Source organism: Flavobacterium sp. PL02 (assembly GCF_035013205.1).
Lineage (GTDB): Bacteria > Bacteroidota > Bacteroidia > Flavobacteriales > Flavobacteriaceae > Flavobacterium.
Map to the genome: position 1 here is coordinate 115,344 of NZ_JAYGJP010000003.1, position 454,336 is coordinate 569,679.

Genomic DNA, 454,336 nt, shown 5'->3' on the forward strand with positions numbered 1-454,336 from the left:
TCGACAATATATAATGAAAATTTTTTGTTTATTTCTTTGTTTATTGAACTATCAATACTAAATTCATCTGAAAATTTAGATTTAAGATAATTAAATAACTCTATTCTATTTTTAATTGAAAAATCAAAGTCGTTTAAAAATTCATGAACTGATAATAGTGCAAACAACCATCTATTCTTTTCGGAGATATCTCCTTCAAGTGTTGCTATAAAATTCAACGAACAAATACTATCGTTATTAAAAAGAGTTTCCGTTTCTTCTATTGTTTTAAAACCATATCTCTCAAGCTCTCTTACATACTTATCTGTAGTTGTTTTCCAAATTAGTTGCTCTTTTTCAAAATTAAAAATTGATTTCTTTATATGTTGAATACAATTTAAAATAAACTCACTCTTTTCAAGTAAAAATCTAACTCGAATATGATTTCCATCCTCATCGTTGTATCTTATAAAAAACCATTTCTTTATAAATCCTTTTTTTGTAAGCTTATCAACAAGAGGTACAATAACTCTTTTTAATAACTCTTCTCCTGCCTTCTCTCCGCAATAAAATTTATAATATAGCCAATCATCTCCAATTGAAAATGATCGTTCTACCTCTTCAATTTCTGAAACCTCTAATTCTTTATTAGGATTATTATTTTTTGAAGTTCTAAATGCCGACAGGATAAATTCGTTACAAAAATCACTAGTAACACTCTTTTCTTTAAAGAGAAATTCTTTTAATTGAATATTTCTTTTCCCTTTTATCATAGAATAAAACACTTGACAACTTAATTCATTTTTAAAATTAAAAAGAATTTCATTATCCCCTTCACAAAGATAAACTACTTCAGGTATTTTTTTTTCAAACAAATATGTTTTTAAATTATTACATGTTTCTTTAGATTCTAAATCTAAAAGTAATTTTTTTATATCCTTTTCATTTATATTCCATGTAGCTCTGCTAAAAATTATATTTTTATAACATAGTCGAGGTAAAAAATCAAATTCATTTTGTAAACCACCCCAATCAAAAGCAAATCCAGGACAGTCCTGATTTTGTAAAGCGCATAAAAAACTATATATAGGTAAAGTACTATCTGGAAAATTGTGCGCAGTACTTAAGCGAGGAAGGATTTCTTTATTTAAAGTTTTTGATCTAATATGAAATTTATCATTTTTTATAGATAAATAAAGATCATCAATAGCAATTTGATTTGATATATCTAAAGATGAATTTCCTAGATAAGGTATCTCATAATGACGTTGAAAACTTCGGTACAAAATATTTCCAGTTCTATTTTCTGGCAAATGAACAATTTCTGCCACAATTTTATCAGAGTTTAGATCGGCTTCAATCGCATTAATCTTATCACATAAATCAAAAACATTTTTATTAAGATGGCTAAACCTTCCTATCAAACAATTCGCTGAAGGACCAGATAACGATTTAATATTAATTTTTTCTACTCCACTTTCATTAAAAACATTAATAAAAACTGAAAAAGTATCTGGATAAAATTCCTTGTTTTCATCAAACTTATTTAGATCATCATCTAATAAATTAATTATATAATCATTTTTCTTTGTTGCTTCAATTAGTTTTTTTAATAAAAAATGTTTTTTAGGTCCTAATGAAATCTGATAATTATCACCTCTCATATTAAACATTCTCAAATTATCCAATAAAGGAGCTTCTACAGTAGATGAGACATTATAACTAATTCCTAAATCTGTATCTAACGCCTTTACCAATTGAATTTCTTCATTTTCGAATCTCTTCTGGAATTTTTTCTTAAATTGATTTAGTTCTTCATTTTCATATTTATCTTGTAATTTATTTAAAACAGAAATTCCTGTTTTTAAAGTTTTTATAGTCTTTGTATCTAAAGTGCCTTTATTAATATTTCTAAAAGAATCAACTTGAAACAATTTTGATATATCAATATCGTCATGTAGAAGTTTTAATTTATCAGATAACTCAAGATATTTTAAGGGTTCATTAATGTTTTGATCAAACGAGTTTAACTCTTTTTTAATTTTAATTAACATATCCTTATTTGCAATTCCTCCTTCATTTTGAAATCTATCTTCGGAAAATACTTTTATAAGTCTGTCCAAAAAATCCTGACCTGTCAAAGTAAATTCCAACTCACTTAATATAAACTGATTATCAATTAAAGTATTAATAAAATCAACAGCATCAATATATGGTACGTCATCATTAAGTAGAGTCAAAACTAGCTCCTCATAATCTATACCTTTCTTTGCTTTAACTGCTATTAAATCTAGATATTCTGAAGTTTCGACCTCTGAAATTCTATGAAATATTTTATTTTCTTTATAGTAATATTCTACATATCTGTATTTGTTCGAAATTTTATACATAGAATTATTCGAAAAGAATTTCAATTTACTTAATACACCTTCTTGTTTTAGAAGCTTATTTTTGATCACTCCTAAAAACAACATATCCAACTTAGTAATTCGTTGAATTGAGCTTTTTTCAATATCTATATCTGTTTTTGAATCAATTTTCACAACTGATATAGTTGAAAATAATCCAAAAGGAGTGCTTCTGTTTGATAATCTCGAAGTATATTTATATAGTGCTTTTTTGAGTTTGTCAATATCTTCATTGGAAATATTGGTATTATCCTTCTCGTACATTTCAAAAATATTACAAATATTTGGAGAACCTAAAAACAAAGCTTCTCTGTTTTGGGGAAATGAAAATATATTTTTAATATTTTCCCAATCAATGTTATTTTGTTTTTTAAAAAGTGGTGTTCTTAAAATTACTGTATCTATAAAAGAATAATTTTTCATTATACTGTTTTTTATCTTTATTTTTAGTTAATCAATAAGCATTCATCCCAATTGATTTTTTCTTCAGAAAGTAACGAAATTAATGCCAAACCTATTCCTGAAATGCCTTCTAAAAGGGATATCTCATTTACCCATACTTTTTTTGCCCCATTCCATGTTTTAAAACCTGCAAAACCATCATCAAATATAGCTCTTTCAAAACCCTCTTTAAACCAAAAATCTGCAGCTTCTTTAAATATTTCATTATTAGTTTTAGAATAAATAAATTTAAAAATCTGAAAGACGCCAAATGCACCATGGCATAAACCTGAATCCGTAATATATGTATTCTCAAAAACTCTTCGTTTTGCTGCATGTTTAAAAATATCTAATGAAAAGTTTTTTAGAACTGGATTTTTTAGAACTGAAGATGCATGCCATAGCGAAATTGCAACTCCCAAATCTCCATAACACCAAGCTAATCTTGTATTATTATTTCTAACACCATTTAAATCAATTAGATCTGGAAATAAAGAAGTAGAATTAGCTTCTGGAGAATATGATGAAATAATAAAATTAACATTTTGTTTTAATACATCTTCAACCAAACTTCTAAAAACTCTAAACTTATATAATCTCGAATAAAAATTTATAACACTGCTATTACCATGAGCCAAACTTAAATTATAACCTTCCTTAAATGTTACAGGATTAACTGATTTAAATTTGACTATATCAGTGTTTTCAAACTCACCCATCAAATTAATCTTTTGTATTAACTCTATTAAATAAAGCTTATATCTATGTTTTAATTTTCTATTTTTAGTTCCCGAGTATCTTTTTAAGAAAAATAATCCATAACCAATTGCTCCATGCAATAAATCTATATTTTTATTATCTAAATTATAATCCATATTGTCTTTTAAAAAACCATCTAGATTAGATAATAGTGTATCCCCATAAGATTCTAAAAAGAAATTATCTCTATGAAGATACTCAAAAACCCATCCCAAACCTGCTACACCATAACAATAAGAAAATTGAAAATCTCCTTCGTTAATAATATCAACACTTCTCGATAAGCAATTAAATGCATCATTGTTTTTATCAATAATATTAAAATATTTATTATAGTGATAATAAAATAATGCCAAGCCAGAAAGACCAGATAACAAACCTATTTCATTAATAAGGTGACAATTTTCATCAATATTTTTTTTTATTTCAATTAATTTTAGCTCAATATTTTTTTTTTTCATTTATATGTCTATATTTGATTTACTATTTAATTTAACAAGAAAAATTATGAAAAAAGAAGTTGCAAAAAAAGAAGTTGCAAAAAAATTAGAATTTAAAAAAGAAACTCTTTCTAATTTAGAGATGAAAAAAGTAAACGGTGGAAATGCGCCTGCTGGCGCAACTAACACTATATCATGGTGTTGGGGTGGTTGTGATCATAAATCTTTTACACCTTAACAACTATTAAGCTGTATAGGGGTCTCAAAAGCTCCTATACAACTTTTTAAAATTATTTTGTTTTTTCTATACACAAAAAAATAATTTAAATCTTTTTTGTGTCCTCTTTTACTCCACTTTTAAAATCTGTTGCCATTATACAAGTCGCACTAAAATCGGCTCCTGGTTCTACCGATAATTTTCCTATGGTAACTTCACCGGTAATTTTAGCTGTGGCTTTTACGTTTAAAAGGTCTACAACTTTAATTTTTCCTGTAAATTCTCCCTCGATATCAGCATTTTGACAAATGATATCTCCTTTAACTTTACTTGCTGGGCCAATTACAATTTTTCCTTTTGAAGTAAAATTCCCTATTAATTCACCATCTAATCTAAAATCAGCTAGCGATGTAATATCTCCTGTTATTATAGTTCCTTCAACTATTCTATTTGTTTTTCCTAAGTGCTCTGTGCTAAATTTGGGTGCTTTATTAAACATGATTACGGGGTTTTAGGCGCTAAATAAGCTTCTAAATTTTTATTAATTTGTACTATACTATAATTATCACTTGATATTATTACTGCTGGATATTCTACCAAGTTATATTTTTTATTTTCTTTTAATACTTTAGCAACATCATTTGCATAAACTTCTGATCTTAAACCATGAACAGTAACAAATCCTGAATCTAAATCGTATTTATCGAAAGAAAAAGTAAGCTTTTGGAAATTTTCATCTGCAAAAAACTTTTTAATAATATCTTCAATTGTTTTTCTTGCTTTCTCATCCTGAATACCAATTTTATACAGGATTTTCCAGTTTTTTGTATCTGTTGTAGTAAAAACTCGCTTCTCTAAAAACGGAATTTGATTTGTTAAAATATCTTGAGCTTTTTTTCCTTCTTCACTATTTGGATAATTAGCGGCTACGTTTTCTATTGCTTTTTTATAAGCAACTAATCCTTTTGCTTTACCTAAAGTATTGGCTTTTAATAGCTCATATTTTGATACGATTTCATCTCCGGAATATTGATTAATTAAATTATCAATATTACTTAGGACTTCGCTATACTTTTCTTCCTGAAATAATTTATACCATTTCTGATATTCTTTATCAGGTGCTTTGCTTGCCGATTCTTCATCTAAACCATTGTTATTTATGATTTGTGCATAACGTGAATTTGGATAACGTGAAGAAATCTCATTTTTTACCGCTGCCGCTTTCGCTGGATTTGTTATCTCATAAATTTTGTAGAGATTATACATCGATGGTAAAATCAATTTTTCTTCAGGGTTATTCTGTAATAATTGCTCTAACTTATTGCTAGCCAATTCATACTCTTTGAATTTCTCTTTATAAATAATGCCTAATTGATAATAAGAAAAATTGCGTTCTTTAACAATACTATCTATTGCCGATTTATCTTTTGGAAGTTGTTTTTCGTAAAAATCTGTAGTATACTTTTCAACTATTGCTTCTGTTTTAATAGAATCATTTACAACCACATCCGTCGATTTATCATCATCCGAAGTCATATTTAGTTTATTAGATGGTAATCTCCAGTTACTATTTAAGACTCTATTTCCCCACAATTTTTTAAACTGTAGTTTTCCGTAAGCTACTGTAGATGGGTTATAGAAATAAAAATTGCTGGCAACTTCGTTTCCTGTTGGCGGTGTTGGAATACCACTTTTTTCAGGAGTTCCAGGTACAGCACCCGTTGCCGTTACTGTTTCCAAACCACCTCCACCTGTGTTTAGCGCAATATTAGCCAGTTTCTGTTTTTCTTTTTCTGCGAGAATTCGTTTTGCTTCGTCTTCAGTTTTTATTTTGGCAATATAATCTCTAAAATATTTTACTCTGGCTGAATCTGGTAGTCCAACTACGGTTATAATACTATCATTACGTTTTGCAATACCTTCGTATTTTATTACGTCATCCAAATTTTTTCGCGTTTTCTGGATATAAACATACTCTCTGGTTTTAGGATCCATTTTTACCAAAGTACTATCATAATACTTTGCTGCCATTGTATAACTAGCTTTCTTAAAGTACATATTACCAATGTTTCGATAACTAGATGCTGTTAAATATGGATCTAAAGATTTTCGTTTTAATGAAGAATTATAAAACTCTAATGCCGATTTTTCATTTTTACGCTTATCAAAGAAAACTCCCATTTCATAATAAATCACATCCAGGAATGGTCTATTTTCTCTATCGGCAATTAGTTTATTATATGTTTTAATAAAAACGGTACTATCTCCTGTTTGATAATCAAATAACTGAGCTTTTTTTGAGTAAGCATGTATTACATACTTTCTCTCTGCTCTTCTGTTCATATCAATTACCGATTGATAAAAATAAAGTGCACTATCTCTTTTATGTGTTTCCTGATACAATTGTCCAAGGATGAAACGATATCTAGCTCTTTCAGGATTTCTTTTAGTAAACTCCTCAGCAATTTTAAGTTTTGTAATTGCGCTGTCTTTTTGTTCTAAATTGATAAAAGCTTCTGCTAATAAAGCATTTGCATCAGCATAAACTTGTTTTTTTAATGCAACTCCTTTTATTAATTTATAGATGTTTTTTATAACCAACTCATCATTACCTAAACGCATATTGGTTTTCTCTCGCCAAATTCTCGCGGTGTTAATGTTACTACTTGTTGGATATTTGTATAAAATATAATTAAAAGCATCCAAGGCTGGTAAAAATCTCTGATCATAATAACGAGCCTGACCAAGCATCAGGTACGCTTCATCTATCTGGCTATTTTTTTCCCGACCTCCGATATTCATCGAATGTTTTTGAATAGCTTTGGTGGCTTTGGTCTCAGCAAGTTCAAAATCAGCATTTTTAGATTTTGCTTCATCCGAATTTCCTTCATTGATTTGCATTCTCTCAATAGGCAGTAATTTCCAGAAATTATCTGTATAATTGGCCTCTATAGCTTTCATGCCTTTATCAAAACCTACTTGTCCGTTGTATAATATATTATACTTTGTACTCAAAGCATGAGAATTTCTAGCTAAAAATGTATCTCTTTTGGTAGAACAAGCTATCAAAAGGGAAAAAAATAAGAGCAGAAATATGTATTTAAGTCGAGTGTTTTTCAATGGGAAACATTTTTAACATTTAACATCTAAAAAAGTTTTTTAGTATAATAACTGGTAAAAATACGCTTCTTTTTGAGATATTTATATTTAAACGGCAAAAAACGATTCTAGTTCTTGAAGTGTTTCTCTAGAAGTTTGAATATCTTTCACAATTTCACCTTTATTTAAGGCAACAATTCGGTCGCAAACTTCGACTGTGTGCTGCAAATCATGACTAGAAACTAAAATTGTAACATTCGGATTATCAGCTAGTTCTTTTATTATTTTTTTTAATCGACTTACTGTTGTTGGGTCTAAATTTGCAAATGGTTCGTCTAAAATAATCACTTCGGGGCTACCAATAAGTGTAGCTATAATTCCTACTTTTTTTTGATTTCCTTTAGACAGATCTCGCAGGTATTTTTTGTTTTTTAGAATTTCTCCATTAAAAAATTCCTCATGTTTGAGTAATAATGCATCAACATCGGCCTTATTTTGTCCTCGTAAATCTCCTACAAAATAAAAATACTCTTCGGGAGTTAAATATCCTATTAAAAAGCTTTCATCTAAAAATGAACCTGTAAAAGTTTTCCAACTTTCGTCATTATTTACCTGAATAGAATTTGTTGTGATATTTCCTGTAGAGGGATGAATTAAATCTAATAACAAACTAAAAAAAGTAGTTTTTCCCGCACCATTATTCCCTACTAACCCGAAACTTTGCCCTTTTGGAATTTCAAGATTATCGATTTTTAAAACTGTTGTTCCGTTATATGTCTTTGAAAGTTTATTTACTTGTATCATTTTTTAATGTTTAATTGTTGATCTGGTTAATTGTTAATTTGATGTTTTTTTGATTATTGGTCAGATAAAAATTATCAAATTGACACATTTTATAATTACTCTAGTTCTTTTGTTTATAAGCATTTATGGTAGAATATTTTTCGATTTTATATCTTTTTTCAATTAGTAAAAAGACTTTATCCTTAAAAGCAAAACCTATTATTCCTGCCAAAGCAACTAAGGCTAACCCGATATTTGGATTCCCGAGCCAAAGACCAATCCAGTACAATCCCAATGGTAGCAGCATTTTAGGTAAGGTAAGCAACATCGCATTTACATTAAAAGCTTTTTTGTCTCCAAATGCTCCACTTGTAGATGTTAAATCAATTGGTGTTTTTGTAAATGCTCCTCCTAAGAGTACTAAATGTGAATTAACACCAATATTATAAATAGCTCCAACAACAATTGTGAGATACACTTTCCATCCAAAATAAAGATAAAATGAAGCAATAATCGTCGATATAATAGTTGCAATAACGATTAACCACCATTTAGATGTGATATAGCCTTTATACGGTATATTTTGCGTCATCATAAGTTGATAATATGAACTGTCCCAACTTGGTACAAATTGTCCGAAAGTAAAAAGGAATCCTCCTGATACAAAAATACCTGCCAAAATTTGCATTACTGGTGGCTGGTGCGTACTTGCATTAAAAAACAGTAATCCATAAAGCAAAAAGAAAAAACTCATAATAATAGTCATCTTAGATCTTTTGTTTCTCTTTATCAATTTAATATCATTTTTTAGAAACGTACCTAAAGTCCCGAATTGATTAAGCCACGTTAAATTTTCGGTTGTAGCAATATCGTGTTTATCCGAAAGTCCTGCATCGAGATATAAATTGCTTTTAAAATAATTAAAACTTACGTAATAAAGCCCTGCCAGAATTAAAACCGGAACAAGAAATAGTCCTTTTATGCTATAAAAACCATCAAAAAGTAAAACAGCATAATTTGTAATATCAAAAAAACCATAATACTGTAAGCATGCCAAAAGAACGATTATTCCAAGAAAAACAGCAAACAATTTGTCGATATTACTCAGTAAAATGTTCAGAAAATTATTAATATAAATTAATGCTATTATAGCTAAAAGCCAGAATAATACGCTTACAACATCATACCCTTCTATTAATAATACCGTTGCAAAAGGAATAAAAAAGAAGGCATGAATAATATTAAAAAACGACAAAGCTGTTTTACCTAGTGAAAAATGTACAATAGTTTTCTTTTGAATTGCTAGCGTTAATAATGGTCTTATATTAAGTACTGGAATGGCTTGCATTAAAAGTCGAATCACCAAATCGAATAAAAAATAATAAATAAGGAATTTATTTATGGTTAATAACGGATCAAGATTCATCTCTTTAAGAACATAAAAAACACCTGCTCCTGCCGCAATAAAAATGAGTGCAAAATAAATGGCTAGGAAACCTATTACGATCTTTAATGCGACATTAGCACCAAATGATGCCGACCTTGAAAAGGATTTCCATTCGAGATAAATAAACTTTTTAATCATTTTTTTGGTTTAGTTTGATACGTAAGTATGTAAATGTAGGAAAACGTTACAAACAATGTAAAATATTACTCTTTAATACCAATCATTTAATAGCTGTTTGCTACTTTTGCAAAAAAATAATATCATGCCTTCATTCCTAAAACTAATAATAAAAGAAGTAAAACGTGAAACTGCATCTGCTGTTTCGATACTTTTTAATGTTCCTGAAGAATTAAAATCTAACTATACTTTTATTGCAGGACAATATATCAACTTACGATTAACACTAGATAATAAAGAGCTTCGTCGTGCTTATTCTATTTGTTCATCTCCAGAAAGTGGTGAGTTACGCATTGCTGTAAAAGCTGTAAAAAACGGTGTTTTTTCGCAATTTGCAACTACAAGACTTAAAGCGGGTGATGTACTAGAAGTAGGTAAACCTGAAGGTAAATTTACATTTGAGCCTGAACCAGAAAGACAAAAGAACTATGCAGCATTTGTTGCCGGAAGCGGAATAACTCCTGTACTCTCTATACTAAAATCGGTTTTAAAAAGCGAACCAAAAAGCTCATTTGTATTGGTTTATGGAAACAAAACTGTCGAAGACACTATTTTTCATCAAGAATTACACGATTTACAATTACAATATGTAGGACGCTTATTTGTGCATTATGTTTTTAGTCAAGCTAAAGTAGAAAATGCTTTGTTTGGTCGAATTGATAAATCGGCAGTAAATTTTGTGTTGAACAACAAGCATAAAGAATTACAATTTGATAAATTCTATTTATGTGGTCCTGAAGAAATGATTAATACCGTTTCGGGAATCTTAAAAGAGAAAAACGTAAAAGAATCTGCTATAAAATTTGAGTTGTTCACTTCTTCTACACAAGAAAATAAAATCGATACTTCATTAGAAGGACATTCAAAAATCACGGTTCTTGTTGATGATGAAGAAGTTTCTTTCGAAATGTCTCAAAAACAAACTATTCTTGATGCAGCTTTAAAACAAGGAATCGATGCTCCTTATTCTTGCCAAGGCGGAATTTGCAGCAGCTGTCTTGCTCGTGTAACTTCGGGTACTGCAGAGATGAAAAAGAACTCAATCCTAACCGATAAAGAAATCGCAGACGGATTAATTCTTACTTGTCAGGCACATCCTACCTCTGAGTCTATTTATGTAGATTACGACGACGTATAAAAGATTAAATTCCAAATAAAAAAAATCCAAACTCCAACTTTATAATTGGGATTTGGATTTTTTTTTGTTTTATAATTATGTTTACAATCATTGTCTTGATGAAAATCTTTGTCTAGAGCTGAAATTACAATAAAAACAAATTTTTATTAAAATATTGCCAAATTTTCATTATTTTAGTGGTGTTATTAAAGTAATCGCAACCTCATGTTTTTACATGATTTGTAGAGCTAAATCAAATTTGTCAACACGTTTAAATATTAAATATTATGACAATACATCACTTCCTTCGTTTATCATTTGTAGCAATTTTTGTAATAACAGCTCTTTTTTGTATCTACTTTATAATTAAAAAACACCGAAATAAAAAAGGTCCCAAGTTACTTACTGAAGAAAAATATAGCTCAACAATGCTTGGCAAAATGACTGAAATAACAGTTTCTGACAATATCTTTAATATTTGGCCTTACGTAAGCAAATTAAAAAGTGCTAAAGTACTATCGCACAAAATTAAAGAATCGCAATTGGTGCATAAAGTTTATAGAAATTCAACCGAAGATTTTGAACACATTTTGCTACCTACAGAAAAAGAAAATCATTTTGTTATAATTGTTGCTGATAGAAACAAAAAGAAAACAATTGGGTATTTTCTCCATGATTTAAATGGATTATATGCTTAACTGTATTTTTTGAACAATTTCATTTGGAGAAATACTTCTCATCGCATCCTCATACCCTTCAACGATTTTGTTTCCGTAAACCGATGTTGGTAATAAAGGATATTTAGTTCTGTCTGCTGTCAGTGCGTCTTCTAGTTTCTGATTAAATGGTAAGAATCCTGCGTATGGATGTGTTGCTCCCCAAAGTGTAATTACTTTTACACCTAGCATTGCTGCAATATGACCATTTCCTGAGTCCATAGAAAGCATTACATCAAGATTGCTAATAAGTTGTAGTTCTTGCTGAAACTTGATTTTTCCAGCCATATTAACAACGTTTTCATACGGTTTAGAAAGTGAATCCAAAATTTCAATTTCTTTTTTTCCTCCTCCAAAAAGTAAGATGGTATGGTTTTTATTTTCTGCTAGTTTTGTTATTACTTCCTGCATTAAATCCAACGGATATACCTTAGAATCGTATTGTGCAAAAGGTGCAATTCCTATTAATCTTTGATACTTATTTCCGATTAAATCAACTATTTCCTGACTTAAAGTTGGTTTTGTAGGGAAAACGGGATTTGATAAATCCAATGAAAATCCTAGTTCTTCAAACACTTTTTTGTGGCGTTCAAACATAGTAGGCAATGGCTTGAAGATTTTATTCTCAGCTCGCATCAATGCCTTTTTCTCTTCTCGGGCTTTATCAACAAATGCAGTTTTTTTTCCGCTTAAAGCGAAAAAAGTACGAACAACTTTAGAGCGTAAAACGTTGTGCAAATCGGCAAAAGCATCGATATGTAGCTTTTTTAAATCTTTGTATAAACGTACTAATCCCAAAAATCCTTTATGACGTTCTTTATCATCAAAAACAAAGAAAGTCAGATTCGGAATTCCATCAAAAAATGGTTTAAAGAATGGGCGCGAAATTACCGTTAATTTTACCTCAGGATACTGTTTTACAAAAGCGCGTAAAACAGGAACCGTCATGGCAACATCTCCCATTGCGGAGAGTCTCATGACGGCTATATGCTTAATTTTATTGGACAATTCTGCCAATTATTTTTTATTTTGGTATAAAACAGGATTCAAATCATCATCGTTGTACATTTTCATTTGTTTGTACACTTTCATGAATTTATCTCCATTTCCGATGTCTGTTAACAAATCATCAATTGCTGTAGACAAATCGCTTCTTTGCTCTAAAAGAATATTTAATTTTTCCTGACATTTATCTCTATGTTCCTGAGTAGCTTCTGCACGAGTAGCTTCCTCATTCATATGATAAATTTTTAAAGCCAAAATAGATAATCTATCAAATGCCCATGCTGGGCTTTCTGAGTTGATTTTTGCACCGTCTTTTACTTTTACATTACTGTATTTTTGTAAAAAATAACTATCGATATATTCCACCATATCAGTACGTTCCTGATTAGATGCATCAATCCTTCTTTTTAAAGTAAGTGCAGCAACTGGGTCAATATTCGGGTCACGAATAATATCTTCAAAATGCCATTGTACGGTATCAATCCAGTTTTTTAAATATAATAAATGTTCAAATTTATCTTTAGGATATGGATTGTTTATTGGCTGATCAACATTATCAAATTTATGATAATCTTTGATGCTTTGTTCGAATACAGAATATGCTAATTTTGAAAACATGTCTTTAAATTTTATAGATACAAAGATACTTTTTATACTTTTATAAAAAAATATCAAATCATAAATCTATTTATAACAAATTAGGTTTTAAAATAAATTTAAAAATACCATCATGCAGATTCATTATTTATCCGAAAATAACAGCGTATTAAACCATTTTTTAGGTCAGATACGAAATATAAAAGTTCAAAACGACAGCATGCGTTTTCGAAGAAATATTGAGCGGATTGGTGAAATTATGGCATATGAGATAAGTAAAGACCTATCTTATAAAAACGTAGAAATCGAAACACCTCTTGGTACCAAAAGTACTACCGAAATAGATGATAAACTTATTTTATGTTCTATTTTACGTGCTGGTTTACCTTTACATATTGGTTTTTTAAACTACTTTGATGAAGCTGAAAATGGTTTTGTTTCGGCATGTAGACATCATCCTAATAATGATGCTGAATTTGTTATTTTGGTCGAATATCAAGCCTTATCTAGTATCAATAATAAAACCGTTTTATTAATCGATCCAATGCTCGCAACAGGTCAATCGATTGTTGCTGTATATGAGAAACTAATACAAAATGGTGCACCAAAAGAAATGCATCTAGCTGTTGTTATTGCTGCTCCAGAAGGTGTTGCTTATCTAGAAAAACACTTGCCAGATTCTTGTCATTTATGGATTGCTGCCTTGGATAGTAACTTAAATGAGAAAAATTATATCGTTCCTGGATTGGGCGATGCAGGTGACTTAGCTTATGGTAATAAACTATAATTGAGAGAAAAAAGTAAATAAACTACACAAAATCAAGACTCCATAAACAATTTCGTTATTTAGTTTGTTTTGTGAAAACTCAATATGGCTTGATCCCATAATAGCCAAAGGTGCTACTGTAAACAATAACAAATCGTTGCTTTTATTAGGAGATATTAAAAATACAATTATCCCTATAAAGAAATAGGCAACGATTTTTTTGTATGAAGAATGCAATAATAATGGTCTGTTTGATAATGTTAATAACAGCGAAACCACAAAAAATAACGCAACTGCTACATAAATTGATAGCGCTCCATTTTGGTAATTATTCGTAAAATAATTAATCCTAAAATCAAGCGTTGCACGGTTTTGAAAAAATGTAATTACATCTATATTAAACATTAATGATACTAATAGAAAAAGTGTAGCTATAGTAAAAAGAGCTATAAATGGTAAAATCCAGTTTCTATAATCGCCTGCAACGTGAAAAATTATTGATATAAATACCAATATAAGAAATAAAATACACCAAAACTGGAACAATGAAGCCAATAGAATCCATAATGAGGCATCAAATATTTTTTCTTTAGATGATTTTAAAGATTGTAATGATAACAATCGACGAAGCGCTAATAACACAAAGAAATTGGCAAGTAATACATTAGGATTATTTAGTGCCGACGGAAAAAATAAGGATAACAATAAATAAAAGAATATCGTGTAACCATTGTCTTTACTAAGTCCGTTTTTCTTGACAACAAAGTTGGTTATCAACATTGATCCTAATACAACTATCAATAAACTTATTTTTTCTGAAACTGAAATAAGCGATTTTACCCAAGAAATTTCTTGAAATTGATAGATGAAAAAGAAAACCAGCATTAAAATTACGACCAATGAATAATTTAATGGTGTAGATTTTTTAAAAACACTTGTTATCATAAGGATATTTTATACTTTTGTGACTGTAAATATAATACTTGTTTAAAAAGGAAACCAACAAGTTGAAATAAAGATTCTGATTATCGGGATTTATAACTTCAATGTGTTACAAAACAATAAATAACAAAATAATTTTATAAATTATGACAACTTTTTTTGAAGGAATACAGTACTTATTCGTAAACATTTTATTTGCTCCACTTGATTTTTTACGTTCATTAGAACTTGTATCATGGTTTGGTGCTAATACAATTAACTGGATTTTCATGATTATCTGTGCAGCTGCAATGGTATATTGGATTAAACAATTACGCATTTTTGATGCAGCCGGAACAGAAAATCAAGATACTACGGCTCACTCTTTTTTAAAGTAAGTCGAAGCCAATATCTTTTCTAAAATACATCTTATCAAAATTTAGCTTGTCTATGTTTTGATAAGATTTTTTTATGGCCTCCTGGAAGTTGTCTCCATATGAAGTCACTGCCAAAACTCTTCCTCCATTACTTACCACATTGTTGTTATCCAACTTTGTTCCTGCATGGAAAACAATAGAATCTGAAATATTTTCTAATCCAGAAATTACTTTTCCTTTTTCAAAATCCTCTGGATAACCTCCTGAAACTACCATGATTGTCGTAGCACTTCTTGGATCTACCTCTAAAGAAATTGTATCTAGTTTTTCATTGGCTACAGCCAAGAACAATTCTACCAAATCAGTTTTTAATCTAGGAACTACAACTTCAGTTTCCGGATCACCCATTCTCACATTGTATTCTATAACGATTGGTTCATTCTTAACATTTATCAATCCGATAAATACAAAACCTTTGTACTCGATTCCGTCTTTTTGGAAACCTTCAATTGTTGGTTTTACGATGCGTGTTTCTATTTTTTCCATTAAAACAGCATCAACATAAGGAACTGGAGAAACTGCTCCCATTCCGCCTGTATTTAATCCTGTATCACCTTCGCCAATACGTTTGTAATCTTTGGCTGTTGGTAGGATTTTATAACTTTTTCCATCTGTTAATACAAAACAGCTTAGTTCAATACCATCAAGAAACTCTTCGATAACAACTTTTGAACTAGCTGCACCAAATTTTTCATGAACTAACATGTTTCTTAATTCGGTTTTAGCCTCTTCAAGATCCTGAATAATCAAAACTCCTTTTCCTGCTGCTAAACCATCTGCTTTTAAAACGTAAGGAGGTTGCAGCGTTTCTAGAAACTCACACCCTTTTTCTACAGTTTCTGCAGTAAAGCTATCGTAAGCTGCTGTTGGAATATTATGTTTCATCAAGAATTCTTTGGCAAACTCTTTACTTCCTTCAAGTTGAGCACCTAATTTTGATGGTCCGATAACCGGAATATGTTTTAAACTTTCGTCATTTTTAAAATAATCGTAAATCCCTTTTACCAATGGATCTTCGGGACCTACGACAACCATACCTATATTTTCCTGAATTACTAAAGTTTTTATCGCTTCAAAATCGGTTGGACTAATGTTTACATTATGGGCAATACCAGCTGTTCCGGCATTTCCTGGTGCAACAAATAGTTTTTCGCATAGCGGACTTTGAATCATTTTCCATGCAAATGCATGCTCTCTTCCTCCTGAACCCAATAGTAAAATTGTCATTGTATAGTTGTATTTAGTTGTGGTGCAAAAATAATTGCTTTTAACCTTAAAACAGAATTAATTTTTAAAAAGTTGTTGGTTGTTGAACTTTAGTTGTTGGTAAATATTATTTTTGGTGAAATTTATGCTCCAAATGCTTCGACTTTTTGATCTTTCTCTTCTTATAAATGGATTTCCGATTAAGGAAGCTAAAACTGAATTGAATACCATTATTCAGTTTTCTGAAGAGGAACATGCTTTATTTATTCAACATAAAAAAGAAGAAATCGTTGCTTATCATTTGCAAAACAATCCATTTTATACAACATTAGTTGGTGCTGCAAATATCAAAAATTGGAATGACTTACCTGTTTTGAACAAACAGAATTTGCAAAAACCTCTTTCTGAGAGGTTGTCTAAAGGTTATGCTATCAAAAACGTTTACCTCAACAAAACCTCTGGATCAAGCGGAACTCCTTTTGTTTTTGCCAAAGATAAATATTGTCATGCCCTAACTTGGGCTTCAAATATTATGCGTTTTGGTTGGCACGGAATAAATTTTAATACTTCGTATCAGGCACGTTTTTACGGTATTCCGATGGATTTTATCGGAAACAAAAAAGAACGCTTTAAAGATTTTTTAAGCAACCGTTACCGATTCCCTATTTTTAATTTATCTGATGCCGTTTTAGAAAGCTTTCTAAAAAAATTCAAAGCCAAAAAATTTGATTACCTCAACGGTTATACAAGTTCAATTGTTCTATTTGCTAAGTTTTTAGAAAAGAAAAACATCATATTAAAAGATATTTGTCCTAGTTTAAAAGTTTGTATCGTAACATCTGAAATGCTTTTTGAAAGTGATAAAATTCTTTTGAAGAAGCAATTTGGGATTCCGATCGTTAATGAATATGGAGCATCTGAACTTGATTTAATTGCTTTTGAAAATCCTAAAGGAGAATGGCAAATAAATGCAGAAACTCTTTTTATCGAGATTTTGGATGAAAATAATCAACCAGTCCCCAATGGAACTGAGGGTAAAGTTGTAATTACATCATTGTATAACAAAGCCCATCCGTTTATTAGATATGATATTGGAGACTTAGGGATTCTGGATGAAAAAAGTACATTACAAAAGCCTCTTTTAAAACAGTTAACAGGCAGAACCAACGATATTGCGGTATTGCCAAGCGGGAAAAAATCGCCTGGATTGACCTTTTATTATGTTACCAAAAGCATCATAGAAGACGATGGAAATGTAAAAGAGTTTATAATCAAACAAACGCAATTAGATTCTTTTGAAATAGAATATGTTAGTGATAATGAACTCGATAAAAACCAAATTCAGAAAATTGAAGCCGCAATTGCTCTCTATCTTGAACCTGATTTAAACTTCACTTTTACCCGAAAAACAGTTTTAGAAAGGACCAATCGCGGAAAACTAAAACAGTTTAAATCTTATTTATAATATAAATAAAATCTTACATTTGTTTTTTTAATTAAAACTCATGAACAATCAATCTCAGCTTTCTGAAGAAACTATCTCTGACAAAATTTACTTTATCCGTGGTCAAAAAGTATTGCTTGATTTTGATCTGGCTCATCTTTATGGAGTAGAAACTAGAAGACTTAATGAACAAGTAAAAAGAAATATATTACGATTTCCATCAGATTTCATGTTCCAACTTACGGAAATTGAATTAGAAAACTTGATGTCGCAAATTGCGACATCAAGTTGGGGAGGAATTAGAAAATTACCTTTTGCATTCACAGAACATGGTGTTTTAATGTTATCTAGTGTCCTAAAAAGTGATAAAGCAATTCAAACCAACATTCAAATTATGCGAATATTTACAAAGGTTAGAGAAATGCTTTTGGACACCACAGAGATTAAGGTTGATATCTTACAGATTCAAAAGAAATTAGAAAATCATGATAAAAATATTGAATTGGTGTTTTCTTATCTCGACGAATTAACAGAGAAAAAAGAGGACGGAAATGAAAGAGTAAAAATTGGATATAAAAAATAATTCTCTTATTCTTCAAGCTTACAAGTTGTGACCTTAAAATCTTGATGTCGCAAATTGCGTCTTCAAGTTTTTCTCAAAGACTTACTAAAAAAGAATTTAAAAATTGGAGGTCACAAATTGTGACCTTAAAGAATTATGTCTTCATATATCTTGGTTTAATAACCAATTGTGTGAACAAAAACCGAGTCATATAGATACAGGAAACCACAAAATTAAACCCATGGAATCGTCTGTAAACACCGAAATTATGTTTTATCAATTTGAACTTTGAAGATGAAATGGAATCTTTTCTTATTCTGTAATAAGCCAATGATTCAGGAACAGGTTTTGCTTCTTTGATTTGTTTTAAAATTGTGAGCCACAAACGCCAATCTTGCCTTTTTTGAGTCGCTTCTATTCTGATTTTTCCGAAAAATTCAACATCGTAAATTGCAGTTAAGTTCCCCACATAATTACAGAAGAACAATTCTTCGTAAGTTAAATTTATTGGAGCTTCTATCTTTTTATTTAAAACATTACCTTCTTCATCAATCCACTCATAAAAACTAAATGTAAACGGCAGATCCTTATCTTTTAAGAACTGTATTTGTTTTTCTAATTTTAAGGGAAACCATAAATCATCTGCATCAAGAAACGCAATATACCTTCCAGCTGCTTTATCTAAAGCTATGTTTCTGGCAAAACCATTTCCTGAATTTTTTTCTAATTCAGTTAGTTTTATTCGATTATCGTCTTGAGCAAATTCTTTTATTATTACTACTGTATTATCTGTAGATGCATCATCTACAATAATAATTTCCCAATGAGAATAACTTTGGTTAAGTACTGATTGTAATGTAGAGCGGATGAAATTTTCGCAATTGTACGTAGGGATTAAAATAGAAACTAAATCCATTAATATGCTTTTTCATCACCTTTGAGCGTATTATAAACGGTATCAAAAATGATTTTTATATCTAATAAAATAGACCAATTTTCCATATAAAAGATATCATATTTTACGCGATTGATAATGTCTTTGTCTGTTTCGACTTCACCACGAAAGCCGCTCGTTTGAGCTAATCCTGTAATGCCTGGTTTAACAAAATGGCGTACCATGAATTTATTAACCTGTACGGCATATCTTTCGGTATAACTAACCATATGCGGTCTTGGCCCAACTACCGACATATCGTTTTTTAGAACATTGAAAAACTGAGGTAATTCGTCAATACTGGTTTTCCTTATGAATCTACCAAGTTTAGTTACTCGCACATCGTTTTTAGTAATCTGATTCAAATGGGCCACATCATTCAATTTCATTGATCTAAACTTATAACAATCAAACTCTTTATTATTAAGTCCGTTTCGTCTTTGTTTAAAAAATATAGGTCCTTTGGTTTCTAATTTTATTAAAATGGCTAAAATTGGTGTTAACCAGGAAAGGAGCCCAATTAAAATTGTTAAGGAGAAGACAATATCAAAAGCACGTTTAATAACTTTATTAAATTTATCATCTAATCGAATATCTCTTAGTTTTATAACTGGTATGTAGTCATAATATTCGAACATAAAATTTCTGAAAAATATTTGTTTTTCGTCAGGAATAAATTTTAATGTCTTCAAATTATTATCTGCAAAATGAATAATATCTCTCATTTGTTTTTGAGATAAATCGGTCATAGAGCAATACATTTCATCTATTTTATGTACTAAAACAAAATCCAGCATTTTATTAATATGATCTTCCTTTTCACTTTCAATATCAAATATATGAATCAGTTTATAGCCGTAATCCAGATTTTCTGTGAAGAAGTTTTGCAGCGGGGTAACACTCTTGCTATTTCCCATTAAAACAACTCGTCTGGAATTACCTCCATAAAGAACTCTATATTTTTTTAGGAAAAAATAAACAGAAAACTTAATGGTTAATATCACCAGGAAAGATGCGCTAATAAACACAATCACTGCAGGTAAGCTTATTTTTTGAGAATAAAAATAAGCTATTGCAAATGTTATTAAACTAAATAAAACATACTGACTGAGTGCACAATTTAAGATTGCAATTACTTTGGTATATCGATATACTTCATAGAAACCTAAATGAACTGCGATACACAGCCAAGCGACGCTTAAAGCTATAGGAAATGCTATTTGATTAACAGGAAAATCAATTATATAAACCGCAAATACATTGATGATAATTAAATCTATCAAATATGAAAAGGGTCGGATATAACCTGAATATCTTCCTGTTTTTGTCCGCATTTATCTTATATAGTTTGAAAAATCTTTATGTTCCTCTTTAGAAAGTTCTTCTTTAGAAAGTGATTTAAAATAATCATATGTGATTTTCATACCGTCGGCACGATTTACTTTTGCTTCCCAACCAAGTAATTCTTTTGCCTTTGTAGTATCAGGTTGGCGCTGTAATGGATCGTTTATTGGTAACGGATGGTAAACTACTTTTTGGTTTGTTCCTGTAAGTTTTATAATTTCTTCAGCAAAATCTTTAATGGTAATTTCATCTGGGTTTCCAATATTAACCGGATACACATAATCTGAGTGTAGCAATCTGAAAATTCCTTCTACCTGATCATCTACATAACAAAATGAACGAGTTTGCATACCATCGCCAAAAATCGTTAAATCTTCGCCACGAAGTGCCTGACCGATAAAAGCAGGAATTACACGACCATCATTAAGTCGCATTCTTGGCCCGTAGGTATTAAAAATACGTACAATTCTGGTTTCTACACCATGAAATGTATGATACGCCATGGTAATCGATTCTTGAAAACGTTTAGCCTCATCATAAACTCCACGTGGTCCTATTGTATTTACATTACCATAGTATTCTTCTGTTTGTGGGTGAACCAATGGATCTCCATAAACCTCAGATGTTGAAGCTATCAAGATTCTTGCTTGTTTTACACGAGCCAATCCTAATAAATTATGTGTTCCTAATGAACCTACTTTTAAGGTTTGAATAGGAATTTTTAAATAATCTATCGGACTTGCTGGTGAAGCAAAATGTAGTATATAATCTAAATCTCCAGGAACATGTACAAATTTTGTGATATCGTGATGATAAAATTCGAAACTTTCAAGTTTAAATAAATGCTCGATGTTTTTTAAATCACCAGTAATTAAGTTATCCATTCCGATAACATAATAACCTTCTTTTATAAAACGGTCGCAAAGATGTGAACCTAAAAATCCTGCTGCTCCTGTAATAAGTATTCTTTTCATTGTATTTTTTGTATGTGGCAAATGTAATTGAATTTATAAATTACATTCTTTAAAATATTGTAATCTAATCTTTGCGATAACATCAATCGCAAATTTGTTTTTTGTTTTATCAAGGGCACTTTTGTACCCTTGTATGTAATGCTATTACTTAACGTTAAAAATCTGCTCTAGAATTTTTATCGTAATCAAATATGTTGGTTTTACACCTGTTGTTCCTAATCCTCCAGAAGCCAAAGTACTTCCTGTTTCTAATGGGTTATCTGATGCATAATAAGCATATCTAACTTTTATATCATGCGGAACGCTTTTTCTAATTTTTGAAGCCGATTGAATTGCTTTTTGGTAATATGATCCTTCCATTTCCAGACCAATAACGCTCCAAGTCGATTCGTGAAAGAATTTTAATAAATCACGGTTTTGTAATGATGTTCCTAACACGGTAACCATTGCTCCTTCAAAAACTGCAATATCATTTCCTTCAAACATTGCTCCTTTTAATTCATTCTCGAAAAAGTAATTATCTGCAGTTCCTTCATTTATATGCGCTGTAGGAATCATAATATCTCCTTTTCCTCCTTCTAAAATTCCTGCTTTACCCATAATCGAAACCGATTTTACGTTAAGTAGTGTATCTTTTTTATAAGGTTTTAGTAACTCATCGATTGTTTCATAAGCTTGTTCTCCAAACGCATAATCCATAACTATGATTACTGGTTTTTTATCTCCTAAATCGGCTTTTGGAAAAGCTGTTTTTGCCCAATCAATCTTAGCCGTATCAAAAATTTGTACATCGATATTTGTTCCTGAAGTATCCAGTAACGAAATCATTCCGTTTTTCAAGGCAACTGTTTCAACATCTTTACGAATTGCATTTGCTCCTGACTTGCTTAATTCTTCATAAATAAAGAAATCAGACTTGTCCTTGAATTTAGTTTTTAAAACTGGTGTTGCAAAGATAGAATTCATTACACTATGCATGTTAGCACTTATAACATGTATAGGACGGTCAAGAAGCGCATTTGCTTTTAAAACCTCCTTGATGTTTGTTGCCCAGATTTCTCCGTGAATATGGTGTCCTAAACGCTCTCTCAAAATAGGACTGAATGTAATTGTACGTTTATTATTCTCAACAACTTCTTCGATAGCTAGTTTTCCTAACCAGTAAATGATATGTAAAAACCTGTCTGGTTCAGCTTCTGATCCAAAAGCATCGTAGATATTAAGAACATCTTCAAATGTTCTTCCTAAGATATTTGCAACGTGCGATATTGCTTTTTCTTTCTCTACTAATGGCAACTTTTTGGTTTGCATTACTGCAAGTTCTAGTTTTAACCAATCACGAGAAACTTCGCCTCCATCATCTAATAAAACTCTGTTTCTTATTTTATGAGATTCGATGAAGATAAAAGTCAAATGCGTTAAAATATCGTAGATGTCAGAACGTCCACGGGTAATTTCCACGTTCATTTGCTCCTCGTCGATTCTATAGCAATTTCTTCTTCTTTTTGGAGGAACAATTGCTTGAAAATGCGATTTAGAATATCCTTCGTCTGAAGTTAAATTAATAAAACGACATTGTTCAATTCCTACCGGAAGTCGTTCTATAACATATAAAAGTCCGTTAAGTTCTACTTTCTCTTCGGCAATATTTCCGTAAATTTCTGGTCGTAAAGCTAATAATGCTTCACGTAATGTATCGCCCGAGATTCCCATTGGTTTATAAAAACCTCTGTTAAACAAATGGCGCATTGTAATGTACATTTTTTCGATAGCAGCTGATGATTCTTGTGCTCTTGATCTCGAAATGTTTTTTGATTCTTTCATGCTTAATATATTTTTTGAAACTTTTAAGTTTTATTCATTTTTTAATGCGTCTGCTATATCTCTGTTATTAGACAGTCGCGGAATTTTGTTTTGTCCTCCTAATTTCCCTTGGGATTTCATATAATCCTGGAAACCATTTTTAGTAACTTTGGTTATCACAACCTTTTGCAAAATATTTCCAGTAATTAAATCGTCGTAATAAATGTTTTGCTTTCGCATAGAATCATCTATTGCTTCGGCGAAAGTTAACATATTTTCTGGTTCATTTTCAAATTCTACAAACCATTCATGATATGGTAATCCTTCTGTTGGATTTATTTGTGGTGCAACAGTAAATTCATTTATACGGATATTGGTGTTTTCCATGGCTTCTTTCATAGCGTTTTCGACCTCATTACCAATAACATGCTCTCCAAATGCCGAAATATAATGCTTGATTCTTCCTGATACAATAACTCGATGCGGATATAAAGATATAAACTGAACAGTATCTCCAATATTATAACCCCAAAGCCCGGCATTTGTAGATATAATCAAGACATAATTTATTCCTAACTCTACCTCTCCTATTGTTAATCGTTTTGGATTTTCGCTAAAGAACTCATCTGCTTTTATAAACTCATAAAAAATTCCCGAGTTCAATAACAAAAGCATTCCTTTAGATTTTTGAGAATCCTGGTAAGCAAAGAACCCTTCCGAAGCAGGAAACAACTCGATACTATCAACTTTTCTTCCAATCAGGTTTTCAAACTTCGCGCGGTATGGTTCGTAGTTAACTCCACCGTAAATAAAGAGATTGAAGTTTTTAAACAAATCTCCTACTTTCTTTCCGCTTTTCTCTTCTAATCGCTCAAAATACATTTGTACCCAAGACGGAATTCCCGAAATAATAGTCATATCCTGATCTATTGTTTCACCTACAATTGCATTAATTTTAGTTTCCCAATCTTCAATACAATTAGTTTCCCATGATGGTAAACGGTTTTTTTGAAGATATTTTGGCACAAAATGAGCTGCAATACCAGATAAGCGGCCTAGTTTTATTCCGTTTTTTTCTATCAATTCAGGACTTCCTTGCAAGAAAATCATTTTACCATCTACAAAATCAGCATTTCTCGTTTCATGAATATAATGCAAAATCGCATTTCTTGAAGCCTCAATATGATATGGCATTGATTCTTTGGTAAGCGGAATATACTTTGCTCCCGAAGTTGTACCAGATGTTTTAGCAAAATAAAGTGGTTTTCCTTTCCAGAGAATGTCTTTTTCACCCAATCGTACTTTATCTATATATGACTTTAAATCTTCGTAATCTCTTACAGGTACATAGTTTTTAAAATCCTGAATGGTTTTTATTTTATCAAAGTGATGATCTTTTCCAAACTCAGTATCTTTTGCACCATTTATCAAACTCTTAAAAACCTTCATTTGAGTTTCGACAGGTTTTTTGGCCCAAGCCTGTGTATTGTTATAAATTTTGCTGGCAAATAATTTTGCAGCGACTGATTTTATAGACATTCTTTACTTTTGTTTTTTATCACTTTTATTCTTTTTAACAGAACTAGTGTTTTCCTTTTTTTCTTCGTTTGCCACTTCCTCACGCAGTTTTAATTCCTCTTCGGATGGAGCTAAGTTTACATCTTCCTCTTTTACTTCAACACTCGACAAGATTGAATCTTTATTAAATTTAGCATATTCTAATTGGCCTGTTAGCACTTTTTGAATAGATTTAATATAAGTTTCATTTTTCTTTAACGCCACCGTTAATGAATCAGATTTTAGAGCTAATTCGGTTGCATTTCTCTTTAATTCAGTTGATGAATATCCTGGTATAAATTCTCTTAACGGAGTAAATGCTATAATAAAAGTTGTAATTAATATTAAAAAAATTGCTCCAAGAGTGGCTACCACAAAAACATTCATGAGGTTAAGTTTGAAAGAAAAAATTTCTTCAAAAGTATCTTCGTTCAAAATAACCAAACGGTTTTTGACAAACAATTTCTTTCTAAACTTGATTCGTTTTAATTTTTTCTCAGACATCGTGGTACTTTAATTGACAAATATAATAATTAATACTGTTGATAAAACGGACAAAATGCAATAGGACTGCCTTTAAAATAGGTTTTTATTAAATATTTAACTTAACAAGAAATAAATTTTTTATAATAAAACCAATTCATATTAACTAATTCTGTATACCTTTGCTTTTATTATATACAAATTTGCTCCGGCAATTAATTATTCAATCATGGGAAGATTAGGTGTTACAGAAATCCTTGTTATATTAGCAGTTGTTTTATTACTTTTTGGAGGTAAAAAAATTCCAGAATTAATGAAAGGTTTAGGTAGTGGAATTAAAGAATTTAAAAACGCTGCAAAAGACGATAACAAAGAACCTGCTGATAAAAAAGAAGAAGAAGAAAAAAAATAGACTTTTAAGTTCTCAAGTCTTAAAATTCGAAATCCCAATAAATATATTGGGATTTCGAATTTTTTTGTTTTTATAATATCATCGTTAACTGAATACGCTTTCTATCCTCATCAACCTCAGTTACTTTTACATCTACATGTTGATGTAGCTTTACTACTTCGTTTACATCGCTTACAAAACCAGCTTTAAGTTGAGAAATGTGAACCAATCCGCTTTCTTTAACACCAATGTCAACAAAACAACCAAAGTTGGTGATGTTATTAACAATTCCAGGTAATATCATTCCAGTTTTTACGTCTTTTATCGTTTTTACATTCGGATCAAATTCAAAAACCTTAGCTGATTTTCTAGGATCCAAACCTGGTTTTTCTAATTCTTTAATGATATCCTTTAATGTTAATAAACCTATTTCTGGCGTAATATAATTTTCCGGTTTTATTAAAGCTGTTCGTTCTTTATTGGCAATAAGATCATTAACGGTTAATTTTAAATCTTTAGCCATCTTTTCAACAATACCGTATGCTTCAGGATGTACTGCCGAATTATCCAATGGATTTTTAGCATTGGTGATTCTAATAAAAGCAGCTCCTTGTTGGTAGGCTTTATCTCCTAAACGAGGTACTTTTTTTAATTGTTTACGATCTTCAAAAGGACCATTTTCCGAACGATATTGTACAATATTCTCGGCAAGCTTCTCTCCTATTCCACTCACATAACTTAATAAGTGTTTACTCGCCGTGTTTATGTTTATTCCCACCGAGTTCACACAACGAATTACGGTGTTGTCTAGTTCTTCTTTTAATTTTGATTGATCAACATCATGTTGATATTGTCCTACCCCAATTGCTTTTGGATCAATTTTTACCAATTCTGCCAATGGATCCGAAAGTCGTCGCCCTATAGAAACCGATCCACGAACCGTAACATCATAATCAGGAAACTCTTCACGAGCAATTTTAGATGCCGAATATACCGATGCTCCAGCCTCAGAAACTATAAATACCTGAACTGGTTTATCAAACGCGATTTTTTTGATAAAGAACTCTGTTTCACGTGAAGCTGTTCCGTTACCAATAGAAATTGCATCTATTTTATAAGAGTTTACCATCGAGCGAATTTTTTTCATCGCCATAGCATCTTCATGTTGTGGTGCGTGCGGATAAATAGTTTCATTGTATAACAAATCTCCTTTTTCGTCCAGACAAACCACTTTACAACCACTTCTAAATCCTGGATCAATAGCTAAAATTCGTTTTTCCCCAAGTGGCGGCGCAAGCAATAATTGTCCTAGATTATTAGCAAATACCTGAATAGAATTTGCATCAGCTTTTGCTTTAGCTTCTTGCAACGTTTCATTTCCTATAGCAGGATTCAACAACCGTTTATAACTATCCTCAATCGCTAACTGTATATGTGGTGTTGTGTTATTTTGTCCTTTTATAACCAGTTCATCAATAACATCATAGGCTTCGTCAATATCAACTTCGACTTTCATTTTTACAAATCCTTCGTTTTCAGCACGAAGCATTGCCAATAATCGGTGTGATGGTGCTTTTGTCAATGGTTCTGACCAATCGAAATACTGATTGAACTTTTGCGCATTTTCATCATCTTTCTTAGTCTTTACAACCTTGGTCGCTATTGTCGATTTACGTTGGTATAATCTACGTAATTGCTTACGAACGTAAATATTTTCGTTAATCCATTCGGCAATGATATCACGAGCTCCTTGCAAAGCAGCTTCTTCGTTTATAACATTGTCATTAATATATTGAGTCGAAATAAAATCAACATCATCATTACCTTGCGACATAATGATTTTTGCCAACGGTTCAAGACCATTTTCACGAGCCACATCGGCCTTAGTCTTTTTCTTCTTTTTAAAAGGAAGGTAGAAATCCTCTATCTCTTGTAAATCAAAACTTTGTTCTATTTTTTGTTTTAATTCTGGGGTAAGCAATTTTTGTTCTTCTATCGATTTTAAAACCGCTTCTTTACGTTTTACAATAACTTCGTATTCTTTTTGCAGTTTTGCAATTTGCTCAATTACAACTTCGTCAAGATTTCCTGTAGTATCTTTTCGATATCTTGAAATAAACGGAATTGTACAATCTTCCTCTAATAATTTAACTGTGTTTTGAATGTTAATCGCTGCTGTTTGAACAGACTTAGCAATGAATTGAATATTAGTCATTCTTATTTAATTTTAACCACAAAGATGCAAAGTGTTTTACAAAGTTTGCAATGGTTTTAGTTATTTATTGGTTTAACGTTATCAAAATTGAACTAAATTTTTTAATTCTAATTTACTTTAGCTTTTTTTTATCCGGAGGCAAAAAGTTTTCTCCTGTTACTACACTTTTCCCTGTTTTATCTTCTAAAGCTATACGCGCATTTTTGGCAATAGCTCCTCCTTTTTTGCTTGCTTTCGCATTTTCTATAAGTCCTTTTGCTTCATCACTTTCAGCAATTTGTCGAGTAGAAAGTTCTGCTAAAGCGGTAAAAATTAGTTCTGCTTCAGACATATGATCTCTCAAATTTTGAGATTCTAATCCTTTTACTTCTTTATGCTTCTTTACAGATAATCCAGTCCATTCTTGGTGAATGATATTTGTCAGCATCGCAAATTCGTCCTTTTTTTCAACTCCAGATTCTTTCCAGTAATCAGTCAATTTATTACGTGTCTCCTGCCCTGTCATTCGTTGTTGAATCCATTTTTCGCTGCGTCCTAAATTTTGCCAATTTTCGCGGGCGCGATCTAAACTTTGAGCCGGATCAGCCAATTCTTGAATCCTTTCATAGCCTACTTTAGCCAACCATTGCTTAAAAGGTTCTGCTTTTGGAGAAGGAATAGATTGAATTAATCGTAATAAAGTTTCAGTATCTGCGGTGTCTGTCAATCTGTTTTTTCCATCTTCAGCAATCATTTTGAACTGTCGACAAACTGTCGACAGTTCAAATCCGTCTTCAGTTTTAACTCTAATTTTCATTTTATACCAATAGTCCCTTGGATTAAGACTATCTGTTAAAATCTCAATCACATCAATTACCGAAAAATACCAAATTTCCTTTTCAGCATCATAATGGCTTCTTACTTTTTTTTGCTCAAATAATTGTACTGGACTCATTGATTATGAATTACATTTTTTATATTCTTTCCCTAAATTTTGATGGGACTAAAATAATATCTTTGTTTTTAATTTTAAGCCAATGAAAGTTTTATTACTATACTTTTTTATCATAAATACTATTGCTTTTATCTTAGCTGGATACGATAAATATTTAGCTGTTAAACATAAACGTAGAATATCCGAAAATATGCTGTTTTCAATAACTGCTCTTGGCGGTTCTGTTGGTTTATTATTAGCAATGCTATTGTTTAGACATAAAACAAGTAAACCTTCTTTTATGATAAAATATGCAGGTATTATCCTCCTTCAGGTCGTAATCGCTTTCCTTATATTTTTTTATTACTGTGATGCCGAAACTCTTGCTTGGTTTATGGTAAGTAACAATAAATAGTATTGTTTTTATGTTGTTAACAACTACATAAATAGCTATTTATCAAATAATTAAATCTACCATTTTAAAAAAATTTACTTCGAGTTTTTTTGTTAGATTCTTATTAGTAATGCTATTCTTCAAACATAAAACGAGCAAACTTCCTTCCGTCATTAAATACTCTATATTATTTTCTTTAAATAGTAATGCTGACTTTATAATTGCAATCAAAAAAATGTGCTTTTTTAATCAAATCTAGTAATAAAGAGTGTTGTTTTCACATTGTTAACAACTCCACAAATAGCAATTTATCAATTAATTAAATTCAACATTTTTAAAAATTTACCAATACTACATTTGCAATATTCATTATTAACAATGGTATTAAATAAACATAAAATAACTAAACCTTCTTTTATAATAAATAGAAGAACTGTTCTTGATAATCACAATCAAAAAAATAGTGTTTTGTTAATCAAATTCATTAATAAAAAAGTGTTGTTACTTCCATTGTTAACAACTCCACAAACATCTATTTATCAAATAATTAAATCTAATATTTTTTTAAAAATTTACTAATAGTAGATCTACAATATTCATTATTAACAATGGTATTCTATAAACATAAAATAACTAAACCTTCTTTTATAATAAATGGAAGAACTCTCCTAGATAATTACAATCTAAAAAGTGCTGTTTTAAACATAGAATCCATTAATCAGTAGTATTGTTTTTATGTTGTTAATAACTCCATAAACACTTATTTATCAAATAACTAAATCATATTTTATATTAAAATAGTTAAACTGTCCTTGATAATCACAATCTAAAAAAATGCTGTTTTAAATATAGAATCCATTAATAAATAGTATAGTTTTTACGTTGTTAATAACTCTATAAATACCTATTTATGAAGTTATTATATCTAAATATTTTTAAACAAAAAAACCGGGTGAATTTAAAATCCGCCCGGCTTACTATTTTATTGGTGCGAAGCACCCTTTTTTTTGAACTTTTTACTGACAAGCAATCTTATTTACTCTATTTTGGTGTCTTCCACCTTCAAATTCAGTATTTAAAAACGTTTCAACTATTTCTACTGCTTGTGGAATCGATGTAAAACGCGCTGGAATACTAATAATATTAGCATCGTTGTGTAAACGAGTTAAATAAGCAATCTCCTTAGTCCAACATAAACCAGCTCTTACTTTCGGGTGTTTATTAACAGTCATTGCAATTCCGTTTCCGCTTCCGCAAATAACAATTCCAAAATCTGCCTTACCTTCAGATATATCTGTAGCAACAGGATGACCAAAATCTGGATAATCTACAGAATCCTCAGAATCTGTACCATAGTTAGTTACCTCATGTCCTTTTGCTTTAAGCATAGCAACAATTGCTTTTTTATATTCTGGTCCTGCGTGATCGTTTCCTATTGAAATTTTCATTATTAAGTTATATTAAGTTGTGTAGTGCAAATTTAACTAATAAATAAATGGTTGCCACGAATTTCCCTAATTTTCCCTAATTTTTTACTTAATAACTTTTAAAAACATAGTTTTAGTAATTGATACTTATTGATGAAATTTGTATTAGAAAAAGCTTAATATATAACTCACTTCATATCAAAAACTTAACACTTATTAACATTATTAACAATGCTATAAGTATCTAGTAATCAATAAAAAATAAACATCTTTTTTGTTAAAATTTTATATTGTTAATAGCAAAAGCTAATTCGTTGATATTCAGTTAACTTTAAATTAACATCTTTTGTTAATAACTACAGAAAGAAAATTAGAAGTTTTTTTTGGTTGTGTCATAAAAAAACCTAATCCAAAACTGGAACTTAATAACCTAATAAAGTTTGGTGAATTTTTAGAAAAGTTATCAATATCAAAAAGTACATTTTCAACAAATATCAACATATGAAGTTATCTACAAAATGAATTCATTTTAGGTTGTTAACCAATGTTAATTAAAATCTAAAAAGTCTTAGAAATTAATCCTTTAACAAAATATAAGTATGTTAATAACTCTATATAACTAAGAGAAACTTCATTTCAATGCTTTTAAAAATAAATTTATATGACATATTAACACACTATAATAACAACCAAAAATTAATTAAATTTAAATTTTTCTTTTTTTAATATATAATATATGTTGACAACTTTGAAAAATTGAAAAGAAAAAAAAATTGAGAATTTGAATTTAAACGATTGAAAGTGGATTATTGAGATTGTCTAGAATTACCTGAACTCTTTCGAAATCCTCTGGATGAACGTTGAGTTTGATTCCTCCTAAAGCTGCCGAATAGAATGGAGCCACCGATAAGGTCATTTCGTTCTCCAGGTAGTATGGAATGTCTTCTTGTTCTAGTAAGTGTTTTAGAACGACTGTTTCGTGCAGATAATTGAATGTAGCAATAGTTTTAAAGCTTTCCATAAAGGTCTTTTCGTAAAGATACGAAATGAGCATTACTAAAAATTTGTAGCTAACAGTAATTTAAGTATGCTAATTACACATGACCTTTGAAATCAATAAATATCTCCCTTTGAAAGTTATATTTTTAATAAAATGTACCCTAAAAAGTATTATCTGATATCTTCTTTGTAATTTTAAACCTTATAAGAAAAGATATATGAGTAAGAAAATTAGAAAACCGATAAAGAATGAGAAAGATTTCTCAAGTAAGATTATAAAAATTTTATCGCAACATGCTAATAAACCATTTAATTACAAACAAATAGGAGCGAAGCTCGAACTAGACGATACTAAAAGTCGTAACCAAATTATAAAAGATTTAAAGATTCTGGCTTCTCAAAATAAGATTGTAGAATCAGAACCAGGTAAATATTTAATCAAAGCAATTAGTCAGGATTATTACGAAGGTACGATTGATATGACAAGTCGTAAAACAGCATATTTTATTTGTCCTGATTTTACTGAAGATGTTTTTATCCCCACAAATAATTTAAATCGTGCACTAGATAAAGATAAAGTAAAAGTTTACGTTTATAATAGAAGAAAAGGGAAACGTCCTGAAGGAGAAGTAATTGAAGTAATTGAAAGAAATAAAACTGACTTTGTTGGAGTTATTGACATTCAGAACAACTTCGCTTTTGTTTCTACTGCAAATCCTAAAATGTACACTGATATTTTTATTCCAAAAGATAAAATAGGTGAGGCACAAAATGGTGATGTTGTTTTAGTTACGATAGAAGATTGGCCAAAAAGAGCTGATAGCCCATTTGGATCAGTAGTTAAAGTTTTAGGTAAACCTGGAGAACACGATACTGAGATTCATGCTATTCTGGCTGAATATGGTTTACCATCAGATTTTCCTGTAGAAGTAGAGGTTTATGCACAAAAGATAGATACATCTATACAAGAAAGTGAAATTGCTAAGCGTCGTGATATGCGTGATACGCTTACGTTTACGATAGATCCAAAAGATGCAAAAGATTTTGATGATGCCTTATCTTTCAAGAAATTAGAAAACGGAAATTACGAGATAGGTATTCATATTGCCGATGTTTCGTATTATCTGGAGGAAGGAACTATCCTTGATGATGAAGCGTATCAACGTGCAACATCGGTATATTTAGTCGATAGAGTAGTACCAATGCTTCCTGAAGTGTTATCTAACTTTGCATGTTCATTACGACCTAACGAAGAGAAATATACTTTCTCTGCAGTTTTTGAAGTATCAGAGAATGCACAAGTTATTAACCAATGGTTTGGAAGAACAGTAATATATTCAGATCAGCGATTTGCTTATGAAGAGGCACAATATATCATTGAAACAAAAGATAATACAATTCCAGAAGAAACTTCTATTACAGGAAGTTCTTATGTAGTTTCGGACGAAATTGTAAATGCAACTTTAAAACTGGATGAATTAGCTAAGATTTTAAGAAAGAAAAGAATGGCCAATGGAGCTATTTCTTTTGATAAAGTCGAAGTTAAATTTGATTTGAATGCCGAAGGAGAACCAGAAGGAGTTTATTTTAAAGTTTCAAAAGATGCCAATCATTTAATCGAAGAATTCATGCTTTTAGCAAACAGAAAAGTTGCCGAATACATTGGTAAACAAAAGAAAACATTTGTTTATAGAATTCACGATGAACCAAATGAAGATAAATTAATTGCAATGCAATCCGTAATTGCTAAGTTTGGTTACAAGATAGATTTCCGAAATAAAGGAGATATTTCTAAATCATTAAATGCTTTAATGGAAGAAGTTAATGGTAAAAAAGAACAAAACTTAATCGATACTCTTGCTATTAGAAGTATGAGTAAAGCGAAATATTCGACAGATAATATTGGTCATTATGGTTTAGCATTTGATTATTATAGCCATTTTACATCGCCAATACGTCGTTATCCAGATGTTATGGTACATAGATTATTGCAGTATTATCTAGACGGAGGAAAATCTGTAGATGAAGAAACATATGAAACCAAGTGTTTACATTGTTCAAACATGGAAGGTTTAGCTACAAATGCTGAGCGTGATAGTATTAAATACATGCAGGTTAAATACATGCAAGATCATAGAGACGAAGAATTCCTGGGTGTTATTTCTGGAGTTACAGAATGGGGAATTTATGTAGAAATTGTTTCTAATAAATGCGAAGGTATGGTAAGAATCAGAGAGATAAAAGATGACTATTATACATTTGATGAAAAACAGTATGCGCTTGTTGGAGCTACTTCAGATAAGATATTACAATTAGGCGATGAGATTTACGTTAAAGTAAAAAATGCTGATTTAGTTAAAAAACAATTAGATTTTCATTTTTTAAGAAGAGCAGAATAAATAGTAAAAATTAAAAAGGGAAAACATGAAAAAGATTTTGATTGGAGTTGCAATTTTATTTGTACAAATGTCATTTGGTCAGGTAACCAAAAGTTTAGGGGATTTTGATAAAGTGAAAGTATTCGATAAATTGAGTATTACATTAATTGAAAGTTCAGAAAACAAGATAGTTATAAAAGGAAAAAGAGAAAGTGAAGTAGAAGTTGTTAATAAAAACGGAGAACTAAAACTAAGAATGCCTTTTCCTAAATTAATGTCAGGAGATGATGTTTCTATCCAGCTTTATTACAAACGTATCGAAAGCATTGATGTAAGCGAAGGAAGTATTGTTTCTAGTAAAGAAACTTTCAAGCAAACAACAATTGATTTAAACTCTAAAGAAGGAGGAGAAATCAATGTAATTTTAGATGTTGATAATGCCAAAGTAAGAGCTGTTTCTGGAGGAATTATAAAAGTATCTGGAGATGCTAAAACACAAGTTGCTAATTTAGGTTCAGGAGGAATTCTTAGAGCAAGAACATTACATACCTCACAAACGACAATAAACGTTTCTGCGGGAGGAAATGCTGAAATCTATGCTACTACCTTAGTTGATGCAAAAGTTAACGCTGGAGGCTATATTTACATCTATGGTAAACCAAAACAAATTAACCAAAAAACGGTTCTGGGCGGTAAGATTGAAGAGAAAGAAGAATAAATCGAAATTGTATTTTAATGATAAATGATATTTTAGCAGGGATTCCATGGGGAGTATTTTTAAGCTTTATGGTAGGCCCAGTATTTTTTATATTACTTGAAACAAGTATTACCAAAGGTTTTAGAGCTGCATTGGTTTTTGATTTAGGTGTAATTCTAGGAGATATTTTCTTTATAGCTATAGCTTATTTAGGAAGTTATAGATTAATTAAAAGTTTACAAGATAAACCAGCTCTTTTTATTTTTGGTGGTATAATCATGTTAGCTTATGGTATTATTTCGTTTGTACAACTCAAGAAAGAAGAGAAAATAAATGACGAAGAAATAGACCGTGACATTATCAAAAGAAACTACGGAAGTCTTTTTGTAAAAGGTTTTTTCCTAAACGTTATTAACATTGGAGTTCTTGGTTTTTGGGTTGCGATCATTATTTCAATCGGTCCAAAATTAGAAATGCAAACTTCTAGAATGATGACATTTTTTGTTACAGTAGTAGTAACTTATCTAGTTATAGATTGTATTAAAATTGTTTTAGCAAAGCAATTAAAGTCTAAGATGACACCATCTAATATTCTTAAAATTAAAAAAGGAATAAGTGTTGTTCTAATGATTTTTGGTTTTGTTTTAATTATTCAAGGATGGTTTCCAAAAGAAAAAGAAATGGTTAAACATGCTTTTGAGAAGATAGAAAAGTAATTGTTAATAACTACAAAGTATAGTTTTAAACCTCTCATTATGAGAGGTTTTTTTATGTTTAAAAACCTTTGGAACTCTTTATTAAAGTTCAAAACAAAGGGTATTAGGAACTTTCGCTTTATACAAAATAAACCCAAACTTGTCATTTCGACGCAGGAGAAATCTCCACGAGTAGCTCGACAATTTGAGTAAAAACTATGAGTTAGTTTTTTGCGAAGATTTCTCCTGCGTCGAAATGACAAAAATGCGCTGACCAACTTTAAACTTGAGATTTTATCAAAGTTTCTTACAGCCTTGGTTTAAAACTTTGACAAAAATAATTACACTCTCATATAAGACTTCAATTCCGCTCAATCTGACAAACAGCACAAAAAATTAAGCACAAAAAAAAGAGACACATTTCTGTATCTCTTTTTGAGGCATCGTCTGGATTCGAACTATATCTTTATCTAATTTTTTCTAAAAATTAAGCATAAAAAAAACCTTCAAATTTCTTTGAAGGTTTTTGAGGCATCGTCCGGATTCGAACCGGAGTAGGAGCTTTTGCAGAGCCCAGCCTAGCCGCTCGGCCACGACGCCATTGTTGAACGGATGGCAAAAGTAACCATAATCTTTAAATTTTAAAAACTTAAAGCCAACTATTTTTAAAATTTATTAAAAGAAATAATTTTACTTCTTTCTAGTTTCTTTCATTCTAATTGTAACCGACTCAACATCACCACCAATAGGAGGATTAATTTTAGAAACCTCTACTATTGTTTTTGTGATCACCGGGATCTCATCTAGTACTCTTGTAATGATTCTTTTGGCAACATGTTCTAATAATTTAGATCTAATTGCCATTTCTTCTTCCACAATTTTGTTTAAATGTACATAATCAACAGTATCGGCAAGATGATCAGACTCGGCAGATTTTCTTAAATTGGCATGAATTTCTAAATTCACTTCATAGTCAGATCCAATTTTTCCTTCTTCAATTAAACATCCGTGGTAAGAAAAAGTACGGATATTTTTTAGTTTAATAATTCCCATTTTTATAATTTTATTCTTGTAATATTTGGATTTTGGTAATTGGATGTTACAGCCAGTACGGAAACTAATTTCTCGTTTTCATCAATTGTAAAATGAATTGTATAAGGGAATTTCTTTAAAGGTAAAGTACGAACGATATTATATTTTTCTTCAAAAAAAGGAAAGGTCTTTAAAGTTTCTACGTAATCTTGATATTCATTAAAGAATTTTGTTCCCAGTCCATTAGATAAAGATTCATAATATTCAGCAATTTCATCTACTTCTAAGTCAGCACGTAATAGAATAATTATTTCATACATTTATTTATTCCATTTAGCGTTGAGTTTTTTTTTAGATTCTTCCCAACTTATATAATCTTCTGGTTTGGCATTTTTCATACGTTCTAAAACCATTTCCTGCTGCCATAACGGAATTTCATTCGGAGTGTTTTCGTCTATAGAAACATCTGGAATATGTTTGAAAAAACTAATAAAAGTTTCGTAAAAATCGTCTGGTATTGTAACAGTTAATTGTCTCATAACTTTGATAATTTATGCAAAAATAGTGATTAATTTAATTTAAAGTCTCTTAACCCTAATTCTCTATCTATCATCTATTTTTTTATCTTTGCTAAAATTACTATAAAATAATGGCATCAGAAGAAAAATCACTCAATTTTATTGAACAAATCATAGAAGAAGATTTAAAATCAGGTCTATCAAAAAATAAACTTCATTTTCGTTTTCCACCCGAACCAAATGGTTATTTACATATTGGTCATGCAAGTTCTATTGCTTTAAATTTTGGATTAGGACTTGATTATCAATCTCCTGTGAATTTACGTTTTGATGATACTAATCCTGAAAAAGAAGAACAAGAATTTGTTGATGCAATAAAAAAAGATGTTGAATGGTTAGGTTATACTTGGTCAGAAGAACGTTATGCATCCGATTATTTTCAACAATTATATGATTGGGCAGTTTTATTAATTAAAAAAGATAAAGCTTATGTTGATAGTCAATCTTCTGAAGATATGGCTATTCAAAAAGGAACACCATCTACAACAGGTTCAGATAGCCCATATAGAAATCGTTCTGTAGAAGAGAATTTAGACTTATTCGAAAGAATGAGAAATGGAGAATTTGAGGCTGGAACTCATATTTTGCGTGCAAAAATAGATATGAAATCTACTAATATGTTGATGCGTGATCCTATTATGTACAGAATTTTACATAAAGAACATCATAGAACTGGAGATGCCTGGAAAATATACCCAATGTACGATTGGGCACATGGACAAAGTGATTATCTAGAAGGTATTTCACACTCATTTTGTACATTAGAATTTTTGCCTCATCGTGAATTATACGATTGGTTTTTAGACCAAATTATAGATGATAATAAACTACGTCCTAAGCAAAGAGAATTTGCAAGACGTAATCTTTCACATACTGTTGTAAGTAAAAGAAAATTACAACAACTAGTTAAAGAACACCATGTTAATGGTTGGGATGATCCAAGAATGTCAACTATTTCTGGATTAAGAAGAAGAGGATATACAGCTGCTTCATTACGTAATTTTGCTAATTCTACAGGTATTGCAAAACGTGATAATTTAATAAGTGTTTCTGTTTTAGAGTTTTGTATTCGTGAAGATTTAAACAAAATTGCACCGCGTGTAATGGCTGTTTTAGATCCGGTAAAATTGGTAATTACTAATTATCCAGAAGGTAAAGAAGAGTTGCTTGACGCAGAAAACAATCAAGAAGACGATACTGCTGGATTCAGAAAAGTACCATTTTCGAGAGAATTATATATAGAAAGAGAAGACTTTCTGGAAGAAGCTCCAGCTAAATTTTTCCGTTTAACATTAGGAAAAGAAGTACGTCTTAAAAATGCTTATATCATTAAAGGAGAAAGTGTTATAAAAGATACTGAAGGAAATATTACAGAAATTCATGTTACTTATGATACAGATTCTTTAAGCGGAAGTGGAAGTGAAGCAAGCCAACGTAAAGTATCTGGAACGTTACACTGGGTTTCGATTGCTCATGCAGTAGAAGCAGAAGTTCGTTTGTACGATCGTTTGTTTATAGATGAAGCTCCAGATAGTCATAAAGAGAAAAATTTCTTAGATTTTGTAAATCCAAATTCATTAGAAATTGTTACTGGATTTGTTGAACCAAGTTTAGCTACAGCTCAAAATGAAGATAAATTTCAATTTCAACGTTTAGGTTATTTTACTGTTGATAAAGATTCAACTCCTTCAAAATTAGTGTTTAACAAGACGGTTGGACTTAAAGATGCTTGGGAAGAAAAAGGTAAAAAAGAAGAAAATAGCATTAATAATTCTTTAAAAGATATCAATAAATATTTTAAAGTTGAAACTAAACCAGAACGTTTAGCTATTGAAAATGCAATAGGGGAGAGCATCAAAAACATTTCTAGTTTCTCATTATTACAAAATTCATTCAAAAAGAATATCAACAATAATAAGAGTTCTTTGTTGTTTGCTAATTTTATCTTGAAATTTTCAAATTTAAAATCTTCGGATTTTGATGCTGAAGAAATCAAAAAGTTTTATACTATGTCTTTACGAAGTGAATCAACTTATGTTCGTTCGAAAGCACTTTTAAATTTAAGAGATAAAGAATCAGATTCTGATTTTGTAAAACAGTTTGAAGAAGAAATTCAGAAATTAAATTCAAATCCTCCAAAAAATGCTTCCGATAGAGAAAAGGAACTTTTGGAAGAAATGTTAAAAAAATAATATCAATTTTAGTTATCGAAAAGCGCTTTTTATAAGCGCTTTTTTTATTATTTATATTTTCTATCTAAAATTGAAATTTTATAGATTTATTAGATTAAAATCGACCTCCATAAATTGATTTTAAGGCGTTTTTAATAATCAGTCAGTATAATTATCGTTTTTATAAAAATGATTAATTAGCGTTCTTTATTTTAATTTTAGACTTAATTTATAGATGATTTTCTCGTTGTTAACATCCAAATGTTTATAAGTACAAGATCTTTACAATTCTGATGCATTTTGCACGATATTCAATTCAATTTTTCACTTTGCTACTGTTTTACATTTCTGATTTTAAAATTTCATATTTTGAAATCATTTCAATTCATCCAAAAAATAATTCTAATAAAAGAGAAAATATTTTATAAAAATTGAATGAAACTAATAATCAATTTTAGTTATTAAAAATATATATTGTTTGTAGTTTTATCTATTATTAATATTAGTTATTAATTTTATGTTTTATATAGTTTTTATAGATTAAAAACGGCTTTCATATATTATATTTAAGGTATTTTTATAATTATGATGACTCTATTATTGGTTTTTTTAAAATGATTGATTAGCGTTCTTTATTTTAATTTTAGACTTAATTTCAAGATGATTTTGTCATTGTTAACATAGAAATGTTTATAACTACGGGATCTTTCCAATTTTGATACATTTTATTCGATTAACAATTCAATTTTTTACTTTCTCAGTATTTTACTTTTTTAGATTTTAAAAAATAGAATTTTTTAGATTATTTAGATTCCTCTTAAAATAGAAATCTGTTAACAAAGAAAATTTTATCGTAAAATAGGATAAGAATTAAGTATCAATTTTAATTATATAAAAAATAAATATTTATGTAATTAACTATTATTAATATTAATGATGGTTTTGTGTTTTATTATAGTTTTTACAGATTAAAAACAGCTTTCATAGATTGTTTTTAAGACGTTTTCAGAAATTGGATAACTCTAATATTGGTTTCCTGAAAAAGATTGAATGACGAGCTTTATTTTAATTTTTTGTCAAAATTAAGATGGTTTAACGGGTTGTTAACACAAAAATGTCCGTGAAAGTGTTATTTTTATAAAAAGCCAAATAAGTAAATTTTTAGAAAATGAATTTATTCATTTTAAAATAAAAAAGGAGTGGGCTATGATTACAAAATTATTTTTCAAACTTCAGAATTTGATCTTAATGTAAATTCTAGTTTTTGAATAGTTTTAGATGAAATTCTTAAAATTAATTTATCGTTTGTATTTAGATTGTGATTTGGTTTTGATAATACTTTTTTCTTTAAAGTGTTTTTCAATTTTATTTCATGATTGCCTAAATCACCTAAATTGATTTTTTGATTATTTTCAAAATTGTTTATTTCATTTTTTATGATATGCTTTATTGAGGCTTAATTTTATATTATAAACTTAATAGCAGTATTTATGAAAATCAAATTTTTAATACTAGGAATATTATTTACGAGTTTTGCTTTTTCGCAAACTCATCAAATAATCAAACATAACGGAGAACAATTAGATGTTAATTATATAAAACAAGATAATGATCTTCTTTACTATTCATTAAACGGAAGTTCAGAACAATTTACTATTAGTAAATATGCCGTTTCTTCTCTTAATGAAAAAGCAAGTTCTAAATCAGAATCTATTTCTCCAAAAATTGTCGTGTCGGACAAAAAGGATTATAGTTCAGTTAAAGTTTTAAAACCTAGCCAAACTATTGGACTAAAAGAAGTTGAGACTTTTTCAGGGTTATCTACAAAAACAAAAGGGGAGTCTCCTTTAGCATTAAAGGAACAAACAGAAAGACGCATCAAAACTAAGTCTGCTGATAATGGATATCCGTTTGTGGCAATTGTCGAAAAACCAGATGGTAAGTACCAGGCAGTTGCTTATGTATATTAAAATTATATTAAACATTATTCCCTAGAATTTTATTTGTAAAAAAAAGATTATCTTTAGTATTAACTTTTAAAAATTACAGTTATGTCAAACAACACAGGAAACACAATATTGGCACTTCTTACAGGTGCAGCGATTGGAGCAGGAATTGGAATTTTGTTTGCACCAGATAAAGGTTCAAAAACTAGAGGACGTATTAAACACGGAATCGATGATGCAAAACATAATTTGAAACACAAATTAGAAACTTCGACTGAGGAATTACGTGATAAGTTTTTGAATGCAAAAGAAGATTTAGATGGAACTTACGAAAATCTACTTTCTAATATGAGCTATAAAACGGAAGAAGTAATTTCATTTCTAGAATCTAAATTGGCCGATTTGAAAACTCAAAACGCTAAACTTCAAAAATAAAATAGCCTGTTTTTAGGGCATAAGCAAAGTACACATTGAACTTTAATTGTTATTGTTTCAAAAAAATTAATTAATTTTAAGAATCACAATACATTGGTTTCATTGTGTACTTTGTATTTTTATTAATATCAACTAAAATAGTTATTATGGCTTTTGAAGAATTAAAAGAACATACAGAAAATATTCAGGATCAAGCGAAAGCTTATGTTGATAGTCACCTGGCTTATTATAAGTTGTGGGGTTTTAAGGTAGCAATGAAATCTACAACAGTAATATTCAAATTTATTTTAATATTATTGTGTTTCAGTATGGTTATGTTATTTGGATCTGTTGCAGCTGCTTTTGCAATTAGTGCCGCTTTAGGAAGTTATACTTTTGGTTTTCTTATAGTAGGAGGGTTGTATCTTATAGCAACAATACTAGTTTTCTTTATAAAAGATAAAATGGTAGAAGGACCAATCTTAGAGAAATTTTCAGAAATCTTTTTTAACGACTAAATTATGGAAACTAAAAAATACTCATCATACGCTGAAATTGAACGAGAATTGGAAATTCTGAAAATAGAAAAGCAAATCAATTATCAAAAGTTAGTTCTTAGTGTTCAAAAAACTAAAGAATCTTTAGAACCTCAAAATATAGTAAATGGATTCTTGGGTTCGTACAAAACGATACTTTCAAATTCTTATATAAAAATTATTCAAGCCGCCATCCCATATTTGATAGCTTGGTTTATGAACAAAAAAAGAGGCAATTAAGCCTCTTTTTTATTTTATAAAATCTGATTATTCTATTGCTTCCGGAGTTTCTGGAGCTTGATAATCTGGATTTATTTCAGTTTTTGGTTTAACCTTTTTATTTGTTTTCTTCATCATTTCGCCAACTTGGTTAGATGCACTAAATGAAGCAACCATATTATTTAGCATATCGCTTCCTGCTTGTGGAGAGTTTGGTAATAAGATTAGGTTAGAATTTGCATCGGCTCCAATAGCTTGTAATGTATCATAATGTTGAGTTACAACAATTAACGCAGAAGCTTCTTGTGAATTAATACCAACTTTATTTAAAACATCAACACTTTCTACAAGACCTCTGGCAATTTCTCTTCTTTGATCTGCAATACCTTGACCTTGTAATCTCTTACTTTCAGCTTCAGCTTTTGCTTTAGCAACAATTCTAATTCTAGATGCTTCAGCTTCAAATTCAGCTACAGTTTTTTCTCTATCAGCAGCATTAATTCTATTCATTGCATTTTTAACCTGAATATCTGGATCAATATCTGTTACTAATGTGTTGATAATTGTATACCCGTAAGTAGTCATTGCTTCATTTAATTCTCTTTTTACAGCAATAGCAATATCATCTTTTCTTTCAAAAACATCATCTAGTTTTAATTTAGGAACTTCGGCACGAACAACATCAAATACATAAGATGTAATTTGATCGTGTGGATATTCTAATTTATAGAAAGCATCATAAACAGTTTCTTTAATTACCATAAATTGTACAGATACTTTTAGTTTCACAAAAACGTTGTCTTTAGTTTTTGTTTCAATGATAACATCTAGCTGTTGAATTTTAAGATTTACACGTCCGGCAATTCTATCAATCATAGGTATTTTTAATTGTAAACCAGAAGTTCTTACACTAAGAAATTTTCCAAAACGTTCTATAATTACAGATGTTTGTTGCTTCACCGTAAAGAATGAAGAAAGGAAAATAAATAATCCGAAGATTATAAGAATAATAAATGGAATGTTCATAACAGATAAATTTAGTTTAAATATTAATGGTCAAATTACGAAATTTCTTCCATTTTAATACGTTATGTTTTTATTAAAATAAAAAAGCGTTAAGAATACCAACTACAGGTGTTCTTAACGCTCTTATATTTATTAGCTTTTTTTGTTTACAAAGCTATTATTGCTTTTTGAATTCTTGAGATTGTTTCTTCTTTCCCGATGATTTCAACAATGTCAAATAGGTGAGGACCTTTTAAAGCTCCAACCAAACTCAATCGGAAAGGTTGCATAACTTTACCCATTCCAATTTCATTTTTTGTCATCCAATCTTTTACTATAGTTTCAATATTCACAGATGTAAAATCTTCAATATTTTCTAGAACAGATGTTAGCTCTTGCATTAAAGTTGGAGTTTCTTCTTTCCAGTTTTTGCTTGCTTTTTCATCATAAGATGTTGGTGCTTGGAAAAAGAAATCACTTAGTTCCCAAAATTCAGAAACAAAATGAGCACGTTCTTTTATCAAAGAAACTATTCTAACAAGATCTACTTTTGAAACATCAATACCTTTTTCAACTAAAATAGGAGTGAAGTCTTTGGCTAAATCTTCATTACTTTGTTTTATCAAATGTTGGTGATTGAACCATTTGTTTTTCTCTGGATCAAATTTAGCACCAGATTTATGAACTCTGTTCAAATCAAATGCTTCCACTAATTCATCTAATGAAAATATTTCTTTGTCAGTTCCATCATTCCAACCTAATAAAGCTAGGAAGTTTATAACAGCTTCTGGGAAAAAACCTTTCTCTCTGTAACCAGATGAAACACCTTCTTCCGTTTTCCACTCTAATGGGAATACTGGGAAACCAAGTTTATCACCATCTCTTTTAGATAATTTTCCGTTACCAATTGGTTTCAGAATTAATGGTAAATGTGCAAATTCTGGAGCATCCCAACCAAAAGCCCTGTATAATAAAACGTGTAAAGGCATAGATGGTAACCATTCTTCACCACGAATTACATGAGATGTTTCCATCAAATGGTCATCTACAATATTTGCTAAATGGTAAGTAGGCATACCATCACTTTTAAACAAAACTTTATCATCTAAAAGATTAGTTTCAAACTTAACTTCTCCACGTATAATATCTTGTAAATGTAATGTTTCATTAACTGGAGTTTTAAAACGGATTACATAATGTTCACCATTTGCAATTCTCTTAGCCGTTTCTTCTGCAGAAATTACTAGAGAAGTATCTAGTTTTTCGCGGTTATGATGATTGTATATAAATGTTTTTCCTTCAGCTTCGTGTTGTTTTCTATGAGCATCTAATGATTCAGGAGTATCAAATGCATAGTAAGCCCAACCCGAATTGATCAATTGATCAGCATATTGTTGGTATAAATCTTTACGATCACTTTGTCTGTATGGACCAAATTTTTCATTTTTTCCAACAGTTTCATCTGGAGCAATTCCTAACCATTCTAGAGCTTCCATAATATAAGCTTCGGCACCAGGAACAAAACGGGTTTGGTCAGTATCTTCAATTCTAAGATAAAAAACACCGTTATGTTTTTTTGCAAATAAATAATTAAATAGGGCAGTACGAACACCACCAATATGTAATGGTCCAGTCGGACTTGGTGCAAAACGCACACGAACTTGCTTTGACATTTGTTTAAATTTTGATGCAAAGATACAATTTTAGATTTTTGATTTTGTTGTATAAAAAAAGAGCTATAGATTATTGGTCTATAGCTCTTTTAATTTTTAAAATAATTTACATCTTTCTAGTCAAAAGATTTAATGTTGTGTTTGCTGATGATGTCATTCCATTTTCAAATAGTAGATTATACTTAATCGTATAATTATCATTTCCATTTTCAGTAATGGTTAAAACTCCTTCTTTTAAATTGGCTCTATCGAGTCCGTTTGAATAATGTTCTAACAATGTTTTACCATCAGAAGATGTTACAAAAATCTCATAGCCAGTTAAACCTTTGTCTAATATTCCTATTCCCATTTCATCTCGCCAGTCACCCAATTGATAGGTACCAGAAATATTAGTTTTACTACTTTCATTAGTTATCATTAGGTGTACTATCACTCCCTTTGTTCCTTCATCATTTGAATTTGTTAAACTTATTGTTGTTTGAGTTACATTTTTTGGTACGGCTAGAGATAAAACTTGTCCAGTTGAAACTTTATAAGTAATATTATCTAATACAAATTCTCCCTTAGTCTCAACAATAGGTGTTGTTGGATTTTCTACAGGATTCACTACAGGCTCTTCTGTAGGTTCTTTTGTAGGTTGCTCTGTACTTTGTTCATCAGGCTTAGTTGGTAGCGTGTCATTATCACTACTACAAGATGTTATTGCAATTGTAGCAAGTAACACATAAAATATCTTTTTCATAATTCAAATTTTTCGCAAAGTTATATAAAATTCTTACAGATAGTGATTTATTTTTGTAATACTTCTTTCTTTCTTTTAATCATGTTTAACTCTAATTATCTTGTTTTAAGTACTTGAAAGTCTTGTTTTATCTTATAATGATTGAAGCTTTTAACATGAAAATGGTATTATTATAATTAGTACTTTTATAGGTTATAAGCAAACAGAATATTATTTTGAAAACAGTTCCATTTATATATCAAAAGTTAGAAGCTTTTATCAAGAAATATTACACCAATGAGTTAATTAGAGGCTTACTTCTTTTTACTGGATTTGGATTATTGTATTTTTTATTTACGATTTTCATCGAATATTTTCTTTGGTTAAAGCCAGTAGGAAGAACACTTTTGTTCTGTGCTTTTATATGTGTGGAAGTTTTTTTACTGTTTCGTTTTATAATGTTCCCGCTTTTCAAATTATTCAAACTTCAAAAAGGGATAGATTATAACCAAGCTTCGGAAATTATCGGAAATCATTTTACTGAAGTAAATGATAAACTAACTAATTTTTTACAACTTTCTGCTACTGATAAAGACATCGAAAAGTCGGAATTAATGCTAGCTTCTATAGAGCAAAAAGCAAATTCATTGCAGCCAATTCCTTTTAGCAATGCGATTAATTTTAATTCAAATAAGAAATATTTACCATTAGCTTTAATACCAATTCTGTTCTTTTTGGTTTTTTATATTTCTGGAAATAGTGGTATTCTTTCTCAAAGTTTAAATAGAGTAGTACACTTTAATGCTGCATTCTTACCACCAGCACCTTTTAAATTTTTAGTTCTAAATTCTAATTTACAAACTGAACAAAACAAAGATTTTGTTTTACAGGTACAATCAGAAGGTAAAGTTATACCTGAGAATGTAATGATTCATATAGGAAATGAAAGTTACTTTATGGAATCGACTAAACCCGGAGTATTTGAATTTAAGATTGAGAAACCAACTACCAATGTTGAATTTTTTCTTGAAGGAAATCTTGTTACTTCTCCGTCATATGAATTGAAAGTTATCACAGTTCCATCTATTGCAAACTTCGAAATGCAGTTAAATTTCCCATCTTATCTTAATAAGAAAAGTGAAACCATTAGTGGAACTGGTAATGCAATTTTGCCAGAAGGAACTCGAGTAACTTGGAAAATGAATACTAAATCTACTCAAAATGTAGATTGGAAAGAAGGTAATGTATCAGTTCCTTTTGCTAAAGCAGAAGATAGCTTTGTTTTATCCAAAAATGTAACTCAAAATACAGAATATCAAATTCTTACATCTAACAGTAAGGTTAGAAACTATGAAAAGCTTAATTATCAGCTCTCTGTTATTAAAGATCAGTTTCCTACCATCAATGTAAGCGTTGCTCCCGACAGTTTAAAGCTAGGTAAAGACTATATGCTAGGACAATTGTCTGATGATTATGGTTTATCTAAATTGCAAATTGTGTACTACGAACGTAACAAACCTAACACTGCCAAACGTGGAACAATTGCTGTTAAGAACAATGTATTTGATCAGTTTGTTTTTTCATTCCCGAGTAATCTGCCAGTAGAGCAAGGAGTATCTTATGAATATTATTTTGAAGTTTTTGATAACGATGCACCTCATAATTTCAAGAGTGCAAAGTCTTCTGTATTCTCAGATAGAGTTGCAACTACAGATGAATTGCATGAACAAGATTTAGAGATTCAAAATAGTAATATTAATGCTTTATCTAAATCTTTAAAAAGTCAGGATAAGCAAATTTCTGAATTAGAAAAACTTCAAAATCTAGGAAAGGAAAAGAATAATTTAGAATTTAAAGAGCAACAAAAAGTGAATGATTTTGTTAAACGTCAGAAACAACAAGATCAAATGATGAAGGAATTTGCTGAGAAGATGAACCAAAATCTTGACAAATTTAAGACTGAAAAGAAAGACCAAACTATCGAAGATTTACAAAAACGTTTGGATAAAGCAGATAAGGATTTAGAGAAAAACCAAAAACTATTGGATGAACTTAAAGACTTAAATGATAAAATTAAGAGTGATGAATTGTTTGATAAGATTGATAAGTTCAAACAAATTTCTAAGAATCAATCCAGAAATTTAGAGCAATTGGTAGAGCTTACTAAGAGATTTTATGTGTCTAAAAAAGCTGAACAATTAAAAGATAAACTTGATAAACTTGCCGATAAGCAAGAGGAACTTTCTAATAAAGAAAAAGAAAACACTGCCGATAAGCAAGATGAAATCAATAAGACATTTGACAAACTTCAGGAAGATTTAAAGGATTTAAAAGAAGAAAATAAATCTTTAAAAGCACCTATGGAAATTCCAGCTGATGCAAATAAAGAGAAAGATATCGATAATGAATTAAAGAAAGCATCTGAAGAATTAAAGAAAAACAATAGTGCTGGAGCAAAACCAAAGCAAAAGAATGCAGCCAAGAAAATGAAAGAAATGGCTAAAAAAATGGAAGAAGGTATGGAGGGTTCTGAACAGGAACAACTAGAAGAAGATGTAAAAATGTTACGTCAGATTCTTGATAATCTACTTGCATTTTCATTATCAGAAGAGGCGGTTATGTTACAGTTTAAATCGCTTAAGTTGGGTTCATCTGTATTTAATAAGAACATAAAGATACAGCAAAATTTAAAGTTACAGTTTAAGCACATCGATGATAGTTTGTTTGCATTGTCATTACGTAACCCAAAAGTTGCAGAAGATGTCACTAAAGAAATTGGAAACGTACAATACAATATGGACAAAGCTTTAGAAACTCTTACCGATGTTCAGATTCCTAAAGGAGTTTCTCACCAACAATACGCAGTTTCTTCGGCTAATAAATTGGCAGATTTCCTGAGTGATTTATTAAGTAATATGCAAATGTCTATGGCAAGTCCTAGTTCAGGTAAACCAAAACCAGGTCAAGGAGAAGGAATGCAGTTGCCAGATATCATGAAGAAGCAAGAAGGTTTAGGGAAGAAAATGAAAGAAGGTATGGAGAAGGGTGAGCAACCAGGTAAAGGCAAAGATGGTAAAGAGGGTAAAGAACCTAAGTCTGGTGGTAAAGGGACATCTGGTGATAATGGTGATGATGGCGAAGGTAATGCTCAGGAGATAATGGAAATTTACAAAGAACAAGTTCGTCTTAGAGAAGCTTTACAAAATGAATTAGAGAAACAAGGACTTGGACCAAATGGACAAAAGACTTTGGAGCAAATGAAACAACTAGAAAAGCAACTTCTTAATAAAGGATTTAAGAATGAAAACATGCAGCGTATTTTAAACATACAGCAAGAATTGTTAAAGTTAAATAATGCTGTTCAGGAACAAGGTCAAGAGAGCAAGCGACAATCCGAAACAAATAGGAAAGAATTTAATAATCAATCGAATGCGTTGCCAACACCCTTATCAGATTATTTAAATAGCATAGAGATTTTAAATAGACAATCATTACCTTTGCGCTCGAATTTTAATCAAAAGGTTCAAGAATACTTTAATACAAAATGATCAATTTTAATTACGAAACAGACTTCGTTTTAAATAATGAAGAAGCGTTTGAAGCATGGCTGTCGGCTGTGATTCTTTCGGAGAATAAAAAAGAAGGGGAGATAAGTTATATATTTTGTGATGATGAATACCTTCATAAAATAAATGTAGAGTATCTTAATCATGATACACTTACAGATATTATCAGTTTTGATTATACTGTTGGTAACGAACTAAACGGAGATATATTTGTTTCTGTAGAAAGAGTTCGTGACAATGCTCTAGATTTTAATGTTCCATTTGAGAACGAGTTGAAGCGAGTATTGGCTCATGGTATCTTACATTACTGTGGATATAAGGATAAGTCTGAGAGTGAAGCTGCTTTAATGCGCTCTAAAGAAGAAGAGAAAATCGCAATGTTCCACGTGGAACTATAATTAGATTACTCTTTTTTTGAATGCATGTTCCACGTGGAACATGCAATTTAAATTTTTACTTTGTGTGTTCCACGTGGAACATGAATAATTTTAATTTGTTTCTGACTTGTTTCGAATGCGAAGCATTCAGGAAAAATCCATATCAAAAAATGTTTTTAGAAGAATACGATGTTATTGTAGTTGGCGCAGGACATGCCGGCTCGGAGGCCGCGGCAGCGGCCGCGAATCTTGGGTCTAAAACTTTGCTTGTAACAATGAGTTTGCAAAACATCGCACAGATGTCATGCAACCCTGCGATGGGAGGAATTGCAAAAGGGCAAATTGTACGTGAGATTGATGCGCTCGGCGGATATTCAGGAATCGTTTCCGACCGCACGGCAATTCAATTTAAGATGTTGAACAAATCCAAAGGACCTGCAATGTGGTCGCCAAGGGTTCAAAGTGATCGAATGCGATTTGCTGAAGAATGGAGAATGATGTTGGAGGGAACTCCAAATCTTGATTTTTACCAGGAAATGGTAAAAGGATTGATAATCGAGAACGGAAAGATAAAAGGAATCAGAACTTCGCTTGGAGTTGAAATCCGTTCCAAATCGGTTGTCTTGACAAACGGAACTTTCTTGAATGGTCTGATTCATATCGGAGACAAACAATTCGGTGGAGGTAGAGCAGGCGAAAGTGCTGCATACGGAATCACCGAAGATTTGGTTCAAGCAGGTTTTGAATCTGGAAGAATGAAAACTGGAACACCTCCACGTGTGGATGGGCGTTCTTTGGATTATTCTAAAATGAACGAAGAAAAGGGAGATGCTAAGCCAGATAAGTTTTCATACTCGGATGTCACTTCACCTTTGGTTCACCAAAGGTCTTGCCATATGACCTACACGTCCTTGGATGTACATGATATTTTGAGATCAGGTTTTGATCGTTCGCCAATGTTTAATGGAAGAATAAAAAGTATCGGCCCGAGATATTGTCCGTCTATTGAAGATAAGATTAACCGTTTTGCCGATAAAGAACGTCACCAATTATTTGTAGAGCCAGAAGGCTGGAATACTTGTGAGGTTTATGTAAACGGATTTTCTACTTCTTTGCCAGAGGATATTCAATTTAAAGCGTTGCGAACTGTTGTAGGTTTTGAGAATGTGAAATTTTTCCGTCCTGGTTACGCAATCGAATATGATTACTTTCCGCCAACACAGTTAAAACATACGCTTGAAACTAAATTAGTAGAAGGTTTGTATTTTGCTGGACAGATCAACGGAACGACTGGATATGAAGAAGCAGCTTCGCAAGGTTTGATGGCTGGAATAAATGCGCATTTAAAAGTACACGAAAAAGCGCCATTAATATTAAAACGTGACGAAGCGTATATTGGTGTTTTAATAGATGACCTTATTACGAAAGGGACAGAAGAACCATATCGTATGTTTACTTCTCGTGCTGAGTATAGAACATTGTTGCGCCAAGATAATGCTGATTTCAGATTAACGCCTATGTCGTATGAAATAGGTTTAGCTTCGGAGAAACGTTTACGTAGAATGGAGCATAAGCTAAATGAATCAGAAAAAATGGTTGCTTTCTTTAAAGAAACGAGTGTTTCTGTTGCAGAAGCAAATCCAATTTTAGAATCAAAAGGAACGGCTTTAATTTCTCAAGGAGATAAAATGTTTAAAGTTTTCTCTCGTCCGCAAATAGATTTAGAGGATATTTTAAAATTTGAGAAGGTTAAAGAATATATCAATGAAAACGACTTAGATCAAGAGATTCTTGAACAAGCCGAAATTCAAGTTAAGTATTCAGGTTATATCGAAAAAGAAAGAAATAATGCTGATAAACTAACAAGATTAGAAGAAGTAAAGATTCCAGAAAACTTCGATTATAATAAAATTAAATCTATGTCGATAGAGGCAAAGCAGAAACTGAGCAAGATTCGTCCTGTTACAATTTCTCAAGCTTCAAGAGTTAGTGGAGTTTCACCAAGTGATATCTCTGTTTTACTTATTTACATGGGAAGATAATATTTGCAGAATTTAGATTGTAGCGTTTAAATTTATAAAAACTAGAATCTAAAATTAATATGTTCCACGTGAAACTACTTTGTTAAACCCCGACTTTGTTGGGGTTTTTCTGTTTATGGATTATTAGGGAATTTATACAATATGAAATAATTTGTTGATGGTAGTATTTGATTCGTATCCTTTTTAGTTCAAGGCATAGTTCTGTAATCTATCTTTAACCTTCTGGTTTGAGTTTTATAAATGTTTTGTTTTTGCAATCTGAAATCCAAAACCGTTAATCCAAAATAAAATGTTCCACGTGAAACTACTTTGTCAAACATTGATTTTGTTGAGTTTTTTAGATTTATTAATTAATCTAAAAATTAAAGCTTTCTTCCTTTATTTTGAAAAACGTTTAGATTTTACGAAGTAATTATAATTGTTTAGAACGACGCAATATGATTGACCAGTTCGGAATTGTAATTTTAATTTGAGTAGATGAGAATCCGTTTTGATTATTATTGTCTTTGTAACTGAATTTGATTTCTATATTATTGATTGTATTCTTTAATCAGAAATTAAAGTAGGCGAGTAGCGGGTTTGATAATTCGTAGTTTTGATGAAATATTGAAAATTTAAATCAAAAATGTATTGTTCAATCTGAATTGATACATTGTTGCAATAGATTGTTTTTTGAATTGTTCTTATGAGATTTTTTAAAAAGTAATATCAATTAGGGTATAGTTCTACCTAATTTGAATCTGAAATTTATTCAAACATGAAACTAATTTGTGTATTCTTGAATTTAATCTAGAGCAATTTTGTTTCGAAATTTTACTTTTTGGTTAATAGATTTAAAATTAAGAATGTTTTCTGCAGTTTTTTATTGTTTTGTTTTCAGAAACAAGACTAGGCTCGAGTTTGATGTTTTTAATTAAGCTTTCATAAAGTAGCATTTATTTTGAAAAGATGTAAAACGCAAAATTTAAACACGATCTTGTCATTTCGACGTAAGGAGAAATCTTCGTGAGTAACTCTGCAAAGTATGGAGTTTCTTGTGGAGATTTGCTTCGCCCGTTCGCTATCGCTAAATGTTATTAAGTTAAGAAAGAACAGCTACAATACTGTACCAAATTAATCTCACACAAAGTCGCCAAGCCGCCAAGTTTACGTCTAAAATCTTTGCGCTTTTGCGTCTTTGGGAGAAAACAATTAAACATAATTAGTTCAAAAAGGCTTAACTTGATGATAATACACTATCAGTCGCGTCTCCTTCGTTGAAATGACTAACAATGTGGATAATTGATTGTTTTATATAATTTTCTGTAATTAAACCAGACAAGAATCTGTATTGTTTATTCTTGTATTTAAAGAATAATTTATGTTTTAAATTAAAAGTGATTTCTTTAATCTGATTTTATACATTTGCCGAATGTTAGCTTTTTGAATTGTTTTAAAAAATGATAATGAAAGATGCATTACAACAGTGTTTTTAGAATTGTTTCTAAAGTTTAAATAAAGAAAAATTGTTTTGAATTTTCTTGATTTTTTAACTGATTGAAACTTTAGAAATGAATGTATTTTCGTTCTGAATTGATATCTTCGTATCATATTTGTTTTGAGTTTTTTTTTAAAAGTATTTGAATAGGGAGATAGTTGATAACTGATTTTCTGAATTGTTTTCTGAAATTAGAATAGGAGAGAATAAGGCTTTTGATTTTTTGGTTTAAGAGTTAGTTTTGTAATCTAATATCATAAGTTTAAAATTGTGTGTTCCACGTGAAACTCCTTAGAGATGTATTGATTTTTTGAATAGGAATTGATTTTTTGTGTGTGTTGTTACTGCAATCTAAATTTTAAATTCTATAATCTGAAATTGTACGTTCCACGTGAAACTCCTTTGTGAAGTATTGAAATTGATGAGTATTTCTTTTAGTTCAACAGTTAGTTTTGCAATCTAAAATCTAATATCAGAAATCTAAAGTTAAACTGTTCCACGTGAAACTACTTTGTGAAGTCTTGATTTTATTGAATGTATTACGTTTTTAAATTTTTAGATTATGAAGATTGTTCACCAAGAAATTTTATCATCAGAGCAGAAAGAATCCTTATTGCAACTTTGGAACAATGAATATCCAATGAGTTTAAATCATGAAACAATTCATGATTTTGATTTGTATTTAAATAGCTTGTTGGATGTAAAACATCATTTTTTAATAGATGATAAGAATATTATTAAAGGCTGGGCGTTTGCTTTTTTGCGAGATAATGAAGATTGGTTTGCAATTATTATCAACAATCAAATTCAGGGAACAGGTAAAGGTTCCTTGCTAATGGAAGAATTAAAAAAGAAAAAGAATAATTTGAATGGTTGGGTTATAGACCACGAAAATGAAATTAAAAATAATGCAGCGCCATATAAATCACCATTGTTGTTTTATGTAAAAAAAGGATTTACTGTTTGTACAGAAACAAGAATTGAAAACGAAAAAATATCGGCAGTCAAAATAAATTGGAAGCGTTAAAGAGATAAATTAAATATTAAATACAGTTTGCCCTAAAAATGAAAAGAATCGTTTTTAGGGTTTGCTGTGAAATTAAACCAAAATACCAATAATTATAAAATGGACGTTTTAAACAAAAAACATTTTCTTACTGTAAAGGATCACTCAGTTTCAAAAGAAACTTTTGAATTGTATTATGATGAAACTTTGGACATGTTGATTACATCTCCACAACCCGATGAAAACAATCTGGGGAAATATTATGAAAGCGAAGATTATATTTCGCACACAGATAACAAACGTTCGTTATTTGAAAAAGCATATCACATTGTCAAAAACATTGCTTTAAAAAATAAGCTGAATTTGATTAATTCTGAAAATCCTCAAAAAGGAAGAATTTTGGATATTGGAGCTGGAACCGGAGATTTTTTATTAACGGCAAAACAAAACGGTTGGGAAACGGTTGGGGTAGAACCGAGCGATAGAGCAAAATCTATTGCAATCAAAAAAGGAATTTCTTTTGTTGGAAAAATTGGTGACCTAGAAAATAATTCTTTTGACGTAATTACGATGTGGCACGTTTTGGAACACGTACCAAATTTAGAATTGCAAATTCAGGAATTGAAGCGATTATTAAAACCAACTGGAACGTTAATTGTAGCAGTTCCAAATTTTAAATCTTTCGATGCAAATCATTATAAAACTTTTTGGGCGGCTTATGATGTGCCAATTCACTTTTGGCATTTTTCAAAAAAAGCGATTCAGTCCCTTTTTGAAAAAGTAGATATGCGTCTGGAAAAAATTCTTCCAATGAAATTTGATTCGTTTTATGTGAGCTTACTTTCGGAAAAATATAAAACCGGAAAAATGAATTATCTATCTGCGTTTTTTATCGGCTTAAAGTCAAATTGGAAAGCAAAACGAACTTTGGAATATTCATCGCACATTTACGTCCTAAAAAACAAGTAAAAAGCATTTTTAGCCGCTTTACGGGACGTTTTAAGAGGTGAACAAGTGTTTGTATTCCCTTTTTGAGAAAACGTCTTAAAAAAGCGCTAATAAATCCAATATTAATAGCAGTAAATTATATAAAATCGGGGTTTGATAACAAAAATTGATACTAGAAAAATCGAGCATTTTTTAAACTTTATGTCGGTGCTATTGATTTTTTTATATTTTTGTCTTTCATACTTTAAAAAAAATAGAAATTATCAAAATGAAAAAAGCATTAGTAATTATCGCACTTTCAATTTCAGTTGTTGCTTGTAACAAAACAGCAGAAGTTAAAGAAGTAAAAACAGCTTACGTTGACACTTCAGTTTTAATGAAAGAGTACACAGAAGCAAAAGACCTTGAAGCTAAATACAAAGCACAAGCAGAGGAAAAAGGGAGACAGCTTCAAGCCGAGATTACTCGTTTTAAACAAGATGCTGCTAATTTCCAAAGTCAGGCACAAGCCAATGGTCAAGCATGGGCACAACAAAGAGGTGCTGAGTTACAAAAAAGAGAACAACAATTAGGGTATGCGCAACAAGCATTAGCTCAACAATTGCAACAAGAAAGCGGTGCCGAAATGGATACTTTGGTTACTGGAGTTAAAAAATTCATCAAGAATTACGGTAAAGAAAAAGGGTATTCTTACATTTACGGTACAGGTGATGCAGCATCAATTCTATATGCTGAAGACAAATATGATATTACAAAAGATATCGTTAAAGCTTTGAATGACAATTATAAAGCTGGTACAAAGCTAGATACTAAATCTGATGCTAAAGCAAAAGATACAACGACAGCAAAAAAATAATAAAAATTAAGAAACTATTTTTAAGCCTATATCCGCAACGATATAGGCTTTTTTTATTATAAAATATCTACAATTAGGTTTTTAACTCGATATGTTCTTCTACTTTTGCAAAATGAATTTCTAACGAGAATTTCGAGTTTTTTCTTTTCTAAAATACAAGCCTAATGCAAAATATTTCCGAAGCAGCTTCATATACGCTACAGTTCATTAACCAGACACAACGCTCTATTTTTCTTACAGGAAAAGCAGGAACTGGTAAGACTACATTGTTGCGTGAAATTATCGAAACAACACACAAAAACACTGTGGTAGTGGCACCTACGGGAATTGCCGCGCTTAATGCTGGTGGTGTTACGATACATTCGATGTTTCAGTTGCCATTTGCAGGTTTTATACCAGATAATTCTTCGCCACAATTCTCAGAAACTACTAAGTTTGAAACGAAGGCAACGTTGCGCAGGCATTTTAAAATGAATAATGTTAAGCGTTCTGTTATCAGGAATATGGAGCTTTTAGTTATTGACGAAGTTAGTATGTTGCGTGCCGATTTGCTTGATGCCATGGATTTTATGATGCAAACTGTTCGTAAAAGTAGCCAACCATTTGGTGGTGTTCAGGTATTATTTATTGGCGATTTATTGCAATTGCCTCCAGTAATTCGTGATGAAGAATGGCGAACTTTGAGGTCTTATTATCGAGGGAAATTCTTTTTTCATTCACATGTAATTCAGCAAAATCCGCCTTTGTATATTGAGTTGTCTAAAATTTTCCGTCAAACCGATGATTCGTTTATTTCGGTATTGAACAACCTGAGAAACAACCAAATAACACCACAAGATATTCAGAGTTTAAATCAGTATGTTCAACCTGATTTTGATTTAAAAAACAACCCAGGATATATAACTCTTACTACGCATAATGCTAAGGCAGATGCAATTAATAATCAGGCAATCAATGATTTGAAAGGAAAAATGAATAATTATTTTCCTGATATCGTTGGTGATTTCCCTGAAAAAATTTACCCACTTGATCCAAATCTTCAGCTTAAGGTTGGTGCACAGATTATGTTTGTAAAGAATGATTTGTCTTTTGATAAAAATTATTTTAACGGAAAAATGGGGGTGATTAAATCCCTTTCGAGCCAGGAAATCATGGTTCATTTTCCTGAAGAGAATAAAACTATCGAAGTCGAAAAATACGAGTGGCAAAATATTCGATACAAAGTCGACGAAATGACTCAGGAAATAGAGGAGGAGGTTTTGGGAACTTTTGTGCAATATCCTATCAAGCTTGCTTGGGCTATTACGGTTCATAAAAGCCAAGGATTAACTTTTGATAAAGCAGCGCTCGATGTATCGCAAGTTTTTCTTCCCGGACAGGCATATGTAGCATTATCGCGTTTGCGTTCCTTAAACGGGCTTATTTTGCTTTCTCCGCTGCGTATGAATGGTATTTCTAACGATCAGGATGTGATGGATTATGCTTTGAACAAAGCTTCAGAAGAATTATTAAAGAATTCATTGCACTTTGAGACCAAGAATTTTATTCATAAGTATCTGGCTAACAGTTTTGATTGGGCTAATCTAGCACAAGAATGGCGCAATCACCAATACAGCTACAACGAAAAGTCTGAAAGTTCCGAAAAAGGGAAGCATGCTTTATGGGCAAAAAAGCAAACTTTGATTATAGAATCGCTTGTAGATCCAGCCATAAAATTCATTGTTCAGCTTAATAAAATTTTTAATAGCGAAACGGTCGATTTGATACATGTTTGCGAACGAATAGAAGCCGCTTATGGCTATTTCATGAAACCTATGGACGAATTGGTTTATGAACTTTTATACAAAATGGAAGAAATTCAGCGTCTTAAAAAAGTGAAGGCTTTTTATGATGAATTAGTTTTGCTGGAAGAGTTGCAAACCAAAGCTGTTTTACGCCTAATGAAAGCCCGTTTATTGATAGAAACGGTTGTTGCTGGAGATACGATCTCTAAAGAGAAATTAACGTCGCCAGAGATCAAAAGTTACAAGTCTAAGAAAACGACCATTATTCGGGATAATTTTAAAAGTAAAAATGGAGATTTATTGGATGATGATGAACCTGTGGAACGTTATTCGTCTAAAAAACCGAAAGAAAAAACGGTTAAAAAATCTACTGTTGAAGAAACGTATGAGTTGTGGCAGGAAAAAATGTCTATAAAAGATATTGCCAATATTCGTAAACTAACAACACAAACCATTGAATCTCATTTAGTAAAACTAATTCAAACAAAAGTTATTTCGGTTAACGATGTGTTGCCTGCTGATAAAATTGCCGAATTAAAAGTTGCTTTCCAGTTCTATCAGGAAGAATCTCTTAACGGATTGAAAGAGAAGCATGGAGAAAAATTTACTTGGGATGAACTACGTATGTACAAAGCAAGTTTGAATTAACTTTTAATTTTTCTTAAAAACATAAAAACCCTATTCGGCTGAATAGGGTTTTCTTTTTTTAGATTATTTCGGACTATTTAGAATCTAAAATCTTCGTGAGATTTTGTTGCTGTTCTGTAAGTTTAGATTGTAGTTTTAAAATCTCAAGTTCTTGTTCTTTAGACTTTATCATCTTTTGCTGAAGCTTGTTTTCAGGTAGTTTGTTAGCGTTTATTTCATTCTGAATTTTCAGATTTTTATCTTCTACTTTCTTAATTTCTTTTTTAGTTTTTTCTATTTTATTTTGAGCGTCTTCTATCTTTTTCTGACGCTTTTCGGCCTTGTTTTGTTCTTGCTTTAACTGGTCTTGTCTTTTTTGTAAATCTTTCTGATTTTCTAAAGTTTTCTTTGCATCTTCCTTCTCTTTTTTCAAGAGCATTTCTTGGGTTAAACTGGTTGCAATGGTTTGTTGTGCGTAAAAAGTTTGTGTTGTAATTAATAGGCAAAAAAGCATGCCTAGCCTTTGTACAATGTTCATGGTATTAAATTTTAATGTTTATAAAACTTCCCCAAACACCATTCCAAAATATAGTAAAAACCTTATGTTGTTATTTTTATGTCTTATCAGGTTTCAAAAAAAAAACACCATTTCTTGACAAAAGAGAATGGTGTTTTTAGTATATGTTATTTGTTCTTAAATCTTTAAGAATTGGTTTCTTTTAGATTTATAACGTTTCTATCAAAATCCAAGCATCAGGATTTATAGTATTTTGAATTTCTTTTTGAGCTTTTTCTGCTTCACGCATTGTAGCATAACTACCGTATAGTACAGGGAAAAGTCCGTGTCTGTTTGCAGGAATTATTTTAGCATCATAACCAGCTTTTTTTAATTGATTATATGCTTTTTGAGCATTTTTTTCACTTCTAAAAGCACCAGCCATAATGTGATAAGGCATTGGTAATTTATCTTCTTTTACAGAAAGAGTTACCGCTGGCATAGGGTTTTTGATAAAGAATGTAGCTTCCTGAATTTTGTTCTGAACTTGTTTTTGTACAGCAGTTTCTACAAGAACAGTTTCGTTAGCAATTTGGTTTTGATACATTGGATATCCAATACTACCCGTTACACCTAAAGCCAGGATAAAAATTGCTGCATATTTTAAATAAGAATTTCTATATCCTGATAATTCAATTACTTCATTTTCATCTGTATCTTCTACTAAAGCTTCGATTTGTTTTTCGAAAGCTTCTCTTTTAACCATAGGAGAAATGAATGGACTTAGACCAAAAGAAGTAGCTAAATAATTGTTCTGATCATTTGGAGTAAATACAAGATTTTTATCTGCATTAAGTCTAATTTCCCCAACGTTTTTTATAGAAAGAAAACCGTTATCTTCTAATTCTTTTTTCCAGCTCAAAACTTCATAATGAAGTGAACTCACAGCAAATTTATATGATGTTTTTTCTGTTTGAGCAATATGATTTGCTAACAAGCCATCATTGTTTTTGATGTGTGAATTGAAAGAAATTAATTTTTTCGGTGGAAAAAAAGAATTTGTGCCTTCATTAAGTTGAGCCGATTGAATTTCGGTTAAAAAAGCTCCAAACCCAGGAACCGTTACACACTGATAACGATACAATAACTGCGCGATGTAAGTTTCGATTTTCATAGTAACAAAGTTAGACAACGTAAATAGTTATCAAAATTTTATTCACAATTTTTATTAACAATTCAAAACTTTATGTAAACATTTGAAAGTTATGTGTTTATGAAAACTTAATTTTTTTCTGTTTTTAATTATTTTTTTAAGTTTAATTATTTTGGCAAGAATTTACGTAAAATTATCATCTTTGTAAATAACAAATAGCGGTTTTGTTTTATTTGTATAACCAAATTATATAGGCAAATGTCTGATCAGGATTTATTTTATTTATTAGCCTTACAAAGTGTTGATGGAGTGGGAGATATAATGGCAAAGAAGCTATTGTTACATTGCGGTACTGCAGAAGTAATTTTTAAAACTAAGTCATCACAACTTGCTACTATTGATGGAGTTGGATCTGTTTTATTGAAGAATATTAAAGAAAAGTCGATTTTTGAAAAAGCTCAAAAAGAACTTGATTTTATTCGTGTAAACGAGATTAATATAAGTTTTTTTCAGGACAATACCTATCCTGATCGTTTGAAACATTGTATCGATTCTCCTGTTTTGCTATTTAGCTCCGGAAACATTGATTTGAAGGATAAAAAAATCATAAGTATCGTAGGAACGCGACAAATCACGTCGTATGGAATGGAATTTTGTAAAAAATTAATCGAAGATTTGGCTCCTTTGGATCCCGTTATTGTTAGTGGTTTTGCTTATGGTGTTGATATTATTGCACACCAACTGGCAATGGATAATAATCTTCAGACTATAGGGGTTGTTGCTCACGGATTAAACCAAATATACCCTAAAACCCATAAAAGGTACGTTGCCAAAGTTGAACAAAACGGCGGTTTTATGACCGAATTTTGGAGTTCTTCTAATCCTGATAAAGAAAATTTTGTACGTCGAAACCGTATTGTTGCTGGAATGAGCGAAGCCACAATCGTTATTGAATCTGCAGATAAAGGTGGTTCACTTATTACGGCTAATATGGCAAATGAATACAATCGGGATGTTTTTGCTGTACCAGGGCGAACTACAGATAAATTTAGTCAAGGCTGTAATAACTTAATTAAGACACAAAAAGCAAACGTACTGACCAACGCTGCCGATTTGGTTTATATTTTAAACTGGGACGTCGAAAACAAGTCTAAATCGGTACAGAAGCAACTATTTGTCGAATTAGAACCAGATGAACAGAAAATTTATGATTATTTGCTAAAAACAGGAAAGGATTTAATGGATACTATCGCTTTAAAATGCAATTTTCCGATTTATAAAATCTCAGGATTGTTACTGAATATGGAACTTAAGGGAGTTATTCGGCCTTTGCCCGGTAAGTTATTTGAGGCGATTTGATTTTTATCTTTTGATTAAAGCTCTATGTAGATTTTCTCGAAATCATAGGATTGAGAATTTAAGCGATAAGTTCGTAAAGGTTCTTCACAAAATTGTCTTTTCGACGAAGGAGAAATCTCCGTGCGAAACTCGACAAAGATTTTTGATTGAGTTTACAGAGATCCTTGTGAAGATTTACTATGTCTGTTCGCTATCGCTCGAGTCTCCTTCGTCGAAAAGATTAGATTATGGAATTTTATTGCTCTTAGACTGATTGGTTACTGCTTTTCTTGTAGTTACTAAATCGATTTAGAAATAATATGAGATAAAAAAACCTGCAAAATCTTGAGAAAGACTTTGCAGGCGCATTAATATTTAATTTTAAGTTATTTTTCTAGTTAAACCCTAGTTTTACTCGTACTCTTTCTAGAACTTCATTAGCAATAACTGCTGCTTTTTCAGCTCCTTTTTTAAGTAAAGCATCTACTTCGTCTAGGTTGTTTATGTAGTAATGGTATTTTTCTCTTTCGGTTTTGAATTTCTCCGTAATCAATTCAAACAAAGCTTGTTTGGCATGACCATAACCATAATTTCCGCCTAAATAATTGGCTCTCATTGTAGCAATTTGCTCTTCAGTTGCCATAAGCGAGTAAATTGCAAATGCATTACAAGTATCTGGGTTTTTAGGTTCTTCAAGTGGTGTACTATCTGTTTCGATACTCATTACTTGCTTGCGTAACGTTTTATCATCTGAGAAAATATCGATAAAATTATTAGCCGATTTACTCATTTTTCCTCCATTTGTTCCAGGAATCAACATGCTGTCTTCTTGGATTTTAGCTTCAGGAATTACAAATGTTTCTCCCATTTGGTGGTTAAAACGAGAAGCTACATCACGAGTAATTTCCAAATGTTGTAATTGATCTTTTCCAACAGGAACAAATTCGGCGTCATAAAGCAAAATATCTGCCGCCATTAACATTGGGTAAGAGAATAAACCTGCGTTTACATCATCAAGACGATCCGCTTTATCTTTGAAAGAATGTGCTAATGTTAATCTTTGAAAAGGAAAAAAGCAGCTTAAATACCAACTTAACTCTGTTGTTTGTGTAACATCAGATTGTCTGTAAAAAGTAACACGGTCAATATCCAAACCAAAAGCAAGCCAGGCAGCAGCAACGCTATAGGTATTCTCTCTTAGAGTTTTACCGTCTTTTATTTGTGTAATCGAATGCAAATCGGCGATAAACAAAAATGAATTGTTTTCTGGTTTGTTAGATAATTCGATTGCAGGAATAATTGCTCCCAATAAGTTGCCTAAATGCGGCGTTCCAGTACTTTGTACGCCTGTAAGTATTTTTGCCATGCTAAATTTTTTCTTAACCGCAAAGTTCGCAAAGTTTTACGCAAAGTCCGCAAAGTTTTTCTCAAAGTTTTTATTTATCGGAAAGAATGTTAAGTTTTTGCTTTAGAATTCCGTTTATGAACAAACGTAGATCAACACAAATTTTAAAAATCCATTTAATCTTTATAATCTGTGGCTAAAAACTTTGCGACAGGAACGCGGATAAAACGGATTCGCTAAGGCGAAAACACGGATTAAAAACGGATTTCCAATCTATATTTTTAAAAAATCCGTTTTTATCCGCGTCTTTACTTTTGTAAATCCGTTTTATCTGTGTTCTTTTCGCAACTATTTTTAAGCAAAAATTTGTAAAATCCTTTGCGGACTGTGCGTAAAACTTTGCGCTCTTTGCGGTTAATTTCTTGGCATGTAAATTCTTTTTTGCAAAATTCATTTCTCTTTTATTACTTTTGAATCTATGAAAGGATTTAAAATTGTTTTTTGGGTTATTTGGCGTGTTTGGTTTTATGTTTTAATGGCCATCCCGATATTGGTAATGTTTCCGTTTTTAGTACTATCGATTCTTACCGAAAGTGGCTATCCCTATTTCTTTAAAATGGCAAGAATTTGGGCAAAATTTATCCTTTTCGGAATGGGTTTTTACTACAAAGTAGAGAAGGAGCAAGCTTTAGATCCTAATAAAAGCTACATGATTGTGGCTAATCATACTTCGATGACTGACATTATGCTAACGTTGGCTATTATTAAAAACCCGTTCGTTTTTGTTGGAAAAAAAGAACTTTCGAAGATTCCATTGTTCGGATTTTTCTACAAAAGAACTTGTATTCTAGTTGATAGAAAATCGTCTAAAAGTAAAATGGATGTTTTTAACCGAGCTCAAAAGCGTTTGAGTCAAGGTTTGAGCATTTGTATTTTTCCTGAGGGTGGAGTTCCAGATGATGAATCGATTGTTTTGGACGAGTTTAAAGATGGCGCTTTTCGTTTAGCAGTTGAGCACCATATTCCGATTGTTCCGATTACTTATGCGGATAATAAAAAGCGATTTTCATATACATTTTTTAGCGGAAGCCCTGGAAAAATGAGAGTAAAAATACACTCGTTTATAGAAACAGCAAATCTGAATCCCGAAGACAGAAAAGACCTTCGTGATCAGGTAAGACAGCTGATTTATAAGCAATTGTTAGTGTTTCGCAAAGACAAAATCTTTCAAGAAGATATTGTTTTGCAAAAACAAGAGTCAAGCGTTAATTCTTAAAAAGTAAATTTTGCCTTATCGATGAATGATTTTTTTCGAAATAAAATTCATTACAATTCTTAATTTTCTTTTTGTTATCCAGTGATTTTGGAATAACGTTTCCAGTTTCTTCTTCATCTTTTATGTTTTAAAAATTCATAACAATGAGCCTTTTAAGGCTTAAAAACTACTATTCTTTGTATAGATGTGATTTATAGAAAAAGGTTGCGTAAAAAGCACAAAAAAACCCGAATTATATTCGGGTTTTATATTTTAGGCGCTTGCCAATTCTTTGATATGTGCTTTAATCTTAACTTCTAGCTCTTCTGCCAATTCAGGATTGTCTTTAATTAGCGATTTTACTGCATCACGACCTTGCCCTAATTTTGTTTCACCGTAGCTAAACCATGAACCTGCTTTTTTAACGATTTCAAATTCAACAGCTAAATCTAAAATTTCTCCTGTTTTAGAAACTCCTTCTCCGTACATAATGTCGAATTCGGCAGTTTTAAATGGTGGAGCCACTTTGTTTTTAACGATTTTTACTTTGGTTCTGTTACCAATTACGTTATCACCGTCTTTAATTTGAGATGAACGACGAATATCGATACGTACCGAAGCGTAGAATTTTAATGCATTACCACCCGTTGTAGTTTCTGGATTTCCGAACATTACACCAATTTTCTCTCTTAACTGGTTAATGAAGAATACAGTACAATTTGTTTTGCTAATTGTTCCTGTAAGTTTACGAAGTGCCTGAGACATCAAACGTGCATGAAGACCCATTTTAGAATCTCCCATTTCTCCTTCAATCTCACTTTTTGGTGTTAAAGCAGCAACAGAGTCAATTACCACAATATCAATTGCTCCAGAACGAATTAAGTTCTCTGCAATCTCTAATGCTTGTTCTCCATTATCTGGTTGAGAAATAATTAAGTTCTCGATATCGATTCCTAATTTTTCAGCATAGTTTCTATCAAAAGCATGCTCAGCATCAATAAATGCAGCAATTCCACCCGCTTTTTGAGCTTCGGCAATAGCATGTAATGTTAGTGTTGTTTTACCAGAAGATTCTGGTCCGTATATTTCGATAATTCTTCCTTTTGGGTAACCGTTTACTCCTAAGGCTAAATCTACTCCTAATGATCCTGATGAAATTGTTTCTACTTCAACAATGGCTTTATCGCCCATTTTCATCACGGTTCCTTTTCCGTAAGTCTTATCAAGTTTATCAAGCGTAAGTTGTAGCGCTTTTAATTTGGCTTCTTTCTCTGAACTCATCTTTTCTTTTTCTTTCATCTAAATTGTTATAACTCTTTTATATAAAATCAATAAAGGATTAACTTCTTGATTTGATTTGTATTGGCATGTAATCGACGTAAAAATACTTCTTTTTTTTGAAGTTGCAACGGGATTTATTTTCTCTTTAAGAGATTGTTTTTTTATAAAAATAACGCTCTAAGTTCTGTTGCTTCTTCTGGTTTTATTTTTCCAGCCAATAATAAACTTAGTTGTTTACGACGTAATGCAGCTTCGTAACGTTGTTTTTCAAGGTCAGTTTCAGGATCAATTGGTGGTACTTCTACCGGTCTTCCTGTGTCATCTACTGCTACAAATGTGTAAATGGCTTCGTTAGCTTTTGTACGAAATCCCGATTCGCGATCTTCAACCCAAACGTCGATAAATATCTCCATAGAACTTTTAAAAGATCTGGACACTTTTGCTTCAATTGTTACAACAGCACCCAGGGGAATTGCTCTGTTAAAAGCCACGTGATTTACAGAAGCTGTAACTACAATTCGGCGTGAATGTCTTCGGGCAGCAATACTTGCAGCACGATCCATTCTGGCCAATAATTCGCCACCAAATAGATTGTTTAAGGGATTTGTTTCGCTTGGTAAAACTAAATCGGTTAATATTGTTAAAGATTCTGAAGGATGTTTAGGTTTCATTTAATTGTTATGTTGTTGATTTTTAATATTTTAATAATTAAAACATTAAAATGTATTATTTGGCTCAAATGTAATCAATAATTAGATTTCTTAGAATGTTAGTCTTCTTAGATTTTTGATAAATTATTTAAAGCTTTAATCTATTCGTTCTCCTTTGATGTTCAAATAAAATGTTTCGCCGTTAAGTTCTACTTCTGTTCTTTCTCCGCAATAGCATGTCATAGAATCGTATTTAAAAGGAATTATAGTTTGTCCTTTTTTATTGATTAATCCCCATTTATTATTAATACTTGCAGAAGTATATTCGCCATCAAAAGCAAAGATTGAATCATATTTTAAAGGAATAATTTCTTTACCTGTTACATCGATGTATCCTACTTTTTCTTTAAGAATAACTTGTGCAATATTCCCTTCCAGAGCGAATATTTTATCATATTTAGGAGGAACTACTTCTTTACCTTTTGCATTCATTAATCCCCATTTGTTGTTTGTAACTATAATTGCAAAACCATTCGTAAAATCAAAGGCATCATCGTATTTTAGAGATACAACTTCTTTTCCTGTTTGGTCAACAAATCCAGTTTTGTTGTTTAATGTAACTAATGAAAAACCACCTTCAGACCCATACACTTTATCATATTTGATAGGAGTTATTTCTTTTCCGTTAGTATCGATTAAACCTTGTTTTTCGTTAATGACAACAATTGCTAAACCATTATGATAGGCAAAAATCTGATCGTATTTTGGTGCTACAATTTGTTTTCCAGCTTCATTTACGGTACCATATTTAGAACCTTGTTTTACAGCAAAAAAGCCTTCTTCGGGAGCTAAAACTTCGTCGTATGTTGGAACTAGGATTTCTTTGGCGTTTAAATCGATAAATCCATATTTATTATTAAGAACTGTAATGAAATAACCTGAGTCTGGAGCAAATATTCTGTCATATTTAGGCGCTAAAATTTCTTTTCCTGTATTGTTTACAATACCCGATTTATTGTTTTTAACTACAATAAAAAGTCCTTCTTTTGGAGCAAATATATCATCATATTTAGGCGCTAGTATTTCTTTTCCTGTTCCATCAATAAAGCCCTGTTTTTTATTTTTCACGACGATAAAGAAACCTTCTTCTGGCGCAAACATCTTATCATATTTTGGAGCCAGGATATAGTTTCCTTCTTCATCTATTAATCCCCATTTATCTGTTACAGGATCTGCATAAGCTTCTTGTGCAATAGTTTTTCCTTGAGTTATTAATGCTAATAATAACAAGAATATGGTTTTGTTTAATTTTAGATGTTTCATAAAATGAGATTTCAATTTTTAGAAGTACGTTCTCCTTTTGAGTTAATATAAAATGTTTTTCCGTTTAGTTTTACTTCTGCGATACCCTTATTAAACGGCGTTACTCCGTCATATTTTAATGGGATAACTTCTTTGCCAGTTTGGTCGATAAATCCCCATTTTTTGTTAAGAAGTACTAACGTAAGACCGTCACTTAACCAACCAATATTATCATATTTTATGGGAGTTATTTCTTTTCCGGTTTTATCGATTAGTCCATATTTGTTGTCAATGATCACATTGGCTTGACCTTTATTAAAAAAGCCTGTATCATCGTATTTTAGAGATGTTATTTCTTTGCCATTTTGGTCGATGAATCCCCATTTGTTATCAAGCGAAACTGATGAAAATCCTTCTTCAAAAGGGGTTACCATGGTGTATTTTAGGGGTGTTATTTCGTTTCCTTTTTCGTCTATAAATCCCCATTTATAATCTAGTACTATTGGTGCGAAACCTTCATCAAATGAGTAAATAGCATCATATTTTGGTAAACAAATAAGAATTCCTTTTTCGTTTTTTAGTCCGTACTTATCTTGTATAGAATCTATAAATACTTCTTGCCCAAATGATTTTCCTTGAAATGAGAATATCAAAAAAAGATAAAAAATGTGTTTGCTCAATTTTAAATGATTCATAAATTTTAAATTTCAGGTATTTGTTTCTCGACTATAAATTCTGATAATCATCTAGTTAGAAACACATAATTGTTCACCAGATGTTATATCAAGTAACATTTGGCTTAAAAAAATGGTTAAAACAGGGAGGTTTGTTTTATAAATCTATTGAACTATTTTTCTTAGTTTAACCAATAAACGCCAATAACAGCAGGAATGAAATAAATTGCAATTGTTCTTGCACCATCATAATCCTTTGCCAATCGTTGTCCAAAAAGTAACATTATTAGTGTAATACAAGAAAAAATTGCGCCATAGAATCCAAATTCTCTTCCGCTGTTTAAGAATAATTGTATTGAACCAACGATACATAAAATTCCTGAAATTAATTCTAAAACCAGAATATTAAATAAGGCAAGTGGTACTTGGTTCTTAAGTTGTGTTTGGGAAAAATGTCCCTTTAGCCAACTTACATTATCTTTCCAATAGAATATTTTGTCGTAAGCAGATTGAATAAATGTAACAGCTAAAAATACTAAAATTAGTATGGAGGCAATATTGTTCATCTTTTTATTTTTTATGAATTAAACGTGTTAGTTTTATGGATAAATCGGTTAAAATAATTTTTGCATTTCCGTTACGCTCAATATGATACATCGCATCAGAAAGTTCTTTGAATATATCGTTTATGTTGTTTCCATTTACAAATGGAGCAAAATTCTCTAGTTTAAACTTCTCTACTTTTGGTTCCATATATACCAAACTCGGTGCTTGATAATTAAGCAAAAGTGCCTGACGAAACATCTCTATACAAAATTCCAGAAATTTCTTCTGGCTTTCTCTTCCCAATCCTGCAATTTGCTCGCTCCAAACTATTAAATCCTGAATAGCTGCTGCATTTCCTTTGGCTTTAAATGCGGCACGAACCCAAGTAACAAACCATTGTTCAAATGGATATTCATCATCATCATTTCTTAATAAATGTAAGGCTTTGTTGAAATTTCCTTGTGCTTGATGCGCTATTTTTAATGCGGCATTGGTTTCTATATTTTGTTTAGCAACTAATGCATCGGCAATTATTTTTTCGCTTAATCCATTAAAATGAAGTACTTGACAACGTGATCGTATAGTCTGAATAATTGATTCTTCGTTTTCTGATATTAAAATAAACATCGTTTTATCAGATGGTTCTTCTAATAATTTCAAAAGTTTGTTGGATGCAGCAATATTCATTTTATCTGCCATCCATATAATCATGATTTTATAACCGCCTTCATAAGATTTTAATGAAAGTGATTTTAAAACTTCCTGAGCATCTTCTACCCGAATTTCTCCTTGTTTGTTTTGTACGCCAAGAATTTTATACCAATCAAATAATCCACCATATGGAGTTTCCTGAATGAAATTACGCCAATCCTGAATAAAATCTAAACTCTTAGGTTTAGTTTTTACATCTTCGGTTGTTACGGTTGGATATATAAAATGTAAGTCGGGATGGGATATAGACTGAAACTTTAAGTTGCAGGAAGCATTCCCATTTTCATTATCTGATCCAGAATTCCCACACAATATATATTGTGCGTATGCGATAGCCGCGGGTAAAGTTCCGGAGCCCTCTGGACCTATAAATAATTGTGCATGAGGGATCCTACCCGAAGAAGCACTTTTTATTAAGTGGTTTTTAATGTAATCTTGTCCTAAAATTTCAGAAAATAGCATGAAGCAAAGATAGTAGAAAATGATTTAGTCAAAAATTTTCAGAAATAAAGTTTGATGTCAATCTTGGCTCGATAGTGTTCTTAAATTTAAAATCTAAAAAGACAGGAATGATCCATTTAATAGTTTTAAACATTGTTTTGGGATTTTTAGTTAATTTCTTTTTAAGGAAAATAAAAAATTAACAAAAAATCCCAGATTGGGTGTTTTATCAAATATATATTAACATTTTCTTGTTAATATCATTTTGACTTAATTTAAAAAGGTAAGGTTTTTTTTAGTAATTAAAATATTAACATGTTGATAATTAGTCTACTAAAATAGCCTTATCTCCTACAAAACTGTTTTTTTTAAACTGTCAAAAAAAATCGACAAAGAAGCGTATTTTGTCGTTTAATAGCCTTTTTTTGTCCTATTTTGGCTCTTTTTGTTTAAAAAAAAGGATAATAAAAATTGCAAGTTAACTTTATTTATATATTTTTGTTTTTATAATTGAATTTTTAAAATCAGAATTTATGAAAGGGAAAATTATTTTTTTAAGCATCTTTTTAATGTTGTCAACTGAGGTGGTATCATCTCAAGCTAAAAATGCTCCCCAAAGCATTATTAGTACAACTGCACTGATTAGGAAATACCATGATCAGAAAGAATTAAAAGGTATGCAAAAAGGTGAATTGTTAGAATTATACATCGAGCGTATCAAAGTATTGGTAAAAACTTTACCTTATATTGCTTTGGCTACTAAACCAGGAGTTACGATGGCTGATCTAGGTATCCCGATGGATAGTGAAAACAAGAAAATCCAAGATGCTCAAGTAGCGTCGACTAATTCATTCCTAGATGTAACAGTAGAATTTCAGAGAAAAATGATGCCTTACTCTGATAAAGATAATTTAGTTGCAGCAATTTTGTTTTATGAAAATACACTTAAAACGTTGCACCTTTTCAATGAAAATAACGAATAATTTGAATCTATTTATGTCTTAAATCTCATTAATTAGAACGTATAATGAGATACAGGATATTTATACAACTCGTTTTCGGCGTTTTCTTTGATTTATCAGGAAAACTCCGAAATGAGTTTTTTTAATTTCATTAACTCAAATATCACTTTAGTGTTAATATTAAAACCTACTACCATGAAAAAATCATTACAAATTATTTGGATTGCCCTTTTTGCTGTGTGCAGCGTAAATGCACAACAAGAGAAAGGTATAATGGGTTATAGCAACTGGTTAAACAACTGGACAGAATTTAAACCCAACAAAGTTGATTATGGTGAAGCCAATCAGATTTTGGCTGGAAAAATATCAGTAAATACAAAATTATTAAAGAAGAATATTTACGTTCTTCAAGGTAATGTTTATGTAACAAACAATGCCGTACTTACAATAGAGCCAGGAACATTAATCATTGGTGATTATGATTCTAAAGGAACTCTTGTTATTACTAAAGGTTCTTCGATTATAGCTGATGGTTTAGAAACGGACCCAATCGTTTTTACTTCAAACAAAGCTGTTAAGAAAGCTGGTGACTGGGGTGGAATTGTAATTTTAGGTGATGCTCCGATAAATAAATTTGGAAACATCTCATCTGTAAATTATGATCTTGATCCTTCATTAACTACTTATGGTGGAGATAACACTGCTGCAAATTCTGGTATTTTAAGATATGTTAGAATCGAATTTGCTGGTAAAAAAGTAAAAGGTTCTGGAAATTTCAACTCACTAACTTTGGCTGGTGTTGGAAGCAAAACAATTTTAGAAAACGTTATGGCTAGCTTCTCAGGAGGTGACTCATTTGATATGATTGGTGGAGATTTAAACATTAACAAATTTGTTTCTTATAAGTCTATCAACAACGATTTTAAATTTACTCAAGGAACTCAATGTAAAATATATAACTCTCTTGCAGTTAGATCTTCTTATTTAACTAGTAATAAAGAAGGTTCTCGTTGTATGGAAGTTGCTTCTTACGATAAGAAAGAAGAGACTGATTTTACTAAGAAACAAACGTTGGTTACTGCAGCAAACATTACCATGCTAAATGATAGCGATAACATTAGTGCAGATATTCAATCTGGATTAGTAAAAGAAGCTATTTATGTAGGTAGTAATGCAGCTATCGAGCTTAAAAGAAGTGTTATCTCTGGATTTAACCCAGCGGTTGTATTAGATAGTAAAATTGAGATCAATGATGCTAATTTGAAAAAAATTAAAATTGAAGAAATGTATTTCAATTTATGTAAAGGAAATATTTTCTCAGAATTTAATTCTAACAATGAAGACTTAGAGAACTGGTACGGAAACAGTATCTTCTTTAACGTTTATTCTCAAAGTAATAATAACGAAACTTTTATAGATATCTCTAATCCAAAAAGACCGGACTACAGACTTAATATTGGTAAAATTACAGCTTCAAACAAATAGTTTACCTACTTGTTTGTTTGATTCTTAATTTTTTAAATACAATTTAGTCGTAGAGACATTTTATGTCTTTTAATTGGAAACATATATCTAAAAAAGAATGATCGCCCCACATAGTAAAAAAATACCATATCTGTTGTTATTTGGGCTCCTTATAACAACTAATCATACATTCGCTCAAGAGGCAACTACTGGAAAATCTGATTTTCCTGATACCTCGATTTGCGTTAATTCTATAGAAAAAACTGCTAAAGAGAATCTTTGCTCTTCACCAGTTTTAGAATTAAATACTACAACTGAGTTTATAGTAGAGTTGTCCGCCCCCATAGGTAGCTTTGCTATAAACTCAAGCGTAGTAAATAGTTTTAATGACATAGAAACCGACTGTTCGCAACCCAAGTTTACGCTACAAAACAACAATCCTGTTGAAGTATTAGATGTAAATTGTAAGTACGATTTTTCTGAAACATTTATTGATAGCTTATTGTTTTTTGATAAAGATGTAATTAAAGAGCGTATCATATGATGAAAGAATTACCTACTATTCTTCGCAGAAGTTTTCTTTTTTTAATTGTTATCTTTTTTGCCAATACAAATTTATCAGCACAAATAATTATAGGGCAACCTACATTTAGTTTTAGCCCAGTTTGTGCTAGCCCTGGATTCAATGGCTATGATATAAATTTTAACTTTTCGCCTGTTACAGGATTGTTAGCAACCAATCAGTTTATAGTTGAGTTATCCGCCCCAGACGGAAGCTTTACTACAAACTCATCGGTAGTTTACACCTCTGCAGTTGGAGAAATTGTATCATCGCCAGGAAAAATAAGAATAGCATTTCCAACGAATACTGCCGGAGAACATTATAGACTTAGAGTAAAAGCCACGGCGCCAGTAACTACTGGTCAGCCTTCGGTTGAATTTCCTGCGTACTATAAAGTTCATAATGCTCAATACACATTAAACAATTTTATCCCAACAGCGACATATTGTGCTGGTGGGAATTTTGTTTTATCTATTGACAACCCAGGTGGACCATTAAATGATTCTCCTTTAAAACACACAAACTTAACTTACAATTGGTATAAAGACAATGGTCTTGTCTTACCCGAAACTTTAGTTGCGGAGGCAAGTGGCGGTAGTTATACTGTTACACAGCCAGGTATTTATTATGCCAGAACCAATTATGGGGCTTGTATATTAAGCGCAAATTCTTACTCGAATAAAGTTACTGTTACCGAATCTACAACTGATGCAAGTACTACAATTACATCAAGCCTTGGAAATCCATTTTGTCCAAACGGAGGAACCACTACTTTAAGTGTCTCTGGAGGAATAAACTTTGAATGGTTTAAAGAAGGAGTTAAAATCGAGGGAGCAAATAATAAAACTTACGAGACCAATGTTAGCGGATTATATTCTGTTAAGATTGATTTTGGTGGTTGTACTGGTAACGGATCTATCAACTTGCAAAGTGAAGGTTCTTTTACAGGAAGTATTAATGTACCCAATAGCAACGTGATTAATGTAGAAACAGGAGAAACATTAGATGTTACTGTTACTAGCGATGCTGTAGATCCTTCTTACAAATGGTTTTTAAATGGTGTAGTCATCCCAGATGCTATTACCAATAATTATTCGGTTAAAGAATTGGGTAATTATAAAGTAACTGTTACACAAACTACAGGTTGTACAGGAACCAAAGAATTTGGTTTTCAGGTATCGGATTCAAATCTTAAAAATATTCCAAATATAGTAAGCCTAAGTAGCACATTTAATACTTGGGACATTCCTGCTGATTATAAAAATGCAGATACAAATGTTATGATAGTTAGTTCACAAGGAGAGGTGATGTTTAATGGTGTGGATTACGATCCTTCAAAATGGGAAATAAAAAGTTTTAAAAATATAAATCCGGTTTATTATTACATAATCACAAAAGGTAGTGATGAAAAAAAAGGATCTATAACTGTAATTAAATAATATGAAGAAAATATTACTATTCGTTACTTTTCTTTACGGCTCAACACATGTACTCTATTCTCAAGACAATGTCAAAGGGGATGGAGTTGTTTCGTTTTCAATACCAATCAGAAATTCATTAAAATTTAATAGATATATTATTAACCCAGCGTTCAGTTTTGTTCGCGAACAAAATTCCTATGCGAGTTTTTATAACAAGCGTCAGTGGGTACAATTTGATAATGCACCACAAACTTATTTATTTAGTTATTCAGGAAGATTTAGAGAAAATGAAGGTATAGGTATTGGTTTATTCCAACAAAATTATGGTCTTATGACTACTTTTGGAATCATAGGAAACTTTGCTCACAACGTAGTATTACAAGAAGACAGTAATCTTACTTTTGGTGCAAATGTTGGTTTTTACAAAAGCGGATTAGATCAGGGTAAAATCATCTCAAACGATATGAATCTTAATATCGATGACATTCCTTCAAATTCACTAATTACGATTAACCCAGGTGTTAACTACGGTAACGCATTTTTAGACGTTGGTTTATCTGTAAATAATTTATTGCTATATAATTTTGCCACTTCCGAGATGGTAAAAGACGATCCAGAGCAAGCTGTGGAAGTTCACCTTATGTACACAGGTTATATTGATGCCTATGGTTTTTTTGACAGAAGTAAATTCTCAGGTCTTTTAAAATCTGAATTCAAGAAAGACAAAACTGTCATTTCTGGATTGGCAATGATTGCTATTCCTAAAGGATTTTGGGCACAAGCAGGTTACAACACTTTATACGGAATGTCAGCAGGTTTTGGTGTAAATATCACACCAAAAATTGCTATTGAATATAACTACGAAAAAGGGACTGGTAATTTCTCCAATTTTGGAGCTTCTCATGAATTTGTTATTGCTTATAAATTTAAAAGTAAAAACTACTATTATGGAGATGACGAAGAAGAAGGAGCACTTATTGAACCTACTGTGGTCAAAAAAGTGGCACCAGCCAAAACAACTACAACTCCTGTCGTAAAAACAGATGGAGCTACAAAAGCTAAACTTGCCGCTGATGCAAAAGCAAAAGCTGATGCAGCTGCAATACAGGCAAGATTAGAAGCACAAGCAAAAATTAAAGCTGATGCTGAAGCAAAAATTAAATTGGCAGCTGATAATAAAGCTAAAGCCGATGCTGAAGCTCAGGCTAGGATAGAAGCTGCAAAACTAGAAGCGGCTAAATCTAAAGCTGATGCAGAAGCACTTAAAACGAAAGCTCTTTCATCTGATGGAAAAACTAAAGTTGACGCAGATGCTAAAGCAAAACTTGCTGCAGATAATAAAGCAAAAGCTGATGCCGCTGCATTACAAGCAAAACTTGCTGCAGATAATAAAGCAAAAGCCGATGCTGCTGCACTACAAGCAAAACTAGCAGCCGATAATAAAGCTAAAGCTGATGCTGCCGCTCTACAAGCAAAACTTGCTGCAGATAACAAAGCCAAAGCCGATGCTGCTGCATTACAAGCAAAACTAGCTGCAGATAATAAAGCTAAAGCTGATGCTGCTGCATTACAAGCAAAACTAGCCGCAGATAATAAAGCCAAAGCTGATGCTGCTGCATTACAAGCAAAACTCGCTGCAGATAATAAAGCCAAAGCCGATGCTGCTGCATTACAAGCAAAACTTGCTGCGGATGCAAAAGCTAAAGCAGATGCCGATGCACTACAAGCAAAATTAGCTGCAGATGCAAAAGTAAAAGCTGATGCCGATGCATTACAAGCAAAACTAGCAGCAGATAATAAAGCCAAAGCCGATGCAGCTGCACTACAAGCGAAACTTGCTGCAGATGCAAAAGCTAAAGCAGACGCTGATGTATTACAAGCAAAATTAGAAGCAGATAATAAAGCCAAAGCAGACGCTGATGCATTACAAGCAAAATTAGAAGCAGATAATAAAGCTAAAGCCGATGCTGCTGCATTACAAGCAAAACTTGCTGCAGATGCAAAAGCTAAAGCAGATGCCGATGCACTTCAAGCAAAACTAGCAGCAGATAATAAAGCCAAAGCCGATGCTGCTGCACTACAAGCAAAACTTGCTGCAGATGCAAAAGCTAAAGCAGACGCTGATGCACTACAAGCAAAACTAGAAGCAGATAATAAAGCCAAAGCCGATGCTGCTGCACTACAAGCAAAACTTGCTGCAGATGCAAAAGCCAAAGCAGACGCCGATGCACTACAAGCAAAATTAGAAGCAGATAATAAAGCAAAAGCAGATGCTGCTGCATTACAAGCAAAACTAGCTGCAGATGCTAAAGTTAAAGCAGATGCCGATGCACTACAAGCAAAACTAGCTGCAGATAATAAAGCTAAAGCCGATGCTGCTGCATTACAAGCAAAACTTGAAGCAGATGCTAAAGCAAAAGCAGATGCCGATGCACTACAAGCAAAATTAGCTGCAGATAATAAAGCAAAAGCCGATGCTGCTGCATTACAAGCAAAACTTGAAGCAGATGCTAAAGTAAAAGCTGATGCCGATGCACTTCAAGCAAAACTAGCTGCTGATGCAAAAGCTAAAGCCGACGCCGCTGCATTACAAGCAAGACTTGCAGCTGATACTAAAGTAAAAGTTGATGCTACTGCATTACAATCAAAATTAGATGCTGATGCAAAAGCCAAAGCAGATGCCGACGCTAAGCTTGCAGCTGATGCAAAAGCTAAAGCCGATGCTGCTGAAGCACTTAAAATAAAATTAGCAGCCGATGCAAAAGCTAAAGCTGATGCCGATGCAATCCAGGCAAAACTTGATGCTGATGCTAAAATAAAAGCCGATGCTAAGGCGAAAACCGAAGCTGCCGAATTAAAAGCAATTATAGATGCCGATGCCAAAGCTAAAGCGGAGTCTGATGCATTACAAGCAAAAATAGCTGCAGAAGCAAAATTAAAAGCTAAAGCAGATGCAATTGCACTTCAGGCAAAATTAGCTGCTGATGCAAAAGCCAAAGCCGATGCAATAGCATTATTGGCTAAAGAAACGGCTAATGCAAAAGCGAAAGCTGATGCAGACGCAAAAGCCAAACTTGCTGCAGATGCAAAAGCTAAAGCCGATGCTGCAGCATTACAAGTAAAAGAAGCTGCAGATGCTAAACTTAAAGCGAAAGCTGATGCAGATGCTCAATTAGCAGCTGATGCAAAGGCCAAAGCTGACGCAATAGCATTACAAGCAAAATTAGCGGCAGATGCTAAGACGAAAGCTGATGCTGATGCCAAAGCTAAATTAGATGCAGATGCTAAAGCCAAGGCTGATGCTGACGCACTTCAGGCAAGACAAGCTCAGGATGCTGAACTAAAAGCGAGACAAGATGCAGATGCTCTTGCAGCATCAAACGCAGCTGCGAATGCGGCTAAAGATGAGACTGCTAAATCAATTGATAATTTAACTAGTGTGTTTGATAGTTCATATAAAACACAAACAGATTTATTGAACCAATTGACAGCTACAGTTGCTAAAAAACAAAAAGACCTTGATGACCTTAGAGAAGAAAATGATTTAAGTGAAAAAGGAATATATAAAGAACCGAAACCATTTAAGAGCGTAGCGTCTGAAAATAGCGAGTTAGAGGCATTAAAATTACAAATAGCTCAAGTTAACAGCGAACAAAAAAATGCGTTAACCAGATTGACGAATTTGTATAATGAGCGACTTAAAAAAGTGCCGAATAAAAATGATGCACTTAACAAAAGTTACTTAGCCAAAATTGAAGCTTTAAAAGCAGAACAATTAAGAGCAGAAAAATCGAATGCAGATTTGATTGCTAGTTTAGAGAAAATTAAACTAGAAACTGAGATAGAGAAAAGACGTAGAATCAAGCGTGCGGCATTCGAGAATGATCAAGGTCGTTACCAACAAGATGTTGCTACTTTAAAACGTATAAAAGAAACGACAAGACCAAGTAGTAAACCATTAAAGGCAAATGATTTTGATTATGGCGATGAACAATCGAACATGCAAATTATCAAGAATGTTAAAAATGCTGAAAGTGGTTATTATTTGATTATTGCTGTACATAGTAGCTCAGATAAAAGAGATGAATTTTTGACCAAAGCAGTTTCTGCAGGACAATCAGATATTAATTTCTTTTACAATGTAAGTGCTAGTAAATATTACATCTATTACGATAAGTTTGATAATTTACAAGAGGCTAGTAAAGCATTAGAATCAAAAGGTAATAAACCATACAACGGAAAAATGTCTATTGTAAAAGTCGAAAACGAATAAAACGATTATTGTATAAAATTATAAGAAAAAGTATGCAAGGGAGCTTCTAGTTTTTTAGAAGAGCATGCTACTGAATAAATATTTAGAGTGCCATTTGTCTTGTTTTCCTGGACCCCCCATTTAGGAAAGCATTGCAAATGATTAAATAGAAAATACCATGAAAAAACCTACTATTGTAAAAATTACGTTATTTGCTTTGATCTTCTTACAGAGCATTATTTCCTATTCTCAAAATTATAAAAGTTTTGATATTCGCTACAATAATAAAAATTTAAGAGGAGACATTCTCTTGATTGGAAATAGCGTTCTGAATAGGGATTCTAGAAGTTGGTGGGGTGGCGACGGCCCAGAGGTACCCTTTAACGACAGGGATCAGAATAGCAGTTTCGAGATGAAATATGTTAATGTTGATGGAGGTGCTGGTATTTTTAATTCAAGTAAAGCTAAGTTGACCTTGCCTGATGCAGCTTGTTCCAAAATCGTATATGTAGGACTTTACTGGAGTGCAGTTACCAGGGGTACTGAGGCAATAGATAAGGTAAAGTTTAAAATGCCTGGAGGTAGCTATGTCGATATAGATGGTACTGTTATTTATAATGCTAACGGTACTAAAATAGGTACTAGTTTGCCTTATGCATGTTATGCCAATGTAACAGATTATTTTACTAAAACACCTAGGCCTAATCCTCAGGGATATTATTCTGTAGCCAATATTTCTACAGCACAAGGTACAAATAGACCAGCTAATGCTAGTTCTGGAGGTACAGGTTTATCTGCAGGATGGTCACTTTTCTTTGTATATGAAAATGCTACTTTACCAGAAAAAGCGATTACTTCATTTGATGGATTTAGTGCAATTGACGAAAAGAATAATTTAAAAATCGAAATTTCTGGATTTACTACAATTCCAGTGGGTCAGGTAAAGGCAAAATTTGCTTTTTCGGCAATAGAAGGAGATTTAGATATCGGAGGTGATTATTTATCGATTAATGGATTTAAATCCACACCTCAGGAAAGACCACAGGAATCGTTTTATAATGGTAAAAAATGGGTTACTAAAGATAATTTCTTTAACAGTTCGGTTACTTCAATGGGGACTATTCTAAAGGATAGAGATCTCAATAGTTCCAATACGTTAGGATTTGATGCGGGTGTGTTTGAAGTAAAAAATGATCCAACCACTCAATTCCCGGGAGGTTCTGTAATTAAAAATGGAGATACTTCGGCAATCATAAGTTTGGGGAGTGATCAGGATCTCTATTTTTATTATTTTAATGCTTTTGCTGTTGAAATCATTGCACCAAGGATTGTACTTCTTAAAAAGGTTTTTGCAAAAGATGATAATGGTAAGTATTATGATGCGGGAGGTAAGGACATCAGTATCGATAAAGAATTAAAATATGAAATAAGCTTCCAAAACAAAGGAAATGATAATGCTGTAAACTTTACAATTACAGATATTTTGCCTAATAACATTATTTTTAACGATAAAACCGATTTTTTAGATATACCAGATGGAGTAAAGGTAAAATCTTATGATGCGGCCACAAGAACCATAGTATTTGACGTTGCTCCGGAACTTGTTGTAAGTAATAGTGGTACCACTACTCTGACATTTAGAGTAAAGACAGTTAAAGATTGTGATGCTTTAACAGACGCATGCTCAAATGTTATTGATAATACAGCTAATTCAAAATATAACGGAGTTATTAACGATAATACATTTGGAGAAGGAAGTCTTTCCGCAGAGGAAGGTTGTAATGTTGGTAAACCAACAGCAACTAACTTTCTTATTGGTTTAGAGAAATGTAAATTTGAGCAAACGTTATATTTGTGTGGTACAGTTAAACTAAAAGCTGGAGGTGGTTATACTACTTATGTATGGAAAGATCCTAACGGAAATATTTTTGGAGGTAACAACCAAGAAGTTACCGTTACTAAACCAGGTACATACACAGTAGTTACTAGTGCAGCAGCACCATGCAAAGGAATAACTCAAACATTTATTGTTAAGGAATATACTGTAAACATTAATGATAATCCAGTTAATAGTTTTGCGGATAATATTGACCCAACAACTAAATTGCCTTATACTTGTATTAATGATGGTAAGCCATTTCCGAAAATATTCTTATGTGGAAAAAATGCTACAAAACCTATTGACACTAAAATCGAAGGAGCATCAAGTATTGTTTGGCAAGAAACAAAAGATCCAAGACCATCAACACTAGATGATAGTTGTCCTGACGTAACTGCTACAAACTGGACAGAAGTAGCTAAGGGGCCAACTTATACTGCTAATAGAGCAGGTACTTTTAGACTTGTAGTTACTTATAATAATACATGTGAAAACATATATTATTTTAATGTGACTCAAAGTGTAGTAGACCCAACCTTTACAAAGCAAGATATTGTTTGTGATACGAAGGGAAGTATTACCATTACAAATCCAAAACCAAATGATGGATTCGGATACCAATATAGTTTGGATGGCGTAAAACCTTACCAGGATTCAAATGTTTTCGATGATGTTCCAGCAGGAAGATATATCGTTCATATAAAAACAAAAGCAGTAGATAATACATTTGAAAAATGTGAGTATACAGCGGATGTTACAATTATAGAGAAAACTTTTAAAACAAAAATAGATACTACAGATCCAAGTTGTGCAGGAAAAGGAGGAACTATTAAAGCGACTGTTACTGGAGTAGACGGATGGTATCAATTTATTGTTACTGAAGTTGCAACTGGTGATGTAAAAGGCGACTCAGGAAAAATTGTTGCCCCTAAGAATTTTAACCTTTTTGAAGGAATTGCACCAGGTATATATGATGTAGCAATTACTACAAAAGATGGTTGTGTAAAAACAGAAAGAGTTACTATAAATGATAATAAATTAGATGCTAAAGCTAGTATTACAACACCTCTTACTTGTAATGATGGTGTGATTACGGTAGTAGCAACAGGAGGAACGCCTGTCGCAGGATTCCCAGATTTTTATTACTATTATGTTAATGGTGATAAAACTCCTTTAACCGACCCATTAATTCCAATTACAAAAGCAGGAACGTATGATATAGTTGTTATAGATGCTGCGGGATGTAGTGTTACAATCCCTACTATTACAGTTCCAGACTTAGTAAGACCAACTGTTAAAATTGACCAGAAAAACATTAATTGTTACGGAAGTGCTGATGGTGAGATTTCATTTACTTTAACTCCTGCTACTTCAGACTATACCGTATCGTATAGTATTAATGGACTTGCTGGACCATTTAGTACAATTTCTCCAATAAAAAATTTAGCAGCAGGCGATTACGATGTTGTAGTAAAATATACTTATGACAAAGTAGATTGTTTTGATGAATCTGTAAAAATTACAATAACAGCACCAGCAACAAAAGTTACTGCTTCTGCAGGGGTTGCCGAGTTATCTGGTTGTGGACCAACAGGATCTGAAAAACAAGGTAAAGTTAGAATTACAAATGCTCAAGGAGGAATCCCTCCATATAAATATAGTTTTGATGGTATTAATTGGCAAGATTCAAATGAAGCTTACATTAATCCAAGAGCGACACCATATACTTTTTATATTAAAGACAGTTCACCAGCACCAGGTTGTCCTTATGCAATGACTGGAATTATTTTAGAAGAAAAACCTGCAGATCCTACAATTGAGGTATCAACACCAACATTTAATTGTGACGGAAATGCATCAACTACTGTAACAATTACAAATACAGGTGGGGCTAATTATGAGTATGAATATTTACTGAATGGAGTGGTAAATACAAATACTCCGCCAAATGTTTTTGTAAATGTACCACCATCAGTTCCTGGTACACCACACAAAATTGAAGTAAGATATAAATTGATTTCGGCACCAACATTTAGTAATTTATTAAATGAAGATTTTGGTTCTGGACCAGATGAAACTTCGCCTGGAATTAACCCTGCTTTTTGTTGGGAGAGACAAGTTGAAGCAACAAAATGTAATGGAAATAAGTTCTTTGGAAACGGAGAATATACGGTTACCAATTCTTTACGAAATAATCCTTATGACGGATGGCATAACCCTGTTGACCATACAACTGGTACAGCTGCTACTGGAGGCAGGTATTTAGCAGTTGATGCTGGAACAGCTATTCCAAATAATGCAGTTCTTTATAGAAAAACTATTAAAGATATTGTGCCAGATCAGCCAATACAGGTTAGGTTTTTTGCTACTAATTTATTAAAAGTTGGTAATTTTCAGCCAGACGCTTCCCTTACTGTAGAATTGCAAAACAGTGCAGGGAAACCACTATCTTCACAATCTACAGGTGGAATACCAAAAACAGACGGTTGGGTAGAATATAACAGAACAATAAATCCAGGTAGTAATACTACATTAGATTTTGTATTACGACTTGAAGTTTCTCAAGTTGATGGGATAGACTTTGCGGTTGATGATATAGAAGTATATCAATTACCAAAATCATGTTTATCTACCAAAAAATTTGAAGTTATTGTAGATCCGAATAAAAAATTTACTGCAGATGTTAAAGATATTGTCGCAACACAATGTAAAGGAAATAAAGATGGAAGGTTAACAATTATTGCATCTAATTTTGATACTACTAACGGATTTGAATATTTAATAGATGGAGTTCTACCTTGGAAAATTTCTAAATTAGAAGAGACTATTGTTGATGGTTTAGGAGAGGGAGAACATACGGTTAAGGTTCGTTACGATGCAACTTCAGTAGGATGTGATTTTACGCTTAAGCCTACAGTTGGATCACCAGATAAGTTTGAAGTAGAAGCAAAAGCCACTGCTGCTAAGTGTTCTATAGGCGCTACAGTTACTGCATCAGGAAAAGGTGGTACAAAAGACTATACATTTACACTTACAGATTCGGCAACACCACCTAATGTAGTTACTTTCCCATCTACTGGGATATTAACAGACGTTAAACCAGGAACGTATACGGTTTCGGGTAAAGATAAAAATGGTTGTTTAGATGATATAGACATACCTTTGGTTATTGATAAACCAGTTGCTCCAAAAGCAGAAATTGCTAATAATACAGGTTTATGTTTTGATGGAAAAATAGCAACAATAACGGTTAATATTACCGATGGTGTCGCTCCTTATTTCTATCAGGTTAAATATAATACAGGGCTATTAGGTTCAAAAATTCCTATTCCAGCTCCTGCTACTTCATTTACATATGAGGCAAAAGCAACAGGAGATTACACATTTGTAATAACAGATTCTTATGGTTGTGAGGCTACAGTAATTAGCCAAACAATTAATGCTAATCTTACTGCAGATGCCCAAACAGCTACTTCATTAACTTGTATCGATCCAAAAGAAGCTAAGATTGAAGTAACAATTAATGGTGGTACAACTCCATTTAGTTATATAGTTAAAGATAATTTAGGTAACGAAGTATACGCTAGTCCACTACCTATTGCGGGTCCAAAATTTACATATACTACGACTATCGCGGGTAAATATACTTTTGAAATTACCGATAAAAATAAATGTATAACAACTGCAGAGGGTAATGTAGCTTCAATTACAAACCCTACGGTTAAGGCAGAGCAAACAAACATTAGTTGTCATGGATTGTCTGATGGTTCAGTTGTATTAACTGGTTATGACGGAACAGGTGATTACCAGTTTAGTGATAATCCTACAACAGGATTTACAAGCGTATCTACTTTTAATAATTTAACTTTAGGAAAGCATAAATTTTATGTAAAAGATACTAATGGTTGTGTTGGAGAGGTAGAAGTTGATATTACACAACCAGATGTAATAACACCATCAGTATCTATATCTACACCTTATACTTGTGAAACCAAAGCTATAATTACAGCTTCGGCAACAGGTGGAAACGGTACTACTTATACTTACGTATTGAAGATAACCAAAGGTGGAGTTACTACTGTAGTAGCAACAAATAACACAGGTATATTTAAAGATTTAACTACTGGTGGAGCTTATTCAGTTACAATTACTGATAGCAAAGGATGTACTGTTACTGAGGATGCAGGAATTATTCTGGATTTAGTTCCGATTACAGCGATGAATATTACAAATTCAGCTCTTAAATGCCCATCTAATTTAGTAGATGTTACAATTACAAGCGTAACAGGAGGAAAAGCAGCATATGAATATTCTATAACCGCGCCTGCAGGGTCTACAAGAACTTGGCAGCCAGAGAATATATTCAAGGATTTAGCTCCAGGTACTTATACATTTACAGTAAGAGATGCTAACAAATGTACGTTCTCATTCCCGCATACTATTAAAAAATTAATACCAATAGTAATAGAAGAAGAAGTAATAAATAATATTTCTTGTTTAGGAAGTATAGACGGTTCTGCGAAGTTTACTATCAAAGACTTAGGTAATAATGTTCGTTATTCTTATGATATTGACGGAGGAACAGCAGTAACAGGTACAACACCTACTACAGGATCTACTACAATTGTTGTAAATGTTCCTAATTTAGGAGCAGGTGATCATACATTAACGATAACAGATTTAGAAACAAATTGTCAAGTTTCTAAAACTGCTAAAATTTTGGCTCCTGCTGAAAAATTAGAAATAACAAAATTAACTGTAACACCGATGACATGTGATGTTAATGGTAAAGTTGTAGTTGATACTAAAGGAGGTTGGGGAACTAATAAATATACCCTTACACAACCTGATGGAACTGTAGTTGGTCCACAATCAACAAATAGTTTTGATAATTTAACACAAGTTGGAGACTATAAAGTAACTGTAAAAGATTTAAATGGTTGTGAAGTATCAGAAACATTTGAATTGAAAGATAAAGTTAAACCTAAGGCTACAATAGATGTAACTTCAGATTTATGTTATGATAAAACGAATAAAGCAACAATAATTGTTACGCCAGATGTAGTGCCATCGCCTACATACGAATATAAACTTGATAATGGGACTTATCAGCCTACAGGTACTTTTTCTAATTTAGAACCAGGAGATTATATTGTAACAGTTAGAGACAAAGTAACTGGTTGTACATTAGTATTACCATCTCAACATATTGCAAAAGAACTAAGAGCAACTGTAAATTTGGATAAAAGTGCTGATTGTACTACTACTGATCCAGATATAATTATTAAAGGAGAAGTGTTTGACGGTACAGCGCCTTATACTTACACAGTAACTGTAAATGGAGTTGCAGATCCTATTGTTAAAACAATAACAGGAAACAAGTTCTCTTACACAAATAATGTGGCTACAACAGCTACAACAGATACCAAATATGTATTTGTTATAAAAGATAATACAGGTTGTGAAGTAACTTCAACAGTTACTGTAAAACCAAAAACAGACCCACAATTTACAGCAGTAGCCAATTCAACTATTTTATGTAATGGAGAGTCTACAGGTTCAATTACTGTAACTATAGACACTGCTTTTGGGGTAGGACCTTATGTAATAGATGTTTTGAATACAACTACTAATACAAAGTATTTTGAGCAAACTACTGGACTTCCAGCAGGTAATTATACTGTAAAAGTAACTGATTCTAAATCTTGTTTTCTTACTAAAACTGCTATCATTAAAGAACCACTTAAGATTAAATTCGATGCAGAAATAGAAAATATGCAATGTAATGGTGCTGGATTGTCTTATGGTTCTATTTCAGTTAAAAATTTGACAGGAGGTTCCAAAGTTGCAGATGTAGGACCACCTGCCGTATCTGACGGGCCATTTACTTATACATTGACGAATAATGTTGGACAACCTACACAAGTAGCTCCACATGCTATCTCAGATGTAAGGGGTGATCATAAATTCACAATTTTAAGTTTTGGTATTTATGAATTAACTGTTACAGATGCTAATAATTGTTCTGTAACAAAAACAATTAAAATGGCCTCTCCACCAGAAGATATGGACATAACTGTTACTGGTGCACCAGTATCATGTACTACAGCGGAATTATTGGTAACTGTGAAACCTGGTGTTGTTGGAGGTCCATATCATTTTGCACTTTATCCGATTATATCTGGATCAATACCGCCTTATGAGTATGCTAGTAATACTGGATCTTATCAGGACGCTATTAATACAACTGACAATACAAGCCCACAATATCTTCAATCTCTTTTTACAGGATTAAATCCAGGTGTAGTTTATTCATTTATAGTTTATGATGAAGCAACAAACTGTTATTATTTCAAGCAAGCCGAAAAACCAACAGAAACTGCATCGACTTTAAAACCTACAATTTCATCTAAAAATGTTACTTGTATGGGGAACAATGATGGAAAAGTTACGTTTAAACTTACAGATTTTAACACGGTGACAACAGATATTAAATATGAAATTTATAATTCACAAACAAATAAACCATTAGTTCCTGCTATTTTTGAAACTATATCTAAGGCAACAGCTAGTACTGATTATGAGATTCCTGCTTCATTGAAACCAGGTACATATTATATTTTATTTACAGAACTTAATAATTTAGGTGTTGATGTTTGTATAAATGCATCTAAAACTTTCACAATTACTGAATCAGTTACTCCTTTAACATTAGATGCTAGGTCAACTAACAATGCTAATTGTAATCCATTGAAAGGAATTGTCGAAGCTTTTGGAAAAGGAGGAACTACTTTGCCAGCGGTTGTAGCTGTACCAGCAACACCAACTACGCCAGCAATTCCAGCTTCTGCAGCGGTTCCATACTTGTATCAAATTGTTGTTGATAATGGAGCAATAGGTCAGGATCCATTAATAGATGTTCCGCCTACAGCAGATTCTTTCGTTATTCCTACACATACATCAAGCATTTTTAAAGTAGAAGCAGGTAATTACTTGGTTTATGTTCGTGATGCTTATGGTTGTATTGCATATAAAGCAGTAACAGTTGTTAAAGATCCAGAACCAATAATTGATGCAGTTATAGATCCAGCTTTCTGTTCTGCTACCGAAGGTAATTTTGCCATCAAAGTAAATATAACTACACTTGGTGTAGGGCCATATACATACACTTTAAATGGGGGTAACGCTGTTGCGATTACAACAACACCATTATTTACAATAGCTGATTTGACTTCAGGGAAATACAAAATTAAAGTTAAAGACTTGAACGGTTGTACAAGTAATGAAGTAGAATTAGAAATTTTCAAACCGTTAGACCTTAAAGCTAAATTTACCCTAGACCCTGTTTGTGATATTGCAAATGGTACTATTACCGCTGAAGTTTCTGGAGGTGACACCGCTACAGGTCCTGGAAAAGGATTTGAATTTACTTTAAAAAACAAGACTGTAATTCCTACTCCTCTTGATGTAGTACAGCTTAACAATGGAGTTTTCTTAAATCAGGCGGCAGGCAGTTATACGATTATAGTTAAGGATTTAAGTACAAGTTGTACAAAATCTGTAGATGTTGATATTCCGCTTGCTACAAAAGTAGTATTAGCAATTGGTGATATTGTTGTAACATTACCTAATTGTATGACTCCGGCAGGGCAACCAGCTCAAGGAAACGTTAGTAATGGTACAATTAAAGTTAATTTACCAGCAGCTAATAATAACCCAGATTATACATACATACTTACGCCACTTGCTCCGTTAACAGGTCTTCCGAAAACACAACTATCAAATGGTTATTTTACTGGTTTAGTTTCAGGAGATTATAATGTTACAGTAAAATCTGAAAGAGGTTGTGAAGAAACAGTAAAAGTTACTATTGGTATACCTGTTGAAGTTGTTGCTAGTGCAGCTGCGGAGGAATTTAAGTGTTCTACAGGAAATACTCCTAAAACAACAAAAGTAACTGTTACAGGTGCTGGAGGAACAGGAAAATTCACCTATAGTAAAGACAATATTACTTACGGAAATGATAATGAATTTTATGTTGGTGCTGACAAAGCAATTCAAAACGTAACATATTACGTTAAGGACGAAAATGATTGTATCGATAGTGTAACGATTCCAATCGCTCCATTCCCTAGTTTAATTGCTGCGGATGTAACTTTTGGTGCAGATATGGATTGTGAAAACAAGAAACAAGTAATGGATGTAGTTATAAACGGAGGAACAAATACTCCAAAAGAATTTACATACCAAGTATATAAAGATGGAGTTCTTGTTCCAGGAAGTTTAACGACTGTTACAGGTACTACATTTCCTTATGAAGCAGATACTGCAGGTAGTTATTATGAATTCGAAATTTTCGATAATAATACAGGTTGTAGTATAAAATCAGAGATTCAACCAGTTCCATTATTTAATGATCTTAAAGTAACAGCTTTTGCTTCCACTCAAGTAGGATGTAAAACTGATAGCACAGGAAAAATCACTATCGATGTTACCGGATATACTGGAGCATATACTTATGAAGTTTATAACGGAATAAGTGCTGTTCCTGTAGATGCAGGAAATGGAGATACTACTCTAGGTTCAACAATTACTGCTGGGTTACCTGCAGGAAATAATTACACAGTTGTAGTTAAAGAAACGGGATTCCCTAAATGTTCTGAAACATCAACTGCGGTTATAATTACGGAACCTTTATTAGCATTAAGCTTAGGACCAATTACAAATGTGCCACAAAATTGTAAAACTAAAGGTGCACAGGTAACAGTTCCTATTGCATCGGTTATTGGTGGTACACCAGATTATAAATATGCATTTGTAAAATCAGGAGATTCACCAATTGGGAAGTATTTTGATAGCAATACCGCTACACTTGATCCAACTGTGAGCACTAAATGGGATGTTTGGGTTATAGATAAAAATCTATGTTCAGTTATGACAACTGTAGATATTACTGTAGATCCACTTCCATCTGCTATTGTAGCTACACCAGATAGTCAATGTTATGTAGCTGGTGCAGATTATACAATAACAGTTACTGCTAATGGTGTAGGACCATTGAAATATAGTTTAACTAATGTTGATGAAACATTTACGACAAACAATCAATTAACAGTAAAAGGACCAGGTACATACGATGTATATGTAAAAGATGCTAATGGATGTATTACCAAAGCAACTGCTGCATTTACAATTTTGAAACCGTTAGAGTTATCGGCAGAAATTTCAACATACCCAACTTGTAACGGTGGCGACGGTGTTGTTACTCTACAAGGTTTAGGAGGAACAATTCCTGCTAATTATCAATATGCTACAGGAACAGCTACAACACCAAATACATTTAGCGTAACAGCAGTATTCCCAAATTTAACTCCAGGAACTAAGTATTATTTCTGGGTAAAAGATATGGTGACAAATTGTATGGCATCAATTGATTATACAATACCTACAGCAGCAGTTGTTACTATTGTAGATGCTGATTTAACAGCAACTCCTGTTACATGTTTTGATGGAGCTAATGGTACTATAACAGTTACTCTAGATGCAAGTAATAATAACCCTGACTATAAGTTTACTTTAACAGGTGTTGATTATAAAGGCAACGCTGTTGCTAGAGCAGAACAAAAAGAACCTACATTCAGTAATTTACCAGCAGGTAAATATACAGTATCGGTTATGTCGGGTAGAAATTGCCCAGGTTCAGCAAAAGCTGAAATCACACAACCAGCTGTTATATCTATCGATAAAGTAACTGTTACAGAGTTTTTATGTAATCCAGATACAAATGCACCTAAGTCTGCTACGATAGAAGTAATTGCTTCTGGAGGTACTCAGCCGCTTAGTAAATATGTATTTATCAAAAGAGGAGCTACACCGGCAGATGACAGAATTGTTCAGTCTGGAAAAGAGACTAAATATACTTCGTCTGATTTAGCAGGAAGCTCTTATATTATAGAAGTTTATGATAGTAATACTTGTCCAATGACTACTACGGCAACAATTAAGCCTTATGTAGGTATTAAAGATGCTGTTATAGATGTTGACGCTAAAATTACATGTAATGATGGAGAGAACATTAAAGTTACAGTAACCTCTACAGGTGGTATATTACCACTTTTAGAGTATTCTATAACATATCCAGATGGTACAATTAAAACGAATCTAATTGGAGTAAATACTTTTACAAATTTACCAGTAGGGCAATATACAATTACAGTTAAAAATCCTGATACAGGATGTAGTATTGATAGAATTCATAATGTTAATAATCCGAATACTTTCGAGTTAAAAGCAACAAACATTAAGGATCTTACATGTTTTGATTCAGATAATGGAAGCATAGATTTCACTTTAGTAGATTCTAAAGTAATTCCATCTAATCTTCCTAAAGGATTCAAATATGTAATTACTGGCCCAACACCAAGCAATGGTACTAGTGCAAATCTAGGACCACTTACAATTGGTAATTTAAAAGCAGGTTCTTATAAAATAACAGCTACATTAATAGATTCACCATTTTGTGATGTAGATGCTGAGTTTGAAATTAAAAGACCATTGGCAGCATTAGAACTTGATGTACAGCATTCAGAAATTACTTGTGCAGCAGGTAGTAATGATGGAAAAATCATAGCTTCTGCTAAAGGTGGATGGCCAGGAGGATATGAGTTCCAATTGGAATTAAATGGAGCTCCATTAGTTGCTTGGTCTACTCAATCAACGTTCTCTAACTTAGGAGTTGGAAATTACATTGTTAAAGTAAGAGATACTAAGATGTGTGAAGTTCCAAAGCCTTTAGAATTAAAAACACCAGCACCAATTGTAGTTACAGCTAATGTAGCTAAAGCAATGTTAACTTGTTTTGGTGATAATTCAGGAGAAATTACAGTAACTACTACAGGAGGTTCAGGTAAATATTTATATACATTGGTTGCAACATATCCTGATGGAGTTGTAACTAAAAACGGTCCACAACCGAATAATGTATTTACAGGATTAAAAGCAGCTAGTTATGTAGTGATAGTTACAGATAGTTGGACATGTACAGGTACATCTGTGGCAGTAGAAATTAATGAGCCACCAATAGTAAAAGGATCTTTAGCAATTAAAACTAACGAAACTTGTCTTATAGTTCCAGAGTTAACACTTACTGCAACAGGAGGTACAGGACCATATAAGTATAGTACAAATGGAACTGATTATAGTGCGCCGTTTAATTCATCAGTGACAATTGTATTGCCATTTACGACAACAGAAACTAAGTATAAATATTTTGTACAAGATGTATTTGGTTGTACTACCGAAACTGTTAACAGTATTACACCACCGAAAGTTCCAGAACTAGTTTTCACTACTGTTACTGGGTATGATATTCATTGTAAAGGGTCAAGCACAGGTAGTATATATGTTACAGCTGTAGGAGGATTAGGTAACTATGTGTACACATTGTTAGATCCCGCAACAGGGAAAGAAATTAATCCTGTACCAGTACAGAGTAAACCAGGTCAATTTGAGAACCTTGCACAAGGAACTTATATTGTAAAAGTGGATAGTGGCGATTGTAACAATAAGACATTACCAGTTACAATTATAGAACCTACGACAAGTATAACAGCTAATGCCGTTCCTACACATTTAACGTGTAATGCGTCTAAAAACGGTATGATTACAGTTATAGCTTCAGGAGGAACAAGAAAACTTAGATATGCGATTTCGCCAAACTTTAAAGAGTTCTTCGAATCTAATGTTTTTGACAATTTAAAAGCAGGATTCTACCATGTATTAGTACAGGACGAAAACGGATGTGAGTTACCGATTAAAGATATCGAAATAAAAGAACCAGGAATCTTAAGCCCATCTCTAGTACCAAATAGTATATTACCAGAGTTATGTTTTGGAGAGAAAAATGGATCATTTAGTATCGAAATTGTTGGAGGAACTGCTCCTTACAGAGTAAGTTTAGATGACAGAAAAGGTACTTATGCACCAGTTACAGGTACAAACCATCTCTTTACAGGTTTAGTAGGAGGTATACATACTGTTTATGTTTTGGATGCTAACAATTGTACGGCTGAACTAGAAATTCCAATGCCAGAATCAGTTAAACTAGAGCCAACTGCTAAGGTTAATACGGATTGTGTGAATAATGTAGCTGCAAATTTTGTGACTATAACAATTCATGAAAGTGCAAACCCAGCCGATGTAGATTATGCATTAGATGGTAGCACAACGTATCAGGATAGTAACATATTTGTAAATGTTGCTCCAGGAACACATACTGTAACAGCAAGACATACTAATGGTTGTGAGCAAACTACATTACCATTTACGATAGAAGATGTTCAACCATTAACATTAACATTAACCGATGGTGGATTAAATGAAATTGTTGCAACAGCTACAGGTGGTGGTGGAGAATACCAATACACATTAGATGGAGAACCTTATGGATCAGTTAATAAATTCATTATTTACAAAACAGGAACTTACACAGTTGTTGTAACAGATAAAAATGGATGTACAGCTACAGCTACAAGATATGTTCCTTACATCGATGTTTGTATCCCGAACCACTTTACTCCAAATGGAGATGGCATAAACGATACTTGGGCTCCAGGATGTACAGTAAATTATAAAGATTTAACATTCGACATCTTTGACAGATACGGACGTATAATTTGCAAATACAGATTGGGTCAAAAATGGGATGGAAAATACAATGGTGCCGAATTGCCATCTGGTGATTACTGGTACGTATTGAAACTCAATGACAATAAAGATGACAGAGAGTTTGTTGGACATTTCACCCTTTACAGATAACTAATAACAAAGTAATTATGTTATCTAAAATTAAAAATACAATGAAAAAAATTATCATATCATTTCTACTTATGGCTGTAACATCAGGTTACAGCCAGGAGTTAAATTTGCCAGTTTTCACACAATATCTTGCTGATAACCCATTTGTAGTATCTTCAACTTTTGCCGGAATTGGTGATAACTTAAGAATACGTGCCAATGGTTTAACACAATGGGTAGGAGTTAAAGACGCACCCGATAACCAATCGCTTTATGCGGATTTTAGAATCTTAGATCGTTCAGGAGTGGGAATATCGCTTTATAACGATAGTAACGGATATACAAGACAAACAGGAGCCAAAGTATCTTTTGCGCACCACTTAATTCTGGATTACTATTCTAAGCAATACTTATCTTTTGGTATTTCGTATAACATCAATAATTTTAAAATTGATATCAACGAATTTAATCCAACATACGAAATCCCAGCACCAGATCCAAGTGTTACCGATAACAGATTCGTTTCTAACAACAACTTCGATGTAGGTGTTTTGTATCGTAATAAGTCGTTCTATTTAAGTTTTAATGCGAGTAACATCCTTAACAAAGAAATCGACAAATTCGACGGTATAGAGCCTAATTTACTTCGAAACTATCAAGTTTATACAGGATATGTTTTTAAAGGAGCAGAGAACAACCGAATCGAGTTCGAACCATCGGTTTATTATCAATTGTTTGCAAGTGATCAGCGTTCAAGTACCGATTTTAATTTTAAGTTCAGACAATACAATCGTTATGAAGATTATTATTGGATAGGAGTTTCTTATCGTTTCCTAAATGATCAGTTCTTCCAGCCATTAATGGTAGGGCCTATGGCAGGTTTCAAGAAATCAGGTTTTTACTTTGGTTATTCATACCAGGCATCACTTAACCGTATAGGAGCTTACAATTCAGGAACACACGTTGTAACTATAGGATTTGATTTCCTTCAGGCAATTAGTAACTGTCCATGTACACAAAATCCAGTTCACGATTAATAATTAATTAGCCAATTTTTGATTTTTTGTGTTTAATTTAAAATAATTATCAAATTACATCGTTTTCGTTTATGTAAACCCCTGTTTTTTATTTTTATCGAATTTATTACTAAGCTAAAAGTTCTATATTTGTTATTCTTTCAAAAAAAACTAAAAAACTTACCTTAATGAAAACGTTAAAAGATTTTAATTTTAAGAATAAAAAAGCAATCATTCGTGTTGATTTCAATGTGCCATTAGATGAAAATTTTAATGTAACAGATGCAACTCGTATCGAAGCTGCAAAACCTACAATTGATGCAATTTTAGCCCAAGGCGGAAGCGTGATTTTAATGTCACACCTTGGAAGACCAAAAGGAGTTGAAGAAAAATATTCTTTAAAACATATTTTAAAAACAGCTTCAGATATTTTAGGAGTTCCTGTACAGTTTGCTTCAAACTGTGTTGGAGAAGTTGCTAAAGATGCTGCTGCAAATTTAAAACCAGGAGAAGTTTTATTATTAGAAAATTTACGTTTCCATGCCGAAGAAGAAGCTGGAGATGTAGCTTTCGCAAAAGAATTAGCTTCATTAGGAGATATCTATGTAAACGATGCTTTCGGTACAGCACATAGAGCACATGCTTCGACAACAATAATTGCCCAATTTTTTCCTAACGAAAAATGCTTCGGTACATTATTAGCAAAAGAAATAGAAAGCTTAAATAAAGTACTTAAAAATAGTGAAAAACCAGTTACAGCTGTTCTTGGTGGATCTAAAGTTTCTTCGAAAATTACGGTTATCGAAAACATTTTAGATAAAGTTGACCATATGATTATTGGAGGAGGAATGACTTTTACCTTCATTAAAGCACAAGGTGGTAAAGTAGGAAATTCTATTTGTGAAGATGACAAATTAGAACTAGCACTTGAAATTTTGAGATTAGCTAAAGAAAAAGGAGTTCAAATACATATTCCAGTTGATGTTATTGCTGCAGATGATTTCTCAAACACAGCAAACACACAAGTGGTAGATGTATATGCAATTCCTGATGGATGGCAAGGTCTTGATGCAGGTCCTAAATCATTGGAAAACTTTGAGAAAGTAATCATGGAATCAAAAACTATCTTATGGAATGGTCCATTAGGAGTTTTCGAAATGGAATCTTTCGCCAAAGGAACAATCGCTTTAGGAGATTATATCGCTGCTTCTACAGCAAATGGTGCTTTCTCATTAGTAGGAGGAGGAGATTCAGTAGCTGCTGTAAAACAGTTCGGTTTTGAAGATAAAATGAGTTATGTATCTACCGGAGGTGGAGCAATGTTAGAAATGTTAGAAGGTAAAGTTTTACCTGGAATTGCAGCTATTTTGGACTAACTGTCTCATTTTTAACACTTTTTAAAGAATCTTTCATTTTATAGTCCTTAAGTTTGCAAAAATTACGGCATAGAAATTGTAAGAAATATGTCAATTAAATAGATGTTATGATTGTAAAAAATACCACATTATCAGTACTCCTGTTGTCTACAATGGGTTTGTTTGCACAAGAAGTTGCGCAAACAAACCCAGTTGTAAAGCAGGACATTAAGATTTCGTATTTAGATTCAGTTAAAAATTCATTTGTAAAAGACGATTACGCAGTTCGGGTAGACAGTCTTTGGATGAAAGAATTAGTGAGTTTAGACATATACGAAGATTTATCTAAAGATATCCAAACAATTAATACCGATGCAAAGGTAGATTATGAATTGCCAACGGAGTTGTTAAAGCAACGTCTTGAGGCAATGAATGAGAAATCACCCTTTAATATTCAGTATAATCAAGGGTTGGAAAATATCATAAAGTCATTCTTAAAGAATCGTAAAAAATCATTTTCGCGATTAATGGCCTTATCAGAATATTATTTTCCAATGTTCGAAGAAGCATTTGCTAAGCAAAACGTTCCTTTAGAAATTAAATATTTAGCCGTTGTAGAATCAGCTTTAAACCCAAAAGCAGTTTCTAAAATGGGAGCCACAGGACTTTGGCAATTTATGTACCACACTGGTAAACAATATAATCTAAAAATAGATTCGTTTATTGATGAGCGTAGTGATCCATTAAAAGCATCTACAGCAGCTGCAGATTATATGTCAAAAATGTACAAAATTTTTGGCGATTGGGAGCTAGTTTTAGCTTCTTATAACTCAGGTCCAGGAAACGTATCCAAAGCGATTCGTCGTTCAGGAGGAAAACAAACCTATTGGGATATTCGTAGTTACCTTCCTAAAGAAACACAAGGATATGTTCCAGCATTTTTAGCTACAATGTATCTTTACGAATATCATAAAGAACATGGTATTGTTCCAGATAGAGCAGTTGTACAACACTTTCAAACAGATACTATAAGAATTAAAGAAAAGATGAGTTTTAGGCAAATATCTAATTTATTAGATGTTCCCGAAGCACAACTTCAGCTTTTAAATCCATCTTATAAACTGAATGTAGTTCCGTTTTATCAAGACGAAGAGCATTTCTTGAGATTGCCAAAAGATAAAGTGGCTATATTTACTTCAAACGAAGACAAAATTTACGCTTATCTTAATCATGAATCAAGTTCTAAAATAAATAGACTGCAAACATTAATTGCAGCTACAAAATTAGCTTCGCCTAAAACAAACCAAACTGTTGTTTCAAAAACACAAATTTATAAGGTTCGTTCAGGAGATAATTTAGGTTCAATTGCAAGTAAATATGATGTTTCAATTAATCAATTGAAGAAATGGAACAACCTAAAGAGCAATTCAATTGCACTTGGGAAAAGTCTAAAAATTATTTCGGAAAGCAAAATTATCAAGAAAGATATCAATGAAGTAAAATTGGTTCCTGCAGTTGATAAAAAACATACAGAAGAAGCAATTGCTAGTGTTGATGATAAAAAAACAACCGAATCTCAGCCGTCACTTTACGTGGTACAAGCAGGAGATAATTTAAGCACAATCGCTAAGAAATTCAATGTTTCTTTATCAGATTTAAAAGAATGGAACGGTTTGACTCCAGAGAATATGGATATGATTGCTTCAATGAAAAAATTAGTAATTCATTCTAATATTCAAGAACCATCTGAAACTCCAGAAATTATTGTTGTATCAAACAACATTAATACTTTCAAGAAAAAAACAGATGTTGTAAAAAATGTTGGAGTTGATTACTATGTAAAAAAAGGAGATTCGTTATATAGCATTGCAAAAAAATATCCAGGAGTAACTATTTCTGATATTAAAAAATGGAATGATATCGAAAACGGAGCTATTAAACCAGGAATGAAGCTCAAAATAAACGGATAATCAAAAATTGTATATAAATTTGGGTTTTATTTCATAACTTAACTAAAAATTAAAGATGAATAAAACCCATTTTTTATTGCTAATACTTCCGTTTTTGTTTTTCTCATGTCTAAAAAAGAATGAGAAAATACATCAGCACAACGATAGCAGTAAAATAAACACAATCTCGATCATTATAGATGATCAGTTGTGGTACGGAGAAGTGGGGGATAGCATCAGGAATAAATTTGCTTCACCAGTTGTAGGTCTTGTTCAGGAAGAACCATTATTTACCATAAATCAATATCCAGCCAAACTACTAGAAGGTTTCATGACCGATGGGCGAAATATTATTGTAGTTAAAAAATCGAATACAAGTAAGTTCGAAATCACTAAAAACGTTTATACATCACCACAAAATGTATTTCGTATATCAGGAAAATCAGTTTCGGATATTATAGAAGCGTTTGAAATACACACACCTCAGATAATTCGAATAATTAGGGAAACCGAAATAGCCGAATGCCAAAAAAACAACAGTAAATCACTGTTAGATGGTGCAATTCTCAACAATAAGTTTCATATAAAGTTAGATGTTCCCACAGGATATGAATATGCATTGCATAAACGTAACTTTCTTTGGCTAAAAAAAGAAATGGTAAGCGGTAGTACCAGTTTACTTATTTACCAGGTTCCAATAACAAGTATTACCAAGAACTCCGATATTGTTGGCAATATCGTAAAAATGCGAGATTCAGTAGGAAGGTATATAAAAGGTCGTGAACCCAATACTCAAATGATTACCGAGGAAGCCTACGCACCTTATTTCTCTAAAATTACACTAGACGGAAAAACTGCTTATGAAACCAAAGGCACTTGGGATTTAAGAAATGATTTCATGACAGGACCTTTTATTAATTATGCAATTATTGATAAAGCCTATAACCGAATACTCGTACTCGAGGGATTTTGTTATTCCCCATCCAATGAAGAACGAGATTCGATGTTGGAACTAGAAGCCATTATAAAATCGGTTAGAATCAATAAGCGATAATACTCTTTTAAAATAAAATCAGATTATACTATTACAACATGAAACCAAATTGGAAAATTAAGCCTTTTGAGGCATTAACTGTTCACGAACTATACGATACCCTCAAATTACGAAGTGAAGTCTTTGTATTAGAGCAAAACTGTGTTTATTTAGATCTAGACGGGAAAGACAAACTTGCTTTACACCTAATAGGCGAATATGAAGGCAAAATTGTGGCTCATGCACGTCTTTTTGATGCCGGAATTAGTTTTGATAATGCCTCGATAGGAAGAGTTGTAGTAAGCCCGGATTATCGCGATAAAAAATGGGGACATGATTTAATGACAGAAGCAATTGCAGGAATTAAAACCCATTTTAATAAAACCGATATTACCATTGGAGCACAATTATACCTGAAAAAATTCTACGAAAATCATGGTTTTGTACAAACCAGCGAAATGTATCTTGAAGATGATATTCCGCATATCGAGATGATTAAAAGTTAATTACAAGTGTTTTTTATGCACAAAATATAAGTTGAAATTATTTTAACACATAGAGATATAGATTTTGAAACTTTCAAAAAAGGCGTTTCACTTGTTTAAAATACATCCCGAAGGTTCGGGACTGGCTATGTGAAAGAAATATATTTCTTTTTGTACTCTTTTGTACACATAAAATCTATGTTTCTATGCGTTAAATGAAACTTTTGTGCCCAAGCAAAGTCAATAGATAAAGTAATTACACCCAACAAATTAAGTGTAATAGCTAAGAACTAGTTCGTAAGAGCTTTCAATTTTTCTTTAAGCATTATATTTTCTGTTCTTAGCAACTCAAGTTGTTTAAAAATAGAATCGGGGATATTAAACGGATCGATTATACTGCTATTATCGCTATTAGGCTCATAAATAGTTTCTTTTTCTACACCCAAAACTTTAGCTATTTTAAGCCATTCTACTTCCGAAATGTTTTTGCGTCCATTTTCTCTTCGGCTGTAATTAGATTGAGTCATACCAATTAAATCTGCTAGTTTTTCCTGAGAGAATCCCTTGTTTAATCTTACTTGTAGCAGTTTCTTTTTGGTCATTTTTATTTTTAGTTTGCTGCAAAAATGAGGAAATATTTTTTTCAGAACAATACCCACTTTTAATGATATTTTGAAAGTTTTGTTAATTATACAAGCTTTTTATACGCGTGAATCCTTTAAGATTTACATAATTCGCATAAAAATGCATAAGGATTATTTTCATTAGAGTCTATTTTTGAAAAACTAACTTGTTATCATTTCAAATCTTGAATAGCCCAGTCGACAGGCAAAAGAGATAAGAAATACTTAATGCAGATTAGTACAAAATTTAAATCTAACCGTAAAAATTAAAAACGATGAAAAAAATTAACGAAGACAAAAAGAAAAAAACAATCAATGATTTATTAGATAAAAAGTTTGAGCGTTTAGAGAAAATTGTTGGAGGAGGTAATTCTTCAGGATCTTGTACAGCTAGTAGAGATTGTAGAGGTGTTGTAACAGCAGTTTAATAACACAAAAGGAGGTTAATGTTTTACATTGCCTCCTTTTTTTTAAATTTTTTCAAGTAATGCAAAAAAGTATGGAAGAAAGTTTGAGTAATGTACTCAATTATAAGAATGAAGATGTTGTAGATAGATTTCTAAAGTTTTATAAAATAGAAGAATCAGAAGCAGTTAGCATTTTTCAGGAAACAAAAAAATGGCTTTGGTTATGCTCCAATGTAAATTTTAATTTTATTAGTGATGACTCTATAATTATAATTGATGAAATGTGGCATAATTTTATTCTTTTTACAAAAGATTATAATGAGTTTTGTCAAACTTATTTCGGACAATATATTCATCATCAGCCAAAAACCAGAAAAGAAAACGAAGAGTGGAATAAGGATATTGAGAAAAGTCTAAAGGATTATAAAATAGCTTTAAAGAAACAATATGAGCTTATTTATGATAATTTAGGCGAAGAAACATTAAACAAATGGTATGTAGAATTTGCAGATAAATATACTGGTACATACATGAAGTCAATTACTAAATAAAATATGAAGAAAGTTATTCTTTTGGTATTGCTGTTTTTATTCAATTTCAGTTTTGCACAAACATCAAAATCTAGTTTCACATTAGAGAACCGAAAAATTACGGATTACCCTTTTAATCCAGTTATTTCGGAAAAGATAAATGAAAAGATAGTTTTAAAAAAAGAATACCAATTTCTTGATTCTTTAAATTTCCGCAGTATTCATTACAAGTCTTTTGACAACCTAAAACTTAGAGGTTTTTTAATAGAACCTAAAAAGAAAGGGAACTATCCCGTTTTAATATACAATCGCGGTGGTAACGGTAATTTTGGTGCAGTTAATTCTGTTTTTTTAACGGAGTTTCTTAGCAAAATTGCCAATGAAGGTTATATTGTTATTGGTTCTCAACTCCGTGGAACTTCAGTAAGTGAAGGTGTAGACGAATTTGGTGGTAAAGATGTAAACGATGTCTTAAGTCTTTTTGATATTATAGATCAATTGCCTAATGCCGATAAAAACAGGATTGGTGTTTTTGGCTGGAGTCGTGGCGTTATGACTAATTTCCTGATGCTTAAAAAGACTAATCGTATAAAAACCAATATTGCAATTGCAGGACAAGCTGATTTAATTGAAACAAAACGTCCAGAGATGTTTGGGGTTTATAGAGAAAGAATTCCTGGTTACGCCAAAGATTCTGTTGCAGCCTTAAAAACCCGTTCTAGTTTACTGGCAATAGATTCTATCCAGAATAAAAAAGTTTCCCATTTTATTATTCAGGGTAATAAAGATGTAAAAGTTGATATTAGTAATGCCTTTGCTTTTTATTCCAAATTAAACTCAAAAGAATATACTACACGCTTATTGGTTTATGAAAATGAAGGACATGATTTAGAAATTGTGAACGATAATTTGTTAAATCAGATAGCCGATTGGTTAAAGAGATATTTATAGAATTTATTTTTAAAATATTGTAGTTGTCATTTAAGGAAACGAGCGTATAATTACAGTTGCGCTGTACGAAGTCTCCCGACTTCGTAGCCCTACTTTGGATTTACTATTTAATATTAGCTTGATTATAAAAATATGTTGTTTATTGGAGCGGGTGTGAAGTCGGGAGACTTCTCACAGCAATCGTGATAATAGGAAAACTTAAGGGAGTATAATTAACATTAACTCATAGACTTAAACTTGTACTTTTATAAAAAATGCCAAAAGAAAAATATTCCTTTTGGCATTTTTTTATAAAACCGATCTTTATTTAATTACATTTTTAAGATAGATTTATATTCCGTTTGGTTATTTAAAACTCCAACCGCCTTTTTAATCTCTGAGTTGTTTTTAAGATAATATTGATACAAACCTTCTTGATATTGGTATCTTTTTATTAATTCTTCCAAAATCAGATTTTTGATTTCTTTTTGGTTCTTGTCAAGTAAAGTAGTTTCGCTTTTCTCCAGTGCATTAAGTAATTGCTGATATTCAGAAGTAATAGTCTCGTCTATTTTTTCTTTTTTGGCTGCAGCCAAAGTGTTTTTTAAAGCCACTTCAGTTTCAGTATCAAAAGTAATCTTGTTGGTTTTCAAAAACTGTTTGAAGCTACTATAATCAGCGTCAGTTATTGTCGGAATTTGAGTTCCAAGATTAGGATTCTTATAATAATAACTAGTTGCATAGTCAAAAATACCATCGTTTTTAAGCAACGCATTAGTAATTGCACTCAATTTAGTTTCGTCTAATTCGATATCAGGCATAACCCCACCGCCATCATAAACAGTTCTTCCTTTTCTGGTTTTAAAAGCATTAAAGTTTTTCGAATCAGTTTTTGTAGCTACACCATTTTTGTCTTTATGAGCATAATCCAGTGCCTGAATACATCTTCCGGAAGGAGTATAATAACGAGAGATAGTTACTTTAAGTTGAGTTCCATAAGTAAGATCAACAGAACGTTGTACCAAACCTTTACCAAAACTACGACTTCCAAGAACAACCGCACGATCTAAATCCTGTAAAGCTCCCGATACAATTTCAGATGCCGAAGCACTTCTTCCGTTAACCAAAATAGCCAATGGGATTTGAGTGTCAATAGGTTCTTTAGTAGTTTTATAAGTGTTATTATGCTTTTCGATTCTCGATTTTGTAGTTACAATAACTTCATTCTTTGGTACAAAAAGATTGCAAATGTTTACAGCTTCATTAAGAAGTCCACCTGGATTCCCTCTTAAATCCAAAACTATCTGAGTTGCTCCATCACGTTTAAGTTGTTCTAATGCGGCTTGAGTTTCGGCAGAAGCTTTACGGCTAAAATGTGCCAAAACGATATAACCCGTTTTAGCATCAATCATTCCGAAAAATGGAACGGACTTAATATCTACTTCATCAAGAACGATATCAGTAGTATTCGTTTTTCCCTGGCGAAGGTATTTAATAGCGATCTTAGTGTTTTTAGCACCTTTTAGCAATTGCGAAGCATCATCCTTAAAGTCAGCAATTAGTACATCACCAATCTGGATGATTTCGTCACCAGCTTTAAGTCCGGCCTTATCGGCAGGATAATCTTTGTATTGTTCTTTAATAATCAATCGGTCTGCCTTTCGGGTAATCAGCGCACCAATTCCGGTATATTCTCCCGTATTGTTGATTTTAAAATTTAAAACATCTTGCTCATTAAAGTAAACAGTATAGGGATCTAAACTACCCAACATGCTTTTAATGGCTTTATCCATTAAATCACCAGGATTGGTTTCGTCCACATAATTAGTGTTTACAGCTTTAAATAAAGTTGTAAAGATTTCTATTTGCTTTGCGATTTCGAAGAAGTCGTCTTTAAAACTAGTTCCAATGAATAAAAAAGCAGCTGCAACAATAGGGATTATAAATTTTTTTTTGAAAAACGCGACCATGTTTGTGATTTATCTTAAATTTCAGAGTACTAAAATAAGAATAATTCAGCAACATTAACGAGAGTCTATACCGAAACACGTTTTTGAGTAGTAAAATCTATTGAATCGAATCGTTTTGTACGTCCGTTTCAGTTTCAGGAATAGGTTTTGGGTTTATCTGAAGTACAAATTTTTCAAACAATTGAATCGTTTTAGTATTGATTTCTTCATAAGACAGTCTGTCTTTTGTTTGATAAAAGAACATAAACGAATAAGGCTTGTCTAAATTGTCAAGTAAGATATGCTTGTTTAAACGATAAGTTTCGCGCAAAACGCGTTTGAAGTAATTACGATCAACAGCTTTTTTAAAATATTTTTTAGACGTCGAAACACCCATTTTTATTTTCTCATCTTGCTTTATATCACCAGAATAATAAACTAATCGCAACGGATATTTAGACACCGATTTTCCTTCAGAAAATAGTAGTCCAATTATTGTTTTGCTTTTTAGTCGTTCGTTTTTTGGGTAAGTAAAGCTCATTTTTTGATTTTGAAAAAACTGTGGATTATGCAACAAAGGTACAATTTAACAACAAACCTATTATTATTTGCGATTTAATTAGAGCTAAAAATATATTTATTACTTTTGCAGCTAATTTTTTAAGCATGCAAAAACTAATTTCGTACCCCATTTCCGTTATTTATTATTTGTGTTTTGGATTTTGTTTAGCAATTTTCCATCCAATTCAATGGGTTTGTTTTAATGTTTTTGGTTACCAAGCACATAAAAAAAGTGTAGATTACCTTAATTTCTTTTTGGTTAGATGTACAAACCTAGTTGGTACAACATATAAATTTGAAAACAGAGAATTAATTCCAACTGGAGTTCCTATTATTTTTGTTTCAAATCACCAAAGCATGTACGATATTGTGGCAATGATTTGGTATTTACGCCGTTTTCATTGTAAATTTGTAAGTAAGAAAGAGTTAGGTTCAGGAATACCAAGTGTATCTTATAATTTACGTCATGGAGGTTCCGTCCTAATTGACCGTAAAGATCCTAAACAAGCCATTCCTGCTATTAAAGGATTGTCTGAATATATTGAAAAAAATAATCGTGCTGCCGTAATCTTCCCCGAAGGCACTCGAAGTAAAACTGGAAAACCAAAGGAATTTGCTCAAAACGGTTTGAAGATATTATGCAAATATGCACCATCTGCATATGTTGTACCTGTTAGTATTAATAACTCATGGAAAATGGTAAAATTTGGCTTTTTTCCTGTGGGTTTAGGAAATCATCTTACCTTTACCATCCATAAACCGTTAGCGGTGAAGGATTACGATTTTACAACGATAATGGAAAAGTCGGAAAAGGCTGTAGTAGAAGGAGTTAAAATTTAAATTATATAAAATGTCTATAAAGAACATTCGATTAGAAGTGATGCAGTTTTTAGAGAAAAACGTAGACAGCTTCGTTGAACAGTATTTAATACCTGTTGAAAAGATTTGGCAGCCGTCAGATTTTTTACCCAATTCTGAAAAAGATACTTTTTTTGAAGAGGTAAAAGAACTACGCGAAATAGCAAAAGAATTACCATACGATTTTTGGGTAACTTTAGTAGGTGATACAATTACCGAAGAAGCATTACCAACATATGAATCTTGGTTAATGGATGTAGAAGGTATTAATCAAGTAGAAAATGGTGGAAACGGTTGGTCTAAATGGATCAGACAGTGGACTGGTGAAGAAAACCGTCACGGTGATTTGCTAAACAAATACTTGTATTTGTCTGGTCGTGTAAATATGCGCGAAATAGAAATGACCACACAACATTTAATCAATGATGGTTTTGATATCGGGACAGGAAGTGATCCATACAAAAACTTTGTGTACACTAGTTTTCAAGAGCTTGCAACGTATGTTTCTCATAACAGAGTAGCACAAATGGCTAAGAAATATGGCGATAACAAATTGTCTAAAATGTGTAAAATGATTGCTGGTGACGAAATGCGCCATCATCATGCATATAGCGAATTTGTTACTCGTATTTTTCAAGTTGATCCTAGCGAAATGATGCTTGCTTTTCAATACATGATGAAGCAAAAAATCGTTATGCCAGCGCATTTCCTTAGAGAATCAGGGCAAAAAATAAGTTCTGCTTTTGAGCAATTTTCTGATTCAGCACAACGTATTGGTGTTTACACTGCTAGCGATTATGTAGATATCATGCAAAAGTTAATTGACAAATGGGAAATTGACAAAATTGGTGGTCTTACAGATGAAGCTGAAAAAGCGCGTGATTACTTGATGAAATTACCAGGAAGAATGGCAAAAATATCCGAAAGATTAGTTATTCCTCAAGAGTCACATATCTTTAAATGGGTAGAGCCTGCAAGACTTTAAATTTTAAATTTCTGATTTTGAGTTTAGATTTAGGATTTTAAATTGAATTTCTATTTTGAAGCTGAACTTTGAAAAAATATAAATATTTATGTTGATTGTTAAGGTTTTCAAGACTTTGACAATCAACATTTTTTATTTAAAATAAGGATTTAGAGGTAATTTTTTTATTTAAATCCTGTTAATCTGCAAAATCTGTATACTATTTTTAGTCTTGCAGAGAAGCACTAATTAAATACATGAATATGAATAATTCTGAGATAATAAGTAAAACAATCACTTTTGTAAAAGAAAAACTAAATGATGCCGAAGGAGGGCATGATTGGTTTCATATTGAGCGAGTGTATAAAAATGCACTTTTAATCGCTAATAACACACCTTGTGATGTTACAGTGGTAAAATTAGGTGCTTTGCTACATGATATTGCCGATAGTAAGTTTCATAACGGAGATGAAACTATTGGACCAAGAACAGCAAGATTGTTTTTAGAGTCAGAAAATGTTTCGGAAGAGATTATAGCGCATGTTGTAAGTATTATAGAAAACATATCATACAAAGGAGGCAATTTTGAAAAGAAATTTAATTCGACAGAATTAGATATCGTACAAGATGCAGACCGTTTAGATGCTATTGGTGCAATAGGTGTTGCAAGAGCGTTTCATTACGGAGGGTTCAAGGATAGAACTATCTATGATCCTAATATTGCTCCGATTACCAATATGACTAAGGAAGAATATAAAAAGAATAATGCGCCAACAATTAATCATTTTTATGAGAAATTATTGTTGCTAAAAGATAAAATGAATACCGAAACTGGAAAGCAAATCGCTGCCGAAAGACACCGTTTTATGGAAACATTCCTTTCACAGTTTTATGCTGAGTGGGAAGGGGTGAAGTAGTATTCAGTCTCAGTATTCAGTTTTTAGTGAAATATAAACTCTGAAAAGTAATCAGTAAGAAGAGTTTAGTTTGTCAGGTTGAGCGGAGTCGAAGCCTTTTAAAAAAAAGAGCCTAAGTTTATGTATTAAACTTAGGCTCTTTTTTTAGTCTTTTAAGCTATAAAGTATTTTTTGGAAATCTGCTTTATACTTGTCTTTGTTCTCCATAGAACACCAGGATAAAACTTTGTAAAAAGCGGTTTTTGTTTCTACAATCCCAACAAAGTAGTAAATGCTATTATTGATTTCTTTGTCAAAATAACTTGCATCACATTCGATAAAACTGATCTCTCCTTTTTTTGTCGATTTTGGTTTTGATACATTTCTTTTTTCTTCATCTTTTAGAAAGTCTTTAATGAAATCCTCGTAAAATTCGTTAGTAGAGGTGTAGTTCATTTCAAGAAGTTTCAACTCTTCTTTAGTATCAAAAATGACAACTCCATAAATATCTTTTACTACGTTTTTATATTGTATGGCAGCAGAGCTGTTTAAATCAGCAGTTTTGCTCATATAATCGGGTAAACTGATATCAAAAGTGTGTCCTGCTTTATACTCTTTAAAAGTGCTTTGAGAGAAAATAGCTGTACTCATAAAAAGTGTAGTTATTAAAAATAAAGATGTTACTGTAGTTTTCATTTGGAATATTTCTTGGTGGTTTTGGTTATGAATGATTAGTAGAGACGCACCGCAGTGCTTCTTTGATTATATAATACCTTTTTCAATCATCTCAAGCATTACTGGAGATGTATTTTTAAAAGTCGGAGCTTGTTCGATAATGCTTCCTACATTCTTTTTATTTACTTTAAAAGTAATATCAGCATCGGTTGTAAACAATAAAGCCGTTAAAAAAGGATTCTTGATGTATGGAGTCAGAACAATAAAAGCTTCATCAAGAGTATGGAAACTTTCTATTTCTTCTGTTTTATAACGTGCTGTAAGAGAAACACCGTAAGTGTTGTCTTCGTTGATGACAAGACGGAAATAGATGTTCTTTATTTCGGTGTCACCAATGGTTTTAGCCAATGTAAGTTTAGCAAAAGTTCCGCTCTGGATACTTTCTTTTACTTTTTGCCAAAACTCTTTTAATATAGGTTCGTAAGACATGATGTTGTTTTAATATTATTTATTGTTTTAACAGTTTAATGACTTAACCGCAAAGGGCGCAATCCCGAAGCTTCGGGATACGCAAAGAACGCTAGGGATAAAATCACACAAAGCTTTGCGAACTTTGCGTAAAACCTTAGCGTTCTTTGCGGTAAAAAAAATTACTTCCCTGTAAATTCAGCTTTTCTTTTTTCTAAGAATGCTGTAGTTCCTTCGATGAAATCTTTAGTTCCAAAGCATTTACCAAAAGATTTTATTTCAGTTTCAAAACCATTTTTGCCATCTTTATAATTAGCATTTATAGCTTTAATCGCTTTAGAAATAGCGTATGGAGCATTCTTGATAATCTTTTCTGCAATACTGTTGCAATAAGCAATAAGTTCCGCTTGAGGTACTACGTGATTTACTAATCCGTATTGTTTAGCTTCTTGAGCGTTAAGCATTCCTGCAGTCATAATCATTTCCATAGCACGACCTTTACCAATAAGTTGAGGTAAACGTTGTGTTCCTCCATAGCCAGGAATAAGTCCTAAAGAAACTTCTGGTAATCCCATTTTTGCATTATCAGATGCAATTCGGAAATGACAAGCCATTGCCAATTCTAATCCGCCACCAAGAGCAAAACCATTTACGGCTGCAATAACTGGTTTCTTTAAGTTTTCGATAAAATCAAATAATTTCTCCTGACCTTCTGCTGCCAAAGCAGTTCCTTCTTCGATAGAATAATTAGCAAATTCTGAAATATCAGCTCCGGCTACAAATGCTTTTTCTCCGCTTCCAGTTAATACAATCACACGAATGTCATTGTTTTTTGCCAATAATTTAAATGCTTTTTGCAAATCATTAATCGTTGTTTTATTCAAAGCATTAAGCTTCGTAGGACGATTAATTGTAACGGTTGCAATTTTCTCTTCGATTGAGACTAGTATATTTTCGTAGTTCATGATACTGTTATTTATGAGTTTGTAATTGGTAATGTAACCGTAAATGTGGTTCCTTTTCCGTATTCTGTTTCAAAGGTAATTGTTCCTTTATAATTTTCGATAATGTTTTTTATAATTCCGAGACCAAGACCCATTCCGCTATTCTTTGTGGTAAACTTTGGTTCAAAAACGCGGTCAACATCTTGTTTTTGTATTCCTATTCCGTTGTCTGTTACAGTAATTTCAACATTGTCGCCTTGTCTTTTTACAGTAACCAAAATCGATTTATAATGTTGGATTTCTGGAATGGCTTGTGTGGCATTTTTAACCAGATTGGTAATAATTCGGATAAGTTGTGTTCTATCCATTTTCGAAATAATCTCTTCCTCTTCACTTTGGAAAACAATATATTCTTCGTTAAAGATATCTAGCGAAAGCTCTACCACTTCCACCACATTTAATGTTTCGTTTTGTTGTGCAGGCATCGAAGCAAAATTTGAAAATGCTGAAGCCACAGCTGTCATGGTATCTATTTGCTGAATTAATGTTTCGGAGTAATCATTCAGTTTTTGCTTAACATCAGGAGCCGTTGGGTCAAATTTTCTTTGGAAACTTTGTACTGTCAAACGCATTGGCGTAAGCGGATTTTTAATTTCATGTGCTACTTGTTTCGCCATTTCGCGCCAAGCTTCCTCACGTTCGCTTTGAGCTAGTTTTATGGCACTTTTCTCGAGTTTTTCCACCATTCCGTTGTAAGACTTGATTAGGAAGTTAATCTCTTTACTGCTGGCCTCTAAAACAATCATTTCGTTTTTCTGGTTCAGGTTGGTCTCACTCAACTTATCCGAAATGGTTTTTAATGATTTGGTGATGTAGGTTGATAGGAAATAAGCCAGTGCAAATGCTACAATAAGCATAAACGAATAAACCTGACCCAAACGGATAAGGAAAGTATTAAGCTCATTTTCATAATACCCATCATCTTCAATATATGGTAAGTTCAAAATCCCGAGTGGTTTGAATTTCTCGTCTTTTATTAAACTATACGAAGAACGGTTTTTTACACCATCTTGAGTTTTTATATCAACAAAGCGCTTTTCTATAGAAGAACGCACTAGTTTTAAAATGTATTCAGGGATTGGCGGCGAAACTTTATCAACAGCAAATGATTCTTTGGATGATTTTAAAAGTTGGCCTTTAAGACTATAAATGTTGATTTCTATATTATGAATTTGTGCTAATTCATGGATTTTATCTTTAAAAATCAAATCCAAATTGGCAGTTTTTAAAGGATAAGTTGTAGTTGCCAAAACATAATTGATATGTTCTTTTACCGCATTTTCTTTTCGCTCTAAACGCTCTTGATGATATTCTTTGGCCTCATTCTTAAATTGAATAATCGAAATCGAAGCCAATAAAACAGAAGCAACAACAATCAATACAATCATCGAAAGGAATATCCTTACACGCAACGAAAGCATCGACATTTTGAAGTTCTTGAACATTTTTTTAGTATTTAGTTTTGAGTTCCAGTCGCAGTTTTAAGTCTCAGTGCAAAACTGGAAACTGCGACTAGTACTGAAGACTATTTATTTCTCTCTCGTATTCTTTTATAAAATTGAAATCCCAGCATGATTAAAACCGAGAATAATATAATTCCGATTACACCATAAATCCAGTTTACAGCATTTTTTAAAACAACCAAAAACACTACAGAGAACAAGATTATCGTTGCTCCTTCATTCCACAAACGCATGAAATTGTTGGTATGTTTTACTTCGTCATTTTGCAATTGCTTAAATATCTGATGGCATTTTCCGTGATATAAATATAATAAAAATACAAAGCAAAGTTTTACGTGCATCCAGGGCATTTGTAACCATGATTTACCTAAATCGGTAAAAAACAACATCCAGAAAGCAAAAATGCTTGCTAAAACTGCCGATGGCCAGGTAATAATATACCATAAACGATACGTCATTATCTTGTATTGCTTTTGCAAAATCTCTTTTTCTGGTGATGGTTTATCATTGGCTTCGATTTGGTAAACAAATAATCGAACAATATAAAACAATCCAGCAAACCAAGTGATTACAAAGATGAGGTGTAATGACTTTAAGTAGTTATAGTATTCCATTATATATTTATAATTTTGGCCACAACTTGCGTCCAGTATAAAATCTTTTTTCTTTACTCTTTGTTCTATTTTCTATTTAGCCCAATCTTTAATCCAGTTGCTTACCGTTACACACCACTCATCATCATCATTTAAACATGGAATAGCAAGGAATTCTTCTCCGCCATTTTCTTGAAAATCTTCTTTGGCGCGCATGGCAATTTCTTCCAAAGTTTCTAAACAATCAGAAACAAAAGCAGGAGTTACGACAGCTAAATTTTTGATTCCTTTAGCTGGCATTTTATTAATTTCAACATCAGTGTAAGGCTCTAACCATTTGTCTCCAGCCAATCTTGATTGGAAAGTTAAACTGTATTTATCTGCAGGAAGTCCTAATAACTTCACGACCTGTCTTGTGGTTTCATAACATTGATGACGGTAGCAAAAATCATGTGCTGGTGATGGTGTGTTACAACATGAACCATCGATTTTGCAATGTGATTTTGTTACATCAGTTTTGCGAATATGACGTTCTGGGATTCCGTGGTAAGAAAATAATAAATGGTCATATTCAAAACCAACTAGATTTCTTTTAATAGAATCGGCAAGGTTTTTAATATAATCTGGTTTATTGTAAAAGGCAGGAACATCGGTAAAAGTCATCTGTGGAAACTTCTTTTTACGAATTTCTTCAGCTTTAACCAATATTGTCAAAGTCGATGCCATTGCATATTGAGGATATAAAGGAAAAAGTAATACTTCGGTAACTCCTTTTTCATGTAATTCCTGAAGTCCTTTTTCAATTGTCATGCTTCCATAACGCATTGCCAATGCAACAGGGATATCAACTAATGGTTGTATTTTCTTTTGCATTCTTTCAGAAAGAACAACAAGAGGAGAACCTTCATCCCACCAAATCTTTTCGTAAGCATGTGCTGATTCTTCGGGTCTTTTTCTTAAAATGATTCCACGAACTAATAATGCTCTCAATAAATACGGAACGTCGATTACGTATTTATCCATTAAAAATTCATCTAAATACGGTTTTACATCTTTTGGAGTTGGACTTTCGGGTGAACCTAGATTTACTAATAATACGCCTTTCATTATGATTTTCTTGCTTTAGGCTTTAAGCTTTAGGCTTTAAGCATTTGTTTGTTTAAATTTTCGTCAAAAGTATGTAATACAACTTTTGAGAAATATGATAAATATTATTTTTTATTTATGTTTTGATATATAAAATTGATGTTGATTTTAAATATTAGTATTTATCGACATCAGATATTTTTTTGGAGTTGTTGCAAATTTCTTTTTAAAAGCTGCAATAAAATGACTTCCAGTACTATATCCTATTTTTAAACCTACTTCGTTTACATTATAAGAACCACTGTCGAGTAATTTTCGGGCATAATCCATTTTATAGTCGAATAGAAACCCATAAACAGTATCGCCATAAATTTGTTTGAAACCCATTTTTAGTTTCTTCAGGTTCAAACCAATTTCATCGGCTAGTTCCTGTAAACCTGGTGGTTCAGCCATATTGGCGATAATAATTTCTTTGGCTTTTCGAATTTTTAAAACATTGTCTTCATCTATTAAAAACGGACATTGTTCTGCATTTGGATCTTCGGTTCTGTTAAAATATAAACTCAATAACTCGTATCCTTTGCCTTTGTAATACAGGTTTTTTATTGATGGATGTAGATTATAATGAAATAGCTGACTCAGAACAATAGCCATCGATGGACTAATATTTCCTTCGTTATAATATTTCTTATCTTTATTATCGGCACTTAAAAAAGTGATGTAATCGGCTTCGGTTGAGAATAATGCATGAAATTTCTTAATCGAAATGATTACCGAAATAACCCATGAATTTGGCGAAAGTTCTAAATGGAGAGGTAATTCTTTTTGAGGATTGTATAAAAGTAGCGATTTTTCTTCTTTCAATTCCAATGCATAGCTGCCTTGATTGAATAGGAATTTTGCTTTTCCTTTTATACCAAAGTGAAACTGTATCAGCCCACTACCAATCTCCCGCTGGGCATTAAATAACTCCGAACTGTCATTCTGAAAACGAATAAGCGTAAAGTCGTCTTCAATTTTTATAATTTCTTGAGAACTCATAGCGATATTTTTTTTTGCTAAAAATGAAAGTTAATCTCAAATCTTATTTAGAATAACTCTAAATAAAACAATTCTAATGACTTGATTTTGCTGCAAAAATAACGTTTTTTGCATAATAACAACCAATTAGAATTAAAAAAACACATAGCGACACAAAAAGTACTTTGAGCGTTACTTTTATAAATACTATAATGATAATTTTGTTGCACTTTTATGACAAGGGCATTTATGGAAAATAATAACGTATCGAAACATCAGTATTTTTATTCAGTTGGACTGAGCTATAAAAAGGCCGATGCTGCGATTAGGGGTAAGTTTAGTTTAGACGCTGATGGAAAAACGCGCCTGCTGGAACAAGCCAAGAATGAAGGAATTGAAAGTTTAATAGTTACATCTACATGCAACCGTACAGAAATATATGGTTTTGCAGAACATCCTTTTCAACTTATAAAATTGATTTGCGAAAACAGTAATGGTTCTATCGAAGAATTTCAGAAAGTTGGTTTCGTATATAAAAATCAAGAAGCAATTAATCATCTTTTTAGAGTAGGAACTGGTTTAGACAGTCAGATTTTAGGAGATTTTGAGATTATTGCTCAAATTAAAACTAGCTTCACACAATCAAAAGCATTTGGTTTAGCCAATACTTTTATCGAAAGATTAGTAAACGCAGTGATTCAGGCTAGCAAAAAAATCAAAAATGAAACCGAAATAAGTTCAGGTGCAACTTCAGTATCTTTTGCTTCGGTTCAGTATATTATAAAAAACGTTGAAGATATCGGGAACAAGAACATCTTGTTATTTGGTACTGGAAAAATTGGTAGAAATACTTGTGAGAATTTAGTAAAACATACTAAAAACGAACATATCACTCTGATAAACCGTACTAAAGATAAAGCCGAAAAACTTGCTGGAAAATTAAATCTTATTGTAAAAGATTATTCAGAGTTACATCTTGAACTACAAAAGGCTGATGTTGTTGTTGTGGCAACGGGAGCACAAAACCCTACAGTTGATAAAGCAATCCTAAATCTTAAAAAACCTTTATTGATCCTAGATTTATCGATTCCTAAGAATGTAAATGAAAATGTAGAAGAACTGGAAGGAGTTACTTTAATCCACATGGATTATTTGTCGCAACTTACAGACGAAACTTTAGAGAATCGTAAAAAACATATTCCTGCTGCCGAAGCTATCATTGAAGAAATTAAGGAAGAATTTGTAACCTGGACTAAAGGAAGAAAATTTGCTCCGACTATCAATGCTTTGAAAGAAAAACTGAATGCGATAAAAAATTCAGAGTTGGATTTCCAAAGTAAAAAAATAGCTGATTTTAACGAGGAACAAGCCGAAATTATCAGTGCAAGAATCATCCAGAAAATTACAACTCATTTTGCCAATCACCTTAAAGATGATAATACAATGGTAGATGAAAGTATCGAATGGATTGAAAAAGTATTTAAAATAGGAGTGAGCGCAAAATAAAATTTCGCATTACGCAAAATAAGATTTTACCATTAAGAGATTAAGAAAATTAAACTCTGTGTTATAAATACAATCCTTAATGAACCTTAATTTCTTAATGATGAAAATTAGGATAGCGAACTATTTTTTAAGGTAAGAGATTATCTTTATTAACTTAAAAGAATACTCACCAAGCTTAATGAACCTTAATTTCTTAATGGTAAAAAACAAGAAACCTTGGTTTTAATAAACAGAAATGGCAGATAAAATTATAAGAATAGGAACTCGCGATAGCGAATTAGCCCTTTGGCAAGCGCATACGGTCGAGAAAAAACTAAACGATTTAGGATATAAAACCCAAATTATTGCGGTTAAATCGCAAGGTGATATATTACTTGACAAACCACTTTACGAACTCGGAATCACAGGTATCTTTACTAAAACACTAGATATTGCCATGATTAATGGTGAAATAGATATTGCAGTGCATTCTATGAAAGATGTTCCAACGGCTTTGCCAAAAGGAATTGTTCAGGCAGCTGTTCTGGAAAGAGCCAATTCATTAGATATTTTGGTTCATAAAGGCAATCTGGATTTCTTAAATGAGTCTGCTACTATTGCAACCGGAAGTTTACGTCGCCAGGCGCAATGGTTAAACAAATACCCAAATCATAAAGTTGTTGATTTACGTGGAAACGTAAATACACGCATGCAAAAATTAAACGATAACGATTGGAGCGGAGCCGTTTTTGCAGCAGCAGGACTAGAGAGAATCAATTTAAAACCAGAAAATTATATTAATCTGGATTGGATGATTCCAGCACCAGCTCAAGGTGCAATGGTTGTTGTGGCTATGGAAAATGACAATTTTGCATTGGACGCTCTAACTCAACTTAATGATATAGAAACAGAAATTGTTACTTATATCGAACGCCAGTTTTTAAGAACTCTTGAGGGTGGTTGTACCGCACCAATAGGCTCTTTAGTCAAATATAATGATGAAGAAGATACACTTCATTTTCAAGGGGTTTTATTTTCTTTGGATGGAAAAATAAAAATCGAAATTGATAAGATTGTTCCAATTGAAGAATGGAAAAAACTAGGTTTTAATATGGCACAAGAAATTCTTATGAATGGTGGGGCTGAATTAATGAAATCGATTAAAGAATCTCTAAAAAAATAATGGCTAAAACAATTCAAATATTATCTACAAAAATACTTTCGAGTATTCAGAAACAAGAATTGCAAAAAGCAAATATTGATTTAGTAGAAGCAAATTTCATTGAAACTCAAAATAAACCTTTTAAGATTCAGGATATCAACGAAAATCTGATTTTCACGAGTCAGAATGCAGTTCATAGCGTTTTATCTGATCCAAAATCAGAAGAATTGAAAAGTAAAAATGTCTTTTGCGTTGGTTTAAAAACAAAGATTCTATTATCTGAAAGCGGATTTAATGTTGTAGCTTATACTGGTTATGCAGCTGATCTTGCCGAAATAATTACTTTGATTTATGGCAATGAAAGTTATACCTTTTTCAGTGGAAACCTTAGAAGAGAAACATTGCCAAAAGCACTAAAAGATGCTGGAGTAAAATTGAATGAGATTAATGTGTATGAAACTACTTTAACTCCTCAAAAAATCAATTCAGCTGTAGATGGAATCTTGTTTTATAGCCCATCTGGAATTGAAAGTTATCTGAAAGAGAATACTATTAAAAATGAAAAATGCTTTTGTATTGGAGAAACCACGGCAGAGGCTTTAGAAAAAATTACTAAAAACATCATCATCGCTGATCAACCAACTGTTGAAGATGTGCTTGAAGACGTAATTACTGAATATTGCAATAAGCTTTAGGCATTAAGCTGAAAGCAAAAAATTATAGACAAACAAATGCTTAAAGCCTAAAGCTTAAAGCCTAAAGCAAATAAAAACCATGTTAAAAAACGACCTATTTTTAAAAGCACTTAAAGGAGAAACAGTTCAACGTCCGCCAGTTTGGATGATGCGTCAGGCAGGAAGATATTTGCCAGAATTTATCGCTTTGCGTGATAAATATGATTTTTTCACTCGTTGTCAGACTCCAGAATTAGCTGCAGAAATTACTGTACAGCCTATTCGTCGTATTGCTCCAGATGCTGCAATTTTATTCTCGGATATTTTAGTAGTTCCTCAAGCAATGGGAATTGAAGTATTGATGAAAGAGAATTTTGGTCCGTTTTTACCAAATCCTATCCGTACGATGCAAGATGTTCAGAGAGTTTATATTCCGGACATTCAGGAAAGCCTTGGTTACGTAATGGATGCAATTAAGCTAACAAAGGAAATGCTGAATGATGAGGTGCCTTTAATTGGTTTTGCAGGTTCTCCTTGGACAATTTTCTGCTATGCTGTAGAAGGTAAAGGTTCTAAAAGTTTTGATACTGCTAAAGGATTTTGTTTTTCAAACCCAGCAGCTGCACATACATTATTACAAAAAATTACAGATACAACTATTTTATACCTAAAAGAAAAAGTAAAAGCAGGAGTTGACGCTGTTCAGATTTTTGATTCTTGGGGTGGAATGCTTTCACCTGTAGATTATCAAGAGTTTTCATGGAAATACATGAATCAGATTGTTGAAGCTTTGGCTGACCACGCTCCGGTAATTGTTTTCGGAAAAGGATGTTGGTTTGCTTTAGGCGAAATGGGTCAGAGTCGTGCTTCGGCATTAGGAGTTGACTGGACTTGTTCGGCAAGAAATGCTCGTTACCTATCTGGAGGAAATATAACATTACAAGGAAATTTTGATCCATCAAGATTATTTTCTCCAATTCCAACCATCAAAAAAATGGTACACCAAATGATTGATGAATTCGGAAAAGACAAATATATCGTAAATTTAGGTCACGGAATTTTACCAAATGTTCCTGTAGACCACGCCAAAGCGTTTATTGACGCGGTTAAGGAATACGGGAATTAGTATATAGTTTACAGTATTCAGTCGCAGTTTTCAGTTCTCAATATTGTGGCTGAAAACTGCGATTGGAACTGAAACTTTAAACTGCGACTGAAAACTAAGAAAACATGCTAAACAAGGGATTAAGAGACGAAGAAAGTATACGAATAGACAATACGCTTAAGGTATTGATGTCTATTGTGTTTTTACCTAAGTTTTGGAATGTAGAGGATACTAGCCTTATAGATAATGATCTTAAAAACTTTGGCTTAAGTGTAGAAACTTTGGTTAGCCTTAATGAAGAAGATCTAATTACACTCTTGCTTCGATGTCATTTAGATTGGGATCAATTAGAGTTATTTGGAGATTTTTTAGTTAAATTCTCTATTGTAGAAAATTATAATTTTTCAGGAAAAGCAATTGCTATTTACGAATATATTCAGCGAGAAAGCAAGACTTTTTCGTTTGGGATTATTAGTAAAATAGCTTCCGCAAGAAAATAAAACAAAACTTATGGATCTTATTAATTGGAAAATAGAAAGAATTGAAAATATTCTTCCCGAAGAATTTTATAAACTAATTGATAAGAATAAAAAGCATATTGAAAAAACCTTTCCGGTAACTTTATCTCATTGCTTAGATTTAGAAAGTACGCAAAAATTTATTGCCTTTAGCTTAGATAAAGAAAAGAACAAAGAAGGGTATCACTTTTATGCCCGAAACATTGAAACTGGTGATTTAATTGGATATTTATGTGTAAAAAGTATTAATAACCGAACTTTAAAGTGCGAATTGGGATACTTCATTGATGAAAATTTTCAGGGAAAAGGAATAATTTCAGGACTCGTTTCGTATACACTTGATTTTTGCTTTAATGAACTCTTGATGAATAAAGTTTTTATATGTACTTCAGAAGTTAATTTGGCTAGTCAGCGCATTGCGTTAAAGCACAATTTTCAACAAGAAGGAATTTTACGAGACGAATTTATAGACGGAAATGGCATATTTGAAAATGTCGTTTACTTTGGCTTACTCAAATCAGATTACAATTTGCATAAAGGAACAATTTCATAAATACATACAAATGTAAAAAATGACTTCTTTTGAAAAAATCCTGACAAACGTACTTGACTTTAATCTAGAAAAGATTAATCCACTTTACAAAGGATTTCTTCTTGTGTCTTTTTTTGTTGTTTTTGTGTGTATTTCAATATATTCATCTAATGAAGCCCGAATAAGTAGAGAGCGGTATAAAGAGATGTTGAAAGACGAATTTTCTGGGATTGTGGCTAGAAAATATTTAGATAAAGAGAGTAGAAATAGCCCAGTTTTTAAGTTAAAAGATTCCAGTTGGCATATTGGGTATAATATGCTTTGGGAAAAGATTGAAATAGGAGATTCATTATCAAAAAAAGGAAAATCTCCATTAGTAAAAATTATTAAAAAGGGTACAATAGAGGTTTTTGACGTTTATTACGAGTTTAAAAATGTTGATACCATAAACATAAATAAATAGTGAAAGAACAGTTTTATAAATATATACAAGGCCTTCAGGATACAATAGTTTCAGGATTAGAAGCGGTTGATGGTCAAGCCAAATTCCGTGAAGATATTTGGGAGCGTCCAGAAGGAGGCGGCGGAAGAACACGTGTAATCGAAAACGGAGCTGTTTTTGAAAAAGGCGGCGTTAATATATCGGCAGTTCATGGTAAATTGCCAGAAGCCATGCAAAAAATGTTTAATGTAGGCGAAGCCGATTTTTTTGCTTGCGGACTAAGTTTGGTTTTACACCCAAAAAATCCAATGGTTCCTACTGTCCACGCCAATTGGCGTTATTTTGAAATGTATGATGACAAAGGAAATGTAATTCAGCAATGGTTTGGTGGAGGTCAGGATTTAACGCCTTATTATTTGTTCGAAAAAGATGCGAAACATTTTCATCAGACATGTAAAATAGCTTGTGACAAACACAATCCAGAGTTTTATCCGAAATATAAAAAACAATGTGATGCCTACTTTTGGAACGCGCACCGTAACGAGGCCCGCGGAATAGGAGGATTGTTCTTTGATTATTGCAAAGCTACAGACGAAATGAGCATGCAGGATTGGTATAATTTTGTTACTGAAGTAGGAAATAGTTTCTTAGAAGCTTATGTTCCAATTGTCGAAAGAAGAAAAATTCTATTATATACCGAAGAACAAAGAACATGGCAAGAAATTCGTCGTGGTCGTTATGTCGAGTTTAATCTGGTTCACGATAAAGGAACTTTATTTGGTTTAAAAACCAATGGTAGAATCGAGAGTATCTTAATGAGTTTGCCACCTCATGTACAATGGGTTTACGATCATCAGCCAGAAGTAGGAAGCGATGAGGAAAAACTAATACAAACGCTTGAAAATCCTAGAGAATGGATGTAAAATTGATTTATATTATGTTTTTTGCAGGAGTTTTTGGGTGTTTTGCTCAAAAAGATTCTCTTCAAAATCCCTATTTTAAATCATATGATGATAAGGTTACCGCAAGTATTTATTATCTGGATACATCCAATAATTTTCAGTTTGTTTACCCTGTTCCTGGAGAAGGGACAAAAATTCTTAATTTGATTCCTAATCGAAAAGAACAATTAGGAGCTTCACTTTCGTTTAAGTTTGTTGATTTGTCATTTGGTTTCTCGCCAAAATTTTTAAATGCCAATAAAGATAATTCTGGTTCTAAGCTTTTAAGTCTTAATACAAGATTGTATCATAAGCAATGGATGCAGAGCTTTACTTATTTTTATCAAAAAGGGTTTTATGTAAGTCAAGATGGTATAGATGCGGCTTTCCCAGGATTTAAATCGATTAAAATAGGAGGAGCTACATCTTATATTTTTAATAAAAAGTTTTCTTATAAAGCGATCGCAAGTCAGAATGAGTGGCAAACAAAGAGTGCAGGAAGTTTTATTCCTAATTTTTCTGCTTATTACACCAATATAAAATATAATGGAGATGGAGATAAAATAAATGGGAAAACATATCTGTTCTCATTGGCGCCATCCTATTTTTATAATCTGGTTTTAGGAAAACATGTTTTGGTTTCTGCAGGATTATCTTTGGGTGCAGGTGTTTATTTTACAGAGGGTCATTCTAAAGTGGTTTCTGAATTGGATATGAGTTTGAAAACGGGTTACAATTCCGATTCGTTTTTTGTATTCATGAATATTAATTATCTCAATTTTGTTGAGGGTGAAACAAGTGATATAGGTTTAAATGATAATATATCGACTATAAAAATTACGGCGGGTTATCGATTTAATGCTCCCAAAAAAGTGACTGAGATTTATGATAAAATAAATCAGAAAACGGGATTATAACATAAAAAGAGAGAGGCACCAACGGTGCCTCTCTCTTTTTATCTACTAAAATCTAGATTATTTGCTAAGTTCCTGAACAAAATCTAACGTTTGCAGAATGATGTTCTTATCCGATTTTAACGAATTTAATCGTAATTCAAATTTTAGTTTATTATCAATCAGTTTTTTCGAAGATTGAAGTGTTATATCACTAAACTGTGTTGCAAATTGATCGATTTTTTTAATATCAGCAGTTTTTGTTTCAGCAGTATGACTATATGCATTAGAAATCTCAGGAATATTAAGCTTCGCTAAAAAGTAATTTTGCTTCAAGTCTTTCTTTACTTCCTTTACAAATGATCCGTTATTGGTGTTGAAGTAGTCACGAGAATTTGCAATTACTACTACATCCTTATCCTTAAGGATAAACAAATCCCCGTATTTACCGTTGGTTCCGACGATTTCGTAATAATTTCCTTTTTGTACCAATAATTTTTTACGAACACCTAACTGTATCAGCTTGTCGCCAAATGTTGGATGCGTTGAGGTAAAAACCATTGAAAAAAGCGGAATTGATTTCTTCTCTTTTTTCTCAACTTCTATTTCTTCATAATTATCGTCGTATTCGTAAGATTTTGACGTTACCTCAATTTCCTTAACATCGAGTAAGAACATGCTTAAATCACCGTCAAAAAGAGTTGCAGTGGCTTCCTCATCAACAATAGTCGAGATTAAATCCGTTACAATACCCATATCATCCTTTGTTAATGCAGCACTATTTAAAACTTCGGTCATTAAATTCGGAAAGTTTTTTAATGTTTCTTTGGTGTTAATATGATAGCTCATATAACCCAAAGGCTTTTTGTCAGGAAAATAATTAAAAATGTTTTTATTAATTTTTCTATTGGCCATTTTGTCCACAATATCAGCCATTGGTTTAGAGTATTCAATAATCTCTTCTACACGAGCATTATCATTATCAAAATAAAAATCCAAATTGATTCCCTTTACAAGATTTCCCCAGTTTTTTTGAGAAGGCAAGAATTTATTATAAGTGGTAAATTGAGATAGAGTAGCGTAAGACTCGTAAAAAGAAGACATAGCTGCGCTGTAATTAATCCAAGATGAGATGTCTGCAGTAGCGTTTATCTTATCAGAAGATGGAGCAGTAAAACCTTTTTCGAAAAGAGATTTAATAAAATCATTTCGTTGTATCGATTGTAAACTATCAAAAGCAGCACGTCCAAGATCATATTCAGCGTAATAGTTATCGGTAGAAACAGCTGTAGAGTCTATAGGTTCCTCTATTGTATATGGAGTGTTAATGTCAATAGGAGATTCTCCTATAGGTTCTCCTTCATCTGGAGCTACATCTACAGTGATTTCTTCCTGGATTTCTGGAATATCGTATAGATTAGAGCTATACTTTTTTGTAAAACCTACAATCACAAGATAATTATCGTTCCATGCCATAGAACTTCCTTTATTTACAGAAGTTAATAGAGAGTATAGAGGAAAATCTTCGATTGTAGCTGTTGGGATAGAATCTGCATTTTTTTCTACATGCAGTTTTTGCATGAATTGTTTAATGTCATTTCTATTCTTAATAGGAATTGTGACTTGGTAATACGGAATACTATCTGTGAAATTTCCGTTTACGCTTATTTTTTGGTCTAATTTAAAAAGGTTTGCATATTGGTTGATATCATAATCGGGCTTGCCTTCAGTATATTTATTAATCAAAGAATGATTTAATACATCAAGAATATTTACTTTCTTAGAAAGTTGGTCGCCATTAAATTGTACAAAATAGTCGTATGGTTTAGTATTGGTCTGACTATTGGCAAATAAGGTTGTTAATAGAATAAAATAGGTAAAAAAATGCTTCATATACTAGGGAATTAATTGGATTGTATTATTCATTAAAGACGATTTTTTAAGTACGCTGTACATATTTTGTTTTAAAAAAACGGTCTTTTTGTTTTTAGAGATTTTACTGTTAGGGTTATCAGTGTTGGCAATATCACGGTCAAAGGTGTAAATCGATATAATGTTGGCTTGTTCCAAATCTTGTTTTTTCTTTGGGTCTTTTACCAGGTTTTCAGGAACAGGGTAAGAGGCAATCCTTTCAAAACTCTTAGCATTACTGCTAAAATGAATTTGGTCACTCTGATTATTAATACTATTTACAATGGCATTGAGTGCTTTTAAATTGGCATAGTTGAGTTTAATAATGAAAACATAATTTTCAAAATCAGTTTTAGTACTTACATTTGAAATTCCGTCAATTTTTAAAGCTTTTGCTTTAAAATCGGCTAGTTTCTTGGTGATTTCCTGTTCATTCGGGATTTTCACACCATCAACTTCTTCCAGCCAAATGGCCGATTTGGTCTTAAACCATGATTTCGAAAAGTCAACCATAAGGGTGTATTCACCACTTTGATCGTCATGGTGTTTGATTCGTTCCGTTATCTCAAAACATCCTGTTAAGAGCAAACAGCAGCATAAAGCGAGAATTTTCTTCATCAGGCAAATTTAAATTTAAATATTTTAAAAACCATGATATAAGAAGATTCTTAAATGGGAAATATAAAACAGTAAATTTTAGATAATATTAACGCATTCTAAACAATGCTAAAAGCCTTATTCTGTTGATTTTTCTTTAACTTTGCGACACAATTTTAATTTCAACTTTAAAACGGATGTTAAGGCTTTTTTAGCATTAGCATACTTCTTAAAAATTTATAAAAAACACTTATGTTCCCACTACAAAGAAACCGCCGTTTAAGAACTAATGAATCTATTCGCTCTTTAGTTCGTGAAACTACACTAAGTCCAAATGATTTTATGCTTCCAATGTTTATTGCCGAAGGAAAAGATGTAAAAGTCGCTATTCCGTCAATGCCAGGAATATATCGTCATTCATTGGATAACACGATAAAAGAAGTAAAAGAAGCTTGGGCATTAGGGATAAAAGCAGTGAATCTTTATGTAAAAGTGAGCGAAAACCTTAAAGACAATAAAGGGGTAGAAGCATGGAACAAAGATGGATTAATGCAACAAGCTATTCGTGCTATAAAAGATGCAGTTCCAGAAATGATTGTAATGCCAGATGTAGCACTAGACCCATTTTCTATTTATGGACATGACGGAATTATAGAAAACGGACAAGTTATAAACGATGCAACGGTAGATGCATTAACTCGTATGAGTTTAAGTCATGCCGATGCAGGAGCCGATTTTGTAGCGCCAAGCGACATGATGGACGGTCGCGTTCTTGCAATCCGTAAAGCATTAGAAGAAAACGGACACCACAATGTGGGAATCATGAGTTATAGTGCCAAATATGCTTCGGCATTTTACGGACCGTTTCGTGATGCATTAGATTCTGCACCAGTTGATTCTTTAGATATTCCAAAAGATAAAAAAACATACCAAATGGATTATGCTAATCGTATCGAAGGACTTCGTGAAGCATTGCTAGATGTAGAAGAAGGAGCAGATATCGTTATGGTAAAACCAGGAATTGCTTATCTGGATATCGTTCGCGAGATAAAAGATGCAGCTCACGTGCCAGTTGCAGTATATCAGGTTTCGGGAGAATACGCTATGGTAAAGGCCGCAGCCGAAAGAGGTTGGTTAGATCACGACAAAATCATGATAGAGCAACTATATTGCATTAAGAGAGCAGGAGCCAGTATTATCTCGACATACTTTGCCAAAGAAGCTGCTGTGATTTTAAATAAGTAAAAGATTGAAATACATAAGCATGAAAAAAATAATACTTGCATTTGCAATAATTGCATTCGTTTCTTGTAAAAAAGAAGAGAAAACAACAATCGATAATTCAGGAATGCCAATCGAAGAGTCGGCTACTTTAGAAGCTAAAACGCCCGAAGAATTAGGGAAAGCAATTTTCGAAGGACAAGGAAACTGTTTTGCCTGCCATCAGGTAGACCAAAAAGTTATCGGTCCAAGCATAAAAGAAATTGCCAAAATATACAAAGAGAAAAATGGAGACATGGTTACGTTTCTTAAAGGAAAAGGCGATCCAATAGTCGACCCAAGTCAGTTTGAAGTCATGAAAACCAATTTTCCTGTAACACAAGCCATGTCCGACGAAGAACTAAAAGCAATCGAAGCCTATTTTTATAGCTTTTTAAAGTAGGAGTTATCCCGATAGCTATCGGGATCGCCGCTATATCTTTATGTTTTTAAAGAAAAAACATAAAGGATGCCGCTTCTATCGGGGCTAAAAAAAACTAAAACCATTCGTATTTACGAGTGGTTTTTTTATACCTGCAAGGTTTTTAACTACAATCTTGTCATTGTGAACGCAGCCGAAGAATCTCCGTAATAAATAGGGAAAATCAAGATTGTACAAAATCTATTCAAATCTGTTTAATCTGCGTGACATTTACCGTAATCGTGTCATAATAAATACATGTTATAAACATTGCCAACGGTTTCAACCGTTGGAACGCAATATTATCGCAATCTGCTTCACACGGTTGAAACCGTGAGCTATAATCAAAATATAATAGAATTTAAGATTGGTCGAGAGAAATCACAAATCATTACTATTATTTTTTTTACTTTTATAACATGGAAACAGCATACATTAATTCGCCTTTAGGAATCACCAAAATTGTTGGTGACGAAAACGGAATCTCAGAGATTACCGTAGCTAACGCTGGTGATAATGCGGTTTCGGATACAATTGCAACCGAGTTGCAAGAAGCTGTTTCGCAATTAAATGATTACTTTTTAGGCAAAAGAACCGATTTCGATTTTAAGCTAAACCCCAAAGGAACAGAATTCCAACAAAGAGTTTGGAAAGGATTACTTGAGATTCCTTTTGGTAAAACCATGAGTTATTTAGAACTATCTAAAAAACTTGGAGATGTCAAAGCTATTCGTGCAGTAGCATCGGCAAATGGTAAAAATCCACTTTGGATAGTTGTTCCATGTCACCGAGTAATAGGAACCGATGGTTCATTAACAGGATATGCTGGCGGATTATGGCGTAAAAAATGGTTGCTAGATCATGAAAACCCTCTTAAGCAGCAAAGTTTGTTTTAATTTTCTGAGCACAAATGGACAAGAATTTTAAAAGTATCAAAATTTAAGTACATTTATACAGGCGATGAATTAGTGATAATTTGTGTTTAAAGGTTTTTAAGCAAAGTCTAAAAATCCAAGTAGTCTAACATTCTAAGAATGTCTAAGTCATCTAACTAATTTAAGTTCAATAATCTAAGAAGTCTAAGTAAGTCTAAAAATCTAAGCTGTCTAAATAATGATTGAAAAAATAAACCTAAACAACATCCTTTTTCTAGATATAGAAACCGTTCCCGAAACAGCCGATTTTGGAGAACTAGATGATGAGATGAAAGAACTTTGGGAGCACAAAACGCAATATCAGCGTAAAGAAGACTTTACAGCTGAAGAATTTTATGATCGAGCTGGAATTTGGGCAGAGTTTGGTAAAATCGTTTGTATTTCTGTTGGGTATTTTACCATCAAAGGTGATATCCGAAATTTTAGAGTGACCTCATTTTTTGGAGATGAGGTAAAAATCCTGAAAGATTTCAATAATCTATTAAACAACCATTACAATAAACCGTACCACGTTTTATGCGGACATAATGCAAAGGAATTTGACATTCCGTTTATCGCCAGACGTATGATTATCAACCAAATTGCAATTCCAGACATGCTGAATTTATTTGGAAAAAAACCTTGGGAAATTCCGCATCTAGATACGTTGGAGCTTTGGAAATTCGGTGATTACAAGCATTTTACTTCGCTGAAATTATTGACTAAAATCTTAGGAGTTCCTTCTCCAAAAGGAGATATCGATGGAAGTCAGGTAGGACATGTTTATTATGTAGAGAAAGACATTGACCGAATCGTAACCTATTGCGAGAAAGATACTATTGCTGTGGCTCAGATTTTTCTGCGTTTACGACGTGAAGATTTGTTGATTGATGATGAAATTATTCATGTATAGTTTTTAAAGGTACAAAGGTACAAAGGAACAGAGGTTCAAAGTTTAAGTGGACTTACATAATTTATAAGATTTTAATGTTTTACAATGGTACATCAGGAAATTTCACATCATCGATTAGTTTCTCAAAAACTATATAAAAAAGCACCAAGTTCTCCACAAGACATTGTGCATCATTTGGGTGCAATGCAGGCTCAGGATTATGCAATGGCAAAATGGGCGATTGGTTCTCGTTGTGATGCTACTGAAAAAGCTATAGAAGAAGCAATAAATTCAGCAGAAATTATCCGAACGCACATTCTGCGACCAACCTGGCATTTTGTTGCTGCAGAAGATATTCATTGGATGTTGGATGTTTCTGGACCTCAAGTCAAGAGAATAGTAGCTTCTTATGTCAAAAAATATGGATTTGATGATGAAAAATTTGAAAAAATTAATGCATCTATCGAAAAAATATTGGCTGGTAATAATCATCTAACTCGGGATGAGATCATGCAGGAACTCAACATCAATAAAATTTGTAGTGATGATTCTTTGAGCGGACCTATCATGATGTATGCTGAGTCGGTAGGTTTAGTTTGTAATGGAAGAATGAAAGGCAAGCAGATAACGTATGCTTTGCTGGATGAAAGAGTTACAAAGCCAAAAACGAAACTGTCTAAAGACGAGGGTTTGGCTAAATTAACCAAACGTTATTTTGAAAGTCATGGCCCTGCCACGTTATTAGATTTTTCCTGGTGGTCTGGTTTTTCACCTACAACTTGCAAACAGGTTATTAGCTCGATTGAATCAGAACTAAACTCGATAGAAATCGAGAATCAAAAATATTGGTTTGGAACCAATTTTACCGATGAGGATAACTTTCGCGAAAGCGTACATTTTCTTCCTGCATTCGATGAGATTTTAATTTCGTATAAAACACGTGAAGCATCTATTTTACAAGAACATCAATCAAAGGCGTTTACTAATAACGGTATTTTTAGACCAATTATTCTAGAAAACGGAAAAGTCATTGGAACTTGGAAAAGAACCATTAAAAAAGACCATGCGAAAATAGAAACGCAATTTTTTCATGAAATTGAGAATGATAAAAAAGTAGCTCTGTTTGATGGTATTAGCTCTTTTGAAAATTATCTGGAAACTAAAATTGTTATCGAATAGCTTTTAGATACAGATTTTTTATGTCGCTCTTACAGAGCTATTGATATCAATATTGTAACATTTTCTATAAATATGACGCCCTGCTAGGGCTGTTCAAACCATGTTATGATTTGTTCTTGCTAAAACATTAGTGCAATTTTATTGCATTAGGTTTGAGTCAAGTATTTGCAAGGGTTTCAGAATAAATATTTGATGGTTTCTATTAGGTCATGCTTCACGAAAGCTATAAAAACTCCGTTAGGAGTGGGCTATTTATAGCAATAATTAGAGCTCGTAGTGTTGAACCCCATCGGGGTGACATATTAAATTGGATAATGATTTTCGATCTATAACAAATACTTCGAGTTTCATCAGTAAAATGGTTGTGCATTTTATTGCTAAATAATTACATTTACAAAAAATATATAATTATGGTGTTAAGTAGATTTTGGCTAGCGATATTTATTTCGTCAATTGCTTTTATTGTAATCAGTTTGTTTACTGGTAATACGTATACTATTGATTATGTTTTGAATGGTAAGAAAGACGAGCCTATTTTAATCTCTGAAAAATATATTGAGCAAATTCCTGCTTTTATCAGAGATAGTATTAAAAAAGCGCCAGACAATACTATTATCATCAATCGTGATGAGGCAAATGCCGATACGACCTATGTTTATAAAAACAAAACCATAAAGATTTTTAGCGGTGTTCAAAAATCTGATGGTTTATTGCCAACTTGTAAGAGTACTTTGGTAGATTTAATTCTTCCACTTATTGCTTATTTGGCTTTTTTCTGCGGATTAATGGAGCTTTTAATCATTTCTGGAGCTTCAGGAAAATTAGCTAAAGGCTTGAGTCCGGTGTTTGTAAAAGTGTTTCCAAGTATCCCAAAAAATCACCCATCGATTTCATATATGACCTTAAACTTTGCGGCTAACTTTTTAGGATTAGATTCTGCGGCGACTCCGTTTGGTCTTAAAGCCATGGAGAGTTTACAAGAAATAAACCCCGATAAGGACAAAGCCAGTGATGCACAGATTATGTTTATGTGTCTGCATGCATCGGGACTTACGTTAATTGCAACTTCTATTATTGGGTATCGTGCTGCCGCTGGGGCAACAAACCCAGCCGATGTAATGTTGCCTTGTATTATTACCTCTTTTATCGGGACAATTGCTGCTTTTTTAATTGTTGGAATTAAACAAAAAATTAATTTTAAAAGTGCTTCTTTGGTTGTAGGCTTGATGGTTATGATTGCTGCCATTGTTGGACTTTTATTCTATGTAAATAGCTTAGACTTAATTGGTAAAAACTTCTTTACATCAAATCTTTCAGGATTAATATTGTTTGCGATCATTGGGTTTACCTTGGTTTTTTCGTTAAGACATGAGAAAAAATTTATTGAAGCAGAAACTACTGTTTTTGATGCATTTGTAGTAGGTGCAAATAATGGTGTTAAAACAGGGGTTACTATTTTTCCTTACGTTTTAGGGATGTTAGTGGCTATTTCTTTATTTAGAAATAGTGGTTTATTTGAAATCATAAGCCATTGGATTGCATTTATTTTCTCGAATATGGGTGTGAGTAAAGAAATCACCGATGCGTTGCCAGTTGCTATGCTTCGTCCTTTTAGTTCTGCGGGTTCACGTGGATTCTTGATTGACTCGATGAATACTTTTGGAGCAGATTCTATGACTGGAAGATTGAGTAGTATTTTTCAATGTAGCGCCGAAAGTACTTTTTACGTAATTGCGGTTTACTTTGGTTCAGTTAATATAAAAAATACCCGTTACGCTTTAGGAACTATGCTTTTGGTTGATGTAATTTGTGTGATTACAGCTATATTTGTGGCGAGTTGGTTTTTTTAGTAAATAGCATTTAAATTAAAAATTATATAAATATAAAACAGTATGAGAATGAGTAAATACACAAAATACATTGCAATTGCACTAATGTTGCTTTTTTTAATTACGAGTCTATTAGCTTAAAAGTTAGTTGGTTAATATGAATAGAATTTACATTACGTTGTTTTTGTTGGCTGTGGTAAGTTGTAAAAAAGAACCAGCAACAGTAGGTCCAAAGTGGACTAAAGAAGACAAAAAAGAAATGACGGCAAAGCCAGCATTTAATACTATTACCCCAAAAATCGATACGATATATATTTCTGGAAATGAAGAAATAGGCGTGAGTAACTATGTTTTAGCTTCTCTTTTGGATAAGAAAATTGATAAAGACAGTCTAATAACTGTTCAATACAGACTTGATTTCTTTACTAATAAAACAAAAGTAGGATCAGATAAGGTTACCATTGTTCCATTTACAGAAGGTTCGGGTTGGGGCGCGACATATGGTTTATCAGATGAAGATAATGCTGAGGTATCACCTTTTATCCATGTCAGTTTTGGTTATGAAGCTTGTGGATATAATCGCCAACACTTTTTGTATTATCTAAAAAATAATAAGGTACAGCTTGTGCACGACTGGGACTCTATGAGTGACGGTGGTTGGGGAAGTTGGTTAGAATTTGGAGGAATAGATCCTAAAAATGAACCAGTTTCTTTTTATAGCAAAAGAGTTTCTTACGGTGGTAAAGAAGATGTTAATGATGAAGATATGGGAACCGTAGAACATTCTGATTCTATCGTGTTTCATCTAAAAAACAATAAATGGGAAAAACGATTGTTAACCCCAAAGGAAAAGGTGTACTGGAAAAAAGACATTACTTTTAATGAATTTTATCCTCAATTTGCAGAATAAAAAAAGCCTCGCACATTGCGAGGCTTTTCCGTTTTTAGTAAGCAACAATTTATTTCTTAACGAATTTCTTAACGATTCTTTTTCCGCCGTTATTTAATTCTATGATGTAAATACCAGTATTTAATCTGCTTACATCTATAGACGATCCGTTTAATTGTCCTGAATTTACTTGTTGTCCAAGATTATTCGTAATCCTGAAAGTTGCTCCGTCGCTTTTTGCTAATGAAACATTCAACTCATTATCAACAGGATTTGGATATAAAGCAAAACTTGCATTATCATTAGTTTCTACTAATCCCGCAGTTACTTCTGGAGATACAATTGGACCAGCAGCTGTAATGTTTACAGTATAATCCTCTACTTGACCATAAGAGAAAGCTTCACAAGAAGTTGGGATTCCGTTGTATTTCATAGCAACTCTCAATCGTGTACTTCCTAGAGTAGCAGATGCTGGAATAGTGATTGTTCCTGTTACAGGAGTAGTTTTTGATACTGCTTTTGTCCAAACAGTTTCACCTGAATCTGCAAAATCACCATCTTGATTATAATCTATAAAAACGGCATAACCTTCATTGTAGGTTGTAGAAGTCCAAACAGGAGTAATTGTAATTGTGTAAGCAGTTCCTGCGGCAGCATTTGTTGAAATTGCCGTATAGTTTTCGTAACCAGCTGTTCCTGTTGAGGTATTGCTGATTGTACCAAATACTACCTTACTGATTTTTTCGTCAGCAGTATTGCTTCCTTGTGATGCACAATAGCTAATTGTATTGGCAAGCGTTGTTACATTTACAGTGTTGCTTGCTGGAGAAACATTTCCTGCAGCATCTTTAGCTTTTACATTAAAGCTATAAGCTGTTAAAGCTGTTAATCCAGTTACAGTATAGCTTGTAGTTGTAGATGAACCTTTAAGAGTTGTTCCTTCGTAAATATCATATCCAGTTACGGCTACGTTATCTGTTGCCGCAGTCCATGTTAAATTGGTAGTTGATCCAGTTGTTCCAGAAGCTGCAAGAGCAGTTGGAGCAGTTGGCGCAATTGTATCTGTAGAACCTGAATAAGCAGCTCCAACACCTACAGCATAAAATGCATTAGTTGTTGCGATTACCTCTGCAGAACCAGCACCGTATAAATCGATAGCCGATTGTATTCCTGATGTTCTTGCATTTGCAAAAGTAGAATTTGCAGTTAAATATACACTCTCTAAACGATAAGCGATTTTTGCAGCTTTATCAATTGTAATTCCTGTTACACTATAAGAACTTCCTATATCGTTTGTTCCTGTCTTACCTACAGACAAGATATAAAACCAATGGTTTAGTACACCAGAATTTGTATGAACACCACAATAATCATTGGATTGAGTAGGAGTTCCACAATTAATAACTTTCCAGTTTGTGCCGCCATAAGTATCAGGCTGACCTTCGGATTTAGGATTACTCATGGAACGTAAAGCAAGATGACCCGATCTTCTTTCGATATCTTCACCAACTAACCAAGTTGATTTTGTAGGCGCTGCGGCATATTCGATACAAGCACCCCAAATATCTGAGAAACCTTCATTCATAGCTCCAGATTCTTTTTGGTAAGCTAAGTTTGCTGTATAAGTACAAACGGCATGACCAATTTCGTGTCCTGCAACATCAATAGCAGTTAAGATGTCAAAATTAGTTCCGCTTCCGTCACCATAAGTCATAACACTACCGTCCCAGTACGCATTATCGTATGCATTACTGTAATGTACATAGCTTTTTATGATGGCACCTGCGTTATTAAAACTATTTCTACCATGTACAGTTGACCAATAGTCATATGTTTTTTCAGCTCCCCAATGAGCATCAAGTGCACCATTGTCTTTATTAGTATTTGCATACTCAGCAGCTGTCCAGTTATTATCTGCATCTGTAAAATTTACAGCAGCAGTATAACTAGTTCCTTTTTTCATATTATACGTGTTTATACCTAAACCTCTTGTTGCATCTGCCAGGATATAAGAAGACCCACTTAAAGTAGTTTGAATTACTTGCGTTCCACTATAACGTGTAGCTGCGTTTGCTGCAACAAAAGCCATTTTAAAACTAGCATCATCTTTTAGGTTCTTTGCATCGGCATTAGCAGATTTTGATTTACGTCCATGACTGTATTCTCCGAGATGCTTTATAGTTGCATTATAGAACAATATTTGACCGTTTTCTGCATCGATGTACAAATCCCCTCTACTTACCGGATTTGTCGCGTAAATGTCAAATTTATAGGCTAAACGAACCTTGTCTGTAGTTCTGTTAGTACCTTGATCTTCCATTGCGGGTAAAAATACCAGTTCGCCTTTTGGTTTTTCATAACCAATCGCTTTGGCATCTTGCGGATTTTCCCAAAGGTATTGTTGGGCACCAGTATAGCTAATTGCTCTATTAAGAGCATCTTGAGCGGATAGTTTTGGTGTAGTTTTTACTTTTTCGATGTTGTAATACTCACCATTCATAGAGACAAGTTTTCCGTCTTTAGAATGTAAGGTATAGTTGGCAAATTCTACTTTAATACCTTGTTCGTACAATTGAAATTTTTCATGTGTGTAACCTTGTGGATCAGACTCAGTTTTGACCCTTGCAAAAGATTGATTTTCTTTCAATCCCAATTGATCTTTAAAGACTTTTTGAGAATCAGTACCTCTATAGGTCGATTGGTCACTAAAAGTGATTAAACTAGGTTGTCCATTTTCGGATACATTTTTTTGGCTTACACGTTTATCCGTTATTTGTGCAAATGCCGATAAGGAGAATGTGAGCACAACAGCGGTTGTTGTGGCAATTTTGGGTAATGTACTTTTCATAATCGATTTGGGGTTTAATGTTAATTTAATTATTAGTTTGTATAGCAATTAAAGCGTGTAGGTAAATACTTTAATTTGTTATAAAAATATAAACATTTTGTTAAATAAATTAACATAAATTCAAATAATCGATAAAATGCAACAATTGTTGTTAAATAATTATTAAATATTAACAAATTAAAAACAATCATCAGAAAAAACCTGTTTTTATTATTATATTATTGATTTTGAGTGTTTTGTTTTCTTCTTAACTCGCTGATGTTGATTTAGTTGTGAAATATATGTAACCACTAGGTAGAATAAGCTGTAACAGAAAAAAGGCTAACATTTTTTAAGTGTTAGCCTTTTGTGTGAATTATTTAAAAAGAGGCGTTAATCGATAATCATCTCCGGAATATCACCTTCAATTATCAAATTTGCTTCAGTTGAAGCAATAATATGTTCTACAGAAACTCCAGGTGCGCGTTCTAAAAGTTTAAAACCTTTTGGAGTTATTTCTAAAACAGCCAATTCGGTTACAACTTTCTTTACACAACCAACACCAGTTAGTGGTAAGCTGCATTTTTTTAATATTTTAGATTCGCCAGCTTTGTTTACGTGCATCATGGCAACAATAATATTTTCGGCTGAAGCCACTAAATCCATTGCTCCACCCATTCCTTTTACCATTTTACCTGGGATTTTCCAGTTGGCAATATCTCCGTTTTCAGAAACTTCCATTGCACCAAGTATAGTTAAATCAACTTTTTGGCTACGAATCATTCCAAAACTAAGAGCCGAATCAAAGAAACTAGCTCCAGGAAGAGTTGTAATAGTTTGTTTTCCTGCATTAATAATATCAGCGTCTTCTTCTCCTTCAAAAGGAAAAGGTCCCATTCCCAGAACGCCGTTTTCGCTTTGAAATTCAACGTCAATTCCTTTTGGGATATAGTTTGCTACCAATGTTGGTATTCCGATACCTAAATTCACGAAATAACGGTCTTTAAGCTCTTGTGCAATTCGTTTTGCAATATCTTCTTTTGTTAACATATCTTTTTAATGTGTCAATTTTTTTAATGTGCCAATTAGTCAATTTGATAATTAGAAAATTTAAAACATTCTGTAGAGAATTATCTAATTGTCTTATTATCTCAATTAGCTAATTCTTCACTCTAACAGTTCGTTGCTCAATCCTCTTTTCAAATTTTTCTCCTTGAAAGATACGTTGTACCATGATTCCGGGAATATGAATTTGATTTGGATCTAATGTACCAACTGGAACGAGTTCTTCTACTTCGGCAATTGTTATTTTTGCTGCACCAGCCATACAAGAATTGAAGTTTCTGGCAGTTCCTTTAAAGATAAGATTACCAGCTTCGTCGCCTTTCCATGCTTTTACAATAGCGAAGTCAGCTTTGAAGGCATGTTCCATAATATGCATTTTTCCGTTGAACTCACGAATTTCTTTACCTTCGGCAACTTCGGTTCCGTAACCTGCAGGCGTGAAAAAAGCTGGTATTCCGGCTTGTGCTGCACGACAACGTTCGGCTAATGTTCCTTGCGGAATAAGTTCTACATCTAATTCTCCTGAAAGCATCTGACGTTCGAATTCGGCATTCTCACCTACATAAGAAGAAATCATTTTCTTGATTTGCTTTTTTTGCAATAATAATCCCAAACCAAAATCATCGACACCTGCATTATTAGAGATGCAAGTAAGACCTGAGTTTTCTGTTTTTACCAATTCGGCAATAGTGTTTTCTGGAATCCCACATAAACCAAATCCGCCAAACATAATTGTCATGTCGTTTTTGATTCCCTGAATTGCTTCCTGAACTGAGTTGACTTTTTTACTAATCATATTATTTGTCTTGTATTGACGTATATTTTTGATAAAAATACCAATTTTAGATTAAATTATAACGATTTCGTAAAAAATAAATCTACAAGTAATTTGTCTGATATAATTTAACAACGATTGTGATTAACCGCAAAGGACGCTATCCCGACGCGTCGGGAGCAAAGTTTTTAAATCCTTTTAATCTGAGTAATCTGTGGCAAGGAAATTAAGTGCAAAGTTCACAAAGACAAAATCGCAAAGTTATTTTATAGATTAAGCTTTGTGCCCTTTGCGGTAAATCTTTTATTTCTTGGATTAATCTACAATCAATTTGTTCCAAAAAAAAATCCTTTTGCATCTTCCGAAAATTCAGAAGTTACAAAAGGATATTAGTTATTTTAAAAGTGAAACTAAACTACAGTTCGAATTCGTCTGTGTTTTGTTCAGTGTCTGTTGTGTCTTTTACTTTCGGTGCAGAATAACAATCTACTTTTATTTGGAGATTTGCAGGTCTTTCGAAATCAGATTTAGATACTTGTAAAGCAGGGTCAGCGTAACAAAGTTTCATGAAATAACCCCAAACAGGTAGGGCAGCAGTTGCACCTTGTCCGTAAGTAATACTTTTGAAACGTGCCGAACGATCTTCGCAACCTACCCAAACACCAGTAACTAAGTTCGGAACCATTCCCATAAACCAACCATCAGATTGGTTTTGTGTTGTTCCTGTTTTACCAGCAATTGGATTTCGGAACATATATGGATATCCTGTCCAACGCTTATCACCGCTACCACCACCTTCAGTACGTAGTCGTGAACCCGAACCACTTTCGGTAACCCCTTGAAGAAGTTTAATTACAGCAAATGCGATATCTTTATTCAGTACATCGTGAGATTCTGGAATTGGCTCGTAAATTACTTCGCCACTTTTATTTTCAATTCGGTTTAAGAACTGTGGTTTTACATAAACACCTTGGTTTGCAAATGTGCTATAAGCAGCAACCATATCTTCAACAGTAATTTCAACAGCACCTAATGCGATTGAAGGTTGTACCGGAATTTGAGATTTTACTCCCAATTTATGTGCTAGTTCAACTACCGCTTCTGGACCAACACGGTCAATTAATTTAGCCGAAACCGTATTGATAGAGTTTGCCAAACCTTGTTTTAAGGTAACCATTCCGCGGTATCTGTTATCCGAGTTTCTTGGTTCCCAGTCTGCAGTAACGTGATGACGTCCTTTATGAATCATAAATGGACCATCTAATATTGAATCACAAGGAGACATATTTAATTGCTCAATTGCAGCTGCGTAAACAAATGGTTTAAATGTAGAACCTACTTGTCTTGCTCCCTGACCTACGTGATCGTATTGGAAGTATTTGTAATTGATTCCACCAACCCAAGCTTTAATGCTACCTGTTTGAGGTTCCATTGCCATTAAACCAGCTTGTAAAAAGTGCTTGTAATAACGAATAGAATCCAGAGGAGTCATAATCGTATCTCTTTCACCTTTCCAGGTAAACACAGTCATTTTTGTTTTCTCACTAAATGACTTTATGATTTCTTCGTCACTTTTATCGGCAGCTTTCATTACTGTCCAACGGTATGAAGATTTCATCGCTTGGTTTATAATTCGTTGCGTTTCAGCTTCAGAAATATTAACGAAAGGAGCATTTTTATTTGTTTTAGATTGTTGGAAAAACTCTTCTTGTAAGTTTTTCATGTGTGCAGCAACAGCTTCTTCAGCATGTAATTGCATTCTGGAATCGATAGTCGTGTATATTTTTAGACCATCTTTGTAAATGTTATATTCAGTACCGTCTGGTTTTTTATTTTCGGCTACCCATTTTTTCATGTAGTCACGTAAATATTCTCTAAAGTAAGTTGCAGTTCCTTCACGGTGACTTTCTAGTTTGAATTTCAATGAGATAGGAAGAGCTTGTAATTTGTTTTTTTGGTCATTAGTAATCATGCCCGCTTTTTCCATTTGCGAAAGCACAACATTACGACGGTTTTTAACTCCTTGCGGATTTCTTACCGGATTGTATAAACCTGAATTCTTGAACATTCCGACTAATATTGCCGATTCGTCCATCGTTAAGTCTTTTGGTTCTTTAGAGAAATAAGTTTGCGCAGCAGAACTTACCCCAACCGAATAATTACCAAAATCATATACGTTGCAATACATTGCAATAATTTCATTCTTAGTATATTGTCTTTCTAAACGAATAGCGATAATCCATTCTTTTACTTTTTGTACAATTCTAAAAGGTAAAAATTTAGATCCTTCTCCGTGAAATAATTGTTTTGCTAATTGTTGTGTAAGCGTACTTGCACCTCCGCTAGTTCCTAAACTAGCAATAGCTCTTAAAGTTCCACGACCGTCAATTCCTGAATGTTCGTAAAAACGCTCATCTTCGGTTGCTACAAGTGCTTCAACCAAGCTTTTAGGTAAGTCAGAATATTTTAATTGTGATCTGTTTGTCTGGAAATATTTCCCGATAACAACTCCATCAGAAGAGATGATTTCGGTAGCTAAATTAGAATCTGGATTTTCTAAGTCTTCAAATGAAGGCATAGAACCAAAAATTCCCCATGAAGCAAATAAGAAAAAGGTAATAACACCTAATAAACCATAGCCAAAAATTTTCCAAAAGGTCTTTTTGTAATAATTGATGTCTTTATCAGTTTTTGTTGGATTGTTTTTTTTAGCAGCCATATAAATCTATTCTAATCTTTTTTTTCAATTCTAAAACCTACATCAGTTATTCCGTCAAGTTGTTGTACTCCAGGAACTTTCCCTGATTCTCTAACTGCTTGTTTGATATGAACTTTGTATTTTCCTTTAAACTTAACATCCTCTTTATAAAAGAGTTTACTTTCTTTTATATCTGTAAATCCGTTCCCCATTAAAGTTCCGTCTGGATGTGCCATTTGGTATTCAAGAGTATCTACTTTTGTAAATCCGCTTTGGGTTTCGATAGCAACAATTAAAAATATATTGTTGAAGGGAAAATTGTTGTTATCTCTCAAATTTACAAACAAATTGTATCGTTTGGTCGAATCTAATTCGGGTAAGTCGAAGGTTACAATGCTGTCTTTATGCCAAGCATCTCCAACAGATTTGTATTCATCAAATACTCTTTTTTTGTCGCATGAAAAAAGAAGTATAGCCACCAAAAGAAGAATCCCGCTATTTTTTATTCTCATTTTTTGTAATAATTATTGGTTTTCTAGGGCCAGCTGGTTTTTTATCGTTCGCAGCATTATTGTTTGGCTTATTGTTATTATTGTTTCCAGCTGGTTTATTGCCTTTTGGATTTTGATTCTTTGGTGCTTGATTGTTGGGAGTAGTTGCAGGAGCAGCAGCTGCAGCAACATTTTCGCCAATAGTTTTGCGTTTTTTAGCTGGTTTTTTCTTTCTTTTTGGTTGGTCAAAACGAGTTAAGCTTTCTTGACCCATAGCATTATTGAAGTCTTTTTCAGGTTCTTGAGTGATTTCTATTGCAAAATCTTCAAGTGAAGAAACTCTGTTTTTGAGTTTGTTTTCGGCTATGATTTCTTTTACCTGATCAATTTTTAAAACATGCCAGTTTGCGAAGTTATTGGTATAAGCAAACCACATTAATCCTTTAAAAATATCTTGTTTTTGGCAAATTGCATCGCCTTTTTCAGTAACTAATTTGGTATCGTAATCAGGAAAATCCTTAAGAGCATCCATGTAGGTGTCTAGCTCATAGTTTAAACAACATTTCAATTTTCCGCATTGTCCTGCTAGTTTTTGCGGATTCAACGATAATTGTTGGTATCGTGCTGCTGAGGTGTTCACACTTCTAAAATCGGTTAACCAAGTAGAGCAACACAATTCTCTTCCGCAAGAACCAATTCCTCCTAAACGCGCAGCTTCCTGACGGAAACCAACTTGTTTCATTTCGACTCTTGTACTGAATTCTTTAGCAAAATCTTTAATTAAAAGTCTAAAATCGACTCTGTCATTTGCAGTATAATAAAAAGTAGCTTTTGAGCCATCTCCTTGAAATTCAATATCCGAAATTTTCATTTCTAGTTTTTGAGCTATCGCTAATTCACGAGCGCGAACTTTCATCGGCTCTTCTTTTTCGCGGGCTGCCGACCAAATATCGATATCTTTTTGAGAGGCTTTACGGTAAATTTTAGGAACTTCATTGCTAGTAGGACTAACTCCTTTTTTCTTCATTTGAATTTTTACTAATTCGCCTGTAAGAGTTACAATTCCTATGTCATGTCCTGGAGATGCTACTGTTGCAACGATATCTCCAATACTTAAAGTTAATTTATCTGAGTTTCTAAAAAATTCTTTTCTACCGTTCTTAAAACGTACTTCAACACAATCAAAAGGAGCTTCTCCGTTAGGCAAACTCATATTCGAAAGCCAATCAAAAACCGTTAATTTATTGCAGCTATCGGTGCCGCAAGTCCCATTATTTTTACAACCCTTAGGTGCGCCACCATCAGAAGTTGAACAACTTGTACATGCCATAATTTTATATGTAGTGTCGCAATAAATGCAACTTAAGTTCTTAAAAAAGATTAATGTGTAAAGATAGTATTTTTTTTAGTTTGCTTTTTAATGGATTAACACTAATGCTACGTTAAATACAAAATACAGTCGTGTTTAAGAGAAAATTAGTGGTTTTTATGATAGTATGAAACTGGATTTATCAAGAAAATTCGTTTGTTATTTATTTATCTTGCTTAAAAGGACTTATAGTTTGATGGTGGTTTTTTTGAACAAAAAACTATTCTGATTATTCTTAAAAAAAATATTTAAGCTTATATTTGGTTTGTATTTATAGGTTTTATATTAAAAACTTAGCTTTTAGTGTTGGTTAAAAAACAAACAAAATATCCCTCATTGGCACGAATTATTAGTTACTGGAATGCAAATTATTATTTTGCTGTTGAGCTCATTGTCAATATTTTCAAAAATTATCAATCTTTTTATATTATTTAGAACAAAAACCATGAACAAATTATTTTACGTTTTATTCGCAATCCCTTTTTTTATTAGTTGTACGAATAAAAAGCCTTTAGATCAAAAAAACATAAATTCAGTTAAAAAAGACACAACTATTGCTAGCGCTGTAGCTGTGGAAACACAAAAAGTGTCTGATTTAGATATATATAATGTTAATTCAATTTTTGGCGAAAAAGATACTATTGCGCTAATATCCTTGTCTGATAAATATCAATTAAGTGAACATAAGGATTCTCTTGCTATTCCTGATGTTAAAAAATTAGGAGAAAAAGAGGCTCAATATCTAGTGTTGAATTCGACATATAGAAACAGAATGCTATCTAAAATGAAAATTTCAGAAAAAGATAGTGTTTATGTTTACGATTATGCCACCAATATTGTCAATGCATTTTCTGTGAAATCTCTACAAGTAGTCGCTGCTATAAATGTATACGGGGCCGATTGGCCTTATTCACAAGATGATTATATGATTGGATTTGGACTAGATCCCAAATTACTAAAAGGATTCGATTCCTATTATTTGAATACTTTGGTTTGCATTGGTTCAAAGAATCCTTTTGCAATGAAGCAATTGAAAGCTATAAAGTGGAAAGAAACAACAATTGCTAAGGTGCCTGTTGCTGCTATAAATCCGGAATATAATGATTTGATAAAAACGGCAAGTAAAAAAACGGCTTATAGTTATAAATCAAACGGGTTTGAATACTTTTTACAGGATTATATAAATGAAGAAACAGTATTGTTGAGAAGGTTGATTGTTAAAGAAGAAAAAACAAACAAGATCGTTTGTGATAAGTATTACCGTGAGAGCGAAGGTGGTTCGTTTGCACAATTAAACGATAATAGTGAGGATAAAGAAGTCAATCAATGGACTGGTAAACTGTTTAAGAACAAACCAGAGGTAGTTTTTGGTTTTGTATACGTTTCTTTCGGTTGCCCAGGGATCTCATTCTTAGATAATAATGAACCTGATGTTTTTTTAAATTGTGATAACAGACACTAATTTAATCTTATAAAAGAAAGCCCTATTCTATATCAAATAGAATAGGGTTTTCTTTTAGGTTTCCTTTATTATGATGATTTTTATTGGACAATCTACTTGATTTAAAAGGATTTTAATTACTCGAATTATGCTGCTCATTTGATTAAAAGTGAATACTTTTATAGATGAAATTATTTCAAATTACATAAACATTCAATATCATACGGCTTTAATGAAATATTTATTCTTGCTCTTTTTGTTTACTTGTAGCGTTACTTTTTCGCAAACAGAAACAGATTCTATTTCGTACAATCTTATGTTTAAAGTTAATTATCCTCCAGAGTCTCTAAGTATGGAAGATATTGACTTTAGTAAAGAAAAGCCCGAATGCATATTCGAACTTAAAGGAAAAACACCTTTAAAATATTCTTTCCGTTTACAAAATGACTCCATTGCATCCCTTTATCAATTTAAAAATAACAAATTAGAACTTCAGGAAAATGTCCATTATCAGCCATTCTTTTGGCATTTTGATAAGGATATGCTTTTCTCAAATTTTAAAATAGTTGATTTTGATAACGATGGAGACGAAGATTTGCTGTGCTGGGTATTCTCTAATGTAAATGGTAACGAATGGACTATCGTTTTTATTAATGACCAAACGCAACAAAAACTGTTTAGATTATATAATGCTGCTGATGAAACTGATATTTGGGATAAACCTAGATTTGATAAAGAAACAAATACGATACATACGGAACTTTATGGAAGTGCTTTTGGAACTTCTGCGGAAAGTAGTTATAAATTGCAAGATAACGGTACTGTTATTCCATTGAGAAAACATTTTCAAGATAGAACTGGTAAGCATATGTATGATTATGTATATATGGGAAGAAATGGTAAATGGAAATTAAAATCTAAAAATAGAGTAAAGCAATAAAAATGAAACAAATTATAATTCTGACCATTTATTTATTGTGCAATACAGTTGCATTAAAAGCGCAAAGTGCCGATATTAAACAGATTGAGAAGGGTATAAAACTCCAAGCGATGGGAGGACAATATCAAAAAAAATCGGTAGACCTGAATAATGATGGGCAAACTGATATTATATATACTTACCAATGTGGAGAACCTAAATGTGTAGAAGTGTATGTAAATATAGGTGGCACATATAAAAAAGTGATAAGCGAACCATTCGGAAATAGCAAGTTGGATGAAACCACAAGCAAAAAACAATTGCAAATGATATTATATCATTGCTGCGGTGAAAGTCCCTATGAGTCCAGACGTTTATTTGGTTTTGGTAAAAATGGGGCGTTACTAGAAGAGAACTATGTATTAACAAATGATGAATATGTAGAAGAAAAGAATGCCATGTTGCTTCCGATTGTTTATTTAGCGACACCACGTTTTGTAAGCAATACTATAGATAATTATAACGTACGTTATTCTCCAACAATAAAAGAAACAGGCAAAAAAGGGGTTGACGATTTTGTTTTTACCTGTGAGGAAGGCACAAATATTATAGCAAAATTAAAACAAAAGTCAACTATTAAAGTACTTGCAGAGAAAGTCGAAGCGGTGCGTACCTGGCTTTTTGTAGAAATAGAAAAGAGTGCCATTGCTGGGGAATGTAATCCTGTTAATTTTGACTTTAAAGACCAAAAATTGCGAGGATGGATAAGTGGTAAATTTACTGAGAACATTGCCAAGAAATAAATTGCAATTTTATTAATGCATAAAATAAGGAACTTTATCTGCATTGGTAAATACTAAGTTTTTAAACCTTTTTAAAGAATAATAGACCAAATACAATCAAAATAAATACTAAGCAACAGAAAAACAATGATAATGAGTGAACTAAAAAAAGAAAATGAAATTTGGGGGCAATGGATCACAATTGACAATTACCGAAACTATCCTGCATTAGTAAATATGTTGGCTGATTTTGTTGGTGACAATATTTTGGGATTTGTTTATATTGACCATGTGGCAGGAACAACATTAGAGGTCGTAAAGCTATTTAACAATGTTGATGGCAAAATTGTATTTACTGACTCCCCGTATGATAAGGAAATTAGAGTTATCATACGACACGCTCAATTTTCAGAAACTCTTTATCAAGTAATACAAGACAATTTTTTAGGAGATTATGAATTCGTTAAACCATTGTACATCGAAAGTTACGATAGAGATGATTTAACTGAATTTCGAAGAGATGTAAATCTTGATCCTTTTAGGGCTGAAGGTTTTCCTGACGATATAAAAATATTATTATTATCAAAAGATAATGATACAACACCCGAATTGGTTTGGGGTCGTATTGTAAAATATAATCATTTAAATAAAAACGGATTATGCCAGCTAATGGTTCAGCCAAATCAAGATTTTGGAATAAACAAGAATGAAGGACTAGGTTTTGTAATGACAGAAGTTGAGGATGAAGTATGGATTGTTGGTATAATAATCGATAAAAAAGTAAAAGTTGAAAGTAAACCATGGTGGAAGATTTGGTAAGACATTCCTAAGAATTATTTACAAAATCAGTACTAAAACAATGTAAGATTAGCTGCTTTCATAAAAAAACAAAAGAGCCACAATTTGTGGCTCTTTAAATTTATAATAAGTAAATATCTCTATGTTTCTTTTACAGTAATAATCTTTACAGGACAAGCTTTCGCTGCTAGTTCGCAACTTTCAACAATCGCATGATTAGGTGATTTTAGAGTAAAAAAACCTTTTGCATTCTGCGAATGAAGCAATACTGATTTTCCGTCTTTTTTTGACATCTGAAAATGTACTGGATCCATTTCGACGCAATAATTACAGCCAATGCATTTGTCTCTTTGTAAAGTAATAATAACCATTACGCCTCTACAATTTTATATAACTTATCAGACATTCTGATTCTGAAAGGTAATTTGAAGGTACAATCATCTCCTTTTGTAGCTTTATCGGCTACAATGTCGTTTACATACATTTCTTCTATTACCATTTCCTGAGCTCCGGTACTTGGACCAGTTACAAGAATTCTGTCTCCAACCTTAATATCGTAAGCTTCTATTTTAAACTGTCCAACGTCAACTTTAGGGAAGTAATGTGTTCCTTTACCCACATACACTTTCTTTTGGGTTGCTGCAGATCCAGGAATATCACTCCATTCTCCTAATTCTTGCCCAAGATAATATCCTGACCAAAAACCACGATTGTAAACGGTGTTCAACGCTTCCATCCAAACAGCGATTTTTTCTTTAGAGAAAGTTTTATCGTAGTAAGAATCTATGGCTTCACGATAGGTTTTTATTACCGTTGCCACATATTCGGGAGCACGACCACGGCCTTCTATTTTAAGAACCTGAATTCCAGAATCGATTACCTGATCAAGAAAATCTAGCGTACACAAATCTTTTGGGGACATAAGATATTCATTATCAACTTCGATTTCAAAACCTGTTTCCTGATCTATAACAGTATATTTTTTACGACAGTTTTGCTTGCAAGCACCACGATTTGCCGATGAGTTATGAGAATGTAAACTCAAATAGCATTTTCCAGAAACAGCCATACATAAAGCACCATGTCCGAAAATTTCGATTTCGACTAAATTTCCGTTTGGTCCTTTTATTTGCTCTTTCTCAATCTGTTCTGTGATACTTTTTACTTGGCGTAAGCTTAATTCACGACTTAAAACCATTGTATCTGCAAACAAGCTGTAGAATTTTATGGTTTCGATATTAGTTACATTCAATTGAGTTGAAATATGTACTTCCATACCAATTGTTCTTGCCATTGCAATTACGGCTTGGTCAGATGCGATTACGGCTGTGATATTGGCTTCTTTGGCTTTGTTAAGCAATGTTTTTACAACCGATAAATCGTGGTCGTAAATAATCGTGTTCAAAGTAAGATAGCTTCGTACATTTTTGGTAGCACAACGATTGGCAATTTCTTGCAAATCATCCATAGTGAAATTCACGGTTGAGCGTGCTCTCATGTTGAGTTGTTCTACACCAAAATAAATAGAATCGGCACCATTATCTAGTGCAGCCTGAAGTGACTCAAAGCTCCCTGCAGGAGCCATAAGTTCAATTTTATTATTTGTTGTCATGATGTTAGTCTAAAATTTTATAGATTTTATCCGACAACCTAATTCTGAATGGAACTTCAAAAGTAACTCTATCGCCAATTTTAGCGGTAGTAGCGGCTATTTCGTTAACAATCATTTTTTCTAAAACCAATTCCTGATTTCCTGTAGTTGGTCCAGAGATTAAGATTGTATCACCAGCATTCAACTCTTGATTTTCGATAGTAAAAAGACCAACTTGAGCTTTTACATAATAATGCTCTGCTTTACCAAGAAGTACTTTTTTTACTTTTATTTTTTGGCGAATATCTGCTTGCTTTTGCTTTGCCAATTCGCTAACGCTCGAGTCAACTGTACCTAAAGCGGCATTTGGTAGTTCTCCGGAATGTTTGAATTTCAAACTATCCGATTTTCCTTTTCTAAAAACCTTATTTCCAACTTGTTTTCCAGTTCTTAATCGCACCTGATCAACTAGTGGCATGTGTATAATGTCTAGACATTCTGTAGAGCAACAGTTTTCCATTGCAGTTTTACAATCATCACACTGAATAAACAATAAATGACATCCGTCATTCTCGCAATTGGTGTGATTGTCGCAAGGTTTCCCACATTGGTGGCATTGCGAAATGATATCTTCGGTGATTCTTTCGCCTAGACGATTATCAAATACAAAGTTTTTTCCAATGAATTTACTTTCTAAACCCTCAGCTTCAATTTGTTTGGCGTAATTAATAATTCCACCTTCTAATTGATACACATTTTTAAAACCTTGATGCTTAAAATAAGCACTGGCTTTCTCACAACGAATTCCACCTGTACAATACATTACCAGGTTTTTATCCTCTTTATGATTCTTAAGTTGATCGTTAATTATTGGTAAACTCTCTCTAAAAGTTTCTACATCAGGAGTAATTGCTCCTTTAAAATGTCCCACTTCACTTTCGTAGTGATTTCTAAAATCAACAACAATAGTATTTGGGTCATCAAGGATTTCATTGAATGCTGCGGCTTTCAGGTGAACGCCTATATCAGTTACATCAAAAGTTTCGTCGTTTAAACCGTCAGCGACAATTTTGTGACGAACTTTAATGGTAAGTTTTAAAAAGGAATGGTCATCATGTTCTACAGCTTCATTCAATCGTATGCCTTTCATGAAATCATAGACTTCAAGAGTTTCTCTAAAAGCCTCCAAATTTTCGGCAGGAATACTCATCTGAGCATTTATACCTTCGTTGGCAACGTAAATTCGGCCTAAAGCATCAAGCTTATTCCAGGCTACAAATAAATCATCGCGAAATTTTTTAGGATCTTGAATTTTGGCATACGCATAGAAAGACAACGTTAGTCGTTGTTTACCGGCATCATCAATCATGATGGCTCTTTCTTCTGCGCTCAAAGTGTTATACAGTTGCATGCTATAAACAGTTTTAAGTTAAGAAATTATTTTTTTGAAAGTGCAAAAGTAAGGAAAAAGGTTCAAAGTTGCAAAGGCTTGAAGTAACAAAGGTTCTGAGATACTAAGTTACCAAGGTTTTAAGTTTTTAAACGGGACTTAACAAAAACAAAAAAGCACTAAATTAATAGTGCTTTTTAAATCTTTGTACCTCTGTACCTTAATACTTCTTTGAACCTAATTAACAGAACTCATTAAAAGCATCTTGTAAATTCTCAGCAATTAATTCAGCTGGGCGACCTTCGATATGGTGACGCTCTAACATGTGAACTAATTCTCCGTTTTTAAACAAAGCCATACTTGGCGATGATGGAGGGAAAGGGAACATATGTTGTCTTGCTGCATCTACAGCTTCTTTATCAACACCTGCAAAAACAGTAATTAAGTGGTCTGGTTTTTTAGCACCATCTAAACTCATTTTTGCTCCTGGACGTGCGTTTCTTGCTGCACAACCACATACAGAGTTTACAACTACTAATGTTGTTCCTTCTGATTTGATTGCGTTATCAACTTCTGCTGCACTATGTAAATCTTGAAAACCTGCTGATGTTAATTCAGCTTGCATTGGTTTTACCATTTCTTCTGGATACATATTTTTTATTTTTTAGTTTAACTTTAAGAATTGCAAAGTTACAAAGTTTAAAAACAAGAACTTTAATTCCGGTATAAAGTTTTGTTATAGTTTAGTGTTTGTTTTTAAATCAAATCATATAGTATAACATTATTCGGAATTTCCCTTATTTTGTGGGTTTACAGATAGATAAGATAAAGTTGCGATTTTATTTTTTATCAGGAAATTGATAATTGTATTGTTTCAACCGACCATTTGTACTTTCTGTTTTATGTTTAGTTGTTAAAATGGTTGACTTATTTTTCTCGGGAACTTCAAAGGTTGAAAGATAACTGCTTAGATATTTTTTGAGCATTTGTATGCTGTCAATTTCAACCGAGTAAACTATTCTTTTCCCTTCATTTTTTATCATTACAAGATTTGCTTTCTTTAACTCTAATAAATGTTTAGATATTGTTGATTGTGCCAACGGAATTAATTCGACGATTTCACCGCAAGTTCTATTGTTTTTTTTCCAGAGCAGGGTCATAATCTGAATTCGCGTAGGATGTCCAAGTGCTTTGCAAATTTCTCCTACTACTTTTGTCTCGATATCAAAGTTTAAGTGTTTAGTAACTCCCATAAATTTGCCAATTAATTTACTATCGTTATTGTACGATTACATTAAATGTACATTAGTCTTAATTGTAAAGTTACAAAGTTTAAAAGTAAGAATTTTAATTCCTGAATAAAGTTTTTGTAATAGTTTAAAGTTTGTTTTTAAACCAAACACAATACTATATTTTCTTCTACTTTGTGGCTTTTCAATGGGAGAAATCAAGGATATCTACATTGCCTGTTTTATTATTTTATCAGGAAATTGATAGTTGTATTGTTTGAAATGGCTATTTCTACCTCTTGGTTTACGTTTAGTTGTTAAAACGGTAGCCTTGTTTTGTTCGGAAAGTTCGATGGTCGAAAGATAACTAGTCAAATACATTTTAAGCATTTGAATGTTTTCAACTTCAATAGAATAAATTGTTTTCTTTCCTTCGTTTGTTACAATTACAAGATTAGCTTTTTTTAATTCTAATAAATGTTTGGATATAGTTGATTGTGCCAGCGGAATTAATTCAACAATTTCACCACAAGTCCTGTTGTTTCTTTTCCATAACAAGGTCATAATTTGTATTCGCGTAGGATGTCCCAGTGCTTTACAAATTTTCCCTATTGCTTTAGTTTCTATATCAAAATTTAAGTGTTTAGTAACTCCCATAATTTCCCAATTTATTCATTATCGTGAATGAACGATTACATTAGATCTACATTATTATAGTAGATTTTCTTACTCCTTTTTTTCTCTTTACTTTGGTTTGTTCACTATTGCTAGAGGTCAAGCCTTAGTTTTCTTCAATAATGAATTGAACATTATTTAGAATTTGCAAAGCTAAATCCGAACAAGTCTTTCTAACCGCCTCAATAAAACCTTATAACAAAAGAATAAGACATATTTTAGCTGTAGAATAAACCTCAGTTCTCAAGGCATCCACTACTTTTTTCGATAAAATGATATTTTTGTAATTTCTATAGGAAAGTAGTCAGAGTATCAACTCAACAGATAAATCGAGAATTATTTTTGAGTCGTATTGGGGAAAAAAAATCTGCAAAGTAGAGACTTTGCAGATAGTAGAGTTTTGTTGGTTAACGATTATTTGGTAAACTTTACCTGATAGGGATAGGTTTCGTAAATAGTATTGTCCTCATTAAGCGTAAATCCTTTAGCAGCATCTTCTCTTGCCGAAGCTGCTAAGGTTGTGATTTCTTCTTTTGACTTACCTAATTTAAACAAACAAATTGCTTTGTAATATTTTGCATCCGAAAACTGTGGGTAAATCTTCAGAGCTTTATCAAAAATAGCAATTGCTTCATCCCATTTTTTGAGTTCATATTTGGCTATTCCTTGGTAAAAATAAGCGGTGGGATGTTCTAGCTGTTGTCTGTTTTTATAGATATCATTTACATAATCGTCAAAAAGTTTTTCTGCTTTATCATATTCGTTTAATTGTAAATAACAAAGTCCGATATAAAAACTATAAGGATGATCCATTCTATATCCGTTTCCATAAAGTTTAATAGATTCTTCTAAATCCTGAATCGCTTCTTTGTAGTTTTTTACGAAAATACATTTCATAAAACCTCTATATGGTAACCATTCTTGCTTATCATATAAAACAGCTTTGTCTAGAAATGGCATTCCAACTTCATATTTTTTACATTTAAAATAAGGCATTGCTTTTTGTTGCCACAAATAGGCTATTGTATTGTCTTTTTTTAAGCCTTCATCAATACAATTTTGCCACTCCGACATTTGAAAAGTGTAATTGTATTTGTAAGCACAACTATCTAGAGATTGTTTAACGATAGCTTCCTGATCCTTATTTTTGGGCATTTGACCAAAGGAAAGAATTGTAGTAAAAAAACAGCAACCTAAAATAATGTTTCTCAAAAGGTAAGATTTAAAGTTAGAATTTATTTGAAAGAAAAATCACTCTAAATAACGCTTTTATAAATGGCAGTTTTGGGCACTTTAAAATAACTTTAACATCTTCGATTAAGTTAGTTTCTTCGTCTAAAAACTTAAAAATCAATGCAGAATTTCCTTTCTGAAACATATCCGAAAAAATAGAGCTTCCCAGTTCATTGTTTCTGTCAAGGATATCCAATAAAAGCAAATCATAAATCCAGAATTTACTTTTTTTATGAAATTTCCGAAAATCAGTTTGAGTTTTAAGAAATGATACTAATTGTGTTGACTTTTTATCAGACTTTTTAAAAGTGTATCCTGTACTTGCTTTGGTCCAACCACCAGCCGTACCGATATTCAGTACTCGATTGGTGTTTCTTTTCCAGAAAGGATAACAAGTCATCGGGATGCTTCCTTGTTCCTTTTCGATTATTTCATAATCCTGAATACCTAGGTTTTGGATATAGTTTTTAATCTCCGATTCGTATTCTTGCTTTTCTAAAAGGGAATGCGAAAACAAAGTATATTCAATCAAAGCTTCGGTTGAAGATGTTGGTAAAACATACATAAACCGCGTGTTTCCTTTTTGAGCAACCGAAAAATCCATGAAGGTAACTTGTTCCGAATTAAAAACAGCTTGGTTACTTTTGATAAACCATCCGATAAAATGCTGTTGTAAAACGGGATATTTTTGTTGACTTTCGACCAACGCTTTGTTGTAAATACTATTTAAAAGCTGGTTACAGGTGAAAGTATTTGTAGAAGTTGCGACAAAAACATGAGTTTCAAGTTCGTTAATGTCGGTTACTTTGTCGTTTAGGAAAGTGATGTTTTCTTGTTTTTCAATTAGTTTAAAAACAGAATTGTAAAAATCTAAACTACGGATTTGATTGTATTGGTAAGGCTTTAACTCTAAATCGCGTTTAAAGTTTTCATTGGCAAATAATGCCAAATCCCATTTTTTTGAAACAGCGCTTTCCCAAATTGATTCCTCTTTCTCCCAAAAACACCAAGTTCGATCATTGGTTTTCTTAGTGTCTTCATCAATTAGCAAAATAGATTTTCCGGTAAACTTCCCAGATAGGACCATTTTATAAACCGTCATCATTGCTGATAAACCAGTTCCTGTAAAAATGTAATCGTAATGCTTCATGTTGTGGGAAATCTATTTTTATCAAAAATAGGTAATTTTAGTTCGTTGGGTTTAATCGATGAAATAATTTAAAAACATGTAAGTGATTTAAGTAAATATAAGTTTTGCTTAAATGGACTTATATAGCTTATATGGTTAATCTTTTATTCCTTCAGCTTCTCCAAAATCACTTCAAAGTCTTTTGCATTGCGATAACTTGTATCTTGAAATATGATTTCATTTTCGGGATTTAGGACACAAACAATAGGATAAGTTATTTGATTGTTTACTGTACCTAACTGAATCGCCAATTCATTAACTCCACTTGAATTTCCGTTTGGCTTATAGTTGAAGGTTTGATTATTAAAACGGATTGTTCTTTTTTCTTCGGCATTAAAATCAACAAAATAGAATTCGTCGTTGAGTTGCGTTACTATTGTTTTGTTCTTGAAAGTCGAATTCTTCATCGCCTGACAATATTTACACCAATCGGTATGGATAAAAACAATGACTTTCCGTTTTTGGATTTGCTGTAAACTATCTATTTGCTCAAACGAATAGGAACTTAGTTGAGCAAAACCTGTTGAGGTAATTGATAAGAAGAAAAGAAATAGAATGAGCTTTTTCATTTGTTTTTTGCTAGTGATAAAGGGAACGCGGATAAAACGGATTCGCTCAGGCGAAAACGCGGATAAAAACGGATTTTTTTTATTGTTTTGAAATCCGTTTTTATCCGCGTCTTTACTTTTGTAAATCCGCGTCATCAGCGTTCCTTTTTAGATTATTCTATCAACCTTATTTATCTCAAGTTATATCGTAACCCAAAGAAACCTCGTATTCCTTGGTTTGGTCCGTAAACATAAGTCGTGTCAAATGTTAAACCGTATGGATTGCTTGGCGTTACAAGTACAGTTCCGTTTGGTGCGTATTCTACGTTTTTGTCAAATGGATCATTGGTTCTCGATATCAAAAACAGATTATTTCGCTTTGGTGTAAAGTTAAGTAGGTTTTTAATTCCTGCGTACAATTCAAAATTTCTCCAACCTGTATACGTAAACTGGATGTTTTGTAAGCTATACCAAGGCGAGTTTGGACTTCTTGGGTCGGTATCGCTTAATAATGGTAATTTCATCGGACTGTAAAGGTTTCCAGTATAGTCTATCGCTAAATCAATCGGATCAATTTTATACGAAATACTCCAAGTTGCAGTAAATTTCTCAGTTAGATATGGTCTTTGTCGAGTTCCATCTTCTACATTAGAAACATCCATAATCGTTGCGCCAGTTATTATTTTTAATCCATTAGTAAAGTTTACATCAATGTTTGTGCTAATTCCCTGGCTTATCGCATAACCATTAATATTGTCATAAATGATTTTGTTCGGATCTGTTACATAATCTGAAACGATCTTATTACTAAATCGGGTATAAAAGGCTGTAGTTTCTATTCCTACGAATGTTCCGCTCGGGAAGTATATTTTTTTGATGTAGTTTAAATTGGCATTAACCGATTTTTCGGGATTCAGATTGTTTGCAATAACAACTTCTCGCGAACCTGTTAAAGCGGCGTGATCTTCTGTAAATAAATTCACAACTCTATAACCCGTTCCGGCATTAAAGCGGAGGATATTATTGTCGTTGAATTTTAGTTTATAGGCAAATCTTGGAGTGATGATATTCCCGTGAATAGAGTTGTAATCGTATCGAAGCCCTAATAGGATTTTGTTTTTTTCGTTGAGCGTTATTTCGTCTTGCAAGAAAATACCAGGCAGCCATGTTTTCTCTGGGTTATTCTGTCCTTGCAATGATGTCGAAGTTGTATTGTCGTCGTAATAAGTGTAGCGAGAAGCAATCCCGGCAAGCAAATCGTTGCTTCCAATTTTCTTGTCCCAAGTAAGTTGAGCAAAACCTATTTTTTGGTTCGCAATATACGATGTAGTTCCGTAGCGGCTGTCTTGATAATGTACATTACCAGAAAAAGAGAATACCAGTTTTTCTTCAGTAGGTAACTGGTAACTTCCTATAAGTTCCCCACGTTTGGTGTAAATACTCTCACCGTAAATTTCGTCGCCACCACGATATTTTTTCTCCCAGCGTACATCACCTCCCCAACGGTCTTCGTACATTCCGCGTGCGGCAATAGTAAAAAGTCTATTTTCTTTTCTGTTAAAAGTCCATTTTTGAAATACTGAAATACGATCTTGTAAGGTAACATCGGTAAAACCATCATTGTCATTATCGATTCTCTGATTGTAGTTAAAATAGTTAACGCCTAATAATGCGGTTGCTTTTTTACCCACGTCAAATTTTACTCCCAAATCTACATTTGTTTCTAACCAACTTGTAGTAAAAACATCGGCAGAGAAAGTCGGTGCGTTGGCTGCGCTTTTGGTAATAATATTTATTAAACCACCCACAGCTTCACTTCCGTATAAAGAGGAGGCTGGACCTTTTACAATTTCGATTCTTTCGACCAGTGAATTCGGAATTCCAGACAAACCATAAACAGTCGATAAACTACTCACGATTGGCATTCCATCTATCATTACTGCTGTGTAAGGACCTTCTAGACCATTTATATGAATATCTCCTGTGTTACAAACGCCACAATTAAGTTGAGGTCGAACACCGTTTACGTTTTGCAAAGCTTCATAAATATTGGCGGTAGGATTTTTTTTGAAGAAAACCGGCGAATAAACTTCTACAGGAACGGCACTTTCTAATCTTTTTACTGCCTTTAAAGTTCCAGAAATGACTACTTCGTTTAGTTCATTTTCATCATTAGATAATTCAAAATCTAAAATTAGTGGTTGATTTTCTTTAACCGAAATGCTTTTGATTATAGTTTGCAAGCCAAGTGATGAAATCTGAATCTTATAATTTCCCGGCGGAATACTTTCTAATTTGTAATTTCCTAAACTATCGGTTTGGGTTTTATAATTTGTTTTTAATAATTGAATATTAGCTTGTGGGTTTTCTTGATTTTCAATTGATACTTTTCCTGAAATTGAACTAGTATTTTGTGAAAATGAAACCTGAAGTATTGAAAACAGTAGTATTGTAAATAAATATTTCATTTTATGTAAATTATATTTTAGACAAATCTAAAAATTATATTTGATAAACAAAATTCTAACGCTTAAAAATATATTTTTGCATTAAAAAAAGCGGTTCATTATTAAGAATGAACCGCTTACTATTCCAACCGCAAACCAAAACAATTGGAATTTACTACAACCCAAAATTATTAAAATGTAGTTTTTTGATTGTATCTATACAAAATCTTCCTCGATAAGTTCCTTGTTTATTAGCGCACCAGCTACAGATCCCGAAGAAACTGCCAAAGCTAGCGAACGACCAAATGTGCTATTGTCGCCTGCTGCATAAATGCCCGCAATAGTTGTTTTTTGGAAAGTATCGACCTTTATTAAGCCTTGTTCTGTTATTTCGCAACCTAATTCTTGTGGTAAAAGCGAATGTTGTTCAAAAGGAGGTTTGGCATAAAGCGCTTTTATAGCAGTTTTAGTTCCATCTTTAAAAACGATGCTCATTAACTTGCCTTCATTGTGTAGGAAATAATCAATCTCATTTTCTACAACAGCTACATTGTTTTTTTTAAGAATAGCAGTTTGCTCTTCCGTTAAGGTTGTTTTGCCATTTGTAAAAACGGTTAAGTCTTTTGTCCAGTTGGAAATCATTTTGGTAAATTCATATCCGATAGCTCCATTTGCAATAATGCCGGTTTTTTCATTTTTAACCTCATATCCGTGGCAATATGGGCAATGTAATATTGAAATTCCCCAGCATTCTGCAAATCCATTTATCTCTGGAAATATATCTTTTAGTCCTGTAGTGAAAAGTAATTTTCGGGAAGTAAATACATCTCCCTTTTCAGTTGCTATATCAAAACCATTTTTTGTCTTTAAAGCTTTAGTTGCTTTTGCGTTTAGAAAGGTTACCGTTGGATATTTTAATACTTGTTTTTTTGCTTTAGCATTAATATCCGAAGGTTTCTTGCCATCGTGCGTTATAAAATTATGTGAATACGGAGTTTGATGGTTGCAAGGTTTACCACTATCGATAATTAATACTTTTCGCAAGGAACGACCTAAAGCCATTGCTGCAGAAAAGCCTGCGTAGCTACCGCCTATAATTATAACATCATATTTATTATTGTCTATCATAGTTTTATATTTTGTGTTTATGAAGAAATTCGAGGTATAGGGAATGAATCTTTGTTTGAGAACGTGCCTTTTTGATAATCAATAATTTCATTTGGAGTGCAGAGGCATTTTTTAAGCGCTTTCAGTATTTTTTCTTCATTTATTTCTTGACCAATAAAAACAATCTCATTAAGTCTGTCACCGAAATCAGAAGTCCAGCGTTCTTCGATTATATCTTGAAATTCCACAAAATTATCAAACGTCATGCGCTCGACAAGTGGCATACTTGACCACCAAACACCAGCTCCTTCTGCTTTCATGGATCCACCAGCTTGACTCCAGTTAATGGCTTGGTCTGGGCGTGATGCTAGCCAAAATAATCCCTTACTGCGAATTATGTTAGGAGGAAAGTCAGATTTAATGAAATTCCAAAATCGGTGAGGATGAAAAGGTTTCTGGTCACGAAAGACAAAAGAATTTATTCCAAATTCTTCCGTTTCGGGTGTGTGTATTCCTTCTAACTCTCTAATCCATCCTGCAGATGATTCGGCTTCTTCAAAATTGAATAGCCCTGTGTTTATAATTTCGCTTGGGTTTACTTTTCCTAAAATAGATGTAAGTATTTTGGCAACGGGATTTAATTTCTTAATGGAAGCTTTCAGGAATTGCAGTGATTCAGGACTTATTAAATCTGTTTTGTTTAGAATAATAACATTGGCAAATTCTACTTGGTCAATCAAAAGATTTACTATAGTTCGGTTGTCATTTTCAATATCGGAAGCCTTTCGTTCTTGTAACGTTTCGGCTGAACCAAAATCTTTGAAGAAATTTAAACTATCTACCACTGTAACCATTGTATCGACATAGCTAAATCGTGACAGATCGATGTTTTTATCTTCATCCACAAAGGAGAACGTTTGTGCAACAGGAATGGGTTCGCTAATTCCGGTACTTTCGATAAGTAAATAATCAAAGCGATTTTCTCTTGCAAGTTTTTCGACTTCAATCATTAAATCTTCTCTCAAGGTACAGCAAATACAGCCATTGCTCATCTCTACCAGTTTTTCTTCTGTACGGGATAATGTATGTTCGTTTTTTACAAGTTGCGCATCAATATTCACCTCGCTCATGTCATTAACAATCACAGCTACCTTTAACCCTTCTTTGTTATGGAGAATATGGTTAAGCAAAGTTGTTTTGCCAGCTCCAAGAAATCCGCTTAATACTGTAACAGGGAGTTTTCTCATTGTTGTTATTTTTTATGACTTCTGTAATTTAAAAAATGTCCGATTATCATTCCGATTCCACCAATAAAAATCAAATAAGAATGTACGTCTAGTACTATTTCTATGAGAATACTTATAAAAATGAGGGTTAACGACAGAATAAGAATACTACTTACCAAAAGATTGGATTTCTTTATTATTTTTACAACAGCAAAGAATCCTATTGAAACAAATAATAAATCGATTAAGGGATTGTGACTAAGTCCTAAAGGAAGGATTGTAATGACAGGGAAAATTAAGCAATGTATCAGGCAAATAGATGCGCTCGAAATTCCTAATAAGTCCCAATTAAAGGTTGTTTTTGTTTTCATTATCTTGTATATTTGCTTAATGCAATAATGTTGCAAATATAGAAAATTATTTTAAATGCAACTATGTTGCGTTAATATTTTACATATGAAAGTTACCCGTAATACCGCGGCTAAGGGAGCCATTTTAGAATTAATTACTAATTCAGATTCGGCTTTGTCCCATTCAGAGATTCATAAACTTACTCAGGATTTATGTGATCGAGTTACTATTTATAGAATTTTAGACCGATTGGTGAATGAAGATGTTATTCATAAAATCGTGAATCTTGATGGCACTATTAAGTATGCCAAATGTCATCATGCAAACCATGTGCATATTCATAATCATGTACATTTTAGTTGTGAAAAATGCTTAAAGGTTACTTGTATGGAAAACGTACAGCCAAGCTATATAATCCCTCGTAATTACAAGGTCAATGATGTAAACTTTACTCTTTCGGGATTGTGTCCGAATTGTTTATAAAACTATTTAACATTTAGACAAGGCTAAAAAAAATATTTGAGCAATACTATTTTTGTATATATTTGCTTTAATAATTTTTATGAAATGTCTAAATCTCTCGAAGAAGTTAACCAATCGGTTCATACGCAAAATAAATCCTCTGTTTTTAGAAAAATATTAGCATTTTTTGGCCCGGCTTATTTGGTGAGTGTGGGTTATATGGACCCAGGAAACTGGGCGACTGATATTGCAGGAGGAAGTCAGTTTGGGTATGCTTTACTTTGGGTTTTGTTAATGAGTAATTTAATGGCTTTGTTATTGCAAAGTCTTAGTGCCCGATTAGGAATCGTAACCCAACGCGATTTGGCACAGGCTTCGCGAGAAACTTATTCTAAATTTATCAATTATATATTATATATTCTTGCCGAAGTAGCTATTGCAGCCTGCGATCTTGCTGAGGTTTTAGGAATGGCAATTGGTATTAATTTATTATTTGACATTCCGCTTATCGAAGGAGTTTTAATAACTGTTCTTGATACTTTCTTATTGCTATTTCTTATCAATAAAGGAATCCGAAAAATGGAAGCTTTTATCATTGTACTTGTTGCAATAATTGGTTTTTCTTTTGTTTTCGAAATGATTTTTGCTGAGCCTGAACTAGATAAAGTATTATACGGATTGATTCCATCTTTACCAAATTCTGCGGCACTATACATTGCCATCGGAATTATCGGAGCTACGGTAATGCCACACAATTTATACCTGCATTCCTCATTGGTGCAAACCAGAAAGTTTGACCGAAGTCCAGCAGGAATCAAGCAAGCATTAAAATATAATTTTATCGATTCTACAATTGCGCTTAATCTCGCGTTTTTTGTTAATGCAGCTATTTTGATTTTAGCCGCAGCAACTTTTCATCGTAACGGAATGTTTGAGGTAGCCGAGATTCAGGATGCACATAAGTTTTTAGAACCACTTTTAGGAACCAAGTGGGCGCCAATACTCTTTGCAGTTGCCTTAATTGCAGCAGGGCAAAGTTCTACAATAACTGGAACTCTAGCAGGGCAGATTGTTATGGAAGGGTATTTGAATCTTCGTATTCAGCCTTGGGTACGACGCATCATAACACGTTTAATAGCGATTGTTCCGGCTGTAATCGTAATCTTGATTTATGGCGAGAGCGTCACGGGCAAATTATTGATTCTAAGTCAGGTAATCCTGAGTTTGCAATTGGGGTTTGCTATTATTCCGTTAATTCATTTTGTGAGTGATAAAACCAAGATGAAGGGATTTCATATTAGCCGATTAACTCAGGTTACGGCATGGATAATTGCCTCAATCATTGTTTCGTTAAATGGGAAATTAGTTTTTGATGAAATAAGCGGTTGGTTAGCAGCTTCGGACAATCCTATTGTGCTTTGGATTACCGTTGTTCCTCTGGCAATTGCTTTTCTGGTCTTGTTACTTTACATCGTTGTGAAACCTTTTGTAGCCAAAGCAAAATCTAATATTCAGAATCATTCGCCTCATAATCTTAGCTTGCATTTTTCTGTAAAAGAAACCTATAGCAAAAAGAATATTGCGATTACGGTAGATTTCTCGAATGCCGATGAAGCTGCAATTAATAGCGCTTTTGAGTTGGGAGGAATAGATGCAAATTATACTTTAATTCACGTGGTCGAAACTGTTGGTGCACATATGTACGGTCAGAATGTAGATGATCATGAAACTACAATCGATGAAAAACTTTTGCTAGAATATAAAGAGATGCTCATGGCAAAAGGATTTAAGATTCATACCGAACTTGGATTTGGTAAACCAAACAATATCATTCCAATCATTGTAAACAAAGGGAATTTTGATATTCTTGTAATGGGAACTCATGGACATACCGGGTTTAAAGATTTGATTTTTGGTACGACAGTCGACAAATTGCGTCACAAAATTTCGATACCTTTGTTTATTGTTAAAAAAAGTAAGTAAGGTGCTGAGTTGCTAAGATTCTAAGGTTTTCTTTAGATTCTTGTAAAAACTCAGAACCTCATATTCTTAGAACCTTAGAACCTCAAAAAAATGACCTTCTCAGAAGAAAACTATCTTAAAGCTATTTATCATCTAACTACTTCTTCCGAAGCTGAGGTTAGTACGAATGCTATTGCCGAAATGATGGAAACAAAAGCCTCATCGGTAACAGATATGCTTAAAAAACTATCCGAAAAGGATTTAATAAATTATAAAAAATACCAAGGTGTTTCATTAACCGATAACGGGAAACTAGCGGCAAAGATGATTGTTCGTAAACACCGATTGTGGGAAGTGTTTTTGGTAGATAAACTTGATTTCTCTTGGGATGAAGTGCATGATATAGCCGAACAATTAGAGCATATTAAATCGGAACAATTAATCAATAAATTGGATGATTTTCTGGGTAATCCAACCGAAGATCCACATGGAGATCCAATTCCAGATGCGCACGGTCGAATCATCAAAGTCGAAAAGCAATTACTTTCAGAACTTGTAGAAAAACAGGTTGGTATTTGCGTAGGCGTAAAAGATACTTCATCGGAATTCTTGCAATATTTAGACAAACAAGAAATTGCTTTGGGTTCAAAAATCGAATGTGTATCGAAAGAAAGCTTCGATCAATCATTGAAAATCAAAGTAAACGATAAGGAATTGACGATTTCTAATAAAATTGCTTCGAATCTGTTTGTGAAGTTGGTTTAGGAGAGGTTCAAAGGAGCAGAGGGACAAAGGCGCAAAGGTTCTTTGAGAAAGGTACAGAGGTGCAGAGGTTCAAAGACGCAAAGGTTTTCTGTAGAGACGCACCGCAGTGCGTCTACGTAATATAGGTTTCCCATAATGTGATTGTATGTCAGGCAGAGTCGAAGCCCAATACGTCTTTCCCAAAAGTTATTGAGTATATATACTATTCCATAAAATAAAGCAACGCTAATGTTGTTATTCTAGTCTAGAACTGTATGTAGCTCGATTACAAAGATTTCAATTTAAATAAAAATTCAAAAGGTTCAAAGATTGTCGAGTTTATACATAAACCGAGCAACCTTTGAACCTTTGTTTCTTAGTACCTCAGAACCTTAGAGCTCTAGTGACATCCACAATCACTTCCTCCACAGTCATTTTTCTTTTTAGAAGATTTCCAGAAAAACTTACGAATTAAAAATGCTATAGAGATGAATAAAATTCCAAATGCTATTATTTCCTGTATCATGATACATTATTTTAGTAGTTGAAAAGCCAATAAGGCAGTTATGTATGCAAAGCCGGTCATTAATACAAGTTGGACCATTGGCCATTTCCATGAGTTTGTTTCTTTTTTGGTAATTGCAAGTGTACTTGCGCACTGTAATGCAAAGGCGTAAAAGAGTAATAATGAGATTCCTGATGCAAAATTAAAGATTTTTTCACCCGTTTGAGGATTGATTTCTTCTTTCATTTTACTTTTTATAGTCGCTTCATTATCGGTTCCACCCACACTGTAAATAGTTGCAAGTGTACCTACAAACACTTCTCGGGCTGCAAATGAACTTATGATTGCAATACCAATTTTCCAATCGTATCCTAATGGTGATATTATTGGTTCGATGGTTTTACCCATTAAACCGATATAAGAGTTTTCTATTTTTTGAGAGGCAACTGCTTCTTCATATTCAAAGTCATCTAGAGGCTTCTCTTTGTGTCTTTCGGTTACGATGGCTTCTGCATCGTTAAAGTTCTTTCCTGGTCCGTATGAGGCTAAAAACCATAAAATAACAGATATCGCCAAGATTATCTTTCCTGCTCCAAAAACGAATGCTTTAGTTTTTTCCACAACGTTAATGGCAACGTTCTTGAATAATGGCATTTTGTAGTTAGGCATTTCGACTACAAAATACGTTTTGGATTTTATTTTTAGTATTTTATTTAAGATGTAAGAAGAAAAAATTGCCATTCCGAAACCTAGAAGATACAATAACATCAATGTTAATCCTTGCATGTTAAGGAATCCAAAAATACGCTCGTCTGGAATTACCAATGAAATGATAATTGCATAAACAGGTAATCTAGCCGAACAGGTTGTAAATGGTGTTACTAAAATGGTGATTAATCGTTCTTTCCAGTTTTCGATATTACGAGTAGCCATAATTGCCGGAATTGCACAAGCAGTTCCTGAAATTAAAGGCACAACACTTTTTCCTGATAGTCCAAATTTGCGCATGATTTTATCCATAAGGAAAACCACTCGGCTCATATAACCACTTTCTTCAAGTATGGAAATAAAGAGGAATAAGAAGGCAATTTGCGGGATGAATATTAAGATTCCTCCAATTCCGGGGATAATTCCTTGAGATAATAAATCGGTTAAGATTCCGCTTGGTAATCTTTCAGCAGCTAGTGCGCTTAATGATGCAAACGTACTATCGATAAAGTCCATTGGTATGGTTGACCATTGGAATATTGATTGAAAGATGATAAACAAGATGGCAAAAAAGATGGCATAACCCCAAACTTTATGAGTTAATATACGGTCTAGTTTTGCACGGAAATCCTTAGCTACAGTATGGTCAACTTTTAAACCTTCTTTTAAAACATCATTTATAAATTGATATCTCTTGATGGTTTCTTTTTGTTGTAAACGTTTTAATTCAGAATGTGATTTGGTAAAGGTGCTTCTGATTTCGTTTCTGTCCAGATTCAAAAAGTTTACGTCTTGTGTAATTACCAACCACAGTTTGTATAACAACTGGTTTGGGAAAGCGTGTTGTAAACTCTTAAAATACTCTGGGTCAATAACCGATGCGTTTAAGCACGGTTCGTTCGGAATAGTTTTATAAGAAACAATCAAGTTTTTAAGCTCTTCGATTCCGTGACCTTTACGAGAACTTATTAAAGCAATTTTTGTTTTTAAATGTTCTTCAAGATATGGGATATCTAGAGTAATCCCTTTAGATTCCATTCTATCAGCCATATTAATAACTAATATTGTCGGAATTTCAAGATCTTTTATCTGAGTATAAAGAAGTAAATTTCTTTTTAAATTTTCAACATCTGTAACAACAAGTACTACATCTGGATATAATTTGTCGTTTTTGTTTAATAAAAGTTCAATTACCACATTCTCATCAATAGAGCTGGCATTTAAACTGTATGTTCCCGGTAAATCGAGAATATTGGCTTTAATGTTATTTGGTAATTTGCAAAATCCCATCTTTTTCTCAACAGTAATTCCCGGATAGTTTCCTACTTGTTGATTAAGACCTGTTAATTGATTAAAAACTGAAGTTTTTCCTGTATTTGGATTACCGATTAAGGCAACATTTATATTTTGAATACTCATTGCAAATTCTATTTGATTATTTCTACTTCTATTACACGTGCCGTTTCTATTCGAATAGCCACATGCGAACCATTAATATTCAAATATAAAGGATCTCCGAACGGAGCAATTTGAAGCAATTCGACCATGTTACCTGGCAAGCAACCCATTTCTAATAATTTCAACGGAACTAAATCAATATCAAATTCTTTGATAATGGCTTTTTCGCCTTTTTTCAGGGTGTGGATAGAATGTTTCAAGTTTATTTAGATTGAATTAATATTGCAATATTAATCATTTAATATTGATTTAAGGCGGTTTTCCCCTATGGTTTCAATGTTTTAAGATATAATTCACATATAGGATTGGCTCTGCTAAAAGTTAAATGAAAACCATTTATTCAGAGATTTAACGATTTTGAAAGAAAATTTAAAATCGAAAAGTTATTCGGTACACAAAAAGTTAATATCTTCTATAAGTTTTTGAATATCTTCTTTTTTGGTTCCGTCATAAAAACCACGTACGCGTCTTTTTTGATCTACCAAAACAAAGTTCTCTGTATGCACCATATCGTACAATTGATCAGGTCTTCCTAGTTTTACAGCCAAATATGATTTACGAGCCATGGTGTAAATTTCTTTTTTGTCACCAGTAACCAGGTTCCATTTACTATCTACAACACCGTTTTTTACAGCATATGCTTTTAGAACAGGAATACTATCGGTTTCTGGAAATACAGTATGCGAAAGCAACATTACTTTAGGATTATCTAAAACTGCTTTTTGAACGTCGGCAAGATTTGCTGTCATTTTAGGGCAGATAGAACCACAAGTAGTGAAAAAGAAATCGGCTACATATATTTTTCCATCATAATCTTTTTGTGTAATTGTATCACCATTTTGATTTACAAAGGAGAAATCGGCAATTGTATGGTACTTGCTTTTGTATTGCATGGTGCTATCAACCAGTTCTGGATTTACATCGGCTGGATTAAAAATAGGCAATGTTTTCTTCGGTTTTAATGCTGAATAAAACAACGAAATTGTAACGGCTGAAAATACGAATAGGACCAAGAAAAATTTCCTGTACTTGTAGAGTAAAGATTTCATAAACAAAATTTGGTGCAAAAGTACAAAAACCTCTTTTTAAATACGGTAACATTGTTTTTTTTAACCAAATTATAGGATGTGATTTCTGCCAAGAAGATAAGAATGTATTGTAATATTTATTGATTTGTTATGAAACAACTAAAGATTTCCGGTTTTTGAAACTAAAAATCGTACAATCGTTAACATTTTATTCAAAATAATAACGATATGTTTGTGAATACTAAACTTAAAAACAAATATGAAAAAACAAGTTAATAGACATTTGTTGTTTGCAATTCCTGCAATGTTAGGATTTGCAATGTGTCAAGCTCAAAGCATGGCGCCAAAAACATCAGGCATTGATGTTTCTTTAATGGATAAAAATGTTAAACCAAGTCAGGATTTCTTTAGATATGTTAATGGAACCTGGCTGGATAAAACCGAGATACCTAGTGATAGAAATGCTTGGGGAAGTTTTAATGAACTACGTCAGAAAACAGACAATGATGCTTTGGCAATTTTGAAAGAAGCTTCAAAAAGTCAAAAATATAAATCGAATACAGATCAAGGAAAAGCAATCGCTCTTTTTAATACAATCTTAGATACAGTTGGAAGAAATAAGAGAGGAATTACACCGCTGCAACCTTACTTAAAGAAAATTGATGCGATTAAAAATGTAGCCGATTTACAGAATTTCTTGGCAGAAATGGAATCTCAGGGAGGTGTTGGTTTCTTTGGATTTTATATAAGTGCTGATAAAAAGAACAGTAATGTAAATGCTATTAGTTTAAGTGTAGGTCGATTAGGACTGTCGGATAAAGATTATTATGTATCTGAAGATAAGGATTCTAAAGAGAAGCGTGCTAAGTATGAACTCCATATTGCAAGAATGTTGCAATTAATAGGAGAGACTCCGCAAAAGGCTAAAGAAAATGCTACTCAAGTCTTAGCTTTAGAAATAGCTATGTCTGCACCAAGATTAGACCGTGTGGAACGTAGAGACGGAAGATTGCAATATAATCCTACGGCTGTTGCAGATCTTAAAAAGATGACTCCTGCAATACAGTGGGATAAATACCTTACAGGTATAGGAATGGCAAAAGTAGATACGATTATTGTAACGCAACCTCGTTACATGAAAGCATTACAAACCATTTTTACCGAAAATAAAGTAGGTGCTTGGAAAGAATATTTAAAATGGAGTATTTTAAATAAAACATCTTCGCAGTTAACTACTCAAATAGAAGATGCTAGTTTTGATTTTTACGGAAAAACATTAACAGGAGCTATAAAGCAACGTCCTGCAGAAGAAAGAGCACTTCAGGTAATAAACCAAGTGGTTGGAGAATCTTTAGGTAAACTATATGTTGAAAAAATGTTTCCAGCTGAAGCTAAAGTAAAAGCTGAAAAAATGATTCAGAATGTAGTTTTGGCGTACCAAAACCGTATTACTGATTTGCCATGGATGTCAGCAGAAACTAAAACTAAAGCAATTGAAAAACTGAATAAAATTGCCATAAAAATTGGTTATCCTGACAAATGGAAAGATTACAGCGAGTTGGTTATTAAAGATGTGTCCGAGGGAGGAAGTTATTTTGATAATAGCATCAACCTGGCTAAATGGAACTATAATCAAGATATTGCTAAATACAAAAAGCCAGTTGATAAAACAGTATGGGGAATGTCTCCGCAAACTGTAAATGCGTATTACAACCCATCGTATAACGAAATTGTATTTCCGGCAGCTATCTTACAACCTCCATTTTACAATTATCAAGCAGATGAAGCTGTGAATTATGGCGGAATCGGTGCAGTAATTGGTCATGAAATTTCTCATGGTTTTGATGATTCGGGTGCGCGTTATAATGCAAACGGTAATCTAGTTGACTGGTGGACAGCAGATGATTTAAAACAATTTACAGCTTTAGGAACTGCATTGGCAAACCAATATAGTGCATTAGAACCTTTACCTGGAATTCACGTAGACGGAAAGTTTACCTTGGGTGAAAACATAGGCGATTTAGGTGGTATTAATGCTGCTTATGATGGATTGCAATTGTATCTAAAAGCCAATGGAAACCCTGGATTAATAGATGGTTTTACACCAGAACAACGTTTCTTTATATCTTGGGCAACAGTTTGGAGAACTAAGAGTCGTGATGAAGCAATAAAAAGTCAGGTTAAAACAGATCCACACGCTCCAGGAATGTACCGAGCTTATGTGCCGTTACAAAATGTAGATGCTTTTTATAATGCATTCTCTATAAAACAAGGAGATGGTATGTATATAGAACCATCAAAACGAGTTAAGATTTGGTAAAATAAAAATACAAAAACGGCTGTCTTTAATAAGGCAGCCGTTTTTTATTTAAGTATTAAGTATTAAGTGCTTAAAATCTATTTTTCTTAAATATGAATATTAGGAAAAGGCTTTCGATACTAAAGGTAAAATCTAAGAAGTCTAAGAATCTAAGATAGTCTAAGAATCTAAGATAGTCTAACAAATCTAACAATCTAAGAAGTCTAAACAGTCTATTTCTTTATCTTCCTAATAGAAGAGTTTACTAAATACAAACCAATTAAAGTAACCAAAACTCCTATGACAATGGCGAGAGTAAGCGTTTCGTCAAAAAGGATGAAACCCAATAAAATGGCAACAATAGGATTAATGTAGGCATAAATACTACTAACTTCTTTTGGTAAATGCTGCAATGTATAGATAAAAGCAATAAAGGTTAAAACCGACCCGATAATTACCAGATACCCAATAGACCACCAAGAGGAAGCAGGGATTTGATTTAGAGGAATATTAGTTCCAGTTGTTTCGGTTATACCAAAAAGAATACAGCTCGAAATAAGCATTTGTAATCCTAAACTAAAATAAGGATTAAAACTAGCTGCTTTTTTCATGGTATGTAAAATCCCGAAAGCCCAAGTTATAGTTGAAGCAACGGATAAGAAGATTCCGAATTGGAATTGAGGGTTTAAGAAATCCGAGAGGTGGTCTATAAAAATGATACAAACCCCTACAAAACAAATTAAGATTCCCGCAACGGCAAGTCGGGCAATGCGTTCCCCTTTAAAAAAACAAATAACCACAATCCATATTGGGAAAATAGCACCAATAATGGCACCCAAACCACTGCTAATATATTTTACGCCCCAAGTGCTTAAACCATTACTGCAAACAAAATTTAAGATACTTAAAACCAGGATAGTTTGCCATTGTTTTCCTTTTGGCCAAGGTGCTTTCTTGAGTATAAAATAACCAACATATAAAATTCCGCCCATAAACTGTCGGATAGTTGCGAGTTGCAACGCCGGCATATGTTTTACGCCTTCTTTGGACGCCAGCCATGTTGTTCCCCAAAAAAAACTAACCCAGCATAAAGCAAGTATTGGTAAACCAATAGATTCTACTTTGTTAGAAAATGCCTGCTGAATTTTAGCTCTCACGTACTGATCGTTTTATGATGTAAATATTCAGAAATAATTTTGAATTAATATCATAAAATTGCTTTTTTGCTTACATTTTTTAATCTAAATATGTAACAAAATTCCAAAAGACAGACCAATCGATTACAAACTTAAATCTAACAAAAATTAACATTTTATTCAAAATAATAACAATAAGTTTGTGAGTAACTATAAAACCTTATTTAAAAATGAAAAAGAACAATAGTAAGAATTTGCTATTTGCAATACCGGCAGTGTTAGGTTTTGCAATGTGTCAGGCTCAAAGTCAGGCGCCTTCGGCATCTGGAATTGATGTATCCTTAATGGATAAAAAAGTTAAGCCAAGCGAAGATTTCTTCCGTTATGTAAATGGAACTTGGTTAGACAAAACTGAAATTCCTAAAGACAGAACTACATGGGGAAGTTTTAATGAATTGCTGAAGAAAACAGATGCAAATTCGTTAGCTATTTTAAAAGAAGCATCGAAAGATCCAAAATACAAATCGAATACGGATCAAGGAAAAGCAATAAATCTTTTTAACGCAATCCTGGATACAGTTGGAAGAAACAAACAAGGAATCACGCCTTTAAAACCATATCTTAAAAAAATCGACGCAATAAAGAATGTTGCGGATTTAGAGAAGTTTTTAATTGAGACTGAACCTATTGGCGGAATTGGATTTTTTGGAGTATACGTAGGAGCTGATGAAAAAAATAGTACTAAAAACTCTGTAAGTCTTGGTTTAGGTAGATTAGGTTTACCGGATAAAGATTATTACACATCTGAAGAAAAAGATTCTAAAGAAAAACGTGAAAAATATGTACTTCACGTAGCTAGAATGTTGCAATTTATAGGAGAAACTCCTGCAGCTGCAAAACAAAATGCTGAGAAAATATTAGCATTAGAAATCGAAATGTCTAAACCAAGATTAGATAGAGTAGAACGCAGAGATAGCAGATTACAGTACAATCCAACTTCGATTGCTGATTTGCAAAAAATGACACCAGCTATTAACTGGAAAAATTACCTTACAGGAATTGGAATGGCTAAAGTGGATACTGTTATTGTTCTGCAACCAAGATATATGAAAGCTATGGAAACTATTTTCAAAGAAAACAATATAGCAGCTTGGAAAGAATACATGAAATGGTCTTTATTAAGTGCATCATCATCACAATTATCTACTGATATTGAAAGTGCAAACTTTGATTTCTACGGAAAAACTTTAACTGGAGCGATTAAGCAACGTCCACGTGAAGAAAGAGCGCTTCAGGTTGTAAACCAAACTATTGGTGAAGCTTTAGGTAAATTATATGTAGAGAAATTATTTCCAGCTGAAGCTAAAGCAAAAGCAGAGAAAATGATTCAGAATGTAATTTTAGCTTACCAAAACAGAATAAACAATTTAACTTGGATGTCTGCTGAAACTAAAGTTAAAGCGATTGAGAAATTAAACAAGATTACTATAAAAATTGGATATCCTGATAAATGGATAGACTACTCAGCTTTAGAAGTTAAAAGTCTTGCTGAAGGCGGAAGCTATTTTGAAGACATGAAAAACTATTCTAAATGGAGTTTCAATAAAGGACTTTCTGATTTACCTAAACCTGTTGATAAAACAGAATGGGGAATGTCTCCACAAACGGTAAATGCATATTACAACCCATCGTATAACGAAATTGTATTCCCTGCAGCTATTTTACAACCTCCTTTTTATAACTACGAAGCAGACGAAGCTGTAAATTATGGTGGAATCGGTGCTGTAATCGGTCATGAAATTTCTCATGGTTTTGATGATGCTGGTGCTCGTTATAATGCAGAAGGAAACCTTGTTGATTGGTGGACAGAAAATGATTTGAAAGAATTTACAAAATTAGGAACTGCTCTTGCAGATCAATATAGTGCATTAGAGCCACTTCCGGGAGTTCACGTAGATGGTAAATTTACTTTAGGTGAAAACATTGGAGATTTAGGTGGAGTAAACGCTGCTTACGATGGTTTACAATTGTACTTAAAAGCAAATGGTAATCCAGGTTTAATCGACGGATTAACTCCAGAGCAACGTTTCTTTATTTCTTGGGCTACGGTTTGGAGAACTAAAAGCCGTGATGAAGCTTTGAAAAATCAAGTAAAAGTAGATCCGCACTCTCCAGGAATGTACCGTGCGTATGTGCCTATCCAGAATATGGATTCTTTCTATGAAGCATTCTCTATTAAAAAAGGAGATAAAATGTACATAGAACCAGAGAAAAGAGTTAAAATCTGGTAATATCAAGTTTATAAAAAAAAGGGGCTGCTTTATTAAAGTAGCCCCCTTTTTTTTTGAGGTTCTAAGGTTCTAAGGTTCTAAGGTTCTAAGTGACAAAGGTTCAAAGGTTTTGTTTGCGCATAAAGTTACCACAAACTTGTCATTCCTAGGAACGAGGAATCTCCGTTAGTTGCTACATAATCTTTGTCGAGTTACTCGTAGAGATTCTTCCTTCGTCAGAAAGACAAGTTTGAGGTTGTTTTGTGAGTAATTAATAACACATTACAAACATTGCCAACGGTTTCAACCGTTGGAGCGCAATGTATTATTTGGAATGCATTATCTCATAATCGGTAGCCCATGGTTGAAACCTTGGGTTATGGTTATGTAGACAATCTTGTCATCCCGAAGAATTGAGGGATCTCCGTTAGTTGCTCCACAATCTAAGGAATAAGATGTATTAGTTACTTGCAGGGCTCCGCCTCACATACGTTCACATTATGGAAAACCTATATTACGTAGACGCACTGCGGTGCGTCTCTACAGAAAACCTTTGCGTCTTTGAACCTTTGTTTCTTAGCACCTCAGAGCCTTTGCACCTTTTCAAAACAATAATCGAGTACCGTTTCTATTTTAGCACTCGAAATAACCTTTTTAAAGCTTTCTTTTTCATGATTGAACTTAGGAGGAGTTAATTCTTTTTCGATTGCTTTTTGGGTGTAATATTCCTCACGGGAAGGATGAAAAGGGGCAACGCCATTAAAAGTTTCATTCCATGAGTCGGATTCTATAATTTTTAGGATGATACCAATACAATCATCCTGATGAATAAAGTTGATAGGTGCATCGGGGTTTTCGACATTCTCTTTTCCAGATAGAAATTTAATAGGGTTTCGGTCTTCGCCAATTAAACCTCCAAAACGAAGAATTGTAGTTTTAAAATTGGTATTGCTCTGCAAAAGGCCTTCGGCAAGTATTAGTTGTTTACCACTTTCGGTATCGGCATCCGGTTTTGTTTCTTCGGTTATTAATAAATTACTTTCCCCATAAACAGATGTCGAACTTATAAAAAGTACTTTCTCGATGGTTGATTTTTCGATAAACGGAATCAGGAAAGCGATTTTATCTACAAAGCTTTCTGCGTTTTCGCCACGTAACTTGGGCGGAATATCGATAATAAGAATTGTGCTTTCATTTAAAAAAGCTTCAACTTGTCCTGATGTACTTTTGCCGAAAGGCGGATTCTCTTCGTTATGATTGATATTTATTAAAAAAGGATTAATCCCGGATTCTTTTAATATCGATATTTTTTCTGTTGAGGTTGTAGATCCGTTTACCAGAAAACCTTTTGTAATCATGGCTTTCGCCAAAGGAAATCCCAACCATCCACAACCTAAAATACTAATTTTTGTCATTTTGTTTTCTTGTAATCAGTGTGTGATTTTATTCTTTAAGTTGGTTTTGCCTTTATACTATCCTTAAATTGTCTCGCAAAGCCGCAAAGTTTTATGTCGATTAGCTACACTTATATTTACTTATATCACTTATATGGTTAACTTTTTTCGGATTCTAGCTATATGTTACAAAATTAAAGAAAAACGAACTTTATCTTTTCCGTTTGCACCAATACGGTTATAAAATTTTATTGCTCTGGTGTTAAATGTCGGCGTTTGCCATTGTATGTTGATGCAGTTTTTCTCAATCGCAATTTGCTTAAGCTTTTCTATGATGGCTTCGCCAATTCCAAATCCACGGGTAGAATCCTCAAGAAACAAACAATCCATGTACATAAAATCGGCTGCATCCCATGTAGAATAATCGAAAGTGTACGTTGCATAGCCAATAATCGCTGCATTTAATTCGATAATTAAGCAATATAATTTTGGATTGTCGGCAAACAAAGCGAGTTTTAATTTGTCTTCTTTCCCTTCAGAGGTAAAAGCTGCTTTCTCGTATTCGGCATGTTTCTGGCACAAGTCGATTAGTTTTGTTAAGTCGTTTGTGTTGCAATCTCGTATTATAAATTCCATTGATGGTGAATTTCGGTTTGTAAAAATTCTATAAAATGATTAAAATAGTCTGGATATTCTTTACTTTCTCTAATAGCAATGAAATGTTTTCTTTTTAAGCCATTTTTACCAATTTTTACCGCTTTTAACGGGCTGTTTTTTAAATAAGGCAACAATGCCCATTTTGCCATCGACATAACGCCCATATCAGCTTTAATCATTTCGATAGAAGCTTCGGTAAGAGGCAATGGAGTTATTTTTCGGGGAGTTACTTTGGCAGGAACCAAAAGCATTTGATGAATTGTAACACTTTCTATCGGTAGCGAATGAATGATTAAATGTTCATTGATAAAATCTTCGGCTACAACATATTTTTTATTTGCCCAGGAATGATTTTCAGATACAACCATTACCATTTCATCCTGAAAAAGTTCCAGGTATTTTATTCTGTCATCTTTTATAATGTCACTTACAATACCAATGTCTATTACATTATCAAGCAATTTCTGAACGGGTTGTTGCGTGGCTTCGGTTACAATTTTGAGTTCAATATTTGGATATACAAAGTGAAATTGCTTTAAAACGGAAGGCAACCAATGATAGCTGGAAAAACATTCGGTACTAATACGGATTTCTCCATACTCGCCAAAAACCATTTGTTTGATTTCTTGCTCAGTTTCTGATATTTTGTCCAGAATCTCATTAGAAATTCCATATAGTTTTTCACCAGCTTTAGTTAAAACCAGTTTTTTGTTTGCTCTCAGGAATATCTTGGTTCCTAGTTGATATTCTGCCTCCTTCAGTTGGTGGCTTAATGCCGATTGAGTGAGATGTAGTTTATCAATAGCCTTGGTAATACTTCCTTCTTCGACAATTGCTTTTATCAATCGTAAATGTCTTATTTCCATTTTTGAGCGTTGTTTACACAAAGGAACAAAAATTTATACTTGCATTTGCATGAAAAAAAGTAATGCAATACATGAATTCTTTTCGTTTTTATTACAGTTGTTGTTGCTCTAATTTTGGATTGTTAAATAACTAATAACGATACTATAATGGAAGATCAAATTAAACATTATGAAAACAAACTAGCATTTGAAATGGATCCATCAGATTTATTCGATGCTTTAAACGTTGGTGATAAAGTTGTTGCACTAGATGCCCGAAAAGCTTTTGGATTTGAAGCCGAGCATATACCGGGATCAATTAATATTCCGCATCGCGAGATGACAATCGAAAACACGAAACATCTGGATAAAGAAATTTTATATGTAACCTACTGCGATGGCATTGGTTGCAATGCATCGACAAAAGGCGCTCTTGCCATGACCCGATTGGGATTTAAGGTAAAAGAATTAATGGGAGGAATCGAATGGTGGAAATTTGATGGTTATGCTACCGAAGGCACAAATGGAAAACAAACAGGATTGAAAATTGAATGTGCTTGTTAAGAATAGCCCTTCTGTTTTAGTCTTCTGGCACAAAAATAAGAAAGACACTATAATGCTTTGGCAAATAAATCTCTCGCAAAGACGCAAAGCCACAAAGCCAAAAAGAAACCAAATGCAAGCTTTGCGACTTTGCGACTTTGCGAGAAAATGATTCTCATAATTAATAAAAAACACATTTAATCATAATGGAAAAAAGTCCAGATTATAAATTATTCCTCTGTTTAGCGACAGTTGGGATTGTATGGGGAACAACCTTTTTAGGAATCAGGGTTGCGGTGGAAACGATTCCGCCTTGGTTTGTAACCTCTATTAGGCAGGGATTGGCAGGATTAATAGTAATGGTTATTTTACTATTTAAAAAAGAATTAAAATGGATTGGCTGGACAAATTTCAGGCATCAGTTAATTCCATCTTTATTAATGATTGTTATTGCAAATGGGTTTACAACAATTGCCGAACAAACTTTACCAAGCGGACTCGCATCGATAATGAGCGCGCTTTCTCCCATACTTATTTTTGTTGGTAGTGTTTTCGTTGGATTGCAAAAAGCGAGTTTAAAAGGTTTTGTAGGTGTTATAATAGGATTTTCGGGAGTCGTTTTTATATTTAAAGACGGACTTGGGGCTTTTTTAGATTCTAATTACCAACACGGACTTATATTTATAAGCATGGCAATTTTTGGTTGGGCATCGGGAACGGTTTATACCAAAGCCCAAGCGCATAAATCGAATACGATTGCACTCAATTTGTTTTACCAATTTGCAATTGCGACTTTGGTTCAGCTTGTTTTGGCTTTTATCTTTTCTCCTAATCCAGATATAAGTTCATGGAGTTTAAGAAGCTTTTCTGCAGCTTTATATTTGTCAGTTTTTGGTTCCGTACTCGCATTCTTCTCTTACCATTATGCGATAAAGCGAGTAACGGCGGTTCAAATTTCTATTTTGTCTTATATCAATACTATAATCGCAGTTTTCTTGGGTTGGTTGTTACTAGACGAAGTAATTACGGTTGATTTTATCATTGCTACAGCATTGATTATTTTGGGAGTTTTTATCATCAATTATAAAAAGAAAGAAAAACCAATAACAATACATGAAGAATGTTTACTTGTAGTAAACAAAAATCCCAAACTATCAGTTTGATAATTTGGGATTTGTTTTTTGTGTAAACCTTGTATTATTGCGGTGTGATTGCAGTTGGTCTTAAGCTATCTTTTACAACTTTTGAACTGTCTTGAGCAACAGTTGTTGTTTCGGGAGTGTCTAAAACTACTTTCGAAGGTTTTATTTTTTCTTTAATTACAACAGCATCGTTTAATACAAAAGGAGTTGGCATCATCCAGGAAGCTCTTTTCTCGACCTTAAGTAATGGATTAGTCAATAAATCAAACGAACTTTCTATTAAAGTCATATCGAAAACAGTTTTTGCATCAATACTAAATTGCATTACAAGCGGTTCATTGTTCACTACATAATAACTTAAAACTTTAGCGCCTTTTCGTTCCAGTTGGCTTCCTTTTTGTCCAAGAGGTGCCGTACCGTTAGCTTTAAAATTATTGAAAGCCATTTTTGGATCTCCAAAAATATCATAACGATTTACGTTTCTGTTAGGCGTAATTTTAATTTTTAAGAACCGTGTATTTCCTCTCACGCTATCTTGTAGAAAAGCGATTGTAGGTTTTGCCAATGCTATTTTTGGAGCATCTGCACTATAAGTAAACCCAGAGCTGTATTTGCTAAATAGCGGAAGGTTATTTAAGGCAATAGCATCTTTTGGGTCTTGCCCTAAATATTTTTGAGTCCATTCGTCTAGATTAACATCATAAGTTGTCCATTTAGACTTGTCTGTATCTGCATTATATACATACAACAAACTATTCGATTTTGCCTTGCCATTTTCATATCCAGAAGTATAACCGCCCCAGGCAAAACAGCCAATCGAAGCGATAAGAAAGAACAATGCCCAAATTCCTTTTCTTATAAATGTACCAAAAATAGGAAGTAATAACCCGAAAGTTAGTGCAGTAAGAATTGCACTTCCAAAAAGTACTTTTAATCCTAAACCTATTGGGAACATTTGGATAAAAGGCGCAATAATCAACAAAGCAGGAATGCTGAATAATAGACTAACGAATAAATTTACTCTTTGAGTAATTATATAAGCTGCAAATAAGATTAACCCAAAGTAAACAGGAATGATTAAAAATCCTGCACCTTTTAAACTATTTGCCAGTAAACCATTAATAACAATCCATAAAAATAAAGGAGCTACATAATGACTAATTGTAACTTTTGTATCAGAGAAACTATTGTAAAATGAAAAACAAATAGCGATTGTCAATAAGACAAAGGCAGAAATGTAAGCATGACCGTTATACGTAAAACCGTTTAGCAAGTCGTTATACTGCGGATAAATTTGTAATATTAACTTCCAGCCCAAAAAAGTAACAAGTCCGGCAACAATTATTGCTCCAAGCAAAGGGATAAAACCTCTAAACATGTCACTAAATGTGATAATCCTTTTTGCTTTTCCTATAAAAATCAAGAATATAAAAAGACCCAATGCAATAAGAGTCATTGGTAAAACCCATGAAAAAGGATAATTTATAAACGTAAACGGAATGGTGAAATAAACAAAATCCTCAGTAGTTGGAGCATGATTTAAGTCGCTGTTAGAGAAGTATTTTAGTAAAGGCATTAAGTAACTACCCTGGTGTGTTAGGCTAGTTTTGTTTAAATGAGCAAGGTCATCTTGTTGCGTATGATAATTAAAATGATCATCTATAAAAGCAAAATTAAAACCTTGAATATTGCCTTGTTCTCTAAAAACAGTTAAATCAGTATCATTAGGTAACATCTTATAAATGCTGTACATAAGTGAGTTCGATACAGGATAAGTAGTTTCAGCTTCGGCAAATTCTTTAACCATTTCAGCATTTCCGCTGTTAGTTTCCATTAGCATATAACTTGGTCCAGACGTACCACGAGCTTCAAAGTTTATAACCAAACCTACATCTTTAGCCCATTTATGTTGTGTTACAAAAAGAGCAGCACCGTTTAAACCTAATTCTTCGGCATCGGTAAAAAGGATAATAATATCATTTTTATGTTTTTCTTTACTGTACAAAAAGGCGCGAACACCTTCTAGAATCGTTGCAACACCTGATGCATCGTCGCTTGCACCATGCGAAAAAGAATGCGGAGCACTATCATAATGAGATAATAATAACAACGCTTTGCTATTGTTAGACCCTTTTATGCGGGCCATAATATTTTTAGATTTTACCAGATTTCCCCAGTCACTCATTGTAAAACCTTCCTGAACAGAAGTTTCAAGACCTAGTTCTTTAAGTTCAGATTCGATATATTGTGCTACTATTTCATGATTTGCCGAACCAACATAATGTGGTTCCTGAGCAATTTCTTTAACGTGAGCCAAAGCTCTATCGGTCGAAAATTCGGCAAGAGCTTCTTCACCCTTAGAAACCCATTGCGGTTTAAGAGTGACATAAACAAAAGCTAGTACGGCAAGTATGCCTAGAATAGATAAGATGGAGGGAATGGTTTTTTTCATGTGGTATTTTTGGGGGGCTAGAGTTCTTTTTTAACAAGCAAATAATAATCGTTTTCCAAAGAACGGTATCCTTGGTCATATAAAAAATAGTAGGTATTTCCGGTTTTAGTGTCCATAATATTGGTAAAAAAATCAAAATCAAAACCCTTACTAAGCATTTTATCTCTAGTAGCTTTTGATTTTCCGTCGGGATTTAACTCCAATAATATGCGATAGTTTTTGCGTAATTTATTATTTACGTTACGCATAAAATTAGTACTATCCTTGTTTATTTTATTATTATAGGCATTCCGACAACTGTCTGAGCAGAATTTTTTATCCTCTCGACCTACAATTTTTTCAGAGCATTCCAAGCATGTTTTCATGGATTCACTTTTTTATATTAAACAGCTCAATTACTTTGTTATTATGAGCGAGTCAATAGCTTTTATTTGTTAACATCGTTCCTGCTTTCGCCTTTATCTCTCCACTACGTTACGAGGATATCGGCTCTATCAGGGCTAATGGGGATAATTGTTTTTCTTACCAATCCCGATATTCTTATGGATTTAATTTCTTAATTTCATATAAATCATGTCGGCGGTCTTTTAAAATTCGCACGCTACCATGCTCATGAATATCTTTTAGCAAATCCAGATCCACATCTACAATCAATGTCATTTCCGTATTAGGAGTTGCCTCAGCCTTAATTCCGTTACTAGGAAAAGCAAAATCCGAAGGCGTAAAAACAGCCGCCTGCGCATATTGTATATCCATATTATTCACCTTTGGCAAATTACCCACACAACCCGCAATAGCAACATAACATTCGTTTTCTATCGCTCTGGCTTGTGCACAATGTTTTACCCTAACATACGCATTTTGTGTATCGGTTAAAAAAGGAACAAACAAGATATTCATACCCTCGTCAGACATAATTCTTGAAACCTCAGGAAACTCAACATCATAACAAATCAGGATTCCTATTTTGCCACAATCAGTATCAAAGGTTTTAATCTCCGAGCCACCTTTCATTCCCCAATGTTGTACTTCGTTGGGAGTTATGTGTATTTTGCTATACATTTCGGATGTTCCGTCACGTTTGCACAAAAAACCAACATTATATAAATTACCGTTTTCCATATACGGCATACTACCAGTAATAATATTGATGTTATAAGAAATAGCAAATTCCTGGAAACGCTTACGAATCGGGTCCGAATGTCTGGCTAATTCGCGTATAGCTTCGGCTTCAGATAAATGATTATAATCCGCCATAAGAGGCGCAATAAAGAGTTCAGGGAACAAAGCAAAATCACTTCCATAACCCGAAACTACATCTATAAAAAATTCCGATTGTTCAAAAAGAGCTTCTATATTATTAAGTTGGCGCATTTGCCATTGAATCAATCCAAGTCGGATAATGCTTTTGTCGAGATTAATTAATTTCGGACTTTCATCATAATAAACATTATTCCATTCCAGAAGCACAGCAAATTCCATCGAAGCTTCGTCGCCTTCCAAATAATTTTTCATGATTCGGATAACGTGGAAATCATTACTTAACTGAAACGAAAGTACAGGGTCGTGTAGTTCTTTATGTTTTACTTTATCAATATAATTTTTCGGACTTAATTTCTTGGCGTGTTGTGCGTAATTCGGAATTCGACCAGCAAAAACAATTGCTTTTAAGTTAAGTTGCTCGCATAATTCTTTTCTGGCATCATATAAACGTCTTCCTAAACGTAAACCACGATAATTAGGATGAATAAAGACATCAATCCCGTATAAGATTTCTCCGTTTTTATTATGGGTCGAAAACGTATAGTTTCCTACTACCTGGAGATAATTATGTTTTTTATCAACTAATTTTTCATCGACAATCAGCGATAATGCTGACCCAACCACTTTTCCATCAACAAGAATCACTAATTGACCTTCAGGAAAAATTTCGAGTAATTTCTCAATATGCTCTACCCTCCAGTAAGAATCGGCCATGGCAGGATAGGATTCTACCATAGAGTTTTTCAACTGTTTGTAGTCCTCAAATTCTAAATTTCGTAATTCTACTTTATTGATTTTGGCCTGCATAATGTGAGATTTTCCTCAAATATAATGAATTATTCCCATTTACAAACGCTTACAAGTAGTTACAACCGAAAGTAAATAGTTACCAACCGATTAACGATACCTACTTGTCGCAACTTTGCCTTGTTGATTTGAGAGACATATCAATATAAAATATTTAAAACATACACGCCATGAGTACATTAAGAAACAAAGTACAGTTAGTAGGAAACGTAGGAAACGATCCAGAAATTAAAAACCTTGAAGGAGGTAAAAAGTTAGCCAATTTAGTAATTGCTACAAATGAAAGATACACTAACGACAAAGGAGAAAAAGTAGAGCAAACCGAATGGCATCGTCTTATTGCCTGGGGTAAGACTGCCGAGATTATCGAGAAATATGTTGTTAAGGGAAAAGAAATTGCTATTGAAGGAAAATTAACCCACAGAAGCTACGATGATAAAAATGGAGAGAAACGTTTTATAACCGAAGTCGTTATAAACGAACTACTTTTATTAGGAAACAAATAGATTACCCATTTATTACTTTAAAGTCCCATGAAACGATTTTCATGGGACTTTTTTTAGCTCTAAATTCTGTTTATCATTTCAGAAAACTTTTTAAACAAAATACTACATCAAATACTACATCTATGACTTTTTTAGAGACAAATTTTAATCATTTCTTTCCATTTACCTGAAAAAAGAGAAAACCACTAATCTGGGATAAATCGTACATATAAAATAAGGATTATAGTTTACATAGCGATTAATTCGCTTTTATTAAGGTTTCATATTTAAAAATGAAACGAAAAAAGCAATTTTTTTGACGTTCCATTTTATAAAATGAAACGAAGGATAGCTCATCTTAGACATGTTGCTCTTTTTTAATATTTAATTTTGATTGCCTTATGATAATTTTAAGAAAATTCTTGTTTCAGATTTTTCAATGAATTGCAAACTAGTAATGTATGTTTTTGGTTTTATTATTTAGGTATCTAACGATAGATGTAATAGTAAACAGGATTTTACAAAAGCTTAAATGCGATGAATGAGAAATCAAAATCAAGAATTAATAATCAAAATAGTAGTAGGCCTTATTTAAGCATATACAAGTTTATTTATATACGCTTTTATGTAACCAATTTTTACTAAGGTTACAAAACGATGATATTAAAGAAGTAAAATAAATGTTGAACATATTTATCCCTTAAGTGACTTGTTAAATAGGGCTTAGGTTCACATTTTTAGTATTTATAAAGCAACAAGGATTATTAACAAATTTTATTATTATGAAACAATTATTTAACAAGTGTGGATTAAAAGGCGCAATATTAGTTTTTGCGGCAGGATGTCTTGCAGTTCCCCAGCTGGAAGCCCAAAACAGTAAAAAACCGAATATCCTCGTTATTTGGGGAGACGATATTGGTATTAGCAACATCAGTGCGTATAGCAACGGGTTAATGGGATATAGAACTCCTAATATTGATCGTATTGCAAAAGAAGGAGAACTTTTTCTTCAATATTATGGAGAACAAAGTTGTACTGCCGGTCGTGCAGCATTCTTAACGGGACAACATGGTATTCGTACCGGATTAACCAAAGTAGGTTATCCAGGAGCACCAATGGGTATGAGTCAACTTGATCCATCTATTGGAGGAATCATGAAAAATTTAGGATATGCTACAGGGCAATTTGGTAAAAACCACGTTGGGGATCGTAATGAGAACCTACCAACAGTAAATGGTTTTGATGAATTTTTTGGAAATCTGTATCACTTAAATGCTGAAGAAGAACCAGAATTGCCGGATTATCCTAAAGACCCTGCCTATTTGGCAAAATTTGGACCTAGAGGTGTTTTAAAATGTACAGCTACAAATTCCGATGATGGCACTGTTGATCCACGTTTTGGAAAAATTGGAAAACAAAGAATCGAAGACACAGGACCACTTACTAAAAAAAGAATGGAAACTGTAGATGACGAAACATCTGCTGCTGCAATTGATTTTATAAAAAGACAAAATGCAGCGGGCAAGCCATTTTTTGTTTGGTGGAATGGTACACGTATGCATTTACGTACACACGTAAGACCAGAACATAGAGGTAAATATACGCATGGAGATAGTGAGTATAATGATGGTATGATCGAACATGACATGACTGTTGGAGAACTTTTAAAAGCGTTGGATGATTTAGGAATTGCCGATAATACAATTGTGATGTACTCTACAGATAATGGACCTCACATGAATTCATGGCCAGATGCAGCAATGACACCATTTCGTTCTGAGAAAAATACCAACTGGGAAGGGGCTTTTAGAGTTCCATGTATGATACGTTGGCCAGGCGTTATCAAGCCAGGGACTGTAAGTAATGAAATTGTATCTCATAATGACTGGATGCCAACATTTGCTTCAATTGCAGGTGAGCCAGATTTAACAAAAAAAGCTTTAACTGGATATAGTGCCAATGGTAAAAACTATAAAGTGCATTTAGATGGATTTGATCAATCCGCTTATTTGAGAGGAACTACACCTAAAAGTGCCAGAGACAAATTCTTTTACTCTGATGATGACGGATTATTGGTAGGACTGCGTCAGGGGGATTATAAGTTTGTTTATGCTGAGCAACGTATGATAGGAACAATGGGGGTGTGGGCAGAACCATTTACCAAATTGCGTTTGCAAAAAATATTCAATTTATATCAAGATCCATATGAAAGAGCCGATTTCACTTCTAACACCTATTGGGACTGGATTTTGAATCATGTTCAATTGGCATATGGAAATATTGCAGAAGTTGTAACATTTGCTGAAACTTTTGAGCAATTCCCTCCTCGTTCTATACCACCAAGTTTCTCTGCGGCAACTATTATGGAAGAAGTATTACAGGATATCAAATTGAAAAAATCGATACAAAAAGACACGCAAGCTGCAAAGAAAAAATAGTATAAAGAGAGATTGGGTCTATAATGACCCAATCTTTTATAAACGTAATACCCCAGATTATGTATAAAAAAATATATGTATTACCCTTATTCTTATTCCTACTAGTTTCTTGTAAGAACAAAACAGAAGATGCAACTGCGGTTGGGACTTCGGATAAAACAGAAGCAGTTGCAACAAGTGGTGATCCGTTACCAAGTTGGAATGATGGAAAACTAAAAAAAGACATCATAGCTTATGTTGAGAAAGTAACTAAGGAAGGAAGTCCCGACTTTATTCCAGTTGAAAGCAGAATTGCAACTTTTGATAATGATGGAACACTTTGGGCTGAAAAGCCATATGTTCAGGAATTGTTTGCTTTTTACCGTGTTAAAAAAATGGTAGAGGCAAAACCAGAATTGGCTAAAGTGCAACCTTTTAAAGCTGTTGTTGAAAAAGACAAAGATTTTTTTGCCAAAGGAGGAGATAAAGCACTTATAGAACTGGTTGCTGCAACCCATACGGGTATGACCGAAGACCAATTTGAGAGTTCTGTTAAGGAATTTTTTGCTGGAGCAACCTATCCAGGAAAAAATGTTCCGTTGAAACAAATACGCTATCAACCACAATTGGAGTTATTGAACTACTTACGCGCTAATGGTTTCAAAACATTTATTGTTACAGGTGGAACTATAGAATTGGTTCGTGCAATCTCAGCCGATTTTTACGGGATCCCTAAAGAACAAGTTGTTGGTACTTCTTTCAAATACAAATTTGATGGTGCAACGGGTAATATTACCCGTGAACCTGCTCTTGATTTATTGAATGATAAAGAAGGTAAGCCAGTTGGAATCCAATTGCATATCGGGCAACGACCTGTATTTGCTTGTGGTAACGAAGGTGGTGCTGGAGATATCGCAATGCTGAAATATACCCAAGGTAACAAATACCCATCTTTTCAATTATTAGTAAATCACAATGATTCGATAAGAGAATATAGTTATCAGGAAAAAGATAATGCATCATTGAATGCTGCTGCAAAAAATAACTGGCATGTGATAAACATGAAAGAAGACTGGAAGAAAGTTTTTGCAGACAAATAAGTATTGGTTTTGGTTAGGTTTTAAAGCGATACAGCTTTTTTGTTTGTTTAAAAGCTGTATCCTTTAATAAGTACAATTAAGGACATTTTAAAATCGTATATATGAAACGTTTTACCCCATTTCTAAAACTTAAATCAGCATTTATTGTAGTTGTTATTTCCTTAACTCATTTTACAGCAAATGCACAGGAAGAAAAAGCAGGAGCAAGTGCACAGGAACTTGCAGATAAATTGGCTAATCCAGTTGCGAGTCTTATAAGTGTTCCATTGCAAAATAATCTTAATTATGGTATTGGTCCTTATAATGGATCTAAATATACAGTTAACGTACAACCGGTAATTCCTTTTAAATTAAGTGATAATCTAAACTTAATTACCCGTTATATAGTTCCAATTGTAGATCAAAGAGATATTACAGGAGAAAATACCCATCAATTTGGGTTAAGTGATGCAACCGTAACCGCTTTTTTTGCACCCAAAAGTGAGAAGATTATATGGGGAGTTGGTCCAGCCTTTTTAGTTCCAACCGCAACAGATAAGTTTTTAGGAACGGAGAAATTCGGGATAGGACCAAGTCTATTAATAATGCATCAAGGAAAAGGACTTTCGGTAGGTTTTCTTGCCAACCAAATATGGTCGGTAGCAGGAAATGAAGACCGTGCCGATTTTAATGAATTCTACATACAAGCTTTCCTTTCTCATAGTTTTAAAAGTGGTGCCAGTTTAGGCGCAAATGTAGAAGTAACCCAAAACTGGGAAGGAAAAACAACAATGATATCTTTCAATCCTTCGATAGGAGCGGTAACAAAATTAGGAAGTCAAGTCGTTCAATTTGCTTTAATGCCATTAATCCCAATAGATGGCCCGTCAGAATCTAAACCAGATTGGGGACTAAGAGCAGTATTGGCTTTTGTTTTTCCAGGATCATAAAATCATTTTAATTTTTTACTTGAAAGATAATATCAGAGAAAAAAGAATTCAACTGGTTGCCTACTCCGGCAGATGCATTCTATTATTTAATCCGAATTTATGGTCCAGACGAATCGATATTAAACGGTACATGGAAAGCTCCGCAGCCAGAACTTGTGAAATAAAACGAAGATAGATTAAGTGTTTTTTTAAATTATTGAAAACTAATTGAGTAGTTGTATGAACATAGCCAATTTTTTGAAAACCATAAGTTTTATAATCGTATTTACTTTTTTGGGTAGTGTAAAAACAAATGCTCAAAAAATGGAGCAGAATGTTGCAGCATGGGTTGGTTACGAAATGTATTTACCATTTAAAGAAGATGGAAGATGGGGATTGCTGTTGGAAGGATATTCAAAAGGAAATCAATTTGTATCCGAACTTCAGGGATCTTTTTACAGAGCAGGAGCCAATTATTATCTTAAAAACGGAAACCGATTAGGAGCTGGTATTGCCTATCAATGGGATTTACCTTATGACGAGATTTCATTACCATACAATAATCCAGATTATAGAATATACGAGCAATTTATTTGGCGTATAGTAAAGAAAGAAGGAAAAGAAGTCTGGTCACAACGTTTTAGGATGGAACAACGATGGTTAGGTAGAAAAGACGATCCAAATAGCACAAGCGACCATTTTGATTATTACAAATTCGAAAATACGTTACGATACCAAGTACGGTATCAATTATGGTTTAAAGAACGATGGGCAGCAGTCGTTTATGATGAGGTTCATATAAGAACCAATGCAGCAAGTAGCGATGAGAATTACTTAGATCAAAACCGATTGTATTTAGGAACTGCTTACAGTCTTGACAAACGGAGAGAAATACGATTGGAAGTAGGATATATGAATCAGATTTTCTGGAAATCGTCCGATACCGAAAGTGGGCTTAGCAGAATGAATCATACTATTAGGATTACGCTTACAACTGATTTGCCTTTTAAACGAAAATAAAAATTAGAAGCTATGATTGATGAATCCAAAGAAACCAACGAAAACATATTTGATTCTGGAATATCAAAAGCAGAGCGATTTGCCGAGGGAAAAGCAATTCGTAAAACTACACCGCGCTCCATTCATAGCGAGTGGAAACCCGCCAAAGATAGAGAAGATCCTGTTGCTATATTAATTAATACAAGTGTAGGAAGAGTCGAAAGTCTATTACCTATTAGATATAGTAGGATGATGGAATCTCCATTTTCCTTTTATAGAGGTGCAGCAGCAATTATGGCAGCCGATTTAAAACAGTCCCGCACAACAGGAATAGAACTTCAGCTTTGCGGAGATTGTCATTTAATGAATTTTGGAGGATTTGCAACTCCCGAGCGTCAGTTAGTTTTTGATATTAATGACTTTGATGAAACACTTCCTGGTCCATGGGAATGGGATTTAAAACGACTTGCAACCAGCTTTACAATTGCAGCAAGATGGAAGAATTTTTCTCCAAAAATAAGCAAAGAAGTAGCTCGACTTGTTGCCGAGAGTTACAAAAAACACATGCTTGAATATAGCAAATTATCAGCACTACAAATATGGTATGCTCATATTGATTTAGCCGACTTGATAGAATTAGGAAGTGATGATGAAATAAAGCAGTTCCAGAAAAAAAGACTAAAAAAAGCGGCTGAATATACTGCCCATGAAAAAGAGTTTGCCAAACTCACGTATCAAGAAGGAAAACGGGCTCGTATTAAAGATGAACCACCACTTATTTATCACCTAACGGGCGAAGAAGGCGAAAATATGCTGAGACAAGCAGAGGCAGTTCATAAAAAGTATATAAAATCATTATCTGAAGATAAACGAATACTCCTAAACCGATATTCAGTACATGATATTGCCATAAAAGTAGTAGGCGTAGGAAGTGTAGGAACGCTTTGCGGAATTAGTCTGTTAATGTCGGGAACTGGCGAACCGATTTTTTTACAATTTAAAGAAGCTAGGCAAAGTGTATTAGAACCTAATTTAAAAACCAAAAGTATTTATAAACATCAAGGAGAACGTATCGTAATGGGACAGAAGTTAATGCAGTCAGCATCGGATATGTTTTTGGGATGGACGGATGGAGAAAGTGGGAAGTTTTTTTACATACGACAACTCCGTGATGCCAAGGTTAAACCAGTTCTTGAGGTTATGAAAGCCAAAAATCTTATGGATTATGCCAAAGCATGCGGATGGGTATTAGCAAGAGCACATGCACGTTCGGGAGATGCTTCGGTTTTATCTGGTTATATGGGTAAAAACAAAGAATTTGCCAATGCGATTGCCAATTTTTCGGTTTCCTATGCCAATCAAAATGAAGCAGATTATAAGAAAATGTTAGAAGCTGTTAAAAGCGGAAGATTACCGATACCAATGGAAAGTTAATTTAATAAACAAATAAGAAACAAACGTATGAAATGAGCATGACCTTAAATTGGTCGCAAACACCAATGAAGATATGCGAATTACATATGACCGATAAAAATCAATTAATATCTACATATGAATAGAAAGTTTTTATTTTTAATAGGCTTCTTGATGATGGTTATCTCAACAAATGCCCAAACACAGCGTATAGATTCTACGGCTGTTTATCTCTTGAGCCGAACTACCGAAACCATGCAGGATATAAAGTCTTGTAGTTTTACTGCGGTAACGACTTATGATATCTTAACGAATAATTTAGGACTTGTAAAGCATGCTATTATTGATAAAGTTGCCATTAAGTTTCCAGAAAAAATGAAAGTTACTTCTACAGGAGATAAAGGCAATCGGGCATTGTTGTATAATGGACAAAGTTTAAATTATTATTCCTACGATAATAATACTTATGCTACCACCACCGCGCCAAATTCTGTGATTGAAACAATAGATGATGTTAGCAAAAAGTACGGAATTGAGTTTTCGGCTGCCGATTTTTTCTATCCTTCTTTTGCTAGCGATATTCAGTCTTCTAGTGAAGATTTGGTCTTTTTGGGAAAAACAACTATTGATGGAAAGGAATGTTTTCATATTGCAGGACGAGATAAAACCAAAAGTTTTCAGTTTTGGATAGCAAATGATGATTTGTTTTTACCTCTTAAGATGGTAATAATTTATACAGATCAAAAAGAGAGTCCACAATTTGAAGCAGTTTATAAAGACTGGGTAATAAACGCCGACTTGCCAGACACTTTGTTTGAGTTTAAAGCTCCCCCTAAGGCTACCAAAACAAAATTTGCTCCTAGAGAAAAAACTAAGTAATCACATAAATAGATTCCTATGAAATCATATAAATCAAATAGAATTTCGATATTTATTATGGTATTGTTTGCAATGCTATTAATGATTCCAGAAACAGTTACAGCGCAACGTTTTGGTCATTTCCCACCGCCTCGTCCGATGCCTCGACCAATGCCTCGTCCGGAGCCGATTAGACCTATGCCACGTCCTGAACCGATTAGGCCGATACCGCCAAGACCGTTGCCGCCACCTCCACACCCGTATCCAAGACCATATCCGGTACCATTTCATCCTTACCCAGTACCATTTCCATATGCGTATCATCCGTTTGTACCTTATGTTTGGGGACCAACATGGTATCCTGTAGGTTTCTTTTTGGCAACATTAACCACCGCAGCAATAATTGTATCTGTAGAGAATACAAACTATAATTATGACGATGGAGTGTATTATGTAAAAGAATCTAGTGGGTATAAAGTTGTACCAGCACCAATAGGCGCAACAATATCTGATTTACCCAAAGGATATGTAACGATAACTGTCTCGGGTGCCGAGTATTACTATTATGGAGGAACTTATTATAGTAAAACTTCAGGCAAGTATAAAGTTGTAACAGCACCAGTTGGAGCAGTTGTAACACATCTTCCAGAAGGAGCAGAAGAAAAAACAATCGACGGTCAAAAATACTTGCTTTATAACAATGTGTATTATCAGCCAATTTCTAAAGATGGTCAGGATAGTTACGTTGTCGTACAAGGTAAATAATTGACAGAATGTATTTGTAAAAGCTTCCATTGTAAGGCTAAACATGTGTAATTCAGTTTATAATGGAGGATATTTAATCAAATTTGTTTGGGGTAATTAATAAAATAATTTACCTTTAGGGAAAATACCACTTAATTTTAAGAATGTTTTAACTTAAAAAAACAATATTCTTAATAGGAATTTCCGCTCATTCAAAATTTGATCATTTATTTAATAGTTTAAATAGCTTACTAATTTTTTAATAATCACTTTAAAATTTAATAAAATGAACACGAGAAGAAGAACCTTATTCATAATCCCAGTTATACTATTGGGTTTGATTTACAGCTGTGCTCCAAGCGTAAAAGTTACAAACGATTACGACCATTCAGCTAATTTTTCAGAATATAAAACATTTGCAGTTTATGACTTAAAAGCGCAAGAGGGTCAGGTAAGCCAGTTGAATGTAGATAGAATTGCAAATGCAATTCGTACAGAAATGGCTAGTAAAGGATTTAAAGAAACAGCAAACAATCCTGATCTGAAAGTTAATGCGGTTACCATTTTAAAAGACAAAAAACAGGTTACAGCAAATTCTAATTTCTATGGATATGGCGGTATGTATCGTCCGTATGGATATTGGGGTGCTGGTGGTGGTATGCTAAGTGGTACTACAACTTATGATACCTACGATTATGTTGATGGATCTTTGGTAATTGATATTGTATCTACAAAAACACAAAAACTAATTTGGCAAGGAATCGGTAATACCGAATTAGATAAAAGACCAGATAATCCAGATGAATTTATTAGTTCTTCTGTAAAGAAAATTTTAGCAGGATTCCCTCCTGGCTTAGTTGTAAAAAAATAAGTTCTACAACGAGTATATTACAACTCGATTAAACTTATCTCCCTACTAGATAAGTTTAATCGTTTTATAATGCAGGCAACTACAATGTCTTTGATAATGTTGATTTTATAAGTGAAATCATTTCTAGAATAAAAATGTTAAATCTTTCCCCCATGATTTATATATTACTATCTCTCTTTTTCTTTATCGCATCAATAGCAGGTTTTACTGTTTCTTTGATGATTATTTTTACCAAAAAAAATCTTAATCAGAATTTCTTTTTGAGTCTTTGCTTGTTTAGCCTTGCTATAGGAAGTATTTATAGTTTTTACTTGTCTGCAAGTGTATTAAAAGGGTTTTCAAATTTCTTTATAATCACCCGTTCTTTTATTTTCTTGGTAGCACCATGTTCTTTTTTATATATAAGAAATGTTTTGTTGCCTGGAAAAATGATTAGAAAATACGATTGGATACATTTTACTCCCTTTATAGTATGTTTCATTTATATTTTATTTTCATTTTCAGACCGTTATCTTAATTATTTAGGAGGTTTGTTTAATGACGATATAATACAAAGAACAGACTATTTATCTGTTAAAGTAAATGCTGCATTTCCGTTAATCATAATATTATCTTGGTTAGGATATGCTTTTGTGCAAACCATAATGATTTTAAAATTTGATTTAAAAAACACACATAAACTTAAACGATATAATGATAAGGTTATTAATTGGTTGAGGATTTTTAATATTATGATTATAGTACTTTTTTCGACACTTTTTGTGCATCGATTCTTGAGTAGCTCCGTAATTAATATTGATTTTCTGTACAACGCAATGGTATCTTTTATCCTTCTTTTTACAGTGAGTTGGTTGTATTTTAAACCTCAGGTTTTGTACGGTTTACGAGAGCCGCTTATTACTTTGCGTAATTTTAGCAACGATAATTTTAGTAAAACTATCAAGACAGAAGAAGTAAAAGACGCTTTGCCTATATTAAGCTTGCTTACAGATGAAAAGAAAATAACTTATTTAATAACACTTGAAAAAGCCTTTCTTAGTAAAAAACTCTTCTTAAAGAAAAATCTTGTCATTCGCGATTTGTCCGAAGAAACAGGAATACCAGTTCACCATCTTTCAAGTCTGATAAATAGTGAATATAATCTTCATTTTCAGGATTATGTAAATCTTAAAAGAATCGAATACTTTAAAGATAAAGTAAACGATATCGATTGGAAACACTTATCTCTGGAAGGAATGGCATGGGGCTCGGGATTTAAATCCAGAACAACTTGTTTTAGAGCATTTGTTAAACACACAGGTAAGTCTCCATCAGAGTATTTCAAATTTATTCGAGTAACTTCTGAAGGAAGAAATGAATTCTCGATAAAATAATTTCATTACCAGAACAAGATAAAACTTGTGTTGAGGGATTCTTTTATTGATTAAGTATTCTAAAATTATTTAATGAATTATTATAAAGTAAAATCATGAAAACAGTATTTAATAAAAACATACAATCTATAAAAACAGTTGTTACAACACTGGTTTTATTAATTCCTTTTTTTAGTAATGCACAACTTAAAGGGGGACATTTTCTGGGAGCTATGGGATTACAATCGGGTACCCAAACACCCGAAAATACCCTTTCTGTATTTGTACCCGTTTATTTTTATAACACGACTTCTTTACGAAATAATGATGGCGATGTTGCAGTCGCAGACCCAAACTTAAATATGTTCCTTACAGCTGTGGGTGTAAGTTGGGTAAGCGATTTTAAGATTTTAGGAGGAAATTATGGAGCATCAGCATTATTACCATTTGCCTCCAATGCAATTCAGGGGAATTATGTAAGCTCAAAAAGCCCTTTTGCGTATTCAGATACTTATATCATACCATTACAATTGGGTTGGCATAATAAAAAAGCCGATTTCATTTTTACTTACGCCATGTATTTACCTACCGGTAAGTTTGAAAACGGAGCTAGTGATAACAGTGGTTTAGGAATGTTTATAAATGAGTTTTCGGCAGGAACAACACTTTTTTTTAATGATAAAAAAACATTGCATTTATCAGCATTAGCTTCTTATGAAATAAATGGAAAGAAAAAAGATACCGATATTAAAACAGGAGATCTTTTTAGCCTTGAAGGAGGATTCGGAAAAACATATTATGTAATGGGAGGCACTACAGATGCACCAGCTCCGAAATCTATAATTAATGCAGGTTTAGTTTACTACATGCAGTTTAAAGCAACAAGCGATGAAATACCTATTGGGAACTCCGTTTTTTCAGGTAACAAAGATCGTGTTATGGCTTTAGGTGCCGAAGTAAATTATTTTCATATTAGCTCAAGTACTTCAGCAGGATTACGCTGGTTTGGAGAAGTAGAATCTATTAACAGATTTAAAGGGAATACTTTTTTTATAACGCTGGCTCATGTTTTTAGTACGAAGAAATAAATAGCCAATTATAAGAAATTGGTATAAGGGTTCCAATTGATAAAGGTGTGAAATCTCTCAACAAGTAATTAAATATACCTGCGTATGAAATTAAAAGGATTATTAGTACTGATATTTATTATCATTAATCAGAATATAGTATTTGCCCAAAAAGAAGATTTACGCCAAGCTTACGCTGATAGTATAAAAACATCTACATGGGCTTATAGATTACCCGCTTGGGGACAACGTATTACCAAAAGAGGAGTCGATTTGCCATATCCGATTGGGATTATGATAAATTATTTTTCAGGAAGTCAAAAGGTTGTTATCAGTGATCTGGAAGTAGGGATAAACAATAGCCCGTTGGTTCCTCTTGATTTTGTGAAATTTGGAGAAACCAAAGCCACACTTAATTCCGTAACCTCGCGTATAGATGTTTGGGCATTGCCTTTTGTAGACATTTATGCAGTTGTAGGTAAAACTTGGGCGAGTACAAGTGTAAACGTTGTCGAGCCAATGAATTTTAGTAACAAAGTCGATTTTGAAGGAGGGACTTTTGGAGTCGGAATGACTTTAGGAGGCGCTTACAAACATGTATTCGGAACCTTAGATTATAACAATACATGGACAAAATTTGATCAAATCGAAGGATCTATTCATTCTCAAATGTTGGCACCAAGATTTGGATATGTTTTTCAGTCCCGAAGAAAACCGAATAGAAATTTTGCTCCATGGATTGGAGTTCAGGGACTTTTTGTAAACAGAGTGACCAAAGGAACTATTAACCTTTCGGATTTAGGAGTCAGCGGAAATTCGGCAGATTTTGATGTCGAAGATAAGGCTTGGTACCAAAATTTACCTGCGGCAGATAAGGTTATTATTAAACAAATAGCCGATAAAATAAGAGACAAATTAGATAAGTTAGATCCAGAAGATGCTTCAATTTCGTATTCACTTAAAAAGAAAGCACTTTCTCCTTGGAGTATGTCTGTGGGTGGACAGTTTCAATTAGATCACCATTGGCAGTTTCGAACAGAAGCAGGCTTTTTTGGTGGACGTTCCTCAATTTTAGCTTCAGTAAATTATCGATTTGGATTTTAATATGAAAAAAACAAACCAACTCCGAAAAGTATTCCTGTTTCTTATTGTTTTCATGACGATAACGATGGCAGGGCAGGACAAAGAACATAAACACATAAGTATGAAAGATTCCCTAGATGGGGCTTTTGATTTAAGTGATTACATAATTTATGCACATGGTTTTATAGTTGTACCTACACTTATTACCGAGCCTGCTTTAGGAGGAATCGGGGGAGCGGTGTTACCTCTTTATCTTAAAAAACACGATCCTATTATTGATGCAAATGGAAAGAAAAGATTTATAGATCCTGATATAACAGGAGCCATGGGAATGTATACTGGTAACAAAAGTTGGGCAGTGGGAGCATTTCGTGCAGGAAGTTTTATAAAATCAAGAATATTGTATCGTGTAGGAGGAGGCTATGGAGATGTAAATATGTCATTTTATGAAAATTTACCCAATGGTAAAGACAAAGAAATTGACCTTAATTTTAAATCATTTGCATTCTATGCTCGGGTTATGAAACAGTTTAGAAACGGAAAATGGAGTGCAGGTCCACAGTATCTTTTGTTAGATTCTAAAGTTAATTTCCCAGATTTAAATGATCTTCCTTCGTTTGCTAAATTAAGCGATGTAAAAAGTGTAGTAAGCCAATTAGGTGGAGCCATTCAGTTTGATGGGCGCGACAATATCTTTACGCCAGATAAAGGAATGCGGTTTCAGTTTGACTTTTTCTGGTCAGATAACACAATTGGTAGCGATTATGATGCATGGCGGTTAAATTTGTCTGCAATAGGGTATTATCCTATCGCCAAAAAATTAATTGGCGGACTTAGACTAGAAGGAGAACAGGCACTTGGTAATGCTCCTTTTTATCTTAGACCAGGAATTAATTTAAGAGGAATTCCTTCAGCCAGATATCAGGGTAAAGCCAGTGTTGTAACTGAGGCTGAACTAAGATGGGATTTGTACAGAAGATGGAGTCTTATGGGCTATGGCGGTCTGGCAAGTGCTTTTAACGATTGGGATAAAGCTTTTGCTAAACCAGTTGTTTATAGTTATGGAACAGGTTTTCGATATTTAATTGCTAGAAAATTTAAACTAAGAATGGGGGTCGATGTAGCGAGAGGTCCGGAAGACTGGGCATATTATGTGGTTTTTGGAAGTAATTGGCTTCGTTAATTTACCTTAAAAAAATATCTGTTAGTTAGTTAATTCAATAATTGTCTAAAACCTGATAGCAATTGCTATCAGGTTTTTTTATTTCTAAACAGTTTTCTTAAAATGAATATCCAAGCGTAAGTAACCAGTTTCTTGGAGCTCCGGGAAATAAACGGATGTAATCATATCCACCAACCCAATACGTTTTATTGGTTAGATTATTTGCGTTCAATTGTATTTTAAATTTGTTAATGGTGTAATACAAAGCAGCATTCATTAGCGTATAACTAGGTATTGTTTGTGTTGCACTAATACTTAAGTTACGAGTTGTTACAAAGTTTGTTCCCATAGCAAGCCCAAAATCTTTTAGAGCGCCATCTACAAAATTATAACGTGTCCAGATGTTTCCTTGTTGTATTGGAGTGTTTGGTTTTTGTCTTCCTATTTCGTCAGCTATTGGACTTTCGGTAATATGTGCTTCGTTATAAGAGTAAGCTGCAGAAATACTCCATTGGCGAGTTATACTACCGTTTACATCAATTTCAATTCCTTTAGATTCTTCTGTACCTACCTGTCTCATTAAGTCAATATTAGACGGGTCATTGGCATTATACAACGTGTTTTTTTGCTGAATCTTAAACAAGGCTAGCGTAACAAATAATTTTTCTTTAAACCATGACGATTTACCTCCAAATTCTATCATATTACTTTCTAAAGGATCAAAAGGCCCACCAGCATTTGGATTAGATAATGATGATGTGGTTTGTGGGTTATATCCTTTTACGTAGGTACCATAAACATTAATGTTTGAGTTTACAGTGTAAGTTAGACCTATACGTGGTAAGAATGAATGTTGTTTTACTTTCTTCTCATTGTCTTTTGTGTAATTTTCACGATCGGTATATTCGTCATATCGAACTCCAATTAAGGCTTGCAGACGACCCCATTTTATATGATCCTGCAAATAGATACCATACAAAGAATAATAGCTAGGGTCGAATGGACGTGCAGTATAAAAATATTTGCTAACATCTTTTAATTGTTGAGATCCTGATGGATTTGTTAAGTCAAAATGAGCAACATTAGGAACAGGATTTCCTTTGGAATCTAATAAATAAGCACTGCTATTTTTTGGATTATAAGTATTAATCGCTCCATTATTTGCTGCATTTCTGTATCCTTTTGCCTCAAGCTGAGAACCTCCAGATGGTACTTGTTCCTGAGCGTAGTCATATCCTAAGATTAAATTATGATCTAAATCGCCTGTTTTTGTTTTGTACACAAAAAAGGTCGAAATATTATCGATATAGCGTTTACGTTTACGCATAAAAACCTGCATTTCTATCGCAGACGGAATAGTACTGCCATCTGCTGCAGACGCATATTTGTTGGCACCACGATGTTCTAGTAAGTCTTCATTATAACCAGTTCGGATATACGAAGCAGAGAATGACAACTTATCGGTAAATTGATGGTTTAATGAGGTTGTAACAATATAAGTTTCTTCGTTAAGATAATCATTAGGAGAGTTTAATGATTGTTTCGTTTTAGTAGAATACAAGTTGTTCTCGTAAGTAGACTGACCACGATCAAGCATCCCTTTTGAACTTGTATAAATTAAATCAAAGTTTACTCGGGTTTTATCATTTGGTAAAAATGATAGAGAAGGAGCAATAACAATGTTCTTATCAAATTGTAAATCTCTAAAAGAATTGGCATTCTCGTAACCAATATTTAAGCGGTATAAAAGTGATTTATCTTCGGTAAGCGGTCCTGTAAAATCGGCTAATGCTCTAAGAGTATTAAAACTTCCTGTAGAAAAACTGATACTATTTGCTGGTTGATCCAATGGTTTTTTGGTTACCCTATTTATAACTCCACCAGGCGATGCATTACCAAATAATGCTGATGATGGACCTTTTAATACTTCTACACGTTCCAGATAATTTGCCAAAGGCTGTTTCCAGAAACCTGTCGAAGTTCTTAAACCATTTAGTAATTGCGTATTGCTTCCTCCATTTATTCTAAAACCTCTAATCGATACATCATCATAAAAAGTGAACTGACTTACGCCACTAAAATTCTTTATAACCTCTCCGATACGTATTGCGCCTTGGTCGGCAATTAGTTCTTTAGTAGCATAAGAAACCGCTTGTGGTAAATCCTTAAGAGCAATTTCTGTTTTTGCACCAATAAAAGATTTTGTGTTTTTGTATGATTTCTCTTTTCTACCTGTAATCTCTACGGTTTGCAGCGTATTAATATTTTCTTTTAGCGTAATGGTTGGTAAGTTTAGTTTTTCATCCTCATGTAATTCGATCGTTTTTTCCTGAGAAGATAGACCTAAACTAGAAAAAAGAAGAGTATAGGTTCCTGGTTTAAGATTATTGATCTGGAAATTTCCCTTTTCGTCGGCAGAGATATTCTTTTTTAGTTCCTTAATTAAAACAGCTGCATAAGAAGCCTCTTCATTGTTTTCGGTAACTATTTTTCCTGTAATTTGGGTAGTTTGAGCTTGCCCAATATTAAAAAATGCTATAAGTAGCACTATATAAATTAGTTTCATTGTATGGTATTTGGATTTTTACGGTGCAAATATATATTTATTTAGACTTGATAAAAATAATAATTTAAGAAAACTTTATATAAAAAAAGAGAACACGCGTGAGTGTTAGATTATTCAGGACTTTTTATTTAGAAGCAACAGCATAATTTTACTTTATTGCTAAAAAAAGATTACCTGTTTTGAGTATTTTGTAAGTTTTTATAGATTAATAAAAACATTGTATAAAAATTAACTGCATTAGGTTAGTTTTTTTATTTAATATTTAATTGTTTTGTAACAAAAATAAAATCAAGGCTACTAATTAGTCAACTATTTAAATCATTGATTATGTATAAAATTACGATGAAATCGGTATTCGCAGCATCTGCCTTTATGGTAGGAGTGAGTGGTTGTTTCGCACAAGACATTTTAGTTAATTCTTTAAAGTTAAATGCAAGCGAAAAAAGTAAAGAGAATTTTAAATTTACGGAGCAAATTAACCTAGGAACAACATCGGTAAAATCTCAAGGTTCTTCAGGAACATGTTGGAGCTATGCAACAAACTCTTTCTTAGAGTCAGAAATGATTAGACTTGGGAAACAACCAGTTGAGTTGTCTCAAATTTTCTCTGCAAGAAATGTGTATGTTGAAAAAGGTAAAAACTACGTGCGTATGCATGGAGCAGTAACATTAGGCGACGGAGGTTCATTGCATGATGTAATCAATATGTATAGAAAATACGGAGCAGTTCCAAGAGAAGTATATACAGGATTAAACTACGGAACAGATAAAAATAAATTTGCCGAAATGGCAGCTATAAACGAAGGTGTTTTAACAGCAGTAGTAAAAAATCCAAACGGAGAACTTACTCCAAACTGGGAAAAAGCCTATGCAGCAGTTATTGATTCTTACTTAGGAAAAGTGCCAGAAAACTTTACTTACAAAGGAAAAAATTACACACCACAATCATTTGCAAAAGAGATAGTAGGTGTTAATCCAGATGAATATGTTGAAATGTCATCATTTACAACAGCGCCATATTACCAAAAAACATTATTGGCAGTGCCAGACAACTGGTCATTTGATCAGGTTTACAATGTAAAAGTTAATGACATGACCGATGTTATTGATAATGCATTAAAAAAAGGATATACAGTGGCTTGGGCTACAGATGTAAGTGAGAAAAGCTTTAGCTGGAAAAACGGTGTAGCATATGTACCAACAAAGAAATTTGATGATATGACTGCAGATGAAAAAGCAGATATGTTTAACGGACCAAAAGCAGAACCAGAAATTACTGCCGAAATGCGTCAGGCAGCTTTTGATAACTATCAAACTACAGATGACCACGGAATGCACATTATTGGTTTAGCCAAAGATCAAACGGGGAAAGAATATTACATCGTAAAAAATTCTTGGGGAGAAACAAATGACTACAAAGGTTTCTTGTTTGTAACTAAAAACTTCGTGAAGTATAAAACTACTGCTCTTATGGTAAACAAAGGCGGATTACCTGCTGATATTGCTAAGAAGTTAGGGGTTTAATCTTTTATACTTATATTTTAGAAAAAGCGCTGCAATTATATTGTGGCGCTTTTTTTTGTGCACATTTCACACAAACTTGTCACCCTGAGGAACGAAGGGTCTCCACGAGAAACTAACATATAATATTTCTATATTGTTGGGCTACTAATTGGGACTCAACTGTTGGTGGATGTGTGTTTTGTTTTTGAGTTTAATGTTAAAAAATGGGCTATTCAAATAATTATATAGTAGCCATTTCTTTTTTATCATGATTATTGTCAGTCTTTATAATTTCGTGTATTGCATGTAGTAATTTAATTCTTTTTTCTACATTAATTTGCTCTGATGCAGAATTTGAAATTTTTTGTAATTCATAAATTGGCTTTAGTTCATTTCTAATATTACTATAGGTATTGTCTTTTAAGGAGCCATAGTTTATCGATGCAGATTTAATACTACCATTTAAATCTTCATCAATATTAAATATTTTGTTTGTCTGTGGACTCTTGCTGTATGGCTCATCAACGAAATATATTATGAACTCATCTCCTTGTTTTTTAAAGGATTTCATAATTGGTATTTCATCATTGCTTAATGCTACTCTATAGCTATTATTGTCGATGTTAATTTTAAAAACTTTTTTAAATTCGTTTTTAATAAGTTCCCTAAATTTCTGTATTATAAGATTATCTGCTTCCATAAATTATTAATTTGGGTTGTTAAATATAACGCTATTATGTTTTAAAACGTCTTCGATTATTCTAAAATTTGTATTGTTGAAATCAATATCCATTGTAGAATCTACAACAATTACACCAAATAAATCTTGAGAGTTAAAATATTTTATTGGACAACTTACAAAGCTTCGTGATTTACTGGTTACTTTCTTTGCTTTGAAATTTGGAATATTAAATTTAGTTAATTGTTCCTGATAATACAAGCTTGGATTTGTGCTATTAAATTCACATGTATTGTCGAAAAAATATGTTCCTAATGTATAACATATTCCTATACAACCTTCATTAGGTAAAAATTTTATTTTACTGAGTTTCTTTTCTTGTCTAGTTTGATACCTTCCTACATTTGATAGAAATGTTGTTTGCCTAAACCACCATTTTTGGCGTAAAAATATTAATCCTTCTTTCTTCATGAATAAAGACACTCTAAATTCATGATTCTGAAAATTAGGTTCTGATGAAATAAACTCTTCAAATATAATTTGACAAATATTATTATATAGTTTTTCATCTTTTTTCTTCTCATTATTTCTATGTGAAAGATAATAAAATAATAAATTTAATAATCCTAAAAAACTTAAAACTATAAAATAATGTTTAATTAAAGAATTTCTTAATTCATTATCAAGAATTCCTTCTGTAAAAATAAGACTCTTATCGCTAATTGATTGAAGATATAAGGCGATAATGAAAGAGATGAGCAGTTGTATTGCGCCATATATAAAAGTTTTTTTAATCATATCAAAAGTGTATATCTTACAATATTAATGATTTAATAGTGTATTTCGCGTTAAGCAGTTTGTTAAATTGTTCAGCAGTTTATTTTTCAGTTGAATTTTCTAATTATTTTACTCAATTTTTATGTCTTGAAAAATTTTATAACCGATGAAAATATTTCAATTTCGTATAAAATTTTAAAATAAAAGCACTTACAATTAGTTGTGTTATAGTTTGCAACTTATTCTAGTTCGAAATTTTTACTTATATCCTTATTTTCATTTTCTGCAATTTTTATTTTTTTAATGTATATTTTCCCATCAAGTTCTAAAATGTCTAATCTGTTGGTTCTGTTTTTTGATTTAATATAAATATAATATACTCCGGGGTTTATATTTAAATTATAATGGCCTGTTCCATCTACAGTCCTTTTAGGTAAATCATCATCAAGCTTAAGTAGTTGCATATACAAATCGGTAGAATTTTTTGCAGATTTTTCAGGAGTTTCATGGTTATATAAAGCTATTTGCTTCATTTGGTTTTCCATGTCTTTTTTTGCATCTTCCATGCCTTTTCTAAATGTTTCGTTATCTTCCAAATATTTTTTCTTGCCTTCGGTTTTTTTAAATGCCGCTAAATATTTTTCATACCTCAGTTGAGAACTAAAATAGATGTTTTGATAAGATTTACCATAATGGTAATTTTCGTATAATTTATAATCAAAACTCTTTGTCTTAGTACTATCAATAATTATAACTGAGGCGCCAACATCAGGTTTGTTTCCTTGATATTGATTAAAATAATAAGTAACAACACCACTAATGGATGTTTGGGAAAAACTAAAAAGAGAAATATTTAAAAGTAAAATTGTAAAAAGTAGTTTTTTCATCTTTATTAATTGTTTTGTTATATACAGAATGTGTGGATTTTTTAATGTTAAGATGTAAAGATAAAATATTGATTTGTCGGGGTTTTACGGTTTTCCATAAGTAATTAAGCAAATTTTTAAAGCGAGGATTTGATTTAAAGAAAACCCAAAGAAGATATATGATGCAAGTAATAAATATTATTGTAAATCAAAAAAGAGGCTCTCACGAGGCCTCTTTCTTATTATTAACGATATATTTCTATAATAGATTTACTTCCCTTTCAACAACTTTTCCAAATACTCCACTTTTTCTTTTTCAGCCAAAACCAAACGCTCATAAAGCTCTACAACTTTATCAAGAGGATTGAATGTTGGTTGATATTGAATATTTGCATTCATTGATGCATTATCATGATTGTTAACTGTGTTGCCAATAATATTGAAAATTGCTTCTTCTGAGAAATTTTTAATTGCTTCAACAGATACGCCAAGAGCTTTTGCTATTTCTGCAAGTTTTTCATCTTCTATTGTTTCGCTGTTTTCAATAGCCGAAACAGCTTGTTGGTTTGTTCCTAAAGCTTGCGCCAAAGCTTCTTGCTTCATATCTCGAAGTTCACGAATACGGCTTATTTTTCGCCCTATATGATTTGGTTTTGTAAGTGTGCTCATAATTCAAAGATAATAATTAAGTGTAATAACAGCCAATATGTAAAAAACATATTTAGCTAAGTACGGTACGGCTAAAAATGATACAGTACAGTTGAATAGATTGCTTAATTGCGATGTGTTGTAAAAATACAACTTTTCGCACAGGTAGAGATTGAAAACAAAAAAATATAGTAATGCAAAAAGAAAATCATATTCCATTGCATCATGATGAGGTAATGCAATCGGTAGCGAGATTCCTTTCGGCTCTTTGGGTGGAAGGAGAGTTTAGGTATCAACCTGATTATTTAGTTGAAATTTTTGAGAATATTCTTAAAACAGAAATCGGTAATGACCAGGATTTACGAACTAAAATGATAAGTTGTATTAAAACGAGTAAAATGCTGAAAAAAGCATTAGAGCGATTCTCCGATCAAGAAATAGAAAAAGCCTGCAATGGGATTGTAAAAGCTTAATAATGCCTTTATGCTTCTAATTTTGTGTGTAAAACAGTCGTAATGTAATAACGCTCAATTTAACCGCAAAGAGCGCAAAGAGAAAAAGACGCAGAGGTTCGCTAAGTTATTGATTAAGCTTTGCGAATCTTTGTGTAACCTTTGTGTTCTTTGCGGTAAAGTCTTTTTATTTAATGCTCAACTTTTGTAATCGAGTTACTAGCGGAGACCCTTCGTTCCTCAGGGTGACAAGATTGGGTGATAATAAAATAAGGGAAACCGTGTTATCGAGCAAAAAGGTTATCAAAGCTATTGATTAAGCTTTGCGAACCTTTGTGTAAATCCTTTGCGCTCTTTGCGGTAAAAGCCCACAAACAATGGATCCGCGTTATCGTTGTTTGAAAAGCTATTGATTAAGCTTTGCGAATCTTTGTGTGTCCCGAAGCTTCGGGATTGCGCTCTTTGCGGTAAAATTTTTACTTAATCCCCAGCTTTTGCACCTGATCCTAAACAAAGTGCATAAGGAACAGATTGGATGTAATGTGCAAAAAAAATACCACTTACATTTGTAAGTGGTATTTTAAGCTCCCTCTCTTGGGCTCGAACCAAGGACCCTCTGATTAACAGTCAGATGCTCTAACCAACTGAGCTAAGAAGGAATCACCTTAAAGGTAAATATGTTTGCTAAAAAAAAGTTGCTCCCCCTCTTGGGCTCGAACCAAGGACCCTCTGATTAACAGTCAGATGCTCTAACCAACTGAGCTAAGGAGGAAGTTGTTGTTCTTTTTAGCGAGTGCAAATATAGAAGGTTTTTTCCTTTCTAAAAAATTTTTTAGCACTTTTTATTAATAAATTTTACTTGCCTACGATTGCTTTATAAATATCGTTACCGTTAGCAAATAAAAGCAATGTTATAAGTAAAACGAAGCCAACCATTTGCGCGTTTTCTAGGAATTTATCGCTTGGTTTTTTACCGCTAATGATTTCGTATAATAAAAACATCACATGACCACCATCAAGAGCAGGAATCGGTAATAAATTCATTACTCCAAGCATAATTGATAAAAGTGCAGTGATAGACCAGAACACTTCCCAACTCCAAGTACTAGGAAAAATATTATAAATAGCCGCAAAACCACCTACTTGTTTGTAAGCTTTGGTTTCTGGGTTAAAAATCATTTTAAGCTGTTTTCCGTAACTTACCAATTGATCTTTTCCTTTTTCAATCCCTACAGGAATCGATTCAAAGAATCCAAACTCTTTAGTACTTATTTTATAGTAGCCTAATTTCTCTAATGATTCCATTCCTAGAGTACCAACATTTACACCAAGTTTACCTTCTTTAGTAACAATAGCATTAACTGGAGTCTCTTTTTGGTTTCTCAAAACAACGGCAGGAATAGTTTTTCCTTTGTTATTTTCTAGTATTGTTTTTACCTCGTCATAATATTTTACTTTTTGTCCGTTAAGAGAAGTAACCAAATCTTTTGGTTGCAATTCTTTATTTGGAGATTCAGCAGCAATATTTCCAATTACAAAAGGCATTCTTATAGAAGCAAGAGGGCTTTTTTCATGTTTTGATAATTGGTCAACAAGGTCATTTGGCATCTGGATAGTTTGCTCAACACCGTTTCTTTCAATAAGAACTTGTTTAGACATTACTAAGTCCATGTTTATTTGATTGTCGAAACTCTCTACTTTTTTGCCATCGATAGCAAGAATCTTATCACCAGTTTTAAAACCAGCTTTAATCATAACAGGATTTTCAATAGAAAGACCGTCTTTTATGTCAGCATTAGCAACATAAGTTTCGCCATAAGCAAATGCCATTCCTATATATATAATAAACGCAAGAATAAAGTTTACCGTAACACCACCCAACATAATGATTAAACGTTGCCAAGCTGGTTTAGAACGGAATTCCCAAGGTTGTGGAGGTAAAGCCATTTGTTCCTTGTCCATACTTTCGTCAATCATTCCAGAGATTTTTACATAACCACCCAGAGGTAACCAACCGATACCGTATTCAGTATCGCCAATTTTCTTTTTTAGAAGTGAAAATTTGACATCAAAAAATAAATAGAATTTTTCGACTCTTGTTTTAAATAATTTTGCGGGGATAAAATGCCCTAATTCGTGAAGAATAATAAGTAATGATAAACTCAATAAAAATTGAGAAAGCTTGATAACTATATCCATTGTTTAATTTTAGTTCTTAAATAACGCACAAAAGTAACGTTTTCTATTTTAATTCATAGTGCAATATAAGTCATAAGGTTTTAAATGTTTGTTAATTAATAAACATTTAGATTTCTACTTTTAACAAGATGCAGTAACTTTACTTTTTAAACACTATTTTAAATATTAGTAGTGTTAATCCGCTAAAAGTTACATTATATGGCTTCATTATTATTTTCTCCGCTTTCGATAAAAAAAATCACCTTAAAAAATAGAATCGTTATTTCACCAATGTGTCAATATTCAGCTATTGATGGTTTTGCTAATGATTGGCATTTGGTACATTTAGGAGCTCGTGCAACGGGAGGTTCAGCATTGATAATTCAGGAAGCGACAGCAGTTTCGCCCGAAGCAAGAATATCACCTGAAGATTTAGGACTGTGGAAAGACGAACAAATAGAAAAATTAAAAACAATCAATACATTTATTGTTTCTCAAAATGCCATTCCAGGAATCCAGATTGCACATGCCGGACGCAAAGCGAGTGTTTCTGCTCCTTGGGAAGGAAATAAAAAGTTAGATTTCGCTCAAGGCGGATGGCAAACCGTTGCGCCAAGTGCCATTGGTTATCATGATAATGAAGCTGCTCCAATAGCTTTGGATCAAGAAGGAATTCAGAAAGTAATTGCCGATTTTAAGTCAACTACCAAAAGAGCCGTTGCTGCAGGATATCAGGTTTTAGAAATTCATGGAGCGCATGGGTATTTGTTACACCAGTTTATGTCGCCATTGTCTAATTTAAGAACTGATGAATATGGTGGAAGTTTCGAAAACAGAATTCGTTTAACTCTCGAAATCGTTGATGCAGTACAATCAGAATGGCCAACAGATTTACCGTTGTTTGTTCGAATCTCGGCAACCGATTGGGCAGAAGGAGGTTGGAATCTTGAAGAATCGGTACAGCTTTCGGAAATTTTAAAATCTAAAGGAGTAGATGTTGTAGATGTTTCTTCGGGAGGATTGGTTTCTCATCAAAAAATTGCACTAGGACCAAATTACCAAGTTCCTTTTGCCGAAAGGATAAAAAAAGACACAGGAGTTTTAACAGGGGCAGTAGGTTTAATCACCGAAGCTACTCAAGCCGAAGCAATCTTAACTTCAGGTCAAGCCGATTTAATCTTGTTTGCCAGAGAATCGCTTCGTGACCCAAACTTGGCTTTGCATTTTGCATCCCAGTTAAACTCCGATATACAATGGCCAAAACAATACGAACGAGCTAAGATTTGATGAAACATTAATGTTTTTTTTATTTAAACCATTAAGAGATAAAACATAAGTTTCTAACTGAACCATTAAGAGATTAAGTTATATTAAGCTTTGAACTTAGTTTTTTTCAATCTGTTAATGGTTAGAAGAAATAAAACATAATTTTTTTAATTGAACCATTAAGAGATTAAGTTATATTAAGCTTTGAACTTAGTTTTTTTTTCAATCTGTTAATGGATAGAAGAAATAAAACATAAGTTTTTTAATTGAACCATTAAGAGATTAAGTTATATTAAGCATTGAACTTAATTTTTTTCAATCTGTTAATGGTTAGAAGAAATAAAACATAATTTTTTTAATTGAACCATTAAGAGATTAAGTTATATTAAGCTTTGAACTTAGTTTTTTTTCAATCTGTTAATGGTTAGAAGAAATAAAACATAATTTTTTTAATTGAACCATTAAGAGATTAAGTTATATTAAGCGTTAAACTTAATTTTTCTTTATTTCTTAATGGTAAAAAAACTTTATTTCATCCGTGGCAAAAAAATAAACATTAACTGAGTTTCATTGAAAAGAGAAAACTTAATTTTCTTCATTTCTTAATGGTGGAAAATCCTTTATCCCGATAGCTATCGGGAGTGGCAAAAAAATAAACTTAATTTTCTTCATCTCTTAATGGTGAAGAAAAAAAAAAAAATCAAATGCAAAAAATAAAAACAGCACTATTATCATACGGAATGTCGGGGAAAGTTTTTCACGCACCATTTATAAACATTCACCCGGGATTTGAACTTATTGGTTCTTGGGAAAGAAGCAAGAAACTAATACAAGAAGATTATCCAACAGTAAGAAGTTACCCAACTATCGAAGATGTTCTTGCAGACGATATCGATTTGGTAATTGTAAATACGCCAGTTGAAACACATTATGAATATGCCAAAAAAGTTCTAGAAGCTGGTAAACACGCTATAGTCGAAAAAGCATTTACAACCAATGTTGCTCAGGCACAAGAATTGGCTGATTTAGCTAAAGCAAAAGGATTAAAATTGGCCGTTTTCCAGAACAGAAGATGGGATAGTGATTTTAAAACCGTTCAAAAAGTTGTTAAAGACGGTTTGTTAGGAGATTTGGTCGAAGGCGAATTTCATTTTGACCGTTATAATCCTTTATTAAGTATCAAAGCACATAAAGAAACTGCCAACTCAGGCGCAGGAATCCTAAAAGATTTAGGACCACATTTAATAGATCAGGCATTGTATTTGTTCGGATTTCCAAAATCGGTCTTTGCAGACATCCGAATAACACGCGAAAATTCATTGGTCGATGATTATATCGATTTACTATTATATTACGATGATTTTAGAGTTCGACTAAAAGCTAGTTTCTTTGTTAGAGAAGCCAACCCTGCTTATGTAGTTCATGGAAAAAAAGGTTCGTTCTTAAAACCTCGTGGAGATGTTCAGGAAGATGATTTAAAATTGAGCAAAAAACCAGATACTGTAACTTGGGGAACAGAAGCAGAAGGTTTAAACGGAATTTTACACACAGAAATTGATGGAAAGGTTATCAAAGAGAAAATTCCAACTTTACAAGGGAATTATTATGAGTTCTTTGATGGAGTTTACAAGTCGATTACAACAAATGCTATAGAACCAGTTACAGCCGAAGATGGTGTTAAAACCATGAAAATCATCGAAGCAGCTATTGCAAGTAATGCACAACACAAAGTGATTAATTTGTAGGCGTTTAACTCTTTGCGAAAGTAACGCGATCCCGAAGCGTCGGGACGGATTTACTAAAGTAAAGACGCGGAAAAATATGGATTTTTAAAAATAATTAATCCCTAAGCTTTTGATAATGTTATTAAGTTAAGCTTTTTTGATTTAATTATGATTAATTTTTTTCGCGCAAAGACGCATAAGCGCAAAGGTTTTAGGTGTAAACTTGGCGGCTTGGCGACTTTGCGTGAGATTTATTCGGCGCTATTATTCTTAACTTAATGACATTCAGCTTTTGGATGGTAGAAAATCCGTGTTTTTCCGTGTTTTCGCGTTGGCGAATCCTCTTCATCCGTGTTCCATTCGCGTTCCACTTAATTTATAAACAATAACGTTATAATTAATCCTAACTAGTAGGGTTGAATTAATGTTAAGGATGATTTTCGTAATTTTGCCCAATCAAACTTTAAATAACTCATTTTGATAGATTTAAACTTCCTAGGCAGATTCAGAAGTAAGGCAAAATTTAAGAAAACCTACAAAAATGCTAAAGCTTCGTACTTAAACCGAATCCGTTTTGCTGTCGGAATGTTTTATTTTGCAATGGGTTTATGTTTTGCTACCTGGGCAAGCCGAATTCCGAGTATTAAAGCTGCATTAGATTTAAGCGAAGGGCAATTAGGTTCTATTTTGTTTGCGTTACCATTAGGGCAATTACTAATTATGCCTTTCTCGGGTAAAGTTGTCACTCGTTTTGGTAGCCACAGAATCTTAATTTTTTCGTTGCTATTTTATGCTTTTAGCTTGACTAATTTAGGTTTGGCAACTACATCTTGGCAGTTATCTATAGGTTTATTCCTTTTCGGAGTATTCGGAAACCTAGCCAATATTGCAGTAAATACACAAGGAGTTTACACCGAAGTACTTTTCAAGAAAACTATAATGTCTTCCTTTCATGGCATGTGGAGTTTTGCTGGGTTTACAGGAGCTTTAGTTGGTTTAGGAATGTTAGCATTAAAATTATCACCATATTATCATTTTGTAATTGTGGCTGGAATTGTACTTATTATGATTGCTTTCAATTATAAATTTTTGGTCAAAGCCAAAGAAAAAATCAAAGTACAGGAGAAGAAAAAGAAACTTTTTGCTAAACCAGACAGTTCATTAATCTGGCTTGGAGTGATTGGGTTTTGTTGTATGGCGAGCGAAGGAGTAATGTTCGATTGGAGCGGTGTCTATTTTAAAGATGTAGTAAAAGCTCCTGGGGCATTAGAGATCTTAGGGTATACATCATTCATGATTATGATGGCAAGCGGACGTTTTCTGGGTGATGGACTAATTCTTAAATTCGGAAGGAAAAAAGTATTACAAATAAGCGGATTGGTTATTTCGCTTGGACTTTTTACCTCGGTTCTTTTCCCTTATATAATTCCTTGTACAATTGCTTTTATGTTTGTTGGTTTAGGAGTTTCAACTGTTGTACCAACTTTGTACAGTGTTGCGGGTAAAAACCCATCGGTTCCTGCTGGTGAAGCTTTAACAATCGTTTCGAGCGTTAGCTTTCTTGGATTTTTAATGGGACCACCTGTTATCGGTCATATTGCCGAAGCTTTCGGTCTTCGTTTCTCTTTTGCCTTTATTGGTATCTTCGGATTTTTTATTGCCTTTATGGTAACTAGAATAAAAGCGATAGAATAATCATATCACATTACTTTAAAATTGTGGAAAGAAGTTAAACATATAAGTTATGTAAGCTCATTTAAGTTTTTATGCTGATAGTCACGCTTATATTTACTTTCATTACTTACATGGTTCAAACTAAAGTGTTAGTTTAGAACTTTAAGTATGAAAGTGAATGATGTAATACGTTAATTTTCTCAGCTCTTCATAATGTAATTTTCTGCGTTTTGTATTTTTATTTAACAGGAAAAATAAAGTTAAATATAAATTAGTTATATTTGAAATTAAATTAAAGAAAAAACGTACATTTTTTTAATAGGGAATTTCAAAATACCACATGTTTTTATTAAAGCACTATTCCAAAAATAGATTTTTTTCTTGATTGCTCTATAACTTGAAAGTTCATTCTTTCGAGTTGTAGTGCTTTCAGAAATTCTTTCTTCAACGCCATTTTTCGATAATATATTTTAAAATCTTAAAAATAATATGTTTATGAAAAGTTGGATGGCGGTATTCTTATTTATCTCACAAGTAGCGATTTCTTTCGCGCAAAGCGAAACTGGTTTTTTAGGAAAAATTATCGATTCCAGAACACAGAAGCCGTTGCAATATGTTGTGGTTAGTATTCAAAATTCTTCAACCATGCAATTAACAGATAGCGATGGTACATTTAAATTAGTTTTATTATCCGAAGGAGATCAATTATTATTACTGCACAGTCAAGGATATAAAGATTTGCTTTTTCCTGTAAAGGTCGTTTCTGGACAAATGACAGATTTAGGAGTTTTGATTTTAGATGAAGATAATCAAATTGGTTCACAAGCTATTTTGATTTCTTTATCCGAGAGTGATTTGACAGATGATAATAGCACATCCGAGAATACTTCGGGACTTTTGCAATCATCACGTGATGCATTCTTACAGACATCGGCTTTTAATTGGGGACAAGCACGTTTTAGAATGCGAGGATTAGATAGTGAGCATGCTAAGATGACGATTAATGGTGTCGAAATGAACAAAATGTATGATGGCAGACCACAATGGGGAAATTGGGGTGGGCTGAATGATGCTACCAGAAATCAAGAGTTTTCTGTCGGGACGGCAACATCAGATTATACATTTGGAGGAATTTTAGGCACGCAACAAATTAATACCCGAGCTTCGATATACCGACCAACTTCCCGAATTACATTTTCGGGTAGTAATACCAATTATAGTTTGCGAGCAATGGCAACTTACGCTACAGGATTAATGCCTTCTGGATGGGCTTTTGTAGTTTCAGCAGGGAAACGCTGGGCAAACGAAGGTTATTTTGAAGGAACAAATTACGATGCTGATTCTTTTTTTATGAGTGTCGAAAAGAAATTAAGTGATAGTCATTCGCTCAATTTCACTGGATTTTATACGCCAAATTCAAGAGGGAAAAATTCACCAAATACAAACGAAGTAACACAACTTACCAGCGAACAATATAATTCTTATTGGGGTTGGCAAGACGGTAAGAAAAGAAATGCACGACTAAAAACTATTGAAGAACCCGTTTTAATGCTGAATCATTTTTTTAAGATAGATGATAAAACAACTTTAAACTCCAGTATAACATATCAGTTCGGGAAAATCAGCAATAGTAATATCGATTATCAAAATGCCGATAGTCCTGATCCTACATATTATCGTAAGTTACCAAGTTATTATAGTTCGCTTTATGCAAAAGACCGAGGAGAATACCCAGGCGATTTTACTCCCGATTATGAAAATGCAGAGATAAACAGAACTCATTTCTTAGCAAATCCTCAAATAAATTGGGATGAATTATATCGATCAAATCGAACTATTACAACCGACTCAAAAGGAATTGTAAATGGTTATGTACCCGCTCAGAGTCATTACGTTTTGTATGAAGACAGAACTGATGATAAAACAATATCTTTTAACTCTACTATAAACTCTCAATTAACGGAGAATATAATTTTAAATGGCGGAATTGCCTTTAGAAATTTAAAATCACATAATTATCAATTTCTCACGGATTTATTGGGAGGATCGTATTTTGTAGATATTGATTTGTTTTATAAAGGCGATCAATCGCAATCGGATTTACAGCATCCAAATCGTCAAGTAGGAGTAGGAGATACGTATGGATATAACTATAATTATCTGGCAAATACAGTTGACGTTTTTACGCAGTTTAAATTCTCTTATCGCAAAGTCGATTTTTATCTTGCTCAGGCTTTCTCAAGTGCTACTTATCGAAGAGATGGTTTATATCAAAACGGAATCTATGCTACAAATTCTTTTGGCAAAAGTGAGAAAGTGAATTTTGAGAATTTTGCTTTTAAGGGAGGATTAACATATAAAATATCAGGAAAACAATGGTTGTTTTTTAATGGAGCGCATTTAACCAAAGCACCTACAATAAGAAATACATTTCCCAACGCTCGACTTAATAATGGTATAGTCGACGGAATAGAAAGTATGAACATTAGTAGTCTTGAAGGAAACTACATATATCATTCGCCTAAACTAAAAACTCGACTTACAGGCTATTATAGTTTGATAAAGAATGCAACGCAAACTTCCTTTTTCTATGCCGAAGGAATTTTTGATGATGGTGCCGGATATGATAATACAAATGCATTTGTGAGCCAGACTTTAACACATTTAAACAAAAAGAATATTGGTGCTGAGTTAAGTTTTGAATATCAAATCCTGCCTACTTTTAAAACCACTTTGTCTGCAGCATACGGGCAATATACGTATGATAGTAACCCGAATGTAACAATTACAAATGATGCTCAAGCGTCTTTAACAAATAGTAATCCTGTTTATAATTTTGGAACTGCGGCACTAAAAAATTACAAACAACCAGGAATGCCACAACAAGCCTATTCATTTGGAATTGAATATCGTAATCCTAGATATTGGTGGCTTGGCGCGAATATAAATTACCTCACAAATTCTTATATAGACGTATCTCCAATTTCCAGAACAGCGCAGTTTTATATTAACCCTAAGAGCGGTTTTCCTTTTCCCGAAGCCTCAGCAGAAAGAGCTAGGGTATTATTGAAGCAAGAAAAGTTTAATCCGATTTCATTATTAAATATCACAGGAGGAAAATCATGGCGTATTCGCAGAAAGAATATTTCTCTTTTTGCAAGTGTAAATAATGTGCTGAATACGATCTATAAAACGGGTGGTTTTGAACAAGCAAGGAATGCAAATTTCCGCCGATTAGATCAGCAAGCTTCGAGCGGAACGCCATCATTTGCGCCAAAGTATTTTTATGGATACGGAAGAACCTATTTCGGAAACCTGGCAATTAATTTATAAATATATAAACGTATTTAATATGAAGAATAAATATAACCCTTCGGTTTTTTTAGTAATTGTGATACTTACTTTTTTTGGTTGTGCAGGAGAAGAAACGGCAATTCCGGAACTTACATGTAACCAGCCTAATTTAAAAGTAAACAAAACAGTGTCTGATGTTTATAATGCTGCCAATCCTGTTGCGGCTAAATATTTATATGATGATATTATAGAAGGATATGTCGTTTCTAGTGATGAATCGGGTAATTTTTTTAAAACAATATCTTTTCAAACCATACCTACAAATGGCGTTGCACAAGGATTTAGTATAGGGTTTGACGCGACAAACTCCTATATCGATTATAGAGTAGGAAGCAAGGTATTCATAAAATTAAAGAACCAATTTACCGATGTTAATTATGGCGGAATGAGAATTGGAAGTTTGTATGTTAATGCCTATGGAGAAGCAACAGTTGGAAGAATTGCACAAAATGAGTATAAAAATGTATTGAATACTTCTTGCGTTGTAATTGATGAAAGCAAGTTAGTTCGTTCACTTTCGATGGCCGAATTATTAAATGATAATAACATAAATACATTAGTGCAATTATCTGATGTTCAATTTGCCGATGCAGCATTAGGTCGTCATTATTTTGAAGAAGCAAATAATGTAGGAGGTGCTACCAACTGGAATTTGCGTGATAAAGCCGGTAATCAGGTTATTTTTAGAACTAGTAGTTATGCCGATTTCGCAACCAGTTTAGTGCCTAAAGGAAGCGGAACAGTACGAGGAATATTGACAAAATTCGGCACAGATTATCAAATAATGGTACGTTCAGAAAAAGATGTAGTAATGGAGGGGAAGAGAACTATTCCGTTTTTCTCAGAAGATTTTCAATCAGTTAAACATAATGTGAATTTTAGTCTGCCGGGTTGGAGTAATATTGTTGAAAAAGCAACCAAATTATGGAAAAGTATTGTTTACGCAGGTAATGGTTACGCTGAGTTCAATACGACAAGTACAACAGCAGCCGAAAACGTTGCTTGGTTAGTTTCTCCTAAAATCAATACAACAGATTATAAAAACGCGGTACTGTCTTTTAGAAGTGCACAACATGATTTAAAAGTGGATTCTCCGTTGAATGCTTTAGAAGTTTATGTGTCAACTAATTTTGATGGTTCGAATATCGCTAAGGCTAAATGGACAAAATTAACTGCAAAAGTTGCCTCGTTATCAACCCCTACGCGACAGTTTATAAGCTCAGGAGGAATAGATTTATCTGTTTATTCAGGAAATATTCATATTGCATTTAAGTATATTGGGTCAGGTAAAGACAAAACACTTAACGGAGCTTTTATGGTAGACGATGTTGTAATTGTAGGAGATAAGTAAGTAGAGATGTTATGTAAGAAAGAATAGTTATTTAAAGACCAATTATGTATTTAAGTATTTTCTTTCTTTTATTTTTTTAAATAACAAGAAAAAACATATATTTGATATTTAATACAAGTTTCTAATGTATATATCAGATAATCAAGAGTTTTCTTATAACAAGAGCTTTCTCACTTATAAAATTAAAAAGGGCGACACCCTGCAAAGCGTAGCTTTAGAACTAGAAGTTGAGCCAAGAACTCTTAGAGCTTACCATAATATGCATTGCAGAATTCCTGATTTAATTGAGGCAGATTTTAAATACCATCTTGAATATTTAATTTTAGCTCCAGAAAAAAAAGAACTTCCTGAAGAAGAAAGAATTCAAAATGAGGTAGTTTTTAATGATGGAGCCTCTACTATTTCATTAAACTACGCACACATAAACAATACTTATGGAGTGCTTTATACTATAGAAAGCGGAGAAAAAATACATACCCTAAAACAAGAAATAAATGTAAAGTGGAAGGCTAAAAGCGACAATGGTTTTTATTTTTTTGAAGTAACCCGTATCGGTAATATTTATATAAACGATGCTGAAGCAGGTTCTATGGCTCAAGTAATTGCCGAAAAAGCTTCCGCAGCTTTATATCCTTTATTAGTTGTTGTTGATGGAGACGGAAAATGGGTTTACATCAATAATTTTAATCAAATTAAAGAACGCTGGGAAGAAATAAAAACTCAAATTATAAAAGAGTTTAGAGGTGATAGTATTGAAAAATATTTTTCGATTTACGACACAAATTTAGAAAGTAGCGATTCGCTATTCTTATCACTTTCGCAAGATTGGTTTCTTAATGCCTTTTTTAACGGAATTCATACTCATTATACCTCAAGTTTAGTTATTAATAAACAACTTGATTTTCCTTTTATAGCAACAGCCAAAAATATTAACTATCAAGTAGAGCAAAGATTAAATAAACATCTTGATAGGGATAACTTTATAGTAATCGAGATTATAGGTAAACTCGATGATGAACGAACCAAAACAGATTTTGAACAAGAATTAGGTTTAGTTTCAAAAGAATTTTCAGAGCAAAAACCAACGGGTAATTATAAAGCAAAATACTTTTTGAATCCAAATAGTTATATAGTTGAAGCACTTAATTTGACTTGCGACATTGCATTGGATGTTCCTCAAAAATATGAAATTACGATTTCTAATTTAGATGATAAAGACGAACAAGTGATTGCTTCAAGACAAAAAATATTTGTTGAAGAAATTAAACCCAAAAAAAAGTGGTGGTCTTTTTAAAAAATAAGAATTATGAGTGAGAAACATATTGTAGTACAAGGGGCTACTGTAAAATGTAAGTTTAGTGTAGAACCTAAATTGGACAAATTAAAAGTAAAAACACAAAAAAAACATTATGCAAACGATAAAGAGGGTGCCGAAAAACTAATTGCTACAACCAAAGAAATTGGGCAAACACTAGAAAAAAACACCTTTGGTAAATGTAAAAAACAACCTACGGGGAGTGATTATTTACCATGTAAGGCTGTAATTACTAAGTGGAGTGGTTTTTATGACAAAGTAACTCTAAGTAATCAAGGCAAAATTTTAACAGAAGATAGCAAAGCTACTTGCCCAATGGGAGCGCCCGATTGTATTGAAATTGCAAATCACGGACAAATTGCAGAACCATCTGAGCAAAATTTTAAAAACGTAGATCCAATGTTGCACAATCAAATAAATCCAATGGTAGATGTTAGACAGATGTACAAAGTAGAAGCTAAACACAAGGGAATAAATTTTAACGATTAATTTGTTGATACAATGGCTAAAGGTGTAAAAAAAATTAAATGGACAGGGGTTGGTAAGGTAATAAGCAGTTTTTCCAGACCCAATGAAAAATTGGCAATAGCCCCAGATCAGGAAGTTTCTTTTGAGGTATCGGAGTGGTATGATGGCACACCAGAAGCAGATAAAAGAAAAAACATCACTTGGATCTTACAAGATAGAAAAGCAAGAAAGATAATTGCACAAAAAACAGCAGCTGTAAATACGCCTAAAAAAATTAGCATTCCTAAAGCCTTATGTGGTCCATTTGAATATTATGTAGAAGCAAGTCTTTACGGAAGTGTAGATTTACTAAATGAAACGGGGTTATATGTAAGAGGATACTGTACTCCCAAAATCGTAAGTAGTAAATGGTGCAAAGCCAATAACGGAACAGATGTACGAAAAGAATATTTTTTTGGTTATGGCGAAATAATCTATCTGAACTTAGTGACCGAAGGACTTAATGGGAACTTAAATTTAGGCATAGACATTTATAGACGTATTAAGGGTGAAGACCAGTTTATAAAAAGATATTCAAGTGTAGATGTTATAGATGGAGAGATAAATTATAAAATAAATGATAGTTTTTTGTGGTATGGAGCGGTTAAAAAACGAAAAGAACTCGAAGAGTTTTATGTAAAAGTCTTTGATCCCGCCGATAGACTTTATATTACCGATAGTAACAACGATACCGAGCATGCTCGTTTCTTGCGAGTTAAGGATAAGATAGCCTCGAGAGTAGTAAAGCCCTCTACAAGTTTATCGCCTTTAAAAATTGGGGAGCCAGACAAAAATTTTATGAGTTATCATTATTGCAAGTATACTTCGATAAAGATGAATGATAAACTGCTTTTTGATGAATCAAAATTAATAAAAGGGCAGAATATAAGTAAAGAAATTAGAGTACATTTATTTGCTGGAGGAAACGATAAATATAAAAAGATAAAGATAGAATTGGGCGAAAAGCTACCCGGAAAATGTGATAACCACCGAGGACAGGTGTTTGATATTACCGATTTGCAAAAGGCAGGATTTGAAAATGCTAAAAAGATTTCAAATAACGCTTTTTCATTTGATAATACTTTTAAGTACAAATTTCAAAATGATTATAAAGAGTTTTTTAAGGAATATTTTTTACCGAAAGTAGTTATCAAGACAAAGATTCCTCTGGCGACTTGTGGGTATCAGCATGTTTTAGATATTAATATAAATCCCGATGTGGCTTGGGCATACCATTTCCAGTACGATAAACCCAATGGAGGTTTCTTTAAGGACATAAAAGTTGTAATACAAAGTGGATTAGAGCGTGAACTTGAGTATTTAACTCCTTATGTAGACCAAATGATTAAGAATAATTATTTTTATTTACCAGATTTCATGACGGATTTGATAAGAACGATGGTGATAGATTATTTTAAAAATACGGCTAACAATTTTGGTTTTGGTATCCATGCCTATCATAGTTTTGATGAAAGCCAGAATAAACCTGCTGTAATTATGGATTATACGGCAAAATACCCTTGGATTGCCCAAACATTAATTATTGCCTGTGTTATTGTATCAGTAGTAATCGATATCATAATACTATACCTAACTCGAGGGAAAGGAGCAGTAGCCACAAAAGCAGGAAAAGTTGCTGAAAATATTCATAAATATGGTAGGTCAGCAGCTATTGCCATGGAAAGAAAAGGTTTTGAAACGATAAGCCCAAAAATTACCTCTTTTAGAGCACAGTATTTTGAGAGACAAGCAGATGATAGAATTGCTCTGATACAAACCGAAAAAGTATCGGCATTGCCTTTATTTGGTTTACAGTATGAAGACAAACATACGCTGGGGAGCATCACCACCAATTTAACTGGTATTTCGACTGTATTTGATTATGCCCGTAAAGCAATGGCTATTTTTGGACGAATTACCTTGCTTAAAAAAATTAGTGATAAATTAAACAAAGTACCAACAGATCCTAATAAACTACCGGGTGTAGTTAACCGGAACGATGTTAATAGCAGTATAGATTATGTGCAAGAAGCCATAGAAAATAGTATCGACGGATTGGCTGAAAAATTGGGACATAAACTCGAGTTTATCCTAACCATAAAAGGCGAATATCAAGCCAACTATCAGGTATTTATAAATCATTTGGTAGGTGCAGTAAGTGTCGAGGATCAATTAGAAAATTATGTAAATAATAGCAAAGGCATTATAGGGCGAAAAAAAGGAATAGATGCCGTAGCTTCCTGCCAGCTTAAAACAGGTTATACTATAAAAACCGACTGGATAATGCGTTATGCCCCCGATTTTATAAAAGGAGTAGTGCCAGTAATAGACCATGAAGCCAAAGCCGAGGGACAAGCCGAAATACATGGCAGTTTGTTTTTTGAGCGTAAATACACTTTCGAGAACCCCAAAGCCTATTATGTAGATAATGTTATTTTTTCGGGTATAGCAGGGACTTTGTCAGGGAGTGCAGAAATTAAAAAGGATGATGAAGGAGAAAAGATTAAAAGAACTGCAATTACTGAAACGCAATTTATTTTAATGGAGCCTTATGTGGTAAAAGGAGAAAAAGTATTTTTGTTTGATGACAATATAATTAATGAACCCAAATAACAATGAAAAAAATAGTAACTACCTTAATGCTAGCTACCTTGCTTGTAGCCTGTGGACAAGAAAAACAACCGATTAATACCAAAATAATGAACATACAATATCCTGAGATAAACGCCAATAATTTTGAACAAAAATTAGCTGCAAGTGTAAAACATTACGAAAAAGAACCCATGTATTATATGCGGATTAATAAGAGTAATTGTGTGGTCGAGGTATTGGTAAATGATTATAGAATGCATAGGGATTATGAATTGTCTAATTATGCTACACCATTAGAAATAAATGATGCTATATTAAAAAGTGGGGAACAAACAGTCACGTATCGTTTATACCCAGTGGGAGATTTAATAAAAGAAGAATATGGCGAGGGAGGTACTGTAACCAAGTTAACCGATAATACAGCAATATCGATTTCTATTATAAAAATGGATAATGGCAGTGAGAAAACACTCGAAGATGAAGAAGTAATAATGAAACATGTAAGTTTAACCGATGCGAAAGGACGTTTTATAGCTTCTGGAAAACCGTATTATGAGTTTACATTTTCATTTAATGCGCAAGTACCTTATGTAAACGAAGGCTGGAGCAAAGGGCAGGATCTATCAAAACTAGATCAGAAATTACTAGAAGCAAAAGCAGTAGAGTTTTACAAAGAATATGGAAAGATATTTGAAAATAAAGATGCTGATTTATTAGCGAAGTTAAATTTTGGAGAAGAAAAAAGAAATTCAATTGCCCTTTACAAAAAAATATCAAATATAGATACTTTATGGAAAGAATATCTAGGTGGTTTTGATAAAAATAGCATGAAAATTCAACCAATAGAGAATTATAGAATGGTATTTTTTGGTAATGACAAGATTGTGTTTTTGCAACTCAATTCTTTAGAGTACCCATATAGAGGTAGTGGCGCTTTACGAATAGATTACGTTAACAAAAGGAATAACGAAGCAGTATTTATGCCGGGTATTTATCTTTATTTGCCAGAGGGTGAAAAACTTGAAGATGGTTTGTATACTATAAATTAAGAGATGAGAAAGCTTCTAGTTTTATTTGGAATTTTGACAGTTGTTTTTGCCTGCGGACAAGAAAAAAAACAAATAAATGCCAAAATCATGAACATACAATACCCAGAAATAAACGCCAACAATTTTGAGCAAAAATTAGCAGCAAGTGTAAAACATTACGAAAAAGAACCACTGTACTATATGCGCATCAATAAGAGTAATTGTGTGGTCGAAGTTTTGGTAAATGATTACCCAGTACATAAAGATTACGAATTGTCTAATTATGCTACTCCTTTAGCCATAAACCGAGCAATACTAAAAAGTGGGGAACAAACACTTACCTATCGCTTGTATCCAGTAGGCAATTTAATAAAAGAAGAATATGGGGAAGGAGGTACGGTAACCACGTTAACCGATAATACTGCTATTGCTATATCTATTATAAAAATGGATAACAACAGTGAGAAAACACTTGAGGACGAAGAAGTAATAATAAAACATATAAGCTTAAGCGATGCCAAAGGACGTTTTATAGCTTCTGGAAAACCGTATTATGAGTTTACGTTTACGTTTAATGCGCAAGTGCCTTATGTAAACGAGGGCTGGAGCAAAGGGCAGGATTTATCAAAATTAGATCAGAAGTTACTAGAAGCAAAAGCAGTAGAGTTTTACAAAGAATATGGCAAAATCTATGAAATGAAAGATGCTGATTTATTAGCAAAAGTAAGTTATGGATTAGAAAAAAGAAATAGTATTGCGAGTTATAAAAAATTATATGACATCAATGGTTTGTGGAAAGAATATTTAGCAGATTTTGATGAGAAAAATATAAAAGTACTACCTATTGAAAATTTCAGGATGGTCTCTTTTGGAGATGATAAAGTAGTATTCTTACTGTTAAACTCTTTAAGCTATACTTATAGAGGAGGAGGGGCATTAAGAATAGAATATATTGATAAAGACGGTGATGAATCTACTTTAATGCCAGGGATTTACCTTTATCTTCCAGAAGGTAAAAAGCTAGAAGATGGTTTGTACATGATAAATTAAGAGATGAGAAAGCTTCTAGTTTTATTTGGGATTTTAACAGTTGTTTTTGCCTGCGGACAAGAAAAGAAACAACCAATAAACGCCAAAATCATGAACATACAATACCCAGAGATAAACGCCAACAATTTTGAACAAAAATTAGTAGAGAGCGTGAAACGTTATGTAAAAGAACCCATGTATTATATGCGCATCAATAAGAGTAATTGTGTGGTCGAGGTATTAGTGAATGATTATCCAGTACATAGAGATTATGAGCTTTCGAATTATGCAACTCCATTAGAAATAAATCACGTAATATTGAAAAGTGGGGAACAAACATTTACGTACCGCTTGTATCCAGTAGGGAATTTAATAAAAGAAGAATATGGCGAGGGAGGTACTGTAACCACGTTAACTGATAATACAGCAATATCGATTTCTATTATAAAAATGGATAATGGTAGTGAGAAAACACTAGAGGATGAGGAAGTGGTGATGAAACATACGAGCTTAACCGATGCGAAAGGACGTTTTATAGCTTCTGGAAAACCGTATTATGAGTTTACGTTTACGTTTAATGCCCAAGTACCGTATGTAAACGAGGGCTGGAGTAAAGGGCAAGATTTAACGAAATTAGATCAAAAATTACTTGAACAAAAAGCAGTAGAGTTTTATAAAGAATATGGTAAAATATACGAAACAAAAGATGCTGATTTACAGGCAAAATTAAATTTCGGAAAGGAAAAAAGAACCGCGATTGCACTATATAGAAAATTATCTGATATCGACGAGTTGTGGAAAGAATACTTAAGTGATCTTAACGAGAGTAACATAAAAGTATTACCTGTTGAAAATTATAAAATAGTGTTTTTTGGAGATAAGCGAATTATATTTTTATTATCTAATTCTTTAAAATTAGGAAGTCGAGGATATAGTGCGTTGACTATAGACAGTGATGAATCAACTTTAATGCCTGGTATTTATCTTTATCTTCCAGAAGGTAAAAAGTTAGAAGATGGTTTGTACATGATAAATTAAGAGATGAGAAAGTTTTTGGTTTTCGATCTTTTATGGTAGACGATGTTGTAATTGTAGGAGATAAGTAAGGATTTATATTTTGAGTATTATTTAGAAAGTAATATAAATCACTGGTATTCAATTGATAAATAAAAACCTGTTTTAAGGATTTGTTATATGACTTAGTTTTTTAGAAGTAAAAACAGTATTTTTTCGATGATTTTTGTATTTTGGTCATCCCAAATCGATATAAATACCATGATGAAAAACTACTTCATTGCCATTTTTATGATGGCTTTTCCATGTTTGATCCACAGTCAAGATCAAGAAAATCAAGTTAAGTTAAAACAAATTAATGTCGTAAAGACTAATTACCGCGATTTAAAAAGTGGTGAAATTGAAAACAAAACGGTGCTGTTTAAGGATGGTAAACTTTTGTCAATTAAGACATCCGACGTTGTGCAAAGTTTTTTTTATAATCCAAAAGGATTGCTAGACATGACTGTAAAAGAAAGAATAGGTAGCAACTGGAAAGAGGTTGTAAATTATAGTTATGACAAAGAAGACAGAATCACCAAATTCTTAAAAAAATATGATGAAAACGGTGAGACGGTAACCAAGACAGTAACGATGACTTACGAAGGTGCCAGAATAAAAGCTATTACCAAAAAAAGCAATATTCATACTGTAATTGAGGATATTGAATATGTGGTAGAAAATGGACTTATCATCAGACGTTCTTCCAGAGACAGAAATCAGCAAATTTTTAATAAGATCGAATATGTGTATTCTAATGATAATGTGATAAGACACAAAGGAGTACTTGGAGAAAAAATGTTTAATAATTTTACTTTCGATGACAAAAAATCGGTTGATTTATTAATCGTGCAGAATTTATTTGGTCCAAACTATAAAGTAATTGTACCATTAATCTCTTTTCATGAAGAAGAGTTTGACTTTGAATCTATTTCATATAATAATGAATTAGCATTTATTCCATCATCTACAAATTACACTGGAGTTACCGGAAAATATAAGTATAATGCTTCGAATTATCCAATATCATCTTCATTTTTAGAGCAAAATGGTATTGTTAAAATTGATAAAACTTACATTTACGAGTAAGAATAATTACTGAATAGCAATTGAAGTCTTTGGTTTTGTATTATAAAAAAAGACTTCAATTGGCTTTAGTACCTTGCAAATCACTAAATTTGTAGCTTATTTAAAGTTATGTTAGAAAAAGAAGTACTAAATTTTGAAAAAACAGCCATTGTTGGGATTGTAACTCAAAATCAAAGTGAAGAAAAGTTAAATGAATATCTGGACGAGTTAGAGTTTTTGACTTTTACTGCAGGCGGAGAAGTTATAAAACGCTTTACGCAAAAAATGGAACGTCCAAATCCTAAAACTTTTGTTGGAACAGGTAAAATAGACGAAATCAATCTTTTTGTAAAAGAACATGGTATTTCGACTCTAGTATTTGATGATGAATTATCACCATCGCAACAAAAGAATATATCCAAAATTATAGATTGTAAAATCCTTGATAGAACGCATCTTATCCTGGATATTTTTGCTCAAAGAGCCGAAACATCTTATGCGAGAACACAAGTAGAACTTGCACAATGCCAGTATTTATTGCCTAGACTTTCGGGTATGTGGACACACTTGGAACGCCAAAAAGGTGGTATCGGAATGCGTGGACCTGGAGAAACGGAAATCGAGACAGACAGACGTATCGTTCGCGACCGAATTGCATTATTGAAAGAGAAAATAAAAACTATCGATAAGCAAATGGGTGTGCAACGTAGTAATCGCGGTGCAATGGTTCGTGTGGCTTTGGTAGGATATACCAATGTTGGAAAATCGACATTGATGAACGCAGTTGGTAAAAGTGATGTTTTTGTAGAAAACAAATTGTTTGCTACTTTGGACACAACAGTTCGTAAAGTAGTTATCAAAAACTTACCTTTTTTACTTTCGGACACGGTAGGGTTTATTCGTAAATTACCAACTCAATTAGTAGATTCTTTTAAGAGTACACTAGATGAGGTTCGCGAAGCCGATTTGTTATTGCATATTGTAGATATTTCTCATGCTGATTTTGAAGATCATATAGAATCGGTAAATCAAACCTTGTTGGATATTAAAGCTAATGACAAGCCAGTTATTATGGTTTTTAATAAGATAGATGCTTACAAACATTTAACAATCGATGAAGATGATTTAATTACCGAAAAAACACCAAGACATTATACGCTTGAAGAGTGGAAAACTACTTGGATGCACCGTTTAGGAGAGCAAAATGCTTTGTTTATTTCGGCTACCAATAAAGAAAACTTCGAAGAGTTTAGAGAGCGAGTTTATGAAGCTGTTAGACAAATTCATATTACCCGATTTCCATACAATAAGTTTTTGTATCCGGATTATAAGGATGCAATCGAGAAAGAAGAAGATGAAGATTAAAAAAAAAGCGCTTACAATTTGTAAGCGCTTTTTTTATGTTTTAAAATAAGTAGTTGATTCCTAAACCAAATACTTCTCTGGTTTGAAATCCTTGAAAAGCATTGTCGTCATAAATCGCTTGAAAGGATAAATTGGTCGACAGGAATTTATTAATTTTCATTACAATGTTTAATGAATAATCGATGTCTACATTCTGAGGGTCCTCTAAGTAATTAGAATATAAGTTTAAAATGTTTTCGGCAGAAACATTTGTCATAATATTAAGTTTATAATACGCCGAAGCATAGAAACCTAACTCGTAACGCATCGTTTTGTTCGCTTTAACGCCAAAATAAGATTCATCTACATATCCAACTTCAGAAGTATATAACTTGTCTACAAAAGTCATTTTTGAGGTTACAGGAGCGAAGTTTAATTTTAGATTGTCATCTTTCTTCCAGAAAATACCTGGACCAAAAGTAAGATAACCCGGAGACATGAAATTAGTGTTCTCAGTTCTTATTTCAGCACCATTTGCATCTTGTCCGTAAACATATCCTTTGGTAAACTGAGTTCTGAAATTACCAAAAAAGGAGTAATACCAATTTCCGAATGCCCTTTTTCCGTAAATAGAATTAATCTCTAAACGGTCATCTGTTTTTTTCTCAAAATCAGAATTCTCGGTTTGTAATATACCATAAGAAGCCAGGATTTTATTGTCCCAACTGATGTCATCTTTCTTGTAGTTGATGTTGTAATTAAGCCCTAAGTTTCCTGATACATTATTTTCACCACCAGCAATCCAGTTATTAAAATTAGATTGGTTAAAAAGGAATGAGATATTCCCTGTGCTTTTCCATCCATTTCCTGTTGTATCGGATATGAATTTTACCGCTTTTTCTGTGTTTTTTACTAATTCTTTTTCAGTGTTCTGTGCCTCAACAAACGTTAAGCTTGTTAGGAAGATAAAAAGGAGTTGAAGAAGATTTTTCATATGATCCTGTTTAAAAGTTGATTTAAACAAATATACTAAAAACCTTGAAGTTGTTAAAACTTACTCAATTTTATTTGTAATTTATTTCTTATTTTCTTTATATAAAGGCACGGCAGAGCACGCTTCGCCATACATGATACTTCTGGCAAAAGGTTGTAAATAGTGTGCCGCCAAGATGTAAGCACGTGTAGGGACAGGTTTTTTAGAACATCCTTTTATAATAACAGGTTTGCTTTTATATGCAGTATAATCCAGCTCGCGCAAGATTTCTTCGTACAAACTAGCATCAAGATCTTCTAATGTGCCATCAACAATTTTTTTAGCAAATGGAGCTAATTGCACAGCAACCAAAATTGAAGCCCAAGCAGGAACTATCGCATCTGTGCTGCAATTAATTGCTACATAAGCATCTTGGTATTGTGACCAATTGTGGTTTTTAAGGTGTTCGCGAAAGTCTTTTTCTTTTAATAGAAAACCTTCCAGAAGCCATTGCGAAATATCAATTTGCGCACGTAATCCTTTTGGATAATAATCCTCTAGGTCAAAAACTTCCAAAGCACTATTGGCAACTTTATTGATTATTTCTTCCATTTCTTTTAGTTTTCAGTTTCAGTCTTCAGTCACAGTTAAATACTGTAAACTGAGACTGAAAACCGTTTACTTTTTAAAGCATTCCTAATTCTAATTTAGCTTCTTCGCTCATTAACTCTTTGCTCCAAGGCGGATCAAAAGTAATCTCTACTTCAGCATCTTTTACATTGTCGATAGATTTTACTTTCTCTTCAACTTCTCTTGGTAAACTTTCGGCTACTGGACAGTTTGGAGATGTAAGTGTCATTAAGATTTTTACTTCGTAATCAGTATTTACCATTACATCATAAATTAATCCTAACTCATATATATCTACAGGAATCTCAGGGTCGTATATTGTTTTTAAGATTTTTACGATTGATTCTCCTAATTCGTTAGTGTCTATTTCGTGTTCCATTTTTTCTGTTTTTGTTTTTTACTATTTAAGTCAATCAAGGGTATTGAATTAAAACTTATATAGTCTATGTGTTTTATTTTTTTGACCATGTAAGTTATTTAAGAAAATATAAGTATTGCTTAAATGATTACAAATTTTATTAGTCGTTAAGGTATCTGTATAATTCATTAACATATGTTTTTTGTCCCTCGTGATAAATATTAGTCACATTAAAGTTTATCATCAATCCGATTGGAGCTTTTAAAAGTTTCATATAAGTCATCAATTTGGCAACATGAACGGGTAAAGTTTTATCTGTTGCTTTCAATTCTAAAATTAAACAGTTTTCAATGAATAAATCACATCTTAAATCTGATTCTAATTTTAAACCTTTGTATTCAATTGGAATTGTTAGTTCAGATTTAAAATTTATATTTCTCAATGATAATTCTTTAATCATGCATTTATGATATATACTTTCTAATAATCCCGGACCTATATTTTTATGAACTTCTATCGCCGCTCCGTTAACTTGATAGATTAAATCTGTTAAATATTTCTTCGTTAGCATTTTTTAGCAATAATAAGAAATATTAAAGTAAGATTAAACCTGTTTTTTTATTTATCTAAGCATATAAGTAAAACTTAAATGAACTTATATAACTTATATGGTTTAGAAAGTTTTTATTTCTTGACCTCTATGCCAAAAGTAAGACTAAGACTTAAATGAGCTTATATAGTATAAGATATTTAATTTTTGTTTTTCGAGTCGAATGCCAAAGCGTACATTTTGATGTTTTTAATCATCGAAACCAAACCGTTTGCACGTGTTGCAGATAAATGCTCTTTTAGTCCAATTGCATCAATAAAATCAACATCTGCTTTTAAGATATCTTCTGCTTTCTGATTTGAGAAAGCTCTAATTAAGATTGCAATGATTCCTTTGGTTAAAATAGCGTCACTATCAGCAGTAAAAACAATTTTATCATCATTCTGTTCGCCTTGTAACCAAACTTTCGATTGGCAGCCTTTAATTAGATTTTCGTCTGTTTTATATTCTTCTTTTATTAACGGAAGATTTTTGCCTAGTTCGATAATGTATTCATAACGTTGCATCCAATCGTCGAACATGGAGAACTCGTCGACTATTTCGTCTTGTATTTCTTTTATTGTCATGTTATTCTTGCGTAAAAGCAACTAATAAAGTTACTAATTTTTCTATTTCTGTTGGCGGAAAACCATCGTCAAATCCTTTAGTTTCATAGGTCTTTCCGTTTTGTGTTATTTTTAAATTTGCAATGGCAGCTCCATCATGAAAACGTTTTTCGGTAGGTGCTTTTAAATTTGGAATTGCCTCTAAATTTATTTTTTTAAATTCAGAAGTAATTTTTGCCCATTGCATTCCATTGATTTTGTTGGTAGCAGATTCTTCACCTCTGCTTTTTGTGATAGTAACCATTTGGTCTTTTACCACAACCTTCAGATAATAACCTCGCGACATAGCCGAATATTCTATCTGTGTTGTACTCATATCTGTATTCTTTTGGCTAGTACAGCTGTTTCCTATAAAAATTGTCAGAAGTAAAAAAGATAGTATTTTCATATGTCGTGTTGTTAAGATAGCATTGTTTTAGCTTTTTTCACTGCTTCGACCATTAAATCAATTTCTTCTTTTGTATTATAAAAAGAGAAAGATGCTCTAACAGTTCCCGGAATTTCAAAGTAATTCATAATCGGTTGAGTACAATGATGTCCTGTTCGTACTGCAATTCCTAATTTATCAATTATCGAACCAATATCATATGGGTGAATTCCGTCGATATTAAATGAGATAACCGAAGCTTTTTCTTTACCAGTACCATAAATTCTTAAACCTTCAATTTCAAGTAACTGTTTTGTAGCATGAGCTAATAATTTATTTTCTTGTTGTTGAATATTCTCAAAACCTACGCTATTCATGTAATCTACCGCAGTTCCTAAAACAATTCCGCCAGCAATATTTGGTGTTCCGGCTTCAAATTTATGAGGAAGATCAGCATAAGTAGTTTTTTCGAAAGTAACTTCTTTAATCATTTCACCACCACCTTGATAAGGAGGTAATTTATTTAGCCAACTTTCTTTTCCGTATAAAATTCCAGTTCCGGTTGGTCCACACATTTTATGTCCTGAAAAAGCATAAAAGTCACAATCTAAATCCTGAACATCAGGTTTTAAATGTGGAACGGCTTGTGCACCATCTATTAGAACTGCTGCGCCAACTGCATGAGCTTTCTCAATCATATGTTTTATCGGATTGATTGTTCCCAATGCATTCGAAATATGATTTACAGTTACAATCTTGGTTTTATCTGATAATAAAGATTCGTATGCAGTGATGTTAAGTTCTCCAGACTGAGTCATCGGAATCACTTTAAGAATAGCACCAGTTTTCTCACACAACATTTGCCAAGGCACAATATTACTGTGATGCTCTAACGCCGAAACCAGTACTTCATCTCCAGGTTTTAATATAGAAGCAAAACCATTTGCGACTAAATTAATTCCGTGAGTTGTTCCCGAAGTAAATAGTACTTCGTGCAAAAGTTTGGCATTAATATGATGTTGGATTTTTACTCTTGAAATTTCGTAAGCATCGGTTGCTAACTGGCTCAAAGTATGTACTCCACGGTGTATGTTTGCATTAATTTCTTGGTAATATTTTGAAATTGCATCAATCACAACTTGTGGTTTTTGTGATGTTGCTCCGTTATCAAAGTATACCAAAGGTTTCCCGTTTACTTTTTGTGAAAGTATCGGAAACTCAGCTCTTATTTTATGAATATCTAGCATATCTTATTTAGAAAAATTCTACATACAAAAGTACTAAAACAAAATTGTTTTAAGTAGCAATTGCTAAATTTCCTTTTCTGGTTTTAGATAATCACATTAAATACAATGTTGTCTTGCTAATTTGATATTTTTTAGAGGTTTGTATTTGATTTTGAATGGATTCAAAGTTAATTTGTGAAGAAATTATAATTATATTGCAGTGTAAATTAACCTGTACAATTATGAAAAAAATCTTAAAACTACTTGTTCTTCTTCTGGTTATCATTGTTATTTATTTCAGATTTACTACTTATCCCAAACTCGATTTGATTTCTGGCTTTACTTCAAAAAGTATTGCATCATGTCATTTTATCGATAATCGTTCGCTGGAATCTATAGAAAAAGGAGATAATGATATTCCTTTACTCGACTTGGCTACAAGTAAAATTAATGAAGAAGGGAAATTTGCTACATCAAATGTTTACGGATTAAAAGAGCGAAAAGCTATTTACCGTGAAGGTATCGGTGCTACATTAATTAATGATAATTTTGATGAATCTAAACCATATGAAGTTCCTAAAAGGACGAAGTTGGTGAATAATTTACCATTCCCTTATGGGAATAATGAACCGAAAGATACCTTGTTTTCTAATATAGATTATGCAAAATTAAATAAAGCTGTCGCAAACGCTTTTGATGCTTCAGGAGGAAAAACGAAAAGAACACGATCGGTTTTGGTTTTGTATAAAGATAAATTGATTACTGAAAAATACGAGTCAGGTTTTACCAAAAACAGTAAATTACTTGGTTGGTCTATGACTAAAAGTATTACTGGAACTATGTTTGGAGTTCTGCAAAAGCAAAAAAAGTTTGATATTTATAAACCAGCTCCAATAGCCGAATGGCAAAATGATGGGCGTAAAGTTATTACAACCAACGATTTGCTTCATATGAACTCGGGCTTAGAATGGGTAGAGAATTACAATACAATTTGTGATGCTACTATTATGCTTTTTGAATCTGAAGATATGGCAAAAGTGCAGTTAGAAAAACCAGCTTTGTTTAAGCCTAATACACACTGGAATTATTCTTCGGGAACTAGCAATTTGCTATCGGCTATTTTGAGAAAACAATTTAAGACACATCAGGAATATCTGGATTTTTGGTATTCGGCTTTAATAGATAAAATCGGAATGAACTCTGCAGTTATCGAAACGGATATGGTTGGGAATTATGTAGGTTCGTCATATGCTTGGGCTACAACAAGAGATTGGTCGAAATTAGGTTTGTTATATTTGCATAAAGGAAACTGGAATGGAGAGCAAATTCTTGACGAAAGTTGGGTGAAATATGTATCTACACCGACCAATACATCAAATGGTGATTACGGAGCTCAATTTTGGTTAAATGCCGGTGGAAAGTATAAAGATGCGCCACGAGATATGTTTTATTGTAGCGGTTTTCAAGGTCAGAAAGTATTTATTATTCCATCTTTGGATTTAGTAATAGTAAGAATGGGCTTGACAGATGATCTTGAATTTGATTTTAATGTATTTTTGAAGGAGGTAGTTTCTTCCATTAAATAAAAAATTAACCGCAAAGTTCGCAAAGTAAAAGAAATCGCAAAGGGCGCAGAGTTTAATTACTAAACTTAGCGCCCTTTGCGTAAACCTTTGTGAACTTTGCGGTTAAATTTCACAAAAAAAAGACCGCAAAGCATATAAACTTTGCGGTCTTTGTGTAAACCTTTGCGAACTTTGCGGTTAAATCATTTGCAGAGCTTGCAGTTAAATTCTATTATAAATCAAATCCCATTTTTACACCTAGTTTGCTAGCTATAATCGTAGTGATTCGTTTTTTTAATTCTGGTATTTTGATGCTTTCGATAACGGCATTCGAGAATGCATACATTAACAATGCTTTGGCTTCTTTTTGAGGGATTCCACGAGATTGCATGTAGAACATAGCTGTTTCGTCTAGTTGTCCAACTGTACAACCATGAGAGCATTTTACATCATCGGCAAAAATCTCTAATTGTGGTTTTGCATTTATAGTTGCTTTATCACTCAATAAGATATTGTTGCTTTTTTGGAACGCATTTGTTTTTTGCGCTTCTTTTTCAACCAATACTTTTCCGTTGAAAACACCTATTGAACGGTCTGTAAAGATTCCTTTGTAATCCTGGAAACTTTCGCAATTTGGAGTAGAGTGTTTTACTAAAGTATAATGATCGACGTGTTGTTTCTCGCCAATAATTGTTATTCCGTTTAACGTACTTGTTAACCTTTCTCCAAAGTGATAGAAATTCAGATTGTTTCGGGTTAAGTTTCCGCCAAAAGAAAATGTGTGAACCGATGCATGACTTTCTTGTTGTTGTGAAACATAAGTATTGTCAATCAAATTGGCTTCGCTATTATCATTTTGAATCTTGTAATAATCAATAATGGCACGTTTTTCAGTAAAAATCTCTGTAACAGCATTGGTTAAAACAGGATTCTCATTTAAACTTTGGTGGCGTTCAATAATTTGTACATGTGAATTTTCACCCACAATTACCAAGTTTCTTGGTTGAACCATAAGTGCAGCTTCATTCCCTGTTGAGAAATACATGATTTCAATAGGTTTAGCAGCTACTTTCTTTTTAGGGATATTGATATAAGCTCCTTCAATTGCAAATGCAGTGTTTAAAGAAGTTAAACTGTCTTCTTTATTAGCGATTTGATTAAAGTACTTATCAATAACCATTTTATATTTAGGTTTGGTTAATGCCGAAGACATCAAACAAACATCAATTCCATCATGTGTGGTAGAAGATAAATGCGAGCTAAAAACACCATCAATAAAAACTACTTTATAAGTGTCTATTTCATGTAAGAAGTATTTCTTTACATGATTAAATTCGATTGCATTTTCTTGTTTCGGAAATACTGTAAAGTCATTTTTTAGGATGGCATTTAACGATGTATATTTCCAAGCTTCTTCTTTTTTAGTTGGGAAACCTTTATTTTCGAAGTTTTTTATCGCTTGTGTTCTGATTTCGTGAAGATCTGAATTGACATCAACACTTTCTTCAAAAGCCATAAAAGACGATACTAATTTTTCTTTTAAATCCATTTTTGTTAGTTGTAAGTTATGAGTTATAAGTTATGAGTTTTGCAAACTGTAAACTGTAACTGCAAACTAATTTTCTGCTTTAATCCAGTCGTATCCTTTTTCTTCAAGCTCGTAAGCCAATTCTTTTCCTCCAGATTTTACAATTTTTCCGTTGTAAAGTACGTGAACGAAATCAGGAACGATATAGTCTAGTAGACGTTGGTAGTGTGTGATAACAATAATTGCATTTTTGTCGCTTTTTAGTTTGTTAACACCATTAGCAACGATTCTTAACGCATCGATATCTAAACCTGAATCTGTTTCGTCAAGGATTGCTAGTTTTGGCTCCAACATTGCCATTTGAAAAATTTCATTACGTTTTTTCTCTCCACCAGAAAAACCTTCGTTAAGAGAACGTGATAAAAACTTACGGTCAATTTCTAATAATTCAGATTTCTCGCGAATTACTTTCAACATTTCGTTAGCTGGCATTTCCTCTTGTCCGTTTGCTTTGCGAGTCTCATTGATTGCAGTTCTCATAAAGTTAGTTACACTAACTCCTGGGATTTCTACAGGATATTGAAAAGAAAGGAAAACACCTTTGTGTGCTCTTTCTTCTGGTGCTAAATCGGCTAAATCTTCTCCGTCAAGAAAAACCTCACCTTGTGTTACTTCGTAGTTTTCGTTTCCGGCAATTACTGCCGAAAGGGTACTTTTTCCAGAACCGTTTGGTCCCATGATGGCATGTACTTCGCCAGCTTTAACTTCTATGTTTATTCCTTTAAGAATTTCTTTATCGCCAATTGAGGCGTGAAGGTTTTTTATTGATAACATGTTTTCTTTGTTTAAGGTTTAAAGTTTAAAGTTCCCGTGTTTACTGAAACTTTGTTCCTTTAAAATCTTTCTTGTTTAAATATGATATAAAATTGTTTATTCTTCCAATTAGATTTTCAAAATCTTTTTTCAGGATTTCAAATTTATCTACGTTAATATAATTATAATCAAAAGCTCGGTATAATTGAGATCTCGTTTCTCCGGCAGAACCTTTTGCAATCGATAAAAATTGTCTAAATTCTAAATTACCGTTTCTTTCAAATCCTTCAGCAATGTTATCCATTATTGAACCTGATGATGCTTTTATTTGATCTCTAAATCTAAAATCATTTTTCAATTCGGTTTCAGTAGCAATAATCTGAATTTCTTTGGCTAATCTTCGAGCTTCTTGCCAAATGTCTAAATCTTCAAATCTTGTTATTGTTGCCATTTATATTTTGTTTAAAGTTATATTCGAAGTTTAAAGCAGTTTTAAAACTTTAAACTTTAAACTTTAAACAATTTCTATCCTACAGAACCTTCCAAAGAAATTTCTAATAATTTTTGTGCCTCTACAGCAAATTCCATTGGAAGTTTATTTAAAACGTCTTTACTAAAACCATTTACGATTAATGCAATTGCTTTTTCAGTTGGAATTCCACGTTGGTTACAGTAAAATACTTGGTCTTCACCAATTTTACTTGTTGTAGCTTCGTGTTCTATTTTTGCAGAAGGATTTTTACTTTCGATATAAGGAAAAGTGTGTGCACCGCAATTGTTACCCATTAAAAGGGAGTCACATTGAGAAAAGTTTCTAGCATTATCTGCTCGAGCACTTATTTGCACTAATCCGCGGTAGCTGTTTTGTGATTTTCCAGCCGAAATACCTTTTGAAATGATAGTCGATTTAGTATTTTTTCCTAAATGAATCATTTTTGTTCCAGTATCCGCTTGTTGGTGATTATTGGTAACGGCAATCGAATAAAATTCACCTACCGAATTGTCGCCTTTTAAAACACAAGAAGGATATTTCCAAGTAACGGCAGAACCAGTTTCAACCTGAGTCCATGAAATTTTTGCGTTAGTTTCGCATAAACCTCTTTTGGTTACAAAATTAAAAACCCCACCTTTTCCTTCTTTATTTCCTGGATACCAGTTTTGAACAGTCGAGTATTTAATTTCAGCATCATCAAGAGCGATTAATTCTACTACAGCAGCGTGTAATTGATTTTCGTCACGGCTTGGTGCTGTACAACCTTCCAGGTATGATACATAGCTTCCTTCGTCAGCAATAACCAATGTTCTTTCGAATTGTCCTGTTCCTGCTTGATTGATTCGAAAATAAGTTGAAAGTTCCATTGGGCAACGAACGCCTTTTGGAATATAACAGAATGAACCATCTGAGAATACTGCAGAATTTAATGCAGCATAAAAATTGTCTTTTTGTGGTACAACTGTTCCTAAATATTTACGAACTAATTCTGGATGCTCTTTAATTGCTTCTGAAATTGGGCAAAAAATAATACCTTTTTCTCCCAATGTTTTTTTGAAAGTAGTTGCAACAGAAACAGAATCGACAACAATATCCATAGCGACATTGTTCATCATTTTTTGTTCATCGACAGAGATTCCTAACTTTTTGTACATTTCTAAAAGTTCCGGATCAACATCGTCTAATGTTTTATTTGGATCTACTTGTTTAGGAGCAGAATAATATGAAATAGCCTGGAAATCGGGTTTTTGATAATGTACATTAGCCCATTCTGGTTCAATCATTTCTTCCCATGCACGAAAAGCTTCAATACGCCAATCGGTCATCCATTGAGGTTCTTCTTTTTTTAGAGAAATGGCACGAACTATGTCTTCGTTTAGCCCAATAGGAAACGTATCCGATTCTATATTTGTATAAAATCCGTATTCGTATTCTTTAGTTTCGAGTTCGATTTTTAAATCGTCTTCTGTGTATTTGCTCATTGTTTTTTTATTGAAAGATTTAAAAATTGAAGGATTTAAATATCAAAATCACTTACGCAATTTTTAAATCTTTAAATTTTGCAATCATTTAATTATTTATAGAGAAAAAGATTCTCCACAACCACAAGTTCTGCTTGCGTTTGGATTATTAAATACAAATCCTTTTCCGTTTAATCCACCTGAGAACTCTAATATTGTTCCAGCTAAATACAGAAATGATTTTTTCTCGACAGCAATAGTTATATCATTGTCTACGAATATTTTATCGTCGTCTCCTTTGGTTTTATCAAATTTTAGATCATATGATAAACCGGAGCAACCACCACTTTTCACGCCTACTCTCACGTAGTCATGTGCGGCATCAAAACCATCGTCTTGCATCAAGTCGATAATTTTCTTTTTGGCAGTATCTGAAACCTTTATCATTGTTATATAGATTATTGTCTAAATTATGGGCAAAGATACTATATAAAAACCTTTTTCCATAACGCTTAACATTTTTATAATTAATGTTAAAATAGATAAAGTCTATTTGATTTCATTTAATGCAAAAGGATTTTGTTAAATTGCAGGATTATTTAAAAAGTTTGAGGTTTTGATAATTTAAGACGCTATTTGATAGTTTTTTTGAATATATCGTGATTTTGCTTTTTTGATGTTTAATTTTATAATAAAAAATATAATGAAGTTATATCCTATAGAAACTGGAAATTTTAAATTAGATGGAGGTGCAATGTTTGGTGTTGTGCCTAAAACTATTTGGAATAAAACTAACCCAGCTGATGCTAACAATTTAATAGATATCGCCGCAAGATGTTTGCTTATTGAAGATGGTAATCGACTTATTCTGATAGATACTGGAATGGGTGATAAACAAACTGAAAAGTTTTTTGGGTATTATTCGCTTTGGGGCTCACACTCTATAGATAAATCATTGGCTCAATATGGGTTTCATCGAGATGATATTACTGATGTTTTTATGACGCATTTGCATTTTGATCATTGTGGAGGAAGTGTACAATGGAATGCTGATAAAACAGGGTATGAACCAGCGTTTAAAAATGCAAAATTCTGGAGTAACGAAAATCATTGGGAATGGGCAACGAAACCTAATGCTCGTGAGAAAGCTTCTTTCTTATCTGAGAATATTTTGCCAATGCAAGAAAGCGGTCAATTAAATTTTGTAAAAAGACCGGAAGCAGATTTTCTTCCAGCATCTGAACTTGGCTTTGGTATTTTCTTTGCCGATGGTCATACCGAAAAACAAATGATCCCGCATATTCAGTATCAAGATAAAACGATTGTTTTTTGTGCTGATTTATTGGCTACAGCCGGACATATTCCGTTGCCGTATGTTATGGGATATGATACTCGACCTTTGTTAACGCTACCTGAAAAAGCAAAATTCCTAAACGCTGCCGCAGATAATAATTACTATTTGTTTTTGGAACATGATGCACACAATCAAATTATAACTGTAGAATATACTGAAAAAGGTGTTCGCCTTAAAGATGTTTTTACTTGTGAAGAGATTCTTTAAAAGAAAACTTAAAACATAAAAAATCCCATTTTCATTATATCGAAAACGGGATTTTTTTAGTTAACTAATTGAGATTATTCTACGATAACTTTTTTAGCAGTATTTGCGCCTTCGCTTTCTAGATATACATAATAAGTACCTTTTGGTAAACCAGCCAAATGAATTACGTTGTCATTATTACCAGTGCTGAAAGTCGTTGTTTTTATCAATTTACCTAATGAATCATAAACAGTTGCTTTGTTAAGCAAAATGTTATTAATGTGTAATTCTCCTTTTGTTGGGTTTGGATAAATTACAACTTTATCGAATATTGATTCTTCGAGGCCTAATGTAGAAGAACAGCTTGTCGAATAGGTTGCTGTAGCATCTTTTTTTGTGGGCCATTTTAAGTTTGAATATGCAACATCATCTACTTGAATACAAGTTAGGTTTGGATTGTTGACAAAGTTAGAATATGTTAGGTCTAGATTAATATTGTTTCCGTTTTTTAAATTCAAATAAGTTAATTGGTTATTCTCGCAAGCCAATTCGGTTATTTTAGGATTTTTAGAGATGTCAATACTTGTAATCTGGTTGTCTAAACAATCGAGCATCTCTAATTCGGGGTTGTTTGAAGCGTCAATGGCTGTAAGGTTATTAAAATGACACATTAACCATACAAGAAGTTTGTTATTAGAAACATTTAAACTTGTTATTTGGTTGGTATTACAAACCAAAATAGTTAAAAGTGTATTGTTTGATACATTTAGGCTAGTTAATAGGTTGTTTCCACAGTCTAGTTCTGTTAATAAAGTATTGTTATTGATGTTTAAGGAGGTTAATTTATTTGAATAACTTACTAGGTTGTCTAAAACTAAATTGTTTGTTAAGTCGAGTGAACTTAATTGGTTAAACATAACATTTAAATATGTCAATTTAATGTTTTGGGAAACGTTTAAATCTGTTAGCATGTTTCTTTGGCAATCTAATCTAGTAAGTAAAGTATTTGCTTTAATATCTAAATCTGTTAATTCATTTTCGGCAACATTTAAATCAATTAGATTGATGTTTTTAGATAAATTAATTGTTGTCAATAGGTTTTTTCGACCATATAATTTGGTTAAAGAGGTGAAATCCTCAATGCCAGTTAAGTCTGAAATAGAAGAGTCGTATAGATTTAAATTAGTAATTCCAGAAATACTTGAAGTTAATACTTTCCCATCTGGCACTCCTGAATCTATATCCAAGTCGATTAATTTGTTTTCAAAATTAATATCAGGAATTTGGGTGTATTGTTGGGCATAAATAGAAAAATTAGCTAATAAAAGCGTAAAAAGTAGTTTTGTTTTCATAAAATGGTTTAAAAGTTAATGTTGCAATAATACAAATTACAAATGATTTTCTGTTAAGTTTTTTTGTACTAAAACAGCTGAGTTTTTTGATTCAAGAATATCAATTTTAGAGTTTTAAAAATGGCCTTAAAAACAGAAATCCCATTCTCGATATATATCGAGAATGGGATTTTTTAGTTTTTAACTAAAGTTGGTTACTCTACGATAACTTTTTTAGCAGTATTTGAACCTTCGCTTTCTAGATACACATAATAAATGCCTTTTGGTAAACCAGCCAAATGAATTACGTTGTCATTATTACCAGTGCTGAAAGTCGTTGTTTTTATCAATTTACCTAATGAATCATAAACAGTTGCTTTGTTAAGCAAAATGTTATTAATGTGTAATTCTCCTTTTGTTGGGTTTGGATAAATTACAACTTTATCGAATATGGATTCTTCAACGCCCAAAGTTTTACAAGTGTTTGAATAAATCGTGGTTGGTTCTTTTATATTTGACCAATTAGCGTTTGAGTATTCCTCATCATCTACCTGAATACAACCAAGCTTATTAAGACCTAGAAAGCTTGTGCTAATAGCAGTTTTTTTTCCAGCTTTTGATGGTACGATAAGTTTTGTATTATTTCCATTTCGTATGTTTAATGATACTAGCGGATTGTTTGCAATATATATGATTTTAAGATTGGTGTTTTTTGATAAATCCAATGTAGTAATTTGGTTAGAGGACGCATTAAGTGTTTCTAAAAGTAGATTTTGATTCAGGTTTAGAGTCGTTAATTGATTATTACTACAATCTAAATCCGTTAACGATGTGAAATTTTCAATACCTGCTAAATCTGAAATATTACTATTTGAAAGATTCAGAGAGGTGATCGTGCTTATATTTGAATTGGAAATTTTTCCGTTTAAGCCATCTGTATCAATTCCTAAATCAATTAATTTTTGTTCAAATTTATTGTCAGGTAGTAGTATGTATTTTGGAGAACAATCGGTACTAAAAGTTGCTTTAGCATCTTTTTTGCTTGACCAATTTGCATCAGAATATGCTACATCATCTACTTGAATACAGGTTAATTGTGGATTATAAATGAATCCCAAATTTGAACTTTTTAAAAGCATATTTTTTCCGTTTTTTAAATTAAGACTTGCTAATAATAGGTTTTCACTACAGTCGAAATTTGTTAAAGCAATATTTTTTGAAAGATCTAAATTAGTTAATTGGTTTACGCCGCAATATAATTCTGTTAAGTTAACATTCTTAGAAAGATTTAAATTTGTTAATTGATTGACCGCTACATATAAAATATTTAGAGAGACGTTCTTTTCAACATCCAGATTAGTTATTTTATTGTCACTACAATTTAAATTTGTTAAAGCAGTATTATTGGAAACATTCAAAGATGTCAACTTATTAGCATTACATTTTAAATATGTTAAAGCAGTATTTTTAGAAACATTCAAATTTGTTAGTGTGTTATTGGAGCTACAATATAAAGTTGTTAAAGCAATGTTGCTAGAGGCATCTAAACTGGTTAATTGATTGTTATCACAGCTTAAAGTTTTTAAATTTGTGTTATTAGAAATATCCAAATTTGTTAATCGATTACTGCTACAGTTTAAATATGTCAGAGCATTATTTTTGGATATGTTTAAATTTGTTAAGTAATTAGCTCTGCAATTAAGGACTTGTAAAGCGGCAAAGCTTTCAATTCCAGTTAAATCGGATATCTGGCTGGCAGATACGTCTAAGGAAGTTATAGATGAAATATTTGCGGTCATGACTTTTCCATTAATAGGACCAGAATCAAGTCCTAACGCAATTAACTTTTTCTCAAAGTTTGCGTCGGGGATTAATGTGTAAAAACTGCTTGTGTCACCAGACTCATATAAAGCGTTGATTTCTGTTGGAGTTAAAACACGATTCCAAATTCCAATATCATCTATTTTACCTTTGAAGCTTTCATCGGTAGTATCTCCAGGAATTCTTTGTCCTATCTTAAAAGTATTGCCTGTAGTGTTTAAGCTTATAAGGTTTTCAGATACAAATTCGCCATTGATAAATAATGAAGCTTTAGTTCCATCGTATGTAAGTGTGTAGAAATACCAGTCATTGTTTGAATAATCAAAGTTGTTTACATAAAAAGAGCCGTCAGAAAAAACAGGGCCATTTACTACATTGAGGTATCCCTTTGAGTAAACAGAAAGAGAAAGTCTTTGTGTTTTTGCTAAAATACCATAGTTAAAAATACAAATTTCATATTTGTCTGGGGCTGTAAAGGCATCATTTGTCTTGAACCATCCCGAAATTGTTCTTGGAGAATTGTTTTGAGGAATATTAGTTATTAGAGCATTAATATTACTGCTGATGCCATTAAAAGAGTAGGCTGTATTGGCAACTCCAAAACGATCGGTAGTTAGAGTAACATCTGTAGGATTTCCGTTGCTTCCACTTCCGCTTGCATCATTTGCATTACCATTAAAAGGGAAATAAGCAAGTAATCCGTCCTTCGGTACGTATGTTGGGACAGTAGAAGTTTGAGCATAAGTTGAGGAAAATGCCAAGAAAACAATAAAGAGTAGTTTTTTAATCATAATTTTAACTATTTGAATTAGAATATGCAATGATACAAATTACAAATGATTTCGTGTTAAAATTTTATTTATCAGATTGTAATTAGATTCAGTATTTTCATTTCTTAAAGAATGTTTATATTTGAGCCGTTTCATTTTGTCAAGAAAAGATTAAATCAGATTCCTAACAGATTGTTAATCTGTCTTTTTTTTGTAACAAAAATCATAATTTAGGCCCATATTTTAACTTTTATTAAATTTACATAAATGAATAGTATTAAACCTATTTACATATCTGCTTGGGTATTACTTGCTTTAGCTAGTAGTGCAACTGTACAGGCACAAGTTTCAACTTCTAAAGAAACTATTACTGCACCTTTAGTTATTGTAAAAAAAGCCCCACTTTCTGAAAATGATTTAAAAAGATGGAGTCATCTGGATTTAGTAAAAGATACTATCCCGGGAATGAGTGTTGATAAAGCGTACGCCGAATTACTAAAAGACAAAAAAGGAGTAAAGGTAATCGTAGGAATTGTTGATTCGGGTGTAGATATAGAACACGAAGATTTACAAGGAAACATCTGGACGAATACAAAAGAAATTCCTGGTAACGGAATCGATGATGATAAGAATGGTTTTATAGATGATGTTCATGGATGGAACTTTCTTGGTGATGCTGTAAACGAGAATACAGAAATGACTCGTATCGTAAAGAAAGGTGACGATGGCTCTGCTGAATATAAAAACGCCTTGGCACAATACAATGAAAAATACGAGAAAGCTTTAAAAGATAAAGAACAAGTAGATTTTTTACTAGAAGTACACAAGACTGTGAAAACAGCTCTGAATAAAGAAAACTACAATCTTGAAGATTTAAGTACAATTAGCTCTACAGATTCAAAAGTACTTAGAGCTAAAATGATAATGACCCAAATTTTTGGTAATGCAGGTCCAACTTTTAATCCTGAAGCAGATTTTGAAGAATATAGAGCTCAGGTTTATGATCAGTTAAATTACAATTTGAATAAAGAATTTGATGGTCGTAAAATTGTAGGTGATAATCCAGAGGATATTAAAAATACTCGTTATGGTAATAACAATGTTACAGGGCCAGATAAAGAAAAAGCATTACACGGAACTCACGTAGCAGGTATTGTAGCCCAGGTTCGTCATAACAATTTAGGTGGAGACGGAGTTGCTAATAATGTCGAAATTATGACTGTAAGAGCTGTTCCAGATGGAGATGAGTATGATAAAGACATTGCATTGGCAATACGTTATGCAGTAGATAATGGAGCAAAAGTAATTAACGGAAGTTTCGGGAAAAGCTTTTCTCCACATAAAAAATGGGTTTATGATGCCATAAAATATGCTGCTAAAAAAGATGTGCTAATTGTACACGCAGCTGGAAATGATGGATACAATATAGATATTGAGAAAAACATCAATTATCCAAATGATTCTGAAGACAACATAAAAGAGTTTGCAGATAATTTAATTACAATTGGAGCAATTAATAAAGTATACGGAGAAAATGTAATTGCTAGTTTCTCTAATTTTGGAAAAATAAATGTTGATGTTTATGCTCCAGGAGAAGAAATCTATGCAACAGTTCCAAATAACAAATATAAATATTTGCAAGGAACATCGATGGCTGCTCCAAATGCAGCGGGAGTTGCAGCTTTAATTCGTTCGTACTATCCAAAATTAAAAGCTTCACAAGTAAAACATATATTGATGGATTCTGGTGTTTTGCTTCCGTCGATGGTAGTTTTGGGTGAAAATCCAAATCCAGCTGAAAAACCAGTAGCTGTTTCATCGTCAGAGTCGTCAAAAACGGCTAAAATGGTAAATGCTTATGATGCGTTATTGATGGCAGAAAAAATGTCAAAAAAATAAATTGTAAAGAATATTAATCCGATGGAAGGGTGGCAACCCTTCCATTTTTATTATATAGCCCATGCGAAAAATTATATTACTTTCTTTTTTGAGCCTTAGTTTTGGCTCACTAGTTGCTCAAAATGCACCTTATTGGCAACAACATGTAGATTATAAAATGGATGTATCGATGGATGTAAAAGACTATCTGTACAAAGGCAAGCAAGAATTGGTTTATACTAATAACTCGCCAGATACTTTGAGAAAAGTATTTTACCATTTGTTTTTTAATGCATTTCAGCCAGGAAGTGAGATGGATGCAAGAATCCAGACTATAAAAGATCCTGATGGAAGAATGATAAATAAGGTAAAAGTTGATGGCAAAGATGTTAAAGAAAGCCGCATGAAAACTTTAAAACCTAATGAAATAGGTTTTCTTAATATTACCAATTTCAAGCAAGATGGTGTAGCTGCTACAACAAGAGTTTCAGGAACTGTTATGGAAGTTACTTTGGCTAAGCCAATTTTACCAAACTCAAAAACTACTTTTACATTAGACTTTGACGGACAAGTTCCAGTACAAATTCGCCGTGCAGGAAGAAATAACTCAGAAGGTGTTGCTTTGTCAATGTCTCAATGGTATCCTAAATTGGCCGAATTTGATTTTGAAGGTTGGCATGCAGATCCATATATTGCAAGAGAATTTCATGGAGTTTGGGGAAATTTTGACGTAAAAATTACAATCGACAAAGACTACACAATCGGAGGTTCTGGATATTTGCAAAACAAAAATGAAATTGGTCATGGATATGAAGATGCTGGTGTTACAGTAGTTTATCCTAAAAAAACAAAAACACTTACCTGGCATTTTGTAGCACCAATGGTACATGATTTTACTTGGGCAGCCGATAAAGAATATACTCATGATGTGGTAAAAGGACCAAATGATGTTGATTTACATTTCTTATACAAAAACAATCCAAAAACTACAGAAAACTGGAAGAAACTAGAGCCATTAATGGTGAAAGTAATGGATTTTTATGATCATAAAGTAGGACCATATCCGTACAAACAATATTCATTTATTCAAGGTGGAGATGGCGGAATGGAATATGCAATGTGTACTCTAATGTTAGGAAACGGAACTCTTGAGGGGATTTTAGGAACGGCAACGCATGAGTTAGGACACTCTTGGTTCCAGCATGTTTTGGCTTCAAATGAATCTAAGCACCCATGGATGGATGAAGGTTTTACAACTTACATAGAAGATTTAGCTTTGAATGAATTAGCTGGAGATAAAAAAGTAGAAAATCCATTTAAAGGAAATTATGCAGCGTATTATAAATTGGTAGAATCTGGTAAAGAACAACCACAAACTACACATGGTGATCGTTATGATGAAAACAGACCGTATAGTATTTCTTCTTATGTAAAAGGAAGTATCTTTTTGTCTCAATTAGGATATTTGATAGGAGAAAACAATCTAGATAAAACGCTAAAAAAATATTATAGTGATTTTAAATTCAAGCACCCATCACCAAACGATATTAAGAGAACTGCTGAGCGTGTTTCTGGAGCAGAGTTAGATTGGTATTTAATCGATTGGACAGGAACTACTAATACTATTGATTACGGTATTAAAGACGTAGCTGATAGTGGAGATAAAACAGTTGTAACTTTAGAAAGAATTGGAAGAATGCCAATGCCTATTGATTTAACTGTAGAATATACAGATGGAACTAAAGAGAGTTTTTACATTCCGTTACGAATGATGAATTTCATAAAAGAAAATCCTAATCCTTCTATGAAAAGAACGGTTTCAAATGACTGGGCTTGGGCAATGCCAACTTATAATTTGACAATCTCAAAAAGCAAAAGCACAATTAAGAAAATCACTATTGATCCAAGCGGATTAATGGCAGATATTAAAGCTGCTAATAATGTTTATGAAGTGAAGTAAATCTTTGCTCTTATTCAATAAAAAAGCCCTTAAAGACATATTGTTCTTTAAGGGCTTTTTATTTAAAAAATGGTTTTCTTAAAAAATGATTATTTTACTACTTCCGTATTAGTTTCAGAAATAACAATGTTCTGTTTTTGTTTTTTAAATGGAAATAATTGCCTGTAACTCGCGACTCTCCATAACCATTCGACAGGACCATAGTTATACCTAGAAAGCCACCATTTGCTTATAAAAAGCTGAACTATGAATAATGCTACCGCAAGAAAAAAGTAAAACCAATAAGGTAATGTATTGTAGATTTTTAAGCCAATACCCGAAAAAATAAAGGTAGCCAGAATGTTTTGAACCATATAATTGGTCAATGTCATTTTCCCACTCACGTTAAAATAGCTAAAAACTGTTTTTAGTTTACCATTTGTGTAAAGCAAGCATATTCCCGATGCAATAAATAGCATCGTATTTATTATTAACCAGAATATTGGATGGAAATATTTAAGGAAAGGTACTTTATAATTTATTGCCGTTATTAAAAGAAAACCGAATACTAGCGCAATAATAAAAGTTGTTATAATGGTTCTTTTTAATAATTTTTTGAATTCAGGTAAACGATTAAAGAAGTTAATTTTTTGAGCATAAAAACCTAAAAGCATACAAGCAAACATTACTACATGTACCGTAACGGCATATACGAGATTAATCATTTCGCTATAATAAGTACCTAGCAAATTAAACTGGAAGAGATCAAGCCAATTGCCCGAGTAAAATAGTTTTAAATAACCAGCATTCGATTGTACATCGGGTAAATTCTGTTTAATTGAATTGATATAGGCCGTAAGAAACGGAATAGTCAAAAAGAGTATTGCGCAGGTTATAAGTATTGTTTTTTTAGAACTTTTGTAAAACAATAAAAGGAATAGACCCAAAAAGGCATAATCTTTTAAGATGTCGCCAAACCAAAATGCAGAGTTAATAAAAGCAAGTATAAAAAGAATAACCATTCTCCAGCAAAAAAATAAAACTGGATTTTTGCCTTTACTTGCCACATTATTAATAAGTACTGCAAAACCATAACCAAACAAAACGCTTAGTAAAGTCCATGATTTGGCAGCAAAAAAATATTGATTAATTGCAGCGATTACTTCAGAAAAAGGGCCTTTTTTAAGAACAGCGCTTTCTAATCCTACATAACGATAATCGACATAGTTACCTATTACAACCCCTAATAATGCCCATCCTCTTAAAATATCTACGATGGCAGTTCTTTTGTTTTCCTGAACTGGTTGAAATGAATTTGTCATATAATTAACTGAATTTGTAGTTTTTATAAATGGTTTTTTTATTGAGATGATTATTCTGCTGCTTCTGCATTAGTTTCAGAAATAAAGGTGTTCTGTTTTTGTTTTTTAAACGGAAATAATTCTCTATAACTTGCACATCTCCATAGCCACTCAATTGGTCCATAATTGTATTTAGAAAGCCACCATTTGCTAATAAATAATTGAATTATAAAAACAGAAACAGCTAGTAAAAAGTAAAACCAATACGGAAAGGAATTCTCAATATTTAAACCAATTCCGGAGAAAATAAAGGCAACGAGTATATTTTGAGATATATAATTTGTCAAAGTCATTTTTCCGCCAGCACTAAAATATTTGAAGATCGTTTTTAGTTTACCATTTTCATATAGTAAGCATATTCCCGTTGCAATAAAAACCATTGTACTTAAAATAAGCCAGTAATAGGGGTGGAAGAATTTGAGGAAGCCAGCTTTGTTTTCAATAGCAAAGAAAAAAACAATACCAATTATAACGGCAATAATCAGACTGATTATAAGTACATATTTTAAAAGTTTTTTCTTTTCGTTTAAACGATTAAAAAAATCTAATTTTTGAAGCAGAACCCCAAAAAGCATACAAGCCAGCATTACAATATGTGCTATAATGGCATAACCAGGAGAAACGATTTGTTGGTAATAAGAAGCCAATAGATTAAACTTAAAAAAGTCCAGCCAGTTTCCGGAATGGTATAATTTTAAATATTCAGGATTGGAGATGATATCTATTCTTTCGAAGTTAAAACCTTTGATATAGGCCATTAAAAAAGGAATGATAAGAATAAGAACTGTACAGATTATACTTAATGTCTTTGCAGAACATTTGTAAAAAAACAATAATACAAGTCCTAGAAAAGCATAATCTTTTAAGATGTCGCCAAACCAAAAAATACAATTAATAAAAGCCAAACCAAAAAGCAATATCATTCGCCAGCTAAAAAAAGTAACTGGATTTTTGCCTTTCGCAGCGACATTATTAATTAAAATTGCAAAGCCATAACCAAACAAGATTGTTAATAAAGTCCAGGATTTTCCAGAGAAAAAAAACTGATCAAAATTAGATAGTATTTCAGATAACATACTATTCTTAGTTTCTTGTGGTAGATTAATGTGTGGTAAACCGGAATAATTGCCAATTGCAACGCCTAATATGGCCCAGCCCCGAAGAATGTCGACAATAGCAGTTCTTTTGCTTTGTTCGACAGGATGATAAGAATTTGTCATTTGATTAACGTTTTTATTGTGATTTGATTGATGATTTTATATGAATTATTGAGTTATTCATAGCTAAATCAAAAATAAGAAAAATATAAAGCAATCAAATTTTAAATGACAAATAATGTTTGTAATTAAAAGGAAAGGATCTGTTTGGTAAAAAAAGAAAAGTCCATTTTTAAAAGGAATTCCTTTTAAAAATGGACTTTTATCGTATAAAGGCGATGTTTATTTTTTGTTACCTAAATGCTCCAGCATATCTTTAGTCATTGACTCAAGGTCGAAAGTATGATTCCAATCCCAATCTTCTCTAGCTGAACTATCGTCGATGCTAGCAGGCCAGCTATCAGCAATTTTTTGACGGAAGTCTGGATTGTATGAAATCGTAAATTCAGGAATATGTTTTTTAATTTCTGCTGCAATTTCAGTAGGAGTAAAACTCATTGCAGCTAAATTGTAAGAGGAGTGAATTTTGATCTTTTCAGCAGGGGCTTTCATGATATTTATAGTTGCTTCTATAGCATCATCCATATACATCATTGGCATTTTAGTTTCAGATGATAAGAAACATTCGTATTTTTTATCGGCAATAGCTTTATAAAAAATATCAACAGCATAATCTGTAGTTCCACCACCTGGAGGTGTAGACCAGCTAATTAAACCAGGGTAACGGATACTTCTTACGTCGACACCATATATGTTATGGTAGTATTCGCACCATCTTTCACCAGCTTGTTTACTGATTCCGTATACAGTCGATGGTTCCATGACAGTATATTGTGGAGTGTTTTCTTTTGGAGTTGTTGGTCCAAAAACAGCAATACTAGATGGCCAGAAAATCTTTTTTATTTTATTTGCTTTGGCTAAGTTTAAAACGTGAAACAAAGAGTTCATGTTTAAATCCCAGGCAAAAGCTGGATTCTTTTCGGCAGTAGCCGATAATAAAGCAGCCATTAAATAAATATCAGTTATTTTATGAACCTCTACAAGGTGCTCGATTTGATTGAAATCTAAGGCATTTACTACTTCAAAAGGACCAGAATTAACAACGTCAGTATTTAATTTACGAATGTCAGATGCAATTACATTTTCTGTTCCGTATAATTTGCGTAGTTTTTGGGTAAGCTCCGTTCCGATTTGACCGCAAGCACCAATGATTAATATTTTTGGATTCATTATGTGTTGTTTTTAGTAACGCAAATATAACGTTTTCGCAAATAATTTTACTTTTCGGAATAACAAATTATAAATTTAATAAGGATGAAGATTGATTTTTGGATTATTCTCCGTTGAGGTGTTTAATTATCTTTACCGCAAAGCACGCAAAGATTTTTATCCTGCACTAAGTTTATATGTAGATTATTTTTACCGCAAAAGCACGCAAAGTTTTTTAATTAAGCATTTTTATAAAAACACAAAGTTCGCAAAGCTAGATCAATACATCCCGAAGCTTCGGGATTGCGAACTTTGTGTTTTCTAACCTTAACACAAAATAAAAATCTTTGCGTGCTTTTGCGGTTAAATTTTTCAAAATGATGGTTTAAAAACTAGAAAAAATCTGTGTCAATCTGTTTAATCCGCTAAATCTGTGGGCCAAAAAATCAACCATGATTTATAGAATCTTTAGCAAAAAACAGAATTCGTAATTGTAAAATTACTTTGTAACTTTGTAGCTTAATGTTTGAACCGATGAAATATAGAATATCTCTTTTCCTGCTTTTTGTTTTTCTTTTAAATTCATGTCAGAATAACGACGAAAAGCGACTTGCCGAAAATAAAAAGGAAGCCAAAAAGAAAGAATTGATTTTTAATAATATTAGAAATAGTTGGGTTTTTTACGATAGTTCTATTAATGAGGCTTCTGAACAAATTGAAAACCAATGGAATGAATGGCACCTGTTTTTAAAAGTATTAAAAGGAACGCCTCAAAAAACCATTGGAGCATTTCAAAAAAAATCTACTGAAATTACTAAAAGTGCTGAGGCTTTAAATAATAATATTCCTGCCCAACTTAATGTACCTCAAGTTAAAACTAGAATCGCTATCATAATTACGAAAATAAAAATGATGGATTTATATATTCATTTGGATAGAATTCCCGACGAAAAGGTCAGTATTTTAATCAGAGAAATAAATAATGAACTAATGGCTTTACAAAGACAAATGGATAAGATTCTTGTAAAGAGTAAGATTCCTGTCGAAGATGGTGAGACAGAATTAATGAAAATGATAAAGGATACTGCAAGAGCAATTCCTAATGAAAAAGTGACCCCAAATATTCCTAGAGTTGAGTAAAAGTGCTTTATATACTACGTACGATAATTTGCCCAAAACACAGCAAATTGCCAATCAGTTAATAGAAAACAATGAAGTGAAATTGCATCTTAACGGATTGTTAGGATCGTCGGTTTCATTTGTAATTCGTTCTTTGTTTAAGAAAGTCGAATTGCCTTTTCTTGTTATTTTGGATAATAAAGAAGAAGCAGCGTATTATCTGAACGATTTAGAACAAATGATCGGGGAGCAAGATGTATTGTTTTATCCCGGATCTTACCGAAGACCGTATCAGATAGAAGACACTGATAATGCCAATGTTTTGCTTCGTGCGGAAGTATTAAACCGAATTAATTCGCGTAAAAAACCTGCTGTAATTGTAACTTATCCCGAAGCATTATTTGAAAAAGTAGTGACTCGAAAAGAGTTGGATAAGAATACGTTGAAAGTATCAGTTGGCGATAAAATTTCAATTGATTTTATTAATGAAGTTTTATTCGAATATGAATTCAAAAGAGTAGATTTTATTACCGAGCCTGGAGAGTTTTCTGTTCGAGGAGGAATTGTCGATGTGTTTTCTTTTTCAAATGATAATCCATATCGAATTGAGTTTTTTGGAAACGAAGTCGATAGTATTCGAAGCTTTGATGTTGGAACACAATTATCTATAGAAACACATAAAAAAATCACGATAATACCAAATGTCGAGAACAAAGTGTTTCAGGAAAATAGAGAAAGTTTCTTAGATTATATTTCTGAAAAAACAGTTCTTTTTATTCAAGATACAGATGGATTTCTGAGTCAGTTAGACAAACAATTTGCAAGAGCCGAAGAAGCTTACGAGAAATTATCGCAAGAAATTAAGCGCGCAACGCCAGATCAGTTATTCCTAAACCAAAAGTCATTTATAAAAAAAGCACTAGATTTTTCGATTGTAGAATTGGCCAGTAAACCAATTTTTAAAACAATCAAGAAATACGATTTCCATATTCAGCCACAACCCTCATTTAATAAACAGTTTGATTTATTGCTTAATAATTTAAGTGATAATCATTTTAACGGATACAAGAATTATTTGTTCTGTTCAAATGATGCGCAGGCAAAACGTTTTCATGATATTTTTGAAACCTTGGACGAAGCCAATTCTGAGAATATTCGCAAGCAATATCATACGATAGTTTTACCATTGTATCAAGGTTTTATCGATGACGAAAATCAGATTACGTGTTATACCGATCATCAGATTTTTGAGCGTTACCATAAATTCAATATTAAAAACGGCTATTCTAAAAAACAGAATATCACGCTTAAAGAATTAACCACATTATCGGTTGGGGATTATGTAACGCATATCGATCACGGAATCGGGCGATTTGGTGGTTTACAAAAAATTCAGGTAGAAGGAAAAACGCAAGAAGCCATTAAGTTGGTTTATGCTGATAATGATATTGTGTATGTGAGTATTCACTCGCTTCATAAAATTTCTAAATACAACGGAAAAGACGGAACGCCACCCAAAATTTATAAGTTAGGATCGAATGCTTGGAAGATTTTAAAACAAAAAACCAAAGCACGAGTTAAACATATTGCCTTCAATCTTATTCAGTTGTATGCTAAAAGAAGGTTGGAAAAAGGATTCCAATTTGCGCCAGATAGTTACTTACAAAACGAATTAGAAAGTTCCTTTATTTACGAAGATACACCAGATCAAACTAAATCAACTCAGGAAGTAAAAGCCGATATGGAAAGCGACCGACCAATGGATCGTTTGGTTTGTGGTGATGTAGGATTCGGAAAAACAGAAGTTGCAATTCGTGCCGCTTTTAAAGCGGTAGATAATAGCAAGCAAGTTGCAGTTTTAGTACCAACCACAATTCTTGCCTACCAACATTACCGTACTTTTTCGGAACGATTAAAAGAAATGCCTGTTTCTGTTGGGTATTTAAACCGTTTTAGAACCGCAAAACAAAAAGCGCAAACGCTTAAAGATTTAGCCGAAGGAAAACTAGATATCGTAATTGGAACACACCAATTAGTAAATAAAAATGTAGTCTTTAAAGATTTAGGATTGCTAATTGTCGACGAAGAACAAAAGTTTGGAGTAAACGTAAAAGATAAATTGAAGACAATTGCTGCTAATGTGGATACGTTGACATTAACAGCAACGCCAATTCCGAGAACATTACAATTCTCCTTAATGGCAGCGCGAGATTTATCTGTAATTACAACACCACCGCCTAATCGTTACCCAATCGAGACTAATGTAGTTGGGTTTAATGAAGAATTGATTCGTGATGCGATTTCGTATGAAATTCAGCGTAACGGACAGGTTTTCTTTATTAATAACCGAATCGAAAATATAAAAGAAGTTGCCGGAATGATTCAGCGTTTAGTTCCAAATGCCAGAGTAGGAATCGGACACGGACAAATGGAAGGCGCTAAGCTGGAAGAATTAATGCTAGCGTTCATGAACGGAGATTTTGATGTTCTGGTAGCTACAACAATTATCGAGAGTGGACTTGATGTACCAAATGCCAATACTATTTTTATCAATAATGCTAATAACTTCGGATTGTCGGATTTACATCAAATGCGTGGTCGAGTAGGGCGAAGTAACAAGAAAGCATTCTGTTATTTCATCTGTCCGCCATATTCATCCATGACCGAAGATGCTCGTAAACGAATCCAGGCTTTAGAACAATTTAGCGAGTTAGGAAGTGGTTTTAATATCGCGATGAAAGATCTTGAAATTCGTGGCGCAGGAGATTTATTAGGTGGTGAACAAAGCGGTTTCATTAATGAAATCGGGTTTGATACTTACCAGAAAATCATGAATGAAGCTATCGAAGAATTAAAAGAAAACGAATTCAAAGATTTATATCCAGCAGAGAATGATATTGAAACGAAGGAATACGTAAAAGACTTGCAAATCGATACCGATTTTGAGTTATTGTTTTCTGATGAATATATTAATAATGTCACAGAGCGTTTAAGTTTGTACAACGAGTTGGGTTCTGTGAAAAATGAAGAAGAACTGGTTCTCTTCCAAAACAAATTAATTGACCGTTTCGGACCAATGCCTCCGCGTGCCAATGCGTTGATGAATAGTATCCGTATTAAATGGATTGCGACTAAAATAGGAATTGAGAAACTGGTAATGAAAAAAGGTAAAATGATTGGTTATTTTGTTTCTGATCAACAGTCTGATTATTACCAATCGAAACGTTTTCATAAAGTGATAAATTTTGTGCAAACACATAGTAATATTTGCAAAATGAAAGAAAAAGAAACTCCAAATGGTTTACGTCTTTTATTGACTTTCGAGAATGTAAAATCTACCAAAAGAGCTTTGGAGTTGATGGAAATGTTGGGGGAGTAATATTGGATCAGAACTAATAGGTTTTTAAAACCTGTTAGTTCTGTATTAAAAACCACTATAGTAAATCTTGTTTTTTATTATTCAACAGGATTTCGGTCATATTCTTATAATTATTTAAGAAACCTTTGGTGATTAAATAATGTTCCGTTTCCTCATAATCGACTTGTCTTATTCCGTTTTCATCCAATTGATATATTATTGCATTCGGATATGCCAGAAGAATAGGAGAATGCGTTGCAATTATAAATTGCGAATTATTTTTTACGTGTTCATCTATTGCCGCAAACAGTGTAAGTTGCCTCATGGGAGATAAAGCAGCTTCGGGCTCATCAAAAACATAAAGACCATTTCCGCCTAATCGTTCAGTAATGATTTTCATGAAAGATTCCCCATGAGAACATTCATGCAAGGAATGACCCGTTCCCTGAAGGTTGTCTGTTTCCTCCATATAAGTTGCCAGATTATAAAAACTTTCAGCACGAAGAAAGTAATAATCTTCTGGGAGACTATGACTTTTTGCAATTTTCAAATAATTAAAAAGGCCAGATGTATTCTGATGGGTACTAAAACAAGCATGTTTACTTCCTCCTTCTTGACTTAATCCCATACTTAAAGCAATTGCTTCTATTAGCGTAGATTTTCCTGAGCCATTTTCTCCTACGATAAAAGTAACATCAGAGTGAAATTCAATTTTATCCAATCCTTTTATAGATGGTATCGTAAAGGGATATTCCTCATAACTTGTAATTGATTCTCTTTTGAGTGAGATTTCTTTTAAATAAGGTTTATTTGTTATCACTTACAAGTTGGTTTTAATTGAATAGATCAAGAGGGTTCAAAAATAAAACATTTTAGCTGATGAGCTTCTTAAAATTTATTAGAGCATAAAAACGGATGAGTTTCCTGAAAAAAAATAAGGGCCTATGAAATTTTCATACGCCCTTATTAATTCATCGGGATAGAAACTATATCCGATTATTGTAATTAACTATTTGACAATTAATTTATTTAAACATGAACTTCTTTTAATATCTCTTCAAGGTATTGTACCATTTCATCTGCATTTTGTTTGTTGAATGGCATTGGTGGTTTTATTTTTAAAACATTGTGCAAGGGTCCGTCAGTACTTAGTAAGTATCCTTTTTCTTTCATTTTTTCGACAATAATGTCAATTTCTGGAATTGCGGGTTCCATGGTTGTTCTGTCTTTTACCATTTCGGCACCAATGAATAAACCATGTCCACGAACATCACTGATGATTGGGAATTTATCCATTAATCCTTTTAGTAAGTCCATTAGATAATTACCTACTTCTAGGGCGTGTTGTTGCATTTCTTCGTCCTGAATTACTTCCAGAACAGCTAGTCCAGCTGACATTGATACAGGATTACCTCCAAAAGTGTTGAAGTATTCCATTCCGTTATTAAAAGCATCGGCAATTTCGTTTGTTACGATTACTGCTGCAAGCGGATGACCGTTTCCTATAGGTTTTCCTAGTACAACAATATCCGGAACGACATCTTGTAATTCGAAACCCCAGAATTTATCGCCAACTCTTCCAAATCCTACCTGAACTTCATCGGCAATACAAACTCCACCCGAAGCTCTTACATAGTCATAGACAGTTTTTAGATAGTTTTCTGGTAACGGAATCTGACCTCCAACTCCCAATAAGGTTTCGCAGATAAATACTGCTGGTGCTTTGTCTTCTTTTTTTAAATCTTCAATTATTCGTTGTACATCAGCAGCATATTTTTCACCTGCTTTTGCATCGCCATATTTATAAGGGCCTCGATATAAATCGGGATTAATTGCTTTGTGAATCCATGGCATTTTTCCAAAACCTCCTTTACTGTCAAATTTATAAGGACTCATTTCCATAGCTACGGTTGAGGTTCCGTGATAAGCATGATCTAATACGATAATGTCTTTTTGCTTTGTAAAATGGCGGCTCATTCTTATAGCAAGGTCATTTGCCTCACTACCAGAGTTTACGAAATAACAAACGCTTAATGACGATGGTAATGTTGCAGTAAGTTTTTCAGCATATTCTAATATAGTATCGTTAAGATATCTTGTATTAGTGTTTAAAGTTGCAATTTGTTTTTGCATCTTCTTTACCACTACAGGATGACAATGTCCAACGTGTGATGGGTTGTTTACACAATCGACAAAGGTTCTTCCTTTATCATCATATAAGTATTGTAATGCCCCTTTTACGATTTTTAGTTTTTGGTTGTAACCAATGCTTAGATTTCTACCTACATTTTTTTGACGAGCTTGTAGTAAATCAGAATAGTCGGAATTATTTATCACGCCATCAAATCCGCAAGCTTTTCTAAAAGTGTCCTGAGCTTTTATAGGATTTATTTTGATGAGTTTGTATAATAACTCCCAAGCTGGCTTCTCTGTTATGAAATGATGGGCATTATCGCTATTTAGCGATGCGTTATAAGCCGACTGTGTTACGCTAATACATAGCCTTCCAGCGATTAAATAATATAGTAAATCTAGTTCTTGTGTTGTAAGCGAATATGCTTCATGATATCCTTTTGCGATGAATGAAGCAGCTGTTAATGGGTCATCACTTTCAAGGATTGCATACGTACAAGCTATTGCAAGATTATTGATTAAAGCGGAATAAACCATATCACCAAAATCTATCAAACCAGTAGTTTTTTCTCCTTGCGCCATTACATTACAATCATTGGCATCATTATGAATGTATGCGTGTCGTAATGTGTGTATTTGCGGAAGCACTTCGGTATCAAACTGCAAAAGGAAATACCCAGCAATTCGTCTACGTTCGTGATTAGTAATGTACTTCAGTTTTTCATTGGCATCACCCGCTCTGCTAATGTCCCACGTATAATGGCGATGCATTGCAGGGTGAGAAAAGTCTTGTAATGCTTTATCCATATTCCCCATAAATGCACCTAAATTATAAAGAGCAGTACTTGATTTTTTTTGTTCCTCGTACCAAAAAGTGCCTTCAAGAAAACTAAGAATTCGTATGTAATACGTTTTGTTATCTCTGATTATTTGGGTTAAAGCTTCTCCGTTTTTATTGATAGAAAACTGCTGAAAATTGTCTGCTAAAGGGCTTTTGCTTAAATGCTGAATGATTTTAACCTGCGCATCCAGAAAAGGATACGGCTGATTTTCATCAGAAAGCTTTAATATATACTTTTGATTTTTCTCATCGGTTAAGATAAAATTCAATTCATCATAACCGTCTAACGCTTTTACGGTAGCGGATAATCCATAATGTTCTATCGTTAATTGCTGAATGTCTGTTTCTGAAAAAATCATTGGTATTGTTTATTAAGTTGTTTTGTCTGTTTTCTCGTTTTCCTACAAGGTATTTTTTTGATCATGTAGTGAAAAGTTTTTCACCACAAATTTCACAAATTATCGCTAATTTTTTAAATAAAAGCATTCTTATATTTGTGCTAATTGCTTCGCCAGTTCGCTCTTTCAGGCTCGGGTTGTGGCTGTTTTTTTTATTTCCAAATAATGGCTTGAGCTGGTTGTAAAGGGTTTTGTCCCACAAGAATTTTACTTCCTTGAGGTATTGGTAAGTTTATAGGTTCGTTTGTATAGTTTACACCTACGTAAAAACCATCCCTCCATTCTACAAATACTCCTTTTGGTAAATCTTCGATGGCTACTTTTGCACGTTCGTAAATAGTACGTACAACTTGTCTTTCTAAAGTTCCGTCTTTACTTTCTGCACCGATATAAGTAACAGTCCCTTTGCCTAATTTTCTTGTAATAGCAGCTGCTTTGCCTTTGTAAAATTGATCGGCATAAGTTGCTAATACTTCCGTTCCTTGTTTTGGGTTTAAGACATCTGCCCAAGTATTCCATTTATGGGTATTGTTTCCTGAGCTTATTGTTCCGTTTACATTAGCAACAAGCATATCAAAAAAATCTACATCGGCACCAATTAATGGTACGATTGGCGCACTCCAATTAGCTTCAAAGAAATGTCCGTTTCTATCCTTTTGACCTGTACGGCAAGAAAGGATTAAGTTTCCTCCGTTTTCAACATATTTTGTCCATTTATCGACCAATTTCTGATCTATAAGTTGATAAGCAGGAGCAACGATAAACGGATAAGCAGAGAAATCTTCGTCTTCTGTAATAAAATCCATTGGTGCACCAGTCGATTTTACTGCAGTTGTATATATGTTTCTATGTCTCCAGGTACTCCAGAATTCAGTTTGTTTTTGGTTTTCTAAATCCCAAAGGTTTTCATGACTCCATAAAAAACCTGTTTTTCTTTTTGCAATTTCCTGTGGAATTACCGCTTTAGGATTGTACTCTTTGCGAAGTAATTTCATGTCTTCGATAGATTGTACAAATTCTTTTCCGCCTGTTGTAAGTGTTACACCATCGGTTCCTACGATTCCGTCATGGTACATTTCACTACTTCCTAGCGGGTGTCTGTATCTATACGTACAAGTAAATGAGCAACCACCACCAAAAGCTTGAGATATCCACATATGAACTGTTCCTGGTTGTAATTGCGGGTTAATTCCAGCCCAGTTTACTTGTCCAGGTTGTAATTCCATAATACCGGTAACACCGCTTATAGATCTGTAATAATCGTTTGCTTCAGAGATTTTGTTAGGATGCCCCATTCTAAAACTATCTCCTCCTAAAGGATTCTGTCCACTTACAGGATACATAGTATACGTAATGAAATCCATTTTGTTAGCACTTCTAGGATCGGCATCATAAATTACATTGGTAAAGTTGGTTGTTATCCATTGTTTTGGATCAACATACTTTCTAAGTATTTCGGCTTGTCTATTTAAATATTCACCCTGTGCATCCGAGGTAAATCTTTTAAAATCTAAAATGGCATGAGGACTTAGCTTATCTTCAAAATAAATTTCGGCATTAGGTAAAACTATTTGTTCAAAGTTATTATAACGCGTACTCCAAAAATTCCCAACCCATTCTGTATTCAGTTTTTCGATAGTTCCGTATTTGGCTTTAAGCCAAATTTGAAATGCTTTGCGAGCAGAAGGACTGAAATCGGCAGTACCTAAAGGTTCATTGTCGATTTGCCAACCCATAATATTTTTGTTCTTACCGTATCTTTTTCCAAGTTCGGCAACTATTTGATCTGTAAATTCTCGGTATTTTTCATTTGTTATAGATACATTAGCTCTATTACCGTGTTCTCTGCGACGTCCGCTTGCATCTACTAAATAAATTTCAGGATATTTGTCTCCCATCCAGGCTGGTGGAGTTGGAGTTGGAGTACAAAGTATCACTTTTAATCCATTTTTTTCGGCTATGGCAAGTGCATCATCAAGCCATTTAAAATCATATTTACCTTCTTCGGGTTCCATATACGTCCAGGCAAATTCGGCAAAATGCGTAAACTCAAATCCTAGTTTTTTTATGTTTTTTAAATCACGTTCCCATTGTTCTTTTGGCCATTGTTCAGGATAATAGTAAACACCAATTTGCATTAAATCGGGTTTTGAAAAAAAACGTTGTGCGTCTTTGTTCTCCGTAGAAGTGGTTTTTTTGCTTTGAGAAAAAACGGGATTCGAATTACAATTTGCGATAAGTAATCCTGCTAATACTATTTTTTTTAGTGATATATTTTGGTTGAACATACTTTGTAATATTGTTGTGTTAATCAAATTTAGATAGTTATTCTTAACTCATTGTGCGTAATTTATAAAACTTTAATCAAACATGTAGAATCATGGTTTTAAATTTTTTTCACGCAGATTTAGCTGATTGGGCAGATTTTATACTTTTATTATTCAGATTTCAATCCTCTAATTCGTTTTCAATGTCTTGAATTGACTCCTGCTTTAGCTGGAGTAAATAGGATGAAAATACAGATTGGCTTTAGCCGAAAGCTTCATTATTTTGGCTAAAGCCACAACACATATCATCAATCTTTAACCTCCAGCTAAAGCACAATGTCATTAAGTTAAGAAAAACAGCTGCAATACTATACCGAATAAATCTCTCGCAAAGTCGCAAAACCGCCAAGTGTACACCTAAAACCTTTGAGCTTTTGCGTCTTTGCGCGAAAAGAATTAATCATTATTAGATCAAAAGAGCTTAACTTAATGACATTGAGCTAAAGCAGGAGGCAATTTATGAGAGTGCAAAATCTATGTGTTAAAAATAATTACAATCAGTTGTTTAATTATTTATCTTCTAAAAGAAGCATTAAATAATGTGATGCCGACCAGCTAAAGTTAAAAGCTTCCATTCCTTTTCCTGTAAGCGGTTGGTAATTTTCTCTTATAGATGTGCCTTTGTCCAGAACTCCTTCTGCGTTATGAATGAGTTTATGTGCTAATTGGTTTGCTTCGGTTGTGTAACCATACTTTTCCAATCCATTTATTCCAAAATAACTTTGGTCAAGCCAAATAGGTCCTCTCCAATATCCGCGTTCTGGTTTAAATTTTGGGTGGTTTGCTGCCAATGTTGGTAAAGGAACAAAAGTGTTGAAAATAGTTGGATCCATCATGTTTTCTTTCATCGCTTTGGTTTGTTCAGCAGTAGCAACCTCAGCCCAAATAGGCAAATATCCTTCGCATCCCATTGCTTTTATCAATGTTTTACCGTCGATTGTTGTATCGTAATACCAACCTGTTGCTGGGTCCCAAAATTGAGTTTGGATTTTAGCTTTTAAAACCACACTTTCTTCTTGCCATTTTTTAGCTTCTTCATTCAATTTTAAAACTTGTGCCATTTTGTTTAAATAGTTCTTTTCGGCATATAAAAACGAATTCAAGTCAACACTTTCTTGGTCTAATGAATAGGCTTTATCTCCGTTTTTTAGGATTTTACTATCATCAAAACGAACGGCATTGTCCATTCCGCTTTCCCATTTAGCGGCAACCAATGTACCATCTGTAGAACCAAACTCGCATATTCCGTCTTGGTCATGGTCACGTTCTTTGTACCACCAATTGTGATATGATTTTAATTTTGGATAAAACTCTTTTATAAAATATGCATCTTTAGTTTTTTCATAAATTTTCCAGATTGCCCATGCTGCAAGTGGAGATTTTGTGTTACGGTAATTGTTTTCTTCTATTAGATTATTTCTGTAAATACAATCCGGAATAAATCCGTTTGGTTCCTGATAATCAAATAGAGCACGCATTTGGTCTTTTGCTAGTTCAGAATCATAATTGGCAACTGCAACTGCATGTTTCCAACTATCCCATGCCCAAAAGCCATGAAACCACTCATAATTGTAACTCGGGAAAAGTCCACCGTGTTTTAAACCTTCGGCAGCAATTCGGGTATTGTTTTGTAATGTAAGTACCAGTTTAGCTACTAAATCAGAATAAGTATTGTCTTTGTAAATCGCTTTTTTCTTGGCAATTAATTGTGCCAATTGAGTTTCTTTTTCTTTTTGTGTGTTTTTAAGTAGGGTATTGAATGTTGTTTTTGCTATAACTTCATTTTCATTTTTCCATGAGTATTGTGGGAAAATAAAGGATTGAGAAACAACTATTTCTTTAGTTTCATTTGGTTTTAATGTTAGTTTTTCAGTTTGAGTTTTATAACCTTGTTTTGTGATTTCAATTTGTGGTGTTGTATTAAAAAACTGAATGTAACCTACAGAAGTACTTTTCGTGGAAACGATTTTTAATGTTTTCCCTTCTTTAGATAACTGTAAATCATCTATAAAAAGAGTAGAACCATAAGATGGATAAAGGGTTATTGCTTTTCCAGATTTATTAGTAATACTTGTTTTTTGTAATGCCGAATGTCCTGATAAAAAAATAAGTTGTTGTTTTATCTCTAATTTCTCGTTTTTAAATTGTTGTTCGAGGTGGCTATTGTAGCTGTTTTGACTTACTAAAGCCTTTTTCCAGTTTATAGCTTCTTGTTTGTTCTCGTCATTAAGTTGTAAGGAAACAAATGAGGGACTTAACCAAACTCCGTTTTGTTCTGTCATTAAAAATGGACCAGAAAAACCACCTTGAACTTCAGAAGGTTCTAGAAATCCGAATCCGAACCAAGCGCCTTTATCCGAGAAAACTAATGATTCTCTATCGGTTGCATTTGCTGGGTTTCCTTTGTAGTTTATGCTGTTTTTTGAAGATTCTAAAATCGGAAAGTCTTTTTGTGCCCAACTGGATTGTAATATAAAAAAGAATGAAAGAATAAAAAGTGTTTGCCTTTTGCCCATGTTATTTCGTTTTTTATTGAATTTTTTTTGGTTTTGAGATATATTTCTTTTTTTTAAGTAGTGATTAATAGAGAAATACGAAATCAGTAGATAAAAAGAATAGCCCAAGAAATATAGGGCTATTCTTTTAAAAATTAAAATGATTCAATGGATTAATTTGTTTGTAATTCTGTTAATGGTATTGGATAAAAATTGTTTTTTGATGCATCAAAACCTGTACGGCCTACAGCATCAAGTGCCGCTTTTGTTTTTCCCCAACGACGTAAGTCATAAAAGCGATAGTTCTCTAGTGGGAATTCTAGTATTCTTTCGTGTTCAATCTGTGCTTTTACCTCACTACCTGTTGTACCAGTCATTGCAGGCATATCGGCTCTGTCACGAACTTTGTTAATATATGGGATTGCTTCGGGTGTACGACCTAACTCGTTTAATGCCTCTGCTTGCATTAATAATACATTTGAATAACGCATAAGCGGAATGTTGATTGCAGTAAATTCCTGATCCATTTTTTCCTGAGTACTTGGTATGAATTTTCGGAATACAGGTTTGTCGGCATCGCCAAATCTTTCATCGTAAGTAGTTCCTAATACTCTTGGGTTATCTGGGTCATTAAAATAAGGATCTTTAAAGAAAAGCGTGCTATAAATACGAGAATCATAATTTCCTGTAGTGGCTATTTTTCCTTCTTTTTTAAATTCATTTACAAGCATTGTACTCGGAAGAATTTCGTCCCATCCACCAAGTTCTGCAGCACCCATCCAATAATGTAGTGCATTGCGATAGAATGCTCCATTGGCAGTTGTTTCTGAGAATTGAAGTTCGAATATAGATTCTTTGGTGTTCTTATTAGTTCCGTCAAACATAGATACATAATCTTTAACCAAATCATATCCTTGTACTTTGTTTAATGCAGCAAGAGATTCGTTTAAGTAGGTTTGTTTTTGAGCCGTTTCTTCATAAGCTCTGGTTAAATAAGCAAACCCTAAATAACTATTGGCAGCTCCGCTGGTAGCACGACCTGTTTTATCCTGAGATTGTTTAGGAGGCAATATTGCAGCTACAGCTTTAAACTCGCTTGTAATAAAATCCCAAGCTTCGGCACGTGTAGATAATGGTATGTTTAAATCACTTTCTTTAGTAACATACTTACTTCTAACATAAATTTGTTCCCAGTTAAGAAGCAATTTCATGTGGTAATACGCACGCAAAAAACGAGCTTCGGCTTCTATTTGCGCTCTGTCAGCATCGGTAATAGTCGATGCTGGAACTTGTGGCAACTTATCAATAACCTGATTGGCATTACTAATTCCTCTATAATTGATTCTCCAATATTCAGTAAACTGGCTATTACCATTTGTGTAGGTAAATGTTGAAAGTTCTACCCAGTTTGGGTAATTTAATGCATCACTTCCTAAATCACAAATGTCTTCACGATATGCCTCAACGGGCCATTTTACTTCGGCAAAATACCATTCACTTGTAGCAGCTTCAAGTTGAGAATATGTTGCAGCCAGAGCAGATTCAGCATCAGATTTGTTCCTCCAGAAATTCTCTGAGGTAAGTTGGTCGGGCGATTGTTGGTCTAAATAGTCACTGCAACCAGTGATTGTGAATAAACCTATAACGGATAATATAAAAAATATCTTGTTCATGATTATGTTTTTATAATAGTATTAAAATATATATTGAACACCAGATACAAATGATCTTGTAAATGGGTACACAAAGCGATCTACTCCTGTATTAAGAACTGTGTCGCGTGAGAATTCTGGGTCAATACCAGAGTAATTTGTGATAGTAAATAGGTTCTCGACACTTACGTAAAATCTAAGCTTATCTATTTTTGCACCACCTAACATTTTATTAGGTATTGTATATCCTATTTGTAATTGACGCATTCTTATAAAATCACCACTTTCTAAGAAACGATCAGATTCACGACTGTTTCCGTTAGGATCTTGTAGTACAGCACGAGGAGTATTACTAGGATTTTCTGGTGTCCATGAGTTAAGTGTTGTAGCCAACATGTTGGTTCCTGAATTCATAGATTCGTAAAAATACCTGTTTCCGTTATATAATTTGTTACCCCAACCACTTCCTATCAAAGCAGAGAAATCGAATCCTTTATAACTAGCACCTAAACTAAGGTTAGCTTCCATTTTTGGTAACCCTGTTCCTGCGTATGATTTGTCATTTTCGTCTATAACACCATCCCCGTTTAAATCCTTGAAGCGAATATCTCCTGGTTGTGCATTTGGTTGTAATAAAACACCATTTTTGCTATGCGCATTTACTTCATCAGTAGATTGGAAAATACCATCGGTTCTGTATAAGTAGAACGCACTAATTGGGCTTCCTACACGTGCTTGAGTAGGGAAATGTTCTGTGCCAAATTTTAATCCTTGACCATAAATGGTTTGCCCTTCGTTTGCAAGAGATTCTACGTTGTTTTTAAGCGTTGTAAAGTTAAAGCCTACGTTGTATTTAAACTCATCGATTTGATCACGATAATTAACTTCAAGTTCAAATCCTTTATTGCTAATTTTACCTACGTTAAGTGTTGGATCATCTACTCCAGCAGATGGAGCCAGTTTTTTTGTAATCAATAAATTATCGGTTACATTATGGTAGTAGTTCATAGAACCGCTAATTTTTCCGTTTTTAAGTGTAAAATCGATACCAATATTCTTAGAGTCTGTTGTTTCCCATTGTAAGTTTCTGTTCTCTAATGCTGTTGCAATACTTCCTGGCCATGGGTTACTTCCGCTTCCTTGTACATAACCTGAGCCTAAAGTGTTTCCTGTTTTAATTAATGTATTTGCAGAGTAATATCCTAAGGCAGCTTCGTTACCTAATTGTCCCCAGCTAGCACGTAATTTTAACGTTGATATAATGAAATCTTTAGGGAAGAAATCTTCTTTTTCTATCTTCCATCCTAATGCTATAGATGGGAAAGTTCCCCAACGGCTGTCTTCGCCAAATTTAGAAGAACCATCTTTTCTAACTGTCATTTGAAGTAAATAACGATCATTAAATGAGTAGTTTAATCGGCTAAAGAAAGAAACACGGTTGTATTGATATTTTGAACCATCCGCAGAAAATGTTCCTCCTTTACCAGCTCCGATAGTTGCAAAACCTGGATCTAAAAACCCAGACGGACGATCAATCGATACTAATTGTCCATTCTCTACAGAATAATCAGTTGTTTTACCTTCTACAGTTACTCGATTCCAGTTAGACGAAACACCGTTTATAGTATTACCAAGCATTAAACCAAAGGAGTGTTTTCCAAAAGTTTTATCAATTGTAATAATGTTGTCTAATATTTGTTCATCCCAATGTGTTCTTAATTCTTCTTGTGAAGCATATTGATGTATTTCTTTAGGATTGGCAATGTATGGTGGGAAATGATAGGTTTCCTGATTGTTTTTTACACGGTAAGAGTACGCTATTTTATATTTTAACCAAGAGGTAATGTTTGCAGTTATGGCAATATTTGCAGTTAAATCTTGTCCTTTGTTCATTCTATCTCTAAAATGTTCTTCGGCAACTGGGTTTGTACCAGCTGGTAAACCATTTTTGTTTGATAATCCATAGCCATAAGGTTCGTCAGCGTCATAAACAGGCACTAATGGTGACATGGTGTATACTTCTTTTAACTGAAAAGTTGGCTGTGCATTTTGTGTTCCTATAAATGCCATTTTTCCATCTACATCAAAGATTGATTTTTTGAAACTAACTCTTGCGCTGGCAGTTTGTTGACCAAAATCATTATCGATTACAATTCCTTTTTGTTTTACATAGTTACCGTATAAGGCAAACTTAATATCGCCTTGTCTTCCTTGGATACCTAAACCGTAATTTTGAGTAAGTCCAGAACGGAAAACCTCATCTTGCCAATCAGTATCGGTTGTAGATGGTGCGCTTATATATGCAGGCAGTGGTTTAGGAGAAGTAGCATATTTATTATATTCATCGTACATTCTTTTGTGTACGGTTTTATATTCATCTGCATTTAATAAATCCAATGTTTTTGATGGATTAGTGATGCTTAAAAACGAACTAAAGTCTACTTTTATTCCTTCTTTCTGACCGTTTTTGGTTGTAACAATAATTACACCATTGGCAGCAACAGATCCATAAATTGCAGCAGCTGCGCCATCCTTAAGAACCTCAATAGATTCTATATTTGTTGGGTTAACTGTGTTGATGTTTCCTTGAAAACCATCAATAATATAAAGCGGTTCAGTAGCTCCAAACGTATTTACTCCACGTATTTTTACGCTCACATCAGCACCTGCAACACCACCACTTTTTTGCACATTTACTCCAGATACCAAACCTTGTAAAGCTTCAGCTGGATTTGTTGTAGCTCGTGTTTCAAGACTTTCTTTCTTTACAGATGAGATAGCTCCGGTAACATTACCTTTCTTTTGAGTACCATAACCAATCACGATTACCTCGTTAAGTTTATTGGTTTCTTCTTGCATGGATACATTAATCTCACTGCGATTATCAAGAGGTTCAGTTTTCTCTATAAAACCTACATATGAAAAAACAATAGTTTGATTTGTGCCACTAGGAGTATACGTTAAGGAGTACGACCCATCAAAATCGGTTGCAGCGTTGTATTTGGTTCCTTTTATAGATATACTAACACCTGGTAAGGTGTTGTTCTTATCATCTGTAACTTTTCCAGAGATAGTTTTTTTTGCCTGACTTTCCTGCGCAAGCAGGGTATTAGGCAGCCAAAAAAGGAGAATGATCGGCATTAGAAAAGGCTTCCTAAGTAAGTTTTTTAATTGTTTCATTGGTGTTAGTTTTTGGTTTCTGGTTGTGGTTAAGCTTTTTTATTCTATTTGGGTGGTTTTGTCTGTCGTGGTTATTAATTTTTTGTCATTCTGAATGGGTTTTGCTTTTAAAAAAGTGATATTTATTTTTTTGAATGCTTTTTACTAAGAATAATGAAATTCAAATTTAGAAGATTGTATATATAAAATACACCAGTACCTACCAGTTTGTTTTTGATGCTTAGAAAAAAGTGTGCCAAGTGTGCCATTTTATCAAGTGATAAAATCAGTAGATTGTTGAGGTTATAAAATCAAAAAAGAGGAATGATTTTAAATACTCATAAATTAGTAAAGAGGAAACTAAAATGGAGTAAAATTGGATTGAATGACGAAAAAACATAAGGTTTTTCGTTGTAATATTAAGTGAAATGTGTTAGGGTGAATATTTTAAAGTAATCTCTTAATTGTATTTTTTCTGTTTAAATGCTATTTTTTTGAAATTATTCTGTAGTCGAAGTAAATTTTTAAGTATGAGTTTTAGTACAATTAATAGTTAGAATCTATTCTTTTTTAATACTAAAAGTTTTAGCGGGAGAACTGTTTATTCTTTTCGGATTGATTCAAAAATAACCCTACCAGTACAAATCAGTTTGATTTTTTGATGGCAATGTTTAAAGGGGCTTTTCTTTTCCTCGTTTTATATGTTACAAGTATTGAGAAGTATACATAAAAAATCCCTTTTTCAACTTTTAAATTGGAAAAGGGATTTCGGTATATTTATTAAGAATCTAGTTCTTCAGGTCTTTAATTACTTTAAAAGCGATATCTACTTGATCTTCGCTTACTAAAATGGTAAATTCATTTGAAGTCGAAATTACTTCGTTGATTATAATTCCTTCCCAAGCCAAGCGTTGGAAAATGAAATAGTAAATTCCAGGAACGACAATGTTTTCTTTTGGTAGTTTTACAGTAATTGAAGCTAAGTTGCTCAATTTCTGAATTAATTTTTCGCGAGCAAAATGTTTTTCAACTAATTGATTTATACTGCTGCTAACTACAATGTTAGTTTCGTTTACACCACGAGATGAGGTATAAAATATATCTGATAATGTATTAATGTCCGAAATTAAATCAGCTTGTTTGTTTAAGACAGTTTCTGATGCTGCAAAAGTGTAATCTGTAAGTTCTGAGCGAACTGTAATCTCACCGATATTCTTGATTACTTTATTGATTTTGTGGTTTAATTTAAAATCTAATTCTTCCGTTAAACGCTTTAAAGACATTACTACAGCACCTTGTTTTACTTCTTTGCCAAACTCGCTTTCTAATTCTGTCATTATATTTCTAGACAATGAGGTCAGATTAATAATGCCGAGTGATAATGCATTTAATAAAAAAGGCTTCGTTTTGATGTAATTTTCTACGATGGAGGAAACAGTTTTCATAATTTTCTGGTTTTTTACTAATTTAGTGTGGTTGGTTTAGTTAGTTGTTGTGTTATATTTTTTTACAAATATAAATTAAAAAACAATTTGTTACAATTATAACAATAAAAAATTATGTTAAAAATGATAAAAAGCATCTATAAGATGTTCAACCACAAATGATTCCTTATTTTTATGGATTCCGATGATATCAAAACGAACTTCAAAATCTATTTCCCTATCGTTTATGTAGGCATTTACTGCTTTTACAAGAAGTTGGATTTTTTTTGCATCGACAAAATCTTGTGGCGAGCCAAAATCTAAACTCGATCTGGTTTTTACTTCTACAATTGCCAAGATATTTTCTTTGGTAGCAATAATATCAATTTCGGCTTTTTGGAAAGTCCAATTTCTATCTAAAATTTTATAGCCGTTTTGTTGGAGATATTCCACAGCAAGATCTTCTCCTTTTTTTCCGAGCTCATTGTGTTCAGCCATTTTTTTTAGTTATGGGTTTTGAAAAATTGTAAAACTTTAATTTGAAGTTTATAATTTTTTTCTTTGTAATTGTAATGGTTGAATAGCAAGAATTTTATTTTCGTTATTGAACAATACTTTTATAATAGATGTTGGGACTTCACTTGGATCATTATCATATTTGTATTGTATCATCAAACAACTTTCGCCTGTAGCAGTAAATTCAATTCCTGTAAGAAATCGAACTAGCTTATTGTCAAAATTGATGGATCCTCGTAGTTTTATAAATTTATCATCCGTTGTGGTTTGCAAAATTTCTTCAGATAAAAATGATTTAGCTTCGGTAAATTGGTTTTCTTTAAGTTTTGCTATAAAGTTTTCAAAGTTTTGATTTGAAATAATAATATTTTCATCATCTAACACAGGTTCAACATCTTCCTCAGTGTCTTCTTTAATGTTTTTTATATAAAGCCTTATTCTGTGAGTAGGATTTATTGTTGCAATACCTTCTTTCTTGTAATAATTAGAAATAGATGTATACATAATGATTTCTAAGCTTTTATTTGGTTCCCAAATGTCTTTTCTCTTTAATCCTTCAGGGGAATCTATTTTTTTTACATTATTTAGATTTCCTTGCACTTCACTTTTCCCGTATTTGTTTGTGAAAATCTGTAAAAGTGAGTTGTATTTTTCAATCAAGGCTTTACTGAATTTTTCAGGTTTGACATTATTATCGCTTTTGTCGAAATTATAAACGTCCCATTCATATAAAATTTTTTTAACAATAGAGTCTTTTTTGCTAAAAGTATAATAGACTAGTAAGTCGGGAATATTTTTCTCTTTTCTTCTGTAAATTATTGGTTGAGCAGAATCATCAAATGAAATGAAATTTGTATCAGTAGTAAATAATTTGCTTTTTAAATTTTTCTCAATATTTATAAAATAATCAACTTTCTTCCCTTGAATTTCAGTGAATAATTCTTGAGAAAAAATCAGATTTACAGAAGAAAAGAGAAAAACAGATAATAATACTTTTTTCATAGTGATGTTTTTTTATTATTTCAACCCTTACTTATAACTTTATTTAAAAACAAGTGTGCTTCCAGAAGCATTAACTTCTATTGTTACGTTGCTTCCCATTACCAATGCTCTATTGTCTTGAATATGACCTGCAGGGAAATTAAAGATTACGGGAATATTGTATTTCTTGGTAACATCATCAATGATTTCTAAGGCATTTTTTCCCCACGGAATATCGTTGTCTTTCATTTTGGTCATTGCTCCAATCACTATTCCTTTTAGGTTTTCGATACAACCGTTACGTTTTAAGTTCATCATCATTCGATCGATATGATATAGGTATTCATCTAAATCTTCTATAAAAAGTATTTTATCCTGACAATCGATAGCCGATTTTGACCCTAATAAACTATATAGTATAGATAAATTACCTCCAACTAATTCTCCGGTTGCTTTACCAAATCGGTTCATAGGATCTGGCGAAACAGCATAAGATATTGGATTCCCAAATAAAGCCATTTGCATAGTTGCAATTGCATCTGGAGTGGCACGCGGGATACTTACTGGCATAATACCATGAATCGATTTATACCCCATCGTGTTTAGATGATTGTGTAAAACGGTAACATCACTAAAACCAATAACCCATTTAGGATGTTGTTTGAATTTTGTGAAATCAAGTAAATCTATCATTCGAACGGTTCCGTAACCACCGCGAACACACCAAATAGCTTTAATATTTGGATTGTCCATTTGATGTTGGAAATCGGCTGCACGTTGTTCATCGGTTCCAGCAAGCTGATTGGTGTCTAAACCTATTGTGCTTCCTATTACAGCTTCTATCCCCCAGCTTTTAAGTAAGTCTATAGTAGGTTTTAAATTATCATCGATGTTTTTTCTAGCTGTTGCTACAAGTGCTACAGTATCGCCTTTTTGTAAGTAAGGTGGTGTTATCATGTTTTGTTGAGATTGACAGGTGAATGATTGTAATGCTATAATAAGAAATGCGAATTTACAAAAAGCAAAATGTTTCTTGATGTATCGGAATTGGTTTGTGTTCATGTTTTTTATCTTTAGTTTACAACAACATTGTCTAGTTGTGTTGTAGTTATATCCGTTAGTTTGCCTTTTTTGGTTGTACTGTTTCCAATCCAGTTATATGTTTTTTCGCCAGTATTTATTGTGATTCCGATAGAATCGTTGTTGTCATATATAGTATAAACAACATCTTTATTTTTAAATGTAACGGTATTGTTCTTTTTGTCAAGAGTAAAATCGGGGTTCTGATAAACTGTATTTATAGGATAAGAAAACTCAACTTCATCATTTTTATCAATTAAAGCATAATTAAGCGTGCGGTCGTTGATATTAAACAAAACAACTCGCTTCTGTTTTTTATCGACTGTAAAGGATAGTATGGTTTTTATACCATCTTCATCAAGATTAATCGTCCTTTTTGATGTTAGTACCATTTTCTTGCCATCCCAATTTTCTTCGCTATAATTATTATAAGGATATTCCATTTGGTCTTCTTCGACTATCTTGACTACTTTCGGTTTGTTATTCTCGACAATAAATTCCGAGAACTGATGCCAGCAACATCCGCTTTTTGTCATTACGCTTATTTTCTTAGTCTTATAGTCTACCTGAAACATTCCGCAATAATTTTGAGCAAGTGCTGTAAATTCGGGACTGAATTTAAAACCATTTTTAGTTGCTAAATATATTTTAAAAGAAGGGCCGTGGTAGCAACTGTTTTGTCCGTCTTCGATAGCAAAATCTTTAATTCCGTCAAAATTGTAATCCTCATACATTATTGAACTTTGTTCGCCATAAGGCAACTGTTTTATGTTTGCAAGTGCTTTTCCGTCATGTAAACTCAGGGCCAGTTCTTCAGCGGTTACTTTTATAATTTGTTTTTGGGATTTAGTATCATAAATCGCAACCCAGCCTTTAGAAAAAACTTCGGATGTATCTGCGATAAATATCTTTCCGTAATAATCCTTCGAAAAGTTATTTACTTTAAAAGTGACTTGTGCAAAAGTAAAGTTGAATAAAAGGACGAGTAAAGTTGTCGCTAAAAGTTTCATTCTATATTAATATTATAAATGTCAATCCCTTGTATTTATGGGATAAATTAGATTTTGTAAAACAAAGATAGCCATTATCAAAAGTAATTTAAAATATCTTAATTAAATGAATTAGATTTATAATTGAAAGAAATTTCTTTAATTTAAAGGTTTTTCTTTTTTAATATGAATTGCTATGAGAACAATTACCTTTTCTATCTTTATATTTTTCAATTTATTGATGACACAATTACACGGACAAACAAAAAAGTATACGATTCATACAGTGGCTTTTTATAACCTCGAAAACCTTTTTGATACAATAAAGAATCCGCATATTCTGGATGACGAATGGACACCAAATGGCACACGACATTGGACATCTAAAAAATATTATAAGAAATTAGACAATCTTGCCAGAGTGTTATCCGAAATTGGAACGCCAGAAAATCCTAATTCACCAACTTTTATTGGCTGTGCCGAAATAGAAAATAGGGGAGTTCTGGAGGATTTAATAAAACAACCTAAATTAATAGATAAAGAATACGGAATCATTCATTTTGATTCGCCCGATCAGCGAGGTATCGATGTGGCTTTACTATATCAAAAGAAGCATTTTAAACCAGTTTCGTTTTCGAATATTCCGCTTGTTATTTATAAAAAACTAATAGATAATAGTATAGATTCTATACAGAATAAAAAGAATCGGGTGTTTACAAGAGATCAATTACTTGTAACAGGATTTCTGGATGGGGAGGAAATTAATATAATTGTAAATCACTGGCCGTCACGTTCTGGAGGAGAACAAAAATCGAGTCCGTATCGTGAAGCTGCTGGGGCTTTGAACCGGAAAATAATTGATTCCTTGCAGCAAATAAATCGCAATGCCAAAGTTATTACAATGGGCGATTTAAACGATGGACCTTATAACAAAAGTGTAAAAGTTGCGCTTGGCGCGAAAGCCAATAAAGCCGATGTTCCAGAGTTTGGTGTTTACAATCCCTTTGAAGATATGGCAAAGAAAGGAATGGGAACTATCGCATATAGAGATTCATGGGATGTTTTTGACCAAATCATGGTTACGGAATCTTTAATTAAGTCCGATTTTAGTTCTTATCGATTTTGGAAAGCTGGAATCTTCAATAAATCGTATTTGATACAAACTTCTGGCCAATACAAAGGATATCCGCTTCGACATGCCACAACCGAAGTTGGTTATAGTGACCATTTTCCAGTTTATGTTTATCTGATAAAAGAAAAGAGTTTCTAGTTTTTAGTTGCAGTTACAATACCAGTTTACAACTGAAAACTGCGAACTGATACTGAAAACTGCGACTGAACACCGAGACTGAACACTGGTACTAAAAACTGTGACTGAACATCGAGACAGCGTACTTTTTATTAACTTAGCAGCTTAGTAACTTAGCATCTAAAAAATATGGCTATAGCAAAACCATTCAATCTTACTAAATGGATTGATGAAAACCGTCACTTACTTAAACCACCAGTAGCAAATAAAAATTTATATACCGAATCTGGTGATTATATTGTAATGGTTGTTGCGGGACCTAATGCCCGAAAAGACTATCATTATAATGAAACCGAAGAGTTGTTTTACCAACTAGAGGGAAGCATAAAAGTTATTATTCAGGAAGATGGTGAGCGAAAGGAAATGGAATTACATGCGGGTGATATGTATCTTCATCCTGCTCGTATACCACATTCTCCAGTACGCTCAGAAGGTTCTATAGGTTTGGTAATTGAGAGAAAACGTGCCGGGAAAGGATATAAAGACGGATTGCTTTGGCATTGTGATAATTGCAATCATAAATTATACGAAGTGTTTTTTGAGCTCCATAATATCGAGAAAGATTTCTTGCCACACTTTGAACATTTTTATAATTCTAAAGATTTGAGAACCTGTACAAAATGTGGAACTGTAATGGAATCTGATCCAAGATTTATAGCCAAAAAATAATTCTGAGTTTTCTATTTAAAAGGTATACTTTTGCAAAAAAAAAATAAATTATCCACATGGACGATTATTATTCGAGGAAGAAGAAAGATAAACAGAAATAGTTGTTGCATAATGCATGCGCTATTTCTATAATAACGTTTTGCATTATGATTACCTTTTACAAAAACAACAACGGATTATTCCCTACAGAAAACCGTGAAAACAACAAATGGATCAATGTAGTTTGCCCGACTCAGGAAGAAACTAAATTTTTGCTCCAGGAGTTACAAATTCCAGAAGCTTTTTATAACGATATTGAAGATATCGACGAAAGACCTCGTATAGAAATCGAAAACGGTTGGTTTCTTATCATCTTGCGAATTCCTTTTAAGAGCAATGATGCAAAATTACCTTTTAATACTGCGCCTTTGGGATTGATGTTTAAAGACGATGTTTTTGTATCGCTTAGTTTTCATCAAACCGAGATTTTACCCGATTTTGTTTTATACACCCAACGTAAAAAATCGGATATCAGTAATCATTTCGATTTGGTTTTAAAGTTGCTTCTGTCTTCAAGTATTTGGTTCTTAAAATACTTAAAGCAAATCAATCAGCGTATTCGATTGGCTGAGGATAATCTTGAAAAATCAATCAAAAATGAAGAATTACAAGCATTGCTTCAAATAGAAAAATGTTTGGTTTTCTTTATTACTTCCCTTAAAGGCAACGATATGTTGTTTCACAGAATTAAGAATCTTAAAAATCACAGAGATGATTTTGATCCTGTTTTAGTCGAAGATGTCGAGATTGAGTTACGTCAAGCGGAAGAAACGACAAATATCTACAGCAATATCTTAACCGGAATGATGGATGCTTATGCATCTGTAATCTCCAATAACTTAAATGTTATCATGAAAAGGTTAACTTCTATTTCGATAATATTGATGATTCCAACATTGGTGGCGAGTTTATATGGGATGAACGTTCCTAATAACCTTCAGGAAAACAATCACGGTTTCTTTATCATCTTGTTGATTTCATTATTAATATCTATTTGTGGCGTTTTCTTGTTCAAGAAAAAGAATATGTTTTAAACCGGTTATGTAATTTTACAATAAAAGGTATAGATATTCTTTCACGCAGATTTCACAAGATTTAAGCTGATATATGCAGATTCATTTACTAATAAATCTTATGAGTTATATGGTTAACTTTTGTGCTTGAAGTACTCATTTGATTATCTTTAGAGCTTAAATTTGTAATAGTTTATCTTAACCATATAAGTAGTTTAAGCTAATATAAGTGTAAAGCTTAAATGTACTTACATTACTTATATGGTTGGCTTTCTTGTTATATTCTTAACTCGAAAGGTTTAATCTTAATTAAAAACGTAGCAGCATAATGACTAGAAATATCTCCGAAAAATCCTTTGAATCATTTCATTGGCTTGACATAAAAGGACCAACCGAAGCACAATTAGAAGATATTGCTAAAAAGTATAATCTAGAGGTTTTTCCTGTAAAGGATTCTCTGGAACATGGGCATTTACCTAAAATTGAAAAGATTAAAAATTATGATTTTATCATTTTAAGAGCTTATACAGCAAATGAATTTGATAATAATTCTACGGTAGAAGAACTGTCGAACAAAGTTGCCTTTTTCTATAATGAAAATCAGTTAATTACGATTCACAGAACGCCGTTTTTATTCTTAGAAGATATTTTTAAATCTGATTTAAAATGTAAATCAGTTTATGAGTTGATCATTTACATTTTTAAAGAAATCGTTAAAACGTACGATGCACCTTCGCAATGGCAAACGGATCAGGTCGATGAAGTTGAGAAAACAATCTTCCTGAAAAAGGAAAACAAAATTTCGCTGGAAGATTTGTATTTCCAGAAAGCCGAAACAAGGATTAGTAAGAAGTTATTGGTGCTTACGCAAAATGTAATTAATAAGATTCATGTTCCAGACGAAAATTTATCGGCACTTGAGGATGTAAAAGATAATCTCGTTAAGCTCATCTTAGCTTATGAGGAAGCGATGGAGGATGCGATAAATTTAATGAACACTTTCTTGTCTGTAACGGCGCAGAAAAATAATGATGTGGTTAAACTATTAACAGTTTTCTCTGCTTTTTTCTTGCCTTTAACCTTTTTAGTTGGGGTTTATGGCATGAATTTTAAATTTATGCCAGAATTGGAGTGGAAATATGGTTATTTGTACGCAATTATTTTTATGTTTGTCATGTGTGTTTTTATTTATATCTGGTTTAAAAAGAAAAACATTATGTAACCACACGTAATAAAATTTTAATAGATAGATAAATTCAAATATATTTACATAAAAAAATATAACAATTTCTAACCAAAAAGTTACAATGATAACAATAGCAGAGCAATTCGGAATGAAAGACGCATTGGCGCAATTGGGTATAAAAGCCATAAACGAAGGAACATCAACCGGAATAAATAATTTTTCTTCAGGTGATATTCTTGAAAGCTTTTCGCCAGTAGACGGAAAATTAATAGCATCGGTAAAAACATCTACAGCTGCCGATTACGAAAAAGTAATGCAAACAGCGACTGAAGCATTTAAGACATTTAGACTTATGCCAGCGCCACAACGTGGAGAAATCGTACGTCAGTTTGGAGAAAAATTACGTCAAAATAAAGAAGCTTTAGGTAAATTGGTTTCTTACGAAATGGGGAAATCATTACAAGAAGGATATGGTGAAGTTCAGGAGATGATTGATATTTGTGATTTTGCAGTAGGATTATCACGTCAGCTTCACGGATTTACAATGCATTCAGAGCGTCCAGGACACCGTATGTATGAGCAATACCACCCAATGGGAATTGTTGGAATTATTTCGGCATTTAATTTCCCAGTGGCAGTTTGGTCATGGAACACGGCTTTGGCTTGGATTTGTGGAGATGTTTGCGTTTGGAAACCATCAGAGAAAACACCTCTTTGTGGTATAGCTTGCCAGAATATAATTGCACAGGTAATTAAAGAGAACAATCTTCCAGAAGGGATTTCTTGTTTAATTAATGGTGATTATAAAGTAGGAGAGTTAATGACTGCAGATAAACGTATTCCTTTAGTATCAGCTACAGGTTCTACTCGTATGGGTAAAATTGTTGCGCAAACTGTTGCTGGACGTTTAGGTAAATCATTATTAGAGTTAGGAGGAAATAATGCAATCATTGTTACTCCAGATGCAGATATTAAAATGACTGTGATTGGTGCTGTTTTTGGAGCAGTAGGAACGGCAGGACAACGTTGTACATCTACACGTCGTTTAATTATTCACGAAAGTATTTATGACAAAGTAAAAGATGCGATTGTTTCGGCTTACAAACAATTACGTATCGGAAATCCTTTGGACGAAAATAATCATGTTGGTCCGCTAATCGATACTCAGGCGGTAGCGATGTATGCAAATGCTTTAACTAAAGTTGTTGCCGAAGGAGGTAAAATCCTTGTAGAAGGTGGTGTACTTTCTGGAGAAGGTTACGAAAGTGGATGTTATGTAAAACCAGCTATTGCTGAAGCTGAAAATTCATTTGAAATTGTACAACACGAGACATTTGCTCCAGTTTTATATTTGATTAAATATAGTGGAACTGTAGAAAATGCTGTTGATATACAAAATGGAGTTGCTCAAGGGTTATCTTCTGCAATTATGACTAATAATTTGCGTGAAGCAGAGTATTTCTTATCTGTAGTAGGATCTGATTGCGGAATTGCAAACGTAAACATCGGAACTTCTGGTGCTGAAATCGGTGGAGCCTTTGGTGGTGAAAAAGAAACTGGTGGAGGTCGTGAATCAGGCTCTGATGCATGGAAAATATATATGCGTCGCCAAACCAATACGATCAATTATACTACAAGTTTGCCATTGGCACAAGGAATCAAATTTGATTTGTAAGATTAGAATCATTAATATAAAAACCGCTTTTTTCCATATTATTTGGAAGAAGCGGTTTTTTTTATTGCATAATTTATAGTGTTTTATTTAAATTCGCATTTAAGTATGAAATTTTTTGTTATTTCTGACGCTATTTTGGGTAAATAGTAGCAGAAATAATAATAGAGTAACCAAATAATATTTTGAAAAATTATTAAAATGAGTTTGATTTTTTTAGCAGGGCTTACTCCTTATGGATATGGGTTTTTAGGAATATTGGCACTGTCTTTTTTAATTGCTTATGTGTGGCTTAAATCATCGGGTAAAAAAGAAAAGATGGGATGTCTCTCCGTCGGGTTAACAGCTCTTGTTATTTGGTTTGCTTTAATGTTTCCTGCTTCTATATCTTTTTCGATTATAGAGAATGGGGCAAAAATTGCACAGATAGGAGTGGCTGTTTTTTGGTCAGTACTTTTAGTTTTGGCAGCATTCATTGTATTCAGCAAGAATAGAACGAGAGTTAAAAAAGTGCTTCTTACGATTTTTAAATACGTTTTGTTTTTAATAGTGCTCGGATTGTTTTTAACGATGGTTGGCGGCTTAGCTTATTTTGTTTATTTAAGGCTTTTTACTCATGAAAAAGATGATTCTCCTATTTGGGTTGCTTTTTTATGTATCTTTTTCTTGGCATCACTTATTTTGGCTGCTATTGGCCTTGTAATTCAAACTAAAGAAGGTAAGAAAAAAGAAAAGACCACTTTTTATAAATTAGAAGAAGCAAAGCTAAAACCCGATATGGTAGTGGAGTTAAATTTAGCTAATGCCAAAATAGATGAATTTCCCGTAGCGATTTTACAATTTAAAAATATTAAGTTTCTGACTTTAAGTAATAATAATATTAGTGAAATCCCCAATGAAGTAAATAAATTGCAGCAATTAATAGGTTTGGATCTAAGTGGTAATCCTATTTCTGATGTAGAAAGAAATAAGATTCGAAAGTTGCTTGCTAATCAGGTCGAGATAGTGTTTTAATAACTTCTAAATATTGATAACCCTTTTTTAAATTCTAATAATGAACGAATTCTTTGCCTTTTTTGAACAGAATAAACTAGATGGAGGAATGGTAGTATTCCTGATGTTCTTCAGTCTTGGTATTGCTTTGTTTCAAACTATAATTCTCTCTGGGTTATATAATTTAAAGTTCCCAAGTTGGTTGTTTTTTGTTTTATGTCCATTGTTTATTGGCTTGAGCTTTCTGGTAGATTCCAAATATGCTCTTATGGTTTTCTTCTTCTTATTTGCATCTGTTTTCATACTTGGTATTATAGGTATGTTTTATTCAGGAATTCGAGATAGTAAAATTGAAAAAGCAGAAAGAGAAAAATTCAATAGAAAACATAACATCCAGAAAACTCCTTTCGGCAAGAAACTCCTTGGCTTGCTTATGATGGCTGGAGTCATTGGAGGATTTTTTGGCTTGCTTTATATAGAGAAATTACATTTTCTTTTCTTTATTATTCCGGGACTTATTTTTATAAAACTCATTTTTTTTCCAAGTAACAAAAGTAAGTTTCTTAAGCTTCAGGCAGTTTTGCCAACCTCAAAGATGAATGCAATTGCTATGGGATTGGTAGAAGTAGAGGGAGATTTAGAAGAAATTGAGACTATTATTTCGCCTTATTTCAGTAAACCCTGCATAGGATATTATTATACCATCGAAGAAGAAGGTCCGGCAGATGACGATGGCAAAAGATCGTATAGCACTATTTTTACAGAACTAAAAGTAGGTGATTTTAAGATAAAAGACGAAACCGGAAGTGTTACTGTAAATGGGGAAGGATTAGAATTCTATTTTGATAGAATCGATAAGCAAGAGGGAGGAAGAAAGAGATATTCCGAAACCTATTTAAAACACAATGATTATATGTTACTCATTGGTTATGCCGATTCAAATCAAGGTAATACCGTTCTAAGAAAAGGAGATTCTAATGGCATTTTTGGCGTTGCAATACCTCAAAGTATCTCTTTTAGGAATAAATACCAACCTTTGCTAGTCTCATTTTTAACAACGCTATTTTTTATCACACTTATACTTATCTATATCATTTTAAACTAAATAAATTATGTCAGCACAAAATATTGCTTTAATCGTGGGGTTAATTCTGGTAATTATACTACTTAACTTTTTTATCGGTACCTATAATAAGTTGGTTATGCTTAAGAATAACTTCGAAAAAGCTTTCAGGAATATTGATGTTATCTTGATGCAAAGAGCAGATGAAGTACCAGAATTGGTTAAAGTTGCCTCTAAGTTTATGGAACACGAAACGGCTATGCTAACTAATTTGACTAAGCTACGTACAGATTTCTTAAATTCTAAAACAGTTGATGAGAAGATTGAAAACGCCAATGAGTTCTCTAAATCCTTGAAAACGTTGTTTGCTGTTTCAGAGAATTATCCAACATTAGCATCAAATTCAAATTTTCTTGAACTACAAAGACGAGTTTCTCAAATGGAAGACAAAATCGCCGATAGAAGAGAGTTCTTTAACGATAGTGTAAATCTTTATAATATCGGAATTCAGGAATTCCCTAATCTTATTTTGGCAAAAATGTTAGGATATCATACACAAACGTTATTTGAAGTTTCAACAGAAGAAAAAGCATATAATGGGATTCAATTTTAATACATTCTTCGGTTATGAAACCGAAATCAATAAAGCAACAGATTCGGTTTTAGTCTACGGATTTGCTGTTTTAATATTTGGTATGTTAGGATTAGTACTAATTGCAGCTGTATTCAGGAAGATTGGTTTTACCGCTATTATTAGTTATTTTATATCACCACTATTATTATGTTTAGGACTTACATTGTTGTTGGCGATATTGCCAACTATTGTTTTTTGTGTAGTGGCTTCAGATATTTCAGGGGTACAACTTATTTATAGCTGGATAACGATCTTTTTGGGGATGTTATTCTTTGTAATGTTTAATCTCAGTACAATTAAAAAGTTTGTTAGAGAGTTTGGTAAAATGTCAGAACAACAGGAATTTAGAAACAGAAACAGATAATGCAACTTAATTGCATTTTGGAGAAATAAGTAATTAAATTAAGAAATGAATTTGTATCAAAAGACAAAATTCGCTTTGAAAATATATTTTGCAATATAGTTGCAATAACAAAAAAGGCTCCCGATTTTAGGAGCCTTTTCGTTGATTAGTAATTTGTTATGAATTAATTTTTAATTATTATTTGGTTTAATGTGCCTTCTCCTGTTTGTAATTTTACTAAATAATTCCCTGGAGATAGATGGCTCATATCAATTGTTTCTATGTTTTTTCCAGTAGTTTTTACTATTGAACCGTTCATGTTGTAAATCGTTACTTTTTCTACATTTTGATTTGGGTTTGATATGCGTAAATAATCAGTTACCGGATTAGGGTACAACATTAATTTTGTTGGCATGATTTCTTCCTCAATACGTAATGTCGTTTTGTATTCAGTACTTATATAGAATAAGTTTGTGGTATCGCCTTTGGTAATAGTATTGTTACCTGCCGGTACCGAGATGGTAACAATTCCTGCTACTGCGGTATAATTTAAACCGTTTACTTTTACCTTTCCAGCAAATGTATTGTCGAACACTAAGGTTAATGTCGATTCACTTGTTGTGGTATAAGTGATAGATGTACTCGATTCCATTTTTAAACGTGCTGTTAGTGATAAACCAGAATAGGTTACAGATCCTGCTGTTGAGTTCATATTTCCAGTAATCGTATAGAAAGTATTTGTTTTTGCATCCGTAGTAAAATTATGTGTTTTATCTGCAGGACCGCTGCCATTGGTAGAAACTGTTATTGTTCCTGAGCCAGTGACAGATGTTCCTACAGCACCAGTAGTAGTAATAGAATAGGATAACGTAGCACTTGGTGTACCAGTTATTGTAATTGTTTTGGCAATTAAGTTTTTTGTATACGTAATTCCAGATGCAGGTAATCCTGTTACAGTTGCATCTGTAGCATCTCCACCCCAAGTAAACACAATTGTGTTAATTGCTGATCCAGTAGCAACAGTTTGATCATTGTTTCCAGTTGAAGTTAGTGTATGAGAAGTTATTGGTGTGTTGTTTTCTCCTTGTACTGCTACTAAACTTGTTTTGTAAGCTACCAGAGCAGCTTTTAATGGTGCATTTACCAAAGATTCAGCATCATCTACAGCATTGTTAAAAGTCCATTTAAAATCACCTCCAGAAATACGCCCTGCATATTGCATAACATTAGTTTTGGCAACTTCGGGACTATCTGGTGTATAAGGATACATTACAGCTGTATCAGTATCGAAGTTATTGTATGTTTTAGCACCTTTTTTAGAAACAATAGTATTGCTCACTAATTCATTTCTTGTAGTTGCTACATAAGCATCAAATTCTACAGGGTAATTGGTTGCATCATACGCAACAAAGCGTGTTTCGCCACTCATGGTATTGTTATAGGCTTTTATTGTTCCCCCATCTTCTTTAGAGAAAGTTCCTAAAGCACCATTATATACATCTGTACCTTGCATTGAGGTAAGCATTGGGTATTTGCAATTACGGAAAAAGTTGTTTTCAACAAATACAGAAGAGCTCATAGTCGATCCTACACCATATTTTGCATTGCCATCATAATAGTTATTATATACATGAGCTGAATAAAAACGCACACGTGGATGACGTGAATCGGAGTGATCATACCAGTTGTGATGATACGTGATGTATAATCCTGTTGTAGTATTCTCGCTTAAACCCAAAAGATTAGATTTTCCTGAATCCCAAAAGTGATTATAAGAGAATGTGATATAAGTTGACTTCTTGCAATCCAGAGCACCATCACCTTTTATCTGATCCGCATCACCACCAGCATTTCCATAAAAGAAATCACAATTATGTACCCAAACATAGTCATTGTCTTGTTGCAAGCCTATATTGTCACCTTCACCACTGTCGCAGTTCATTGTGGCTATATTGCGAATTTCGATATTTGAGGCGCTTTTTACGCGAATCCCCCAGCCATCTGCTACTGAATCATCACCAATTCCTTCAAGAGTTATATAGCTTGAAGCATTATTATTGTTCTCGATTACAATATCGCCAGCCAGCATATAGGCAGGGTCTGTTATTTGCCCAATTATACGAACAATTAAAGGTCGTAGATCTTTCCCTTTTTTATAACCATCCAAGATGGTTTGTAAACCTACAGAAGGACTCGGAGTTGTACCAGTTACTGCTAGTGAAACTGTATTTTTAGTATTCTCAGTTATATATACTATTACGGCTCCATTTTTTGGTGTGCCATCTGCATTATATGCTCCGGGAATACGACCGTTTGAAAAAGCAAATCCTGCACGGTCATGCGCTTTTACAGTTACAGCACTTGTTGTAGAGCCTGTGCCTTCTATGCCAGATATGACTGGTTTAATTTTTATGGTGTATGAACCAGCTTTAATTCCTGGTATGTCGGCGCGGTAATATGTTCCGTAACTTCGGATGAGTTGTCCGTCTATTTTTTGGTCGGTTACGCCCATCCCCGAATAGTATACATTATAACTTTGGGCATTAGTAACTGGTTGCCATTTTACGTAAGCAGATTCTAGCCAGCCTGAAGCTTCATTAATTGTGACTTGTTGTGCCCAAACTTGGGCAGAGACAAGTGTAATTGTCAATAAAAGTAGAAATTTTTTCATAATCATGGTTTTTAATAATGGTTTGGTAATTAATTGGTTGCAATAGGTTTGTTGTTTTAATTTAAAATGTAATCGATTACACGAAAGTAAATAAAATTTCTGTATTATTAATTATTTTGTCAAAAAAATACGCATTGCATAAAAAAAATGGTGTTTGAATATTGATTGTGTATGTGTATTCTGTTTTTGTTAATTATTTTCTATTGGTGTAGAATTAGTTGTCCTTTCTTCTGTGTTCAGTAGTTTTTTTGATGGTAGGTCATAAAAAAAGCAACTCAATAGGAGTTGCTTTTTATTATAAATGAATGCGGTTACTTTGTTTCTATTTTAATAGTTTTCTTTAAATTATTTTGACTTTGTGACTTTCAATGAAAATAATAATTTACCTTTTTTAAATGATGGTTTCTCATCTGGTTTTGTTAATAGAACAACATCGTATAGTTCTATTTTGTTTTTTAGAAACTCTATTCCCATTTTTTTGTAGGTTCCATCTGTAGTTGTAAAATTTATGGATGTTATGCCTTGTGTATTGGCATCATCGCCATTAATACTAATGTAATAGTTTTTAAAATTCGCTAATCCGCTTACTTTGCCATCTTCAGTAAACTTAATTTCGGTTGTAGAAGATTTATTAGAATAGGTATTTCCTGAAAGTAATTTGTTTATTAAAATACGTACTACCGATACATTTGCTTCTTTTGCTTTCTTTACCAAAGTACTGTCAGCCTTTACGTATTCCTGTGCCTCATAGCGTTCGTCAAGAGGTAATAATACTAAATTTCCATTTTGTAAAAATGCTTTTTGAGTTTTGGTTTCGTATAAATGATTGACTAAAGTGTCGTTTTTAATTGTAGCAGTATATTTACCTCTTTCTAAATCTTCATTTAGGAAAGTAATACTGTCTTTCAGTGTTTCTGGAATAATTATTTCTGTAACCCCATTATCAACGGTTTCAATTCCATTGTCTTCGATTATATTATCAATGAAGTCTTTAGCAACCCATGTACCTGCAAATGGATTTGATTGTTCAGATCCAGAAGATTTATTAGAGTCTTTACAGGATAGTGTGCTAAGAGTTAAAACTCCTATTGCTGCAAAACAGAACGAATTTAGAATTAGTTTTTTCATAATTAAGATGTAAATAATTTATTACAAATGTATTTAATAATTAATAGACATATTGAAGTTTAGTCATAAAAAAAGACCATTTGAAATTTCAAATGGTCTTTCTTGTAAGTTTCTACAGTAATTATGTGTAAAAGCTTTATCTTTTGTTCTTTTACAAATTAAAAGAAGCTCCTAAGCTAAATGTGAATTGATTATTCAGGTTGTAAAATACTCTGTCATCATTTCCGTATTTTGCAATAGGAAAACCAAGTTCAGTAAATACTCCAAATCCATCAGTAAAGAAATAACGACCACCAACGTGACCACCAAAATTTCTTAAACCTAAGCTTAATCCTGGGTAAACATCTAATTTTTTATCTACATTAATAACGCTTCCTAGGTTAGCATTAACTCTAACTTTAGCATCAAAACGATCTTGAAAATCTGGTTTAGTTCCATAATACTGAGTTGTACCATAAAAACCTGAATATTCGTTAACTCCTAATAAGTAATTTGAAACAAATCCGATAGAGAAATTTTCTCCAAGACCAAAATCTACAGAAGCTTGAATTCCTGATCCACCATCTTGAATGTTTGCACCGATATTTACTTTAGTGTCACCTTTACCACTAAATGCTTGTTGTGCTTGAGTTAAACCAAATGCCAATAAAAACGCAAGTGTAATAATCTTTTTCATAAAATTTATTGATTTAATTTTTTTGCAAAACTAGTATTTTTATATCTTAATTCCTACCTTTTTCGTCAAAATAGAGTTCGTTTAGGGGTTCGCTTTGCCAAAACTCCTTAGTGTCAACGTCCATAATTGTTAATTTCCCTGTAAATGCAGCTCCAGTGTCTACATTCCAAACATTGGCTTTTTGCACAGGAACAGTTTCATGTATTCTAGTTACAGGAGTATGGCCAATATAAATCTCTTTATAGTGTTTTAATCTCTTTGGGTAAAACAAAGAATCAGTTTTCATATTCGGGTCAAGGGCAAGAGCCATTTCCCAAAGAGTTCTGTCCCAATAAAAGGCTTCACTAGAATATTCATAGGTTACTCCATTCATATTGGTAAAACCAGCATGAACAAATAATCTGTTTTGGGAGTCTAAATAATAATTCTGTAATGATTCAAAAAAGGCAACATGTATTTCTTTATGGCTGTTACTTATTGCTTCGTATGCAAGTACAGTTGCTTCGCCTCCGTGATGGTGCCATAATTCATTGTCTATACCATCTCTCATCCATTGTTGTAGTAAATCATCATGATTGCCACGAATACAAATGCAGTTTTGTTTTTGTCTCAGGTCAATTAAAAAATCAATTACTTGTGGCGACTGGCTCCAACCGTCTACATAATCACCCAAGAAAATCAAGGTATCTTTGTCTGTTACAGCGGCTCTTTCCATGACTTGTTGCAAAGCCCTCAAGCCACCATGTATATCGCCAATAACGAATGTTCTCATTTTAATATTTTGTAATGTACTTACAAAAATAGCAGAAATTGATTTGGTATTTACTTATTCACTTGTTAATGTTTGTTATTATTACAAAAATCTTAGTTTATTTAATTAGCCTATTTATTACGTTTCTCAGGATTGTTTTGGTTTACCTGACTATAGATAAAATTTAACGTATTTATCGAATTTTTTTGGTGTCATTTGAATCTGTTATAACAGTTTCCTGTCTAAATTTGTAGCATGTCTGAACTGCCTACATATCGAAAAATTATCCATATAGATATGGATGCATTTTATGCTTCGGTAGAGCAAATGGATAACCCTTTTTTAAGAGGGAAACCCCTTGCCGTTGGTGGCTCAGAGAATCGAGGTGTAGTATCGGCAGCAAGTTACGAAGCTCGTAAATTTGGTGTTCGTAGCGCAATTAGCGGAGTTCTTGCCAAGAAATATTGTCCAGAGCTTATTTTTGTACCTCCGCGTTTTGATCGATACAAAGAGATATCAATAAAAATCCATAAAATCTTTCATGAATATACTGACTTAGTTGAGCCACTTTCGCTTGACGAGGCTTATCTTGATGTTACGGTTAACAAAAAAGGAAATCCGAGTGCTAGTTTATTGGCTCAGGAAATAAGACAGCGAATTTTTAATGAAGTCGGAATAACAGCTTCGGCAGGAATTTCGATAAATAAATTTGTAGCAAAAGTTGCTAGTGATTATAATAAACCAAATGGTCAGAAAACGGTTAATCCAGATGAGGTTGTTCCTTTTCTGGAAGAATTACCCATTAGGAAGTTTTATGGAGTAGGGAAGGTAACCACCGAAAAAATGTACCAACTCGGTATTTTTACCGGTACAGATTTAAAAAGTAAAAGCTTAGAGTTTCTGGAAAAGCATTTCGGAAAATCGGGTACTTTCTATTATCATGTTGTACGTGGGGTTCATAATAGCGAAGTTAAAGCAGATAGAATAACAAAGTCGGTGGCAGCGGAACATACTTTTGATGTCAATCTTTCTTCGGAGATTTTTATGCTAGAACAACTAGAAAGAATTGCAACTTCATTAGAAAGACGTTTAAAAAAGTATAAAGTTTCTGGTAAAACAGTTACACTTAAGATTAAGTATAGTGATTTTACTCAGCAAACCAGAAGTAAAACATTGCCCTATTTTATTGCTGATAAAAGTTTGATTATGGAAACCGTAAAAGAGTTATTGTATCAGGAACGAATGAAAGATTCGGTTCGATTACTCGGAATTTCATTAAGCAATCTAAATACCGAAGAAAAGAAGGCTATTGTTGTACAGCTTAAATTTGACTTTTAAATTGATTAAACAAGCGTTAAATGCGTAATATCGCTATGATAGATGTTGTTTTCAATATACCTTTGATTAAAATTTTTGTTTATGTTTAATTTAGATGCTTATGATACCGCAATTGCAAAATATCATCGAGAGATGAATTGCAATGGCATTCCTGTGATTTCATGGGATTTTCATCATGGTTTTTTAAATGATTTAAAAGCTAATTATTCAGATTGGCAAAGAGTAAACAATATCTCCAATCAATTTAATTGGGATGAATCCGAATTTGATATTTTAGAACGATTGAAGGAGGAAGTTGTTGTAATTACCGATCTAGAGCTGAAGATCGTTTTTGCTTCGAGCCGAATCGTAAACATGACAGGATATACAGAAGTTGAGGTTCTGGGTAAAACACCTAAAATGTTTCAAGGACCCGAAACTTGTTCAGAAACCACAAATGAAATTAGAGTAGCTATCGATTCTGAAGAAACTTTTGAAAAGACTATTCTTAATTATAAAAAGAACGGAGAAACATACTTTTGTACTATAAATGCTTTCCCTGTTTTTAATGTAAAGGGAAAACTATCCCATTTTATCGCTTTTGAGAAAGCGGCATAAAAAAAGCCTTTTTGAAAATCAAAAAGGCTTTTTTGTATAAGTATAGAAAGGATTAGTTTCTGTTATTTAATTTAGATAACAATCTTAGGAATTCGATATACAACCAAACAAGGGTAATCATCAATCCCATTGCGCCGTACCATTCCATGAATTTTGGCATTTTTTGTTGAACACCTTCTTCGATTCTGTCAAAATCTAAAAATAGGTTTAAAGCAGCAATAACGATTACAAAAACACTAATACCAATACTCATCATAGAGTTACCGTGATGAACAGGAGTAAAGCTTGTAAACATCGAAACTATCCAAGAAATTAAATAGTAAGTTGCAATTGCCAGTGTAGCTGCCATAACAACCGATTTGAATTGCTCAGTTACTTTTACGATTTTGAATTTATATAAACCAAGACAAACCATAAATGTTACAAATGTAGCACCAACAGCCTGAATTACGATACCAGGATACATTGCTTCAAAAATTGCAGATATTCCACCAATGAATAAACCTTCAAACAAGGCATAACCTGGAGCTAAGTATGGAGAAAGTTGCGGTTTGAATGCAGCGACTACTACTAAAATTAATCCAACGATAGCTCCACCAATAGTAGGAAGCATAGGGTTGATTCCGTTAAAAGACATCCACCAAGTAATCATTGCTGTAGCAGTAAGCAATAAAAATAAGATAAGAGTTTTGTTGATAGTACCAGACAATGTCATTTCGTTACCATAATCGATAATTTTTGCTTGGTGAACATTGTCACTTTTTGCAGCAACCGATGTTGGAGAAAAACGTTTGTTACTTAAAAACGGATTGTTTGAGTTGAAAGCCATAATATATTTTGATTTTAAAACGTACCAAATATAACGCATATTTTCATAATTGCTCCAATCCCTATATATATTTTAACAATTGGATTATGCCTTTTTTATACTAACAAGAGATTTATTTAGCGCATTTTATTTATGAATTGCCTCCTGCTTTAGTTCAATGCTATCAAGTAGAACTTTTCCCTATAAAGGCAGAATTAGTAGTTTTCACGCCAAGTCGCAAAGCCGCCAAGCGATTAGATGTAAACTTTGCGCCTTGGCGTCTTTGCGAGAGAGTTTACTGAATGCAATTCATTCTATATAGTCATAAAAAATCTACGGTATTAATAGAAACTATAAAAAATGAAACCATGTAAGTCATATAAGTCCATTTAAGAGGAATAGCTGAAACTTATATTTCCTTACATCGCTTATATGGTTTAAATAAAAAAGCCACCAAGTTTTAAACTTGATGGCTTGTATTTTTATGTAAGTCTATTTAGTTCAAAAGGTCTAAAACCAAAGAAGGGAACAAACCGATAACAATGTTTAATAGTATAGAAACTACTGCAACAGCGTATATAAGGAAAGGTCTTCCAGTACGAGTTTCATTTGGTTCTTTAGTGTACATCGCTAAGATTAATTTGAAATAGTAACCAACACTAATAATAGAGTTAACCACTGCAACAATTACTAATGCAATATATCCTGCTTGTATTGCTTGATTAAACAAGAATAACTTAGCAAAGAAACCTGCAAAAATCGGAATACCTGCCATAGATAAAAGCGAAGCCGTAAGGATTGCTGCTAATAAAGGATTCGTTTTTCCTAAACCATGAAAATTGGTAATATCCTCGTTATCTTGATTTTTGCAAACATATAAGATTACACTAAAAGCTGCGATTCCAGCCAATGCATAAGCAGTTGTGTAATATAAAAGAGTTCCTGCAGAAGTAGCCAAAGTTAATAAAGTCATTAACATGAAACCTGCATGCGAAATACCAGAATAAGCAAGCATACGTTTTACGTTTACTTGACGCAATGCCATAATGTTACCAACAGTCATAGATAACATAGAAACAATCACGATTACGATTACATAACTTTCAGAAAGTTCAGCATTTAATATCGTTAATAGTTTGTATAAAGTAGCAATAGCAACAACTTTAGCCAAAGTACTCATTAAAGCAGTTGTTAAAGCAGGAGAACCTTCGTAAACATCTGGAGCCCAAAAGTGGAAAGGAACAGCAGCAACTTTAAACAACATACCAACAGTTAATAAAACAATCCCGATAGGAAACCAAATTGGCAATTCAGCAGATTGAGATAAATCGCTAATTTCAATTACATCAAAACTTCCCATAGCTCCGTAAATCAAACAGATTCCGAATAAGATAATTCCAGAAGCAAAAGAACCCATTAGGAAATATTTCATTCCAGCCTCATTACTTTTTATTTTCGTTCTATCGCTTGCAGCCAGTACATATAAAGCAATAGATAATACTTCGATACCTAAGAAGAACATAGCTAAGTTTCCGAAAGAAACCATTGCAACAGCTCCTGCCAATAAGAATATTTTTATAGCTACATAATCAGAAATTTTAGTTTGGTGATCTTCGTAGAAATTGTAACTCAAAGCCACTAAAAAAATCGTTAAAACAATAAACAAAGATGAAAACGCCGTAGAGTATTTACTCACCGCAATCATGTTATTGTAATAACTCTCGGTTAAACCGAACTCTGAATAGTTTATTGCCAAAACGCCTAATAAACCAATTATAGTTACTGGAATAATGGCTTTTCTTAAATTAAGAATTTCAAACAGTAGGCAAAAAACACCCAATCCTATTATAGCTATTAATGTATTCATTTTTGTTTTTTTGATTTAGGAATCTAAAACTAATGATGCCCTAATTTATTTTTATTTAAAATATGTTATTTATTCTTTACCAGCTTAGTTTCTGTGTATAACTTTTAAAATTACATCTAAACTTGGAGAAATTAAATCTGTAATTGGTTTTGGATACAATCCAAAAAAGAATAATACAGCAATAATTGCAACAAGCGAAATACCTTCAGAGATAGATACATCTGCAAAAGGCTTCGTATTTGTTTCTCCTAACATTACATGTTGGAACATTTTAAGCATATAGTAAGCACCAAGAATAATAGTAGTTCCACCTAAAACGGCAAACCAAATATTAATTTGAGAAAGGCTATATAATACTGTGAACTCTCCAACAAAGTTAAAAGTAGATGGTAATGCAACCGATGCCAATACTAAAATTAAGAACATCGAAGTGAACTTAGGCGATTGGTAACGAATTCCACCCATTTCAGAGATAACTCTGGTTTCGTATCTTCTAAAGATGATTTCGGCAGCAAGGAATAAACCAACTACTACAAAACCGTGAGCAATCATTTGTAAAACCGATCCGCTTAAACCATCAGCAGTTAGAGTATAAGTACCTGCAGCGATTAACCCAACGTGAGCTAATGAAGAATAAGCAAGTAATTTTTTTAAGTCTTTTTGTCTTAATGCAACAATAGAACCATAAATTACACCAGCAATCCCTAATGCAATAAATACAGTCATGTATTCTTTTGCAGGAAGTGGAGCAATTGGCAATTGCCAACGAATGATACTGTACAGTCCCATTTTAAGCATGATACCAGATAAAAGCATAGTTCCTGCAGTAGGTGCTTTTTGGTACACACTTGCTTGCCAAGTATGAAAAGGAATAAGAGGAATCTTAATAGCATAAGCTAAGAAGAAAGCCAGGAATATCCAAAGTTGCTCCGTTGCAGATAAATCCAATTCGTATAAATCAGTCAATAAGAAGCTACCCGCTTTTGTGTATAAGTAAACAAATGCTACAAGCATAAATAATGAACCAGCAAGAGTGTAGATAAAGAATTTAACTACCGCTTTTTTGCGTTCTTCAGTATCGCCATTACCCCAAATTAAGGCAATGAAATAAATAGGGATTAATGATAATTCCCAGAAAACATAGTATAACAAACCATCTGCGGCAAGGAAAGTCCCAACCATTGCAAATGCCATGAATAAAATTAAAGCATAGAATCCTTTTGCATTTGGGTAAGAATTCCCAAAAGAAGAAAGTATGATTATAGGAGTTAATGCCGTTGTAAGCAACAACATTGCAATACCCAATCCATCTGCATTTAATACAAATGAAATTTTAGGCTGAATAATCCATTGGCTAATATAGCTAATGCTTTCACCAAGATTATAATGATTTAACAATACAACCGAACAACCTAAAGCGGCCAAACTAAAGAACAAAGCTACTTTTGAAGCTAGTTTATCACCAACAAAATAAGTGACAAATGCACCAATTAAAAGTATAATTAATATAAGAGAAACGTTCATAGTTATTAAATTATTGAGCTAAAAATATATAAGAAACAATGGCACAAAGACCCAAAACAAAAGCAAACAAATATAGTCCGATACTTCCGCTTTGTAATTTTCTACCTTGATAACTTATCTCATTGGTTACTTTTCCTAATCCGAAAACAAGAGCTGATATACTTGTTTCTACATAATCTCTAAAGAATTTAGATATTCCATTAATAGAGCGTACAAATACATAATCGTAAGCTTCATCAACATAATACTTGTTGTATAATACTTTTGTTACCCCAGTAATAGATTCATCTTCACCAGGAACATTATTTTGTTTGATGTATTTTAAGTAGGCAATAAAAATCCCAACTAAACCACCAATTACTGCAACACCCATTAAGGTATATTCAGTAGTTCCTAAGTGATGAGCTTCGCCAGCTACTTTTGTAAAAAGTGGAGCTAAATAAGTATTCAACCAGCTATTTCCAGGTAAGCTAATCAATCCGCCAAAAGTAGCCAGGATTGCTAAAACGATTAATGGAAAAGTGATTAAAGCAGGACTTTCGTGTAAGTGACTTTTTTGGTGTTCAGTTCCTCTAAAATCTTTAAAGAAAGTTAAGAACATTAATCTAAACATATAAAAAGCAGTCATGATAGATGCAACCGATGCAACAACATAAAGCGGAATGTTATGATGAAAAGCAGTCAATAAAATTTCGTCTTTCGAGAAGAAACCAGAGAATAATGGAACTCCCGATATTGCTAATGAAGAAACAAGCATCGTGATAAATGTAACTGGCATAGCTTTACGTAATCCACCCATTTTACGCATATCTTGTTCACCATGCAAAGCGTGAATTACAGAACCAGAACCCAAGAATAAACAAGCTTTAAAGAAAGCGTGAGTTATTACGTGGAAAACAGCTACTTCGTAAGCACCTAATCCTAATGCTAAAAACATTAAACCTAATTGCGAAACAGTAGAGTAAGCCAATACTTTTTTAATATCATTCTGAACCAGACCAATTGTAGCAGCAACAAGAGAAGTTATTGCCCCGATAATAGCAATTAAGCTTTGAACATCTGGAGTTAAATCAAAAACAAAGTTTAATCTGGTAATCATAAAGATACCAGCAGTAACCATCGTAGCAGCGTGAATTAATGCAGAAACCGGAGTTGGTCCAGCCATCGCATCAGGCAACCATGTGTATAATGGGATTTGAGCCGATTTACCACAAGCACCAATAAATAAGCAAAAAGCAGCTAAAGAAAGTAACGGAACATTTAAGTCAGTTGCACTAGCAATTGCAGTTTTTATAGTTGCGTAATCTAGAGAAGAGAACATAGAACCGATGATAAAAATACCAACTAATAATCCTAAATCCCCAATTCTGTTGATGATAAAAGCTTTTTTAGCCGCATCATTATATTCTTGGTTTTTATACCAGAAACCGATTAGTAAGTAAGAACAAAGTCCTACACCTTCCCAACCAATGAATAATACTAATAAGTTACTTCCAACAACTAATGTAATCATGAAAAACACAAACAGATTTAAGTAAGCAAAAAACTGGTGCATTTTCTCATCATCATGCATATAGCTGATAGAGTATAAGTGAATCAAAGAACCAATACCAGTTACAAAAAGCAACCAAAGCAATGATAATTGATCTAATAAGAAACCTAAATCAACTTTGAAATTACTTATCTGAATCCATTCAAATAAAGAAATGCTGATAGGTTGTTGAGTTTGATTTATTTGAAGGAAAAAATAAATAGTTACAGCAAATGAAACAACTACAGAAAGAGTTCCTATAGCGCCAGAAACTGTCTTTCCTAGACTTTTCCCAAAGAAAACATTGATTAAAAATCCTAAAAAAGGAGCTAATACTAAAACTAAAGCTAAATTGGTATCCATTGCCATTTATCCTTTTAAATTTTTTAAATTATCGATACTAATTGAATGTATGTTTCTAAATATCGATACTAAAATTGCCAATCCAACCGCTACTTCAGCAGCAGCAACTGCCATCGAGAAAAATACGAATACTTGTCCTTGTGCATCTTGGTGATAAGTAGAGAAAGCAACAAATAATAAGTTTACTGCATTAAGCATGATTTCGATTGACATAAAAACGATAATCGCATTACGTCTGTATAAAACACCAAATATGCCTACGCAAAAAAGGACTACACTTAAAAATATGTAGTTTTCAATACCTATTTGATTTAAAATATTATTCATTATTTTTTCGATTTTTCTTTTTTAGACAATAACACAGTTCCAATCATGGCAACCAAAAGTAAAATAGAAGCAAATTCAAACGGAACCATATATTCGTTCAGTAATATTTTACCTAATACTTTTATCGATTGAAAATCTTCACCAGTCGAGTCGTATTCACCAACAATTGGTTTAGAGTTAATAAATATTGCAATTAATACAATACAAATCAAACAGAAAGAAACAATAGCGCCCAAACGAGTAATTCGGGGTTTATGTACTTCGTGTTTTTCGTTCAGGTTCATCAACATAATGGTAAATAAAAACAAAATCATTATGGCTCCCGAATATACTATGATGTGAACAATCGCTAGAAACTGAGCATTTAATAGTAAATAATGACCCGCAATCGAGAAAAAGCAAATCACTAAATAAATAGCACTATGAATAGGGTTACGACTAAAAATCGTTAAGAAAGCAGTTATCACTGTTATGAAAGCTAATATACAAAAAGTAATTTGTATTGCATTTGCATTTGCAAAATCAGGTATATGTATCATTAATTAGCGTTTTTAAGTTGAGCGTTTTTCATAGCCACATCTAATGGCATCACTAATTTATCTTTTCCAAAAATAAAATCTTCTCTTTCATAACTAGAAGGAACTAATACTTTTGACGTAGTCAGGTAAATTGCATCTTTAGGACAAGCCTCTTCACACAATCCACAAAAAATACAACGCAACATATTAATCTCATATATCGAAGCATATTTTTCTTCTCTGTACAAATGTTTCTCATTTGGTTTACGCTCTTCAGCTTTCATCGTGATTGCCTCAGCAGGACATGACAAAGCACATAATCCACATGCAGTACAGTTCTCACGACCTTGTTCATCACGTTTCAACTGGTGTTGACCACGATAAACATCGCTTCGTACACGAACTTGTTCTGGGTAGTGAATTGTTTTCTTACGTCTAAAAAAGTGTTTGATTGTAATAACCAAGCCCTTGAAAATTGCAACAAGGTACAATCGCTCAAGAAAAGTCATCTCTTTATTTGAGACTACCTTTTTTCTACCCGATAATGATATAGTTTCTATCGACATTTTAATTTATCATTTGCGATTTTGATTCCAAAACCAAATTCAAAAATTTATTTCTTTTATTTTTATCTGAAGCTAATCCTGCTATCCGTTACAATCTTTATTGTTTTAAAGGAAAACAATAAAGGATTTCCACTTCTATCAGGGCTAGGTATTTCGTTTATTAAAACCCTAAATAAGCTGCAATTTCACCTCTTAACATTACAACACCAGTAATCATGATATTGATGATAGAAAGCGGAATTAATATTTTCCAACCCAAATGCATCAATTGGTCATATCTGAATCTTGGAATAGTCCAACGAACCCACATATAGAAAAATATGAAAAAGCATATTTTGGCAAATAAAACAACCATTCCTAAAACGTTAGCCGGATTTACACCCGCATTCTCCACCATCCATTGCATACCAGGATAGTTATATCCACCAAAGAACAATACAGAGATAATAGTAGCCGAGATAAACATATTTGCATATTCAGCAAATAAATAGAATCCCATTTTCATCGAAGAATACTCTGTGTGATATCCACCAACTAATTCCGTTTCACATTCTGCTAAGTCAAAAGGAGTTCTGTTTGTTTCAGCAAATGCGCAAATAAGGAAAATCAAGAAAGATAAAGGTTGGTAAAATACATTCCAGTTCATTTCAGCTTGTTGCATAGAGATTTCTCTTAAGCTTAAACTACCAGTCATCATCAATAAAGCAATCATCGACAATCCCATTGCGATTTCATACGAAACCATTTGCGAAGCAGCACGAACCGCTCCCATCAATGAGAATTTACTGTTAGATGCCCATCCACCAATCATAATACCATAAACCCCAACAGAAACAACTCCGAAGAAATATAATAATCCAATATTGATATCTGTAGCTTGTAGTAAAATATCTCTGCCAAATAAATGTAATTTATCTCCCCAAGGAATTACGGCACTTGTCATTAAAGCAGTACTCATAGCAATTGCAGGACCTACAACAAATAAAAATTTATTTGGAGTATTAGGTATAAACTCCTCTTTCGAGAATAACTTCATACCATCTGCAAGAGGTTGTAATAATCCACCCCAACCAGCACGGTTAGGTCCAACACGGTCTTGTAAGAAAGCTGCAACTTTACGTTCAGCCCAAGTAGAATACATCGCCATAATCATAGTCACGGCAAAAACCACTAAGATTACAACACTTTTTTCTATAATAAATGTACTATCCATTACTAAGAGATTTTGTCGTTATTGGTTAATGGAATTTGTGCCATACTAATTTTTTTACGGTCTTCATCTCTACCTAAAAGGATATTCTTCTCCGTATCGATTTCTACTTTTTCTAACTTACGAGTATAGTTATTTTGGTTGATAACCGAATCTTTTTCAAATTCTCTTGGTCCTTCAATAGTCCAGTCAGCAACATTTTTGTGGTCAAAACGACAACTGTTACAAATAAACTCTTCTACTTCATGGTAAATGTCTTTACGACCAGTTACACGTTGTATTTCGCCACCAAACATCCAAACAGTAGTTTTACCACAACATCCAGGAGTAGTACACTCTCTGTGTGCATTATAAGGCTTATTAAACCAAACTCTTGATTTAAAACGGAAAGTTTTATCAGTCAAAGCTCCAACAGGACATACATCAATCATATTTCCAGAGAACTCATTATCGATTGCTTTAGAGATACCAGTCGAAATATTAGCGTGATCACCACGATCTAATACCCCGTGAACTCTATTGTCTGTCAATTGATCTGCAACTTGTACACATCTCTGACATAAGATACAACGGTTCATGTGCAATTGAATATGCGGACCTATATCTTCTGGCTCAAAAGTTCTTTTTTCTTCAATGAAACGTGATTTCGGATTTCCGTGCTCAAAACTTAAATTTTGAAGATCACATTCACCAGCCTGATCACAAACAGGGCAATCCAAAGGGTGATTAATCAATAAAAATTCTGTTACAGATTTACGTGCTTCCGTTACTCTGTCAGAAGATTTGCTGTTTACTTCCATACCATCCATACATCCTGTTACACAAGATGCCATCAATTTTGGCATTGGTCTTGGATCAGCTTCACTTCCTTTCGATACTTCAACTAAACAACAACGGCATTTTCCTCCGCTACCTTTTAATTTTGAGTAATAGCACATGGCTGGCGGAACTAAATCTCCACCAATCATACGTGCAGCCTGTAGGATTGTTGTTCCTGGCTCTACGTCTATACTTTGACCGTCTATGGTTACTTTCATCTCTATATTTTGTTATTTTAGTTTAAGGTTTAAAGTTTCAAGTTGTTGAACTTAAAGCTAAAAAGCTTCAAACTAATTTAAACTGTTTGTTTTGTTACTAAATGTTTTACTTGCGAAAAAGGCTCAGCAACAAAATGTTCTCTGTTTTTTATTTTTTCTGGGAAACGAACGTGATATTCAAATTCATCTCTAAAATGACGAATAGCTGCTGCTACTGGCCAAGATGCTGCATCTCCAAGTGGGCAAATCGTATTTCCTTCGATTTTACTTTGAATGCTCCATAATAATTCGATATCTTCTTCACGACCTTGACCGTTTTCGATTCTCCATAATATTTTTTCTAACCATCCTGTACCTTCACGACAAGGAGTACATTGTCCACAAGATTCGTGGTGGTAAAAACGTGCAAAATTCCATGTATTTCTTACGATACAGGCAGTGTCGTTGTACACAATAAATCCTCCAGAACCTAACATAGATCCAGTAGCAAAACCACCATCACTTAAAGATTCGTAAGTCATTAAACGATCTTCACCATTTGCAGTTTTAAAAATTAATTCAGCTGGTAAAATTGGCACAGAAGAACCTCCAGGAACAAACGCTTTTAAAGGTCTGCTAGAAGACATTCCGCCTAAGTATTCATCAGAATTCATGAATTCATCAACACTTAAACCTAATTCAATTTCGTAAACCCCAGGATTTTTAACGTGTCCAGAAGCAGAGATTAATTTAGTTCCAGTAGAACGACCTACACCAATTTTGGCATAATCATCACCAGAGTTATTGATAATCCATGGCACAGTGGCAATAGTTTCAACATTGTTTACCACGGTAGGGTTAGCCCAAAGTCCAGAAACAGCAGGGAACGGTGGTTTAATACGCGGATTTCCTCTTTTTCCTTCCAATGACTCAATAAGTGCAGTTTCTTCACCACAAATATAAGCACCAGCCCCACAGTGAACGTATAGTTCCAGATCATATCCTGATCCTAATATGTTTTTTCCCAAAAATCCAGCAGCTTTCGCTTCGGCAATGGCTCTTTCTAATATTTTGAAAACCCACATATATTCTCCACGTATGTAGATATATGATAAGTTAGCGCCTAAGGCAAAACTTGAAGTAATCATACCTTCAATCAATAAGTGAGGAATGTATTCCATCAAATAACGATCTTTAAAAGTACCTGGCTCAGATTCGTCGGCGTTGCATACTAAATGTCTTGGTTTTCCTGATTTTTTATCAATAAAACTCCATTTCATACCTGCAGGGAAACCTGCACCACCACGACCACGAAGACCTGATTTTTTTACTTCTTCAACAACTTCGTCTGGTGTAAGCGTTTTTAAAGCTTTTTCTACAGATGCATAACCACCATTTTTGCGGTACACTTCGTAGGTTTTAATACCAGGAATATTGATTTTATCTAATAATATTTTCTGTGACATATTATTTATCGTGTAATATTATTTTATTATCCTTACAATCAGTGATTAGCTGATCAATTTTTTCTTCTGTAAGTTTTTCTTTGTAGAAATCGCCTAACTGCATCATTGGAGCGTATCCGCAAGCCCCTAAACACTCAACGCCAGCAATGCTGAACATTCCGTCAGGAGTTGTTTCACCCATTTTAATGCCTAATTTCTCAGATGTATAATCCATTAAATTTTCGGCACCATTTAAACAACAACAAGAAGTCTGACAAAATTCAAACATGTATTTACCCATTGGTTTTTGGTTGTACATGGTATAAAAAGTTACCACTTCGTAAACCTCAATCGGTTTTATATGTAAAATTTCGGCAACCTTGTCCTGTAGCTCAATACTTAGCCAGTTTTCATGGGCATCTTGTACTTCGTGTAAAACAGGCAATAAAGCCGATTTTCTTTTGTCTTCAGGATAATGACTGATTAACTCATTGATGCGGTTCATCAATGCCTCAGTCATATTTATTTCTTGTTTGTAATGTTTACGTTCCATTTTTATTTTAGATTTTAGATTTTAGATTTCAGTTTTTTCTGTTGTCTATAATCTATATTCTGCAATCATTGTTTAAGTTTTAGATTCTTCAATCTGAATTCTTTATGCGTCTAACTCTCCAGCGATAACATTTAAACTTGATAATATTACAATGGCATCGGATAACATAGCTCCTTTAATCATTTCAGGATAAGCTTGATAATATATAAAGCAAGGTCTTCTAAAATGTAATCTGTATGGAGTTCTGCTTCCGTCGGTTACCAGGTAAAATCCTAATTCACCATTTCCGCCTTCAACCGCGTGGTATATTTCGGCAACTGGAACAGGAACTTCTCCCATAACAATCTTAAAGTGATATATTAACGATTCCATGTTAGTGTATACATCTTCTTTTGGAGGAAGATAGTAATCTGGAACTTCAGCATGGAAAACATTTCCTTCTGGCATTTTATCTAATGCTTGACGAATAATGCTTAAACTTTCCCAAACTTCGGCATTACGAACACAGAAACGGTCGTAAGTATCTCCCGATTTACCAACTGGAACGATAAAGTCAAAATCTTCGTAAGATGAATACGGTTGAGCAACACGTATGTCATAATCAACACCACTAGCACGTAAGTTTGGTCCTGTGAAACCGTAAGCCATAGCTCTTTCGGCACTTATTGGTCCAACATTAACCGTTCTGTCAATGAAAATTCTGTTTCTTTCGAATAAGCTTTCGAATTCTTTCCAGGCAACTGGAAATTCTTCTAAGAAAATTTCAATTTTTTTGAAAGCGGCCTCAGACCAATCTCTTTCAAATCCACCGATTCTTCCCATATTTGTAGTTAAACGAGCTCCACAAATTTCTTCGTAGATTTCGTATATTTTTTCTCTAAATTGAAAAACGTAAAGGAAACCTGTATAAGCACCTGTATCTACCCCAAGAATTGAATTACAGATAATATGATCGGTAATTCTTGACAGTTCCATTATGATAACTCTTAAGTATTGAACACGTTTAGGTATTTCAATTTCTAAAAGTTTTTCTAGAGTCATCCACCATCCCATATTATTGATAGGAGAGGAGCAATAGTTCATTCGGTCTGTAAGAGGAGTGATTTGATAAAAAGGACGATTTTCGGCAATTTTTTCGAATGCTCTGTGGATGTAACCAATAGTTGTTTCAGCCTCAAGAATTCTCTCACCGTCCATTAACAGTACGTTTTGAAAAATACCGTGTGTAGCTGGGTGTGTTGGTCCTAAGTTCAGAACAGAAAGTTCGCTTCCTTCGTCGTTTAGTTTCTGTTCGATTATTTTAGCATAGCGATGCTCTGGTGGTAATAATAGTTCTGACATTTATTTAATGTGAAAAATTATATGATTTTGTCTTAGCAATTTGTTGTTGTTCTTCCAAAGAACCTGTCGTCTTTATCAGTTCTTCCACTGTCTTCCAATGGGAACTCTTTACGCATCGGAAATGAAATCATTTCATCCATATTCAAAATACGTTTCAATTGTGGATGACCGATGAAATTTACCCCATAAAAATCATATGTTTCTCTTTCCATCCAGTTTGAACACAAGAAAATGTTTGATATGGTTTTTATTTCTGGTTTTTCACCATTGATAAAGGCTTTTATTTTAATTCTTTTGTTTTCATACCAGTTATGCAAATGATATACTATTGCAAATTGGCGGTCAACTTCATTATCAGGGTAGTGAATACCACATAAATCGGTTAGGAAATGAAAACGTAATATTGGGTCATTTTTCAAAAAAAGAATTACAGCTGTAATTTTATCAGAATCAACTTCTAATGAAAAAATGTCTCTTTCTTGATTGAAATTGAAAACACTTTCTCCAAATGTTTCAATTAATTTATCTTGAATTTCTATTGTCTCTAATGCCATTTTGTTATTGAATGTTATATGAAGCCAATAATTCTTGGTACTCAGGTGAGCTACGTCTTCTTACAGACTCGCTTTTTACTAATTCTTGTAATTTCATCACACCATCAAGAATTTGTTCTGGTCTTGGCGGACAACCCGGAACATAAACATCTACAGGTATTATTTTGTCAATTCCCTGAAGAACTGAATAAGTATCAAAAATACCTCCGGATGATGCACAAGCACCTACGGCAATAACCCAACGAGGTTCGGCCATTTGCTCATAAACCTGACGTAAAACTGGTCCCATTTTTTTAGAAATAGTTCCCATTACCATTAACATATCAGCCTGACGAGGAGAAAAACTCACACGCTCAGAACCAAATCGTGCTATATCGTAATGCGAAGCCATTGTAGCCATGAATTCGATACCACAACAAGAAGTTGCAAATGGTAAAGGCCATAACGAATTGGCTCTTGCTAAACCTACAACATCGTTAAGTTTTGTAGCGAAGAAACCCTCTCCTGTAACTCCTTCTGGCGGGGCAACCATATTTATATTTGAATCGCTCATTTTTATTTTAGATTTCTGATTTCTGATTTTAGATTTCGAGAAATCGTAAAAACTGAAATCAATTTTTTTAAATCAATTGTATTATTTTGAGGAGTTCAAATCTTAAATTGTAAATAACTTAGTCAAGAATCTATTCTTAAATCTAAAATCACCAATCTAAAATCTAAAATCTCTTTTTTATTCCCACTCTAAGGCTTTCTTTTTGATAATGTAGAAGAAGCCTACTAAAAGAAGTGACATGAATACTAACATTTTTAGCATTCCTTCCATACCTAGTTCTTTAAAGTTTGCAGCCCATGGGTAAAGGAAAATTACCTCTACGTCGAACAATACAAATAATATAGCTACTAAGAAATATTTTACTGAGAATGGTACACGAGCATTACCAATAGATTCTACACCACACTCAAAGTTTTTGTCTTTGCTTGCGGAAGCTCTTTTTGGGCCTAATTTTCCAGAAATGATAATGGTTCCTACTACAAAACCAACAGCTAAAATAAGCTGCATTAAAATTGGAATATAATTTACTTGATCTGAATGCATAATTTAAGGATTTTTTGCTTAAAAATAAGTCACAAAGATAGCCCTCAAGTATGTAAATCACAAGCTAAAAAATGATTTAAGTAGGTTTTGAAATGTAGTAATAGTGTAATTTTTATTGATTATAAATAAGATTTCGAATTTTATGATTTTTTTAAGAATTAGGCGTAAAAAAAAAGCGTTTCGAAATTAATCGAAACGCTTTTAAGCATTCGGTGGCAAAAAAAATAAATTGCTATATTTTTATGCTTAGATTACTGCAACTTTAGCAGCAACTTTACCTTTTCTTCCTTCTTCTTCTTCGTAGCTTACTCTGTCACCTTCGCGTAATTCTTCCGCGTTGATTCCTGATGCATGAACGAAAATGTCTTTTCCTGTTTCTTCGTCTGTAATGAACCCGTAACCTTTAGACTCATTGAAAAATTTAACTGTACCTGTACGCATTGTAATAGTAATAATAATTTATAATGAGGCAAATGTAAGATATAAAATAATACAAAAGACAACAAACTGTTAATTTTTTAGAAAAAATATTGATTTACAGTGTATTCACTTATTATTTTGCTTCAATTTGGATGTGTAATTCTTTTAATTGTAAAGCATCTATTGCTGCAGGAGCATCAATCATTACATCACGACCCGAATTATTTTTTGGGAACGCGATAAAATCTCTAATTGTCTCTTGTCCACCTAATATAGCTACTAATCTGTCTAGTCCAAAAGCTAATCCTCCGTGTGGTGGAGCCCCAAATTGGAACGCATCCATTAAGAATCCGAATTGTGCTTTGGCCTCATCCTCAGTAAAACCAAGGTATTTGAACATTAATTGTTGTGTTGCCTTGTCGTGAATACGAATAGAACCTCCTCCAATTTCATTTCCGTTAAGAACCATGTCATATGCATTGGCGCGAACTTTTCCAGGTTCAGTTTCCAATAATTGCATATCTTCTGGTTTAGGAGATGTAAATGGGTGGTGCATTGCGTGGTAACGACCAGTTTCTTCGTCTAATTCTAACAATGGGAAATCAACTACCCATAGTGGCGCAAACTCTTCTGGTTTACGTAATCCTAAACGTGTAGCTAATTCCATACGTAAAGCACTTAATTGAGCACGTGTTTTATTAGCTGGGCCAGAAAGTACAAAAATCATATCGCCTGGTTTTGCTCCTGTAACTTTTGCCCAATTGGTTAAATCGTCTTGGTCATAAAATTTATCTACAGATGATTTGTAAGTTCCATCGTCATTACATTTAGCATACACCATTCCGGATGCGCCAACTTGTGGACGTTTAACCCAGTCAATTAATCCGTCAATTTCTTTACGAGTATAATTTCCTGCGCCAGGAACTGCAATTCCAACTACTAATTCGGCAGCATTAAATACTGGGAACTCTTTATGCTGTGCAAATTCGTTTAATTCTCCAAATTCCATTCCGAAACGAATGTCCGGTTTGTCATTTCCATATGTTTTCATAGCATAGTCGTAAGTAATTCTTGGGAATTTATCTACTTCTACACCTTTTATTTCTTTTAGTAAGTGTCTTGTCAGTCCTTCAAAAACATTTAAAATGTCTTCTTGTTCTACAAATGCCATTTCGCAATCGATTTGTGTAAACTCAGGCTGACGGTCTGCACGTAAATCTTCGTCACGGAAACATTTTACAATCTGGAAGTATTTATCCATTCCACCAACCATCAATAATTGTTTGAAAGTTTGTGGAGATTGTGGTAATGCATAAAATTGTCCTTCGTTCATACGACTTGGTACAACGAAATCTCTCGCTCCTTCTGGAGTCGATTTTATTAAGTAAGGAGTCTCTACTTCGCAGAAATCCAAATCAGATAAATATTTACGAACTTCCATTGCCACTTTATGACGGAATAGTAAACTATTTTTTACTGGATTACGACGAATATCAAGGTAACGATATTTCATTCGGATATCTTCTCCACCATCAGTTTCATCTTCTATTGTGAAAGGAGGTGTTAATGCAGCATTAAGAACAGTTAGTTCAGTGACTAAAATTTCTATGTCACCAGTAACCATGTTTTTATTTTTGTTTTTGTCCTCACGTTCAATCACAGTTCCTTTAACTTGGATAACAAATTCTCTTCCTAGCGTTTTTGCTGCTTCAAAAACTGCTTTGTCGCTACGACTTTCGTCGAAAATAAGTTGTGTGATTCCATAACGGTCACGTAAATCGACCCAATTCATAAATCCCTTATCACGCGATTTCTGAACCCAGCCCGCTAGTGTAACTTCTGTATTAATGTGTGAGGCGTTTAATTCGCCACAATTATGACTTCTATACATGATCCAAATTTTAGATTGCAAAAGTAAACACAAAAATTAAATAAGTCCAGTTTTCTATTGTTTAATGCTATTCATCTTGATTATTTTTTTATTTCGGTTGTTGGGATAGATAATTTTAGCACTATCGAGACCAAAATCTATGCAATTGTATTAATTGTGATTCAAATAATTCTCCCTATGCATCCATACGAATCCTTTCATGAGGCCATAACAACCAAATATCAAATATTCAAAAAATCACAACATCATTAATAAATTCTTTTTGACCAGAATAATTCCTCATACCACACAAAATGACACGTTTGGGCGCGGGGAACGAGGATAATGTTTATTTTTTTAACAAAGCTAACCATTCATCTATTTCCTTAAGATTATTAATATTTAAGATTTCTATTTCTCCCGATTTTAGTTTTCTAGGATGACAAATGAAAATTATTTTTTCCTGATCTTTATGTAATTCATTTAATTCTCTATAAATCTCTTCAATAGACTCATATGAGAGCCCATATGTCCCAATAAATATTACATTTTTTTCTTTTAAAAAAGCAAAAATAGTCGCCAAAAACTCATGTGGAAATTCAGAATGCGAAGAGATTGAACTCGGAACACATCTTAATTTATTCTTTTTAAAAAACTCTTTTACTTTAATTGCTTTTTCTACATTAAGATTAATTACTGCAGAATTTTTAAAATTTGTAGCTAAATGCCCTATTTGGACATCTAAATCAAAAAGTACCAAATTTAATTTCATTATATAATTATCTAAGTTCATCTAATATTATTTATATGTGGGAAACGAGTATACTTTTTACTTGACCACTTGGCTCGTACCAAATTCCTGAGTTTAAATTACTCATTCACAATTGCCCACCTGAATGATTAACAGCATTCATATTCACATAAGTACTCCTATTAGGTGGTGGTCCTGAATCACGGTTTTTGCCCCAAAATTTATTCCAACTTCTGCCCCAGCTGTTAAAGTTTAGATTTTTCTTTGTAAAATCTTTAATCCCCCAATCATCCCAGTTGTCCTTTATAGTCTTGATTCCATTTCCTATACCTGTTTGTTCGGTAGGAGTGAGCTCACAATCTACACAATCTTTCCCGTTTCCAGAGGCTTTATTCCCGCTAGGATCGGTGTATTTTAATGGGTTGTTTAGGGCATATTCCTAATTAACCCAGCTCCCGCACGAATTATTTCGTGCGGGAGCGGAGGGACTATTTTAACGATATTGGCTCCAATCTATCTGGCTCATTAAATAAAATGAGTATATTAAATTACTTACTATTATCAAGATTATTCCAAATACAATCCAACCTCCAATTCGATTCTTTCTCTTAGAATAATTTGCAAATTCTGCATTAAATTGTCTCCAATTATCTTTATAGTCTAATGTGAAATAATTAAACGCATAAATTATGATGGCAGGTATATAGATAATAGGCATTGAAATCAAAAGTTGTATGCTTATTTTTGTGTAAATTTTGTAATATGCTAATAATGAAAAGAATATCCATGCTTCTAAAGCAAGCATAACAAGGCCTGTTTTATAGAATGTAAGAAATTTACCTCCAGATAATTTTGAAGTATATTCTATAGAACGGTATATTTTATAGAAAAAATAATAATAACTTTTTTTGATAAATTTCATAACAACTATTGTTTCAATGCCCCTGGAAAGGCTTGATAATTTGGATTTATTGCTTTATTTTCTCGGTATAATCTTTCTTGATCTATTCCTAATCCTATCCAACCTCCTCCTGATTTTGTGTAAAAAAGATCTATGCCGAAATAAAGTGTGGAAGGGATGGCCATCAAAGTACCTCCATAGGTTCCCATAGCTCCCATAGTCGTATTTAATCCTGCTTTTGCTGGATGAACAGCATTTAGAGAATTTGGATCGTTCATGTAATTCCTTACACCAATACCATCCATAAGAAGCCCGAGATGAAAAGAGTTTCTACCTAACCAACCTGCCCATTGTCCAAGTTTTGATATAGGAATTGTAGATTCTGCGATTCAGTCATAATTCCAACATGATGCAGTTTCTTTACAAATTAAAACGATTAGAATTTCTAATAATTTTTTCAAACGAGTTTAATTTTAATTCTAATAAATTTAGTTCTTCATCTATAACGACTAAATTATTTGATTTATAAAAATCTAATAAGCGTATTAAAATAATTTCATAATTGGATGTTACATCAATTCTAAAACTAACAGATAATATTGTTCCATTTTCATTAAATAAGACTTCTAATCGATTAGAAGTCTCATCTCCGAACAATATTATATTTTTTGACCATGAAATATTCAGCGGCAGTATATCATTTATTGAATTGAACATGGAATAGTGCTTTTTATACTTATTCCAAATTAATTCATCATCAAAAAAAACTTCTCCATCTAATTCAGAATCAACATGTGTTATTGTATTATCTAAGTAATATTCTGGTAGTACAAAGAAATTTACTTGGTTTAAAGACATAATAAATTATTTATTAGGATTAAAATATTTCCACCAACCTGGTTGTTTTCCTTCCAAAATTAAACTATTATTATTTTGATAACCTCTAAAGGGAAGTTGAACTTCAATAGCTGGAATGTTTTTGATTCCTAGGCTTTTAGCAGCATAATAACGATGATGTCCGTCTACAATATTATATAATCCATTTGCTTTAGTAAATGAAATAGGTTCTTGAATTCCATTTATTTTAATATCATCGACTAAATTCATCATTTGTGTTTTAGATTTTGTTATAAAGTGAGTAGGTGATAAATCGGATGTTGACATTTGGGTAGTATTTCCCATCCCAGTTGGCTCAGCCTGACTTCTAACCGATTTATCATAAGCTATTTGAGCTTCTTTGGTCGCAGCATTAATATTCCCTGCAATAACAGTAGTAGGTGGTTTTGCTGCTGTGCCAAACCAAATACATGAACCACTGGCTCTGGCTGCAGAAAAACCTGCGTATCCACCACCTAAAGCTCCCATAGTGGCATTAAAACCTATATTGTCATCCCAGTCCTTACCTGTCATTATATTGGCTAATGCTCCAAGTGTTGTAGAGGTAGCTCCTCCTGAGAGCATTCCTGGTATAATACCTACAGCTCCTATAACACCACTCATATATGCACCAGCGACTGCAAAAGTTGCGCCCATGGCTCCACCAAGAACTCCAGCGGTTAAGGATTCTCCTAGACTTTCTCCATTTAGTGCAGTGGCCAATGATTCACTTACAAAGCCTGCACCAGCTCTTGCCCATGCTGCTACGACTAAAGGCGTTGCTGTACCCATCGAGGCTACAATTACGGCGGCGGTAGCTGCTGCTGCTGTAACTACTGATTTCCAATTTTTATCCAACCAGTTTTCTCCACTAGGATCGGTGTACCTTAAAGGGTTATTAAGTACGTATGCATAGCGGTTAAAATTTTGAGTATTACTAGGGTCCTGTACATAGTTATCGCGTTGTAAGAAACGGTGCAACTTAGCATCGTATAAACGCCCATTCATGTTTACAAGTCCTACATTTTGTAAGTGCTCATGACCTGTATAGCCTCGATCTAGTAGTGTTAAACCAGTTAATGCTGCGCTTGATCCAGTCTGGACTTTTATAATAGCTCCCCAGGCATCAAAAAGACGCTTTTCTTGTATGGCTCCAGCCTGATTGGTTATGGCAAGTATCGATCCTTGATAAAATCCCTGTGTAAATAATCTTACTCCTGTACGTTAAATTTAAAAGCATCTTTAGGTATTTTGTTCTGAAATAATTTTTTATATTTTTCTAGGTCATCACTGTTTTTTATAGGATAATTTAAAAAAATAAAACTATTTTCAGGGTCTGTTTTTTCATAAATGACTAAATATGTAATGTTTAAATCAGGGATTTTATCAGGGATTTCTACATAATTATTAAAATCATATCCGTTTTTAAAACACTTTTTATTCACATAATAGTTATATTTTATAGAATTGGTACTAGATGAAATACCTCTGGATGGCAATCCTCCTTTTAAATTTGGAACAAAGTATTGATTTATTTTGCCTTCGGTAAGAGAAAAATTATTTAATAAAAGACTAAAGTTATTGTTCTCTTTAAAGCTGTTATATATACCAAAGACAAACCCCATAATTAATAAGATTACAATTATCTTAAGTTGTAATTCCATAGTTTTATTATTTTTTATCAAATAATAAAAGGCATAAATTAGTGCTAATAGAAGTGCTAGAATGAAAAGCTTTGTATTGTTTTGTAAATTAAAAAAATCTTTCATTTTTTTGTTTTTCTGTTATTATCTATTTTTTTATTTTGGTATTACCTTTGGAGTATAGAATGATGGAGGTACAACTGTTCTTGGTGGCAATGGGATGTTAGGAATTACAATTGATGGATTTGGGATATAATATGGCATAATACGAAGTTCTAAATTATTTTTCAAAATTGGCGGGGAATAGGGTATATCACCACTTTGAGTTTTATATCCTAATGCTCCTGTTAATCCACCTCCAACTGCAGACATTCCTAATGAAATGGGATCTAAAGCAGTTTTTAAACTATAATCAAAATCTCCTTTTGTATTCCAATAATTACTAGAAAAAGTGCCTACAAAATTAGATGCTATTTCTCTAGTGGTTGCTGTGATTGCTGAATTATAAATATTATTTCCTCCAATTAAGCCATTAGTAAAGGTAGAATCAAAATTTAATCCTATTCCATAAGATGCAATTCCACCTATTAATCCTCCAACAGTATTCCGGGCCATTGTTCCAAGGTCTTCGCCACGTGTTGCTGAATTCAAATAGCTTTGAGCTCCACCTGCCCAAACAACTCCATAGGGTCCTCCATATGCAGTTAAAGCTCCAGAAATAGCTCCTGATGCTGTATATCCTGCGAATTTTCCCCATTTTATATCAGAAAACTTACCAGTTCCTCCTGTAATATCTGACCAATTATTATAGACATTTATAGTTGCTGACACCACAATAATTGCAACTCCAACCACTAATGGTATAATTTCCCCACTAGGGTCAGTATATTTTAATGGATTATTCCAGCAATACCCATAACGGTTAAAATTTTGAGTATTACTCGGGTCCTGTACATAATTATCGGGTTGCAAGAAACGGTGTAATTTAGCATCGTATAAACGTCCATTCATGTTTACCAGTCCTACACTTTGTAAGTGCTCATGGCCTGTATACCCTCGGTCCAGCAGTGTCAAACCTTTTAATATTATGCCTGATCCATTCTCGACTTTAACAATATTGCCCCAAGCATCAAAAAGACGTTTTTCTAGTACTGTCGCAGTCTGATCGGTTATGAGAAGTATTGATCCTTGATAATCCCTATGTAAATATAAATAATTTTGAGTTGTGCCGTTGCTTTTAAGGGCTAGGGGAGCACTGTAGCCATCGCCACCGATATAACTAACAAAATCAAGAATGCCTGTTACTGTATTTTGTTTTATCTCCATGCTGCCATCAGCAGAATAGTATTTTCGTAATGGCCTTTGTAGTTTATCGACTTGCAGGCCTCCATAATACATAACACTCCTGTCGTTACTATCATTATAAACAAAACTGAGTTTGTCTACGCCAATCTCTTCGATTTGCACAGGGCTTTTAAAGGTATTGTAGCTAATATTAAGTTCCTTTTTATTAATCGTAGCACTCCCTTTTTTAGTTATTTGAACGTCATCAAACCATATATCTCCTTGACCATTGTGATCTAAACGAATATTTAGTTTTCTGATGTTGGCAGGTATTAAAACTGTTTTGGTTATCTGTACCCATTTGTTATAGGATGCAGAGGTTGTTACTATGTTTTCAGTACGAGTGGCGTAGGTTGTTTCGGCCTCCTTTTTCATAATTAATAACACCTCACCTTGAGAAGTTTTTGTAAAAACCCAAGCTGAAAAAGTATATTCTGTTGCAACTGCATTATTTATATCAATCCATTTATCAGAGTTTACATATTGTTTGATGGTGGAGGTATTGGTATTGGTTAATTTTAATGATTTTTGTCCTCCATGAGCCCCTCCCACACTATAACTGTAAAAATTAGTATTAGGATGTTTTACCGCTCCCCATCCAGTTCCTGCCTCCATATCATCATTATAAACTACCTCATTGCTTTCGCTGACTCCTCCTCCTTCTCCTCTATTAGAGTAGTAATTTAATGCATCTGCGGTAACAGTAATTGAGGTATTTTGATATGGTTTATCGGTTTTGGCATAATCATAAGTCCCTAAATTGTTTTTTGTAATCCTACCTCTATCATCATAGGTTTGAGTTTCTTGTTTTCCTTGTGAGTTTGTAAATTCAATTAAACGGTCTAAACTATCGTATTTAAAACTTTCGCTCCAAGCTAATGAACTATTAGTACGACGGGTTAAATTACCTCTTTTAGGATCGAATACCGTATAGAGCGTCATTATGGTCCAGGGACTTGAATTTATTCTATCATACTTAATTTGCGTAGCATAACCATAAATATCGTAAGCGTTGGTAATGCCAATAATGCCACTATTCATGTTAGCAGTGAGGAGTTGTCCTCTTGCATTTACGGTATTGGTTTGCCATAACACGGTTGCGTTATCAAGCATTTGCCAATGCAATCCATTTTTATAGGTGTTTTTTATAGTTTTGGCACTTGTTTTTCCTAAAAGCGCTGCGGTTGACGTTTCATTTTCGAGCCTGCCAAATGCATCATAAGTTACATTTTTTGTAAAAACTGGACCAAGGCTATTTGTCTCGACTGTTTTATTAATTCTTTTGTAATTATCATAGGTATAGGCAGTTGTAATAGTGTTTTTTCCGTTAACTAAATCTTCAAATTTATTAATAACCAATAGTTTGGTTGTAGGGTCGTAGGTGTAGGTTGTTTTTGAATTTGTATTGGTTCCTACAATCGTCTTTTGAGTTAGTTTACCATTATTATCAAGTGTATAGGTTGTCGTTCCGTTTGGGGTGGTTTCTTGGGTTATTTCTCCCAGATCATTATATTGATAGGTATATACCCCAGCTGAAGGATCGGTTATTTTTTCTTTTCTTCCAAAGCGATCTAGTGAAATAGTAGTTTTTACTCCATCGTAGTTGGATTCTTTTAACTGCCCATTAGTAAAGTATTCATAACTAATGGTTCCACCAGGAGTTTCTTTTACCGAGGTTACATGTCCTATGGCATTTTTTGTGGTGGTTTTTGTTTTGGTACCATCATTTACTGTAGTGCTAAGTCCTGAATAGGAAATATTTGTTGTTTTTCCTGTAAACGAGTTATTCTGGATTACTCTGCCATAATTGTCATATTGGCTCGAGTTCCACTGTGTAGGGCTCGTTCCTATATAAGGCTCGCTCGTTTTGTAGTTTCGGTTATAGATGTCATATAGATAATCAACATTTGTGAACGTTCCCATTATGTTTTTAACACTCACTCTCTCTTTCCTGCCTAAATCGTCAAATGTTTCTACAGTACTACTACCATCATCTCCTGTAGTGGTAACAATTGTTTTTTCGCCACTACGACTATATATGTATTTATTACTCTTACCAAGATAATCGGTTGTTTTTATTTTCTTAAACCACGAATCATATTCATAAGAGGTTGTTAACCCATAAGGATTGGTCTCAGATTTTAATGTACCATTCGAGTTATATGTGTATGTTGTAGCTAATCCCTCAACATCTGTGCTCTCAATTAAAAACCTACCAGTAGGGTCATAGGAATAATTTGTTTGTCTAGAAAATGCATTGGCTTTTATCTGTTTTCTTATAATATTTCCAGAAGAATCATATATATTTTCTTCAACAATAGTATTGGGATAGGAATAATTAAGTTTTTTAGTGATTTTTGTTAAGAGATTATTGGTGTACGTATATGTTTCGTCATTTTGAAATGGATTAACTCCAGTTTCAATCTTCTTAATCGGTCTTCCTATATAATAATTGGAACCAGATCCTGTAGGACTATTTTCGTATGTAATCTCAGTATTAATGTTGCCAATTCGAGTACTTCCTTCATAATGATGAACTGTGGTTGCGATAAGATTCTCATAGCCTTCAAAACTATATGTTTTTTGAGTTTCTACCCTCGAATTATCTAAACCACTATATTCAATTATACTGGTGTTATTAAGTGTAAAAACTTTATTGCTTGATATATAGTTACCATAACCCAAAACCGATTTTGTAATATAGGTTGTTGGTGTTGCATCGGTTGATACATAGCCTAATACTGAATAATTTTCGATATTGGCTCCTCTTAGGCTTATGTCGTTCTTAGAAAGATAAGATATCAAGGCTGTTTTGTCGTCATGCCAATTGGTTCTCATTGTAGCTCTAAATCCCATAAACCCTAGTCCCTGAACATTAAGAACAATTCCGTAATAATTAAATAATTGCTTTTTATAGGTTGTTGCACTTTTCTTTTCCAGTTTTGTAACTATTTTAAAGTGCGGAGCTGTAACTATATCTATATTAGGATACGTTTCTGTAAATTCTTTAGGTGTGTAAAAAGGCTCATAAGGATCTTGCTGCAAAGGGCTATAGGTAATAGATTCCTTAACTCCATTGCCTGTCGTAATTGCACTTACAAGGGTTTCTTTGCTATAATCTTTCTGTAAATTAAAGCTATAAATTGAATTGTCAGAAATTGCAGCAACTTCTAAGTATTGATTATTTTTGTTGGGAGATAAAAAGATAGGAATAGGATAGCTTCTTATGTTTTTTGAAATATTGGTGTCAAATTCTTTAGTAAGACTAAAGCCTGATGTACCTTTGTTGCGGTAGGTTGTTATTGTAATTCTGCCTCCATCATAGACATTACCATAAGCGGATCTAAAGTGTACCATGTCGGTTTTTCCATCCCCATTAAAATCTAACGGAATTAAATTACTAATATTAACACCCCCTTGGCTTCCTGGTGTAATATTGATTCCTGAATTGCGGAATGGATACATTTGGCTGCTTTTAACAAAGCCAGTACCTGTAGATAGGAATTTGGCATAGTTATCTGCATCGGGATATAAGCTCACTGCTTTTGGAATAATAAAATCCATTTTGCCATCTCCATTGTAATCACCTGGAAGTATTGATAGATTTGTAGCAATATCTGCATCTACTGTTTTCCATAAAAGAATTAGTTGCTTATTTTTATCTAATGCATAAACGGTTACACTTCCTTTTTTAAAATGAAGAATTTCTGTTTTTCCGTCTCCATTTACATCAAAAGCTTCTAGCTTGTCTTCGGCTTTAAAATCTATTATTGTCCCTGCTTCATTCCAAAATCCATAGCGTATTCTTCTATCTAAGTCAATAAAATAGGCTTTACCAACGGATGATTGGCCACATGAATTCCAAATAGGTGTATCTATAGTGATAACATCTGTTAAACCATCTCCATTAAAATCACCGCTTAGGTATTTTTTAGCTTTAACTGTTGTTAGGTCGCTACATTTTTCTCGTGCAGGAAAATCAACTTGTTTGCTATAATCAATACCTACACCATAAACACTATTTCTGTATACATTAAAGTTTACTATTGGTGAATACCCTGACGCCTTTTGCACTAGTGTTATTCCTTGAGCAGGCATCATTTTTTTAGAATCACTTAAATAAGTAGCAGCAAAAATCTCTTCAAACTCTCCTGATTCTACAGTACTAGGAGAATTAAAGGAGCCGCTTTTAAGATTTGTAAACAGCCAGAATTTCTTTTTTGTAGTAAGTCCGGTTGGATATAATGCAAAGTCCATTTTTCCGTCTCCATCAAAATCTCCTGAAATGATAGCCGAAGTTTGATAATTGATCCCTTCGAGACCTAAAGTAGAAGTGGTTGAACTGGAGGTTATAGGATCTGATGTTATGTTTTTATCTTCATAGTCAAACCTCGTGGGATTGTAACTTTTACTATTATCCCCACTTTTTTCGGTTATACTAGTCAATCGATCATAATCTAATGAGGTACTATCATGTTCTAATTTATAATTTCTAAAACCGACACCGTTATTAGTTGTTACTTTTATCTCACTAAGTATTTTATCATTAATAAAGATTTTTCCTCCTACATAGCTTTGCTCTGGTCTCTGTCTTGTCTTATAAATAAACTGTATCTGATTTATTGCATTCCTATCTCCATATTGAATTGATGCTATATTTAAGAGATTATTGGAAAATGTGTAGGTATAGTTTATTCTTAATCCCTGAGGACTAATTTTGAACTCTAAGCCCCATTCTGTTAAAGAGCTAGAATTTGAGTAAATTCCATAATATGCGCTCGAGCCATCTGGATAATCCACAATAAAATATGCTGGACCGTACTTGGCTCCATTGGGATTGGTGCCTTTAGATGTAATTTTTAGATTTGAGGAGTTCTCAGTTTCATAAACAGTTCCATCTGCTCCATAAACACCAGAAGTTCCACTTTTTATCAATAGGCGTTGCCCATCGAGTGCAAAACGATCTGTGGGAGTTAGGTCAACAGCACCAGCTGCAGAGTCATGGAACAGTGTTGCTGGAATTCTTGTTATAGAAGATACTCCCGAGACATTCCAGCCATAACCAGCCATTCCGTTTCCTGCTTGACTATTATAAACTAAGCTTATTTGTGGTACAACACCATTGATTCCAGGCGGGACTGCAATAGGAATTGCATAAGTAGCCCCTCCAGATAATGAAACTGCTAATTCACCTTCAGTTATTCCAACTTCGGTAGAATTACCTGTAGGGGTTTGTGCTACTGTAAACAGAGTAAATCCGAGAAACGCAAGAGTAAAGTATAATTTCTTCATAGCTACTATTGTTTAATTATCTTAATTGTTTTTTGTTCTCCACTGGTATAAATCAATGCCACCATATATACTCCGGCAGGGTAATCCTGGAATGCTATATTTTGAGTGTTTATATTTTCTGTCTTGAAAAAGGTTTTTAGGAGTTGTCCGTTCATAGCATAAACCTGAATTGACGAAACGGTATTGTCATTTGCGAGCTCCCATTTGAGATATAATTCTTCTTTCACTGGATTAGGGTAGTAGGAAATAAAGTCTTCTGAAGAGAATTTTAATAAATCATCTTCGACCAAGGCTTCAATTTCTTTTATTTCATTAGAAGGTTTAGATTGGCAATTAATGCACAATACACGACTTATTTGATTACCAGCATTATCATAACTAAATGTGAGTTTTTGTTGTGCCTTTGCTGTTATCGAAACACCTAAAATTATAATAATAATGAATTTTCTCATATTTATTTTATTAAATTATAATTAATAACTTACAATTGTCTAATTTATAAAATATTATGTAAGAATATTATTATTTTGTTAAATAAATAAAATAAGCGCTATTTTATATTCATTCTATTTAAGGGGAGGCGATTTTGCTATAATAATAAGAATGCTGTTATAGTAAAAGTGCTGAATTATATAAGTGCATTTTTTTGCCAAACGTTTTGACCATGGTAATTTGAATTATAGAAATGATTATTTTTACCTGAACTTATTAATTATATTATGAAAAAAATGACCTTTTTGTTGCTGTTTTCTGTTGGGGTAACCTTTGCACAGAACAGTGAAAGCAAGATAAAATTTACAGCAAAAATCTCTAACAGAAACAGCGATACGCTTGTTATTAGAGGAAAAAATAACTTTAAGCAAGTTATACCGATAGATAAGAAAGAAGTTTTTGCAGCAACATTTGATGCTCCTAAAGGATTTTATCAATTTAGCGATGGAACTGAGGCATCAAGTCTTTATTTAAAACCGGGTTCGGATATTAACTTGATAATGGATGCTAAATTATTTGACGAAACGATTGTTTATAAAGGTAAAGGAACAAACGAAAGCAACTTTTTGGCTCAATCGGCATTGGCAGATGAGAAATTTCAGGAAGAAGCTTTCGCAAAAGAAGCTTTAGAGTTTGCAAATCTTTTGGAAGCAAAGAAGAAAGCTGATTTAGCAAATATTGAGAAAGGCGATTTTGATCCTGAATTTAAAGAAGCGGTAAAAAAATCATTAGAAAAATCACATGCTTATGCACAGGAAGCTTATGAAAATGCTGCTAAGACTAAAAAACTGAATGGAAAACCTTCTCCTCTTTTTGATTATGAAAATTATAAAGGTGGTAAAACAAAGCTTTCTGATTTAAAAGGAAAATATGTTTATATCGATCTTTGGGCAACTTGGTGCGGACCTTGTAGAGCAGAAATTCCTTTCTTGCAAAAAGCAGAAGAAAAATATCATGGTAAGAATATTGAATTCGTAAGTATTTCTATTGATAAGGTTAAAGATCACGAAAAATGGAAAAAGTTTGTAAATGATAAAAAATTAGGAGGGATACAATTATTTGCAGATAAAGATTGGGAATCTGAATTTGTGGTAAATTATGGTGTAAATGGAATTCCTAGATTTATCTTGCTTGATCCAAAAGGAAATGTTATAAATGCTGATGCGCAAAGGCCTTCTTCGCCTGATCTTTATGTTGAGCTAGATAAATTATTGAATTAAAAATCTTATTAATTTGTAATGTGCTGATACATTGATAAGTATTGCTTTTAGACACACTTTTAATTTCCAATGTTAAGTTTTTACTCAATGTTACCAAATTGTTAAGTAAAAGTTTTTTTAATGTAAAGTATTAGTTATATTTGTTTATAGATTTTAAAACATTAATAACTAAAGATATGAAAAAGTGTGTGATTTTAGTTGCAATATTGTTCTCTGGAATTTTAGTTGCACAAGAAACTAAGCCAGTATTAGAAGCTGTTGGACAAAAAGTAAAAGCTACTTATTACTATGAGAATGGTAAAGTTCAACAAGAAGGTTTTTTTAAAGACGGTAAATTAGATGGTGTCTGGGTTGCATTTGATGAAAATGGAAATAAAAAATCTACAGGATTGTACGCGAACGGTGAAAAAACAGGTAAATGGTTTTTCTGGAATGGATCTAATCTTAGTGAAGTAGATTATTCTGATAGTCGTGTAGCATCAGTTAAAAACTGGAAACAAGACGCACTTGCAAACAGAAACTAAGACTAATTATAAAACCAAGAAAGGTTGTTCAAATTTTGAACAACCTTTTTTTTGTGCTTATTTTTTTGATGATTTACTTTTCTTATTCCTTCCGTACCAGATGATAAATCCTGTTACGGGTAATGATGCTGCTATTAAACTAGCGATAAAAGCGATTATTTTTCCTGGTAAATCCAGAATCTGTCCTGTATGGATACCATAATTCATTTCGACCACTTGCAAACCTAAACTCTTTTTCTCAAAAGGGTCGCTCTGTATCAATTCGCCATCATAAGGATGGAAGTAATAATTGCTTTGATGGTCATATCGTAAAGAATGAGGATAGGCACCAGTATTTATAACATCTCCCTTTTGTTGTGGAATCATTACATAAAACATTTCTGCTTCTGGGTTTTTTATCATAGTCTGTACTAAAGCACGATCTATGGCTGCAGATGTATTATAATCAAACTTTGTGGTGTCGACAACTGGAGCTTTAGTTTCTAAAGCTTTATCGCCACCAAAGTTGAAAGTTTTATAAATTCCATCGCCAACCCATTCGTAAGTAAAGGTTAAACCTGTTATTGCAATTATTGCAATGATTATAGAAATGTAAAAACCAGACGTATTATGCCAGTCATAATTCACACGGCGCCATTTGGCAGACCATTTTACACTTAAGCTACGTTTGATGTCGCTTTTTCGTTTAGGCCACCATTGGATTATTCCTGTAATTAATAGGAGTATAAAAATAATAGTCGCACCGCCAATGATATGTTTTCCTATATAATCGGGTAGGAGTAAGTACAAATGAATGTATTCGACGATGATGAAAAAGTCAGTTTCGGGATTTTCTGTTTTTAGGTATTCTCCTGTATATGGATTAAAATAAAGGTATAAGTTCTCGGTGTCGGAATAGGTGTAAACAATCGCTGAGCGGTCTTTTCCGTAAAAGGAAACCATGCTCGATTTATAGTTAGGAAGTATCTCTTTGGCTTTTTCCTGTAAAACCGAAGGTAAAATGAACGGTTTGTTTTGTGGCTCAACCATACGCCATTCTTTACGAGTAATATCTTTTATCTCATCGTGAAAACAAAAGATACAACCTGTAATGCTTACAATAAAAACAATAAGTCCAGAAGTTAATCCGAGCCATTTGTGTATAAAGCGTATTTTTTTCTTAAAACCCATATTTCAATTTGCGAAAAGACAGCATTGTATCTTTTATTTAGAATTGTTAGCAATAGGCAAAAGTAGATTCTAAATGTATAACCCACAAATTATATCGATTTATTTTGGATGCCTGTCCTTGTTTTGTCCTGAAATAAGCATTGTCTAAAAAAATGGAACGCGGATTAAACGGATTCGCTTACGCGAAAACGCGGATAAAAACGGATTTTTTGTATTGCTTTAAAAAATCCGTTTTTATCCGCGTCTTTACTTTAGTAAATCTGTATTATCCGCGTACTTTGTAAGCAATCTGCCTAATTGTTTTCTTTTTTGTTTAAACGAAATGAAATATAAAGTGTAATCGAAGCAAGAACTATCCAGAACACATCGATAAAGAATATCTGAATTTCATTTTGAGCAAATGTTTTCCAGAACCAATTTCCAGTACAAATTCCGTTTGCAACAGGAATAAGGAATCCTAAAATGCTTCCAGATAATAAGGAGAACTTATTTGTAAATGCATTGTTCTTTTTTAGAATGAAAAAGATGGCTAATAACAACCAGCCTATAAAATAGATACTATAAATGTTTGATTGACCCAAAGGGTAAAAAACTTTGGTTGCTATAAAAGCTAAAGCTGTAATAGGATACATGCTTAGGCATATTGCTAAATAGATTCGTACAACACCTTCGTTAAAACGACGTTTCTTCTCGGGCATGTTTTTCTTATCTCTTGCAACAAGCCAAATCATAACACCAGATATAATTACAAAGCAAGTAATAATACCAAGAACAAAACTTATTATTTTGAGTGCATATCCTCCATAATCACCAAAGTGAATTCTGTATAAAACATTCTTCACAACATCGAGATAGCTTGTTTGGGTAATTGGATCTTTTTTGGCAACGACTTTACCATCGGCAACCTTATAGACTACTTTCCCGATTCCGGTGAATTTTTTGTCATACTTCATTTCGCCTTCTACCAAAACATGCATATTGGCATCGCCATAATTTTGGATATAAACACGAGTTATTTCAAAGTCATTCCAGTTACTTTTAGTTTTAGTCACCAATTCATCAATACTAAATGGGGTTGCCAATTTTTTATTGTCAAATTTATATTCTGGATCTGTGTATTCTAGATCTTTATATAGTTTGTCCTGATCTCCTTTATAAAGCGCCATTACACTTGGGGCAACGATTAATAATTTAATCATGAAGAATGCACCAGTAACTGCATATACAAATTGAAAGGGCAGACCTAGCATTCCTAACGATGTGTGTGCATCGGTCCATAATGTTTTTAGTTTTTCCTTTGGTCTAAATATATAAAAGTTAGAAATGATTTTATTCCAATGCAGTAAAACACCGGTTACGATTGCAAATAGAAAAAATAATGCTACAAATCCCGATAGATAATATCCTATTGGGTAACGAACTTGCGCAAGAAAATGAAGTCGGTATAAAAACTCACCTAATGAATAGGAGTCTTCGTAAGTATGGGTTTTGAAGTTTTTGGTATCTAAATAAAAAAATGAGCTTTCTTTTAATTTGGCTGCAGCCAAAGTGTCTTTAGTGCCTTCAAGATATATATTTACTCTTCTTTCGGCACTGTTTTTAGAAATAGATATGTTTCTTCCGTGTAAGGTATATTCTTTATCTAAGTTCTTTAACGCTTTATCGTAGTCTAATTGAATTTCCTTTGTAATTGCTACAGATTCACTTCGTTCCCAATTGATGATTTCATCTCTAAAAAACGAAAAAGATCCAGCAAAGAAAATAACAAATAACACGACACTTATTACGATGCCACTTACTGTATGTGTATGGAAATAGATATTATAGTTCCTGTTATTCATAAATTATCTAGTGATAGGGTTATAGGTTTGTCCGAGGTATATAATACCGCAAAAAATTAAGGTTAGTAAAAGATAAATACCCCAGATTTTCCAGCCGTTTTTTGCTAAAAAAGCAACAACCATTAAAACAACCCAAAGTATGAATCCGCTAAAAGCCATTGTCATGATAACATTAACATGACTAACCCATGAAGCTAGTGCAAGATGAAAACTTACCGAAACGAAATAACCACCAAGTATTGCTGCTGTTATTTTGGCAAAACGTTGCCATCCGGATTGGGTTAAATATTTAGGGTTTGCAGGCATATTTTTAAGATAAGCAAATGGTTGATTTAGTAATAGTAAAATTCTAATAGTCCAGCGGTAGCAAATAGAATTATGATTCCGATGTTATTAATAACTTTTAAGGGAGTTAATATGATAACCAAACTACCAATAGTCATTAATTGTATAAAAAAGAATAAAGTTGCCGAACCCAATGCAGCGGTTAATAGCCATAATGAATAGGCTACGAGAAGTAAACATAATCCCGTAATTTTGGTTTGTTTTGGATTTTTCTGCATCCATTTTTGATAACCAAAATTATAAGATAGTACGGCTCTTTTTGATGTGTAGTATAAAGTATAAAAAGAGATAAAAACGAAAAGACTGGCTATTGTTATCATGATTTTATATTTAAAAAAGCATCTTCCTAAGTAAATTTCAGGAAGATGCTTTTGGTGAGTTTTTAGAATTTATAAGTGAAACTTGCTGCAAAAGTCCTTGGGTCTTTTGGATGAATTGTAGACCAACCATCGTAAATTTCTTCGTTTGTGATGTTATTTAATTTTAGTGTTACGCTGAATTTCTCCGTAGTATAAAATATAGATGAGTTGATTACTGTGTATTCAGGAATTGTAAATGTTCCTGCAGTAGCTCTGTTCATGATTTTGTTATCTCCAACGTAATTCCCTCCAAAACCTACTCCGAGACCTCTTAAGAATCCCTGAGAAAATTTATAAGTAGCCCAAAGGTTTGCTAAGTTTTGGGGTCCTGCACTTTCTGGTCTAAACCCTACAAAATCAGGATCACCTGCGGTTAAAACAGCATCATTGTAGCTATAGCCTAAAAGAATGTTTAAACCTGTAATTGGGTTAGCAATAAGTTCTGCTTCAAAACCTTTATTACGTTGCCCACCGTCTTGATGTGAAACTTGATTATTAGGTATTACAGCAGTTGGGTCGGTTGGGTCAACATATGGAGTTTCTATTACATAAGCTTTATCTGTAACTTTTATGTCATAGTAGCTAAAAGTAGCGTATAGTTTATCTCTAAAAAGATTTAATTTAGTTCCTACTTCAAATTGATTAGCATGTTCTGGATTGAATGTTAAAGGAGTAACAACACCAGCATTACGATTTTGTCCTGGTGCTACATTAGAAAATCCATCCATATAATTAGCAAAAACAGAAACTTTGTCTATAATTGGCTGGTAAACGATACCAAATTTAGGAGAAAAAGCAGTTTGATTGTAGTTATCATCTTTAGTAGTAACATCACCACCATTTATAAAACGGTCTGCTCGTAAACTAATCATTGCTGATAAAGCAGGTGTGAAATTAATTACATCAGAGAAATAAGCACTATAAACTTCTTGTCTTGTTTTGTTATCATTTCTTGGAGTATTTGCTATAATAGCATCAGATCCGGCTTTTGTTAAGTCACCAGTATCTCCATTTGTAGGGCGACCAATAACATTATTGAAAGATTGTAAGTCATCTCCAATATATACTAAACCATTACCGAACCAACCTGAGTTATGATCTGTGGCAGTTCTGTTGAAATAATCAAAACCTACTACAAGTCTGTTTCTTAATTTTCCAATTTTAAAGTCACCAATAAAGTTTTGTTGAATATCTGTAGAGACATCTCTGGCATCTTGATCAGTAAAAGATCTGGCAAGAACAATTCCTTCTTTGATTGATTCAAAAGCTTTTCTGCTCGTTGATTCATACAAATAAGTATAGTTTCCTATTGATTTCGCTGAACTCGTTGAAAAAACAGTCTGTGATGTCCATTGATTAGAAATTTTATAATTCATTTGACCTTGTAAGTTATACGAAGGTGTTTTCATTGTAAGTTCATTACTTGTATAGGAACGGTTGTTGTCATATTTTAATTCAGCAATGTTATGAACTCTTAATGGACTTGTTCTATCTAAAAATAGCATAGTAGGATTAGTACTTTCATTAGTCATAAACTCAGTGTTTACTAAAAACGACAATCTATCGTTTACCTCATATGATAATGAAGGTGCAATAAAAAACGATTCTCTAAATCCAGCATCTTGAAAACTATTTTGTTTGTTATAAGCTGAATTGATTCTAAAGTTTAGTGTTTTTTTGTCATTTAATGGCGTGTTAAGATCTACAGTAGCACGATTTAGACCATAACTGCCAACGGTATAATTTACTTCACCACCAAAAGTCCTGTAAGGTTTCTTTGTAGTTGTGTTGATTAATCCACCGTATGAAATTAAACTGCTTCCGAATAATGTTCCTGAAGGTCCTTTGATTATTTCGATTCTATCAATATTTGCTGGATCCAAGCTTCCGTTTGTTAAACCAGGTAATCCGTTAACCATTGTTGGCTGAACTGCAAATCCTCTCAAAGAATAATAACCAGCTCCGTCTCCCGCACGACCTGTTGAAGCCCACAATTGTGTGATTCCAGAAGCATTTTTTAAGGCGTCATCAAAAGTAGTTATGACTTGTTCTTTTAGAACTTCACCAGTAATAGTTGTATATACTTGCGGATTTTCAAGATTTTTCAGTGGCAATCTTGATACTTGTTGGTTTTCTTTACGAGCGTAATGATTTTTTTTCCTAGTATTGATAAGTACTTCGCTTAGCTCTTCGGAACTTGAACTAATGGTAAAGTTTTCCATTAATTCGTCACCACTGTTAACGGTTATTTTCTTTTCTTTTGTAGTTTGACCTATTACTGATACTTTTATAATATAGGTTCCAGGTTTAATGTTCTTTAGGATATATTTCCCTTCAGCATCTGTTACTGTTCCTACTCTGGTTCCTTTTAAAACTACCGAAATATTGTCGGCTGTATCGTTATTTGTTAAAATAACCTGACCTTTAATAGTAGCTTTTTGTTGTGCCCAAGTCGTGGTACTCAGTAGCATCGCAAAACAGAAACTTAAAAAAGATATTGTAAGTTTGGATTTCATAATTATTTAGAATTGTTTTTGATAGGGCAAATTTAGTTGTTGAATGCAAACAAACCAAATTATTTTTATCTATTCTAAATAAAGCAAAAAACGTACTTTCAATTTATTCCTTCTGCAGTTTTTTAACAAAAAACGATTGCATTTGTTAAAAAGATATAAAAAAACCTGTTCAAATGAATGAACAGGTTTTTTTAAATATAATATTGTTATATGTCTTAATGTGTGTGTTTTGGGTTAAAACCGTCTTCACTAACTTCTGTTGGTGTATAATCTGCAAACATTTCAGTTTCGTAATCGATTTTTTCTCCTTTAGATAATCTTCTAACGATACCTTCCATTATTTGGTAGATTACAGGAACCACAATCAAGGTCAGGAATAAAGACGAAATTAATCCTCCGATAATTACCCAAGCCAAACCGTTTTTCCATTCTGCTCCAGCTCCAGATGCCAATGCAATTGGGAACATACCAAATACCATCGCAATTGTTGTCATTAAGATAGGACGTAAACGTGCGTGATTTGCCTGAATTAATGCCGCTCTGATAGATTCTCCGGCAGCTCTTCGCTGGTTGGTATAATCGACAAGCATGATCGCGTTCTTACACACCAGACCAATTAACATGATAATACCCAGAATCGTAAAGATGTTTAAGGAGTTATTTGTTAATGCTAATGCTAATAAAGCTCCGATAAACGAAAGTGGAATAGCAAATAATACTACAAATGGGTGAACGAAACTGTCATACAAACTCACCATTACAAGGTAAACTAAGATAATAGCGGCTAATAAAGCAATTCCTAAAGTACCAAATCCTTCAGATTGATTCTCCATGTCACCACCCCAAATATAATTTACTCCAGTTGGTTTTTTAAGTTTATCTAATTTTTCCTGCCATATTCCAACAATTGTTCCTGAAGGAACCCCAACGTTTTGTCCTTTTACTGTTACCGAAGCCGATTTGTCTCTACGCTCTAACTGGCTAGGTCCGGAACCTTCTGTAATATCTGCAAATTGAGACAATTTTATTTGTTGTCCAGCTGAGTTAATGAAAATCAGGTTACTTACGTCAGTAATACTTTTTCTGTCGAATGCGTTGTATCTAATATTGATATCGTACTCATATTCTCCAGCTCTGTATTTACCATCTGTGTTTCCGCTAAAAGCAGTTTGCATGGTTAAACCAACAGTTTGAAGTGTCAATCCTAATGCAGCCATTTTATCACGATCTACCTTAACATTAACCTCAGGGTTTCCGTCTTCAACCGTTAATTTAATCTCAGTTGTTCCAGGAATAGTACGTAATTCTGCTTCAGCTAATTTAGCAAATGCCATAGCACTTTCTGTAGATGGTCCAGTTACGATTAATCCTAATGTAGCATCTTCAGCAGTTCCTAAAATACCAACCGGAACAGTTTTAACTTTTGCTCCAACTAATACTTTCTCTAATTTACGTTTGATTTTTGCAGCATAAACAGATGCATCATCTTTACGGTCTTTTTGTTCGATCATTTTTACATCAATCTCCGCTTTATAAGCAGTAGCTTGTGATGCTCCAAAACCTTCACTGGTTTGTCCTACAGTTGTAATCTGGCTATGAACATATTCTTCATTTTTTAAGAAAGCTTCAGCTCTTTGAGTCATAAAGTTAGTTTGTTCTAGCGAAGCGTCTTTTGGCATTTCGATTTGAACTAAGAACTCACCACTATCTGATGCTGCGAAAAACTCACCACCAATAAAAGGTTTTAAACCAAATATTGACCCAAAGAACAATATCAATACAAGAATAACAGTCTTACCATAGTTATCCAAACACCAGGTTAACAAATGAGAAACCCAATCCGTAAAACGTGTTAGGTAACTTTCGAAACCAAGAATGATTCTTCCAAATAGGTTCTTTCCTTCTATGTGTTCTAATTTTCCATAACGAGATGATAACCATGGAATAATCGTGAAAGATGCTAAAAGTGAGAATAATGTCGAAATAATTACAGTTACACAAAATTGAGTAATGATATTAGATACCAATCCAGAACTCATTGCGATAGGCAAGAACACCACCACGATTACTAATGTGATTGATGTTACGGTTCCACCAATTTCTGCAGTTCCATCATACGAAGCACGGATTCGGCTTTTACCCATTTCCATGTGTCGGTAAATATTTTCTAATACCACAATGGCATCATCCACAAGAATACCTACAACAAGAGATAATCCTAATAAACTCATTAAGTTTAATGTGTATCCCATAAAGTAAATACCAATAAACGTAGCAATTAACGATGCAGGAATCGAAACCATTACAATCAATGAGTTTCTAATACTATGCAAGAAGAACAACATTACAAATGCAACCAGAACTACTGCAATCAATAAATCGTGAACTACAGAGTCAGCAGCTTCTAATGTAAAGACAGTACTGTCTTTTGCTACTTCTAGTTTTAACTGATTTGCTTTATAGTCGTTTTCAAGAACAGTAATTGTTTTTAATAATTGCTCACTTACTGCAACCGCATTTGCATCTGATTGTTTTACGATTTGTAAAATAATCGCACTTTTTTGGTCTACACGTGATATTTTCTCAGCTATTTTTTGAGTATCCTGAACATCGGCAATATCACTTAATCGTACTTGAATTCCGTTTTGAGAAGAAACTACTAAGTTTCTTAACTCATCAACACTTTTATATTTACCCGCTAAACGAATTAATATTTTTTGATCACGAGTTTGAATGTTTCCTGTAGGGAAATCTAAGTTTGAAGTCAGGATGTTTTGTTGTACCTGAGGAATAGAAAGTCCGTAACCCTGCATTTTTAATGCATCAAGATTTACCTGGATTTCACGTTCAGAGCCACCAATAATATTTACCTGAGCCACACCTTGTACACGAGATAATATAGGAGCAACTTTTTTATCAATTAAGTCATAAAATGCTGCTTCGTCCATTTTTCCGTTGGCACCAAGCGTCATAATAGGTAAATCACTCAGCGAGAATTTGGTTAAAGCTGGTGTTTTAACATCATCAGGCAAATCACTAATGATAGCGTTAATTTTACGCTGTGCATCATTTAAAGAGAAATCGACTTTTGCGTTTGATGTTAATGTAATCGAAACGATAGATAAACTTTCATACGACTTAGAGTCAATTTTCTTAACATTCTCTAAGGATGCAATCGCATCTTCAATTTTCTTTGTCACCGTATTTTCTACCTCACTAGGAGAAGCTCCTGGATAAACGGTAGATATAGTAATAACGTTTTGTTCAAATTTAGGGATCAGCTCATAACCTAACTGGCTGTAGCTGAACAATCCACCAAGTGTTAGAATTGTAAACAATACAATTACTAACGACGGACGTTTTATGGATATTTCGGCTAATTTCATATATTTTTTTTTATGCCTTAGGCTGTAAGCTGTAGGCTTTACGCTTTTAAAAATTGCGCTTAAAGCCTATTGCTTACGGCTTATAGCCTACAATTATTTAATAATTTCTACAGTATTACCGTCTTGTAAGTTAATTTGACCTGTAGTAATTACAGTTTCCCCATCAGACAATCCATTAATGATTTCTACTTGATCTCCTAAAATTCTTCCAGCAGTTACTTTTTTTAGTTTTGCAATTCCGTTTTGAACCACAAATATTTCATTACTACTTACACTTCCTACGAAAGCATTTCTAGGTACAACCATCAAGTTTTGTTTTTGTTGGCTTGACGCAAAATGTGCAGTTCCGTACATACCAGCTTTTAGGTCGTTGTTTGGGTTATTTGTGATTTCAATCTCCACAGGGAAGTTTAAAGATTCGTCAGCTTTTGCAGCAATAAAAGTGATTTTTCCAGTGAAAGTTTTATCAGGATAAACACTAGCAGTTACGTTAATTGTGTTTCCTAGTTTTAAGCTTGCAACTTGGTTTTCATTTACAGTTACAACTAGTTTTAGTTTAGAAACATTTACAATATCAAACAAAGCAGTTGCTGGCATTCCAGCTAAGATTGATCCTGGCTCGATATATTTTTTATTAATAAATCCGCTTATTGGCGCTTTTACTTTAGTATCTCCAACATTAATGTTTGCTTGTTTTAGGTTAGCTTCAGCATTAGTCAATGCTAATCTTGCCTGATCTAATTGTTGTTTAGTAACACCATCGGTTTTAAAAGCATTTTCGTATCTAATGTAATCAGATTTTGCATTTTGGTATGCAGCTTGTGCAGCCTGAGCATTTACATTAATAACGTCACCTCTTACTGTTAATAGTGTTTGACCAACTTTTACATAATCACCTTCTTTAGCTAAAACACTAATTACTTTTCCTGATTTTTCTGCAGAGAAAGTCAATTCCTGAATCGGTTGAAAGTTTCCGTTTGCAACGAAATCTAATGAAACCTCTTCTGTTTTTACAGAAGAAACTTTAACTGAAACCGCAGCATTTTTTTCTGCAACAATATCTGTTTTGGCTTTATTCTCAGTCTCGTTCTTCGTTAATATGAAACCAATTAGTGCTAATGCACCAATTATGACTACTATTGTTATTATTATTTTTTTCATTTGTTTTTAGTTATTTATAAGTGATTTTAGTTGGCCTTTTGATTTGATTACTTGAATTTCTGCTATTTTATATCCTAGTATTGCCGAAGAGTAATTGTTTTCCGCTTCGATATACGCATTTTCAACATCTAATAAATCGTTTAATGAAGCCAAACCTTGTAGATAATTGTTTTTGGTATTTTGCAATACTTGTTGAGCAAGCTCTCTGTTTTCCTTTTGGTTTTTAATCGTTACAAGACTGTTTTCCATTTGAATCGTTGCATTGCTGTAAGCAATATCAAGCGAAAGTTTTGTGTCTTTTATGTCTTCTTGTAAAGAGCGAATAGCAACATCAGCCTGACGAACTTTGGCACGTGTACCAAAACCAGTAAAGATTGGCACTCTTAAGTTTAAACCAATAGCCGAGAAATCTGACCAGTACACACCAGAAGATGGTTTATTAAACCAAGGCACTTCTGGACCCTGACCGATATAATTGTATCCTGCACTTAAAGAAAGAGTTGGGTAAAACTCAGCTTGAACCGCTTTCTTTTGGAAAACCAATAATTGCTCTTGTTTTTTCAAAAGTAAATATTGACTTAAATTCTCAACATTTGGAGCTTCAGATAATGGTTGAAGCGTGATTTCAAATTCAGTATTAGGAATTACAATTTGAGTTTCTACAGGCATTCCCATGTAAAATTTTAATGCGTTTTCCTGCAATGCTACTCTATTAATAACTTGTTGGCGTTGCGTACTAATGTTTGATAGTTTTACAAGAACTCGATTAAGGTCAATTTTTTTAGCTAAACCATTGTCAAATTGTCCTTGAATAATGTTTTTTACCTTCTCTGTATTTACATAATTACTATCTAAAACGGTTAAGTTTAAACGTTGTACATATACTTCGTAGTAATTATTTGCAACCTTTTCGATTACATCCTCTTCCGTTAGTTGCTCATTGATTTGATAAAATTCGCGAGTGCTTTTTGCGGCTCTTAAACCTGTAAATACAGCTTGATCAAATATGTTTTGAGTTAAAGAAATACCAGCAGTCGAAGTCCATTTTTGACCAAAAGCCGCTTGAATAGAAGTCCCTGGCTGCCCAAAACCGGCACCATCAATAACTGTAGTTTGTATTACAGGATTGTAAGTTAAATTTCCGTTAGCCGAAATTTGCGGTAATGCTCTAGATCTTACTTCTTGTATTTTGTATTCACTATTTTCTACTTGTAACTTAGCTTTCTTTGCATCAGCTTTATTTTGTAGCGCATAAGAAATAGCATCTTTTAAGGTCAAGGTCTGTCCGCCTTGCTTAGCCAGATTGCTATTATTTTTGTCTTGCGCGTTTGCGGTTATTGCAAAAGCCAAGACGAAGAGAATCATTATTCTTTTCATGGATTATAGATTATGGATTGATGATTAGTGGGTTATTCTTTGTAATTGTTTTTCTAACTCTATAATTCCTGCGAGAGTGGCCATGGCTCTCGTGTGGTATTCTAAAGCTTGTAATTCTGCATACTGCGCTTCTTTCTCAGAACTTGTAGTTTCGTTTATATGAAAAATTAAAGTGTAATAAAACTTCACATAAATGTCTACATTAATATCCTCACGATATAATTTCTGTTCGATTCCCTTAGTGATATTATCTCTAAAATACTGACTGCATTGATCTATCTCATATCTCATCAAATTGGTGTAGATTTCGGGATAGTGTTTTTTTAGTTGATATATAGGAGAAGTATCAATAGAAGACTGAAACATGTTTTTAAACATTTCTCTTATTTCAAAATTCTCCTGAATGGCATTATGGTTTTTAACAACAATAGAATCTATGATTTCATGAACTTTCTGGTGAACAGATGAAGTACTTTCTTTAATCAATACCTCCTTATTGCAAAAATATTTATAAATTGTTTTTTTAGAAATACACATTTCGCCTGCGATATCATCCATAGTGACACTTTTAAAACCTAATTTTAAGAATAAGTCACTCGCTTTTGATATAATTTTATCTCTCATTTTGTTTCTTCTAATCTGTAATTTTTAAAAACTTCTATTTTGATGTAAGTCTTAGATGGTAAATTCTAAATTGGCTACAAGTTTAATGTCCTGTCCAGTTGCTAAGCCGCTGCTTTGATTGAATGAATTATAAGCTAATCCAAAATCTTTACGGTTTATATCGCCAGTAAGTTCAAAAGAAACTTTTTTGTTGCCATCGTAATAGTCAGTTTCCACTAGTTCTACATCAAGCTCTACTGTTTTTGTAACATCTTTTATTGTTAAATCACCTTTAAGAAAATTGATGTTTTTGTTTACTTTCTGAAAAGAAGTCGATTTAAAACTTATTGTAGGGTACTTATTTACATCAAAAAAATCATTAAGTTTTAAGTACGTATTTATTTGCTCTAGTTTAGCTTCCCTATTATTTACATCCAAAGAAAATTCTATAGTTGCATCTTCTATCTCATCATTCTTCAGGTCTACATGACCTTGAAACTGATTAATAGAGCCGCCTAAGTAAGCCAGAATTGAATGTCTCATTTTGATTAAAACATCAGATTGGCTAGAATCAATTGTCCAGTGTGTTCTCATAATGTTAAATATTGTTTTATTAATAATTAGTATCTAACAGGATTACGCGGAAATTGATCATTGTAATTATTGTTAAATTTCGATGCAAATGTATATTGGAAACTCTAAACACCAAAATAGTTTCCAAAGTATTTTTGATTATTTAACATTTCATTAAGAAATGGAGTTTGCATTGCAGGCTTAATGCCGTAAATTAGCCGAAAATTACTTTTATGCATGCCATATATCAATACCAGGAATTCTTTGTCGATTATCTGGAGAAACAAACCATAAGCAAAGAGCCTAAAAACCTATACGAGCCAATTGAATATATTGTTAGTCTTGGAGGAAAAAGAATGCGTCCAGTATTGACTTTAATGACTGCCGAAGTTTTTGATGTTTCTTACAATGAAGCGCTTCCGGCTGCTATGGCAGTTGAGATTTTTCATAATTTTTCATTAGTACATGACGATATCATGGATGATGCTCCTTTACGAAGAGGGCAAGAAACTGTTCATGAAAAATGGGATCTTAATACGGGAATCCTTTCTGGAGATGCTATGCTTATTTTGGCATATCAGTACTTTGAAAGATATGAACCGAATACTTTTAGAGAACTAGCGAAGCTTTTTAGTAAAACAGCTTTAGAAGTTTGCGAAGGGCAACAATGGGATGTTGATTTTGAACAAAGAAACGACGTTACAATTCCCGAGTATCTAAAAATGATCGAGTATAAAACAGCAGTTTTAGTTGCAGCAGCTATGAAAATGGGAGCAATTGTAGCAAAAACTTCTGATGAAAATGCTAATTTAATATATGACTTCGGATTACAATTAGGTTTGGCTTTCCAGTTACAAGATGATTATTTAGATGCATTTGGAGATCCGGAAACTTTTGGAAAACAAGTGGGAGGAGATATTATCGAAAACAAGAAAACCTATTTATATCTAAAAGCATTGGCTCATTCAGATGATGAAAAAGCAAAACAGCTAAAAGATTTATTTACTACACAACCTGAAGATAGTACAGATAAAATAGAAATAGTAAAGGATATATTTAACAATTCTGGTGCTTCAAAAGAAACGCAAGATGCAATCGAAATGTACACACTCGAAGCTTTTAAGACATTAGATAAAATGGATATTAGCGACGAAAAGAAATTGTCATTACGCACTTTTGGCGAAAACTTAATGGGAAGAAAGGTTTAGTATTCTGTAATCAGTTGCAGTGTACAGTAACCAGTTTTAGTTTTTAGTAATCAGGTTTTTTATTTTAATTCAGATTCTGGTTTAGATTTTTGAATTTTTCAATCATTAAATCTTTCAATTCTGAAATCACTAATCATAAATCAACAATCCTAAATCAAATGTTTGTAGCCCCACAAAATGCAGATTTACTACTTCAGGAAGCAGAGAAAGAAGCTTTGTATCTTAATTTAATCGAACAAATTAATAAAGATTTCAATTTAGCAAATGAAGGAATTGATTTTCCTCTGAGTATTTCTCCCGATGAGCTTAAAATTCAATTGCACGAAAAAATATACCGAATGATTCAGTATAAGTTTGCCGAGTATTTGAACCTACTTTATATAATTGATGTTTCTGAAGCTGAAATAAAAAAACTAGATGGATCAGATTTAGTAATTCTTGCCGAACAAGTTTCTTTTCTAATCTTAAAAAGAGAATGGCAGAAGGTCTGGTTTAGGAATTTTTATAAATAGATTTCTAGCTATAACAAGTTTGATTTCTTGTATAGTAAAAGATAAAAAAAGAGCGTAATCAAATTATGATTACGCTCTTTTTTATATATTGAGATGAATTTATTTTACCGCTATTTTAACTGATTTTTCACCCTCAGACGTTTTTACTTTTGCAATATAGATGCCTGAATCTAATGCAAAAGAAGTATTAGTTTCTGTTTTTAATGATTTAATCAAAGCGCCTGTTATACTATAAATGTCAACTTTTGTGCTTGATGTTACATTAGATATAAAAACTTCTTTTCCGTCAGAATAAATATTTGTAGATGAGTTTGCTTCAAAATCATTTATTCCAAGAGAACTCATTAATTGTGTCGTACCAGTTGTACCAGTAATTTCAATTTTGTAGATATTAACACCCGTGCCTGTACCAGTATAAATATAAATATTTCCACTTGTCTGAGTGTACTGAGCTTCGAGTATTGAAGGAGTTGTTGAGTTGGCTGAACTTGCGCTGCTTATTTCAGTAGTACCATCAGTAACCTTAATAGTACGGTTACCACCACCACCGCTCGCAAACCATATTTTTATAGTTCCTGCACCAGTAGTAGCAAAATATAAATAACGTTCTGTTGGTCGATTATTAGAAAAAACCGATGCCTGACCCATTCTAAAGTAACGTAATCCGCTAAATCCATCTGTAAAAGTCAAATTCGAAGGAATAATTCCGCCTATTGGTGTTGCTGTAATAGTGACTCCTGGATATATTCCTAAATTATCCTTGATCGTGTTTGTCGTGTAGCCTGCTGTGCTAGTTGGCCAAATTGGCGTAACATTAGTGAAATCCCAAACTTTTTGGGCATTAACATAAGTTACTGAGTATAATGTAGTAACCATTAAAAAGAGTAATTTTTTTTTCATAATAAGAAATGTTGCGTTAAAAATATTTTTGTGTAAATAATCGTTTTTTATACAATCATTATGCACAAACATAAATTTTAATCCTAATTTGCCCTTTCAGATTTACATTTTTTACTTTCGATTTTGGGTATTTAGTAAAAAAGAATAAAAGGTATTTTGCAACGCATGAAAAAAGTGAATTTGCTGCCATTGCGTAAACAATGCAGTAGTTTTATTAAGGTTTAAAAAAGGGTAAGGGGAAGGTTCAAAGGAATAGAGGAACAGAGGTTCAAAGCGACAAAGGTTCAAAGGGAAAAGTAACGAAGAAACAAAGTTTGTTATTCCTTTCGTTTTTTAATTCTATTTTATTTTAACCGTGTGGTACTTTGTGAAATTTCGAAAGAAAGTTCCTTGCAGTCTTGGATAAAACCTTTGCAACTCTGAGCCTTTGCTCCTTCTTCTAAAAGTAAACTCTCACAAATGGCATAAAAGCTTCTCCGTAAATGCTCTTGTTGTCGTCATGCAATACATCATAACGTATTCCTATGGTTACGTTTCCAGTTCGGTAACCAGCACCAAGAAATAGGGCAGTGTTCCAGAAGTTATCACTAAAACTTGGCCCGCCAATATATTTATAATCAGTATTTACATTAATTTGCTCTAGTTCTGCCGAAAGTTGTATTTCGGGAATTGGATTTATTAATCCGATAAGGCTTCCACCATAAAGAAAAGAAGAATATTCATTTTTAGAAGCCACATAACCAAATTGTAGACCTACACCAACTGATACAATTGGATTAACATTGTAAATCATACTCGGTAATAACGAAATGTCGGTATATCCAGATCCAAAACTTAATCCGACTCCACCTCCAAATTGTACATTGCTCCAAAAATCATTTTGCTTTTGCGGAATATAATATTTCTGCTGCGCCATCATGCCACTTGAAAATATTAGGGCCAAAATCATAAAAAATGATTTGAAAACGATTGAAAAATGATTTTTCTTCATAGTTAAGCGGATTTTAACAAATTTTTACGTAAAAGTACGTAAAAAAAAGATTTAAATAAATTCGATTATTGTACTTTTGCCATTCTATTTAACAAAAAGTATATTCACAAATATTATGGATAGGTTTTCATTTTTAAATGCTGCGCATACAGAGTTTTTCGCACAATTGTACGACCAATATACACAAAACCCAGATAGCGTAGAGCCAAGCTGGAGAAGTTTTTTCCAAGGTTTCGATTTTGGAATGACAACTTACAACGACGAGGCACCAGTTCAGCAAATTGTTGAATTCGCAGCTAACAACACCGATTGTAGTTTGGTATCTGAAAAATTACAAAAAGAATTCAACGTATTAAAATTGATTGACGGATACCGTTCTCGTGGTCATTTGTTTACTAAAACAAACCCAGTAAGAGATCGTAGAACATCATCACCAACTTTAGACATCGAAAATTTTGGACTTACATCAGCAGATCTTTCGACTGTTTTTGATGCTGCCAAAGTAATTGGTGTTCCACCTTGCTCATTGCAAGATATTGTGAAACGTCTTCAGGCAATTTATTGTCAGCATATTGGGGTAGAGTATATGTATATTCGTAACCCAAATGTTGTAAAATGGATTCAGGACAAACTTGGAGTAAATGACAACCAGCCTAATTTCTCTACAGATGAGAAAAAGGTAATCTTAAATAAATTAAACCAAGCAGTTTCTTTCGAGAACTTCTTGCATACCAAATATGTTGGACAAAAAAGATTCTCACTAGAAGGAGGAGAATCAATCATCCCGGCTCTAGATGCTTTGATCGAAAAAGCAGCCGAAAAAGGTGTAGAGCAATTTGTAATGGGTATGGCTCACCGTGGACGTCTTAATGTTTTGGCAAATATCTTTGGCAAATCAACACAAGACATCTTCGGAGAATTTGATGGTAAAGATTACGATCAAGAATACTTTGATGGTGACGTAAAATACCACTTAGGACTTACTGCCGACAAAAAAACAAGAACTGGAAAAAACATCAATATCAACCTAGCGCCAAACCCATCTCACTTAGAGACTGTTGGAGCAGTTATTGAAGGAATTACCAGAGCAAAACAAGATAAATATTACGCTGACGATTTCTCAAAAGTATTACCTATCGCCGTTCACGGTGATGCTGCAATTGCAGGACAAGGTATCTTGTACGAGATTATACAAATGGCACAATTAGACGGTTACAAAACTGGGGGAACAATACATATCGTAATTAACAACCAAGTTGGTTTTACAACAAATTACCTTGATGCACGTTCATCTACTTATTGTACAGATGTTGCCAAAGTTACACTTTCGCCAGTATTACACGTAAATGCAGACGATGCAGAAGCTGTAGTTCATGCCGTTTCATTTGCATTAGATTACAGAATGGAATTTGGTCGTGATGTATTTATCGATTTATTAGGATACAGAAAATACGGTCATAACGAAGGTGACGAACCTCGTTTTACACAACCAGTTTTATATAAAATCATTGCTAAGCATGAAAATCCAAGAGATATTTATGCGCAAAAATTATTGTCAGAAGGTATTATCGATGCTACTTATGTAAATGGGTTAGAGAAAGAATACAAATCGACAATGGAGGTAAACCTTGAAGCATCTCGTAAAAAAGATTTGACAATCATTACACCATTTATGCAAAATGAATGGAAAGGATTCGAGCAAGTTACAGATGTTGTGATGTTGAATAAATTTGATACCTCTTTTGCTAAAGCAGGATTAGATTCTATCATAAAAACAATCTCAACTTTACCATCAGACAAAAAGTTCATCAACAAGATAACTAAAATTGTTACTGATAGAAAAACAGGTTACGACAACAATACGATTGATTGGGGAACAGCAGAAGCATTAGCTTATGGTTCACTTTTAACAGAAGGATTTGATGTTCGTATTTCTGGGCAAGACGTAGAGCGTGGTACATTCTCACACCGTCACGCAGTAGTAAAAGTAGAAGATTCAGAAGAAGAAGTAATTCTATTGAATGCTATCGAGAACAAAAAAGGAAAATTCGGAGTTTTCAATTCCCTATTATCAGAATACGGAGTTTTAGGATTTGATTACGGATATGCTTTGGCTAATCCTAATGCATTGACTATTTGGGAAGCACAATTTGGAGATTTCTCAAATGGAGCACAAATCATGATTGACCAGTATATCTCATGTGGAGAAGATAAATGGAACAACCAAAATGGTATCGTTTTATTATTACCACACGGATACGAAGGACAAGGAGCAGAGCACTCTTCAGCAAGAATGGAGCGTTACCTGCAACTTTGTGCAAGACAAAATATGTATGTTGCCGATTGTACAACGCCAGCTAACTTCTTCCACTTATTGAGAAGACAAATGAAAACAACATTCCGTAAACCTTTGGTAGTTTTCTCTCCAAAAAGTTTATTGCGTGACCCAAGATGTGTATCGACTGTTGAAGATCTAGCAAGCGGAAGTTTCCAAGAAACAATAGATGATAATACAGTAAACAAAAAAGAAGTAAAAACATTAGTTTTTGTTACAGGTAAATTCTACTATGATATAGTTGCCGAAAGAGAAAATAACGGACGCAATGATGTTGCAGTAGTAAGAATCGAACAATTGTTCCCGTTCCCGGTAGAGCAAATAAAAGCGATTATTGCACAATATCCTAACGCCGATGATTATGTTTGGGCACAAGAAGAGCCTAAAAACATGGGAGCTTATAGCTTTATGTTAATGAACTTTGACCTTGTAAAATGGAGATTAGCATCATTAAAAGCATACGCTGCACCAGCATCAGGAAGTTACACACGTGCAAAACGTCGTCATGCAGATGCAATCAGAATGGTTTTCGATAAAAATCTATTCAGATAATAAGGAGTAAACTTTATGAAAAAAATATTTCTGTTTGTAGTTCTTTTATTTTCGGTAGTTAATTATTCACAAGAGCTTAAAAAACCAAGTGAAGGAAAAGCTTTGGTTTATTTCGTAAGATCATCTTCTGTTGGGTTTTTAATTAATTTTAAATATTTTGACGGAGATAAGTTTTTGGGTAAGTTTAATCATGGAAGTTATTTAATATATGAGTGTGATCCAGGAAAGCATGTATTTTGGGCAAGGTCAGAAAATACAAGTTTTATTGAAGCAGAACTTGAATCAGGTAAAGTATATATAGTTGATTCAGAACCGAAAATGGGGGCAATTAAAGCAGCTGTCAGACTGGTTCCTTTTGATACAAATCCGGAGCATTATAAAACTCCTAAGAAATTTGAAAGAAAGAAAAAAAATATACTTGAATCGATACTGAAAAATAAAGAATATACTATCAGTAATGAAGATTTGGAAGAGGCCAAAAAAGAGTATGAAAGTATAATTAAGAAATCGACAGAAAAATACAATAAGTTAAAAGTAAAAGGGGAAGAGTTTGTTCAAGTGCTTCCAGAAATGTACTACAATAATTAGTTAATATATAAAATTATAAAAAGATGATTTTAGAAATGAAAGTCCCATCACCAGGGGAATCAATAAAAGAAGTTGAAATTGCAACTTGGTTAGTAAAAGACGGAGATTATGTAGAAAAAGATCAAGCTATTGCTGAAGTTGATTCTGATAAAGCAACTCTTGAATTACCGGCAGAAGCTAGTGGAACAATCACACTAAAAGCAGAAGAAGGAGACGCAGTAGCAGTAGGAGCAGTAGTTTGCTTAATTGATACTAGCGCAGCAAAACCATCTGGAGCAGCTCCAGCAGCAGCTGAAGCTCCAAAGGCAGAAGCACCGAAAGCTGAAGTTAAAGCAGAAGCGCCAAAAGCAGCTCCGGCACCAACTGCATCTTATGCATCTGGAACACCATCTCCAGCAGCAAGAAAAATATTAGACGAAAAAAACATAACACCATCTACAGTTTCAGGAACAGGTAAAGATGGAAGAATCACCAAAGAAGATGCTTTAAATGCAGTACCTTCTATGGGAACTCCAACAGGAGGAAACCGTGGTTCAGAGCGTACAAAACTTTCAATGTTACGTCGTAAAGTAGCAGAAAGATTAGTAGCAGCTAAAAACGAAACAGCTATGTTAACTACATTCAATGAAGTTAATATGACACCAATAAACAACTTACGTAATGAATACAAAGATGCATTCAAAGCTAAACACGCAGGTGTAGGTTTAGGATACATGTCATTCTTTACAAAAGCAGTAACAAGAGCTTTAGCATTATATCCAGACGTAAACTCTATGATGGATGGTGACTATAAAGTAGCTTATGATTTCTGTGATATCTCAATTGCAGTATCTGGACCAAAAGGATTAATGGTTCCTGTGGTTCGTAACGCAGAGAATTTGACTTTCCGTGGTGTAGAAGCAGAAATCAAAAGATTGGCTATTAAAGCGCGTGACGGACAGATTACAGTTGATGATATGACAGGTGGTACATTTACAATTACAAACGGAGGAGTTTTCGGAAGTATGTTAAGTACACCAATCATCAATCCACCACAATCAGGAATCTTAGGAATGCACAACATTATTGAGCGTCCGATTGCTGTAAATGGTAAAGTAGAAATTCACCCAATGATGTACGTGGCACTTTCTTATGACCACAGAATCATCGATGGTCGTGAGTCAGTAGGATTCCTAGTTGCTATTAAAGAAGCATTAGAAAACCCACTTGAATTATTGATGGATAACAATCCTAAGAAAGCATTAGAGTTATAGTTTATAATAATTTTCAATTGAAAAGCCGTCATTTTTTATTAAATGACGGCTTTTTTTATGCTCATTGATATCTTTTATTCTTTTACAATCTTTATCGTTTTTTCGCGACCTTCAGACTTCACTTTAAGGAAATAAATTCCTGTTGCTACATTTGATAAATCAAGATTTGAGTGTAAATTATTTATTTTTTTATCCAAGATGATGATTCCACCAACAGAAAAAAGAGTTACTTCGTCAATTACCGAAGAGTTTTCGATGCTTAATACGTTCTTTACAGGATTAGGATGATACTTAAAATTGCCAAGTACAAAGTCAGGATTTGATAACGTATTTAGTTTTACAGTTACCGCTAGTCTTTCTTTACTTTCAATACCATTAATAGTTTGAGAAGCATAATAAGTAGTGTTATCTACTAATACAGTTGATAACGGTAAAAAAGCTTCGTTTAACTTTTTAGTCTTTCCTGATGGCGAAGTTGCATTACTATACCATTTAATACCGCTACCAGAAACATTAATATCAGCAAGAGTTTGTCCAGCAGTAAGATTTAAGGTAATTACTTTTTTGCCCTCAAATAGAGGTGCAGGTGGGTTAATTGTAGAGACAAAGCTAAAAGTACAATTATAAGAATCTCTTACAAGTATTTCGTAAGTGCCAGGCTCCAGGTTTGTAAAGGTATTATTTTCTGTGAATTTATATAAAGTAGGTGAGATGGCATACGTGTATTGATTAACTCCGCCAGTTGCATTAACCGTTATTGTTTGGTCAGTAATTACAGCAGTAGCCCTAAGTGCTTTAGGTTCCTGAATTTCTATATGCTTTATTACAGCACATCTCATAGCATCTTCAATAACTACCCTGTACATGCCTGCAGGCATATTATGAATAGTGTACCGGTTTTCATTTACTGTCACAAAAGTATCTGATTTCTCTTCAACAAAACATTTATATGGAGGAGTTCCTCCAGATACAATTGATATTATTTCTGCGTTGCTATCACCATTACATCTAATCATGGTACTTACTGTCATCGCCTCCAAAGGGGGAATAGTTATATCTTGTACAGTTACAGTCGATGAAGCGGTGCAGTTATAAGAGTCTTTGGTATATATTGTATGAGTTCCTGGTTTTTTATTGTAAAAAAAGTTCTCTTTTTGGTAATTAGTTCCGTCCATTGAATATTGAAATGGAGGTACACCTCCTGTAGCATTTATAAGGACTATTGGCGTGTAACATCCCGAATACCTAATCGTAGCATCTACGGCTAGAGGGGGGCTAACATTTAAACGGAAAAATTTTAAAGTAATATTTCCTTTATTATTAATTCGGGCATAAATACTATAAGATTGTACTGTACTCACAAACGAAGTCGGATTTGGAATTGCATTAATGTCGTTTGTAGCATCGTCTTTACTAAGATGGTAGCTTATTGTAGTTTCGGCAGAATTGAAGTCTCCAAGTAATTCATCTTTTTTAATAGTTAAATCAAAGAATGAATCTCCATTACAGCGCACAATAGGACTAACTACACTTTGGGCATAGAAATTAAACGATGTAAGTAAAAAGAATAGATAGAGTAAAGTTTTTTTCATACGTATCGGTTTGTTAAAATTACCAACAAATATACTTAAAAAACTGAAATTTAATAAAATATGTATTTATAATGATGTGATTTGTGAAAAGCAATGAGCTTACTTTGTTAAAGGATAGCTTTTTTTATATGTTGATTTTCTATAGCCGAGTGTATCCTTGTAGATAGTTCATTATAATCGGGATTGTAGTTATCCCATATTTTCCAAACGTCCTCCCTTTTTTTTATAAAATAAGTCTGCCTGTTTACCTTATTAAGAACAATCGATATGGCATCGTTTTCGTCTTTCCACTCTAAATTCCAAAACTCTTTTACGGTTAGAATGGCAATATCTTCAGTAATACTAGAGACTTTAAAATCGAAAATTTCAAAATTAGATCGATTATCTATACAGTTTAAATGATAATTTAATCTCGAATAATTTTCGAAAAGATCCTTAATTCTTTTTGCGAAAGGGCTTTCTGCAAAGACGTAATTTGATAAGTTCGAAATATTAATTTCGGGTAATTCTTTCAAACAATTAAATTCTTCCTGACAATAATTAGCAATCAATGATTCAAAAAAAGAGATAGGTTCGTTTTTGTTTTCAGGTTCCGATGATTTATTATACTCTGTAGCTTCACAATTTAGAAAACTATTTAAAGAAGGATGGCCAATAAAAATAGCCAGTTTATCTAAACTTTTTAAGAAACGCAAATCAGATTTTTTAGTTTGTGATGAGTCGTTTGTGAAAATTCTTTGCAATGTGGCACTCGAGATAGAGCATCCAAGTTCATTTCTCTTAGAGCCTTGCATGAATTCAGATTTTTCTAAGCAATCAGATATTATTTCCGATAGAATAATATAATGAGCCCTTTTCCATTCTTTAACGCCAGATAAAGTACTGTTTTGTATAATAGGATGGGATTTTATGCCTTCTACTAATTTGTCTATTATGATTTCCATATGCGAATGTTGTTTAATAATTGACATTTTTTCTTCGATAATTAAATTCAATTCATGTTAGTAGGAATACTCAAGGTATAGTTATGCGTAAGATAAGTTGGAGTTATGAGTCTGTTAATGTTAATGTTGTGCTAAAAATACTGATAAATTCGTAAATAATTGCTGTACGAAATAATTAATAACTAAAACAACAAAACCATGAAAAAACCACTTATTAAATTTTCGATTAAAAAAATGGCTCTTTTGTCTTTTGCCTTGCTAGCTTTTTATTCTTGCGAAAAAGGTAATGATCAAGTAGAGAGCGACGTTCAGGAAAAATTAATGGACGGAGATGTCAATCTTCTTGATAAAGGAAGATACGGACTTGCTCCAATGCCTGATGAATATTTAAAGAATATTCAGTTTTTAACACCAAACGATTATCGTTTAAAAATTGCTCAGTTACGACCAGATTTAGTTTCAGAAACTCAAAAATCGACTTTAACGGCTAAAATTGCTGCTAGCAAAAATTTACCAACTCCACCAGTTGGAGATCAGGGGAGTGAAGGATCTTGCGTAGGTTGGGGTGTAGGTTATGCAGCACATAGTATTGCAAGATATCTTAATAACACCGTGCATCAGAGTAATTGGTATAACGCATCTAGAAGTGCAGCTTATGTTTATAACCAAATAAAATTGGGTAATTGTGGCGCAGGTTCTTATCCTAATGATGCAATGAATTTAATAAAAAACCAAGGAGAATGTGCCGAGTTTCAGATGCCTTATGTTGCGGGAGGTTGTTATACAGTGCCATCAACCCAACAAAGAAATTGGGCATCGGCGAGAAAATCAGGCGGATGGTTTAATGTAAACCCGAGAAGTGCTGCAGATATTAAATATTATCTTAATCAGAATTATGCCGTTGCAGTATGTTTTGATGTAAATCAGAGTTTTTATGATATCCGTAATAACAACCACGTTTGGTCTAATCTTTACGGAAGCAGACAAGGTGGACACTGCGTATGTATTGTAGGATATGATGATGCTACCCAACTTTTTAAAGTACAAAATTCCTGGGGTGCAGGCTGGGGACGCAGCGGTTTCTTTTATGTAACTTATAATAATATTGCCAATGGAGCCTTTAATTGGGCAGGATGTATTATTCCTAATCCAGCAGCAAATTCTTAGGCTTTAATACTACTGTTTTATAAATAATCTTGAACACGAATTTCACGAATTTACACAAATCTTAAATGGTTAACTTAGTTTGTGAAATTAATTTCACGAACAAATTAGTGACAATTAGTGAAATTCGTGTTCGTTTTTTTATTGCAGATATACATAATGATTGTAATAGTCGATAATCGCTTTGCCCTGAAGCAAAACATCGGCTCCAATAATACCATGCACAGGTCTTGCTTTGTATTGTCGTAAAGCTTCGTTTACGTGCGAAAGATCAAAAATTACCAAAGCAAAATCCGAATCTTTCCAAGAACCAATTTGTAATATATTGTTAGACGCAGTTTGGGTAAGCATTCCTGTAGCTCCAGCTCCGGCAGCTTTAGTTTTTGAAGCTTCGGCACCCAATGCAAAACGTTCTATGCTCTCAAAACCTACACAAGTATTAGAAGCTCCAGTATCTAATATAAAATTCCCAGAAATACCATTGATTTTGGCTTTTATTAAAAGGTGTTGTGTTTTGGTAACTTTGAATTTTATTTTTTTGTATTTCTCTTTTTTGAGAACTTCGTGAAGGTTTTCCATTTTTGGTAGTGATTGAATATCAAAAATAAACCAATTACAGCCAATAAACTAATGATGTAAAGTATATAATTCGTTGATTTTTCTTCGGGAGAAATTGAACCATAATATACAAAAGAACTCCAGTAATAAGGAGATTTCTTGGCATTAGGAATAGATTTGTTATTTAAAAAATCAAGTTTGGCATTGGTATTGGCTTCAAAATACGGAATGTTATTTTTGATGTTTTTATAAAAGTCAGCCATGAAAACTGATGTGGTATAATCATTTACTTTCCATAACGAAAACAACAAGTTTTGTGCGCCCGCAAACTGAAAACCTCTTGCGATGCTCATGGCACCTTCGCCTTTATATAATTTTCCAATTCCTGTTTCGCAGGCACTTAAAACTACTAAATCAGGATTTAGGGTAAGATTATACAATTCGGAATACAAGATTTCCTGATCGTAGAATTTGATACTTGCAGGAGTTTCGACATCACCCGAAGAAGCGTGTGTACTTAAATGCAAAATAGAGTATTGGGAAGCATTGTTTTTAAAGTTGGCAAAAGTAGCATCAGCATTCTCAAGAAACTTCCCTTGAAAATTACTTTGTATTGATTGTAACTCTTTCTTGGAATAACTTAATTCATACACTGTTTTTTCGAAAACAGGGAAAACTCCTAAAACTGTTTTTGCTGAATTTGAAATAGGTTTTGCATTGATATAAAAATTAGCCGAAGTAGTATAGGCAATCTTAAAATCATTTAGCAAATAGTGCATTTTGGCAAAATTGGTTGTATTCGATTTCTGAGTAATCAAGGCTTCAAAAGGTAGGAAATTCAAGATTCCGTCGGGAACAATAATGAGGTTTTTATAGATTACATTTGAAGGTAATTTCAATAAATTATAAACTTTTTCCCCATAATAATTATATCCCGAAATGTCATTTGTAATGGCTTCAGCAGTGTTGAAATAATTGACAAATTTTACAATTTCAAGCATAGCTTTATGTGCGGTATAAATATGACTAAAACTGATTCTCTTGTTTTGTAAAGTGAAATAAAACAAATTTTCATTTCCTGTAAAATAATAAACCATTACAGTTTTGTCTTTCTCTAATTTTGAAAGCAACTCTTTTAAATCACAATTTTCAGGAATATAATGTGGGTTTTCAGATTGTATTTTTTTTAGCGAAAGCATCAGTTCATTTTGTTCTTTTATAAGCTGATTTATTTTTGAAATATTAGCTAAATCTCCTTTTTGCTGCTCTTTTATAATAGTGTTATTTGCATTTTGAAATTGTTGTATGATTTGTTTTTCTTTCGCAGAAGCGCTTTCAATATTCGAACGATAATTTTTTAAAATTCCAGACTTGGTTTTTTCAGCCAATTGAAAAGCTTCGTTTAAATACTGTATTTTGCTTTCTTCTTTATACAATCGATCATAAATCAAAAGACATTTTTCGGTACGATTTCGGGCTCTGATTTGGGTAATAATCTTCGAATTTTCATAAATCAGGCCATTCATTAATAAATCTTCGATATGAGAAGAAAGCCGGAATGCTTCAAGTGCTTCTTTAGGATGGTTTTGTTTAAGAAATAGTTCCGCCTGCAAATCTAAAACATCGATTAAAACTGTTTCGGCATACAATTGATTTTGTTTTGGAAGAGTATTTTTTGAATTGTAATTAGGAATTAAGATTTTGAAAATTGCCAAAATCTGTTTTGAATTTTCATCATATCTTCCTTCGTCAAAAAGCAATAAAGCTTTTTCATAATAGAGTTTTGCTACTTTTCGTGGCTGTTGATTTGGAGTTTTAAAAAACAGCTTTTCAGCCTTTTCTAAATAGGAATCCGCAACTCCAAATTGGTATCTTTGACGATTGAGCGTTGCCAGATTTCGATAAGAATTGGATAAAGTTTCTGATTGACCTTTCTCATTTTTGAGATAATTTTCAACCAATTTAAAAGCATTTTCGGCCTTATCATAAATTTCAGGTCGCATCAAATTCCCTACTGAACTCAATAAATAACTATTCCCTAGATTATTGTATAAAATTCCTTTTTGAGTATTAGATAATTTCTCGGTCTTTAAGGTACTTTCGAGTAAATCTATTGCCGATGCACTTTTGCCAGAACTGAGGTAAACATTGGATAAATTAAGAATTGCTGCAAACTTTTGTTTCTGTGCTTCGGGATAATTCTTGGATGTATTTACAATAAAAAAGTATTGTTTTATGATATTTTCGGCACTGTCATAATCGCCCAAAATGGTATATAAATTGCCTAAAGGTTTCAGACAATATTCGATAATGTCATAATCTTTCAGTTTGTTTTTCTCGTAAATCTGCCAAGCTTTTTCGTAACTAGTAATTGCTTTTTCTGATTGTCCGAACTGATTTTCATAATAGGCTTTGTTGCAGTTTAAAACCACGATTGCCAATAATTCGTCTTTGGATTTTGGATTTGGGTTTTTCCAGAATGAAGTTTCTGTACTTGTTAGATTTTGTAATGCTTTCGCAGAAGGATGCGCTATAAAAGAATCAATTGCAAGATATATTTTGTCTTCCTGACGCTGCCCGAAAACATTCAGACCTGTAAAGAAGAAAATTAAAATATATAAGAGAGTTAATTTCATATTAGTTAAGTATTGTAGGCTAGAATTAACCATGTAAGTTATTTAAGGTCATATAACTTTTGTGCATATATTGATTTAGCTTAAATGTACTTATATCACTTATATGGTAGAATAACCGTGCCATTCGTGGTAAACCTTTTTCGCGTATCTCTGCGAAAATTCTCTGTGTAACTTTGCGTAATAGCTAATAATTAAAACCTCCAAATTCCATAAAACTGGAAATAATTAAAATTCTGTTCAAAGTTTATCACATAACGCACACCTAAACTCGGACCAATTCGGGCAAAACCAGCCGTTAGGTCGAATAAAAGACCAGTTTTAAAATCGGCAAATGAGTTTTTAACTGTGTTTGATTCCGTTTTGGTGTCCAATAAGTATTGATCAGTTCCACCCTCAAAAGTTTCTATTTTTATAGTTTGAGTTTGCTCTTGCGAAACATTAATATTGGCTTGTAAACCCGCACCAATCCCAATGTAATTATTGATGTTATAACGAATAAGAACGGGAACTTCCCAGTTGACGTTTTTGTTTTCGATACTTGTTGTCATACGCTGAAATTGTTTTACTCCATTTGGACTTACCCCAGTTCCTTCTCTTGTTGTTAAACCGCTTTCGTATTTGTTTATTGCATTGAGCCATTCGGCTTGCCAGTAAAACCGATAGGATTTAAAAGGCGAAATGGTTGCACCTACAAAGTAACTCGTCGATTTATCTAAATCGGGATATAGATTATAACCTGCTTTTGCGCCAATAGATATTCCGGGCAAGAATCGGGTAGTGGCATAATTGGTAATAATGGGTTCGTTCTTATCGAATATTATGGCAGTTCGACTTCGGGTTTTTACTTTATGAAAGTCATCGCCAAACTTCATAGAATATTTAACAAAACCTTTGGTACTATCTTTTTCTTTTACATTTTTTTGTTCACTTCCGGGTAAATAAATATTCTTGAAAGTAAAGAAGATTTGATTTTTTTTGATAATTGTATCTAAACAGCTTGTGGTTGGGACTTCGTCTTTGGGACAAATCGGGCATTTTGGGTACATATCTTCTATCTGAAATGTTTTTTTGTCGAACATATCAGGAATATCAGTTTCGAGTCGGATCATTCTGGCTGGACCTTCGCCGTTATTTTGGAAACGGGTCTTAAAATTGACTCTCTTAAAACGCACTAATCTGTAATTCATAAAACTTCCGTTAGAGCCCATCTTGTTTGGATCGTGAGAAGTTACGATTTCCATTTCCAGATTTTTTATTTTATGGTTCTTATAGCTTCGGTTAGGAACGAAAATTCCGCGCATGGTTACGGTTGCGCTGGTATCCTTAATCATTTCGGGAGTAGTTTTGAAAGTGTAAAATACATTTCGGGTTTCACTCGGGTTGGCATCGTCAAATTCCAGAACCGAAACATTATGATAGGTTTTATTTGCTTCTAATAATGATGCATCGAGATCTTCTTCAGTGGTTGTATTTCGGTATTTTTTGGTTCTAATGCTGTTTTCGGTCGAAGCCAAATAGGTTTTGGTATCATCAAGATCATTGACGGAAGCTACGGTGTTTTCTTTTACTTCGCGTTCGTTTGCATAAGTTCTAAAATCGACCAGTTGGAAATTATTGTCTTTAAATTGTTTCTCGTTGTAAAAAAGATAGAGTTTTCCGCTGGAAACATAGTTTTCCAGATTTTGATAACTTACTACAACTACCATTTCCTGATCGGGTATTGGGTCACAATTTTTTAGGATTGCAAATCCGTTTTGGTCTGCTATCGAGGCAATGTCTTTGTAGTTAGTATCGGTAATATCATTTATGGCAACTTTTTTAGGTCGTGTTGCGGGTGGTTTTCCGTTATCGTAATTGTTGGTTACCGCAAGTTTTGTGGTATATGTTCCTTTGTTTTTGTAAACGTGTTTGGGTTCGGCAGCTTTAGAGTAATGTCCATCACCAAGTTCCCATAAATAAGAATAGCTAGGCTTTGGTGCTCCGGCAATAGGAATCAATGGTGGGGTTTCGGGTTTGAAACTTACCAGATTTCCGTTTTGAGTGTAACCAATAGTGGCTCTTCGGGTTATAGTATCTTTTACTTTGGTTTGTGAGAAAGAGTATATAGATAAAAGAAGAAAGAAGATAGAGGATAGTGGTTTCATAACTAGAGTTTTTTAGCCCTGATGGGAGCGGCATCCTTTTTCTTGTTTCTTTAACAAGAAAAAGATAGAGTCGGACAGCAGGATTAGCTTCTTGAAATTATCAGAATACGTTTTAAACTGGATTAAATGTAAAAAAAAGTGATGAGCAAATCATCACTTTTTCTTAAAAAGAATTTTGTAAGTTACTGAATAGCATTGATTGCCGCTATCAGTTGAGCTTCGGTGCCGACTGTTGTTTCGGCAATTGTAAAAGTGTAAACATCATTGGCAGCAACTGTAACTGCTTTGATAGCGTAACGCCATTGGCCATTATCTTCGGTAACAAATATTACGTGGCAAGCAAGTCCAATTGGGATTTGTCCGTAGTGTTCGCTGAATAATCCTGCTGGTGTATAAGTGTCTAGTTTTGCGAGTGCATTTGTTCCTTCGCCATCGTATGATAAGTAAACAGCGCTATTGTTGTTATCGTATCCTTGGGGAGCATCGACAAGAAGAGTTGTTTTAGGTCTTGGGTCGTAATAAAAACGGTCTACGTTTGTCCAGCCAAAGCTTCCGAAATGAACATAATAATTATCTCCTTCGGCTTGAACTCCATCTTTGCCTCCATTTCCTCCTGCATCTGGTTTAGGCTGTTCCCATGCTAATTCTCCGTTATCATCGATTACTCCTTTCCACAAAGTCATAGCATTATCTACACCATTGGTTAAGCTTGCAGGAACAATCATGTTCATACTACAAGTTGTTTTAAGCTCGACTCCGCCTTGTGTGGCTTTAATAAAGAATTCACCGCCTGAGATCAGTAAGTTTTTCTTTCCGTCGGGCATAATTCCCATTGTAGGTTTGTTTGAGATAAGCATGTTGCCTTTGTCAAAAAGTTCAACGTATTCGATATCGACTACTCCAGTTACAGGATTTCCGTTTTTGGTAAGGCAATCTCCATTAATGGACAGTTTAACTCCTTTGGCAGATGTTAGGGTTACAACACCTGTTCCTGCTGTGAGGGTAAAATTTTGTGTATTTTTTTTAACTCCTTTTGAGCTTATGCTTTTAAATGCTGCGGCAGATGGTGGGAAAACAAGATTACCGCTGTCGCTGTTGTCATCGCTATTGTCGCAACTTACGAAAGTGATTATTGCTAAGAATAAAAGTCCGATTGTTTTAAAATTTGTGTTCATGATTTCTAGTTTTAATGGTTGTTATAGTTATAGATGTTTTGGGTTAAAAATTTGTTACCCCTGTTTTGGGTTTATTTTTAAATTACTTTAAAACCAAGGGCAATATATGGTTGTGCGTAATTAGGAACCGGACCTCCGGCACCATGAAAATTGGAACTTAAGAAAACGACATTACCTTGAGTTATAGGATAGGGCACTGTTGTAAAAGGGTTTTTTCTTAAAATACGTCCTACTGTTTGATTAAGTACTGTGTAACCAGGCAGGATTGTTCTTTTTACGGTAATAATATCACCTGAACTTACTGGTACTGGAGTTATTGATTGATAATCTAATGTGGTTTGAGAAAAAGTATGAATGCCTGTATAGGTAACACTAGTGGTTGTGTTTGTAACTTCCATAGTATAACCACCTGTGTAAGTGGTTGGATTTTGATATCCTACGGTGCAAATTTCTCCATTGGCATTAATCTGAATTGTATATTCGTGTGTTTCCAGATCCATTGATGTAATGTCGTCATATCCGTTTGCGGTTGTAAAAGCTGTTGTAATAAGTGTAGAGACATAGGTTGAGTCGCAAACATTATTTGTTGGGTCATTGTCATTATCACAACTCAAGATTGTAAAAGCAGTGATACATAATATTAATGTTGGTATTGTTTTCATGATTTCTAATTTTTAAAGGTTTTTATAGTAATAGATGTTTTAGAGTGAATAATTGTTACCCTGGTTTTGGGTTTATTTATCAAGACATTTTTCTTCAAATAGATTTCCATCTTCGTCTAAGGCAACAAGAATATTTTTTTTCTTAGAAAGGGTGATGATTAGATAAATCCAAACAATCGACCATAAGCCCAGAGTGGTACAGGTAAAGAATAGATGTAGGGAATGGTTTATTTCTTTTTTTTGTTTGGATAAAACTACATAAGGTAATTTTTCATTATGCTCAACAATTACAAAACCATTTCGGATTTTGGTAGAAAGCATCTTATGAAATTGGTCTAAATTTTTCTCGTTTATAAATTGATAACTTTCCATTTCTCTTAATTTTTTAATTGTTTTAAAAGACTCTTGTTTTGGTATATCAACTTGATTATATAATTGTTACCTCTTTATTTGAGATTTGTTTTCAGATTTTTTTTACATTAGCTAATTAAAAAGTCATTTTATGAGCCAAACTAACATTCATCCTGATCAAATGTATATTGAAGGGCTTGCTGCAAATGATTCGGCGGTTATTCAGTCTATCTATAAAAAGTTTGTTCCTAAAGTGGTTTCATACATAATGAACAATTCTGGCGATAAGGATCAAGCGCAAGATGTGGTTCAGGAAATAATGATTTTGCTTTTTAATCAGGCTAAAGCCAATGCTTTACAATTGACTTGCCCATTTGATGCTTATTTTTTCTTGCTATGCAAAAGGAAGTGGCTTAATGAATTAAAAAAAACATCAAATAAAGGGGTAACAATTAACGAAGATGCAGCATCTATAAATGAATCTGCACACGAATTGGTTGATCAAACCGAAGAATTTGAAGAGAAACAGCAATTGTTTGACGTTATGTTCCAGAAATTAGGAGACAAATGTCAAGAATTACTAAAACTGAGTTTTACAATAAAATCGATGGAAGAAGTGGCCGAGAAACTAAATGTGACTTATGGCTATGTTCGCAAAAAGAAATCGCTTTGTATTGGTCAGTTAACAGTATGGATTCAGGAAAGTAAAAACTTTAAATCTCTAAAAAATAAGTAGTCATGAACGAAGAACGCTATATATTATTCGATCAATATCTTCAGGGAGAAATGACTGTTGAAGAAAAAAATAGTTTTGAAAAACAATTAGCCGAAAATCCAGAATTTGCTTCGGCTTTTGAAACTTTTAAAACAGTAAATCTTCAATTGGAGACTAAATTTGGATATGAAGAAGAAAGAGAAGAGTTCAAAGAAAATCTAACTCGTATTTCTAATACCCATTTTGATAAAAAGAAGAAGAAAAACAAAGCAGTATCTTTAAAACCTTGGTATTATGCAGTTGCAGCTTCTGTGGCGGTTTTAATTGGTTTGTTCTTTTTTAATTATGATTCGAATCCCGTTTTTGAGGATTTTAATCATCCCGATCAAGCTACTTTTACCGAAAGAGGAGATACAAATATTGCTCTAAAACAAGCCGAAGTAGCATTTAATGCCAGGAAATATAAAGATGCGATTCCGCTTTTTGAGGAAACTCTAAAAGAAAATAAAACACCTGAGATTCAATATTTTTATGGTGTTGCATTATTACAAGAAAATGAGTTTGAGAAAGCCGAAGCTGTTTTTAACGAATTAAAAACTGGAACATCTGTATATAAAGACAAAGCATTATGGAATCTTGCTTTGAGCAAATTAAAACAGAAAGATTATAAATCGTGTAAAGATATCCTAGAAACGATTTCTCAAGACTATGAAGGTTATGATGATGTACAAGATCTCTTGAACGAATTGGATTAGAGCGATATTTCGCTAAATACACAAAGAGGTTACACAAAGATTCGCAAAGATTTTCTGTAGAGACGCACCGCAGTGCGTCTACTCAATACAGGTTTATTCATAATGTAATTATATGTTAGGCGGAGCCGAAGTCCAACAAGCTTCATCATAAAAGGTACGCGGATTATACGGATTCGCTAAAGCGAAGACGCGGATAAAAACGGATTTTTCTATTTGCAATCTTGTCTTACGTTCAATCTGATAACTTTGCCTGTAAAGCAATGATAAACAAATTTAAAGCAACATTTCTTGTTGCTTTTTTTTATGATTGTAATCAAATTTAAATTTTAAGTTCTAAATTCGATTTTACAAATACCCTAACCTCAACCTATTTATAATTTTAAACTTATTTACTGAATGCAAAAAATTACCCTATTAATTCTCTTAGTAATTTCACAAATCATATATGCACAGACTAAACTTACCGAAACCGAAAAACTAGTCGGAACTTGTAAAGTTTGGGGATTTTTAAAGTATTACCACCCAAAAGTAGCCAATGGGGATTTTAACTGGGATAATCAACTTTTGGAAGTCTTACCAAAAATTCAACAGGCAGAAACTAAAAAAGAATTTTCATTGGTTTTGGAAAACTGGATTGATAATCTTGGTACCATAAAAGAAATTGCACCGATTACACCTCCAAAAGATGTTGAATATTTTGATAAGAATTTTGATTTGAGCTGGTTTAATAACAAACTGTTTTCTAAAAAGCTTTCGAAGAAATTGAAGTTTATTGAGGATAATAGATTTCAGACCAATGAGGAAATAGGACCAGGATATAATCCTTTTAAAAACGGAAATTATTTTGATCTTAAGTACGATAATAAAAATTCAAAAATTTTATGGATGTGTATGTATTGGAATTTAGTAGAGTATTTTTTTCCTTACAAGTATTTAATGGATCAGAAATGGGATGTGACTTTAGAAAAAACAATTCCGCTTGTTCTTGAATCTAAAAATGAAGATGATTTTTATACAGTAATAAGAAAAATGGCAGTTAAGCTTGATGATAGCCATGTTGAATTTGCAATTTATAAACAGGGTAGGTTTGAAGATGACAAAAGATATTTTCCTGCTAGCTGCAAAATAATTGGTGACAAAATGGTTGTTATGGAAATTTTAGGTGATAGTCTGGCTCAAGCAGATGGCATAAAAATAGGAAGTGTAATTACGAAAGTAAATGATAAAACAATTAAGGAACTTATCACAGAATATAGAGATTTATATTCAGCTTCAAATGAACCAGTACTTTTGGATAAGGTAGTTAGAAAAATTTTATCAGGCTATTCAGATAATGTGAATGTTGAATTTTTTGAAGAAGGAAAATACATAACTAAATCTATGACATGGTTTAATTATCATGATTCTCATAGAAATGAGTTTATGAAGGGAGCAACGAAAAAGAAGGATAAGTTTAAGCTCTTGGATAATAATATTGGTTATGTGAATATGGGAGTTATAAAAGTTAAACATGTTCCGGATATGATAGAAGCATTAAAATCTACCAAAGCTATTATTTTTGATATGAGAAATTATCCAAACGGAACCTATGAAGAAATCGCTAATTTCTTAAATGCTCACGAAGAAAATTTTGCAATTTATACCTATCCTGATTTTAGTTATCCGGGAAGGTTTAAATGGACAGAAGGAACAAATTGTGGGACTGAAAACAAAGATAATTATAAGGGGAAAGTTATTGTATTGCTTAACGAAGATTCTATGAGTCAGGCTGAATGGACAGCGATGTGTTTTCAAACAGCTGGCAACACAACAATTATAGGAAGTCAAACCGCTGGTGCTGATGGAAATGTAACAGAACTTGATTTTAAAGAATTTCATACAAGATATTCTGGAGTTGGAGTTTATTATCCTGATAAACGCGAAACACAAAGAATCGGAATCGTTCCCGATATCGAAGTTAAACCTACGATTGAAGGGATTCAGAAAGGGAAAGATGAGGTTTTAGATAGAGCTTTAGTATTTATAGAAACTGGGAAATAGTATTTAGAGAATAAAAAATCCGTTTTGTCTGTGTCTTCGCTTTAGCGAATCTGTTTCATCCGCGTTCTATTCACCGTAATACTTGAGATTGTAATTGTAGTGGTTATTCGTATTGCAAGACTTCGACTCCGCTCAGTCTGACAAGATTGCGAATAGAAAAATCTGTTTTTGTCCGCGTTTTCGCTTTTGCGAATCCGTTTCATCTGTGTTCCATTCACCACAATACTTGAGGATTGTAATTCCAGTGTTTATTCTTGCTGCGGGACTTCGACTCCGCTCAGTCTGACAAGATTGCTAATAGAAAAATCCGTTTTTGTCTGTGTCTTCGCTTTAGCGAATCTGTTTCATCCGCGTTCTATTCACCGTAATACTTGAGATTGTAATTGTAGTGGTTATTCGTATTGCAAGACTTCGACTCCGCTCAGTCTGACAAGATTACGAATAGAAAAATCCGTTTTTGTCTGTGTCTTCGCTTTAGCGAATCTGTTTTATCCGCGTTCCATTCATCGTAAAATTCGCTTATTGTAATCAAATTGGGAAAGTTTTTAATATTGTCGTAATTTTGGGCTTTTAAAATTATAGAATTGAACCCAACAACAATTATTACCGATACACATACACATTTATATTCAGAAGAATTTGACCAAGATCGAGGTGAGATGATTCAGAGAGCTATTGATGCAGGTGTTTCTCGTTTTTTTATTCCTGCTATCGACGCAGACTGCACACAATCAATGTATGATTTAGAGCAAAAATACCCAGATAATGTATTCTTAATGATGGGTTTGCATCCCACTTACGTGAAAGATAATTATCTCGATGAGCTAAAACATGTAGAAACAGAATTAGAAAAACGAAAATTCTACGCAGTCGGAGAAATCGGAATTGATTTATACTGGGATAAAACCCATTTAAAAGAACAGCAAATTGCTTTTAGAACTCAGATTCAATGGGCAAAACAATATAAATTGCCAATCGTAATTCATTGTCGTGATGCTTTTGATGAAATTTTTGAAATCCTGGAAGAAGAAAAATCAGATGATTTATTCGGTATTTTTCATTGCTTTACTGGCACTCATGAGCAAGCATTACAGGCGATTTCTTATAATATGAAACTTGGAATCGGCGGTGTGGTGACTTTTAAGAACGGAAAAATTGATCAATTCTTAAATCAAATCGATTTAAAACATATTGTTCTCGAAACCGATTCGCCATATTTAGCACCAATTCCTTTTCGCGGAAAGCGAAACGAAAGTAGTTATTTACTGAACGTTGTATCAAAATTAGCCGATATATATGATGTTTCTGAAGAAGAAATAGCAGCGGTAACTACCCAAAATTCAAAAGACGTTTTTGGGATTTAACTTAGAACGTATGATACTTTAATTTTTTTTTTGTTCATTTGTCCACTTAAAAATAGATATTTATAATGCAGAAATTTGATGCGATTCGACCGTTTTATGATTCAGAAGTAAATGAAGCCCTTCATGGTGTAGCAAATCATCCTATGATGAAAGCCATGATGAACTTTTCATTTCCAGAGTTAGACGACGAAGTTTGGAAGGAACAATTGAAGAGAACTCACTCTATCCGTGATTTTCAATGCAATTTTATTTATCAGACAATTCAAAAAGTTCTCGAAAGAAGTTCAGAAGGATTAACAACTTCGGGATTTGAGAAACTAGAAAAAAACACTTCTTATTTATTTGTTTCTAATCATAGAGACATTCTTTTAGATACAACATTATTAAATGTTTGCTTGTTTGAGCATGGTTTGGTAATGACCGCTTCGGCAATTGGAGATAATTTGGTTAAAAAAGCATTCTTGAATATTTTGGCTAAATTAAATCGTAATTTCTTGGTTTTGCGTGGACTTTCGCCTCGTGAAATGTTACAAAGTTCTAAATTGTTAGCAGAGTATATTGGACATTTATTGTTTCGTGAGAACCGTTCGGTTTGGATTGCACAACGTGAAGGAAGAACCAAAGACGGAAATGACGCTACAAATCCTGGTGTTTTAAAAATGTTAGGAATGGGATCTGATGAAGCGAACTTAATGGATTATTTCAAGAAAATGAAAATAGTTCCAGTTTCGATTTCATACGAATATGATCCAACCGATGCTTTAAAAATGCCACAATTAATGGCAGAAGCGAATAACGAGATTTATATTAAAGAAAAAAATGAAGATTTCATGACTATTTTAAGTGGTATCATGGGAACTAAAAAAAGAATACACATTTCGGTAGGAGATGTTCTGGATAAAGAAATTGACCAGATTGCTGCTGAAAATGACAATTCGAATAAACAAATCCAAGCATTGGCACAGGCTATAGACGATTCTGTATTGAAGAATTATAAATTATGGCCAACCAATTTTATTGCCTACGACATTTTAAACAAAACCGATAAGTTTGCTCATTTGTATAAAGAAAATGAGAAATTACTTTTTGAGCGTCGTTTAGAAATGCGTATTGGTAGTGATAATCCAGTTACAAGACAAGGATTTTTATCTATGTATGCTAATCCTGTAGTTAATAAATTAAAATACCAAGATGTCATCTAAAGCCAAAATACTTTTAATCTATACCGGAGGAACTATCGGTATGAGTAAAGATTTTGAGACTGGAGCGCTCAAAGCCTTCAACTTTAGTAAATTATTACAAAAAATTCCTGAGTTGAAACAATTGGATTGCGAAATCGAAACGGTTTCATTTGATACTCCAATTGATTCATCGAATATGAATCCTGAAGAATGGACAAAAATCGCTGTGATTGTCGAAGATAATTACAATTCTTTTGATGGTTTTGTAGTTCTTCATGGATCAGATACCATGTCATATTCGGCATCGGCATTGAGTTTTATGCTGGAGAATTTATCTAAGCCTGTGATTTTTACCGGGTCGCAATTGCCAATTGGGGATTTGCGAACTGATGCCAAAGAAAATCTTATAACAGCGATTCAGATAGCTTCACTTCAGCAAGACGGAAAACCTGTTATCAATGAAGTTTGTTTGTATTTTGAATACAAATTATACCGTGGTAACAGAACTTCTAAAGTAAATGCAGAACATTTCAAAGCTTTTACAGCTCCAAATTATCCTGAATTGGTAGAATCTGGAGTACATTTAAAATTAAATTCACATTTGTTTTTGCCTATAAAAACGTCTTCGAAATTAATCGTTCACAAAAAATTAGACAATCACGTTGCTATAATAAAAATGTTTCCGGGAATGAGCGAACCAGTTTTGGCGGCAATATTGGCAATTCCAGACCTAAAAGGAATTGTTCTGGAAACGTACGGTTCTGGAAATGCGCCAACTGAAGATTGGTTTCTTAATGCTATTAAAAAAGCTATTCAGTCAGGTTTACACATCATAAACGTAACACAATGTTCAGGCGGAAGTGTGAATATGGGACAATATGAGACAAGTACTGTTCTTAAAGAACTTGGCGTAATCTCCGGAAAAGACATCACAACCGAAGCTGCAATTACAAAACTGATGTATTTATTGGGTCACGGAATAGAAGCCGAAAATTTCAAAACTGTTTTTGAAACTGCTTTACGCGGAGAGATTTCGTTGTAAAATTTTACCCAGTTTTTTGTCATTTCTGTAAATGAACAAGATCATGGATAGACAATTGGAATTTGGAATTTTTTATATTGGTTTTTTTTTAATTTTTATAACGAACAGAGCAAGTTTCTAAATCTTCTTCGCTACTACGGTTTTTATAATACACGTACACTATTACCGAAAGAATGCATATTACACCTTGAATGGCGACTGTATTTCTAGTTCCTATAAAATGTGATAGATACCCAATTATCAAACTTCCCACAGGAATCATTCCTTGGTATGCCATAAGATAATAACTAATACTTCTTGATCGCATATGCGTAGTACTTTGAGTTTGGATGTATATGTTTATCGATGAGGTTTGTGCCATCATTCCCACACCGCTTAAAGCCATGCAAATAAGCGCTACAGTTAAGTTACTTGAATAAGCTAAAATAATAATGCTAAAGCCTAATAATAAACTGGCTGCAATCATTATTTTATTCATGTTTTGGGATGTTTTTAAATTAGCCAGATAAATAGCTGATAAGATAGAACCAATTCCGGCAGCACTTTCAAACCAACTAAAGGTTTGCGCGTTTCCGCTAAAAATATCCTTGGCAAAAACAGGCATAAGCGTATTGAAAGAAATTACAAATAAACTACTGCACATTAACATTAAGAGCATTTTTGCCATTTCGCTTTCTTTTTTAACGTAATCCCAACCTTCTATAAAGTCTTCCAGCATTTTAAGTTTGTCGGTGGCTTTAATGTGAGGTGTGATTTTCATCATTAATAAAGAAATTAATACTGGAATATAACTTAGGAAGTTTCCAATAAAACAGATGTCTTCGCCATAATTGTGCAAAATAATTCCAGCCAAAGCAGGGCCAGCAATTCGGGCAAAATTGTTTAGAGTAGAGTTTAGCGCCACAGCATTTGGTAAATCTTCTTTATTGTCGACAATCTCAACCATCATAGTTTGTCTACAAGTCATATCAAATGCGTTTATGATTCCTTGTAATAAACTCAGCCCTAAGATATAGTTGATGTTGTATATTTTTAAATAAATAAGTAAAGCCAATGCTCCGGCCTGTAGCATTGCCAAAGATTGTAATACAATCATACTACGATGTCTGTCGTAACGTCCAATAATACTTCCGGCAAGCGGAGCAAGGAATAAAGACGGAATCATGCTTAAAAACGTCGTTAATCCTAAAAGGAAAACCGAACCTGTAACACTATAAACCATCCAGCTTACGGCAGTTTTTTGTAGCCATGTACCAATTACGGAGACCGATTGTCCGTAAAAGAATAATTTGAAGTTCTTTGATTTTAACGCTTTAAACATGATTGTGAAACTTTTTTACAAAGTTCGGAATTATGTTTTCATTAGAAAAATTAATAATTTTACTGATAATAATTACTTTTTCTAATCGATATGGAAATCTTTCAACTTGAATATTTTATTAAAACTGCCAAAACACTTCACTTTACAAAAGCTGCCGAATTGTGTTTTGTAACGCAATCTGGATTATCGCAACAAATAAAAAAACTAGAAGAAGAACTCGGAATGCCTTTGTTTGTTAGGATTGGAAAAAAAGTACAGCTTACAGAAGCAGGTTCCGTATTTCTGATTCATGCTAAACAAGTTATAGAAAACGTTGAGAGCGGAAAGCAGGCTATTGACGATTTGAACCAAATGATTGGCGGAGAACTCCGAATTGGGGTTACGTATATTTTTGGGCTTTTGGTTTTACCAATTGTCGATTTGTTTGCAAAAACATATCCGCATTTAAAAATTGTTGTCGAATACGGTACAACAGAGCCTTTAGAACAAAAACTTTTGAATAATGAATTAGATTTGGTTTTGGTTATTTCTTCTAACGAAATAAAGCTTCCTTTTCAAAAATTCCCATTGTTTACATCAAAGTTGGTGTTGGCAGTTTCAAAAACGCATTCATTAGCCGTTTTAGACAAAATTCCCTTTAAGGATATAGAAGATCTTCCGCTTATTTTACCCGTAAAAGGATTTAATTCTAGAGAATTTCTTGATGAATTGTTTTTGAAAAATAATATGAAACCTAAAGTTTCTATTGAGTTAAATGCAGTTCAGGCATTATTACGATTGGTGGGCGATGGCTATTGGGCAACAATTGTAACCGAGAAAGCCCTAAAAGGCTGGGACAATATAAAAGCAATTAAAATTACGGGAGTCGTGACTAAACGAGATTCGTTTATGTTAACGATAGAAGGGGCGTACCAAAAAAAGGCAGTAAAATTATTTATAGAAGAATTTAAAAAAAGTATGTAAGGATTACTCGATTTTATTTTATTAACTCGTTTTTTTTCGTGTTATTTGCAAACCTAATTTAGAGAGGTGTCCGAGTGGTTGAAGGAGCTAGCCTGGAAAGCTAGTATATGGGTAACTGTATCGTGGGTTCGAATCCCATCCTCTCTGCAATAAGCCTTGATATTCATCGGTTTAAGGTATTCACACCCAGTTTTACACCCAGAAATGTAAGATTGGGTTTTTTATTTATACTAATGTGGGAGTTAATTTGGGATAATAATGTTTTTTCTGTTGAAATTGATCAAGATAATCCAAATTCTAAAAAAGTAAAAAAACTTTCAAAATCTAAATAGTCTACCGCTAACAGCTACAACGGATTTGGCCAATTGGCTTAGTGGAAAGTTGATTTTATATTTGGGGTGATTTGGTAAATCCGAAAATAGGGCTTAATTTAGTCGAAAACCCGCTGTAGTAGTGGGATTTTAGGCTACATTGTGGCCAGTATCAAATTTGACGCTTGCCACAAGATAAAGATATTTTTTGTATCTTGTAGGGTTGTATAAAACTGAATTTTAGATAAATGAAAATAGAGGATGTTGCTGTAGTAGATTTATTCTGTGGAATTGGAGGACTCACTCACGGATTTATTCTTGAGGGATTTAATGTTGTAGCAGGTATTGATATAGACGAATCTTGCAAATATGCTTTTGAGAAAAATAATAAATCTAAATTTATTTCCAAAAGTGTTACTGAAATTTCGGCATCTGAATTAGATACATTATTTGGAAAATCTAAAATTAAAGTGTTAGTAGGTTGCGCTCCATGTCAGCCATTTTCTTCATATACTTTTAAAGATCCGGAAAAAAAGGATAATGAAAAATGGAAATTATTATATGAATTTCAAAGATTAATATTAGAGACTAAACCTGATATTATTTCTATGGAAAATGTATCTCAATTAATTAATTTTAAGAAAGCTCCAGTTTTTGATGATTTCATAAAAACGTTAAAAAAAGAAGGTTATTTTACACATTTTGAAATAGTTTATTGCCCCGAATACGGTATGCCTCAAAATAGAAAAAGGCTTGTACTATTAGCTTCTAAATTAGGCGAAATTGATTTAATTCCAAAAACGCATAAAAAAGGAAACTTTGTTACCGTAAAAGACGCTATTGGTAAGTTGCCAGCTATTGAAGATGGAGAGTTTCATCCGAAAGATAGACTTCATTTTGCAAGAAAGTTATCTCCCCAAAACAAAGTTAGAATAAAAAACACTCCTTATGGTGGCGGTTGGAAAGATTGGGCAGAAGATTTAATATTAGAATGTCACAAAAAAGATTCGGGAAAGTCTTATTCTAGTGTATATGGTAGAATGAAGTGGGAAGAACCATCTCCCACTATGACCACACATTGTATTGGATTAGGGAATGGAAGATTTGGACATCCAGAACAAGATAGAGGAATTTCATTAAGAGAAGCGTCAATACTTCAATCTTTTCCGAAAAAATATCATTTTTTTAAAAATGGTGAAAATTTTTCATCAGTAATGATTGCAAGACAGATAGGGAACGCAGTACCAGTAAGATTAGGAGAAGTAATAGCGAAAAGCATAAAAAAACATTTATCAATTTAATTATGAGTAAATCACCAGAAGAAATTGAATTAGCTGAAAATCAAATCAAAGATATTCAAGTTGATTATAATTATAGGATTGCAGACTTCTCAATTGGAGAACTACTAAAGAAATTCGTCAAAAAAGGAGAAGAACCTAATTTCGAAGATGAGTCAATATCTGGTTTATTTGTACCAACATATCAAAGAGATTTTATCTGGCAAGAAAACATGCAATCAAGGTTCATTGAATCAATTTTTATGGGGGTTCCAATTCAACCTTTATTTGCATTTGAATTAGATGAAGATGGTAATTTAGAATTATTGGATGGAGTACAAAGGCTATCATCAATTAAATCATTTGCAGATGGCGAATTGATATTAATTGATTTAGATGAATTGGATGCTTTAAATGGATTTATATTTAATGATCTTGGAACGGCTAGAAAAAGAAAATTCTTTAATACTCAATTGAAGCTTTATATTATTAATGAAAATACAGATGAGGGAATTAGGGCAGATATTTTTAGGAGAGTAAATGAAGGAGGTAAGAGATTAGAACCTGCAGAAATTAGAAAAGGAAAATTTATTGGCAATATACTTTATGATTTCATATTAACAATGTCAAATTCTACAGAATTTAATGTTTTATTTAGTTCAACTAAGGAGACAGATAAACTAAGAGGTGAGAAAGAAGAGCTTGTATCAAGATTTTTTGCATTGTCAAATAATTATAAAGAATTCGTTCACTCTGTGAAAGGTTTTATGGATGAGTATATAATTGATTCAAATAAATCATTCGACGCTGGAGCAGAAGAATTATTTAAAAGAGAATTGTTTAGTACTTTAAAATTTGTCCAAGCTAATTTTCCTAATGGCTTTAAAAAATCTAATACCGCTAAATCAATTCCAAGAGTGAGATTTGAGGCAATTGCAGTAGGAACAAATTTGGCACTAAGAGAAACTCCAGATTTAGTGGTTGCTAATGTAAAATGGCTAGAATCTAACGAATTTAAAAAGTATACTACTTCTGATGCTGCCAACAGTAAAAGTAAAGTCGTGGGACGTATAGAATTTGTAAAAGATTGTCTTCTTGGTAATATTGATTCAAATTCATTGGCTTATGACAATTAGAGATGAATACAATAATAGAGTAAATGAAATCGACTCTTTTTATGAAATATTAAAAGTAATTGAGTTAGAAAGTCCAAAAATTTCTGCTTATGATTTGAATGAAAGTATTGAAAAGGTAGTTGTTATTAGTCCATCTAAGATTGATACATTACGTTCAACTGCATATTTACTTTTATATAACCTTATTGAATCAACTATCTACAATTCGATGACTACCATTTTTGACGAAATAAAAGATTGTGAGTTAAAATATTCAGAGGTTATTGATGATGTTCAAAAATATTGGCTTAATAATATTTATAAACACAATGATAATAAAAAAAAGGAAACTATAATTGAAACCATAATTGATATTTCAAATAAAATATCTTCAGAAATTGTTCAACTTTCTTCTAATGAAATCAATTATGGAGGTTCTTTAGATGCTCAAAAAATATTTGCCACAGCAAAGTCCATGAAAATTGATGTAAACAATATCTATGTCATATATGACAAAAATAAACATGGAGTGAGTTTAGTTGATGTAAAGAAAAAGAGAAATTGGTTAGCGCATGGAGAAAAATCTTTTATTGAGGTTGGAAGTACATCTACCTATACTCAGTTAAAAGATTCAAAAAATTATATTTGTGATTTCTTAGATGAGTTTATAACATCTGTAGAAACATACATAACAAATAAACATTTCCAAGTTCCCTTATCAACTTTGTAGAAGAAGTAGCGATGGCTAAACATGGGTTTGGCAAAAGTGATGTTCAGTGCTTCGCAGACAAATTTGTAGCGACAATCGCTACCTTTCCCAAGCCCAAAAACTTTGGTGGTCAATTTGCTCCGGAATTAGGAGGTCATTTTGAACTGGAATCAGGTGCTCACTTTAAATCGGAATGGGGTGATCAATATAATCGGAATTTGCAATAAATCAAAGATATTTAAAAATTTTAGAGAAAATAGATTTTAGTAAAAAACAGGCTAGTTTTTGTAAGATACATTTTTCATTATGTATGCAAAAATACAGTTTTTAAGATGATTAATTAAAACACAATCCATTAATTTTCAAAAGCAGCTTTTATTTTTTGTAAGAAAATATTTACTATTTTTGCATTTTACCAAAACATAAAAAATTATGGAAATCAAAAATCAAGTATTAGATGCTATAAAAAAAATTGGACAGCCTGTAAATGCTGGAAAAGTAGTTGAGTTAACTAAACTAGATCGCAAAGAAGTAGATAAGGCAATGAAAATGTTGAAGGACGAAGGTTTAATAGTTTCTCCTAAACGTTGCTTTTGGGAAGCAAAATAAATCTGAAAAGGTCAATTTTGGTTTAAAATCTGTTTTTGTAATATAAATAAAACCTGCTTTTCCAAGATAGCATTAAAACAAACCTGTTATTCCATTTGAATATCTATTTTTCCATTATATTTGAAAAATTAGGACTAGCAATTCTGTCTAGTCCTAATAAGAATTTATCCTAACTCAATTTTCTCAAAGTTAGGCGTAAAGGCTAGTAAATCTGTAAACAAGAGTTTGTTATCTCTAGTTTCATAACTCCAGTTTATAAATTGTAAATAATGGGAACGATCATTATTGCCTAAAGTACTTCTGTTGTCCAAAAGGTCTTTACAGTTTTTATTGTCTAGCCATTCAAAAATTTCTGTAAACGTTTTACCTTCTTGTCTTATAAACGAAGCCAGTTCTGGAAGAATAGATTTTGTTTCTTCAGAAATATGAATGTTTAATCCATATCTCGATTCAAATTTTGAAATGCTATACTTGTCCAGATCTGTTATGAATTTTGGATTTAGCTTTAATTGTTCCTCAATATTGGTTTTTTCTTCGGCAGATATTGGTTTCAAGAATGTGCTTGAGCAAAAGTCTGTTCCTACTTGTTTTTTGAATTTTGAATTAAAAAGACGTTTGAGTATTACCAAAGGTTCATCTAAAGTTCCAATTTTATCATTTGTTATAGCACCAACAAATGAATGATATTCTTCGAACTCAATAGGAACAAATTTCTCAATTCGATGAATTCCTTTTGCATAGGATTTAACCCATTGCCCAACCTCAAAATCTTTATGTGTATTCATAATCTGAATTGATATAATTTAAAACTATAATTTAATCTCAAACAAGCTAAAAGAACCTTCTTTGTAATGTTCGGGTAATTCGCTAGTCCACTCGATAACGCTAACGCCTTTAAAGTCAAAACCGCAACTCATGTAGTATTTGTTTATTCTTTCGTTTCCGCTATGAGTGTCCAGTCTTATGTATTCTTTACCATTTTCTTTGGCATATACTTTTACCCATTCTATGATTTTTGTAACATAAGAACGACCTCTAAATTTTGGGTTCGTAGCAATACGATGAAGATATACAGCAGGATCTGCACTGGCTTCTTTCCAGATAATTAAATCATTAAAAGTTAGTACAAATGTACAGGCAACTTCCCCTTCATCTTTGATTATAAAATGGCGGTCTTCGGCAATTTCTTTCTCTATTAATGCTTTTTCAAAACCTCTCCAGCTTTTATTATTTACTGTTTTTTGATAAGACGTAGCCTCATTATAGATATCGAAAACGGCATCGATATCTTCATTTGTAGTTTTAAAAAATTCCATTGTAGTGTTTTATTCTGTAGATTAATCAATTTCCCAAAGATAAATCTTTCAATAGTTTTAAACCTGTAAAATTATTAGTTTTTACTTTTTTCGTCGGTGTTTAACCAAACCACATTCTGTTCCGATTTATGTTCTTGCCCAATAATATCTCGGTATAATTCTGGTCTTCTAGCTTTTATGTAACGATTTCCTCCTGCCTGAATACATTTTTCGGGAGTAATTATTGCTGTTGCAAAAGAGTCATCAAATGAACGGCATTCGGCAATTACATCACCAAACGGGTCAATAATCATGGAACAGCCATTTTTTAACTGGTCATCGTCCATACCAATTGGGTTGGAGAAAACAGCATAAATGGCATTATCATACGCTCTTGCCGGCAACCATTTCATTAACCAATCACGACCTTTCATTCCGTCAAATTCTAATCGTAGTGAAGTTGGGTCGGCTTCGCGGTTCTCCCAAAGTTGAGGTGCTACAAAACCAGCGCCAGGTCGGGTAGAAGGAGTACACATCGTTACGTGTGGCATAAAAATAATATCGGCACCCAAAAGAGTTGTTGCACGTACGTTTTCGATTATGTTATTGTCGTAGCAAATTAAGATTCCGCATTTCCATCCCTTAATTTCGAATATGCAATAGCTATCTCCGGGTGTTAAGTAAGGATTTATAAACGGATGTAGTTTTCGGTATTTGGCAACCAAACCATTTTTATCTACACAAACATATGCTTTGAATAAATTATCATTCTCGTCTTTTTCAAAAAGTCCAGCTAATATTGCGATATCATTCTTTTTGGCTATTTCTGTAAGTTTTAAGACGCTTTCTCCGTTTGGGATAACTTCTGCCAGATTCAGCATTTGTTCTTTCGATAAATGCCTTGCAAATGTATATCCGGTTATAGAGCATTCGTGAAACGCAATTACATCACAACCTTCGCTGGATGCTTTTTGCGAAAGCTTATCAATTACAGATAAGTTATAGTTTTTATCGCCGCTTTTATTCTCAAACTGAGCTGTGGCTATTTTTAGATTTTTCATATGGTACGCTATTAATTTTAGACAAAAATAGCGTTGCCGAGAATTTGCAAATTGTATAAAACCGACATTTTAATCTGTGACGAAAAAATTAACCGCAAAGGGCGCAAGGATTTACGCAAAGGACGCAAAGTTTTTCTACAATCTTGTCTTTCTGAGGAACGAAGACACGAGCGATAGCGAACTGGCGAAGCAATCTCCACGAGAAACTCCATAATCTTTGCCGAGTCACTCGCGGAGACCCTTCCTGCGTCAGGGTGACAAGATTGTGGTTTGTAGCAAAAAAAATAATCGCAAAGGGCGCAAAGGTTTACGCAAAGTGGTCTATGAATTTTTTGCAGGAACAGTTTCTATAAAGTTATTCGTTAGTTTTCCTGCATTATATAAATATTCTCTAGGAGTCATTCCGGTATGTTTTTTAAATTCCCGTATAAGATGGGATTGATCCGAGAATCCTGCGTCATAAGAAATCGTGGTGAGATTTGTATCTTCCGATTTATTCTGGAGTAGTTTTAAAAAGCCATGAATTTTTACAATATTGCCAAACTTCTTTGGATTTAATCCAACGCATTCTGTAAATTTTCTTTCGATATGTCTTTCGGTATAACCAGTATAATCAACCAATTGTTTGAGTGAAAACTGCCCTTTGCTTTTAAAAATGAAATCTAATGATGCTGCAGCAATCAATTGGTTAGACATTGGTTTTTTCGCTTCAAGCGTTTTAAAAAAAAGATTTAAGAGGCTTAACTTCTCCTGAATAGTCGATTGTTCGGATAATTTTTCCTGAAGTTCAATTCCTTCCAAACCAAAAATGTCATCGATAGTGATTATAGTATCACGTAATTCGCTACTTGTAATTCCTAATAATTGGTTGATTCCGTTTGGTTGGAAAACGACAATTACAATAGACATTTCGCTACCCGAATAAATGTCTTTAAAACCATTTAGTTGCCCATATATAAATGAGCTTGGTAAGTAGTTTTGCGCTTCATAATTGTTGAAACCTGAAATAAGTTTACTTTTTAAAGAGAACACAACACCAGTATTACCATCAGAAAACAAACGTAGTTTCTGAGTATCATTACCTTTATTTTCTAAAAAAAGATAGTGTTTGATATAAGGTGATAATTCCTTTGGAGGTAAAACTTGCATGGTTTTGTAATTGCAGCATGTTATGAGCCTTAGCCTGATGCAAAATTAACTATAATTTTCGAACTATGGTTTTTCGGCTTCTTTTGCTTTTGGATATTGTAGAAAATGTTAAAAGTAAAATTTATTTGTGTTTTCTGTTTCGGTATCAAAAACGAGTATTCCCTCTTGTGTCTCATTAAGTTGAGCGAGTAATTCCCCTTTAGTGTTCCAAATAGCTGAATTCCCAACGCATTCAAAATCATCGCAAGGGCCGACTGAGTTAGACATTAAAACGGTCATGTTGTATTTTTTTGCAACTTCGGGATAATGTATAGCAGCTTTGTTTACACCATTTTGAGATTTAGCAACGCTTGCAATATAGATGTCTGCACCAAGTCTATTTACTTCTTCGGAATGGCTGGATTGTAATGACTCATAACAAATAGCAGGAGCAATTCGGATTCCGTCAACGGTTATAATAAGTTGATTATTGCCACAGACAAAATAAGGAAGTTCATCTGAATGTAATTGTTGTTTCGAATATATTTGTCTGGATTTATTAGGCTGAAAAACAATCATACTGATCAAAATTCCCTCGTTTGATTTTGTTGGAACGCCAATACCAATAGTTATATTATTTGCATTACTTATTTCCTGAAAATTATCAAATCTTTTGTCGTCTAGATTTGTTCCTAAATTTTGCACCAACTCAGGTTCATAGCTTGTTATAGACAGTTCGGGAAAGAATATTGCATCGGCTTTATGAGAAATAGCAAAATCTATTAGCGTTTTGTGGTTTTTAATATTTACCGAAATATCACCTTTAACTGGTTTTGTTTGTGCTACGCAAATTTTCATACAGTTTCTGTTTTTTTAAATCACTATAACTTCTCCAAATTAAACTCGGTCGCTAAAATATCTTTTAGTTTTTCTGGTTCGAAAGTATAACTTTTAGTTTCTCCGTTCACTATAGATTTGAAAGTGTTTCTAAATAGTATTTTCTTGCCCAAAGGATTTTGTAAAACAACAACAAGATTTTGTGTAAAAAAAGAATCCGGATGTGTTGAGTTATAATGATTGGCGGGTTTAAAATCAATCCAGTCTTGATGAGATAAATCAAAGGAATAGAGATTTTTCCATTCATCACGCAATAAAGTTTGCAATAGGTAATCGCCGTTTTCTGCTTTTGCTAAAGCAAATGTTTCTGTGCCTTGTTGTGCAGCTGTAGTATCATTTAGTTTTAGAGGTTCTCTTATTCCGTTGCCACCAAAGCCTAAATCGACCAGATATTCTTCTCCTTCTAGCGTAACAATAATTGCCATATGCGTTTTAGGATTCTCGCCAGGATTTACCAATGGACGAGCAGCAACAAAACGATACGAAATATCCATTTTTTGGAGCACCAGAGCAAACAAACCATTAAGTTCATAACAATACCCACCACGTTTACGATTAATGAGTTTATCGACAATATCGTTTCCTGCCAGAGAAATAGTTTTTCCCGCCTGAACATCTAAGTCCTCAAAAGGAATACTGAATAACTGACATTGCATTAATTTACTTATGCTTTTGATATTTGATTTAACATCGCCAACAAAATGAATTCTGTCCAAATAATCTTGTAAAACAAAATTATCTGAATCTATCGGGTTTGATTTTGCGTGTTTTGTCATCTCGTTATAAGTTTTAATTAATCGTATTTTTTAATTAATTCGTCCAGAGAAAATTCTTTTAGGAGCTTGTCTAGATATTTACCTCTACTACTTGATTCTCGTTGATATGGAGCAAAGGAACTTGCCGTGTTATTAAATTCAGCATTTAGTTCTTCTAGTTTTATCTTTTCTTCAGGAGTTAATAATGGAGATTTATTTTCGATAAAATCGAGAATTCTTTTTACAGCAATCTCTTTTTCGATTATGGCATTTTCGTTATTGTCTATAGTACAAATTCCATAAACACCTTTGCAGTAATAATCCCATTCTTCTTCCAGAGCTTCTTCGGCTTTATTGCTGTCTATTTTTTGATTTACATCAAAAACATTCCCATAAGCAAACATTTTATGGTCGTGGTTTTTTAAATGTGATAATAGGTTTTCCTTGAACTCTGTTTTGAATTCGTCAGCATTTGCTTTTTCAGCATTCTGTTCTATAAGTTTCAAAATATTCTTAGGAAAGTATTTTCTAATGATAGTAGTTTTGTAGCCATCATTTAAAGAAGAACTTATTGTTATTTCTGAATTTATCGTGTACGAAGGTTCAGGTATAAGTTTAGCATCAATAAGCTGATGTAATTTATCTACGGAAAGACGCATTGTTCTTGATATCTCTTCGAGTTCAATATAATTTTCTGAAATGTATTTTAAATTTAAATCTTTCATTTCATTTGGTTTTATAGTTTTATAGCGTTTAAAATTATTCCATGAAAGCTGCGGGATATTTCACTTTTCCGCTTACGCCATCTAATCCGTTTTCGGTTAACGAAATTACCATACAGTTTTCTGCTGGAACATCAAATGGCATTTCGATATTGTATTTGTTTGTTAGTTCATATCCAAATCTTGGGTAATAGTTTTCGTGTCCCAAAAGAATTATCGATTTGTAGCCTAGTTTTTTTGCTATTGCGTGACTTTCCAGAATCAATTTTGCACCAATTCCTTTTCCTTGAAATTCTGGTTTAACCGAAACTGGAGCCAAAGCAAGAGAATCAAATGTTTGATCTTCATTCTCGATTTGTAATTTGGTTAGCAAAATATGACCGACTATTTCATTATCAACTTCGGCAACAAGTGATAATTCAGGAATAAACGCATCCGAGTTTCTTAGTTTTTCGACTAGAAACTGTTCTTTATGGTCGCTGTATTCTTCATTTTTAAATGCTTCCTCAATGATTTTGAAAACCTTTGGGTAGTCATTTTTATTTTCTTGTCGTATTATAATTTCCATAATTGTTTTATTGTTCTATCCAGCATGTTCCTGTAGAATAGGTTTTAGCTTTTCCGCTTATTAAAACTCTATCTCCATTATCGACACAATACAATGTGCCTTCTCTTTCTGATAATTGTTTGGCGTGCATTTCTTTTTTGCCAAGTTGTTCACTCCAATATGGTATTAGCGAACAATGGGCTGAACCTGTAACAGGATCTTCCAAAATAGAAGATTGTGAGGTGAAAAATCGCGAAACAAAATCGCAATGAGTTCCTTTTGCCGTTACTATAACACCACCTGGATCAAGATTTATTTTATCAAAAGTTTGTCTGTCGATTACGATGTCTTTGATTTCTTGTTCGGTTTCATATACTAAGACATAATCTCTGGATTTTAAAATCGCTTTAGGCTGAATGTTTAATGAATCTCTTATAATCTCTGGAAGTTCAGCTGGAACAGGTTTTCTAGACGGAAAATTCAAAGTATATACATCTTTATCAACAGTTACAATTAGTTCACCGCTTAAAGTATCAAATACGATGGTGTTTTCGGGATAATTAAGAATCGATTTTAAAGTGTGTGCAGTTGCCAAAGTTGCATGACCGCATAAATCCATTTCAATTTCGGGAGTAAACCAGCGCAAGTGAACTCTTTTATCGTTAACAACATAAAAAGCAGTTTCGGGAACGGCATTTTCTTGTGCAATTTTTAAAAGGATTTCATCAGGCAACCAACTTTCTAATGGAACAACGCAAGCTGGATTTCCTCCGAAGATTTTATCTGTGAATGCGTCTATTTGATATAAGTTTAATTTCATTGTAAGTTAGTTTTATGTTTTTTATTTAACACATGCTGACATAGAAAGGATTTTCTAAAAAGAGATAAATAAGAAAGCTATGCTTTTTCTCATAGTTACTCTATTGTGTTTTAATGTAAGAGTGAAACGACTTTATAATACATTAAAAAACTATGTTTCTATGTGTTGAAATTATTTTCCAGTAAATATTATTTTGTTACCAAATGGGTCAATAACTTCTACACAGTAGATTTTTTCGTTCCAGAAAGCTTTTTCAATTCCTGGTTTGTTGTATTTATAGTTTTTCTGAATCAGTTTTTGATGATAGTCTTTTAAACCAACAAAACCTTCAATAATTATTTTTGCTCCAGGCGAACAATCTCCGTGATGTTCACTCAAATGAATTTCGATTCCTTCGAGTAAAATGCGAATATACAATGGTGAATTTTCTTCAAAAGTATGTTCGTCAATGATTTCAAAACCGAGCCAATCAACATAAAATTCGACTGCTTTTTTATAATCAAAAATTCTAAAAATAGGTCTTATAATTGCCATGATTGATTTTGTTTTAGGTCTATAACAAATTACTTTCTTCCTTCATTAACAAGAAGTTTTAACGAATTGATATAATCAGTATCAAATTCGATCACTCTTATTTTATTTGGATTAAAACTTAGTTCACCACCAAATTTACCTCTTGTTTCAAGAAAATCGATAACTAGTTCTTCATCATCCAGTTTTATTAACTTACCAAGATAAACGGCTTTCTCCGATTTTTTTGCAATCTGGAAAATTTCATATTTGTTTGTTATAAAGGTAAGAATAGAAGATAAATCTCTTAGTGGAATTATTTCGTCTGAGTTGGTTTTTAAGCCTTTCAGTCTAATTACACTTTCTGTAAATACATTATCGCTATCTCGAGTAATAGATTGTATGTTTTTGTTCTTTAAAATTACATAACCATCAATTATAAAGTCAACGGGATTATTTTTTAATAAAATCCAATCGTCGGTATAATCGATAAGAAAACCAGTAAATATTTCTTTTCTGTCTTCAAATTCGATTGAAATTAATTGTCTTAGGTGATTGTCCATTTTATTGATTGTTACTTAATTGTTTTAAATGTTTTTGTTCTTGAATTTCCCCGTTTCCAAACGACCAGTTCTCACTTCCATTATTCTCCAGTAAAATTATGATAATATCACTTTTTAGAATTTCGGTTGTATTCGAAATTCTAGTTGCAATCTGGGCATATAATTTTGTTTTTTGCTCTTTTGTTCTTCCTTGTCCAGCGGTTATTTGAACATAAATAATGTTTTCAGAATGGGTAATGCCAAGATAACTTTTTGGGAATTTAATTTGGGTAGATTCCAGTTCTTCAATTACATGAAAATAATCATCTTGCGGAATATTGAATTCCTGAATTAAAGATTCATGTATCGAGATTGAAATGTTCTCTTTGGTTTCTTGCGATAATTTTTTGGGTAAACTTATTCTAACAAACGGCATAATTATCCTTTTACTTGTTCAATTAATTCTAGTCTTTTTACGATTGTGTTTTTCTTTAATATCGTTCCGGGCGACAATACGGCATTTGCCCCAATTTTGGAATTATCTCCAACTAATGAACCAAACTTTTCGCTTCCCGTTTCGATAATTTCATCATTGTGTAAAACCGAAATCTTCATTATAACTCTTTCGTTATAATGATTGGCAGCGATAGAACCAGCTTCAAAATTGATATTGCTACCAATAATACTATTCCCGATATAATTAAAATGCGCAACAGCTGTCAACGAGCATATAATGCTATTTTTAATCTCACAACCGGGACCTATTTTTACTGAATTTCCAAGATAAACGCCTTCTCTAAAATAGGCATGGGCACCTACATAACAATTCTCACTAATAATTGCTGGCGATTTTATAGTAACACCATTTTCTATTGTTGCAGTTTTATGAATAGCAACGTTGTCTTTTATGGTGTAATTATCGTCAAGAGTTAGAATTGCTTTTTCAATAATTCCTTTAAGATTATCGGTAATGTTCCAAGGTTGTAAGTTGGTTAGGTTAGAGAAAAGTAAAGAAAAATCGTTTATATAATCATCAATATGTATCATTTCAATCTAATTTATTTTATTTTGATTTCTCCACTTTTATAAAGGCCAATTGCTTTCTCAATTATTGCTTTTATGGTACCAATAGGTAAATCTTCGTTTGGGTCAAATAACATTGTTTTCATCCGTGAGCGTTTTTCGGATATTAACTCGGGATTATCAAAGTGTTTTCCCTCGACGATGCCTAGATAGGGTTTGTTATTTGTTTTATGAACCCACAAATAGCAAAACATCTTTCCTTTGTAACAGAAAAAAGGCATACTATATTTTAATGTATGGGTGATTTCAGAATCTTGCGAAAGAATAATTTGTCGTAATGCAAGTAAACAACCTTTATTGGGCTCTTCTTGTTTTAGGTAGAAATTATCAAGTTCTAAACTCATCTTTTCATTTATTAATAATGTAAATAGTCTATCTACCTCTTTGCGAAAGGAACGCGGATGATACGGATTTACAAAAGTAAAAACGCGGATTAAAAACGGATTTTAAAAAATAATAGATAGAAAATCCGTTTAATCTGTGTTTTCGCCTTAGCGAATCTGTTTAATCCGCGTTCCTCTATAGACAATTTATGGTCAGCTTCATCATTATATCTGTTTGTTCATCATTTCCTAATTTAAAAATGTGTTTGTCAAATTCGATAAAGCCATTTTTTTTATAAAAAGCTAATGCTCTATGGTTTTCTTCCCAAACGCCAAGCCATAAATAACCAACGTTTTTTTCTTTGGCAATTTGTAACGCTTTGTCATATAAAAGTTGCCCGACCTTTTTACCTAAGAACTCTTTTGAAACATAAATGCGTTCTATTTCTAAGGCATTATTATCTCCTAATTCTGTTTGTGCTTTTCCAGAATTCACCTTTAAATATCCAATAACTTCATTATTCAATACTGCAAAGAAGAATTTAGAATCTGGATTTTCAATTTCTTTTTTAAGTTTATCAAAGGCAAAACTACTGGACAAATAATTGTTCATGTTTTCCTCAGTATTAGGCAATGAAAAAGTTTCTAAAAAAGTTTGCCTTCCGATGTTTTGCAGTTTTTCAATATCTGCGATTGTTACTTTTTCGAGTATAATAGATTCCATGGATTGGTAATAAATAAGTTTTTACTAAATTAATTCCTTTTAGAATCAGGTCAAAATAAATAATTGTTAATGTTTATTTAATCGAATTATTGGAGTCGGAAGTAATTTGTACGAGTAATTCCACATACCATTTCAGTTCTTCCTGTATCTGTCTCTTCACCTGTATAACTAATGGATAATAGTCCGGAATCGTCATCTATGGTATAATCCCATATTTCCTTGTTTGAGTATACTACTTCTGTATACATTAAATCGATTCCTGCTTTGTCTAGAAATCTTAGTTTTTCAGTTTTGATTAGAGTCCATTCTTTTGAATTTTTATATAATTCAAGAAATTTAATTTCTTCTGAATCTATAGTCATCATTTTAGCAACTAAGTTATCTTCTCTTATTATCCAATTAGATTCGGAATCTGCCATCTTCCAATTACCAATGAGTTTATCTGTTACCCTTTTTCTTACGATGGGTCTTAATGAGTCTACTTTTTCTAGTGCGCATTGACCTAATTCAATTCTAGGATGAATATCATTTGCAAACTGGTAGAGTCTAATTGCTTTCTGAAGTTCATTCGCTTTTAAATATTCAGTTGCTTTATTATAGATAGTATCTTGGTTTTGTCCCCAAATAGAAACGGAAACAAATAAACAGATAATTAGTATAACCTTTGACATGATTCTCTATTGTTTAGAAGATATACAGCTATGATTAAATTTGATTATAGTTGCAATTCTATTTTTTATTCCGTCAATTGCTTTTTCATTTCAATATTAAAACGGAACTGTTCTTCAACTGGAATTTCTTTACGGCTATTCTTGTTTATGTCTTTGCCTTCTTTACTCCAAAGAAATGGAACGAAATTGAAAACCTTATTTCCGTCTAATTTAGAAACTTCAGTTTTCCAGTTTTCCCATCTTTGATTTCTATAAAATTCATCCAAATCATTATTAAAACAAAACAATAAGAACTCGCTGTATGTTATATCGAGTGCTTCATATTCTAGATTGTCTGGAGCGAAATAATATATATTCCCCAAATCACTTCCTAAATCGCCTCCATTCAAAATAAAGAATCCTCCAAGAGCATCATCTGCAACTAATAACAATCTCGGATTTTCTCCAAACTCTTCTGTGAATTTTCCAACATTCCAATCGGGTAATGAACGATTTAGTTTCTCACTTCCTGAGCCAAGGATTCTAATCCAGCCATTATCAACTAATATTCCACCAGTGCTGAAGATAATAGCGCCCATTGGCGAACGTGTAGAAACCTGAGTTTTATACAATGCTTCTTCTGCTTTTGCACTATCAACGGCTAGGATTTCTATCTTGTTTTTGGCATCATTAATCCATTCCGTTACAATTGGCCAACCTGGATCTTCTTTATTTATTAATTCTTCGACGTTTCTCATTTTACTAATCTTAATACCAATGATTATTAGATAAATTCGGTTCGGCGTAATCTATAATACCATCATTTTGTAACTCATTTAGTTTTTCTCGGATTGGCTCATATTTTACGGTTGATAAAACTTCCATTACAAAATATCCTTCATTGAACTTTTCAGATTCGCATCCTAAATGGTCAAATATCATACGAATATCATCTGTAGAAATAGTTTTATCCAATACAACAACCTGAATAGTCGAATTTCCTGAATGTTCTATTGTTTGTCTGTAGGTTAATTTTTGTTCATTCTCATCAAATTCTGCAAGTACTACATCTTCGCAAGAAACGGGTGCGTAAAACGGAATGTTATCTAGTTTATATAATCCTTTTTCGGCATTGATTACTGTTGCCCATATAGTTTCTACAGCTGATTCGTTAAGGATTTCACTGAAAAATCTAAAAAGTATTTTGACATATTTGTCTTGTTCTTCTGCCATTTTATTTAAATGCTATTGTTTTATTATAATTTATCTCCCCATTCGCTTGGGTCAAAAGGTTCAAATTCTCTTTCGGTAAATGCTTCGGTCAAAATTCCTGAGGAGCACAACCAAGTTATAGTTTCTTCGAGCGTTTTTCCTGCTTTGTATATCATCTCGCTATTTCTTGGCAAAATGTAATATTCACTTTTATACAGGATAATTTCATCTCCATCAAATGTATCACCAATTCTCACGGTCCCGAAGTCTCGGGATAAAACTTCCTCTTTCGTCAGGACATCTTTTCCTTCATCCCAAAACCAATATTCGTTAATTCGACTTTTCCACTCAGCCATAGTCATGACAATTGTTTCGGGAAGATATATCCTTACGTAAGTTCCGCCAAGGATTCCGCTTCCGTACGTTAGAACATATTCTTTATAATCATCATCAAAACTGACGTTTAGTGTTTGTTCGCAAGCTTCAATATCCTCTTCTTCGGCAAGAAACAAGTCGGTTTTGTTTGTGTTATAGTTTGGGATTATTTTATAATTCTCGAAGTTCATGTGTTTTCTATTTATTATAGCTAAGATATGGCTTTTTTATTGTTGAGAATAATGTTTTCTAATAGAAAAAGCCGCAGTCACAAATCGTGATTACGGCTTTCTGTTAAGATATAATTTTAAGTTTTAAACCAGTTTTGCAGCAACAAGATATTCTGCAATCTGGATTGTATTAGTTGCAGCACCTTTTCTTAGGTTATCGGCAACAATCCACATATTTAAAGTATTTGGTTGGCTTTCGTCACGACGAATACGCCCCACAAAAACATCATTTTTACCTTCGGCATAAAGTGGCATTGGGTATGTAAATGTGTCTAGGTTATCCTGAACTACAACACCATCAGTATGATGTAAAATTTCACGTACTTCATTTACATCAAAATCATTTGTAAACTCAACGTTTACCGCTTCGCTATGACCACCAACAACAGGAACACGAACCGCAGTTGCTGTTACAGCGATAGTGTTATCACCTAGAATTTTTTGTGTTTCACGTACCAATTTCATTTCTTCTTTGGTGTATCCGTTTTCCTCAAAGCTATCACAATGTGGAATCGCATTTCTGTGAATAGGATATTTATAAACCATTTCGCCTTTTACACCAGCGTATTCATTCTCTAATTGTTTCACAGCTTTTACACCAGTTCCTGTGATAGATTGGTAAGTAGAAACAACGATTCTTTTAATGTCATATTTTTTGTGCAAAGGAGCCAATGTTAAGACCATTTGTATAGTCGAACAGTTTGGGTTTGCTATAATTTTATCTTCTTTAGTTAAAGTAGAAGCATTGATTTCTGGAACAATCAATTTTTTTGTTGGATCCATTCTCCAAGCCGATGAGTTATCGATAACTGTAGTTCCTGCTGCTGCAAATTTTGGTGCCCATTCTAGTGAAGTTTCTCCACCAGCAGAGAAAATAGCAATATCTGCTTTAAGATCTACAGCAGTTTGTAATCCAACTACCGTATAATTAGTTCCTTTATATTCTATTTGCTTTCCAACTGATTTCTCAGATGCAACCAAAATTAATTCTGTAACAGGGAAATTTCTTTCTGCCAACACTTTTAGCATTACTTCGCCAACCATACCGGTAGCGCCTACAATCGCTATTCTCATTTTTATATTTTTTATTGTGAATGTTTGTTATTTGAAGTGCAAAAATAGGTATAATGAAGTTGAAAACAAGCGGGTTCACAAAAAATAACAAAATGTTACATTTGCAACAAAAAAGAAAAACCGTTCAGATTTTGAACGGTTTAGTTAGACAATAGTGTAGCGGATTATTTTTTTAATAAATCTCTAATTTGTGTAAGTAATTCTTCTTGAGTTGGTCCAGCTGGTGCAGCAGGAGCAACATCTTTTTTCTTTGCTTTTTCAGCAGCTCTTAAAACTATAAAAACAAAAAATGATATAATTACAAAATTAATTATTGCTTGAACCAGATTTCCGTAAGTAATTACAGCAGCACCAGCGGTTTTAGCAGCAGCTAAAGTTGTATATGAATTTCCATCCAGAGTAATAAATTTTTGAGTAAAATCTATCCCACCAGTAAGTAGACCAACAATTGGCATAATAATATCATCTACAGCAGAACCAACAATTTTTCCAAATGCACCACCAATAACTACAGCAGTAGCTAAACTCAGTACATCACCTTTCAATAAAGAAGCTTTAAAATCTGCAAAAAATCCCATACTCGTTCTTTTTTATTTGTTATTAATTTAAGTATTCAAAGATAATAATAATTCTATAAAATAAATAGTACTAATTTACTGACGGAAAAACACACGTTTAACCCGTTGCGAAATACTGGTTAGGATTTCATACGGAATCGTGCGTAATTCTTGTGCCATTTCTATAACAGTTGGGCTTTCGCCAAAGATAATTACATCATCACCTTCCTTACAGTCAATAGCACTTACATCGACCATAAGCATATCCATGCAAATGTTTCCTACTATTCGAGCCTTTTGATTTTTGATAGTTACAAATCCTACTCCGTTACCCCAAAGTCTGGCAATGCCATCAGCATAGCCAATTGGTATTGTTGCGATTCGAGTTTCTTTTTCGGCCATAAAACGACGTCCGTAACCTACGCTGTCATCAGCAGGAATAGTTCTTACTTGCGAAATTATTGATTTTAATGTGCTTACGTTTTCCAGGTATTTTTGTTCTGCGGGATCATTAGAAACTCCATATAAACCAATCCCTAAACGCACCATATTGTATTGTGCTTGCGGAAAATTACTAATTCCGGATGTATTCAGAATATGACGAATTGGGTTAATGTCTAATTCCTTTACTAATTTAGAAGATAGTTTTTCGAATAAATCAATTTGAGAAAGAACAAAACCAAAATGTTTTTGTTCGTCGCTAGTTGCCAAATGCGATAAAACACTTTTTACCTCAACGTTTGTATTTCCTTTTAGAGTAGCGATTAATTCATCGAGGGTATTGTCTTCAAAACCCAATCGATGCATGCCGGTATCTAGTTTTATATGAATCGGAAAATGGTGTAGTTTCTTCTCCTTTGCAATTTTCAAAAAAGCATTCAACCCTTTTAAACTATAAATTTCAGGTTCTAATTGATGCTGAATAATAGCCGAAAAAGTGGTGGTTTCGGGATTAAGCACCATAATTGGTAGTTTGATACCGCCGTTTTTAAGCGAGATTCCTTCATCGGCAAAAGCCACACCCAAATAATCTACCTTATGATGTTCAAGCAATTTGGCTATTTCTAGTCCGCCATTACCATAACTATATGCTTTTACCATCACCATCATTTTGGTGTTTGGATTTATTTTAGATTTAAAGAAATTAAGATTATGACCAATAGCGTTGAGGTTAATTTCAAGAATCGTTTCATGAGTTTTCTCTTCGAGTAATGCGACAATTTCTTCAAACTGAAACGAACGTGCTCCTTTTATAAGAATGGTTTCATTCTCAAAATCCAATGATTCATAATGTGCAATAAATTCGGCTGTATTAGGGAATGTAATACAATTGGTGAATTTATCTTTATAAGCCGAAATGGTCGAGCCAATACCAATAACACGACTTATTTTATTAGACTCGATAAGTTGAGCCACTTTCGAATATAATTCATCATTAGTAAATCCGCTCTGAAGAATATCCGACAAAATCACGGTTTTCTTTTTGAATTTATTTTGACTTTCTAAAAAGTCTAATGCGATTTTTAGTGATTGAAAATCCGAACTATAACTATCATCGATTATGCTACAGTTGTTGATTCCGTTTTTTACTTCCAAACGCATTTCTACGGGATATAATAAATGCATGCGATTCTGGATTGTAGCCGAATCGTATTTTAAATACAACAAAACCATTAGGCAAGAAATAGCATTTTCTATCGAAGCATCATCCTGAAACGGAATGGTAAATTCGTTTAATTCATCCTTGTATTCATATCGAATTCGTGTATTCTCGTCATGAGTTTCTTTTGTAGAAACTAAAACATCGGCATTTTTATCGGTAAAACTCCAAGAAAATAACTTCCTGGAATCCAGTAAATATTCGGCAGCAAATTGAGTTAAACAAGAATGAACAACCTCAGTTTTCTGATAAATAATTACAGGAGTTTCTTTAAACAAAAGTAGTTTCTCATCTATCTTTTGTACAAGATTTAAGAAACCTTCATCATGTGCCGAACCTATATTGGTAAGAAGTCCGATAGTAGGTTTGATGATTTTTTCTAGTTTGTCCATTTCAGAAACCGTTGAAATCCCTGCTTCAAAAATCCCCAGATTGTGTTTCTCATTAATTGCAATAACCGATAGCGGAACGCCAACCTGTGAGTTGTAGCTTTTTGGACTTCTGATAATATTATGATCAGGACTCAACAAGAAATTAAGCCATTCTTTTACTATCGTTTTACCGTTGCTTCCGGTCAATCCGATAATAGGGAAATGGAAAAGACCACGATAATAACCTGCAACTGCTTGCAAAGCCGACAATGAATTTTCGACAACTATATAATTGGCTCTTTGTGTATAGTTTTCGGGAATTTGTGTTACTACAAAATTATGAACGCCTTTCTCTATTAAATCAGGAATGTAATCGTGAGCATTATTGTTAGGTCCGCTTAAAGCGAAAAATAAAGTTTTAGGTCCATTTTGTAAAGAGCGACTATCGATAGAAATATGGTCGATATTGATATCAGAATTTCCTCCAATCCATTTGGCATGGAGTATTTGAATTAGACTTTTAAGATTTACAGGCATTATATTATGAGGTATTTTATGTTGGATGTTTTTGTGTAAAATGTTTTATGCAAAATGTGAAATGGCGATTGTAATGAGTTAGAAAAACATATTGTTGTTTGAAACATTAAAGGTAAAAAAGAGTTTTTAATATTTTCTTAAAATTATAAAAGATTGTCTGGAAAAGGGAACGCGGATGACGCGGATTCGCCAAGGCGAAAACACGGATAAAACGGATTTTTTATTGTAACGATTTTAAAAAATCTGGTTTTATCCGCGTCTTTACTTTAGTAAATCCGCATCATCCGCGTTCCATTTTTAGTTGCTGTTAAAATTTTGAGCATTTTATACAAAGTCATATATTTTTTTATATTTGTTCAAGACAATAAATCCAAGCCGTTGAAAAAGATTCTTCCGATATTTTCTTATGTATTTCATCCATTATTTATTTCGATGTATGCGAGTATGTTCTACCTTTTTTTTAAGGGAGATGCATTTGTAAATGAGGAGAAAATCTTTATTCTTTTTCAGATATTAATTATCACGGTTTTTGTTCCTATGTTGTTTTTCTTGTTGCTTCGTTCTACAGGAAATGTCGATTCGATTATGATTAATGAAACCTCACAGCGTAAGATTCCGTTGGTGCTTCATTGTTTTTTAATCATTTTGTTAGTAAAACGCAGTGTGGTAATTATGCGTTATCCAGAGTTGCATTTCTTTTTTCTAGGCGCATTATTTAGTACAATAATTGCGTTGATTTTATCTTTTTGCAAAATAAAAGCCAGCTTGCACATGATAGCCATAAGTGGATTAACCATTTTTGCAATTGGTTTGTACCGACACCTTCAAGTGCCAAATATGATGTATTGGGTTGCTTTCTTTATTTTAATGAATGGTTTTGTGGCATCATCCCGACTGGAAATGAATGCGCATACCAATAAAGAACTTGTAATAGGATTACTTATTGGGATAATTCCACAATTAATGTTTGCATTTTTCTGGTTATAGAATATAGAAAATTACACCAATATTCATTGTTCGCATATCGATATCTTCCGTAGGAGTTTTTGCTGATTTAAATAAAGAGTTTAAACCATAATAAGCATATATATTCCAAGTATTAAAACCAGATGAAATATAAACTCCGTATTGTATTTTTTCGAAATCTTTATTGTTTTTAATGACTACTTTTTGCTCAGAATCTTTGTAAACAGAGCGATCAAATAAAAGATAACTAAATTTTACACCACCATAAATTCTCCAAAATTTATAACTCTCAAAAGTAGAAGTTCGCCATCTAAACTCAATCGGTAAATCGATTAAATACTGAGTGAATTTGTTTGTATTAACATCAGAGTAATTTACAACATTATAAACAGGAGCGTCATTTGTACCAGTTATGGCAAGATTTTGAAAGTAATTTTTATAGCTAAATCCTAAACCTGTGGCGATAGATACGTTACGATTTTTATTAATAGGCATATCTCTTAAAAAACCGAAATTAAGTCCTGCCGAAAATTTCTTTTGCGACAATCCTTCTGGAGCATTTGCTAATGCATTATAGGTAATTGCAAAATAAAACTGATCTTCTCGATACAGAGAATCAATTTTTACTTTTGGAGTTTCTGTAGCAGGAGCTTTCTCTTCCTGAGAAAAGACATTCAGAAACGATACTAAAAATAAACAACTAAAAAATAATCGCATTTTGGATTTTGGTTTTAATGATTGTTCCTAGAGTATAGGTAGTTTTTGCATTTTGATATTCACTTTACAAATATAAGATATTGAGTGTATCGGTTGTGGTTTGATTGTGGTTAATTTTTTTCCCACTAATTGCACGAATTAACACTAATTTTTTATTGAGAGCAAATATACTATACATGTAGTATTTAAACTCAAAACACAAACAAACCACAATCTTGTCACCCTGACGCAGGAAGGGTCTCCGCGAGTAGCTCGACAAAGAATGTGGAGTTTCTCGCGGAGATTGCTTCGCCAGTTCGCTATCGCTCGTGTCTTCGTTCCTCAGAAAGACAAAATTAAGGAAAAGCTTTGTGACCTTTGCGTAAATCTTTGCGCTCTCTGCGGTTAAATAATCTTTCCGGTTAATTTTCTGTCTTTAATTATAGTTTTTTAATGAAACTCCTGCATATTTCATTTCGCTTATATGTTTTTTATACCTTTGCAGGGCATGAAAAGAAAACAACTCATAATAAGTATTTCTTTGACGATGACGGTATTGTTCTCAATGCTGTTTCAGTCGTTCCATAGTTATGAGCATATTGTACAAGAGTTTTCAAAAAAACAATGTCATCACGAGTATAACGTAACAAATACCGAAATAACGCATCAGCATCATAATTTTGATTATTGCTATGTATGTCATTTTGCGATAAGCAGTTATATAACGCCTGAAAAATTCACTTTTCAGTTACCTGTTTTTCATGATGAAATTCCTTATTTCTTTACCTTTTCGGAAACCGATATTTCATTTTCCGGAAGTCTATACTCACTTCGAGGTCCGCCCATAGTTTAGATTTTTAGTATCCGAATAGCTTCGGAATACAATGTATTACCCTGTTTTGGTTTTCTATAAAATCAAAAACAATCTTTATTTATACAATTCAAATAGTAAAAATGGTTTACTAATTCTGATAGTTATCGGAGTTATTGAGCGTATTTATACGTTGTTTTTTGAATTGATTTTAAAGGAAGAAATAATCTAACTATAGCATCATTTTCAATGAAAAAAATAATAATTGCCCTAATTTTAGGGTTTTCGGGCTTGATTAATGCCCAAAATACAGTTTCTGGAACCGTAACCGATTTGCAAAACCAGCCTGTTCCGGGAGTTTCAGTTTATGCACCCGAATTGCATAAAGGAACTACAACTGACGAAAACGGAAAATATACGTTGAATAATCTTCCTAACGGAGGATTACGTATCGCATTTACGTTTGTAGGTTTTACAACTCAAAATAAGAATATCGAAAAATTATTAAAAGAGAATACACTCGATATTTTACTTTCGCAAGCAGCATTCGAAATGGATGAGGTAATTGTATCTACGGCTTTTAGCAAATTGCAATCGCAAAACGTAATGAAAGTAGAGCATGAAACTATCAAGACATTACAACAAAAAGGAACTTCGACATTAATAGAAGGATTGGCGACGATTCCAGGAGTTTCTCAAATTTCTACAGGAACATCTATCGGTAAACCCGTAATTCGTGGATTAAGCGGAAACCGTGTTTTGGTATATTCGCAAGGAGTTCGATTAGAAAACCAACAATTTGGAGACGAACATGGTTTAGGATTAAACGATGCAGGAGTAGAAAGTGTTGAGGTTATAAAAGGGCCAGCATCTTTATTATATGGATCAGATGCTTTGGGTGGAGTTTTGTATTTTAACCCAGAAAAATTTGCTGATGCAGGAGATTTTAAGGCTAATTTCAGTCAGAAGTATTTTACCAATACACAAGGAAGTAATTCTTCTATCGGATTAAAAACATCTACAGAAAATTGGAAATTCTTGGCACGTGGAAGTTTTAATTCACATTCTGATTACAAAGCAGGAGATAGCGACCGTGTAACAAATACGCGTTATAACGAAACCGATTTTAAAACGGGAATAGGATACAGTAATTCTAGTTTCTCAAGTGTTTTACGATACAACTATAATAAACTAGATTTAGGAATTCCAGAAGAAGGATTTGGAGAACAAACAACAACTAAAAACACAGAGTTTCCTAGACAAGGAGTTTTTAACCATTTGTTGAGTTTAAACAATGTTTTCTTTTTTCAGAATTCAAAACTAGATGTTGATTTAGGATACATCACAAATGACAGAAGTGAGTTTGAGGATAGTAATGAAGCTTCATTGCATATGAAACTGAAAACATTTAATTACAATGCTAAATACCATTTGCCTAAAATGGGTAAAATTGAAACCATTGTTGGAGTTCAGGGAATGCACCAAACCAATACCAATTCGGGAGAAGAATATTTAATTCCAGATGCAACAACAAATGATTTTGGTGTTTTTGGAACGGCAAACTATGAGTGGAAAAGTAATGTATTACAAGCAGGTTTGCGTTTTGATAATCGTAATGTAACTTCCATCGCGCATGGAGTTGAGGGAGAAGAAGGATATTTTCAGGCTTTGGACAGGTCGTTTGATAGTTTTAATGCATCGTTAGGTTACAAAACCAATCTTGCCGATAACTTAACCATGCGATTAAATGTAGCTTCGGGATTTAGAGCGCCAAACTTGGCAGAACTAACATCTAATGGAGTTCATGAAGGAACAAACCGTTACGAAATAGGTAATAGTGCTTTAAAGACAGAACAAAACGTTCAGACGGATTTAAATTTAGAATATAAAAACAGTCATTTTGAGTTCTTTGTAAACGGATTTTACAATCACGTAAACAACTACATTTATACTTCGCCTACGGGAGATGTTCTAGATGATAATGATGTATTTGCTTATGTTCAGGATAATGCCAAATTATATGGTGGAGAAATCGGATTACACTTTCATCCCCATCCTTTAGATTGGTTGCATTTTGAAACAAGTTTTGAAACCGTAACAGGAAAAAAACAAAATGGAGATTACTTGCCATTAATTCCTGCAAACAACTGGAACAATACGATAAGAACAGAATTTAAAATCAATAACTGGTTCCAAGATGGGTTTGCTACTCTTAATGTAAGCTCTACTTTTAATCAGGATAATGTGAGTGGTTTTGAAACAGCTTCAAAAGGATATTCGCTAGTTAACTTAGGATTTGGCGGAACAGTAAAGTTGGGTAAAACGGCTTTTGATGTAAATATAAACGGAAACAACTTATTCGATAAAAAATACATCGCGCATTTATCCCGATTAAAAACAGATGGAATTCCTAACATAGGACGCAACATAGTTTTAGGTGTAAACTTCAATTTGTAGAAGAATCAGTATTAAAAAAAGCTCTAAAAGCGCCAACGATGTAGTTGGCGTTTTTTATAGCAATACCAAGGAAAAAATAACTATTTTTGTTTGAAACAGTAATATTATAACAATGAAAAAAATTAGTATTCTAATGGCTATAACCGCTACAACTGTTGCATTTGGACAAAGTCAAAAATCAAATGCAATAAAGTATCCTGAAACTAAAAAAGGAGAAACAGTTGATACCTATTTTGACGTTAAAGTAAGCGATCCATATCGTTGGCTAGAAGATGATAAATCTGCAGAAACTGCTGCTTGGGTAAAAGAAGAAAACAAAGTTACTTATGCCTATTTAGATCAAATTCCTTTTCGTGAAGATTTGAAAAAACGCATGGAAAAATTATGGAATTATGAAAAAATAAGTGCGCCTTTTGTAAAAGGAAAGTCAACATATTATTCTAAAAACAACGGATTGCAAAACCAATCTGTAATTTATAAAAAAGGAGCAAACGGTAAAGATGAGGTTTTTCTTGATCCAAATACATTCTCAAAAGACGGAACAACATCTTTAGGAGGATTAGATTTTACCAAAGATGGTACAATAGCAGCTTATTCTATTTCTGAAGGAGGAAGCGATTGGAGAAAAGTAATCATCATAGATACAGAAACTCGCAAAGCATTAGAAGATACATTGGTAGATGTAAAATTTAGCGGAATTTCTTGGAAAGGAAAAGAAGGATTTTACTATTCTAGTTATGATAAACCAAAAGGAAGCGAATTATCTGCAAAAACAGATCAGCATAAATTGTATTTCCATAAGTTAGGAACTCCACAAAAAGACGATAAAGTTGTTTTCGGGCTTGACCAAAAAAGAAGATATGTTGGAGGTTCAGTAACCGATGATATGAAGTATTTGGTTATTACAGCAGCAAACTCTACTTACGGAAACGAGTTATACATTAAAGATTTAAGCAAAGAAAACAGCCCGATTGTTACTATCGTAGATAACTTTAATAGTGATAATAGCGTTATCGAAAACGAAGGAACAAAATTGTTTATCGAAACAGACTTAAACGCGCCAAACAAGCGTATCGTAATTGTAGATGTAAGTAATCCAAAACCAGAAAACTGGAAAAATTTTATTGCAGAAACTGAGAATGTACTTTCGCCATCAACAGGAGGAGGATATTTTTTTGCAAATTATATGAAAGATGCTGTTTCTGCAGTAAAACAATACGATTACACAGGAAAATTAGTTCGCGAAATAAAATTGCCAGCGTTAGGAACAGCAGGTGGATTTAGCGGAGAAAAAGCAGATAAAGTAGTGTATTACTCATTTACAAATTACACAACTCCAGGGACTATTTACTCATTTGATGTTAAATCTGGGAAATCAGAAATTTATCAGCAACCTAAAGTTGATTTCAAAAGTGCCGATTACGAATCTAAACAAGTTTTCTATACTTCAAAAGACGGAACAAAAGTACCAATGATGATCACTTATAAAAAAGGATTAAAATTAGACGGTAAAAACCCAACTATTTTATATGGTTACGGAGGATTTAATGCAAGCTTAACACCATCATTTAGTATTGCCAATGCAGTTTGGATGGAAAACGGTGGAGTATTTGCAGTTCCAAATCTTCGTGGAGGAGGAGAGTACGGTAAAAAATGGCATGATGCAGGAACAAAATTGCAAAAACAAAATGTATTTGATGATTTCATTGCAGCAGCCGAATATCTAATTGCTCAAAAATACACCTCTTCAGATTTCTTAGCAATTCGCGGAGGTTCAAACGGAGGATTATTAGTAGGTGCAACAATGACACAACGTCCAGAATTAATGAAAGTGGCGTTACCAGCAGTAGGAGTTATGGATATGTTACGTTACCATACATTTACAGCAGGAGCAGGTTGGGCATACGATTACGGAACAGCACAGGATAGCAAAGAAATGTTCGAATACATCAAAGCATATTCACCAGTTCATAATGTAAAAAAAGGAGTTCATTACCCAGCAACTATGGTAACTACAGGAGATCATGATGATAGAGTAGTGCCAGCACATAGTTTTAAATTTGCAGCCGAATTACAAGAAAAACAAACAGGAGACAATCCAGTTTTAATTCGTATCGATGTAAAAGCAGGACATGGAGCAGGAAAATCTGTAGCAGCAACAATCCAAGAAAATGTCGATATTCAGGCATTTACATTATTCAATATGGGATTTAAAGCATTACCTAAAAAGTAAGACTTAATAATTAAATATTTAAAACAGGCTTTTCTAATTTAGAGAAGCCTGTTTTTTTTGTTGTGCGTAGAGAGTTAACCGCAAAGTTCGGAAGAAAATTAACCGCAGAGTTCGCAAGGATTTACGCAAAGGGCACAAAGTTTTAAATCCGTGCTAATTCGCAAATTCGTGGCTTATTTTTATTGTTTCACGCAGATTCTACAGATTTAGACAAATCTAAGCCGATTTAATTAGAGAAAAATCTGTGTGCATCTGCTCAAATCTTTTTAGATCTGCGTGAAAAAATAATTAGAGAAATTCGTGGCTTATTTTTATTGTTTCACGCAGATTCATCAGATTTAGGCAAATCTAAGCCGATTTAATTAGAGAAAAATCTGTGTGCATCTACTCAAATCCTTTTAAATCTGCGTAAAAAAAAGCTTTACGAATTCGTAGCTAACTTTTTTAAGCAATTCTTTTCTCTTAAATTTGGAACAACTAAAAAACAAAAAAATGAAAATTGTTAGATGGGGAATTATTGGCTGCGGTAATGTAACCGAAGTTAAAAGTGGACCAGCATTTCAGAAAACAAAAAACTCAGCATTAGTTGCCGTAATGCGTAGAGACGCTGCCTTGGCAGAGGATTATGCCAAACGTCATAATGTACCAAAATGGTATTCTAATGCGATAGATTTAATAAATGACCCCGATATCGATGCCGTATATATTGCAACGCCACCATCATCTCATAAAGAATATGCGGTATTGTGCGCCAAAGCAGGAAAAGCAGTTTATGTCGAAAAACCAATGGCGCTAAACTTCGAAGAATGCAACGAAATGATAAGCGCTTGCAAAGAAAACAATGTGCCATTATTTGTGGCTTATTACAGAAGATGTTTGCCACGTTTCCTAAAAATAAAAGAACTAATCGATAACGGAATTATCGGAACACCAAGACACGTAAATTGTGTTTTATACCATTCGTTTGAAAAAAGATATGACGACGAAATCAACTTACCATGGACCGTTTTACCGCATCTTTCAGGTGGCGGAATATTTGTCGATTTGGCTTGTCATACACTAGATTTTCTAGATTTTGTTTTCGGACCTATTAAATCCGTTCGAGGTCACGCTACTTCCCAACTTATGGCATATCCAGCCGAAGATAGTGTTTCGATGTCATTCTTGTTCGAAAACGGAATTCACGGCACAGGACTGTGGAATTTTGCAAGTCACAAGCGCCATGATATTGTCGAGATAGTAGGCGATAAAGGCAAGATTTCCTTTTCAACCTTTGGCAACGACCCAGTATTACTCGAGGATAAAGACGGAAAAATAGAAAGTTTCCCAATAGATAATCCGTTGCACATTCAACAACCCCTTATCGAAACCATCGTACAAGAATTGCTAGGAACTCCGGCTTGCCCGTCCAGTGGTGTTTCGGCAGCAAGAACCACTTGGGTTATAGATGCCGTTTTAAAAGAATTCAGACAAGCGCATCCCGTTAAATAACAGTGTTTTAGTTTTTAGGAGCTATTTCCTGCTGTCCACTATATCTTTTTATAAGGCAAAAAAAGCCTTATAAAAAGGATGCTGTTCCCATCAGGGCTAGAGTTGTAGAATGTGTAGATAAAATTTCATTAAACACATGGAAACATAGGTTTTCTGTGTGAAAAAAGAACAAAAAAGGAAATACATTTCTTTCACATAGCTAGCTATGTGTGTTATAGATAAGTGAAACGCCTTTTTATAGAGTGCAAAAACTATGTTTCTATGCGTTAAAATAAATAATACCCAATGAGTAATAATAGAATGCCTTTGTAGGACTTGTTTTCTATAAAGGCATTTTTCTGTATAAAAACACTGCTATTTCTTATGATTTTAGATTACCTTTAATATTCCCATCTTAAAATCACTTAGCATGAAACAAATTATTGATAAAATAAAATACTTTGTACAAACAAGTAATTTTAAAAAATATGCCAAACGCATTGGTATTTTCTTCCTAAGTCTTATCGCATTATTACTACTTGCATCAGGAGGATTAGCTTATTATTTTAATCACAACAAAGACAAAATCGTTGTAAAAATAAACGATAAGATAAACGACAACATAAGCGGAACAATCCACATAGGCGATATTCATTATAAATTCCTAACCGGATTTCCCAATCTTACATTAGGATTAAAAGATGTCGAACTAAAAGACAGTTTGTGGGCAATACATAAACGAACATTTCTTACGGCAAAAGAAATAGAAGTGCGGTTAAATATCTGGAGTTTAGTATCCGATAAAATCGACTTTCATAAAATCGAAATCAATGATGCTAAACTCGATTTGTACAAAGGTCCAAACGGAATAACAAACTCAGACATCTTCAGAAAGAAACCTAAGAAAGACAAAAAAGAAAGCGGAAAAACTACATTGGTCGATGAAATAAGTATGACCAATGTGCATTTTATTTCCGAGAACAAACCACGAAATAAACTCTTCGATTTTGAAGTAGCTGCACTAAAAGCCAAAATAGATTACGATGGAAGCGATTGGAGCACCAATCTTTTTGTAGATACCAATGTAAAAAGTATGGCTTTTAATACCGAAAAAGGAAGCTTTGCCAAAGACAAACGAATCAGAGGGATTATTGCTGTTACTTATAATACAGACAAAAATAAAATCACGGCCAATGTTGACGGACTCGAAATAGGAGGAGATAAATTTAATGTTAAATCCTATTTTGATGTAGGCAAAACCAGTTCCAATTTTGGTATCGAAATCAAAACCAGAATCCTCTGGAAAAATGCCACCTATTTGCTAGCCAATAATATTAGTTCCAAACTAAAATGGTATGATTTAAAAGATCCAATAGGAGTAACCTGTACAATCGATGGAGATTTAAATTCCGAAGGCGATCCAAAAATTAATGTAGTAGCCGAAGTTAAGGACAACGAATTACGCATTCCCGACGGATTAATTTCAGATTGCACCTTCAACGGAAAATTCACAAATATATTAAAGGAAGAACTAGGATGTTATGATGCTAATTCGGCAGTAATAATACACGGATTTAAAGGAGCATATAATACAATTCCTTTTGAAATTCAAGATGCAATGATTCATAATTTTGATAAACCCGTTGCAACAGGAATCCTAAACGCTGATTTTGATGTTACAAAACTCAATAATATAATCAATGCCGATTTAATGCGCTTTTCCAATGGTCAGGCCAAAGTCGATTTTAAGTTCGAATGTGATATCGTCGATTTGTACTTTCGAAAACCAAAATTCATAGGAAGCGTTCGAGTTAACAACACCAGTTTAAAATATATTCCCAAAGGACTTACTTTCGAAAAAACGGATATTCAGTTAGACTTTACCGAACAAGCACTTGTAATTAAAAAATTCGCATTCAAGGACCGTCGTAATACCGTTTTTGTAGAAGGAAGGGTCGATAATTTCTTGAACCTCTATTATGATGCACCCGAAAAGATGCTCGTAGATTGGAAAATTTATAGCCCAAGTATTGATATAAAACAATTTCTAGGCGTTATTGCTGCGACCCAAAAAAATAAACAACCTAGCAAAAAACCAGCAAATCATCAGAGTTTTTCAGACCAGCTTCATACCGTAATAAACAAATGTCAAGTAGTCTTGCAACTTAATATGGATAAGCTTGTTTATGCCAAATTAGCAGCAACAAATGCAAAAGCTACTATTAGGCTAACAAACTCTAATGTAACAGTACAAAACGGATTCTTGCAAACCGCCGGAGGAACAATTGATTTCTCGGCAGTATTAAACCCAAATGGTAAAAAGTATAATTTTAAATCAGAAGCTCAAGTTACTAATGTCGATATTACAAAGTTCCTGACCTCATTCAATAATTTTGATATAAAATCATTTGATGCAAAAGATATAAAAGGAAAACTAACATCCAAAGCAAGCGTTGTAGGAATAATGGATTCCGAAGGGGATTTAATAAAAAACTCAGTAACAGGTAATGTCAATTTTAAAGTCAATAATGGAGCTTTAGTCAATTTTGAGCCAATTGTAAAAATCGGAAAATTTGCGTTTCCCTTCCGTGATGTAAAAAATATTACGTTTAGTAATTTATCTGGCGATGTTATCTTGAGAGGGCAGAATATAGATGTGAATAGTTTAAGAGTAAGTTCAAGTGTTCTTAATTTTGATGTAGCCGGAATTTATTCTCTAGGTCATGAAACCAATTTAGCCTTGACAATTCCACTCCGAAACTCTAAAAACGATGTAAAATTAGCTTCCAAAGCCGAGCGAGATGCCGTTCGCAACCGTGGAATCGTTTTGCATTTATTAGCCGTCGATGATGGCGGAAAAATCAAAATTAAATGGAGGAAGAAGGAGGATAAGAATAAGTAGGGTTTAGCTTTAAATATAGTATTGTCATTGTTATAAAATGACTTAAACGCCAATCGAGAGATTGGCGTTTTTTTTGTTTAAAAATTTAAAACTATTAGCGCTAGTTATTTATAAAAAGTGACTCTTATACCGTTGTACAAAAAGCAACATTTGGATAGTTTTGTTTACTTCAATAATACAAATTAATGGATATCTATATTAAAATTGGCGACCGGATACGAGAATTAAGAAAAGAAAAAAAATCTCACAAGAGGCATTTGCTAACCTGGCTGAAGTGGATAGAACTTACATGACAAAAGTAGAAATAGGAAAAAGGAATGATTAATATTATGTTGAAAACTATTATTTAATGAGGTCAATAGTGCGCAAGGCAATTAGTATTTCAAAGCTACATTTGAATTTATCATAGTTAAAAATAATTTTTAGAATAGTAATTAAAACCATTATCAAAAAATGAAATATTTAGCAGAAATAATTTTCGGAAAAGATCAAGTAAGTAAATTTAACAATGATAAACCTTTAGACGATTTTGAAAAAATTATCAACTTAAAAAAGTACACTTTCGAAACTCGAACAGAAAGAAATGCTTTTTACAAAGGAATCGGAGAAGCAATGGGCTGGTTAGATTTTAAAATTATTAAAGAATTCGAAGAGAAAGACCTTAAAGAAGAAAAGGAAGATGAAGATAAATTTGATTATTGGGCATTTATTTATAAATACTACCCAAAATACCATCAATGCAACAGCGTTTTATTAAGTGATATTTTAACTAGAAAACTTGATAGAGAAGAAATTTCTGAAAGTGATGAAGAGTATATTAAAGATTGGGATATTAGAAATGAGTTATTTGAAATAGATAAAGAATTACTTTGTAGGGCTTTTGAAAATTACTTTAATATTATGTATCCTAAAAATCTTAATTTCTAAAAGATAGACACACCAGTTGATTTTTGCTTAATTAAAAAAATGAATAAAATATTCAAAAAACATCAAATTAAAATCTCACGGCATGATGTTTTTTGATTTTTGGTCACAAGAGAAAAAAAATATCAAAATGGATGAAATTAATTTTGATCTATTTAAATGGTTTATAGTTGTTTAAAACTAATACTTAGAAAATAGAAAAAAAATAAAAAATTATATTCTAAAAATGTATTTGATTATGCCATTTTTTCTTTTAAATTTGTAACCATATGTGTAATGTTAATCAACTTGGTTATGAATGAATATCTTTCATTGTCTGAAGCTTCAGAATTAATAGGGAAAAGCAAAGAAACTTTAAGGCGCTGGGATAATGAAGGTAAATTAAGTGCTGTGCGAGAACCTATGAGTAATTATAGGATGTATAAAAAATCTGACATCACTACCTTGTTTTCAAGTTTTATAGATGGCACTATACAAGAAACAGTTTCAAATCATGTAGAGCCCGAAAATACTTATACTGTTCTAGAACTTTTTGCTGGAGCTGGTGGATTGGCTGTTGGAATGGAAAAGGCTGGATTGAAATGTGTTGCTCTAAATGAAATTGACAAATGGGCATGTGAAACATTAAGAACTAACAGGCCTGATTGGAATGTTTTGGAAGGAGATATTAAGAATTTTAATTTTTCAGAATATCACAATAAAGTAGATATTGTAACTGGCGGATTCCCATGCCAAGCATTTAGCTACGCAGGAAAAAAATTAGGTTTAGCTGATGCTAGAGGGACATTGTTTTATGAATTTGCTAGAGCTGTAAAAGAAGTAAATCCACCAATTTGTATTGGAGAGAATGTACGTGGTTTGTTAAGTCATGAGAATGGTAAGACTCTTCAAGGCATGATCTCAATATTAGATGAAATTGGTTATAATGTTGTACCTGTTCAAGTCTTAAAAGCAATTAATTATAACGTTCCTCAGAAAAGAGAAAGACTAATTTTAGTTGGAATTAGAAAAGATATTGATTTGAAATATGAATATCCAAAACCATATAAGAAAATTTATAATCTAAAAGATGCTTTAAAAAAAAGTGATTTGTTTGATTGTGATGTTCCGTATTCAGGAGGTTCAAAATATCCACAAAGTAAAGTTGATGTTTTAAAATTAGTTCCACAAAAGGGGTATTGGAGAGATTTACCTATCGATATTCAAAAAGAATTTATGGGGGGGAGTTTTTATCTTGGTGGAGGAAAAACCGGAATCGCAAGAAGAATTGGCTGGGATGAACCTTGCCTTACATTAACATGTAGTCCAGCACAAAAGCAAACAGAAAGATGTCATCCAGAAGAGACTAGACCATTTACAGTTCGTGAGTATGCAAGGATTCAAACCTTTCCAGATGATTGGCAATTTTCAGGCTCGATTGCGCAGCAATATAAACAGATTGGAAATGCAGTTCCTGTTAATTTAGGAAAGGAAGTTGGGTACTCTATAATAAATTTTTTAAATCAATATTACTCAAATATTAGAAGCTAAATAAATTGGAAGTTCTAATTTCGTAGGCTAATTCTTCGCATCCTTTTGTTATGTATTCTTTAGTATCTAAATTGTTTATTATTTGATGTAAATCAGCTACCAATCCATCATAAAAATTTGGAAATCCTGTAACTCTATGCCAAAAATCGCGACCAATTATTACTGGATGAATTTCGTCAATTTTTCTATAGTGCATACTTAATTGAGCTTGTTCTCCATATAGAACCCCTACAATGAAATCATTATTATTACTTCCAAGTAATGCATCATTAGTTCTAGCTAATCTAATAGTGTTGGTGAATTTTTTAATTAAAGGATTTACATCCTCTGAATTTATAGTATTTGGTCCCGATTTTAATTGACACCATTTTTTTCTACCATCAACTTTATCAAGAAATTCAATATCAATTCCTTTAATTGCTGAACCTTCAGCTAAATTAAGTTTTATAAACATCTTTTGAATATTGGTTCCAAATGAAGTATTTATTGAGGTTCCTAAAACTCTAGGGTAAAACAATGCTTTTGCAACGCCTTCAGGAGTATAGTTGCCTTCTAAAACTTTAGATAAATATTTAACAACTATTGGATTTATATTGTAGTTTTTAATTTTTGAATGTTTCTTTAAAGAAGCGTTAATATGATTTTCAAAAATATTAATTTCGAAATATTTAACTACTTTAAGTAATAATTCTTCTTCTGTTATTTGCTCCATTTTTGCTGCTTTAGATTGCTAAAGTAATAATTTTAATATCTAAAATAGGAAAAGCCACTACAAAGTGGCTTTTTCAATTCTAAATTATTCAGCATTCAAATAAGGATTTAAAGTTTCAGCTAATTCATTCAACCAATAAAAACCATTTTCAAGGCTTATTTTGTCAAATTTCAGTGTTTCGGATTCTCGCATTAGGCTTAAAGCAAGTATATAGTTTACTTGTCTAATTGTTTTTGCCATACTTATTGGGTCGATAGATTTGTTGAAGAAATCGGATAACCGCAATGCTGTTTCTTTTGTAAGGGTGTTTGTACTCATAATCTGAAAGTTTAGGGAATATAAAACCCGAATGGGTTAGCTGTCCTACGCCTTTCAGAGCGTTGCAGTTGTTTCCAATACCGCCAGCGTACCACACGGGCAAAAGTTTAGTCAAGTTCATAATCTGAAAGTTTAGGATTGCAAAGATACCAAAAAACACTTGCGATTAGTACAGTTTCTTTATCAATCTAAAAAGTTATGGATAATTTTGGGTTGCTTATGGTTGCTGGACTTCGACTCCGCTCAGTCAGACAAAAAGCGTAAAAAAATCTCCATTTATTTTCATAATGTTTTATTAACTTATTCGTTTTTTTATTCAATTTTCGATAGCTTTGAGAAACAAACATTAAACATATAGTAAGATGAAAATTCAAATCAACACCGACAAAAACATTGATGGACACGAAAGATTAGAAGCTTATTTCTCTGGAGAATTAGAAAAGTCTTTAGCACGTTTTGATAACAAAATTACTCGTATCGAAGTGCATTTTGGAGATGAAAACGGAGAGAAATTCAGCGTAAACGATAAAAAATGTGTGATTGAAGTTCGTCCAGTAAAACTACAACCTATTACAGTTACAGACCACGCCGATACGCTAGAAAAAGCTTTCCAAGGTGCTTTAGGTAAAATTAAAAAATCACTTACTACTACTTTCGAAAAAATGAAAGAGTATTAATCTAAATACTAATAAATGTAAAAGGCATTATCTCAAAAATAGATAATGCCTTTTTTTATTTTAGTAAAGCAGTCATTTCTTTCCAATGCAATATTTTGATTTTGTCATTGCTGTTATTGACAGCGTTAACCATTGCCTTGGCTATATCACTTGCTTCAATGCCTTTGTATTTACTTAGGTTTCCTATGAATAACGGATTGATTAATTTAAATATTCCTATGAATACTTTTTCCATAGGTCGGCTTTCTTTTCTGTTTCCTAAAATCATCGAAGGTCGGAAGATATAAGTATGGTCGAAATTCAAGCTAATAATATCTTGTTCCATTTCTCCTTTTGTTTTAACGTAAAAAACCGATGAACTAGGGCTTGCTCCAACGGCAGAAACTAAAAAGACAGATTTCGCCCCTTTTTCTTTAGCTAGTTTTGCTGCCAATACAGGATAATCATGGTCTATTTGGTAATAGATTTTTTTGTCAGGCGTTTTCTTTTGTGTAGTTCCTAGGGCAATGTAAACTTCGTCTATGGCGATATCTTTAACGACATTGGGTAAAGATTGAAAATCACCAATAAGAGTTTTTAGTTTTGGATGCTTAATGTCTAACTCTTTCCGAACAACGATTGTTATCTGTTCGTAATTGGTATTGTTCAACAAATTTTCGAGGATATAAGAACCAACTAATCCGCTTGCTCCATAAACAATTGCTTTTTTCATAACATTGAGTGATTTGTTTTGTGTAAGTTAGAAAATATTTAGATTAGACCGTTGAGGGTTATCCATAAAATTTTATTCAACACATAGTAACATAGGTCTTATATGTGAAAAAGAATGCAAAAAAGAAGCACATTTCTTTCACATAGTTAGCGCTGTGTTTATTTTTTTGTTTCACGCAGATTTTGCAGATTAAGCCGATTTTTTTCTAATCTAAAGTTCCAGCGAAGCGACATATGATTTTACCACAATTCGATATGTCAGCCCGATGAGAGTTCTGTTGGTATGTGTTTTTGATTTTCTTCTACATGACTCTTTGTGGAACTCTGCGGATTCTTTGTGAATCTTTGTGAAACTTCAAAAAATAAAATTAAGATAATAATAACGCTTTTCGCTGTTGTAAAAAGTAATTTTGCAGTCCCAAAAAAGAGATTTGTTCTTTATGAAAAGGCAAGTAATTTGATTTGGGTTATCAAATAATAAATCATTTAAAATAAATTCATGAAAAAGCAACTACTCGTATTACTAACCGCAGTTCTTATAGGTTTTGGTGTAAATGCGCAAGTAAAATCATCAGAAACAAATGTTCTGGTTCTTATTCATTCTCAAAATGGAGGAACATATAAAATGGCGAAAGCTATGGCAGAGGGAATTCAGGGATATCCAAATACAAAAGCAACAATAAAACGTGTTGCTTCTATTAATTCGAAAGAAAAATTAAATGCTGAGGTTGAGAAATTACCAATAGCAACTATTGAGGAATTAGCAAATTATGACGGAATCGCATTCGGGAGTCCAGTTCATTTTGCTAATATAAGTGCCGATATGAATTACTTTTTCAGCAAGAGTATTCCGCTTTGGACTTCAAGAGCTTTAGAGGGAAAACCAGCAACAGTTTTTATGTCAGCAGGATCAGGTGCAGGAAAAGAAGCAGCAATATTATCTTTTTGGAATATACTAGCTTCCCACGGAATGGTAATTGTACCTACGGGAATTATGGGTACAGCTACGTTGGATAAATCAGTTCCTCAAGGGAATACTCCTTTTGGATCAACTTCTTTAGCAGGTTCTGTTGGTACACGACCATCTGCCAGTGAATTGAATTTAGCTAAAGAACAAGGAAAAGCTTTGGCAAGAGTGGCTTCGGGTTTAAAAAATACAGAAAGCGGAAAAGAAGTAAAAACAACTTCGGTAGAAAGCAAAGGGAATATTGATGTCAATAAAACATTAAAAGATAATAATATTGTGCTTCCAGAAGCTCCTAAACCAGTTGGGAACTATGTGCCTTATACAATTTCGAACAATAAAGTGTATATTAATCAGGTAGCGTTAAAAGATGGTAAAATATTAAATCCGGGTAAAGTTGGTGCAACGGTTACAGAGGAGCAGGCTAAAGAAGCAACGTATCAAACAATGCTTAACGTTATTGCAGTTTTAAAAGAAGCTTGTGGTGGCGATTTGAACAAAGTAAAGCAATGTGTTCAGTTAACAGGATATTTTAATACAACTCCAGATTATACGCAACACGCAGGGATTATGAACTCAGCTTCAAATTTAACGGCATTGGTTTTTGGAGAAAAAGGAAAACATGCAAGAGCAACAATTGGAGCGGCTTCGTTACCAATAAACTCGGTTGTAGAAATTCAGGCTATTTTTGAAATAGAATAAAGTATCTTTTAAATAAAAAGAAATAAAAAACCCGAATACATATTTAAAGTATTCGGGTTTTGTTTTATGTTAATCGAACGAATTCGTTGGTTTTATGATTTTGGTAATGCTGCACCAACAGCAATATCGCAACGGTGACCTTCTTGTCCGTGTGGTGGATTCATTCCAGGAGCAGTTACAGCATAATTAGTTGAACCTGCTGGTGGAGGAGGTACAGTTACTTGCTGACTAACGGTGCCCGATGCAGGTTGTGCAGTAGTAGTTTGTGTTGTAGTTGTTTTTGCAGCAGCAGAATTTAATGGTGCTCCAACAGCAATATCACAACGATGTCCTGCTTGTCCGTGAGGAGGATTCATTCCTTTAGGAGTTTTAGTAGTTGTTGGCTGTGGTGTAGTATTTGTAACTACGGCAGTTGTAGGTGCGGCTTGCGTTTGTGTTGTAACTTGTTGTACAGGTTGAGAAGAAGGCGAATTTAAAGGCGCTCCTACTGCAACATCACAACGGTGACCAGGTTGTCCGTGTGCAGGATTAACTCCTCCTGTAGCACCCATTACTGTATTTGGATTTGCAGCAGGTGCAGGGGTTTGAACTGTCGAATTTGCTTTGGTCGTATCTTGTGCTAATCCTAATTTTACCAATTCTGAGGCTGGTGTACTTTCCTGAGGTTCTAATTCTTTTTTGCAAGAAATAAAAAGGATTGAGGAAATAACTAACGAACTTATAAGGATTTTCGGATTCATGGTTGCATAATTTTAAAGTTCTCAAATATACTCGTTTTTGATTGATTTTTGTAGTCCATATTTGTTAAAAGGGGTTTTTAGCTTGCCTTTTTACCGCAATGGGACGCGGATGATACGGATTTACAAAAGTAAAGACGCGGATTGAAAACGGATTTTAAAAAAATAATTCAAACCTCAAACCGTCGGAAAGGGAGAAAATCCGTTTTAATCTGCGTTTTCGCCTTAGCGAATCTGTTTAATCCGCGTTCCTTCGGCAAAGAGTTGGAGAAACTTTGCGGTTAAATTATCGCCACAGATTAAAAGGATTAGACAGATTCCAAAACTTTGCGTTCTTTGCGTAGCCCTTTGCACTCTTTGCGGTTAATTTTCAGCCACAGATTAAAAGGATTAGACGGATTCTAAAACTTTGCGGACTTAGCGTAGCTCTTTGTGAACTTTGCGGTAAATTCTCTATATTTCTGCTTTAAAAAACAAATAACCATATACCATGAAAAAATCAATCTTACTGCTATTATTCATTACCTCTTTTGCGCAAGCACAAACATCTGATAAAGATAAAATTAATAAAACGCTTGACGCTTGGCATAAAGCTGCAGCCGATGCTAGTTTTGAACCATATTTCGCCTTAATGGCCGATGACGCTATTTTTATCGGAACAGACGCTACAGAAAATTGGAACAAAGCCGATTTTAAAGTTTGGGCGAAGCCATTTTTTGATAAAGGAAAAGCTTGGAGCTTTACTGCATTAGAACGTCATATCTTTTTTGATGCAACTGGAAAAACAGCTTGGTTTGATGAATTACTTGATACACAAATGAAAATTTGTCGCGGCTCTGGAGTTATGGTAAAAGTAGGAAAAGAATGGAAAGTAAAACATTATGTTTTGTCTATGACTGTTCCAAACGACAATGTTGATGAAGTTGTTAAAATAAAAGCCCCATTAGAGGATGTTATAATTACTAAACTTAAGAAAAAGTAAGTAAAGACTTTGTTTTTAGTCTTTTAAAAGTTGAGGTTTCAATTTCGTTATAATATAATTGGCAAATTCATAACTTAATTGGAACCTCAAAATGGTATACTCTCAAAAAAAAGTATCGAAAAATGCAATATCGATGATAATGCAATGTTAAGTGCTATTTTTTCACCCCTTGAAAATTAAAAGATTCATTTTTTTATAACTTTGACCCCTATAAAAATAGGGTTAAAGTAAAGTATTTTAAAAATGAAAATAGAAAAGCGCTGGATTATATCCTTTATTGTTATAAGTATTGTGTGTATAACGGGTGCATTTTGGCCAGCTGTTAACAGTACAGATTATATTCTTTCGGAATTTGGAACTACAGAACAAATTGTTCCTGCCGATGTTGCCTGGATGCTTACTTCTTGTTGCTTGGTTCTGATTATGACGCCAGGTCTTTCCTTTTTTTATGGCGGAATGGTTGGGAAAAAGAATGTGATTTCGACCATGCTCCAAAGTTTTATCTGCCTTGGTGTAGTAACACTTTTATGGGTTGTACTTGGTTTTAGTCTTGCTTTTGGTGAACCAATAGGAATTCATTCGGGAGGGAATTTTTATAGTTTCGTAGGTAATCCAACTACGTTTGCTTTTATGGATTATGTGGGTGTTTTGCCTCACAAACAATTAGCAAATACAGTTCCGTTTATGTTGTTTGCATTATTCCAGATGAAGTTTGCGGTTATAGCGCCAGCGATAATTACAGGTTCATTTGCCGAACGAGTTCGATTTATTTCCTACCTGCTTTTTATATGTTTGTTCACGATATTTATCTACGCGCCTTTATGTCACGCGGTTTGGTATCCTACAGGAATTTTAGGAACTTATTTTGGCGTTAAGGATTTTGCAGGAGGAACAGTAGTGCATATGAGTGCAGGTTTTGCAGCACTGGCAGGAGTACTAGTTTTAGGAAAAAGAAAAAATAGCCGACATATACCAACCAATATTCCGTTTGTATTATTAGGAACAGGAATGTTATGGTTTGGTTGGTTTGGCTTTAACGCAGGTTCGGCTTTGGCAGCCAATGGTGTTGCGGCGATGGCTTTTGCTACTACAACGACAGCATCTGCGGCAGCGATGTTAACTTGGGTGTTTTATGATAGAATCAACGGACGTAAGGTTTCTGCTTTAGGAGCTTGTATCGGTGCCGTCGTAGGATTGGTTTCGATTACGCCAGCTGCGGGATTTGTGTCTGTACCAGAAAGTATGTTCTTTGGGTTTAGTGCTGCTTTGGTTTCGAACATGGTTGTAAATGCTAATTTCCTAAAGAAAATCGATGATACTTTAGATGTTTTTGCCTGCCATGGAGTTGGCGGAATTATGGGAATGATTCTTACTGCAATATTTGCACATGGCGATAAAGCGAGTTTGCTTCATGGCGGATGGATGGTTTTTGCACACCATATGATGGCTTTGGTTTTGGTTTCGATATTTACTTTTTTCGGAGCTTATCTTTTATTTAAACTTACCAATGTAATTATCCCAATGCGAGTGTCAGAGGAGTCTGAATACATTGGGTTAGATTTATCTCAACATGATGAAACTCTAGAACCTAAGATAAAAACGGCTAATTAAAATTGGCTATAAAAGAAACACGGATTTAACCGCAAAGGGCACGAAGCTTTTAAAATTTGTGTTAATTTGAGTAATTTGTGGTAGAAAGATTAACCGCAAAGGTCGCAAAGGGCACGAAGCTTTTAAAATTTGTGTTAATTTGAGTAATTTGTGGTAGAAAAATTAACCGCAAAGGTCGCAAGGATTTACGCAAAGGACACAAAACTTTAAAATTAGTGTTAATTTGTGTAATCTGTGGCAAAAAAATAATCTATAGGGAGATAAGTTTAGTTCTCTTTTATACAGAAAACCACACTCAATATTTTGGTAGAAAAAAGCTATTAGAGATGGTTTTTTTCATTTTTGAAATCCGATGCCATTCATTCGTATATATTCCTTAATTTTGCCGAAATATTTGTAAAAAAGTGGGAAGTAAAAATAAACTAAAGAGATTCAAGGAAAACGAAACATTTGATAACGTTTTTCAACCAACGAGAGAAGAAGTTGTAGGCGATTTATTTCCGCATAAAGGGAAATGGAACAAAGACTTCTTTAAGAATGATAATCCGTTGGTACTTGAACTAGGTTGTGGAAAAGGAGAGTATTCTGTAGGATTGGCTGAAAGATATCCAAATAAAAACTTTATTGGAATCGATATTAAAGGGGCTCGTTTTTGGCGTGGTGCTAAAACTGCTGTTGAAACAGGTTTACATAATGTTGCTTTTATTCGTACTCAAATCGAATTAATCAACCATATTTTTGCTGAGAATGAAGTAGATGAAATCTGGATTACTTTTCCAGATCCGCAAATAAAATACAAACGTACTAAACACCGTATGACCAATTCGGAATTTTTACAATTGTATAAAAAAATCCTTAAGAAAGATGGTGTTGTAAACTTAAAGACTGATAGCGAATTTATGCACGGTTATACACTAGGATTGTTGCACGGAGAAGGGCATGAGGTTTTATATGCTAATCATAATGTGTATGTAAATGAAGGAAGCCCAGAAGAGGTTACTGCTTTTCAGACATTTTACGAGAAACAATATTTAGAAATTAATAAGGCAATTACGTATATTCGTTTTAAAATTAAAGCGTAGTTTTTCTCTTTAATTCCAGTTTCCCCATTCTTTAATACATGATTCGCAGCGCATGACATTTATTATTCCTTTGCTTTTAGGCTTTATTACGGCTTTTATTGGTATTATTCCGCCAGGATTAATCAACATGACGGCAGCCAAAGTGAACTTAAAAGAAGGGAAAAAGAATGCGTTATGGTTTGTTGCCGGAGCAGTACTTATTATATTCTGTCAGGTATATTTGGCGATTTTATCGGCAAGGATTATTGATCAGCGACCAGATGTTGTGATTTTATTGCGAGAAATTGGCTTTGGAATTTTTGCAGTCTTAACGGTTTACTTTCTGTGGATTGCAAAAGAACCTAAAAAGAAGAAAAATAAAATCAAAAATCAGAGTAAGAAAAGCCGTTTCTTTTTAGGAATGCTACTTTCTGCACTTAATTTTTTTCCAATCCCATATTACGTTTTTGTCAGTGTTACGCTGGCTTCTTATAAATTATTTTTATTCGAAAACCATTTTATATCCGTGTTTGTAACAGGATCAGTTTTGGGATCGTTTACAGTTTTTTACTGTTATATCGCTTTTTTTCAGAAGATAGAACAGAAAACAGATTACATACTCAAGAACATGAATATCATTATCGGAAGTATTACAGGAGTAATTTCGATAATCACACTTTTTAATATCATACGATATTATTTCGCTTAATTTTTACTTGAAAATAAAGCCATGGCAGAAGATAATTTTTTCGAAAGGGTTTATGTGATTGCAAGACAGATTCCGTACGGGAAAGTTACCTCGTATGGCGCTATTGCAAAAGCATTGGGTACGGCACGTTCAGCAAGAATGGTTGGTTGGGCAATGAATGCGTGCCATAATATGGATGATGTTCCTGCGCATCGTGTGGTAAATAGAAAAGGTTTACTTAGTGGTAAGCACCATTTTGACGGTACAAACCTAATGCAACAATTACTTGAAAACGAAGGAATAGAAGTTAAAGACAATCAGATTGTAGATTTCGAAAAGCATTTTTGGCAACCAGAAATTGAGTTTTAGATTCTGAAAAAAAAAGTTAACCATATAAGTAATATTAGTTCATTTAAGTTTTAATGTTATATGCCCTTATATAGCTTACCTATTTCAAAAAAAGATTACCATTTAAGTAATGTAAGTTCATTTAAGCGTTAAGTTATATGTGCTTATATAACTTATATGTTTTAAGATTTTTAAATCAGGCAAATAACAAAATTAGTTCTGTTTTCATCGGTTTGGTAGCTTAAATAACCTCCGTGAGCCTCGATAATATTCTTAGAAAGCGTAAGCCCGATTCCCGCACCTTCTTTTCGGGTTGTGAAAAAAGGAAGGAATATTTTATCTCTTATTTCAGGTTCAATTCCTTTTCCTGTATCAGAAATTGTGATAAAAAAACGATTGTTTTCGGTCAGAGTCGATAAGTATATTCTCTTTTCCAGTTTTTCTTTCAATGCAAAAATACTATTGGTAATCAAGTTGATGATAACCTGTTCTATTTGGCTTTTATCAATTAGGATAGAACGCGAACTATTAATGTTGTTTATTAGTTCAATACCTTGTTCTTTTAAGATTGGTGTCATAATCTTTAAGCAATCTTCAAAAAGAGCATTAATTGATACAGGTTTTTTATCTGGAGTAGGAAGCATGGCTAGTTTTCGGTAGTTTTCTACAAAAATTTGCAAATGGTCGCTTCGGTTTATAATAGTCGAAATGCTACTTTTTATATCATCAAAATCATCTTCTTCTAATTTTTCCTGATCTATTATCTGAAGTAAATTTTGCGAAAGCGAACGAATTGGCGTCAACGAATTCATCAGCTCATGCGAAATTATTTTCATTAAAGTAATCCAGGCTTCTTTTTCTTTTTTATCAATTACACGCTGAATACTATCTAATAAAATGATGAAATATTCTTTGTTTAATGATTTTGTTAATGAAGTCTGAAGCATGAAAGTTTGTAAATCCTGTTGCTCGATTTTGACATCAATAGCCGTTTTTAATTCGCTAAATTGGGTGTTCTCGATTTCTTTGCAAAGTGACGGAAGGTAATTTTTAAGATAATTCCAATGGCTTACTTTAGGAACCGCAAATGTGCTAGAGAAACAATTGTTCATTAGGAATATATTCCAATTGTCATTGTCTTTTTCCAGAATTAAAATAGCAGTGTCGATATTGTTTAAAATAGAGCGATAAATTAACTCTTTGGATGTTTGTTCTTGTTGCTTTTCTTTTAATGTATCATACAAAAGCGAGAGATTTTTAAAACTGCCTTTTCTTTGTTCTTCAGGAAAGTTGGTTGAGTAATCATTTTGAAGAATAGAAAGAATGGTTTTGTCGTAAAAACTCATTTTACTTTTGAAGAAAAAATACATTTCAGCCAAAGCAATAATAACTACAGCAGCTACTAAAATGCTATTATAGTATAATCCCTTTTGCGCAAGATATAATGAAGAAAAAAGAATTAGTATGACAATAAAAACACGTAAAAATAAGGCGTTATAAAATTTCCAGTTTTTCATTATTCGATATTTTTTAAACCGTATTTTTCAATTCTTCTGTATAAAGAAGCTCTTGATAATCCTAATTCTTCGGCTGTTTTGCTGATGTTTCCGTTGTTTTTAAGTAAAGATTTCTCTACGGCGCTCTTTTCTATCTCTGATAATGGATTTTCGTCATTAACCTGAAAATCTTCAAAATCTAGGATATCAAGATCAGTTACTGTAATGGTGTTGTTTTCGGATAGAATTAAAGCTCTTTCGATTTTGTTTTCCATTTCACGAACGTTACCATTCCAAGGATATTTCTCTAGATGTTTGGCAACATTACTATCAAAAATTAAATCGGTTTGATTGTATTTTTCTCCAATTTCGTTAAGGAGAAACTCAGCCATTGGTACAATATCGTCTTTTCGTTCTCGTAAAGATGGCAAAGTAATTTCCATAGTATTGATTCGGTATAGCAAATCTTCTCGGAATGTCTTGTTTTTTACTTCGGCTTTTATATCGCTATTTGTTGCCGCAATTATTCTTACGTTCAGAGGTCTTGCTTTGCTTTCGCCTAAGCGTGTTACCGATTTTGTTTGCAAAACATGTAATAGTTTTGCTTGTAAATGCAACGGAATATTTCCGATTTCATCTAGAAAAATAGTTCCGTTAGCAGCGGCTTCAAATCGTCCGGGAGTATCCGTTTTAGCATCGGTAAATGCACCTTTGGCATAGCCAAATAATTCACTTTCGAATAAATTATCGCTCAAAGAACCTAAATCTACATGTACAAAAGGTTTGTCTTTTCGTTGCGAATTTTGATGTATGTGTTGTGCGAAAACAAATTTACCGGTTCCGTTTTCTCCCAAAATAAGTACGTTGGCATCAGTTTTAGCAACTTTATCGGCAATAGAATAAGCTTGTTTTATTTTGGCAGATGTTCCTGTAAAATATTTCTTTTCTTCGGGTTTTGTTATTACTTTTTTAGATTTTTTTCTGCTTTCTTCAACTGCATTGTCTATTGTAGCAAGTAGTTTTTCGTTGTTCCAAGGTTTTAAAACATAATCAAAAGCACCAATTTTTATACCTTCTACAGCAGTTTCTATTTTGCCAAAAGCAGTCATCAAAATAACTATCGTTTGTGGAGATAATGTTTTGATTTCTTTGAGCCAATGAATCCCTTCGCGTCCATCTTCAAAACCAATGCGATAATTCATGTCCAATAAAACAACATCAATCGGACTTTCGGATAAAAGTGAGATGATTTTTTTTGGGTCGTTTGTGGTAAAAATGGATTCGAAATGCTTTTTCAGAATCATTTTTACCGAAAAAAGAATTTCTTCCTGATCGTCGACAACTAGTATATTGGCTTGTTTTTTTCGCATGAGATGTTTTTTTGTTCGATTGTGAACGGTCAACTGTTCATTATCGAACACTACTTTTTTTTGGTGGTTTTGAAACTGCTATATAAATCAATGCTTTACGAATTATAATTCTTTTGGCACAATATTTACCTATTGGTAATCAGTAAATTATTAGAACTCATGGATAAAGTAATTCCTCGTAAAAGTAAAAAAATTAGGTATCTGACAATAGGAATCGTGGCTTTTTTAGCTTTGGCAATTGTAGTATTTTTTTCTTTCAATAAAAAAAGAAGTCTGAATGTAAAGGGAGACGAATTAATCGTTAAGAAAGTCGAGATGGCTTTTTTTGAAGATTTTATGGTTTTTCAGGCCAAAGTAGAACCTTTGAATGTGATGTTAGTAAACGTGACCGAAGGAGGTTCGGTTAAAGAGATTTTTGTTGAGAACGGAGCTACAGTTGTTAAAGGTCAACCTTTGGCAAGATTATATAATCCAAATACGGAACTTAATTACCTTACACAGGAAACGGCTATTATCGAGCAAATAAATAACCTAAATACAGGTAAACTAAATATTAGAAATCAGGAGTTGAACCTAACTAAAGATTTAGTTTTAATAGAGCATGATTATAATGACGCAAAGCGTTTGTATGATATGAACTCGAAATTATATGAGAAAGATGTAATCTCTAAGAATGATTGGAATACATTTAAAGAAGGATTACGTTTTCAGGACGAACGAAGAAAAACCATTCAGCAAAGTATTCAAAAGGAAAAGCAAACTAATCAATTGCAGATTTCGCAAATTAATCGTTCGATTCAGACTATGGAAATGAGTTTGGATATTTTGAGAAACAACAAGAAAAACTTTTTGATTACTGCGCCAGAATCTGGAAGACTTACTTCTTTTCAACCGGTTTTAGGAAAGAATTTTCAGGCTGGAGAAAGCATAGGAAGAATAGATTCTAAACAAGGTTATAAATTAATGGCCGAGGTAGATGAGTTTTATTTGGAGAAAATGCGTGAAGGTTTAAAAGGAGAAATCGAATATCAAGGTAAAATACTTGAGGTAGTTGTAACCAAAGTAATTCCTGAAGTTAAGGGAGGGCGTTTTTCTATCGAATTGAATTTTGATCCAAAAGAAAAAATAGTCTTGCAAGACGGATTAAGTTTTGGTGTGAAATTAATTTTATCCGAGAGAAATAAAATTCTTGTTTTATCTAAAGGAGCCTTTAATCAGGAAACAGCAGGAAAATGGATTTTTGTTGTAAACGGAAATAAAGCCGAGAAAAGAGTAATTAAACTGGGAAGAGAAAATCCTGCATATTATGAGGTTCTTGGAGGATTAAAAGAAGGAGAATCGGTAATAACATCCTCTTATTTAGATTATAAAGATGTAGAGGAATTGTCGATTAGCAGTAAGTAATAGTGTTCAGTAACAGTAATAGTAACAGTTTTTAGTTTACGTTTTACAATTCACATTTCACAAAAGAATAATGTTTCAATCATCAATCAAAAAATCATCAATCAAAAAATCACAATCAACAACACAATTAATATTTAAAAATATGATAACAATACAAGATTTAACTAGAGTTTTTAGAACAGAAGAAGTAGAAACTGCAGCATTAAGTGGTATTAATTTGAAAATAAAAAAAGGAGATTTTTTAACTATAATGGGGCCTTCTGGTTGTGGTAAATCTACTTTGCTTAATATAATCGGACTTTTAGATAGCGCCAGTGGTGGGAGTTATAAATTACTGGATAACGAAATGATTGGTCTTAAGGAAAAAGGCAGAGCGAATGTTCGTAAAGAAAATATCGGTTTTATTTTTCAAAATTTCAATCTTATCGATGAGCTTTCTGTTTATGATAATATAGAGTTGCCATTAATTTATAATAATGTAAAAGCATCTGATAGAAAGCAGAAAGTGGAGGCAATTGCCGAAAAGCTTAACATTTCTCATCGATTAAAACATTTTCCGCAACAGCTTTCTGGAGGACAACAACAACGTGTTGCCGTAGCAAGAGCGTTGGTTAATGATCCAAAAATTATTTTGGCCGATGAGCCAACTGGAAATTTAGATAGTAAAAACGGAAATGAGGTTATGGAACTTTTAACCGATTTGCATGCCAAAGGTGCAACGATACTTATGGTAACGCATTCGGATTACGACGCTTCTTTTTCGCAAAGAACAATCCATATGAAAGATGGGGTAATTTTTTCGGAAAGATTAAATCAAAGAAATGTAGATGTTTTTAAAGTATAGGAATCATGATAAATTTGATAACAATAGTAATTATAGAGATAGTAGAGTTTTGTAAAACACTGTTTTTATAAAGTAAAGTACAAACTAACCAAACCAAATTATAATTAAAAAATTAAGATAATGATACTTAACTGGATAAAAATATTTATTTACCATTTAAAGCAAAACAAACTGTTTTCGTTTTTAAATGTTTTAGGATTAAGCATAGGAATTGCAGGTGTTATTTTTGCGATTTTATATTGGAACAATGAGAACTCTTATGATCAGTGGAATCCCGAAAAAGAGAATGTATATCAGGTTCTTAATAAAATAGGTGCAACAGGAGATATCTGGGCTTCGAGTTCTATTCCTTTTGCAAAGACATGTAAAGCTACAATTCCTGAAATAGAATCTATCTGTTATATTGATAGTTGGTATTATGATGATGTAATTAAGTCTGATGGTCAAAAATGGATTGGTAAAAAAATATTAGTTGCCGATGGTGATTTTTTTGAATCCTTTCCATTTCCAATTATTAAAGGAGCTAAAAAAGATATTCTGAAAGAGAAAAATAGTGCAGCCATATCTGAAGATGAAGCTAAAAAGATTTTTAAAAATGAAGATCCTATTGGTAAAACCATTACAAATGATGATAAATCGTATATCATTAAAGCGGTTTATAAAGTTATCAAGCCATCGTCTATTGAGCCTAATTATGTGTTTGGCGGACTTTTAAAGGAAAATGATGAGGGTAGTTGGGGGAACTTTAATTATGGATTGTTTGTAAAACTAAAAAAAGGAGCAGACGCAGCAAGTGTTTTAAAGAAAATGCAAAATGTGAATTTTGTAAATAGAACGCTGAAAGATGCTAAAGGAAGTGGGCAAACTGTTGAAGAGTACATTAAAGAAAATGGAGAAACGGAAGTTATCTTAGATCAGTTAAAATTAGGGCGACTTCATGGTACAAAATCCACCGCAGGAAGTAGTTATCCTGAAGGAAAAGGAAATTTACAGTTGTTGTACATTATGGTAGGATTATCTATTCTTATTCTTGCTTTGTCTTTGGTGAACTACATTAATCTGGCAACAGCATCGGCAATTAAGAGAGCTAAAGAAGTTGGTGTGCGTAAGATTGTAGGTGCCAATAAATCGCAAATTGTGTCTCAGTTTATATTAGAAACGGCAATAATTGTTATTCTGGCTATTCTTTTTGCATTGGCAATCGTAGAGCTTTCTTTGCCTTTTTATAATGAGTTTTTAGATAAAAACTTAACTATGAATGGGACTGAGTTTTACCTACAAATCATTATTATTTTTGTTATTGTAATTGTTCTTGCCGGAATATTTCCTGCAGTTTATATCGCCAATTTTGAAACGCTGAAGGTTTTAAAGGGGAATTTTTCGCGAAGTAAAAGCGGAATCTGGATACGAAATTCGATGTTGATTTTTCAGTTCACCATTGCAGCATTCTTTATCATTGGTGCGTTGATTGTGTATTCTCAGGTGAATTACATGATGAATAAAGACTTAGGTTTTAGCGGAGATCAGGTTCTTAAGATTTCTTTTAATCATAAAAATCGTGAAAAAAGATTAGAAAAGTATTTTACAACAAAACAAGAATTACTAAAAATAGAAGGCGTTCAGAATGTTTCGACTTTTGCGGGGTCTTTTGGTAACGGGACTAATTCTAGTTCAGGCTTTACACACAAAGGAGTTTTTGTACAGCCTCGTAATGTTGATATGGATTTTGGTTTTCTTGAAATGATGAAAATTAAAATTGTTCAAGGGCGTGATTTATCGCCTAAATATGCATCGGATACGGTAAGTAACTGGTTGATAAATGAAACTTGTGCTAAGATGTTAAATCTTAAAAATCCAATAAATACGATAATCAGTTCAGGTTGGGGGAATGAAAACGGGAATATGAAATTTAAAATTGTAGGTGTAGTAAAAGATTTTCATATTACAGGATTACAAAACAAGGTTCCACCAATGATTTTTATTAGTATTAAAACATTGAAATGGAATAATTTTAATAATGTATTTGTAAAGGTTAATCCTAAAGATCTTGCCACAACCATTCCGAAGTTAGAAGCATATTGGAAAAAGAACATCAATGCTGATTTTCCTTTTTCTTATGAATTTGTAGATAAAAGTTTTGCAAAAACATATAGCGAACAGGTAAAACAGAAGAATTTGTTTTTTGTACTTAATATTGTTGTGATTGTAATTGCTATTTTTGGATTGTTTGCATTAGCATCATTTTCGATGGAAAGAAGATTAAAAGAAATTGCTATTAGAAAAACACTTGGTGCAGAAACAGACGCTTTACTTAAAGAATTGTCGAAACAATATGTTGGATTTTGTTTGCTAGGCTTTGTAATCGGAATATTTCCAGCTTATATTTTGCTTAACAAATGGCTGGAGAATTTTGCCTTTAGGATAGATGTACCAGTCTTGCCATTTATTGTTGCATTGTTTGTGTTGCTTTTCTTAACTTTGGTAATTGTTTTGGCAAAAGCATATCAAGTAACAAAAATCGATATTCTTAAATATCTTAAATACGAATAATTAATCTGAGCAATTAATTAAAATTGAGTTTTGGTTCCAGACCCGACAAGCGATTAGCTAGTCGGGTCTTTTTTATATAGAACCTTTTTTTATTGCTCAGCGATAGCATCTGAATAAAGTAATTTATCTAGTTTTTGATCTCTGTCATATACATCTGGATAAAAACCAATCTCTCCATCTTCGTTTACCCAAGCGGTAAAATAGCCAATATAGATTGGGATTTTGGTTTTTAATTTACAAGGCGTTTCTTTTTCACCACTCATTGCTTTGTCTATTTTGTCAACTGGCCAGTCAGGGTCATCTTTTAAAATTGCAAGTGCCAGCCCTTTAGCTTCTTTTACGTTTATACAGCCGTGACTAAAAGTACGTTTTTCAAATTCAAACAAACTTTTGGCTGGAGTATCGTGCAAATAGATATCATTGGGGTTTGGGAACATAAACTTAACTAATCCTAGAGAGTTTTGAGGTCCGGGTTTTTGTCTTACATTGCCTCCGTTCCATTCCATATTATGATCAGCCAAATAGTTTTTATCCCTGGCTATTTCAGATTTTAATTCGTTTTTAATGATGCTCTGCGGAACATACCAGTATGGGCTAAATACAATTCTGTCCATATTACCACTAAAAATTACTGTTTCGGTCATACGTGTTCCCACAAAAACATCTGATACTAATTCGTATTTACCATTTTTAACATAAACTAGTTTGAAAGATGGGATATTCACCATTATGTATTCACTTGCCTGTACTAAATCTGTAGGGATCCATCGACAACGTTCCATGTTTAGCATTATGGTTTTGATTCTTTTAGCAATAGGCTCATTCATTTGATTGATATGCTCTAGAGTCAAAGCATAGTTTAATTTAAGACCATATCTTTTTTTATACTTTAAAACGGCGTCCATCATCTCTTGATCATAGACTTCTCTATTAGAATTTTGCGCTAAATCTCCAACTACAAATAAGCGCTCTCTGATCTGTTTTATAACAGTACCACTATCAAGCGGTCTTATATCTTTGAAATTGGCACTATCAATATCTATTTTTTTCCATAAATTGTTTTTTTCGATTGTTCGGTATTTTTTTAAAACCACCTTAAGCTTGTAATATTGTGCAAATAAAAGGTTCTCGTCTTTGTTTAATCGGCCAGGATCAACCATTAGAGAATCTAGTATTTTTGTGTACGAAACACTTTTGGCTGGTAGGAACCAACCTATCTTTTTTAAAGTTGCAGGGTCAACACCAGAATACACATTGCTTGCATAAAACACATACATATTAGATAATAAAAGTTCAGTGTCTATCTGAGGTAGTTTATTGGATACATTTTCATTAAAAACATCATTTACCAAATCCATATAAGGCATTGTAGCTTTGATGCCATCACGGTCATTTAATAATTGTACTTTATGATACAATAAAAATCCAAATTCTGTAATGTTCTTGTCATCATACCAAATTGAGTTATATTCTTTCTTTTTATAAAGATCTAAAACATCATTTTGGTATTTTTTTAATTTTGGATATTTTTTGTAAAACTCATTAATTAACTCAGGAGCAATAGAGGTTTCGGATACAAAAACGCTCTCTAAAGCGATTGTTTTGTTTTTTGCATCGATTTCTTTAGATGAAGATTTAAAAGAAACCAATAAAAAACTAACAACAATGATTACAGATGATAAAGTAAAATTCCGCATATTTTTAGATTTAGATTTAAAAATAGAATTCGATTCAAAAACATATAAAAAATATTTATAATTTTCTTAAAACCAAGTTTTTAAGTTCTATTTGCGTAGGAGGAAGTATAAGTTTGAGGTACTCAAATATAGTTAGTATTATTGATACTTATAGTGTATTATCCTAAAAAAAACATCTCAAAACTCGTATATTTTAATTGAAAAAGTATTTTAAGATTGTAATCGGGACAAAAATATTGTTTGTGTTTTTGTGTCTAAAAAGCGAATGTTAACAGTTAGAATCATTTTGAGTAATCTCAATATCAATAAATACAATTTAAAAGAGTTTGAATCTTAACTTAATCAGTTATCTTTGTAATCTAAAATCGGTTTAAATTAATATAGTTTTTGAAGCGATTATTGTCAATAGAAAATAGTAAAGTTAAAATGAAATTAGACAGAAAAGAAATCCTTAAAGCTTTAGAAACGATTACTATAGCTGGTGAAGGTAAGAATATGGTTGAAAGTGGAGCAGTAGCAAACGTTATTACTTTTGGTGATGAAGTTGTTGTAGATTTAGTTTTACATACTCCTGCAATGCACATAAAAAAACGTGCTGAAGACGATATTAAAAAAACAATACTTGAGTTAGTTTCTCCTGAAGCTAAAATTAAAGTAAACATTAAAGTTGAAACTCCGGAGAAAAACGAAATTAAAGGTCGTGCAATTCCAGGAATTAAAAATATTATTGCTGTAGCTTCTGGAAAAGGAGGAGTTGGTAAATCGACTGTTACAGCAAACTTAGCCGTAACATTAGCTAAAATGGGTTTTGCAGTTGGAGTTTTAGATGCCGATATTTATGGGCCATCTATGCCAATTATGTTTGATGTAGAAGCAGAAAAGCCTGTTTCGATATTAGTTGACGGAAAGTCAAAAATGAAACCTATTGAAAGTTATGAAGTTAAAATACTTTCTATAGGATTTTTTACAGCGCCAAGTCAGGCAGTAATCTGGAGAGGACCAATGGCTTCTAAAGCTTTGAATCAAATGATTTTTGATGCTGATTGGGGAGAATTAGATTTTATGTTAATTGATTTACCTCCAGGAACAGGAGATATTCATCTTTCAATCATGCAGTCACTTCCTATTACTGGAGCAGTTGTAGTAAGTACTCCACAAGCAGTAGCTTTAGCTGATGCTAAAAAAGGGGTTTCGATGTTTATGCAAGATAACATCAATGTACCAGTTTTAGGAATTATAGAAAATATGGCGTACTTTACACCTGAAGAATTGCCTGATAATAAATATTATATCTTTGGAAAAGAAGGTGCTAAGAACTTAGCTGAAGATTTAGGAGTTCCGTTTTTAGGAGAAGTTCCAATTGTACAGTCTATTCGTGAAGCAGGAGATTATGGTCGTCCGGCAGCTTTGCAAACAGCATCGGCAATCGAAACTGTTTTTGAAGAAATCACTAGAAACGTAGTACAGGAAGTAGTAAGTCGTAACGAAAGTTTGCCTGCTACCGAAGCAATAAAAATTACAACAATGGCAGGATGTTCTGCAGTAAAGAAAAAATAAATTAGATAATTGAGATAATGATTCAAATTAGATAATTAGGAAATTAGATAATTAGATAATTGTAGTTTGTGTAAAAACGAAGCATTTATGCTTCAATCTGTACAGTCTTTAATTATCTAATTATTTAATTGACACATTCTCTAATCGACACATTCTCTAATTGAATATAAAAATTATGACAACAGAAGAATTAACAAGCAATGTTTTAAAAGCGCTAGATGAAATCAGACCGTTTCTGAATTCAGACGGAGGTGATATAACATTAGTTTCTATAGAAGATGATAAACACGTTAAGGTTCGCCTTGAAGGAGCGTGTACAAGTTGTAGTGTAAATCAAATGACGCTTAAAGCAGGAGTTGAAACTACAATTAAAAAGTTTGCACCGCAGATCGAAACTGTGGTTAATATTATGTAATTATAGCGATTTGCTATGGTGAAAAATATTTGTTTTTTGTGAATTAAACGAAATTATTACTAATGCTAATTAAAATTTTTTAGTATTTGTTTAGATAATTTAGATGCTGAATGTTGTATTGTTAAAAATGCGCTTGTTTTGTTTTTGAATTTAAATTTATTAATAAGAAAATAGTGTTAAAATTAGCAAATATTCAGAAAAATAACTTAATAAAGTAATTTTGACAAAAAAAAGTGTTAAGAATTAGGGGTTTTGCAATGGTATTTAATATAAATTTAACTTAAATTTGCCATATAACCTCAAACCTTACATTTATGAATAATTTTTACAAGCTAATTGTTTTGCTGCTTTTTACTTCTGCCACCTATGGTCAGCAGGCTACAGATAATCTATATGTTGATAAAGCATGGGTGAATGAATTCGAAGAATGGTCAGATTTTAAATTTACAGGTCAGATTATTATTTCACCGACACCTGAAGAGGGAAGTCTGAGAATTGCAAATTATGATTTTTTGTATGATTTTTCAGAAGGAAGAGCCAAATTTTCAAACAGACAAAGTTACGCAACTGCTGAGTTTTCCCATCCAAGAAAAATTAAAACTACTACAGATAAGCAAGGTATTGTGAATTCAACTTATGAAGGAACATTAATCTTTCAGAATGGGAATGATTATTATTCAGTTATTGCAGTAGTTACTATATTAGATAAAGGAAATATTATAGGCTTAAAAATGCACTTAAAGGATAATTTAAAAGAATATGCATTTAGTTTTAAACCTAGCAATTAGTATTTTGTAAAAGATAATGTATTTTTGCTATCTGAAAATGCGTTAATAATCAAAATTCCGATAAGTTAAAAATGGATGTATTAATAAAGATTAAAGATAGAGAGGGAGTTGTTCATGAACTACAAGCTCCAACTGATATGGCAATGAATGTAATGGAGTTGTGTAAAGCTTATGAGCTTCCTGTAGAAGGAACTTGTGGCGGAATGGCAATGTGTGCTTCTTGTCAGTGTTACGTGCTAAATGATGTTGAGTTACCAGAAATGGGAGACGAAGAAGAAGCAATGCTTTCGGAGGCGTTTTATGTTAAGTCTAATAGTCGTTTAGGATGTCAGATTCCTATCACAGAAGGTTTAGAAGGTTTGGAACTGGAATTAGCTCCAGAATATTAATATAAAGTATAAAGCGAGAAATTTTTCTCGCTTTTTTTTATTCTTGAAACTTCACTTTTGGTAAAATACGCTGTACAAATAAAGAATATGCTGATTCTGACGGATGTAATCCGTCTTGTGCAACCAAACTCGGATTCGATAATCCTTGTCGTGTGATATCGGTTATTGTAATAAATTCGATATTATTTGCTTTGCAATAGTTTTCTGCAAAAGCATTGTATTTATCTATCTCTGATGAAATTGTTTTGCTATTGTATACGGCCGATTGACCAAAAGGAGTATAAGCATAGTCTGGTATGGAAACTACAATAACATTTGATTTTTTTCCTTTTGCTAAAGAAATTGCATTGTTTACCAATTGCGGGAATTCATTTTCGTATAAGGTGAAAGATGCGTTCTGAAATTGATTATTGACTCCTATTAGCAATGTCACTAAGTCATAATTAGAATCTGGATTTTCGGCTTTTATCGCTGACAATAGGTTAGATGTTGTCCAGCCTGTTTTTGCGATGATTTTTAGCGAAAATGAGGTTGCAGGATAGGTGCTAGATAAGTTGCGTCTTAATTGCTCTGGAAAACGGCAAGTTTCACATACGCTTTGTCCAATAGTGTAACTATCGCCAAGAGCTAGGTAGTTTATCGTTTTTGCAGTAAGAGGAGGAGTAATTGTAACTGGGGGAACAATAGTTTTAGTTGGTGCATTTGTTTCGTTTTCCGAACTACAACTAATCGTAGAAATTGCGAATAAAAATGTAAGTATTATTTTGAATTTACGTTTCATAATATATAATTAAGGCATTAGTAATCTCCCTAATAATACTTACGTTAAAAATAGAATATTGGTTTTTATGCCATTTCTATTTTTATGCTGATTTCTTCTTCGATAGCATCCCATAATCCAATTCTTTTTTCTAAAGCCAGAATGGAAATTTCTTGAACATCAGACCATTTTTGTGCGTCGTCTTCGCATAAATCGGTAATCATTTTCATTGCCATAGGACCATGCTCATCTGCATCTAGTTCTATATGACGTTCAAAATAATATATAAGTTTGCTTAAATCTGTATCAGGTAAGTTTTCTTGAAAATTTTTCAATATCGCAGTAAACATATTCGGAATCAAATCTTCTCTTCCAAAAGTAAAAGCTGCTGCAATTTCATGTGGTTTTCCTTCTTCGATTACTCTAAAAGTAAAATCCAGAAAAGCTTTAATGTTTGGGTGTAATTGGCTTTGTTTTATTGCAACAAAAATGTTTTGTAAAGAGTTTACTTCGTTTAAAAAACCTTGAATGTTTTTTGTGCTTGCTCCACAATCTTCCATTGCCTCAAGATACATTTCGTAATGGCTTTGGCGACGACCATCAATACTTAAGTCCGTTTCTTCGGCTAGTACAATTTCGTTAATTAAATATCTAGTCTCTGGGTTTTTACTAGCAAACCACGGTGTAGTTGTACAGGTAAGTTTTGCTTGTAAAGCTTTTAGTAAAGACATAAAATCCCAAACGGCGTAAACATGGCTTTCCAGGAAGCAATGTAAATCATCGATGTTTTGGATTTTTTTATATAGGGGGTGTTGTAATAAAAGATCTTTCTGAGGTTGAATGCTATTGTTTATAGTTTCAATATTCATGGTGGTATTTTTTTTGCAAATATAAAAAAGCTTCTTGGTAACAAGAAGCTTTTAAATCGTTTTTATAAATATTTTAATAGATGATTTCTATTTAAAAGCTGGAATTCCAGTAATATCCATTCCTGTAATTAGTAAATGAATATCGTGAGTTCCTTCGTAAGTGATTACACTTTCAAGGTTCATCATGTGGCGCATGATAGAGTATTCACCAGTAATTCCCATTCCGCCTAATATTTGTCTGGCTTCACGAGCAATGTTGATTGCCATATCGACATTGTTTCTTTTTGCCATCGAAATTTGAGCAGTTGTTGCTCTTCCTTCGTTTCTTAAAACTCCTAAACGCCAAGTTAATAATTGTGCTTTGGTGATTTCGGTAATCATTTCGGCCAATTTTTTTTGTTGTAATTGAGTTCCTGCAATAGGTTTGTCAAACTGAATTCTCTCTTTTGCATATCTTAAAGCTGTATCGTAACAATCCATTGCAGCGCCAATTGCGCCCCAAGCGATTCCGTAACGAGCAGAATCTAAACAACCAAGTGGTGCTCCTAATCCAGATTTGTTAGGTAATAAATTTTCTTTAGGAATTTTTACATTATCAAAAATCAATTCTCCTGTAGATGATGCACGAAGCGACCATTTATTATGAGTTTCTGGAGTTGTAAAGCCTTCCATACCGCGCTCTACGATTAAACCGTGTATTCTTCCTTCTTCATTTTTAGCCCAAACTACTGCAATGTCAGCAAATGGCGCATTCGAAATCCACATTTTTGCTCCATTCAATAAGTAATGATCTCCCATGTCTTTAAAGTTGGTAATCATACTACCTGGGTCAGAACCATGATTTGGTTCCGTTAAACCGAAACATCCGATAAATTCACCAGTAGCAAGTTTAGGTAAATATTTCATTCTTTGCTCTTCATTTCCGTATTTCCATATTGGGTACATTACTAATGAAGATTGAACAGATGATGTAGAGCGAACTCCTGAATCTCCACGTTCGATTTCTTGCATGATTAAACCGTAAGAAATTTGATCTAATCCAGCTCCGCCGTATTCAACAGGTATATAAGGGCCAAAACCACCTATTTCTCCTAAGCCTTTTATGATTTGTTTTGGGAATTCTGCTTTTTGAGCATACTCTTCAATAATAGGAGAAACTTCTCTTTTTACCCATGCTCGGGCAGAATCTCTAACGAGTTTGTGCTCGTCGCTTAATAAGTCGTCTAGGTTATAATAATCTGGTGCTTGAAATAGGTCTGGTTTCATAATTTATGTTTTTTTTCTAGAACAAATTTACACAATATAGATATAACAAAACAAAAGTAAATTGTTATAATTTTTATTGATTTAAAAATAATAATCAGAATTAAATTGTGATAATGTTAAGATTTCTATTGCAAATTATTGTTTGCTTATTGGTATTAATGAACTAAATTTGGGATAATTCAAAACTATATCGTTAATGAAATTTGTTAAATGCCTCCTATTTTTTTTTATTGCAAGTACTGTTTTCTCTCAGAAAAATTCGCAATTAAGCGATAAAGAGTATGTTCTATTACAAGATAAAATAAGAGTGTGTACAAATTCTAATGTAGATAGCGCTTTTATTTTTGTAAACAAAATGGAGCAATCGAGAGATTATTTGCATAAGACGTTTGCTTGCGGTGCAAAAGCATATTTATATCAGCTTAAAGATGATAGTATTAAAGCAAAAATGTTTTATGATCAGGCTTTTAGTTTTTTAGAGAAAGTAAAAAATTCAAAAGAAAAAAGAATACTACATGCAGATCTGTTAAATTATGGTGGACTTATCGATTGGAGAAAAAATAATCTAACTGCAGCTTTCGATAAATTCGAAAAAGGATTAACCATTGTTAAGAAGGAGAATGACCAGATTAGAATGGTGAAATTCTATATGAATATTTCTTTAATTAATATAGAAGTAGGTAATTATAAATCAGCAATTTTATCTCTGCAAGAGTCAAATAAAATAACGGATAGAATAAAATACTCGTTTTCTGAAGAGAAATTTACCAATTATAAGAGTAATATTAATTTTAATTTAGGAAGAGCTTTTGAGAAAGCTTACGGGAAAAACTATTCTAATCCTAAACTTTTAGATTCTGCAAAACACTACTATACAAAAGCAATTTTATATTCTAATAATTATTTAAATACAAAACTAAACTCTAAAATGAGTCTAGGGAATATTTATTATATGAAGAATGATTTGGCTAATGCCGAAAAAATATATTATGATGTTTTGTTGTTTAGTGAAGAAAATAAATTGCTTCCCGAGTTATTTTCTGCTAGTTATAATTTGGGAAGTTTGTTCTTTAAAACGAAAGAATATGATAAGTCATTGTATTTTTTTAAAAAAGTAGATTCTATATATAACATTACCAAGGTTGATGATCTGTATTATATTAACTCTAATTATTATTTAGCCAAGATTTATACCATCAAAAATGAACCTCAAGAGGCATTAAAATATTCTGAGAAATACTTTGATAAGTTCGAGACAATTCAGTCAAAAATTGATAATGAAGCTTTAGAAGTTAATTTTCGATTGGGTAATGTGAATGTCAAAAAAGAGATGGAAGACCTTCAGTCTAAAAATCAGAATAAAATTAGATTTTGGAATTTGATGATTTTTATTCTTGTTGGGCTGGTTGTGGTTTTGGTTGTTTTGTATGTAAAAAGCATTAAGAAAAAAAGAGAAACGGATAAGAAAGTGAATACTTTAATTGAAGAGTATAAACAAAGATTAGCGTTAAACAATGCAATTCCAGAAACAGTAAATGAAGAAGTGGTTGTAGTAGACAGTGTGCCTAAAATGGCTGTTAAAATGAATTTAGATTTAGAGAAGGAAGAAGAAATATTCGAAAAATTAAAGCAATTAGAAAAGAAGCATTACTATCTAAATTCAGATTTCACTCAACAATCTGTAGCTAAGAAAATTAAAACAAATACCAGTTATTTATCTTATGTTGTAAATAAGAGATTTGGTAAAACTTTTAGCGAATACTCTAATGAATTAAAGATTAATTACGTGATTAACGAATTAATAACGAATTCAAAATATCGTAAGTACTCAACTCAGGCACTTGCCGAGAGTGTGGGTTTTAAAAATGCTGTTTCTTTTACAAAATCCTTTAGCAAAAGAACAGGAGTAACTCCAACTCAGTTTACTAAAAAATTAGAAACTACAGAATTCTGAGGGTAAAGCTGTAGTTTCTAATTTTATTTCTCTACTAAGTCTGACCAGGTGGCCTCACTGTTCCTGGCGGGATAATATTTGCTATAATTTTAGGATCTGTATTAGGATCTATTATTGGTTCATCTCCTCCCATGATCATTTTGTATTGTTTTTTCGGGAGCTCATTTTTTTTAAAATCTTCGAGCGTTAACGAGGTCTTTTTCATAAGTTGTATTTGTTAGAATGCCAAAATTATAGAAAAGGAATACCGATAATTTGGATTGTGATTTTGAAATATATTTTTACTGGTTGTTTTTTTTAATCAGTTGATAAATAATGCTTTGCAATATAAAAAAGAGCTAAACTATTTATAAATTATATATTCATTTTTTTTAAAAATCCAAAAAATTAACTTTTTTTATGTGAAAGATTGTCAATATTTGTGATAATCCTTTCCATAATAATTAAGATTGTCCCTATGATTAAATTAGTTAACAAGTACCTTGACTTAAACAATTATTTAAATGCTAAAAAGGAGTTCGAAGAGTTATTCCTTTCTCATCCTAATTATCCAAGTCTATTTGCTATTACAGATTCATTGAATACATTATCAATAGAGAATATTGTAATAAAAGTCCCAAAAGAACAATTGGCTGAATTGCCTGAATCTTTCCTGGCAATTTATAATCAGGATTTAGTTTTGGTTCAAAAAACAGAATCTTCAATTACAATTGAGACTGAAAAAAGTAAAAAGGTTACTTTATCAGTTGATGATTTCTCCAAAGACTGGAGTGGGGTTGTACTTGCAATAGAGCCTAATGAAGCTCAGGAAGAAGAAGTTTTGAGTGAAAATCCAAAATGGCTTAAGTATGGTATTTTGTTTTTGGCGCTAATTGTCTTATCTAGTTTTTATAACGATTATAAGATATTCGATTATGCTTTTTTAGTCACCTCTTTATTGGGATTAATAGTAAGTGTTTTCATAATTCAGGAAAAGTTAGGTATAGATAACCAAATGGTGTCTAAGTTTTGTAATATCAATCCAAATACTTCATGCGAATCAGTTATTAAATCAGATAATGTAGATGTTAATAAGTGGTTTGGTTTTTCGGATTTACCATTAATCTTCTTTGTTACAGCAGTTCTGGCAATGTTAATAGGACCAGCAAATTCTAATCTTGTAGGATTGCTTAGTCTGGCAGCTATACCAATCATTGCCTATTCTATCTGGGTTCAGAAATTCCAGATAAAAAAATGGTGTGTATTGTGTTTGGTTATTTCTTTTTTAATGATAGTTCAAGGAATAGGTTGGGCTTTTGAATCTGAATTAAAGTTAAGCATTACGTTGGCTAGCCTTTTTCAGTATTTATTCTCTTTGATTCTTATTTCTTCGTTATGGTTTACTATAAAACCAGTTATTGAGGATAAATTAAAAGCAGAAAGTTCTGTGAAGAACTTAACCAAGTTCAGAAGAAACTATACTCTTTTTGAATTCTTATCTAAGGATGTTACTGCACAAGAAGGGTTTGATAAATTGGCAGGATTGCATTTTGGAAATACTGCTGCTGCTGTCAAGCTTTCTATTATCATAAGCCCAAGTTGTGGACATTGTCATAAAGCATTTGAGGAAGCATTTGAGTTAGTTTGGAAATTTCCCGAAAAAATATCTTTGAATGTATTGTTCAATATCAATCCAGATAACAATCAAAACCCTTATAAAATTGTCGTAGAAAGAATGTTGATGATTAATGATACTAATCCTGAAAACATTGTAGAAGCAATATCTGACTGGCATATTAAAAAAATGACATTAGAAGTATGGCAGGAAAAATGGAAAGTTGATTCTATTTCTATGAAAGTTAATTTACAAATTCAGCAGCAATATGATTGGTGCTCACAAAACGGATTTAATTACACACCAGTTAAAATTGTTAACAATAAGCTGTATCCTACCGAGTACGAATTAAGCGAACTAAAATATTTTATTAATGATATTTTAGAAAGCAACGAAACGTTAGAGAGGGATTCTCTTGTCTATATGTAAAGTATTTATAAAATTCTTGCAAGAGTAGACATAAGCTTCAAGTGTCTTAAAATGATTGGAGTAATAACCAATTTAAAATTCCCCAATTATGTTAAAGAAAATTTTAAAGCTTGAAGGTGCTCAGGAATTAACAAGAAGCGAGCAAAAAACTATTGATGGAGGAATTAATATTGAATGTAGTCCTACTGGCGTATGTTCAGGTAGCACTAAATGTGTGTTCGATTGTAAGCCAGTAGGCGTGTGTAGACCGAATAGTTACGTTGAGAAGCTTTGCTAATATATTAATTTGAGAATAGTAAGATTTTGTTGTCTTTAAATCTATAGACATAAGCTTCAAGTGTCTTAAAATGATTGGAGTAATAACCAAATTAAAATTTCCCAATTATGTTAAAGAAAATTTTAAAGCTAGAAGGTGCTCAGGAATTAACAAGAAGTGAGCAAAAAACTATCCAAGGTGGAAGAGCTTGTGATCAAGGTGGATGGTGTCCAACAGGAAGTAAATGTGTATCTGATTGTAGGTTTGATGAGATTTGTAGGCCAAACAGTTACATTGAGTGTTAGTTTACTAATAGCTCAATTTAAGATTAATAAAACCAAAAAACCATATTATGTTAAGTAAAATTTTAAAATTAGAAGGTGCTCAAGTGTTAACGCAAAAAGAGCAAAAAAGTATTAATGGTGGTGTTACCGAAGTTTGTGCTAAAGCATTGGCTGCTGGATACGCAATATTAAAAGGATCGGCTCCGTGCCCTCCACAATATCCTTTAGCCGGAGGTGGTTGTTGTTTTGCAGATTAAAACAAAACCGTAAACTCATTTAGGACTTTACCTAATTAATAAAATAAAAGTATATAAAAATCGAAGCTCAAGTTTAAAATCGATTTTTAGTATGAATAGACATAAGCTTCAAGTGTCTTAAAATGATTGAAGTATTAACAAATTCAAAAAACCGTATTATGTTAAAAAGCATTTTAAGCCTAAAAGGCGCAGAAGAGTTGACAAAAAAACAGCAAAAAGAAATTAAAGGATCTTGGATTCCACCTGAAGGTAGATTTTGCCCGAATGGAACATGTCAATATTATGAAGGTGGACCTTGCAGAAAAGTATCTGATCAATGTATTTAATTCTGTTAAGTAATTAGACATAAAACTTCGAGTGTCTTAAAATGATTGAAGTATTAACAAAATTTAAAATTCCCCAATTATGTTAAAGAATATTTTAAAACTTGAAGGTGCTCAGCAATTAACCAGAAGTGAGCAAAAAATCATTAAAGGCGGGTTAGCCTGTGGTGTCGATGGATATTGTCCAGGGACTAGTATATGTGTGACAGATTGTAGGTTTTCAGGTATCTGTAGACCATCTAGTTATGTAGAGTGCTAATGTGTTAATGGCTTAATAGGATTAAGAAGTAGAAATGCTCTAAAATATAGACACAAACTTCAAGTGTCTTAAAAATTTTGAAGTAGTAACAAAATCAAAAAACCATATTATGTTAAAGAATATTTTAAAATTAGAAGGCGCTCAGCAACTTACAAATAAAGAACAAAAATCTATTAACGGATCAGGGATAGTATGTAATGGTATTGATATCCTTATTTGCTGCCCTGATGGTATATGTGCATGTGCTCCAGCAGGGACACCATGTATGCTGACTTAGATAATAGTTTGGACATAAAACTTCGAGTGTCTTAAAATGATTGAAGTAGTAACAAATTCAAAAAACCATATTATGTTAAAGAAGATTTTAAACCTGGAAGGTGCTCAAGAATTGTCTAAAAATGAGCAAAAAGTTGTTAAGGGAGGATTACGTTGTAGTGCAGATGGGTATTGTCCTCGTAATACAGTATGCGTTGGTAGAGATGTTGCAAGTGGTAATGATGGAGATTGCAGACCAGTATAATTAAAATTTTGGACTGATATCCAATGTAATAATTAAATTTTAAAAATATCAATTATGTTAAAAAATATTTTAAAATTAGAAGGTGCTCAAGAATTGACAAATAATGAGCAAAAAAGTATTAATGGAGGTATTACTGAAGAGTGTGCTAATGCTATCGCCAGTGGAGAAGCCATATTTAAAGGTGGTAAGCCATGTCCTGTATTGTATCCTATTTCTTCAGGAGGTTGTTGCTATCAAGGTTAATTCCTTATTAAAATTAGATACAAAATTGTCTTAAGCTGTTTTGTTTTTTAATCAAGATTGTATGTAGATACTCTTCATGTATGTTGCATAAGAAGAATTCTTAGCTCAAGTTTTATAATACAATTTCATGGTTTAGACATAAATCCCAAGTGTCTTTAAATGATTGGGGTATTAACAAATTCAAAAAACCATATTATGTTAAAATCAATTTTAAAATTAGAAGGAGCTCAAAAATTAACTAATAGCGAGCAAAAAAGTATTAATGGTGGTGCATGTGTTATCCTTTGTTGTCCAGATACAGGATGTTCATGTGTTCCTAAAGGAACAGCTTGTATGCTATAGTTAATTGATTTCTATCAATTAATAATATTAACAAATTCAAAAAACCAAATTATGTTAAAGAACATTTTAAAATTAGAAGGTGCTCAAAAACTAACTAATAGCGAGCAAAAAAGTATTAATGGAGGAGGCGACTGTGTTATTCTTTGTTGTCCAGAAGTAGGATGTATATGTGTTTTTAAAGCAAATATTCCGCTTCAATGTTATAGTAGTTAATTGATTTTGCTCAATTGACAAATTAGTAGTATTGAGCCCCGAGAATCATAAGATGACTGGGGTATTTTTTAATTTTTAATCCATATATCATGTTAAAAAACATTTTAAATCTAGAAGGTGCTCAGAAAATTGAAAAAAATGAGCAAAAAAAGATTAGTGCTGGTAGTGCTCCATATTGTGAAGCAGGTTTTTGTGCAAGACGTTCATTGGAAGATGGAAAATGGGTATGGGATTGTTTACCATGCTAATTAAATTTATTTAATCATTTTAATTTAAAATATAATATCATGTTAAAAAACATTTTAAACTTGGAAGGTGCTCAGAAAATAACTAAAAATGAGCAAAAATCAATTACAGGAGGTGGTGCACCACTTTGTGACGAAGGTTTCTGTGCGGAACGTTTATTAGAAAATGGAAAATGGGTATGGCGTTGTATGCCTTGCTAATTAAATTTATTTAATCACTTTAATTTAAAATAGTATGTTGAAAAATATTTCGAAAATAGATGGAGCTCAGGAATTAACAGAAAATGAGCAAAAAGTAATTAAAGGAAACGGACCTGGCGATTTTATCGTTTGTTGTCCTGAAGATAATAATATTGCCTATCCAGATTGCAGATTTATTGAGTGTTCTAGATAATTTTTATACTAGGGTTTATGAGTTTTAGGCATAAACCCTAGTTCTTAAAAAAGTGAAGTATTAACGAATTAATAAAAACTAATTATGTTAAAAAATATTTTAAACTTAGAAGGGGCTCATCAATTAACCAAAAATGAGCAAAAGAGTATTCATGGAGGTATAGCCTGTACTAAAGGAAGAATATGTCCAACAGGAACATATTGTGTTGTCTCAGGCGAATTTGAGGGACTTTGTAGAAAAAATTAGTAAATATTTATTCAACATTAAAAAAACGATACTTATGTTAAAGAATATTTTAAAATTAGAAGGAGTTCAAGAACTGAACATAACAGAGCAGAAAATAATCAAAGGTGGTACAGAGAAACCTAAAGAGGGATGTGCTGTAGATTTTTGTTTAAATATTTTCGGTGTTTGTGTTCGTTGTGAGCCTTAATGAAAATTAATTTTTTAAAAACAATACTTATGTTAAAGAATATATTAAATATTGAAGGTGCACAAAATTTAAGCAAAAGCGAACAAAAAATGCTTGTTGGAGGAGGTAAAATCCCGCCAGGAAACTGTAAATGTTTTTGCTATAATGGCGGTACTACAAAAATAAGTTCTTCTTGCTTTTCTTATTGTGCTGATGGTACAATACCAGGATTAGAAGAAGGAAGTACTGGGAATTGTACATTTCCTGGAGGTGGAGCTTAATTAATTAATTTTTAAAACTTTATATCATGTTAAAAAACATTTCAAATTTAGAAGGGGCTCAAAAATTAACTAAAAATGAGCAAAAAAGTATTAAAGGAGGTTTAAGAGATTGTATTGATCCTAACACAAATCAATGTAAGTATTATAGCTTATCATGTGCTAGTCCATGTCGTCCAGGGATAGAGCCTTAATAATGTAATATTAATTAAGTTTTTGTTAGTCCGTAAAACGACTAACAAGAATTTAATGTTTTAATTGTTTTTTGTGTAACTAATAAAACTAAATATCATGTTAAAAAAGATTTTAAATTTAGAAGGTGCTGAACAATTAACAAAAAGCCAACAAAAAAGCATCAAAGGTGGTTTGGAGTATTGTCGTGATTGGAATACGGGTCTCTGTAAGTACTATAAGATAACCTGCGCTAGTCCATGTAATGTACAGCCGTAGGTTTTAAATAAAATTATAATTTGTTAAGTGTTAGTAAGGTTGTTCATTAAGATGATAAAGAGGAGGTGGTTCCTCTTTATTATTTTATATTCGAATATGAAATAATTAGAGTATATTGTCCTTGTAAAACAAGATTTAAAATTGAAAAAATTCCCCAATTATAAACAAGCAGATTTTAAGGACTGCGGTCCTACCTGCTTAAAGATTATTGCAAAGCATTATGGTAAGTCCATAAATATTCAAGAACTACGTGATTACAGTGAGACCACACGGGAAGGAAGTAATTTGTTGTTCTTAAGTGATGCTGCAGAAAAAATTGGTTTTCGAACCTTAGGAGTTAAACTTAATGTACAGAGTCTGGAAGAAGCTCCTTTGCCTTGTGTCTTACATTGGAATAAAGAACACTATGTTGTACTTTATAAAATTAAGAGAGGTATCTATTATATTTCTGATCCAGCTTTTGGATTGATAGAATATAATCAGAAAGACTTTATTAAGTTTTGGATAGGAAATAATGCCGATGATTCTACTCAGGAAGGAATTGCATTATTGTTAGAAGCCACTCCAAGATTTTTTCAGTCCGAGTTTGATAAAGAAGATAAAAAAGGCTTAGGATTTGGACTATTATCGCAATATGTCTTGCGATATAAATCATTCCTAATCCAGTTAAGTATAAGTTTACTGGCGAGTAGTTTACTACAGCTTATTTTTCCTTTTCTTACCCAGAGTATTGTCGATGTAGGGATACAAAATCAAAACATTCATTTTATTTATTTAATTCTGTTTGCGCAATTATTTCTTTTTGCAGGAAGAACAGGGTTAGAACTTATCAGGAGTTGGATATTATTGCATTTATCTACCAGAATAAATATCTCTTTAATTTCAGATTTCTTCATCAAATTAATGAATTTACCAATTTCATTTTTTGATGTCAGAATGACTGGAGATATTATGCAACGTATAAACGACCATCGTCGTATAGAGAGAATCCTTACCACATCATCATTAAATGTATTGTTTTCGGTCATTAATATGATAATTATGGGAGGTGTTCTAGCCTATTATAATCTTCAGATATTCTTAGTGTTTTTTGCAGGAAGCATTCTGTACTTTGGATGGATAACCTTATTCTTAAAACGAAGAGAAGAACTCGATTATAAGCGATTCTCAGAAGTTAGTCAGGAGCAAAGCAAGGTTATGGAGCTTATAAACGGAATGCAGGAAATAAAACTGCATAATGCCGAAAAGCAAAAAAGATGGGGTTGGGAGTATGTACAAGCAAGATTATTTAGAGTTTCTATAAAAGGACTTGTTCTGGAACAAACTCAAACAATAGGTTCATCTGTAATTAATGAGTTAAAGAATATTTTTATAATTTTCCTTTCGGCAAAATTGGTAATCGATGGTCAGATCACACTTGGGATGATGCTTGCTATAAGTTCTATCGTTGGGAGTTTAAATGGACCAATTACACAACTTATAGAGTTTGTAAGAGAAGTACAAGATGCCAAAATATCGTTGGCAAGACTATCCGAAATTCATGATAAAGAAGATGAGGTACAGCAAGAAGTACATCAAACCCAAGATATTCCTCAGGATAGCGATATAATCATCAAAGATTTATCGTATCGTTATTTAGGTTCGGATATTCCTGTTTTAGATGATTTAAATTTGATAATTCCTGCACACAAAGTAACTGCCATTGTAGGCGTTAGCGGAAGCGGAAAAACCACTTTAATGAAGTTATTACTAAAATTCTATGAGCCAAATAATGGAGAAATTAATTTAGGAAATACACAACTTAAAAACATTTCGCAAAAAGCATGGCGTAATAACATCGGAGCAGTTATGCAAGAAGGATTTATTTTTAGTGATACAATTGCTAATAATATAGCTATTGGGGTCGATAAAATAGATAAAGAACGATTGGTTTACGCTGCAGATGTGGCCAACATAAAAGAATATATCTCTAGTTTACCTCTTGGTTATAATACCAAGATAGGATCAGAAGGTGTTGGTATGAGTACAGGACAAAAACAACGATTATTAATTGCGAGAGCAGTTTATAAAAATCCCGAAATGTTATTTTTTGATGAAGCAACTTCAGCATTAGATGCAAATAATGAAAAATCAATTATGGGGAAATTAGATATCTTCTTTAAGGATAAAACAGTTGTAGTAATTGCGCACCGATTAAGTACGGTGATGAACGCAGATCAAATAGTTGTTTTAGACAAAGGAAAGATTATCGAAATAGGAAGTCACTCAGCATTAGTAGAACAAAAAGGGAATTATTTTGAATTGGTTCGTAATCAATTGCAATTAGGAAATTAAAACATGGCAGAAGACAATACAAAATTTGAATTAAGAAGCGAAGAAGTACAAGATATCCTTACAAGAGTGCCACATTGGATGATACGATGGGGAACCGTTTTAATCTTTGCAATAATATGCATGCTGTTTTTTGTTTCCTGGTTTCTTAAATATCCAGATGTTGTGAGTACAGAAATAAGTATTACAACGTCTATTCCTCCTGAGAAATTAGTAGCAAAAACTACTGGAAGAATTGAAGCAATTTTGGTAAAAGATAAAGCAAAAGTGTCAAAAAATACACCGCTTGCAATTATCGAAAATTCAGCTAATTATAAAGATGTTTTTGTTCTAAAAAACACAGTAGACAATTTTAATATAAATGACAGAAATAAAGAATTTCCATTTGCGTCTCTAAACAATATGCAGTTTGGAGAGATGGAAAATGCTTATGGAGTATTTCAAAAGGACTATGCAGCATGGAAACTTAATGAAAACCTACAACCTTTTCAAGTAGAAAATAATGCTCAAAAATCAGAACATACTCAAATTAAAGAGCGATTGGCTATTTTGCAGCAGCAAAAAAGCATCAACGAAAGCGAATTACAACTTCAAAAAAATGATGTTAATCGTTTCGAAGCTTTATATGCAAAAGGAGTTATCTCTACGCAAGACTTAGAAAATAAAAAGTTGAGTTATCTTCAGGCAGATAAGAATTATAAAGGATTGCTTTCATCAATATCGCAGTTAAAATCATCCCTTATAGAAAACTCCAGATCTAGTCAAGGTACTAAAATAAGCGGAACGAAAGAAGAAGTGAATTTAGAGCGTAACTTAATGCAATCTTTTTATCAGTTAAAAAAAGGGATTAAAGATTGGGAATTAGCTTATACATTAAGATCCTCAATTCCGGGTATAGTTACTTTTTTGCAAGTATGGACAGAGAGCCAAACAATTACCTCGGGCGAAAATGTCTTTTCGATTATTCCAGATACTGAAAAAGGATATATTGGCAAAGCCAAAGCAAAGGCTCAGAATTCAGGAAAAATTAAACTAGGACAACAAGTTAATATTCGATTGTTTAATTTCCCAGACAGAGAGTTTGGTGTAATTAGAGGCAAGGTCGAAAATATTTCGCTTATTCCAGATAAAGATGGGAATCTATTGCTAGATATATCGCTACCTAAAGGATTGGAAACATCGTATAAAAAGAAAATTCCTTTTCAACAAGAGATGAAAGGTAGTGCAGAAATTGTTACCGAAGATCTACGATTACTCGAAAGAATACTATATCAGTTTAAGAGCCTTTTTAGACAGAATTAAGATTTGATGTCTTACAATCGTTGTGTCTTCTCGCTATATTTTTGAATCAGTCAAATCCTAGGTTATAAATTTAACAAAATTGATCTTTAATGTTTGTTGTTTTGGCTTATGTGATTGTTTTTTAATTTGTTATCTAGCTATCTTTAAGATTATGTTTAAAATACGACTATGTAGTTTTAAACTATTTTACCTAAGCTGATTTTCTATTGAACGACTAAGTATTTGCTGAGTTTTATAATAGATTTAAAATATTCTTGCGCGAGATTAGACAGAAAGCTCAAATGTCTTTAAACGATTGGGTTATTAACGAAACTATAAAATTTTAAATTATGTTAAAAAATATTTTAAACTTAGAGGGTGCCAATAAATTAACCAAAAATGAGCAAAAATCAATTACTGGAGGGGAGGCAAAATTTGCTCCAGAAACAGGATGGTGTGTTAGTAATAATAGTTCTTGCGGAGGTATTTATCCGAAAAACTATGGCGGTGGTTGGTGTTGTGAAAGATAGTTTTTAAAACATATTAGAGAGAAAGCGAACTTCCTCTCTGTGTTATTTAAATAAAAAATCTTCGTTAATTTCATGTATCAAGGAGTTTAAATTTAGTTTTTTTGAATATTTTAACTCAATATTTTATCCTATTTAAGGCAAATAATTTGTTTGAGCTTGAAATAGGTTTAAAATATTTTTGCGCGAGATTAGACATAAGACTCAAATGTCTTTAAACGATTGGGTTATTAACGAAACTATAAAATTTTAAATTATGTTAAAAAACATTTTAAACTTGGGAGGTGCCAAAAAATTAACCAAAAACGAACAAAAATCAATTAACGGAGGAGGGGCTAAATTTAGTCCGGAAACAGGATGGTGTTTTAGTAATTATAGTTCTTGTGAAGATACTTATCCGAAAAGCTATGCCGGTGGTTGGTGTTGTGAAAGATAGTTTTTAAAATATATTAGAGAGGAAGTTCGCTTTCTCTCTGTGTTATTTTACAATTAAGATAATTCTTTTCTACACTTTTTAACATAACAATCTTTCGTTAGCTCGATATATTCGAGAATAAAAAGGTGTAGTTACTTCCTATAATTTATTCCTCAATAGAGATACCATTAGCTTTAAATTTGAATTAAAAGCCAATGGTATTTACTTCAAATATATTATGTTTCTCCCTCTTATAAACCAGTTAAGTTTCTGGTTATAAATTTAACAAAATAGACGCTCAATGTTTATTGTTTTTTATTATCTATCTGTATTTTAATTGGTTATATTTTATCTTTAATGTTCTGCTTAAAAATTACTAAGTGGTTTTTAAACTATTTCATCAAATGTGATTTTCTATTAAAAAAACAAAGGCATCAGCTGGTTTTGTAATAGAATTAAAATATTCTTACGCGAGATTAGACAGAAAGTTCAACTGTCTTTAAACGATTGAGCTATTAACAAAACCATAAAAAACAAATCATGTTAAAGAACATTTTAAATTTAGAGGGTGCCAGAAAACTAACCAAAAGCGAACAAAAATTAATTAGTGCAGGAGAATGGAGATATTCTGAAGCAACGGGTTATTGTGTTTATCCACTTCCTGTTTGTAGCGGTGCGCTTTATTCAAAACAATATCCGGGTAACTGGTGTTGCGAAAAATAATTTTTAAAACATACCAGAGAGAAAGTCCGCTTTCTCTCTGTGTATTTTTATAATTGAGTTACTTCTTTTAGCCGGTTTTAAAGTTTATATTTTTTAGATAGAGATCTTTCATCAACTCGATATATCCGATGACGAGACCTCATAATTACTTCTTTTAATTACTTCTTCAATAACGATTATTCATTTTTAACTAGATTCAAATCGATGACATTTCTTTTAAAAGGACTGTTGAAATTTTCATGCGTTTTTGTTTCTATTGTGTCAGTTTAATCTTGGGTTATAAATGTAACAAAATAGGTTCTCAATGTTTGTTGTTTTTATGTATATATCTATTGTTTAATTAGTTGAGTTCTTATCTTTAATATTGTGCTTAAAAATTCACATGTAGTTTTTAAGCTATTTTATCAACGACAAATTTCTATTAAAATACGAGTTATATGCTAGATTCTTTAATAGACTTAAAAATATTCTTGCGTGAGATTAGACAGAAAGTTCAAATGTCTTTAAAAGATTGAGCTATTAACGAAACCATAAAAAAAAAACAAATCATGTTAAAAAACATTTTAAACGTAGAAGGTGCTCAAAAATTAACAAAAAGCGAACAAAAACTAATTAGCGGTGGTGCAGTAGGAGATTGGACATATTCCGAACAAACAGGTTATTGCGTTTATTCTGTAGAAGCTTGCGGCTTTGGTGTTTATCCAAAAAGATATCCTGGAAACTGGTGTTGCCAAAAATAATATCTTAAAACAAGTTAGAGAGAAAGTTCGCTTTCTCTCTTTGTAAGTTTTTTAAAGCTTACATTTTCAAATAGAAATCCTTGGTCAATTCGATATATTCGGGAGTATAAACATGTCTTTCAGTTTCGATAATTAATTCATCGATAGAAATGTCTGTGTTTTCAGTGCGATTAAAGGCTAATAAACTGCGTTTAATATCGCTTACAGGTGTTCCTTTTACTCGAGTAATTTTAAAAGGATATAATTCAAATTCTTTGGCTAGAGTAATAAATTTCTCTTCTTCTTTAAATGGAATAATTACTGAGAAGATTCCGTTTTCCGAAAGCAATAAATCAGCCGCTTCAACTAAATCTTCAAAAGGCATTGCGTCTTGAAAACGTGCTAAATCTCTTTGATCGTTATCAGTTTTGTAATCTTCGCTGTAAAAAGGAGGGTTTGATACAATGATGTCATATTCGTCTTCTGGTTCTTCCATGAACTCGTCTAATCCTGCATGATAACAAAATAGGCGGTCATTCCAAGGAGCGTTTTCAAAATTATCTACAGCTTGTTCATATGCAGCTTCATCTATCTCTAAAGCGTCGATTTGTTCTGCTGAGGTTCTTTGTGCTAGCATCAAGGCAATAAGACCAGTTCCGGCTCCAACATCTAAAATGCTAAAAGGATTATTGGTTATAGGAGTCCATGCGCCTAATAAAACACCATCAGTACCAACTTTCATAGCAGTTTTATCTTGTAGAATAGAGAATTGTTTGAATTTAAACATAAAAAAGAAATTCCAATTTTTTTAAATTCCAATTTTCAATTAGAAAGGAGGGAATTCTAAAAAAAGAAATTCCAAATTTCAATTGCAAAAAGGAGTAAAACTATACGAGTTTTAAGTTGCAAAAGTAAGATTAAAATCTCAATAATTATTTTGAAGTTTTGGTGATTATTGCTGATAAAATTTTTCGTAATTCTTCTACTTCGAATAATAAAGAATTTGAAAGTGTTCTTTGATCGGGATTTGATTCATGTAATAAGCGTAACCAGAATTTAGATTCTTTAGCTTCTTTTCGAGAGATTTTAAGTCTAAATATTAAATCTTTATCCCCAAGTTTTTCATTTGCTTCAATATAATTTGCTCCTACAGAACCAGAAGATCTAACTAATTGTTTTCCGTCTTCTATGTTTGATGTTGTTTTAGGTAAAGTTCTAATATATGTTCTACATTCATTTGCAAACAAAAAAGTTCGTTCTTCTAAATCGTAAGGTTTGTTAATCATAATACTCCAATTTTTAAATTCTAATAAAGATGGCACAATTATTTTATAAAAATAAGTTTTTTCTTTCAAATTTAAAATTTAGAAAAAATATTCTTTAAAAGGTGGGATTTGGAATTTCAGATTTGGGATTTTCCTTTCCAGTATTGGAATTTGAGATTTGAAAAATTGGAATTTTCCTTCCTAGTTTGGAATTTGGAATTTCAGATTTGGAATTTTCCTTTTCAGTATTGGAATTTCTAATCTAAAGGTACATTTCAACCAAGCCTTCAGGTAAATTCATGATAACTTTTTTGTTATCACGGTCAATTTTTACTAAGAAATGGTCAATCATAGGGATTAACATTTCTACTTCGCCATTAATAACTTCAAAAAGAGGTTGGGCAGTAGAGTCATTTACAGAAACTATTTTCCCGAAAACGCCTAAGCGTTGGTCTTCTATTTCGAAACCGATAACTTCGTGGAAATAAAATTTGTTACCAGTAAGTTTAGGTAACATGCTTAAAGGAAGATAAATGGCGTTACCCATAATGGCATCGGCATCTTCCTCAGTAGTCATATCTTCAAAACGAATTCTTAAGAAATCGTTTTTGTGTATTGAGCTACTTTCAATAAAAAAAGGAACCAAGTGTTTGTCGCATTCGACAAACACTGATTCCAAGTTTTCGTATAACTCAGGTTCGTCCGTGTCTAAATAAGCCAGAACTTCACCTTTGAAACTAAATTTTTTCGCGATTTTACCTAAATAAAAACATTCTTCTTTACGCATTCTCGCTTAATATAATTATGCTTCAGTTGTTTCGTTATTTTCTTCAGCAGCAGGAGCTTCTTCAGTTGATGCTTCAACTTCAGCAACTTCTTCTACAGCAGGAGTAGCAGCAGCGATAGCGTCAGCTTCAGCTTTTGCAGCAGCAGCTAAACGTTTTGCGTTTACTTCTTGTTCAGCTTTAAAAGCTTTAGATTTAGCATCAGCTTGCGCTTTAGTTAAACCATCTTTCTTAGCGTCAACTTTTCCAGCTTTTGCTTCTAACCAAGCAGCTAATTTTGCATCAGCTTGTTCTTGAGTTAAAGCACCTTTGCGAATACCACCTTCAAGGTGATGTTTCAACAAAGCTCCTTTGTAAGAAAGAATTGCTTTAGCAGTATCAGTTGGTTGTGCACCATTGTGTAACCATTTAACTGCACTATCAAGGTTTAAGTCGATAGTTGCTGGGTTTGTGTTTGGATTGTAAGTACCGATTTTCTCTAAGTATTTACCATCTCTTTTTGAGCGTGCATCTGCAGCTACAACCCAGTAAAAAGGTTTTCCTTTTTTACCGTGTCTTTGTAATCTAATTTTTACTGACATAATCGTTTGATTAAATTTTGAGGTACTCGACCTCTATTAATTAAGGGTGCAAAGATATAATTTTATTCTGAATTACAATTTCTATTTTTCAATTTAATGTTTAAGCCCTTATTTGCTAGTTTTTTATGGTTCTTTTAAGAGATAGATCTAATTATTTTGTTTTTTAATTGATAATTTTGCCAAAATTTAATTTGAATATGAAAAAGTGGTTTTTTCTATTGCCTCTACTTTTATTGTTTATTGCCTGTGATAAGGAAGAAGTGGTGTCGAGTAGTCCTGCCTTTCAGTTCTTGAAAAACGATGTTTTTTGGAGAACTACAACTTATAGTGCTACTATTGATAAGAACGGAGTACTTATAATAACTGGAGGTTTGAATGATGAAAAAGTCGTTTTACAAACAGTTTCGGTAAATGTTAAAACATATATTTTGGGAGTCGATGATGTTTCTACTGCTACATATATAAATTCATTGCCAAAGCAAGAAACTTTGTATAAAACAGGTAAAGGAATAGGAAGTGGTCAGATTATTATCACGGAGTATAATAAGGATACAAATACAGTTTCGGGTACATTTGCATTTATTGCTCCAGATAATGAAGATGTTGCGTCGGTCGAAAAAGCTGTCCGCTTTAAAGAAGGAGTTTTTTATAAAGTGCCAATTACGTTGGTTAACACATCGGAATAGAAAATTTTAAAGAAAGAAAAAAAAATCTATTTGCGACTCTTCTTACTTTTTTTATTGATAATAAAAACATAAATAAGCTAATTTATAGTAGATTAGAAAAAAATAAGATTACATTTGTTGCATATTATAAATAAGTACATATGAATATTTTTGTTGGAAGCCTTCCATTCAGTATTGAGGAAGCAGATTTAAGAGAGTCTTTCGAGGCTTACGGAGCAGTTGATTCAGTTAAAATCATTACTGATAAATTTACTGGAAGAAGTAAAGGTTTCGGTTTTGTTGAAATGACAAATGATGATGAGGCTCAAAAAGCGATTGACGAATTGAACGGAGCTACTGTTCAAGGACGTGCAATTGTTGTAAACAAATCTGAGCCAAAACCAGAAGGCGAAAGAAGAAGTTTTAATAACAACCGTGGAGGAAATGATTCTCGTGGTGGTTATGGTGGTGGAAACAGCCGTGGTGGAGACAACCGTGGAGGTGGAAACAGAGGAGGATATTAATATTTTTTTCTACAATATAAAAAAAGGTGTCAATTTATTGACACCTTTTTTGTTTGTATATGTTTTGTTGTGGAGACGCATATTGTAGAGACGCACCGCAGTGCGTCTAATATTTTTTATAAATTAGCAACTAACCAATCACCAACTTCGCTGGTTTTGTATGCTTTGGTTCCTTTTGGAGCTAAATCTTCAGTGACAATTCCTTGTTCTAATGATTTATTTACAACAGCTCTAATTGCTTCGGCTTCCTCTTTTAGTCCAAAAGCATCTTCAAACATCATTGCAGCGGATAAAATAGTTGCTAGTGGATTTGCAATATTTAATCCTGTTGCTTGTGGATAAGACCCGTGAATAGGTTCATATAATGAAGTGTGTTCTCCAACAGATGCAGAAGGCATTAATCCCATTGAACCGGAAATTACCGAAGCTTCATCGGTTAAGATATCTCCAAATAGATTTTCAGTGATTAATACATCGTAAGAGTTTGGCCATTGTACCAATCTCATTGCAACAGCATCTACAAATTCATAAGAAACAGTTACTTCAGGATAATCTTTTTCCATTGCCTGAACCGTTTCTCTCCATAAACGTGAAGTTTCCAAAACGTTTGCTTTATCAACGCAACATAATTTTTTGCTACGCGTCATGGCAAGTTCAAAACCTTTTTTAGCTAAACGTTGTACTTCAGCTCTTGTGTAAACACAATTGTCAAAAGCAGTTTCTCCATTGTCTCTTCTTCCTTTTTCTCCAAAATAGATTCCTCCAGTTAATTCTCTTAAGAAAACTAAATCAGTTCCTTCGATTCTTTCTCTTTTTAAAGGAGAATTATCTATTAATGAAGGGAAAGTAAACGTTGGTCGAACATTAGCAAATAACCCTAATTTTTTACGCATTAATAATAAACCTTGTTCAGGTCGAACAGGCGCACTTGGATCATTATCATATTTTGGATGACCGATTGCGCCAAATAAAACGGCATCGGCAGCCATACAAATTTCATGAGTTTCATCAGGATAAGGAACTCCAACTGCATCAATAGCGCAAGCTCCTGTAAGAGCAGGTGTCCAGTTAATTTCGTGATTAAATTTTTTTGCAATAGCATCAGATACTTTTACGGCTTCATTAATTACCTCAGGACCAATTCCGTCTCCTGCTAAAAGGGCGATGTTAAATTTCATTTCTTTTTGAGTTTCTAAGTTTCTAAGTTTCTAAGTTTTTTTCCTTAGTAAGTCAGAATTTTTATTTATAATTGTTTTTAGGTTTAAAGCGGCAAAGGTTCAAAGGCTCAAAGTTTAAAGCAACAAAGAAAAAACTTTTGCACCTTTGTTACTCTGAGCCTTTGTACCTATATTAAGGAATCACATTCAACATTTTTTGTGTGGCAATAATTGCGGCAACTGTCTGATCAGAATCTAGACCTCTTGTTTTAAATTCTTTTCCGTTATTAATCCAGGTAATAATAGTCTCGCATAAAGCGTCAGAACTACTTCCTGGAGGGATTCGAACCGCATAATCAATTAACTTTGGTAAAGTCATTTTTTTGCTTTTGTAGATTTTGGTCAATGCATTCATAAAAGCATCAAACTGACCATCTCCTTGTGCATGTTCTTCTATGATTTCTCCGTCAAGATTTAAGCTTAATGTTGATGATGGACGTGTCCCTTTTGAATGCATTAATACGTAAGACTGTATTGTAATTTTATCTTGATACGTATGACTGTTTAAAACGTCAGAAATGATGTATGGTAAATCTTCTTTGGTAACGGTTTCTTTTTTGTCGCCTAATTCGATAATACGTTGAGTAACCAATTTTAAATCTTCTTGATTTAGTTTTAATCCTAATTCCTGAAGATTCTTTTCAATGTTGGCTTTTCCAGAGGTTTTCCCGAGAGCGTATTTGCGTTTTCTTCCAAAACGTTCTGGAAGTAAATCACTAAAATATAAGTTGTTTTTATTGTCACCATCGGCATGGATTCCTGCAGTTTGGGTGAAAACATTATCTCCAACAATTGGCTTGTTGGCAGGAATTCTGTAGCCAGTAAAGGTTTCTACCAATTTACTCACCGAGTATAAAGAAGTTTCTTTGATATTAATGCTTACTTCTGGTAAATAATCATTGATTACGGCAACAGTACTCTCAAGAGGTGCATTTCCTGCACGTTCCCCCATTCCGTTTACAGTAACATGAAGTCCTTTAATACCTGCTTTTACTGCTTCCATAACATTTGCAATACTTAAATCGTAATCATTATGTGCATGAAAATCAAAATGAATATCTGGATATTTTGCAGTAATTTTTGAAATAAATTCGAAAGTTTGAGCAGGAATCAATACACCTAAAGTGTCAGGAAGCAAAATTCTTTTGATGGGTTGTGTTGCTAAAAAAGCCAGAAAATCAAAAACATATTCGGGAGAATTTCGCATTCCGTTGCTCCAATCTTCCAAATATACATTTGTTTCGATGTCGTTTTCTTTTGCTAAAGCAATACTTGTTGCAATTTCGGCAAAATGTTGTTCTGGTGTTTTTTTTAACTGATGTATAAGGTGGTTCATCGAACCTTTGGTTAATAAGTTCTGAACTTTAGCTCCAGCTTTTTTCATCCATTCGATAGAAACGCCACCATCTACAAAAGATAATACTTCAATTCTTTTAATGTAACCTCTTTCTTCTGCCCAAGATGTTATACTTTTTACTGCCTGAAATTCTCCTTCGCTTACGCGAGCAGAGGCAATTTCTATTCGATCAATATTTAATTCTTCTAATAGTAATTGTGCAATGGTTAGTTTTTCTGCTGCAGAAAAAGATACTCCCGATGTTTGTTCGCCATCACGGAGCGTCGTGTCCATTATTTCAATTTTTCTTTTTTCCATATTGATTTCTGTATTTCTTTTAAAGTGAAATTATAGTTGTTGTTATAATTTTCCTCTCACTTCATTTAACTTCATTGTCATTGAAATAGCTGAATTTTCGATCCAGTTATTGTATTCTTCGATTGTTTTTAATCTTAATTCGTTATCTAAATAATCTTCCTCAACCATTTGACTGGAATCTGCAACTTTAGACCAAATCCCTATTTTTGATTTAAAATCAGAATCTTCATTATGATAAGCTTCGTCTGAATTTATTTTCTCGATAGAATGAAAACCTGCTTCTTTTAATAATTGAGGTAGATCTTCGCCTATCTTATTATTCATTCCGGCATCTGCTCGCCATTTCAAAAAAGTTTTATAAAATTCCTGCATGCTTTCCGGTGGTAATGGATTCCAGATTAAATTAGTGTGATCATAATCCAGAATTGATATTTGACCGTTTGGCTTTAATAATGATTTCATTTTTATTAAAGCTTCTTTAGGATTGCTTAACCATTGTAATGTTCTGGCAGAAACGATTAAATCAAATTTTGTGTCTGGATTGTATTCAAATAAATCAACCGCAATTAATTCTAGATTAGAGACTGATTGATAAGATTCTTTGCCGCTTTTTATGAAAATTTCTGTATTGTCAATTGCAATAACCTTTCCGTTAGGGCCAATAGTATTTGCAATATCTTTTGAAATTGAACCTGTTCCGCACCCAATATCTAAAATCGTCATTCCGGGTTTTAAAATCTGAATCAGATTTCGATAATCTTTTGATAAACTTCTATCGTCAAATATTTTTGTCGCGTTTTCGTCCCTTTTAATATGTTTATTGCCTTTCATTTACAATAGGATTATTTTTTGAAATATTTTTTCGGTCGATTTAATTTAGAAAGACCCGACAGGTTTCGAAAACCTGTCGGGTCTAGTAGATCGAACGAGATTTTATTAATAAGGAAGTTTATCGGCAAAAGCCACAATATCTTCTTTGATGTTTTGTAAATAATCAATGTCATCAAAGCCATTAATCATATTATTCTTTTTGTATCCATTAATCGCAAAAGATTCTGATTGACCAGTTACTAATAATGTAATAGTTTGATTTGGTAAGTTGATTTCTAATTCCGTTTTTGGATCAGCTTCAATTGCTTTAAAAATTGTATCAGCAAATTCAGGACTAACTTGTACAGGAAGAACTCCAATATTTAAGCAGTTTCCCTTAAAGATATCTGCAAAGAAACTAGATACTACAGCTCTAAATCCGTAATCGTAAACTGCCCAAGCAGCATGCTCTCTAGAAGATCCTGAACCAAAGTTTTTTCCTCCAACTAAGATTTTTCCGCTATAAGTAGAATCGTTTAAAACGAAATCAGCTTTTGGAGAATCATCGCCATTATATCTCCAATCTCTAAAAAGATTGTCTCCAAAACCTTCACGTTTTGTAGCTTTTAGGAAACGAGCCGGGATGATTTGATCGGTATCTACGTTTTCTATCGGTAGCGGCACTGCACTACTAGTAAGTATATTAAATTTATCGTATGCCATTTTTTCTTTTTGCTTTAGGCTTTAATGCAATCGGCTTTGAGCTTTGGGCTTTGGCCTTGTATTGTATTTAGCTGTTAGTTTAATTTTTGTCTTAATGTGTAAATTTGTTTTCTTATTTGAATCACTTTACTTTCTAAAATCTGATGAATCTCAGGTTTTAAATATTTCAAGTCAGAAGTAAGTAATAGTAAATATTCAACTTCTGAACATGAAGCAATTGCAATGTTCAAGTATCTTGCAAACTCTTTTTCGGAATTAGAACCACATCCTTCTGCGAAATTTGTTGGAATAGAAGATGATGCTCTTCTCAATTGACTTGTTAATCCAAATAATTCTTCTTTTGGAAAATCTTTCGTTGCTTGATAAACTTCAAGTGTAAACAGATGACTTTCTTGCCAGGCATTGTATTTTCTAAAATCTCTCATTTATTTAGGCTTTGAGCGATGAGCTTTCGGCAAACCGCTGATAGCCGATTGCCCGAAGCCCAAGGCTTTTCTAAAAAAGCTCTCTTGGATCTGTTAGTTTTCCTGTCACGGCTGCTGCTGCTGCCATAATCGGACTAGCCAAAAGTGTTCTTGAGCCAGGACCTTGACGACCTTCAAAGTTTCTATTAGATGTACTTACTGCATATTTTCCAGCAGGAACTTTATCATCGTTCATAGCTAAACAAGCAGAACAACCAGGCTGACGTAATACAAAACCTGCTTCGGTTAAGATTTCTAAAAGACCTTCTTCTTTAATTTGTGCTTCAACAACATGAGATCCTGGAACTAACCAAGCAGTTACATTATCAGCTTTTTTGCGTCCTTTTACAATTTCTGTAAAAGCTCTAAAATCTTCAATACGTCCATTAGTACAACTTCCTAAGAATACAAAGTCGATTGGTTTTCCAATCATTACATCATTTTCTTGAAAGCCCATGTAAGCCAAAGATTTTTTATAAGTTTCCTCGCCGCCTTCAACTTGGTTGGCGTTCGGAATATTTTTAGAGATACCAATTCCCATTCCTGGATTAGTACCGTAAGTAATCATCGGTTCGATATCTGCTGCATTAATGTTTAATTCAGCATCAAAAACTGCATCAGCATCGGTTTTTAAAGTTTTCCAATAAGCAACCGCTTTATCCCAAGCTTCACCTTTTGGCGCATATAATCTTCCTTCAAGGAAATCGAATGTTTTTTGGTCTGGAGCAATCATTCCTCCACGAGCACCCATTTCGATACTTAAATTACAAACAGTCATACGACCTTCCATGGTCATGTTTTCAAAAACATTTCCTGCATATTCAACAAAATATCCAGTACCTCCAGAAGTAGTTAATTGAGCAATAATATAAAGAGCAACATCTTTTGGTCCTACACCTTTACTTAATTCGCCATTTACGTTGATACGCATTTTCTTTGGCTTTGGTTGCATGATACATTGAGTAGATAAAACCATTTCAACCTCAGAAGTTCCAATACCAAATGCAATCGCTCCAAAAGCACCGTGAGTAGAAGTATGTGAATCTCCACAAACAATAGTTGCACCAGGAAGTGTGATTCCATTTTCAGGACCTACAACGTGAACGATTCCGTTTTTTTTGTGACCTAAACCCCAGTGAGAAATTCCGTATTCGGCTGCGTTATCTTCTAATGCTTTTAGCTGATTAGCAGATAAAGCATCTTCAACAGGTAAATGCTGATTTATAGTTGGTGTGTTGTGATCGGCAGTTGCAAAAGTGCGTTCTGGGTATAAAACCGAAATGCCTCTGGATTTTAATCCTAAAAAAGCAACAGGACTTGTAACTTCATGAATAAAGTGACGGTCAATGAAAAACACATCGGGTCCATCTTCAATTTTACGCACAACGTGCGAATCCCATACTTTGTCGAATAATGTAGTACTCATTTTTAACTATTTTTTAATTGTAATTTCCATGTAATCATAAGAGGATAACAAAATTAGAAAAAGAATCAAAAGTGAAAATTGGCATATTCGATTATATACGATACCCAAACTTAAATACAAATTATAAACTCGTTCGCTTTGTTTGATATTCGTTAAGGTGTTAAATTTTTCTTTGCTTTTCTCTTTCTCTTTTTAATTAGGTTGCTTTTGATTGTTGTAGAGGTTGCTAATTTGTGGATTTATTGCTATTTAGCTGTGTTTAAAGCGGTTTTAGAATAAATAATATAACAAAATGTGGAAAAATAATAGTAAATAATAATTCTTTCTTTTGATTAAAGCAGTTTAAAAATGAAGTAATTGGATGTTTTATTCGGTTAAAACTATTCTATATAAAGCTGTTTTTTTAATTGCATTTTACGACATCCAAGAAATGTATTTTTTGTTTTTTAGAATGAAGTTAAAATCAATTTGAGTGATTATGACGGGTAGCTGACAATTACTTTTTAAAAGGATTACTAATATTGAAAATTCTAATTTTAAAAAAATAATGTCATGAATTTAAATCAAATTGCTTACAGAATTGGAGTTATTGGAACCGTAATTATTTTAGTTTGGGTTGGACTTTTTAAGTTTACAGCTGCCGAAGCTGGAGCAATAAAAGGCTTAGTCGAAAATCATTTTGCAATGAGTTGGATGTACAGAGTAATGTCGGTGCAAGTTGTTTCTAATGTTATTGGAGTTTTTGAAGTCTTTACTGGGGTTGGACTATTGTTTTCTTTATTTTATAGAAAAATCGGAATCTACGCAGGAGCAGCTTCGGCTGTTATATTTATTACAACTTTAAGTTTCCTAATTACAACTCCAGGTGTTTTTAGAAGTGTGGAGGGGTTTCTTGTAACAGACTTTTTTATTTTGAAAGATATTCCTTATTTGGCAATTTCTTTGATGGTGTATGCGAAAAACAAGGAGTAAATAAAAGAAATTTTACCCATTCAATATAAAAGAAAATAATCAATCCAAATTATCAAAAACATAACGAGTTTTAATAATTTGGATTGATTATTATAGCTACTAATCCTTACAATCGATGTGGGCTTTTATCAAAGCGATCATTTATTGAAAAATGATATTGCAGACCCAATTCTAACCCAATTCGTAAATTATGTGTAGTTTTTTTAGAATCATTCCAATCAGGTGTGTCTGAATAGTAAGGGAAATTATCTGCAGAAGTGAAATCATATTCATATCTTAAATTTGTAGAATAGGAAATTTTATCTGACAGAAAACCTTTTAAACCAATTGAACCAATTATACCAAATAAAGTTTTTTTGTGCATTTTTCCTTTGTCACTATAATATTGATTTCTTTCTGGATGTTGATAAGAAATATATTCACCATAATCTGAAGTATGTGTTCTTATTTCATATTCATCTTCTGCAATTGTTTTATAATATTTCAGAAAAGAAAACTGTATTCCTTGATTAAATGTTAAAAATAATTTCTCTTTTAAGTGATAATAATATTGAACAGTTATGGGAGTTTTATAATACTCAAAACTTGATTTTATACTTGTATTGTCTCCAACGACATCAAAAAAGTATTTTTCGTTTTGTTTCGAATATTCAAACCCAGTTTTTACACCCCAACTGTCATTCCAGTTTTTTTCAATTGTGAGTCCAAAACCAAAACCATTTGGCAAATCTTGTTTGTCTTTATTATAAAGGAAGTTTGAATTTATTCTAGTGAAAAAGAAAGGATTCAAATTTATTCCAACTTGCCAATCAGTTATATCTTGAGCATTTCCCGCAAAGGAAATACTCAAGATCATGGCAATTACTAAGTTTTTCATGTTTAATTGTTTAAAATTATTTTGCCCGTTATGACATTCTTTTCAGTTATTACTTTTAAAATATAAATCCCTCCTTTTAGTTTGCTTGAAAGCTCAATTTGCAATTCATCTTGATTGTAGAATTTAGATTCTTGAACTAATTTCTGATTTTGATTAAAAATCTGATAATTGCTAGAAAGTATTTCTGGAAGTTTTATTGTAATATTTCCGTTTGTAGGATTTGGTGAAATTATAATTTCTGAAATCTCACTTTCTGGAGCTAATCTTGCTTGAAAACAAGGAGTTGGTGTGTCTAAGGAGTATATTTCACTAGCTATAGCTCCAGTATAGGAGTTAGCATAAGTGACAGTAACATTAACGTTTCTTGACACGGTAGGATGCGCCATTATAGGCGTAGTAACTCTTATGCTTCCATAAAACATAAAACTAAAGTTTTTTCATATAAATTAATTTCTTTTAGAGTTTAAAGGCTTCAAAAGTAACTTGTGCTACATTCTTTTTGTTGTATTTTCTTACTCTACTTCAATACTATATTATCTGTTTTGGACAGAAAAATCTGTTTTGGTTGCGATGTATATTTTTATTTTTAAGTTGTCATTTTGCTCTCCCTTGTTGATAACTTCCTTTTTTAATAGCTCAAAAAAAGACTAAATTTGTAGTTCCTCCATTTTCCATCCAGCGATTTTATTTAGTTCTTGTTATCAGGGATTTAGAATAGAGATAATTGGAATTTGGAATTTTAATTTTGTCTTTTTAAGCTTATGTATTTAATATTCGATACCGAAACTACTGGATTACCAAAACGTTGGGATGCTCCAATAACCGATTCTGATAACTGGCCTCGCTGTATTCAGATCGCTTGGCAGCTTCATGACGAAATGGGGCAATTAATCGAACATCAGGATTACTTGGTAAAACCTGAAGGATTTAATATTCCGTATGATGCCGAGCGTATTCACGGAATTTCTACAGAGTTGGCTGAAGCCGATGGAATCACATTGGCAGAAGTTCTGGAGAAATTTAATATTGCATTAAGCAAGACTAAATTTATTGTAGGTCAGAATTTAGGTTTTGACGTTAATATTATGGGAGCCGAGTTTCATAGAATGGGCGTGGAATCTCCAATGAGTTCTATGCCAGTTTTGGATACATGTACTGAGGTTACTGCTTCATTATTAAAGCTTCCGGGAGGTCGTGGTGGAAGATTTAAGTTGCCAACGTTAACAGAATTACATAGTTATCTTTTTGAAAAACCTTTCGCAGAAGCACACAACGCAACTGCCGATGTTGAGGCAACCACGCGTTGTTTTTTGGAGTTAATAAGAAGAGAGGTTTTTACCAAAGAAGAATTGGATGTTCCGAAGGATTATTTCAAGGAATTTCAGAATAGAAATCCTCAGGAATTTCCGTTAATTGGTTTAAAACACATCAATTTAAAAGCAGCTTCTGATAAAATCAGAGAGCAATTAAAAGCTCTGGAATCTGTTGGTAATGAAACTACAGTTTCACATTCTGACAGAGAAGATTTTAAAGCGGCAAAATATTCGCATTTACACAACCATACGCAGTTTTCGGTTTTGCAATCGACTATTGGGATTGGTAATATTGTTTCGGCTACAGCCAAAAACGGAATGCCAGCCGTTGCTATGACCGATACAGGAAACATGATGGGGGCTTTTCATTTTGTGAGCGCCGTTATGAATCATAATAAAGCTGCTTCTGGAAAAAATAAAGCTTTGGTTGAGGCTGGTGAAGAACCAACAGAAACTGAGATAAAACCAATCGTGGGTTGTGAGTTTAATGTTTGTGATAACCACTTAGATAAAACCAAGAAAGACAACGGAAATCAGGTCGTATTATTAGCCAAAAATAAAAAAGGGTATCACAATTTGGCAAAAATGTCATCGATTGCCTTTACGAATGGGTTTTATTATGTTCCCAGAATTGACCGTGCTATTGTTGAAAAATACAAAGAAGATATCATGGTTTTATCTGGGAATTTATACGGAGAGATCCAAAGTAAAATTCTGAATGTTGGTGAAAACCAAGCTGAAGAAGCTTTGATTTGGTGGAAAGAACAATTTGGAGATGACTTTTATCTTGAAGTCATGCGCCACAATCAGGAAGATGAAAATCGTGTGAATAAAACGCTGATTGAGTTTTCTAAAAAACACAATGTCAAATTAATTGCGACAAATAATACTTATTATTTAAATAAAGAAGATGCCAATGCACACGATATTTTATTGTGTGTAAAAGATGGTGAAAAACAAGCTACGCCAATTGGTCGTGGTCGTGGATATCGTTACGGATTACCAAATCAGGAGTACTATTATAAGTCGCCTGAAGAGATGAAAAAACTCTTTGCAGATTTACCAGAAGCGATTATCAATATTCAGGAAATTGTAGATAAGGTTGAGATTTATTCGCTTTATCGTGATGTATTGCTTCCTAAATTTGATATTCCGGAGGAGTTTGTAGTTGTCGAGGATGAAGCTGATGGTGGAGTTAGAGGTGAAAATAAATATTTGCGTCACCTTACTATGGTTGGTGCAAAAAAGAGATATGGAGAAATTACAGAATCTATTCAGGAACGTTTAGACTTTGAGTTATTAACGATTTCGAATTCTGGTTATCCGGGTTATTTCTTGATTGTTCAGGATTTTATCGCCGAAGCCAGAAATATGGACGTTTCGGTAGGACCTGGTCGTGGATCGGCTGCTGGATCTGCAGTAGCATATTGTTTAGGAATTACGAATATTGACCCGATTAAGTATGATTTGCTTTTTGAGCGTTTCCTTAATCCGGATCGTGTATCCATGCCCGATATTGATATCGATTTTGATGATGAGGGTCGTGGTCGTGTTATGGATTATGTAATTAATAAATACGGGCAGAATCAGGTTGCGCAAATTATTACGTATGGTAAAATGGCAACGAAATCGGCGATTCGTGATACGGCTCGTGTACTGGATTTGCCATTGTTTGAAGCTGATAGAATTGCAAAACTGATTCCGGGAATGATGCCGTCTAAATGGAATTTAGCGCGTTTTATTTCTGAAAGTGAGGAGGAAGTTAAAAAAGCGCTTCGTTCAGACGAATTTGAGAATGTAAAAGAGTTAATTGCTATTGCCAATGAAGATGATTTGGCTGGTGAAACAATTCAACAAGCAAAAATCCTTGAAGGATCGATGCGAAATACCGGAATTCATGCCTGTGGTGTAATTATTACGCCATCGGATATTACGAATTTCGTTCCCGTTACTACAGCAAAAGATTCTGATTTATATGTAACACAGTTTGATAACTCGGTTGCAGAAAGTGCAGGATTGCTGAAGATGGACTTCTTGGGTCTGAAGACCCTTACCTTGATAAAAGATACTGTTAAACTAGTAAAATATAGAAACGGAATTGATTTAGATCCGGATACTTTTCCGATTGATGATGTTGAGACGTATGCTCTTTTCCAGAGAGGAGAAACAGTTGGGATTTTCCAATATGAGTCACCCGGAATGCAGAAATACATGAAGGATCTGAAGCCTACAGTTTTTGGAGATTTAATTGCCATGAATGCCTTGTATCGTCCGGGACCATTAGAGTATATTCCATCTTTCGTAAGAAGAAAAAATGGCGAAGAAGAAATCAAATACGATTTAGATGCCTGTGAGGAATATTTGGGAGAAACCTACGGAATTACGGTTTACCAAGAGCAGGTAATGCTTTTGTCGCAATCGCTGGCTGACTTTACAAAAGGTGAGGCTGACGTTTTGCGTAAGGCGATGGGTAAGAAACAAAAAGATGTACTGGATAAAATGAAGCCTAAGTTCGTAGAACAAGCGGCTAAGAAAGGTCATGATGCAAAAGTTCTGGAGAAAATTTGGAAAGACTGGGAAGCATTTGCGAGTTACGCCTTTAATAAATCGCACTCGACTTGTTATGCCTGGATTGCTTACCAAACAGCATACTTAAAAGCGCATTATCCTGCTGAATATATGGCTGCGGTACTTTCTAATAATATGAACGATATTAAGCAGGTTTCGTTTTTTATGGAAGAATGTAAACGAATGGGATTACAGGTTTTAGGACCAGATGTAAACGAGTCGTTTTATAAGTTTACTGTAAATGATGAATATGCTGTGCGTTTTGGAATGGGAGCTATCAAAGGAGTAGGTTCTGGAGCAGTGGCAACAATTGTAGAAAGTAGAAAAGACGGTAGGTATAAATCGATTTTTGATTTAGCTAAACGAATAGATTTGCGTGCTGCGAATAAAAAAGCAATCGAAAATCTGGCTTTGGCTGGTGGTTTTGATTCGTTTGAGGGAACTACAAGAGCACAATATTTTCATGATGATGGAGATGGAATTACTTTTTATGAAAAGGCAATTCGTTATGGATCCAAGTTTCAGGAAAATGAAAATTCATCGCAAGTGAGTTTGTTTGGAGAAACAAGTGAAGTGCAAATTGCCGAGCCTGTTGTACCTCCGTGTGAAGACTGGAGTACGATGGAAAAACTGGCTAAGGAGAAAGAAGTTGTTGGGATTTATATCTCTGGACACCCTCTGGACGATTTTAGATTTGAGATGAAATACTTTTGTAATGCGAGATTAGAATCGCTGAAAAGTATGAATGAATATGTGGGTAAAAATCTAAATTTTGCAGGAATTATAAATAACGTGCAACACCGCGTGGCAAAAAACGGAAAAGGCTGGGCGGTATTTAATTTAGAAGGATATGATGAAAGTTATGAGTTTAAGATTTTTGGTGAAGAATACCTGAAATTTCGCCATTTCCTGATTCAGAATAATTTTGCTTTCCTGAAAATATTAATTAAGGACGGATGGGTAAATCATGATACAGGTAAAAAATCTGACCCGAGAATGCAATTTGTCGAAATAAGACAATTGCAGGATATTCTGGAAGCTTTTGCTAAAAAGTTGATTTTATTATTGAACATAAAAGATTTACATGAAGACTTTATTCATAGGTTGAGTCATTTGTTTAGTGAGAATAAAGGCGATAATCAGGTAACTTTTGAAATCATGGAATTAGAAAAAGTAAAGCGCTTGGTTCAGGTTGAAACAAATAATGAGTTTGAAGAAACTGAAGATGCTGTTTTTGTTGATGAAAACGATGAAAATGATGCTGATGAAGTCGCTGCTACAAAAACACCTGAGGTTACTGAGGTGGAAGAAATAAGTGTGGTTACTAAGCTGACTATGCCGAGTAGAAGGTTGAAAATTAAGATTTCGACTGAGTTATTGCAAGAATTAGAGAAAATGCAGATAAATTTTAAGCTGAATTAAATTTTAACAGTTAAATTTTTGAATAATGTGTTTTTTTAACGTTAAAATTATGCATGCATACTATTTTTTTAGTATCATTGTGTTGAATTACAACGATTGCGCTCCTATTGCCCCAATGCATAAAGAGAACATTCTGTTAAATTATTTTATGTTTGTATAAATTATTTAAGAAAAAAATTATGAAAAAGAACCTTTTTTTATTAGGATTAATGGTTTGTTCTATGACTATGGTAGCTCAAACTGAAACACAAAAACCAGAAAGCTGGTATTTTAAATTAGGCGGGTCATATTTCTTGCAAACTGCCGCAACTGAGTTTCCTACAGTAGGAGGAAATCTTCCTTTGGATAGAACTTACGTTGGGGGTAAGTTAGTTTCTGAAGAAAGTGTTACAGGTTCTTTTGGTGAAGGTTTTAGAACTGGTGTAACTGCTGGTTATAGATTTAATGCTCGTTTAGGGGTTGAGTTAGGGGTTAATTATTACACTAGTAATGATAAAACAATGGCGCAAACCAGATCAGATGTGCCTATTACGCCAGCTGGAGTGTATAGTTTTAAATCAGTAGGTCAAATTACTGCTTTTGATTTAGCACCAGCATTAGTGTTATTTTTAGGTGAGCACAAAGGTTTTGAGCCGTATACTAAAGTTGGAGTTTTAGTTCCTATTCATGGAGATTTAGAAATCACTACTGATGCATACGCACCGATCGCTTTTGCACCAACGGGAGCTCCAATTGCTTTTGGAGATGTTCGTAGCGTTGATAAAGTAAAACCAAATCCTACTATTGGGTTTGTTGCTGCTTTAGGAACATCATATAAATTAGGAAAAAACATTTCGGTTTTTGCTGAATTAGAATACCGTAACTTTACTGTACACGGAAAAACTAAAGAAACTACTGAATTTACGGTTAATGGAAAAGATGCTTTAGCAACTAGAACAACTGCTCAAATACATACAAATTACAGAAGTAAATTAGATGTTAATTCTAATAATCCTTTGTTTAATCCTAATACAGCTACACCAGACACAAAAGATACAACTAGACCTAATGATGCAATGGATGAATTAAGCTCTTACGTTGGTATTTCAGGTTTAGGTCTTACTTTAGGTCTTAAATATAGTTTGTAATATAATTACTTTAATAGTTTTAGAAAAGAGGATGTTCGAAAGAATATCCTCTTTTTTGTTTTAATTCTGATTAGGAATCTATTGTGTTTTAGCTTTTTGGTGTTGAGTTAAAGTGTGATAAAGTAGAAAAGGCTCTTGTGGATTGCTAGGGTGCTAGCCCTGATAGAAGCGGTATCCTTTTAAGGCTTTCTTTAAGCCGTAAAAGATAGAGCTGATAGCAGGATTAAGCTCCTGAAATTGCTTAAATAACAATAGAAGTATAGAAATTTGTAATGCGTTTATAATGAAAACTAATTTGTAAATTGAGGTGAATTGATTTTAAATTTCTAAATTTGTACTCGAGTTTGAAACTCATTAAAAATTGTCCCCCGAAGCGAAGTCTGAGGGTTAAACTTTAAACAAAAAAGAAAATGGCATTAGCAATAACAGACGCTACTTTTGATGAAGTAGTTTTGAAATCAGATAAACCAGTTATGGTTGACTTTTGGGCAGCATGGTGTGGGCCTTGTAGAATGGTTGGACCAATCATTGACGAATTAAGCACTGAATATGCTGGAAAAGTAGTAGTAGGAAAAGTAGACGTAGATGCAAATCAAGAATTTGCTGCAAAATACGGTGTACGTAATATTCCAACTGTTTTGGTTTTTCATAACGGTGAAGTAGTAGGTAAACAAGTAGGGGTTGCTCCGAAACAAACTTACGCAGATAGTTTAGACGCATTGTTGTAATCGAATCCGATTATAATTTATATAGAAAGGTTTGGCGAAAGTCAAACCTTTTTTTATTTTTAACGAATATCAATACCTATTCCTAAAATGAAAATTATTTACTGCTTCCTTGGTTTCTTTGTTCTAACTAGTATTTGTTGGTCTCAATCTGTAAAAAAGAAAGAGTTTATATTGGAAAAAGGAGTTTCTGAGGAATTGGCGATTTTCCGAAAACAGCAAATCTCGGATGTAACGTATGAATTATCGTTTGCAATTCCTGATAAAAAAGACCAGCAGATTGTTTCAGGTCTTGCTGTAGAGTTTAAATTGTTGGATTTAAGTCGCCCTTTGTATTTGGATTTTAACGAAAAATCGCAGAACCTAAAATCGATTCTTGTAAACGGCAAAAATGTTGCTATCGTGCATGAGAAAGAACATATCGTTATTTCTGAAAAGAGCTTAGTGAAAGGTAATAATAAAGTCGAAATTTCATTTATAGCTGGAGATTTATCGTTGAACAGGAATGATGATTTTCTTTATACGCTGTTAGTTCCTGATAGGGCTAGTACGTTGTTTCCTTGTTTTGACCAGCCAGATATTAAAGCAACTTATGTGCTTAGTCTTACTGTGCCAAAAGATTGGGCTGTTCTTGCTGGTGCGAGTGTAGAAGAGAAGTTTGATAAGGGAGAAACGGTTACTTATAAGTTTGGGAAATCAGACAAAATGAGTACTTATTTGTTTTCGTTTGTAGCTGGTCAATTTAAAAAAGTTACCGAAAACCCTGGTGGTAATAGGGCGATGACAATGTTGTACAGGGAAAATAATCCCGATAAAATAAAAGCAAGTACAGATACTATTTTTAATTTGCATCAGCAATCATTAGGTTTCTTGGAGCAATATACACAATATCCGTTTCCTTTTCAGAAGTTGGATTTTGCCTCGATTCCTGTATTTCAATATGGAGGAATGGAGCATGTGGGAGCTATTCAGTATAAGGAGTCTTCTTTGTTTTTGGATAACAGCGCTACTGATAGCGAGAAATTGAATAGAGCTAAGCTTATTGCTCACGAAACAGCTCATATGTGGTTTGGTGATTTGGTGACTATGAAATGGTTTGATGATGTATGGATGAAAGAGGTTTTTGCAAATTTTATGGCAGATAAAATCATGAATCCAATTTTTCCGAAGGTAAATCATGGTTTACAGTTTTTAACAGCTCATTATCCTAGTGCGTATGACGAAGATAGGTCTGCAGGAACACATCCGATTAAGCAAAAATTAGCAAATCTTAAAAACGCAGGATCGCTTTACGGAAGTATCATTTATAATAAAGCGCCAATTATGATGCGTCAATTAGAAGCTTCGATGGGAGAAGAGGCTTTTAAGAAAGGTATTCAGAAGTATATTGAGAAATATGCTAATGATAATGCTAATTGGGAGAATTTAGTTGAAATTCTGGATGCTGAATCTCCATTGGACATTAAGAAATGGAGTGATGTTTGGGTTAATAAATCCGGAAGACCTATTCTTACGGCACATATTGAGTATGATTCTGGAAATCGTATACAACGTTTTGAAATTAATCAACAGGCAGAGGATAAATCGAATAATCTTTGGCCGCAGCTTTTTGATATAGGATTGGTTTATCCTGATGGTGTTAAGGTAGTTAAAGTAGCTGTAAAGGATAAAATAACAAAGGTAGATGGTATTTTAGGTTTGGCTAAGCCAATGACAATTATATATAATTATAATGGGCTGGGTTATGGTGTTTTTCCTGTAGATGTAAATAATCTGGATTATACAACAATAAAAGATGAGGTAGCAAGAGCATATAGTTATATTAACCTTTATGAAAATATGCTAGCGGGTACGGTTGCTCCTGCAAAGACATTTGATGCTTGTTTGGAAGGAATTAAAGTGGAGCAAAATGAATTGGTTATTAAGATATTATCAAGTCAATTAAATACTATTTTTTGGAAATTTCTTGGGGATAAGCAACAAATTGTGAATCAGCAAAAACTTGAGGAAGTTGTTTATAGTCGTTTACAAACGGATTTGCCAAAAAATATAAAAAAGACGTTGTTTGGATTGTTTAGTTCTATTGCTTATTCTGATTCGGGAAAGGAAAAATTATACCGAATATGGAGTAAAGAAGAGGTAATTGCTAATTTAAAATTAAATGAAGATGATTATACAAGTATGGCTATGAATTTGGCTATATTTAAACATCAAAAGGCGGATGAGATTTTAAGTAAAACAAGAGCGGAGATTAGTAATCCAGATAAGCAAAAGCGATTTGATTTCTTGCTTCCTTCATTATCAAAAGAGGATTCTGTTAGAGGAGCTTTTATGATGTCTTTAAAAGACGAGAAAAACAGAGAGAAGGAATCTTGGGTTTCGGTTGCTTTGGCAAATGTGCATCATCCGTTACGACAGGAAAGTGCTCAGAAATATATTAGATTTTCATTGGATTTAGTGAGTGAGATTCAGCGAACAGGAGATATTTTCTTTCCAAAAGACTGGTTGAATAATACTATTGGGAAATATTCGTCGAAATATGCTTTTGATGAAGTGCAGCGATTTTTAAAAGAAAATCCTAATTTTAGTCCAATATTAAAGAGAAAGTTGCTGCAATCGACAGATGGTTTGTATCGAGCGCAAAAAATAAAATAAGAAATCGAATGAAGATTGAATCGCAAATAGAGAAAATTTCTAGTTTTCAGCATCTTGAGATGTTGGCTAATCAGGTTGTGGAAGGTTTTATTTCGGGAATGCATAAAAGTCCGTTTCACGGTTTCTCGGCAGAATTTGCTGAGCATAAAGTGTATAATGTTGGCGAAAGCACAAAACATATCGACTGGAAATTGTATGCCAAGACAGACCGTTTGTATGCAAAGCGATTTGAAGAAGAAACAAACTTGCGTTGTCATTTAATAATAGATAACTCGGCATCGATGCATTATCCTGATTTAAAAGCAAATCAATCTTTTTATGAGAATAAAATAGGATTCTCGGTTTTGGCATCGGCAGTTTTAATGAATATTTTAAAGAAACAACGTGATGCAGTAGGCTTGAGTGTGTTTTCGGATAGTTATGAGTATTATGCACCCGAAAAGGGAAGTGACCGTCATCATAGAATGTTGCTTAATAAACTGGAAGAGCTTCTGGAAAAACCTAAGACGAGTAAAAAAACAGATACGGTTACGTATTTGCATCAAATTGCGGAGAAAATCCACAGACGTTCGATGATTGTCCTGTTTACAGATATGTTTCAGTCCAGTGGCGATGCGTCGGGAGAGGAATTATTGTTTAATGCATTGCAACATCTTAAACATAATAAGCATAAAGTGGTTTTGTTTCATGTAATAGATAAGGAAACAGAAGTGAAATTTAACTTTGATAATGCGCCACGTAAATTTATTGACCTGGAAACTGGTGAAGAAGTGGCTGTTTTTGCTGATAATGTGAAAATAGAATATGAAAAAGAGGTTGAAAGTTATTTTAAGAGACTGGCTTTAACTTGTGCTCAGAACAGAATTAAGTATGTTCCGGTCGCAGTGGGTGATAATTTTGAAAAAATATTAACTACTTACTTGGTTGAAAAACAAAACTTTGGATAATAAGTAAAAAAATAAATTAAATTTTTTTACAAAAAGGCTTGCAGAAACGAAATTCTATACTATCTTTGCAACCGCAATAACGCAGAGGTTTGGTAGTTCAGTTGGTTAGAATACATGCCTGTCACGCATGGGGTCGCGGGTTCGAGTCCCGTCCAGACCGCAATATTGGGAAAAGCCTTTCTTTATAGAAAGGCTTTTTTGCCCAAATACAGTATCTAAGATTAGTTGTGTTGTTTGGTCGGCCTTGTAAGCTGACCGGGTTTAGTAGTTAGACCAATGAAAAGCTTTCCACTTTTGTGGATGGCTTTTTTGATTTAAGACCTTTTTGGTTTGGGAGATTAACCGCAAAGAGCGCTAAGATTTACGCGAAGTCCGCAAAGTTTTTGAAATCCTTTTAATCCTTATAATCTGTGGCAATAATTTAACCACAAAAAATACTAAGATTACGCAAAGTCCGCAAAGTTTTAATTAAGCTTTGCGGACTTTGCGTTTTTTAACTTTGTAATCTTTGCGGTTAAATAGGGGATCAGGTTCAAAAGTTGGGGATTAAGCAAAAAGATTAGATAATCTGAACAAGAAGAAATCAATATTTCTTACACCTCTAAATTGGCTTCTAAATGCTTTTATTTTTGCATTAAAAGATTCGGCAGAAG

The 454,336-nt window shown here is 33.0% G+C and carries 391 protein-coding genes and 5 tRNA genes (1 of these 396 running past the window's edge); 185 read left to right on the forward strand and 211 right to left on the reverse strand.

What is annotated here, in order from left to right:
* A protein-coding gene (locus tag SHI72_RS11535) for a lantibiotic dehydratase (protein ID WP_323490039.1) crosses the window boundary here: on the reverse strand, nucleotides 1-2,810 show its 5' portion. Its footprint begins 274 nt before the window's first position; only the first 2,810 of its 3,084 coding nucleotides appear in the window; the start codon lies at nucleotides 2,808-2,810; the stop codon falls past the left edge of the window.
* Nucleotides 2,811-2,833: 23 nt separating this feature from the next.
* Nucleotides 2,834-4,048 carry a lanthionine synthetase C family protein gene (locus tag SHI72_RS11540; protein WP_039118606.1) on the reverse strand — a complete coding sequence of 405 codons (1,215 nt, stop codon included), beginning with the start codon at nucleotides 4,046-4,048 and terminating at the stop codon, nucleotides 2,834-2,836.
* A 46-nt stretch (nucleotides 4,049-4,094) separates the two neighbouring features.
* Between SHI72_RS11540 and SHI72_RS11545 the strand changes: the two genes are divergently transcribed.
* On the forward strand, nucleotides 4,095-4,265 hold the full coding sequence (locus tag SHI72_RS11545) for a hypothetical protein (RefSeq protein WP_165572301.1): 171 nt from the start codon (nucleotides 4,095-4,097) through the stop codon (nucleotides 4,263-4,265).
* Nucleotides 4,266-4,350: 85 nt separating this feature from the next.
* On the opposite strand, the gene SHI72_RS11550 is transcribed toward SHI72_RS11545, so the two are convergent.
* The 4 genes from SHI72_RS11550 to SHI72_RS11565 all read right to left on the reverse strand — a co-directional run bounded on the left by SHI72_RS11550 (nucleotide 4,351) and on the right by SHI72_RS11565 (nucleotide 9,711).
* Nucleotides 4,351-4,743 carry a bactofilin family protein gene (locus SHI72_RS11550; protein ID WP_039118608.1) on the reverse strand — a complete coding sequence of 131 codons (393 nt, stop codon included), beginning with the start codon at nucleotides 4,741-4,743 and terminating at the stop codon, nucleotides 4,351-4,353.
* 2 nt (nucleotides 4,744-4,745) lie between these two features.
* Nucleotides 4,746-7,364: a tetratricopeptide repeat protein gene (locus SHI72_RS11555; protein WP_416348474.1), complete on the reverse strand. Its 2,619-nt coding sequence runs from the start codon at nucleotides 7,362-7,364 to the stop codon at nucleotides 4,746-4,748.
* An 87-nt stretch (nucleotides 7,365-7,451) separates the two neighbouring features.
* Nucleotides 7,452-8,147: an ABC transporter ATP-binding protein gene (locus SHI72_RS11560; protein ID WP_323490041.1), complete on the reverse strand. Its 696-nt coding sequence runs from the start codon at nucleotides 8,145-8,147 to the stop codon at nucleotides 7,452-7,454.
* A 100-nt stretch (nucleotides 8,148-8,247) separates the two neighbouring features.
* Nucleotides 8,248-9,711: a DUF5687 family protein gene (locus SHI72_RS11565; protein ID WP_323490042.1), complete on the reverse strand. Its 1,464-nt coding sequence runs from the start codon at nucleotides 9,709-9,711 to the stop codon at nucleotides 8,248-8,250.
* Between the two features lie 124 nt (nucleotides 9,712-9,835).
* On the opposite strand from SHI72_RS11565, the gene SHI72_RS11570 reads away from it, so the two are divergent.
* Together SHI72_RS11570 and SHI72_RS11575 are read left to right on the forward strand one after the other, a co-directional pair.
* Nucleotides 9,836-10,888, forward strand: a complete 1,053-nt coding sequence (locus SHI72_RS11570; protein WP_323490043.1) for a ferredoxin--NADP reductase — start codon at nucleotides 9,836-9,838, stop codon at nucleotides 10,886-10,888.
* Nucleotides 10,889-11,154: 266 nt separating this feature from the next.
* Nucleotides 11,155-11,565, forward strand: a complete 411-nt coding sequence (locus tag SHI72_RS11575; protein WP_323490044.1) for a hypothetical protein — start codon at nucleotides 11,155-11,157, stop codon at nucleotides 11,563-11,565.
* On the opposite strand, the gene SHI72_RS11580 is transcribed toward SHI72_RS11575, so the two are convergent.
* Both SHI72_RS11580 and SHI72_RS11585 read right to left on the reverse strand, forming a co-directional pair.
* Nucleotides 11,554-12,561, reverse strand: coding sequence for a glycosyltransferase family 9 protein (locus SHI72_RS11580; RefSeq protein WP_323490045.1), 1,008 nt, complete (start codon nucleotides 12,559-12,561; stop codon nucleotides 11,554-11,556). The genes SHI72_RS11575 and SHI72_RS11580 overlap by 12 nt on opposite strands.
* A gap of 39 nt (nucleotides 12,562-12,600) precedes the next feature.
* Nucleotides 12,601-13,206 carry a DUF4254 domain-containing protein gene (locus SHI72_RS11585; protein WP_323490046.1) on the reverse strand — a complete coding sequence of 202 codons (606 nt, stop codon included), beginning with the start codon at nucleotides 13,204-13,206 and terminating at the stop codon, nucleotides 12,601-12,603.
* Nucleotides 13,207-13,318: 112 nt separating this feature from the next.
* On the opposite strand from SHI72_RS11585, the gene upp reads away from it, so the two are divergent.
* Nucleotides 13,319-13,972 (forward strand): uracil phosphoribosyltransferase, encoded by a 654-nt coding sequence (gene upp / locus SHI72_RS11590; RefSeq protein WP_039118612.1) that lies wholly within the window; start codon nucleotides 13,319-13,321, stop codon nucleotides 13,970-13,972.
* Here upp and SHI72_RS11595 read toward each other — a convergent pair.
* Entirely contained in the window at nucleotides 13,967-14,896 is a 930-nt protein-coding gene (locus SHI72_RS11595) for a DUF6427 family protein (protein WP_323490047.1), read from the reverse strand. The genes upp and SHI72_RS11595 overlap by 6 nt on opposite strands.
* A 143-nt stretch (nucleotides 14,897-15,039) precedes the next feature.
* Between SHI72_RS11595 and SHI72_RS11600 the strand changes: the two genes are divergently transcribed.
* Entirely contained in the window at nucleotides 15,040-15,270 is a 231-nt protein-coding gene (locus SHI72_RS11600) for a DUF6341 family protein (RefSeq protein ID WP_035620182.1), read from the forward strand.
* Here the strand turns inward: SHI72_RS11600 and purD are convergent.
* Nucleotides 15,262-16,536 (reverse strand): phosphoribosylamine--glycine ligase, encoded by a 1,275-nt coding sequence (purD, locus tag SHI72_RS11605; protein ID WP_039118614.1) that lies wholly within the window; start codon nucleotides 16,534-16,536, stop codon nucleotides 15,262-15,264. The two genes, SHI72_RS11600 and purD, sit on opposite strands and share 9 nt — an antisense overlap.
* A gap of 133 nt (nucleotides 16,537-16,669) precedes the next feature.
* On the opposite strand from purD, the gene SHI72_RS11610 reads away from it, so the two are divergent.
* Both SHI72_RS11610 and SHI72_RS11615 read left to right on the forward strand, forming a co-directional pair.
* Nucleotides 16,670-17,980, forward strand: a complete 1,311-nt coding sequence (locus SHI72_RS11610; protein ID WP_323490048.1) for a phenylacetate--CoA ligase family protein — start codon at nucleotides 16,670-16,672, stop codon at nucleotides 17,978-17,980.
* A gap of 40 nt (nucleotides 17,981-18,020) precedes the next feature.
* Complete coding sequence (locus SHI72_RS11615; protein WP_323490049.1) at nucleotides 18,021-18,542, forward strand: ORF6N domain-containing protein; 522 nt, start codon at nucleotides 18,021-18,023, stop codon at nucleotides 18,540-18,542.
* Between the two features lie 133 nt (nucleotides 18,543-18,675).
* Here SHI72_RS11615 and SHI72_RS11620 read toward each other — a convergent pair whose 3' ends face one another.
* From SHI72_RS11620 to SHI72_RS11645, 6 genes are all read right to left on the reverse strand, one after another.
* On the reverse strand, nucleotides 18,676-19,437 hold the full coding sequence (locus SHI72_RS11620; protein ID WP_323490050.1) for a glycosyltransferase family 2 protein: 762 nt from the start codon (nucleotides 19,435-19,437) through the stop codon (nucleotides 18,676-18,678).
* A complete protein-coding gene (locus SHI72_RS11625; protein WP_323490051.1) occupies nucleotides 19,437-20,789 on the reverse strand; it encodes an exopolysaccharide biosynthesis polyprenyl glycosylphosphotransferase in 1,353 nt (450 codons plus the stop codon). Before SHI72_RS11625 ends, SHI72_RS11620 begins: the two co-directional genes overlap by 1 nt.
* Nucleotides 20,790-21,773, reverse strand: a complete 984-nt coding sequence (locus tag SHI72_RS11630; RefSeq protein ID WP_035620191.1) for a UDP-glucuronic acid decarboxylase family protein — start codon at nucleotides 21,771-21,773, stop codon at nucleotides 20,790-20,792.
* 144 nt (nucleotides 21,774-21,917) lie between these two features.
* Entirely contained in the window at nucleotides 21,918-23,597 is a 1,680-nt protein-coding gene (locus SHI72_RS11635; protein ID WP_323490052.1) for a DUF6909 family protein, read from the reverse strand.
* Between the two features lie 30 nt (nucleotides 23,598-23,627).
* Nucleotides 23,628-25,115, reverse strand: coding sequence for a GH3 auxin-responsive promoter family protein (locus SHI72_RS11640; protein WP_323490053.1), 1,488 nt, complete (start codon nucleotides 25,113-25,115; stop codon nucleotides 23,628-23,630).
* 3 nt (nucleotides 25,116-25,118) lie between these two features.
* A complete protein-coding gene (locus tag SHI72_RS11645; RefSeq protein ID WP_039118620.1) occupies nucleotides 25,119-25,637 on the reverse strand; it encodes a hypothetical protein in 519 nt (172 codons plus the stop codon).
* Between the two features lie 208 nt (nucleotides 25,638-25,845).
* Between SHI72_RS11645 and tatA the strand changes: the two genes are divergently transcribed.
* Nucleotides 25,846-26,028, forward strand: coding sequence for a twin-arginine translocase TatA/TatE family subunit (gene tatA / locus SHI72_RS11650; protein WP_035620201.1), 183 nt, complete (start codon nucleotides 25,846-25,848; stop codon nucleotides 26,026-26,028).
* A 70-nt stretch (nucleotides 26,029-26,098) separates the two neighbouring features.
* On the opposite strand, the gene SHI72_RS11655 is transcribed toward tatA, so the two are convergent.
* Complete coding sequence (locus SHI72_RS11655) at nucleotides 26,099-28,222, reverse strand: Tex family protein (RefSeq protein ID WP_039118621.1); 2,124 nt, start codon at nucleotides 28,220-28,222, stop codon at nucleotides 26,099-26,101.
* Between the two features lie 112 nt (nucleotides 28,223-28,334).
* A complete protein-coding gene (locus SHI72_RS11660; RefSeq protein WP_323490054.1) occupies nucleotides 28,335-29,156 on the reverse strand; it encodes a BRO family protein in 822 nt (273 codons plus the stop codon).
* An 82-nt stretch (nucleotides 29,157-29,238) separates the two neighbouring features.
* Here SHI72_RS11660 and SHI72_RS11665 point away from each other — a divergent pair, with 82 nt between their 5' ends.
* Complete coding sequence (locus SHI72_RS11665; protein ID WP_323490055.1) at nucleotides 29,239-29,550, forward strand: DUF1294 domain-containing protein; 312 nt, start codon at nucleotides 29,239-29,241, stop codon at nucleotides 29,548-29,550.
* 995 nt (nucleotides 29,551-30,545) lie between these two features.
* Here the strand turns inward: SHI72_RS11665 and rpiB are convergent.
* Together rpiB and SHI72_RS11675 are read right to left on the reverse strand one after the other, a co-directional pair.
* A complete protein-coding gene (gene rpiB, locus SHI72_RS11670) occupies nucleotides 30,546-30,977 on the reverse strand; it encodes a ribose 5-phosphate isomerase B (RefSeq protein ID WP_039113300.1) in 432 nt (143 codons plus the stop codon).
* Nucleotides 30,978-31,743: 766 nt separating this feature from the next.
* Nucleotides 31,744-31,977: a putative signal transducing protein gene (locus SHI72_RS11675; protein WP_323490056.1), complete on the reverse strand. Its 234-nt coding sequence runs from the start codon at nucleotides 31,975-31,977 to the stop codon at nucleotides 31,744-31,746.
* A 196-nt stretch (nucleotides 31,978-32,173) separates the two neighbouring features.
* Between SHI72_RS11675 and rnr the strand changes: the two genes are divergently transcribed.
* Genes rnr through SHI72_RS11690 form a run of 3 tightly spaced genes read left to right on the forward strand, consistent with a single transcriptional unit; the run spans nucleotide 32,174 to nucleotide 35,746 of the window.
* Nucleotides 32,174-34,354 carry a ribonuclease R gene (gene rnr, locus SHI72_RS11680; RefSeq protein ID WP_039113298.1) on the forward strand — a complete coding sequence of 727 codons (2,181 nt, stop codon included), beginning with the start codon at nucleotides 32,174-32,176 and terminating at the stop codon, nucleotides 34,352-34,354.
* Between the two features lie 25 nt (nucleotides 34,355-34,379).
* Nucleotides 34,380-35,051 carry a head GIN domain-containing protein gene (locus tag SHI72_RS11685; protein WP_039113297.1) on the forward strand — a complete coding sequence of 224 codons (672 nt, stop codon included), beginning with the start codon at nucleotides 34,380-34,382 and terminating at the stop codon, nucleotides 35,049-35,051.
* A 17-nt stretch (nucleotides 35,052-35,068) separates the two neighbouring features.
* On the forward strand, nucleotides 35,069-35,746 hold the full coding sequence (locus SHI72_RS11690; protein WP_039113295.1) for a LysE family translocator: 678 nt from the start codon (nucleotides 35,069-35,071) through the stop codon (nucleotides 35,744-35,746).
* Between the two features lie 508 nt (nucleotides 35,747-36,254).
* Here SHI72_RS11690 and SHI72_RS11695 read toward each other — a convergent pair.
* The 4 genes from SHI72_RS11695 to SHI72_RS11710 form a co-directional block, all read right to left on the reverse strand.
* A tRNA-Cys gene (locus tag SHI72_RS11695) sits at nucleotides 36,255-36,325 on the reverse strand.
* 90 nt (nucleotides 36,326-36,415) lie between these two features.
* Nucleotides 36,416-36,778: a dihydroneopterin aldolase gene (gene folB / locus SHI72_RS11700; RefSeq protein WP_323490057.1), complete on the reverse strand. Its 363-nt coding sequence runs from the start codon at nucleotides 36,776-36,778 to the stop codon at nucleotides 36,416-36,418.
* Between the two features lie 2 nt (nucleotides 36,779-36,780).
* A complete protein-coding gene (locus SHI72_RS11705) occupies nucleotides 36,781-37,077 on the reverse strand; it encodes a hypothetical protein (protein WP_323490058.1) in 297 nt (98 codons plus the stop codon).
* Entirely contained in the window at nucleotides 37,078-37,296 is a 219-nt protein-coding gene (locus SHI72_RS11710; protein ID WP_039113291.1) for a hypothetical protein, read from the reverse strand.
* Nucleotides 37,297-37,406: 110 nt separating this feature from the next.
* Between SHI72_RS11710 and SHI72_RS11715 the strand changes: the two genes are divergently transcribed.
* The 5 genes from SHI72_RS11715 to SHI72_RS11735 all read left to right on the forward strand — a co-directional run bounded on the left by SHI72_RS11715 (nucleotide 37,407) and on the right by SHI72_RS11735 (nucleotide 42,642).
* On the forward strand, nucleotides 37,407-39,527 hold the full coding sequence (locus SHI72_RS11715) for a glutamine--tRNA ligase/YqeY domain fusion protein (protein ID WP_323490059.1): 2,121 nt from the start codon (nucleotides 37,407-37,409) through the stop codon (nucleotides 39,525-39,527).
* A 1,469-nt stretch (nucleotides 39,528-40,996) separates the two neighbouring features.
* On the forward strand, nucleotides 40,997-41,476 hold the full coding sequence (locus SHI72_RS11720) for a hypothetical protein (RefSeq protein WP_086895756.1): 480 nt from the start codon (nucleotides 40,997-40,999) through the stop codon (nucleotides 41,474-41,476).
* 81 nt (nucleotides 41,477-41,557) lie between these two features.
* The gene (locus SHI72_RS11725) at nucleotides 41,558-41,887 is read left to right on the forward strand and encodes a YtxH domain-containing protein (RefSeq protein ID WP_039118044.1); all 330 of its coding nucleotides are present in this window, start codon (nucleotides 41,558-41,560) and stop codon (nucleotides 41,885-41,887) included.
* A gap of 146 nt (nucleotides 41,888-42,033) precedes the next feature.
* Complete coding sequence (locus SHI72_RS11730) at nucleotides 42,034-42,384, forward strand: competence protein (RefSeq protein ID WP_323490060.1); 351 nt, start codon at nucleotides 42,034-42,036, stop codon at nucleotides 42,382-42,384.
* A gap of 3 nt (nucleotides 42,385-42,387) precedes the next feature.
* Complete coding sequence (locus tag SHI72_RS11735; protein ID WP_039118042.1) at nucleotides 42,388-42,642, forward strand: DUF6327 family protein; 255 nt, start codon at nucleotides 42,388-42,390, stop codon at nucleotides 42,640-42,642.
* A 27-nt stretch (nucleotides 42,643-42,669) separates the two neighbouring features.
* Here SHI72_RS11735 and SHI72_RS11740 read toward each other — a convergent pair whose 3' ends face one another.
* The 3 genes from SHI72_RS11740 to SHI72_RS11750 all read right to left on the reverse strand — a co-directional run bounded on the left by SHI72_RS11740 (nucleotide 42,670) and on the right by SHI72_RS11750 (nucleotide 46,041).
* Nucleotides 42,670-43,647, reverse strand: coding sequence for an SPFH domain-containing protein (locus SHI72_RS11740; protein WP_035618695.1), 978 nt, complete (start codon nucleotides 43,645-43,647; stop codon nucleotides 42,670-42,672).
* 146 nt (nucleotides 43,648-43,793) lie between these two features.
* On the reverse strand, nucleotides 43,794-45,299 hold the full coding sequence (gene gltX / locus SHI72_RS11745) for a glutamate--tRNA ligase (RefSeq protein WP_323490061.1): 1,506 nt from the start codon (nucleotides 45,297-45,299) through the stop codon (nucleotides 43,794-43,796).
* 106 nt (nucleotides 45,300-45,405) lie between these two features.
* Nucleotides 45,406-46,041, reverse strand: a complete 636-nt coding sequence (locus SHI72_RS11750) for a hypothetical protein (protein WP_039118040.1) — start codon at nucleotides 46,039-46,041, stop codon at nucleotides 45,406-45,408.
* Nucleotides 46,042-46,256: 215 nt separating this feature from the next.
* Between SHI72_RS11750 and SHI72_RS11755 the strand changes: the two genes are divergently transcribed.
* The 7 genes from SHI72_RS11755 to SHI72_RS11785 all read left to right on the forward strand — a co-directional run bounded on the left by SHI72_RS11755 (nucleotide 46,257) and on the right by SHI72_RS11785 (nucleotide 58,724).
* Nucleotides 46,257-49,568, forward strand: a complete 3,312-nt coding sequence (locus tag SHI72_RS11755; protein ID WP_323490062.1) for a hypothetical protein — start codon at nucleotides 46,257-46,259, stop codon at nucleotides 49,566-49,568.
* Complete coding sequence (ybeY, locus tag SHI72_RS11760; RefSeq protein WP_323490063.1) at nucleotides 49,565-49,984, forward strand: rRNA maturation RNase YbeY; 420 nt, start codon at nucleotides 49,565-49,567, stop codon at nucleotides 49,982-49,984. The genes SHI72_RS11755 and ybeY overlap by 4 nt, the downstream gene beginning before the upstream one ends.
* A 149-nt stretch (nucleotides 49,985-50,133) precedes the next feature.
* Nucleotides 50,134-52,005, forward strand: coding sequence for a tRNA uridine-5-carboxymethylaminomethyl(34) synthesis enzyme MnmG (gene mnmG / locus SHI72_RS11765; protein ID WP_323490064.1), 1,872 nt, complete (start codon nucleotides 50,134-50,136; stop codon nucleotides 52,003-52,005).
* A gap of 2,039 nt (nucleotides 52,006-54,044) precedes the next feature.
* Nucleotides 54,045-54,509 (forward strand): GNAT family N-acetyltransferase, encoded by a 465-nt coding sequence (locus tag SHI72_RS11770; protein WP_323490065.1) that lies wholly within the window; start codon nucleotides 54,045-54,047, stop codon nucleotides 54,507-54,509.
* 99 nt (nucleotides 54,510-54,608) lie between these two features.
* Nucleotides 54,609-55,457: a class I SAM-dependent methyltransferase gene (locus SHI72_RS11775; RefSeq protein ID WP_323490066.1), complete on the forward strand. Its 849-nt coding sequence runs from the start codon at nucleotides 54,609-54,611 to the stop codon at nucleotides 55,455-55,457.
* Nucleotides 55,458-55,704: 247 nt separating this feature from the next.
* The gene (locus tag SHI72_RS11780) at nucleotides 55,705-56,292 is read left to right on the forward strand and encodes an OmpH family outer membrane protein (RefSeq protein ID WP_323490067.1); all 588 of its coding nucleotides are present in this window, start codon (nucleotides 55,705-55,707) and stop codon (nucleotides 56,290-56,292) included.
* Between the two features lie 164 nt (nucleotides 56,293-56,456).
* The gene (locus SHI72_RS11785; protein WP_323490068.1) at nucleotides 56,457-58,724 is read left to right on the forward strand and encodes a helix-turn-helix domain-containing protein; all 2,268 of its coding nucleotides are present in this window, start codon (nucleotides 56,457-56,459) and stop codon (nucleotides 58,722-58,724) included.
* A 73-nt stretch (nucleotides 58,725-58,797) separates the two neighbouring features.
* On the opposite strand, the gene SHI72_RS11790 is transcribed toward SHI72_RS11785, so the two are convergent.
* Together SHI72_RS11790 and SHI72_RS11795 are read right to left on the reverse strand one after the other, a co-directional pair.
* Complete coding sequence (locus SHI72_RS11790) at nucleotides 58,798-59,241, reverse strand: hypothetical protein (protein WP_323490069.1); 444 nt, start codon at nucleotides 59,239-59,241, stop codon at nucleotides 58,798-58,800.
* A 187-nt stretch (nucleotides 59,242-59,428) separates the two neighbouring features.
* The gene (locus SHI72_RS11795; protein WP_323490070.1) at nucleotides 59,429-60,373 is read right to left on the reverse strand and encodes an SPOR domain-containing protein; all 945 of its coding nucleotides are present in this window, start codon (nucleotides 60,371-60,373) and stop codon (nucleotides 59,429-59,431) included.
* Nucleotides 60,374-60,610: 237 nt separating this feature from the next.
* Here SHI72_RS11795 and dprA point away from each other — a divergent pair, with 237 nt between their 5' ends.
* Nucleotides 60,611-61,711: a DNA-processing protein DprA gene (gene dprA / locus SHI72_RS11800; protein WP_323490071.1), complete on the forward strand. Its 1,101-nt coding sequence runs from the start codon at nucleotides 60,611-60,613 to the stop codon at nucleotides 61,709-61,711.
* Between the two features lie 373 nt (nucleotides 61,712-62,084).
* Here the strand turns inward: dprA and trpS are convergent, their stop codons facing one another.
* Entirely contained in the window at nucleotides 62,085-63,056 is a 972-nt protein-coding gene (trpS, locus tag SHI72_RS11805) for a tryptophan--tRNA ligase (RefSeq protein WP_323490072.1), read from the reverse strand.
* 457 nt (nucleotides 63,057-63,513) lie between these two features.
* Here trpS and SHI72_RS11810 point away from each other — a divergent pair, with 457 nt between their 5' ends.
* Nucleotides 63,514-64,311 carry a lysophospholipid acyltransferase family protein gene (locus tag SHI72_RS11810; RefSeq protein WP_039113442.1) on the forward strand — a complete coding sequence of 266 codons (798 nt, stop codon included), beginning with the start codon at nucleotides 63,514-63,516 and terminating at the stop codon, nucleotides 64,309-64,311.
* Between the two features lie 252 nt (nucleotides 64,312-64,563).
* Here the strand turns inward: SHI72_RS11810 and recA are convergent, their stop codons facing one another.
* The 6 genes from recA to SHI72_RS11840 all read right to left on the reverse strand — a co-directional run bounded on the left by recA (nucleotide 64,564) and on the right by SHI72_RS11840 (nucleotide 69,916).
* The gene (gene recA, locus SHI72_RS11815) at nucleotides 64,564-65,571 is read right to left on the reverse strand and encodes a recombinase RecA (protein WP_039113820.1); all 1,008 of its coding nucleotides are present in this window, start codon (nucleotides 65,569-65,571) and stop codon (nucleotides 64,564-64,566) included.
* 161 nt (nucleotides 65,572-65,732) lie between these two features.
* Complete coding sequence (locus tag SHI72_RS11820) at nucleotides 65,733-66,242, reverse strand: acyl-CoA thioesterase (protein ID WP_039118030.1); 510 nt, start codon at nucleotides 66,240-66,242, stop codon at nucleotides 65,733-65,735.
* 135 nt (nucleotides 66,243-66,377) lie between these two features.
* Nucleotides 66,378-67,544 (reverse strand): WG repeat-containing protein, encoded by a 1,167-nt coding sequence (locus tag SHI72_RS11825; protein WP_323490073.1) that lies wholly within the window; start codon nucleotides 67,542-67,544, stop codon nucleotides 66,378-66,380.
* Between the two features lie 11 nt (nucleotides 67,545-67,555).
* Nucleotides 67,556-68,218, reverse strand: coding sequence for a WG repeat-containing protein (locus SHI72_RS11830; RefSeq protein WP_323490074.1), 663 nt, complete (start codon nucleotides 68,216-68,218; stop codon nucleotides 67,556-67,558).
* A 161-nt stretch (nucleotides 68,219-68,379) separates the two neighbouring features.
* Nucleotides 68,380-68,763: a DoxX family membrane protein gene (locus SHI72_RS11835; RefSeq protein WP_039113447.1), complete on the reverse strand. Its 384-nt coding sequence runs from the start codon at nucleotides 68,761-68,763 to the stop codon at nucleotides 68,380-68,382.
* Between the two features lie 4 nt (nucleotides 68,764-68,767).
* Nucleotides 68,768-69,916 (reverse strand): ATP-binding protein, encoded by a 1,149-nt coding sequence (locus tag SHI72_RS11840; protein WP_039113448.1) that lies wholly within the window; start codon nucleotides 69,914-69,916, stop codon nucleotides 68,768-68,770.
* A gap of 512 nt (nucleotides 69,917-70,428) precedes the next feature.
* Between SHI72_RS11840 and SHI72_RS11845 the strand changes: the two genes are divergently transcribed.
* Both SHI72_RS11845 and SHI72_RS11850 read left to right on the forward strand, forming a co-directional pair.
* Nucleotides 70,429-70,878, forward strand: a complete 450-nt coding sequence (locus SHI72_RS11845; RefSeq protein WP_035618624.1) for a hypothetical protein — start codon at nucleotides 70,429-70,431, stop codon at nucleotides 70,876-70,878.
* 174 nt (nucleotides 70,879-71,052) lie between these two features.
* Nucleotides 71,053-72,342: a hypothetical protein gene (locus SHI72_RS11850; RefSeq protein WP_039118049.1), complete on the forward strand. Its 1,290-nt coding sequence runs from the start codon at nucleotides 71,053-71,055 to the stop codon at nucleotides 72,340-72,342.
* 174 nt (nucleotides 72,343-72,516) lie between these two features.
* Here the strand turns inward: SHI72_RS11850 and SHI72_RS11855 are convergent, their stop codons facing one another.
* Nucleotides 72,517-72,861 (reverse strand): hypothetical protein, encoded by a 345-nt coding sequence (locus SHI72_RS11855; RefSeq protein ID WP_123912118.1) that lies wholly within the window; start codon nucleotides 72,859-72,861, stop codon nucleotides 72,517-72,519.
* On the opposite strand from SHI72_RS11855, the gene SHI72_RS11860 reads away from it, so the two are divergent.
* The 8 genes from SHI72_RS11860 (at nucleotide 72,862) to SHI72_RS11895 (ending at nucleotide 99,089) form a co-directional block, all read left to right on the forward strand.
* Nucleotides 72,862-74,322 carry a gliding motility-associated C-terminal domain-containing protein gene (locus SHI72_RS11860; protein WP_323490075.1) on the forward strand — a complete coding sequence of 487 codons (1,461 nt, stop codon included), beginning with the start codon at nucleotides 72,862-72,864 and terminating at the stop codon, nucleotides 74,320-74,322.
* 1 nt (nucleotide 74,323) lies between these two features.
* Nucleotides 74,324-78,577 carry a type IX secretion system membrane protein PorP/SprF gene (locus SHI72_RS11865; protein WP_323490076.1) on the forward strand — a complete coding sequence of 1,418 codons (4,254 nt, stop codon included), beginning with the start codon at nucleotides 74,324-74,326 and terminating at the stop codon, nucleotides 78,575-78,577.
* Nucleotides 78,578-78,734: 157 nt separating this feature from the next.
* A complete protein-coding gene (locus tag SHI72_RS11870; protein ID WP_323490077.1) occupies nucleotides 78,735-93,251 on the forward strand; it encodes a T9SS type B sorting domain-containing protein in 14,517 nt (4,838 codons plus the stop codon).
* Between the two features lie 41 nt (nucleotides 93,252-93,292).
* Nucleotides 93,293-94,267, forward strand: coding sequence for a type IX secretion system membrane protein PorP/SprF (locus tag SHI72_RS11875; RefSeq protein WP_039113825.1), 975 nt, complete (start codon nucleotides 93,293-93,295; stop codon nucleotides 94,265-94,267).
* Between the two features lie 167 nt (nucleotides 94,268-94,434).
* On the forward strand, nucleotides 94,435-95,622 hold the full coding sequence (locus tag SHI72_RS11880; RefSeq protein ID WP_039118447.1) for a phosphoglycerate kinase: 1,188 nt from the start codon (nucleotides 94,435-94,437) through the stop codon (nucleotides 95,620-95,622).
* A 107-nt stretch (nucleotides 95,623-95,729) separates the two neighbouring features.
* The gene (locus SHI72_RS11885) at nucleotides 95,730-97,571 is read left to right on the forward strand and encodes a LysM peptidoglycan-binding domain-containing protein (RefSeq protein ID WP_323490078.1); all 1,842 of its coding nucleotides are present in this window, start codon (nucleotides 95,730-95,732) and stop codon (nucleotides 97,569-97,571) included.
* A gap of 55 nt (nucleotides 97,572-97,626) precedes the next feature.
* Entirely contained in the window at nucleotides 97,627-98,604 is a 978-nt protein-coding gene (locus SHI72_RS11890; protein ID WP_039113461.1) for a DUF4837 family protein, read from the forward strand.
* Nucleotides 98,605-98,642: 38 nt separating this feature from the next.
* Entirely contained in the window at nucleotides 98,643-99,089 is a 447-nt protein-coding gene (locus SHI72_RS11895; protein WP_323490079.1) for a GNAT family N-acetyltransferase, read from the forward strand.
* Nucleotides 99,090-99,358: 269 nt separating this feature from the next.
* On the opposite strand, the gene SHI72_RS11900 is transcribed toward SHI72_RS11895, so the two are convergent.
* Nucleotides 99,359-99,670 carry a helix-turn-helix transcriptional regulator gene (locus SHI72_RS11900; RefSeq protein WP_323490080.1) on the reverse strand — a complete coding sequence of 104 codons (312 nt, stop codon included), beginning with the start codon at nucleotides 99,668-99,670 and terminating at the stop codon, nucleotides 99,359-99,361.
* Between the two features lie 296 nt (nucleotides 99,671-99,966).
* Here SHI72_RS11900 and SHI72_RS11905 point away from each other — a divergent pair, with 296 nt between their 5' ends.
* Genes SHI72_RS11905 through SHI72_RS11915 form a run of 3 tightly spaced genes read left to right on the forward strand, consistent with a single transcriptional unit; the run spans nucleotide 99,967 to nucleotide 101,579 of the window.
* Entirely contained in the window at nucleotides 99,967-100,119 is a 153-nt protein-coding gene (locus tag SHI72_RS11905; protein WP_165572098.1) for a hypothetical protein, read from the forward strand.
* Nucleotides 100,120-100,178: 59 nt separating this feature from the next.
* On the forward strand, nucleotides 100,179-100,649 hold the full coding sequence (locus SHI72_RS11910) for a hypothetical protein (RefSeq protein ID WP_323490081.1): 471 nt from the start codon (nucleotides 100,179-100,181) through the stop codon (nucleotides 100,647-100,649).
* A gap of 3 nt (nucleotides 100,650-100,652) precedes the next feature.
* Nucleotides 100,653-101,579 carry an alpha/beta hydrolase family protein gene (locus SHI72_RS11915; RefSeq protein WP_323490082.1) on the forward strand — a complete coding sequence of 309 codons (927 nt, stop codon included), beginning with the start codon at nucleotides 100,653-100,655 and terminating at the stop codon, nucleotides 101,577-101,579.
* A 311-nt stretch (nucleotides 101,580-101,890) separates the two neighbouring features.
* On the opposite strand, the gene SHI72_RS11920 is transcribed toward SHI72_RS11915, so the two are convergent.
* Together SHI72_RS11920 and SHI72_RS11925 are read right to left on the reverse strand one after the other, a co-directional pair.
* The gene (locus SHI72_RS11920; protein ID WP_323490083.1) at nucleotides 101,891-103,528 is read right to left on the reverse strand and encodes a S41 family peptidase; all 1,638 of its coding nucleotides are present in this window, start codon (nucleotides 103,526-103,528) and stop codon (nucleotides 101,891-101,893) included.
* A gap of 97 nt (nucleotides 103,529-103,625) precedes the next feature.
* Nucleotides 103,626-104,048, reverse strand: a complete 423-nt coding sequence (locus tag SHI72_RS11925) for a ribonuclease P protein component (RefSeq protein ID WP_039113829.1) — start codon at nucleotides 104,046-104,048, stop codon at nucleotides 103,626-103,628.
* Nucleotides 104,049-104,173: 125 nt separating this feature from the next.
* Between SHI72_RS11925 and SHI72_RS11930 the strand changes: the two genes are divergently transcribed.
* From SHI72_RS11930 to SHI72_RS11940, 3 genes are all read left to right on the forward strand, one after another.
* Complete coding sequence (locus SHI72_RS11930; protein ID WP_039113830.1) at nucleotides 104,174-104,908, forward strand: lysophospholipid acyltransferase family protein; 735 nt, start codon at nucleotides 104,174-104,176, stop codon at nucleotides 104,906-104,908.
* Nucleotides 104,909-104,918: 10 nt separating this feature from the next.
* On the forward strand, nucleotides 104,919-105,911 hold the full coding sequence (locus tag SHI72_RS11935; protein ID WP_039113467.1) for an acyl-ACP desaturase: 993 nt from the start codon (nucleotides 104,919-104,921) through the stop codon (nucleotides 105,909-105,911).
* Between the two features lie 242 nt (nucleotides 105,912-106,153).
* Entirely contained in the window at nucleotides 106,154-106,807 is a 654-nt protein-coding gene (locus tag SHI72_RS11940; RefSeq protein WP_039113831.1) for an HD domain-containing protein, read from the forward strand.
* Nucleotides 106,808-106,951: 144 nt separating this feature from the next.
* On the opposite strand, the gene SHI72_RS11945 is transcribed toward SHI72_RS11940, so the two are convergent.
* The 7 genes from SHI72_RS11945 to SHI72_RS11975 all read right to left on the reverse strand — a co-directional run bounded on the left by SHI72_RS11945 (nucleotide 106,952) and on the right by SHI72_RS11975 (nucleotide 113,116).
* Nucleotides 106,952-107,482, reverse strand: a complete 531-nt coding sequence (locus SHI72_RS11945) for a hypothetical protein (RefSeq protein WP_323490084.1) — start codon at nucleotides 107,480-107,482, stop codon at nucleotides 106,952-106,954.
* A gap of 66 nt (nucleotides 107,483-107,548) precedes the next feature.
* Complete coding sequence (locus tag SHI72_RS11950; protein WP_323490085.1) at nucleotides 107,549-107,950, reverse strand: hypothetical protein; 402 nt, start codon at nucleotides 107,948-107,950, stop codon at nucleotides 107,549-107,551.
* Nucleotides 107,951-108,111: 161 nt separating this feature from the next.
* Nucleotides 108,112-108,894: an enoyl-CoA hydratase/isomerase family protein gene (locus SHI72_RS11955; protein ID WP_323490086.1), complete on the reverse strand. Its 783-nt coding sequence runs from the start codon at nucleotides 108,892-108,894 to the stop codon at nucleotides 108,112-108,114.
* Nucleotides 108,895-108,905: 11 nt separating this feature from the next.
* The gene (locus SHI72_RS11960; protein WP_323490260.1) at nucleotides 108,906-110,321 is read right to left on the reverse strand and encodes an ATP-binding protein; all 1,416 of its coding nucleotides are present in this window, start codon (nucleotides 110,319-110,321) and stop codon (nucleotides 108,906-108,908) included.
* 137 nt (nucleotides 110,322-110,458) lie between these two features.
* Nucleotides 110,459-111,010 carry a CopD family protein gene (locus tag SHI72_RS11965; RefSeq protein ID WP_039118439.1) on the reverse strand — a complete coding sequence of 184 codons (552 nt, stop codon included), beginning with the start codon at nucleotides 111,008-111,010 and terminating at the stop codon, nucleotides 110,459-110,461.
* Between the two features lie 72 nt (nucleotides 111,011-111,082).
* Nucleotides 111,083-112,096, reverse strand: coding sequence for a ferrochelatase (gene hemH / locus SHI72_RS11970; RefSeq protein WP_323490087.1), 1,014 nt, complete (start codon nucleotides 112,094-112,096; stop codon nucleotides 111,083-111,085).
* 147 nt (nucleotides 112,097-112,243) lie between these two features.
* A complete protein-coding gene (locus SHI72_RS11975; RefSeq protein ID WP_039113478.1) occupies nucleotides 112,244-113,116 on the reverse strand; it encodes an AraC family transcriptional regulator in 873 nt (290 codons plus the stop codon).
* 228 nt (nucleotides 113,117-113,344) lie between these two features.
* Between SHI72_RS11975 and hemA the strand changes: the two genes are divergently transcribed.
* The 9 genes from hemA (at nucleotide 113,345) to SHI72_RS12020 (ending at nucleotide 120,871) form a co-directional block, all read left to right on the forward strand.
* On the forward strand, nucleotides 113,345-114,601 hold the full coding sequence (hemA, locus tag SHI72_RS11980; RefSeq protein ID WP_086895780.1) for a glutamyl-tRNA reductase: 1,257 nt from the start codon (nucleotides 113,345-113,347) through the stop codon (nucleotides 114,599-114,601).
* 235 nt (nucleotides 114,602-114,836) lie between these two features.
* On the forward strand, nucleotides 114,837-115,763 hold the full coding sequence (hemC, locus tag SHI72_RS11985) for a hydroxymethylbilane synthase (protein WP_323490088.1): 927 nt from the start codon (nucleotides 114,837-114,839) through the stop codon (nucleotides 115,761-115,763).
* Nucleotides 115,763-116,437 (forward strand): uroporphyrinogen-III synthase, encoded by a 675-nt coding sequence (locus SHI72_RS11990; protein ID WP_039118434.1) that lies wholly within the window; start codon nucleotides 115,763-115,765, stop codon nucleotides 116,435-116,437. Before hemC ends, SHI72_RS11990 begins: the two co-directional genes overlap by 1 nt.
* Before the next feature lie 79 nt (nucleotides 116,438-116,516).
* Entirely contained in the window at nucleotides 116,517-117,542 is a 1,026-nt protein-coding gene (hemE, locus tag SHI72_RS11995) for a uroporphyrinogen decarboxylase (RefSeq protein WP_039118433.1), read from the forward strand.
* A 104-nt stretch (nucleotides 117,543-117,646) separates the two neighbouring features.
* Nucleotides 117,647-118,021 carry a hypothetical protein gene (locus SHI72_RS12000; RefSeq protein WP_039118432.1) on the forward strand — a complete coding sequence of 125 codons (375 nt, stop codon included), beginning with the start codon at nucleotides 117,647-117,649 and terminating at the stop codon, nucleotides 118,019-118,021.
* A gap of 10 nt (nucleotides 118,022-118,031) precedes the next feature.
* Entirely contained in the window at nucleotides 118,032-118,592 is a 561-nt protein-coding gene (locus SHI72_RS12005; protein WP_323490089.1) for a GNAT family protein, read from the forward strand.
* Nucleotides 118,593-118,611: 19 nt separating this feature from the next.
* Nucleotides 118,612-119,034, forward strand: a complete 423-nt coding sequence (locus SHI72_RS12010) for a hypothetical protein (protein ID WP_323490090.1) — start codon at nucleotides 118,612-118,614, stop codon at nucleotides 119,032-119,034.
* A complete protein-coding gene (gene hemF, locus SHI72_RS12015) occupies nucleotides 119,034-119,936 on the forward strand; it encodes an oxygen-dependent coproporphyrinogen oxidase (RefSeq protein WP_323490091.1) in 903 nt (300 codons plus the stop codon). The genes SHI72_RS12010 and hemF overlap by 1 nt, the downstream gene beginning before the upstream one ends.
* Entirely contained in the window at nucleotides 119,927-120,871 is a 945-nt protein-coding gene (locus tag SHI72_RS12020) for a DUF4421 family protein (protein ID WP_323490092.1), read from the forward strand. The genes hemF and SHI72_RS12020 overlap by 10 nt, the downstream gene beginning before the upstream one ends.
* Nucleotides 120,872-120,928: 57 nt before the next feature.
* Here the strand turns inward: SHI72_RS12020 and SHI72_RS12025 are convergent, their stop codons facing one another.
* Together SHI72_RS12025 and SHI72_RS12030 are read right to left on the reverse strand one after the other, a co-directional pair.
* Entirely contained in the window at nucleotides 120,929-122,740 is a 1,812-nt protein-coding gene (locus SHI72_RS12025) for a hypothetical protein (RefSeq protein WP_323490093.1), read from the reverse strand.
* A gap of 3 nt (nucleotides 122,741-122,743) precedes the next feature.
* Nucleotides 122,744-123,376, reverse strand: coding sequence for a hypothetical protein (locus tag SHI72_RS12030; protein WP_039113491.1), 633 nt, complete (start codon nucleotides 123,374-123,376; stop codon nucleotides 122,744-122,746).
* A gap of 231 nt (nucleotides 123,377-123,607) precedes the next feature.
* Between SHI72_RS12030 and hemB the strand changes: the two genes are divergently transcribed.
* From hemB to SHI72_RS12065, 7 genes are all read left to right on the forward strand, one after another.
* A complete protein-coding gene (hemB, locus tag SHI72_RS12035) occupies nucleotides 123,608-124,600 on the forward strand; it encodes a porphobilinogen synthase (protein WP_323490094.1) in 993 nt (330 codons plus the stop codon).
* A gap of 19 nt (nucleotides 124,601-124,619) precedes the next feature.
* The gene (locus SHI72_RS12040; protein ID WP_323490095.1) at nucleotides 124,620-125,018 is read left to right on the forward strand and encodes a c-type cytochrome; all 399 of its coding nucleotides are present in this window, start codon (nucleotides 124,620-124,622) and stop codon (nucleotides 125,016-125,018) included.
* Nucleotides 125,019-125,455: 437 nt separating this feature from the next.
* Nucleotides 125,456-125,932: a methylated-DNA--[protein]-cysteine S-methyltransferase gene (locus tag SHI72_RS12045; protein WP_323490096.1), complete on the forward strand. Its 477-nt coding sequence runs from the start codon at nucleotides 125,456-125,458 to the stop codon at nucleotides 125,930-125,932.
* A 217-nt stretch (nucleotides 125,933-126,149) separates the two neighbouring features.
* A complete protein-coding gene (locus SHI72_RS12050; RefSeq protein ID WP_323490097.1) occupies nucleotides 126,150-126,863 on the forward strand; it encodes a 3'-5' exonuclease in 714 nt (237 codons plus the stop codon).
* Between the two features lie 84 nt (nucleotides 126,864-126,947).
* Nucleotides 126,948-128,021 (forward strand): winged helix DNA-binding domain-containing protein, encoded by a 1,074-nt coding sequence (locus SHI72_RS12055; protein ID WP_323490098.1) that lies wholly within the window; start codon nucleotides 126,948-126,950, stop codon nucleotides 128,019-128,021.
* A 410-nt stretch (nucleotides 128,022-128,431) separates the two neighbouring features.
* A complete protein-coding gene (locus SHI72_RS12060; RefSeq protein ID WP_323490099.1) occupies nucleotides 128,432-129,871 on the forward strand; it encodes a nucleoside recognition domain-containing protein in 1,440 nt (479 codons plus the stop codon).
* Between the two features lie 136 nt (nucleotides 129,872-130,007).
* Nucleotides 130,008-130,760, forward strand: coding sequence for a hypothetical protein (locus SHI72_RS12065; RefSeq protein ID WP_323490100.1), 753 nt, complete (start codon nucleotides 130,008-130,010; stop codon nucleotides 130,758-130,760).
* Between the two features lie 49 nt (nucleotides 130,761-130,809).
* On the opposite strand, the gene SHI72_RS12070 is transcribed toward SHI72_RS12065, so the two are convergent.
* The 6 genes from SHI72_RS12070 to SHI72_RS12095 all read right to left on the reverse strand — a co-directional run bounded on the left by SHI72_RS12070 (nucleotide 130,810) and on the right by SHI72_RS12095 (nucleotide 139,925).
* Nucleotides 130,810-133,587, reverse strand: a complete 2,778-nt coding sequence (locus tag SHI72_RS12070) for a M4 family metallopeptidase (RefSeq protein ID WP_323490101.1) — start codon at nucleotides 133,585-133,587, stop codon at nucleotides 130,810-130,812.
* 372 nt (nucleotides 133,588-133,959) lie between these two features.
* A complete protein-coding gene (locus SHI72_RS12075; RefSeq protein WP_039118417.1) occupies nucleotides 133,960-134,616 on the reverse strand; it encodes a CoA transferase subunit B in 657 nt (218 codons plus the stop codon).
* A gap of 109 nt (nucleotides 134,617-134,725) precedes the next feature.
* Nucleotides 134,726-135,427, reverse strand: a complete 702-nt coding sequence (locus SHI72_RS12080; RefSeq protein ID WP_039118416.1) for a CoA transferase subunit A — start codon at nucleotides 135,425-135,427, stop codon at nucleotides 134,726-134,728.
* A 394-nt stretch (nucleotides 135,428-135,821) separates the two neighbouring features.
* Entirely contained in the window at nucleotides 135,822-138,125 is a 2,304-nt protein-coding gene (locus SHI72_RS12085; protein WP_039113505.1) for a penicillin-binding protein 1A, read from the reverse strand.
* Nucleotides 138,126-138,136: 11 nt separating this feature from the next.
* Complete coding sequence (locus SHI72_RS12090) at nucleotides 138,137-138,616, reverse strand: gliding motility lipoprotein GldH (protein WP_039113506.1); 480 nt, start codon at nucleotides 138,614-138,616, stop codon at nucleotides 138,137-138,139.
* Entirely contained in the window at nucleotides 138,600-139,925 is a 1,326-nt protein-coding gene (locus SHI72_RS12095) for a PSP1 domain-containing protein (RefSeq protein ID WP_086894712.1), read from the reverse strand. Before SHI72_RS12095 ends, SHI72_RS12090 begins: the two co-directional genes overlap by 17 nt.
* Before the next feature lie 484 nt (nucleotides 139,926-140,409).
* Here SHI72_RS12095 and SHI72_RS12100 point away from each other — a divergent pair, with 484 nt between their 5' ends.
* The 4 genes from SHI72_RS12100 to SHI72_RS12115 all read left to right on the forward strand — a co-directional run bounded on the left by SHI72_RS12100 (nucleotide 140,410) and on the right by SHI72_RS12115 (nucleotide 143,925).
* A complete protein-coding gene (locus tag SHI72_RS12100; protein WP_323490102.1) occupies nucleotides 140,410-141,426 on the forward strand; it encodes an oxidoreductase in 1,017 nt (338 codons plus the stop codon).
* A gap of 148 nt (nucleotides 141,427-141,574) precedes the next feature.
* Nucleotides 141,575-142,345, forward strand: a complete 771-nt coding sequence (locus SHI72_RS12105; RefSeq protein WP_323490103.1) for a hypothetical protein — start codon at nucleotides 141,575-141,577, stop codon at nucleotides 142,343-142,345.
* Nucleotides 142,346-142,347: 2 nt separating this feature from the next.
* Nucleotides 142,348-143,127 (forward strand): hypothetical protein, encoded by a 780-nt coding sequence (locus SHI72_RS12110; protein ID WP_323490104.1) that lies wholly within the window; start codon nucleotides 142,348-142,350, stop codon nucleotides 143,125-143,127.
* 132 nt (nucleotides 143,128-143,259) lie between these two features.
* Nucleotides 143,260-143,925, forward strand: coding sequence for a hypothetical protein (locus SHI72_RS12115; protein WP_323490105.1), 666 nt, complete (start codon nucleotides 143,260-143,262; stop codon nucleotides 143,923-143,925).
* A 119-nt stretch (nucleotides 143,926-144,044) separates the two neighbouring features.
* Here SHI72_RS12115 and SHI72_RS12120 read toward each other — a convergent pair whose 3' ends face one another.
* From SHI72_RS12120 to SHI72_RS12180, 13 genes are all read right to left on the reverse strand, one after another.
* Nucleotides 144,045-144,275 carry a ferredoxin gene (locus SHI72_RS12120; protein ID WP_039118414.1) on the reverse strand — a complete coding sequence of 77 codons (231 nt, stop codon included), beginning with the start codon at nucleotides 144,273-144,275 and terminating at the stop codon, nucleotides 144,045-144,047.
* The gene (locus SHI72_RS12125) at nucleotides 144,275-145,516 is read right to left on the reverse strand and encodes a peptidase U32 family protein (protein ID WP_039113512.1); all 1,242 of its coding nucleotides are present in this window, start codon (nucleotides 145,514-145,516) and stop codon (nucleotides 144,275-144,277) included. The genes SHI72_RS12120 and SHI72_RS12125 overlap by 1 nt, the downstream gene beginning before the upstream one ends.
* A 4-nt stretch (nucleotides 145,517-145,520) precedes the next feature.
* On the reverse strand, nucleotides 145,521-146,906 hold the full coding sequence (locus SHI72_RS12130; protein WP_323490106.1) for a rhodanese-related sulfurtransferase: 1,386 nt from the start codon (nucleotides 146,904-146,906) through the stop codon (nucleotides 145,521-145,523).
* 220 nt (nucleotides 146,907-147,126) lie between these two features.
* Complete coding sequence (locus SHI72_RS12135; RefSeq protein WP_039113515.1) at nucleotides 147,127-147,537, reverse strand: BrxA/BrxB family bacilliredoxin; 411 nt, start codon at nucleotides 147,535-147,537, stop codon at nucleotides 147,127-147,129.
* A gap of 187 nt (nucleotides 147,538-147,724) precedes the next feature.
* The gene (locus tag SHI72_RS12140; protein ID WP_052250035.1) at nucleotides 147,725-148,138 is read right to left on the reverse strand and encodes an ArsR/SmtB family transcription factor; all 414 of its coding nucleotides are present in this window, start codon (nucleotides 148,136-148,138) and stop codon (nucleotides 147,725-147,727) included.
* Nucleotides 148,139-148,342: 204 nt separating this feature from the next.
* The gene (locus tag SHI72_RS12145; protein ID WP_052250034.1) at nucleotides 148,343-148,771 is read right to left on the reverse strand and encodes an ArsR/SmtB family transcription factor; all 429 of its coding nucleotides are present in this window, start codon (nucleotides 148,769-148,771) and stop codon (nucleotides 148,343-148,345) included.
* Nucleotides 148,772-149,203: 432 nt separating this feature from the next.
* Nucleotides 149,204-150,001, reverse strand: coding sequence for a tetratricopeptide repeat protein (locus tag SHI72_RS12150; RefSeq protein WP_323490107.1), 798 nt, complete (start codon nucleotides 149,999-150,001; stop codon nucleotides 149,204-149,206).
* 16 nt (nucleotides 150,002-150,017) lie between these two features.
* Nucleotides 150,018-151,172: a lycopene cyclase family protein gene (locus SHI72_RS12155; protein WP_323490108.1), complete on the reverse strand. Its 1,155-nt coding sequence runs from the start codon at nucleotides 151,170-151,172 to the stop codon at nucleotides 150,018-150,020.
* 143 nt (nucleotides 151,173-151,315) lie between these two features.
* On the reverse strand, nucleotides 151,316-151,780 hold the full coding sequence (locus tag SHI72_RS12160; protein WP_323490109.1) for a thioredoxin family protein: 465 nt from the start codon (nucleotides 151,778-151,780) through the stop codon (nucleotides 151,316-151,318).
* Nucleotides 151,781-151,950: 170 nt separating this feature from the next.
* Nucleotides 151,951-154,227, reverse strand: coding sequence for a TonB-dependent receptor (locus tag SHI72_RS12165; RefSeq protein ID WP_323490110.1), 2,277 nt, complete (start codon nucleotides 154,225-154,227; stop codon nucleotides 151,951-151,953).
* A gap of 195 nt (nucleotides 154,228-154,422) precedes the next feature.
* Nucleotides 154,423-155,334 carry an NAD(P)/FAD-dependent oxidoreductase gene (locus tag SHI72_RS12170; RefSeq protein WP_323490111.1) on the reverse strand — a complete coding sequence of 304 codons (912 nt, stop codon included), beginning with the start codon at nucleotides 155,332-155,334 and terminating at the stop codon, nucleotides 154,423-154,425.
* Nucleotides 155,335-155,351: 17 nt separating this feature from the next.
* Nucleotides 155,352-156,560 (reverse strand): GTP-binding protein, encoded by a 1,209-nt coding sequence (locus SHI72_RS12175; RefSeq protein WP_323490112.1) that lies wholly within the window; start codon nucleotides 156,558-156,560, stop codon nucleotides 155,352-155,354.
* A gap of 5 nt (nucleotides 156,561-156,565) precedes the next feature.
* Nucleotides 156,566-156,910 carry a MerC family mercury resistance protein gene (locus tag SHI72_RS12180; RefSeq protein ID WP_323490113.1) on the reverse strand — a complete coding sequence of 115 codons (345 nt, stop codon included), beginning with the start codon at nucleotides 156,908-156,910 and terminating at the stop codon, nucleotides 156,566-156,568.
* Nucleotides 156,911-156,995: 85 nt separating this feature from the next.
* Here SHI72_RS12180 and SHI72_RS12185 point away from each other — a divergent pair, with 85 nt between their 5' ends.
* The 3 genes from SHI72_RS12185 (at nucleotide 156,996) to SHI72_RS12195 (ending at nucleotide 160,079) form a co-directional block, all read left to right on the forward strand.
* Nucleotides 156,996-157,373: a Fur family transcriptional regulator gene (locus SHI72_RS12185; protein WP_039113526.1), complete on the forward strand. Its 378-nt coding sequence runs from the start codon at nucleotides 156,996-156,998 to the stop codon at nucleotides 157,371-157,373.
* Nucleotides 157,374-157,457: 84 nt separating this feature from the next.
* On the forward strand, nucleotides 157,458-159,335 hold the full coding sequence (locus tag SHI72_RS12190; protein ID WP_323490114.1) for an Nramp family divalent metal transporter: 1,878 nt from the start codon (nucleotides 157,458-157,460) through the stop codon (nucleotides 159,333-159,335).
* A 90-nt stretch (nucleotides 159,336-159,425) separates the two neighbouring features.
* Nucleotides 159,426-160,079, forward strand: coding sequence for a metal-dependent transcriptional regulator (locus tag SHI72_RS12195; RefSeq protein ID WP_039113528.1), 654 nt, complete (start codon nucleotides 159,426-159,428; stop codon nucleotides 160,077-160,079).
* Between the two features lie 379 nt (nucleotides 160,080-160,458).
* On the opposite strand, the gene SHI72_RS12200 is transcribed toward SHI72_RS12195, so the two are convergent.
* From SHI72_RS12200 to SHI72_RS12215, 4 genes are all read right to left on the reverse strand, one after another.
* Nucleotides 160,459-160,584, reverse strand: coding sequence for a FeoB-associated Cys-rich membrane protein (locus SHI72_RS12200; RefSeq protein WP_323490115.1), 126 nt, complete (start codon nucleotides 160,582-160,584; stop codon nucleotides 160,459-160,461).
* Nucleotides 160,585-160,590: 6 nt separating this feature from the next.
* Entirely contained in the window at nucleotides 160,591-162,690 is a 2,100-nt protein-coding gene (gene feoB, locus SHI72_RS12205; RefSeq protein WP_039118659.1) for a ferrous iron transport protein B, read from the reverse strand.
* An 8-nt stretch (nucleotides 162,691-162,698) separates the two neighbouring features.
* On the reverse strand, nucleotides 162,699-162,929 hold the full coding sequence (locus SHI72_RS12210) for a FeoA family protein (protein ID WP_035618447.1): 231 nt from the start codon (nucleotides 162,927-162,929) through the stop codon (nucleotides 162,699-162,701).
* Nucleotides 162,930-163,112: 183 nt separating this feature from the next.
* Nucleotides 163,113-163,778, reverse strand: coding sequence for an SCO family protein (locus tag SHI72_RS12215; protein WP_039113533.1), 666 nt, complete (start codon nucleotides 163,776-163,778; stop codon nucleotides 163,113-163,115).
* A gap of 238 nt (nucleotides 163,779-164,016) precedes the next feature.
* Between SHI72_RS12215 and SHI72_RS12220 the strand changes: the two genes are divergently transcribed.
* On the forward strand, nucleotides 164,017-166,077 hold the full coding sequence (locus tag SHI72_RS12220; protein WP_323490116.1) for a M13 family metallopeptidase: 2,061 nt from the start codon (nucleotides 164,017-164,019) through the stop codon (nucleotides 166,075-166,077).
* A 212-nt stretch (nucleotides 166,078-166,289) separates the two neighbouring features.
* Here the strand turns inward: SHI72_RS12220 and SHI72_RS12225 are convergent, their stop codons facing one another.
* Nucleotides 166,290-167,213: a DMT family transporter gene (locus SHI72_RS12225; protein ID WP_323490117.1), complete on the reverse strand. Its 924-nt coding sequence runs from the start codon at nucleotides 167,211-167,213 to the stop codon at nucleotides 166,290-166,292.
* A gap of 209 nt (nucleotides 167,214-167,422) precedes the next feature.
* On the opposite strand from SHI72_RS12225, the gene SHI72_RS12230 reads away from it, so the two are divergent.
* A complete protein-coding gene (locus SHI72_RS12230; protein WP_086894729.1) occupies nucleotides 167,423-169,483 on the forward strand; it encodes a M13 family metallopeptidase in 2,061 nt (686 codons plus the stop codon).
* A 563-nt stretch (nucleotides 169,484-170,046) separates the two neighbouring features.
* Here SHI72_RS12230 and SHI72_RS12235 read toward each other — a convergent pair.
* The 3 genes from SHI72_RS12235 to SHI72_RS12245 form a co-directional block, all read right to left on the reverse strand.
* A complete protein-coding gene (locus tag SHI72_RS12235) occupies nucleotides 170,047-170,877 on the reverse strand; it encodes an SDR family NAD(P)-dependent oxidoreductase (RefSeq protein ID WP_323490118.1) in 831 nt (276 codons plus the stop codon).
* 165 nt (nucleotides 170,878-171,042) lie between these two features.
* Complete coding sequence (locus tag SHI72_RS12240; RefSeq protein WP_323490119.1) at nucleotides 171,043-171,492, reverse strand: GNAT family N-acetyltransferase; 450 nt, start codon at nucleotides 171,490-171,492, stop codon at nucleotides 171,043-171,045.
* Nucleotides 171,480-172,379 carry a LysR family transcriptional regulator gene (locus SHI72_RS12245; protein WP_086893749.1) on the reverse strand — a complete coding sequence of 300 codons (900 nt, stop codon included), beginning with the start codon at nucleotides 172,377-172,379 and terminating at the stop codon, nucleotides 171,480-171,482. The genes SHI72_RS12240 and SHI72_RS12245 overlap by 13 nt, the downstream gene beginning before the upstream one ends.
* Nucleotides 172,380-172,526: 147 nt before the next feature.
* On the opposite strand from SHI72_RS12245, the gene SHI72_RS12250 reads away from it, so the two are divergent.
* Both SHI72_RS12250 and SHI72_RS12255 read left to right on the forward strand, forming a co-directional pair.
* Nucleotides 172,527-172,922: a rhodanese-like domain-containing protein gene (locus SHI72_RS12250; RefSeq protein WP_323490120.1), complete on the forward strand. Its 396-nt coding sequence runs from the start codon at nucleotides 172,527-172,529 to the stop codon at nucleotides 172,920-172,922.
* A 185-nt stretch (nucleotides 172,923-173,107) separates the two neighbouring features.
* Nucleotides 173,108-174,064, forward strand: coding sequence for a DMT family transporter (locus SHI72_RS12255; protein WP_323490121.1), 957 nt, complete (start codon nucleotides 173,108-173,110; stop codon nucleotides 174,062-174,064).
* Nucleotides 174,065-174,098: 34 nt separating this feature from the next.
* Here the strand turns inward: SHI72_RS12255 and SHI72_RS12260 are convergent, their stop codons facing one another.
* From SHI72_RS12260 to SHI72_RS12270, 3 genes are all read right to left on the reverse strand, one after another.
* Entirely contained in the window at nucleotides 174,099-176,495 is a 2,397-nt protein-coding gene (locus tag SHI72_RS12260; RefSeq protein ID WP_323490122.1) for a M20/M25/M40 family metallo-hydrolase, read from the reverse strand.
* 17 nt (nucleotides 176,496-176,512) lie between these two features.
* The gene (locus tag SHI72_RS12265) at nucleotides 176,513-176,860 is read right to left on the reverse strand and encodes a hypothetical protein (protein WP_323490123.1); all 348 of its coding nucleotides are present in this window, start codon (nucleotides 176,858-176,860) and stop codon (nucleotides 176,513-176,515) included.
* A gap of 175 nt (nucleotides 176,861-177,035) precedes the next feature.
* Complete coding sequence (locus SHI72_RS12270; RefSeq protein ID WP_039113549.1) at nucleotides 177,036-178,565, reverse strand: bifunctional GNAT family N-acetyltransferase/carbon-nitrogen hydrolase family protein; 1,530 nt, start codon at nucleotides 178,563-178,565, stop codon at nucleotides 177,036-177,038.
* Between the two features lie 170 nt (nucleotides 178,566-178,735).
* Here SHI72_RS12270 and SHI72_RS12275 point away from each other — a divergent pair, with 170 nt between their 5' ends.
* From SHI72_RS12275 to SHI72_RS12335, 13 genes are all read left to right on the forward strand, one after another.
* Entirely contained in the window at nucleotides 178,736-179,071 is a 336-nt protein-coding gene (locus SHI72_RS12275; RefSeq protein WP_086893753.1) for a single-stranded DNA-binding protein, read from the forward strand.
* Nucleotides 179,072-179,832: 761 nt separating this feature from the next.
* The gene (locus SHI72_RS12280) at nucleotides 179,833-181,488 is read left to right on the forward strand and encodes an arylsulfatase (protein WP_039118648.1); all 1,656 of its coding nucleotides are present in this window, start codon (nucleotides 179,833-179,835) and stop codon (nucleotides 181,486-181,488) included.
* 59 nt (nucleotides 181,489-181,547) lie between these two features.
* Nucleotides 181,548-182,567, forward strand: coding sequence for an HAD family hydrolase (locus SHI72_RS12285; RefSeq protein WP_323490124.1), 1,020 nt, complete (start codon nucleotides 181,548-181,550; stop codon nucleotides 182,565-182,567).
* A gap of 101 nt (nucleotides 182,568-182,668) precedes the next feature.
* Complete coding sequence (locus SHI72_RS12290) at nucleotides 182,669-183,496, forward strand: transporter (RefSeq protein ID WP_323490125.1); 828 nt, start codon at nucleotides 182,669-182,671, stop codon at nucleotides 183,494-183,496.
* Nucleotides 183,497-183,715: 219 nt separating this feature from the next.
* A complete protein-coding gene (locus tag SHI72_RS12295; protein ID WP_323490126.1) occupies nucleotides 183,716-184,495 on the forward strand; it encodes a DUF2490 domain-containing protein in 780 nt (259 codons plus the stop codon).
* Between the two features lie 12 nt (nucleotides 184,496-184,507).
* On the forward strand, nucleotides 184,508-185,908 hold the full coding sequence (locus SHI72_RS12300; protein ID WP_323490127.1) for a DUF2252 domain-containing protein: 1,401 nt from the start codon (nucleotides 184,508-184,510) through the stop codon (nucleotides 185,906-185,908).
* A 117-nt stretch (nucleotides 185,909-186,025) separates the two neighbouring features.
* Complete coding sequence (locus SHI72_RS12305; RefSeq protein WP_323490128.1) at nucleotides 186,026-186,766, forward strand: DUF2092 domain-containing protein; 741 nt, start codon at nucleotides 186,026-186,028, stop codon at nucleotides 186,764-186,766.
* A gap of 18 nt (nucleotides 186,767-186,784) precedes the next feature.
* Nucleotides 186,785-187,510: a DUF6515 family protein gene (locus tag SHI72_RS12310; protein ID WP_123912056.1), complete on the forward strand. Its 726-nt coding sequence runs from the start codon at nucleotides 186,785-186,787 to the stop codon at nucleotides 187,508-187,510.
* Nucleotides 187,511-187,775: 265 nt separating this feature from the next.
* Nucleotides 187,776-188,360, forward strand: a complete 585-nt coding sequence (locus tag SHI72_RS12315) for a DUF4136 domain-containing protein (protein ID WP_039113563.1) — start codon at nucleotides 187,776-187,778, stop codon at nucleotides 188,358-188,360.
* Nucleotides 188,361-188,512: 152 nt separating this feature from the next.
* Nucleotides 188,513-189,733: a helix-turn-helix domain-containing protein gene (locus SHI72_RS12320; protein ID WP_323490129.1), complete on the forward strand. Its 1,221-nt coding sequence runs from the start codon at nucleotides 188,513-188,515 to the stop codon at nucleotides 189,731-189,733.
* Nucleotides 189,734-189,828: 95 nt separating this feature from the next.
* On the forward strand, nucleotides 189,829-190,800 hold the full coding sequence (locus SHI72_RS12325; RefSeq protein WP_039118642.1) for a SphA family protein: 972 nt from the start codon (nucleotides 189,829-189,831) through the stop codon (nucleotides 190,798-190,800).
* 84 nt (nucleotides 190,801-190,884) lie between these two features.
* On the forward strand, nucleotides 190,885-191,883 hold the full coding sequence (locus SHI72_RS12330; protein ID WP_039113567.1) for a hypothetical protein: 999 nt from the start codon (nucleotides 190,885-190,887) through the stop codon (nucleotides 191,881-191,883).
* A 1-nt stretch (nucleotide 191,884) separates the two neighbouring features.
* Entirely contained in the window at nucleotides 191,885-193,045 is a 1,161-nt protein-coding gene (locus SHI72_RS12335) for a BamA/TamA family outer membrane protein (protein WP_323490130.1), read from the forward strand.
* A 97-nt stretch (nucleotides 193,046-193,142) separates the two neighbouring features.
* Here SHI72_RS12335 and SHI72_RS12340 read toward each other — a convergent pair whose 3' ends face one another.
* Nucleotides 193,143-195,590 (reverse strand): TonB-dependent siderophore receptor, encoded by a 2,448-nt coding sequence (locus SHI72_RS12340; RefSeq protein WP_323490131.1) that lies wholly within the window; start codon nucleotides 195,588-195,590, stop codon nucleotides 193,143-193,145.
* A gap of 327 nt (nucleotides 195,591-195,917) precedes the next feature.
* Here SHI72_RS12340 and SHI72_RS12345 point away from each other — a divergent pair, with 327 nt between their 5' ends.
* Entirely contained in the window at nucleotides 195,918-197,114 is a 1,197-nt protein-coding gene (locus tag SHI72_RS12345) for an aminopeptidase C (RefSeq protein WP_039113572.1), read from the forward strand.
* Between the two features lie 220 nt (nucleotides 197,115-197,334).
* Here the strand turns inward: SHI72_RS12345 and SHI72_RS12350 are convergent, their stop codons facing one another.
* From SHI72_RS12350 to SHI72_RS12365, 4 genes are all read right to left on the reverse strand, one after another.
* A complete protein-coding gene (locus SHI72_RS12350; protein WP_323490132.1) occupies nucleotides 197,335-197,793 on the reverse strand; it encodes a hypothetical protein in 459 nt (152 codons plus the stop codon).
* 6 nt (nucleotides 197,794-197,799) lie between these two features.
* On the reverse strand, nucleotides 197,800-198,570 hold the full coding sequence (locus SHI72_RS12355; RefSeq protein WP_323490133.1) for a hypothetical protein: 771 nt from the start codon (nucleotides 198,568-198,570) through the stop codon (nucleotides 197,800-197,802).
* Between the two features lie 218 nt (nucleotides 198,571-198,788).
* Nucleotides 198,789-199,436 (reverse strand): hypothetical protein, encoded by a 648-nt coding sequence (locus SHI72_RS12360; protein ID WP_323490134.1) that lies wholly within the window; start codon nucleotides 199,434-199,436, stop codon nucleotides 198,789-198,791.
* Between the two features lie 249 nt (nucleotides 199,437-199,685).
* Nucleotides 199,686-200,084 carry a helix-turn-helix transcriptional regulator gene (locus SHI72_RS12365; protein WP_323490135.1) on the reverse strand — a complete coding sequence of 133 codons (399 nt, stop codon included), beginning with the start codon at nucleotides 200,082-200,084 and terminating at the stop codon, nucleotides 199,686-199,688.
* A 173-nt stretch (nucleotides 200,085-200,257) separates the two neighbouring features.
* Between SHI72_RS12365 and SHI72_RS12370 the strand changes: the two genes are divergently transcribed.
* The gene (locus SHI72_RS12370; protein ID WP_039113584.1) at nucleotides 200,258-200,536 is read left to right on the forward strand and encodes a hypothetical protein; all 279 of its coding nucleotides are present in this window, start codon (nucleotides 200,258-200,260) and stop codon (nucleotides 200,534-200,536) included.
* Nucleotides 200,537-201,100: 564 nt separating this feature from the next.
* On the opposite strand, the gene SHI72_RS12375 is transcribed toward SHI72_RS12370, so the two are convergent.
* The 3 genes from SHI72_RS12375 to rseP all read right to left on the reverse strand — a co-directional run bounded on the left by SHI72_RS12375 (nucleotide 201,101) and on the right by rseP (nucleotide 202,714).
* Nucleotides 201,101-201,174: transfer RNA gene (locus SHI72_RS12375), tRNA-Asn, on the reverse strand.
* Between the two features lie 39 nt (nucleotides 201,175-201,213).
* Nucleotides 201,214-201,287, reverse strand: a tRNA-Asn gene (locus SHI72_RS12380).
* Between the two features lie 83 nt (nucleotides 201,288-201,370).
* Nucleotides 201,371-202,714 (reverse strand): RIP metalloprotease RseP, encoded by a 1,344-nt coding sequence (rseP, locus tag SHI72_RS12385; protein WP_039113587.1) that lies wholly within the window; start codon nucleotides 202,712-202,714, stop codon nucleotides 201,371-201,373.
* Between the two features lie 198 nt (nucleotides 202,715-202,912).
* On the opposite strand from rseP, the gene SHI72_RS12390 reads away from it, so the two are divergent.
* From SHI72_RS12390 to hflX, 13 genes are all read left to right on the forward strand, one after another.
* Nucleotides 202,913-203,980, forward strand: coding sequence for an NADH:flavin oxidoreductase/NADH oxidase (locus tag SHI72_RS12390; RefSeq protein WP_323490136.1), 1,068 nt, complete (start codon nucleotides 202,913-202,915; stop codon nucleotides 203,978-203,980).
* A gap of 683 nt (nucleotides 203,981-204,663) precedes the next feature.
* The gene (locus SHI72_RS12395; protein WP_323490137.1) at nucleotides 204,664-205,704 is read left to right on the forward strand and encodes a Gfo/Idh/MocA family oxidoreductase; all 1,041 of its coding nucleotides are present in this window, start codon (nucleotides 204,664-204,666) and stop codon (nucleotides 205,702-205,704) included.
* Between the two features lie 456 nt (nucleotides 205,705-206,160).
* Nucleotides 206,161-207,378, forward strand: a complete 1,218-nt coding sequence (locus tag SHI72_RS12400; protein ID WP_039113590.1) for an MFS transporter — start codon at nucleotides 206,161-206,163, stop codon at nucleotides 207,376-207,378.
* A gap of 474 nt (nucleotides 207,379-207,852) precedes the next feature.
* Nucleotides 207,853-210,690, forward strand: a complete 2,838-nt coding sequence (locus SHI72_RS12405; protein WP_323490138.1) for a carboxypeptidase-like regulatory domain-containing protein — start codon at nucleotides 207,853-207,855, stop codon at nucleotides 210,688-210,690.
* Between the two features lie 19 nt (nucleotides 210,691-210,709).
* Nucleotides 210,710-212,062, forward strand: a complete 1,353-nt coding sequence (locus SHI72_RS12410; RefSeq protein WP_323490139.1) for a DUF5689 domain-containing protein — start codon at nucleotides 210,710-210,712, stop codon at nucleotides 212,060-212,062.
* Between the two features lie 124 nt (nucleotides 212,063-212,186).
* Complete coding sequence (locus SHI72_RS12415; RefSeq protein ID WP_323490140.1) at nucleotides 212,187-213,356, forward strand: hypothetical protein; 1,170 nt, start codon at nucleotides 212,187-212,189, stop codon at nucleotides 213,354-213,356.
* A 12-nt stretch (nucleotides 213,357-213,368) separates the two neighbouring features.
* Nucleotides 213,369-213,866 carry a DUF4280 domain-containing protein gene (locus tag SHI72_RS12420; protein WP_323490141.1) on the forward strand — a complete coding sequence of 166 codons (498 nt, stop codon included), beginning with the start codon at nucleotides 213,369-213,371 and terminating at the stop codon, nucleotides 213,864-213,866.
* 12 nt (nucleotides 213,867-213,878) lie between these two features.
* Nucleotides 213,879-216,497, forward strand: coding sequence for a hypothetical protein (locus tag SHI72_RS12425; protein WP_323490142.1), 2,619 nt, complete (start codon nucleotides 213,879-213,881; stop codon nucleotides 216,495-216,497).
* Between the two features lie 2 nt (nucleotides 216,498-216,499).
* On the forward strand, nucleotides 216,500-217,525 hold the full coding sequence (locus tag SHI72_RS12430) for a hypothetical protein (RefSeq protein ID WP_323490143.1): 1,026 nt from the start codon (nucleotides 216,500-216,502) through the stop codon (nucleotides 217,523-217,525).
* Nucleotides 217,526-217,528: 3 nt separating this feature from the next.
* On the forward strand, nucleotides 217,529-218,554 hold the full coding sequence (locus SHI72_RS12435; RefSeq protein ID WP_323490144.1) for a hypothetical protein: 1,026 nt from the start codon (nucleotides 217,529-217,531) through the stop codon (nucleotides 218,552-218,554).
* Between the two features lie 3 nt (nucleotides 218,555-218,557).
* Entirely contained in the window at nucleotides 218,558-219,571 is a 1,014-nt protein-coding gene (locus SHI72_RS12440) for a hypothetical protein (protein ID WP_323490145.1), read from the forward strand.
* A 195-nt stretch (nucleotides 219,572-219,766) separates the two neighbouring features.
* On the forward strand, nucleotides 219,767-220,675 hold the full coding sequence (locus tag SHI72_RS12445) for a hypothetical protein (protein WP_242667488.1): 909 nt from the start codon (nucleotides 219,767-219,769) through the stop codon (nucleotides 220,673-220,675).
* A gap of 108 nt (nucleotides 220,676-220,783) precedes the next feature.
* Nucleotides 220,784-222,019: a GTPase HflX gene (gene hflX / locus SHI72_RS12450; protein ID WP_039113593.1), complete on the forward strand. Its 1,236-nt coding sequence runs from the start codon at nucleotides 220,784-220,786 to the stop codon at nucleotides 222,017-222,019.
* A 40-nt stretch (nucleotides 222,020-222,059) separates the two neighbouring features.
* Here hflX and SHI72_RS12455 read toward each other — a convergent pair whose 3' ends face one another.
* The 7 genes from SHI72_RS12455 to SHI72_RS12485 form a co-directional block, all read right to left on the reverse strand.
* A complete protein-coding gene (locus SHI72_RS12455) occupies nucleotides 222,060-222,992 on the reverse strand; it encodes a DUF3078 domain-containing protein (RefSeq protein ID WP_039113594.1) in 933 nt (310 codons plus the stop codon).
* An 81-nt stretch (nucleotides 222,993-223,073) separates the two neighbouring features.
* Nucleotides 223,074-223,583 carry a DUF2480 family protein gene (locus SHI72_RS12460; RefSeq protein WP_039120128.1) on the reverse strand — a complete coding sequence of 170 codons (510 nt, stop codon included), beginning with the start codon at nucleotides 223,581-223,583 and terminating at the stop codon, nucleotides 223,074-223,076.
* Nucleotides 223,584-223,656: 73 nt separating this feature from the next.
* Nucleotides 223,657-223,980: an SUF system Fe-S cluster assembly protein gene (locus SHI72_RS12465; protein WP_039113842.1), complete on the reverse strand. Its 324-nt coding sequence runs from the start codon at nucleotides 223,978-223,980 to the stop codon at nucleotides 223,657-223,659.
* A gap of 139 nt (nucleotides 223,981-224,119) precedes the next feature.
* On the reverse strand, nucleotides 224,120-224,530 hold the full coding sequence (locus tag SHI72_RS12470) for a GxxExxY protein (RefSeq protein ID WP_323490146.1): 411 nt from the start codon (nucleotides 224,528-224,530) through the stop codon (nucleotides 224,120-224,122).
* 179 nt (nucleotides 224,531-224,709) lie between these two features.
* On the reverse strand, nucleotides 224,710-225,135 hold the full coding sequence (locus SHI72_RS12475; protein WP_039113598.1) for a SufE family protein: 426 nt from the start codon (nucleotides 225,133-225,135) through the stop codon (nucleotides 224,710-224,712).
* A 1-nt stretch (nucleotide 225,136) separates the two neighbouring features.
* Nucleotides 225,137-225,562: a hypothetical protein gene (locus tag SHI72_RS12480; RefSeq protein WP_039120127.1), complete on the reverse strand. Its 426-nt coding sequence runs from the start codon at nucleotides 225,560-225,562 to the stop codon at nucleotides 225,137-225,139.
* Between the two features lie 11 nt (nucleotides 225,563-225,573).
* On the reverse strand, nucleotides 225,574-226,788 hold the full coding sequence (locus SHI72_RS12485; protein WP_323490147.1) for a cysteine desulfurase: 1,215 nt from the start codon (nucleotides 226,786-226,788) through the stop codon (nucleotides 225,574-225,576).
* 221 nt (nucleotides 226,789-227,009) lie between these two features.
* Here SHI72_RS12485 and SHI72_RS12490 point away from each other — a divergent pair, with 221 nt between their 5' ends.
* A complete protein-coding gene (locus SHI72_RS12490) occupies nucleotides 227,010-228,353 on the forward strand; it encodes a serine hydrolase (RefSeq protein ID WP_323490148.1) in 1,344 nt (447 codons plus the stop codon).
* Nucleotides 228,354-228,564: 211 nt separating this feature from the next.
* Here the strand turns inward: SHI72_RS12490 and sufD are convergent, their stop codons facing one another.
* The 5 genes from sufD to SHI72_RS12515 all read right to left on the reverse strand — a co-directional run bounded on the left by sufD (nucleotide 228,565) and on the right by SHI72_RS12515 (nucleotide 233,073).
* Nucleotides 228,565-229,881: a Fe-S cluster assembly protein SufD gene (sufD, locus tag SHI72_RS12495; RefSeq protein WP_039113603.1), complete on the reverse strand. Its 1,317-nt coding sequence runs from the start codon at nucleotides 229,879-229,881 to the stop codon at nucleotides 228,565-228,567.
* A gap of 66 nt (nucleotides 229,882-229,947) precedes the next feature.
* Entirely contained in the window at nucleotides 229,948-230,694 is a 747-nt protein-coding gene (sufC, locus tag SHI72_RS12500) for a Fe-S cluster assembly ATPase SufC (protein WP_035618340.1), read from the reverse strand.
* 40 nt (nucleotides 230,695-230,734) lie between these two features.
* Nucleotides 230,735-231,124: a four helix bundle protein gene (locus SHI72_RS12505; RefSeq protein ID WP_323490149.1), complete on the reverse strand. Its 390-nt coding sequence runs from the start codon at nucleotides 231,122-231,124 to the stop codon at nucleotides 230,735-230,737.
* Between the two features lie 74 nt (nucleotides 231,125-231,198).
* Nucleotides 231,199-232,647, reverse strand: a complete 1,449-nt coding sequence (gene sufB, locus SHI72_RS12510; RefSeq protein WP_039113609.1) for a Fe-S cluster assembly protein SufB — start codon at nucleotides 232,645-232,647, stop codon at nucleotides 231,199-231,201.
* A gap of 96 nt (nucleotides 232,648-232,743) precedes the next feature.
* Entirely contained in the window at nucleotides 232,744-233,073 is a 330-nt protein-coding gene (locus SHI72_RS12515) for a HesB/IscA family protein (RefSeq protein WP_035618328.1), read from the reverse strand.
* Between the two features lie 256 nt (nucleotides 233,074-233,329).
* Between SHI72_RS12515 and SHI72_RS12520 the strand changes: the two genes are divergently transcribed.
* Nucleotides 233,330-234,187, forward strand: coding sequence for an MBL fold metallo-hydrolase (locus tag SHI72_RS12520; protein WP_323490150.1), 858 nt, complete (start codon nucleotides 233,330-233,332; stop codon nucleotides 234,185-234,187).
* A gap of 74 nt (nucleotides 234,188-234,261) precedes the next feature.
* Here SHI72_RS12520 and SHI72_RS12525 read toward each other — a convergent pair whose 3' ends face one another.
* Both SHI72_RS12525 and SHI72_RS12530 read right to left on the reverse strand, forming a co-directional pair.
* Nucleotides 234,262-235,518 (reverse strand): T9SS type A sorting domain-containing protein, encoded by a 1,257-nt coding sequence (locus SHI72_RS12525; RefSeq protein ID WP_323490151.1) that lies wholly within the window; start codon nucleotides 235,516-235,518, stop codon nucleotides 234,262-234,264.
* Between the two features lie 194 nt (nucleotides 235,519-235,712).
* Nucleotides 235,713-238,109 carry a LamG-like jellyroll fold domain-containing protein gene (locus SHI72_RS12530; protein ID WP_323490152.1) on the reverse strand — a complete coding sequence of 799 codons (2,397 nt, stop codon included), beginning with the start codon at nucleotides 238,107-238,109 and terminating at the stop codon, nucleotides 235,713-235,715.
* A gap of 246 nt (nucleotides 238,110-238,355) precedes the next feature.
* On the opposite strand from SHI72_RS12530, the gene SHI72_RS12535 reads away from it, so the two are divergent.
* The gene (locus SHI72_RS12535; protein WP_323490153.1) at nucleotides 238,356-239,987 is read left to right on the forward strand and encodes a S8 family peptidase; all 1,632 of its coding nucleotides are present in this window, start codon (nucleotides 238,356-238,358) and stop codon (nucleotides 239,985-239,987) included.
* 61 nt (nucleotides 239,988-240,048) lie between these two features.
* A complete protein-coding gene (locus tag SHI72_RS12540) occupies nucleotides 240,049-241,926 on the forward strand; it encodes a M1 family metallopeptidase (RefSeq protein WP_323490154.1) in 1,878 nt (625 codons plus the stop codon).
* An 89-nt stretch (nucleotides 241,927-242,015) separates the two neighbouring features.
* Here the strand turns inward: SHI72_RS12540 and SHI72_RS12545 are convergent, their stop codons facing one another.
* The 3 genes from SHI72_RS12545 to SHI72_RS12555 all read right to left on the reverse strand — a co-directional run bounded on the left by SHI72_RS12545 (nucleotide 242,016) and on the right by SHI72_RS12555 (nucleotide 245,653).
* A complete protein-coding gene (locus tag SHI72_RS12545; protein WP_323490155.1) occupies nucleotides 242,016-243,227 on the reverse strand; it encodes a DUF418 domain-containing protein in 1,212 nt (403 codons plus the stop codon).
* Nucleotides 243,228-243,277: 50 nt separating this feature from the next.
* Nucleotides 243,278-244,486, reverse strand: a complete 1,209-nt coding sequence (locus SHI72_RS12550; RefSeq protein WP_323490156.1) for a DUF418 domain-containing protein — start codon at nucleotides 244,484-244,486, stop codon at nucleotides 243,278-243,280.
* 219 nt (nucleotides 244,487-244,705) lie between these two features.
* Entirely contained in the window at nucleotides 244,706-245,653 is a 948-nt protein-coding gene (locus tag SHI72_RS12555) for an L-threonine 3-dehydrogenase (protein WP_039113620.1), read from the reverse strand.
* A 513-nt stretch (nucleotides 245,654-246,166) separates the two neighbouring features.
* On the opposite strand from SHI72_RS12555, the gene SHI72_RS12560 reads away from it, so the two are divergent.
* Both SHI72_RS12560 and mfd read left to right on the forward strand, forming a co-directional pair.
* Complete coding sequence (locus SHI72_RS12560; protein ID WP_039113845.1) at nucleotides 246,167-246,772, forward strand: hypothetical protein; 606 nt, start codon at nucleotides 246,167-246,169, stop codon at nucleotides 246,770-246,772.
* On the forward strand, nucleotides 246,765-250,130 hold the full coding sequence (mfd, locus tag SHI72_RS12565) for a transcription-repair coupling factor (protein ID WP_039113621.1): 3,366 nt from the start codon (nucleotides 246,765-246,767) through the stop codon (nucleotides 250,128-250,130). The genes SHI72_RS12560 and mfd overlap by 8 nt, the downstream gene beginning before the upstream one ends.
* A gap of 55 nt (nucleotides 250,131-250,185) precedes the next feature.
* Here the strand turns inward: mfd and SHI72_RS12570 are convergent, their stop codons facing one another.
* From SHI72_RS12570 to SHI72_RS12620, 11 genes are all read right to left on the reverse strand, one after another.
* A complete protein-coding gene (locus tag SHI72_RS12570; RefSeq protein WP_039117063.1) occupies nucleotides 250,186-250,929 on the reverse strand; it encodes an AAA family ATPase in 744 nt (247 codons plus the stop codon).
* A 209-nt stretch (nucleotides 250,930-251,138) separates the two neighbouring features.
* Complete coding sequence (locus tag SHI72_RS12575) at nucleotides 251,139-253,442, reverse strand: aminotransferase class III-fold pyridoxal phosphate-dependent enzyme (RefSeq protein WP_039117062.1); 2,304 nt, start codon at nucleotides 253,440-253,442, stop codon at nucleotides 251,139-251,141.
* A gap of 191 nt (nucleotides 253,443-253,633) precedes the next feature.
* Nucleotides 253,634-255,769, reverse strand: a complete 2,136-nt coding sequence (locus SHI72_RS12580; protein WP_039117061.1) for a beta-galactosidase — start codon at nucleotides 255,767-255,769, stop codon at nucleotides 253,634-253,636.
* A 548-nt stretch (nucleotides 255,770-256,317) separates the two neighbouring features.
* The gene (locus tag SHI72_RS12585; protein WP_039117074.1) at nucleotides 256,318-258,324 is read right to left on the reverse strand and encodes an MGH1-like glycoside hydrolase domain-containing protein; all 2,007 of its coding nucleotides are present in this window, start codon (nucleotides 258,322-258,324) and stop codon (nucleotides 256,318-256,320) included.
* 152 nt (nucleotides 258,325-258,476) lie between these two features.
* On the reverse strand, nucleotides 258,477-259,976 hold the full coding sequence (locus SHI72_RS12590; RefSeq protein ID WP_039117060.1) for a RagB/SusD family nutrient uptake outer membrane protein: 1,500 nt from the start codon (nucleotides 259,974-259,976) through the stop codon (nucleotides 258,477-258,479).
* Nucleotides 259,977-259,997: 21 nt separating this feature from the next.
* Complete coding sequence (locus SHI72_RS12595) at nucleotides 259,998-263,135, reverse strand: SusC/RagA family TonB-linked outer membrane protein (protein WP_039117059.1); 3,138 nt, start codon at nucleotides 263,133-263,135, stop codon at nucleotides 259,998-260,000.
* Nucleotides 263,136-263,902: 767 nt separating this feature from the next.
* A complete protein-coding gene (locus SHI72_RS12600) occupies nucleotides 263,903-264,559 on the reverse strand; it encodes an aspartate kinase (RefSeq protein ID WP_035618292.1) in 657 nt (218 codons plus the stop codon).
* A gap of 117 nt (nucleotides 264,560-264,676) precedes the next feature.
* Nucleotides 264,677-265,036: a YraN family protein gene (locus SHI72_RS12605; RefSeq protein ID WP_039117058.1), complete on the reverse strand. Its 360-nt coding sequence runs from the start codon at nucleotides 265,034-265,036 to the stop codon at nucleotides 264,677-264,679.
* 48 nt (nucleotides 265,037-265,084) lie between these two features.
* Nucleotides 265,085-266,056, reverse strand: coding sequence for a hypothetical protein (locus SHI72_RS12610; protein ID WP_039113630.1), 972 nt, complete (start codon nucleotides 266,054-266,056; stop codon nucleotides 265,085-265,087).
* Between the two features lie 39 nt (nucleotides 266,057-266,095).
* Complete coding sequence (locus SHI72_RS12615; RefSeq protein WP_039117057.1) at nucleotides 266,096-266,992, reverse strand: S66 peptidase family protein; 897 nt, start codon at nucleotides 266,990-266,992, stop codon at nucleotides 266,096-266,098.
* A gap of 116 nt (nucleotides 266,993-267,108) precedes the next feature.
* Entirely contained in the window at nucleotides 267,109-268,125 is a 1,017-nt protein-coding gene (locus SHI72_RS12620; RefSeq protein WP_323490157.1) for an XAC2610-related protein, read from the reverse strand.
* A 175-nt stretch (nucleotides 268,126-268,300) separates the two neighbouring features.
* On the opposite strand from SHI72_RS12620, the gene SHI72_RS12625 reads away from it, so the two are divergent.
* The 9 genes from SHI72_RS12625 to SHI72_RS12665 all read left to right on the forward strand — a co-directional run bounded on the left by SHI72_RS12625 (nucleotide 268,301) and on the right by SHI72_RS12665 (nucleotide 277,046).
* On the forward strand, nucleotides 268,301-269,374 hold the full coding sequence (locus SHI72_RS12625) for an endonuclease (protein ID WP_039117055.1): 1,074 nt from the start codon (nucleotides 268,301-268,303) through the stop codon (nucleotides 269,372-269,374).
* Nucleotides 269,375-269,542: 168 nt separating this feature from the next.
* Nucleotides 269,543-270,082: a 3-hydroxyanthranilate 3,4-dioxygenase gene (locus SHI72_RS12630; protein WP_039117054.1), complete on the forward strand. Its 540-nt coding sequence runs from the start codon at nucleotides 269,543-269,545 to the stop codon at nucleotides 270,080-270,082.
* Between the two features lie 146 nt (nucleotides 270,083-270,228).
* A complete protein-coding gene (locus SHI72_RS12635) occupies nucleotides 270,229-271,155 on the forward strand; it encodes a magnesium transporter CorA family protein (protein WP_039117053.1) in 927 nt (308 codons plus the stop codon).
* Between the two features lie 307 nt (nucleotides 271,156-271,462).
* Entirely contained in the window at nucleotides 271,463-272,356 is an 894-nt protein-coding gene (locus SHI72_RS12640) for a CorA family divalent cation transporter (RefSeq protein WP_323490158.1), read from the forward strand.
* A gap of 85 nt (nucleotides 272,357-272,441) precedes the next feature.
* Nucleotides 272,442-273,995: an aldehyde dehydrogenase family protein gene (locus SHI72_RS12645; RefSeq protein WP_039117051.1), complete on the forward strand. Its 1,554-nt coding sequence runs from the start codon at nucleotides 272,442-272,444 to the stop codon at nucleotides 273,993-273,995.
* Between the two features lie 198 nt (nucleotides 273,996-274,193).
* Nucleotides 274,194-275,006, forward strand: a complete 813-nt coding sequence (locus SHI72_RS12650; protein ID WP_323490159.1) for a hypothetical protein — start codon at nucleotides 274,194-274,196, stop codon at nucleotides 275,004-275,006.
* A gap of 40 nt (nucleotides 275,007-275,046) precedes the next feature.
* Complete coding sequence (locus SHI72_RS12655; RefSeq protein ID WP_323490160.1) at nucleotides 275,047-276,090, forward strand: hypothetical protein; 1,044 nt, start codon at nucleotides 275,047-275,049, stop codon at nucleotides 276,088-276,090.
* 7 nt (nucleotides 276,091-276,097) lie between these two features.
* Nucleotides 276,098-276,661, forward strand: coding sequence for a LemA family protein (locus SHI72_RS12660; protein ID WP_323490161.1), 564 nt, complete (start codon nucleotides 276,098-276,100; stop codon nucleotides 276,659-276,661).
* Nucleotides 276,645-277,046, forward strand: coding sequence for a hypothetical protein (locus SHI72_RS12665; RefSeq protein ID WP_323490162.1), 402 nt, complete (start codon nucleotides 276,645-276,647; stop codon nucleotides 277,044-277,046). Before SHI72_RS12660 ends, SHI72_RS12665 begins: the two co-directional genes overlap by 17 nt.
* 163 nt (nucleotides 277,047-277,209) lie before the next feature.
* Here the strand turns inward: SHI72_RS12665 and SHI72_RS12670 are convergent, their stop codons facing one another.
* The 4 genes from SHI72_RS12670 to SHI72_RS12685 all read right to left on the reverse strand — a co-directional run bounded on the left by SHI72_RS12670 (nucleotide 277,210) and on the right by SHI72_RS12685 (nucleotide 282,272).
* A complete protein-coding gene (locus SHI72_RS12670) occupies nucleotides 277,210-279,696 on the reverse strand; it encodes a T9SS type A sorting domain-containing protein (RefSeq protein ID WP_323490163.1) in 2,487 nt (828 codons plus the stop codon).
* 345 nt (nucleotides 279,697-280,041) lie between these two features.
* A complete protein-coding gene (locus SHI72_RS12675) occupies nucleotides 280,042-280,824 on the reverse strand; it encodes a hypothetical protein (protein WP_323490164.1) in 783 nt (260 codons plus the stop codon).
* Nucleotides 280,825-280,975: 151 nt separating this feature from the next.
* The gene (locus tag SHI72_RS12680) at nucleotides 280,976-281,500 is read right to left on the reverse strand and encodes a DUF6646 family protein (protein ID WP_039113645.1); all 525 of its coding nucleotides are present in this window, start codon (nucleotides 281,498-281,500) and stop codon (nucleotides 280,976-280,978) included.
* Between the two features lie 46 nt (nucleotides 281,501-281,546).
* Nucleotides 281,547-282,272 carry a metallophosphoesterase family protein gene (locus tag SHI72_RS12685; protein ID WP_039113646.1) on the reverse strand — a complete coding sequence of 242 codons (726 nt, stop codon included), beginning with the start codon at nucleotides 282,270-282,272 and terminating at the stop codon, nucleotides 281,547-281,549.
* Nucleotides 282,273-282,506: 234 nt separating this feature from the next.
* On the opposite strand from SHI72_RS12685, the gene dinB reads away from it, so the two are divergent.
* Both dinB and SHI72_RS12695 read left to right on the forward strand, forming a co-directional pair.
* Complete coding sequence (dinB, locus tag SHI72_RS12690; RefSeq protein WP_039113648.1) at nucleotides 282,507-283,589, forward strand: DNA polymerase IV; 1,083 nt, start codon at nucleotides 282,507-282,509, stop codon at nucleotides 283,587-283,589.
* Between the two features lie 81 nt (nucleotides 283,590-283,670).
* Nucleotides 283,671-284,186, forward strand: a complete 516-nt coding sequence (locus SHI72_RS12695; RefSeq protein ID WP_323490165.1) for a PAS domain-containing protein — start codon at nucleotides 283,671-283,673, stop codon at nucleotides 284,184-284,186.
* A gap of 52 nt (nucleotides 284,187-284,238) precedes the next feature.
* Here the strand turns inward: SHI72_RS12695 and SHI72_RS12700 are convergent, their stop codons facing one another.
* The 25 genes from SHI72_RS12700 to SHI72_RS12820 form a co-directional block, all read right to left on the reverse strand.
* The gene (locus tag SHI72_RS12700) at nucleotides 284,239-285,015 is read right to left on the reverse strand and encodes a Bax inhibitor-1/YccA family membrane protein (protein WP_039113651.1); all 777 of its coding nucleotides are present in this window, start codon (nucleotides 285,013-285,015) and stop codon (nucleotides 284,239-284,241) included.
* Nucleotides 285,016-285,490: 475 nt separating this feature from the next.
* Nucleotides 285,491-286,861, reverse strand: a complete 1,371-nt coding sequence (locus SHI72_RS12705; RefSeq protein ID WP_039117046.1) for an NADH-quinone oxidoreductase subunit N — start codon at nucleotides 286,859-286,861, stop codon at nucleotides 285,491-285,493.
* An 84-nt stretch (nucleotides 286,862-286,945) separates the two neighbouring features.
* Nucleotides 286,946-288,385, reverse strand: coding sequence for an NADH-quinone oxidoreductase subunit M (locus SHI72_RS12710; protein WP_323490166.1), 1,440 nt, complete (start codon nucleotides 288,383-288,385; stop codon nucleotides 286,946-286,948).
* Between the two features lie 10 nt (nucleotides 288,386-288,395).
* Nucleotides 288,396-290,279: an NADH-quinone oxidoreductase subunit L gene (gene nuoL, locus SHI72_RS12715; RefSeq protein ID WP_323490167.1), complete on the reverse strand. Its 1,884-nt coding sequence runs from the start codon at nucleotides 290,277-290,279 to the stop codon at nucleotides 288,396-288,398.
* A 6-nt stretch (nucleotides 290,280-290,285) separates the two neighbouring features.
* A complete protein-coding gene (gene nuoK / locus SHI72_RS12720; protein WP_035618229.1) occupies nucleotides 290,286-290,606 on the reverse strand; it encodes an NADH-quinone oxidoreductase subunit NuoK in 321 nt (106 codons plus the stop codon).
* Nucleotides 290,606-291,145 (reverse strand): NADH-quinone oxidoreductase subunit J, encoded by a 540-nt coding sequence (locus tag SHI72_RS12725; protein ID WP_039113657.1) that lies wholly within the window; start codon nucleotides 291,143-291,145, stop codon nucleotides 290,606-290,608. Before SHI72_RS12725 ends, nuoK begins: the two co-directional genes overlap by 1 nt.
* The gene (locus tag SHI72_RS12730; protein ID WP_039113659.1) at nucleotides 291,145-291,690 is read right to left on the reverse strand and encodes a NuoI/complex I 23 kDa subunit family protein; all 546 of its coding nucleotides are present in this window, start codon (nucleotides 291,688-291,690) and stop codon (nucleotides 291,145-291,147) included. The genes SHI72_RS12725 and SHI72_RS12730 overlap by 1 nt, the downstream gene beginning before the upstream one ends.
* 160 nt (nucleotides 291,691-291,850) lie before the next feature.
* Complete coding sequence (nuoH, locus tag SHI72_RS12735) at nucleotides 291,851-292,903, reverse strand: NADH-quinone oxidoreductase subunit NuoH (RefSeq protein ID WP_039113661.1); 1,053 nt, start codon at nucleotides 292,901-292,903, stop codon at nucleotides 291,851-291,853.
* Between the two features lie 2 nt (nucleotides 292,904-292,905).
* Nucleotides 292,906-293,937, reverse strand: coding sequence for a 2Fe-2S iron-sulfur cluster-binding protein (locus SHI72_RS12740; RefSeq protein WP_039113663.1), 1,032 nt, complete (start codon nucleotides 293,935-293,937; stop codon nucleotides 292,906-292,908).
* A gap of 77 nt (nucleotides 293,938-294,014) precedes the next feature.
* Nucleotides 294,015-295,382, reverse strand: coding sequence for an NADH-quinone oxidoreductase subunit NuoF (gene nuoF / locus SHI72_RS12745; protein WP_039113665.1), 1,368 nt, complete (start codon nucleotides 295,380-295,382; stop codon nucleotides 294,015-294,017).
* A gap of 1 nt (nucleotide 295,383) precedes the next feature.
* A complete protein-coding gene (locus tag SHI72_RS12750) occupies nucleotides 295,384-295,914 on the reverse strand; it encodes a complex I 24 kDa subunit family protein (protein WP_039113666.1) in 531 nt (176 codons plus the stop codon).
* A gap of 102 nt (nucleotides 295,915-296,016) precedes the next feature.
* A complete protein-coding gene (locus SHI72_RS12755) occupies nucleotides 296,017-297,255 on the reverse strand; it encodes an NADH-quinone oxidoreductase subunit D (RefSeq protein WP_039113667.1) in 1,239 nt (412 codons plus the stop codon).
* Nucleotides 297,256-297,287: 32 nt separating this feature from the next.
* Nucleotides 297,288-297,809 (reverse strand): NADH-quinone oxidoreductase subunit C, encoded by a 522-nt coding sequence (locus tag SHI72_RS12760; RefSeq protein ID WP_039113669.1) that lies wholly within the window; start codon nucleotides 297,807-297,809, stop codon nucleotides 297,288-297,290.
* Nucleotides 297,810-297,813: 4 nt separating this feature from the next.
* Nucleotides 297,814-298,362, reverse strand: coding sequence for an NADH-quinone oxidoreductase subunit B (locus tag SHI72_RS12765; protein ID WP_035618207.1), 549 nt, complete (start codon nucleotides 298,360-298,362; stop codon nucleotides 297,814-297,816).
* A 177-nt stretch (nucleotides 298,363-298,539) separates the two neighbouring features.
* Nucleotides 298,540-298,905: an NADH-quinone oxidoreductase subunit A gene (locus SHI72_RS12770; RefSeq protein WP_035618204.1), complete on the reverse strand. Its 366-nt coding sequence runs from the start codon at nucleotides 298,903-298,905 to the stop codon at nucleotides 298,540-298,542.
* Nucleotides 298,906-299,151: 246 nt separating this feature from the next.
* Nucleotides 299,152-299,346 (reverse strand): cold-shock protein, encoded by a 195-nt coding sequence (locus SHI72_RS12775; protein ID WP_007137066.1) that lies wholly within the window; start codon nucleotides 299,344-299,346, stop codon nucleotides 299,152-299,154.
* Between the two features lie 112 nt (nucleotides 299,347-299,458).
* Nucleotides 299,459-301,216, reverse strand: a complete 1,758-nt coding sequence (gene aspS / locus SHI72_RS12780) for an aspartate--tRNA ligase (RefSeq protein ID WP_086893656.1) — start codon at nucleotides 301,214-301,216, stop codon at nucleotides 299,459-299,461.
* A gap of 328 nt (nucleotides 301,217-301,544) precedes the next feature.
* Nucleotides 301,545-301,988, reverse strand: a complete 444-nt coding sequence (locus SHI72_RS12785; RefSeq protein WP_323490168.1) for a hypothetical protein — start codon at nucleotides 301,986-301,988, stop codon at nucleotides 301,545-301,547.
* A 451-nt stretch (nucleotides 301,989-302,439) separates the two neighbouring features.
* The gene (locus SHI72_RS12790; RefSeq protein WP_323490169.1) at nucleotides 302,440-302,868 is read right to left on the reverse strand and encodes a hypothetical protein; all 429 of its coding nucleotides are present in this window, start codon (nucleotides 302,866-302,868) and stop codon (nucleotides 302,440-302,442) included.
* A gap of 5 nt (nucleotides 302,869-302,873) precedes the next feature.
* The gene (locus SHI72_RS12795; RefSeq protein ID WP_323490170.1) at nucleotides 302,874-303,152 is read right to left on the reverse strand and encodes a hypothetical protein; all 279 of its coding nucleotides are present in this window, start codon (nucleotides 303,150-303,152) and stop codon (nucleotides 302,874-302,876) included.
* Between the two features lie 115 nt (nucleotides 303,153-303,267).
* Nucleotides 303,268-303,705 carry a hypothetical protein gene (locus SHI72_RS12800; RefSeq protein WP_323490171.1) on the reverse strand — a complete coding sequence of 146 codons (438 nt, stop codon included), beginning with the start codon at nucleotides 303,703-303,705 and terminating at the stop codon, nucleotides 303,268-303,270.
* 6 nt (nucleotides 303,706-303,711) lie between these two features.
* Nucleotides 303,712-304,902: an RHS repeat-associated core domain-containing protein gene (locus SHI72_RS12805; RefSeq protein ID WP_323490261.1), complete on the reverse strand. Its 1,191-nt coding sequence runs from the start codon at nucleotides 304,900-304,902 to the stop codon at nucleotides 303,712-303,714.
* A gap of 32 nt (nucleotides 304,903-304,934) precedes the next feature.
* Nucleotides 304,935-305,492, reverse strand: coding sequence for a hypothetical protein (locus tag SHI72_RS12810; protein WP_323490172.1), 558 nt, complete (start codon nucleotides 305,490-305,492; stop codon nucleotides 304,935-304,937).
* A 30-nt stretch (nucleotides 305,493-305,522) separates the two neighbouring features.
* Nucleotides 305,523-312,002: an RHS repeat-associated core domain-containing protein gene (locus tag SHI72_RS12815; RefSeq protein WP_323490173.1), complete on the reverse strand. Its 6,480-nt coding sequence runs from the start codon at nucleotides 312,000-312,002 to the stop codon at nucleotides 305,523-305,525.
* 5 nt (nucleotides 312,003-312,007) lie between these two features.
* Nucleotides 312,008-312,454: a T9SS type A sorting domain-containing protein gene (locus SHI72_RS12820; RefSeq protein WP_323490174.1), complete on the reverse strand. Its 447-nt coding sequence runs from the start codon at nucleotides 312,452-312,454 to the stop codon at nucleotides 312,008-312,010.
* Nucleotides 312,455-312,721: 267 nt separating this feature from the next.
* Here SHI72_RS12820 and SHI72_RS12825 point away from each other — a divergent pair, with 267 nt between their 5' ends.
* Together SHI72_RS12825 and SHI72_RS12830 are read left to right on the forward strand one after the other, a co-directional pair.
* Complete coding sequence (locus SHI72_RS12825) at nucleotides 312,722-313,714, forward strand: TlpA disulfide reductase family protein (protein ID WP_323490175.1); 993 nt, start codon at nucleotides 312,722-312,724, stop codon at nucleotides 313,712-313,714.
* 176 nt (nucleotides 313,715-313,890) lie between these two features.
* On the forward strand, nucleotides 313,891-314,238 hold the full coding sequence (locus tag SHI72_RS12830) for a toxin-antitoxin system YwqK family antitoxin (protein ID WP_035618195.1): 348 nt from the start codon (nucleotides 313,891-313,893) through the stop codon (nucleotides 314,236-314,238).
* Nucleotides 314,239-314,295: 57 nt separating this feature from the next.
* Here the strand turns inward: SHI72_RS12830 and SHI72_RS12835 are convergent, their stop codons facing one another.
* From SHI72_RS12835 to SHI72_RS12880, 10 genes are all read right to left on the reverse strand, one after another.
* The gene (locus SHI72_RS12835; protein ID WP_323490176.1) at nucleotides 314,296-315,408 is read right to left on the reverse strand and encodes a PepSY-associated TM helix domain-containing protein; all 1,113 of its coding nucleotides are present in this window, start codon (nucleotides 315,406-315,408) and stop codon (nucleotides 314,296-314,298) included.
* 293 nt (nucleotides 315,409-315,701) lie between these two features.
* Nucleotides 315,702-317,249: a PepSY-associated TM helix domain-containing protein gene (locus SHI72_RS12840; protein WP_323490177.1), complete on the reverse strand. Its 1,548-nt coding sequence runs from the start codon at nucleotides 317,247-317,249 to the stop codon at nucleotides 315,702-315,704.
* 3 nt (nucleotides 317,250-317,252) lie between these two features.
* Nucleotides 317,253-317,555, reverse strand: a complete 303-nt coding sequence (locus SHI72_RS12845; protein WP_323490178.1) for a hypothetical protein — start codon at nucleotides 317,553-317,555, stop codon at nucleotides 317,253-317,255.
* 26 nt (nucleotides 317,556-317,581) lie between these two features.
* Entirely contained in the window at nucleotides 317,582-317,914 is a 333-nt protein-coding gene (locus tag SHI72_RS12850; protein WP_323490179.1) for a hypothetical protein, read from the reverse strand.
* 62 nt (nucleotides 317,915-317,976) lie between these two features.
* The gene (locus tag SHI72_RS12855) at nucleotides 317,977-320,469 is read right to left on the reverse strand and encodes a TonB-dependent receptor (protein WP_323490180.1); all 2,493 of its coding nucleotides are present in this window, start codon (nucleotides 320,467-320,469) and stop codon (nucleotides 317,977-317,979) included.
* Between the two features lie 215 nt (nucleotides 320,470-320,684).
* Complete coding sequence (locus SHI72_RS12860) at nucleotides 320,685-323,855, reverse strand: efflux RND transporter permease subunit (protein ID WP_039113684.1); 3,171 nt, start codon at nucleotides 323,853-323,855, stop codon at nucleotides 320,685-320,687.
* A 93-nt stretch (nucleotides 323,856-323,948) separates the two neighbouring features.
* A complete protein-coding gene (locus SHI72_RS12865) occupies nucleotides 323,949-325,016 on the reverse strand; it encodes an efflux RND transporter periplasmic adaptor subunit (RefSeq protein WP_323490181.1) in 1,068 nt (355 codons plus the stop codon).
* A 6-nt stretch (nucleotides 325,017-325,022) separates the two neighbouring features.
* A complete protein-coding gene (locus tag SHI72_RS12870; RefSeq protein WP_039113687.1) occupies nucleotides 325,023-326,393 on the reverse strand; it encodes a TolC family protein in 1,371 nt (456 codons plus the stop codon).
* Nucleotides 326,394-326,417: 24 nt separating this feature from the next.
* Nucleotides 326,418-327,017 (reverse strand): TetR/AcrR family transcriptional regulator, encoded by a 600-nt coding sequence (locus SHI72_RS12875; protein WP_323490182.1) that lies wholly within the window; start codon nucleotides 327,015-327,017, stop codon nucleotides 326,418-326,420.
* A 51-nt stretch (nucleotides 327,018-327,068) separates the two neighbouring features.
* Nucleotides 327,069-327,590, reverse strand: a complete 522-nt coding sequence (locus SHI72_RS12880; RefSeq protein WP_039117030.1) for a YceI family protein — start codon at nucleotides 327,588-327,590, stop codon at nucleotides 327,069-327,071.
* A gap of 212 nt (nucleotides 327,591-327,802) precedes the next feature.
* On the opposite strand from SHI72_RS12880, the gene SHI72_RS12885 reads away from it, so the two are divergent.
* A complete protein-coding gene (locus SHI72_RS12885) occupies nucleotides 327,803-328,777 on the forward strand; it encodes a polyprenyl synthetase family protein (protein ID WP_323490183.1) in 975 nt (324 codons plus the stop codon).
* A 158-nt stretch (nucleotides 328,778-328,935) separates the two neighbouring features.
* Complete coding sequence (locus tag SHI72_RS12890) at nucleotides 328,936-329,289, forward strand: hypothetical protein (RefSeq protein WP_039113850.1); 354 nt, start codon at nucleotides 328,936-328,938, stop codon at nucleotides 329,287-329,289.
* 99 nt (nucleotides 329,290-329,388) lie between these two features.
* Here the strand turns inward: SHI72_RS12890 and SHI72_RS12895 are convergent, their stop codons facing one another.
* Nucleotides 329,389-330,189, reverse strand: coding sequence for a T9SS type A sorting domain-containing protein (locus SHI72_RS12895; protein ID WP_323490184.1), 801 nt, complete (start codon nucleotides 330,187-330,189; stop codon nucleotides 329,389-329,391).
* A gap of 439 nt (nucleotides 330,190-330,628) precedes the next feature.
* Nucleotides 330,629-331,180 (reverse strand): hypothetical protein, encoded by a 552-nt coding sequence (locus SHI72_RS12900; RefSeq protein ID WP_039113694.1) that lies wholly within the window; start codon nucleotides 331,178-331,180, stop codon nucleotides 330,629-330,631.
* A gap of 115 nt (nucleotides 331,181-331,295) precedes the next feature.
* On the opposite strand from SHI72_RS12900, the gene SHI72_RS12905 reads away from it, so the two are divergent.
* From SHI72_RS12905 to odhB, 3 genes are read left to right on the forward strand one after another with little or no spacing between them, the layout of a single operon-like run.
* Entirely contained in the window at nucleotides 331,296-334,067 is a 2,772-nt protein-coding gene (locus SHI72_RS12905; protein WP_323490185.1) for a 2-oxoglutarate dehydrogenase E1 component, read from the forward strand.
* 15 nt (nucleotides 334,068-334,082) lie between these two features.
* Entirely contained in the window at nucleotides 334,083-334,655 is a 573-nt protein-coding gene (locus tag SHI72_RS12910) for a hypothetical protein (protein WP_052249924.1), read from the forward strand.
* Between the two features lie 23 nt (nucleotides 334,656-334,678).
* On the forward strand, nucleotides 334,679-335,908 hold the full coding sequence (gene odhB, locus SHI72_RS12915) for a 2-oxoglutarate dehydrogenase complex dihydrolipoyllysine-residue succinyltransferase (RefSeq protein ID WP_323490186.1): 1,230 nt from the start codon (nucleotides 334,679-334,681) through the stop codon (nucleotides 335,906-335,908).
* 74 nt (nucleotides 335,909-335,982) lie between these two features.
* Here the strand turns inward: odhB and SHI72_RS12920 are convergent, their stop codons facing one another.
* Both SHI72_RS12920 and SHI72_RS12925 read right to left on the reverse strand, forming a co-directional pair.
* Nucleotides 335,983-337,500: a T9SS type A sorting domain-containing protein gene (locus SHI72_RS12920; protein ID WP_323490187.1), complete on the reverse strand. Its 1,518-nt coding sequence runs from the start codon at nucleotides 337,498-337,500 to the stop codon at nucleotides 335,983-335,985.
* Nucleotides 337,501-337,607: 107 nt separating this feature from the next.
* Complete coding sequence (locus SHI72_RS12925; protein WP_131450922.1) at nucleotides 337,608-338,444, reverse strand: hypothetical protein; 837 nt, start codon at nucleotides 338,442-338,444, stop codon at nucleotides 337,608-337,610.
* Between the two features lie 198 nt (nucleotides 338,445-338,642).
* Here SHI72_RS12925 and SHI72_RS12930 point away from each other — a divergent pair, with 198 nt between their 5' ends.
* Nucleotides 338,643-339,611, forward strand: a complete 969-nt coding sequence (locus SHI72_RS12930; RefSeq protein WP_323490188.1) for a C1 family peptidase — start codon at nucleotides 338,643-338,645, stop codon at nucleotides 339,609-339,611.
* A 138-nt stretch (nucleotides 339,612-339,749) separates the two neighbouring features.
* Here SHI72_RS12930 and SHI72_RS12935 read toward each other — a convergent pair whose 3' ends face one another.
* The 6 genes from SHI72_RS12935 to SHI72_RS12960 form a co-directional block, all read right to left on the reverse strand.
* Nucleotides 339,750-340,187 (reverse strand): retropepsin-like aspartic protease, encoded by a 438-nt coding sequence (locus tag SHI72_RS12935; RefSeq protein ID WP_039113700.1) that lies wholly within the window; start codon nucleotides 340,185-340,187, stop codon nucleotides 339,750-339,752.
* Nucleotides 340,139-342,802, reverse strand: coding sequence for a CHAT domain-containing protein (locus SHI72_RS12940; protein WP_323490189.1), 2,664 nt, complete (start codon nucleotides 342,800-342,802; stop codon nucleotides 340,139-340,141). Before SHI72_RS12940 ends, SHI72_RS12935 begins: the two co-directional genes overlap by 49 nt.
* A 191-nt stretch (nucleotides 342,803-342,993) precedes the next feature.
* Nucleotides 342,994-344,946, reverse strand: a complete 1,953-nt coding sequence (locus SHI72_RS12945) for a PKD domain-containing protein (RefSeq protein ID WP_323490190.1) — start codon at nucleotides 344,944-344,946, stop codon at nucleotides 342,994-342,996.
* 182 nt (nucleotides 344,947-345,128) lie between these two features.
* On the reverse strand, nucleotides 345,129-346,121 hold the full coding sequence (locus SHI72_RS12950; RefSeq protein WP_323490191.1) for a hypothetical protein: 993 nt from the start codon (nucleotides 346,119-346,121) through the stop codon (nucleotides 345,129-345,131).
* 77 nt (nucleotides 346,122-346,198) lie between these two features.
* Nucleotides 346,199-346,783 (reverse strand): hypothetical protein, encoded by a 585-nt coding sequence (locus SHI72_RS12955; RefSeq protein WP_323490192.1) that lies wholly within the window; start codon nucleotides 346,781-346,783, stop codon nucleotides 346,199-346,201.
* A 72-nt stretch (nucleotides 346,784-346,855) separates the two neighbouring features.
* Entirely contained in the window at nucleotides 346,856-347,155 is a 300-nt protein-coding gene (locus tag SHI72_RS12960; RefSeq protein ID WP_323490193.1) for a hypothetical protein, read from the reverse strand.
* 130 nt (nucleotides 347,156-347,285) lie between these two features.
* Between SHI72_RS12960 and SHI72_RS12965 the strand changes: the two genes are divergently transcribed.
* From SHI72_RS12965 to SHI72_RS12990, 6 genes are all read left to right on the forward strand, one after another.
* Complete coding sequence (locus SHI72_RS12965) at nucleotides 347,286-347,870, forward strand: RNA polymerase sigma factor (protein ID WP_039117019.1); 585 nt, start codon at nucleotides 347,286-347,288, stop codon at nucleotides 347,868-347,870.
* A 2-nt stretch (nucleotides 347,871-347,872) separates the two neighbouring features.
* Complete coding sequence (locus SHI72_RS12970) at nucleotides 347,873-348,604, forward strand: tetratricopeptide repeat protein (RefSeq protein ID WP_323490194.1); 732 nt, start codon at nucleotides 347,873-347,875, stop codon at nucleotides 348,602-348,604.
* 396 nt (nucleotides 348,605-349,000) lie between these two features.
* Nucleotides 349,001-350,644, forward strand: coding sequence for a S41 family peptidase (locus SHI72_RS12975; RefSeq protein WP_323490195.1), 1,644 nt, complete (start codon nucleotides 349,001-349,003; stop codon nucleotides 350,642-350,644).
* Between the two features lie 584 nt (nucleotides 350,645-351,228).
* On the forward strand, nucleotides 351,229-352,008 hold the full coding sequence (locus SHI72_RS12980; RefSeq protein ID WP_323490196.1) for a TatD family hydrolase: 780 nt from the start codon (nucleotides 351,229-351,231) through the stop codon (nucleotides 352,006-352,008).
* A 65-nt stretch (nucleotides 352,009-352,073) separates the two neighbouring features.
* Complete coding sequence (locus SHI72_RS12985) at nucleotides 352,074-353,210, forward strand: 1-acyl-sn-glycerol-3-phosphate acyltransferase (RefSeq protein WP_039113716.1); 1,137 nt, start codon at nucleotides 352,074-352,076, stop codon at nucleotides 353,208-353,210.
* Nucleotides 353,200-354,231: an asparaginase gene (locus SHI72_RS12990; protein WP_323490197.1), complete on the forward strand. Its 1,032-nt coding sequence runs from the start codon at nucleotides 353,200-353,202 to the stop codon at nucleotides 354,229-354,231. The genes SHI72_RS12985 and SHI72_RS12990 overlap by 11 nt, the downstream gene beginning before the upstream one ends.
* 88 nt (nucleotides 354,232-354,319) lie before the next feature.
* Here SHI72_RS12990 and SHI72_RS12995 read toward each other — a convergent pair whose 3' ends face one another.
* Nucleotides 354,320-355,552 (reverse strand): MFS transporter, encoded by a 1,233-nt coding sequence (locus SHI72_RS12995; RefSeq protein WP_039113719.1) that lies wholly within the window; start codon nucleotides 355,550-355,552, stop codon nucleotides 354,320-354,322.
* A gap of 90 nt (nucleotides 355,553-355,642) precedes the next feature.
* Between SHI72_RS12995 and SHI72_RS13000 the strand changes: the two genes are divergently transcribed.
* The 6 genes from SHI72_RS13000 to SHI72_RS13025 all read left to right on the forward strand — a co-directional run bounded on the left by SHI72_RS13000 (nucleotide 355,643) and on the right by SHI72_RS13025 (nucleotide 360,536).
* Entirely contained in the window at nucleotides 355,643-356,515 is an 873-nt protein-coding gene (locus SHI72_RS13000; protein WP_039113720.1) for a LysR substrate-binding domain-containing protein, read from the forward strand.
* A 60-nt stretch (nucleotides 356,516-356,575) separates the two neighbouring features.
* Nucleotides 356,576-356,662 (forward strand) — tRNA-Ser (locus SHI72_RS13005).
* Nucleotides 356,663-357,074: 412 nt separating this feature from the next.
* Nucleotides 357,075-358,127, forward strand: a complete 1,053-nt coding sequence (locus tag SHI72_RS13010; protein ID WP_323490198.1) for a DNA (cytosine-5-)-methyltransferase — start codon at nucleotides 357,075-357,077, stop codon at nucleotides 358,125-358,127.
* A 2-nt stretch (nucleotides 358,128-358,129) separates the two neighbouring features.
* Nucleotides 358,130-359,239 carry a DUF262 domain-containing protein gene (locus SHI72_RS13015; protein ID WP_323490199.1) on the forward strand — a complete coding sequence of 370 codons (1,110 nt, stop codon included), beginning with the start codon at nucleotides 358,130-358,132 and terminating at the stop codon, nucleotides 359,237-359,239.
* Nucleotides 359,229-359,948: an MAE_28990/MAE_18760 family HEPN-like nuclease gene (locus tag SHI72_RS13020; protein WP_323490200.1), complete on the forward strand. Its 720-nt coding sequence runs from the start codon at nucleotides 359,229-359,231 to the stop codon at nucleotides 359,946-359,948. Before SHI72_RS13015 ends, SHI72_RS13020 begins: the two co-directional genes overlap by 11 nt.
* 411 nt (nucleotides 359,949-360,359) lie before the next feature.
* Entirely contained in the window at nucleotides 360,360-360,536 is a 177-nt protein-coding gene (locus SHI72_RS13025; protein ID WP_323490201.1) for a hypothetical protein, read from the forward strand.
* Nucleotides 360,537-360,700: 164 nt separating this feature from the next.
* On the opposite strand, the gene SHI72_RS13030 is transcribed toward SHI72_RS13025, so the two are convergent.
* From SHI72_RS13030 to SHI72_RS13135, 22 genes are all read right to left on the reverse strand, one after another.
* Nucleotides 360,701-361,321, reverse strand: a complete 621-nt coding sequence (locus SHI72_RS13030) for a hypothetical protein (RefSeq protein WP_323490202.1) — start codon at nucleotides 361,319-361,321, stop codon at nucleotides 360,701-360,703.
* Between the two features lie 24 nt (nucleotides 361,322-361,345).
* Nucleotides 361,346-361,852: a GNAT family N-acetyltransferase gene (locus SHI72_RS13035; RefSeq protein ID WP_323490203.1), complete on the reverse strand. Its 507-nt coding sequence runs from the start codon at nucleotides 361,850-361,852 to the stop codon at nucleotides 361,346-361,348.
* A gap of 74 nt (nucleotides 361,853-361,926) precedes the next feature.
* Nucleotides 361,927-362,892, reverse strand: a complete 966-nt coding sequence (locus SHI72_RS13040) for a nitrilase family protein (protein ID WP_323490204.1) — start codon at nucleotides 362,890-362,892, stop codon at nucleotides 361,927-361,929.
* Between the two features lie 321 nt (nucleotides 362,893-363,213).
* Nucleotides 363,214-364,041, reverse strand: coding sequence for an AraC family transcriptional regulator (locus SHI72_RS13045; protein ID WP_323490205.1), 828 nt, complete (start codon nucleotides 364,039-364,041; stop codon nucleotides 363,214-363,216).
* A 108-nt stretch (nucleotides 364,042-364,149) separates the two neighbouring features.
* Entirely contained in the window at nucleotides 364,150-364,878 is a 729-nt protein-coding gene (locus SHI72_RS13050; protein ID WP_323490206.1) for a carbon-nitrogen hydrolase family protein, read from the reverse strand.
* A gap of 23 nt (nucleotides 364,879-364,901) precedes the next feature.
* Nucleotides 364,902-365,693, reverse strand: coding sequence for an arylamine N-acetyltransferase family protein (locus SHI72_RS13055; protein ID WP_323490207.1), 792 nt, complete (start codon nucleotides 365,691-365,693; stop codon nucleotides 364,902-364,904).
* Nucleotides 365,694-365,710: 17 nt separating this feature from the next.
* Nucleotides 365,711-366,397 carry a DUF6058 family natural product biosynthesis protein gene (locus SHI72_RS13060; protein WP_323490208.1) on the reverse strand — a complete coding sequence of 229 codons (687 nt, stop codon included), beginning with the start codon at nucleotides 366,395-366,397 and terminating at the stop codon, nucleotides 365,711-365,713.
* A 34-nt stretch (nucleotides 366,398-366,431) separates the two neighbouring features.
* Nucleotides 366,432-366,962, reverse strand: a complete 531-nt coding sequence (locus SHI72_RS13065; protein ID WP_323490209.1) for an N-acetyltransferase — start codon at nucleotides 366,960-366,962, stop codon at nucleotides 366,432-366,434.
* Between the two features lie 7 nt (nucleotides 366,963-366,969).
* Nucleotides 366,970-367,761, reverse strand: a complete 792-nt coding sequence (locus SHI72_RS13070) for a PhzF family phenazine biosynthesis protein (protein WP_323490210.1) — start codon at nucleotides 367,759-367,761, stop codon at nucleotides 366,970-366,972.
* A gap of 171 nt (nucleotides 367,762-367,932) precedes the next feature.
* On the reverse strand, nucleotides 367,933-368,295 hold the full coding sequence (locus SHI72_RS13075; RefSeq protein ID WP_323490211.1) for a glyoxalase superfamily protein: 363 nt from the start codon (nucleotides 368,293-368,295) through the stop codon (nucleotides 367,933-367,935).
* Between the two features lie 29 nt (nucleotides 368,296-368,324).
* Nucleotides 368,325-368,834, reverse strand: coding sequence for a hypothetical protein (locus tag SHI72_RS13080; RefSeq protein WP_039113737.1), 510 nt, complete (start codon nucleotides 368,832-368,834; stop codon nucleotides 368,325-368,327).
* A gap of 1 nt (nucleotide 368,835) precedes the next feature.
* A complete protein-coding gene (locus SHI72_RS13085) occupies nucleotides 368,836-369,249 on the reverse strand; it encodes a tautomerase family protein (protein WP_323490212.1) in 414 nt (137 codons plus the stop codon).
* Between the two features lie 2 nt (nucleotides 369,250-369,251).
* Nucleotides 369,252-369,860, reverse strand: coding sequence for a DapH/DapD/GlmU-related protein (locus SHI72_RS13090; RefSeq protein WP_323490213.1), 609 nt, complete (start codon nucleotides 369,858-369,860; stop codon nucleotides 369,252-369,254).
* A gap of 11 nt (nucleotides 369,861-369,871) precedes the next feature.
* Nucleotides 369,872-370,240, reverse strand: a complete 369-nt coding sequence (locus SHI72_RS13095) for a DUF1801 domain-containing protein (protein ID WP_323490214.1) — start codon at nucleotides 370,238-370,240, stop codon at nucleotides 369,872-369,874.
* 175 nt (nucleotides 370,241-370,415) lie between these two features.
* Nucleotides 370,416-370,943, reverse strand: a complete 528-nt coding sequence (locus SHI72_RS13100) for a GNAT family N-acetyltransferase (protein WP_323490215.1) — start codon at nucleotides 370,941-370,943, stop codon at nucleotides 370,416-370,418.
* 86 nt (nucleotides 370,944-371,029) lie between these two features.
* Complete coding sequence (locus SHI72_RS13105) at nucleotides 371,030-371,614, reverse strand: hypothetical protein (RefSeq protein ID WP_323490216.1); 585 nt, start codon at nucleotides 371,612-371,614, stop codon at nucleotides 371,030-371,032.
* A 65-nt stretch (nucleotides 371,615-371,679) separates the two neighbouring features.
* Nucleotides 371,680-372,351 carry a DUF2625 domain-containing protein gene (locus SHI72_RS13110; protein ID WP_323490217.1) on the reverse strand — a complete coding sequence of 224 codons (672 nt, stop codon included), beginning with the start codon at nucleotides 372,349-372,351 and terminating at the stop codon, nucleotides 371,680-371,682.
* 10 nt (nucleotides 372,352-372,361) lie between these two features.
* On the reverse strand, nucleotides 372,362-372,826 hold the full coding sequence (locus SHI72_RS13115; protein ID WP_323490218.1) for a DUF4265 domain-containing protein: 465 nt from the start codon (nucleotides 372,824-372,826) through the stop codon (nucleotides 372,362-372,364).
* Between the two features lie 23 nt (nucleotides 372,827-372,849).
* Nucleotides 372,850-373,371, reverse strand: a complete 522-nt coding sequence (locus tag SHI72_RS13120) for an SMI1/KNR4 family protein (RefSeq protein WP_323490219.1) — start codon at nucleotides 373,369-373,371, stop codon at nucleotides 372,850-372,852.
* A gap of 123 nt (nucleotides 373,372-373,494) precedes the next feature.
* On the reverse strand, nucleotides 373,495-374,484 hold the full coding sequence (locus SHI72_RS13125) for an aspartate-semialdehyde dehydrogenase (protein WP_039113746.1): 990 nt from the start codon (nucleotides 374,482-374,484) through the stop codon (nucleotides 373,495-373,497).
* Between the two features lie 164 nt (nucleotides 374,485-374,648).
* On the reverse strand, nucleotides 374,649-375,062 hold the full coding sequence (gene mscL, locus SHI72_RS13130) for a large conductance mechanosensitive channel protein MscL (RefSeq protein WP_039113747.1): 414 nt from the start codon (nucleotides 375,060-375,062) through the stop codon (nucleotides 374,649-374,651).
* A gap of 75 nt (nucleotides 375,063-375,137) precedes the next feature.
* Nucleotides 375,138-377,609, reverse strand: coding sequence for a bifunctional UDP-N-acetylmuramoyl-tripeptide:D-alanyl-D-alanine ligase/alanine racemase (locus tag SHI72_RS13135; RefSeq protein WP_323490220.1), 2,472 nt, complete (start codon nucleotides 377,607-377,609; stop codon nucleotides 375,138-375,140).
* A gap of 378 nt (nucleotides 377,610-377,987) precedes the next feature.
* On the opposite strand from SHI72_RS13135, the gene SHI72_RS13140 reads away from it, so the two are divergent.
* Complete coding sequence (locus tag SHI72_RS13140) at nucleotides 377,988-378,596, forward strand: hypothetical protein (RefSeq protein WP_323490221.1); 609 nt, start codon at nucleotides 377,988-377,990, stop codon at nucleotides 378,594-378,596.
* Here the strand turns inward: SHI72_RS13140 and SHI72_RS13145 are convergent.
* The gene (locus SHI72_RS13145; protein ID WP_039113856.1) at nucleotides 378,591-379,292 is read right to left on the reverse strand and encodes a porin family protein; all 702 of its coding nucleotides are present in this window, start codon (nucleotides 379,290-379,292) and stop codon (nucleotides 378,591-378,593) included. The genes SHI72_RS13140 and SHI72_RS13145 overlap by 6 nt on opposite strands.
* A gap of 487 nt (nucleotides 379,293-379,779) precedes the next feature.
* Between SHI72_RS13145 and SHI72_RS13150 the strand changes: the two genes are divergently transcribed.
* The 7 genes from SHI72_RS13150 (at nucleotide 379,780) to dcm (ending at nucleotide 391,598) form a co-directional block, all read left to right on the forward strand.
* Nucleotides 379,780-380,124, forward strand: coding sequence for a hypothetical protein (locus SHI72_RS13150; RefSeq protein ID WP_323490222.1), 345 nt, complete (start codon nucleotides 379,780-379,782; stop codon nucleotides 380,122-380,124).
* Between the two features lie 207 nt (nucleotides 380,125-380,331).
* Nucleotides 380,332-382,539, forward strand: coding sequence for a TonB-dependent receptor (locus SHI72_RS13155; RefSeq protein WP_323490223.1), 2,208 nt, complete (start codon nucleotides 380,332-380,334; stop codon nucleotides 382,537-382,539).
* A gap of 133 nt (nucleotides 382,540-382,672) precedes the next feature.
* A complete protein-coding gene (locus SHI72_RS13160) occupies nucleotides 382,673-384,772 on the forward strand; it encodes a prolyl oligopeptidase family serine peptidase (RefSeq protein WP_416348476.1) in 2,100 nt (699 codons plus the stop codon).
* A 492-nt stretch (nucleotides 384,773-385,264) separates the two neighbouring features.
* The gene (locus tag SHI72_RS13165; RefSeq protein ID WP_323490225.1) at nucleotides 385,265-386,263 is read left to right on the forward strand and encodes a Gfo/Idh/MocA family oxidoreductase; all 999 of its coding nucleotides are present in this window, start codon (nucleotides 385,265-385,267) and stop codon (nucleotides 386,261-386,263) included.
* 409 nt (nucleotides 386,264-386,672) lie between these two features.
* On the forward strand, nucleotides 386,673-389,144 hold the full coding sequence (locus tag SHI72_RS13170) for an AsmA family protein (protein WP_323490226.1): 2,472 nt from the start codon (nucleotides 386,673-386,675) through the stop codon (nucleotides 389,142-389,144).
* A 453-nt stretch (nucleotides 389,145-389,597) separates the two neighbouring features.
* Complete coding sequence (locus SHI72_RS13175; protein WP_323490227.1) at nucleotides 389,598-390,071, forward strand: hypothetical protein; 474 nt, start codon at nucleotides 389,598-389,600, stop codon at nucleotides 390,069-390,071.
* Between the two features lie 291 nt (nucleotides 390,072-390,362).
* Nucleotides 390,363-391,598, forward strand: a complete 1,236-nt coding sequence (dcm, locus tag SHI72_RS13180; RefSeq protein WP_416348475.1) for a DNA (cytosine-5-)-methyltransferase — start codon at nucleotides 390,363-390,365, stop codon at nucleotides 391,596-391,598.
* Here dcm and SHI72_RS13185 read toward each other — a convergent pair.
* Complete coding sequence (locus tag SHI72_RS13185) at nucleotides 391,588-392,310, reverse strand: PmeII family type II restriction endonuclease (RefSeq protein WP_323490228.1); 723 nt, start codon at nucleotides 392,308-392,310, stop codon at nucleotides 391,588-391,590. The genes dcm and SHI72_RS13185 overlap by 11 nt on opposite strands.
* Before the next feature lie 84 nt (nucleotides 392,311-392,394).
* Complete coding sequence (locus SHI72_RS13190; protein ID WP_323490229.1) at nucleotides 392,395-392,628, reverse strand: hypothetical protein; 234 nt, start codon at nucleotides 392,626-392,628, stop codon at nucleotides 392,395-392,397.
* 362 nt (nucleotides 392,629-392,990) lie between these two features.
* Here SHI72_RS13190 and SHI72_RS13195 point away from each other — a divergent pair, with 362 nt between their 5' ends.
* Nucleotides 392,991-393,305 carry an HPF/RaiA family ribosome-associated protein gene (locus SHI72_RS13195; protein WP_035622048.1) on the forward strand — a complete coding sequence of 105 codons (315 nt, stop codon included), beginning with the start codon at nucleotides 392,991-392,993 and terminating at the stop codon, nucleotides 393,303-393,305.
* A gap of 55 nt (nucleotides 393,306-393,360) precedes the next feature.
* Here SHI72_RS13195 and SHI72_RS13200 read toward each other — a convergent pair whose 3' ends face one another.
* On the reverse strand, nucleotides 393,361-394,017 hold the full coding sequence (locus tag SHI72_RS13200) for an oxidoreductase (protein WP_323490230.1): 657 nt from the start codon (nucleotides 394,015-394,017) through the stop codon (nucleotides 393,361-393,363).
* Between the two features lie 498 nt (nucleotides 394,018-394,515).
* Between SHI72_RS13200 and wrbA the strand changes: the two genes are divergently transcribed.
* Nucleotides 394,516-395,682 carry an NAD(P)H:quinone oxidoreductase gene (gene wrbA, locus SHI72_RS13205; protein ID WP_323490231.1) on the forward strand — a complete coding sequence of 389 codons (1,167 nt, stop codon included), beginning with the start codon at nucleotides 394,516-394,518 and terminating at the stop codon, nucleotides 395,680-395,682.
* A gap of 92 nt (nucleotides 395,683-395,774) precedes the next feature.
* On the opposite strand, the gene SHI72_RS13210 is transcribed toward wrbA, so the two are convergent.
* Nucleotides 395,775-396,422, reverse strand: a complete 648-nt coding sequence (locus tag SHI72_RS13210; protein ID WP_323490232.1) for a hypothetical protein — start codon at nucleotides 396,420-396,422, stop codon at nucleotides 395,775-395,777.
* A 487-nt stretch (nucleotides 396,423-396,909) separates the two neighbouring features.
* Here SHI72_RS13210 and SHI72_RS13215 point away from each other — a divergent pair, with 487 nt between their 5' ends.
* From SHI72_RS13215 to SHI72_RS13235, 5 genes are all read left to right on the forward strand, one after another.
* Nucleotides 396,910-397,401, forward strand: a complete 492-nt coding sequence (locus tag SHI72_RS13215; RefSeq protein WP_323490233.1) for a nuclear transport factor 2 family protein — start codon at nucleotides 396,910-396,912, stop codon at nucleotides 397,399-397,401.
* Nucleotides 397,402-397,644: 243 nt separating this feature from the next.
* Nucleotides 397,645-399,012, forward strand: coding sequence for an ammonium transporter (locus tag SHI72_RS13220; RefSeq protein WP_323490234.1), 1,368 nt, complete (start codon nucleotides 397,645-397,647; stop codon nucleotides 399,010-399,012).
* A 404-nt stretch (nucleotides 399,013-399,416) separates the two neighbouring features.
* Complete coding sequence (gene trmB / locus SHI72_RS13225; protein ID WP_039113764.1) at nucleotides 399,417-400,094, forward strand: tRNA (guanosine(46)-N7)-methyltransferase TrmB; 678 nt, start codon at nucleotides 399,417-399,419, stop codon at nucleotides 400,092-400,094.
* A gap of 52 nt (nucleotides 400,095-400,146) precedes the next feature.
* Nucleotides 400,147-400,782 carry a LysE family transporter gene (locus SHI72_RS13230; protein ID WP_039116988.1) on the forward strand — a complete coding sequence of 212 codons (636 nt, stop codon included), beginning with the start codon at nucleotides 400,147-400,149 and terminating at the stop codon, nucleotides 400,780-400,782.
* Nucleotides 400,783-400,803: 21 nt separating this feature from the next.
* Nucleotides 400,804-401,130 (forward strand): MGMT family protein, encoded by a 327-nt coding sequence (locus SHI72_RS13235; protein ID WP_323490235.1) that lies wholly within the window; start codon nucleotides 400,804-400,806, stop codon nucleotides 401,128-401,130.
* A 170-nt stretch (nucleotides 401,131-401,300) separates the two neighbouring features.
* Here SHI72_RS13235 and SHI72_RS13240 read toward each other — a convergent pair whose 3' ends face one another.
* Nucleotides 401,301-402,626: a HAMP domain-containing sensor histidine kinase gene (locus tag SHI72_RS13240; protein WP_323490236.1), complete on the reverse strand. Its 1,326-nt coding sequence runs from the start codon at nucleotides 402,624-402,626 to the stop codon at nucleotides 401,301-401,303.
* Nucleotides 402,626-403,975, reverse strand: coding sequence for a sigma-54 dependent transcriptional regulator (locus tag SHI72_RS13245; protein ID WP_323490237.1), 1,350 nt, complete (start codon nucleotides 403,973-403,975; stop codon nucleotides 402,626-402,628). The genes SHI72_RS13240 and SHI72_RS13245 overlap by 1 nt, the downstream gene beginning before the upstream one ends.
* Before the next feature lie 159 nt (nucleotides 403,976-404,134).
* Here SHI72_RS13245 and SHI72_RS13250 point away from each other — a divergent pair, with 159 nt between their 5' ends.
* From SHI72_RS13250 to SHI72_RS13260, 3 genes are all read left to right on the forward strand, one after another.
* Complete coding sequence (locus SHI72_RS13250) at nucleotides 404,135-405,379, forward strand: efflux RND transporter periplasmic adaptor subunit (RefSeq protein WP_323490238.1); 1,245 nt, start codon at nucleotides 404,135-404,137, stop codon at nucleotides 405,377-405,379.
* Between the two features lie 142 nt (nucleotides 405,380-405,521).
* The gene (locus SHI72_RS13255) at nucleotides 405,522-406,223 is read left to right on the forward strand and encodes an ABC transporter ATP-binding protein (protein WP_323490239.1); all 702 of its coding nucleotides are present in this window, start codon (nucleotides 405,522-405,524) and stop codon (nucleotides 406,221-406,223) included.
* A gap of 120 nt (nucleotides 406,224-406,343) precedes the next feature.
* Entirely contained in the window at nucleotides 406,344-408,773 is a 2,430-nt protein-coding gene (locus SHI72_RS13260) for an ABC transporter permease (protein WP_323490240.1), read from the forward strand.
* An 89-nt stretch (nucleotides 408,774-408,862) separates the two neighbouring features.
* Here the strand turns inward: SHI72_RS13260 and SHI72_RS13265 are convergent, their stop codons facing one another.
* Entirely contained in the window at nucleotides 408,863-410,470 is a 1,608-nt protein-coding gene (locus SHI72_RS13265) for a L,D-transpeptidase family protein (RefSeq protein WP_323490241.1), read from the reverse strand.
* A gap of 426 nt (nucleotides 410,471-410,896) precedes the next feature.
* Here SHI72_RS13265 and SHI72_RS13270 point away from each other — a divergent pair, with 426 nt between their 5' ends.
* The 4 genes from SHI72_RS13270 to SHI72_RS13285 all read left to right on the forward strand — a co-directional run bounded on the left by SHI72_RS13270 (nucleotide 410,897) and on the right by SHI72_RS13285 (nucleotide 413,619).
* Nucleotides 410,897-412,027 (forward strand): Mrp/NBP35 family ATP-binding protein, encoded by a 1,131-nt coding sequence (locus SHI72_RS13270; RefSeq protein WP_039113774.1) that lies wholly within the window; start codon nucleotides 410,897-410,899, stop codon nucleotides 412,025-412,027.
* 175 nt (nucleotides 412,028-412,202) lie between these two features.
* On the forward strand, nucleotides 412,203-412,442 hold the full coding sequence (locus tag SHI72_RS13275) for a NifU family protein (RefSeq protein ID WP_039113776.1): 240 nt from the start codon (nucleotides 412,203-412,205) through the stop codon (nucleotides 412,440-412,442).
* A gap of 314 nt (nucleotides 412,443-412,756) precedes the next feature.
* Nucleotides 412,757-413,230 (forward strand): hypothetical protein, encoded by a 474-nt coding sequence (locus SHI72_RS13280; RefSeq protein WP_039113778.1) that lies wholly within the window; start codon nucleotides 412,757-412,759, stop codon nucleotides 413,228-413,230.
* A 71-nt stretch (nucleotides 413,231-413,301) separates the two neighbouring features.
* Nucleotides 413,302-413,619 (forward strand): 2Fe-2S iron-sulfur cluster-binding protein, encoded by a 318-nt coding sequence (locus SHI72_RS13285; RefSeq protein WP_039116982.1) that lies wholly within the window; start codon nucleotides 413,302-413,304, stop codon nucleotides 413,617-413,619.
* A 37-nt stretch (nucleotides 413,620-413,656) separates the two neighbouring features.
* Here SHI72_RS13285 and SHI72_RS13290 read toward each other — a convergent pair whose 3' ends face one another.
* The 3 genes from SHI72_RS13290 to SHI72_RS13300 all read right to left on the reverse strand — a co-directional run bounded on the left by SHI72_RS13290 (nucleotide 413,657) and on the right by SHI72_RS13300 (nucleotide 416,514).
* On the reverse strand, nucleotides 413,657-414,400 hold the full coding sequence (locus SHI72_RS13290; protein ID WP_323490242.1) for an SGNH/GDSL hydrolase family protein: 744 nt from the start codon (nucleotides 414,398-414,400) through the stop codon (nucleotides 413,657-413,659).
* A gap of 65 nt (nucleotides 414,401-414,465) precedes the next feature.
* Complete coding sequence (locus tag SHI72_RS13295) at nucleotides 414,466-415,248, reverse strand: DUF3050 domain-containing protein (protein WP_323490243.1); 783 nt, start codon at nucleotides 415,246-415,248, stop codon at nucleotides 414,466-414,468.
* Between the two features lie 87 nt (nucleotides 415,249-415,335).
* Nucleotides 415,336-416,514 carry an acyl-CoA dehydrogenase family protein gene (locus SHI72_RS13300; RefSeq protein WP_039113784.1) on the reverse strand — a complete coding sequence of 393 codons (1,179 nt, stop codon included), beginning with the start codon at nucleotides 416,512-416,514 and terminating at the stop codon, nucleotides 415,336-415,338.
* A gap of 196 nt (nucleotides 416,515-416,710) precedes the next feature.
* Between SHI72_RS13300 and SHI72_RS13305 the strand changes: the two genes are divergently transcribed.
* A complete protein-coding gene (locus SHI72_RS13305; RefSeq protein ID WP_323490244.1) occupies nucleotides 416,711-418,468 on the forward strand; it encodes a helix-turn-helix domain-containing protein in 1,758 nt (585 codons plus the stop codon).
* Between the two features lie 34 nt (nucleotides 418,469-418,502).
* Here SHI72_RS13305 and SHI72_RS13310 read toward each other — a convergent pair whose 3' ends face one another.
* Nucleotides 418,503-418,673, reverse strand: a complete 171-nt coding sequence (locus SHI72_RS13310; protein ID WP_165763218.1) for a hypothetical protein — start codon at nucleotides 418,671-418,673, stop codon at nucleotides 418,503-418,505.
* 252 nt (nucleotides 418,674-418,925) lie between these two features.
* Between SHI72_RS13310 and SHI72_RS13315 the strand changes: the two genes are divergently transcribed.
* From SHI72_RS13315 to SHI72_RS13405, 19 genes are all read left to right on the forward strand, one after another.
* Nucleotides 418,926-420,491 (forward strand): vitamin K epoxide reductase family protein, encoded by a 1,566-nt coding sequence (locus tag SHI72_RS13315; protein ID WP_086895274.1) that lies wholly within the window; start codon nucleotides 418,926-418,928, stop codon nucleotides 420,489-420,491.
* Between the two features lie 608 nt (nucleotides 420,492-421,099).
* Entirely contained in the window at nucleotides 421,100-421,288 is a 189-nt protein-coding gene (locus SHI72_RS13320) for a hypothetical protein (RefSeq protein WP_086895272.1), read from the forward strand.
* A 122-nt stretch (nucleotides 421,289-421,410) separates the two neighbouring features.
* Nucleotides 421,411-421,614 carry a hypothetical protein gene (locus SHI72_RS13325; protein WP_035621991.1) on the forward strand — a complete coding sequence of 68 codons (204 nt, stop codon included), beginning with the start codon at nucleotides 421,411-421,413 and terminating at the stop codon, nucleotides 421,612-421,614.
* Between the two features lie 605 nt (nucleotides 421,615-422,219).
* Entirely contained in the window at nucleotides 422,220-422,390 is a 171-nt protein-coding gene (locus SHI72_RS13330) for a hypothetical protein (RefSeq protein WP_165572103.1), read from the forward strand.
* Nucleotides 422,391-422,444: 54 nt separating this feature from the next.
* On the forward strand, nucleotides 422,445-422,633 hold the full coding sequence (locus tag SHI72_RS13335) for a hypothetical protein (RefSeq protein ID WP_086895271.1): 189 nt from the start codon (nucleotides 422,445-422,447) through the stop codon (nucleotides 422,631-422,633).
* A 195-nt stretch (nucleotides 422,634-422,828) separates the two neighbouring features.
* Nucleotides 422,829-422,975, forward strand: coding sequence for a hypothetical protein (locus tag SHI72_RS13340; protein ID WP_165572284.1), 147 nt, complete (start codon nucleotides 422,829-422,831; stop codon nucleotides 422,973-422,975).
* Nucleotides 422,976-423,026: 51 nt separating this feature from the next.
* Nucleotides 423,027-423,188 carry a hypothetical protein gene (locus SHI72_RS13345; protein WP_165572104.1) on the forward strand — a complete coding sequence of 54 codons (162 nt, stop codon included), beginning with the start codon at nucleotides 423,027-423,029 and terminating at the stop codon, nucleotides 423,186-423,188.
* An 89-nt stretch (nucleotides 423,189-423,277) separates the two neighbouring features.
* Complete coding sequence (locus tag SHI72_RS13350; protein WP_165572105.1) at nucleotides 423,278-423,436, forward strand: hypothetical protein; 159 nt, start codon at nucleotides 423,278-423,280, stop codon at nucleotides 423,434-423,436.
* A 39-nt stretch (nucleotides 423,437-423,475) separates the two neighbouring features.
* Nucleotides 423,476-423,634, forward strand: coding sequence for a hypothetical protein (locus SHI72_RS13355; protein ID WP_323490245.1), 159 nt, complete (start codon nucleotides 423,476-423,478; stop codon nucleotides 423,632-423,634).
* Between the two features lie 34 nt (nucleotides 423,635-423,668).
* On the forward strand, nucleotides 423,669-423,827 hold the full coding sequence (locus SHI72_RS13360) for a hypothetical protein (RefSeq protein ID WP_165572107.1): 159 nt from the start codon (nucleotides 423,669-423,671) through the stop codon (nucleotides 423,825-423,827).
* A gap of 280 nt (nucleotides 423,828-424,107) precedes the next feature.
* Nucleotides 424,108-424,260 (forward strand): hypothetical protein, encoded by a 153-nt coding sequence (locus SHI72_RS13365; RefSeq protein WP_165572108.1) that lies wholly within the window; start codon nucleotides 424,108-424,110, stop codon nucleotides 424,258-424,260.
* Nucleotides 424,261-424,289: 29 nt separating this feature from the next.
* The gene (locus SHI72_RS13370) at nucleotides 424,290-424,520 is read left to right on the forward strand and encodes a hypothetical protein (protein WP_323490246.1); all 231 of its coding nucleotides are present in this window, start codon (nucleotides 424,290-424,292) and stop codon (nucleotides 424,518-424,520) included.
* Between the two features lie 26 nt (nucleotides 424,521-424,546).
* Nucleotides 424,547-424,711 (forward strand): hypothetical protein, encoded by a 165-nt coding sequence (locus SHI72_RS13375; RefSeq protein WP_323490247.1) that lies wholly within the window; start codon nucleotides 424,547-424,549, stop codon nucleotides 424,709-424,711.
* 397 nt (nucleotides 424,712-425,108) lie between these two features.
* Nucleotides 425,109-427,301 (forward strand): peptidase domain-containing ABC transporter, encoded by a 2,193-nt coding sequence (locus tag SHI72_RS13380; RefSeq protein ID WP_039116973.1) that lies wholly within the window; start codon nucleotides 425,109-425,111, stop codon nucleotides 427,299-427,301.
* A gap of 3 nt (nucleotides 427,302-427,304) precedes the next feature.
* On the forward strand, nucleotides 427,305-428,600 hold the full coding sequence (locus SHI72_RS13385) for an HlyD family secretion protein (protein ID WP_039116972.1): 1,296 nt from the start codon (nucleotides 427,305-427,307) through the stop codon (nucleotides 428,598-428,600).
* A gap of 329 nt (nucleotides 428,601-428,929) precedes the next feature.
* The gene (locus tag SHI72_RS13390; protein WP_323490248.1) at nucleotides 428,930-429,109 is read left to right on the forward strand and encodes a hypothetical protein; all 180 of its coding nucleotides are present in this window, start codon (nucleotides 428,930-428,932) and stop codon (nucleotides 429,107-429,109) included.
* A gap of 253 nt (nucleotides 429,110-429,362) precedes the next feature.
* On the forward strand, nucleotides 429,363-429,542 hold the full coding sequence (locus tag SHI72_RS13395; protein ID WP_323490249.1) for a hypothetical protein: 180 nt from the start codon (nucleotides 429,363-429,365) through the stop codon (nucleotides 429,540-429,542).
* Between the two features lie 519 nt (nucleotides 429,543-430,061).
* The gene (locus SHI72_RS13400) at nucleotides 430,062-430,244 is read left to right on the forward strand and encodes a hypothetical protein (protein WP_035621975.1); all 183 of its coding nucleotides are present in this window, start codon (nucleotides 430,062-430,064) and stop codon (nucleotides 430,242-430,244) included.
* Between the two features lie 548 nt (nucleotides 430,245-430,792).
* Complete coding sequence (locus SHI72_RS13405; RefSeq protein ID WP_323490250.1) at nucleotides 430,793-430,984, forward strand: hypothetical protein; 192 nt, start codon at nucleotides 430,793-430,795, stop codon at nucleotides 430,982-430,984.
* Nucleotides 430,985-431,042: 58 nt separating this feature from the next.
* Here the strand turns inward: SHI72_RS13405 and SHI72_RS13410 are convergent, their stop codons facing one another.
* The 4 genes from SHI72_RS13410 to SHI72_RS13425 form a co-directional block, all read right to left on the reverse strand.
* Entirely contained in the window at nucleotides 431,043-431,750 is a 708-nt protein-coding gene (locus tag SHI72_RS13410) for a tRNA1(Val) (adenine(37)-N6)-methyltransferase (RefSeq protein ID WP_039113799.1), read from the reverse strand.
* A 145-nt stretch (nucleotides 431,751-431,895) separates the two neighbouring features.
* Nucleotides 431,896-432,318 (reverse strand): four helix bundle protein, encoded by a 423-nt coding sequence (locus tag SHI72_RS13415; protein WP_240474729.1) that lies wholly within the window; start codon nucleotides 432,316-432,318, stop codon nucleotides 431,896-431,898.
* A gap of 172 nt (nucleotides 432,319-432,490) precedes the next feature.
* The gene (gene rimM / locus SHI72_RS13420) at nucleotides 432,491-433,015 is read right to left on the reverse strand and encodes a ribosome maturation factor RimM (protein WP_039113800.1); all 525 of its coding nucleotides are present in this window, start codon (nucleotides 433,013-433,015) and stop codon (nucleotides 432,491-432,493) included.
* Between the two features lie 15 nt (nucleotides 433,016-433,030).
* Nucleotides 433,031-433,594 (reverse strand): 30S ribosomal protein S16, encoded by a 564-nt coding sequence (locus SHI72_RS13425; RefSeq protein ID WP_039113801.1) that lies wholly within the window; start codon nucleotides 433,592-433,594, stop codon nucleotides 433,031-433,033.
* Between the two features lie 197 nt (nucleotides 433,595-433,791).
* Between SHI72_RS13425 and SHI72_RS13430 the strand changes: the two genes are divergently transcribed.
* Nucleotides 433,792-434,280, forward strand: coding sequence for a DUF6252 family protein (locus tag SHI72_RS13430; protein ID WP_039113802.1), 489 nt, complete (start codon nucleotides 433,792-433,794; stop codon nucleotides 434,278-434,280).
* Nucleotides 434,281-434,420: 140 nt separating this feature from the next.
* Nucleotides 434,421-434,783, forward strand: coding sequence for an RNA recognition motif domain-containing protein (locus tag SHI72_RS13435; protein ID WP_039113804.1), 363 nt, complete (start codon nucleotides 434,421-434,423; stop codon nucleotides 434,781-434,783).
* Between the two features lie 116 nt (nucleotides 434,784-434,899).
* Here SHI72_RS13435 and leuB read toward each other — a convergent pair whose 3' ends face one another.
* The 6 genes from leuB to leuC all read right to left on the reverse strand — a co-directional run bounded on the left by leuB (nucleotide 434,900) and on the right by leuC (nucleotide 441,077).
* Nucleotides 434,900-435,961, reverse strand: a complete 1,062-nt coding sequence (gene leuB / locus SHI72_RS13440; protein ID WP_039113805.1) for a 3-isopropylmalate dehydrogenase — start codon at nucleotides 435,959-435,961, stop codon at nucleotides 434,900-434,902.
* 172 nt (nucleotides 435,962-436,133) lie between these two features.
* Nucleotides 436,134-437,654 carry an alpha-isopropylmalate synthase regulatory domain-containing protein gene (locus SHI72_RS13445; protein WP_323490251.1) on the reverse strand — a complete coding sequence of 507 codons (1,521 nt, stop codon included), beginning with the start codon at nucleotides 437,652-437,654 and terminating at the stop codon, nucleotides 436,134-436,136.
* Between the two features lie 42 nt (nucleotides 437,655-437,696).
* Complete coding sequence (locus SHI72_RS13450) at nucleotides 437,697-438,485, reverse strand: methyltransferase domain-containing protein (RefSeq protein WP_039113808.1); 789 nt, start codon at nucleotides 438,483-438,485, stop codon at nucleotides 437,697-437,699.
* A 105-nt stretch (nucleotides 438,486-438,590) separates the two neighbouring features.
* Nucleotides 438,591-439,187, reverse strand: a complete 597-nt coding sequence (gene leuD / locus SHI72_RS13455) for a 3-isopropylmalate dehydratase small subunit (protein ID WP_323490252.1) — start codon at nucleotides 439,185-439,187, stop codon at nucleotides 438,591-438,593.
* A gap of 74 nt (nucleotides 439,188-439,261) precedes the next feature.
* Nucleotides 439,262-439,612: a four helix bundle protein gene (locus SHI72_RS13460; RefSeq protein WP_323490253.1), complete on the reverse strand. Its 351-nt coding sequence runs from the start codon at nucleotides 439,610-439,612 to the stop codon at nucleotides 439,262-439,264.
* A gap of 70 nt (nucleotides 439,613-439,682) precedes the next feature.
* On the reverse strand, nucleotides 439,683-441,077 hold the full coding sequence (leuC, locus tag SHI72_RS13465) for a 3-isopropylmalate dehydratase large subunit (RefSeq protein WP_039113811.1): 1,395 nt from the start codon (nucleotides 441,075-441,077) through the stop codon (nucleotides 439,683-439,685).
* A gap of 552 nt (nucleotides 441,078-441,629) precedes the next feature.
* Between leuC and SHI72_RS13470 the strand changes: the two genes are divergently transcribed.
* Nucleotides 441,630-442,049 carry a DUF417 family protein gene (locus tag SHI72_RS13470; RefSeq protein WP_039113812.1) on the forward strand — a complete coding sequence of 140 codons (420 nt, stop codon included), beginning with the start codon at nucleotides 441,630-441,632 and terminating at the stop codon, nucleotides 442,047-442,049.
* Between the two features lie 106 nt (nucleotides 442,050-442,155).
* On the opposite strand, the gene SHI72_RS13475 is transcribed toward SHI72_RS13470, so the two are convergent.
* Together SHI72_RS13475 and SHI72_RS13480 are read right to left on the reverse strand one after the other, a co-directional pair.
* The gene (locus SHI72_RS13475; RefSeq protein WP_039113813.1) at nucleotides 442,156-442,926 is read right to left on the reverse strand and encodes an outer membrane beta-barrel protein; all 771 of its coding nucleotides are present in this window, start codon (nucleotides 442,924-442,926) and stop codon (nucleotides 442,156-442,158) included.
* A 2-nt stretch (nucleotides 442,927-442,928) separates the two neighbouring features.
* Nucleotides 442,929-443,348: a T9SS type A sorting domain-containing protein gene (locus SHI72_RS13480; RefSeq protein WP_323490254.1), complete on the reverse strand. Its 420-nt coding sequence runs from the start codon at nucleotides 443,346-443,348 to the stop codon at nucleotides 442,929-442,931.
* Between the two features lie 339 nt (nucleotides 443,349-443,687).
* On the opposite strand from SHI72_RS13480, the gene dnaE reads away from it, so the two are divergent.
* The 6 genes from dnaE (at nucleotide 443,688) to SHI72_RS13510 (ending at nucleotide 453,843) form a co-directional block, all read left to right on the forward strand.
* Entirely contained in the window at nucleotides 443,688-448,229 is a 4,542-nt protein-coding gene (dnaE, locus tag SHI72_RS13485) for a DNA polymerase III subunit alpha (RefSeq protein WP_323490255.1), read from the forward strand.
* 179 nt (nucleotides 448,230-448,408) lie between these two features.
* On the forward strand, nucleotides 448,409-449,356 hold the full coding sequence (locus SHI72_RS13490; RefSeq protein ID WP_323490256.1) for an outer membrane beta-barrel protein: 948 nt from the start codon (nucleotides 448,409-448,411) through the stop codon (nucleotides 449,354-449,356).
* A 410-nt stretch (nucleotides 449,357-449,766) separates the two neighbouring features.
* A complete protein-coding gene (gene trxA / locus SHI72_RS13495; protein ID WP_039113817.1) occupies nucleotides 449,767-450,084 on the forward strand; it encodes a thioredoxin in 318 nt (105 codons plus the stop codon).
* 87 nt (nucleotides 450,085-450,171) lie between these two features.
* Nucleotides 450,172-452,736 carry a M1 family aminopeptidase gene (locus SHI72_RS13500; protein WP_323490257.1) on the forward strand — a complete coding sequence of 855 codons (2,565 nt, stop codon included), beginning with the start codon at nucleotides 450,172-450,174 and terminating at the stop codon, nucleotides 452,734-452,736.
* Nucleotides 452,737-452,744: 8 nt separating this feature from the next.
* Complete coding sequence (locus tag SHI72_RS13505; RefSeq protein ID WP_323490258.1) at nucleotides 452,745-453,683, forward strand: DUF58 domain-containing protein; 939 nt, start codon at nucleotides 452,745-452,747, stop codon at nucleotides 453,681-453,683.
* Between the two features lie 86 nt (nucleotides 453,684-453,769).
* A tRNA-Asp gene (locus SHI72_RS13510) sits at nucleotides 453,770-453,843 on the forward strand.
* The last annotated feature ends 493 nt before the right edge of the window (nucleotides 453,844-454,336 follow it).

Coding starts and splice junctions, on each gene's coding strand:
- SHI72_RS12045 (WP_323490096.1), top strand. CDS start 125,456: ATGGAAACAGCATACATTAATTCGCCTTTAGGAATCACCAAAATTGTT.
- SHI72_RS12335 (WP_323490130.1), top strand. CDS start 191,885: ATGAAAAAAACAAACCAACTCCGAAAAGTATTCCTGTTTCTTATTGTT.
- SHI72_RS13475 (WP_039113813.1), bottom strand. CDS start 442,926: ATGAAAAACTTAGTAATTGCCATGATCTTGAGTATTTCCTTTGCGGGA.
- SHI72_RS13255 (WP_323490239.1), top strand. CDS start 405,522: ATGATAACAATACAAGATTTAACTAGAGTTTTTAGAACAGAAGAAGTA.
- SHI72_RS12755 (WP_039113667.1), bottom strand. CDS start 297,255: ATGTCAGAACTATTATTACCACCAGAGCATCGCTATGCTAAAATAATC.
- SHI72_RS12475 (WP_039113598.1), bottom strand. CDS start 225,135: ATGACAATAAAAGAAATACAAGACGAAATAGTCGACGAGTTCTCCATG.
- SHI72_RS12405 (WP_323490138.1), top strand. CDS start 207,853: ATGAAAAGTTGGATGGCGGTATTCTTATTTATCTCACAAGTAGCGATT.
- purD (WP_039118614.1), bottom strand. CDS start 16,536: ATGACAATTTTACTATTGGGTTCAGGAGGAAGAGAGCATGCATTTGCA.
- SHI72_RS12115 (WP_323490105.1), top strand. CDS start 143,260: ATGAGTGAACTAAAAAAAGAAAATGAAATTTGGGGGCAATGGATCACA.
- tatA (WP_035620201.1), top strand. CDS start 25,846: ATGGGAAGATTAGGTGTTACAGAAATCCTTGTTATATTAGCAGTTGTT.
- SHI72_RS12925 (WP_131450922.1), bottom strand. CDS start 338,444: ATGGAAATCATAATAGACAAATTAGTAGAAGGCATAAAATCCCATCCT.
- SHI72_RS11790 (WP_323490069.1), bottom strand. CDS start 59,241: ATGAACATTGTACAAAGGCTAGGCATGCTTTTTTGCCTATTAATTACA.
- SHI72_RS12620 (WP_323490157.1), bottom strand. CDS start 268,125: ATGAAACTTTTAGCGACAACTTTACTCGTCCTTTTATTCAACTTTACT.
- SHI72_RS13270 (WP_039113774.1), top strand. CDS start 410,897: ATGAAATTAGACAGAAAAGAAATCCTTAAAGCTTTAGAAACGATTACT.
- SHI72_RS12555 (WP_039113620.1), bottom strand. CDS start 245,653: ATGAATCCAAAAATATTAATCATTGGTGCTTGCGGTCAAATCGGAACG.
- SHI72_RS12165 (WP_323490110.1), bottom strand. CDS start 154,227: ATGAAATATTTATTTACAATACTACTGTTTTCAATACTTCAGGTTTCA.
- SHI72_RS12535 (WP_323490153.1), top strand. CDS start 238,356: ATGAATAGTATTAAACCTATTTACATATCTGCTTGGGTATTACTTGCT.
- SHI72_RS12255 (WP_323490121.1), top strand. CDS start 173,108: ATGGAAAAAAGTCCAGATTATAAATTATTCCTCTGTTTAGCGACAGTT.
- SHI72_RS11630 (WP_035620191.1), bottom strand. CDS start 21,773: ATGAAAAGAATACTTATTACAGGAGCAGCAGGATTTTTAGGTTCACAT.
- SHI72_RS11675 (WP_323490056.1), bottom strand. CDS start 31,977: ATGGAAAGCTTTAAAACTATTGCTACATTCAATTATCTGCACGAAACA.
- SHI72_RS12490 (WP_323490148.1), top strand. CDS start 227,010: ATGAAAAAAATCTTAAAACTACTTGTTCTTCTTCTGGTTATCATTGTT.
- SHI72_RS11865 (WP_323490076.1), top strand. CDS start 74,324: ATGAAGAAAATATTACTATTCGTTACTTTTCTTTACGGCTCAACACAT.
- SHI72_RS12330 (WP_039113567.1), top strand. CDS start 190,885: ATGAAATTAAAAGGATTATTAGTACTGATATTTATTATCATTAATCAG.
- nuoK (WP_035618229.1), bottom strand. CDS start 290,606: ATGAATAATATTTTAAATCAAATAGGTATTGAAAACTACATATTTTTA.
- SHI72_RS13055 (WP_323490207.1), bottom strand. CDS start 365,693: ATGACAAAACACGCAAAATCAAACCCGATAGATTCAGATAATTTTGTT.
- SHI72_RS12220 (WP_323490116.1), top strand. CDS start 164,017: ATGAAAAAACAAGTTAATAGACATTTGTTGTTTGCAATTCCTGCAATG.
- SHI72_RS12340 (WP_323490131.1), bottom strand. CDS start 195,590: ATGAAACTAATTTATATAGTGCTACTTATAGCATTTTTTAATATTGGG.
- SHI72_RS12860 (WP_039113684.1), bottom strand. CDS start 323,855: ATGAAATTAGCCGAAATATCCATAAAACGTCCGTCGTTAGTAATTGTA.
- SHI72_RS12650 (WP_323490159.1), top strand. CDS start 274,194: ATGAGTTTGATTTTTTTAGCAGGGCTTACTCCTTATGGATATGGGTTT.
- SHI72_RS12065 (WP_323490100.1), top strand. CDS start 130,008: ATGAATAGAATTTACATTACGTTGTTTTTGTTGGCTGTGGTAAGTTGT.
- ybeY (WP_323490063.1), top strand. CDS start 49,565: ATGATCAATTTTAATTACGAAACAGACTTCGTTTTAAATAATGAAGAA.
- rpiB (WP_039113300.1), bottom strand. CDS start 30,977: ATGAAAATTTCAATAGGAAACGATCACGCAGGACCAGAATATAAAAAA.
- dprA (WP_323490071.1), top strand. CDS start 60,611: ATGTCTGATCAGGATTTATTTTATTTATTAGCCTTACAAAGTGTTGAT.
- SHI72_RS12155 (WP_323490108.1), bottom strand. CDS start 151,172: ATGAAGCATTACGATTACATTTTTACAGGAACTGGTTTATCAGCAATG.
- SHI72_RS13100 (WP_323490215.1), bottom strand. CDS start 370,943: ATGGAATCTATTATACTCGAAAAAGTAACAATCGCAGATATTGAAAAA.
- SHI72_RS11920 (WP_323490083.1), bottom strand. CDS start 103,528: ATGGTCGCGTTTTTCAAAAAAAAATTTATAATCCCTATTGTTGCAGCT.
- SHI72_RS12940 (WP_323490189.1), bottom strand. CDS start 342,802: ATGAAATTAACTCTCTTATATATTTTAATTTTCTTCTTTACAGGTCTG.
- SHI72_RS13280 (WP_039113778.1), top strand. CDS start 412,757: ATGAATAATTTTTACAAGCTAATTGTTTTGCTGCTTTTTACTTCTGCC.
- SHI72_RS12795 (WP_323490170.1), bottom strand. CDS start 303,152: ATGGATGGTATTGGTGTAAGGAATTACATGAACGATCCAAATTCTCTA.
- SHI72_RS13390 (WP_323490248.1), top strand. CDS start 428,930: ATGTTAAAAAATATTTTAAACTTAGAGGGTGCCAATAAATTAACCAAA.
- SHI72_RS12185 (WP_039113526.1), top strand. CDS start 156,996: ATGAAAGTTACCCGTAATACCGCGGCTAAGGGAGCCATTTTAGAATTA.
- SHI72_RS12640 (WP_323490158.1), top strand. CDS start 271,463: ATGACTAGAAATATCTCCGAAAAATCCTTTGAATCATTTCATTGGCTT.
- SHI72_RS11570 (WP_323490043.1), top strand. CDS start 9,836: ATGCCTTCATTCCTAAAACTAATAATAAAAGAAGTAAAACGTGAAACT.
- SHI72_RS13115 (WP_323490218.1), bottom strand. CDS start 372,826: ATGGCAGAAGAACAAGACAAATATGTCAAAATACTTTTTAGATTTTTC.
- SHI72_RS11990 (WP_039118434.1), top strand. CDS start 115,763: ATGGCTAAAACAATTCAAATATTATCTACAAAAATACTTTCGAGTATT.
- SHI72_RS12440 (WP_323490145.1), top strand. CDS start 218,558: ATGAGAAAGCTTCTAGTTTTATTTGGGATTTTAACAGTTGTTTTTGCC.
- SHI72_RS12680 (WP_039113645.1), bottom strand. CDS start 281,500: ATGAAAAAGATTATTACACTTGCGTTTTTATTGGCATTTGGTTTAACT.
- SHI72_RS12785 (WP_323490168.1), bottom strand. CDS start 301,988: ATGAACTTAGATAATTATATAATGAAATTAAATTTGGTACTTTTTGAT.
- SHI72_RS11945 (WP_323490084.1), bottom strand. CDS start 107,482: ATGAAAACTACAGTAACATCTTTATTTTTAATAACTACACTTTTTATG.
- SHI72_RS12855 (WP_323490180.1), bottom strand. CDS start 320,469: ATGAAATCCAAACTTACAATATCTTTTTTAAGTTTCTGTTTTGCGATG.
- SHI72_RS13345 (WP_165572104.1), top strand. CDS start 423,027: ATGTTAAAGAACATTTTAAAATTAGAAGGTGCTCAAAAACTAACTAAT.
- SHI72_RS12655 (WP_323490160.1), top strand. CDS start 275,047: ATGAACGAATTCTTTGCCTTTTTTGAACAGAATAAACTAGATGGAGGA.
- SHI72_RS12955 (WP_323490192.1), bottom strand. CDS start 346,783: ATGAAAACAATACCAACATTAATATTATGTATCACTGCTTTTACAATC.
- SHI72_RS13010 (WP_323490198.1), top strand. CDS start 357,075: ATGAAAATAGAGGATGTTGCTGTAGTAGATTTATTCTGTGGAATTGGA.
- SHI72_RS13215 (WP_323490233.1), top strand. CDS start 396,910: ATGAAAAAATCAATCTTACTGCTATTATTCATTACCTCTTTTGCGCAA.
- SHI72_RS13185 (WP_323490228.1), bottom strand. CDS start 392,310: ATGGAGCAAATAACAGAAGAAGAATTATTACTTAAAGTAGTTAAATAT.
- SHI72_RS12975 (WP_323490195.1), top strand. CDS start 349,001: ATGCAAAAAATTACCCTATTAATTCTCTTAGTAATTTCACAAATCATA.
- sufB (WP_039113609.1), bottom strand. CDS start 232,647: ATGAGCAAATACACAGAAGACGATTTAAAAATCGAACTCGAAACTAAA.
- SHI72_RS12945 (WP_323490190.1), bottom strand. CDS start 344,946: ATGAAACCACTATCCTCTATCTTCTTTCTTCTTTTATCTATATACTCT.
- dinB (WP_039113648.1), top strand. CDS start 282,507: ATGTCTGAACTGCCTACATATCGAAAAATTATCCATATAGATATGGAT.
- SHI72_RS13085 (WP_323490212.1), bottom strand. CDS start 369,249: ATGCCGTTTGTTAGAATAAGTTTACCCAAAAAATTATCGCAAGAAACC.
- SHI72_RS12160 (WP_323490109.1), bottom strand. CDS start 151,780: ATGAAAAAGCTCATTCTATTTCTTTTCTTCTTATCAATTACCTCAACA.
- SHI72_RS12110 (WP_323490104.1), top strand. CDS start 142,348: ATGAAACAAATTATAATTCTGACCATTTATTTATTGTGCAATACAGTT.
- SHI72_RS13195 (WP_035622048.1), top strand. CDS start 392,991: ATGAAAATTCAAATCAACACCGACAAAAACATTGATGGACACGAAAGA.
- SHI72_RS11730 (WP_323490060.1), top strand. CDS start 42,034: ATGGCTTTTGAAGAATTAAAAGAACATACAGAAAATATTCAGGATCAA.
- trxA (WP_039113817.1), top strand. CDS start 449,767: ATGGCATTAGCAATAACAGACGCTACTTTTGATGAAGTAGTTTTGAAA.
- SHI72_RS13490 (WP_323490256.1), top strand. CDS start 448,409: ATGAAAAAGAACCTTTTTTTATTAGGATTAATGGTTTGTTCTATGACT.
- SHI72_RS12455 (WP_039113594.1), bottom strand. CDS start 222,992: ATGAAAAATCTTCTTCAACTCCTTTTTATCTTCCTAACAAGCTTAACG.
- SHI72_RS12345 (WP_039113572.1), top strand. CDS start 195,918: ATGTATAAAATTACGATGAAATCGGTATTCGCAGCATCTGCCTTTATG.
- SHI72_RS12575 (WP_039117062.1), bottom strand. CDS start 253,442: ATGATTTTTTCAGAAACAGACATTCAGCAATTAACGATAGAACATTAT.
- SHI72_RS12595 (WP_039117059.1), bottom strand. CDS start 263,135: ATGAAACAATTAAAAAACTTACTTAGGAAGCCTTTTCTAATGCCGATC.
- SHI72_RS12950 (WP_323490191.1), bottom strand. CDS start 346,121: ATGAACACAAATTTTAAAACAATCGGACTTTTATTCTTAGCAATAATC.
- SHI72_RS12770 (WP_035618204.1), bottom strand. CDS start 298,905: ATGCATTCAGATCAAGTAAATTATATTCCAATTTTAATGCAGCTTATT.
- SHI72_RS13235 (WP_323490235.1), top strand. CDS start 400,804: ATGGCAGAAGATAATTTTTTCGAAAGGGTTTATGTGATTGCAAGACAG.
- SHI72_RS13265 (WP_323490241.1), bottom strand. CDS start 410,470: ATGCGGAATTTTACTTTATCATCTGTAATCATTGTTGTTAGTTTTTTA.
- mscL (WP_039113747.1), bottom strand. CDS start 375,062: ATGGGATTTTTTGCAGATTTTAAAGCTTCTTTATTGAAAGGTGATGTA.
- SHI72_RS13240 (WP_323490236.1), bottom strand. CDS start 402,626: ATGAAAAACTGGAAATTTTATAACGCCTTATTTTTACGTGTTTTTATT.
- SHI72_RS13200 (WP_323490230.1), bottom strand. CDS start 394,017: ATGAAAAAAGCAATTGTTTATGGAGCAAGCGGATTAGTTGGTTCTTAT.
- SHI72_RS13155 (WP_323490223.1), top strand. CDS start 380,332: ATGAAAAAAATAATAATTGCCCTAATTTTAGGGTTTTCGGGCTTGATT.
- SHI72_RS13145 (WP_039113856.1), bottom strand. CDS start 379,292: ATGCGATTATTTTTTAGTTGTTTATTTTTAGTATCGTTTCTGAATGTC.
- SHI72_RS11600 (WP_035620182.1), top strand. CDS start 15,040: ATGACAACTTTTTTTGAAGGAATACAGTACTTATTCGTAAACATTTTA.
- SHI72_RS11820 (WP_039118030.1), bottom strand. CDS start 66,242: ATGAAACCTAAACATCCTTCAGAATCTTTAACAATATTAACCGATTTA.
- SHI72_RS13050 (WP_323490206.1), bottom strand. CDS start 364,878: ATGAAAATTTGCGTAGCACAAACAAAACCAGTTAAAGGTGATATTTCG.
- SHI72_RS12670 (WP_323490163.1), bottom strand. CDS start 279,696: ATGAAAAAATTTCTACTTTTATTGACAATTACACTTGTCTCTGCCCAA.
- SHI72_RS12540 (WP_323490154.1), top strand. CDS start 240,049: ATGCGAAAAATTATATTACTTTCTTTTTTGAGCCTTAGTTTTGGCTCA.
- SHI72_RS12300 (WP_323490127.1), top strand. CDS start 184,508: ATGATTGATGAATCCAAAGAAACCAACGAAAACATATTTGATTCTGGA.
- SHI72_RS12590 (WP_039117060.1), bottom strand. CDS start 259,976: ATGAACAAGATATTTTTTATATTATCCGTTATAGGTTTATTCACAATC.
- SHI72_RS12050 (WP_323490097.1), top strand. CDS start 126,150: ATGATTGAAAAAATAAACCTAAACAACATCCTTTTTCTAGATATAGAA.
- SHI72_RS13065 (WP_323490209.1), bottom strand. CDS start 366,962: ATGGAAATTATAATACGACAAGAAAATAAAAATGACTACCCAAAGGTT.
- SHI72_RS11915 (WP_323490082.1), top strand. CDS start 100,653: ATGAAGAAAGTTATTCTTTTGGTATTGCTGTTTTTATTCAATTTCAGT.
- SHI72_RS12000 (WP_039118432.1), top strand. CDS start 117,647: ATGCTAAACAAGGGATTAAGAGACGAAGAAAGTATACGAATAGACAAT.
- SHI72_RS12710 (WP_323490166.1), bottom strand. CDS start 288,385: ATGAACGTTTCTCTTATATTAATTATACTTTTAATTGGTGCATTTGTC.
- SHI72_RS12585 (WP_039117074.1), bottom strand. CDS start 258,324: ATGGGCAAAAGGCAAACACTTTTTATTCTTTCATTCTTTTTTATATTA.
- SHI72_RS12445 (WP_242667488.1), top strand. CDS start 219,767: ATGATTTTTGTATTTTGGTCATCCCAAATCGATATAAATACCATGATG.
- SHI72_RS12365 (WP_323490135.1), bottom strand. CDS start 200,084: ATGAGCACACTTACAAAACCAAATCATATAGGGCGAAAAATAAGCCGT.
- SHI72_RS12230 (WP_086894729.1), top strand. CDS start 167,423: ATGAAAAAGAACAATAGTAAGAATTTGCTATTTGCAATACCGGCAGTG.
- SHI72_RS12260 (WP_323490122.1), bottom strand. CDS start 176,495: ATGAAAAAAACCATTCCCTCCATCTTATCTATTCTAGGCATACTTGCC.
- folB (WP_323490057.1), bottom strand. CDS start 36,778: ATGGGAATTATTAAACTAAAAAATATCCGTACTTTTTCTTACCACGGA.
- SHI72_RS13335 (WP_086895271.1), top strand. CDS start 422,445: ATGTTAAAAAATATTTTAAAATTAGAAGGTGCTCAAGAATTGACAAAT.
- SHI72_RS12740 (WP_039113663.1), bottom strand. CDS start 293,937: ATGAAAGTAACCATAGACGGTCAAAGTATAGACGTAGAGCCAGGAACA.
- SHI72_RS12985 (WP_039113716.1), top strand. CDS start 352,074: ATGCAGAAATTTGATGCGATTCGACCGTTTTATGATTCAGAAGTAAAT.
- SHI72_RS12025 (WP_323490093.1), bottom strand. CDS start 122,740: ATGAAGCATTTTTTTACCTATTTTATTCTATTAACAACCTTATTTGCC.
- leuB (WP_039113805.1), bottom strand. CDS start 435,961: ATGAAATTTAACATCGCCCTTTTAGCAGGAGACGGAATTGGTCCTGAG.
- SHI72_RS11910 (WP_323490081.1), top strand. CDS start 100,179: ATGCAAAAAAGTATGGAAGAAAGTTTGAGTAATGTACTCAATTATAAG.
- SHI72_RS13370 (WP_323490246.1), top strand. CDS start 424,290: ATGTTAAAGAATATATTAAATATTGAAGGTGCACAAAATTTAAGCAAA.
- SHI72_RS13505 (WP_323490258.1), top strand. CDS start 452,745: ATGAAGATTGAATCGCAAATAGAGAAAATTTCTAGTTTTCAGCATCTT.
- SHI72_RS12200 (WP_323490115.1), bottom strand. CDS start 160,584: ATGATACAGGAAATAATAGCATTTGGAATTTTATTCATCTCTATAGCA.
- SHI72_RS12370 (WP_039113584.1), top strand. CDS start 200,258: ATGCAAAAAGAAAATCATATTCCATTGCATCATGATGAGGTAATGCAA.
- SHI72_RS11775 (WP_323490066.1), top strand. CDS start 54,609: ATGGACGTTTTAAACAAAAAACATTTTCTTACTGTAAAGGATCACTCA.
- SHI72_RS11855 (WP_123912118.1), bottom strand. CDS start 72,861: ATGATACGCTCTTTAATTACATCTTTATCAAAAAACAATAAGCTATCA.
- SHI72_RS11575 (WP_323490044.1), top strand. CDS start 11,155: ATGACAATACATCACTTCCTTCGTTTATCATTTGTAGCAATTTTTGTA.
- SHI72_RS11840 (WP_039113448.1), bottom strand. CDS start 69,916: ATGCTATTTTCTGAAATTTTAGGACAAGATTACATTAAAAACCACTTA.
- SHI72_RS13030 (WP_323490202.1), bottom strand. CDS start 361,321: ATGAATACACATAAAGATTTTGAGGTTGGGCAATGGGTTAAATCCTAT.
- SHI72_RS12840 (WP_323490177.1), bottom strand. CDS start 317,249: ATGAATAACAGGAACTATAATATCTATTTCCATACACATACAGTAAGT.
- SHI72_RS11750 (WP_039118040.1), bottom strand. CDS start 46,041: ATGAAAAAGATATTTTATGTGTTACTTGCTACAATTGCAATAACATCT.
- SHI72_RS13245 (WP_323490237.1), bottom strand. CDS start 403,975: ATGCGAAAAAAACAAGCCAATATACTAGTTGTCGACGATCAGGAAGAA.
- SHI72_RS12480 (WP_039120127.1), bottom strand. CDS start 225,562: ATGAAAATACTATCTTTTTTACTTCTGACAATTTTTATAGGAAACAGC.
- SHI72_RS12615 (WP_039117057.1), bottom strand. CDS start 266,992: ATGATAACACCACCTTACTTACAAAAAGGCGATACTGTAGCACTTGTA.
- SHI72_RS11960 (WP_323490260.1), bottom strand. CDS start 110,321: ATGATTGTATTGATTGTTGTTGCTTCTGTTTTATTGGCTTCGATTTCG.
- feoB (WP_039118659.1), bottom strand. CDS start 162,690: ATGAGTATTCAAAATATAAATGTTGCCTTAATCGGTAATCCAAATACA.
- SHI72_RS12095 (WP_086894712.1), bottom strand. CDS start 139,925: ATGGCATGTACAAGTTGTTCAACTTCTGATGGTGGCGCACCTAAGGGT.
- SHI72_RS13190 (WP_323490229.1), bottom strand. CDS start 392,628: ATGAGTACAAACACCCTTACAAAAGAAACAGCATTGCGGTTATCCGAT.
- nuoL (WP_323490167.1), bottom strand. CDS start 290,279: ATGGATACCAATTTAGCTTTAGTTTTAGTATTAGCTCCTTTTTTAGGA.
- SHI72_RS11825 (WP_323490073.1), bottom strand. CDS start 67,544: ATGAAACATCTAAAATTAAACAAAACCATATTCTTGTTATTATTAGCA.
- SHI72_RS12135 (WP_039113515.1), bottom strand. CDS start 147,537: ATGTATCCAGAAGAAATGGTAAAACCAATGCAAGCTGAATTAACATCA.
- SHI72_RS13500 (WP_323490257.1), top strand. CDS start 450,172: ATGAAAATTATTTACTGCTTCCTTGGTTTCTTTGTTCTAACTAGTATT.
- SHI72_RS11685 (WP_039113297.1), top strand. CDS start 34,380: ATGAAAAAGATTTTGATTGGAGTTGCAATTTTATTTGTACAAATGTCA.
- SHI72_RS12665 (WP_323490162.1), top strand. CDS start 276,645: ATGGGATTCAATTTTAATACATTCTTCGGTTATGAAACCGAAATCAAT.
- SHI72_RS12245 (WP_086893749.1), bottom strand. CDS start 172,379: ATGGAAATAAGACATTTACGATTGATAAAAGCAATTGTCGAAGAAGGA.
- SHI72_RS13385 (WP_039116972.1), top strand. CDS start 427,305: ATGGCAGAAGACAATACAAAATTTGAATTAAGAAGCGAAGAAGTACAA.
- SHI72_RS12765 (WP_035618207.1), bottom strand. CDS start 298,362: ATGAGCGATTCAAATATAAATATGGTTGCCCCGCCAGAAGGAGTTACA.
- SHI72_RS12900 (WP_039113694.1), bottom strand. CDS start 331,180: ATGAAGAAAAATCATTTTTCAATCGTTTTCAAATCATTTTTTATGATT.
- SHI72_RS12880 (WP_039117030.1), bottom strand. CDS start 327,590: ATGAGAACACACTGGACAATTGATTCTAGCCAATCTGATGTTTTAATC.
- SHI72_RS11705 (WP_323490058.1), bottom strand. CDS start 37,077: ATGTATGAAATAATTATTCTATTACGTGCTGACTTAGAAGTAGATGAA.
- SHI72_RS12865 (WP_323490181.1), bottom strand. CDS start 325,016: ATGAAAAAAATAATAATAACAATAGTAGTCATAATTGGTGCATTAGCA.
- SHI72_RS12435 (WP_323490144.1), top strand. CDS start 217,529: ATGAGAAAGCTTCTAGTTTTATTTGGAATTTTGACAGTTGTTTTTGCC.
- leuC (WP_039113811.1), bottom strand. CDS start 441,077: ATGAGTACTACATTATTCGACAAAGTATGGGATTCGCACGTTGTGCGT.
- SHI72_RS11690 (WP_039113295.1), top strand. CDS start 35,069: ATGATAAATGATATTTTAGCAGGGATTCCATGGGGAGTATTTTTAAGC.
- SHI72_RS13325 (WP_035621991.1), top strand. CDS start 421,411: ATGATTGAAGTATTAACAAATTCAAAAAACCGTATTATGTTAAAAAGC.
- SHI72_RS12080 (WP_039118416.1), bottom strand. CDS start 135,427: ATGATTAGTAAAAAAGTCAACTCAGTTCAGGAAGCAATTCAGGGAATC.
- SHI72_RS11610 (WP_323490048.1), top strand. CDS start 16,670: ATGCTTCGACTTTTTGATCTTTCTCTTCTTATAAATGGATTTCCGATT.
- SHI72_RS13125 (WP_039113746.1), bottom strand. CDS start 374,484: ATGAGAATAGCGATTGTAGGCGCTACCGGTATGGTTGGCGAAGTAATG.
- SHI72_RS13040 (WP_323490204.1), bottom strand. CDS start 362,892: ATGAAAAATCTAAAAATAGCCACAGCTCAGTTTGAGAATAAAAGCGGC.
- SHI72_RS12580 (WP_039117061.1), bottom strand. CDS start 255,769: ATGTTCAACCAAAATATATCACTAAAAAAAATAGTATTAGCAGGATTA.
- SHI72_RS11810 (WP_039113442.1), top strand. CDS start 63,514: ATGAAAGGATTTAAAATTGTTTTTTGGGTTATTTGGCGTGTTTGGTTT.
- SHI72_RS12700 (WP_039113651.1), bottom strand. CDS start 285,015: ATGGCTTTCAACTCAAACAATCCGTTTTTAAGTAACAAACGTTTTTCT.
- SHI72_RS13450 (WP_039113808.1), bottom strand. CDS start 438,485: ATGAAAGGCAATAAACATATTAAAAGGGACGAAAACGCGACAAAAATA.
- SHI72_RS12970 (WP_323490194.1), top strand. CDS start 347,873: ATGAACGAAGAACGCTATATATTATTCGATCAATATCTTCAGGGAGAA.
- SHI72_RS12410 (WP_323490139.1), top strand. CDS start 210,710: ATGAAGAATAAATATAACCCTTCGGTTTTTTTAGTAATTGTGATACTT.
- recA (WP_039113820.1), bottom strand. CDS start 65,571: ATGAGTTCAGAGAAAGAAGCCAAATTAAAAGCGCTACAACTTACGCTT.
- SHI72_RS11735 (WP_039118042.1), top strand. CDS start 42,388: ATGGAAACTAAAAAATACTCATCATACGCTGAAATTGAACGAGAATTG.
- SHI72_RS11710 (WP_039113291.1), bottom strand. CDS start 37,296: ATGAGACAATTAACTGTTACAATACCAGACGATTTTTACGAAACTTTT.
- SHI72_RS13230 (WP_039116988.1), top strand. CDS start 400,147: ATGACATTTATTATTCCTTTGCTTTTAGGCTTTATTACGGCTTTTATT.
- dcm (WP_416348475.1), top strand. CDS start 390,363: ATGAATGAATATCTTTCATTGTCTGAAGCTTCAGAATTAATAGGGAAA.
- SHI72_RS12520 (WP_323490150.1), top strand. CDS start 233,330: ATGAAGTTATATCCTATAGAAACTGGAAATTTTAAATTAGATGGAGGT.
- SHI72_RS13350 (WP_165572105.1), top strand. CDS start 423,278: ATGTTAAAAAACATTTTAAATCTAGAAGGTGCTCAGAAAATTGAAAAA.
- SHI72_RS11565 (WP_323490042.1), bottom strand. CDS start 9,711: ATGATTAAAAAGTTTATTTATCTCGAATGGAAATCCTTTTCAAGGTCG.
- SHI72_RS12465 (WP_039113842.1), bottom strand. CDS start 223,980: ATGGAACACGAAATAGACACTAACGAATTAGGAGAATCAATCGTAAAA.
- SHI72_RS12675 (WP_323490164.1), bottom strand. CDS start 280,824: ATGAAAAAACTAATTCTAAATTCGTTCTGTTTTGCAGCAATAGGAGTT.
- SHI72_RS12170 (WP_323490111.1), bottom strand. CDS start 155,334: ATGATAGACAATAATAAATATGATGTTATAATTATAGGCGGTAGCTAC.
- SHI72_RS13425 (WP_039113801.1), bottom strand. CDS start 433,594: ATGTCAGTAAAAATTAGATTACAAAGACACGGTAAAAAAGGAAAACCT.
- SHI72_RS12600 (WP_035618292.1), bottom strand. CDS start 264,559: ATGAAAACTGTTTCCTCCATCGTAGAAAATTACATCAAAACGAAGCCT.
- SHI72_RS13110 (WP_323490217.1), bottom strand. CDS start 372,351: ATGAGAAACGTCGAAGAATTAATAAATAAAGAAGATCCAGGTTGGCCA.
- SHI72_RS11665 (WP_323490055.1), top strand. CDS start 29,239: ATGAAAGTTTTATTACTATACTTTTTTATCATAAATACTATTGCTTTT.
- SHI72_RS11965 (WP_039118439.1), bottom strand. CDS start 111,010: ATGGAATACTATAACTACTTAAAGTCATTACACCTCATCTTTGTAATC.
- SHI72_RS11715 (WP_323490059.1), top strand. CDS start 37,407: ATGGCATCAGAAGAAAAATCACTCAATTTTATTGAACAAATCATAGAA.
- SHI72_RS11935 (WP_039113467.1), top strand. CDS start 104,919: ATGTCTATAAAGAACATTCGATTAGAAGTGATGCAGTTTTTAGAGAAA.
- SHI72_RS13070 (WP_323490210.1), bottom strand. CDS start 367,761: ATGAAATTAAACTTATATCAAATAGACGCATTCACAGATAAAATCTTC.
- SHI72_RS12730 (WP_039113659.1), bottom strand. CDS start 291,690: ATGTCGATAGAAACTATATCATTATCGGGTAGAAAAAAGGTAGTCTCA.
- SHI72_RS13075 (WP_323490211.1), bottom strand. CDS start 368,295: ATGGCAATTATAAGACCTATTTTTAGAATTTTTGATTATAAAAAAGCA.
- SHI72_RS11895 (WP_323490079.1), top strand. CDS start 98,643: ATGAAACCAAATTGGAAAATTAAGCCTTTTGAGGCATTAACTGTTCAC.
- SHI72_RS13045 (WP_323490205.1), bottom strand. CDS start 364,041: ATGCAAGTTTTACCTCCAAAGGAATTATCACCTTATATCAAACACTAT.
- SHI72_RS12195 (WP_039113528.1), top strand. CDS start 159,426: ATGACCTTCTCAGAAGAAAACTATCTTAAAGCTATTTATCATCTAACT.
- SHI72_RS12905 (WP_323490185.1), top strand. CDS start 331,296: ATGGATAGGTTTTCATTTTTAAATGCTGCGCATACAGAGTTTTTCGCA.
- SHI72_RS12005 (WP_323490089.1), top strand. CDS start 118,032: ATGGATCTTATTAATTGGAAAATAGAAAGAATTGAAAATATTCTTCCC.
- SHI72_RS12890 (WP_039113850.1), top strand. CDS start 328,936: ATGTTTGTAGCCCCACAAAATGCAGATTTACTACTTCAGGAAGCAGAG.
- SHI72_RS12885 (WP_323490183.1), top strand. CDS start 327,803: ATGCATGCCATATATCAATACCAGGAATTCTTTGTCGATTATCTGGAG.
- SHI72_RS13300 (WP_039113784.1), bottom strand. CDS start 416,514: ATGAAACCAGACCTATTTCAAGCACCAGATTATTATAACCTAGACGAC.
- SHI72_RS11740 (WP_035618695.1), bottom strand. CDS start 43,647: ATGAACATTCCATTTATTATTCTTATAATCTTCGGATTATTTATTTTC.
- SHI72_RS13105 (WP_323490216.1), bottom strand. CDS start 371,614: ATGTCAAAGGTTATACTAATTATCTGTTTATTTGTTTCCGTTTCTATT.
- SHI72_RS12315 (WP_039113563.1), top strand. CDS start 187,776: ATGAACACGAGAAGAAGAACCTTATTCATAATCCCAGTTATACTATTG.
- SHI72_RS12725 (WP_039113657.1), bottom strand. CDS start 291,145: ATGATACATATACCTGATTTTGCAAATGCAAATGCAATACAAATTACT.
- upp (WP_039118612.1), top strand. CDS start 13,319: ATGCAGATTCATTATTTATCCGAAAATAACAGCGTATTAAACCATTTT.
- SHI72_RS12355 (WP_323490133.1), bottom strand. CDS start 198,570: ATGATTAAAAAAACTTTTATATATGGCGCAATACAACTGCTCATCTCT.
- SHI72_RS11560 (WP_323490041.1), bottom strand. CDS start 8,147: ATGATACAAGTAAATAAACTTTCAAAGACATATAACGGAACAACAGTT.
- SHI72_RS12800 (WP_323490171.1), bottom strand. CDS start 303,705: ATGTCTTTAAACCAAGTAAATTTCTTTGTACTACCAGAATATTACTTA.
- SHI72_RS12850 (WP_323490179.1), bottom strand. CDS start 317,914: ATGATAACAATAGCCAGTCTTTTCGTTTTTATCTCTTTTTATACTTTA.
- wrbA (WP_323490231.1), top strand. CDS start 394,516: ATGAAAAAGCAACTACTCGTATTACTAACCGCAGTTCTTATAGGTTTT.
- SHI72_RS12990 (WP_323490197.1), top strand. CDS start 353,200: ATGTCATCTAAAGCCAAAATACTTTTAATCTATACCGGAGGAACTATC.
- SHI72_RS12425 (WP_323490142.1), top strand. CDS start 213,879: ATGGCTAAAGGTGTAAAAAAAATTAAATGGACAGGGGTTGGTAAGGTA.
- SHI72_RS12285 (WP_323490124.1), top strand. CDS start 181,548: ATGTATAAAAAAATATATGTATTACCCTTATTCTTATTCCTACTAGTT.
- SHI72_RS11880 (WP_039118447.1), top strand. CDS start 94,435: ATGAAAACGTTAAAAGATTTTAATTTTAAGAATAAAAAAGCAATCATT.
- SHI72_RS13435 (WP_039113804.1), top strand. CDS start 434,421: ATGAATATTTTTGTTGGAAGCCTTCCATTCAGTATTGAGGAAGCAGAT.
- SHI72_RS11595 (WP_323490047.1), bottom strand. CDS start 14,896: ATGATAACAAGTGTTTTTAAAAAATCTACACCATTAAATTATTCATTG.
- SHI72_RS13275 (WP_039113776.1), top strand. CDS start 412,203: ATGACAACAGAAGAATTAACAAGCAATGTTTTAAAAGCGCTAGATGAA.
- SHI72_RS12305 (WP_323490128.1), top strand. CDS start 186,026: ATGAATAGAAAGTTTTTATTTTTAATAGGCTTCTTGATGATGGTTATC.
- SHI72_RS12470 (WP_323490146.1), bottom strand. CDS start 224,530: ATGCTAACGAAGAAATATTTAACAGATTTAATCTATCAAGTTAACGGA.
- SHI72_RS12085 (WP_039113505.1), bottom strand. CDS start 138,125: ATGGCTGCTAAAAAAAACAATCCAACAAAAACTGATAAAGACATCAAT.
- SHI72_RS12145 (WP_052250034.1), bottom strand. CDS start 148,771: ATGGGAGTTACTAAACACTTAAATTTTGATATAGAAACTAAAGCAATA.
- SHI72_RS11890 (WP_039113461.1), top strand. CDS start 97,627: ATGAATAAAACCCATTTTTTATTGCTAATACTTCCGTTTTTGTTTTTC.
- SHI72_RS11830 (WP_323490074.1), bottom strand. CDS start 68,218: ATGAATCATTTAAAATTGAGCAAACACATTTTTTATCTTTTTTTGATA.
- hemA (WP_086895780.1), top strand. CDS start 113,345: ATGGAAAATAATAACGTATCGAAACATCAGTATTTTTATTCAGTTGGA.
- SHI72_RS13480 (WP_323490254.1), bottom strand. CDS start 443,348: ATGTTTTATGGAAGCATAAGAGTTACTACGCCTATAATGGCGCATCCT.
- SHI72_RS12560 (WP_039113845.1), top strand. CDS start 246,167: ATGAAATATAGAATATCTCTTTTCCTGCTTTTTGTTTTTCTTTTAAAT.
- hflX (WP_039113593.1), top strand. CDS start 220,784: ATGTTAGAAAAAGAAGTACTAAATTTTGAAAAAACAGCCATTGTTGGG.
- SHI72_RS12550 (WP_323490156.1), bottom strand. CDS start 244,486: ATGACAAATTCTTATCATCCTGTCGAACAAAGCAAAAGAACTGCTATT.
- SHI72_RS12235 (WP_323490118.1), bottom strand. CDS start 170,877: ATGACAAAAATTAGTATTTTAGGTTGTGGATGGTTGGGATTTCCTTTG.
- rseP (WP_039113587.1), bottom strand. CDS start 202,714: ATGGATATAGTTATCAAGCTTTCTCAATTTTTATTGAGTTTATCATTA.
- SHI72_RS12055 (WP_323490098.1), top strand. CDS start 126,948: ATGGTACATCAGGAAATTTCACATCATCGATTAGTTTCTCAAAAACTA.
- SHI72_RS12100 (WP_323490102.1), top strand. CDS start 140,410: ATGAACAAATTATTTTACGTTTTATTCGCAATCCCTTTTTTTATTAGT.
- SHI72_RS11770 (WP_323490065.1), top strand. CDS start 54,045: ATGAAGATTGTTCACCAAGAAATTTTATCATCAGAGCAGAAAGAATCC.
- SHI72_RS12790 (WP_323490169.1), bottom strand. CDS start 302,868: ATGAAATTTATCAAAAAAAGTTATTATTATTTTTTCTATAAAATATAC.
- SHI72_RS13035 (WP_323490203.1), bottom strand. CDS start 361,852: ATGGAATTTTTTAAAACTACAAATGAAGATATCGATGCCGTTTTCGAT.
- SHI72_RS12695 (WP_323490165.1), top strand. CDS start 283,671: ATGTTTAATTTAGATGCTTATGATACCGCAATTGCAAAATATCATCGA.
- SHI72_RS12390 (WP_323490136.1), top strand. CDS start 202,913: ATGGCTTCATTATTATTTTCTCCGCTTTCGATAAAAAAAATCACCTTA.
- SHI72_RS12140 (WP_052250035.1), bottom strand. CDS start 148,138: ATGGGAGTTACTAAACACTTAAACTTTGATATCGAGACAAAAGTAGTA.
- SHI72_RS12610 (WP_039113630.1), bottom strand. CDS start 266,056: ATGAAAAAAGTATTATTATCTGTTTTTCTCTTTTCTTCTGTAAATCTG.
- SHI72_RS12325 (WP_039118642.1), top strand. CDS start 189,829: ATGAAAACAGTATTTAATAAAAACATACAATCTATAAAAACAGTTGTT.
- SHI72_RS13175 (WP_323490227.1), top strand. CDS start 389,598: ATGAAATATTTAGCAGAAATAATTTTCGGAAAAGATCAAGTAAGTAAA.
- SHI72_RS12965 (WP_039117019.1), top strand. CDS start 347,286: ATGAGCCAAACTAACATTCATCCTGATCAAATGTATATTGAAGGGCTT.
- SHI72_RS12125 (WP_039113512.1), bottom strand. CDS start 145,516: ATGACAACAAATAATAAAATTGAACTTATGGCTCCTGCAGGGAGCTTT.
- SHI72_RS11725 (WP_039118044.1), top strand. CDS start 41,558: ATGTCAAACAACACAGGAAACACAATATTGGCACTTCTTACAGGTGCA.
- leuD (WP_323490252.1), bottom strand. CDS start 439,187: ATGGCATACGATAAATTTAATATACTTACTAGTAGTGCAGTGCCGCTA.
- SHI72_RS11655 (WP_039118621.1), bottom strand. CDS start 28,222: ATGACTAATATTCAATTCATTGCTAAGTCTGTTCAAACAGCAGCGATT.
- dnaE (WP_323490255.1), top strand. CDS start 443,688: ATGTATTTAATATTCGATACCGAAACTACTGGATTACCAAAACGTTGG.
- SHI72_RS13120 (WP_323490219.1), bottom strand. CDS start 373,371: ATGAACTTCGAGAATTATAAAATAATCCCAAACTATAACACAAACAAA.
- SHI72_RS12430 (WP_323490143.1), top strand. CDS start 216,500: ATGAAAAAAATAGTAACTACCTTAATGCTAGCTACCTTGCTTGTAGCC.
- SHI72_RS13020 (WP_323490200.1), top strand. CDS start 359,229: ATGACAATTAGAGATGAATACAATAATAGAGTAAATGAAATCGACTCT.
- SHI72_RS11940 (WP_039113831.1), top strand. CDS start 106,154: ATGAATAATTCTGAGATAATAAGTAAAACAATCACTTTTGTAAAAGAA.
- SHI72_RS13410 (WP_039113799.1), bottom strand. CDS start 431,750: ATGTTTAAATTCAAACAATTCTCTATTCTACAAGATAAAACTGCTATG.
- SHI72_RS12420 (WP_323490141.1), top strand. CDS start 213,369: ATGAGTGAGAAACATATTGTAGTACAAGGGGCTACTGTAAAATGTAAG.
- SHI72_RS11850 (WP_039118049.1), top strand. CDS start 71,053: ATGAAAAAATCATTACAAATTATTTGGATTGCCCTTTTTGCTGTGTGC.
- SHI72_RS13090 (WP_323490213.1), bottom strand. CDS start 369,860: ATGATACATATTGATGATTATATAAACGATTTTTCTTTACTTTTCTCT.
- SHI72_RS12815 (WP_323490173.1), bottom strand. CDS start 312,002: ATGAAGAAATTATACTTTACTCTTGCGTTTCTCGGATTTACTCTGTTT.
- SHI72_RS13460 (WP_323490253.1), bottom strand. CDS start 439,612: ATGAGAGATTTTAGAAAATACAATGCCTGGCAAGAAAGTCATCTGTTT.
- SHI72_RS12320 (WP_323490129.1), top strand. CDS start 188,513: ATGATTTATATATTACTATCTCTCTTTTTCTTTATCGCATCAATAGCA.
- SHI72_RS12310 (WP_123912056.1), top strand. CDS start 186,785: ATGAAATCATATAAATCAAATAGAATTTCGATATTTATTATGGTATTG.
- SHI72_RS12040 (WP_323490095.1), top strand. CDS start 124,620: ATGAAAAAAATAATACTTGCATTTGCAATAATTGCATTCGTTTCTTGT.
- SHI72_RS13375 (WP_323490247.1), top strand. CDS start 424,547: ATGTTAAAAAACATTTCAAATTTAGAAGGGGCTCAAAAATTAACTAAA.
- SHI72_RS13360 (WP_165572107.1), top strand. CDS start 423,669: ATGTTGAAAAATATTTCGAAAATAGATGGAGCTCAGGAATTAACAGAA.
- SHI72_RS11870 (WP_323490077.1), top strand. CDS start 78,735: ATGAAAAAACCTACTATTGTAAAAATTACGTTATTTGCTTTGATCTTC.
- SHI72_RS11615 (WP_323490049.1), top strand. CDS start 18,021: ATGAACAATCAATCTCAGCTTTCTGAAGAAACTATCTCTGACAAAATT.
- SHI72_RS12515 (WP_035618328.1), bottom strand. CDS start 233,073: ATGATAAAGGTTTCAGATACTGCCAAAAAGAAAATTATCGACTTGATG.
- SHI72_RS11620 (WP_323490050.1), bottom strand. CDS start 19,437: ATGGATTTAGTTTCTATTTTAATCCCTACGTACAATTGCGAAAATTTC.
- SHI72_RS13290 (WP_323490242.1), bottom strand. CDS start 414,400: ATGAAACGTAAATTCAAAATAATACTTACATTTTTATTCGCAATTTCT.
- SHI72_RS13445 (WP_323490251.1), bottom strand. CDS start 437,654: ATGGAAAAAAGAAAAATTGAAATAATGGACACGACGCTCCGTGATGGC.
- SHI72_RS11885 (WP_323490078.1), top strand. CDS start 95,730: ATGATTGTAAAAAATACCACATTATCAGTACTCCTGTTGTCTACAATG.
- SHI72_RS11780 (WP_323490067.1), top strand. CDS start 55,705: ATGAAAAAAGCATTAGTAATTATCGCACTTTCAATTTCAGTTGTTGCT.
- SHI72_RS12875 (WP_323490182.1), bottom strand. CDS start 327,017: ATGAGAGATAAAATTATATCAAAAGCGAGTGACTTATTCTTAAAATTA.
- SHI72_RS11660 (WP_323490054.1), bottom strand. CDS start 29,156: ATGAGTCCAGTACAATTATTTGAGCAAAAAAAAGTAAGAAGCCATTAT.
- SHI72_RS11580 (WP_323490045.1), bottom strand. CDS start 12,561: ATGAGACTCTCCGCAATGGGAGATGTTGCCATGACGGTTCCTGTTTTA.
- SHI72_RS11930 (WP_039113830.1), top strand. CDS start 104,174: ATGCAAAAACTAATTTCGTACCCCATTTCCGTTATTTATTATTTGTGT.
- SHI72_RS12685 (WP_039113646.1), bottom strand. CDS start 282,272: ATGAGAACATTCGTTATTGGCGATATACATGGTGGCTTGAGGGCTTTG.
- SHI72_RS13000 (WP_039113720.1), top strand. CDS start 355,643: ATGGAAATCTTTCAACTTGAATATTTTATTAAAACTGCCAAAACACTT.
- SHI72_RS12895 (WP_323490184.1), bottom strand. CDS start 330,189: ATGAAAAAAAAATTACTCTTTTTAATGGTTACTACATTATACTCAGTA.
- SHI72_RS11540 (WP_039118606.1), bottom strand. CDS start 4,048: ATGAAAAAAAAAAATATTGAGCTAAAATTAATTGAAATAAAAAAAAAT.
- SHI72_RS13365 (WP_165572108.1), top strand. CDS start 424,108: ATGTTAAAGAATATTTTAAAATTAGAAGGAGTTCAAGAACTGAACATA.
- mnmG (WP_323490064.1), top strand. CDS start 50,134: ATGTTTTTAGAAGAATACGATGTTATTGTAGTTGGCGCAGGACATGCC.
- SHI72_RS11900 (WP_323490080.1), bottom strand. CDS start 99,670: ATGACCAAAAAGAAACTGCTACAAGTAAGATTAAACAAGGGATTCTCT.
- SHI72_RS11550 (WP_039118608.1), bottom strand. CDS start 4,743: ATGTTTAATAAAGCACCCAAATTTAGCACAGAGCACTTAGGAAAAACA.
- SHI72_RS12760 (WP_039113669.1), bottom strand. CDS start 297,809: ATGGCATTAGAGACAATAGAAATTCAAGATAAATTAATTGAAACATTT.
- SHI72_RS12275 (WP_086893753.1), top strand. CDS start 178,736: ATGAGTACATTAAGAAACAAAGTACAGTTAGTAGGAAACGTAGGAAAC.
- SHI72_RS13080 (WP_039113737.1), bottom strand. CDS start 368,834: ATGGACAATCACCTAAGACAATTAATTTCAATCGAATTTGAAGACAGA.
- sufD (WP_039113603.1), bottom strand. CDS start 229,881: ATGGATTTAAAAGAAAAATTAGTATCGTCTTTTATGGCTTTTGAAGAA.
- SHI72_RS13015 (WP_323490199.1), top strand. CDS start 358,130: ATGAGTAAATCACCAGAAGAAATTGAATTAGCTGAAAATCAAATCAAA.
- SHI72_RS13295 (WP_323490243.1), bottom strand. CDS start 415,248: ATGAATATTGAAACTATAAACAATAGCATTCAACCTCAGAAAGATCTT.
- SHI72_RS12995 (WP_039113719.1), bottom strand. CDS start 355,552: ATGTTTAAAGCGTTAAAATCAAAGAACTTCAAATTATTCTTTTACGGA.
- hemB (WP_323490094.1), top strand. CDS start 123,608: ATGTTCCCACTACAAAGAAACCGCCGTTTAAGAACTAATGAATCTATT.
- SHI72_RS12175 (WP_323490112.1), bottom strand. CDS start 156,560: ATGAGAAAACTCCCTGTTACAGTATTAAGCGGATTTCTTGGAGCTGGC.
- SHI72_RS12845 (WP_323490178.1), bottom strand. CDS start 317,555: ATGCCTGCAAACCCTAAATATTTAACCCAATCCGGATGGCAACGTTTT.
- SHI72_RS13310 (WP_165763218.1), bottom strand. CDS start 418,673: ATGAAAAAGACCTCGTTAACGCTCGAAGATTTTAAAAAAAATGAGCTC.
- hemH (WP_323490087.1), bottom strand. CDS start 112,096: ATGAAAGGCGTATTATTAGTAAATCTAGGTTCACCCGAAAGTCCAACT.
- SHI72_RS11955 (WP_323490086.1), bottom strand. CDS start 108,894: ATGAACTACGAAAATATACTAGTCTCAATCGAAGAGAAAATTGCAACC.
- SHI72_RS12930 (WP_323490188.1), top strand. CDS start 338,643: ATGAAAAAACCACTTATTAAATTTTCGATTAAAAAAATGGCTCTTTTG.
- SHI72_RS12290 (WP_323490125.1), top strand. CDS start 182,669: ATGAAACGTTTTACCCCATTTCTAAAACTTAAATCAGCATTTATTGTA.
- SHI72_RS13395 (WP_323490249.1), top strand. CDS start 429,363: ATGTTAAAAAACATTTTAAACTTGGGAGGTGCCAAAAAATTAACCAAA.
- SHI72_RS12705 (WP_039117046.1), bottom strand. CDS start 286,861: ATGAATACATTAATAGCTATAATAGGATTGGGTGTTTTTTGCCTACTG.
- SHI72_RS12645 (WP_039117051.1), top strand. CDS start 272,442: ATGATAACAATAGCAGAGCAATTCGGAATGAAAGACGCATTGGCGCAA.
- SHI72_RS12090 (WP_039113506.1), bottom strand. CDS start 138,616: ATGAGAATAAAAAATAGCGGGATTCTTCTTTTGGTGGCTATACTTCTT.
- trpS (WP_323490072.1), bottom strand. CDS start 63,056: ATGGCAAAAATACTTACAGGCGTACAAAGTACTGGAACGCCGCATTTA.
- SHI72_RS12935 (WP_039113700.1), bottom strand. CDS start 340,187: ATGGAAAACCTTCACGAAGTTCTCAAAAAAGAGAAATACAAAAAAATA.
- SHI72_RS12070 (WP_323490101.1), bottom strand. CDS start 133,587: ATGAAAAGTACATTACCCAAAATTGCCACAACAACCGCTGTTGTGCTC.
- SHI72_RS13400 (WP_035621975.1), top strand. CDS start 430,062: ATGTTAAAGAACATTTTAAATTTAGAGGGTGCCAGAAAACTAACCAAA.
- SHI72_RS13220 (WP_323490234.1), top strand. CDS start 397,645: ATGAAAATAGAAAAGCGCTGGATTATATCCTTTATTGTTATAAGTATT.
- SHI72_RS12920 (WP_323490187.1), bottom strand. CDS start 337,500: ATGAAAAAAACTTTACTCTATCTATTCTTTTTACTTACATCGTTTAAT.
- SHI72_RS12775 (WP_007137066.1), bottom strand. CDS start 299,346: ATGCGTACAGGTACAGTTAAATTTTTCAATGAGTCTAAAGGTTACGGG.
- SHI72_RS13160 (WP_416348476.1), top strand. CDS start 382,673: ATGGCTATAACCGCTACAACTGTTGCATTTGGACAAAGTCAAAAATCA.
- SHI72_RS12820 (WP_323490174.1), bottom strand. CDS start 312,454: ATGAGAAAATTCATTATTATTATAATTTTAGGTGTTTCGATAACAGCA.
- SHI72_RS13330 (WP_165572103.1), top strand. CDS start 422,220: ATGTTAAAGAAGATTTTAAACCTGGAAGGTGCTCAAGAATTGTCTAAA.
- SHI72_RS12060 (WP_323490099.1), top strand. CDS start 128,432: ATGGTGTTAAGTAGATTTTGGCTAGCGATATTTATTTCGTCAATTGCT.
- SHI72_RS13405 (WP_323490250.1), top strand. CDS start 430,793: ATGTTAAAAAACATTTTAAACGTAGAAGGTGCTCAAAAATTAACAAAA.
- nuoH (WP_039113661.1), bottom strand. CDS start 292,903: ATGGATAGTACATTTATTATAGAAAAAAGTGTTGTAATCTTAGTGGTT.
- SHI72_RS13305 (WP_323490244.1), top strand. CDS start 416,711: ATGAAATTTGTTAAATGCCTCCTATTTTTTTTTATTGCAAGTACTGTT.
- SHI72_RS11925 (WP_039113829.1), bottom strand. CDS start 104,048: ATGAGCTTTACTTACCCAAAAAACGAACGACTAAAAAGCAAAACAATA.
- SHI72_RS12360 (WP_323490134.1), bottom strand. CDS start 199,436: ATGAAAAAACTACTTTTTACAATTTTACTTTTAAATATTTCTCTTTTT.
- SHI72_RS13165 (WP_323490225.1), top strand. CDS start 385,265: ATGAAAATTGTTAGATGGGGAATTATTGGCTGCGGTAATGTAACCGAA.
- nuoF (WP_039113665.1), bottom strand. CDS start 295,382: ATGTCACAGAAAATATTATTAGATAAAATCAATATTCCTGGTATTAAA.
- SHI72_RS12180 (WP_323490113.1), bottom strand. CDS start 156,910: ATGAAAACAAAAACAACCTTTAATTGGGACTTATTAGGAATTTCGAGC.
- SHI72_RS13340 (WP_165572284.1), top strand. CDS start 422,829: ATGTTAAAATCAATTTTAAAATTAGAAGGAGCTCAAAAATTAACTAAT.
- SHI72_RS12350 (WP_323490132.1), bottom strand. CDS start 197,793: ATGGAAGCAGATAATCTTATAATACAGAAATTTAGGGAACTTATTAAA.
- SHI72_RS12395 (WP_323490137.1), top strand. CDS start 204,664: ATGCAAAAAATAAAAACAGCACTATTATCATACGGAATGTCGGGGAAA.
- SHI72_RS12215 (WP_039113533.1), bottom strand. CDS start 163,778: ATGAAATCTTTACTCTACAAGTACAGGAAATTTTTCTTGGTCCTATTC.
- SHI72_RS12750 (WP_039113666.1), bottom strand. CDS start 295,914: ATGGAACGTAAACATTACAAACAAGAAATAAATATGACTGAGGCATTG.
- SHI72_RS11635 (WP_323490052.1), bottom strand. CDS start 23,597: ATGAAAGAATCAAAAAACATTTCGAGATCAAGAGCACAAGAATCATCA.
- SHI72_RS12250 (WP_323490120.1), top strand. CDS start 172,527: ATGGAAGATCAAATTAAACATTATGAAAACAAACTAGCATTTGAAATG.
- SHI72_RS12825 (WP_323490175.1), top strand. CDS start 312,722: ATGAAAAAAATGACCTTTTTGTTGCTGTTTTCTGTTGGGGTAACCTTT.
- SHI72_RS13285 (WP_039116982.1), top strand. CDS start 413,302: ATGGATGTATTAATAAAGATTAAAGATAGAGAGGGAGTTGTTCATGAA.
- SHI72_RS11905 (WP_165572098.1), top strand. CDS start 99,967: ATGAAAAAAATTAACGAAGACAAAAAGAAAAAAACAATCAATGATTTA.
- SHI72_RS11720 (WP_086895756.1), top strand. CDS start 40,997: ATGAAAATCAAATTTTTAATACTAGGAATATTATTTACGAGTTTTGCT.
- SHI72_RS13320 (WP_086895272.1), top strand. CDS start 421,100: ATGTTAAGTAAAATTTTAAAATTAGAAGGTGCTCAAGTGTTAACGCAA.
- SHI72_RS13095 (WP_323490214.1), bottom strand. CDS start 370,240: ATGAGTTTAGAACTTGATAATTTCTACCTAAAACAAGAAGAGCCCAAT.
- SHI72_RS12525 (WP_323490151.1), bottom strand. CDS start 235,518: ATGAAAACAAAACTACTTTTTACGCTTTTATTAGCTAATTTTTCTATT.
- rimM (WP_039113800.1), bottom strand. CDS start 433,015: ATGCGTAAAGAAGAATGTTTTTATTTAGGTAAAATCGCGAAAAAATTT.
- SHI72_RS12270 (WP_039113549.1), bottom strand. CDS start 178,565: ATGCAGGCCAAAATCAATAAAGTAGAATTACGAAATTTAGAATTTGAG.
- SHI72_RS13250 (WP_323490238.1), top strand. CDS start 404,135: ATGGATAAAGTAATTCCTCGTAAAAGTAAAAAAATTAGGTATCTGACA.
- SHI72_RS12635 (WP_039117053.1), top strand. CDS start 270,229: ATGATTACCTTTTACAAAAACAACAACGGATTATTCCCTACAGAAAAC.
- aspS (WP_086893656.1), bottom strand. CDS start 301,216: ATGTATAGAAGTCATAATTGTGGCGAATTAAACGCCTCACACATTAAT.
- SHI72_RS12660 (WP_323490161.1), top strand. CDS start 276,098: ATGTCAGCACAAAATATTGCTTTAATCGTGGGGTTAATTCTGGTAATT.
- SHI72_RS12265 (WP_323490123.1), bottom strand. CDS start 176,860: ATGAAAACATGCTTGGAATGCTCTGAAAAAATTGTAGGTCGAGAGGAT.
- hemC (WP_323490088.1), top strand. CDS start 114,837: ATGGCAGATAAAATTATAAGAATAGGAACTCGCGATAGCGAATTAGCC.
- SHI72_RS12835 (WP_323490176.1), bottom strand. CDS start 315,408: ATGGGTTTTAAGAAAAAAATACGCTTTATACACAAATGGCTCGGATTA.
- SHI72_RS13150 (WP_323490222.1), top strand. CDS start 379,780: ATGAAAAGAAAACAACTCATAATAAGTATTTCTTTGACGATGACGGTA.
- SHI72_RS12240 (WP_323490119.1), bottom strand. CDS start 171,492: ATGGAATTTATAATACGAGATTGCAACACAAACGACTTAACAAAACTA.
- SHI72_RS11835 (WP_039113447.1), bottom strand. CDS start 68,763: ATGAACAATATTGCCTCCATACTAATTTTAGTATTTTTAGCTGTTACA.
- SHI72_RS13355 (WP_323490245.1), top strand. CDS start 423,476: ATGTTAAAAAACATTTTAAACTTGGAAGGTGCTCAGAAAATAACTAAA.
- SHI72_RS12605 (WP_039117058.1), bottom strand. CDS start 265,036: ATGGCTGAACACAATGAGCTCGGAAAAAAAGGAGAAGATCTTGCTGTG.
- SHI72_RS13210 (WP_323490232.1), bottom strand. CDS start 396,422: ATGAATCCGAAAATCCTTATAAGTTCGTTAGTTATTTCCTCAATCCTT.
- SHI72_RS12870 (WP_039113687.1), bottom strand. CDS start 326,393: ATGAAAAGAATAATGATTCTCTTCGTCTTGGCTTTTGCAATAACCGCA.
- SHI72_RS11845 (WP_035618624.1), top strand. CDS start 70,429: ATGAAAGGGAAAATTATTTTTTTAAGCATCTTTTTAATGTTGTCAACT.
- SHI72_RS13470 (WP_039113812.1), top strand. CDS start 441,630: ATGAATTTAAATCAAATTGCTTACAGAATTGGAGTTATTGGAACCGTA.
- SHI72_RS12830 (WP_035618195.1), top strand. CDS start 313,891: ATGAAAAAGTGTGTGATTTTAGTTGCAATATTGTTCTCTGGAATTTTA.
- SHI72_RS11950 (WP_323490085.1), bottom strand. CDS start 107,950: ATGTCTTACGAACCTATATTAAAAGAGTTTTGGCAAAAAGTAAAAGAA.
- SHI72_RS12120 (WP_039118414.1), bottom strand. CDS start 144,275: ATGGTTATTATTACTTTACAAAGAGACAAATGCATTGGCTGTAATTAT.
- SHI72_RS12505 (WP_323490149.1), bottom strand. CDS start 231,124: ATGGCAACAATAACAAGATTTGAAGATTTAGACATTTGGCAAGAAGCT.
- SHI72_RS12625 (WP_039117055.1), top strand. CDS start 268,301: ATGAGAACAATTACCTTTTCTATCTTTATATTTTTCAATTTATTGATG.
- SHI72_RS11645 (WP_039118620.1), bottom strand. CDS start 25,637: ATGTCTGAGAAAAAATTAAAACGAATCAAGTTTAGAAAGAAATTGTTT.
- SHI72_RS13430 (WP_039113802.1), top strand. CDS start 433,792: ATGAAAAAGTGGTTTTTTCTATTGCCTCTACTTTTATTGTTTATTGCC.
- SHI72_RS13025 (WP_323490201.1), top strand. CDS start 360,360: ATGGAAATCAAAAATCAAGTATTAGATGCTATAAAAAAAATTGGACAG.
- SHI72_RS13315 (WP_086895274.1), top strand. CDS start 418,926: ATGATTAAATTAGTTAACAAGTACCTTGACTTAAACAATTATTTAAAT.
- hemE (WP_039118433.1), top strand. CDS start 116,517: ATGTTAAAAAACGACCTATTTTTAAAAGCACTTAAAGGAGAAACAGTT.
- odhB (WP_323490186.1), top strand. CDS start 334,679: ATGATTTTAGAAATGAAAGTCCCATCACCAGGGGAATCAATAAAAGAA.
- SHI72_RS13060 (WP_323490208.1), bottom strand. CDS start 366,397: ATGAAAGATTTAAATTTAAAATACATTTCAGAAAATTATATTGAACTC.
- SHI72_RS12960 (WP_323490193.1), bottom strand. CDS start 347,155: ATGGAAAGTTATCAATTTATAAACGAGAAAAATTTAGACCAATTTCAT.
- SHI72_RS12280 (WP_039118648.1), top strand. CDS start 179,833: ATGAAACAATTATTTAACAAGTGTGGATTAAAAGGCGCAATATTAGTT.
- SHI72_RS12030 (WP_039113491.1), bottom strand. CDS start 123,376: ATGAAGAAAATTCTCGCTTTATGCTGCTGTTTGCTCTTAACAGGATGT.
- SHI72_RS11585 (WP_323490046.1), bottom strand. CDS start 13,206: ATGTTTTCAAAATTAGCATATTCTGTATTCGAACAAAGCATCAAAGAT.
- SHI72_RS12530 (WP_323490152.1), bottom strand. CDS start 238,109: ATGATTAAAAAACTACTCTTTATTGTTTTCTTGGCATTTTCCTCAACT.
- rnr (WP_039113298.1), top strand. CDS start 32,174: ATGAGTAAGAAAATTAGAAAACCGATAAAGAATGAGAAAGATTTCTCA.
- SHI72_RS12130 (WP_323490106.1), bottom strand. CDS start 146,906: ATGCAACTGTATAACACTTTGAGCGCAGAAGAAAGAGCCATCATGATT.
- SHI72_RS12295 (WP_323490126.1), top strand. CDS start 183,716: ATGAACATAGCCAATTTTTTGAAAACCATAAGTTTTATAATCGTATTT.
- SHI72_RS11625 (WP_323490051.1), bottom strand. CDS start 20,789: ATGCGGACAAAAACAGGAAGATATTCAGGTTATATCCGACCCTTTTCA.
- SHI72_RS11875 (WP_039113825.1), top strand. CDS start 93,293: ATGAAAAAAATTATCATATCATTTCTACTTATGGCTGTAACATCAGGT.
- sufC (WP_035618340.1), bottom strand. CDS start 230,694: ATGTTATCAATAAAAAACCTTCACGCCTCAATTGGCGATAAAGAAATT.
- SHI72_RS12020 (WP_323490092.1), top strand. CDS start 119,927: ATGGATGTAAAATTGATTTATATTATGTTTTTTGCAGGAGTTTTTGGG.
- SHI72_RS11785 (WP_323490068.1), top strand. CDS start 56,457: ATGCAAAATATTTCCGAAGCAGCTTCATATACGCTACAGTTCATTAAC.
- SHI72_RS11545 (WP_165572301.1), top strand. CDS start 4,095: ATGAAAAAAGAAGTTGCAAAAAAAGAAGTTGCAAAAAAATTAGAATTT.
- SHI72_RS12485 (WP_323490147.1), bottom strand. CDS start 226,788: ATGCTAGATATTCATAAAATAAGAGCTGAGTTTCCGATACTTTCACAA.
- SHI72_RS12810 (WP_323490172.1), bottom strand. CDS start 305,492: ATGAAAGATTTTTTTAATTTACAAAACAATACAAAGCTTTTCATTCTA.
- SHI72_RS12545 (WP_323490155.1), bottom strand. CDS start 243,227: ATGACAAATTCATTTCAACCAGTTCAGGAAAACAAAAGAACTGCCATC.
- SHI72_RS11975 (WP_039113478.1), bottom strand. CDS start 113,116: ATGAGTTCTCAAGAAATTATAAAAATTGAAGACGACTTTACGCTTATT.
- SHI72_RS12010 (WP_323490090.1), top strand. CDS start 118,612: ATGACTTCTTTTGAAAAAATCCTGACAAACGTACTTGACTTTAATCTA.
- SHI72_RS11860 (WP_323490075.1), top strand. CDS start 72,862: ATGATGAAAGAATTACCTACTATTCTTCGCAGAAGTTTTCTTTTTTTA.
- SHI72_RS11795 (WP_323490070.1), bottom strand. CDS start 60,373: ATGAAAATCGAAACTTACATCGCGCAGTTATTGTATCGTTATCAGTGT.
- SHI72_RS13135 (WP_323490220.1), bottom strand. CDS start 377,609: ATGCCTGTAAATCTTAAAAGTCTAATTCAAATACTCCATGCCAAATGG.
- SHI72_RS12075 (WP_039118417.1), bottom strand. CDS start 134,616: ATGTTAACAAAAGAAGATATTGCAAAACGAATTGCACAAGAGCTTAAA.
- gltX (WP_323490061.1), bottom strand. CDS start 45,299: ATGTCAAAGCAAGTTCGTGTGCGTTTTGCACCAAGTCCGACTGGACCA.
- SHI72_RS12460 (WP_039120128.1), bottom strand. CDS start 223,583: ATGGAAGAAATAATCAATAAAGTTGCCAATAGTGCTTTGGAAGTTTTT.
- SHI72_RS12190 (WP_323490114.1), top strand. CDS start 157,458: ATGTCTAAATCTCTCGAAGAAGTTAACCAATCGGTTCATACGCAAAAT.
- SHI72_RS12630 (WP_039117054.1), top strand. CDS start 269,543: ATGGCTATAGCAAAACCATTCAATCTTACTAAATGGATTGATGAAAAC.
- SHI72_RS13170 (WP_323490226.1), top strand. CDS start 386,673: ATGAAACAAATTATTGATAAAATAAAATACTTTGTACAAACAAGTAAT.
- SHI72_RS11640 (WP_323490053.1), bottom strand. CDS start 25,115: ATGTCTATAAAATCAGTCGCTGCAAAATTATTTGCCAGCAAAATTTAT.
- SHI72_RS12910 (WP_052249924.1), top strand. CDS start 334,083: ATGAAAAAAATATTTCTGTTTGTAGTTCTTTTATTTTCGGTAGTTAAT.
- SHI72_RS13260 (WP_323490240.1), top strand. CDS start 406,344: ATGATACTTAACTGGATAAAAATATTTATTTACCATTTAAAGCAAAAC.
- SHI72_RS12415 (WP_323490140.1), top strand. CDS start 212,187: ATGTATATATCAGATAATCAAGAGTTTTCTTATAACAAGAGCTTTCTC.